The sequence below is a fragment of the Pseudomonas sp. M20 genome (assembly GCF_045037865.1).
Taxonomy (GTDB): Bacteria; Pseudomonadota; Gammaproteobacteria; order Pseudomonadales; family Pseudomonadaceae; genus Aquipseudomonas.
This window is the reverse complement of the sequence record NZ_CP173611.1, coordinates 5,715,009-6,173,377: the sequence shown is the minus strand read 5'-3', so window position 1 is coordinate 6,173,377 and position 458,369 is coordinate 5,715,009. Positions and strand designations below refer to the sequence as shown.

At 59.3% G+C, this 458,369-nt stretch carries 429 protein-coding genes, 1 other RNA gene and 2 pseudogenes (1 of these 432 only partly in view); 189 read left to right on the top strand and 243 right to left on the bottom strand.

The features are described 5' to 3' along the window. The 7 genes from ACI514_RS27460 to pilG all read right to left on the bottom strand — a co-directional run. Window positions 1-226, bottom strand: partial view of a DUF6124 family protein gene (locus tag ACI514_RS27460; protein ID WP_077574893.1) — the 5' portion only. It extends 140 nt beyond the left edge of the window; only the first 226 of its 366 coding nucleotides appear in the window; it begins with the start codon at window positions 224-226; its stop codon lies beyond the left edge, outside the window. A 504-nt stretch (window positions 227-730) separates the two neighbouring features. Continuing rightward, window positions 731-1,201: a chemotaxis protein CheW gene (locus ACI514_RS27455; RefSeq protein ID WP_123593604.1), complete on the bottom strand. Its 471-nt coding sequence runs from the start codon at window positions 1,199-1,201 to the stop codon at window positions 731-733. Continuing rightward, entirely contained in the window at window positions 1,194-7,103 is a 5,910-nt protein-coding gene (locus ACI514_RS27450) for an Hpt domain-containing protein (RefSeq protein ID WP_405122720.1), read from the bottom strand. The genes ACI514_RS27455 and ACI514_RS27450 overlap by 8 nt, the downstream gene beginning before the upstream one ends. A gap of 11 nt (window positions 7,104-7,114) precedes the next feature. Continuing rightward, window positions 7,115-9,163, bottom strand: coding sequence for a methyl-accepting chemotaxis protein (locus ACI514_RS27445; protein WP_405122719.1), 2,049 nt, complete (start codon window positions 9,161-9,163; stop codon window positions 7,115-7,117). A gap of 144 nt (window positions 9,164-9,307) precedes the next feature. Further along, window positions 9,308-9,847, bottom strand: a complete 540-nt coding sequence (locus tag ACI514_RS27440) for a chemotaxis protein CheW (protein ID WP_007913675.1) — start codon at window positions 9,845-9,847, stop codon at window positions 9,308-9,310. 10 nt (window positions 9,848-9,857) lie between these two features. After that, window positions 9,858-10,223: a twitching motility response regulator PilH gene (gene pilH / locus ACI514_RS27435; protein WP_095125845.1), complete on the bottom strand. Its 366-nt coding sequence runs from the start codon at window positions 10,221-10,223 to the stop codon at window positions 9,858-9,860. Between the two features lie 60 nt (window positions 10,224-10,283). After that, window positions 10,284-10,688, bottom strand: coding sequence for a twitching motility response regulator PilG (gene pilG / locus ACI514_RS27430; RefSeq protein ID WP_007913673.1), 405 nt, complete (start codon window positions 10,686-10,688; stop codon window positions 10,284-10,286). A gap of 225 nt (window positions 10,689-10,913) precedes the next feature. On the opposite strand from pilG, the gene gshB reads away from it, so the two are divergent. The 8 genes from gshB to ACI514_RS27390 all read left to right on the top strand — a co-directional run bounded on the left by gshB (window position 10,914) and on the right by ACI514_RS27390 (window position 18,266). Beyond that, window positions 10,914-11,885: a glutathione synthase gene (gene gshB, locus ACI514_RS27425; RefSeq protein WP_160059754.1), complete on the top strand. Its 972-nt coding sequence runs from the start codon at window positions 10,914-10,916 to the stop codon at window positions 11,883-11,885. A gap of 106 nt (window positions 11,886-11,991) precedes the next feature. Continuing rightward, entirely contained in the window at window positions 11,992-12,891 is a 900-nt protein-coding gene (locus tag ACI514_RS27420; RefSeq protein ID WP_141126241.1) for an energy transducer TonB, read from the top strand. A gap of 171 nt (window positions 12,892-13,062) precedes the next feature. Continuing rightward, window positions 13,063-13,635: a YqgE/AlgH family protein gene (locus tag ACI514_RS27415; RefSeq protein WP_016985971.1), complete on the top strand. Its 573-nt coding sequence runs from the start codon at window positions 13,063-13,065 to the stop codon at window positions 13,633-13,635. Further along, on the top strand, window positions 13,635-14,072 hold the full coding sequence (ruvX, locus tag ACI514_RS27410) for a Holliday junction resolvase RuvX (RefSeq protein WP_007913667.1): 438 nt from the start codon (window positions 13,635-13,637) through the stop codon (window positions 14,070-14,072). The genes ACI514_RS27415 and ruvX overlap by 1 nt, the downstream gene beginning before the upstream one ends. A 79-nt stretch (window positions 14,073-14,151) precedes the next feature. Next, window positions 14,152-14,658: a bifunctional pyr operon transcriptional regulator/uracil phosphoribosyltransferase PyrR gene (gene pyrR, locus ACI514_RS27405; RefSeq protein ID WP_122842295.1), complete on the top strand. Its 507-nt coding sequence runs from the start codon at window positions 14,152-14,154 to the stop codon at window positions 14,656-14,658. 27 nt (window positions 14,659-14,685) lie between these two features. Further along, window positions 14,686-15,690, top strand: coding sequence for an aspartate carbamoyltransferase catalytic subunit (locus tag ACI514_RS27400; protein WP_007913665.1), 1,005 nt, complete (start codon window positions 14,686-14,688; stop codon window positions 15,688-15,690). Then, a complete protein-coding gene (locus tag ACI514_RS27395) occupies window positions 15,687-16,958 on the top strand; it encodes a dihydroorotase (RefSeq protein ID WP_405122718.1) in 1,272 nt (423 codons plus the stop codon). Before ACI514_RS27400 ends, ACI514_RS27395 begins: the two co-directional genes overlap by 4 nt. Before the next feature lie 321 nt (window positions 16,959-17,279). Continuing rightward, a complete protein-coding gene (locus tag ACI514_RS27390; RefSeq protein ID WP_405122717.1) occupies window positions 17,280-18,266 on the top strand; it encodes a lipid II-degrading bacteriocin in 987 nt (328 codons plus the stop codon). A gap of 517 nt (window positions 18,267-18,783) precedes the next feature. Here ACI514_RS27390 and ACI514_RS27385 read toward each other — a convergent pair. Continuing rightward, the gene (locus tag ACI514_RS27385) at window positions 18,784-19,215 is read right to left on the bottom strand and encodes a TM2 domain-containing protein (RefSeq protein ID WP_122596578.1); all 432 of its coding nucleotides are present in this window, start codon (window positions 19,213-19,215) and stop codon (window positions 18,784-18,786) included. A gap of 248 nt (window positions 19,216-19,463) precedes the next feature. Between ACI514_RS27385 and ACI514_RS27380 the strand changes: the two genes are divergently transcribed. Continuing rightward, the gene (locus ACI514_RS27380; protein WP_016985978.1) at window positions 19,464-20,081 is read left to right on the top strand and encodes a C40 family peptidase; all 618 of its coding nucleotides are present in this window, start codon (window positions 19,464-19,466) and stop codon (window positions 20,079-20,081) included. Between the two features lie 105 nt (window positions 20,082-20,186). Here ACI514_RS27380 and ACI514_RS27375 read toward each other — a convergent pair whose 3' ends face one another. Next, entirely contained in the window at window positions 20,187-21,221 is a 1,035-nt protein-coding gene (locus tag ACI514_RS27375; RefSeq protein ID WP_007913646.1) for a type IV pilus twitching motility protein PilT, read from the bottom strand. A gap of 56 nt (window positions 21,222-21,277) precedes the next feature. On the opposite strand from ACI514_RS27375, the gene ACI514_RS27370 reads away from it, so the two are divergent. The 10 genes from ACI514_RS27370 to ACI514_RS27325 all read left to right on the top strand — a co-directional run bounded on the left by ACI514_RS27370 (window position 21,278) and on the right by ACI514_RS27325 (window position 28,413). Further along, on the top strand, window positions 21,278-21,964 hold the full coding sequence (locus ACI514_RS27370) for a YggS family pyridoxal phosphate-dependent enzyme (protein ID WP_160059758.1): 687 nt from the start codon (window positions 21,278-21,280) through the stop codon (window positions 21,962-21,964). 23 nt (window positions 21,965-21,987) lie between these two features. After that, entirely contained in the window at window positions 21,988-22,806 is an 819-nt protein-coding gene (gene proC, locus ACI514_RS27365; RefSeq protein ID WP_160059759.1) for a pyrroline-5-carboxylate reductase, read from the top strand. A 10-nt stretch (window positions 22,807-22,816) separates the two neighbouring features. Beyond that, the gene (locus ACI514_RS27360) at window positions 22,817-23,407 is read left to right on the top strand and encodes a YggT family protein (RefSeq protein ID WP_038358826.1); all 591 of its coding nucleotides are present in this window, start codon (window positions 22,817-22,819) and stop codon (window positions 23,405-23,407) included. Beyond that, window positions 23,404-23,700, top strand: coding sequence for a DUF167 domain-containing protein (locus tag ACI514_RS27355; protein ID WP_405122716.1), 297 nt, complete (start codon window positions 23,404-23,406; stop codon window positions 23,698-23,700). The genes ACI514_RS27360 and ACI514_RS27355 overlap by 4 nt, the downstream gene beginning before the upstream one ends. 330 nt (window positions 23,701-24,030) lie before the next feature. Then, window positions 24,031-25,170 (top strand): homoserine O-acetyltransferase, encoded by a 1,140-nt coding sequence (locus ACI514_RS27350; RefSeq protein WP_123593598.1) that lies wholly within the window; start codon window positions 24,031-24,033, stop codon window positions 25,168-25,170. 7 nt (window positions 25,171-25,177) lie between these two features. Continuing rightward, window positions 25,178-25,798 carry a methionine biosynthesis protein MetW gene (gene metW, locus ACI514_RS27345; RefSeq protein ID WP_160059761.1) on the top strand — a complete coding sequence of 207 codons (621 nt, stop codon included), beginning with the start codon at window positions 25,178-25,180 and terminating at the stop codon, window positions 25,796-25,798. A 26-nt stretch (window positions 25,799-25,824) separates the two neighbouring features. Next, the gene (locus tag ACI514_RS27340; RefSeq protein ID WP_405122715.1) at window positions 25,825-26,259 is read left to right on the top strand and encodes a DUF4426 domain-containing protein; all 435 of its coding nucleotides are present in this window, start codon (window positions 25,825-25,827) and stop codon (window positions 26,257-26,259) included. Then, complete coding sequence (gene rdgB, locus ACI514_RS27335; RefSeq protein WP_405122714.1) at window positions 26,256-26,852, top strand: RdgB/HAM1 family non-canonical purine NTP pyrophosphatase; 597 nt, start codon at window positions 26,256-26,258, stop codon at window positions 26,850-26,852. The genes ACI514_RS27340 and rdgB overlap by 4 nt, the downstream gene beginning before the upstream one ends. Beyond that, complete coding sequence (hemW, locus tag ACI514_RS27330; RefSeq protein ID WP_405122713.1) at window positions 26,849-28,054, top strand: radical SAM family heme chaperone HemW; 1,206 nt, start codon at window positions 26,849-26,851, stop codon at window positions 28,052-28,054. The genes rdgB and hemW overlap by 4 nt, the downstream gene beginning before the upstream one ends. A 35-nt stretch (window positions 28,055-28,089) precedes the next feature. Beyond that, window positions 28,090-28,413, top strand: a complete 324-nt coding sequence (locus tag ACI514_RS27325; protein WP_034153666.1) for a DUF3392 domain-containing protein — start codon at window positions 28,090-28,092, stop codon at window positions 28,411-28,413. Between the two features lie 133 nt (window positions 28,414-28,546). Here ACI514_RS27325 and trmB read toward each other — a convergent pair whose 3' ends face one another. From trmB to ACI514_RS27305, 4 genes are all read right to left on the bottom strand, one after another. Continuing rightward, complete coding sequence (gene trmB / locus ACI514_RS27320; protein WP_405122712.1) at window positions 28,547-29,272, bottom strand: tRNA (guanosine(46)-N7)-methyltransferase TrmB; 726 nt, start codon at window positions 29,270-29,272, stop codon at window positions 28,547-28,549. A gap of 9 nt (window positions 29,273-29,281) precedes the next feature. Beyond that, window positions 29,282-30,076 (bottom strand): thiazole synthase, encoded by a 795-nt coding sequence (locus ACI514_RS27315; RefSeq protein ID WP_007913621.1) that lies wholly within the window; start codon window positions 30,074-30,076, stop codon window positions 29,282-29,284. Window positions 30,077-30,136: 60 nt separating this feature from the next. After that, on the bottom strand, window positions 30,137-30,337 hold the full coding sequence (gene thiS / locus ACI514_RS27310) for a sulfur carrier protein ThiS (RefSeq protein WP_122604433.1): 201 nt from the start codon (window positions 30,335-30,337) through the stop codon (window positions 30,137-30,139). 71 nt (window positions 30,338-30,408) lie between these two features. Beyond that, the gene (locus tag ACI514_RS27305) at window positions 30,409-30,789 is read right to left on the bottom strand and encodes a DUF423 domain-containing protein (protein ID WP_405122711.1); all 381 of its coding nucleotides are present in this window, start codon (window positions 30,787-30,789) and stop codon (window positions 30,409-30,411) included. A gap of 74 nt (window positions 30,790-30,863) precedes the next feature. On the opposite strand from ACI514_RS27305, the gene mtgA reads away from it, so the two are divergent. After that, window positions 30,864-31,586 (top strand): monofunctional biosynthetic peptidoglycan transglycosylase, encoded by a 723-nt coding sequence (gene mtgA, locus ACI514_RS27300; RefSeq protein ID WP_093429826.1) that lies wholly within the window; start codon window positions 30,864-30,866, stop codon window positions 31,584-31,586. 182 nt (window positions 31,587-31,768) lie between these two features. Here the strand turns inward: mtgA and rpoH are convergent, their stop codons facing one another. The 4 genes from rpoH to ftsY all read right to left on the bottom strand — a co-directional run bounded on the left by rpoH (window position 31,769) and on the right by ftsY (window position 35,981). After that, window positions 31,769-32,623: an RNA polymerase sigma factor RpoH gene (rpoH, locus tag ACI514_RS27295; RefSeq protein ID WP_007913617.1), complete on the bottom strand. Its 855-nt coding sequence runs from the start codon at window positions 32,621-32,623 to the stop codon at window positions 31,769-31,771. A gap of 114 nt (window positions 32,624-32,737) precedes the next feature. Further along, on the bottom strand, window positions 32,738-33,763 hold the full coding sequence (gene ftsX, locus ACI514_RS27290) for a permease-like cell division protein FtsX (RefSeq protein WP_077574909.1): 1,026 nt from the start codon (window positions 33,761-33,763) through the stop codon (window positions 32,738-32,740). Beyond that, window positions 33,760-34,431: a cell division ATP-binding protein FtsE gene (ftsE, locus tag ACI514_RS27285; protein WP_003229148.1), complete on the bottom strand. Its 672-nt coding sequence runs from the start codon at window positions 34,429-34,431 to the stop codon at window positions 33,760-33,762. Before ftsE ends, ftsX begins: the two co-directional genes overlap by 4 nt. Then, complete coding sequence (ftsY, locus tag ACI514_RS27280) at window positions 34,428-35,981, bottom strand: signal recognition particle-docking protein FtsY (protein ID WP_405122710.1); 1,554 nt, start codon at window positions 35,979-35,981, stop codon at window positions 34,428-34,430. Before ftsY ends, ftsE begins: the two co-directional genes overlap by 4 nt. A gap of 345 nt (window positions 35,982-36,326) precedes the next feature. Here ftsY and ACI514_RS27275 point away from each other — a divergent pair, with 345 nt between their 5' ends. From ACI514_RS27275 to ACI514_RS27255, 5 genes are all read left to right on the top strand, one after another. Beyond that, a complete protein-coding gene (locus ACI514_RS27275) occupies window positions 36,327-37,682 on the top strand; it encodes a M16 family metallopeptidase (RefSeq protein WP_405122709.1) in 1,356 nt (451 codons plus the stop codon). Then, window positions 37,675-39,162, top strand: coding sequence for a M16 family metallopeptidase (locus ACI514_RS27270; RefSeq protein ID WP_405122708.1), 1,488 nt, complete (start codon window positions 37,675-37,677; stop codon window positions 39,160-39,162). Before ACI514_RS27275 ends, ACI514_RS27270 begins: the two co-directional genes overlap by 8 nt. Beyond that, window positions 39,162-39,776: a 16S rRNA (guanine(966)-N(2))-methyltransferase RsmD gene (gene rsmD, locus ACI514_RS27265; RefSeq protein WP_160059770.1), complete on the top strand. Its 615-nt coding sequence runs from the start codon at window positions 39,162-39,164 to the stop codon at window positions 39,774-39,776. The genes ACI514_RS27270 and rsmD overlap by 1 nt, the downstream gene beginning before the upstream one ends. A gap of 63 nt (window positions 39,777-39,839) precedes the next feature. Further along, window positions 39,840-40,835, top strand: coding sequence for a hydrolase (locus tag ACI514_RS27260; protein WP_160059771.1), 996 nt, complete (start codon window positions 39,840-39,842; stop codon window positions 40,833-40,835). Next, the gene (locus tag ACI514_RS27255; RefSeq protein WP_405122707.1) at window positions 40,811-41,662 is read left to right on the top strand and encodes an AraC family ligand binding domain-containing protein; all 852 of its coding nucleotides are present in this window, start codon (window positions 40,811-40,813) and stop codon (window positions 41,660-41,662) included. The genes ACI514_RS27260 and ACI514_RS27255 overlap by 25 nt, the downstream gene beginning before the upstream one ends. 78 nt (window positions 41,663-41,740) lie before the next feature. Here the strand turns inward: ACI514_RS27255 and ACI514_RS27250 are convergent, their stop codons facing one another. Both ACI514_RS27250 and ACI514_RS27245 read right to left on the bottom strand, forming a co-directional pair. Beyond that, complete coding sequence (locus ACI514_RS27250; protein WP_405122706.1) at window positions 41,741-42,595, bottom strand: sulfurtransferase; 855 nt, start codon at window positions 42,593-42,595, stop codon at window positions 41,741-41,743. 32 nt (window positions 42,596-42,627) lie between these two features. Continuing rightward, window positions 42,628-43,299: a TetR/AcrR family transcriptional regulator gene (locus ACI514_RS27245; protein ID WP_007913599.1), complete on the bottom strand. Its 672-nt coding sequence runs from the start codon at window positions 43,297-43,299 to the stop codon at window positions 42,628-42,630. A 146-nt stretch (window positions 43,300-43,445) separates the two neighbouring features. On the opposite strand from ACI514_RS27245, the gene ACI514_RS27240 reads away from it, so the two are divergent. The 5 genes from ACI514_RS27240 (at window position 43,446) to ACI514_RS27220 (ending at window position 48,125) form a co-directional block, all read left to right on the top strand. After that, the gene (locus tag ACI514_RS27240) at window positions 43,446-44,876 is read left to right on the top strand and encodes a coniferyl aldehyde dehydrogenase (RefSeq protein WP_160059773.1); all 1,431 of its coding nucleotides are present in this window, start codon (window positions 43,446-43,448) and stop codon (window positions 44,874-44,876) included. Window positions 44,877-44,905: 29 nt separating this feature from the next. Then, window positions 44,906-45,451, top strand: a complete 546-nt coding sequence (locus tag ACI514_RS27235; RefSeq protein ID WP_160059774.1) for a twin-arginine translocation pathway signal protein — start codon at window positions 44,906-44,908, stop codon at window positions 45,449-45,451. 91 nt (window positions 45,452-45,542) lie between these two features. After that, window positions 45,543-47,138 carry a GMC family oxidoreductase gene (locus ACI514_RS27230; protein WP_160059775.1) on the top strand — a complete coding sequence of 532 codons (1,596 nt, stop codon included), beginning with the start codon at window positions 45,543-45,545 and terminating at the stop codon, window positions 47,136-47,138. Between the two features lie 114 nt (window positions 47,139-47,252). Then, complete coding sequence (gene coaD / locus ACI514_RS27225; RefSeq protein ID WP_003229157.1) at window positions 47,253-47,732, top strand: pantetheine-phosphate adenylyltransferase; 480 nt, start codon at window positions 47,253-47,255, stop codon at window positions 47,730-47,732. 141 nt (window positions 47,733-47,873) lie between these two features. Then, window positions 47,874-48,125: a YfhL family 4Fe-4S dicluster ferredoxin gene (locus tag ACI514_RS27220; protein WP_003195146.1), complete on the top strand. Its 252-nt coding sequence runs from the start codon at window positions 47,874-47,876 to the stop codon at window positions 48,123-48,125. 134 nt (window positions 48,126-48,259) lie between these two features. Here the strand turns inward: ACI514_RS27220 and ACI514_RS27215 are convergent, their stop codons facing one another. The 3 genes from ACI514_RS27215 to ACI514_RS27205 all read right to left on the bottom strand — a co-directional run bounded on the left by ACI514_RS27215 (window position 48,260) and on the right by ACI514_RS27205 (window position 50,290). Continuing rightward, window positions 48,260-48,583, bottom strand: coding sequence for a multidrug transporter (locus ACI514_RS27215; RefSeq protein ID WP_160059776.1), 324 nt, complete (start codon window positions 48,581-48,583; stop codon window positions 48,260-48,262). Window positions 48,584-48,652: 69 nt separating this feature from the next. Further along, a complete protein-coding gene (gene mutM, locus ACI514_RS27210; RefSeq protein WP_102901348.1) occupies window positions 48,653-49,465 on the bottom strand; it encodes a bifunctional DNA-formamidopyrimidine glycosylase/DNA-(apurinic or apyrimidinic site) lyase in 813 nt (270 codons plus the stop codon). Between the two features lie 12 nt (window positions 49,466-49,477). Continuing rightward, window positions 49,478-50,290 carry an HDOD domain-containing protein gene (locus ACI514_RS27205; protein ID WP_174244536.1) on the bottom strand — a complete coding sequence of 271 codons (813 nt, stop codon included), beginning with the start codon at window positions 50,288-50,290 and terminating at the stop codon, window positions 49,478-49,480. Window positions 50,291-50,518: 228 nt separating this feature from the next. Between ACI514_RS27205 and ACI514_RS27200 the strand changes: the two genes are divergently transcribed. The 6 genes from ACI514_RS27200 to ilvD all read left to right on the top strand — a co-directional run bounded on the left by ACI514_RS27200 (window position 50,519) and on the right by ilvD (window position 58,245). Beyond that, window positions 50,519-51,058, top strand: coding sequence for a type 1 glutamine amidotransferase domain-containing protein (locus ACI514_RS27200; RefSeq protein WP_160059778.1), 540 nt, complete (start codon window positions 50,519-50,521; stop codon window positions 51,056-51,058). 171 nt (window positions 51,059-51,229) lie between these two features. Continuing rightward, window positions 51,230-52,426 (top strand): class I SAM-dependent rRNA methyltransferase, encoded by a 1,197-nt coding sequence (locus ACI514_RS27195; protein ID WP_160059779.1) that lies wholly within the window; start codon window positions 51,230-51,232, stop codon window positions 52,424-52,426. A 437-nt stretch (window positions 52,427-52,863) separates the two neighbouring features. Then, on the top strand, window positions 52,864-53,937 hold the full coding sequence (locus ACI514_RS27190; protein ID WP_160059780.1) for a SagB family peptide dehydrogenase: 1,074 nt from the start codon (window positions 52,864-52,866) through the stop codon (window positions 53,935-53,937). Continuing rightward, window positions 53,934-54,911 (top strand): diiron oxygenase, encoded by a 978-nt coding sequence (locus ACI514_RS27185; protein ID WP_405122705.1) that lies wholly within the window; start codon window positions 53,934-53,936, stop codon window positions 54,909-54,911. Before ACI514_RS27190 ends, ACI514_RS27185 begins: the two co-directional genes overlap by 4 nt. Further along, window positions 54,904-56,136: an MFS transporter gene (locus tag ACI514_RS27180; protein WP_160059782.1), complete on the top strand. Its 1,233-nt coding sequence runs from the start codon at window positions 54,904-54,906 to the stop codon at window positions 56,134-56,136. Before ACI514_RS27185 ends, ACI514_RS27180 begins: the two co-directional genes overlap by 8 nt. Before the next feature lie 267 nt (window positions 56,137-56,403). After that, entirely contained in the window at window positions 56,404-58,245 is a 1,842-nt protein-coding gene (gene ilvD / locus ACI514_RS27175) for a dihydroxy-acid dehydratase (RefSeq protein ID WP_160059783.1), read from the top strand. 191 nt (window positions 58,246-58,436) lie between these two features. On the opposite strand, the gene ACI514_RS27170 is transcribed toward ilvD, so the two are convergent. Further along, entirely contained in the window at window positions 58,437-59,498 is a 1,062-nt protein-coding gene (locus ACI514_RS27170) for a hypothetical protein (RefSeq protein WP_064116295.1), read from the bottom strand. A 242-nt stretch (window positions 59,499-59,740) separates the two neighbouring features. Between ACI514_RS27170 and ACI514_RS27165 the strand changes: the two genes are divergently transcribed. Then, on the top strand, window positions 59,741-61,132 hold the full coding sequence (locus ACI514_RS27165; protein WP_041063642.1) for an L-cystine transporter: 1,392 nt from the start codon (window positions 59,741-59,743) through the stop codon (window positions 61,130-61,132). Between the two features lie 108 nt (window positions 61,133-61,240). Here the strand turns inward: ACI514_RS27165 and ACI514_RS27160 are convergent, their stop codons facing one another. Next, complete coding sequence (locus tag ACI514_RS27160) at window positions 61,241-61,753, bottom strand: dihydrofolate reductase (RefSeq protein ID WP_160059786.1); 513 nt, start codon at window positions 61,751-61,753, stop codon at window positions 61,241-61,243. Between the two features lie 85 nt (window positions 61,754-61,838). Here ACI514_RS27160 and ACI514_RS27155 point away from each other — a divergent pair, with 85 nt between their 5' ends. Both ACI514_RS27155 and ACI514_RS27150 read left to right on the top strand, forming a co-directional pair. Next, on the top strand, window positions 61,839-63,212 hold the full coding sequence (locus ACI514_RS27155) for a DUF2868 domain-containing protein (RefSeq protein ID WP_405122704.1): 1,374 nt from the start codon (window positions 61,839-61,841) through the stop codon (window positions 63,210-63,212). After that, entirely contained in the window at window positions 63,205-64,590 is a 1,386-nt protein-coding gene (locus ACI514_RS27150; RefSeq protein WP_405122703.1) for a GTPase/DUF3482 domain-containing protein, read from the top strand. Before ACI514_RS27155 ends, ACI514_RS27150 begins: the two co-directional genes overlap by 8 nt. A gap of 173 nt (window positions 64,591-64,763) precedes the next feature. Here ACI514_RS27150 and ACI514_RS27145 read toward each other — a convergent pair whose 3' ends face one another. The 7 genes from ACI514_RS27145 to ACI514_RS27115 form a co-directional block, all read right to left on the bottom strand. Next, on the bottom strand, window positions 64,764-65,324 hold the full coding sequence (locus ACI514_RS27145; RefSeq protein ID WP_160059789.1) for a phosphonate degradation HD-domain oxygenase: 561 nt from the start codon (window positions 65,322-65,324) through the stop codon (window positions 64,764-64,766). Further along, a complete protein-coding gene (locus ACI514_RS27140) occupies window positions 65,324-66,457 on the bottom strand; it encodes a TIGR03364 family FAD-dependent oxidoreductase (protein ID WP_405122702.1) in 1,134 nt (377 codons plus the stop codon). The genes ACI514_RS27145 and ACI514_RS27140 overlap by 1 nt, the downstream gene beginning before the upstream one ends. A 118-nt stretch (window positions 66,458-66,575) precedes the next feature. Then, complete coding sequence (locus ACI514_RS27135) at window positions 66,576-67,601, bottom strand: putative 2-aminoethylphosphonate ABC transporter substrate-binding protein (protein WP_007912988.1); 1,026 nt, start codon at window positions 67,599-67,601, stop codon at window positions 66,576-66,578. Window positions 67,602-67,636: 35 nt separating this feature from the next. Next, window positions 67,637-69,361 (bottom strand): putative 2-aminoethylphosphonate ABC transporter permease subunit, encoded by a 1,725-nt coding sequence (locus tag ACI514_RS27130; protein ID WP_160059791.1) that lies wholly within the window; start codon window positions 69,359-69,361, stop codon window positions 67,637-67,639. Next, window positions 69,361-70,437, bottom strand: a complete 1,077-nt coding sequence (locus ACI514_RS27125; protein ID WP_122842270.1) for a putative 2-aminoethylphosphonate ABC transporter ATP-binding protein — start codon at window positions 70,435-70,437, stop codon at window positions 69,361-69,363. Before ACI514_RS27125 ends, ACI514_RS27130 begins: the two co-directional genes overlap by 1 nt. 193 nt (window positions 70,438-70,630) lie before the next feature. Further along, the gene (locus tag ACI514_RS27120) at window positions 70,631-71,494 is read right to left on the bottom strand and encodes a LysR family transcriptional regulator (RefSeq protein WP_160059792.1); all 864 of its coding nucleotides are present in this window, start codon (window positions 71,492-71,494) and stop codon (window positions 70,631-70,633) included. Window positions 71,495-71,507: 13 nt separating this feature from the next. Beyond that, window positions 71,508-73,817: a heavy metal translocating P-type ATPase gene (locus tag ACI514_RS27115; protein ID WP_160059793.1), complete on the bottom strand. Its 2,310-nt coding sequence runs from the start codon at window positions 73,815-73,817 to the stop codon at window positions 71,508-71,510. A gap of 84 nt (window positions 73,818-73,901) precedes the next feature. Between ACI514_RS27115 and cadR the strand changes: the two genes are divergently transcribed. Further along, on the top strand, window positions 73,902-74,351 hold the full coding sequence (gene cadR / locus ACI514_RS27110; RefSeq protein WP_007912999.1) for a Cd(II)/Pb(II)-responsive transcriptional regulator: 450 nt from the start codon (window positions 73,902-73,904) through the stop codon (window positions 74,349-74,351). Window positions 74,352-74,476: 125 nt separating this feature from the next. Here the strand turns inward: cadR and ACI514_RS27105 are convergent, their stop codons facing one another. The 3 genes from ACI514_RS27105 to ACI514_RS27095 form a co-directional block, all read right to left on the bottom strand. Continuing rightward, complete coding sequence (locus ACI514_RS27105) at window positions 74,477-75,448, bottom strand: thymidylate synthase (RefSeq protein WP_160059794.1); 972 nt, start codon at window positions 75,446-75,448, stop codon at window positions 74,477-74,479. Window positions 75,449-75,498: 50 nt separating this feature from the next. Continuing rightward, window positions 75,499-76,314 (bottom strand): prolipoprotein diacylglyceryl transferase, encoded by an 816-nt coding sequence (gene lgt / locus ACI514_RS27100; protein ID WP_150706345.1) that lies wholly within the window; start codon window positions 76,312-76,314, stop codon window positions 75,499-75,501. Between the two features lie 79 nt (window positions 76,315-76,393). Continuing rightward, a complete protein-coding gene (locus ACI514_RS27095; protein ID WP_160042245.1) occupies window positions 76,394-77,176 on the bottom strand; it encodes a sulfite exporter TauE/SafE family protein in 783 nt (260 codons plus the stop codon). A gap of 132 nt (window positions 77,177-77,308) precedes the next feature. Between ACI514_RS27095 and ACI514_RS27090 the strand changes: the two genes are divergently transcribed. Continuing rightward, a complete protein-coding gene (locus ACI514_RS27090) occupies window positions 77,309-78,055 on the top strand; it encodes an NRDE family protein (protein WP_405122701.1) in 747 nt (248 codons plus the stop codon). A gap of 232 nt (window positions 78,056-78,287) precedes the next feature. Here the strand turns inward: ACI514_RS27090 and ptsP are convergent, their stop codons facing one another. After that, window positions 78,288-80,567 (bottom strand): phosphoenolpyruvate--protein phosphotransferase, encoded by a 2,280-nt coding sequence (gene ptsP, locus ACI514_RS27085; protein ID WP_405122700.1) that lies wholly within the window; start codon window positions 80,565-80,567, stop codon window positions 78,288-78,290. Window positions 80,568-80,589: 22 nt separating this feature from the next. Then, on the bottom strand, window positions 80,590-81,069 hold the full coding sequence (locus ACI514_RS27080) for an RNA pyrophosphohydrolase (protein ID WP_003229203.1): 480 nt from the start codon (window positions 81,067-81,069) through the stop codon (window positions 80,590-80,592). 143 nt (window positions 81,070-81,212) lie between these two features. Between ACI514_RS27080 and ACI514_RS27075 the strand changes: the two genes are divergently transcribed. Continuing rightward, the gene (locus ACI514_RS27075; protein WP_160059797.1) at window positions 81,213-81,869 is read left to right on the top strand and encodes an HAD family phosphatase; all 657 of its coding nucleotides are present in this window, start codon (window positions 81,213-81,215) and stop codon (window positions 81,867-81,869) included. Window positions 81,870-81,974: 105 nt separating this feature from the next. Here the strand turns inward: ACI514_RS27075 and ACI514_RS27070 are convergent, their stop codons facing one another. Both ACI514_RS27070 and ilvA read right to left on the bottom strand, forming a co-directional pair. Then, window positions 81,975-82,388 (bottom strand): DUF2269 family protein, encoded by a 414-nt coding sequence (locus ACI514_RS27070; protein WP_405122699.1) that lies wholly within the window; start codon window positions 82,386-82,388, stop codon window positions 81,975-81,977. A 40-nt stretch (window positions 82,389-82,428) separates the two neighbouring features. Continuing rightward, window positions 82,429-83,943, bottom strand: coding sequence for a threonine ammonia-lyase, biosynthetic (gene ilvA, locus ACI514_RS27065; protein ID WP_160059798.1), 1,515 nt, complete (start codon window positions 83,941-83,943; stop codon window positions 82,429-82,431). A gap of 147 nt (window positions 83,944-84,090) precedes the next feature. Between ilvA and rpiA the strand changes: the two genes are divergently transcribed. Continuing rightward, window positions 84,091-84,765: a ribose-5-phosphate isomerase RpiA gene (gene rpiA / locus ACI514_RS27060; protein ID WP_405122698.1), complete on the top strand. Its 675-nt coding sequence runs from the start codon at window positions 84,091-84,093 to the stop codon at window positions 84,763-84,765. Window positions 84,766-84,911: 146 nt separating this feature from the next. On the opposite strand, the gene ACI514_RS27055 is transcribed toward rpiA, so the two are convergent. The 4 genes from ACI514_RS27055 to ACI514_RS27040 all read right to left on the bottom strand — a co-directional run bounded on the left by ACI514_RS27055 (window position 84,912) and on the right by ACI514_RS27040 (window position 89,312). Then, the gene (locus ACI514_RS27055; RefSeq protein ID WP_160059800.1) at window positions 84,912-85,829 is read right to left on the bottom strand and encodes an SdiA-regulated domain-containing protein; all 918 of its coding nucleotides are present in this window, start codon (window positions 85,827-85,829) and stop codon (window positions 84,912-84,914) included. Between the two features lie 195 nt (window positions 85,830-86,024). Beyond that, window positions 86,025-86,948: an SdiA-regulated domain-containing protein gene (locus ACI514_RS27050; RefSeq protein ID WP_160059801.1), complete on the bottom strand. Its 924-nt coding sequence runs from the start codon at window positions 86,946-86,948 to the stop codon at window positions 86,025-86,027. Between the two features lie 262 nt (window positions 86,949-87,210). Then, window positions 87,211-87,876, bottom strand: coding sequence for a fumarylacetoacetate hydrolase family protein (locus ACI514_RS27045; protein WP_053124802.1), 666 nt, complete (start codon window positions 87,874-87,876; stop codon window positions 87,211-87,213). A 41-nt stretch (window positions 87,877-87,917) separates the two neighbouring features. Further along, window positions 87,918-89,312, bottom strand: a complete 1,395-nt coding sequence (locus tag ACI514_RS27040) for an FAD-binding oxidoreductase (protein WP_160059802.1) — start codon at window positions 89,310-89,312, stop codon at window positions 87,918-87,920. Window positions 89,313-89,516: 204 nt separating this feature from the next. Between ACI514_RS27040 and serA the strand changes: the two genes are divergently transcribed. Further along, window positions 89,517-90,746, top strand: coding sequence for a phosphoglycerate dehydrogenase (gene serA / locus ACI514_RS27035; RefSeq protein WP_095121592.1), 1,230 nt, complete (start codon window positions 89,517-89,519; stop codon window positions 90,744-90,746). 62 nt (window positions 90,747-90,808) lie between these two features. Here serA and ACI514_RS27030 read toward each other — a convergent pair whose 3' ends face one another. Then, entirely contained in the window at window positions 90,809-91,234 is a 426-nt protein-coding gene (locus tag ACI514_RS27030; RefSeq protein WP_405122697.1) for a DUF4399 domain-containing protein, read from the bottom strand. A gap of 135 nt (window positions 91,235-91,369) precedes the next feature. Here ACI514_RS27030 and ACI514_RS27025 point away from each other — a divergent pair, with 135 nt between their 5' ends. Then, window positions 91,370-91,933: a transporter substrate-binding domain-containing protein gene (locus tag ACI514_RS27025; protein WP_160059804.1), complete on the top strand. Its 564-nt coding sequence runs from the start codon at window positions 91,370-91,372 to the stop codon at window positions 91,931-91,933. A 208-nt stretch (window positions 91,934-92,141) separates the two neighbouring features. Here the strand turns inward: ACI514_RS27025 and ACI514_RS27020 are convergent, their stop codons facing one another. Together ACI514_RS27020 and ACI514_RS27015 are read right to left on the bottom strand one after the other, a co-directional pair. Continuing rightward, a complete protein-coding gene (locus ACI514_RS27020) occupies window positions 92,142-92,627 on the bottom strand; it encodes a DUF523 domain-containing protein (RefSeq protein WP_405122696.1) in 486 nt (161 codons plus the stop codon). Next, window positions 92,627-93,259 (bottom strand): 2OG-Fe(II) oxygenase, encoded by a 633-nt coding sequence (locus ACI514_RS27015; protein WP_405122695.1) that lies wholly within the window; start codon window positions 93,257-93,259, stop codon window positions 92,627-92,629. The genes ACI514_RS27020 and ACI514_RS27015 overlap by 1 nt, the downstream gene beginning before the upstream one ends. A 108-nt stretch (window positions 93,260-93,367) precedes the next feature. Between ACI514_RS27015 and ACI514_RS27010 the strand changes: the two genes are divergently transcribed. Then, the gene (locus ACI514_RS27010) at window positions 93,368-94,099 is read left to right on the top strand and encodes a DUF2059 domain-containing protein (RefSeq protein ID WP_405122694.1); all 732 of its coding nucleotides are present in this window, start codon (window positions 93,368-93,370) and stop codon (window positions 94,097-94,099) included. Between the two features lie 103 nt (window positions 94,100-94,202). On the opposite strand, the gene ACI514_RS27005 is transcribed toward ACI514_RS27010, so the two are convergent. Beyond that, on the bottom strand, window positions 94,203-95,150 hold the full coding sequence (locus tag ACI514_RS27005) for an alpha/beta hydrolase (protein ID WP_405122693.1): 948 nt from the start codon (window positions 95,148-95,150) through the stop codon (window positions 94,203-94,205). A 99-nt stretch (window positions 95,151-95,249) separates the two neighbouring features. On the opposite strand from ACI514_RS27005, the gene ACI514_RS27000 reads away from it, so the two are divergent. Next, window positions 95,250-95,828, top strand: coding sequence for a DUF6436 domain-containing protein (locus ACI514_RS27000; RefSeq protein ID WP_405122692.1), 579 nt, complete (start codon window positions 95,250-95,252; stop codon window positions 95,826-95,828). 102 nt (window positions 95,829-95,930) lie between these two features. Continuing rightward, window positions 95,931-98,342, top strand: coding sequence for a penicillin acylase family protein (locus ACI514_RS26995; RefSeq protein ID WP_405122691.1), 2,412 nt, complete (start codon window positions 95,931-95,933; stop codon window positions 98,340-98,342). A gap of 186 nt (window positions 98,343-98,528) precedes the next feature. Here the strand turns inward: ACI514_RS26995 and ACI514_RS26990 are convergent, their stop codons facing one another. Continuing rightward, a complete protein-coding gene (locus tag ACI514_RS26990; RefSeq protein WP_160059811.1) occupies window positions 98,529-99,494 on the bottom strand; it encodes a GlxA family transcriptional regulator in 966 nt (321 codons plus the stop codon). 226 nt (window positions 99,495-99,720) lie between these two features. Here ACI514_RS26990 and ACI514_RS26985 point away from each other — a divergent pair, with 226 nt between their 5' ends. After that, entirely contained in the window at window positions 99,721-100,362 is a 642-nt protein-coding gene (locus tag ACI514_RS26985) for an HD domain-containing protein (protein WP_405122690.1), read from the top strand. A 140-nt stretch (window positions 100,363-100,502) separates the two neighbouring features. On the opposite strand, the gene ACI514_RS26980 is transcribed toward ACI514_RS26985, so the two are convergent. From ACI514_RS26980 to ACI514_RS26945, 8 genes are all read right to left on the bottom strand, one after another. Beyond that, a complete protein-coding gene (locus ACI514_RS26980) occupies window positions 100,503-101,393 on the bottom strand; it encodes an ABC transporter permease subunit (protein ID WP_093429780.1) in 891 nt (296 codons plus the stop codon). Then, on the bottom strand, window positions 101,390-102,271 hold the full coding sequence (locus ACI514_RS26975; protein WP_174244537.1) for an ABC transporter permease subunit: 882 nt from the start codon (window positions 102,269-102,271) through the stop codon (window positions 101,390-101,392). The genes ACI514_RS26980 and ACI514_RS26975 overlap by 4 nt, the downstream gene beginning before the upstream one ends. Window positions 102,272-102,306: 35 nt before the next feature. Further along, entirely contained in the window at window positions 102,307-103,449 is a 1,143-nt protein-coding gene (locus ACI514_RS26970) for an ABC transporter ATP-binding protein (RefSeq protein WP_007913856.1), read from the bottom strand. 66 nt (window positions 103,450-103,515) lie between these two features. Continuing rightward, a complete protein-coding gene (locus ACI514_RS26965) occupies window positions 103,516-104,613 on the bottom strand; it encodes a polyamine ABC transporter substrate-binding protein (protein ID WP_368968311.1) in 1,098 nt (365 codons plus the stop codon). A gap of 188 nt (window positions 104,614-104,801) precedes the next feature. Beyond that, a complete protein-coding gene (locus ACI514_RS26960) occupies window positions 104,802-105,914 on the bottom strand; it encodes a polyamine ABC transporter substrate-binding protein (protein ID WP_405122689.1) in 1,113 nt (370 codons plus the stop codon). Between the two features lie 172 nt (window positions 105,915-106,086). Beyond that, entirely contained in the window at window positions 106,087-107,451 is a 1,365-nt protein-coding gene (locus ACI514_RS26955) for an aspartate aminotransferase family protein (RefSeq protein WP_077574959.1), read from the bottom strand. A 56-nt stretch (window positions 107,452-107,507) separates the two neighbouring features. Beyond that, window positions 107,508-108,866, bottom strand: coding sequence for a glutamine synthetase family protein (locus ACI514_RS26950; protein ID WP_034151968.1), 1,359 nt, complete (start codon window positions 108,864-108,866; stop codon window positions 107,508-107,510). A 94-nt stretch (window positions 108,867-108,960) separates the two neighbouring features. Beyond that, window positions 108,961-109,317, bottom strand: a complete 357-nt coding sequence (locus tag ACI514_RS26945; RefSeq protein ID WP_405122688.1) for a glutamine amidotransferase — start codon at window positions 109,315-109,317, stop codon at window positions 108,961-108,963. A 278-nt stretch (window positions 109,318-109,595) separates the two neighbouring features. On the opposite strand from ACI514_RS26945, the gene ACI514_RS26940 reads away from it, so the two are divergent. Both ACI514_RS26940 and ACI514_RS26935 read left to right on the top strand, forming a co-directional pair. Then, window positions 109,596-110,972, top strand: a complete 1,377-nt coding sequence (locus ACI514_RS26940; RefSeq protein WP_007913842.1) for a glutamine synthetase family protein — start codon at window positions 109,596-109,598, stop codon at window positions 110,970-110,972. Window positions 110,973-111,201: 229 nt separating this feature from the next. Beyond that, entirely contained in the window at window positions 111,202-111,840 is a 639-nt protein-coding gene (locus ACI514_RS26935; protein WP_405122687.1) for a TetR/AcrR family transcriptional regulator, read from the top strand. Between the two features lie 153 nt (window positions 111,841-111,993). Here the strand turns inward: ACI514_RS26935 and ACI514_RS26930 are convergent, their stop codons facing one another. From ACI514_RS26930 to ACI514_RS26895, 8 genes are all read right to left on the bottom strand, one after another. Further along, window positions 111,994-112,209, bottom strand: coding sequence for a molybdopterin-binding protein (locus ACI514_RS26930; RefSeq protein WP_003229256.1), 216 nt, complete (start codon window positions 112,207-112,209; stop codon window positions 111,994-111,996). Window positions 112,210-112,236: 27 nt separating this feature from the next. Beyond that, window positions 112,237-113,043 (bottom strand): aliphatic sulfonates ABC transporter ATP-binding protein, encoded by an 807-nt coding sequence (ssuB, locus tag ACI514_RS26925; protein ID WP_405122686.1) that lies wholly within the window; start codon window positions 113,041-113,043, stop codon window positions 112,237-112,239. Next, complete coding sequence (gene ssuC / locus ACI514_RS26920) at window positions 113,040-113,822, bottom strand: aliphatic sulfonate ABC transporter permease SsuC (RefSeq protein WP_003229260.1); 783 nt, start codon at window positions 113,820-113,822, stop codon at window positions 113,040-113,042. The genes ssuB and ssuC overlap by 4 nt, the downstream gene beginning before the upstream one ends. Before the next feature lie 8 nt (window positions 113,823-113,830). Then, the gene (gene ssuD, locus ACI514_RS26915) at window positions 113,831-114,979 is read right to left on the bottom strand and encodes an FMNH2-dependent alkanesulfonate monooxygenase (RefSeq protein WP_405122685.1); all 1,149 of its coding nucleotides are present in this window, start codon (window positions 114,977-114,979) and stop codon (window positions 113,831-113,833) included. Window positions 114,980-115,004: 25 nt separating this feature from the next. Continuing rightward, on the bottom strand, window positions 115,005-115,970 hold the full coding sequence (locus tag ACI514_RS26910) for a sulfonate ABC transporter substrate-binding protein (RefSeq protein ID WP_160059818.1): 966 nt from the start codon (window positions 115,968-115,970) through the stop codon (window positions 115,005-115,007). 89 nt (window positions 115,971-116,059) lie between these two features. Then, window positions 116,060-116,653 carry an NADPH-dependent FMN reductase gene (ssuE, locus tag ACI514_RS26905; RefSeq protein WP_007913832.1) on the bottom strand — a complete coding sequence of 198 codons (594 nt, stop codon included), beginning with the start codon at window positions 116,651-116,653 and terminating at the stop codon, window positions 116,060-116,062. A gap of 323 nt (window positions 116,654-116,976) precedes the next feature. Next, window positions 116,977-117,615 carry a peroxiredoxin gene (locus ACI514_RS26900; protein WP_034151974.1) on the bottom strand — a complete coding sequence of 213 codons (639 nt, stop codon included), beginning with the start codon at window positions 117,613-117,615 and terminating at the stop codon, window positions 116,977-116,979. Between the two features lie 295 nt (window positions 117,616-117,910). Beyond that, window positions 117,911-119,254 carry an OprD family porin gene (locus ACI514_RS26895; protein WP_160059820.1) on the bottom strand — a complete coding sequence of 448 codons (1,344 nt, stop codon included), beginning with the start codon at window positions 119,252-119,254 and terminating at the stop codon, window positions 117,911-117,913. A 364-nt stretch (window positions 119,255-119,618) separates the two neighbouring features. On the opposite strand from ACI514_RS26895, the gene tauA reads away from it, so the two are divergent. Then, entirely contained in the window at window positions 119,619-120,608 is a 990-nt protein-coding gene (gene tauA / locus ACI514_RS26890; protein WP_405122684.1) for a taurine ABC transporter substrate-binding protein, read from the top strand. A gap of 82 nt (window positions 120,609-120,690) precedes the next feature. Here the strand turns inward: tauA and argA are convergent, their stop codons facing one another. Beyond that, a complete protein-coding gene (gene argA / locus ACI514_RS26885; protein WP_007913824.1) occupies window positions 120,691-121,989 on the bottom strand; it encodes an amino-acid N-acetyltransferase in 1,299 nt (432 codons plus the stop codon). A 239-nt stretch (window positions 121,990-122,228) separates the two neighbouring features. Then, the gene (gene argE / locus ACI514_RS26880; RefSeq protein WP_405122683.1) at window positions 122,229-123,374 is read right to left on the bottom strand and encodes an acetylornithine deacetylase; all 1,146 of its coding nucleotides are present in this window, start codon (window positions 123,372-123,374) and stop codon (window positions 122,229-122,231) included. A 156-nt stretch (window positions 123,375-123,530) separates the two neighbouring features. Between argE and ACI514_RS26875 the strand changes: the two genes are divergently transcribed. Beyond that, complete coding sequence (locus ACI514_RS26875; protein ID WP_160059823.1) at window positions 123,531-124,901, top strand: inorganic triphosphatase; 1,371 nt, start codon at window positions 123,531-123,533, stop codon at window positions 124,899-124,901. Window positions 124,902-124,989: 88 nt separating this feature from the next. Here the strand turns inward: ACI514_RS26875 and ACI514_RS26870 are convergent, their stop codons facing one another. Further along, a complete protein-coding gene (locus ACI514_RS26870; protein ID WP_160059824.1) occupies window positions 124,990-125,460 on the bottom strand; it encodes an Lrp/AsnC family transcriptional regulator in 471 nt (156 codons plus the stop codon). 126 nt (window positions 125,461-125,586) lie between these two features. Here ACI514_RS26870 and ACI514_RS26865 point away from each other — a divergent pair, with 126 nt between their 5' ends. The 3 genes from ACI514_RS26865 to ACI514_RS26855 all read left to right on the top strand — a co-directional run bounded on the left by ACI514_RS26865 (window position 125,587) and on the right by ACI514_RS26855 (window position 128,189). Further along, window positions 125,587-125,925, top strand: coding sequence for a hypothetical protein (locus ACI514_RS26865; RefSeq protein WP_160059825.1), 339 nt, complete (start codon window positions 125,587-125,589; stop codon window positions 125,923-125,925). A gap of 92 nt (window positions 125,926-126,017) precedes the next feature. Then, window positions 126,018-127,802, top strand: coding sequence for a GspE/PulE family protein (locus tag ACI514_RS26860; protein ID WP_160059826.1), 1,785 nt, complete (start codon window positions 126,018-126,020; stop codon window positions 127,800-127,802). Between the two features lie 66 nt (window positions 127,803-127,868). After that, window positions 127,869-128,189: a DUF2388 domain-containing protein gene (locus ACI514_RS26855; protein WP_171057234.1), complete on the top strand. Its 321-nt coding sequence runs from the start codon at window positions 127,869-127,871 to the stop codon at window positions 128,187-128,189. 188 nt (window positions 128,190-128,377) lie between these two features. On the opposite strand, the gene gcvP is transcribed toward ACI514_RS26855, so the two are convergent. The 10 genes from gcvP to ACI514_RS26805 form a co-directional block, all read right to left on the bottom strand. Further along, window positions 128,378-131,251, bottom strand: coding sequence for an aminomethyl-transferring glycine dehydrogenase (gene gcvP / locus ACI514_RS26850; RefSeq protein WP_405122682.1), 2,874 nt, complete (start codon window positions 131,249-131,251; stop codon window positions 128,378-128,380). Window positions 131,252-131,503: 252 nt separating this feature from the next. Next, the gene (gene gcvH / locus ACI514_RS26845; protein WP_160059828.1) at window positions 131,504-131,887 is read right to left on the bottom strand and encodes a glycine cleavage system protein GcvH; all 384 of its coding nucleotides are present in this window, start codon (window positions 131,885-131,887) and stop codon (window positions 131,504-131,506) included. 47 nt (window positions 131,888-131,934) lie between these two features. Beyond that, window positions 131,935-133,017, bottom strand: a complete 1,083-nt coding sequence (gcvT, locus tag ACI514_RS26840; RefSeq protein WP_038359018.1) for a glycine cleavage system aminomethyltransferase GcvT — start codon at window positions 133,015-133,017, stop codon at window positions 131,935-131,937. 156 nt (window positions 133,018-133,173) lie between these two features. Next, window positions 133,174-134,790 carry an iron ABC transporter permease gene (locus ACI514_RS26835; RefSeq protein ID WP_160059829.1) on the bottom strand — a complete coding sequence of 539 codons (1,617 nt, stop codon included), beginning with the start codon at window positions 134,788-134,790 and terminating at the stop codon, window positions 133,174-133,176. A 245-nt stretch (window positions 134,791-135,035) separates the two neighbouring features. Beyond that, entirely contained in the window at window positions 135,036-136,040 is a 1,005-nt protein-coding gene (locus tag ACI514_RS26830; protein ID WP_160059830.1) for an extracellular solute-binding protein, read from the bottom strand. Window positions 136,041-136,260: 220 nt separating this feature from the next. Beyond that, the gene (locus ACI514_RS26825) at window positions 136,261-137,478 is read right to left on the bottom strand and encodes a 2-octaprenyl-3-methyl-6-methoxy-1,4-benzoquinol hydroxylase (protein WP_405124248.1); all 1,218 of its coding nucleotides are present in this window, start codon (window positions 137,476-137,478) and stop codon (window positions 136,261-136,263) included. 9 nt (window positions 137,479-137,487) lie between these two features. Next, on the bottom strand, window positions 137,488-137,973 hold the full coding sequence (locus tag ACI514_RS26820) for a DUF4442 domain-containing protein (protein ID WP_160059831.1): 486 nt from the start codon (window positions 137,971-137,973) through the stop codon (window positions 137,488-137,490). Next, window positions 137,966-139,153 carry a 2-octaprenyl-6-methoxyphenyl hydroxylase gene (gene ubiH / locus ACI514_RS26815; protein ID WP_160059832.1) on the bottom strand — a complete coding sequence of 396 codons (1,188 nt, stop codon included), beginning with the start codon at window positions 139,151-139,153 and terminating at the stop codon, window positions 137,966-137,968. Before ubiH ends, ACI514_RS26820 begins: the two co-directional genes overlap by 8 nt. Next, complete coding sequence (pepP, locus tag ACI514_RS26810; protein ID WP_116028461.1) at window positions 139,150-140,484, bottom strand: Xaa-Pro aminopeptidase; 1,335 nt, start codon at window positions 140,482-140,484, stop codon at window positions 139,150-139,152. Before pepP ends, ubiH begins: the two co-directional genes overlap by 4 nt. Before the next feature lie 27 nt (window positions 140,485-140,511). Beyond that, the gene (locus ACI514_RS26805; RefSeq protein ID WP_160059833.1) at window positions 140,512-141,072 is read right to left on the bottom strand and encodes a YecA family protein; all 561 of its coding nucleotides are present in this window, start codon (window positions 141,070-141,072) and stop codon (window positions 140,512-140,514) included. Window positions 141,073-141,197: 125 nt separating this feature from the next. On the opposite strand from ACI514_RS26805, the gene ACI514_RS26800 reads away from it, so the two are divergent. The 4 genes from ACI514_RS26800 to ACI514_RS26785 all read left to right on the top strand — a co-directional run bounded on the left by ACI514_RS26800 (window position 141,198) and on the right by ACI514_RS26785 (window position 142,615). Beyond that, a complete protein-coding gene (locus ACI514_RS26800; protein WP_007911197.1) occupies window positions 141,198-141,407 on the top strand; it encodes a TIGR02449 family protein in 210 nt (69 codons plus the stop codon). Continuing rightward, window positions 141,404-141,721 carry a cell division protein ZapA gene (locus ACI514_RS26795; protein WP_034151990.1) on the top strand — a complete coding sequence of 106 codons (318 nt, stop codon included), beginning with the start codon at window positions 141,404-141,406 and terminating at the stop codon, window positions 141,719-141,721. Before ACI514_RS26800 ends, ACI514_RS26795 begins: the two co-directional genes overlap by 4 nt. Window positions 141,722-141,751: 30 nt before the next feature. Beyond that, a non-coding RNA gene (gene ssrS / locus ACI514_RS26790) (6S RNA) lies at window positions 141,752-141,930 on the top strand. Window positions 141,931-142,009: 79 nt separating this feature from the next. Next, complete coding sequence (locus ACI514_RS26785) at window positions 142,010-142,615, top strand: 5-formyltetrahydrofolate cyclo-ligase (protein WP_160059834.1); 606 nt, start codon at window positions 142,010-142,012, stop codon at window positions 142,613-142,615. Between the two features lie 36 nt (window positions 142,616-142,651). Here ACI514_RS26785 and ACI514_RS26780 read toward each other — a convergent pair whose 3' ends face one another. Then, window positions 142,652-142,807 (bottom strand): hypothetical protein, encoded by a 156-nt coding sequence (locus tag ACI514_RS26780; protein ID WP_016985917.1) that lies wholly within the window; start codon window positions 142,805-142,807, stop codon window positions 142,652-142,654. A 198-nt stretch (window positions 142,808-143,005) separates the two neighbouring features. Here ACI514_RS26780 and ACI514_RS26775 point away from each other — a divergent pair, with 198 nt between their 5' ends. Beyond that, window positions 143,006-143,458: an EVE domain-containing protein gene (locus tag ACI514_RS26775; RefSeq protein WP_160059835.1), complete on the top strand. Its 453-nt coding sequence runs from the start codon at window positions 143,006-143,008 to the stop codon at window positions 143,456-143,458. A 141-nt stretch (window positions 143,459-143,599) separates the two neighbouring features. Here the strand turns inward: ACI514_RS26775 and ACI514_RS26770 are convergent, their stop codons facing one another. Further along, on the bottom strand, window positions 143,600-144,007 hold the full coding sequence (locus ACI514_RS26770) for a flagellar basal body-associated protein FliL (protein WP_034151993.1): 408 nt from the start codon (window positions 144,005-144,007) through the stop codon (window positions 143,600-143,602). Between the two features lie 150 nt (window positions 144,008-144,157). On the opposite strand from ACI514_RS26770, the gene ACI514_RS26765 reads away from it, so the two are divergent. From ACI514_RS26765 to ACI514_RS26750, 4 genes are all read left to right on the top strand, one after another. Next, a complete protein-coding gene (locus ACI514_RS26765) occupies window positions 144,158-145,135 on the top strand; it encodes an NADPH:quinone oxidoreductase family protein (RefSeq protein ID WP_160059836.1) in 978 nt (325 codons plus the stop codon). A gap of 151 nt (window positions 145,136-145,286) precedes the next feature. Next, window positions 145,287-145,757, top strand: coding sequence for a hypothetical protein (locus tag ACI514_RS26760; RefSeq protein ID WP_405122681.1), 471 nt, complete (start codon window positions 145,287-145,289; stop codon window positions 145,755-145,757). Continuing rightward, window positions 145,726-146,097, top strand: a complete 372-nt coding sequence (locus ACI514_RS26755) for an HNH endonuclease signature motif containing protein (RefSeq protein ID WP_405122680.1) — start codon at window positions 145,726-145,728, stop codon at window positions 146,095-146,097. The genes ACI514_RS26760 and ACI514_RS26755 overlap by 32 nt, the downstream gene beginning before the upstream one ends. A 37-nt stretch (window positions 146,098-146,134) precedes the next feature. After that, a complete protein-coding gene (locus tag ACI514_RS26750) occupies window positions 146,135-146,365 on the top strand; it encodes a bacteriocin immunity protein (protein WP_405124247.1) in 231 nt (76 codons plus the stop codon). A 42-nt stretch (window positions 146,366-146,407) separates the two neighbouring features. Here ACI514_RS26750 and ACI514_RS26745 read toward each other — a convergent pair whose 3' ends face one another. Both ACI514_RS26745 and ACI514_RS26740 read right to left on the bottom strand, forming a co-directional pair. Further along, on the bottom strand, window positions 146,408-147,022 hold the full coding sequence (locus ACI514_RS26745; RefSeq protein WP_405122679.1) for an energy transducer TonB: 615 nt from the start codon (window positions 147,020-147,022) through the stop codon (window positions 146,408-146,410). Window positions 147,023-147,208: 186 nt separating this feature from the next. Next, window positions 147,209-147,826: a flagellar basal body-associated protein FliL gene (locus ACI514_RS26740; protein WP_405122678.1), complete on the bottom strand. Its 618-nt coding sequence runs from the start codon at window positions 147,824-147,826 to the stop codon at window positions 147,209-147,211. A 223-nt stretch (window positions 147,827-148,049) separates the two neighbouring features. Here ACI514_RS26740 and glpT point away from each other — a divergent pair, with 223 nt between their 5' ends. Continuing rightward, window positions 148,050-149,399: a glycerol-3-phosphate transporter gene (glpT, locus tag ACI514_RS26735; protein ID WP_016985912.1), complete on the top strand. Its 1,350-nt coding sequence runs from the start codon at window positions 148,050-148,052 to the stop codon at window positions 149,397-149,399. Here the strand turns inward: glpT and ACI514_RS26730 are convergent. The 7 genes from ACI514_RS26730 to ACI514_RS26700 all read right to left on the bottom strand — a co-directional run bounded on the left by ACI514_RS26730 (window position 149,375) and on the right by ACI514_RS26700 (window position 157,525). Beyond that, on the bottom strand, window positions 149,375-150,043 hold the full coding sequence (locus ACI514_RS26730) for a gamma-glutamylcyclotransferase (protein WP_160059841.1): 669 nt from the start codon (window positions 150,041-150,043) through the stop codon (window positions 149,375-149,377). The genes glpT and ACI514_RS26730 overlap by 25 nt on opposite strands. Before the next feature lie 197 nt (window positions 150,044-150,240). Next, the gene (locus ACI514_RS26725) at window positions 150,241-151,209 is read right to left on the bottom strand and encodes a CDP-6-deoxy-delta-3,4-glucoseen reductase (RefSeq protein ID WP_160059842.1); all 969 of its coding nucleotides are present in this window, start codon (window positions 151,207-151,209) and stop codon (window positions 150,241-150,243) included. Continuing rightward, window positions 151,209-152,675 (bottom strand): 4-hydroxy-3-polyprenylbenzoate decarboxylase, encoded by a 1,467-nt coding sequence (gene ubiD, locus ACI514_RS26720; protein ID WP_008081413.1) that lies wholly within the window; start codon window positions 152,673-152,675, stop codon window positions 151,209-151,211. The genes ACI514_RS26725 and ubiD overlap by 1 nt, the downstream gene beginning before the upstream one ends. A gap of 80 nt (window positions 152,676-152,755) precedes the next feature. Further along, window positions 152,756-154,717: an acyltransferase family protein gene (locus ACI514_RS26715; protein WP_405122677.1), complete on the bottom strand. Its 1,962-nt coding sequence runs from the start codon at window positions 154,715-154,717 to the stop codon at window positions 152,756-152,758. Window positions 154,718-154,857: 140 nt separating this feature from the next. Continuing rightward, window positions 154,858-156,117: a transcription termination factor Rho gene (gene rho, locus ACI514_RS26710; protein WP_003229334.1), complete on the bottom strand. Its 1,260-nt coding sequence runs from the start codon at window positions 156,115-156,117 to the stop codon at window positions 154,858-154,860. A 250-nt stretch (window positions 156,118-156,367) separates the two neighbouring features. Next, window positions 156,368-156,697, bottom strand: coding sequence for a thioredoxin TrxA (gene trxA / locus ACI514_RS26705; RefSeq protein ID WP_003206727.1), 330 nt, complete (start codon window positions 156,695-156,697; stop codon window positions 156,368-156,370). A gap of 120 nt (window positions 156,698-156,817) precedes the next feature. Next, window positions 156,818-157,525 (bottom strand): FadR/GntR family transcriptional regulator, encoded by a 708-nt coding sequence (locus ACI514_RS26700; RefSeq protein ID WP_160059844.1) that lies wholly within the window; start codon window positions 157,523-157,525, stop codon window positions 156,818-156,820. Between the two features lie 256 nt (window positions 157,526-157,781). Here ACI514_RS26700 and ACI514_RS26695 point away from each other — a divergent pair, with 256 nt between their 5' ends. From ACI514_RS26695 to ppx, 5 genes are all read left to right on the top strand, one after another. Then, window positions 157,782-158,567, top strand: a complete 786-nt coding sequence (locus ACI514_RS26695) for a transporter substrate-binding domain-containing protein (protein ID WP_160059845.1) — start codon at window positions 157,782-157,784, stop codon at window positions 158,565-158,567. 21 nt (window positions 158,568-158,588) lie between these two features. Further along, window positions 158,589-159,257 carry an amino acid ABC transporter permease gene (locus tag ACI514_RS26690; RefSeq protein ID WP_007911165.1) on the top strand — a complete coding sequence of 223 codons (669 nt, stop codon included), beginning with the start codon at window positions 158,589-158,591 and terminating at the stop codon, window positions 159,255-159,257. Next, window positions 159,254-159,904, top strand: coding sequence for an amino acid ABC transporter permease (locus ACI514_RS26685; RefSeq protein ID WP_160059847.1), 651 nt, complete (start codon window positions 159,254-159,256; stop codon window positions 159,902-159,904). The genes ACI514_RS26690 and ACI514_RS26685 overlap by 4 nt, the downstream gene beginning before the upstream one ends. Next, window positions 159,891-160,628 carry an amino acid ABC transporter ATP-binding protein gene (locus ACI514_RS26680; protein ID WP_405122676.1) on the top strand — a complete coding sequence of 246 codons (738 nt, stop codon included), beginning with the start codon at window positions 159,891-159,893 and terminating at the stop codon, window positions 160,626-160,628. The genes ACI514_RS26685 and ACI514_RS26680 overlap by 14 nt, the downstream gene beginning before the upstream one ends. 207 nt (window positions 160,629-160,835) lie before the next feature. Further along, window positions 160,836-162,338 (top strand): exopolyphosphatase, encoded by a 1,503-nt coding sequence (ppx, locus tag ACI514_RS26675; RefSeq protein WP_008081406.1) that lies wholly within the window; start codon window positions 160,836-160,838, stop codon window positions 162,336-162,338. A gap of 271 nt (window positions 162,339-162,609) precedes the next feature. On the opposite strand, the gene ppk1 is transcribed toward ppx, so the two are convergent. Both ppk1 and hemB read right to left on the bottom strand, forming a co-directional pair. Further along, window positions 162,610-164,835, bottom strand: a complete 2,226-nt coding sequence (gene ppk1 / locus ACI514_RS26670; RefSeq protein WP_160059849.1) for a polyphosphate kinase 1 — start codon at window positions 164,833-164,835, stop codon at window positions 162,610-162,612. Between the two features lie 18 nt (window positions 164,836-164,853). Then, window positions 164,854-165,867: a porphobilinogen synthase gene (gene hemB / locus ACI514_RS26665; RefSeq protein ID WP_160059850.1), complete on the bottom strand. Its 1,014-nt coding sequence runs from the start codon at window positions 165,865-165,867 to the stop codon at window positions 164,854-164,856. Window positions 165,868-166,074: 207 nt separating this feature from the next. On the opposite strand from hemB, the gene ACI514_RS26660 reads away from it, so the two are divergent. Together ACI514_RS26660 and elbB are read left to right on the top strand one after the other, a co-directional pair. Continuing rightward, entirely contained in the window at window positions 166,075-166,725 is a 651-nt protein-coding gene (locus tag ACI514_RS26660) for a DedA family protein (RefSeq protein WP_116028473.1), read from the top strand. Window positions 166,726-167,016: 291 nt separating this feature from the next. Further along, complete coding sequence (gene elbB, locus ACI514_RS26655; protein WP_160059851.1) at window positions 167,017-167,685, top strand: isoprenoid biosynthesis glyoxalase ElbB; 669 nt, start codon at window positions 167,017-167,019, stop codon at window positions 167,683-167,685. Window positions 167,686-167,815: 130 nt separating this feature from the next. Here the strand turns inward: elbB and ACI514_RS26650 are convergent, their stop codons facing one another. Next, the gene (locus ACI514_RS26650) at window positions 167,816-168,271 is read right to left on the bottom strand and encodes a YaiI/YqxD family protein (protein ID WP_007911138.1); all 456 of its coding nucleotides are present in this window, start codon (window positions 168,269-168,271) and stop codon (window positions 167,816-167,818) included. A 132-nt stretch (window positions 168,272-168,403) separates the two neighbouring features. Then, entirely contained in the window at window positions 168,404-170,302 is a 1,899-nt protein-coding gene (locus tag ACI514_RS26645) for an FTR1 family protein (protein WP_160059852.1), read from the bottom strand. A 188-nt stretch (window positions 170,303-170,490) separates the two neighbouring features. Here ACI514_RS26645 and ACI514_RS26640 point away from each other — a divergent pair, with 188 nt between their 5' ends. From ACI514_RS26640 to ACI514_RS26620, 5 genes are all read left to right on the top strand, one after another. Then, window positions 170,491-171,891: a COG3014 family protein gene (locus tag ACI514_RS26640; RefSeq protein WP_160059853.1), complete on the top strand. Its 1,401-nt coding sequence runs from the start codon at window positions 170,491-170,493 to the stop codon at window positions 171,889-171,891. A gap of 207 nt (window positions 171,892-172,098) precedes the next feature. After that, the gene (locus tag ACI514_RS26635) at window positions 172,099-173,493 is read left to right on the top strand and encodes a COG3014 family protein (RefSeq protein ID WP_405122675.1); all 1,395 of its coding nucleotides are present in this window, start codon (window positions 172,099-172,101) and stop codon (window positions 173,491-173,493) included. Between the two features lie 15 nt (window positions 173,494-173,508). Beyond that, window positions 173,509-173,883 carry a YcfL family protein gene (locus ACI514_RS26630; protein WP_127930191.1) on the top strand — a complete coding sequence of 125 codons (375 nt, stop codon included), beginning with the start codon at window positions 173,509-173,511 and terminating at the stop codon, window positions 173,881-173,883. A 36-nt stretch (window positions 173,884-173,919) separates the two neighbouring features. After that, window positions 173,920-174,507: a penicillin-binding protein activator LpoB gene (gene lpoB, locus ACI514_RS26625; protein WP_016772610.1), complete on the top strand. Its 588-nt coding sequence runs from the start codon at window positions 173,920-173,922 to the stop codon at window positions 174,505-174,507. 3 nt (window positions 174,508-174,510) lie between these two features. Next, window positions 174,511-175,254 (top strand): penicillin-binding protein activator LpoB, encoded by a 744-nt coding sequence (locus ACI514_RS26620; RefSeq protein WP_160059855.1) that lies wholly within the window; start codon window positions 174,511-174,513, stop codon window positions 175,252-175,254. A gap of 114 nt (window positions 175,255-175,368) precedes the next feature. Here ACI514_RS26620 and rhtB read toward each other — a convergent pair whose 3' ends face one another. The 3 genes from rhtB to ACI514_RS26605 form a co-directional block, all read right to left on the bottom strand. Further along, window positions 175,369-176,001 carry a homoserine/homoserine lactone efflux protein gene (gene rhtB, locus ACI514_RS26615; protein ID WP_160059856.1) on the bottom strand — a complete coding sequence of 211 codons (633 nt, stop codon included), beginning with the start codon at window positions 175,999-176,001 and terminating at the stop codon, window positions 175,369-175,371. A gap of 192 nt (window positions 176,002-176,193) precedes the next feature. Continuing rightward, the gene (locus ACI514_RS26610) at window positions 176,194-176,775 is read right to left on the bottom strand and encodes a mechanosensitive ion channel family protein (RefSeq protein ID WP_160059857.1); all 582 of its coding nucleotides are present in this window, start codon (window positions 176,773-176,775) and stop codon (window positions 176,194-176,196) included. Continuing rightward, window positions 176,775-178,685, bottom strand: coding sequence for an ATP-binding cassette domain-containing protein (locus ACI514_RS26605; protein ID WP_160059858.1), 1,911 nt, complete (start codon window positions 178,683-178,685; stop codon window positions 176,775-176,777). Before ACI514_RS26605 ends, ACI514_RS26610 begins: the two co-directional genes overlap by 1 nt. Before the next feature lie 50 nt (window positions 178,686-178,735). On the opposite strand from ACI514_RS26605, the gene ACI514_RS26600 reads away from it, so the two are divergent. Continuing rightward, the gene (locus ACI514_RS26600) at window positions 178,736-179,197 is read left to right on the top strand and encodes a TIGR02444 family protein (protein WP_405122674.1); all 462 of its coding nucleotides are present in this window, start codon (window positions 178,736-178,738) and stop codon (window positions 179,195-179,197) included. Here the strand turns inward: ACI514_RS26600 and ACI514_RS26595 are convergent. Beyond that, window positions 179,194-180,408 carry an AlgP family protein gene (locus ACI514_RS26595; RefSeq protein WP_405122673.1) on the bottom strand — a complete coding sequence of 405 codons (1,215 nt, stop codon included), beginning with the start codon at window positions 180,406-180,408 and terminating at the stop codon, window positions 179,194-179,196. The two genes, ACI514_RS26600 and ACI514_RS26595, sit on opposite strands and share 4 nt — an antisense overlap. Before the next feature lie 192 nt (window positions 180,409-180,600). Here ACI514_RS26595 and ACI514_RS26590 point away from each other — a divergent pair, with 192 nt between their 5' ends. After that, complete coding sequence (locus ACI514_RS26590) at window positions 180,601-181,266, top strand: FKBP-type peptidyl-prolyl cis-trans isomerase (protein WP_160059861.1); 666 nt, start codon at window positions 180,601-180,603, stop codon at window positions 181,264-181,266. 60 nt (window positions 181,267-181,326) lie between these two features. Here ACI514_RS26590 and ACI514_RS26585 read toward each other — a convergent pair whose 3' ends face one another. From ACI514_RS26585 to ACI514_RS26550, 8 genes and pseudogenes are all read right to left on the bottom strand, one after another. Beyond that, entirely contained in the window at window positions 181,327-181,785 is a 459-nt protein-coding gene (locus tag ACI514_RS26585) for an Rsd/AlgQ family anti-sigma factor (protein ID WP_064116385.1), read from the bottom strand. 183 nt (window positions 181,786-181,968) lie between these two features. After that, window positions 181,969-182,520, bottom strand: a complete 552-nt coding sequence (locus ACI514_RS26580; protein WP_160059862.1) for a disulfide bond formation protein B — start codon at window positions 182,518-182,520, stop codon at window positions 181,969-181,971. A gap of 218 nt (window positions 182,521-182,738) precedes the next feature. Beyond that, window positions 182,739-183,977: a heme biosynthesis protein HemY gene (locus ACI514_RS26575; protein ID WP_405122672.1), complete on the bottom strand. Its 1,239-nt coding sequence runs from the start codon at window positions 183,975-183,977 to the stop codon at window positions 182,739-182,741. Next, window positions 183,974-185,116: a uroporphyrinogen-III C-methyltransferase gene (locus ACI514_RS26570; RefSeq protein WP_405122671.1), complete on the bottom strand. Its 1,143-nt coding sequence runs from the start codon at window positions 185,114-185,116 to the stop codon at window positions 183,974-183,976. The genes ACI514_RS26575 and ACI514_RS26570 overlap by 4 nt, the downstream gene beginning before the upstream one ends. A gap of 16 nt (window positions 185,117-185,132) precedes the next feature. Further along, complete coding sequence (locus ACI514_RS26565) at window positions 185,133-185,894, bottom strand: uroporphyrinogen-III synthase (protein ID WP_160059865.1); 762 nt, start codon at window positions 185,892-185,894, stop codon at window positions 185,133-185,135. Next, window positions 185,891-186,832: a hydroxymethylbilane synthase gene (gene hemC / locus ACI514_RS26560; protein WP_160059866.1), complete on the bottom strand. Its 942-nt coding sequence runs from the start codon at window positions 186,830-186,832 to the stop codon at window positions 185,891-185,893. The genes ACI514_RS26565 and hemC overlap by 4 nt, the downstream gene beginning before the upstream one ends. A gap of 138 nt (window positions 186,833-186,970) precedes the next feature. Then, complete coding sequence (locus tag ACI514_RS26555; RefSeq protein ID WP_007911111.1) at window positions 186,971-187,717, bottom strand: LytTR family DNA-binding domain-containing protein; 747 nt, start codon at window positions 187,715-187,717, stop codon at window positions 186,971-186,973. Continuing rightward, window positions 187,714-187,854 (bottom strand): annotated as a pseudogene (locus tag ACI514_RS26550) (sensor histidine kinase); the annotation flags it as partial. The pseudogene ACI514_RS26550 and the gene ACI514_RS26555, both read right to left, overlap by 4 nt. A gap of 334 nt (window positions 187,855-188,188) precedes the next feature. Between ACI514_RS26550 and argH the strand changes: the two are divergent. After that, window positions 188,189-189,583 (top strand): argininosuccinate lyase, encoded by a 1,395-nt coding sequence (gene argH, locus ACI514_RS26545; protein WP_007911110.1) that lies wholly within the window; start codon window positions 188,189-188,191, stop codon window positions 189,581-189,583. 126 nt (window positions 189,584-189,709) lie between these two features. Here argH and ACI514_RS26540 read toward each other — a convergent pair whose 3' ends face one another. Next, window positions 189,710-190,369, bottom strand: coding sequence for a glutathione S-transferase family protein (locus ACI514_RS26540; protein WP_160059867.1), 660 nt, complete (start codon window positions 190,367-190,369; stop codon window positions 189,710-189,712). Window positions 190,370-190,492: 123 nt separating this feature from the next. On the opposite strand from ACI514_RS26540, the gene ACI514_RS26535 reads away from it, so the two are divergent. The 3 genes from ACI514_RS26535 to ACI514_RS26525 all read left to right on the top strand — a co-directional run bounded on the left by ACI514_RS26535 (window position 190,493) and on the right by ACI514_RS26525 (window position 194,325). After that, on the top strand, window positions 190,493-190,777 hold the full coding sequence (locus ACI514_RS26535) for a hypothetical protein (protein ID WP_405122670.1): 285 nt from the start codon (window positions 190,493-190,495) through the stop codon (window positions 190,775-190,777). 275 nt (window positions 190,778-191,052) lie between these two features. Beyond that, entirely contained in the window at window positions 191,053-191,298 is a 246-nt protein-coding gene (locus ACI514_RS26530) for a TIGR02647 family protein (protein WP_008084565.1), read from the top strand. Between the two features lie 183 nt (window positions 191,299-191,481). Beyond that, the gene (locus ACI514_RS26525; RefSeq protein ID WP_405122669.1) at window positions 191,482-194,325 is read left to right on the top strand and encodes a class I adenylate cyclase; all 2,844 of its coding nucleotides are present in this window, start codon (window positions 191,482-191,484) and stop codon (window positions 194,323-194,325) included. A 6-nt stretch (window positions 194,326-194,331) separates the two neighbouring features. Here ACI514_RS26525 and rnk read toward each other — a convergent pair whose 3' ends face one another. The 3 genes from rnk to cyaY all read right to left on the bottom strand — a co-directional run bounded on the left by rnk (window position 194,332) and on the right by cyaY (window position 195,432). Further along, window positions 194,332-194,742, bottom strand: coding sequence for a nucleoside diphosphate kinase regulator (gene rnk / locus ACI514_RS26520; protein ID WP_007911103.1), 411 nt, complete (start codon window positions 194,740-194,742; stop codon window positions 194,332-194,334). Between the two features lie 128 nt (window positions 194,743-194,870). Continuing rightward, the gene (locus tag ACI514_RS26515; protein WP_405122668.1) at window positions 194,871-195,095 is read right to left on the bottom strand and encodes a DUF1289 domain-containing protein; all 225 of its coding nucleotides are present in this window, start codon (window positions 195,093-195,095) and stop codon (window positions 194,871-194,873) included. Between the two features lie 4 nt (window positions 195,096-195,099). Next, complete coding sequence (gene cyaY / locus ACI514_RS26510) at window positions 195,100-195,432, bottom strand: iron donor protein CyaY (RefSeq protein ID WP_160059870.1); 333 nt, start codon at window positions 195,430-195,432, stop codon at window positions 195,100-195,102. Between the two features lie 326 nt (window positions 195,433-195,758). On the opposite strand from cyaY, the gene ACI514_RS26505 reads away from it, so the two are divergent. From ACI514_RS26505 to ACI514_RS26480, 6 genes are read left to right on the top strand one after another with little or no spacing between them, the layout of a single operon-like run. Further along, the gene (locus ACI514_RS26505) at window positions 195,759-195,932 is read left to right on the top strand and encodes a lipoprotein (protein WP_007911098.1); all 174 of its coding nucleotides are present in this window, start codon (window positions 195,759-195,761) and stop codon (window positions 195,930-195,932) included. A 9-nt stretch (window positions 195,933-195,941) separates the two neighbouring features. After that, on the top strand, window positions 195,942-197,189 hold the full coding sequence (lysA, locus tag ACI514_RS26500) for a diaminopimelate decarboxylase (protein WP_064389521.1): 1,248 nt from the start codon (window positions 195,942-195,944) through the stop codon (window positions 197,187-197,189). A gap of 3 nt (window positions 197,190-197,192) precedes the next feature. Then, on the top strand, window positions 197,193-198,023 hold the full coding sequence (gene dapF, locus ACI514_RS26495) for a diaminopimelate epimerase (RefSeq protein WP_160059871.1): 831 nt from the start codon (window positions 197,193-197,195) through the stop codon (window positions 198,021-198,023). A 13-nt stretch (window positions 198,024-198,036) separates the two neighbouring features. Further along, a complete protein-coding gene (locus ACI514_RS26490; RefSeq protein ID WP_008084574.1) occupies window positions 198,037-198,762 on the top strand; it encodes a DUF484 family protein in 726 nt (241 codons plus the stop codon). Between the two features lie 2 nt (window positions 198,763-198,764). Continuing rightward, window positions 198,765-199,664: a tyrosine recombinase XerC gene (gene xerC / locus ACI514_RS26485; protein ID WP_160059872.1), complete on the top strand. Its 900-nt coding sequence runs from the start codon at window positions 198,765-198,767 to the stop codon at window positions 199,662-199,664. Further along, on the top strand, window positions 199,661-200,368 hold the full coding sequence (locus ACI514_RS26480; protein ID WP_405122667.1) for an HAD family hydrolase: 708 nt from the start codon (window positions 199,661-199,663) through the stop codon (window positions 200,366-200,368). The genes xerC and ACI514_RS26480 overlap by 4 nt, the downstream gene beginning before the upstream one ends. A gap of 192 nt (window positions 200,369-200,560) precedes the next feature. Here the strand turns inward: ACI514_RS26480 and sutA are convergent, their stop codons facing one another. The 4 genes from sutA to glnK form a co-directional block, all read right to left on the bottom strand. Next, complete coding sequence (gene sutA / locus ACI514_RS26475) at window positions 200,561-200,887, bottom strand: transcriptional regulator SutA (RefSeq protein WP_007920420.1); 327 nt, start codon at window positions 200,885-200,887, stop codon at window positions 200,561-200,563. Window positions 200,888-200,989: 102 nt separating this feature from the next. Continuing rightward, window positions 200,990-201,415: a secondary thiamine-phosphate synthase enzyme YjbQ gene (locus ACI514_RS26470; RefSeq protein ID WP_095049349.1), complete on the bottom strand. Its 426-nt coding sequence runs from the start codon at window positions 201,413-201,415 to the stop codon at window positions 200,990-200,992. A 215-nt stretch (window positions 201,416-201,630) separates the two neighbouring features. Continuing rightward, a complete protein-coding gene (locus tag ACI514_RS26465) occupies window positions 201,631-202,968 on the bottom strand; it encodes an ammonium transporter (RefSeq protein ID WP_034152035.1) in 1,338 nt (445 codons plus the stop codon). Window positions 202,969-203,006: 38 nt separating this feature from the next. Next, window positions 203,007-203,345: a P-II family nitrogen regulator gene (gene glnK, locus ACI514_RS26460; protein WP_002555808.1), complete on the bottom strand. Its 339-nt coding sequence runs from the start codon at window positions 203,343-203,345 to the stop codon at window positions 203,007-203,009. 414 nt (window positions 203,346-203,759) lie between these two features. Here glnK and ACI514_RS26455 point away from each other — a divergent pair, with 414 nt between their 5' ends. Further along, window positions 203,760-204,020, top strand: coding sequence for an accessory factor UbiK family protein (locus tag ACI514_RS26455; protein WP_007920416.1), 261 nt, complete (start codon window positions 203,760-203,762; stop codon window positions 204,018-204,020). 359 nt (window positions 204,021-204,379) lie between these two features. Beyond that, window positions 204,380-204,907, top strand: a complete 528-nt coding sequence (locus ACI514_RS26450) for a Bro-N domain-containing protein (RefSeq protein ID WP_160059874.1) — start codon at window positions 204,380-204,382, stop codon at window positions 204,905-204,907. Here ACI514_RS26450 and ACI514_RS26445 read toward each other — a convergent pair. Further along, window positions 204,902-205,171 (bottom strand): HigA family addiction module antitoxin, encoded by a 270-nt coding sequence (locus ACI514_RS26445; RefSeq protein ID WP_160059875.1) that lies wholly within the window; start codon window positions 205,169-205,171, stop codon window positions 204,902-204,904. The two genes, ACI514_RS26450 and ACI514_RS26445, sit on opposite strands and share 6 nt — an antisense overlap. A gap of 204 nt (window positions 205,172-205,375) precedes the next feature. Between ACI514_RS26445 and ACI514_RS26440 the strand changes: the two genes are divergently transcribed. Beyond that, window positions 205,376-205,573 (top strand): hypothetical protein, encoded by a 198-nt coding sequence (locus tag ACI514_RS26440; protein WP_160059876.1) that lies wholly within the window; start codon window positions 205,376-205,378, stop codon window positions 205,571-205,573. A gap of 147 nt (window positions 205,574-205,720) precedes the next feature. Next, window positions 205,721-207,214, top strand: coding sequence for a YifB family Mg chelatase-like AAA ATPase (locus ACI514_RS26435; RefSeq protein ID WP_405122666.1), 1,494 nt, complete (start codon window positions 205,721-205,723; stop codon window positions 207,212-207,214). On the opposite strand, the gene ACI514_RS26430 is transcribed toward ACI514_RS26435, so the two are convergent. The 3 genes from ACI514_RS26430 to ACI514_RS26420 form a co-directional block, all read right to left on the bottom strand. Beyond that, window positions 207,211-208,425: an aldose 1-epimerase family protein gene (locus ACI514_RS26430; protein ID WP_405122665.1), complete on the bottom strand. Its 1,215-nt coding sequence runs from the start codon at window positions 208,423-208,425 to the stop codon at window positions 207,211-207,213. The genes ACI514_RS26435 and ACI514_RS26430 overlap by 4 nt on opposite strands. 219 nt (window positions 208,426-208,644) lie before the next feature. Next, window positions 208,645-210,621 carry a methyl-accepting chemotaxis protein gene (locus ACI514_RS26425; protein ID WP_405122664.1) on the bottom strand — a complete coding sequence of 659 codons (1,977 nt, stop codon included), beginning with the start codon at window positions 210,619-210,621 and terminating at the stop codon, window positions 208,645-208,647. Window positions 210,622-210,805: 184 nt separating this feature from the next. Continuing rightward, complete coding sequence (locus tag ACI514_RS26420) at window positions 210,806-211,726, bottom strand: LysR substrate-binding domain-containing protein (RefSeq protein WP_160059903.1); 921 nt, start codon at window positions 211,724-211,726, stop codon at window positions 210,806-210,808. Between the two features lie 158 nt (window positions 211,727-211,884). Here ACI514_RS26420 and ACI514_RS26415 point away from each other — a divergent pair, with 158 nt between their 5' ends. Then, window positions 211,885-213,282, top strand: coding sequence for a NorM family multidrug efflux MATE transporter (locus ACI514_RS26415; RefSeq protein ID WP_160059904.1), 1,398 nt, complete (start codon window positions 211,885-211,887; stop codon window positions 213,280-213,282). 107 nt (window positions 213,283-213,389) lie between these two features. On the opposite strand, the gene ACI514_RS26410 is transcribed toward ACI514_RS26415, so the two are convergent. Next, on the bottom strand, window positions 213,390-215,063 hold the full coding sequence (locus ACI514_RS26410; protein ID WP_160059905.1) for a bifunctional diguanylate cyclase/phosphodiesterase: 1,674 nt from the start codon (window positions 215,061-215,063) through the stop codon (window positions 213,390-213,392). A 262-nt stretch (window positions 215,064-215,325) separates the two neighbouring features. Here ACI514_RS26410 and rep point away from each other — a divergent pair, with 262 nt between their 5' ends. Together rep and ACI514_RS26400 are read left to right on the top strand one after the other, a co-directional pair. Continuing rightward, on the top strand, window positions 215,326-217,335 hold the full coding sequence (rep, locus tag ACI514_RS26405) for a DNA helicase Rep (protein WP_008086063.1): 2,010 nt from the start codon (window positions 215,326-215,328) through the stop codon (window positions 217,333-217,335). 59 nt (window positions 217,336-217,394) lie between these two features. Continuing rightward, the gene (locus ACI514_RS26400; RefSeq protein WP_034152041.1) at window positions 217,395-217,967 is read left to right on the top strand and encodes a xanthine phosphoribosyltransferase; all 573 of its coding nucleotides are present in this window, start codon (window positions 217,395-217,397) and stop codon (window positions 217,965-217,967) included. Window positions 217,968-218,096: 129 nt separating this feature from the next. Here the strand turns inward: ACI514_RS26400 and ACI514_RS26395 are convergent, their stop codons facing one another. The 6 genes from ACI514_RS26395 to dadA all read right to left on the bottom strand — a co-directional run bounded on the left by ACI514_RS26395 (window position 218,097) and on the right by dadA (window position 224,402). After that, window positions 218,097-220,019: an acetyl-CoA hydrolase/transferase C-terminal domain-containing protein gene (locus tag ACI514_RS26395; RefSeq protein WP_405122663.1), complete on the bottom strand. Its 1,923-nt coding sequence runs from the start codon at window positions 220,017-220,019 to the stop codon at window positions 218,097-218,099. A gap of 353 nt (window positions 220,020-220,372) precedes the next feature. After that, entirely contained in the window at window positions 220,373-220,786 is a 414-nt protein-coding gene (locus ACI514_RS26390) for a cytochrome c5 family protein (protein ID WP_160060148.1), read from the bottom strand. A gap of 181 nt (window positions 220,787-220,967) precedes the next feature. Next, the gene (locus ACI514_RS26385; RefSeq protein WP_007920393.1) at window positions 220,968-221,516 is read right to left on the bottom strand and encodes a cupin domain-containing protein; all 549 of its coding nucleotides are present in this window, start codon (window positions 221,514-221,516) and stop codon (window positions 220,968-220,970) included. Window positions 221,517-221,604: 88 nt separating this feature from the next. Beyond that, window positions 221,605-222,678, bottom strand: coding sequence for an alanine racemase (alr, locus tag ACI514_RS26380; RefSeq protein ID WP_405122662.1), 1,074 nt, complete (start codon window positions 222,676-222,678; stop codon window positions 221,605-221,607). A 94-nt stretch (window positions 222,679-222,772) separates the two neighbouring features. Next, window positions 222,773-223,126 carry a RidA family protein gene (locus ACI514_RS26375; protein ID WP_034152045.1) on the bottom strand — a complete coding sequence of 118 codons (354 nt, stop codon included), beginning with the start codon at window positions 223,124-223,126 and terminating at the stop codon, window positions 222,773-222,775. Continuing rightward, on the bottom strand, window positions 223,098-224,402 hold the full coding sequence (gene dadA, locus ACI514_RS26370) for a D-amino acid dehydrogenase (protein WP_016985828.1): 1,305 nt from the start codon (window positions 224,400-224,402) through the stop codon (window positions 223,098-223,100). The genes ACI514_RS26375 and dadA overlap by 29 nt, the downstream gene beginning before the upstream one ends. A 155-nt stretch (window positions 224,403-224,557) precedes the next feature. Between dadA and ACI514_RS26365 the strand changes: the two genes are divergently transcribed. Beyond that, window positions 224,558-225,046 (top strand): Lrp/AsnC ligand binding domain-containing protein, encoded by a 489-nt coding sequence (locus ACI514_RS26365; protein ID WP_003177284.1) that lies wholly within the window; start codon window positions 224,558-224,560, stop codon window positions 225,044-225,046. Window positions 225,047-225,156: 110 nt separating this feature from the next. Here the strand turns inward: ACI514_RS26365 and ACI514_RS26360 are convergent, their stop codons facing one another. Next, window positions 225,157-225,510 (bottom strand): YkgJ family cysteine cluster protein, encoded by a 354-nt coding sequence (locus tag ACI514_RS26360; protein WP_160059908.1) that lies wholly within the window; start codon window positions 225,508-225,510, stop codon window positions 225,157-225,159. A 148-nt stretch (window positions 225,511-225,658) separates the two neighbouring features. On the opposite strand from ACI514_RS26360, the gene ACI514_RS26355 reads away from it, so the two are divergent. Together ACI514_RS26355 and ACI514_RS26350 are read left to right on the top strand one after the other, a co-directional pair. After that, window positions 225,659-226,969, top strand: a complete 1,311-nt coding sequence (locus ACI514_RS26355) for an NAD(P)/FAD-dependent oxidoreductase (RefSeq protein ID WP_405122661.1) — start codon at window positions 225,659-225,661, stop codon at window positions 226,967-226,969. Between the two features lie 246 nt (window positions 226,970-227,215). Beyond that, window positions 227,216-228,163 (top strand): IS110 family transposase, encoded by a 948-nt coding sequence (locus ACI514_RS26350; RefSeq protein ID WP_405122027.1) that lies wholly within the window; start codon window positions 227,216-227,218, stop codon window positions 228,161-228,163. A 123-nt stretch (window positions 228,164-228,286) separates the two neighbouring features. On the opposite strand, the gene ACI514_RS26345 is transcribed toward ACI514_RS26350, so the two are convergent. Then, window positions 228,287-228,532, bottom strand: a complete 246-nt coding sequence (locus tag ACI514_RS26345) for a DUF1127 domain-containing protein (RefSeq protein WP_160059910.1) — start codon at window positions 228,530-228,532, stop codon at window positions 228,287-228,289. A 179-nt stretch (window positions 228,533-228,711) separates the two neighbouring features. Here ACI514_RS26345 and ACI514_RS26340 point away from each other — a divergent pair, with 179 nt between their 5' ends. Beyond that, window positions 228,712-230,133: a PLP-dependent aminotransferase family protein gene (locus ACI514_RS26340; protein WP_160059911.1), complete on the top strand. Its 1,422-nt coding sequence runs from the start codon at window positions 228,712-228,714 to the stop codon at window positions 230,131-230,133. 60 nt (window positions 230,134-230,193) lie between these two features. Continuing rightward, window positions 230,194-231,762: a phospholipase D family protein gene (locus ACI514_RS26335; RefSeq protein WP_160059912.1), complete on the top strand. Its 1,569-nt coding sequence runs from the start codon at window positions 230,194-230,196 to the stop codon at window positions 231,760-231,762. Between the two features lie 12 nt (window positions 231,763-231,774). Here the strand turns inward: ACI514_RS26335 and ACI514_RS26330 are convergent, their stop codons facing one another. Both ACI514_RS26330 and ACI514_RS26325 read right to left on the bottom strand, forming a co-directional pair. Then, a complete protein-coding gene (locus tag ACI514_RS26330) occupies window positions 231,775-232,920 on the bottom strand; it encodes an MFS transporter (RefSeq protein ID WP_405122660.1) in 1,146 nt (381 codons plus the stop codon). Window positions 232,921-233,112: 192 nt separating this feature from the next. Beyond that, a complete protein-coding gene (locus ACI514_RS26325) occupies window positions 233,113-234,606 on the bottom strand; it encodes an aldehyde dehydrogenase (RefSeq protein ID WP_008086799.1) in 1,494 nt (497 codons plus the stop codon). Between the two features lie 239 nt (window positions 234,607-234,845). Between ACI514_RS26325 and ACI514_RS26320 the strand changes: the two genes are divergently transcribed. After that, a complete protein-coding gene (locus ACI514_RS26320) occupies window positions 234,846-235,208 on the top strand; it encodes a cupin domain-containing protein (protein WP_160059914.1) in 363 nt (120 codons plus the stop codon). Window positions 235,209-235,387: 179 nt separating this feature from the next. On the opposite strand, the gene rpmG is transcribed toward ACI514_RS26320, so the two are convergent. Next, window positions 235,388-235,543 (bottom strand): 50S ribosomal protein L33, encoded by a 156-nt coding sequence (gene rpmG / locus ACI514_RS26315; protein WP_003177274.1) that lies wholly within the window; start codon window positions 235,541-235,543, stop codon window positions 235,388-235,390. 11 nt (window positions 235,544-235,554) lie between these two features. Next, window positions 235,555-235,788, bottom strand: a complete 234-nt coding sequence (gene rpmB, locus ACI514_RS26310) for a 50S ribosomal protein L28 (RefSeq protein ID WP_007920377.1) — start codon at window positions 235,786-235,788, stop codon at window positions 235,555-235,557. A 448-nt stretch (window positions 235,789-236,236) separates the two neighbouring features. Here rpmB and ACI514_RS26305 point away from each other — a divergent pair, with 448 nt between their 5' ends. Then, the gene (locus tag ACI514_RS26305; protein WP_405122659.1) at window positions 236,237-237,823 is read left to right on the top strand and encodes an ABC transporter substrate-binding protein; all 1,587 of its coding nucleotides are present in this window, start codon (window positions 236,237-236,239) and stop codon (window positions 237,821-237,823) included. 148 nt (window positions 237,824-237,971) lie between these two features. Here the strand turns inward: ACI514_RS26305 and radC are convergent, their stop codons facing one another. After that, window positions 237,972-238,646 carry a DNA repair protein RadC gene (gene radC / locus ACI514_RS26300; protein ID WP_034152053.1) on the bottom strand — a complete coding sequence of 225 codons (675 nt, stop codon included), beginning with the start codon at window positions 238,644-238,646 and terminating at the stop codon, window positions 237,972-237,974. A gap of 133 nt (window positions 238,647-238,779) precedes the next feature. Here radC and coaBC point away from each other — a divergent pair, with 133 nt between their 5' ends. The 7 genes and pseudogenes from coaBC (at window position 238,780) to ACI514_RS26265 (ending at window position 244,441) form a co-directional block, all read left to right on the top strand. Beyond that, window positions 238,780-239,988 carry a bifunctional phosphopantothenoylcysteine decarboxylase/phosphopantothenate--cysteine ligase CoaBC gene (coaBC, locus tag ACI514_RS26295; protein ID WP_160059916.1) on the top strand — a complete coding sequence of 403 codons (1,209 nt, stop codon included), beginning with the start codon at window positions 238,780-238,782 and terminating at the stop codon, window positions 239,986-239,988. A 5-nt stretch (window positions 239,989-239,993) separates the two neighbouring features. Beyond that, window positions 239,994-240,449, top strand: coding sequence for a dUTP diphosphatase (dut, locus tag ACI514_RS26290; protein WP_160059917.1), 456 nt, complete (start codon window positions 239,994-239,996; stop codon window positions 240,447-240,449). A gap of 268 nt (window positions 240,450-240,717) precedes the next feature. Next, window positions 240,718-242,094 (top strand): annotated as a pseudogene (locus ACI514_RS26285) (phosphomannomutase/phosphoglucomutase); the annotation flags it as partial. Between the two features lie 17 nt (window positions 242,095-242,111). Further along, window positions 242,112-243,017, top strand: coding sequence for an acetylglutamate kinase (gene argB, locus ACI514_RS26280; RefSeq protein WP_003229488.1), 906 nt, complete (start codon window positions 242,112-242,114; stop codon window positions 243,015-243,017). A 211-nt stretch (window positions 243,018-243,228) separates the two neighbouring features. After that, window positions 243,229-243,480 carry a hypothetical protein gene (locus ACI514_RS26275; RefSeq protein ID WP_160059918.1) on the top strand — a complete coding sequence of 84 codons (252 nt, stop codon included), beginning with the start codon at window positions 243,229-243,231 and terminating at the stop codon, window positions 243,478-243,480. An 18-nt stretch (window positions 243,481-243,498) separates the two neighbouring features. After that, window positions 243,499-244,071 carry a hypothetical protein gene (locus tag ACI514_RS26270; RefSeq protein ID WP_160059919.1) on the top strand — a complete coding sequence of 191 codons (573 nt, stop codon included), beginning with the start codon at window positions 243,499-243,501 and terminating at the stop codon, window positions 244,069-244,071. Further along, window positions 244,058-244,441 (top strand): hypothetical protein, encoded by a 384-nt coding sequence (locus tag ACI514_RS26265; protein WP_160059920.1) that lies wholly within the window; start codon window positions 244,058-244,060, stop codon window positions 244,439-244,441. The genes ACI514_RS26270 and ACI514_RS26265 overlap by 14 nt, the downstream gene beginning before the upstream one ends. Before the next feature lie 104 nt (window positions 244,442-244,545). Here the strand turns inward: ACI514_RS26265 and pyrE are convergent, their stop codons facing one another. Then, window positions 244,546-245,190: an orotate phosphoribosyltransferase gene (gene pyrE, locus ACI514_RS26260; RefSeq protein WP_008078597.1), complete on the bottom strand. Its 645-nt coding sequence runs from the start codon at window positions 245,188-245,190 to the stop codon at window positions 244,546-244,548. Between the two features lie 82 nt (window positions 245,191-245,272). On the opposite strand from pyrE, the gene ACI514_RS26255 reads away from it, so the two are divergent. After that, window positions 245,273-246,052 (top strand): exodeoxyribonuclease III, encoded by a 780-nt coding sequence (locus ACI514_RS26255; RefSeq protein ID WP_160059922.1) that lies wholly within the window; start codon window positions 245,273-245,275, stop codon window positions 246,050-246,052. Between the two features lie 80 nt (window positions 246,053-246,132). Here the strand turns inward: ACI514_RS26255 and gltS are convergent, their stop codons facing one another. The 3 genes from gltS to rph all read right to left on the bottom strand — a co-directional run bounded on the left by gltS (window position 246,133) and on the right by rph (window position 248,818). After that, complete coding sequence (gene gltS / locus ACI514_RS26250) at window positions 246,133-247,341, bottom strand: sodium/glutamate symporter (protein ID WP_405122658.1); 1,209 nt, start codon at window positions 247,339-247,341, stop codon at window positions 246,133-246,135. Window positions 247,342-247,698: 357 nt separating this feature from the next. Beyond that, entirely contained in the window at window positions 247,699-248,067 is a 369-nt protein-coding gene (locus ACI514_RS26245) for a DUF4870 domain-containing protein (protein ID WP_007920344.1), read from the bottom strand. A gap of 28 nt (window positions 248,068-248,095) precedes the next feature. Further along, complete coding sequence (gene rph, locus ACI514_RS26240; protein WP_016985814.1) at window positions 248,096-248,818, bottom strand: ribonuclease PH; 723 nt, start codon at window positions 248,816-248,818, stop codon at window positions 248,096-248,098. A gap of 269 nt (window positions 248,819-249,087) precedes the next feature. On the opposite strand from rph, the gene ACI514_RS26235 reads away from it, so the two are divergent. The 6 genes from ACI514_RS26235 to ACI514_RS26210 all read left to right on the top strand — a co-directional run bounded on the left by ACI514_RS26235 (window position 249,088) and on the right by ACI514_RS26210 (window position 254,393). Continuing rightward, window positions 249,088-249,951 carry a YicC/YloC family endoribonuclease gene (locus ACI514_RS26235; protein ID WP_160059924.1) on the top strand — a complete coding sequence of 288 codons (864 nt, stop codon included), beginning with the start codon at window positions 249,088-249,090 and terminating at the stop codon, window positions 249,949-249,951. A gap of 12 nt (window positions 249,952-249,963) precedes the next feature. Next, on the top strand, window positions 249,964-250,584 hold the full coding sequence (gene gmk / locus ACI514_RS26230; RefSeq protein WP_008078609.1) for a guanylate kinase: 621 nt from the start codon (window positions 249,964-249,966) through the stop codon (window positions 250,582-250,584). Between the two features lie 167 nt (window positions 250,585-250,751). Continuing rightward, window positions 250,752-251,015: a DNA-directed RNA polymerase subunit omega gene (gene rpoZ, locus ACI514_RS26225; RefSeq protein WP_007894670.1), complete on the top strand. Its 264-nt coding sequence runs from the start codon at window positions 250,752-250,754 to the stop codon at window positions 251,013-251,015. 57 nt (window positions 251,016-251,072) lie between these two features. Then, window positions 251,073-253,178, top strand: coding sequence for a bifunctional GTP diphosphokinase/guanosine-3',5'-bis pyrophosphate 3'-pyrophosphohydrolase (spoT, locus tag ACI514_RS26220; protein WP_007920338.1), 2,106 nt, complete (start codon window positions 251,073-251,075; stop codon window positions 253,176-253,178). A gap of 24 nt (window positions 253,179-253,202) precedes the next feature. After that, entirely contained in the window at window positions 253,203-253,583 is a 381-nt protein-coding gene (locus tag ACI514_RS26215) for a RidA family protein (RefSeq protein ID WP_014340863.1), read from the top strand. A 69-nt stretch (window positions 253,584-253,652) separates the two neighbouring features. Beyond that, window positions 253,653-254,393: a hypothetical protein gene (locus tag ACI514_RS26210; RefSeq protein WP_405122657.1), complete on the top strand. Its 741-nt coding sequence runs from the start codon at window positions 253,653-253,655 to the stop codon at window positions 254,391-254,393. 140 nt (window positions 254,394-254,533) lie between these two features. Here the strand turns inward: ACI514_RS26210 and ACI514_RS26205 are convergent, their stop codons facing one another. Then, a complete protein-coding gene (locus ACI514_RS26205; RefSeq protein ID WP_160059926.1) occupies window positions 254,534-255,391 on the bottom strand; it encodes an SDR family oxidoreductase in 858 nt (285 codons plus the stop codon). A gap of 188 nt (window positions 255,392-255,579) precedes the next feature. On the opposite strand from ACI514_RS26205, the gene exbB reads away from it, so the two are divergent. From exbB to ACI514_RS26175, 6 genes are all read left to right on the top strand, one after another. Then, window positions 255,580-256,533, top strand: a complete 954-nt coding sequence (gene exbB, locus ACI514_RS26200; RefSeq protein WP_405122656.1) for a tonB-system energizer ExbB — start codon at window positions 255,580-255,582, stop codon at window positions 256,531-256,533. A 6-nt stretch (window positions 256,534-256,539) separates the two neighbouring features. Then, window positions 256,540-256,968: a TonB system transport protein ExbD gene (gene exbD, locus ACI514_RS26195; protein ID WP_007920333.1), complete on the top strand. Its 429-nt coding sequence runs from the start codon at window positions 256,540-256,542 to the stop codon at window positions 256,966-256,968. Then, window positions 256,965-257,711, top strand: a complete 747-nt coding sequence (locus ACI514_RS26190; protein ID WP_405122655.1) for a TonB family protein — start codon at window positions 256,965-256,967, stop codon at window positions 257,709-257,711. The genes exbD and ACI514_RS26190 overlap by 4 nt, the downstream gene beginning before the upstream one ends. 183 nt (window positions 257,712-257,894) lie before the next feature. Further along, window positions 257,895-258,824 carry a LysR substrate-binding domain-containing protein gene (locus ACI514_RS26185; RefSeq protein ID WP_405122654.1) on the top strand — a complete coding sequence of 310 codons (930 nt, stop codon included), beginning with the start codon at window positions 257,895-257,897 and terminating at the stop codon, window positions 258,822-258,824. A gap of 9 nt (window positions 258,825-258,833) precedes the next feature. Further along, window positions 258,834-260,909, top strand: a complete 2,076-nt coding sequence (gene recG / locus ACI514_RS26180; RefSeq protein WP_016985805.1) for an ATP-dependent DNA helicase RecG — start codon at window positions 258,834-258,836, stop codon at window positions 260,907-260,909. A gap of 79 nt (window positions 260,910-260,988) precedes the next feature. Continuing rightward, entirely contained in the window at window positions 260,989-262,389 is a 1,401-nt protein-coding gene (locus ACI514_RS26175) for an aminoacyl-tRNA deacylase and HDOD domain-containing protein (RefSeq protein WP_405122653.1), read from the top strand. 64 nt (window positions 262,390-262,453) lie between these two features. On the opposite strand, the gene ACI514_RS26170 is transcribed toward ACI514_RS26175, so the two are convergent. Together ACI514_RS26170 and ACI514_RS26165 are read right to left on the bottom strand one after the other, a co-directional pair. Next, on the bottom strand, window positions 262,454-265,066 hold the full coding sequence (locus tag ACI514_RS26170) for a hypothetical protein (RefSeq protein ID WP_405122652.1): 2,613 nt from the start codon (window positions 265,064-265,066) through the stop codon (window positions 262,454-262,456). A 191-nt stretch (window positions 265,067-265,257) separates the two neighbouring features. Continuing rightward, on the bottom strand, window positions 265,258-265,641 hold the full coding sequence (locus ACI514_RS26165; protein WP_007920327.1) for a hypothetical protein: 384 nt from the start codon (window positions 265,639-265,641) through the stop codon (window positions 265,258-265,260). A 519-nt stretch (window positions 265,642-266,160) separates the two neighbouring features. Between ACI514_RS26165 and ACI514_RS26160 the strand changes: the two genes are divergently transcribed. Next, window positions 266,161-266,532 (top strand): DUF6124 family protein, encoded by a 372-nt coding sequence (locus ACI514_RS26160; protein ID WP_405122651.1) that lies wholly within the window; start codon window positions 266,161-266,163, stop codon window positions 266,530-266,532. 114 nt (window positions 266,533-266,646) lie between these two features. Here the strand turns inward: ACI514_RS26160 and ACI514_RS26155 are convergent, their stop codons facing one another. The 39 genes from ACI514_RS26155 to ACI514_RS25965 all read right to left on the bottom strand — a co-directional run bounded on the left by ACI514_RS26155 (window position 266,647) and on the right by ACI514_RS25965 (window position 305,912). Next, a complete protein-coding gene (locus tag ACI514_RS26155; RefSeq protein ID WP_007920325.1) occupies window positions 266,647-266,808 on the bottom strand; it encodes a hypothetical protein in 162 nt (53 codons plus the stop codon). Window positions 266,809-267,088: 280 nt separating this feature from the next. Beyond that, a complete protein-coding gene (locus ACI514_RS26150; protein ID WP_405122650.1) occupies window positions 267,089-267,529 on the bottom strand; it encodes a hypothetical protein in 441 nt (146 codons plus the stop codon). 57 nt (window positions 267,530-267,586) lie between these two features. Beyond that, window positions 267,587-268,660: a tetratricopeptide repeat protein gene (locus ACI514_RS26145; protein WP_405124246.1), complete on the bottom strand. Its 1,074-nt coding sequence runs from the start codon at window positions 268,658-268,660 to the stop codon at window positions 267,587-267,589. A 2-nt stretch (window positions 268,661-268,662) separates the two neighbouring features. After that, window positions 268,663-268,791: a hypothetical protein gene (locus ACI514_RS26140; protein ID WP_256586220.1), complete on the bottom strand. Its 129-nt coding sequence runs from the start codon at window positions 268,789-268,791 to the stop codon at window positions 268,663-268,665. A gap of 38 nt (window positions 268,792-268,829) precedes the next feature. Next, entirely contained in the window at window positions 268,830-269,378 is a 549-nt protein-coding gene (locus tag ACI514_RS26135) for a hypothetical protein (RefSeq protein WP_150706265.1), read from the bottom strand. A 19-nt stretch (window positions 269,379-269,397) separates the two neighbouring features. Further along, window positions 269,398-269,769: a hypothetical protein gene (locus ACI514_RS26130; protein WP_150729002.1), complete on the bottom strand. Its 372-nt coding sequence runs from the start codon at window positions 269,767-269,769 to the stop codon at window positions 269,398-269,400. A 4-nt stretch (window positions 269,770-269,773) separates the two neighbouring features. Next, window positions 269,774-270,229 (bottom strand): hypothetical protein, encoded by a 456-nt coding sequence (locus ACI514_RS26125; RefSeq protein ID WP_405124245.1) that lies wholly within the window; start codon window positions 270,227-270,229, stop codon window positions 269,774-269,776. Between the two features lie 88 nt (window positions 270,230-270,317). Beyond that, a complete protein-coding gene (locus ACI514_RS26120; RefSeq protein ID WP_238785182.1) occupies window positions 270,318-271,070 on the bottom strand; it encodes a hypothetical protein in 753 nt (250 codons plus the stop codon). After that, window positions 271,063-271,551 (bottom strand): cell division protein, encoded by a 489-nt coding sequence (locus ACI514_RS26115; protein WP_160059936.1) that lies wholly within the window; start codon window positions 271,549-271,551, stop codon window positions 271,063-271,065. Before ACI514_RS26115 ends, ACI514_RS26120 begins: the two co-directional genes overlap by 8 nt. A gap of 138 nt (window positions 271,552-271,689) precedes the next feature. Next, window positions 271,690-273,054 (bottom strand): lysozyme inhibitor LprI family protein, encoded by a 1,365-nt coding sequence (locus tag ACI514_RS26110; protein WP_405122649.1) that lies wholly within the window; start codon window positions 273,052-273,054, stop codon window positions 271,690-271,692. Between the two features lie 20 nt (window positions 273,055-273,074). Next, window positions 273,075-273,536, bottom strand: coding sequence for an XAC2610-related protein (locus ACI514_RS26105; RefSeq protein WP_405122648.1), 462 nt, complete (start codon window positions 273,534-273,536; stop codon window positions 273,075-273,077). A gap of 38 nt (window positions 273,537-273,574) precedes the next feature. Continuing rightward, on the bottom strand, window positions 273,575-274,504 hold the full coding sequence (locus ACI514_RS26100) for a tetratricopeptide repeat protein (RefSeq protein WP_405122647.1): 930 nt from the start codon (window positions 274,502-274,504) through the stop codon (window positions 273,575-273,577). Between the two features lie 307 nt (window positions 274,505-274,811). Continuing rightward, complete coding sequence (locus tag ACI514_RS26095; RefSeq protein ID WP_405122646.1) at window positions 274,812-275,588, bottom strand: hypothetical protein; 777 nt, start codon at window positions 275,586-275,588, stop codon at window positions 274,812-274,814. Between the two features lie 14 nt (window positions 275,589-275,602). Further along, window positions 275,603-276,109 (bottom strand): hypothetical protein, encoded by a 507-nt coding sequence (locus ACI514_RS26090; RefSeq protein ID WP_405122645.1) that lies wholly within the window; start codon window positions 276,107-276,109, stop codon window positions 275,603-275,605. A gap of 2 nt (window positions 276,110-276,111) precedes the next feature. After that, entirely contained in the window at window positions 276,112-277,869 is a 1,758-nt protein-coding gene (locus ACI514_RS26085) for a peptidoglycan-binding protein (protein ID WP_212620771.1), read from the bottom strand. Window positions 277,870-277,880: 11 nt separating this feature from the next. After that, window positions 277,881-280,328, bottom strand: coding sequence for a type VI secretion system tip protein TssI/VgrG (tssI, locus tag ACI514_RS26080; RefSeq protein WP_405122644.1), 2,448 nt, complete (start codon window positions 280,326-280,328; stop codon window positions 277,881-277,883). A 28-nt stretch (window positions 280,329-280,356) separates the two neighbouring features. Then, window positions 280,357-281,358 carry a serine/threonine-protein kinase gene (locus ACI514_RS26075; RefSeq protein WP_095119789.1) on the bottom strand — a complete coding sequence of 334 codons (1,002 nt, stop codon included), beginning with the start codon at window positions 281,356-281,358 and terminating at the stop codon, window positions 280,357-280,359. Then, window positions 281,355-282,083 carry a PP2C family serine/threonine-protein phosphatase gene (locus ACI514_RS26070; RefSeq protein WP_038359322.1) on the bottom strand — a complete coding sequence of 243 codons (729 nt, stop codon included), beginning with the start codon at window positions 282,081-282,083 and terminating at the stop codon, window positions 281,355-281,357. Before ACI514_RS26070 ends, ACI514_RS26075 begins: the two co-directional genes overlap by 4 nt. After that, entirely contained in the window at window positions 282,083-285,622 is a 3,540-nt protein-coding gene (gene tssM, locus ACI514_RS26065) for a type VI secretion system membrane subunit TssM (protein WP_405122643.1), read from the bottom strand. Before tssM ends, ACI514_RS26070 begins: the two co-directional genes overlap by 1 nt. Window positions 285,623-285,635: 13 nt before the next feature. Next, complete coding sequence (gene icmH, locus ACI514_RS26060) at window positions 285,636-286,511, bottom strand: type IVB secretion system protein IcmH/DotU (RefSeq protein ID WP_016985783.1); 876 nt, start codon at window positions 286,509-286,511, stop codon at window positions 285,636-285,638. A gap of 5 nt (window positions 286,512-286,516) precedes the next feature. Continuing rightward, window positions 286,517-287,848, bottom strand: a complete 1,332-nt coding sequence (gene tssK / locus ACI514_RS26055; RefSeq protein WP_007920300.1) for a type VI secretion system baseplate subunit TssK — start codon at window positions 287,846-287,848, stop codon at window positions 286,517-286,519. Between the two features lie 2 nt (window positions 287,849-287,850). Continuing rightward, on the bottom strand, window positions 287,851-288,351 hold the full coding sequence (gene tssJ, locus ACI514_RS26050) for a type VI secretion system lipoprotein TssJ (RefSeq protein ID WP_007920299.1): 501 nt from the start codon (window positions 288,349-288,351) through the stop codon (window positions 287,851-287,853). A 5-nt stretch (window positions 288,352-288,356) separates the two neighbouring features. Next, window positions 288,357-289,553 (bottom strand): type VI secretion system-associated FHA domain protein TagH, encoded by a 1,197-nt coding sequence (tagH, locus tag ACI514_RS26045; RefSeq protein ID WP_405122642.1) that lies wholly within the window; start codon window positions 289,551-289,553, stop codon window positions 288,357-288,359. An 18-nt stretch (window positions 289,554-289,571) separates the two neighbouring features. After that, window positions 289,572-289,712: a hypothetical protein gene (locus ACI514_RS26040; RefSeq protein ID WP_003229566.1), complete on the bottom strand. Its 141-nt coding sequence runs from the start codon at window positions 289,710-289,712 to the stop codon at window positions 289,572-289,574. Window positions 289,713-289,805: 93 nt separating this feature from the next. After that, window positions 289,806-291,326 carry a sigma-54 interaction domain-containing protein gene (locus ACI514_RS26035; protein ID WP_405122641.1) on the bottom strand — a complete coding sequence of 507 codons (1,521 nt, stop codon included), beginning with the start codon at window positions 291,324-291,326 and terminating at the stop codon, window positions 289,806-289,808. Between the two features lie 10 nt (window positions 291,327-291,336). Beyond that, the gene (tssH, locus tag ACI514_RS26030) at window positions 291,337-293,994 is read right to left on the bottom strand and encodes a type VI secretion system ATPase TssH (RefSeq protein ID WP_405122640.1); all 2,658 of its coding nucleotides are present in this window, start codon (window positions 293,992-293,994) and stop codon (window positions 291,337-291,339) included. A gap of 11 nt (window positions 293,995-294,005) precedes the next feature. Continuing rightward, window positions 294,006-295,013, bottom strand: a complete 1,008-nt coding sequence (gene tssG / locus ACI514_RS26025; protein ID WP_160059950.1) for a type VI secretion system baseplate subunit TssG — start codon at window positions 295,011-295,013, stop codon at window positions 294,006-294,008. After that, a complete protein-coding gene (gene tssF, locus ACI514_RS26020; RefSeq protein WP_160059951.1) occupies window positions 294,977-296,764 on the bottom strand; it encodes a type VI secretion system baseplate subunit TssF in 1,788 nt (595 codons plus the stop codon). The genes tssG and tssF overlap by 37 nt, the downstream gene beginning before the upstream one ends. A gap of 69 nt (window positions 296,765-296,833) precedes the next feature. Beyond that, window positions 296,834-297,256 carry a hypothetical protein gene (locus ACI514_RS26015; RefSeq protein WP_160059952.1) on the bottom strand — a complete coding sequence of 141 codons (423 nt, stop codon included), beginning with the start codon at window positions 297,254-297,256 and terminating at the stop codon, window positions 296,834-296,836. Between the two features lie 270 nt (window positions 297,257-297,526). Continuing rightward, complete coding sequence (locus ACI514_RS26010; RefSeq protein WP_146011287.1) at window positions 297,527-297,913, bottom strand: hypothetical protein; 387 nt, start codon at window positions 297,911-297,913, stop codon at window positions 297,527-297,529. Beyond that, window positions 297,910-298,902, bottom strand: a complete 993-nt coding sequence (locus ACI514_RS26005; protein ID WP_102356311.1) for a DUF6402 family protein — start codon at window positions 298,900-298,902, stop codon at window positions 297,910-297,912. Before ACI514_RS26005 ends, ACI514_RS26010 begins: the two co-directional genes overlap by 4 nt. Before the next feature lie 11 nt (window positions 298,903-298,913). Next, window positions 298,914-299,438, bottom strand: a complete 525-nt coding sequence (locus ACI514_RS26000) for a PAAR domain-containing protein (RefSeq protein ID WP_160059953.1) — start codon at window positions 299,436-299,438, stop codon at window positions 298,914-298,916. Window positions 299,439-299,449: 11 nt separating this feature from the next. Beyond that, window positions 299,450-299,857 carry a type VI secretion system baseplate subunit TssE gene (gene tssE / locus ACI514_RS25995; RefSeq protein WP_007920274.1) on the bottom strand — a complete coding sequence of 136 codons (408 nt, stop codon included), beginning with the start codon at window positions 299,855-299,857 and terminating at the stop codon, window positions 299,450-299,452. Window positions 299,858-299,866: 9 nt separating this feature from the next. Next, entirely contained in the window at window positions 299,867-301,342 is a 1,476-nt protein-coding gene (gene tssC, locus ACI514_RS25990; protein WP_007920272.1) for a type VI secretion system contractile sheath large subunit, read from the bottom strand. 25 nt (window positions 301,343-301,367) lie between these two features. Continuing rightward, window positions 301,368-301,871, bottom strand: a complete 504-nt coding sequence (tssB, locus tag ACI514_RS25985) for a type VI secretion system contractile sheath small subunit (RefSeq protein ID WP_003229587.1) — start codon at window positions 301,869-301,871, stop codon at window positions 301,368-301,370. 32 nt (window positions 301,872-301,903) lie between these two features. Next, window positions 301,904-303,466 carry a type VI secretion system protein TssA gene (gene tssA, locus ACI514_RS25980; protein WP_007920270.1) on the bottom strand — a complete coding sequence of 521 codons (1,563 nt, stop codon included), beginning with the start codon at window positions 303,464-303,466 and terminating at the stop codon, window positions 301,904-301,906. A 643-nt stretch (window positions 303,467-304,109) separates the two neighbouring features. Further along, window positions 304,110-304,385, bottom strand: coding sequence for an HU family DNA-binding protein (locus tag ACI514_RS25975; protein WP_003213368.1), 276 nt, complete (start codon window positions 304,383-304,385; stop codon window positions 304,110-304,112). Window positions 304,386-304,575: 190 nt separating this feature from the next. Next, window positions 304,576-305,724 carry an NAD(P)/FAD-dependent oxidoreductase gene (locus ACI514_RS25970; RefSeq protein ID WP_160059954.1) on the bottom strand — a complete coding sequence of 383 codons (1,149 nt, stop codon included), beginning with the start codon at window positions 305,722-305,724 and terminating at the stop codon, window positions 304,576-304,578. Between the two features lie 20 nt (window positions 305,725-305,744). Continuing rightward, window positions 305,745-305,912 (bottom strand): rubredoxin, encoded by a 168-nt coding sequence (locus ACI514_RS25965; RefSeq protein ID WP_341522075.1) that lies wholly within the window; start codon window positions 305,910-305,912, stop codon window positions 305,745-305,747. A 200-nt stretch (window positions 305,913-306,112) separates the two neighbouring features. On the opposite strand from ACI514_RS25965, the gene ACI514_RS25960 reads away from it, so the two are divergent. After that, window positions 306,113-306,673, top strand: a complete 561-nt coding sequence (locus ACI514_RS25960) for a chorismate--pyruvate lyase family protein (RefSeq protein WP_405122639.1) — start codon at window positions 306,113-306,115, stop codon at window positions 306,671-306,673. After that, window positions 306,673-307,563, top strand: coding sequence for a 4-hydroxybenzoate octaprenyltransferase (ubiA, locus tag ACI514_RS25955; protein WP_405122638.1), 891 nt, complete (start codon window positions 306,673-306,675; stop codon window positions 307,561-307,563). The genes ACI514_RS25960 and ubiA overlap by 1 nt, the downstream gene beginning before the upstream one ends. A 111-nt stretch (window positions 307,564-307,674) precedes the next feature. Here ubiA and ACI514_RS25950 read toward each other — a convergent pair whose 3' ends face one another. Further along, complete coding sequence (locus tag ACI514_RS25950) at window positions 307,675-308,058, bottom strand: hypothetical protein (RefSeq protein ID WP_095119768.1); 384 nt, start codon at window positions 308,056-308,058, stop codon at window positions 307,675-307,677. A gap of 151 nt (window positions 308,059-308,209) precedes the next feature. Here ACI514_RS25950 and phoB point away from each other — a divergent pair, with 151 nt between their 5' ends. The 3 genes from phoB (at window position 308,210) to ACI514_RS25935 (ending at window position 311,776) form a co-directional block, all read left to right on the top strand. Further along, on the top strand, window positions 308,210-308,899 hold the full coding sequence (gene phoB, locus ACI514_RS25945) for a phosphate regulon transcriptional regulator PhoB (RefSeq protein WP_007896474.1): 690 nt from the start codon (window positions 308,210-308,212) through the stop codon (window positions 308,897-308,899). A gap of 139 nt (window positions 308,900-309,038) precedes the next feature. Next, the gene (gene phoR / locus ACI514_RS25940; RefSeq protein ID WP_230669431.1) at window positions 309,039-310,325 is read left to right on the top strand and encodes a phosphate regulon sensor histidine kinase PhoR; all 1,287 of its coding nucleotides are present in this window, start codon (window positions 309,039-309,041) and stop codon (window positions 310,323-310,325) included. A 110-nt stretch (window positions 310,326-310,435) separates the two neighbouring features. Next, complete coding sequence (locus tag ACI514_RS25935; RefSeq protein WP_007920256.1) at window positions 310,436-311,776, top strand: hemolysin family protein; 1,341 nt, start codon at window positions 310,436-310,438, stop codon at window positions 311,774-311,776. Between the two features lie 107 nt (window positions 311,777-311,883). On the opposite strand, the gene ACI514_RS25930 is transcribed toward ACI514_RS25935, so the two are convergent. From ACI514_RS25930 to ACI514_RS25895, 8 genes are all read right to left on the bottom strand, one after another. Continuing rightward, window positions 311,884-312,780 (bottom strand): peptidoglycan DD-metalloendopeptidase family protein, encoded by an 897-nt coding sequence (locus ACI514_RS25930; RefSeq protein WP_405122637.1) that lies wholly within the window; start codon window positions 312,778-312,780, stop codon window positions 311,884-311,886. A 209-nt stretch (window positions 312,781-312,989) separates the two neighbouring features. After that, the gene (locus ACI514_RS25925) at window positions 312,990-313,946 is read right to left on the bottom strand and encodes a response regulator (protein WP_141125955.1); all 957 of its coding nucleotides are present in this window, start codon (window positions 313,944-313,946) and stop codon (window positions 312,990-312,992) included. Window positions 313,947-314,122: 176 nt separating this feature from the next. Beyond that, window positions 314,123-314,884 (bottom strand): phosphate signaling complex protein PhoU, encoded by a 762-nt coding sequence (gene phoU, locus ACI514_RS25920; protein ID WP_007954334.1) that lies wholly within the window; start codon window positions 314,882-314,884, stop codon window positions 314,123-314,125. A gap of 121 nt (window positions 314,885-315,005) precedes the next feature. Then, the gene (pstB, locus tag ACI514_RS25915) at window positions 315,006-315,839 is read right to left on the bottom strand and encodes a phosphate ABC transporter ATP-binding protein PstB (RefSeq protein ID WP_016985765.1); all 834 of its coding nucleotides are present in this window, start codon (window positions 315,837-315,839) and stop codon (window positions 315,006-315,008) included. A 184-nt stretch (window positions 315,840-316,023) separates the two neighbouring features. Further along, entirely contained in the window at window positions 316,024-317,694 is a 1,671-nt protein-coding gene (gene pstA / locus ACI514_RS25910; protein ID WP_077575089.1) for a phosphate ABC transporter permease PstA, read from the bottom strand. A gap of 16 nt (window positions 317,695-317,710) precedes the next feature. Then, window positions 317,711-319,993 carry an ABC transporter permease subunit gene (locus ACI514_RS25905; protein ID WP_405122636.1) on the bottom strand — a complete coding sequence of 761 codons (2,283 nt, stop codon included), beginning with the start codon at window positions 319,991-319,993 and terminating at the stop codon, window positions 317,711-317,713. A 173-nt stretch (window positions 319,994-320,166) separates the two neighbouring features. Further along, window positions 320,167-321,165 carry a phosphate ABC transporter substrate-binding protein PstS gene (locus ACI514_RS25900; RefSeq protein WP_007920246.1) on the bottom strand — a complete coding sequence of 333 codons (999 nt, stop codon included), beginning with the start codon at window positions 321,163-321,165 and terminating at the stop codon, window positions 320,167-320,169. 233 nt (window positions 321,166-321,398) lie between these two features. Further along, window positions 321,399-322,697 carry an MFS transporter gene (locus ACI514_RS25895; protein WP_064389607.1) on the bottom strand — a complete coding sequence of 433 codons (1,299 nt, stop codon included), beginning with the start codon at window positions 322,695-322,697 and terminating at the stop codon, window positions 321,399-321,401. Between the two features lie 376 nt (window positions 322,698-323,073). Here ACI514_RS25895 and ACI514_RS25890 point away from each other — a divergent pair, with 376 nt between their 5' ends. Then, window positions 323,074-323,478, top strand: a complete 405-nt coding sequence (locus tag ACI514_RS25890; protein ID WP_003229628.1) for an acyl-CoA thioesterase — start codon at window positions 323,074-323,076, stop codon at window positions 323,476-323,478. A gap of 57 nt (window positions 323,479-323,535) precedes the next feature. Continuing rightward, window positions 323,536-324,435 carry a D-hexose-6-phosphate mutarotase gene (locus tag ACI514_RS25885; protein WP_405122635.1) on the top strand — a complete coding sequence of 300 codons (900 nt, stop codon included), beginning with the start codon at window positions 323,536-323,538 and terminating at the stop codon, window positions 324,433-324,435. Between the two features lie 123 nt (window positions 324,436-324,558). Here the strand turns inward: ACI514_RS25885 and ACI514_RS25880 are convergent, their stop codons facing one another. The 5 genes from ACI514_RS25880 to ACI514_RS25860 form a co-directional block, all read right to left on the bottom strand. Beyond that, complete coding sequence (locus ACI514_RS25880; RefSeq protein ID WP_007920225.1) at window positions 324,559-325,095, bottom strand: DUF3299 domain-containing protein; 537 nt, start codon at window positions 325,093-325,095, stop codon at window positions 324,559-324,561. A gap of 93 nt (window positions 325,096-325,188) precedes the next feature. After that, the gene (locus ACI514_RS25875; RefSeq protein ID WP_003229635.1) at window positions 325,189-325,434 is read right to left on the bottom strand and encodes a GlsB/YeaQ/YmgE family stress response membrane protein; all 246 of its coding nucleotides are present in this window, start codon (window positions 325,432-325,434) and stop codon (window positions 325,189-325,191) included. Between the two features lie 110 nt (window positions 325,435-325,544). Further along, window positions 325,545-326,627, bottom strand: a complete 1,083-nt coding sequence (locus ACI514_RS25870) for a 5-(carboxyamino)imidazole ribonucleotide synthase (protein WP_158958421.1) — start codon at window positions 326,625-326,627, stop codon at window positions 325,545-325,547. 10 nt (window positions 326,628-326,637) lie between these two features. Next, window positions 326,638-327,129 (bottom strand): 5-(carboxyamino)imidazole ribonucleotide mutase, encoded by a 492-nt coding sequence (gene purE, locus ACI514_RS25865; protein ID WP_007920220.1) that lies wholly within the window; start codon window positions 327,127-327,129, stop codon window positions 326,638-326,640. Between the two features lie 331 nt (window positions 327,130-327,460). Next, window positions 327,461-328,369, bottom strand: coding sequence for a LysR substrate-binding domain-containing protein (locus ACI514_RS25860; RefSeq protein WP_102902470.1), 909 nt, complete (start codon window positions 328,367-328,369; stop codon window positions 327,461-327,463). Window positions 328,370-328,549: 180 nt separating this feature from the next. Here ACI514_RS25860 and aspA point away from each other — a divergent pair, with 180 nt between their 5' ends. From aspA to ACI514_RS25830, 6 genes are all read left to right on the top strand, one after another. Further along, window positions 328,550-329,974 carry an aspartate ammonia-lyase gene (gene aspA / locus ACI514_RS25855; protein WP_122596765.1) on the top strand — a complete coding sequence of 475 codons (1,425 nt, stop codon included), beginning with the start codon at window positions 328,550-328,552 and terminating at the stop codon, window positions 329,972-329,974. Window positions 329,975-330,459: 485 nt separating this feature from the next. Next, window positions 330,460-331,908: a sodium:alanine symporter family protein gene (locus ACI514_RS25850; protein WP_160059964.1), complete on the top strand. Its 1,449-nt coding sequence runs from the start codon at window positions 330,460-330,462 to the stop codon at window positions 331,906-331,908. A gap of 172 nt (window positions 331,909-332,080) precedes the next feature. Continuing rightward, window positions 332,081-333,085 carry an asparaginase gene (locus ACI514_RS25845; RefSeq protein WP_160059965.1) on the top strand — a complete coding sequence of 335 codons (1,005 nt, stop codon included), beginning with the start codon at window positions 332,081-332,083 and terminating at the stop codon, window positions 333,083-333,085. A 246-nt stretch (window positions 333,086-333,331) separates the two neighbouring features. After that, the gene (locus ACI514_RS25840; RefSeq protein ID WP_160059966.1) at window positions 333,332-334,324 is read left to right on the top strand and encodes an AraC family transcriptional regulator; all 993 of its coding nucleotides are present in this window, start codon (window positions 333,332-333,334) and stop codon (window positions 334,322-334,324) included. 127 nt (window positions 334,325-334,451) lie between these two features. Then, window positions 334,452-335,477, top strand: a complete 1,026-nt coding sequence (locus ACI514_RS25835) for a histone deacetylase family protein (RefSeq protein ID WP_405122634.1) — start codon at window positions 334,452-334,454, stop codon at window positions 335,475-335,477. A gap of 153 nt (window positions 335,478-335,630) precedes the next feature. Next, window positions 335,631-340,235, top strand: a complete 4,605-nt coding sequence (locus ACI514_RS25830; RefSeq protein WP_405122633.1) for a dermonecrotic toxin domain-containing protein — start codon at window positions 335,631-335,633, stop codon at window positions 340,233-340,235. On the opposite strand, the gene ACI514_RS25825 is transcribed toward ACI514_RS25830, so the two are convergent. Then, on the bottom strand, window positions 340,192-341,745 hold the full coding sequence (locus ACI514_RS25825; protein WP_405122632.1) for a PLP-dependent aminotransferase family protein: 1,554 nt from the start codon (window positions 341,743-341,745) through the stop codon (window positions 340,192-340,194). The genes ACI514_RS25830 and ACI514_RS25825 overlap by 44 nt on opposite strands. Window positions 341,746-341,837: 92 nt before the next feature. Here ACI514_RS25825 and ACI514_RS25820 point away from each other — a divergent pair, with 92 nt between their 5' ends. From ACI514_RS25820 to ACI514_RS25810, 3 genes are read left to right on the top strand one after another with little or no spacing between them, the layout of a single operon-like run. Beyond that, window positions 341,838-342,461: an FMN-binding negative transcriptional regulator gene (locus tag ACI514_RS25820; protein ID WP_160059970.1), complete on the top strand. Its 624-nt coding sequence runs from the start codon at window positions 341,838-341,840 to the stop codon at window positions 342,459-342,461. A gap of 10 nt (window positions 342,462-342,471) precedes the next feature. Continuing rightward, window positions 342,472-342,918: a GNAT family N-acetyltransferase gene (locus tag ACI514_RS25815; RefSeq protein WP_405122631.1), complete on the top strand. Its 447-nt coding sequence runs from the start codon at window positions 342,472-342,474 to the stop codon at window positions 342,916-342,918. A gap of 12 nt (window positions 342,919-342,930) precedes the next feature. Then, window positions 342,931-343,602 (top strand): GNAT family N-acetyltransferase, encoded by a 672-nt coding sequence (locus tag ACI514_RS25810; protein WP_160059972.1) that lies wholly within the window; start codon window positions 342,931-342,933, stop codon window positions 343,600-343,602. A gap of 111 nt (window positions 343,603-343,713) precedes the next feature. Here the strand turns inward: ACI514_RS25810 and ACI514_RS25805 are convergent, their stop codons facing one another. Further along, window positions 343,714-344,613, bottom strand: a complete 900-nt coding sequence (locus ACI514_RS25805) for a homocysteine S-methyltransferase family protein (protein WP_405122630.1) — start codon at window positions 344,611-344,613, stop codon at window positions 343,714-343,716. A 113-nt stretch (window positions 344,614-344,726) separates the two neighbouring features. Here ACI514_RS25805 and ACI514_RS25800 point away from each other — a divergent pair, with 113 nt between their 5' ends. Together ACI514_RS25800 and ACI514_RS25795 are read left to right on the top strand one after the other, a co-directional pair. Next, window positions 344,727-345,548, top strand: a complete 822-nt coding sequence (locus ACI514_RS25800; protein WP_160059974.1) for an ABC transporter substrate-binding protein — start codon at window positions 344,727-344,729, stop codon at window positions 345,546-345,548. Further along, window positions 345,545-346,381 carry an amino acid ABC transporter permease gene (locus tag ACI514_RS25795; protein ID WP_160059975.1) on the top strand — a complete coding sequence of 279 codons (837 nt, stop codon included), beginning with the start codon at window positions 345,545-345,547 and terminating at the stop codon, window positions 346,379-346,381. The genes ACI514_RS25800 and ACI514_RS25795 overlap by 4 nt, the downstream gene beginning before the upstream one ends. Window positions 346,382-346,413: 32 nt before the next feature. Here ACI514_RS25795 and ACI514_RS25790 read toward each other — a convergent pair whose 3' ends face one another. Next, window positions 346,414-346,692: a transcriptional regulator gene (locus ACI514_RS25790; RefSeq protein WP_127930287.1), complete on the bottom strand. Its 279-nt coding sequence runs from the start codon at window positions 346,690-346,692 to the stop codon at window positions 346,414-346,416. 262 nt (window positions 346,693-346,954) lie between these two features. On the opposite strand from ACI514_RS25790, the gene ACI514_RS25785 reads away from it, so the two are divergent. Both ACI514_RS25785 and ACI514_RS25780 read left to right on the top strand, forming a co-directional pair. Next, window positions 346,955-349,912, top strand: a complete 2,958-nt coding sequence (locus ACI514_RS25785; protein ID WP_160059976.1) for an autotransporter domain-containing protein — start codon at window positions 346,955-346,957, stop codon at window positions 349,910-349,912. Window positions 349,913-350,112: 200 nt separating this feature from the next. Continuing rightward, window positions 350,113-352,320, top strand: a complete 2,208-nt coding sequence (locus tag ACI514_RS25780) for an autotransporter domain-containing protein (protein WP_405122629.1) — start codon at window positions 350,113-350,115, stop codon at window positions 352,318-352,320. A gap of 179 nt (window positions 352,321-352,499) precedes the next feature. On the opposite strand, the gene oadA is transcribed toward ACI514_RS25780, so the two are convergent. Further along, window positions 352,500-354,308 carry a sodium-extruding oxaloacetate decarboxylase subunit alpha gene (oadA, locus tag ACI514_RS25775; RefSeq protein WP_160059978.1) on the bottom strand — a complete coding sequence of 603 codons (1,809 nt, stop codon included), beginning with the start codon at window positions 354,306-354,308 and terminating at the stop codon, window positions 352,500-352,502. Window positions 354,309-354,409: 101 nt separating this feature from the next. Next, complete coding sequence (locus ACI514_RS25770) at window positions 354,410-355,825, bottom strand: acetyl-CoA carboxylase biotin carboxylase subunit (protein WP_025112637.1); 1,416 nt, start codon at window positions 355,823-355,825, stop codon at window positions 354,410-354,412. A gap of 190 nt (window positions 355,826-356,015) precedes the next feature. Between ACI514_RS25770 and ACI514_RS25765 the strand changes: the two genes are divergently transcribed. Beyond that, entirely contained in the window at window positions 356,016-356,978 is a 963-nt protein-coding gene (locus tag ACI514_RS25765) for a LysR family transcriptional regulator (protein WP_095119741.1), read from the top strand. Here the strand turns inward: ACI514_RS25765 and ACI514_RS25760 are convergent. The 3 genes from ACI514_RS25760 to ACI514_RS25750 form a co-directional block, all read right to left on the bottom strand. Then, entirely contained in the window at window positions 356,920-357,123 is a 204-nt protein-coding gene (locus ACI514_RS25760) for a PA3496 family putative envelope integrity protein (protein ID WP_077575111.1), read from the bottom strand. The genes ACI514_RS25765 and ACI514_RS25760 overlap by 59 nt on opposite strands. A gap of 239 nt (window positions 357,124-357,362) precedes the next feature. Continuing rightward, window positions 357,363-358,229 carry a transcriptional regulator HexR gene (gene hexR, locus ACI514_RS25755; RefSeq protein ID WP_008078846.1) on the bottom strand — a complete coding sequence of 289 codons (867 nt, stop codon included), beginning with the start codon at window positions 358,227-358,229 and terminating at the stop codon, window positions 357,363-357,365. Window positions 358,230-358,356: 127 nt separating this feature from the next. Beyond that, a complete protein-coding gene (locus ACI514_RS25750) occupies window positions 358,357-361,227 on the bottom strand; it encodes a putative bifunctional diguanylate cyclase/phosphodiesterase (protein WP_405122628.1) in 2,871 nt (956 codons plus the stop codon). Window positions 361,228-361,484: 257 nt separating this feature from the next. Between ACI514_RS25750 and uvrD the strand changes: the two genes are divergently transcribed. The 3 genes from uvrD (at window position 361,485) to ACI514_RS25735 (ending at window position 365,386) form a co-directional block, all read left to right on the top strand. Beyond that, entirely contained in the window at window positions 361,485-363,668 is a 2,184-nt protein-coding gene (uvrD, locus tag ACI514_RS25745) for a DNA helicase II (RefSeq protein ID WP_003229685.1), read from the top strand. A gap of 297 nt (window positions 363,669-363,965) precedes the next feature. Continuing rightward, entirely contained in the window at window positions 363,966-364,841 is an 876-nt protein-coding gene (locus ACI514_RS25740; protein WP_160059981.1) for a Tim44 domain-containing protein, read from the top strand. Window positions 364,842-364,978: 137 nt separating this feature from the next. Then, the gene (locus ACI514_RS25735; RefSeq protein WP_003187120.1) at window positions 364,979-365,386 is read left to right on the top strand and encodes an SMI1/KNR4 family protein; all 408 of its coding nucleotides are present in this window, start codon (window positions 364,979-364,981) and stop codon (window positions 365,384-365,386) included. A gap of 21 nt (window positions 365,387-365,407) precedes the next feature. Here the strand turns inward: ACI514_RS25735 and ACI514_RS25730 are convergent, their stop codons facing one another. Next, window positions 365,408-367,171, bottom strand: a complete 1,764-nt coding sequence (locus ACI514_RS25730) for a cation:proton antiporter (protein ID WP_160059982.1) — start codon at window positions 367,169-367,171, stop codon at window positions 365,408-365,410. A gap of 279 nt (window positions 367,172-367,450) precedes the next feature. Here ACI514_RS25730 and ACI514_RS25725 point away from each other — a divergent pair, with 279 nt between their 5' ends. Continuing rightward, window positions 367,451-367,933 (top strand): acyl-CoA thioesterase, encoded by a 483-nt coding sequence (locus ACI514_RS25725; protein WP_097089417.1) that lies wholly within the window; start codon window positions 367,451-367,453, stop codon window positions 367,931-367,933. A 104-nt stretch (window positions 367,934-368,037) separates the two neighbouring features. Here the strand turns inward: ACI514_RS25725 and pdxY are convergent, their stop codons facing one another. Beyond that, the gene (pdxY, locus tag ACI514_RS25720) at window positions 368,038-368,910 is read right to left on the bottom strand and encodes a pyridoxal kinase PdxY (RefSeq protein ID WP_160059983.1); all 873 of its coding nucleotides are present in this window, start codon (window positions 368,908-368,910) and stop codon (window positions 368,038-368,040) included. A 117-nt stretch (window positions 368,911-369,027) separates the two neighbouring features. Between pdxY and ACI514_RS25715 the strand changes: the two genes are divergently transcribed. Further along, a complete protein-coding gene (locus ACI514_RS25715; RefSeq protein ID WP_026000521.1) occupies window positions 369,028-369,441 on the top strand; it encodes a DUF3301 domain-containing protein in 414 nt (137 codons plus the stop codon). A gap of 78 nt (window positions 369,442-369,519) precedes the next feature. On the opposite strand, the gene ACI514_RS25710 is transcribed toward ACI514_RS25715, so the two are convergent. Next, window positions 369,520-370,485: a CobW family GTP-binding protein gene (locus tag ACI514_RS25710; protein ID WP_405122627.1), complete on the bottom strand. Its 966-nt coding sequence runs from the start codon at window positions 370,483-370,485 to the stop codon at window positions 369,520-369,522. A gap of 29 nt (window positions 370,486-370,514) precedes the next feature. Here ACI514_RS25710 and ACI514_RS25705 point away from each other — a divergent pair, with 29 nt between their 5' ends. Then, entirely contained in the window at window positions 370,515-370,871 is a 357-nt protein-coding gene (locus ACI514_RS25705; RefSeq protein ID WP_160059985.1) for an NADH:ubiquinone oxidoreductase, read from the top strand. Between the two features lie 4 nt (window positions 370,872-370,875). Here the strand turns inward: ACI514_RS25705 and ACI514_RS25700 are convergent, their stop codons facing one another. Both ACI514_RS25700 and zigA read right to left on the bottom strand, forming a co-directional pair. After that, on the bottom strand, window positions 370,876-371,520 hold the full coding sequence (locus tag ACI514_RS25700) for a DUF1826 domain-containing protein (protein WP_160059986.1): 645 nt from the start codon (window positions 371,518-371,520) through the stop codon (window positions 370,876-370,878). Further along, entirely contained in the window at window positions 371,520-372,725 is a 1,206-nt protein-coding gene (gene zigA / locus ACI514_RS25695) for a zinc metallochaperone GTPase ZigA (RefSeq protein ID WP_160059987.1), read from the bottom strand. The genes ACI514_RS25700 and zigA overlap by 1 nt, the downstream gene beginning before the upstream one ends. 221 nt (window positions 372,726-372,946) lie before the next feature. Here zigA and ACI514_RS25690 point away from each other — a divergent pair, with 221 nt between their 5' ends. Next, window positions 372,947-373,324 (top strand): glutamine synthetase, encoded by a 378-nt coding sequence (locus ACI514_RS25690; RefSeq protein WP_405122626.1) that lies wholly within the window; start codon window positions 372,947-372,949, stop codon window positions 373,322-373,324. Here ACI514_RS25690 and ACI514_RS25685 read toward each other — a convergent pair. Further along, a complete protein-coding gene (locus tag ACI514_RS25685; RefSeq protein WP_405122625.1) occupies window positions 373,321-374,523 on the bottom strand; it encodes an N-acetylmuramoyl-L-alanine amidase in 1,203 nt (400 codons plus the stop codon). The two genes, ACI514_RS25690 and ACI514_RS25685, sit on opposite strands and share 4 nt — an antisense overlap. 84 nt (window positions 374,524-374,607) lie before the next feature. Here ACI514_RS25685 and folE2 point away from each other — a divergent pair, with 84 nt between their 5' ends. From folE2 to ACI514_RS25655, 6 genes are read left to right on the top strand one after another with little or no spacing between them, the layout of a single operon-like run. Further along, a complete protein-coding gene (folE2, locus tag ACI514_RS25680; RefSeq protein WP_160059990.1) occupies window positions 374,608-375,504 on the top strand; it encodes a GTP cyclohydrolase FolE2 in 897 nt (298 codons plus the stop codon). Further along, the gene (locus ACI514_RS25675) at window positions 375,501-376,169 is read left to right on the top strand and encodes a metal ABC transporter ATP-binding protein (protein WP_405122624.1); all 669 of its coding nucleotides are present in this window, start codon (window positions 375,501-375,503) and stop codon (window positions 376,167-376,169) included. Before folE2 ends, ACI514_RS25675 begins: the two co-directional genes overlap by 4 nt. Continuing rightward, window positions 376,169-377,035 (top strand): metal ABC transporter permease, encoded by an 867-nt coding sequence (locus ACI514_RS25670; RefSeq protein ID WP_405122623.1) that lies wholly within the window; start codon window positions 376,169-376,171, stop codon window positions 377,033-377,035. Before ACI514_RS25675 ends, ACI514_RS25670 begins: the two co-directional genes overlap by 1 nt. Window positions 377,036-377,046: 11 nt before the next feature. Continuing rightward, window positions 377,047-377,922, top strand: coding sequence for a metal ABC transporter substrate-binding protein (locus tag ACI514_RS25665; RefSeq protein ID WP_405122622.1), 876 nt, complete (start codon window positions 377,047-377,049; stop codon window positions 377,920-377,922). Beyond that, window positions 377,919-378,479, top strand: a complete 561-nt coding sequence (locus tag ACI514_RS25660) for a carbonate dehydratase (protein ID WP_160059994.1) — start codon at window positions 377,919-377,921, stop codon at window positions 378,477-378,479. Before ACI514_RS25665 ends, ACI514_RS25660 begins: the two co-directional genes overlap by 4 nt. Before the next feature lie 3 nt (window positions 378,480-378,482). After that, window positions 378,483-379,814 carry a dihydroorotase gene (locus ACI514_RS25655; RefSeq protein WP_405122621.1) on the top strand — a complete coding sequence of 444 codons (1,332 nt, stop codon included), beginning with the start codon at window positions 378,483-378,485 and terminating at the stop codon, window positions 379,812-379,814. A gap of 110 nt (window positions 379,815-379,924) precedes the next feature. Here the strand turns inward: ACI514_RS25655 and ACI514_RS25650 are convergent, their stop codons facing one another. After that, complete coding sequence (locus ACI514_RS25650) at window positions 379,925-380,443, bottom strand: DUF3617 domain-containing protein (RefSeq protein ID WP_095119725.1); 519 nt, start codon at window positions 380,441-380,443, stop codon at window positions 379,925-379,927. A gap of 131 nt (window positions 380,444-380,574) precedes the next feature. Between ACI514_RS25650 and cls the strand changes: the two genes are divergently transcribed. Next, entirely contained in the window at window positions 380,575-382,014 is a 1,440-nt protein-coding gene (gene cls, locus ACI514_RS25645) for a cardiolipin synthase (RefSeq protein ID WP_405122620.1), read from the top strand. A 49-nt stretch (window positions 382,015-382,063) separates the two neighbouring features. On the opposite strand, the gene cfaB is transcribed toward cls, so the two are convergent. The 8 genes from cfaB to hflK (ACI514_RS25605) all read right to left on the bottom strand — a co-directional run bounded on the left by cfaB (window position 382,064) and on the right by hflK (ACI514_RS25605) (window position 391,326). After that, complete coding sequence (gene cfaB, locus ACI514_RS25640; protein WP_405122619.1) at window positions 382,064-383,251, bottom strand: C17 cyclopropane fatty acid synthase CfaB; 1,188 nt, start codon at window positions 383,249-383,251, stop codon at window positions 382,064-382,066. Between the two features lie 84 nt (window positions 383,252-383,335). Beyond that, the gene (locus ACI514_RS25635) at window positions 383,336-384,124 is read right to left on the bottom strand and encodes a putative DNA-binding domain-containing protein (RefSeq protein ID WP_405122618.1); all 789 of its coding nucleotides are present in this window, start codon (window positions 384,122-384,124) and stop codon (window positions 383,336-383,338) included. Further along, complete coding sequence (locus ACI514_RS25630; RefSeq protein ID WP_160059999.1) at window positions 384,115-384,960, bottom strand: DUF692 domain-containing protein; 846 nt, start codon at window positions 384,958-384,960, stop codon at window positions 384,115-384,117. The genes ACI514_RS25635 and ACI514_RS25630 overlap by 10 nt, the downstream gene beginning before the upstream one ends. 66 nt (window positions 384,961-385,026) lie before the next feature. Next, the gene (locus ACI514_RS25625; protein ID WP_160060000.1) at window positions 385,027-385,278 is read right to left on the bottom strand and encodes a hypothetical protein; all 252 of its coding nucleotides are present in this window, start codon (window positions 385,276-385,278) and stop codon (window positions 385,027-385,029) included. A 111-nt stretch (window positions 385,279-385,389) separates the two neighbouring features. Then, window positions 385,390-387,297, bottom strand: coding sequence for a heavy metal translocating P-type ATPase (locus ACI514_RS25620; RefSeq protein ID WP_405122617.1), 1,908 nt, complete (start codon window positions 387,295-387,297; stop codon window positions 385,390-385,392). After that, entirely contained in the window at window positions 387,294-388,343 is a 1,050-nt protein-coding gene (gene hflK, locus ACI514_RS25615; protein ID WP_405122616.1) for a protease modulator HflK, read from the bottom strand. The genes ACI514_RS25620 and hflK (ACI514_RS25615) overlap by 4 nt, the downstream gene beginning before the upstream one ends. Further along, on the bottom strand, window positions 388,340-389,368 hold the full coding sequence (gene hflC / locus ACI514_RS25610; RefSeq protein WP_160060003.1) for a protease modulator HflC: 1,029 nt from the start codon (window positions 389,366-389,368) through the stop codon (window positions 388,340-388,342). The genes hflK (ACI514_RS25615) and hflC overlap by 4 nt, the downstream gene beginning before the upstream one ends. After that, window positions 389,365-391,326 (bottom strand): protease modulator HflK, encoded by a 1,962-nt coding sequence (gene hflK / locus ACI514_RS25605; RefSeq protein WP_405122615.1) that lies wholly within the window; start codon window positions 391,324-391,326, stop codon window positions 389,365-389,367. Before hflK (ACI514_RS25605) ends, hflC begins: the two co-directional genes overlap by 4 nt. Window positions 391,327-391,537: 211 nt before the next feature. Between hflK (ACI514_RS25605) and lpdA the strand changes: the two genes are divergently transcribed. After that, complete coding sequence (gene lpdA / locus ACI514_RS25600; RefSeq protein WP_405122614.1) at window positions 391,538-392,938, top strand: dihydrolipoyl dehydrogenase; 1,401 nt, start codon at window positions 391,538-391,540, stop codon at window positions 392,936-392,938. Between the two features lie 128 nt (window positions 392,939-393,066). On the opposite strand, the gene ACI514_RS25595 is transcribed toward lpdA, so the two are convergent. Continuing rightward, window positions 393,067-393,540: an Lrp/AsnC family transcriptional regulator gene (locus ACI514_RS25595; protein ID WP_405122613.1), complete on the bottom strand. Its 474-nt coding sequence runs from the start codon at window positions 393,538-393,540 to the stop codon at window positions 393,067-393,069. A 144-nt stretch (window positions 393,541-393,684) separates the two neighbouring features. Here ACI514_RS25595 and ACI514_RS25590 point away from each other — a divergent pair, with 144 nt between their 5' ends. Further along, window positions 393,685-394,314 (top strand): LysE family translocator, encoded by a 630-nt coding sequence (locus ACI514_RS25590; RefSeq protein WP_160060007.1) that lies wholly within the window; start codon window positions 393,685-393,687, stop codon window positions 394,312-394,314. On the opposite strand, the gene ACI514_RS25585 is transcribed toward ACI514_RS25590, so the two are convergent. The 6 genes from ACI514_RS25585 to ACI514_RS25560 all read right to left on the bottom strand — a co-directional run bounded on the left by ACI514_RS25585 (window position 394,311) and on the right by ACI514_RS25560 (window position 402,612). After that, a complete protein-coding gene (locus ACI514_RS25585; protein WP_405122612.1) occupies window positions 394,311-396,449 on the bottom strand; it encodes a hypothetical protein in 2,139 nt (712 codons plus the stop codon). The two genes, ACI514_RS25590 and ACI514_RS25585, sit on opposite strands and share 4 nt — an antisense overlap. Beyond that, window positions 396,436-397,620, bottom strand: a complete 1,185-nt coding sequence (locus tag ACI514_RS25580) for a DUF3142 domain-containing protein (protein WP_405122611.1) — start codon at window positions 397,618-397,620, stop codon at window positions 396,436-396,438. The genes ACI514_RS25585 and ACI514_RS25580 overlap by 14 nt, the downstream gene beginning before the upstream one ends. A 135-nt stretch (window positions 397,621-397,755) precedes the next feature. Further along, window positions 397,756-398,595, bottom strand: a complete 840-nt coding sequence (locus ACI514_RS25575; protein ID WP_034152164.1) for a class I SAM-dependent methyltransferase — start codon at window positions 398,593-398,595, stop codon at window positions 397,756-397,758. Then, the gene (locus ACI514_RS25570) at window positions 398,589-399,743 is read right to left on the bottom strand and encodes an acyltransferase (protein WP_160060011.1); all 1,155 of its coding nucleotides are present in this window, start codon (window positions 399,741-399,743) and stop codon (window positions 398,589-398,591) included. Before ACI514_RS25570 ends, ACI514_RS25575 begins: the two co-directional genes overlap by 7 nt. After that, window positions 399,740-401,041, bottom strand: a complete 1,302-nt coding sequence (locus tag ACI514_RS25565; RefSeq protein ID WP_405122610.1) for a glycosyltransferase — start codon at window positions 401,039-401,041, stop codon at window positions 399,740-399,742. Before ACI514_RS25565 ends, ACI514_RS25570 begins: the two co-directional genes overlap by 4 nt. After that, complete coding sequence (locus ACI514_RS25560; RefSeq protein WP_238785186.1) at window positions 401,035-402,612, bottom strand: glycosyltransferase; 1,578 nt, start codon at window positions 402,610-402,612, stop codon at window positions 401,035-401,037. Before ACI514_RS25560 ends, ACI514_RS25565 begins: the two co-directional genes overlap by 7 nt. Before the next feature lie 427 nt (window positions 402,613-403,039). Between ACI514_RS25560 and ACI514_RS25555 the strand changes: the two genes are divergently transcribed. The 8 genes from ACI514_RS25555 to ACI514_RS25520 are packed head-to-tail and all read left to right on the top strand — an operon-like array spanning window position 403,040 to window position 412,028. Further along, on the top strand, window positions 403,040-403,954 hold the full coding sequence (locus ACI514_RS25555; protein ID WP_405122609.1) for a GDP-mannose 4,6-dehydratase: 915 nt from the start codon (window positions 403,040-403,042) through the stop codon (window positions 403,952-403,954). Then, complete coding sequence (gmd, locus tag ACI514_RS25550) at window positions 403,951-404,922, top strand: GDP-mannose 4,6-dehydratase (RefSeq protein WP_160060015.1); 972 nt, start codon at window positions 403,951-403,953, stop codon at window positions 404,920-404,922. Before ACI514_RS25555 ends, gmd begins: the two co-directional genes overlap by 4 nt. A 3-nt stretch (window positions 404,923-404,925) precedes the next feature. Then, a complete protein-coding gene (locus ACI514_RS25545) occupies window positions 404,926-406,368 on the top strand; it encodes a mannose-1-phosphate guanylyltransferase/mannose-6-phosphate isomerase (protein WP_160060016.1) in 1,443 nt (480 codons plus the stop codon). Further along, complete coding sequence (locus ACI514_RS25540) at window positions 406,369-407,166, top strand: ABC transporter permease (protein ID WP_123454862.1); 798 nt, start codon at window positions 406,369-406,371, stop codon at window positions 407,164-407,166. After that, window positions 407,166-408,419: an ABC transporter ATP-binding protein gene (locus tag ACI514_RS25535; protein ID WP_160060017.1), complete on the top strand. Its 1,254-nt coding sequence runs from the start codon at window positions 407,166-407,168 to the stop codon at window positions 408,417-408,419. Before ACI514_RS25540 ends, ACI514_RS25535 begins: the two co-directional genes overlap by 1 nt. Then, window positions 408,416-409,783, top strand: a complete 1,368-nt coding sequence (locus ACI514_RS25530) for a glycosyltransferase family 1 protein (RefSeq protein WP_160060018.1) — start codon at window positions 408,416-408,418, stop codon at window positions 409,781-409,783. The genes ACI514_RS25535 and ACI514_RS25530 overlap by 4 nt, the downstream gene beginning before the upstream one ends. Further along, window positions 409,767-410,897: a glycosyltransferase family 4 protein gene (locus tag ACI514_RS25525; RefSeq protein WP_405122608.1), complete on the top strand. Its 1,131-nt coding sequence runs from the start codon at window positions 409,767-409,769 to the stop codon at window positions 410,895-410,897. Before ACI514_RS25530 ends, ACI514_RS25525 begins: the two co-directional genes overlap by 17 nt. Continuing rightward, window positions 410,898-412,028, top strand: a complete 1,131-nt coding sequence (locus ACI514_RS25520) for a glycosyltransferase family 4 protein (protein WP_160060020.1) — start codon at window positions 410,898-410,900, stop codon at window positions 412,026-412,028. A gap of 118 nt (window positions 412,029-412,146) precedes the next feature. Here ACI514_RS25520 and ACI514_RS25515 read toward each other — a convergent pair whose 3' ends face one another. The 19 genes from ACI514_RS25515 to mnmG all read right to left on the bottom strand — a co-directional run bounded on the left by ACI514_RS25515 (window position 412,147) and on the right by mnmG (window position 431,716). Next, window positions 412,147-414,177 (bottom strand): pyridoxamine 5'-phosphate oxidase family protein, encoded by a 2,031-nt coding sequence (locus ACI514_RS25515; RefSeq protein WP_405122607.1) that lies wholly within the window; start codon window positions 414,175-414,177, stop codon window positions 412,147-412,149. A 45-nt stretch (window positions 414,178-414,222) separates the two neighbouring features. Continuing rightward, window positions 414,223-414,849 (bottom strand): glutathione S-transferase family protein, encoded by a 627-nt coding sequence (locus ACI514_RS25510; protein ID WP_160060022.1) that lies wholly within the window; start codon window positions 414,847-414,849, stop codon window positions 414,223-414,225. Window positions 414,850-414,954: 105 nt separating this feature from the next. Then, complete coding sequence (locus ACI514_RS25505) at window positions 414,955-415,881, bottom strand: LysR family transcriptional regulator (protein ID WP_160060023.1); 927 nt, start codon at window positions 415,879-415,881, stop codon at window positions 414,955-414,957. Between the two features lie 75 nt (window positions 415,882-415,956). Then, a complete protein-coding gene (gene glmS, locus ACI514_RS25500; protein ID WP_405122606.1) occupies window positions 415,957-417,789 on the bottom strand; it encodes a glutamine--fructose-6-phosphate transaminase (isomerizing) in 1,833 nt (610 codons plus the stop codon). A 2-nt stretch (window positions 417,790-417,791) separates the two neighbouring features. Then, entirely contained in the window at window positions 417,792-418,568 is a 777-nt protein-coding gene (locus tag ACI514_RS25495) for a DeoR/GlpR family DNA-binding transcription regulator (RefSeq protein ID WP_160060025.1), read from the bottom strand. A gap of 157 nt (window positions 418,569-418,725) precedes the next feature. Continuing rightward, complete coding sequence (gene glmU, locus ACI514_RS25490; RefSeq protein WP_405122605.1) at window positions 418,726-420,093, bottom strand: bifunctional UDP-N-acetylglucosamine diphosphorylase/glucosamine-1-phosphate N-acetyltransferase GlmU; 1,368 nt, start codon at window positions 420,091-420,093, stop codon at window positions 418,726-418,728. Window positions 420,094-420,211: 118 nt separating this feature from the next. Further along, the gene (locus ACI514_RS25485) at window positions 420,212-420,637 is read right to left on the bottom strand and encodes a F0F1 ATP synthase subunit epsilon (protein ID WP_007911962.1); all 426 of its coding nucleotides are present in this window, start codon (window positions 420,635-420,637) and stop codon (window positions 420,212-420,214) included. Between the two features lie 45 nt (window positions 420,638-420,682). Beyond that, a complete protein-coding gene (gene atpD, locus ACI514_RS25480) occupies window positions 420,683-422,062 on the bottom strand; it encodes a F0F1 ATP synthase subunit beta (RefSeq protein ID WP_016984062.1) in 1,380 nt (459 codons plus the stop codon). Between the two features lie 27 nt (window positions 422,063-422,089). Then, complete coding sequence (gene atpG / locus ACI514_RS25475; RefSeq protein ID WP_007911960.1) at window positions 422,090-422,950, bottom strand: F0F1 ATP synthase subunit gamma; 861 nt, start codon at window positions 422,948-422,950, stop codon at window positions 422,090-422,092. 50 nt (window positions 422,951-423,000) lie between these two features. Continuing rightward, entirely contained in the window at window positions 423,001-424,545 is a 1,545-nt protein-coding gene (gene atpA / locus ACI514_RS25470) for a F0F1 ATP synthase subunit alpha (RefSeq protein ID WP_016984064.1), read from the bottom strand. Window positions 424,546-424,566: 21 nt separating this feature from the next. Next, the gene (locus ACI514_RS25465) at window positions 424,567-425,103 is read right to left on the bottom strand and encodes a F0F1 ATP synthase subunit delta (protein WP_007911956.1); all 537 of its coding nucleotides are present in this window, start codon (window positions 425,101-425,103) and stop codon (window positions 424,567-424,569) included. 12 nt (window positions 425,104-425,115) lie between these two features. Then, on the bottom strand, window positions 425,116-425,586 hold the full coding sequence (locus ACI514_RS25460; RefSeq protein WP_003229781.1) for a F0F1 ATP synthase subunit B: 471 nt from the start codon (window positions 425,584-425,586) through the stop codon (window positions 425,116-425,118). Window positions 425,587-425,645: 59 nt separating this feature from the next. Continuing rightward, window positions 425,646-425,903, bottom strand: coding sequence for a F0F1 ATP synthase subunit C (atpE, locus tag ACI514_RS25455; RefSeq protein ID WP_003097235.1), 258 nt, complete (start codon window positions 425,901-425,903; stop codon window positions 425,646-425,648). Between the two features lie 133 nt (window positions 425,904-426,036). Continuing rightward, on the bottom strand, window positions 426,037-426,906 hold the full coding sequence (atpB, locus tag ACI514_RS25450; RefSeq protein WP_007911917.1) for a F0F1 ATP synthase subunit A: 870 nt from the start codon (window positions 426,904-426,906) through the stop codon (window positions 426,037-426,039). A 16-nt stretch (window positions 426,907-426,922) separates the two neighbouring features. Further along, complete coding sequence (locus ACI514_RS25445; RefSeq protein ID WP_003229783.1) at window positions 426,923-427,330, bottom strand: F0F1 ATP synthase subunit I; 408 nt, start codon at window positions 427,328-427,330, stop codon at window positions 426,923-426,925. A 148-nt stretch (window positions 427,331-427,478) separates the two neighbouring features. Next, on the bottom strand, window positions 427,479-428,351 hold the full coding sequence (locus tag ACI514_RS25440; protein WP_116028606.1) for a ParB/RepB/Spo0J family partition protein: 873 nt from the start codon (window positions 428,349-428,351) through the stop codon (window positions 427,479-427,481). A gap of 9 nt (window positions 428,352-428,360) precedes the next feature. Further along, on the bottom strand, window positions 428,361-429,158 hold the full coding sequence (locus ACI514_RS25435; RefSeq protein ID WP_008084406.1) for a ParA family protein: 798 nt from the start codon (window positions 429,156-429,158) through the stop codon (window positions 428,361-428,363). 18 nt (window positions 429,159-429,176) lie between these two features. Beyond that, window positions 429,177-429,821, bottom strand: coding sequence for a 16S rRNA (guanine(527)-N(7))-methyltransferase RsmG (gene rsmG / locus ACI514_RS25430; RefSeq protein ID WP_007911906.1), 645 nt, complete (start codon window positions 429,819-429,821; stop codon window positions 429,177-429,179). Further along, on the bottom strand, window positions 429,818-431,716 hold the full coding sequence (gene mnmG, locus ACI514_RS25425; protein WP_016984066.1) for a tRNA uridine-5-carboxymethylaminomethyl(34) synthesis enzyme MnmG: 1,899 nt from the start codon (window positions 431,714-431,716) through the stop codon (window positions 429,818-429,820). Before mnmG ends, rsmG begins: the two co-directional genes overlap by 4 nt. A gap of 571 nt (window positions 431,717-432,287) precedes the next feature. Here mnmG and ACI514_RS25420 point away from each other — a divergent pair. From ACI514_RS25420 to ACI514_RS25410, 3 genes are all read left to right on the top strand, one after another. Beyond that, the gene (locus ACI514_RS25420) at window positions 432,288-432,794 is read left to right on the top strand and encodes a sigma-70 family RNA polymerase sigma factor (protein ID WP_160060027.1); all 507 of its coding nucleotides are present in this window, start codon (window positions 432,288-432,290) and stop codon (window positions 432,792-432,794) included. Beyond that, a complete protein-coding gene (locus ACI514_RS25415) occupies window positions 432,794-433,741 on the top strand; it encodes a FecR domain-containing protein (protein WP_405122604.1) in 948 nt (315 codons plus the stop codon). The genes ACI514_RS25420 and ACI514_RS25415 overlap by 1 nt, the downstream gene beginning before the upstream one ends. A gap of 119 nt (window positions 433,742-433,860) precedes the next feature. Continuing rightward, window positions 433,861-436,296 carry a TonB-dependent siderophore receptor gene (locus ACI514_RS25410; protein WP_160060029.1) on the top strand — a complete coding sequence of 812 codons (2,436 nt, stop codon included), beginning with the start codon at window positions 433,861-433,863 and terminating at the stop codon, window positions 436,294-436,296. 40 nt (window positions 436,297-436,336) lie between these two features. On the opposite strand, the gene mnmE is transcribed toward ACI514_RS25410, so the two are convergent. From mnmE to rpmH, 5 genes are all read right to left on the bottom strand, one after another. Beyond that, window positions 436,337-437,707 (bottom strand): tRNA uridine-5-carboxymethylaminomethyl(34) synthesis GTPase MnmE, encoded by a 1,371-nt coding sequence (mnmE, locus tag ACI514_RS25405; protein ID WP_160060030.1) that lies wholly within the window; start codon window positions 437,705-437,707, stop codon window positions 436,337-436,339. Between the two features lie 79 nt (window positions 437,708-437,786). Then, window positions 437,787-439,466 (bottom strand): membrane protein insertase YidC, encoded by a 1,680-nt coding sequence (gene yidC, locus ACI514_RS25400; RefSeq protein WP_160060031.1) that lies wholly within the window; start codon window positions 439,464-439,466, stop codon window positions 437,787-437,789. A 2-nt stretch (window positions 439,467-439,468) separates the two neighbouring features. Continuing rightward, window positions 439,469-439,714, bottom strand: a complete 246-nt coding sequence (gene yidD, locus ACI514_RS25395; protein ID WP_077430980.1) for a membrane protein insertion efficiency factor YidD — start codon at window positions 439,712-439,714, stop codon at window positions 439,469-439,471. Then, window positions 439,707-440,108, bottom strand: coding sequence for a ribonuclease P protein component (gene rnpA, locus ACI514_RS25390; protein WP_042704971.1), 402 nt, complete (start codon window positions 440,106-440,108; stop codon window positions 439,707-439,709). The genes yidD and rnpA overlap by 8 nt, the downstream gene beginning before the upstream one ends. A 16-nt stretch (window positions 440,109-440,124) precedes the next feature. Then, window positions 440,125-440,259: a 50S ribosomal protein L34 gene (rpmH, locus tag ACI514_RS25385; RefSeq protein WP_003213577.1), complete on the bottom strand. Its 135-nt coding sequence runs from the start codon at window positions 440,257-440,259 to the stop codon at window positions 440,125-440,127. A gap of 566 nt (window positions 440,260-440,825) precedes the next feature. Here rpmH and dnaA point away from each other — a divergent pair. The 16 genes from dnaA (at window position 440,826) to ACI514_RS25305 (ending at window position 457,898) form a co-directional block, all read left to right on the top strand. Next, window positions 440,826-442,355, top strand: a complete 1,530-nt coding sequence (dnaA, locus tag ACI514_RS25380; RefSeq protein ID WP_038359566.1) for a chromosomal replication initiator protein DnaA — start codon at window positions 440,826-440,828, stop codon at window positions 442,353-442,355. Between the two features lie 39 nt (window positions 442,356-442,394). Further along, window positions 442,395-443,498, top strand: coding sequence for a DNA polymerase III subunit beta (gene dnaN / locus ACI514_RS25375; protein ID WP_007911887.1), 1,104 nt, complete (start codon window positions 442,395-442,397; stop codon window positions 443,496-443,498). A gap of 14 nt (window positions 443,499-443,512) precedes the next feature. Then, a complete protein-coding gene (recF, locus tag ACI514_RS25370; protein ID WP_038359568.1) occupies window positions 443,513-444,616 on the top strand; it encodes a DNA replication/repair protein RecF in 1,104 nt (367 codons plus the stop codon). Between the two features lie 5 nt (window positions 444,617-444,621). Next, window positions 444,622-447,039, top strand: a complete 2,418-nt coding sequence (gene gyrB, locus ACI514_RS25365; RefSeq protein ID WP_007911885.1) for a DNA topoisomerase (ATP-hydrolyzing) subunit B — start codon at window positions 444,622-444,624, stop codon at window positions 447,037-447,039. A gap of 313 nt (window positions 447,040-447,352) precedes the next feature. After that, on the top strand, window positions 447,353-448,267 hold the full coding sequence (locus ACI514_RS25360) for an acetaldehyde dehydrogenase (acetylating) (RefSeq protein ID WP_405122603.1): 915 nt from the start codon (window positions 447,353-447,355) through the stop codon (window positions 448,265-448,267). Next, window positions 448,264-449,259, top strand: a complete 996-nt coding sequence (gene dmpG / locus ACI514_RS25355; protein ID WP_160054409.1) for a 4-hydroxy-2-oxovalerate aldolase — start codon at window positions 448,264-448,266, stop codon at window positions 449,257-449,259. The genes ACI514_RS25360 and dmpG overlap by 4 nt, the downstream gene beginning before the upstream one ends. Before the next feature lie 22 nt (window positions 449,260-449,281). Next, on the top strand, window positions 449,282-450,832 hold the full coding sequence (locus ACI514_RS25350; RefSeq protein ID WP_160054411.1) for an amino acid adenylation domain-containing protein: 1,551 nt from the start codon (window positions 449,282-449,284) through the stop codon (window positions 450,830-450,832). A gap of 37 nt (window positions 450,833-450,869) precedes the next feature. After that, a complete protein-coding gene (locus ACI514_RS25345; protein ID WP_202982144.1) occupies window positions 450,870-451,841 on the top strand; it encodes a chlorinating enzyme in 972 nt (323 codons plus the stop codon). Continuing rightward, entirely contained in the window at window positions 451,835-452,065 is a 231-nt protein-coding gene (locus ACI514_RS25340; protein ID WP_160054413.1) for an acyl carrier protein, read from the top strand. The genes ACI514_RS25345 and ACI514_RS25340 overlap by 7 nt, the downstream gene beginning before the upstream one ends. 54 nt (window positions 452,066-452,119) lie before the next feature. Further along, window positions 452,120-453,553 carry a class I tRNA ligase family protein gene (locus ACI514_RS25335; protein ID WP_160054415.1) on the top strand — a complete coding sequence of 478 codons (1,434 nt, stop codon included), beginning with the start codon at window positions 452,120-452,122 and terminating at the stop codon, window positions 453,551-453,553. Window positions 453,554-453,569: 16 nt separating this feature from the next. After that, window positions 453,570-454,184 carry a LysE family translocator gene (locus ACI514_RS25330; RefSeq protein ID WP_405122602.1) on the top strand — a complete coding sequence of 205 codons (615 nt, stop codon included), beginning with the start codon at window positions 453,570-453,572 and terminating at the stop codon, window positions 454,182-454,184. Between the two features lies 1 nt (window position 454,185). Beyond that, entirely contained in the window at window positions 454,186-454,578 is a 393-nt protein-coding gene (locus tag ACI514_RS25325; protein ID WP_160054419.1) for a cupin domain-containing protein, read from the top strand. Beyond that, entirely contained in the window at window positions 454,571-455,314 is a 744-nt protein-coding gene (locus tag ACI514_RS25320) for a thioesterase II family protein (RefSeq protein WP_405122601.1), read from the top strand. The genes ACI514_RS25325 and ACI514_RS25320 overlap by 8 nt, the downstream gene beginning before the upstream one ends. A gap of 21 nt (window positions 455,315-455,335) precedes the next feature. After that, the gene (locus ACI514_RS25315) at window positions 455,336-455,932 is read left to right on the top strand and encodes a LysE family translocator (protein ID WP_160054423.1); all 597 of its coding nucleotides are present in this window, start codon (window positions 455,336-455,338) and stop codon (window positions 455,930-455,932) included. Then, window positions 455,929-456,912 (top strand): quinone oxidoreductase, encoded by a 984-nt coding sequence (locus ACI514_RS25310; RefSeq protein ID WP_160054425.1) that lies wholly within the window; start codon window positions 455,929-455,931, stop codon window positions 456,910-456,912. Before ACI514_RS25315 ends, ACI514_RS25310 begins: the two co-directional genes overlap by 4 nt. Before the next feature lie 167 nt (window positions 456,913-457,079). Beyond that, on the top strand, window positions 457,080-457,898 hold the full coding sequence (locus ACI514_RS25305; RefSeq protein WP_174244421.1) for an AraC family transcriptional regulator: 819 nt from the start codon (window positions 457,080-457,082) through the stop codon (window positions 457,896-457,898). Window positions 457,899-458,369: the final 471 nt, after the last annotated feature.

The window sequence follows — 458,369 nt, the reverse complement described above, 5'->3', positions numbered from 1 at the left end:
AGCCGAGGGTTTCACTGGCGTCGGCGAGCAGGGATTCGGTGTCGGCATTGGGATTGGCCATATACAACGTGTTGGGGGTGTAGGGCGTGGCCATCAGGTCGGCGTTGGTCGGGCCGAGGTAATGGTCGAGGGCGCGCTCGGCGGCTTCGTGGAATTTCTTCGAGTCGGGGGATTCGTAGGGGGATGCGGGATCTGCGAGCGGGGGGTTAGGCGTAGGTTTAATCATCTTCAGGTTCCGAAATTAAGCTGCAACCGCTTCTCTGCTAAAAGAAGGGGTGGCAGCTGAACGCAGGTTAGCAGACCGGGGAACCTAAGGAAGCCGGCGCGCCGAAGCGCCCTGCGCACAGCCGCCATCGAATGCAGGCGCTGAGCCTGACGATGATGCATGTGCACCCTTAGATTAACCACAGGCTGCTAAACCCGATCACTGGGAATCAGTGACGGAATCAAGTTACGCAGCATGCCCAAGGCGCACAAGCCGGCGGATTCTGGTGCATGCGTAGGCAGCGGCGCAAGGATTTGTAGGCTAGGGAGCCGTAACACCGGGTGTCTTTAAACAACGCGACTAGAAGGCGTTTATTGCGCACAGAGATTGAGGATTTGTCTGTCGGATTTTGGTGGATGCCGCAGGCGCTATCGCGAGCAGGCTCACTCCTACAGGGGAATGCATTCCAACTGTAGGAGTGAGCCTGCTCGCGATGAGGCCAGTCAGGCCAATGCAAACTCCGGATCAGAAGACCAGCCCCGCCTCCACCAACAACTTCTCCAGCCCAAGCAAGTCAGGCACCTTCGCCACCTGTTCACCCACTTGCACCGCCGCCTGCTCCAGCGCACACAACGGCACATCGACATAACTCAACTGGCTATCAAGCTTGTACGAACGCGGAATCCCCTGCACCAGGAGCGCAATGAACTTCAGCTCCGGCAACCCGCCGAGGGCATTGAGGATGACAATCCGCGCGCGCTCGCCAATGACGATTTTCTGCCCGCAGGCCGACTCGAAACTCAGCAGCGGAATCTGCCGCTCACGCCACGTAACCTTGCCGAGATACCACGGCGGCGTGTCCAGATCGAAGGCGCTGGCCTGGTAATCAATCAACTCAGCGACAGCGACGTTAGGCAGGATCAAATTGCGATCCGCCAACGGCAGCAGCAACCCGGTCAGCTGACTGCTGCGCTGATTGTGCCGGCGCTCATGCATGTTTCTTGCTCCACTGGGCAATGCTTTCAAGCAATACCGACTCTTGATACGGTTTGCCGAGGTAGTCGTTGACGCCAATCGCCATCGCTCGGTCGCGGTGTTTCTGCCCGGTGCGTGAGGTGATCATAATGATCGGCAGGTGCTGCAGGCGTTCGTCGTTGCGCACCTGGGTGGCGACTTCGAAGCCGTCCATGCGCGGCATTTCGATGTCGAGCAGCATCAGGTCGGGCATGTGCTCTTCGAGCAGCAGCATGGCGTCGACCCCGTCCTTGGCGGTCAGCACGTTCATGCCGTGGCGTTCGAGCAAACGGCTGGTGACCTTGCGCACGGTGACCGAGTCGTCGACCACCATCACCAGCAGCGGTTTCTGCGGTTCGCTGTCGATCTCCAGCAGCGTCGGTGGCTGCGCAACCCGCGCTTGCATCGCGCGAATCGGTGCGAGCAGATCGAGAATCAGCACCACTCGACCATCGCCGAGAATCGTCGCCCCGGACACGCCCTGCACTGCCGCAAATTGGGCGCCGAGGCTCTTGACCACGATCTCGCGGGTGCCGGCCATGGTATCCACCAGCACCGCGATGCGCCGGTCGTTGTAGTGCACCAGCAGCACCGGCAATGGCAGATTCTGGCCGAGCAGTTTCGGCCGTGGCGCGGTTTTCAGCAGTTCGCCGAGGTAGCACAGTTCATAGGTCTGGCCGCCATATTGGTAGCGTGGCGGATCAACCCGGAAGTGAGCTTCCAGATCATTCGGCAACACGCGAACAATGCCTTCGATGGTGTTCAGCGGAATCGCGTATTGATCCTCACCACACTGCACCATCAACGCGCGATTGACCGATACGGTGAACGGCAGCCGAATGCGAAAATGCACGCCCTGCCCCGGCACCGAGTCGATGCTCATGCTGCCGCCGAGTTGCCGCACTTCTTCGTGCACCACGTCCATGCCGACGCCACGTCCGGAAATCTGCGTGATCTTTTCCGCTGTGGAAAACCCCGGCTGAAGGATGAACTGCAACACGTCGCGGTCGCTGATTTCGGCTTCCGGCGCGAGCATGCCGCGCTTGATTGCCTTCTTGCGCACCGCTTCCAATGGCACCCCGGCGCCGTCATCGCGAATGTCGAAAACGATGTCGCCGCCCTCGCGGGACAGGTCGAGGCTGATCTGCCCTTGCGCCGGCTTACCCGCTGCCAGCCGTACCTCGGCGGACTCCAGACCATGATCGACGGCGTTGCGCAGCATGTGCTCCAGCGGCGCGGCCATGCGCTCGAGCACGTTGCGATCCATCTCGCCTTCAGCGTTGCCGACGACGAAGGCAACGTCCTTGTCCAGCTCTTCAGCGACCTGACGGACGATGCGTTTCAGGCGCGGCAACATGCGCTCGAACGGCACCATGCGCGTACGCATCAGGCCCTCCTGCAATTCGGTGTTGATGCGGCCCTGTTGCTGCAACAGGTTCTCGGCGTCGTGGTTGCGGCGGTCGAGGGTTTCCTTGAGGTCGAGCAAGTCGGATGCCGATTCGAACAGCGCTCGCGACAATTGCTGCAACTGCGAATGGCGGTCCATTTCCAGCGGGTCGAATTCTTCGTAACCGAGGCGTTCGGCGTCGACTTGCTGGCGGCTGAGAATCCGCCCCTGGGTTTCGGTGTCGAGACGGCGCAGCTGATCGCGCATCCGTTCGATGGTGGTTTCCATCTCGTTCAGGGCGATCTGTGCGTCGTTGACCTGCTGTTCGATACGGCCACGGAAGATCGAGGTTTCGCCGGCCAGATTGACCAACTCGTCGAGCAGTTCGGCGGAGACCTTGACCATGTCCGCGCCAGCGTCGGCAGCCGGCGGCGCCGCGTCAGCCTTGACCGGAACAGTTAGCACTGGCGGCGTTTCTATCGTCGCCGGGTGGCTGAAATTCTGGATCGCGTTGATCAGCCGATCGGCCGGTGGGCACGGTTGCCCGGCGCGCACGCCATCGAGCATTTGCGCCAAACGATCATGCCCGCGCTGCACCAGTGCAAACAGCTCCGCCGACGGCTGCAACGCGCCGCTGGAAAGACTTTCGTAAAGGTATTCCAGCTCATGGGCAAGGTCGCCGATCGGGCCGATCTCGACCATTCGCGCGCCGCCCTTGAGGGTGTGCAGATCGCGCAGCAGGGTTTCCACTTCCTGACGATTGCCCGGCTCCGCCTGCCAGCGCAGCAGCGCGGCGCCGGAGTTTTCGATGATGTCGAAACCTTCTTCGAGGAAGATTTCCAGCAGCTCCGGGTCGTGGCCAGCGCTGTCATGATCGGCCGCTGGCTGGGGCGTTTCGCTGACGGTCTGGCCTTGACGCACCTGACGCAGGGTTTCGATCAAATCCTGCGCCGGGGTCAGTGGCTGATGTTGTTGCAGTTGTTCAAGCAGCAGCGCCAAACGCTCATGACTCTTGAGCAGCAGACTCCTCAAGGTTTCGCTGTAGTTGCAGCGACGATCGACCAGACCTTCGTAAAGGCTTTCCAGCTCCTGGGCCAGATCGCCGATGGCCTCGACTTCGGCCATCCGCGCGCCGCCCTTGAGTGTATGCAAATCGCGCTGCAACGAGGACAGCGGCGCAACGTTGTCCGGGTCGTTCAGCCAGCGCTGCAGGGCTTGGCCTGAGCTGTCGAGAATGTCGACCGCCTCTTCGAGGAAGATCTCGACAATCTCGTCATCGGGTTCAAGCGCCGTTGCCTTTTGCTGCAACTCAGCGGTGGCGCTGCCCAGTTCACGGATGCTCAGGGTGCGGCTGCCATCGCTGCGAATCAGGCCCATCGACGAAGGATCGAGGCTCTCATCAAGCAGATCATGCAGCGCCCGAATACGTTCGGGCTGCGGCGTGACTTCCTGGCCGGCAGCCAGTTCGTCGAGCATGTTGATCAGCGCTTCGTGAGCGTTTTGCGCTTCCTGGAAAAACCGTTCACTGACCGCCAGGCTGCTTTCTTCGACCGCGCCATACAGGTCGAGCAAGGCTTCACACAGCACGTCGACCGGCAGCAGATCGGCCATGTGCGCGCCTTCGCCGAGGGTGGTCAGTTCATCCAGCAAGGCGCTGAGTTCCTGACGCTCGCCGGGGTGTTGCTGCCAGCGTTGTAGCAGGCTCTCAGCATCCAGCAGGATATCCATGCCTTTAGCGAGGAAGTTATTGATCAGTTGCGGATCGCGCTTGATCCGCAGGCCGGTATTGGGCGCATCGAGGATCGACGCCAGACGCTCGGCGAGCAGGGTTTCCGAGCGTTTGATCAGCGACTGCGCACCGACAATCGGTGCCAGCGGATCATGCTTGAGCTGACGCAGGCCGACGCGGAACAGGCCCTCGGCTTCGAGGAGCAATTCCACTTCGTCGAGGTCCAGCGGCAACTGGTGCGCCTTGAACTCGCGGGCCAGTTGATCGAGCGGTGCAGCGAGTTCGGCAATCGGCAATACGCCAGCCATCGAGGCGCTGCCCTTGAGCGTATGCAAGGCGCGCTGCAACTCGTCGCTGGCTTGCAACGGCACGTGTTCGGCGGCCTGATCAAGAAAACGATTGAGACTGGCTAGGTGGGTCTCGGCTTCTTTGCGGAAGATTTCCAGCAACAGCGGATCGAGCGCCGCGACATCGTCGACGTCTTCGGCAGCCAGCGGTTCATCACCCTTGGCCAAGGCGTGAGCACGGGCAGCGAGTTGGTCGACATCGCTGCGCTGCCGTTGGCTGTTAGTGGCGAATTCGCTGATCAACTCGGGCAGCAACAGCACGGTGTCGGTAAGCAGTTGCTGCACCACCGAGCCGGGTTCGACGCTTTGTTCGAGCACGCGGTTGAGCAGGTTTTCCACTGCCCACGCCAGCTCACCGAGGATCAGCGCGCGGACCATGCGCCCGCTGCCCTTGAGGGTGTGGAAGGCGCGGCGCAGTTCAGTCAGCGCGTCACGATCCTGCGGATTGGCGGTCCAGCGCGGCAGGTATTCGTGGAGGACTTCGAGGACCTCGTCGGTCTCCTCAAGGAACACCTCGCGCAGCTCATCGTCGACCGGTTCTTCATCGGCCGGCGGCGGCATCAGGTTGCCGGGTGTAATCAGTGCAGGCGGATTGACCGCTGACACCGGGCTGGCCAGAACATCGGCCAGCGACTGCACGATTTCCGGGTCATCAAGCGCCTGCATGTCCTGCATCACCAGCGCTTCGCTGGGGCTGAGCACGTCGTCGAGTACCGGCACATGCTGTGCGCCGGGCTGCTCATCGGGAAAAAAGCCCAGACTAGCGAGGGATTTCTGCGCCACATCCAGCAGTTGTTCGCCCGCTGCCTGTGGGTCATCGCTCAAGCGTTCGAGGTAGTACTCAAGGCTGCTGATGACATCCGCCAGACGATCGAGTTGTTCCCAACCCGGCTCATGCGGATCGAGCAGCAAATGTTCGCGGATAAACCCGGTGCACGCCTCGACCAGACTCGCCGCCCGGCTCAGCGGAATCATCGCCAGTGCCCCACGCACCTGAGTCAGCAACGCCGGCAACGGTTGCAGGTGCTGGCGATCCCAATCGGCGTCGATGTAGTCGACGATCATGTCCTTGGCCTGTTGCAGGCAGATGCGTGCTTCCTTGATGACGATCTGATGGATCTGCGTCAGGTCGGTGGTCGGCAGGCGCGAATCTTCCGGGCTTTCCGGCTCGACGGTGCCGACCATTCCGGCCAGCGTTGCTTCGACATAAAGCAGCGCACCGGCAACGTCCATCAGGATCGCGTCATTCGGTTCGCGCTGGCCTTGGGCAAGGCTGAGCACCACGGCCAATTGATCGATGATCACTTTGCGCGGCTGGCCAAAACCGAGCACGGCGAGGGTGTCGGCAATCTGTCGCAGCGGTGCGAGCAGGCTTTCCAGATCCGAGGTGTGCTGGCGGTCGCTGCGCACGAACAGATCGAGGCGCTCCTTGACCCGCACCAGTTCTTCACACAAGGCAGCCAGCACCGAGCGCATCGCATCGCGGTCGGGGCCGGCCAGGCGCGCGCGTTCTTCGTCGACCATCGCGCTGTCGGGCAACGCGTCGTCCAGCGAGTAGCGATCTTTCATGGTCAGCATCTGCCCGGTGGGATGTTCGGCTTTGGCAATATAGAACAACAGGCTTTTCAGCAGCTCCGCAGGCGCCGGCTGATTGAGCCCGGTCATGCCCTGCTCGAGCAGGCGTTTGAGTTCTTTGTCGGCGTCCTTGAACAGGCTGCGCAGCGCCGGGCTGTTGGCGATCACGCCTTCGCGCATGCCTTCGACCAGCGCCGAGGCGACTTGCCACAGCGGGCTCAGCGGCGAATCACCGCTCAGCGCTTCGAGGCGGGTGAAGACTTTGGCCAGATAACCGAGGTGGGTCTGGTCATCCTGCTCGCGCAGCAAACCGACCAAAGCCATTTGCAGCATCTGGCGCAGTTTGCGCAGCACATTCGGCAGTTCCGCCGGTTCCAGCAGTGCCAACGTCTCTACGCTGAGCGGCGGTAATTCGGGTAATTGCGGGCTGAACAGGCTGGTTTCCGAGAGCAGGCTTTCGCCCCGGGCGCTGCGCAGATCGTTGATCAACGGCAACACCACCAGCGGCAAATCTCGGCGGGCGCTCTGCACACGGTCGAGGTAGATCGGCAATTGCCCAAGGGCTTGCAGCAACAGATGCAGCGCTTCGTCGCGATAGCTGACGCGTTCGTGCTGCAGGGCTTCGACCAGATGTTCCATTTCTTCGGCGAGCAAGGCTGCGCCGTAGAACTCGACCATCTGCAGGCTGCCATGGACCTGATGGATGTAATCCAGGCACTCGTCCAGCCCGGGAAAAACCTGCGGATCATCGAGCACGGCTTCAATCGCCTGATGCGCCTGCTTCAGCGTTTCGGCAATTTCGCCTTTGACCCATTCGAGGGCCACATAGTCGTGCCGATCACCCATAACCACTCCACTCACGCTTTATCTGTCGCCGCCGGCAAGGTGAAGCCGGACACCGAACGCCGTAGCTGACTGGCCATTTTCGTCAGGTTGCCGATGCTCTCGGCGGTGGCCGTGGAGCCGGACGAGGTCTGCGAGGTGATCTGCTGGATCACGTTCATCGTCAGCGAGATCTGCCCCGCCGAAGTCGTCTGCTGCTGCGCTGCGTTGGAGATGCTTTGAATCAGCGCCGCAAGGGTCTTCGATACGCCTTCGATTTCTTCCAGGGCCACACCGGCATCCTGCGCCAGTCGCGCGCCGCGCACCACTTCAGTGGTGGTTTGCTCCATGGAAATCACGGCTTCATTGGTGTCGGTCTGAATCGCCCGCACCAGGGTTTCGATCTGCCGGGTAGCAGCGGACGAACGTTCGGCGAGGCGCTGCACTTCGTCAGCGACCACAGCAAAACCGCGCCCGGCGTCACCGGCCATCGACGCCTGAATCGCCGCGTTAAGGGCGAGGATGTTGGTCTGGTCGGCAATGTCGTCGATCAGGCTGACGATGTCGCCGATTTCCTGCGACGACTCGCCGAGACGCTTGATGCGTTTGGCGGTGTCCTGAATCTGTTCGCGAATATTGTCCATGCCGTGGATGGTGTTGTGCACCACCTCGTTGCCCTTGTTGGCGATCTCCACGGAACGCTCCGCCACCGCTGAAGACTCGGCGGCGTTGGCCGAGACCTGATCGATGGATTCGGCCATGTCACTGATCGCCGTCGACGCTTCGGAAATCTGTTGAGCCTGATGCTCCGAGGCTTGGGCCAGGTGCATGGCGGTGGCCTGGGTTTCCTGCACCGCTGCGGCGACCTGACCGGCAGTGAGGTTGATCGTCGCGACGAGATCGCGCAGTTGGTCGACGGAATAGTTGATCGAGTCGGCGATAGTGCCGGTGAAGTCTTCGGTCACCGAAGCGGTCACGGTAAGATCGCCGTCGGCGAGGTCTTCGATCTCGTCGAGCAGACGCATGATCGCGTTCTGGTTGCGCTCGTTCTTCTCGGCGGTTTCGCGCAGTTGCCGGTTGGTTTCACGGACCATCACCAGACCGATAAGGATGATCGACGCCAGCGCCAGCAAACCGAGGACGTAACCGCCGATGGTGTCGGTGTTGCGCCCGCCGGCAAGGTTCTCGAAGCGAGTGGCCAGGTGCGAGGCTTCGTCGAGCAGGGTTTGCGAGAGGCTGAAGATATTGCTCGCCGATTCACGCACCTTGAACAGCTCCGGCGAGGTTTCGAGGATTTCATCCACCGAGCCGGAAACGAACTGGAAGAGCTCGGAGATTTCGCTCAAACGCGCGCGGGCATCACGGTCTTCGACCTGGCTGATTTTCAGCGCTGCGTTGCCTTGCAACATGCCGTTGAGCACCTGGCCAAAACGGGTGGCGTCGCGGCCAAAGGCATCGGCGGCTTGCTGGGAGTTTTCGTCGCCGGCGAGCACAGTGTTGACCGCGCCGAGGATACGTTCGGCGAGCAGCGATTGGCGCTGGGCCATCGCCACTTGCGCCGCCGGAGCACCGCGCTGGAGGAGGATTTCGACGACTTTTTCGTATTCGATCTGCAACTGCGGCACGGTTTCGGCCAGGGTCGCGGCGACCTGATGCAGCGACAGCACGGTCTGCTCGCTGGAAAGAATCGCGTCGGTGTTTTTCAGCAGGCGCTCCCAGTCGAGCTGCACCGCGCGCATTTCCGGGCGCACGGTGGCCGGGGCGGGAGGCAGGCCGGTGGCAGGGTCGCCCTTCTTCAGGTAACCCCAGCGCTGGGCGAAATCGTTGCGCGCATCGCTGAGCAGCTTGAACGCGGCCGCCTTGCCAGCGGCGGCTTCGGTCGCGTTCTTGGCGATGCGTTGCGAGAGCACGCGCAATTCACCGGCGTGGCCGATGTACTGTTTGTCGTAGTTCGCCTGGGTGTTTAGGTAAGCGAAGTTGGCGAACAGCAGCATGATGAACACGATCAGTGCGATGAACAGCACGATGATCTGCGAGCGACTACGCGATCCTTCCGCCGGCTTGCCTGTTTTTGCTTTTGTCATCGGTCCTCGCCTGTTTGAAGCTCACCGGTAGAACCTGTAGGAGTGAGCCTGCTCGCGATTGAACGATAACGCGGTGTACTTGATACACCGCGGTGCCTGAATCGCGAGCAGGCTCACTCCTACAAGGGATCTTTGTTGTAACGGCTATATCGCAACGCTCATGAACACCGGGGATTTCGCCAACGCGAACAAGCTGAACACCCGCCAGTTCTGCTCGCGGCGGAAATAGCCTTTGACGAACTCGGCCTTCGAGCCCTGGCGCTTGCTGATCGAGATCGGTTCGAAACTGTCCTGCTCGAAATGCTGCAGACCAATAACCTCATCGACCATCAACCCGGCAAACACATCGCCATGCTCTACCACCAAGACCCGCCGCTGTTTACGCAACGGCGACAGTTCATGCCCGAAGAAGCCGCACAGATCCATGATCGGCAGCAGCCGCCCGCGCAGGTTAGCCACACCCTTGACCCACGGCTTGACGCCGGGCAACTGAGTGAAACGCGGCTCGTGCAGCACTTCGCTGACTTCGCCCATCGGCGCCACATACCAATGCTCGCCAAGGCGAAAGCCGATGCCGCTCCAGCGATCCTGGCGCGCCGGTTGCGACGGCAGGTCCGCCGCCAGCAAGCGGCAACGCTGGTCGATTTGCCAGAGCAGTTCGAACGCGGTCAGCGATTCGCTCATGGTCGCGCGATCAGCCTTCGAGCACGTTGTTCAGGGTCTTGATCAGGGTGTCTTCGTCGACCGGTTTGGTCAGGTAGTCCTTGGCGCCCTGGCGGGTGCCCCAGACCTTGTCGGTTTCCTGATCCTTGGTGGTGATGATGATCACCGGGATGTGTCCGGTTTCCGGATCTTTGGTCAGTTGACGAGTCGCCTGAAAACCATTGAGGCCGGGCATGACGATGTCCATCAATACCGCGTCGGGTTTTTCCTGACGGGCCAGGGCCACGCCGTCGGCGCCGTTTTCGGCTTTGAGCACTTCATGGCCGTGCTTTTCGAGCATGCCGGTGAGTTTGTACATTTCAGTCGGCGAATCATCGACGATCAGGATACGTGCCATGGTTTTCCCCATTTTTCTTGTCGACGCCCGGCCCGCTGGCCGAGCGCCTCTGTACGTGTCTTACTGCGGCAAAACGGCGGCAAAGCCCGGAACGTGGGCCTGGATCGCGTTGAGCAGTTCTTCCTTGCTGAAAGGCTTGGTCAAAAATTGATCAGAGCCGACAATCCGCCCCTTGGCCTTGTCGAACAGCCCGTCACGCGATGACAGCATGATCACCGGCGTCGCCTTGAACGCACTGTTGTTCTTGATTAAAGCGCAGGTCTGATAACCATCCAGACGCGGCATCATGATGTCGACAAAAATGATCCCGGGATGGTTGTCGGCGATCTTCGCCAACGCGTCGAAACCGTCGATCGCCGTGATCACTTCGCAGCCGACATTCTTCAATAAGGTTTCGGCGGTGCGACGAATCGTTTTCGAGTCGTCGATGACCATGACCTTCAAGGCGCTGGACTGCTGTTCCATAAGAGGGCTCTACCGTCGCCTTTGCGAATCAAATTGTCCGTTTTGCGATGAGTAATGGCTGGAAACCCTTGATGTTCAAGGGCCAGCACTGCTTGGCAGCCTTTTTAGCACAGTCTCCAGATGCAATCTATCGACGGGTTTTCCCTTGACCGAAAACCCGCCCGGCGCCACTCTGGCGGCACTTTTTCAATACCGATCCGGTAGCCAATTTTCGAGGAAAACCCAATGAGCGTTCGCGTCGGGATTGTCATGGACCCTATCGCCAGCATCTCCTATAAAAAGGATAGCTCGCTGGCCATGCTGCTGGCCGCGCAGAAGCGTGGCTGGGAACTGTTCTATATGGAACAGCGTGACCTGTATCAGGGTGAAGGTCAGGCCCGGGCGCGCATGAAGCCGCTGAAAGTCTTCGCCAACCCGGAAAAATGGTTCGAACTGGACGCCGAGCAGGACAACCTGCTGAGCGATCTGGACGTGATCCTGATGCGCAAGGATCCGCCGTTCGACATGGAGTTCGTTTACTCCACTTACCTGCTCGAACAGGCCGAAACCGCTGGCGTGCTGGTGGTGAACAAGCCGCAGAGCCTGCGCGACTGCAATGAAAAGCTGTTCGCCACGCTGTTCCCGCAGTGCACGCCGCCAACCATCGTCAGCCGCCGCGCCGACGTGCTGCGTGAATTCGCCGCCAAGCACGGCGACGTGATCCTCAAGCCGCTGGACGGCATGGGCGGTACTTCGATCTTCCGCCACCGCGCAGGCGACCCGAACCTGTCGGTGATTCTGGAAACCCTGACCGCCCTCGGTGGCCAGCAGATCATGGGCCAGGCCTACCTGCCAGCGATCAAGGACGGTGACAAACGCATTCTGATGATCGACGGCGAGCCGGTGGATTACTGCCTGGCGCGGATTCCGGCGCAGGGCGAAACCCGTGGCAACCTGGCGGCCGGTGGCCGTGGCGAAGCGCGTCCGCTGACCGACAAGGATCGCTGGATTGCTGCACAGGTCGGTCCGACCCTGCGTGAGAAAGGTCTGCTGTTCGTTGGTCTCGATGTCATCGGTGAAAGCCTGACCGAAATCAACGTCACCAGCCCGACTTGCATCCGTGAGATCGACAACGCCTTCGGCACCGACATTGGCGGCCTGCTGATGGACGCGATCGAGAAGAAGCTGCAAGCCTCGAGCCGCAAGCAGCAAGCTTGAAGCCAGTGGTGTGCAGCTTGTCGCTTGAAGCTAGTCGCTTGCAGCTAAAAACCAACATTGCGTTATCATGCCGAGCCCGTAAAAACGCGATGTTGGTTTTTCTGTCATGACCCTCCCGTCCGATCTGCCCGCAGAACTCGCCCACCGTGGCGTGCGCCCGGCCGATCGCCTCGGTTTTACCCTGTTTCTCGCGGCGCTGATCCATTTGGCGCTGCTGCTCGGCGTCGGCTTCACGATGGTCGAGCCCAAGCAAATCAGCAAAACCCTGGAAATCACCCTCGCCACCTTCAAGAGCGAAAAGAAGCCGCAGAAGGCTGACTTTCTCGCACAGGAGAATCAGGAAGGCAGCGGCACGCTGGACAAGAAGGCGATCCCGAAGACCACTGAGGTCGCGCCGTTCCAGGACAATCAGGTCAAAAAAGTCACCCCGCCCCCGGCCGCCAAGCCGGAAGTGCAGGAGGCCGCGCCCAAGGCTGCGGTGACCACCGTCGCGCCGAAGCCGAAAAAGGCACCGACCAAGAAAGAAGAAACCAAGACCGAGGTTAAACCGACGGTCGACGCACCGGAATTCGACAGCTCGCAGCTGTCCAGCGACATCGCCAGCCTCGAAGCGGAACTGGCCAAGGAACAACAGCTGTACGCCAAGCGCCCGCGCATTCACCGCTTGAGTGCGGCATCGACCATGCGCGACAAGGGTGCCTGGTACAAGGACGACTGGCGCAAGAAGGTCGAACGCATCGGCAACCTCAATTACCCCGAAGAAGCACGGCGCAAGCAGATCTACGGCAATTTGCGCCTGATGGTTTCGATCAATCGCGACGGTTCGCTGTATGAAGTGCTGGTGCTGGAATCGTCCGGGCAGCCGCTGCTGGATCAGGCGGCGCAGCGTATCGTCCGACTGGCGGCACCGTTTGCCCCGTTTACCGGGGACTTGTCGGATATCGACCGTCTGGAAATCATTCGTACCTGGAAATTCGCCCGCGGCGACAAGCTCTCGAGCAACTGACACACCACAGACCCCCTGTAGGAGTGAGCCTGCTCGCGATAGCGGTATGTCAGAACCTGAACATTTGACTGACACACCGCTATCGCGAGCAGGCTCACTCCTACAGTTGATCGGTGTGTTGCATACATCTCCAGCTTGTCAGTTTGCCCCCCGAACGCCACACTAGCGCACATGAAAAACGTCAGCCCCAGCTACCTCAAGCATCAATTCCTGATCGCCATGCCACACATGGCCGACCCGAACTTTGCCCACACCTTGACCTACATCGTCGAGCACACGGCCAATGGCGCTATGGGGATTGTGGTCAACCGGCCGCAAGAGCTGAATCTGGCCGACATTCTTGAGCAACTGCGCCCGGACATCGACCCGCCAGCACTCTGCCAGCACGTACCGATCTTTATCGGCGGCCCGGTGCAGACCGATCGCGGTTTCGTCCTTCACCCGGCGGGCAAGACCTTCCAGGCCACCGCGCAGCTGGACGGCGATCTGGCCCTCTCGACCTCGCAGGACGTGCTGTTCGCCATCGCTGACGGCGTCGGCCCGGCAAAAAGCCTGATTGCCCTCGGTTACGCCGGTTGGGAAGCCGGGCAGCTGGAAGCGGAACTTGCCGACAACGCCTGGCTGAACTGCCCGTACGACGCCGACATCCTGTTCAACACCAGCAGCGAACTGCGCCTCGAAGCGGCAGCCAGGCACTTGGGGATCAACCTCAGCCTGCTGACCAGCCAGGCAGGTCACGCCTGATGGCGCTGCGTCTGATTCTCGGCTTCGACTACGGCACCAAACAGATCGGCGTCGCAGTCGGCCAGGTGATTACCGGCCAGGCCCGCGAGCTGTGCACCCTGAAAGCGCAAAACGGCATTCCCGACTGGAATCAGGTTGAAGCGCTGTTCAAGGAATGGAAACCCGACGCCGTGGTCGTCGGCCTGCCGCTGAACATGGACGGCACACCCAGCGAAATGTGCCTGCGCGCGGAGAAATTCGCCCGCCGCCTCAATGGCCGCTTCAACGTGCCTTTCTATACCCACGACGAGCGCCTGACCACCTTCGAGGCCAAAGGCGAGCGGCTGGTTCGCGGCGGCCAAAAAGGCAGTTACCGCGACAACCCGGTGGACGCCATCGCCGCCGCTCTGCTGTTGCAGGGCTGGCTCGATGAAAACACCGCATTGTTTGAATCCTGACAAGCGCTTCGGCGCTTTTCTTTTGAGTGAAAAACCGAGTCGCGTCCAAGGACTGACTCGCCCCCAACAAGGAGCAACCATGAGCCTGCCAAATCCCGCCGATCTGATCAGCCAGATGGCGACCCGCCTCAAGGCGCACCTTGCCCAGCGTGACATCACTGAACCGCGTTACATCGGCATCCGCACTGGCGGCATCTGGGTCGCGCAGGCCTTGCTCAAGGAATTGGGCAGCGACGCGCCACTGGGCACGCTGGATGTTTCCTTCTACCGCGACGACTTCAGCCAGAACGGCCTGCACCCGCAAGTGCGCCCGTCCGCCCTGCCCTTCGAGATCGAAGGCCAGCATCTGGTGCTGATCGACGACGTATTGATGAGCGGCCGTACCATCCGCGCCGCCATGAACGAATTGTTCGACTACGGCCGCCCGGCCAGCGTGACCCTGGTCTGCCTGCTGGACCTGGATGCCGGCGAGCTGCCGATCCGCCCCAACGTGGTCGGCGCGACCTTGTCGCTGGCGGCTCACGAACGGGTAAAGCTGTCCGGCCCCGAGCCGTTGACGCTCGAACTGCAAGACATGTCCCTTTAATCCGCCCTATTGAGAGTCCCCTTCGCGATGACGCCTCTAGATACCAAGCGCCCGCTGCAGCTCAATGATCAGGGCCAGCTGCGCCACTTCCTCTCGCTCGACGGCCTGCGCCGCGAGTTGCTGACGGAAATCCTCGACACTGCCGACTCGTTTCTCGAGGTCGGTGCCCGGGCGGTGAAGAAAGTCCCGTTGCTGCGCGGCAAGACCGTGTGCAACGTGTTCTTCGAAAACTCCACGCGCACCCGCACCACCTTCGAACTGGCGGCCCAGCGGCTGTCGGCGGACGTGATCACCCTGAACGTGTCGACCTCGTCGGCGAGCAAGGGCGAAACGCTGCTCGACACCTTGCGCAACCTCGAAGCCATGGCCGCCGACATGTTCGTCGTACGCCACGGTGATTCCGGCGCCGCGCACTTCATCGCCGAACATGTCTGCCCGCAAGTGGCGATCATCAACGGCGGCGACGGCCGTCACGCCCACCCGACGCAGGGCATGCTCGACATGCTCACCATCCGTCGGCACAAGGGCGGTTTCGAAAACCTCTCGGTGGCCATTGTCGGCGACATCCTGCACTCGCGGGTTGCGCGCTCGAACATGCTCGCGCTGAAGACCCTCGGTTGCCCGGACATCCGCGTAATCGCGCCAAAAACCCTGCTGCCGATCGGCATCGAGCAATACGGCGTGAAGGTTTACACCGACATGACCGAAGGCCTGAAGGACGTCGACGTGGTGATCATGCTGCGCCTGCAGCGTGAACGCATGACCGGCGGCCTGCTGCCGAGCGAAGGCGAGTTCTACCGCCTGTTCGGCCTGACCACCGCGCGTCTGGCCGGGGCCAAACCGGATTGCATCGTCATGCACCCGGGGCCGATCAACCGCGGGGTGGAGATTGAGTCGGCAGTGGCCGACGGTCCGCACTCGGTAATTCTCAACCAGGTCACTTACGGCATCGCGATTCGTATGGCTGTGCTGTCCATGGCCATGAGCGGGCAAACCGCGCAGCGTCAATTCGAGCAGGAGAACGCCCAGTGAAGCTCAGCATTCTCGGCGCACGCGTCATCGATCCAAGCAGCGGCCTGGATCAAATCACCGACATTCACGTTGAAGCCTGCAAGATCGTCGCCCTCGGCGCGGCCCCAGCGGGCTTCACGGCAGTAGAAACCATCGATGCCCAAGGCCTTATCGCCGCTCCAGGCCTCGTCGATCTGAACGTGGCCCTACGCGAGCCGGGTTACAGCCGCAAAGGCTCGATCATCAGCGAAACCCGCGCTGCTGCCGCCGGTGGTGTGACCAGCCTGTGCTGCCCGCCGAAAACCAAACCGGTGCTCGACACCTCCGCTGTGGCTGAGCTGATCCTTGATCGCGCTCGTGAGGCCGGCAACACCAAAGTCTTCCCGATTGGCGCGCTGAGCAAAGGTCTGGATGGCGAGCAACTGGCTGAGCTGGTTGCGCTGCGCGACGCCGGTTGTGTGGCGTTCGGCAACGGTCTCGAGAGCTTCCGCAACACCCGCACCCTGTGCCGGGCGCTGGAATACGCAGCAACCTTCGACCTGACGGTGATTTTCAACTCGCAGGATCATGATTTGGCTGAAGGCGGCTTGGCCCACGAAGGCGCCGTCGCCAGTTTCCTCGGCTTGCCGTGTATTCCGGAAACCGCTGAAACCGTGGCCCTTGCCCGCGACCTGTTGCTGGTCGAGCAGACCGGCGTGCGTGCGCATTTCAGCCAGTTGACCAGTGCTCGCGGTGTTGCCCTGATTGCTCAGGCGCAGGCGCGTGGTTTGAAAGTGACGGCGGATGTCGCGCTGTATCAGCTGATTCTGACTGACGAAGCGCTGATCGACTTCAGCAGCCTGTACCACGTGCAACCGCCGCTGCGTACGCGTGCGGATCGCGATGGTTTGCGTGAAGCGGTGAAGTCCGGTGTGGTCTCGGCGATCTCCAGCCATCACCAGCCGCACGAACGCGATGCCAAACTGGCACCGTTCGGCGCGACCGAGCCGGGCATCAGCAGTGTTGAACTGTTGCTGCCGCTGGCAATGACGCTGGTTGAGGATGGTTTGCTGGATCTGCCAACGCTGCTGGCGCGACTTAGCGCGGGCCCGGCTGAAGCGCTGCGTCTACCGGCTGGCAAACTGGCGGTGGGTGGGGCGGCGGATATCGTGCTGTTCGATCCGCAGGCTTCGACGGTGGCTGGTGAGAACTGGTTGTCGAAGGGTGAGAACTGCCCGTTCATTGGGCACACTTTGCCGGGTGTGGTTCGCTATACGCTGGTGGATGGGCGGATCAGTCACCAGGCGTAAACTCTAATGATCGCAGCCTGTAGTGGGCTGCGATCTGTTGGACTTCGGTTAGTAATACCAAATTGTCTAATTACTAAAATTCCGCTCAGCTCCCTTCCTGAACCAGCACATACACTCGTTTAATACTCGCTATTTGCTCCCATCAACAGGTGTAGGAAAAGGCACGCGAGCCACAAAGAAATTTCCGACACCTTTCTTTCCTACGAAAATAACTTCGGCACAACCAGAAACAGACTACAAAATTTCCATATCCAAGTTTAATACGCCACCCCTAATATAAAACCTGCAAAAAGGACGACAATCACCAACAAGGATGAACATATGAAAAACGGACTTACGCTTCCACCTATCGTCACCAGGGGCACAACAGGGAATTCTGGCGGCTTTACAGTTAACCATGGTTTTAGCTGGGGAACCTACGCCAAGGCAGATTGGCAGGGCGCTGGAGAAGCCATTATCAACCATGATGGTCAAACCTACTCACTCCCCTTAAGCGATGGGCCTGTGTTGTCTTCAGCGGAAATGGATATGTTCCATTCCTGGCTGGAAATAAAATCTGGCATCAAAGCTTTCACCTATGAGCTCCAAATGGTGAACAAGGCAATAAATAACGATGCTCTAGGAGGCATTCGTGACCTGTGGAGAATCACTGAAAGCGATAACTACCTACTCAACAGCGCCGCTGTTATTAGCCACGGCTACTTTAAGAACAAGATTATAAACTTCAGTTTGGCTGATGCATTTGCTGCGCAGCAGAAACTAAGCCCGATAGAAGCACTGATCAAAGTTTCGGCTACAGCTCCATACAATTTAAATTACGAAACATTGACTACCGAGTTGTCGGGAGGCACTTTCAGCCCAATTAAAGCTTTCGCCCACTACCTGTGGGGGAACGGGGAGAGGATGAGAGTGAGCATTAACAATATCGGCCTGAACGTCAGGGCCAACGAACTGCCGCTACTGGCCAATTCAATTGCCAGCACCCGAGAGGCCGGTACCTATTATTTATCTGATCCGAAGATCCCTTACGCAACCATCAATGACAGCAACGTCACCGGAGCTTACCTAGGAAGAATAACGTTGAGCATGGAAGGAAGTTTCACGCGAGATGTACAAGGATCCTGGATTTTCGATGGCGTCGTCAGAGCCTATACCGATACTTATGATTTCGACGCCAGCAACAGATCAACAGCGCTTGAAGTCTTAACAACAGCCGGTAGAGTATTCTCCGGAACGCATTACGAGATCGATATCTTCGGCGAGCAAAAAATACGGCTCACCGGAGCTGGCTTTCAACCGACCCCGTAGATTTTAATAATATCTTCCATGCCCACTCAGTGGAGCTCAAATGAAGAGACTCTATAAATTTTCGAGTTGTACGTATCTCATTTTGCTCGCAGTCACATTTTGCACCGGCGTATTCATACTCACTAAAAATCTCGAGGCGCAAATATACGATGCCAAACAAGATTCAATCGGCCTCCCCTTTAGCGTAATGTTTGCTATATGGTTGACACTGACACTTAACCACCTAATGCAGATTTTATTATTGCGAAAGTCACGCACTCGCTTCTCTGCAAGTCCAATCCGAAAAATACCAGCATATTTGCTTGCCACAGTGTCACTGGTGATTCTTGTGGAGAGTACTGTTTATTGGTCGATACCGAACCATGCAGTCATCGCAATATTTTACGTTGCTAGCACAATCACGTTTATCGCTTTTCAGGTAAGCACATTTGCCCAATTGAAATAATACATTAGCAAAACAACTCTTTGAGGAACTTGCCAAACCGTTCGTCTAAGCGGTCTGGCAAGTCTCTCATGTTTACTGGAACGCACCGCGATTCTGCGCGTTGCGCACCGACACCTGATCATTCAGCGTCCAGAAGTCATACAGCACACCCAGAAAGAACAACCCACCCGTCAGCAGATAGATCAGTCCGCTGATCCACTTGCCTTGGTACATCCGGTGCACACCGAGCGCGCCAAGGAACGTCAGCAGAATCCACGCCACGTTGTACTCGATCGGCCCCGCGGTAAAACGCAGATCCGCTTCGCGATCCATTGCCGGGATCAGAAACAGGTCGATCAGCCAGCCAATGCCGAGCAAACCGAAGGTGAAAAACCAGATCGTCCCGGTCACCGGCTTGCCGTAATAGAAGCGGTGAGCACCGGTAAAACCGAAAATCCACAGCAGATAACCGATGATTTTGCTGTGCGTATCTTGCTGCTGAACAAATTGTTGATAGGGGTTCATGAAGACCTCGATTCACACGATAGATAAATATTCTTGAATTCTTTGTGACTTTTTTACAGGTAGCCGACGTACGGCAAATGTTACCGTTGCTACCGTCAAAGCCTTATAGCACCTGACTTCTGTCCGACAATTGCGTCCATTTGCCGCTTATTTGGTTCCGTTGGCCTCCAACTGAATCGACCAACGGACTCAGAATGAAAAAAAACTCTGTTATAAAGTTGCGCGCTATCACTGAAGAGCCACGCCTAATGCGACCATTTTTCAAGACATGGCTAACCATCTGCCTATTAATGCCACTGGCCGCCCACGCCACCAATCGTGAGCAACGTCTTCCTAACGTTAACGGCTTTACACCTAAATCCCATGCTTCGGCTCCCTCGAGCAAAAGCAGCAAAAGCAAAACCACCACGCTGAGCAGCAAGAGCCACAGCAAGCTGGTGCCACCGATGGCGAGCAAGGAAAGCAGCAACGTGCTGAGCCGTGCGGTCAACGTCCTCGGTACCCCTTATCGTTGGGGCGGCAGCAGCCCAAGTAAAGGTTTCGATTGCAGCGGTCTGGTGAAATACGCGTTCAACGACGCTACGTTCGACCTGCCACGCACCTCGAATGCCATGGCCAGCGGCCACGGCGAGAAAGTCGAGCGCAAGGATCTGAAGCCGGGCGACCTGATTTTCTTCAACATCAAGAGCCGTCGGGTCAACCACGTTGCCATCTACCTGGGCAACGACCGCTTCATCCACGCGCCTCGTCGTGGCAAAGCGGTGAGCATCGATACGCTGAACAAGCCGTACTGGCAGCAGCATTACGTGGTTGCCAAGCGTGTGTTGCCGAAAGAACAAAGCCAGATGCGCGTGGTTCAGCGCTAAGTCTTCGAAGCAAGATCAAAAGATCGCAGCCTGCGGCAGCTCCTACATCGGGATCAGCGTTTCCCTGTAGGAGCTGCCGAAGGCTGCGATCTTTTGCTTCTGACCTCAGAAATTATCCGGCGTACGCGCCTTCTCCCGCGCATGCTCACGGCTGATCAAGCCCTTGGCCACCAGATCTTTCAGGCACATGTCCAGTGTCTGCATCCCCAACGACCCACCCGTTTGAATCGCCGAATACATCTGCGCGACCTTGTCCTCGCGGATCAGGTTACGGATCGCCGACGTGCCCAGCATGATCTCGTGCGCCGCCACCCGCCCGCCGCCGATCTTCTTGATCAGCGTCTGCGAGACCACCGCCAGCAACGACTCCGACAGCATCGAGCGCACCATCGACTTCTCGTCACCCGGGAATACGTCGACCACACGGTCGATGGTTTTCGCCGCTGACGTGGTGTGCAGCGTGCCGAACACCAGATGCCCGGTTTCGGCGGCGGTCAGCGCCAGGCGAATGGTTTCCAGGTCACGCATCTCGCCGACCAGAATCACGTCCGGGTCTTCGCGCAACGCCGAGCGCAGAGCGGTGGCGAAACTGCGGGTATCACGATGGACTTCGCGCTGATTGATCAGGCATTTGCGCGATTCGTGAACAAACTCGATCGGGTCTTCAATAGTCAGGATATGGTGATGACGGTGGGTGTTGAGGTAATCGATCATCGCCGCCAGTGTGGTCGATTTTCCCGAACCGGTCGGCCCGGTGACCAGCACCAGCCCGCGCGGGGCATCGGTGATCTTTCGGAAGACGTCGCCCATGGCGAGGTCTTCCATGCTCAGCACTTTCGACGGAATCGTACGGAATACAGCGCCGGCGCCACGGTTCTGGTTGAAGGCATTGACCCGAAAGCGCGCGACACCGGGGACTTCGAAGGAAAAGTCGGTTTCCAGGTGTTTCTCGAAGTCGACCCGCTGGGTGTCGTTCATGATGTCGTAGATCAATTCGTGCACTTGCTTGTGATCCAGCGCCGGCAGATTGATCCGCCGCACATCGCCATCGACACGGATCATCGGCGGCAGACCGGCCGACAGGTGCAGGTCGGAAGCGCCTTGTTTGGCGCTGAAGGCCAGCAGTTCAGTGATATCCATAGCGCTCCTCAATTCCAGTAGAATGCCGCGAACCTTCAGACCGCCGGCGCCTCTTGATGTCCACGATAGCAGACAACATTTTCCACGTTGGTTCGCGCATCCAGACCGCGACCCAGGCCGCACACCGTCCTGAAAACAGCGTCCAGTTGCTCGCCGTGAGCAAGACCAAACCCGCCCAGGCCCTGCGCGAGGCATATGCCGCCGGCCTGCGTGACTTTGGCGAGAACTACCTGCAGGAAGCCTTGGGTAAACAGCTCGAACTGGCCGACCTGCCCTTGATCTGGCACTTCATCGGCCCCATTCAATCGAACAAGACTCGCGCGATTGCCGAGCATTTCGACTGGGTGCACTCCGTGGATCGCCTGAAAATCGCTCAACGTCTGTCCGAACAGCGCCCGGCCGAGCTGCCGTCGCTGAACATCTGCATTCAGGTCAATGTCAGCGGCGAAGCCAGTAAATCCGGCTGCACTCCGGCTGACCTGCCGGCATTGGCCGCCGCGATCAGCGCACTGCCGCGCCTGAAACTGCGCGGACTGATGGCGATTCCCGAGCCAACCGACGACCGCGCCGAGCAAGACGCGGCCTTCGCCGCCGTGCAGAAATTGCAGGCGAGCCTTGATCTGCCGCTCGACACACTTTCCATGGGCATGAGCCACGACCTTGAGTCGGCCATCGCCCAAGGCGCCACTTGGGTTCGTATCGGTACGGCCCTGTTTGGCGCCCGCGACTATTCCCAATCTTGAACGTTTCCAGATAAGGACCACACATGAGCAACACACGTATTGCGTTTATCGGTGCGGGCAACATGGCGGCCAGTTTGATCGGCGGCCTGCGCGCCAAAGGTCTGGAAGCTGCACACATCCGTGCTAGCGATCCAGGCGAAGAAACCCGCGCCAAGGTCAGCGCTGAGCACGGCATCGAAACGTTTGCCGACAACGCTCAAGCCATCGATGGCGTCGACGTGATCGTGCTGGCGGTCAAGCCGCAAGCCATGAAGGCTGTGTGCGAGGCGATTCGCCCGAGCCTGAAACCCAATCAACTGGTGGTGTCGATTGCCGCTGGCATCACTTGCGCGAGCATGACTGCGTGGCTTGGCGAGCAGCCGATCGTGCGCTGCATGCCAAACACCCCGGCGCTGCTGCGCCAAGGCGTCAGCGGTTTGTACGCGACCAGTGAAGTGACCGCCGAGCAACGTCAGCATGCTGAAGAGCTGCTGTCCGCCGTCGGTATCGCCCTGTGGCTGAAAGAAGAACAACAACTGGACGCCGTGACCGCTGTGTCCGGTTCCGGCCCGGCGTATTTTTTCCTGCTGATCGAAGCCATGACCGCCGCCGGCGTCAAACTCGGTCTGCCGAAGGACATCGCTGAACAGCTAACCCTGCAGACCGCGCTGGGCGCCGCGCACATGGCTGTGTCCAGCGATGTTGACGCCGCCGAACTGCGCCGCCGTGTGACCTCGCCAAACGGCACCACGGAAGCTGCAATCAAATCATTCCAGGCCAATGGCTTCGAAGCCTTGGTCGAAACCGCACTCGGCGCCGCCGCGCACCGCTCGGCCGAAATGGCCGAACAACTGGGCAAATAAGGAGCCTTACATGATTGGATTGAACACCGCAGCGGTTTACGTGCTGCAAACCCTCGGCAGTCTGTACCTGCTGATCGTGCTGCTGCGCTTCGTGCTGCAACTGGTACGGGCGAATTTCTACAATCCGCTGTGCCAGTTCATCGTCAAAGCCACCCAGCCACTGCTCAAGCCACTGCGTCGGATCATTCCGAGCCTGTTCGGCCTCGACATGTCGTCGCTGGTTTTGGCGATTCTGGTGCAACTGGCGCTGATGGCGCTGACCCTGCTGCTGACTTACGGCACCACCGGTAACCCGCTGCAACTGGTTATCTGGTCGCTGATCGGCGTGACCGCGCTGTTCCTGAAGATCTTCTTCTTCGCCCTGATCATCAGCGTGATTCTGTCGTGGGTTGCACCGGGCAGCCACAATCCGGGCGCTGAGCTGGTCAACCAGATCTGCGAGCCGGCGCTGGCGCCGTTCCGCCGATTTCTGCCGAATCTCGGCGGCCTGGACCTGTCGCCGATCTTCGCCTTCCTCGCGTTGAAGCTGATCGACATGCTGGTGATCAACAATCTGGCGGCAATGACGATGATGCCGGAAATCCTCCGTCTGCTGATGTGAGCTGGTTTCGATGGGACGGTGACGACTTGATCCTCGAGTGTCACCTGCAACCGGCAGCCCGCAGCGATGACTTCGCCGGGCTGCACGGTGATCGTTTGAAAATTCGCCTGACCGCGCCGCCGGTCGAGGGCAAGGCCAATGCTTGTCTGATGGGCTTTCTGGCCAAGGCGTTTGGGGTTTCCAAGAGCCAGGTCAGTTTGCTCAGCGGTGAGTTGAATCGGCAGAAGCGGGTGAAGATCTGCTCGCCGAAGAAGTTGCCGGATTTGCCTGGGTTGGTTGGGCGCTTGTCTTGAGTTTTGCGGCGCCTGCGCCCCTCACCCCAGCCCTCTCCCCCTGGAGAGGGAGCTGATCCATGGTGTTTTCGAAACCTGAGTTCAACTCGTTATCCCTCGTCGGCGTATCTCGAACATCCACCCCAGTCAGTCCCCTCTTCCTCCGGGAGAGGGAGCCGATTTGGGTGGTTTGCAAAACCTGAGTTCAACTCGATAGATCAGGTCGGCGTAGCTCAAAAGAACATCTCGGTCGGTCCCCTCTACCTCTGGGAGAGGGCTAGGGTGAGGGCCGCTTGCCGCTAACCCCCCCGGTCTTTAGACTTACGCCTCATTTCAACGAGAGCAGGGTCGATGCCAACTGCCTTTCCCCCCGATTCTGTTGGTCTGGTGACGCCGCAAACCGCGCACTTCAGCGAACCGCTGGCCTTGGCCTGTGGTCGTTCGCTGGCCGCCTATGACCTGATCTACGAAACCTACGGCACGCTGAACGCGCAAGCGAGCAACGCCGTGCTGATTTGCCACGCCTTGTCCGGCCATCACCACGCCGCCGGTTATCACAGCGTCGACGACCGCAAACCCGGTTGGTGGGACAGCTGCATCGGCCCCGGCAAACCGATCGACACCAACAAGTTCTTCGTGGTCAGCCTGAACAACCTCGGCGGCTGCAACGGCTCCACCGGCCCGAGCAGCATCAACCCGGAGACCGGCAAACCGTTCGGTGCCGACTTCCCGGTGCTCACAGTGGAAGACTGGGTGCACAGCCAGGCGCGTCTGGCCGACCTGCTCGGCATCGGCCAGTGGGCGGCGGTGATCGGCGGCAGCCTCGGCGGTATGCAGGCGTTGCAATGGACCATCACCTATCCGGATCGCGTGCGGCACTGTCTGGCCATCGCCTCGGCACCGAAGCTGTCGGCGCAGAACATCGCCTTCAACGAAGTCGCGCGTCAGGCGATCCTCACGGACCCGGAATTCCACGGCGGTTCGTTCCAGGAAGCCGGCGTAATCCCCAAGCGCGGGCTGATGCTGGCGCGGATGGTCGGGCACATTACTTACCTGTCCGACGATTCGATGGGCGAGAAATTCGGCCGTGGCCTGAAGAGCGAAAAGCTCAACTACGACTTCCACAGCGTCGAATTCCAGGTCGAAAGCTACCTGCGCTATCAGGGCGAAGAATTCTCCGGACGCTTCGACGCCAACACCTATCTGTTGATGACCAAGGCGCTGGATTACTTCGATCCGGCAGCGAACTTCGACGATAACCTGGCGAAAACCTTTGAGAACGCCACGGCCAGGTTCTGCGTAATGTCGTTCACCACCGACTGGCGCTTCTCCCCGGCCCGCTCGCGCGAGCTGGTGGATGCCTTGATGGCGGCGCGCAAAGACGTCAGCTATCTGGAAATCGACGCACCGCAGGGCCACGACGCCTTCCTGATTCCGATCCCGCGCTACTTGCAGGCGTTCGGCAATTACATGAACCGCATCACGCTGTGAGAAAGCCATGAGAGCTGATCTGGAAATCATCCAGGAATGGATCCCCGCCGGCAGCCGCGTCCTCGACCTCGGTTGCGGTGACGGCGAGTTGCTGACCTGGCTGCGCGACAACAAGAATGTCACCGGTTATGGCCTGGAGAACGACGCCGACAACATCGCCGCGTGCGTGGCCAAAGGCGTCAACGTCATTGAGCAGGATCTGGACAAGGGGCTGGGCAATTTTGCCAGCAACAGTTTCGACATCGTCGTGATGACTCAGGCCCTGCAAGCGGTGCACTACCCGGACAAGATCCTCGACGAAATGCTCCGCGTCGGTCGCCAGTGCATCATCACCTTCCCGAATTTCGGTCATTGGCGCTGCCGCTGGTACCTGGCGAGCAAGGGCCGCATGCCGGTCTCCGAGTTCCTGCCGTACACCTGGTACAACACGCCGAACATCCACTTCTGCACCTTCGAAGACTTTGAAGAACTTTGCCGCGAACGTGATGCGAAGGTCATTGATCGGCTTGCCGTGGATCAACAGCACCGTCACGGGTGGGCCAGTAAGCTATGGCCTAATCTGTTAGGTGAGATCGGTATCTACCGCGTCAGCAGCCCGCAGCTTGCAGACCACAAAGTCGCGGTCTGAATCCCGGCATTTCGAGGAGCACGATCATGAGTCGTTTAGCGTTGTTGTTATTGACTGCCTGCCTGAGCGCCAGTGCTCTGGCGGCGGACGTCATCAAAGGTGAACGCAAGGAAACCTTTGGCGACGTCACGGTGCACTACAACACCTTCAACTCGACGTTCCTGCAACCGGACATCGCCAAGGCCGCGGAGCTGATCCGCAGCAAGAACCAGGGCGTGATCAATGTCTCGGTGATCAAGGACGGCAAACCGCTGATCGCCAACGTCACCGGCACGGTCAAAGACCTGACCAGCCAGAGCGTGCCGTTGAATTTCCGCCAGATCACCGAACAGGGCGCGATCTACTACATCGCCCAGTATCCGGTTGAGCAGCAGGAAACCCGCACCTTTGAGATCAAGGTGCAGAACGGCGACAAGATCAACACCATCAATTTCAACCAAGAACTCTTTCCCGGCGAATGATGAACATCAAGCAGCTCGTACTGGCCAGCCATAACGCCGGCAAACTCAAAGAACTTCAGGCCATGCTCGGCGAATCGGTGCAACTGCGCTCGATTGGCGAATGGAGCAAGGTCGAGCCGGAAGAAACCGGTCTGTCGTTCGTCGAGAACGCGATCCTCAAGGCGCGCAACGCCGCACGCATTTCCGGGCTGCCGGCGCTGGCCGACGATTCCGGGCTGGCAGTGGATTTTCTTGGCGGTGCGCCGGGCATCTATTCGGCGCGTTATGCCGACGGCAAGGGCGATGCGGCGAACAACGCCAAACTGCTCGACGCCTTGAAGGACGTGCCGGAAGCTGAACGCGGTGCGCAGTTCGTGTGCGTGCTGGCGCTGGTGCGTCATGCGGATGATCCTTTGCCGATCCTCTGCGAAGGCTTGTGGCACGGGCGCATCCTCACCGCCGCCAGCGGCGAGCACGGTTTCGGTTATGACCCGCTGTTCTGGGTGCCGGAACGTGACGTCTCCAGCGCCGAATTGAGCCCGGCGGACAAGAACCAGATTAGCCACCGCGCCCGTGCAATGGATCTGCTGCGCCAGCGTCTGGGCGTGAAATGACCCGAGACTCTTCTGCGTCGTCGCTGATTGTCGGCGGCGCCGCTTCTTCGCCTCGGGCGCCGCTGCCAACGCTGCCGCCCTTGGCGCTGTACATCCACATCCCGTGGTGTGTGCGCAAATGCCCGTATTGCGATTTCAACTCGCACACTGCCAGCCCGGTGTTGCCGGAGCAGGAATACGTCGACGCCTTGCTGGCCGATCTCGATCAGGATCTGCACGCCGTTTACGGTCGTGAAATCAGCTCGATCTTTTTTGGTGGCGGCACGCCAAGCCTGTTCAGCGCCGAAGCGCTTGGGCGGTTGCTTGCAGGCGTCGAACAGCGCATTCCGTTTGCTGACGACATCGAAATTACCCTGGAAGCCAACCCGGGCACCTTCGAGCAAGAGAAGTTCGTCGCCTACCGCAAGTTGGGGATCAATCGCCTGTCGATCGGTATCCAGAGCTTCCAGCAGGAAAAGCTCAAGGCGCTGGGGCGGATTCACAACGGTGACGAAGCAGTGCGCGCGGCTGGGATGGCGCGGCAGGCCGGGTTCGATAACTTCAACCTCGACTTGATGCACGGCTTGCCCGATCAGTCGCTGGACGATGCCTTGAGCGATCTGCGCCAGGCCATCGCATTGAATCCGACGCACATCTCCTGGTATCAACTGACGCTGGAGCCGAACACGGTGTTCTGGAATCAGCCGCCGGTGCTGCCGGAAGACGACACGCTGTGGGACATTCAAGAGGCTGGGCAGGCGTTATTGGCCGAGCACGGTTATGCACAATACGAAGTCTCGGCTTATGCCCAGACCGGTCGGCCAGCGCGGCACAACCTCAATTACTGGAGTTTCGGCGACTTCATCGGTATCGGCGCGGGCGCGCACGGCAAGCTCAGCCATCCGGATGGGCGCATCGTTCGTACCTGGAAAACCCGTTTGCCGAAGGACTATCTCAACCCGGCAAAAAGCTTTCAGGCCGGCGAGAAAGCGCTGACCAATGACGAGATGCCGTTCGAGTTTCTGATGAACGCTTTGCGCCTGACCGCAGGCGTCGAATCGCGCCTGTATCCGGGGCGCACCGGGCTGTCACTGGAAAGCCTCGCTGAAGGCCGGGCCGCGGCAGAACAAAGCGGTCTGTTGCAGGTCGAACCGTCACGTCTGGCGGCCACCGAGCGCGGACAGCTGTTCCTCAACGACTTGCTGCAACAATTTCTGACCTGAGCCCAACCCTCAACTTCTGTCCCAAGGGAAACCGCATGGATTTGATACTCGACCTGCTCGCCACCGTCTCCCGCTGGAGCCGCAGCAACCTATCGGAAATCGCTCTGGCCTTGGTGGGCTGCCTGCTGGTGCTGTTCGGCGCCGACTTCAAAGGCTGGGTCGAGCAACGTCTGGGCAGCATCGCCGGCGCCCTGCGCATACCGCTGATGTCGCTGCTGTGCGTGATCGGCAGCGGCGCGGCGCTGATCTACGCCACGCCATGGGTGATCAAGGGTTTGAGCCAGTTCAACAACTACAGCCTCGCGCCGGTGTTGTTGGTGGTGCTGGTGCTGATCGGCGTAGTCGCCGACCGCCGCTGACTCCGCAAATACCCCAAAACAACTGTGGGAGCGAGCCTGCTCGCGAAGGCGTCATTTCAGCCAACATCACTGCTGAATGACCGATCGCTTTCGCGAGCAGGCTCGCTCCCACAGGTTTTGTTGCGTGATGCTCTTAAGCGAGTTTTTCGAACTTCAGATCCCACACGCCATGGCCCAGTCGTTCGCCGCGGCGTTCGAACTTGGTGATCGGGCGTTCGGTCGGGCGTGGTACGCACTTGCCGTCTTCGGCGAGGTTGCGGTAGCCCGGGGCGACGTTCATCACTTCCAGCATGTATTCGGCGTACGGTTCCCAGTCGGTGGCCATGTGCAGAATGCCGCCAACCTTCAACTTGCTGCGCACCAGTTCAGCGAACGACGCCTGAACGATGCGACGCTTGTGGTGACGGCTCTTGTGCCACGGATCCGGGAAAAACAGCATCAGGCGATCGAGGCTGTTGTCGGCGATGCAGCGGTTGAGCACCTCGATCGCGTCGCAATCGTAGACCCGCAGGTTGGTCAGGCCCTGTGTCAGCACACCATTGAGCAGAGCGCCGACACCCGGACGGTGCACTTCAACGCCGATGAAATCCTGCTCCGGCGCCGCCGCGGCCATTTCCAGCAACGAATGGCCCATGCCGAAACCGATCTCCAGCGAGCGCGGTGCCGAACGGCCGAACACTTGATCGTAATCCACCGGCGCGTCGGCCAGCGGCAGCACGTACAGCGGCGCGCCCTGGTCCAGACCGCGTTGCTGGCCTTCGGTCATGCGCCCGGCGCGCATCACGAAACTCTTGATGCGGCGGTGTTGGCGCTCGTCGCCTTCTTCCGTCTGGATAGGCGTGTCGTTCGATTCAGTCATCAATGGCTCTTACTTGATCAGACCATCCAGCGGCGAAGAGGCGCTGGCATAGAGTTTTTTCGGCATACGGCCAGCGAGATAGGCCAGACGGCCTGCAACGATGGCGTGTTTCATGGCTTCAGCCATCATGACTGGCTGTTGGGCGTGGGCGATGGCCGAGTTCATCAGCACCGCATCGCAACCCAGTTCCATGGCGATGGTTGCGTCGGACGCAGTGCCGACACCGGCATCGACCAACACAGGAATTTTCGCTTCTTCGAGGATGATCTGCAGGTTGTACGGGTTGCAGATCCCCAGACCGGAACCGATCAGACCGGCCAGCGGCATCACCGCAATGCAGCCGATTTCCGCCAGTTGCCGGGCGATGATCGGGTCATCACTGGTGTAAACCATCACGTCGAAACCTTCCTTGACCAGCGTTTCGGCGGCTTTGAGGGTTTCGATGACGTTAGGGAACAGAGTCTTCTGATCAGCCAGTACTTCCAGCTTCACCAGGTTGTGGCCATCGAGCAGCTCACGGGCCAGGCGGCAGGTGCGCACGGCTTCGATGGCGTCGTAGCAACCGGCGGTGTTCGGCAGGAAGGTGTAGCGCTCCGGCGACAGCACGTCGAGCAGGTTCGGCTCGCCTTCGATCTGACCGAGGTTGGTGCGGCGCACGGCGAAGGTGACGATCTCGGCACCCGAGGCTTCGATGGCCTGACGGGTTTCTTCCATGTCACGGTACTTGCCGGTACCAACCAGCAAACGCGACTGGTAAGTACGACCGGCCAGCACAAAAGGCTTGTCGCTACGAACGATGCTCATGGGGAATCCTCTTTAGGAGTGAGGGTCTTGCAGAATTCTGTGCCCTCGCGGGCCGGACGATCAGCCGCCGCCGATGGCGTGCACCACTTCAACGTTGTCGCCGTCGTTGAGCGTGGTGTCGGCATGCTGGCTGCGCGGGACGATATCCAGATTGAGTTCGACTGCCACCCGGCGTCCGGTCAGTTCCAGACGGGTGATCAGGGCCGCAACGGTCTCGCCGTCGGGCAGTTCAAGGGATTCACCGTTCAACTGAATGCGCATGCGTAACGCCGCCATCATTTTTAGGGGCTGGCATTCTAGCCCGATCATGACCTAAAGGTCAGTACCAAGCGTCAAGCGGTTGGTTGCAGGCGCCAGGCGGCGAGCCCCAGGCACACCCATCCCGCCAGAAATGCCAGGCCCCCGAACGGGGTGATGATGCCGAGCTTGCTGATGCCGGTGGTGGTCAACACATACAGGCTGCCGGAGAACAGCAGGATGCCGACGGCGAAAGAAACGCCGGCCCACGCCACCAGTCGGCCTTGAATCTGCGTGGCCAACAGCGCAACACCTAACAACGCCAGGGTGTGCACCAGTTGATAGGTCACGCCCGTGTGGAAAATCGTCAGATACTCGGGTGTCAGGCGGTTTTTCAGGCCATGGGCAGCAAACGCGCCCAGTGCAACACCGGTGAAACCGAAAAAAGCAGCCAGCATCAAAAAGCCACGCAGCATTGGGAACTCCAGTCAGACGCGATCGGCAGGGTCTGTATAATGGCCCGCTCCACCGGTTCGGCCAAGCCATCTCTATGCTGCGTACTATTTTCCGTCGTCTCACGAAGGCCCTGCTCTGGTTCGCCGGCGGCAGCGTTTTGCTGGTGCTGGTGTTTCGCTTCGTGCCGCCGCCGGGCACGGCGTTGATGGTCGAGCGCAAGGTCGAATCCTGGGTCGATGGCGAGCCGATTGACCTGCAACGCACGTGGAAGCCGTGGGATGAGATCTCCGACGATCTCAAAGTCGCGGTCATGGCCGGCGAGGATCAGAAGTTTCCTGAGCATTGGGGTTTTGATTTCAGTGCGATTCAGGCAGCCCTCGCCCATAACGAGCTCGGCGGGTCGATTCGCGGGGCCAGCACCTTGAGCCAGCAAGTGTCGAAAAACCTGTTTCTGTGGGCGGGTCGCAGCTATCTGCGTAAAGGCCTGGAGGCGTGGTTTACCGCGCTGATCGAGGTGTTCTGGCCCAAGCAGCGGATTCTTGAGGTGTATCTGAACAGTGTCGAGTGGGATGACGGGGTGTTTGGCGCCGAAGCCGCAGCCCGCCATCACTTTGGCGTGAGCGCGAAGTCGCTGTCACGGCAACAGGCGAGTTATCTGGCCGCCGTTCTACCGAATCCTCGCGTCTGGAGTGCCAGCCATCCGACCGCTTATGTGTCGCGGCGGGCCGGGTGGATTCGGCAGCAAATGAGTCAGTTGGGTGGGGATAGCTATTTGCTGGGGCTGAATGATTCGCGGCGGGCACCGTGGTCTGAATAACGCTGAAGATTCCCTGTGGGAGCGAGCTTGCTCGCGAATGCGGTGGATCATTCAGCGGTGGCGGTGACTGGCATTCCGCCTTCGCGAACAAGCTCGCTCCCACATGGGTTTTGTGTGAAGCCTGAAATGAAAAACGCCCCGATCATCGCTGATCGGGGCGTTTTTTATTGCCTGCTCGCCGGTTATGCGGCGATCGACAACTTGAGCTTGTTCATCGCGCTCTTCTCGAGCTGACGGATCCGCTCGGCCGACACGTTGTACTTCTGCGCCAGATCGTGCAGCGTGGCCTTCTCTTCTGCCAGCCAGCGCTGGTAGAGGATGTCGCGGCTACGTTCGTCCAGCACTTCCAGCGCTTCGTGCAGGTTGCTGTTGGAGTTGTCGCTCCAGTCGGCATCTTCCAGTTGACGCGCCGGGTCGTACCGGTGGTCTTCCAGATAGTTGGCCGGCGACTGGAAAGCGCTGTCGTCGTCGGCTTCAGCAGCCGGGTCGAAGGCCATGTCATGGCCGGTCAGGCGACTTTCCATCTCGCGCACTTCACGCGGTTCAACGCCAAGGCTTTCCGCCACGCGGTGGACTTCCTCGTTGTTCAGCCACGCCAGACGTTTCTTCTGGCTGCGCAGGTTGAAGAACAGCTTGCGCTGGGCCTTGGTGGTCGCGACTTTCACAATGCGCCAGTTGCGCAGGATGAACTCGTGAATTTCCGCCTTGATCCAGTGCACGGCGAACGACACCAGACGCACACCCATTTCCGGGTTGAAGCGCTTTACGGCTTTCATCAGGCCGACGTTACCTTCCTGGATCAGGTCAGCCTGAGCCAGACCGTAACCGGAATAGCTACGGGCGATATGTACGACAAAACGCAGGTGGGCGAGCACCATCTGCCGAGCCGCCCCCAAATCCTGCTCATAGTAGAGACTCTCGGCCAGTTCACGCTCCTGCTCCGGCGTCAGCAATGGAATGCTGTTGACGGTGTGCACGTAGGCTTCCAGGTTCGCACCCGGAACCAACGCATACGCAGGCTGCAAAGAATTGGTCATACGAAAAAACCTCCCACTTACATACTCGTGCCTCTCGGCACTGCGAAAAATTGACCGGAAACTCAAGTACAAGTTCCCAAAAAACCGTAAGGCCAATCACGCGCAAAAAAGATTCTACTTCGGCGCCAGCTCCCTGAGATGGCGTGCGACTGCAATCCATGCACCGATATAACCCAACAGCACCGCGCCAAGCAAGAGCGACAGACCGTCGGCAACTGGCACTCCGGCCAGCGCGAAATCACTGCCGTACAAGCCGGCCAGTCCAACCACCGCGTCGTTCAGCCAGTTCAGGCCGAACGCCAATACACCCCAGGACAACAGCCCCGCACCGAAGCCATACAACGCACCCATATAAAGGAAGGGGCGTCGCACATAGCTGTCAGTGCCGCCGACGAGTTTAATCACTTCTATCTCGGTGCGGCGGTTTTCAATATGAAGACGAATGGTATTGCCTATCACCAAAAGTAATGCAGAAACCAAAAGCACCGTCAGACCGAAAACAAAACGGTCCCCAAGCTTGAGGATGGCAGCCAGACGCTCGACCCAGACTAGATCAAGTTGCGCCTGTTGTACCTTGGGCAGCTCGGAAAGTTTTTGTCTTAATGCTTCCAGGGTCGGCTTGTCGACTTCGTTCGGGGTGACCAGCACCACGCCCGGCAACGGGTTCTCCGGCAGCTCGCGCAGGGCTTCGCCCAGTCCGGACTGTTGCTGGAACTCTTCCAGCGCCTGATCGCGGCCGACATATTCAGCATCAGCTACGCCGGGCATGCCTTTGATCTGTTCACGCAACGACTCGCCCTGCTCCGGGCTGGCATCGAGTTGCAGATACAAGGATATCTGCGCCGCCCGCTGCCACGAACCACCGAGACGCTCGACGTTGTTAAGCAACAGCGAAAGCCCCATCGGCAGGCTCAGCGCGACCGCCATCACCATGCAGGTGAAGAAACTGCCGATCGGCTGTTTGCCGAGACGGCGCAGGCTGTCGAGCAGGCTGGCGCGATGGCTTTCGACCCAGGCACGGAACAGCGTGGCGAAATCCGGACCGTCGTCCTCGTCGTGCTTTTTCTTCTTTGGCGGCTGCGGGTCGGCGGCTTTCGGGGCCACGCGCTCGGAAACCTTCGGACTGCGTGTTGCACTCATACCCCGGCCTCCCCGTCGCCGATCAATCGGCCGCGTTGCAGGGTCAGCATGCGGTGCCGCATGCGTGCGATCAGCGCCAGGTCGTGACTGGCGATCAGCACGCTGGTGCCCAAACGATTGATGTCTTCGAACACGCCCATGATTTCCGCCGCCAGACGCGGGTCGAGGTTACCGGTCGGTTCGTCCGCGAGCAGCAAGGCCGGACGGTGAACGATGGCGCGGGCAATGCCGACGCGCTGTTGCTGACCGGTGGACAGGTCGCCCGGGTACAGATCGGTTTTATCCGACAGCGCCACGCGCTCCAGCGCCGAATCGACACGCTTGGCGATTTCGGCCTTGGACAGCCCGAGAATCTGTAGCGGCAAGGCGACGTTGTTGAACACCGTACGATCGAACAGCAACTGGTGGTTCTGGAACACCACGCCGATCTGCCGGCGCAGGAACGGTATCTGCGCGTTGCTGATGGTGCTCAGGTCTTGCCCGGCCAGCAGCAGTTTGCCGCTGGTCGGACGTTCCATCGCCAGCAACAGGCGCAACAACGTGGATTTACCGGCACCGGAGTGGCCGGTGACAAACAAGAACTCGCCACGACGGACTCGAAAGCTCAGCTCATGCAAGCCGACGTGACCGTTCGGGTAGCGTTTACCGACCTGTTCGAAACGAATCATGAACGCTCCCGCTCGGCAAACAGTGCCTGGACAAAGGGTTCGGCTTCAAAGGTACGCAAGTCGTCGATGCCTTCACCGACGCCGATGTAGCGGATCGGCAGACCAAACTGCTTGGCCAGGGCGAAGATCACCCCGCCTTTAGCGGTACCGTCGAGCTTGGTCAGCGCCAGGCCGGTCAGTTCGACGGTCTGGTTGAATTGCTTGGCCTGATTGATGGCGTTCTGACCAGTACCGGCGTCGAGCACCAGCAGCACTTCGTGCGGCGCGTCGGCGTCGAGCTTGCCGATGACCCGGCGAACCTTTTTCAGTTCTTCCATCAGGTTGTCTTTGGTGTGCAGACGACCAGCGGTGTCTGCGATCAACACGTCAATGCCACGGGCCTTGGCGGCTTGCACGGCGTCGAAGATCACCGAAGCCGAGTCGGCGCCGGTGTGCTGAGCGATGACCGGGATCTTGTTGCGCTCGCCCCAGACCTGCAATTGCTCCACGGCAGCAGCGCGGAAGGTGTCACCGGCGGCGAGCATGACTTTCTTGCCTTCCAGTTGCAGCTTCTTCGCCAATTTACCGATGGTGGTGGTTTTGCCGGCGCCGTTGACGCCAACCACCAGAATCACAAATGGCTTGTTCTGCGAGACGATCTTCAGCGGTTGTTCGACCGGTTTGAGCATCGCGGCCAGTTCGGCCTGCAGGGATTTGTACAGCGCGTCGGCGTCGGCCAGCTCTTTGCGGGCGACCTTCTGGGTCAGGCGCTGGATGATCTGCGTGGTAGCTTCGACACCGACGTCGGCGGTGAGCAGACGGGTTTCGAGGTCATCGAGCAGATCGTCGTCAATGGTTTTGCGGCCGAGGAACAGGCTGGCCATGCCCTCGCCGATGCTGGCGCTGGTTTTCGACAGGCCTTGCTTGAGGCGGGCGAAGAAACCGGCTTTGGTTTCTTCGGTGCGCGGGGCTTCGACTGGGGTCTCGGCAACCACCTCGACTGGCACGACTGCAGCAACCGCTACAGGTGCAGGTGCAGGTGCAGGTGCAGGTGCAGGCTCGGGTTGTTGAATGACCGGGGCAACGGGGGCGACAACCACCGGAGCAACAGGCTCAGGCGCAATAATTTCAGGAGCAGCTTCAGCCACAACCGGCACAGGCTCGATAATCGGCTCAACCACTGGCGCCGGCGCCACTTCAGGCACAAACGCAGCAGCCGCAGGAATCACTGGCGTAACGTGCGGCGCAGCCTCTTCAACCAACGCCACCGGCTCTTCCGCCACAGGCAAGGTCAGCCACGGCTCGGCCGCCGGGGTCAGCGGCAGTTCAGCCGCTACAGGCATTTCAGGCTCTGGCTCTGGCTCAACCGGTTGCAACACCGGCTCGGCAATCGGCAGAACGATCGGTGCCGGCTCTTCTTCTATCACCGGAGCAGGTTCCGGCGCAGGCTCAGGAATCGCAGGCGGCTGTTCGACAACGGGTTCCTGCGGTTTCTTACGCAGCCATCCGAACAGGCTTTTCTTCTCGCCAGCCGCAGCTGGGGTCTTCTTGTCGTCGTTGGAACCAAACATGGAGGACGGCTATCTCACGGTAGCGACGCGCCATAAGGGCGCCCCGGCAAATAAATATTCGATGCAGAACAGACTGTGTTTCATCCAGCTTGTTCACGCGCAACATTTTGTCGAGGCGCCACGGGCACCCCAAAGGTCGATTAATACGAAGGACTGGAACGGCATCGTCGGCGAAAACGCAGAGTTTAACTGACAAACTCAAAGCTTCTGCCGGGAACCCATACAACCTATCGACCGATCAGTGGCTTGATAGGCGTGGCCGCCAGTAAAACGGATCAGTATCCTAGCACCCTCTCGCCCGCCGACGCTAAGACCAAGCGGGCAGCCCAACAGGTTAAAAAACGAATGAATGCTCTAGCCCGCCGCGCTGCAGGCCTGCTGCTCAGCACAGTCTGCCTGCCCCTTTCGGCCCTGGCGGCCGACCCGCAACCGACTCACGAATTCACCCTCGACAACGGCCTCAAGGTCGTCGTGCGCGAAGACCATCGCGCGCCGGTGGTGGTCTCGCAGGTCTGGTACAAGGTCGGTTCCAGCTACGAAACCCCGGGCCAGACCGGTCTGTCTCACGCGCTTGAGCACATGATGTTCAAGGGCAGCGAGAAAGTCGGCCCCGGCGAAGCCTCGCTGATCCTGCGTGATCTGGGCGCTGAAGAAAACGCCTTCACCAGCGACGACTTCACCGCCTATTACCAGGTGCTGGCCCGCGACCGTCTGGGCGTAGCCTTCGAACTGGAAGCCGACCGCATGGCCAATCTGCGCCTGCCGGCCGACGAGTTCGCCAAGGAAATCGAAGTCATCAAGGAAGAGCGCCGCTTGCGCACCGATGACAAGCCGATGTCCAAGGCCTACGAGCGCTACAAGGCCATGGCCTACCCGGCCAGCGGTTACCACACGCCGACCATCGGCTGGATGGCCGACCTCGACCGCATGAAAGTCGAAGAGCTGCGCCACTGGTACCAATCCTGGTACGTGCCGAACAACGCCACGCTGGTCGTAGTCGGTGACGTTACTCCGGACGAAGTGAAAACCCTCGCCCAGCGCTATTTCGGCCCGATCACCAAGCGCGACGTGCCACCGGCGAAAAAACCACTGGAACTGGCCGAACCCGGCGAACGCCAGATCACCCTGCACGTGCAGACGCAGTTGCCTAGCCTGATGCTCGGCTTCAACGTGCCAAGCATCGCAACCGCTGAAGACAAGCGCTCGGTCAACGCCCTGCGACTGATCTCGGCGCTGCTCGACGGCGGCTACAGCGGTCGTATCCCGACGCAACTGGAGCGCGGTGAAGAGCTGGTTTCCGGCGGATCGTCGAGCTACGACGCCTACACCCGTGGCGACAGCCTGTTCACCCTGTCGGCAACCCCGAACACGCAGAAGAAAAAGACCATCGCGCAAGCCGAGGCCGGTTTGTGGAAACTGCTCGAACAACTGAAAACCACCGCGCCGTCCGCTGAAGAACTGGAGCGCGTGCGAGCACAAGTGATCGCCGGTCTGGTCTTCGAACGTGATTCGATCACCAGCCAGGCCACCGCCATCGGCCAACTGGAAACCGTCGGCCTGTCGTGGAAACTGATGGACACTGAACTGGCCGATCTGGAAAGCGTGACCCCGCAAGACATCCAGAACGCCGCCAAGCTGTATTTCACCCGCGAACGTCTCAGCGTCGCCCACGTCCTGCCACTGGAGACGACTCATGAGTAAGCGCAAATCCCCACGCCTGCTGCTCGGCCTGATCGCCGTGGCGGTGATCGGCTCTGCCGCGTTCTACCTGTCGCCGGGCGCTGACAGCAATGCCAGCGAAGCCCTCGACAACGCCAAGTCCAGCCAGAAGCTGCAATCGCTCACCGAACTCGACGGCAAGGCCCCGGCCAGCCGCAAGCTCGACGTGCAAACCTGGAACACCGCCGAGGGCGCGAAGGTGCTGTTCGTCGAAGCCCACGAACTGCCAATGTTCGACATGCGCCTGATCTTCGCCGCCGGCAGCAGCCAGGACGGCAATGCGTCGGGACTGGCGGTGTTGACTAACGCAATGCTCAACGAAGGTGTCGCCGGCAAAGACGTCGGCGCCATCGCGCAAGGCTTCGAAGGCCTCGGTGCGGATTTCGGCAACGGTGCGTTCAAGGACATGGCGCTGGCCTCGCTGCGCAGCCTGAGTGCTGCCGACAAGCGTGAGCCTGCTTTGAAGCTGTTCTCGGAAGTCATCGGCAAACCGACCTTCCCGGCCGACTCGTTCGCGCGCATCAAGAACCAGATGCTCGCCGGTTTCGAATACCAGAAACAGAACCCCGGCAAACTCGCCAGCCTCGAGCTGATGAAGCGTCTGTATGGCGATCACCCGTACGCGCATTCGAGTGATGGCAATCCACAGAGCGTGCCGAAAATTACCCTTGCGCAGTTGCGTGAGTTCCACGCCAAGGCTTACGCCGCTGGCAACGTGGTCATCGCGCTGGTCGGCGACCTGTCGCGTGCGGAGGCCGAGTCGATTGCCAATCAGGTTTCCAGCGCACTGCCTAAAGGCCCGGCACTGGCGAAGATCGCTCAGCCGCAGGAGCCGAAGGCCAGCACTGGCCATATCGAATTCCCGTCGAAGCAAACCAACCTGATGCTCGCGCAACTGGGCATCGACCGTGACGATCCGGATTACGCGGCGCTGTCGATGGGCAACCAGATCCTCGGTGGCGGCGGTTTCGGCACGCGCCTGATGAGCGAAGTGCGTGAGAAACGTGGCCTGACCTACGGCGTGTACTCCGCGTTTAGCCCGATGCAGGCGCGCGGCCCGTTCATGATCAACCTGCAAACCCGCGCGGAAATGAGCGAAGGCACCCTGAAACTGGTGCAGGACGTGCTCGCCGACTATCTGAAAACCGGGCCGACGCAGAAAGAGCTCGACGATGCCAAACGCGAACTGGCCGGCAGCTTCCCGCTGTCCACCGCGAGCAATGCCGATATCGTCGGCCAACTCGGCGCGATGGGCTTCTATAATCTGCCGCTGAGCTACCTGGACGATTTCATGCGTCAGTCGCAAAGCCTGACCGTGGAACAAGTCCGCGACGCCCTGAACAAACACCTGAGCACGGACAAAATGGTCATCGTCACCGCTGGCCCGACCGTGCCGCAAAAGCCGTTACCGGCCCCATCTGATAAACCTGCCGAGCAACCGCTCGGGGTTCCGGAGCATTAATGGCAACTCGTACCCCTAAAAAGCCTGCGCATAACGTCCACAACGGTGTGAATCAGTTGCGCATCATTGGCGGCCAATGGCGCAGCCGCAAGCTGAGTTTCCCCGACGCGCCGGGCCTGCGCCCGACGCCGGATCGCGTGCGTGAAACCCTGTTCAACTGGCTCGCACCGTACGTTGAAGGGGCCAAGGTGCTTGATCCGTTCGCCGGCAGCGGCGCGCTGTTTCTCGAAGCACTGTCCCGTGGCGCGGCCATGGGTCAGGCGCTGGATGCCAGCAACATTGCGGTGTCCAGCCTGAAAGAACACCTCGGCACCCTGCGCTGCACCAACGGTCAGGTACAAACGGCTGATGCCCTGCGTTATCTGGAAACCCAGACCGCCAGCGCGTTCGACCTGGTATTCCTCGACCCGCCGTTCAACCAGAACCTGCTGCCGACCGTTTGCGCCTTGCTCGAAGAGCGTCAGTGGCTGGCGCCCGACTCGTGGATCTACACTGAAAGCGAAACGGCGCCATCGACGCTGGGCCTGCCGGGCAACTGGCGCCTGCACCGCGAACAGAAATCCGGCCGGGTTTACTACGCGCTGTGGCAACGTACGGCAGAGATCGCCGGTTAACCGACCGGCCTGAATATGCGGCGCCCCTTCCAACAGGGTCGCCGCTCTGCATCGAGAACCATCGTGTCCGCCTCTTCAGAACGCTTCAACCCCGCCTTCGGCCTCGGCAATCCGCACCTGCAAACCCTGTGGGGGCCGCTGTGGCGCAAAACCGTGCATATCGAGCGTGAACGCGAACGCCTGTGGCTGGAGGATGGCGACTTCCTCGACCTCGACTGGCACGGCCCGCACACCGCCGATGCACCACTGGTGCTGGTGCTGCATGGGCTGACCGGCTCTTCCAATTCGCCTTATGTAGCGGGTATCCAAAAGGCCTTGGCCGCGCAAGGCTGGGCCAGTGTCGCGTTGAACTGGCGCGGCTGCTCGGGCGAGCCGAATCTGCTGCCGCGCAGCTATCACTCCGGCGCCAGCGAAGACCTCGGCGAAACCATCAAACACCTGCGGGCGAAACGACCGCTGGCACCGCTGTATGCCGTCGGCTACTCCTTGGGCGGCAACGTGCTGCTCAAACATCTTGGGGAAACCGGCAGCGCCAGCGGTGTACTCGGCGCGGTGGCGGTGTCGGTGCCGTTTCGCCTCGATCAATGCGCCGACCGCATCGGCCAAGGATTTTCCAAGGTCTATCAAGCGCACTTCATGCGCGAGATGGTCGCCTACATCAAGAACAAGCAACGGCAGTTTCAGCATGACGGGCGCGAAGACGGACTCGCCGCGCTGGCCGCCCTCGGTTCGCTGGAGAACATGCGCACCTTCTGGGATTTCGATGGCCGGGTGACCGCGCCGTTGCACGGCTTCAATGATGCCGAGGATTATTATCGTCGCGCCTCAAGCCGCTATTTCCTCGGTGAGATCCGCACGCCGACCCTGATCATTCAAGCGGCCGACGATCCGTTCGTGTTCCCGCACAGTTTGCCGCAAGCCAGCGAGCTGTCGGCCTCAACGGCATTTGAGTTGCAGCCACGCGGCGGTCACGTCGGTTTTGTCGACGGCTCAGTGCGCCAACCCGGCTACTACCTCGAACGCCGCATCCCGCAATGGCTGGCCAGCCTGCCCGCGTGAGCGATCAGGGCGAGTCGATCCGTTTCTGGCAAACCGCGCCGCTGGCCGGGGTCGAGTTGCTGTCGGCGCGCTACATCGAGCATCGTTTCGCCCCGCATGTGCACGATGGATTCGTGATCGGCATGATCATGGCCGGAGCTCAGCGTTATCGCTATCGCGGCGCCGAACATCTGGCCGGCAGCGGCACACTGGTGTTGATCAATCCGGACGAGCTGCACACCGGGCACAAAGGCACCGAGGACGGCTGGCTGTACCGGGCGTTTTATCCCGATACCGCGCAAATCGTCTCGCTGCTGGATGAGCTGGAACTGTCCACCAGCAACCTGCCGGCGTTCGGCGCCACGTTGTATCGCGATGCGGATCTGGTCAACGGCTTTGCGCAGTTGCACCGATTACTCGAAAGCCCGGCCAGCGCACTGCAACAGCAAACGCTGTGGCGCGAGATGATGTTGCTGCTGTTGCAGCGCCATGCGGCAGTGCCGGTGCCCGGTCGAGCCGGCAAGGAACACCGCGCGGTGCTGTTGGGCAAAGAACTGTTGCACGCGCAACTGGCAGCGCCACCGTCACTGGAAGAACTGGCGGCGGCGGTCAATCTGTCGCCGTTCCATTTCGCCCGGGTGTTCCGCCGCGCCACCGGCATGCCGCCGCACACCTGGCTGATGCAGCAACGCATCGCCCAGGCGCGGGCGCTGTTGCAGCACGGTTGCCTGCCAGTGGAGGTCGCCACGCAATTGGGTTTTGCCGACCAGAGCCATTTGAGTCGGCAATTCAAACAGGCTTATGGCGTCGGACCCGCCGCGTACCGCAGCGCCCGGATGGAAAGCTAAAAGATCGCAGCCTTCGGCAGCCCCTACAGGGAAATGCATTCCAATGTAGGAGCTGCCGAAGGCTGCGATCTTTTGATCTTATTCGCCGGTGGCGATGCCGCGAGCCGGTTCGTTGATCCACTCGCTCCACGATCCGGCATACAACGACGCCAACGGATAACCCGCCAGGCACAACGCAAACAGGTTGTGACACGCCGTCACGCCGGAACCGCAATAGGCAACCAGATCCGCTGGCGAACGCTCACCGATCTTGGCGGCAAAACGCTGTTTGAGCTGATCCGCCGGCAGGAATCGCCCATCGCTGCCGAGGTTGTCGGTGAACGCCGCGCATTGCGCGCCGGGAATGTGCCCGGCAATCGGATCAATCGGCTCAACTTCACCCTTGAACCGCGGCAAAGCCCGAGCATCAATCAAGGTCAACGCAGGTTGGCCAAGACGCTTTTGCAATTTTTCGGCGCTGAGCAGCAGGCTCATATCCGGCTGACCACTGAAAGTGCCGCGACTGACCGTCGGCGCATCCAGGCTCAGCGGCAACCCCGCCGCATGCCACGCCTTGAGCCCGCCATCGAGAATGAACACGCCATCGCGCTTGCCCAGCCACGCCAGCAACCACCACGCCCGCGCCGCGTAGGCACCGGGACCGTCGTCGTACAAAACCACGTCGCTGTCATTGTTGATGCCCCACGCCTGTAGCCGCTCGATCAGCTCTGCCGGCTCGGGCAACGGATGACGGCCAGTCACGCCTTTGACCACTGTGCCGCTGAGGTCACGCTCAAGATCGGCGAAGCTCGCCCCGGCTATGTGCCCTTCGGCATAGCTGCGTTGCCCGTAGTCCGGGTCTTCGAGAGCAAAACGACAGTCGAGAATCACCAACCCCGGCTGCGCCTTGCGGGCATCCAGTGCTTCGGGGCTGATCAGTTGCGCAATCGGCATAGCGGGCTCCTGGGGGATTTCAACAGAACGGTTTATTTCACGTCTTCGAGGGCCTGGGCCAGCGGCACGTAGAACTCCTCGAACAACGCATTGACCTCGTCACGCGCCTGCTCAGTGACAAACCCGGCTTCCAGCACCAGCACCTGGTACACGCCACGTTTAATGGCCTGCTCACTGAGGTGGTTGGAGTTTTCGCGGGTGGTGCACAGGAAACGCACCCACGACGTCAGGATGATCCAGGCATTGAGGGTCAGGGATTCGATCTGCACGCGATCCATATCGAGGATCCCGGCGGCGACAAAACCTTCGTAGATCGCCGCGCCTTGAATCACGCAGCGCTGGGAAAAGCGTCGATAGCGGGCAGCCAGCTCCGGATCGCTGTCGAGCAGATGCTCGAGATCGCGGTGCAGAAAGCGGTAGCGCCACATCGCCGAGAGCAATTCCTTGAGATAGAAACGCTTGTCCTCGACCGTCGCCGCACGCCCCTGCGGCGGGCGCAGAAAGCTGTCCACGAGGCTTTCGTACTCACTGAACAACACGGCGATGATCGCCTGCTTGTTGGGGAAGTGGTAGTACAGGTTGCCCGGAGAAATCTCCATATGGGCGGCAATGTGATTGGTGCTGATGCTGCGCTCGCCCTGCTGATTGAACAGCTCAAGGCTGTTCAGCACGATACGCTCGCTGGTTTTTATTCGTGGGGCCATGGCTTGAGCTTTAATTCAGAGTGCGTTGGGGGGCATCTTACGACCTAACCGGAAATGGATAAAACAATGCTGTGCAAGGAAGTCATTTGACTTTCTAGAGCATAGACTCTAAAAAGTTCGTCACTACAATAAATCCGGAGCAGACCATGACTGCCGACATTGCTTACCTGCAAACGCTGCAACAACCGCTGGCCGAGCTGGACCGGTTGTTCGAGGCGCAGCGGGCCGCGTATGCCGCCAATCCGATGCCGCCCGCCGCTCAGCGCCAGCAATGGCTCAAAGCGCTGAGTGATTTGCTCAGCCGTGAGCGGCAAGCATTGATCGCGGCGATCAGCTCCGACTTCAGCCATCGTAGCGCCGATGAAACCCTGCTCGCCGAACTGATGCCGAGCCTGCACGGCATTCATTACGCCAGCCGTCATCTCAAGGGCTGGATGAAAGCCTCGCGGCGCAAGGTCGGCATGGCATTCCAGCCGGCGTCGGCGAAAGTCGTGTATCAGCCCTTGGGTGTGGTCGGCGTCATCGTGCCGTGGAATTACCCGTTGTATCTGGCCGTCGGCCCGCTGGTCGGCGCCTTGGCGGCGGGCAATCGAGTGATGCTCAAACTCAGCGAATCGACCCCGGCCACCGGCTTGTTGCTCAAAGAATTGCTGGCGCGGATCTTCCCCGAAGATCTGGTCTGCGTGGTGCTCGGTGAAGCCGACATCGGCGTAGCGTTCTCCCGTCTGCGCTTTGATCACTTGCTGTTTACCGGCGCCACCAGCATCGGCAAACACGTGATGCGCGCCGCCGCCGAAAACCTCACCCCGGTGACACTGGAACTGGGCGGCAAGTCGCCAGCTATCGTCTCCCGCGATGTGCCGCTCAAGGATGCCGCCGAGCGCATCGCTTTCGGCAAAACCCTCAACGCCGGGCAGACCTGCGTCGCACCGGATTACGTGCTGGTCCCGGAAGACCGGGTCGGTGGCTTCGTCGAAGCCTATCGCCAGGCCGTGCAGGGTTTTTATCCGACGCTCACCGACAACCCGGACTACACGGCGATCATCAACGAACGTCAATTGGCGCGACTCAACGGCTACGTCAGCGATGCCACCAGCAAGGGCGCGCTGTTGATTCCGCTGTTCGAGCAGGGCCAGGGCCGACGCATGCCGCACAGTGTGCTTCTGAATGTCAGCGACGAGATGACGGTGATGCAGGACGAAATCTTCGGCCCGCTGCTGCCGATCGTGCCGTATCAGGATCTGGAGCAGGCATTTGCTTACATCAATCAGCGGCCACGTCCTCTGGCTCTTTACTACTTTGGCTACGACAAACGCGAACAGAACCGTGTGCTGCACGAAACCCATTCCGGCGGCGTGTGCCTGAACGACACGTTGCTGCATGTGGCGCAGGACGATATGCCGTTCGGCGGCATCGGCGCTTCGGGCATGGGTCACTACCACGGTCACGAAGGCTTTCTGACCTTCAGCAAAGCTAAGGGCGTGCTGATTAAACAACGCTTCAACGCAGCCCGACTGATCTACCCGCCCTACGGCAAATCGATTCAGAAGCTGATCCAGAAGTTGTTCATTCGCTAAACCTTCGTCATCGCCGGGTAATAAAAATAATGCACCCAAGCCTGACCGAAACACCTGCCCTGTCCCGCCGCGGCCTGCTGAAATTCAGCCTCGGCGCCACGGCGTTGCTTGCCACCGCCGGACTCGGCGCCAGCCTCAGTGGCTGTTCGTCGAGCGTCGCGGCCAACGGCTTTGTCTCGTTGCGTGACGGCGATCTGCTTTTTCTGCGCGCACTGATCCCGGTGATGCTCGACGGCGCGGTGGCAGCCGAGAGGATGCCGAGCGCGGTTGATGGCACGCTCAAGTCGCTGGACTACAGCCTCGACCACCTGTCGCCGGAAATGCTCAAGCTCACACGACAACTGTTCGATGTACTCGGCATGGCCGTGACGCGCGGACCACTCACCGGGATCTGGGGCAGTTGGGAGAACGCCAGTGCCGAGGCCATGCGGCATTTCCTTGATCGCTGGGAAAACAGTTCGCTGAACCTACTGCGCATGGGGCATAGCTCGTTGCAGCAGATGGTGATGATGGCCTGGTATACCCGCGCGGAGTCGTGGGCGCATTGCGGTTATCCAGGGCCGCCTAGCGTCTGAAACCGTGTCGCTCCCTTCGCGAGCAGGCTCGCTCCCACAGGGGGCGGCCGCCACATCGCCGCATCCAAAAATAATAAAGAGAACCTGATCGATGCCCGTACCCGACCCGTTCCGCGAAGGCCTCGCCCGAGGCTGGAAAACCTACAACGGCGCACAACTGAGCGACGACCTGACCCTGGAAGCCGACGTGGCGATCATCGGCAGCGGCGCCGGTGGCGGCACCACCGCCGAAATTCTCAGCGCTGCCGGCTACAAAGTCCTGCTGATCGAAGAAGGCCCACTGAAAACCAGTTCCGATTTCAAAATGCTTGAAGACCAGGCCTACAGCAGCCTCTATCAGGAAGGCATCGGCCGCATGAGCAAGGACGGCGCGATCACCATCCTCCAGGGGCGCGCGGTCGGCGGCACGACGCTGATCAACTGGACATCGAGTTTTCGCACTCCAGAGCCGACCCTCGAACATTGGGCCAAAGAACACAACGTCAAAGGCCACAGCCCCGCCGAAATGGCGCCGTGGTTCGAGAAAATGGAACAGCGCCTCGGCGTCGCGCCGTGGATGGTGCCCCCTAACGCCAACAACGATGTGATCCGTAAAGGCTGCGAACAACTCGGTTACAGCTGGCATGTGATTCCGCGCAACGTCCGTGGCTGCTGGAACCTCGGATACTGCGGCATGGGCTGCCCGACCAACGCCAAGCAATCGATGATGGTCACGACTATTCCGGCAACGCTGGAAAAGGGCGGCGCGCTACTTTATCTGGCCCGCGCGGAGAGGCTGCTGATCAGCGGCGACAAAGCCACTGGCCTGCAATGCGTGGCGATGGATGAACGTTGCGTCGCGCCGACCGGACGCAAAATCACGGTCAAGGCGCGGCATTATGTGCTGGCTGGCGGCGGCATCAACAGTCCAGCGCTGTTGCTGCGATCGGACGCCCCGGATCCGCATGAAAACCTGGGAAAACGCACCTTCCTGCATCCGGTGAACATGTCCGCCGCACGCTTCGATGAGGTCATCAACCCGTTCTACGGGGCGCCGCAGTCGATCTATTCCGACCATTTCCAGTGGAAGGACGGCACCACCGGGCCGATGGCCTTCAAACTTGAAGTGCCGCCGCTGCACCCGGCGCTGGCGGCCACGCTGCTCGGTGGCTTTGGTGAGGAAAGTGCGCAACACATGGCTGACCTGCCACACACCCACGCCATGCTGGCCTTGCTGCGCGACGGTTTTCACCCGGACAGCACGGGCGGTGCAGTCGAGTTGCGGAGCGATGGTTCGCCGGTGCTCGACTATCAGGTTTCGCCCTACGCCTGGGAAGGCCTGCGCCGGTCCTTTCTTGTCATGGCCGAAATCCAGTTCGCCGGCGGCGCCAAATCGGTGATGCCGATGCACGCCGACGCCCGTTACGTGAAGACCCTGGCCGAGGCACGCACGCTGATCGATGGTTTGAGCCTCGAGTTGCATCGCACGCGTCTGGGCAGCGCGCATGTCATGGGCGGCTGCGCGATGGGTGAAGACCCGAAAAGCGCGGTCACCGACAGTCTCGGCCGGCATCATCAACTGGCTAATCTGTCGATTCACGACGGCTCGCTGTTCCCCACCAGCATCGGTGCCAACCCGCAATTGTCGGTGTATGGCCTGACCGCGCAACTGGCGACATCCCTCGCCGATCGTCTGAGAAACCCGTGAAAAACCGATTGTTGCCATCGTCTATAGTGCTTTCTTACCCAACAGGCGACTTGGCCGACCGGGACGGCTGCGATACCATCCGACTCCCCAACGGACTCCCGCCAGGACGACGCGATGAACCGAGTGTTGTACCCAGGTACCTTCGACCCTATTACCAAGGGCCATGGCGATCTGGTCGAACGCGCCTCGCGCCTGTTCGATCACGTGATTATTGCGGTCGCTGCCAGCCCGAAGAAAAACCCGCTGTTCCCGCTGGAACAACGGGTCGAACTGGCTCGCGAGGTCACCAAACACCTGCCGAACGTGGAAGTGGTCGGCTTCTCGACGCTGCTGGCGCATTTCGCCAAAGAGCAGAATGCCAACGTGTTCCTGCGTGGTTTGCGCGCGGTGTCGGACTTCGAATACGAATTCCAGCTGGCCAATATGAACCGCCAGTTGGCCCCGGATGTGGAGAGTCTGTTTCTCACCCCGTCCGAGCGTTATTCGTTCATTTCCTCGACGCTGGTACGGGAAATTGCCGCGTTGGGTGGCGATATCAGCAAGTTCGTCCACCCCGCTGTGGCCGATGCGCTGACCCTGCGCTTCAAAAAGTAGGAGCTGCCGCAGGCTCGGGCTGCGATCCTGGCTGTTGATTACAGCCCTTGATCGCAGCTGCGTGCACTGCGCTCGCCAATGCGGCACAATTGCGCGCATTGATTTATAGCGCCCGGGCCTGCCGCCCCGGCTGGAGTTAGCATGTCCCTGATCATCACCGACGATTGCATCAACTGCGACGTCTGCGAACCCGAGTGCCCGAACGCCGCCATCTCCCAAGGCGAAGAGATCTACGTGATCGACCCGAACCTGTGCACCCAGTGCGTCGGCCACTACGACGAACCACAGTGCCAGCAGGTTTGCCCGGTGGATTGCATTCCGCTGGACGAGGCTCATCCGGAGACTGAAGAACAGTTGATGGAGAAGTACCGGAAGATTACCGGCAAGGCCTGATCCGCCGGATTTGTAGCGCTTTCTCGGGCCTCTTCGCGAGCAGGCTCGCTCCCACATTGGAATGCATTTCAAATTGTGGGAGCGAGCCTGCTCGCGAAAGGGCAATCAGCAGCTCCGCAAATCACTGGATCAGCTCACTCGCGCTGCTCAAACCCCTCCCCGATGCACCCCAGGCACCGCACAAAAGCGGCTTTCGCCGGATCGACCACCAACGCCTGCCCGGCATCGCCAATCCCGCCGCCCAGCGCGGTAAACGGCAATGACACGACAAACGCCCCCGCACCAATCACCGTCGCCACCACCAATAAAGGTCGGGCAATCAGCAAATCGCCGAGCATGGCGTACGCCGGGGGATTCTGGATGGTGTAGCGCGGGTCACCGCTGCCGTTTTCCGTGGCCTGAACAGCCAGACTGGAACACAGCAGCAGCGTAACAAAGAGGACTTGCAAGGATTTCATGGCACGATCCTTCGGGCTGAACAGTGAGACAACTCACTATAGACCGTAGGACTTTTTCAGCTTTTTACCTCAGCTCTGGCAGCGCGGGCAGAACACACTGGCACGCTGGCCTAGCTTCACTTCACGCAAGCCAGTGCCACAGACCTTGCAGTGTTCACCGCCACGGCCATAGACAAACAGCTCCTGCTGGAAATACCCCGGCTGACCGTCACCGCCAATGAAATCACGCAACGTTGTCCCGCCACGCTCGATGGCAGCGGCCAGAATGCGTTTGATCTCGATCGCCAGCTTCAGATAGCGCCCCCGGGAAATCCCACCGGCCTCGCGGCGCGGGTCGATCCCGGCAGCAAACAGCGCTTCGGTCGCATAGATATTGCCGACGCCCACGACCACCGCGTTGTCCATGATGAACGGTTTGACCGCCATCGAACGTCCCCGCGACAGCTGAAACAAACGCTCGCCATCGAACAGATCAGTCAGAGGCTCCGGGCCGAGGCGAATCAGCAGTTCATGATTGAGTGGATCATTGCTCCACAACATCGCGCCGAACCGTCGCGGGTCGGTGTAACGCAGCGCCAGACCTGACTCCAGCTCGATGTCGACGTGTTCGTGCTTGAGCGCCGGCAAACCGGCTTCGACCAGACGCAAATTGCCCGACATGCCCAAATGACTGATCAACGTGCCGACCTCGGCGTTGATCAGCAAATACTTGGCGCGGCGCTCGACCAGCACGATGCGCTGCCCCGACAGGCGCACATCGAGGTCTTCCGGGATCGGCCAGCGCAACCTCCGGTCGCGAACAATCACCCGACTGACACGTTGGCCTTCCAGATGCGGAGCAATCCCGCGACGAGTGGTTTCGACTTCCGGCAGTTCAGGCATAGCGTCCTCGAATCAATGCGCGCCGAGGTCGCGGATCGTTTGTTTGAGGGTTTCGAAGTCGTAATCCGACAGCCCTACATAGTCGAGTACCAACGGCCCGACGGCGTTCCATTCGAAATCTTCGGTCTGGTTGCCCAGTACCCGGTAAGACGCACAGATATGCTCGGCCATTTTCAGGATCGCCAAAAGATTTTTCAGTTGGCTGTTCTTTGACGACTCATCGCTGAATATCGCCAACGCGTTGTGGTGGTTGGCGATGGCGGCGCTGACATGCTCCGGCAGGCGCCAGGACTTGGCGGTGTAGTAGCCGACCACGGCGTGGTTGGTGTTGAACTCGCTGTTCTCGGTGTCGACCACCCGACATTCGGCGCTGGCATTGGCGTAAGCCTTTTCCAGCACCGTCATGTAAGTGGGGAACCGTTGCAGCATCAACGGCACGCCGCAATCGTGGAACAGACCCAAGGCGTATGCCTCGTCACCGGCTTGAGTACCGATACGTTTGGCCAGCGTCAGGCACGTCATCGCCACGTCCTGAGCGGTGTCCCAAAAACGGTTGAGGGTGACGATGGTGTCGTCGTTCATCTCGCCCTTGATCGACTGCGCGTTGATCAGGTTGATGATCGAGCGGCTACCCAACAGGTTCACCGCGCGCTGAATCGAGGTGATCTTGTTGCTCAGACCGTAATACGGCGAATTGACGATTTTCAGCAGCGAGCCGGACAAACCCGGATCCTGAGCGATCAGTTTGGCGATCACCTCCAGGTCGGGGTCGGGCATGTACTGCTCCATTTGCAGATCCACCATGATCTGCGGTTGCGCCGGCACACTGATGCCTTGCAGCGATTGTTGAATCTGTTCGGTGGTCAGCTCTTGGGACATAAGTACACACTCTGGGACAGGCGGCGATTCTAACCTCTAAAAACCGCGAGACGACACACCAGTGGGCAATTGTCAGGAACTTTCATTCAGGCCACGGCTTCGGAATCTGTAATGCCCAACGGATCACTCCGACCCCTTGCGGCGGCAAACTCCCACAGACTCAGGAGCTTATCGATGGCCACTTCCCTCAACGGCAAACGTGTCGCCTTTTTGGTAACAGACGGTTTCGAGCAGGTCGAACTGACCGGTCCCAAGCAAGCATTGGAACAAGCCGGCGCTCAGGTCGATATCCTTTCCACCGAGGAAGGCAAGGTCAAAGGCTGGAACCACGACAAACCGGCGGATGATTTCAAGGTCGATCAGACCTTCCAGAGCGCCAGCAGTGAGCAGTACGACGCGATCGTCTTGCCGGGCGGCGTGCAGAACTCCGACACCATCCGCATCGATCAGGACGCCCAGCACTTGGTCAAGACCGGCGCCTCTGCCGGCAAACCGATTGCGGTGATCTGCCATGGCGGCTGGTTGCTCATCTCGGCAGGGCTGGTCAACGGTAAAACCATGACCAGTTACAAGACGCTCAAGGACGACCTGGTCAATGCCGGGGCCAATTGGGTCGATAAAGAAGTGGTCAAGGACGGTCACCTGATCAGCAGCCGTCAGCCGGATGATATTCCGGCGTTCAGCAAGGAGTTGATCAACGCACTGTCGGCGTAGCATTGGGGACCGCATTCGCGAGCAGGCTCGCTCCCACATTGGTCTTGTGTCGGTCACAAGCCCTTTGTGGGAGCGAGCTTGCTCGCGAAGGGACCATAGCGTTCATCGCTCATCAAACCCGACACAAGTCGCAACACGCTATACTCCCGCTCTTTTTTCCGGAGCGACGTCATGTCCCTGCCTAGCTTGCGCCTCAAAGCCAACGCCGACCGTCGCCTGCGCGCCGGTCACCTGTGGGTCTACAGCAACGAAATCGATGTAGCCGCCACCCCGTTGCACGGCTTCAATGCCGGCGATCAGGCCATCCTCGAAGCCGCCGGTGGCAAGCCATTGGGCATCGTGGCGATGAGCCCGAACAACCTGATCTGCGCCCGCCTGCTGTCGCGCGACACCAAAGTTGCGCTGGACAAATCGTTGCTGGTGCACCGCCTGAACGTGGCCCTGTCGCTGCGCGAGCGCCTGTTCGACAAACCGTTCTATCGCCTGGTTTACGGTGATTCCGACCTGTTGCCAGGTCTGGTGGTCGACCGTTTCGGCGACATCGTAGTCGTACAGATCGCCTCGGCGACCATGGAAGCGCATAAAGATGACGTGATCGCCGCGCTGACCCAAGTGCTCAAGCCAAGCGGCATCCTGTTCAAGAACGACTCCGCCGCGCGCGACGCCGAAGGCCTTAACCGCTACGTCGAAACCGTGTTCGGCCTGGTGCCGGAATGGGTGGCACTGGAAGAGAACGGCGTGAAGTTCGAAGCCCCGGTCATTCAGGGTCAGAAAACCGGCTGGTTCTACGACCACCGCATGAACCGCGCCCGCCTGGCCCCTTACGCCAAAGGCAAACGCGTTCTCGACCTCTATAGCTACATCGGTGGCTGGGGTGTGCAGGCTGCTGCGTTCGGCGCCAGCGAAGTGTTCTGCGTCGATGCTTCGGCTTTCGCTCTCGACGGTGTTGAGCGCAACGCTGCGCTGAACGGTTTCGCCGACAAGATGACCTGCATCGAAGGCGACGTCTTCGAAGCCTTGAAGGAGCTGAAAGCCAGCGAAGAACGCTTCGACGTGATCGTTGCCGATCCGCCGGCGTTCATCAAACGCAAGAAAGACATGAAAAACGGCGAAGGCGCCTACCGTCGCCTGAACGAGCAAGCCATGCGCCTGCTCAACAAGGACGGCATTCTGGTCAGCGCATCGTGCTCGATGCACCTGCCGGAAGATGACCTGCAGAACATCCTGCTGACCAGTGCCCGTCATCTGGACCGCAATATCCAGTTGCTCGAGCGTGGCGGTCAGGGTCCGGATCACCCGGTGCACCCAGCCATCGCTGAAACGCGCTACATCAAGAGCATCACCTGCCGCTTGCTACCCAACAGCTGATCCATGCGGATAACGGGGGAGCCAGCAGGCTCCCCTTTTTTTTGCGCGCATCCCTTTCTCCTCGCTACCCCCAGTACTTCCTACAATTATTTTCTCGCTGACGTGCAGGATATTTCCTTACGTCTTTTAATTATTGAATATTACCCTACAAGTTTATTTTCGGCTAAAGACTGCTCCGACAAAATTACTGGAAATTTCCTACTTAATATCCTCTTGCCAATAATCCATTACAAACTATTATGAAGTTATCACCACGAGGTGACTTCAACTATCAATGAACAAGGAGTTCACATCATGAAACGTATTTCTCTGGAAAGTAAAAAAATCGCAAATCTGGCTTTTCTGGTTGCCCCTAAAGCCCGCTAAGTAAGTCAGGACGCTGGGGAGTGCCGGCAACCCGGCGTCCTTTTGACTTTTTCCAGAGTGAACTGACAGACATGTACATCAACCCTTACTTATTTATATTGCCGCGCTCACCCGGGCAAATCGTGTGGAACTATAAAAACCATACACAGCATGAACTCGATCTGAATTATGCCAATCGACTTGCACAGCTAATCTACAACCCGGAACTTTTCGACACCCACAACTTAATAGACACACAACTATTAAGCGCGGGCATTCTAACCATTTCAAAGATAGACAGTCCGCAATGGGGTTGGGATGAACTGTCGAAGATTTATCACATCGGCACGCAAAACATTCCCTGCGAACATACCCCACAGAATATTCACGAGTGGTCCAGACAATATCTGGCGCACTGCAACGAAGTACTGGCCACCCCACAGCCCGCTACAGACCGCCCGACGCCCGCACCGGAGCAGCGTATCGCGCTGCCAGCGCCGTGCGCTTTGAATGACGATCGCCTGGGAAATGTTCTGCTCCAGCGCAAAACCTGCCGTTCCTATACAGGTGCCGCGATAACGCTGAATGACGTTGGCACCCTGCTCTACCTTGCCCTCGGTTATCTCCACGAACGTGACAACGATCGCGACGACAGCATCGCCCAAGGGCTCAGCGCACGCCGGAGCAGTCCTTCCGCTGGTGGCCTGAACGCTTGCGAGGGCTTTCTTCTGGTGCAGAACGTCGATGGCCTGGAGCCTGGCATCTATGCCTATCATCCGACCGACCACACCCTGAGCCGGGTTAATCCATTGCCTGAGCCCGAGTTAGGCCAATTGCTCGGCGGTCAGCATTTCATCAACAACCTGCCGTTGGGTTTGTTTATCACCGCCCGTTTCGACCGGCTCTGGTGGAAGTACGAACACTCGCGGGCCTATCGCATGGCATTCGTTGAAGCGGGCCACTTGTCGCAGACCTTTCAACTGGTCGCCACGGCATTGGGCCTCAACACCTGGCTGACCGGTGCGTTTGCCGACCAGCAGGTTGAAGCACTCCTCAAGCTTGAGGCCAGTGCTGAACAACCGCTGTTCTTCGTTGGTTGCGGACAAAGCGACGGGCAAGTGATGTGTCACGAAATGCGCGAGCTGTTGCGTGAGGGGCAAGCATGACCCTGTCGATTGCCGACCCGGATCAAGCGCCGGTGTCCTGGGCGCTCAAATTTACCTTGGGAGACTGGGACAGCCGTGCCTCGGTGCGCAGCAGTACCCATGACTACCAATTGCCCGACGATGTGCCGCTGCAGCTGCAAACCCGCCATTGGTTTCCACCGGCGTTTCTGCCTTATCTGGCACACCCGGCTATCCAGACGGCGGGGCGTGATGTGTTGCACCGACTGTCAGCCAACCACTTGGTGCACTTTCTCGATTACACCACCCTGCTCGAACACCGCATCGTCAACCGTGCCGTGGAAGTCATCGTGCACCGCGAACTGCCCATTTACGTGCCTCTGGCGATGAAACATGCGGCCCTGCAGCTCTACACCGACGAAGGTTATCACGCGCTGTTCTCCAACCATCTCGCAGAACAGATCGCCGCGTTTTACGGGTTCACCGGACGTCCGGTGATTGCGAAGCGCATCACCCGCATGAACGCTCTGATTACCCGCACTCCGGAAAAGAACCGCCCACTGGCATGGTTTCTGCTGGGTTTCGTCTCGGAAACCATCATTGCCCGGGAGCTGCTGGACATCTGCCGCGACAGTCTGGTGTCCAGCGTCAACGACATGCTGCGTGACCATCTGGCCGACGAAGCCCGCCACAGTCGCTACTTCGCCGAAGCGTTCCATTACTTCTGGCTGTCGATGAACAGCCGCCAACGCACGTTTGCGAGCAGAACACTGCTGGAAATCATCGGGATTTTTTTCGAGGCGGATGAACGCTGGCTGCAACAGAGTCTGCGAGGAGCCGGCATCGCCGACAGTGACGTGATGGAAATCGTCGGCGGCATGGCCACGGTGCAGGCCAATCGCGCGCGTGCACGATCAGGTTCCATCGCCACGCTGGATGCACTACGCAAGGCTGGTTTTTTCGCACTTCCCCATAACCAGAAGCTCTTTGCCAAGGCAGGACTGATCGGTGGATAAAGGAAAATCCGAAGCAACCACCCGGCAACGCCGCGCCGCTGTCAGCCTGTTGCTGGCCATGGTGCTGTTGGGCGTATTTCCGCTGGATGTTTTGCTTCCTTCATTTCCAGCTCTCGCGGCGCATTTTCTCAGATCACCGGCAGACATCGCGCTGTCCATCAGTCTGTTTGCTGTGGGGATCGCATTTGCTCAGGTTCTGATCGGCCCCCTCTCGGACGTGATCGGACGCAAGGGCTTGTTACTCGCCGGCATGAGCGTATCGATACTGGGTGCGCTCGGTTGCGTGATGACCTCCGATTACCCGCTATTTCTCATATTCCGGGTGATGCAGGCCCTGGGATGTGGATGTTTCGTACTGTCCCAGGCGCTTGTGCAGGATCTGTTCGAAGGTGAGGAACGCGACCGTTTGCGTATCCTGATGGTCACGGCCACCGGGATCTTTATCTCGGTGTCGCCGTTGGCCGGCACCTTTCTTCAGGCCTCACTCGGTTGGCGCGGCAGCTTCTGGGTGTTTACCGCGCTGTCCGCAACGGTGCTGATCAAGGCCTGGCTGTTTTTACCGAACAGCCGACCGGCCTACAGCGGCACACGGCTCGGTTTCATTCAGTCCTACCGCCGCGTGCTGGGGGATTTCGAGTTTGTCGGCTACTGGCTGATTTCAGCGTTCGCTTTCGCCTGCCACTTCTCGTTCATCGTGATTTCGCCGCTGATTTTCATGGATCAATTGGAGCTGGCGCCCTATGACTTTTCACTGATCCTGCTGGTTTACGGCGCTGCCTATGTAGTCGGTGGCATCCTTGCCGCCGTACTCAATCGACGCATCACGCCGGTTCAGCAAATCCTCACCGGGCTGAGCCTGATACTGCTGTCGGGGCTGGCGATGCTGTACCTGGCGGCCAATCATGCGCTGGCGCCGGCCACTGTGTTGATCCCGATGCTGATCTGCACGGCGGGCACCACCATTGCCCGCCCCGCCGCCACCTCTCGGGCCATGGGCCTGTTTCCTGAGAGCGCCGGGACGTCGGCCTCGGCGGGCAGTACGATCATCTTTATTTGTGGCGGGCTTATCAGCGCATTGATCAGCCTCAGCCCAGCCAATCTGCAATCGACGCTGGGCTACAGCTTTGTGTTGCTGAGCGCGACAGCGCTGGTGCTGAACAACAGGCTCAGCCGCCGCGCAAGAAACGTTGAAGCCAATGTCGTTGCACAGACCGGCGGTGATTAAACCCGCCGGTCGTCATCCCACACACGCCGTCTGCACTGGAACAATGCTTTGCGCCATTCCCTCCAGACGCCAGCGGTGTAGAATCGACTGATTCATCGCCATTCATCCCCCGGCGGGTTTATGAGCTCAGGCTGAGACCAGCGGCGATCCCGCAACGTCATCGGCAACTTCACGGACACACGGTCATTTCTGAGTGTTCCAGACGTCAATAGAAGCTCACTCCCCTTTTGCACCTGTTAGTAAGTGATTAGCCGCCCGGAGTGTTCCATGCCAGATTACCGTTCGAAAACATCCACCCACGGCCGCAACATGGCCGGTGCCCGCGCATTGTGGCGCGCCACGGGGATGAAAGATGACGACTTCAAAAAGCCGATCATCGCCATTGCCAACTCGTTCACCCAGTTCGTACCGGGCCACGTGCACCTGAAGGATCTGGGCCAACTGGTCGCCCGTGAAATCGAACGCGCCGGTGGCGTAGCGAAAGAATTCAACACCATTGCCGTGGATGACGGCATCGCCATGGGCCACGACGGCATGCTGTATTCGCTGCCGAGCCGCGAGATCATCGCTGACTCCGTCGAGTACATGGTCAACGCCCACTGCGCCGACGCCATCGTCTGCATCTCCAACTGCGACAAGATCACCCCGGGCATGCTGATGGCTGCCTTGCGCCTGAACATACCGGTGATCTTCGTTTCCGGCGGCCCGATGGAAGCCGGCAAGACCAAACTCGCCTCCCACGGCCTCGACCTCGTCGATGCCATGGTGATCGCCGCCGACGAAAGCGCTTCTGACGAGAAAGTCGCTGAGTACGAGCGTAGCGCATGCCCGACTTGCGGCTCGTGCTCCGGCATGTTCACCGCCAACTCGATGAACTGCCTGACCGAAGCACTGGGTCTGGCACTGCCGGGCAACGGTTCGACCCTCGCCACCCACAGCGATCGCGAACAACTGTTCCTGCAGGCCGGCCGTACCATCGTTGAGCTGTGCAAACGCTACTACGGCGAAAACGACGAATCGGTATTGCCGCGCAACATTGCCAACTTCAAGGCGTTCGAGAACGCGATGATGCTCGACATCGCCATGGGCGGTTCGACCAACACCATCCTGCACTTGCTCGCTGCTGCCCAAGAGGCGGAAATCGAGTTCGACCTGCGCGACATCGACCGTCTTTCGCGCACCGTTCCACAGCTGTGCAAGGTTGCGCCGAACATCCAGAAGTACCACATGGAAGACGTGCACCGCGCCGGCGGTATCTTCAGCATCCTCGGTTCACTGGCCCGTGGCGGTCTGCTGCACACCGACCTGCCGACCGTGCACAGCCGCAGCATGGAAGAAGCCATCGCCAAGTGGGACATCACCCAGACCACCGATGAAGCGGTGCATCACTTCTTCAAGGCCGGCCCTGCCGGTATCCCGACGCAGACGGCGTTCAGCCAGTCGACCCGCTGGGAAACTTTGGATGACGACCGTGAAAACGGCTGCATCCGCAGCTTCGAGCACGCCTATTCGCAAGAAGGTGGCCTGGCCGTACTGTACGGCAACATCGCGCTCGATGGCTGCGTGGTGAAAACCGCCGGTGTTGACGAGTCGATTCACGTTTTCGAAGGCAACGCGAAAATCTTCGAAAGCCAGGACAGCGCCGTACGCGGCATCCTCGCTGACGAAGTGAAGGCGGGCGACATCGTCATCATTCGCTACGAAGGCCCGAAAGGCGGCCCGGGCATGCAGGAAATGCTCTACCCGACGTCGTACCTGAAATCCAAAGGTCTTGGCAAAGCCTGCGCGCTGCTCACCGACGGGCGTTTCTCTGGTGGTACATCCGGTCTGTCGATCGGTCACGCTTCACCAGAAGCAGCAGCCGGCGGCGCGATCGGCCTGGTGCAGGACGGCGACAAAGTGCTGATCGACATTCCGAACCGCTCGATCAACCTGTTGGTCAGCGACGAAGAACTGGCCGCACGCCGCGCCGAGCAGGACAAGAAAGGCTGGAAACCGGTCGAGATTCGTCCACGCAAAGTAACCACCGCCCTCAAGGCTTACGCCTTGCTGGCGACCAGCGCCGACAAAGGTGCTGTGCGTAACAAAGCGATGCTCGACGGGCTGTAAGCGTCAAATCGCCGAAACAAAAATGCCCCGCCAAGTGCGGGGCATTTTTTTGTCTGACCGAAATCCCAACGTCACTGCAGATCAAACTGTGGGAGCGAGCCTGCTCGCGAATGCGGTATGTCAGAAACACAGATGGCGACTGACACTACGCTTTCGCGAGCAGGCTCGCTCCCACATTGGATCGGTGTGGCTTACTGAATTTCCTCAGGCTTGACGATCACCCAGTTCTTGTCCGCCGTCACCGGCAACCCTTCCTTGGCCTGCGCCGCTGCATGCTTGGCCATCATGCCGTTGAGCTGGGTCATGTATTTGTCTTTGCGGTTGATCCACAAGTGAATGCCGCCCTTGGCCACGTCGACATCGTGGAACAGCATGTAGCCGTCGCTGGTCGGGGTATCGCCACCCACCAATACCGGTTTTTTCCATTCATCGATGTAGGTGAGGATCGCCGCATGCTTGCCGGCCATCCACGTCGCCGGGGTCCACAGATACGGGGTCAGTTCGAGGCCGAGGTTGGCCTTCTCGTCATATTTGCCGGCGGTAATCTGCTTGCGTGCCGTGGTCAGTTCGTTGGTCTCGCGGTTCTTCAGCAGGGTGGTCACGCCGATGACGTTCTGCGGTTTGACGTTGTAGCCGTACTTCGGATCCGCCGCGACCATGCGCACCAGTTCTTCAGAGGCGGCGGTCATCACGTAGACCTCGATGCCGTTCTCCATCAGCTTGTTGTACAGCTCTTGCTGGCCAGTGAAGATCTTCGGCGGATTGACGTCGAGCTTCTTCACCACATCGCCTTCGTAATAAGTCGCCGGCACCGGTTTGCCCGAGGCCATCAGCTCATCGACGTAGCCTTTGAGTTCCTTGAGAGTGAAGCCGGAGAACACCTGCGCCACCCACGGGTAACAGACCATGTCGTCGACTTCGCAGAGCCGGTAGTAGTAACTGAACAGGCTTTCCTTGTGGTCGGCGGTGTCCTTGAACGGCATCAGTTTCAGCGAAGGGTCGAGTTTGTCGCGGGTGATCAGGCCCTTGTTTTCCATGAACGGCAACAACGACTCTTCGAGGTCGTAGCGGTAACTGGTGTTGTCCATGTCGAACACCGCGTAGTTACCCTTGTTGGCATTGGCGGCGATCATCGCGTCCAGCGCCTTGGCCTGATCCGCCGGCCAGTGTTTCAGGTCAGTAGCGAACGCCTGAGTGGCCAGGCCCATGCCCACTGTCAGCGCGACAGCCAGAAATTTCGGTGCGAACTTCATAAGCCTCTTCTCCCTGATTCAAAGAGATCGACGCTAACAAATATGTGTGACAGTCCTCGTCTGTCAGCGACCGCCCTCGTCCCTGTTTGCGCCAGATGCATTGCCGAGAGCGACACGGGCTTATTCCAAAAACGACGGACGCCCTAAGATTTCGGTATTAAATCATTGCAAATCAAGCTGTTAGGCTTGCCGGTTCGCAGCAGCCCCGGAAGGCTGTTGGCACAGTCTTTCCTGGAGATCTCATGAATCTACCGTTGATTCTCAACCTGCTGGTGTTCCTCGCCCTGCTTTTCGGTCTGGCACAAACCCGCCACACCACGTGGAGCCTGGCGAAAAAAGTCCTGCTCGCGCTGGTGCTGGGTGTTGCGTTCGGCGTGGCCCTGCACACCGTTTACGGTGCCGGCAACCCGGTGCTGAAAGCGTCGATCGGCTGGTTCGATCTGGTCGGCAACGGCTACGTGCAGTTGCTGCAAATGATCGTCATCCCGTTGGTGTTCGCCTCGATCCTCAGCGCCGTGGCACGCCTGCACAATGCTTCGTCGCTGGGCAAGATCAGCTTCCTGACCATCGGCACCCTGCTGTTCACCACCGCGATCGCGGCGCTGATCGGCATCGGCCTGACCAACCTGTTCGGCCTCACCGCTGAAGGTCTGGTCGCCGGCACCCAGGAAATGGCCCGTCTGCAAACCATTCAGACCGACTACGCCGGCAAGGTCGCCGACCTGAATGTGCCGCAACTGCTACTGTCGTTCATCCCGCAAAACCCGTTTGCCGATCTGGCGCGGGCCAAGCCAACCTCGATCATCAGCGTGGTGATTTTCGCCGCGTTCCTCGGGGTCGCAGCGCTGCAACTGCTCAAGGATGACGTCGAGAAAGGTCAGAAAGTGATCAACGCCATCGACACCCTGCAAGCCTGGGTGATGCGCCTGGTGCGTCTGGTGATGAAACTGACCCCATACGGCGTGCTGGCGCTGATGACCAAAGTGGTCGCCGGTTCCAACCTGCAAGACATCATCAAACTAGGCAGTTTTGTGGTGGTGTCGTACCTCGGTCTGGGCCTGATGTTCGTGGTGCACGGCTTGCTGGTATCGGCGGCCGGGATCAACCCGCTGCGTTTCTTCCGCAAGATCTGGCCGGTGCTGACGTTCGCGTTCACCAGCCGCTCCAGCGCCGCGAGCATTCCGCTGAGCATTGAAGCGCAGACCCGGCGTCTGGGGATTCCGCAGTCAGTGGCGAGTTTTGCTGCGTCGTTCGGTGCGACGATTGGCCAGAACGGTTGCGCGGGCCTGTACCCGGCGATGTTGGCGGTGATGGTTGCGCCAACCGTGGGTATCAACCCGCTGGATCCGCTGTGGATCGCGACGCTGGTGGCGATTGTGACGTTGAGTTCGGCGGGTGTGGCCGGGGTCGGTGGCGGCGCGACGTTCGCGGCACTGATCGTGCTGCCGGCGATGGGCTTGCCGGTGTCACTGGTGGCGTTGCTGATTTCGGTTGAGCCGCTGATCGACATGGGTCGCACGGCGTTGAACGTGAGTGGTTCGATTACGGCTGGCGCAATTACCAGTCAGGTGATGCAGCAGACGGATAAAGCGTTGCTGGATGCTGATGAGCATGCGGAGTTGGCGCAGGCTTAAGCTCTTTTTTGCCTGATCCGGCCTCTTCGCAAGCAGGCTCGCTCCCACATAGGAATGCGTTTCCCCTGTGGGAGCGAGCTTGCTCCGGGCGGCGTTCCGACGAAGCTCTTAGGCTTTCTCCCAAACCTCAAAGCTGTACGCGGGTTTGTCGCCCTCAGCTGGATTCGGCACATTCGACACCAGCTTCCACTGGTTCAGATCAAACTCCGGAAACCACGCATCCCCTTCCGGGCTCAGCGCCACGCGAGTCAGATACAGTCGATCCGCCTGCGCCAGCCCTTGCGCGTACAACTGCGCGCCGCCAATCAGCATCAGCTCATCAACGCCCTGTTCCTTTGCCCATTCCTCGGCGCGAACCACCGCGGCTTCCAGCGACGGATAAACCTCGGCACCTTCGAGCACCAGATCGGCCTGACGGCTGACCACGATGTTCAAACGCCCGGGCAACGGCCGACCAAGCGAATCCCAGGTCTTGCGGCCCATGATGATCGGCTTACCCAAGGTCGTGGCCTTGAAGTATTTGAAGTCCCCCGGCAGGTGCCAGGGCATGCTGTTGTCGACGCCGATCACGCGGTTTTCACCGAGGGCTGCGATCAGGCTGAGAGGGAGTGATTTAGTCATGCCGGCGAGGATACCAGAGCCACGCTTACCCCGATAAGCGCCACAGCGGTTATGCTCAGCGCTCAATTAAGCGACGAGACGCTGCGTGACTGAACTGACTCCACTGCAAAACCTCTGGCTCACCGAGACCGTGCGTCTGCGCGAAGAACATGCCGGTCCCCTGGATGATGTTGAAGCCAATCGACTGGCGCGCACGGCCGGCGGTGATCTGTCGGGCCGTATTCAGCGCCGAGCGTTGTGGCTGGCCGAGCGTGACGGGCTGACGGCCGCACTCAAACACTGGCTGCAAGGCGCGCGTCTGGCGCTGGTGTTGCTGATGATCTTCGCGGTCCTGAGCGGCGCTGGTCTGGCCTTCGCTGCGCTGGGGCAAACGCCGGTCAACGTGTTTTGGGCCTTGGGCAGTCTGCTCGGGCTGAACCTGATTCTGCTGCTGAGCTGGTTGCTGGGCTTGATCTTCGCCGGCGAACACGGCGCCACCCTTGGACGATTGTGGCTGTGGCTAAGCGAAAAGATGGCCCGCGACGCCAAAGCCGCGCAACTGGCGCCGGCACTGTTACTAATGCTGCAACGCAAGAAACTCAATCGCTGGGCACTCGGTACGCTGGTCAACGGCTTGTGGCTGTTGGCGATGCTCAGCGCATTGATTCTGCTGCTGACGCTGATGGCGACCCGGCGCTACGGCTTCGTCTGGGAAACCACGATTCTCAGCGCCGACACGTTTATCCACGTCACCCACGCGCTCGGTTATCTGCCGTCGCTGCTCGGTTTCAATGTGCCAACCGTGGAAATGATCCGCGCCAGCGGCGACGGCGCGCTCGACATCGAAAGCGCCCGTCAGGCCTGGGCGACATGGCTGGTTGGCGTGTTGGTCGTGTACGGCGTGCTGCCGCGTCTGCTGCTGACGCTGTTGTGCTTCTGGCGCTGGAACAGCGGCAAAGCTGCGCTGCGTCTGGACCTTAACCTGCCCGGCTACGCGCAATTGCGTGAACGTCTGATGCCGACCAGCGAACGCCTCGGCGTCAATGATCCGGAGCCTGCGCAGTTGCATCGCGTCGAAAGCAGCGTCGGCGAACTGGTGAGCGAAGGCGCGTTGCTGGTCGCCATCGAACTCGACGAACAACGCCCATGGCCGCCCGCGCTGCCGAAAAACGTCAGCAACGCCGGCATTCTCGACAGCCGCGAATCGCGGCACAAACTTCTCGAACAATTGAGCCGCTTCCCGCCATCACGTCTGGCCATTGCCTGCGACCCACGGCGCTCGCCGGATCGCGGCAGCCTCGCCTTGATCGCCGAACTGGCGCGCAGTGCCGGGGAGACGCGCGTCTGGCTGCTGCAAGCGCCGCCGGGCGAAGCACTGGACGCCGAACGCCTCGGCGACTGGCACGTCGCCCTGCAACAGCTTGATCTGAAGTTTGCCGATTGCGCGCCGTTGAACTGGCTGGAGACTGGCCATGACTGATGCCTGGAAAGCGCCGCTGAAACTCGCGGTGGTCGGCCACACCAACGTCGGCAAGACCTCGTTGCTGCGCACGCTGACCCGCGACGTGGGTTTTGGCGAAGTCTCCCATCGCCCGAGTACCACCCGGCATGTCGAAGGCGCGCGGTTGTCAGTGGACGGCGAGCCGTTGCTCGATCTCTACGACACGCCTGGCCTGGAAGATGCGATCGCTCTGCTGGATTTTCTCGAACGCCTGGAGCGGCCCGGCGAACGCCTCGATGGCCCGGCGCGGCTGGCGCGTTTTCTCGACGGCAGCGAAGCGCGCCAGCGTTTCGAGCAGGAGGCGAAAGTGCTACGGCAACTGCTCGCTTCCGACGCCGGTTTGTATGTGATTGATGCCCGCGAACCGGTGTTGGCCAAATATCGTGATGAGCTGGAAGTGCTCGCCAGTTGTGGCAAACCGCTGCTGCCGGTGCTGAATTTTGTCAGCAGCGCCAACCATCGCGAGCCAGATTGGCGCGAGGCGCTGGCGCGGCTTGGGCTGCATGCGCTGGTGCGTTTCGACAGCGTAGCGCCGCCCGAGGATGGCGAGCGGCGGCTGTATGAAAGTCTGGCGCTGCTGCTGGAAAATGCTCGGCCACAACTGGAACGGTTGATTGCCGATCAACAGGCTCAGCGCCTCGCCCGCCAGCAAAGTGCGGCGCGATTGATTGCTGAATTGTTGATCGACTGCGCCGCGTGCCGGCGCAGTGTGGTCAGTGAAGCTGCGCAGGAACAGCAAGCCATCAGCGAACTGCGCAAGGCTGTGCGTCAGCGTGAGCAGAAGTGTGTTGAGGCGCTGCTCAAGCTCTATGCGTTTCGTCTGCAGGATGCGACGGCGAGTGATTTGCCGTTGCTGGACGGGCGTTGGGGCGATGACTTGTTCAACCCGGAAACCTTGAAGCAACTCGGCGTGCGCGTGGGCGGCGGTATTGCTGCCGGTGCGGCGGCAGGGGCTGGCGTGGATTTGCTGGTTGGCGGGATTACCCTCGGCGCGGCAGCTTTGGCAGGGGCGATTGCCGGGGGTGCGCTGCAGACGGCGCGTAGTTATGGCAGTCGCTTGCTCGGCAAGATCAAAGGGCAGCGTGAGCTGACGGTGGATGACGGGGTGTTGCGGCTGTTGGCGTTGCGCCAGCGGCAGTTGGTGTTGGCGCTGGATCAGCGTGGGCATGCGGCGATGGATGCGGTTCAGGTGGCGACTCCGCAGGATAAGACTTGGCGCGAGGGCAAGTTGCCGGAAGCGCTGAACAAGGCGCGGGCGCATCCGCAGTGGTCGTCGCTCAATCCGCAGGCGAAGTTGAATCAGGCTGAGCGGCAGGAGCAGATTGAGGGGTTGGTTGCTCGGGTGCTTGAGCTTTAGATCGCTACCCCCTCACCCCAGCCCTCTCCCCCAAGGGGTAGAGGGGGAAAGGGAGCAGATCTGCATGCTGTCCAAACCTGAGTTCGGCTGGATATTTCAGGTCGATGTATGACCCAAGAACAACACGGTCAGCTCCCTCTCCCTCCGGGAGAGGGCTGGGGTGAGGGTTGCAATCACCCGGCCGACAACAAAACCTCAGCCTTGCGCTTGAGAACCGCCAAATCCATCACCGGCACCGCCCTCTCCTTGGCCAGCTCATCCCACTGCCGCATCCGCAGACTGACCGCACACAACGGATCGCGCTCAAACACATCCGCTTCAGCCTCGGTCATCACCCCACCCTGATACGCCAGGGTCCGCCGACTCGCCTCACTTAATCGATCAAAATACCCCGGCTCACGCAACGTCAGATACCGCTTGGCCTGCACGTGATATTCCACCAGCCGCGCCATCCGCTCACTGAAACCGGCCTCACGCAAATAATGCGCACCCAGCCGTTCATGGCTGACCACACCATAGCCGCCCATGTTCTCCGCGCCCTCGGCACACAAATGGCCGATGTCATGGAAGAACGCCGCGAGCACCACTTCGTCATCAAAACCTTCGGCGATCGCGAGTTCGGCAGACTGGGACATGTGCTCGATCTGCGATACCGGTTCGCCGATGTAATCGCTGGTGCCGAAGCGCTCATACAACCCGAATACCCGCGCGACGACTTGCTCGTGACCTGTCATCAAACTTCCTCCAACAACTGCGCAATGTTGCGCTCGGCCATGGCCGGGCCGACGCTCATGCCGACACCCGTGTGCATCAGCGCCACACTCAACCCTGCTGCCGGGCGCAGGAATGAAAATGGCCCCGGCCCCCGGGAACCATAGACGCCCTGCCAGCGCTCGACCACTTGCACCTTGCAGCCCAGCGTCTGTTCGGCCAGTTCGAGCATCCAGTTGTCCACTTGCTCGGCGTTGAACGGTGAAGGCTCGCTGCCGTAATGGTGCGAGTCGCCGATGATCACTTCGCCGTAGGGCGTCGGGCTGATCAACAGGTGGATGCCGTTGTCGTGCAGGTGCGGTTGTTCGCGCAGGATTTGCGCCTGCACCGCCGCCGCTTCCGGCAGATCGGCGAAAGCGCCGTAGTGCACGCAGCTCAGGCCGGTGAGCAAGGCGTGTTGCAGATTCAGATCGATCTGCGGTTTGGCGCGGAGCATTTGCAGGCGGCAGATTTGCGGGTCGAGCGCGGCGATCGGCTCGGCCAGCAAGGTCTGATAATCGTGGCCGGAGCAGACGATGATCTGCTTCGCGGTAAAACTGCCGGCGGTGCTGTGCAAGTGACCGGGCTCTACATCGCGCACCAGCGTGGAGAAGTGGAACTCGACGCCGAAGTCTCGGCGCAGGTAATCGATCAGCGCTGGAATTGCTTCACGCGAGTACAGCTGTTGATCGTCGATACCGTGCAACGCGGCGCGGTGGTGGCTGAACTGGCCGTGATACAGATCGCGCAAGGCCGCGCCGCGCAGCAACTGGATGTTGTAACCGTGCTCCACGGCGCGACCGTTGCAGAACACTTCCAGCAAGTGTTCTTCAACTTCAGTGCGAGCGAACAGGTACGAGCCGTTACGCTTGATCTGCAAACCGGCGAGCTGCGCCCAGTCGCCCCAGATGTCGCGGCTGGCCTTGGCTAGCTCGAGCATTTGGCCAGGTGGTTGGCCAGTGACCAGCGCCTGGCCGAAGTTGCGCACCGAGGCGCCGAGAGGCGTGGCGGTGCGTTCGAAGACGGCGACCTTGAGGCCGCGTTTGGCGGCGGCGTAGGCGTGCGATAGGCCCAGAATGCCGGCGCCTACGACGAGCAGGTCTTTGTGTTGTGTCATCTGGATGATTTCCTGAATGAAAGACCGCTATCGCGAGCAGGCTCACTCCTACAGTTGGAATGCGTTCCCCTGTAGGAGTGAGCCTGCTCGCGATGAGGCCCTGTCAGCTTGCGAAGATTTACTTGGCCGCCACTTTCTCGGACTTGCCGTCATAACGCTTGCGCCACTCGGTGAGGATCTCGTCACGATTCTTCGAGGCCCAGGCAAAGTCGTTCTTGATCAAACGCTGCTCATAATCCGCCGGCAGTTCGGTCTGCGGCTTGGCGATCCCCGGCTGCGCAAGAACAGCGAAGTTCTCCTTGTACAGATCCATCGCCTCAGCACTCGCCGAGAAGTCCGCGAGTTTCTTGGCCGCCTCTTCATGCGGCGTGCCTTTGATCACCGCAGTCGCTTCGATCTCCCAGCCCAGACCTTCCTTCGGCAGGATGATGTCCAGTGGCGCGCCCTGACGCTTCAGCTGTACGGCTGGATATTCAAAGGAAATACCAATCGGGAATTCCCCCGCCGCTGCCAGTTTGCAAGGCTTGGAACCGGAGTGAACGTATTGCCCGATGTTCTGGTGCAGACCGTCCATGTAGGCCCAGCCCTGCTTCTCGCCAAAGGTTTGCAGCCAGGCGCTGACGTCGAGGAAGCCGGTGCCGGACGATGCCGGGTTGGGCATGACGATCTTGCCCTTGTACTCAGGCTTGGTCAGGTCCTGCCAGCTCACGGGTTTAGTCAGGCCCTGCTTCTCGGCTTCGACGGTGTTGAAGCAAATCGTCGCGGCCCAGACGTCCATACCGACCCAGGCTGGCGGGTTGGCGGCGTCACGATAGTTCGCGCCAATCTTGCCGAGATCCTTCGGCGCATAGCTTTGCAGCATGCCTTGCTGATCGAGGATCGCCAGACTCGAAGCCGCCAGCCCCCACACCGCGTCAGCTTGTGGGCGGGCCTTCTCGGCGAGCAGTTTGGCGGTGATGATCCCGGTGGAATCACGCACCCATTTGATCTCGACGTCCGGGTTGGCCTTTTCGAAGGCTTCTTTGTAGGACTTCAGTTGCTCGGCTTCGAGGGCGGTGTACACCGTCAACTCGGTTTTTGCCGCAAAGGCATTCAGGCTGAAAGTAGCGAGCACAGCAGCGGCCAGGGCCATAGGCTTGAACATGATCGGTATCCTGTCTTTTGAGTTGAGGGTGTGAATCAGTGACCAGGCGCGGTTTGCCGCCAGGCTTGAGAACGGCGCAGCAAGCCGCGCGAAGCCCACGCCAGCAGCAAGGACACGCCCGCCGAAGTGAACAGAATCAGGGTCGACATCGCCGCCGCGCCGCCAACGTTGCCGGCGTCATCCATGTTCAGCACCGCGACTGCCGCGAGGATGGTGTCGGGGCTGTAGAGGAAGATCGCTGCGGAAACCGTGGTCATCGCCGAGACGAACAAGTAGCGCACGATGTCGAGCAGCGCCGGCAGGCAGATCGGCACGGTGACGCGCAGGTAGTGGCGATACAGCGGCGCCTTAAGCGACAGCGCGGCGGCTTCGAACTCGGCGTCGAGTTGGCGCAGCGCGGTGGTCGCGGTCATTTGGGCGGTGGTCAGGTAGTGCGCGATGGTGCAGACGATCAGCAGCGCCATCGTCCCGTAGAGCACATGCAGCGGGTTACCGGTGAGGTTGAAAAAGAAGACGTAACCCAGACCGAGCACCAGCCCCGGCACCGCCATCGGCACAAAACTGAGCATGCGCAGGGCTAGATTGAGGCCGCGTTGGCTGCGGGTTTTCTCCATCAGATAAGCGCCGGTGAAGATCAGCACGCTGCCGATCAACGCCGTGCCCAAGGCCATTTTCAAACTGTTGCTGTAAGCCAGCCAGCCACCGCCGGCGGTTTCGTTGAACTGGTAATGGTTGAGCGACAGCGACAGGTTGTATGGCCAGAACTTCACCAGTGAGGAAAACACCGCCATGCCGAACACCAGAATCAACGCGGCGCTGATCAGCAAGACAATCGCCAGGTAACAGCCGTCGCGCAGTTTCGACGGCGCCGGTTTGAACACCTGCGCCCGACCGCTCATGGAGTCGCCATGGCGGCGACGCAGCCAGGCATCGACGCCGAAGCTGAACAGCGCCGGCAGCAACAGCACCATGCCGATCAACGCGCCGCGACCGAACTGCTGTTGGCCGACCACGGCTTTGTAGGCTTCCAGCGCCAGCACTTGGTAGTCGCCACCGACCACCACCGGCACCCCGAAATCGGTGATGGTCAGGGTGAACACCAGACAGAACGCGGCGAACACGGCCTGTCGCGTTGCCGGCCAAGTGATGCTGCGAAACGCCTTGGCCGGACTGGCGCCCATGCTCGACGCAGCGTCGAACAGCCGCGCATCGGCCAACGACAACGCCGAGAGCAAAATCATCAGCGCATGCGGGAAGGTGTAAATCACCTCGCCCAGCACAATCCCCCAGAAGCCATAAATGTTGTCCGAGAGCAGCCCGCGCAACATGCCTTGGTTGCCGAACAGATAGACCAACGCAATCCCCGGCAACATCGACGGTGCCATCAGCGGCAGCAACGAAATGCCGCGCCAGATGCCCTTCACCGGAATCATTGTGCGTTGCAGCGCGTAGGCAAACAGGTAGGCCAGCGGTACGACGATGGCCGCGACGCTGAGAGAAACTTTCAGGCTGTTGCCGAGCAGCCAGTGGAAATTCTCGCTGCTCACCAGCTCCTTCGCCGCGACCCAGCCACCGCCCTGCCCGGCTTCACTGCTGAAACCACGCCAGAAGATTGCCAACAACGGCAGCAATACCGCGACGCCGAGTAACAGCAGCAGTAGGACTTTGCCGCCGACGACAAAAATGCGATCGCCGATCTCGGCTTTAGAAGTCTGGCGCACCTGCTTGTGCGGTAGCGGCAGCGCGAGGTTGCTGTTCATCAGGCAAACACCTGCAGGCTGCGCGGCGGCAAGGCGACCATGATTTGCTGGGCGCCGAGGCGCGGCATGGCTTCCGGGGCGAGTTCAGCGAGCAGCGCGTGGCCGGGCAACTGATCGAGTTCGAAGCTCATGCGGCAGCGGTTGCCGAGGAAGGTGATCTCGCGGACTTTGGCCGGGAACAGGTTTTCTTCGTGCACCGGTGGATTGACGTTGATGGCTTCCGGGCGGCAAAACAAACGGCCCGAGGCGCGCTGAATGCTGCCATCGCTGAGGCGCAGATTCATCCCGCCGACCTGCGCGTGAGTGTCGCTGCTGCGCTGGAACGGCAGCCAGTTGCCCTGGCCGACAAACTCGGCCACGAACGGCGTGGCTGGGCGGTTGTAGATTTCCTGCGGGGTGGCGTACTGCTCGACGCGGCCGTTGTTCATCACCGCGATACGGTCGGCCATCAGCATGGCTTCGTCCTGATTGTGCGTGACCATCAGGGTGGTGATGCCGAGGTTGCGTTGCAGTTGGCGCAGCTCGGTGCACAGATGCTCGCGGACGCGGGCGTCGAGGGCCGACATCGGTTCGTCGAGCAATAGCAGCGACGGTGCCGGCGCCAGAGCGCGGGCCAGCGCGACACGCTGTTGCTGACCGCCGGACAATTGGCCGGGATATTTTTTCTCGCTGCCGGTGAGGCCGACCAGTTCGAGCATCTGTCCGACGCGCTGGCGCACTTCATCGCGACCGCTGCCAGCAAGGCCGTAGGCAATATTCGCCTCGACGGTCAGATTGGGGAACAGCGCGTAGGACTGGAACAGAATCCCGTAGTCGCGAGCCTGTGGGGCGAGATGCGAGACGTCGCGGTCGCCAAGGTACAGCTCGCCGCTGTCCTGCTTCTCGAGTCCGGCGATACAGCGCAGCAATGTGGTCTTGCCGCAGCCCGAGGGGCCGAGCAGACACACCAGTTCACCGGCGGCGACGTCGAGAGAAACGTTATCCAGTGCGGTGAACGCGCCGAAGCGTTTCTGCACGCCGCGCACTTTCATCGGCGCACCGGGGTTGGTCAGGGCAGTTGCGATGGCAGGATTCATGGACAGACCTCATCAAGCAGATGGGGCCAATCCTAGAGTTGTAATGCGTCCGTCATATGGCAACGAGGCAAAAACGGCCGATAGTGGTATTCGGGGATTTTGGTTGGAGATCAAAAGATCGCAGCCTTCGGCAGCTCCTACATTGGAATGCGTCCCCCTGTAGGAGCTGCCGAAGGCTGCGATCTTTTGATCTTCAAGCCGGGGACATTTCCTGTGCCAAGCCGAGGAACGCCGCCGGCAACCGCGCGCCCTTCCTTTCTTTGAGGCAGTAAAGGTACTCGGGAATCTGCGGCGCATTCTCGATCGTCAGCACGCGCAACTGCGGATCATGCGGCACTTCCTGCCGGGCAATGATGCTGATGCCGATATTGCGCAACACCGCCTCACGAATCGACTCACGGCTGCCGATCTCCAGCAGCGGCCCGAAACTCACCCCGGCACTGGCGAGCAACTCCTCCGTCAACCGCCGCGTGGTCGAACCCGACTCACGCATCAACAACGTATGCCCGGCCAGCGCACTCAACGCCACATGTTCCTGCGTTGCCAGCGGATGATTGCGATGCACCGCCAGCACCAGAGGATCCGTGCCCAATACCCGACGAATCAACCGCGCGTCATCAAGCAATTGCGACGACGCGGCGATATCCACGCGGTAATCCTCCAGCGCCTCCAGCACCTGCTGTGAATTGCCGATTTCCACCGACACTTCCACTTGCGGCAGACGCTCGCGAAAGGTCTTCACCAGATCGAGAATGTAATACGGTGCGGTCGCTGCGATGCGCAACGTGCCTTGCACCTGACCGCTGTTGCGCAGGAAAAACTCGATGTCGGCTTCCTGCTGCAACAGCGTCTTGACCATCGGCAGCAGCCGCGCGCCTTCGTCGCTGACGCTCAGACGCCGACCGCCACGGTAGAACAGCTCCACAGAGTAATGACTTTCCAGATTGCGGATCTGCGTGGTCACGGTCGGTTGGCTGAGGCCGAGTTTTTTCGCCGCCAGCGTGATGCTGCCCAGGCGAGCGACCATGTAAAACGCTTTCAGCTCGGCACTCAGCACAACCTTTCCTCATCTATTTGCGCAGCAGGCGCAAACCGTTGAACACCACCAACAGGCTCACGCCCATGTCAGCGAACACCGCCATCCACATGGTGGCGAGCCCGGCGAAGGTTACCGCAAGAAAGATCGCCTTGATCACCAGAGCCAGCGCGATGTTCTGTTTCAGGATGCTCGCGGTATTGCGCGACAGGCTGATGAACGCCGGGATTTTGCGCAGATCGTCGTCCATCAGGGCGACATCGGCGGTTTCAATCGCCGTATCGGTGCCGGCAGCGGCCATGGCGAAACCGATCTCGGCGCGGGCCAGTGCCGGTGCATCGTTGATGCCGTCGCCGACCATGCCGACCCGCCGACCCTGTGCATAAAGGTCTTCGATGGCTTGCAGTTTGTCGGTTGGCAGCAAATCACCGCGAGCCTCGTCGATGCCGACCTGCGCGGCAATCGCCTGAGCGGTGTGGACGTTGTCGCCCGTGAGCATCAGGGTTTTCACGCCGAGCTCATGCAACTGACGGATCGCTTCGCGGCTGGTTTCCTTGACGGTGTCGGCCACGGCGAACAGCGCCAGCGGGCCAGAGCTATCGAGCAGCAGCACCACGGATTTGCCCTGTTTCTCCAGCGCGAAGAGTTTTTCTTCCAGCGCTGGCGAGCACAGGCCGAGTTCTTCGACCAGACGATGGTTGCCCAAATGATAAGTCTGACCGTTGATTTCGCCTTTGACGCCCCGCCCGCCTAGCGCTTCGAAGTTATCCACAATCAGCGCTGTGAAGTTTTTATCCACAGCAGCGTTGGCGATGGCCAGCGACACCGGATGGTCGGAACGACCGGCCAATGCAGCAGCGATGGCCGGTGCCGTGGCATCGGCGGCTGGATCGAGTGACAAGTAATCGGTCTGCACCGGTTTGCCGTGGGTGATCGTCCCGGTTTTATCCAGCGCCAGATAATCCAGTTTGAAACCGCCCTCCAGGTACACGCCGCCCTTGACCAGAATGCCTTTGCGCGCCGCTGCCGCAAGGCCGCTGACGATGGTCACCGGGGTGGAAATCACCAGTGCGCATGGGCAAGCGACCACCAGCAACACCAGCGCGCGGTAGATCCAGTCGAACCACACTGCGCCCATGAACAGCGGCGGAATGATCGCCACGGCCAAGGCAAACACGAACACCACCGGCGTGTAGATTTTCGAGAACTGATCGACGAAGCGCTGGGTCGGGGCGCGCGCACCTTGGGCCTGTTCGACGGCGTGGATGATTCGCGCCAGCGTCGAGTTGTTCGCCGCTGCGCTGACCGCGTATTCCAGCGAACCGGCCTGGTTGATGGTGCCGGCGAAGACTTTATCGCCGACGGTTTTCTCTATCGGCAGGCTCTCACCGGTGATCGGCGCCTGGTCGATGGTCGAACTGCCGCTGAGCACTTCGCCGTCCAGCGCGATGCGCTCGCCGGGCTTCACGCGCACGCGGGCGCCGAGTTCGACGCTTTTCACGTCCTGCTCAATCCACGAACCGTCAGCCTGCAACACCGTGGCTTGCTCCGGCGTCATCTGCATCAAGCCGCTGATCGCGTTGCGCGCACGGTCCAGCGAGCGCGCTTCGATCAGCTCGGCGACAGTGAACAGGAACATCACCATCGCCGCTTCCGGCCACTGGCCGATGAGGATGGCACCGGTGACGGCGATGCTCATCAGCGCGTTGATGTTGAGGTTGCGGTTCTTCAGGGCGATCCAGCCCTTTTTGTAAGTGGTCAGGCCACCGCTGAGGATTGACACCAGCGCGATGATCGCCACCACCCAGGTGGGCGCGGCGTTGGTGAAATGAATGACTTCAGCAGCGAGCGCGCCGACGCCGGACAACGCCAGCGGCCACCAGTGTTTTTTCACTGGCGCCGGGGCTGGCGCTTCGACGCCCGCCTCCAACGGTTCGGCGTGCATGCCAAGGGATTTGATCGCCTCGGTGATGGGCTCGGTACCCGGCAAATTGTGGGTCACGCCGAGCACGCGGTTGATCAGGTTGAATTCCAGTTGCTGCACGCCGGCGAGTTTGCCGAGTTTGTTCTGGATCAGCGTCTGCTCGGTCGGGCAGTCCATCGCCTCGATACGGAAACTGCTCAGCCGCGCGTCGGCGCTGGTCTTTTCGCTCAATTGCACCAACGCAGGCGCAGCAGCCGTCGACGAGCAGCAGGAATCTTCGTGCGCATGAACCGGTGCCGGTGCTGCGACTTTCGACCCACAGCAGGAATCGCCGCCATGGGCATGTTTATGCACAGGCTGCAATTTATGACTGTGGTCGTGTCCATCGCCGGGCTTGTGGGTGTGCTGGGAATCGCTCATTGGTCGCGTCCATGAAGGTGCCTGTTGCCAAGTAAAGACCCTGTAGCCACTATAGGGTCAAGCACCCTTTTGGAGATTGCCGTCATGAAGATCGGAGAACTGGCCAAACTGACCGACTGCGCCGTGGAAACCATCCGCTATTACGAGCGCGAAAACCTGCTGCCAGAGCCGGCTCGCAGCGACGGCAACTACCGCGTCTACACCCAGGCCCACGCCGAACGCCTGACTTTCATCCGCAACTGCCGCACCCTCGACATGACTCTCGAAGAAATCCGCAGCCTTCTCGCCTTGCGCGACAGTCCGCAGGATCAGTGCGAAAGCGTCAATGCGTTGATCGACGAGCACATACAGCATGTGAAGGCGCGGATTGATGGGTTATTGGCGTTGCAGACACAGTTGCTCGACCTGCGCCAACGTTGTGGCGAAGGGCCAATGGCCGATCAATGCGGGATTTTGCAGCGGCTGGAAGTGAGTGGCGGGGTTGTCGCAACCGAGGTCGAACACTCCCACGTGGGCCGCAGCCACGGCCATTAAGACTCACGCAAAACCAAATGTGGGAGCGAGCCTGCTCGCGAAAGCGGTGTATCAGTCGACATCTCTATGACTGACACGCCCTCTTCGCGAGCAGGCTCGCTCCCACAGGGGGTTTGTGCAATGGCTTAGACCGCCATTGGTGCAGTCATTGGCGCGTGGTGTTCGTAGCCTTCCAGCGAGAAATCGCTCGGCTCGACCAGCTCCAGCCATTCCGGCTGGTACACGCCAGTCTTGGCAAACTCCGGCACACGATCCGAAATTTTCAGCTTCGGCATGGCGAACGGCTCGCGCTTGAGCTGTTCGTTGAGCATGTCCAGATGGTTCTCGTAGACGTGCGCATCGCCGATGAAATAGGTGAACCAGCGTGGCGTGTAACCGGTCAGGCGACCGATCAGGCTCAGCAGCGCGGCGCCTTCGGTGAGGTTGAACGGTGTGCCCAGACCCAGATCGTTGGAGCGGATGTAGAGGGTCAGGGAGATTTCCCTGGTCTCGACATTCGGATGGAACTGGTACAGCAGATGGCACGGCGGCAGGGCCATTTCATCCAGCTGAGCGACGTTCCAGCCGTGGAACAGGATGCGGCGGCTGCCCGGATCCTTGATGATCGTGTCGACGCACTGGCGCACCTGATCGATGGCTTTGTACAACACCACATAGGCCTGGCCGTCTTCTTCGCCTTGGGCGATCTGCTTGTAGCCATTGCTTAAGGTTTGTTCGATGGCCGCGGTGTTGCTCAGCGGGATCTGCTTGTACGCCGGCCATTTACGCCATTGCACGCCGTAGATTTCGCCGAGGTCGTCGTCGCCCTGACGGAACGGGTTGGCCAGCCACTGCGCGTTTTCGTTGGCGTTCTGGTCCCAGACCTTGCAGCCCAGCGCACGGAATTCAGCGGCGTTGTTGACGCCACGGAGAAATCCGCACATCTCGCCGATGGCCGATTTGAAGGCCATTTTGCGCGTGGTGATCGCCGGAAAACCTTCCTGCAGATCGAAACGCAGCATCGCACCCGGGAAGCTGATGGTGTTGATGCCGGTGCGGTTGGCTTGTTTAGTGCCGTTCTGAATGACGTGCGAGACCAGTTCGAGATATTGCTTCATGAGTTACCTGTGTCCTTTGAGCCCCGGCGTCGCGCGCCGGGGTTCGTAGTTTAAGCCGTCGGCGCGAGCGGTGCTGCAGGTGCGCGACGATAGGCCAGCCAGATCAGGAACAGCCCGCCGACGATCATCGGCACGCAGAGCACTTGCCCCATGGTCAGCCAGTTCCAGGCCAAGTAGCCGAGTTGCGCATCCGGTACGCGAACAAATTCGACGATGAACCGGAAGATGCCGTAAAACAGCGCGAACATGCCGGAAACAGCCATGGTCGGACGCGGCTTGCGCGAGAAAATCCACAGGATCAGGAACAGCGCCACGCCTTCGAGCGCGAACTGATACAGCTGCGACGGGTGACGCGGCAGTTGCGCCGGATCGCTGAATGGCGGGAAGACCATGGCCCATGGCACGTCGGTTGCCTTGCCCCACAATTCGGCGTTGATGAAGTTACCGATGCGCCCGGCGCCCAGACCGATTGGCACCATCGGCGCGACGAAGTCCATCAACTGGAAGAAAGACTTGCCGTTGCGCTTGCCGAACCACAATGCAGCCAGCATTACGCCGATAAATCCGCCGTGGAACGACATACCGCCCTTCCACACCTCGAAAATAAGCGTCGGGTTGGCCAGATACGCGCTCAGATCGTAGAACAGCACATAGCCCAGACGACCGCCGACGATCACGCCCATCGACAGCCAGAAGATCAGATCGGAGAGCTTCTCCTTGCTCCAGGTCGGGTCGAAACGGTTGAGCCGGCGCGACGCCAGCAGCCACGCACCGCCGATGCCGATCAGGTACATCAGACCGTACCAGTGGATTTTCAGCGGACCGATGGCCAGGGCCACCGGGTCGATCTGCGGGTAAGGCAGCATTGCGACTCCTCGTTAGAGTTGAAACCAAAATTCCCGGGCGACGCTGCCACCACAGGATTAAGCCAGGATTGCGACGTAGTTAAAGCAAGAAGCTCAGACCCACGCTGAACAGCAAAGCGGCGAACAGCCGTTTCAGCAAGCGCGGCGACAATCGATGTGCCAATCGCGCGCCGATACGGGCGAAAACCATGCTGGTCAGGGCGATGCCCAACAACGCCGGCAAATAAACAAAACCGAGACTATGCGGTGGCAACAACGGATCGTGCCACCCCAGAATCATGAAACTTAATGCACTGACCAGCGCGATCGGCAGACCGCAGGCCGACGAGGTCGCCACCGCTTGCTGCATCGGCACGCTGCGCCAGGTCAGGAACGGCACGGTCAGCGAGCCGCCGCCCACACCAAAAATCGCCGAGGCCCAACCGATGATGCTGCCGGCCACGGTCAGACCGAGTTTGCCCGGCACGGTTCGGCTGGCCTTGGGTTTGATGTCCAGCGCCAGTTGTACCGAGATGATCAAGGCGAACACGCCGATGATCTTTTGCAGGTGCGGGCCAGAGATCGCTTCAGCGGTCAGTGCGCCGAAACCGGCGCCCAACAGAATCCCGACGGCCATCCACATGAAGATCGGCCAGCGCACCGCGCCTCGTCGATGATGCTCACGCACGGCGTTGACCGAGGTGAAGATGATCGTCGCCAGCGACGTGCCGACCGCCAGATGCGTGAGGATCGACTGATCAAAGCCCTGCAAGGTGAAACTGAACACCAGCACCGGCACGATGATGATCCCGCCGCCAACCCCGAACAGCCCGGCCAGCACGCCCGCACAGGCGCCCAGCGCCAGATAGAGCAGAAATTCCATGACCGTCTCCCCAGACCGCATCCGCAAAACCGGAGCGGCATGGTAACGGATGCACACCCTTTGGCTCCACTGGCGATGGATGCACGGACGCCGGATGCGTAGAGTGAGCAAAAAACACACAAGGACTACCTTATGTGCCTGATTGTTTTCGCCTGGCGGCCGGGCCATGACCAGCCGCTGATCGTCGCGGCCAACCGTGACGAGTTCTACGCCCGGCCAAGCCTGCCACTGGCGCCATGGCCAGAAGCGCCGCATGTGCATGCCGGACGTGATCTTGAGGCCGGCGGAACTTGGCTGGGGATCGGTGCTAACGGACGCTTTGCTGCGTTGACCAATATTCGCGATCCGCTGCAGGCGCCAGCGCGCAAGTCACGGGGTGAGTTGGTGGCGCGATTTCTGACCGGTGATGCGTCGATTGATGATTATTTGAGCGATGTGGTCGAGCGTTCGGCGGAATATGCCGGGTTTAATCTGTTGCTCGGCAACAGTCATGAGCTCTGGCACTTCAATGCGCGGATGTCGGAGCCGGTGATGCTGGGATCGGGCGTCTATGGGTTATCCAATGCCGGGCTGGATACGCCGTGGCCGAAGTTGCTCAAGGCCAAGGCTGGGTTGAGTGGGGTGCTGGATGATCCGCAGCCTGAGCGATTGTTGGGGTTGTTGAGTGATGCGCAGACGGCGCCGTTTGCCGAGCTGCCGGATACCGGGGTGGGCTTGGCGACGGAGTCATTGTTGTCGAGTGTGTTTATTGCCAGCCAGAGTTACGGGACACGGGCGAGTACGGCGTTGATCGTCCAGGCGGATGGGACTCGGCGGATGGTGGAGCGGAGTTTTGGGCCGTATGGCGGGCATTTGGGCGAAGTGGAAATAACAGCTTAAGAGCCAACCCTCACCCCAGCCCTCTCCCAGAGGGAGAGGGGGCCGACCGAGGTGTCTTGAGCCGTACATCGACCTGAAAAACCGAGTCGATTATGGACTCAGCAGCACCTTCACTCGGTGCGGGTCGAGCATGGATTCAGCACAGCACTTTCAGGTCGGCGGAGTTTTACAGCATCCCCGGATCAGTCCCCTCTCCCTCTGGGAGAGGGTTAGGGTGAGGGGCTCTTGATCTTCACAGGGCCTTGATCACCGCCGGCGGATGCATCTTCGACAACCCAAGGTTCTTCAGCGCTAATTGCAACGAGCTGTGGATAACTTGCGGGTTGTCGATGGTCATCAACTCAGCCAGCAACTCCTTGGCTTTGCTCAGATTGACCTGACGCAACATCCACTTCACCTTCGGCAAGTTGGTGGCGTTCATCGACAGGCTGTCGAAACCCATCGCCATCAACAGCACTGCCGCCGCCGGATCACCAGCCATCTCGCCGCAAATGCTCACCGGTTTGCCTTCGGCATGGGCATCGCGCACCACGGTCTGCAAAGCTTGCAGCACCGCCGGATGCAGGTAATCGTAAAGATCGGCCACACGCGGGTTGTTACGGTCGACCGCCAGCAAATACTGGGTCAAGTCGTTGGAACCGACGGACAGAAAATCGACCATCCGCGCCAGTTCCTTGGTCTGGTACACCGCAGCCGGGATCTCGATCATCACGCCAATCGGCGGCATCGGCACGTCGGTGCCTTCGTCGCGCACTTCGCCCCAGGCCCGGTGGATCAAGTGCAGGGCCTCTTCGAGTTCGTGGGTGCCAGAGATCATCGGCAGCAGAATCCGCAGATTGTTCAGGCCTTCGCTGGCCTTGAGCATCGCGCGGGTCTGCACCAGGAAGATTTCCGGGTGGTCGAGGGTGACGCGAATGCCGCGCCAGCCGAGGAACGGGTTGTCTTCCTTGATCGGGAAATACGACAGCGACTTGTCACCGCCGATGTCGAGGCTGCGCATGGTCACCGGTTGCGGGTGGAACGCGGCGAGCTGCTCGCGGTAGATCGCCAGTTGTTCCTTCTCGCTCGGGAAGCGCTGGTTGATCATGAACGGCACTTCGGTGCGGTACAGGCCGACACCTTCGGCGCCACGCTTTTGCGCCCGCGCCACGTCCGCCAGCAAACCGGTGTTGACCCACAGCGGCATGCGATGACCGTCGAGGGTCACGCACGGCAGGTCGCGCAGGGTGTCGAGGCCCAGCGCCAGTTGTTTCTCTTCTTCGACGATTTCGGCGAACTGCTTGCGTAGCACTTCGCTCGGGTTGGTGTAAACCTCGCCGCGCGTGCCGTCGACGATCATCTCGATGCCGTCGACCTTGGCGTACGGCAGGTCGACCAGCCCCATCACCGTCGGAATGCCCATGGCCCGGGCGAGGATCGCCACGTGGGAGTTACCCGAACCAAGTACCGAAACCAGACCGACCAGCGTGCCTTCCGGCACCTCGCCGAGCATGGCCGGCGTCAGCTCTTCGCTGACCAGAATGGTTTTTTCCGGGTAGACCAGATTCTGCTGACGCTCTTCCTGCAAATAGGCGAGCAGGCGGCGGCCGAGGTCTTTGACGTCCGACGCACGCTCACGCAGGTAGGCGTCGTCCATCAGTTCGAAACGGTTGACGTGTTCCGTGACCACCTGACGCAGCGCGCCCTGGGCCCACTGGCCGGTCTTGATCACCGTGGTGATTTCGCTGCCCAGCGAGGCATCGTCGAGCATCATCAGATAAACGTCGAACAGCGCACGCTCTTCCGGGCGCAACTGCGTCGCCAGTTTGGCGGACAACGCGCGCATGTCGGCGCGCACGCCTTCGATGGCGGTCTTGAACAGCGCCAGCTCAGCGTCGATGTCGGTGATGTTCTTGTCCGGCACCACGTCGAGATCGGCCGGTGGCAGCATGACTACTGCAGTACCGACCGCCGCACCCGGCGAACCCGGCACGCCGACAAACTTGGCTTCCTGAATGCCTTTGCCCTGACGGCCCAGCCCCCGGATCGAACCGGTAGCCTCGGCGTGGGCGATAACCCCGGCGAGCTGCGCGCTCATGGTCACGAGGAAGGCTTCTTCACCTTCGTCGAACTGGCGGCGTTCTTTTTGCTGGATGACCAACACGCCGACGACGCGGCGGTGGTGAATGATCGGTGCACCGAGGAACGAGGCGTAACGCTCTTCACCGGTTTCGGCGAAGTAGCGATAACGCGGGTGAACCGAAGCGTTTTCGAGGTTCAGGGGTTCTTCACGCGTGCCGACCAGACCGACCAGACCTTCGTTGGGTGCCATGCTGACCTTGCCGATCGAGCGCTTGTTCAAGCCCTCTGTGGCCATCAGGACGAAGCGGTTGGTCTCGGGATCAAGCAGGTAGACCGAGCAGACCTGGCTGCCCATGGCCTCTTTGACGCGCAACACAATAATCCCCAACGCCGCCTTGAGATCCTTGGCGGAGTTAACTTCCTGGACGATCTTGCGCAGCGTATTGAGCATGGCTCGGGGTCGAACTCCGTCGTCAGTCGCGCGCTAAAAGGCGCGGGGCAAGCTCTTTGAGGGCGCGGCGATACACCTCGCGCTTGAATGTCACCACCTGGCCCAACGGATACCAATAGCTGACCCAGCGCCAGCCATCGAACTCCGGTTTACCGGTCAAATCCATCCGCACCCGCTGCTCGTTGGAGATCAGGCGCAGGAGAAACCATTTCTGTTTCTGGCCGATGCACAGCGGTTGGCTGTGGGTACGCACCAGACGTTGCGGCAAACGATAGCGCAACCAGCCCCGAGTACAGGCCAGTATTTCAACATCTTCACGTTCCAGGCCAACTTCTTCGTTCAGCTCGCGGTACAAGGCGTCTTCCGGCGTCTCTTCAGGGTTGATTCCCCCTTGCGGAAACTGCCAGGCATCTTGATTGATACGGCGAGCCCATAGCACCTGGCCGGCGTCATTCGTCAGAATGATCCCGACATTGGGGCGGAAACCATCGGGGTCGATCACGGCAACAACCTCGCAAACGCATGTCGCCGCATTGTTCCACAAAGGTTGATAAGGCGGCAACGAAGCTTCCTACCTTATGTGCACTCTTGTGAAAAGACCGTATTCTTGTCGCCTTTTTACAGACTTATCAGCGGGTAACTGCAATGCGCCTGGCACTCTTCGATTTGGACAACACCCTTCTGGGCGGCGACAGCGATCACGCTTGGGGCGACTATCTGTGTGAACGCGGCTTCCTCGACCCGATTGCGTACAAAGCGCGCAACGACGAGTTCTATCAGGACTACCTGGCCGGCAAACTGGATAACGCCGCGTACCTGAACTTCTGCCTGGAGATCCTCGGCCGCACCGAAATGGCCGTGCTCGATCAATGGCACCGCGATTACATGCGCGACTGCATCGAGCCGATCGTGTTGCCGCAGGCGCTGGAATTGCTGAAAAAACACCGCGATGCCGGCGACAAACTGGTGATCATCACCGCGACCAATCGCTTCGTGACCGCGCCGATCGCTGTGCGTCTGGGCGTTGAAACCCTGATTGCCACTGAATGTGAAATGATCGATGGCCGTTACAGCGGGCGCAGCACTGATATTCCGTGCTTTCGCGAGGGCAAGGTGACGCGCCTGAACCGCTGGCTGAAAGAGACCGGGCATTCGCTGGACGACAGCTATTTCTATAGCGATTCGATGAATGACTTGCCGTTGCTGGAGCAGGTGGCGAATCCGGTCGCGGTGGATCCGGATCCGAATCTGCGTGCCGAGGCGGAAAAGCGTGGCTGGCCGGTCATTACTCTGCGCGACTGATATCGCTTTCGCGAGCAGGCTCGCTCCCACATTGGATCTGTGTCGCTCACAAATCCCCTGTGGGAGCGAGCCTGCTCGCGAATGGGGTCGACACGGTCTCAAGCCTTAAACAGGCTTGGCCCCCATCAACCCGGCAATGGCGAGAAACCCGACGCCGCTGACAATCGCCAGGGCCAGATTGAATTTCCAGTTGCCAACCCCCGTTGTCCACAGCCGATTAAGCCGCACCAACAACCACACTGCACTCAACGTGGCCACGGCATAAATCACGCTGGACCCCAGAATCCACAACTGCCCCAATGGCCAGCCAATCAGGTGCACCAGCCACCAGCCGGTGAAAGGCATGCTAAGCATACCGATCAGCATCAAACACCAGATAAACAGCCAGGGACGCTGCATCGTGCTGGCCGGCCCTTCGCTGCGATTACGCCAGGTCAGGGCGGCAAGCCCCAGCCCGCTCGCGAGTATGACCACGGTCGCCGCGACGTGAAGGACTTTCAGGATGGTCAGGGTTTCCATGTAATTCTCTTCCTTGGGCCATGCCCATCAGCGTAGCCGCTCAGCCAAGAAACAGCTGATAGGCCGGGTTCTCGCTTTCATCCCAGTACGGGTAACCGATCTCCTCAAGCGCCGCCGGCACCAGATGACGCTCGTCGTGCGGCACCTGCAGGCCCGCGACCACGCGACCGTCAGCGGCGCCATGGTTACGGTAGTGGAACATCGAAATGTTCCAGCGCCCACCGAGCTTATTAAGGAAGTTGAACAGCGCGCCCGGACGCTCCGGGAATTCGAAGCGGAACACCACTTCATCAATCACATGCGCGGCGTGCCCGCCGACCATGTGGCGGATGTGCAGCTTGGCCAGCTCGTTGTCGGTCAGGTCGACAACTGGGAAACCCTGCTCGGTCAGACTCGCCAGCAGTGCGCTGCGCGGGTCGTTTTCCGGGTGAGTCTGCACGCCAACAAAGATGTGCGCTTCGCTGCCGGTGTTGTAGCGGTAATTGAATTCGGTGATCTGACGCTTGCCGATGGCCTCGCAGAAATTTTTGAAGCTGCCGGCCTTCTCGGGGATGGTCACGGCGATGATCGCTTCGCGGCCTTCACCCAGTTCGGCGCGCTCGGCGACGTGGCGCAAGCGGTCAAAATTGACGTTGGCGCCGGAGTCGATGGCGACGAAAGTCTGGCCACTGACGCCGCGCAACTCAACGTACTTCTTGATCCCGGCCACGCCCAATGCGCCGGCAGGTTCGGTGATCGAGCGGGTATCGTCGTAGATATCCTTGATCGCCGCACAGATTTCGTCAGTGCTGACGGTGATCACTTCGTCGACGTAGTCTTTGCAGATATCGAAGGTGTGCTGGCCAATCTGCGCCACCGCGACGCCATCGGCGAAGATGCCCACGGTCGGCAACACCACGCGCTCACCGGCGGCCATCGCCGCTTGCAGGCAGTTGGAATCGTCCGGCTCGACGCCGATGACTTTGATGTCCGGACGCAGGTATTTGACGTACGCGGCGATACCGGCGATCAGGCCGCCGCCACCGACCGGCACGAAGATCGCGTCCAGCGGCTGCGGGTGCTGGCGCAGAATTTCCATCGCCACGGTGCCCTGCCCGGCGATGGTGTGCGGATCGTCGTACGGGTGGATATAGACGTAGCCTTTTTCATCAACCAGTTTCAGCGAGTAGGCCAACGCTTCCGGGAACGAATCACCGTGCAGCACCACTTTGCCGCCGCGCGAACGCACGCCTTCGACTTTGATCTCGGGGGTGGTCTTGGGCATGACGATGGTGGCTTTGACGCCCAGCACTTTCGCCGCCAGGGCCAGACCTTGCGCGTGGTTGCCCGCCGACGCGGTGACTACGCCACGGGCGCGCTCTTCATCGCTCAGTTGCGTCAGCTTGTTGTAGGCGCCGCGAATCTTGAACGAGAACACCGGCTGCAAGTCTTCACGCTTGAGCCAAATGTCATTGCCCAGCCGCTCGGAGAGCTGGCGAGCGTTCTGCAGCGGGGTTTCTACGGCAACGTCATAAACGCGCGAGGTGAGGATCTTTTTGACGTACTGTTCGAGCATCGGAAAGCATCACTGAGCGGTTGAGCGGGACCGAGGAGTCTAACCCGGCTTTTGCCCGCACGACCACACGAATCCAGAGGTTTTAGCCGCGCTTGCGGCTATAATGCCGGCCTTTCCGTTCTCACCTTGCCCGCTTCCGGAGCCCGCATGACCCAGGATCAACTCAAACAGGCAGTGGCTCAGGCCGCCGTCGACTTCATCCTTCCGAAACTCGACGACAAGAGCATCGTCGGGGTCGGCACCGGCTCCACCGCCAACTGCTTCATCGATGCTTTGGCCCAGCACAAGGGTGCGTTCGATGGCGCCGTCGCCAGCTCCGAAGCCACTGCCGCGCGCCTCAAGTACCACGGGATTCCGGTGTATGAGCTGAACACTGTCAGCGACCTGGAGTTCTACGTCGACGGCGCCGACGAAAGCGACGCACACCTCAACCTGATCAAGGGCGGCGGCGCCGCACTGACCCGCGAGAAGATCGTTGCCGCCGTGGCCAAGACCTTCATCTGCATCGCCGACGCCAGCAAACTGGTGCCGGTGCTGGGCGAGTTCCCGCTGCCAGTCGAAGTGATCCCGATGGCGCGCAGCCACGTCGCCCGTCAGTTGGTGAAACTGGGCGGTGACCCGGTTTATCGCGAAGGCGTGCTGACCGACAATGGCAACATCATTCTGGATGTGTTCAACTTGCAGATCACCAACCCGATGGAGCTGGAAGCGCAGATAAATGCGATCGTCGGCGTGGTCACCAATGGCTTGTTCGCGGCGCGTCCGGCAGACCTGTTGTTGCTGGGTACTAGCGAAGGTGTGAAAACCCTCAAGGCTGAGTAAGCCCAGACTGCCCGAAATTTATGGGTAGACGAATAAACCTGTGGGAGCGAGCCTGCTCGCGAAAGCGCCAGTTCAGCCAACATTTTCATTGGCTGACACGACGCCTTCGCGAGCAGGCTCGCTCCCACAGTGTTTTGTGGTGTTGGTCAGGGCTGTGCTGGTTTTTTGAAGACGTAGAACAGGTTCGGCTCACTCACCAGATACAACGTCCCATCATCATCCATCGCGATGCCTTCCGCCTGCGGCACGGTCTTCTTCAAACCCTGCCGACCGCCACTGATGGACATCGTGCTCAACGGTCGTCCACCGACATCCAGTTCCAGAATCAGCCGTGACTCATCCGACAGCGCCAATAAATGACCGCTGCGCTCGTCGTATTGCAGGCTCGACAGATCGCGCACAAACATCCCGGCGTCACGCTTGGGATCGTTGATCACATGCACCGCGTAGGACTTTTCCGGATTGAAATGCGGGAAACCGTGCACTTCGTAGATCAGCATCGGGTTACGTTCCTTCGCAACAAACAAGCGCTTGCCTACCGAGTCATACGCCAGGCCTTCAAAACCTTTGTTGCTGGCCATATGCACGCCGAGGGTCATCTGCTCGGCGTCCGCCGCGTCGAGGAATGTGGTGTCTGCCTCCAGGTGAATCTTGATCAACCGCTGCTGACGCTCATCAGTGATCACATAGGTATCGGCGCTGATGTACTCGACGGCTTCCGGATCGCCAAATCCGATCAGCGCGATGCGCCGCAGGATCTTGCCTTCGAGCGACAGCTCGACCAGTTCGGAATTCTTGTTGGTCACGGTGAACAGGCTTTTGCGCACCGGATCGAAGGTCAGCGCCGAAACATCGTCGTCCAGCCCGTCAATCACTCGCGCTTCAATCTCGACGCGATACTGATCCAAGCCAATCGACTCGCTACTTTGCGGTTGCCACAGCGTGTGCAGGTTGAACCAGGCGCGTTCAAACAGGCGCATGTATTGGCCGAGCGCGATCAATGCGATCAGGGCAATCACCGACAGGATAATCATCAGAGGTTTGGGACGGGCAAGTCGACGCATTCGGGCGGGCTCGGGATCAAAACAGGCGGATGAAATATCACGCCCGTCTGAACTGAAGCTTAATGGCCACTTGCCCGCAACTACAAGAGAGTCGATGTAGGAGCTGCCGAAGGCTGCGATCTTTTGATGTTGCGGTTCAGAAGATCAAGAGATCGCAGCCTTCGGCAACTCCTACATTGGAATCGGTAAAGGCTGTTATTGCTGTTTTTCGAAGCGATAGAACAGGTTCGGCTCGCTGACCATGTACAGCGTGCCGGCCTCGTCCATGGTCACGCCTTCGGCGCGGGGAATGGTGTTTTTCAGGCCATTGAAGCCACCCAGCAGGGTCATGAAGCTGACTTGCTCGCCCTTCTCGTCCAGCTCCAGCAACAGGTGCGAATCAGCGGACAGCACCAGTGTGTGCTGAGTGCGCGGGTCAATCGCCAAGGCCGAGAGGTTGCGAATATCCAGTTCATCACTGGCGAGTTTCTGCTTGTCGCCCTTGAGGGTCTGGCTGCCATCGCTTTTCCAGGTGAACAACGCCGGTGGACGCTCCTCACCGAGTAGCAATTGCTGATTGTGGGAATCCCAGGTAATGGCTTCGAAGGCTTTATTCTGGTCTTTCGACGGGCCGAGGTCGTATTTCGGGAAATCGGCGATGTTCAATTCGCGGGTATCGGCGTCGACCTTGACGATCGACAGCATGTGCTGGCGCTCATCGACAATCGCCATCAAGCCGTTTTCCATGACGGTCAGGCCTTCCGGATTGCTCCAGCCCACCAGCGGCATCTTGCGCAGCACATCGCCCTGCAGAGTCAGCTCGGCGAGAAACGGGTTTTTACCCATCACTGAAAACAGCGTTTTGGTCTGCGGGTTGTACGACAGATCCGAGGCTTCGTCCTTTTCCATATCCTTCAGCGGTTTGGCGTCAATTACCACCCGATAGTCCGGCAGCCAGATGCTGTCTTTCTGCTCGGCCTGGCTTTCGAAGCGCTCCTGCAGCCAAAGCACACCGCGATCATCCCAATGCATGGCAAACGCCAAAGCGTAAGCAGCGGCAATCACCAGCACTAGCCAGACATACCAACGCAGGGCAAAACGTGAACGGCGAGTGGGTTTGAGCTGAGTTTGAGATGACATCGAGGGACGCGTTCCGAAAATTCAGGCTAAGGGTAATAGCACAAAGAGGCCGGCTCAGACGCCAGAATGAGAGGAATTATCCGTACAGGATGTGAAAAAAACGGCAAATGGCGGGATTGCCCTGCACGTTTGCAAGGTGGATCACATAACAAATGTGGGAGCGAGCCTGCTCGCGAAGACGGAGTGTCAGGCAACGATGATGTCGACTGACCTGGCGCCTTCGCGAGCAGGCTCGCTCCCACAGGAGATTTCAGTGTGGCGATCAGCGCACGCTGCTGTTGAAACTGCTCGCGCCGACCAGTTCGAGGACGATGTCATCGCCGACGTTCAGCGGGCCAACGCCGACTGGCGTACCGGTGAGGATCACGTCACCGGCCTGCAGCGAGAAGCAGCCGGCCATGTGCTGGATCATCGGCACGATCGGGTTGAGCATCGCGCTGCTGTTGCCGTCCTGACGCACTTCGCCGTTGATGGTCAGGCGAATGCCGATGTCAGTCAGGTCAGCGAAGGTGCTGCCGACCACGAACGGGGCGATCACCGCCGCGCCGTCGAACGACTTGGCGATTTCCCACGGCAGCCCCTTGGCTTTCAGCTCGGCCTGCTTGTCGCGCAGGGTCAGGTCCAGCGCCGGGGCGAAACCGGAGATTGCGTCGAGGACTTCTTCACGGCTCGGCTTGGTCGACAACGGCTTGCCGATCAACACGGCGATTTCCGCTTCGTAGTGCACCGAACCGCGCTCGGTCGGAATGGCGAAACCGCCTTCCAGCTCAACCACGCAACTGCCCGGCTTGATGAACAGCAACGGCTCGGTAGGTACCGGGTTGTCCAGTTCCTTGGCGTGTTCGGCGTAATTGCGGCCAATGCACACGACTTTCCCGATCGGGAAGTGGATGCGCGTGCCGTCGACGTACTGGTGCTGATAGCTCATTTACCGACTCCTGCCTTCATTGATTCATCAAAGATTGCCGATCAAACCGCAAAAATCTTGCCCGGGTTCATGATGCCGTTCGGGTCGAACACCGCTTTCACCGCTTTCATGTACTCGATCTCAACCGGCGAACGGCTGTAGGTCAAGTAATCGCGCTTGGTCATTCCCACGCCGTGTTCGGCGGAAATCGAGCCGTTGTACTTCTCGACGGTTTCGAACACCCACTTGTTGACGGTCGCGCACTTGGCGAAGAACTCGTCCTTGCTCAAGTTATCCGGTTTGAGGATGTTCAGGTGCAGGTTGCCGTCGCCGATGTGGCCGAACCAGACGATTTCGAAGTCGGGGTAGTGTTCACCGACGATCGCATCGATTTCCTTGAGGAACGCCGGCACTTTCGAAACCGTGACCGAGATGTCGTTCTTGTATGGCGTCCAGTGCGAGATGGTTTCGGAGATGTACTCGCGCAGTTTCCACAGATTGTGCAGTTGGGTTTCGCTCTGGCTCATCACGCCGTCCAGCACCCAGCCCTGCTCGACGCAATGCTCGAAGGTTTCCAGTGCGCTGTTGGCCACTTCTTCAGTAGTCGCTTCAAATTCCAGCAGCGCGTAGAACGGGCAGTCGGTTTCGAAAGGTGCCGGCACGTCACCACGGCCGATGACCTTGGCCAGGGCTTTGTCGGAGAAGAATTCAAACGCGGTCAAGTCGAGCTTGCCCTGGAAAGCGTGCAGCACCGGCATGATCGAGTCGAAATCGGCGGTGCCAAGGACCATCGCGGTGAGGTTTTTCGGCGCACGATCGAGGCGCATAGTCGCTTCGACGACGAAACCCAGCGTGCCTTCAGCGCCGATGAACAGCTGGCGCAGGTCGTAACCCGTGGCGTTCTTGATCAGGTCTTTGTTCAGTTCGAGTACGTCGCCCTTGCCGGTGACGACTTTCATGCCGGCCACCCAGTTGCGGGTCATGCCGTAGCGAATCACCTTGATCCCGCCGGCATTTGTGCCGATGTTGCCGCCAATCTGGCTGGAACCTGCCGAAGCGAAATCGACCGGGTAATACAGGCCTTTTTCTTCGGCGACGTTCTGCAAATGTTCGGTGACCACGCCCGGCTGACAAACGGCGGTGCGGTCGGTGAGGTTCACGTCGAGAATCTGATTCATGTAGTCGAACGACACGACCACTTCGCCATTGGCGGCCACTGCGGCGGCTGAAAGTCCGGTGCGCCCGCCCGACGGCACCAGCGCGACCTTGTGTTCATTGGCCCAACGGACAACGGCTTGCACCTGCTCAATGGTTTTGGGAAACACGATGGCGCTGGGCGCCGGGGCGAAGTGCTTGGTCCAGTCCTTGCCGTACGCATTCAGGGAGTCGGCGTCGGTCAGGACCTTGCCAGGCTCGACCAGGGTCTTCAGTTCATCAATCAGGGCAGGACTGGTCATCGACAGAACTCTCGAACAATTCATGGTCATCCTGAGAACGCTTCACGTCGCAGGAATGAGTGTTTAGCGGGGAGGCTATGCTAGCATATCGACCCCGCAGGACAGTGCCCAAGGCCAGATCCGCGGAGACGACTTTCTTGTCGTCCGGGTCAGCGTCTGTTGACCATTTCCTGCCATTTTTCTCCGGGATACAGGTTTACGCAGATGAGCAAGACTTCTCTCGATAAGAGCAAGATCAAGTTCCTTCTTCTCGAAGGCGTCCACCAATCGGCTGTCGACGTCCTCAAGGCGGCGGGCTACACCAGCATCGAATACCTGACAGGTTCCTTGCCGGAAGCCCAGCTCAAGGAAAAGATCGCTGACGCTCACTTCATCGGCATTCGTTCGCGCACCCAACTGACCGAAGAGATCTTCGATCACGCGAAGAAGCTGGTTGCGGTCGGCTGTTTCTGCATCGGCACCAACCAGGTTGACCTGAGTGCTGCCCGTGAGCGCGGTATTGCCGTGTTCAACGCGCCGTACTCCAACACCCGCTCCGTTGCCGAGCTGGTGCTGGCCGAAGCGATCCTGCTGCTGCGCGGCATCCCTGAGAAAAACGCTTCCTGCCACCGTGGCGGCTGGATCAAGTCCGCAGCCAACTCCTTTGAGATCCGTGGCAAGAAACTCGGCATCGTCGGCTACGGCTCGATCGGTACGCAGCTGTCGGTTCTGGCTGAAGGCCTGGGCATGCAGGTGTACTTCTACGACACCGTGACCAAGCTGCCGCTGGGCAACGCGACCCAGATCGGTAGCCTGACCGAGCTGCTGGGCATGTCCGACATCGTCACCCTGCACGTTCCGGAAACCGCTGCGACCCAGTGGATGATCGGCGAGAAGGAAATCCGCGCCATCAAGAAGGGCGGCATCCTGATCAACGCCGCGCGCGGCACCGTGGTTGAACTGGACGCCCTGGCGGACGCGATCAAGGACAAGCACCTGATCGGCGCGGCCATCGACGTATTCCCGGTGGAGCCACGCTCCAACGACGAAGAGTTCGAAAGCCCGCTACGTGGCCTCGACAACGTGATCCTGACTCCGCACATCGGTGGTTCGACCGCCGAAGCGCAAGCCAACATCGGTCTGGAAGTGGCAGAGAAACTGGTCAAGTACAGCGACAACGGCACCTCCGTTTCGTCGGTGAACTTCCCGGAAGTGGCCCTGCCGGCTCACCCTGGCAAGCACCGCCTGCTGCACATCCACGAGAACATCCCGGGTGTGATGAGCGAGATCAACAAGGTCTTCGCCGAAAACGGCATCAACATCTCCGGTCAGTTCCTGCAGACCAACGAGAAGGTGGGCTACGTGGTGATCGACGTCGACGCCGAGTACTCGGAGCTGGCGCAAGAGAAGCTGCAACACGTCAACGGCACTATCCGTAGCCGCGTGTTGTTCTGATCAAACGCTGAGCGACAAAAAAGGGAGCCTTCGGGCTCCCTTTTTCATACACGGCGAAAAGGTTATTCGACGTTGACGGTGATTTTCTTCGAAACGATTGGCGGATCGAATGCCATGTGACCGCTGTCGCCAAGTTCCAGCTGCAAGGTGTGTTTGCCCGGGGCGAGCTTGATGTCAGCCTGGGTCTGCGCCTTGCCGAAGTGCATATGGTTGGCATCGGTAGGGACGACCGAACCGGCAGGAACAATTTCCTTGGCGTCGATCAGCAGGTGATGGTGACCAGTATTCTTGGTGACGTCACCGGCCGGTGCCAGTGCGACGCCCTTGGTTCCGAACTTGACGGTGAAGGTCTGCGAAACCGTGGCCCCGTCCTCGGGAGAAACGATGAACACTTCGGCGCCTTTTGGCGCCGGTGTCGCCGCACTGGCCAGCACCGAAACGCCCATCAGCACACCCGCGAACGCTGCACGTGACATAAAGCTTTTCATTTTCTTCTCCAGTTTTTCCGTAAAATCCGCACGGTCATGACAACTTCATGACCATTCGTTGTCGAAGGCACTCGACAACCATAGCAAAGCGAGCCTGAATCAGAGCGTCGCGATAATGATTTCAAAGGAGTGACCATGCGTTTTCTGCCTGGCCTGATCTGCCTGCTACCCCTTTTGAGCCCTTTGGCTCACGCCGAACTGATTGATGACATCAACGACCGTGGCGAGCTGCGTATTGCCCTTGAGGCTAATACACCGCCCTTCAATTTCAAGGAAGGCGACACACTCACGGGGTTCGAGGTCGAGCTTGGGCAACTGCTCGCCAAGGAGCTGGATGTACGCGCCGACTTCATCGTCACCGATGAGGCCGATCTGCTCCAGGGCGTTGAAAGCGGCAAGTACGACGTCGCCCTCAACCACATAGCACTGACACCCGAACTCAAGGATCGTTTCGACTTCAGCGAGTCTTACGGCAAGGTCGATTCGCAGTTGTTAGCGAAGAAGGATGAGCAGCCACGGCCGATGGTGCTGGTGCAGGCATTGACTGAAGAGAAGCCGAAAGCGGCAGAGCCGGTGGAGTTGGCGATTCCGTTTCAGAAGGGTAATCCGGCGTTTCAGGCCAGTCTTGCGAGCGCGATGGAGCGGATCAAGGCGGATGGGCGTTTGGCGGCGTTGACCGAGAAGTGGTTGAAGCCTTAAAAGCCCCTCACCCTAGCCCTCTCCCAGAGGTAGAGGGGACTGATCTGGGGATGCTTTAGAGGTACGCCGACCTGAACCTACTTTGCCGAATCCATAATCGACAAGGTCTTTCAAGTCGATGAATAGCGCCAGACACCTCGGTCGGCCCCCTCTCCCTACGGGCGGTCCGACGTTTCGGGAGCGCTGGGGTGAGGGTAACGATTGCGGATCAGTCCAAAGCAGCCAGTGCCAGCGCGGCCTGCGGCAACTCCAGTTCACTGAAAACCTGCACACCATGGCGCTTGAGCAACGCGGCCGTCACCCCTTCGCCACTCACCTTCACGCCACTGAACGTCCCGTCATACGTCAGCAGATTCCCGCAAGAAGGACTGTTGGCCTTCAGCACCGCCACGCGAATCCCGTGCTTCTGCACCAGCGCCAGCGCCTGCCGCGCACCATCGAGAAACTGCGCACTGACATCCTCGCCCTCAGTGGTGATCACCGCCGCGACGCCATCCAGCACTTCACCACCCTGCCCGCCCGGAATCTCCGCCGCCGCCCGTGGCGTCGGCAAACCGCCCGCGATCTCCGGACACAACGGCACCACCCGCCCTTCGGCAATCCACTGCTCAAGCAGATCAAACGGCCCGCTCGCACCACCGTCGTAACGTACGCGGTGGCCCAACAGACAGCGGCTGACCAGAATTTTCTCCATCAGAACGGCTCGTTGCCACGGCGGCGAAACCAACCGGTCAGCGACAAGCGCTCGCGGTTCGCCGGCAGCACTTCGTGGGGTACTTCGCCGGAGAGAAACACCACCAGACACCCGCCAGTAGGCTGCACGTCATGCACGCGCTCCTCGTTCAGGTACATGCGCAACTGACCGCCATCTTCCGGCAGCCATGCATCATTGAGGTAAACCACCACCGACACCATGCGCTTGTCGTCGTCGCGAAAACGGTCGACATGTCGGCGATAAAACGCACCCGGCGGATACAGCGCGAAATGGCATTCAAAGTCTTCAAGGCCGAGGAACAAGCCACGGTTGAGTGCCTCGCGCAGGCTCTCCATCAGGTTCAGATAACGGTCGCTGGCCTCGGCCTGCCCCGGATCGATCCACTGAATGTGATCGCCACGAATACCCTCGCGGATCTCCGAAAACGGCCCACGCCCCACCGCCGCCGGCGCCAGCTCACCCTCGGCCTCACGTTTGCGGCACTCGGCCGCCAGCTCGCGGGTCAAACCGGCGGGCAGGAAAATGTTCTGCTGCGACCAGCCGTGGTCGGCCAGGTCATCGACAATGCGTAACAGCAGTGGGTGTTCAGAGGATATTTGCATGGCGCGCATAGTATGTCGGCGGCAAGAAATCCGACAGAGCCACGCGGCGGCTTGCTACGAATTCTCGACAAGTACCGGCACCGCACGGAGAATAGTCCGCTGCTGACAGGAGTCCCTATGCGCCGTTTGCTTTTTTCACTGTTGATGTTCTGCGTGTTGCCCGCCTGGGCGGACGGCCACGATCAGTTGTACAAGGTCGCCGGCTGGCCAGATCAACGTGCGCATTTCAACGATGCCCTGACGGCCGCACAGCAGCGCTATCAGAACAGCCTGCCGCCCGCCGTGTTTCAGGCGTTGGTCAACAACAGCAACCAACGCTTCGCCCCGCAGGCTGTGGATCAACGCGCCGAAGCGCAACTGCGGCAGAAGCTTGCCGACCCGAAACCGGCGCTGACCTTCTTTCAATCGCCGCTGGGCAAGAAAATCGTCGCCGCTGAACTGCTCGCGACCCGCCGCGATCAATTGGCGAAAAACGCCAAGGGTCTGCCGAAGATGCAGGTCAGCGACAGCCGTCTGCTGATCATCGGTCACCTCGCCCAAGCCTTGCCGGCCCGTGAAGCCGGCGCCGAAGTCAGCCTGGCGATTGCTGGTGTGGCGGCGGACAGCTTGAGTTCGATGATTCCGGGGCTGCTCGGTGGCGGTCAAGCGCAGGGCATGCTCAATGGTCAGCGCCAGCGCTTGATGGATCAGATTGGCGCGGACATCAACAACACGCTGCTCTATGTCTATCGCGATCTGTCGGATGAAGAGCTGGAAGAGTTTGCGACGTTTGCTGAATCGACTGAGGGCAAGGCCTACTATCAGGCGGCGCTGGCGGCGATTCGGGCGGGGTTGGCGGTCGGGCAATGATCTTCGTCGTCTCTTAGACCGCTATCGCGAGCAGGCTCACTCCTACAGAGGTACGCATTCCAAATGTAGGAGTGAGCCTGCTCGCGATAGGCCCTCACAAGCGCTAGAGATTCCGGCCCCTGATCCGCTTGCTCAGAAACTCGAAATACTCCTCGCGCATCTCCACCGTCTCATTCGCCAGATGATGCCGCGCCTCGGCCAGCAGCAAGATCTGCGGCCGGTCGAACTTCCACTTCATCACCTGCAGATTGTGCTGCCAGTCGACCGTCATGTCCGCCTGCCCCTGAATGATCAGCGGCCGCCGCGGACTTTTTTTCGCGTGCTCGACGCGAATGATCCAACGCGACAACGCCCCCACCCATTTCGTCGGCAAGCGTCGCGGCTGCAATGGATCAGCCTGCAGAAACGGCAGGAAATCCGGATCGTTGGAATTCTCGCTGAAGCGTCGCGTGACCCCTCTGACAAAAGGCCGGAGCAAGTAATAGCTCAGCTGCGACCAGCCCCACGCCCGTGGACGCACCAGCGGCGCCATCAAAATCACCTGCCCTTGCGCCGGGCTGTTTTCGCCGTGGTTGAGCAGGTGATCGACAACAATCGCCCCGCCGGTGCTCTGCCCGCACAAATGCCACGGCTGCGGCAGCGCGATCGACTGGGCCTCGGCGAACAAGGCCTGCAGGACGTCCTGGTATTCAGAGAAGTCGCGGATGCTCGCGCGCGGCCCGCTCGACAAGCCATGGCCCGGCAAGTCGCAGGCGATCACCGCAAAATCCTGATCCAGCGCCCACTCGATCACATGCCGGTAGAGCCCGACGTGATCGTAGTAGCCGTGCAGCAGAAACAGCGTCGCCTTGACCTTCTCCGGCCACCAGCAATGGCTGACCAGTTCATAACCATCGACTTCAAAACGGCCCATGCCACGCCAGACATCGCGATGGGGAAAGTCGGTCTGGTAGAAGCGCTGATAAGCCTTGGCCTCGTCCGACAACGGCTGCCACTCGGCCAAAGGCTTGAGGCTGGCGCGGATTTGATCGGGATCGAAAGTGGCAGGCATGCGGGAATTCCAAAGCGGTAAACAGACTTTATCGGCCTGCGATATTCATCTGTAGTGACAGACATGGCAAGCTAGCCGACCTTCCGAGGATCGAAAACCATGCGTTCGCCCTACCGCACCGCACTGTTTGCCAGTCTGCTCGCGCTGATTTGCGCCGGGGTGCTGTGGGCGGCGTATGACTGGTTTCAGGGGCGTTATCTGCGTGCGTTCAGCGAACACACGGCGGTATTTTCCGGTGATCCGCTGCGCCTGCCGGACAACCTCGCCGGCCCTGGCAAGATTCGCCTGGTGCACTTCTGGGACCCGGCCTGTCCGTGCAACGTCGGCAATCAACAACACCTGACCGAGATGGTCGAGCAGTTCAGCGCCAGGGGCGTGGAGTTCTTCGCCGTGCAAAAGACTGGCAGCCACGGCCAGTTGCCCGCGACCCTCAGCAGCCTGAAAACCATCACGATATTGCCCGGTTCCGAACAGGTGCCCGCCAGCCCGGCCGTGGCGATCTGGGACCGCAGCGGCAAACTGGCGTACTTCGGCCCGTACAGCGAAGGCCTGACCTGCAACTCCAGCAACAGCTTTATCGAACCGATTTTGAATGCCCTGACAGAAAATCGCCCGGTCAATGCCACGCACACCCTGGCGGTCGGTTGTTACTGCCCGTGGCCGGTGGAAACGCCGTAAGGCATTCCGGACTTTTCAAGGACAGCGCTGCACGGCACAGAAGGACTGTGCTAATTGTTTGCAGCCCGACGGGCGGCAATCCCGCCTGCACAAGGAGTCACCATGAAGCGCGTGTTCACCGTACTTGGCTTGTTCATCGTTGTTCTGCTTGCCGGCGCAGGCTGGTACGTCTACAGCAAACAGCCAACGCGACAGGGTCAGGTCGAGCTGCGCAACCTGCAAGGTTCGGTGACCGTGCGCTACGACGAGCGCGGTGTGCCGCACATTCGTGCCGAGAACGAAACCGACCTCTACCGCGCCCTCGGCTACGTGCATGCCCAGGATCGCCTGTTCCAGATGGAGAGCATGCGCCGCCTCGCCCGGGGCGAACTGGCCGAAGTGCTCGGGCCGAAGCTGCTCGACACCGACAAACTGTTCCGCAGCCTGCGCATCCGTGAGCGCGCTGCCAGTTACGTCGCCAGTCTCGATAAACAGTCGCCGGCGTGGAAGGGCCTGCAAGCCTATCTGGATGGCATCAACCAATATCAGGACAGCCACGCCGCGCCGATCGAGTTTGACGTGCTCGGCATCCCCAAACGACCTTTCACGGCAGAAGACAGCATCAGCGTCGCCGGCTACATGGCCTACAGCTTTGCTGCGGCGTTTCGCACCGAACCGCTGCTGACCTACGTGCGCGATCAGCTCGGTGCCGATTACCTCAAGGTCTTCGACCTCGACTGGCAGCCCAAAGGTGTGCTGGTCAACGGTCACGCCAAGCCTGCGCCGGCCCTCGCCGCCGGCGACTGGAAAGACCTCAATGCCCTCGCCCGCCTCAGCGAACTGGCACTGATCGATAATGGTCTGCCGCAGTTCGAAGGCAGCAATGCGTGGGTCATCGCGGGCAGCCGCAGCCAGAGCGGCAAACCGCTGCTGGCCGGTGATCCGCACATTCGTTTCTCGGTGCCGTCGGTGTGGTACGAGGCGCAATTGTCGGCGCCGGGCTTCGAGCTGTACGGCCATCATCAGGCGTTGGTGCCGTTTGCTTTTCTGGGGCACAACCTCGATTTCGGCTGGAGCCTGACCATGTTCCAGAACGACGATCTGGACCTGATCGCCGAGAAGGTCAACCCGGATAATCCGAATCAGGTCTGGTATCGCGGCCAGTGGACCGACATGGTCGTCACGCAGCAGCAGATCAATGTGAAGGGCCAGCCGCCAGTGCCCCTCACCCTGCGCCAATCGCCCCACGGTCCGATCGTCAACGATGCGCTGGGAACTGCTGCCGGAAAAACGCCGATTGCGATGTGGTGGGCCTTCCTCGAAACGCCAAACCCGATCCTCGAAGGCTTCTACCAGCTCAACCGCGCCGACACCCTGGCCAAGGCCCGCGGCGCTGCCGCGAAAGTCCAGGCACCGGGACTGAATCTCGTCTATGCCAACGCCAAGGGTGATATCGCCTGGTGGGCCTCGGCGTTGCTGCCCAAGCGCCCGGCCGGGGTGCGGCCGGAATTCATTCTTGACGGCAGCAGCAATCAGGCCGACAAGGACGGCTTCTACCCGTTCAGCGCCAACCCGCAGGAAGAGAACCCGGCGCGCGGCTACATCGTCTCGGCCAACTTCCAGCCGCTGTCGCCGACCGGCATGGAGATTCCCGGTTACTACAACCTCGCCGATCGCGGCCAGCAACTGAATCGTCAGCTCAGCGACAAGAGCGTGAAGTGGACCAACGAGGCCAATCAGAAACTGCAATTAGGCACCGCCACCGGTTACGGCCCGCGCTTGCTGGCGCCATTGCTGCCGGTACTGCGTGAGGTGGTGAGTGATCCGGAGCAACTGAAACTGGTCGGGCAACTGGCGCAGTGGCCGGGCGACTATCCGCTGGATTCGGTCAGTGCAACGGTGTTCAACCAGTTCCTCTACGACCTCGCCGATGCAGCGATGCGGGATGAGTTGGGCAATGACTTTTTCGACACGCTGCTGTCGACGCGAGTAATTGATGCGGCGCTGCCGAAACTGGCGGCGAATGCCGATTCACCGTGGTGGGATAACCGCAGTACACCGACCAAGGAGACCCGCGCTGATATCGTGCGCGCAGCGTGGCAGGCGAGCATGCAGCACTTGAAGCTGACCCTTGGCGACAACACTACCGAGTGGAAATGGGGCGCGGCGCACACGCTGACTCACGGGCATCCGCTGGGGCAGCAGAAGCCACTGGATCGGATTTTCAATGTCGGGCCGTTTGCGGCGCCGGGCAGTCACGAAGTGCCGAACAACCTGTCGGCGAGGATCGGACCGGCACCGTGGCCGGTGACCTACGGGCCGTCGACACGGCGCTTGGTGGATTTTGCCGATCCGGCGCATGGGTTGACGATCAACCCGGTCGGGCAGAGTGGTGTGCCGTTTGACAGTCACTATGACGATCAGGCTGAGGCGTATGTCGACGGGATGTATGTGCAGGCGCATTTCAATGCCGAAGAGGTGACGGCGAATACGCGCAGTACCTTGAAGTTGTTGCCGGCGCGGGCAGCGCCTTAAAAGCCCCTCACCCTAGCCCTCTCCCGGGGGGAGAGGGGACTGATTGGGGGATGCTCAAGGCTTACAGCGACCTGACACTGCTTTACCGAATCCATAATCGCTAAGGTCTTTCAGGTCGATGTATCACGCCAGACACTGCGGTCGGCTCCCTCTCCCTCTGGGAGAGGGCTGGGGTGAGGGTATGGGTCAAACCATCACCGCAAAGTTCAGCCGAAACTGCTGCGGCGTAACCCCCAACCGCCGGTTAAACACCCCGCGCATATGTTGCGCGTCACGAAACCCACACTGATACGCCACCGTCTTCAACGGCGCCGCCGTGCTCTCCAGCATCACCCGCGCCGCATCCACCCGCGCCCGCTCGACGAACTCCGCCGGCGTCACCTTCGCCTCCCGAGCAAACACCCGCGAAAAATTGCGCGCACTCATGTTCGCCGCAGTTGCCAGATCGGCAATCGTCAGATCGCCCGTCAGATTAGCCAATACATAAAGCTGCACCATCGCTACCGCCGACGTCGGCTCCGCATGCGGCGTGAGGAACGGGCTGAACTGCGACTGCCCACCGGAGCGCTGAGTAAACACCACCAGCCGCTTGGCCACGCTCAGCGCCACCTCAGCGCCGTGATCCCGCGCCAGCAGATACAGCGACAGATCGATCCCCGCCGTCACCCCGGCAGAGGTGTAGAGCGTGCCGTCCTCGACATATAAACGATCCGCGTCGACCTGCGTCGTCGGACACAACTGCGCCAACGCCTCGGCATCGTTCCAATGCGTGGTGACGGTGCGCCCTTCCAGCAATCCGGCCCGCGCCAGCATAAACGCGCCGTTGCAGATCGAGCCGAAACGCTGTGCCCGCGCGCAGGCTTCACGCAGCCAATCATCGAACGTCGCGCCAAAAACCATGAACGGCAATTGTGGGCCACCGGCGACCAGCAGCAGGTCGTAGGCATCCAGCGCTTCGCTGAAATGCCGATGGGCGTTCAGGTTCAAACCGTTGGAACAGGCCATCGGGCCGTGTTCGACGCCGATCACATCGAGCCGATAGTGATCCTCGGGCGCCAGGAAGCGATTGGCCTCGGCGAACACATCCATAGGGCCGCTGACGTCCAGCGACTGCACGCCTGCGAACACGACGATGGCGACGGTTTTGCTCATGGCTGTGGATTCCCCCTTTAAGAGCAAAAGATCGCAGCCTGCGGCCGCTCCTACAGGTGTCCGCTTTCCCATGTAGGAGCTGCCGCAGGCTGCGATCTTTTTAGCTTGGCACGATTTGCGCGTCGAATGGCAAGGATCGCAGCCATGCATCGATTGTTCGCTTCCCGCGCCGGGAACAGACTTTCCCCATCAGCGCCACGACGGCGTTTTCGACGAGGAAATCGTTATGAGCACCACCATTGCCGGCATCAAAATCCCCGACAGCACCCTCGCCCGGGCCACCACCGAGTACATCCGCGACATCGAGTCCGACCTGCTCTACCACCATTCGCGTCGGGTATTTCTGTTCGGCGCGCTGAGTGGTGAGCGCCAGCAACTGGCCTACGATCCGGAACTGTTGTACGTCGGCGCGATGTTCCACGACCTCGGTCTGGTCGAAGGCCACCGCAGTGATGACGAGCGTTTTGAAGTCGACGGCGCGAACGCGGCAGCAGCGTTTCTCAAACCGTACGGGTTGAGCGATGACGACATCGAACAGGTGTGGCTGTCGATTGCCCTGCACACCACGCCAGGCGTGCCGAAGCATCTGCGCCCGACCGTGGCGCTGGTAACGGCTGGTGTGGAAATGGATGTGCTGGGCATGGATTACGCGGCGTTCAGCACTGTGCAGCGCGAGGCGGTGGTGCATGCGCACCCGCGTGGGGAAGGTTTCAAGGAGTGCATCATCTGCGCGTTTGCCGATGGTTTGCGCCATCGTCCGCAGACGACGTTTGGCAATGTGAAGACCGATGTGCTGAAGGATCAGCAGCCGGGGTTCAAGCCGATGAACTTTGTCGAGGTCATCCGCAACTCTCCCTGGACTGCATAAAACCCATGTAGGAGTGAGCCTGCTCGCGATGGCGGTGTGTCAGCCAGGTAGTTTTCAGCTGACACACCGCCATCGCGAGCAGGCTCACTCCTACATGGGGATTTGGGTTGGTCTTGAGAAAGGGACCAACCCGATATTGCCTACGCCGCTTCCGGCGCTGGTGCGCGACGCACGTCCGGCTGTTTCCACGAATCGGCTGCGCTTTCTTCGATGGCTTGCTGGATGGCTTTCTTGCGCGCTTCTTCGGCACGGCGGCTGAAGAACCAGACCATGAAGGTCACGATCGATACCGCCAGCAGGATCAGACTGGCCACGGCGTTGATCTCAGGCTTCACACCCAGACGCACCGCCGAGAACACTTCCATCGGCAGGGTCGTCGAACCCGGCCCCGAGACGAAGCTCGCCAGCACCAGATCATCCAGCGACAGCGCGAACGACATCATGCCGCCCGCCGCCAGCGATGGCGCGATCATCGGGATGGTGATCAGGAAGAACACCTTCCACGGCCGCGCACCGAGGTCCATCGCCGCTTCTTCGATCGACAGGTCCAGCTCACGCAGGCGCGCCGACACCACCACCGCCACATACGCCGCACAGAACGTGGTGTGGGCGATCCAGATGGTGACGATGCCACGTTCCTGCGGCCAGCCGATCATCTGCGCCATGGCTACGAACAACAACAGCAGCGACAGACCGGTGATCACTTCCGGCATCACCAACGGCGCTGTCACCAGGCCGCCGAACAGCGTGCGGCCCTTGAAGCGGGTGATGCGGGTCAGTACGAACGCTGCCAGCGTCCCCAGCGCCACCGCGGCAACTGCGGTGTAGCAGGCGATTTCCAGCGAGCGCAGCACCGAGCCCATCAGTTGCGTGTTGTCGAGCAGGCCGACGTACCACTTGATCGACCAGCCGCCCCACACCGTCACCAGCTTCGAGGCGTTGAACGAGTAGATCACCAGGATCAGCATCGGCAGGTAGATAAACAGCAAACCCAGAACCAGCATCAGGCTGGAGAAACGGAAGCGCTTCATTCTTTACCCTCCATTTCCTTGGCCTGACTGCGGTTGAACAGGATGATCGGCACAATCAGGATCGCCAGCATCACCACCGCCAGCGCGGACGCCACCGGCCAGTCACGGTTGTTGAAGAACTCTTGCCACAGCACCTTGCCGATCATCAGGGTTTCCGGACCGCCAAGCAGTTCCGGGATCACGAACTCGCCGACCACCGGGATGAATACCAGCATGCAGCCGGCAATGATGCCGTTCTTGGACAGCGGAATAGTGATTTTCCAGAAGCTGTTGAAGGTGCTCGAACCGAGGTCGGATGCCGCTTCCAGCAGACTGTGATCGTGCTTCACCAGGTTGGCGTACAGCGGCAGGATCATGAACGGCAGGTACGAGTAAACGACGCCGATGTACACCGCAAGATTGGTGTTGAGGATCTGCAAAGGTTCGTCGATGAAACCCATGCTCATCAGGAAACCGTTGAGCAAACCGTTGTTGCTGAGGATGCCCATCCACGCGTAAACGCGGATCAGGATCGCCGTCCAGGTCGGCATCATGATCAGCAGCACCAGCACCGTTTGCAGCTCTTTACGGGCGGTGGCGATGGCGTAGGCCATCGGGTAGCCGATCACCAGACAGAGGACAGTGCTGATCAGCGCCATCTTCAACGAGCCGAGGTACGCGGCGATGTACAACTCGTCGCCCGCCAGCATTGCGTAGTTGCCCAGGTTCAGCAGTAGTTGCAGCTTCTGCTCGGCGTACGTGTAGATCTCGGTGTACGGCGGGATGGCCACGTCGGCTTCGGCGAAGCTGATCTTCAGGACGATGAAGAACGGCAACATGAAGAACAGAAACAGCCAGATGAACGGGACCCCGATGACCAGTTGCCGGCCATTGGGGATTATTCGGTTGATGCGGCGTTTGAATTTGCGCATGTTCATGAGCGGAGTACCACGCCGCTGTCGTCTTCCCACCACACGTAGACCTGATCGCCCCAGGTCGGACGCGCGCCGCGACGTTCGGCGTTGGCGACGAACGACTGCACCAGTTTGCCGCTTGGCAATTCGACGTAGAACACCGAGTGCCCGCCGAGGTAGGCAATGTCGTGGACCTTGCCGCTCGACCAGTTGTATTCGCAGGTCGGTTGGTCGGCGGTGACCAGCAGCTTCTCCGGGCGGATCGCGTAGGTGACCGACTTGTCCTGCACCGAAGTACTGATGCCGTGGCCAACGTAGATCTGCCGATCAAGATCTTTGCAGGTGATGGTTGCGTGGCCTTCGGCGTCGTCGATCACTTCGCCTTCGAAGATATTGACGTTGCCGATGAATTCGCAGACCAGACGGCTGGTCGGGGTTTCGTAGATGTCGATCGGGCTGCCGATCTGGGCGATCCAGCCCAGGTGCATGATCGCGATGCGCTCGGCCATGGTCATGGCCTCTTCCTGGTCGTGGGTCACCATCACGCAAGTCACGCCGACGCGCTCGATGATTTCCACCAGCTCCAGTTGCATCTGCGAGCGCAGTTTCTTGTCCAGTGCGCCCATCGGCTCATCGAGCAACAGCAGCTTCGGCCGCTTGGCCAGTGAACGGGCCAGCGCCACGCGCTGACGCTGACCGCCCGACAATTGATGCGGCTTGCGCTTGGCGTACTGGCTCATCTGTACGAGCTTGAGCATCTCGGCCACGCGAGCGTCGACTTCAGCCGCCGGGATCTTGTCCTGCTTGAGGCCGAAGGCGATGTTCTGCGCCACGGTCATGTGCGGGAACAAGGCGTACGACTGGAACATCATGTTGATCGGACGTTCGTACGGCGGCATGTCGGTGATGTCGACGCCGTCGAGGAAAATGCGCCCCTCCGTGGGCCGTTCGAACCCTGCCAGCATCCGCAGCAGAGTGGATTTGCCCGATCCCGAACCGCCGAGCAGGGCGAAGATTTCGCCTTTCTTGATTTCCAGGGACACATCGTCCACGGCAATCGTCTCGTCGAACTTCTTCGTGACCCGGTCGATTTTGACCAGCACCTGTTTCGGTGTCTGGTCGCCCTCGAGGGCTTTCTTATAGGCGCCGGAGGCAACTGCCATTTACGAAACTCCCAGAAAAAAACAGTGCAGTTCGCCCCGCAAGGCGAACCCAGAATAGTGTGTGCCTTACATCCCCGACTTGACCTTGGTCCAGCTGCGGGTCATCAGGCGCTGAATGTTCGGTGGCAACTCGGTCGATACGTAGGCCTTGTCGATAACGGCCTGCGGCGGATACACCGACGCATCGGTACGGATGGATTGTTCCATCAGCTTGTCCGACCCCGGGTTGGGGTTGGCGTAACCGACGTAATCACTGACCTGAGCGATCACCTCAGGTTTCAGCAGATAGTTGATGAAGGCATGGGCCTGCTTCACGTTCGACGAATCCTTGGGGATTGCCAGCATGTCGAACCACAAGGCACCGCCCTCTTTCGGCACCGCGTAGGCGATGTTCACGCCTTTCTTGGCTTCGGCTGCGCGGTTCTTCGCCTGGAAGATATCGCCGGAAAAACCGATGGCCACGCAGATGTCGCCGTTGGCCAGATCACCGATGTATTTCGAGGAGTGGAAGTAGGTCACGTAAGGACGCACCGCGAGCAACTTGTCGGTGGCTTTTTCGTAGTCCTTGGGATTGGTGCTGTTGGCATTCAGGCCCAGATAGTTGAGCACAGTCGGCATCATTTCATCCGCCGAATCGAGGAACGCCACGCCGCAGCTTTGCAGCTTCTTGATGTTCTCAGGCTCGAACAAAACGCCCCACGAATCGATCTTGTCGACACCCAGCACAGCTTTCACTTTATCGACGTTGTAGCCGATGCCGTTGGTGCCCCACAGATACGGCACGGCGTACAGGTTGCCCGGATCGTTCTGCTCCAGACGCTTGAGCAGCGCCGGGTCGAGATTGGAATAATTCGGCAGCTGCGACTTGTCGAGCTTCTGGAACGCGCCGGCCTTGATCTGCTTGCCGAGGAAGTGGTTCGACGGTACGACCACGTCGTAGCCGGTACGCCCGGCGAGCAGCTTGCCTTCCAGGGTTTCGTTGGAGTCGAAGACGTCGTAGACCGGTTTTATCCCGGTGGCTTTCTGGAAGTCGGCCAGGGTGGTCTCGCCGATGTAATCGGACCAGTTATAAATATGCACCGTACCGGCGGCCTGGGCTCCGACAGCAATCGTCAGGCCGGCAGTGGCCAGCAGGGCTTTGCGCAAAGAAGAAAAAATAGGCAAGTGGAGGTCCTCTAAATTAGTTGGGCCCAAGTTGCCCCGCGCTGCATGACAGCCGTGGCTGCCCGGCAACAAAACCGGCGCGCAACTTACCCTCGAAAAACCGTTCCTGCAAAACTTCCTGTCATTTAATTGATCCGCTGGCCGCCCGCGCGGGGCATGACGGCCAGCGGTTGTTGCGTCAAACCGGCTTATTTACCGGATTTGATCTTGGTCCAGCTGCGAGTGATCAGGCGCAGGGTCGCTGCGTCCAGATCGCTGATCGCGTAGAGCTGCTTCTTCACTTCAGCCGACGGGTAGATGCTCGGATCGCTGGTGATGTCCTTGTCCACCAGTGGCGTGGCAGCTTTGTTGCCGTTCGGGAAACGCACGGCGTTGGTGATGCCGGCCATCACTTGCGGCTCAAGCAGGTAGTTCATGAACTTGTAGGCGGCTTCGACGTTTTCGGCATCCTTGGGAATGGCGACCATGTCGTAGAACGTGCCAGCACCTTCTTTTGGAATGGTGTAGGCCAGCTTGATCTTGTCACCGGCTTCCTGGGCGCGGGTCTTGGATTGTTCCAGGTCACCCGAGTAACCGACGGCGACGCAGATGTTGCCGTTGGCCAGGTCGGAGATGTACTTGGAGGAATGGAAGTAGGCAACCGAAGGACGAATCTTCAGGAACAGGTCTTCGGCGGCCTTCAGGTCAGCCTTGTCCTTGCTGTTGGTCGGCTTGCCCAGATAGTGCAACGCCGCCGGAATCATTTCGGTCGGGGCGTCGAGGAAGCTTACGCCGCAGCTTTTGAGCTTCTCGATGTTTTCAGGCTTGAACACCACGTCCCAGGAATCGATCTTGTCGATGCCCAGCGCAGCCTTGACCTTGGCCGGGTTGTAGCCGATGCCGATCGAGCCCCACATGTACGGGAACGCGTGCTTGTTGCCTTGGTCGCTGGCATCACCAACAGCCTTGAGCAGGTCTTCGTCGAGGTTCTTCCAGTTCGGCAGCTTGGACTTGTCCAGCTCCTGGTAAACACCGGCCTTGATCTGCTTGGCGAGGAAGTTATTGGAAGGCACCACAATGTCGTAACCGGACTTGCCGGCCAGCAGCTTGGCTTCGAGGGTTTCGTTGCTGTCGAAGACGTCATAGACGACTTTGATCCCGGTGGCTTTTTCGAAGTTGGCCACAGTGTCCGGGGCGATGTAGTCGGACCAGTTGTAGACGTGCAACACCTTGTCGTCCGCCTGAGCCGCAGTCGCCATGACTCCCATCAGGGACATGGCGAGCAGAGTCTTGCCAGCGAGCTTTTTGCCTAATGCCTTCATGCGTTAATGCTCCAAATTTTTCTTTTTTGAACCACTTTGTTCAGCGGCCGAACCCGGACAACTGGAACCGCGGCTAGTCTGGCAAGATCCGAGGCGGTCTTTCAAGAAAAGACCAGCCTTTCTGACAGCTTTGAGCGAGCGCGCCGCAGCTCCCCCGCTCAAAGCCTAGCACTTAGCCCTGCAACGCACTGAGGGTCAGGTCCAGGCATTTACGTGCCTTTGTAACCAGTTCATCGATCTCGGCTTTGCTGATCACCAGCGGCGGCGCGATGATCATGGTGTCGCCCACAGCGCGCATGATCAGGCCGTTGTCGAAGCAGAACTGGCGGCAGATCATGCCGACGCCCTTGCCTTCGTAACGCTTGCGCGTGGCCTTGTCCTGCACCAGCTCGATCGCGCCCAACAGACCGACTCCGCGAACTTCACCCACCAACGGGTGATCGTTCAGTTCCCGCAGACGTTTCTGCAAATACGGTGCCGTTTCGTTGTGCGCGTTCTCGATAATTTTCTCATCGCGCAGGATACGGATGTTTTCCAGGCCCACCGCTGCCGCCACCGGGTGACCGGAGTAAGTGAAGCCGTGGTTGAAATCGCCACCTTCGTTGAGCACCGCAACAACGGAGTCACGGACGATCAGGCCACCCATCGGGATGTAGCCGGAAGTCAGGCCTTTGGCGATGGTCATCATGTCAGGCTTGAGATCGTAGAAATCGCTACCGAACCACTCACCGGTACGGCCGAAACCGCAAATCACTTCGTCCGCGACGAACAGGATGTCGTACTTGGCGAGGATTTCCTTGATGCGCGGCCAGTAGCTGTCGGGCGGAATGATCACACCGCCGGCGCCCTGAATCGGCTCGGCAATAAAGGCACCGACGTTGTCGACGCCGACTTCGAGAATCTTCTCTTCCAGCTGATTGGCCGCCCAGATACCGAACTCTTCCGGCGACATCTCGCCACCCTCGGCGAACCAGTACGGCTGGGCGATGTGGACGATGCCCGGGATCGGCAAGTCGCCTTGTTCGTGCATATAAGTCATGCCACCGAGGCTCGCGCCGGCCACGGTCGAACCGTGATAACCGTTCTTGCGGCTGATGATGACTTTTTTGTTCGGCTGACCCTTGATCGCCCAATAGTGGCGGACCATGCGCAGCATGGTGTCGTTGCCTTCGGAGCCGGAACCGGTGAAGAACACATGGTTCATGCCTTCCGGTGCCACGTCGGCAATGGCCTTGGCCAGTTCCAGCGCCGGCGGGTGCGCGGTCTGGAAGAACAGGTTGTAGTACGGCAGTTCGCGCATCTGTTTGGCGGCTGCGTCGGCCAGCTCATCGCGACCATAACCGATGGCCACGCACCACAGACCGGCCATGCCGTCGAGAATCTTGTTGCCTTCGCTGTCCCACAGGTAAACGCCCTTGGCGTTGGTGATGATCCGCGGGCCCTTCTCTTTCAGCTGCTTGAAGTCGCTGAACGGGGCCAGGTGGTGATCATTGCTAAGTGCTTGCCACTCGCGGGTTTGCGGGTTGTTGCTGGTCATGCCAATTCTCCTTGTTATCGGTGAAGACGCGGCCGCTGAGGACCGCGCCCGGCGTATCAGACGGCGAAGAGCAGGTATTCACGCTCCCAGGAACTGATCACGCGCTTGAAGTTTTCATGCTCGGCCCGTTTTACCGCGACGTAGCCAGTGATGAAGGTTTTGCCCAGGTACTTCTCGATGGTGGCGCTGTTTTCCATACGCTCCAGCGCGTCTTCGATGGTCAGCGGCAGGCGCAGGTTGCGGCGCTCGTAACCACGGCCCACCACTGGTGCGCTCGGGTTGAGGCCTTCGACCATGCCGATGTAACCGCAGAGCAGGCTCGCGGCGATCGCCAGGTACGGGTTGGCGTCGGCGCCCGGCAGACGGTTTTCCACACGGCGGTTCTGCGGGCCGGCATCCGGTACCCGCAGGCCCACGGTGCGGTTCTCTTCGCCCCACTCGACGTTCACCGGTGCCGAGGTGTCCGGCAGGAAGCGGCGGAACGAGTTGACGTTGGGGGCGAACAGCGGCAGCAATTCCGGAATCAGCTTCTGCAAGCCACCGATGTGGTGCAGGAACAACTGGCTCATGGTTCCGTCTTCATTGGAGAAGACATTCTTGCCGGTCTCGATGTCGATGATGCTCTGGTGCAAGTGCATCGCACTGCCCGGCTCACCGGTCATTGGCTTGGCCATGAAAGTCGCAGCCACGTCGTGCTTGAGTGCGGCTTCGCGCATGGTGCGCTTGAACACCAGAATCTGGTCGGCCAGCGACAGCGCGTCGCCGTGACGGAAGTTGATTTCCATCTGCGCCGTGCCGTCTTCGTGGATCAGCGTGTCGAGGTCCAGTTCCTGCAGTTCGCACCAGTCGTAGACGTCTTCGAACAGCGGGTCGAATTCGTTCGCCGCTTCGATGGAGAACGACTGGCGACCGATTTCCGGACGGCCCGAACGGCCGATTGGCGGCTGCAACGGATAGTCAGGGTCGTCACTGCGCTTGGTCAGGTAGAACTCCATTTCCGGCGCCACAATCGGCTGCCAGCCTTTGTCGGCATAGAGTTTGAGGACCTTCTTGAGGACGTTGCGCGGCGACAGCTCGATCGGGTTGCCTTGCTTGTCGTAGGTGTCGTGGATCACCTGCGCAGTGGGCTCGATGGCCCACGGCACCAGGTACACGGCGTTCTGGTCGGGGCGGCAGATCATGTCGATGTCGGCTGGGTCGAGCAGTTCGTAATAGATGTCGTCTTCGACGTAGTCGCCGGTCACGGTCTGCAACAGCACGCTTTCCGGCAGACGCATGCCTTTTTCGGCAATGAACTTGTTGGTCGGCGAAATCTTGCCCCGGGTGATACCGGTCAAGTCGGCGATCATGCATTCGACTTCTGTGATCTTGTGGTCTTTCAACCAATCGGTGAGCTGGTCGAGGTTGTTACTCATAAATGCCTCTGGGCTGAGTCTCCTGACATGATGTCAGGCAAAGTTTGACGCTATGGGCGTCGCGTTAAAGGGGGCTTGCTCGCGCAGTGCCGGCTTATGCCTGGCACCGCGCATAGACAATGAAAGAGGAGCTTACCTGCCCTTTACGCTGGCGTTGCATTTCCTGTGCACAGTCCAGGCGTGCAGAATCATGAGCACGGCTGGGCAAGCGGCACAGGCTTTGAGGGTGAAAGCGATCTATATTGGAAGGGGACGCCATAAACAGGATGCTTTCCCGTACGTCCAGAATATCGGACGCTGACGCTTGAACGGCCATGGACGGGAACATCGTCGGCAACTGGCGAGCCATACTGGCTGCGCTATCGACGGATTTGTCGCCACTGATGTGATGAGCATGCAGACCGGACTGTTGCGAGCAATCGGTGATGCCGATTAACGGCAGGCGAGACATGAAGCACCCCGGTATTATTGCTGTTATGGGTTTGATCGGAGCTTAGCCTTGTTCATTTTTTTACACAACACCCCCGTAAAAAATACAACACGGCCTGCTCAAGCCTGCGGGTGCGCAGTGTCCCAAGGGCCAAAAATCGCCCGAAAGTGCCCCATAAATGCCCTCGCAGCGCTTTTTTAGGGCAAAAAAGGCCTCGCTTGACTTCGGCAGGCCGTTCGGGTTGACTGAAACCAGAAAAGATCAATGATTGATATTTTTAACAACAAAGGTGTTGCATCATGTCGGTACCCCCGCGTGCCGTTCAGCTTAACGAAGCGAACGCGTTCCTTAAGGAACATCCTGAGGTTCTGTACGTTGACCTTCTGATTGCGGATATGAATGGTGTGGTGCGCGGCAAGCGCATTGAACGCACCAGCCTCCACAAGGTTTACGAGAAAGGCATCAACCTGCCGGCCTCTCTATTTGCTCTGGATATCAACGGTTCCACGGTGGAAAGCACCGGCCTGGGCCTGGACATCGGCGACGCCGATCGTATCTGCTATCCAATCCCCGATACCCTGTGCAACGAGCCATGGCAGAAGCGCCCGACCGCGCAACTGTTGATGACCATGCACGAACTCGAAGGTGACCCGTTCTTCGCCGATCCGCGCGAAGTGCTCCGTCAAGTTGTTGCAAAGTTTGACGAGCTGGGCCTGACCATCTGCGCCGCATTCGAACTCGAGTTTTACCTGATCGACCAGGAAAACGTGAACGGCCGCCCTCAGCCGCCACGCTCGCCGATCTCCGGCAAACGCCCGCACTCGACACAGGTTTACCTGATCGACGACCTCGACGAATACGTCGACTGCCTCCAGGACATTCTGGAAGGTGCCAAAGAGCAAGGCATCCCCGCCGACGCCATCGTCAAGGAAAGCGCCCCGGCGCAGTTCGAAGTGAACCTGCACCACGTCGCCGACCCGATCAAGGCGTGCGACTACGCGGTACTGCTCAAGCGTCTGATCAAGAACATCGCCTACGACCATGAAATGGACACCACCTTCATGGCCAAACCGTATCCGGGCCAGGCAGGCAATGGTCTGCACGTACACATTTCGATTCTGGATAAAGAAGGCAAAAACATTTTTGCCAGCGAGGATCCCGAGCAGAACGCCGCGCTGCGTCACGCGATCGGCGGTGTGCTCGAGACCCTGCCCGCGCAGATGGCTTTCCTCTGCCCGAACGTCAACTCCTACCGTCGTTTCGGCGCGCAGTTCTATGTACCGAACTCGCCGTGCTGGGGTCTGGACAACCGCACCGTGGCGATTCGCGTACCGACCGGCTCGTCCGATGCCGTGCGTATCGAACACCGCGTCGCCGGTGCCGACGCCAACCCGTACCTGCTGATGGCTTCGGTACTGGCCGGCGTGCACCACGGTCTGACCAACAAGATCGAGCCGGGCGCGCCAGTCGAAGGCAACAGCTACGAGCAGAACGAGCAAAGCCTGCCGAACAACTTGCGCGATGCCCTGCGTGAGCTGGACGACAGCGAGGTGATGGCCAAGTACATCGATCCGAAGTACATCGATATCTTCGTCGCCTGCAAGGAAAGCGAGCTGGAGGAGTTTGAACACTCCATCTCTGACCTTGAGTACAACTGGTATCTGCATACCGTTTAAGCGGTTGTAGCACCAAACAGAACGCCGTCGGCTCTCGCAGCCAACGGCGTTTTTTTATGGCCGCCTGCGGCGGATCGCGAGCAAGCTCGCTCCCACAGGGGATCTCCTATGCACACAAATTTTCTTCTCACTGGAGATCTCTGTGGGAGGGGGCTTGCTCCCGAAGGCGGTCGACAAGACAACACAAGAGCCGGCTCGTACAATGCCCGCTGCCCCGCAGGAGACTTCCATGACGCGACCCGCCCCCGTCCGCAAACCCCGTGCCCGCAGCCAGGCGCGCATCGATTCGATACTCGACGCCGCGCGCACATTGCTGGCGGCCGAGGGTGTGGCGAGTCTGTCGATCTACAGCGTCGCCGAGCGCGCGCAGATTCCGCCCTCCTCCGTGTACCACTTCTTCGCCAGCGTGCCAGCGCTGCTTGAGGCACTGACGGCGGATGTACACGCGGCGTTCCGCGCCTGCCTGCAAGCGCCGATCGATCATGACACGCTGCGTGACTGGCGTGATCTGTCGCGACTGGTCGAACAGCGCATGCTGGAGATCTACGACGAAGACGCCGCCGCACGGCAGTTGATCCTCGCGCAACATGGTCTGACCGAAGTGACTCAGGCAGATCGTCAGCACGACATAGAACTGGGCGATCTGATGCACAAGCTGTTCGATCATCACTTCGAATTGCCGAGGTTGCCGGCAGATGTCGATGTGTTTGCCTTGGCGATGGAGTTGGGCGACCGGGTGTATGCGCGCTCGGTGCAGCAGCATGGGCAGATCACCCCGCGCATGGCCGAGGAAGGGATGCGCGTGTTTGATGCCTATATCGGGCTGTATCTGCCACCTTATCTGCCCAAAAGATCTCTAGTGGTCTGACTGGCCTCTTCGCGAGCAGGCTCGCTCCCACATTTGGAATGCGATCCCCTGTGGGAGCGAGCCTGCTCGCGAAGGCCGCGCCGCCGATTTCAAGCCAGGCACAAAAAACCCCGAAGGGCTCACGCCCTCCGGGGTTGTTTTTTACTCACCGGCTTACAACTTGGCGATCGACACCTCGGTGGATTTCACAAAGGCGATCACTTCGCTGCCGACCACCAGTTCCAGCTCTTTGACCGAGCGGGTGGTGATCACCGAAGTGACGATGCCGGAAGCGGTCTGCACGTCGATTTCCGACAGCACGTCACCGAGGACGATTTCCTTGATCGAGCCTTTGAACTGGTTACGGACGTTGATGGCTTTGATAGTCATGGCAATGATTCCTGTCGTTTGCTTGAGTTATTGAGCCCAACGCAGTTGCGTAGGCAGTGGTGAAACAGGTTCCGGCTCTGGCGGTTCGCCGGGCAGGGAGAGAACACGGTTAAGCACTTCGGTTTCCAGCGCTGCGAGTCTGTGCGAACCACGCACTCGCGGCCGCGGCAGTTCGACATGCAGATCGAGGCCGACTTCGCCGTCCTCGATCAGAATCACCCGGTCGGCAATCGCCACCGCTTCACTGACATCGTGGGTCACCAGCAGCACGGTGAAGCCGTGTTGCTGCCAGAGACGTTCGATCAGTTGCTGCATTTCAATTCGGGTCAGCGCATCCAGCGCGCCGAGCGGTTCGTCGAGCAACAGCAGGCGCGGTTGATGGATCAGCGCCCGCGCCAGCGCAACGCGCTGCTTCTGTCCGCCAGACAGCGCCGCCGGCCACTCATTGGCACGATCCGCCAGACCCACCGCTTCCAGTGCATCCAGCGCTTGCGGGCGCCAGTTGCCCTTAAGGCCGAGGCCAACGTTGTCGATGATCTTTTTCCACGGCAGCAGGCGTGCTTCCTGGAACATCAATCGGGTGTCTTCCCGCGCATCGCTGAGTGGCGCAGAACCGGCGAGCAAGTCGCCGCCAGTCGGTTTATCGAGGCCGGCGAGCAAGCGCAGCAAGGTACTTTTGCCGCAGCCACTGCGCCCGACCACGGCGACGAATTGCCCCGCCGGAATGTGCAGATCGATGTCACGCAGCACCTGCCGCGCGCCGAAGGTTTTCTGCAGGTTGCGCACCGCCAGCGGAATCCCGCGCAGCAGGCGTGGAGGTTGTTGAGCAGTCATGCCGCACCTCCTTTGGCAACCTGATAAGCCGGGTGCCAGCGCAACCACACACGCTCAAGTCCTCGGGCCGCGAGGTCGGCGAGTTTGCCCAGCACCGCGTAAAGCAGGATCGCCAGCACCACCACGTCGGTCTGCAAAAACTCGCGGGCGTTCATCGCCAGGTAGCCGATGCCGGAGCTGGCCGAGATGGTTTCCGCCACAATCAACGTCAGCCACATAAAGCCCAGGGCGAAACGCACACCGACCAGAATCGAAGGTAGCGCGCCCGGCAGGATCACCTGCCAGAACAGGCTGAAACCGCTCAAGCCATAGCTGCGCGCCATCTCCACCAGCGCCGGATCGACGTTGCGGATGCCGTGATAAGTGTTGAGGTAGATCGGGAACAACGTGCCCAACGCCACCAGAAAGATCTTCGCCGACTCGTCGATGCCGAACCAGAGGATCACCAGCGGAATCAGCGCCAGGTGCGGCACGTTGCGGATCATCTGCACCGAGCTGTCGAGCAGGCGTTCGCCCCACTTCGACAGGCCGGTGATGAAACCCAAGACCAGACCGATGCTGCCACCGATGGTGAAACCGAGGGCCGCACGCCAGCCGCTGATCGCCAGATGCGTCCAGATTTCACCGCTGCGCACCAGGCTCACGCCGGCTTCGATCACCGCCACCGGTGCCGGCAAAATCCGTGTCGACAACCAACCGGCCGACACCGACAGCTGCCACACCGCCAGCAACAACACCGGCAACGCCCAGGGCGCGAGGCTGTGGATGATTTTCTTCATGGCGCGCCTCAGCTCTGCGACGCGGCTTTGGGAAGAATGTCGTTGGCGACCATCTCGCCGAACGGGCTGACATAACCGGCGCTTTTCGGCAGTTCCGGACGCTCGATGTCGAGGTGCGGGAAGAGCAGTTCAGCGACGCGATAAGACTCTTCGAGGTGTGGATAACCGGAGAAGATGAAGGTGTCGATGCCCAGATCCGCGTATTCCTTCACACGTGCGGCCACGGTCGGGCCATCGCCGACCAGCGCCGTACCGGCACCACCGCGCACGAGGCCAACGCCGGCCCAGAGGTTCGGGCTGACTTCGAGGTTGTCGCGGCTGCCGCCGTGCAGCGCGGCCATGCGTTGCTGGCCAACCGAATCGAAACGCGCAAGCGAAGCCTGAGCGCGAGCGATGGTGTCGTCGTCCAGGTGCGAGATCAGCCGATCTGCCGCTTGCCACGCTTCAGCGTTGGTTTCACGGACGATCACATGCAGACGAATACCGAAGCGTACGGTGCGGCCGAGCTTGGCGGCTTTGGCTCGGACTTGGGCAATCTTCTCGGCCACTGCTGTTGGCGGCTCACCCCAGGTCAGGACCATTTCCACTTGTTCAGCAGCCAGGTCCTGCGCCGCTTCCGAGGAGCCGCCGAAGTACAGCGGCGGACGCGGTTGCTGGATCGGCGGATAGAGCAACTTCGCACCCTTCACGCTGATGTGCTGACCGTCGTAATCGACGGTTTCGCCTTCGAGCACACGACGCCAGATGCGGGTGAATTCCACCGAGGCTTGATAGCGTTCTTCGTGGCTGAGAAACAGACCGTCGCCAGCCAATTCTTCCGGGTCACCGCCAGTCACCAGATTGAACAGCGCACGGCCGCCGGACAGGCGATCAAGGGTGGCTGCCTGCCGCGCCGCGACCGTCGGGGAAATGATCCCGGGGCGCAGGGCAACGAGAAACTTCAGACGCTGGGTCACCGGGATCAGCGACGCCGCCACCAGCCACGAGTCTTCGCAGGAGCGGCCGGTGGGAATCAGCACACCGCCGAAACCCAGACGATCAGCCGCTTGCGCAACCTGTTGCAGATAACCGTGGTCGACGGCGCGAGCGCCTTCGGCGGTGCCAAGGTAATGGCCGTCGCCGTGGGTAGGCAGGAACCAGAAGATATTGAGGCTCATGGAGTGGTCTCCTTGGGGATTCGAATTACTGCGCTTTAGCCACAGCGGCCGGTGGTGTCCAGATCACATCCTTGATGCTCAGCGGCTTGGGAATCAGCTTGAGCTGGAAGAACGTGTCAGCGATTTTCTGCTGCGCGGCGACCACTTCCGGGGTCAGGAACAGCGCGCCGTAGCCCTGGCGTTGCACCGAAGTCAGGGTGATATCCGCCGGCAGACCGAGCAGTGGCGCGACTTGTTGGGTCACGTCTTCAGGATTGGCTTTCGACCACTCGCCGACCGCGCGCACTTCTTCCACGAGGGTCTTGATCACCTCGGGATTTTTCTGTGCGTAAGGCTTGGTCGCGAGATAGAACTGGTGGTTGTCGACAATGCCTTTGCCGTCGCGCAGGGTGTGCGCTTGCAGTTGTTTCTCGGCGGCAGCCTGGTACGGATCCCAGATGACCCAGGCGTCGACGCTGCCACGTTCGAACGCAGCGCGAGCATCGGCCGGCGGCAGGAATACGGTCTGGATGTCGCTGTATTTCAGACCGGCGTCTTCCAGTGCACGCACCAGCAGGTAGTGAACGTTGGAGCCTTTGTTCAGGGCGACTTTCTTGCCCTTGAGATCGGCCACCGATTTGATCGGCGAGTCTTTCGGCACAAGGATCGCTTCGCTGTTCGGCGCTGGCGGTTCATAAGCGACGTAAAGCAGATCGGCGCCGGCCGCCTGAGCGAACACCGGTGGAGTTTCGCCAGTGACACCGAAGTCGATCGAGCCGACGTTCAGGCCTTCGAGCAGTTGCGGGCCACCGGGAAATTCAGTCCATTGCACGTCGACGCCTTGGGCGGCCAGACGTTTTTCCAGAGTGCCCTTGGCTTTGAGCAGCACCAGCGTGCCGTACTTCTGATAACCGATCCGCAATGTCTCGGCTTGAGCTTGAGTGATGGCGCCGAAGGTGACAGCCGCAGCAAACAGAGCGACCAGACCACGACGCAAAAATACAGTGCGCATAGCGCTCTCCTTTTTGCTGTTGGGTTTTGGCTGCACCTGCTTGCCCGTTAGCGGGCGAGTAAGGCGAGTACTTCAAATTTCGATGAGGCTTAAATGCTCCAGCGAGCACTCAACAAACGTTCGTTCAACAGACCCGGTTCCAGCGGTTTCGGCCGACGGGCCATGGCGCCGACAAACTGATCCAGCGCTTCGTGCAGTCGCTGCTCCAGCGCTGGAGCCAGTTGCGCCGCAGCACTGCCTTCGCCGTAAGCGATCTGGCTGTCCTCGGCGAAAATCCCCTGGAGCATTTCCTGGGCTTTCAGCGCCGACAAAACAGGCTTGAGGGCGTAGTCGACCACCAGCATGTGGGCAATGCTGCCGCCCGTGGCCATCGGCAAGACAATCTTGTGGTTCAGGGCGCGCTCGGGCAGCAGATCCAGCAGGGTCTTCAGGGCGCCGGAAAACGACGCTTTGTAAACCGGTGTGGCGATCAGCAGACCGTCGGCGTTTTCAATCTGTTGCAGCAGGTCGAGCACCTTCGGGCTGTCGAAGCGGGCGTGGAGCAAATCCTCGGCCGGGAAGTCCCGCACCTGATAACTCACCACTTCCACCCCTTGCGCCTGCAACCAGCGTTGCGAGCGTTCCAGCAGCACCCCGGAACGGGAGCGCAGGCTGGGACTGCCACCGAGTGAGACGACCAGCATTGAGACGATTCCTTAAGCGTTACAGGCGATTCGCGGGTTGCGATCTCGCTTCGATGGGAGTGACCTTACCAGCTGATTTATATATCCATAAATCATATTTATTCATTTGGTTATGCTTTTTGGAGATATGAGATTCGCTTTGTTTCAGGCGAAAAAAAAGGCCGTCGAAACGGCCTGAAATCCCCTGCTTAGTAGTTCCGTGGTAACTGGACTAACGCCTTCGCGAGCAGGCTCGCTCCCACATTTGGAATGCGATCACCTGTGGGAGCGAGCCTGCTCCGGGCGGCGTTCCGACGAAAGCGGTGGTGGCTACACCGCAAATCTCACTTATTCGGCTGTGGCGTCAGGCGCAGGTACGGTTTCACCGCGCGATAGCCCTTCGGAAAGCGCTTTTTGATCTCATCTTCATCCTTGAGCGAAGGCACGATCACCACCTCTTCACCGTCCTGCCAGTTGGCCGGGGTGGCCACCTTGTAGTTGTCGGTGAGCTGCAGCGAATCGATCACCCGCAGAATCTCGTGGAAGTTGCGCCCGGTGCTCGCCGGGTAAGTGATGGTCAGACGAATCTTCTTGTTCGGGTCGATCACGAACAGCGAACGCACGGTCAGCGTGTCGTTGGCATTCGGGTGGATCAGATCATAGAGATCGGAGACCTTGCGATCGGCATCAGCCAGGATCGGGAAGTTGACGACAGTGTTCTGGGTCTCGTTGATGTCTTCGATCCACTTGTGGTGCGAGTCCACCGGATCGACCGACAGCGCGATGGCCTTGACGCCGCGCTTGCTGAACTCATCCTTGAGCTTGGCGGTGAAGCCCAGCTCGGTGGTGCACACGGGGGTGAAGTCCGCCGGGTGGGAGAACAGCACGCCCCAGCTATCGCCCAGCCATTCGTGGAAACGAATCTTGCCGGCGCTGGAATCCTGTTCGAAATCGGGGGCGATGTCGCCGAGTCTGAGGCTCATGGTGCTGCTCCTGATGAGTTGTTCGAGACCTCAACTGTAGCCCGGGATTTGCAATCGTTAAAAAGAATAAATAAATAGATATCTAGATCATTAGAGAATATTAAACATCTGTTCACTGGACGCTGACAGGCATCCCGACGAACATCGGTCGCAAGGTTCGAGAAGGCCTTGAGTTGCTGTAAAGAGGGAAATTCGGGGAGGGCTTACGGGGGTGGGCCTGACTCGAAAACGCAAAAGCCCCGTCCGGCGCGATGCCGGACGGGGCTTTTTTTACATCAGGTGCAGGAACTCGCTATTACAGCAGCGGGATCGAGTAGCTGACGATCAGGCGGTTTTCGTCCTGCGAACGGGTGTTCGGCAGGTCGGTGCGCCATACAGCGTTTTTCCACATCAGGCCGACGTTTTTGAACGGGCCTTCCGGCACTACGTAGCCGATGGTGAAATCGCGTTCCCACTCGGAACGGTTCGACGCGCTTTCGCGACCATTGGCACCCACGGTGTCGATCGAATCGCCTTTCAGGTAAACCACACCAGCGGTCAGGCCAGGTACACCAACTTTAGCGAAGTCATACGAGTAGCGAGCCTGCCAGGTTTTCTCGCCGGCACGACCGAACTTCTGGATCTGCATGTCGGTGATGGTGTAGTTCGACGAGCCGTCGCCCTGGTTCAGCCAAGGGAAGTCGCTGCTGCCATTGGAAACCTGGTAGCCGCCACCGAAGGTGTGACCTTCAACGGTGTACAGGAACAGGCCGCTGTACAGGTTGTTATCAACTTCACCACGACCGTTACGGAAACCGGTGTAGTTGCCGCTGCTGTAGTAAGCCGAATCAGTGCCGTTCTTGCCGTCGTCGGAGCTGTTGAAGTAACGGAAGTCGGACTTCAATACGCCCGGGCCGATTGCCCAGTTGTGAACCAGACCCAGGAAGTGCTGCTTGTAGAAGTCTTCCAGGTTGCCGTAGTAGTACTGGGCAGTCAGGTCTTTGGTGATCTTGTAGTCACCACCGGCGTAGATGAACTTGTTGCTGTCACGGAACGCAGTACCACGGGTGTTGGCGCCACCGATCGACAGGTTTTCGTTGTTGCTGGAGTTACGACCTTTCACGGCTTCGATCTGACCACCGACCAGGGTCAGGTCCTTGATTTCGCCGGAAGTGATCTGGCCACCCTGCCAGGTTTGTGGCAGCAGACGACCGTCGTTGGTCACGATGACCGGATTCTTCGGCTGCAGAGTACCCAGCTTCAGTTCAGTCTGGGAGATCTTGGCTTTGGCAGTCAGGCCCAGGCTGGAGAAGTTGTCCACCGCTTTGCCGTTGGACTCGCTCGGGAACACAGTGCCGCCGTAAGCGGTACCGCTGTTGCCGTTAGTACCGCCGCCCGAATCCAGACGTACGCCCAGCAGGCCGATGGCATCGATACCGAAACCAACGGTGCCTTGGGTGTAACCGGAGATGAAACGCAGATCGAAACCTTGGCCCCACTCTTCGTTCTTGTTGGCGCCAGCGCCGTCACGGTTATCGGTGTTGATGTAGAAGTTACGCAGCCCCAAAGTAGCTTTGCTGTCTTCGATGAAACCGGCGGCGCCTGCCTGCTGCGCCATAACCCCTACGGCCACAGCCAGGGCCAAGGTGGACTTGTTCATGTAAAGCTCCTCTCGTTTCTAATTCTTGTGTTCCTGGCCCTGGGTCTGATGCCCCGGGTCCTAAGATGCGCGATTAGCGCCAGACCGTGACTGACAAGTCAATCGTAACCTTGTGTGTCTACGACCAAGGTCTAATCGCAGTGATTTGGTCCGTGCAGAGTAAAGATTTCCTGATAAACCCAAAAAGAATTTATTCATTCTTTTTCATATCATTTCGGAATATGGCCAGTATCTTGCCACCTCCGCCGGGAAACAGCGTATCGGCGACTAAGCTCATTCCTAAATGGTATTTGTTAGCCTTTTTTTATATCGATTAGCTTTGGCGTAACCCCGAATCGTCAAACCCTATCGAAAAGGCGACGCCATGATGGCCAAACGCGCACTATCCAGTCAATTTGTTACAGTTTGTGTGTCAGCGCTGATTTCTTTTTCGGCCCATGCCGCCAACCTCACCGTGGGTTATCAGACCGGTATCGACCCGAGCAAAGTCCCCCAGGCCGACGGCGTCTATGAGAAAACCATCGGCGAGAAAATCGACTGGCGCCGCTTCAACAGTGGCCCGGAAGTTGTGACAGCCATTGCTTCGGGTGACGTGCAGATCGGCAACCTCGGTTCCAGCCCATTGGCCGCTGCCGCTTCGCGTAATCTGCCGATTGTGGCGTTCATCGTTTCGGCGCAGATCAATGCCGCCGAAGCGTTGGTGGTGCGCAATGGCAGCGGCATCAACACCCCCCAGGACCTGGTCGGCAAAACCATCGCCACACCTTTCGTTTCGACCTCACACTACAGCCTGCTCGGCGCCCTCAAGCACTGGGGCCTGGACGCCTCGAAAGTCAAAGTGGTGAACCTGCAACCAGCAGAGATCGCAGCGGCGTGGAAGCGTGGCGATATCGATGGCGCATTTGTCTGGTCGCCTGCGCTGGGGGAAATTCGCAAGACCGGCAAGACCCTGACCGATGCTGCGCAGGTCGGCCAGTGGGGTGCGCCAACCTTCGAGGTTTGGGTCGCGCGCAAGGATTTTGCCGAGAAGCATCCTGACGTTGTCGCGAAGTTTGCCAAGGTTACGCTGGATTCATTTGCCGATTACGCGGCGCATAAAGACAGCTGGACGGCTGACTCGGTGCCGGTACAGAAAATCGCCAAACTGACCGGTGCCAATGCCGCTGATGTGCCGGAATTGCTCGCAGGGTCGGCGTTCCCGGACGCCAAGGCGCAGCAAACCACGGCGCTGCTGGACGGCGGCACGGCGAAGGCGATTGGCGAGACGGCGAAGTTTTTGAAGGAACAGGGCAAGGTTGAAACGGTGCTGCCGGATTATTCGCCATATGTCAGCGCGAAGTTTGTGGCGCAATAAAAGCTTCGCGAGCAGGCTCGCTCCCACATGGGTTCATTGAACAAATGTGGGAGCGAGCCTGCTCGCGAATGGAGCGCCTCAGTTACAGAGTCTTTTCGAAGATTTTCGAATTACGCTGAAAGTTGTACAGCGAAGCCCGCGCCGCCGGCAGGCGCTCGACGCTGCTCGGCTCGAACCCACGCTCACGGAACCAGTGCGCGGTGCGCGTGGTGAGGACGAACAAGGTCTTCAAACCCTGCGCCCGTGCTCGGGTTTCGATGCGCTCCAGCAATTCATCACCGCGACCGCCATGGCGGTACTCCGGGTTCACTGCCAGACACGCCAGTTCACCGGCATCGGAATCGGCAATCTGATACAGCGCCGCACAGGCGATGATCATGCCCTCACGCTCGACCACGCTGAACTGCTCGATCTCGCGCTCCAGCACTTCGCGCGAGCGACGCACCAGAATCCCCTGCTCTTCCAGCGGACTGATCAAGTCGAGCAAGCCGCCGACATCTTCAATCGCCGCCTCGCGGACCAGTTCGAACTGCTCTTGAGCGACCAGCGTACCGCCACCGTCACGAGTGAACAGCTCTGTCAGCAGCGCGCCATCTTCGGCGTAACTGACGATATGGCTGCGCGCCACGCCGCCACGACAGGCTTCGGCAGCGGCATCGAGCAGTTCTGCCTGATAGTTGCTGCCCAGACGCTGCAAATGCGCCGGCACTTGCTGTGGACGCAGCTCACGCACCAGTTTGCCGTTCTCGTCGATAAGACCGAGGTCGGCGCCAAACAATAGCAATTTATCTGCGCCCAGATCGATGGCAGCGCGGGTGGCGACGTCTTCACAGGCGAGGTTGAAAATTTCACCGGTCGGCGAATAGCCCAGCGGCGACAACAGCACGATCGAACGCTCATCGAGCAGACGATTGATGCCCTTGCGGTCGACCCGGCGCACTTCGCCGGTGTGGTGATAGTCGACGCCTTCGAGCACGCCGATCGGCCGCGCGGTGACGAGGTTGCCGCTGGCCACGCGCAGACGCGAGCCCTGCATTGGCGACGAAGCCATGTCCATCGACAAACGCGCTTCGATGGCAATGCGCAATTGGCCGACCGCGTCGATTACACATTCCAGCGTTGCCGCATCGGTGATACGCATGCCGTGGTGGTAATGCGGGGTCAGGCCGCGCGCAGCGAGGCGGGTTTCGATCTGCGGGCGCGAACCGTGCACCAGCACCAAGCGCACGCCGAGGCTGTGCAGCAAGACGATGTCGTGGACGATATTGCCAAAATTCGGATGCTCGACGCCATCGCCGGGCAGCATGACGACGAAGGTGCAGTCGCGGTGGGCATTGATGTAAGGGGACGCGTGACGAAGCCAGTTAACGTATTCGGGCATGAACCTGGGCCTGTAATAAATAGCAGCCTAAAAAGGGGCGAAACGGAAAACGCACAGCGGGCTGATGGTTATCGTCGGAACAGGCTTGGCGACACGCGCGCTCTCCTCATGAATACGGGTTGGATTCCTACTAATTTAACGACTTGCCCCTGTAGGAGCTGCCGCAGGCTGCGATCTTTTGATCTTCTGAAACAAAAGCAAAAGATCGCAGCCTTCGGCAGCTCCTACAAGGGATGCGTTCAATTCTTCAGGCAGTAATGTTCAATCAGTTGCCGTAATAGATGCACGGTAGGCTGCAAACGTGACATTTCAAGGTACTCGCCGGGCTGATGTGCGCAGGCGATGTCGCCGGGGCCGAGCACGATGGTTTCGCAGCCAAGGCGCTGAAGATAAGGCGCTTCGGTGCCGAACGCTACTGCTTCGGCGCTGTGACCGGTGAGCTTTTCGGCGATGCGCACCAGTTCGGCGTCTTCCGACTGCTCAAACGGTGGCACTTCCGGGAACAACGGTTTGTAATCGATCTTCACCTGATGCCGCTCGGCGACCGGGTTGAGCTTGCGCAGAATCTCCGCGCGCAGGACTTTCGGGTCCATGCCGGGCAGCGGTCGCAGGTCAAACTCCAGCGAACACTGGCCGCAGATACGGTTGGGATTGTCGCCGCCATGGATGCAACCGAAGTTCATCGTCGGCTGCGGCACGCTGAACTGCGGATTATTGAATTCACGCTGCCACAACAGACGCAGGCCGCGCAGTTCGCCGATCGCATCGTGCATCGCTTCGAGGGCACTGTGGCCCAGGCGCGGATCCGACGAATGGCCGCTCTGCCCGAGGATGTCGATGCGCTCCATCATGATGCCTTTGTGCATGCGGATAGGCTTGAGGCCGGTCGGCTCGCCGATCACCGCCGCGCGGCCTAACGGACGCCCGGCTTCGGCCAGTGCGCGGGCGCCGGACATTGAGCTTTCTTCGTCGCAGGTGGCGAGGATCAGCAACGGCTGCTTGAACGGCTGATCGAGCAGCGGCAGCACGGCTCCGATGATCAGCGCGAAAAAGCCCTTCATGTCGCAACTACCCAGCCCGACCCAGCGGCCATCGACTTCGGTGAGCTTCAGCGGATCGGTCTGCCACAACGCATCGTCGTACGGCACCGTGTCGCTGTGCCCGGCCAGCACCAGCCCGCCGGGGCCGCTGCCGAAACTGGCAAGCAGGTTGAATTTGCCGGGGCTGACCTGCTGGATATCGCAGCTGAAACCCAGGTCACCCAGCCACCCGGCGAGCAAATCGATCACCGCGCGATTGGACTGATCGAGGTTCGGTTGGGTACAGCTGACCGACGGCGCGGCGATCAGCGCCGCGAACTGGTCTTGCATGGATGGCAAAGGCATCGCTGACTCCAACTCCCGAATTGAGGTCCATCATAGAACCATCCGGCGCTCGGAATAAACCGTCGCAGGGCGTAGGAAGTTTGAGTCCTGTACACTGCACGGCCTTGGCAGCCACACATTCCCCCGGCTGCGCTCCCGATCCTGGATTTTCCGGCCATGCAGAAAGAAACCGAAATCAAACTCCGCGTCAGCCGCGAAACCCTCGCCGCTCTGCGCGAGCATCCGCTACTGAAAAAACGCAACAAAAATGGCTGGGAACGCCGTGAGTTGATGAACCAGTACTTCGACACCCCCGAGCGCGATCTGGCGCAGGCCAAAGTCGCCCTGCGCCTGCGCAAGGACGGTGACGAAGTGATTCAGACCCTCAAGACCCGTGGCCAGAGCGTCGCCGGTCTGTCCGAGCGTAATGAATACGACTGGAAGTTGCCGAAAGCCAAGCTCGACGTGAAGAAACTCGACGGCGAATGCTGGCCCGAGTCGCTGGCCGAGCTGGACAAGAAAACCCTCAAGCCGATCTTCACCACCGATTTCGTCCGCGAGCGCGCCGAAATCGCCTGGGGCCGTGGCAAATCCAAAGTGGTTATCGAAGCCGCGCTGGACCTCGGTCACGTGGTAGTCGGCAAGCAGAAAGAAGAAATCTGCGAGCTGGAACTGGAACTGCGCGAAGGCGAGCCTGCCGCGCTGCTGGAACTGGCCGCTGAACTGGCGGAAACCCTGGCGCTGATGCCGTGCGACATCAGCAAGGCTGAACGCGGCTACCGCTTGTACGACGCCAACAGCTACTCGCTAAGCCTGCCGGCACCGGAGCTGACCGCGGAAACCCAACTCGACGACGCCTTCGCCGCGCTGAGCTGGCATTTGCTCGGCAGCAGCCAGCGTCTGGCTGAACAATATCGCTTCAACGGCCACTGGCGCCTGTTGCTCGATTGGGTCGAAAACCTTGCAGAAATGCGCGCCCTGCTCAGCAGCCTCGGCCAGGCCGCACCGCGTCAGTCGACCCATGATCTGCGCGTTGCCCTGGATGCCTTGCTGGAAGACTGGCGCCCGCTGGTGCAGGCCGGTATCGAAGACGAAGACGTGCGCAAAGCCGCACCGGAGCAGTTCCTCGAAGAACTCGAAGACCCGCGCTGGGGCCTGTTCTCGCTGAACACTTCGCGTTGGTTGCTGGCCCGCACCTGGACCGCCGAGCGCAATGTGCGTGGCAATCGTCAGGGCGGCGCGCAGTTGCACAGCTGGCTGCCGCGTACCTTGGGCGAAGAAGCCACGGCCCTGCAATTGCAGCGTTATCAACAGCAGCCGGAAGATCTGGCTGAGCAACTGCCGCGTATCGAGCGCATTCAGGTATGGCTGCACCACGCCCGTAACGTGCTGGACATCGCGGAAATGGATCGTCTGTACGGCGAGCTGAACAAGCTGGCGCAACTGGCCAACGAACCTACGATCACTGACGAACTGCTCGACGCACGCAAGCAACAGGCGATTGCGGTTTACCAGAATCGCGCGTGGAAAATGCTCCTGCGCATGTAACACCGCTAAAAGATCGCAGCCTTCGGCAGCTCCTACCTTTGGAATGCATTTCCCCTGTAGTAGCTGCCGAAGGCTGCGATCTTTTGCTTTATCGCAAGACAGGCAAACTGGTGGTGGACTTGATCTCCGACAACGCCACAATCGAATTCACTTCCTGTATCCCCGGAACCAGCGACAGCTTCTCGAAGAAGAACCGCTCATACGCCTCAATGTCCGCCGCGACAATCCGCAGCAAAAAATCCACCGAGCCCATCAGCACATAACACTCCAGCACTTCCGGAAAGCCACGAATCGCCTCGGTAAACTCAGTGAAGTTCGAACGCCCGTGGGCGTTAAGTTTGATCTCGGCAAAGATCTGCGTGTTCAGGCCGATCTTCTTGCGATCGAGCAAGGTCACTTGGCCGCGAATGATGCCCTCCTCCTTCATCCGCTGAATCCGCCGCCAGCACGGCGATTGCGACAGGCCGACCTGCTCGGCGATCTGCGCGCTCGACAGTGAAGCGTCCTCTTGCAGCAGGGCGAGAATCTTGCGGTCGTAGCTGTCCAGCTCGCTGTGCATAGAAAAACCTCCAATCGAAAATCTTGCGAATTGATCAATTCGATCGAGCGCCAATAACGCCGATCATAGCCAAGAAATACCCCGCGACGAATGTAAAAATTCCTCCAGAAATTTTGGAGACTCGCCATGCCGCACCTCGAAGCCGTAACCACCGCGCCAACCCGCGCCGATGTCTGGAACGTCAGCAACGCCCATTGCCTGGCGCAATATCAAATCCTCGCCGAGGCCGAGCCGGATTTGCTGGTGCGGGTGCTCAACCTGTTCGCCCTGCAATTCCTCACACCCGAGCAGGTCAACGTGCAGCGAATGGATGACTTGATGTCGATCGACATCGTCATGGGCGGTTTCAGTTGGCATCGCGCGCAAGTGATCGCGGAAAAACTTCGCAACCTGATCAGCGTCTGCTCGGTGAATCTGCAAAACGCCGATAGCGTTTGGGATGCGCCGGCACAAGCAGCCGGCTGACAAATCCGGCAACGGCTTCGTCGGGTAGTGGCCCAACGGTCTGCAGGGTCACGACTATTCTTTTGCGCACTGTCGCTCAAAAGGAAGCCCGCATGTCCGTTCAACTTGCCACTCAGGACCGCTGGCTGGAACTCAACGAGGTGCTGCGTGAACTGGTCGCCCAAGGCTTTATTTGCCAGGACTCGGCGGAGCAGGCACTGAATGCCCGCCGCCGCCACGCCGCCCACGGCCAGATGCATCCGCTGGAGTTCATCGCCAGTCAGCAGCTCGACGACCTTAGCCGTCCAGGTAAACACCTCGACCTGGAAAGCCTGACCCTGTGGCTGGCGCAGCAGGCCGGCCAGCCGTATTTGCGCATCGACCCGCTGAAAATCAATGTCGCCGCGATCACGCCCTTGATGTCCTACGCCTTCGCACAACGGCACAAGATTCTCGCCGTGGCGGTCGACCGCGATACCGTCACCGTGGCCAGCGCTCAGCCCTACGTCACCGGTTGGGAAGCTGACCTGACTCACGTACTCAAGCTGCCGATCAAACGCGTAGTAGCCAACCCGGCGGACATCCAGCGCTTCAGTGTCGAGTTTTTCCGCTTGGCGAAATCGGTCAGCGGCGCCAGCAATGCCGACACCCAGAGCGGCAACCTCGGCAATTTCGAACAACTGCTCAACCTCGGCGCCAGCGATCAGGAGCCGGACGCCAACGACGCGCACATCGTCAACATCGTCGACTGGCTGTTCCAGTACGCCTTCCAGCAACGCGCCAGTGATATCCACATCGAGCCACGGCGTGAACAAGGCACAGTGCGTTTTCGCATCGATGGCGTGCTGCACAATGTTTATCAATTCCCACCGCAGGTGACCATGGCGATTGTCAGTCGCCTGAAGAGCCTCGGGCGGATGAACGTCGCCGAAAAGCGCAAACCCCAGGACGGCCGGGTCAAGACCAAGACCCCGGACGGCGGTGAAGTCGAGCTGCGCCTTTCGACCCTGCCTACAGCGTTCGGCGAAAAAATGGTCATGCGGATTTTCGACCCGGAAGTGCTGCTCAAGGATTTCGACCAGTTGGGTTTCAGCGCCGATGACCTGCGCCGTTGGCAGGACATGACCCGCCAGCCCAACGGCATCATTCTGGTCACCGGGCCGACCGGTTCAGGCAAGACCACCACGCTGTACACCACGCTGAAAAAACTGGCGACGCCGGAAGTGAACCTCTGCACCATCGAAGACCCGATCGAAATGGTCGAGCCGGCGTTCAACCAGATGCAGGTGCAGCACAACATCGACCTGAGCTTCGCCGCCGGGGTGCGCGCACTGATGCGGCAAGACCCGGACATCATCATGATCGGCGAGATCCGTGACCTGGAAACCGCTGAAATGGCGATTCAGGCGGCGCTCACCGGGCACCTGGTGTTATCGACCCTGCACACCAACGACGCACCCAGCGCGATCAGTCGTCTGCTCGAACTCGGCGTGCCGCACTACCTGATCAAAGCCACCGTGCTCGGGGTCATGGCCCAGCGTTTGGTGCGCACATTGTGTCCGCATTGCAAGGCGCCGCTGACGCTCGAAGAAGAAGACTGGCAAACCCTGACACGCCCGTGGCAGGCGCCGTTGCCGAGCAACGCGCAACGCGCCATTGGTTGCGTGGAATGCCGCGACACCGGCTATCGCGGACGCGCCGGGGTTTACGAAATCATGCAACTGAGCGACAGCCTCAAAGCCTTCATCACCCCGGATACCGATCTCACCGCCATTCGGCGGCAGGCATTCAAGGAAGGCATGCGCAGTTTGCGTTTGTCCGGAGCGCAGAAAGTCGCCGCAGGACTGACGACGGTTGAGGAAGTGCTGCGGGTTACGCCGCAGAGCGAGCAGAAATAAGCCGCCACGGAACCGGATCGGGGAAATGGCGATCCAACGCCGTAGTTAACCCCCAGGAGTCATCTCATCATGCGTCTCAAACTTGCTGTTGCCACACTGGCCTTGCTGTCCCTTCCCGTTGGTTCGGCCATGGCGGACAGCTTTTGGCGTAACGTCATCTCGTCCGGTGCCACCACCGGTTCGACCTACCTGACCTTCAAGGATCACAAGCTGATCATCGCCGCTCAGGACGATGCCGGCAGTTTCGTTGCCAGTGACGGCGGCATTCGTGGTCCGTATCTGGAAGCCGCGATGCAAAAAGTCCGCGCCGACAATCCGGGCCTGCAGGCGACAGACATGGAACTGGCGAATGCGATTCTGGCGAAGAACGCCGTGGCTTCCGAGTAAGCCGTTCGCTAACAGAAATGCCGCTCATATGAGCGGCATTTTTTTGCCTGGATTTCAGGATCACCACAATCCCTTGTAGGAGTGAGCCTGCTCGCGATAGCGGTGTGTCAGGCAAATTCTCAGGTGACTGATTCACCGCTTTCGCGAGCAGGCTCGCTCCCACAGGGGAAGGTGTGCTTGCCGGGAAATCAGCGGTAATCATCCACCGGGACACAGGCGCAGAACAGGTTTCGATCGCCGTAAACATTGTCGACCCGGTTCACCGCCGGCCAATACTTGTGCGCCTTGGTGTGCGCATCCGGGGTAATTCCTTGCTCGATGCTGTACGGCCGCTCCCAAATCCCGGTGACATCCGCCAGGGTATGCGGCGCCCGTTTCAGCGGGTTGTCCTCGGCCGGCCAGTTGCCGTTCTGCACTTCGGTAATTTCTGCGCGAATGCTCAATATTGCACCGATAAACCGATCCAGTTCAGCCTTGGACTCACTCTCGGTCGGCTCGACCATCAAGGTGCCGGACACGGGGAACGACATGGTCGGCGCGTGAAAGCCGTAATCCATCAGGCGCTTGGCGACGTCTTCCTCACTGATGCCGGTCTGCGCCTTCAACGGTCGCAGATCGAGAATGCATTCGTGGGCTACGCGCCCGTTGCGCCCGGTGTACAGCACCGGGAACGCGCCAGATAAATGCTGCGCCAGGTAATTCGCCGTCAGGATCGCCACTTCACTGGCATCGGCCAACTGCGGCCCCATCATGGCGATGTACATCCAGCTGATCGGCAAAATGCTCGCGCTGCCCCATGGCGCCGCGCTGACGGCGCCGTTCTGCGCCAGCGGCCCGTCAATCGGCACTACCGGGTGATTAGCGACAAACGGTGCCAGATGCGCGCGAATACCGATCGGCCCCATGCCCGGGCCGCCACCGCCGTGGGGGATGCAGAAGGTCTTGTGCAAATTCATGTGCGACACATCGGCGCCGATGTCGGCCGGCCGCGCCAACCCGACCTGCGCATTGAGGTTGGCGCCGTCCATGTACACCTGGCCGCCGTGTTTGTGGATAACTTCGCAGATCTCGCTGATGCCCTCTTCGTACACACCGTGAGTCGACGGATAGGTTGCCATCAGGCACGACAACTTATCCCCAGCCTCGGCGGCTTTCGACTTCAAATCTTCCAGATCGACGTTGCCCGCCTCGTCGCATTCGACGATCACCACGCGCATTCCAGCCATCTGCGCCGACGCCGGGTTGGTGCCATGGGCCGAGGAGGGAATCAGGCAGATTTCCCGCGCACCCTGCTGACGGCTCTCGTGATACTTACGGATCGCCAGCAGCCCGGCGTATTCGCCTTGGGCGCCGGAGTTGGGCTGCATGCAGATCGCATCAAACCCGGTGATTGCGCACAGCCAGCGTTCCAGTTCTTCGATCATCAAGGTGTAACCGACCGCCTGCTCGCGGGGCACGAACGGATGCAGGTTGGCGAATTGCGGCCAGGTGATCGGGATCATTTCGCTGGTGGCGTTGAGTTTCATAGTGCAGGAGCCCAGCGGGATCATCGATTGGTTGAGCGCCAGATCCTTGTTCTCCAGTTGTTTGAGATAACGCAGCATCTCGGTTTCGCTGTGGTGAGCGTTGAACACCGGGTGGCGCAGGTACGGGGTTTTGCGCTGAAGGTTGTCGGGGATGCCCGAACTCAGGGCTTCAGCGTCAAGTTCATCGACGTTCAACCCATGATCGGCACCCAGCAATACATCGAACAGCTTGGCCACCGTGCTTTCATTGGTTGTCTCATCAAGACTCAGTCCCACACGGCCGCGACCAAGAATTCGCAGGTTGATCTGCGCAGCCTGAGCGCTTTCGATAATCGCGGTTTGCGCACCGCCGACGTCCAGCGTCAGCGTGTCGAAGAACTGCGCATTGACCCGACTGATGCCTTTGCGCTCAAGCCCGGCCGCCAGAATGCAGGTCAACCGATGCGTGCGCTGGGCGATGCGTTTCAAACCTTCCGGGCCGTGATACACCGCGTAGAAACTGGCGATGTTGGCCAACAGTACCTGCGCGGTGCAGATGTTCGAATTGGCCTTCTCACGGCGGATATGTTGTTCGCGGGTTTGCAGGGCCATGCGCAGCGCGACGTTGCCCCGGGCATCTTTCGACACACCGATGATCCGCCCCGGAATCGCCCGTTTGTATTCCTCGCGACTGGCAAAAAATGCGGCATGCGGGCCGCCGTAACCCATCGGCACGCCGAAGCGCTGGGACGAGCCGAACACCACATCGGCACCCAGTTCACCCGGTGGCGTCAGCAACAGCAAACTCAACAAATCGGTAGCGACACAGGCCAGCGCCTGCTGCGCATGCAAGTGATCGATCAGCGGACGCAGATCGCGAACCTCGCCATGGGTGTCCGGATACTGCAGCAGCGCGCCAAACACCTGGTGCTGATTCAAGTTATCCACAGCGTCGATTATCAGCTCGAAGCCAAAGCCTTCAGCGCGGGTTTCCACAACGGAAATAGTCTGTGGATGGCAATTCTCATCGACGAAAAACAGATTGCTCTTCGACTTGGCGACCCGTTTGGCCAAAGCCATGGCCTCGGCAGCCGCAGTAGCCTCATCGAGCAGAGACGCGTTGGCGAGCTCCAGACCGGTGAGATCGATAGTCAGTTGCTGGAAGTTTAGCAGTGCTTCGAGCCGACCTTGAGCGATCTCCGGTTGATACGGCGTGTACGCGGTGTACCAGCCGGGATTTTCCAGGACGTTGCGCAGGATGACGGTCGGCGTGAGCGTGCCGTGATAGCCCATGCCGATCAGGCTGGTCCAGACCTGATTCTGCTCGGCGTAACTGCGCAGTTTGGCCAGCGCGGCTTGTTCATCCAGCGCCGCTGGCAGGTCGAGCGCGCGATTGAAGCGAATGCCTGGCGGCACCGTTTGCTCGATCAGTTCGATTCGACTACCGAGGCCGAGGCTGTCGAGCATCGCCTGCTGTTCGGCGGCGTCGGGACCGAGGTGGCGGCGCAGGAAGGCATCGGGGTCGCGTAACTGGCTCAGGGACGGCAACTGGGACATGACGGGCTCTCTCTTGGCTGGCGCTCGGCGTCAATGCAACACGGTCAAACCAGCATAGCAGCCCACATCGCCACCAATTTTCAGAGCCCCCCCTTTCCCCTTGTGGGAGCGAGCCTGCTCGCGAAGGCGGTGTGTCAGTCAATTCAAATGTTTCTGACAAACCGCATTCGCGAGCAGGCTCGCTCCCACAAGGGGAAATCATCGCCCACAAAAAAGCCCCGACGGGTCGGGGCTTTGGGTATTGCTTAGCGCTTACTCGCCAATGGCAGCCCTATAAGCGGCAGCATCCAGCAGCTTGTCCAGCTCGGCCTTGTCGCTTGGCTTGAGCTTGAAGATCCACGCACCGTAAGGGTCGGAGTTCAACAGCTCTGGCGAACCGCCCAGCTCTTCATTGATCGCGATGACTTCACCGCTGACCGGCGAATAGATGTCGGAAGCGGCTTTCACCGACTCGACCACACCGGCCTGATCTTGCGCAGCGAACACCTTGCCCAATTCGGTCAGCTCGACGAACACCACATCGCCCAGCGCTTCCTGCGCGTGATCGCTGATGCCCACGGTGACGGTTCCATCGGCTTCCAGACGTGCCCATTCGTGACTTTCGGCAAAACGCAGTTCGGCAGGGATATCGCTCATCTTCGGTGTCCTCGAGAAATTGTCAGCGGTCTGCCCGCCGGAAAAGGTTAGATCAAAGTTTTGCCATGGCGTACGAAGGTCGGTTTGACCACCCGTACCGGGTACCACTTGCCGCGGATTTCCACTTCGGCGCGGTCGGCGGTTGCCATCGGAACACGCGCCAGGGCAATCGATTTGCTCAGCGTAGGAGAGAAACTACCACTGGTGATCTCCCCTTCGCCAACATCGGCGATGCGAACCACCTGATGGGCACGCAAAACACCGCGCTCTTCCAGCACCAGACCGACCAGTTTGTGCGCAACACCAGCGGCTTTTTCCGCCTCCAGAGCGGCGCGGCCAATGAACTGGCGCGTGGCGGGTTCCCAGGCAATGCTCCAGGCCATGTTCGAAGCCAATGGCGAAACGTCCTGATGAATGTCCTGACCGTAGAGGTTCATACCGGCTTCGACACGCAGGGTGTCGCGGGCACCGAGGCCGATCGGGGAAATGCCGGCACCAACCAGATCGTTGAAAAAACCCGGCGCCTGACTGGCCGGCAGGCAGATTTCCAGGCCATCCTCACCGGTATAACCGGTACGGGCGATGAACCAGTCACCGTCGGTATAGCCTTCAAAGGGTTTGAGGTGCTGGATCAGCGTGGCGCGGGACTGGGTGACGAGTTCGGCAATCTTGTGCCGGGCCTGCGGGCCTTGAATGGCGAGCATCGCCAGTTCGGAGCGCTCGTGCAGTTGCACGTCGTACTTGCCGAGCTGCGCGTTCATCCAGGCCAGATCCTGATCGCGGGTAGAGGCGTTGAACACCAGGCGATAACAGTCATCGAGACGATAGACAATCATGTCATCGACGATGCCGCCACGCTCGTTGAGCATGGTGCTGTACAAGGCACGGCCGGGGCGGTGCAGGCGATCGACGTCATTGGCCAGCAAATGCTGCAGCCAGGCCTTGGCCTGGGGGCCGGTGACATCGATCACGGTCATGTGGGATACATCGAACACCCCGCAATCGCGGCGCACTTCGTGGTGCTCCTCGACCTGCGAGCCGTAATGCAGTGGCATGTCCCAACCGCCAAAATCGACCATCTTCGCGCCGAGGGCGAGATGCAGGTCATACAGAGGCGTACGCTGTCCCATGGGTTTCTCCTTCCGGGCGTGGCGAAGGTGCGGACAGTCGCTGCACAGCGTGAAAGCCTTGTAATAGAAGGCTTTCAGCCAATTTCAGCGAAAAGATCTGTCAGACGAACCGCACCGAATGCCGCGCATTGTAGCCGCATGATTCAGGACTCACTACTAAGTGTTTCGATGGGCGGAGCGGCGAATCAGGCCGATGACCGGTAACAATCCAACCAGAACCAGGGTCAGCGCCGGCAAAGAAGCCCGCGCCCATTCGCCTTCGCTGGTCATTTCAAAGATGCGTACAGCCAGCGTGTCCCAGCCAAACGGGCGCATCAGCAGGGTCGCGGGCATTTCCTTGAGCACATCGACGAACACCAGCAACGCCGCGCTCAGCGTGCCGGGCAGCAACAGCGGCAGATACACTTTGAAAAACAGTCGCGGCCCACTGACACCGAGGCTACGTGCCGCTTCGGGCAAAGACGGCCGTATACGCGCCAGACTGTTTTCCAGCGGGCCGTAGGCGACCGCGATAAAGCGCACCAGATACGCCGTCAACAATGCTGCGAGACTGCCGAGCAGCAACGGTTTGCCCGCGCCGCCGAGCCAACCGGAGAGCGGAATGACCAGTTCGCGATCCAGATAACTGAACGCGAGCATGATCGACACCGCCAGCACCGAACCCGGCAAGGCGTAACCGAGATTAGCCAGACCGACCCCGGAGTTGATCGCCGGTGTCGGCGCTAACCGGCGGGCGAAGGCCAGTAACAACGCAACGCTGACGGTGATCAGCGCCGCCATGCCACCTAAATAGAGGGTGTGCAGAATCAACCCGGCGTAGCGTTCATCAAGATCGAAACGCCCGCGCTGCCAGAACCAGACGATCAGTTGCAGCATCGGAATGACGAAGGCGCAGGCGAACACCAGGCCACACCAGCTCATCGCCGCGAAGGCCTTTAACCCTCGCAAGTGATACAGCGCCTTCACCCGTGGCCGCTCGTTGCTCGCCCGATTGGCGCCACGCGCACGACGCTCGCCATACAGCACCAGCATCACCACCAGCAGCAACAGACTCGCCAGTTGTGCCGCGCTCGGCAGGCTGAAAAAGCCGTACCAGGTCTTGTAGATGGCCGTGGTGAAGGTGTCGAAGTTGAACACCGACACTGCGCCGAAATCAGCGAGGGTTTCCATCAGCGCCAGCGCTACGCCGGCGCCAATCGCAGGACGCGCCATTGGCAGCGCCACTCGCCAGAAAGCTTGCCACGGCGACTGACCGAGTACTCGCGCGGCTTCCATCAGGCCTTTGCCCTGCGCGAGAAACGCGGTGCGCGCCAGCAGGTAAACGTAGGGATAGAAGACCAGCACCAGCACGATGATCACCCCGCCGGTGGAGCGCACGCGTGGCAGGCGCAGGCCTGTGCCGAACCATTCACGCAGCAGTGTTTGCACAGGACCGGCGAAGTCGAGCAGGCCGACGAAGACGAAGGCCAGTACGTACGCGGGGATGGCGAACGGCAGCATCAGCGCCCAGTCGAGCCAGCGTCGACCGGGGAATTCGCAGAGGCTGGTGAGCCAAGCCAGGCTGACACCGAGCAGGGTCACGCCGACACCAACGCCGACGACCAGCGTCAGAGTGTTACCGAGCAGGCGTGGCATCTGGGTTTCCCACAGGTGCGACCAGATTTGCTGATCGATGGTCTGCCAGGAGAGCAGCAGAACGCTCAGGGGCAACAGCACCAGCGCGGCGATAGCGAAGACGATGGGGTACCAGCGGCGTTGGGCGGGGTGGGCCACTTTTGGGTCTCTGGGGGATTGGGGTGTTCTTGGTTTGGGTGTTTCAGGTTGAGATTGTTGCCCTCACCCTAGCCCTCTCCCAGAGGGAGAGGGGACTGACCGAGGTGCTTATGCAAGCTACATCGACCTGAAACATCGAGTCGAACTCAGGATTTGAATCCAACTCAGATCGGCTCCCTCTCCCTCCGGGAGAGGGCTGGGGTGAGGGGCTGGATCTTGAAGCAGACAAATTTATCGAAAAAGCCTCAATTCCAACCCGCCCGATCCATCATCCGGATCGCCTCAGCCTGACGCTTGCCCGCCACTTCCACCGGCAAAGTATCGGCAATGAACTTGCCCCACGCCGCCACTTCTTCCGAAGGTGCCACCGCCGGGTTGGCCGGGAACTCTTGGTTCACGTCAGCAAAGATCTTCTGCGCCTCAGGCGTGGTCATCCACTCGACCAAAGCCTTGGCCGCTTCCGGGTGCGGCGCATGCTTGGTCAGGCCAATGCCCGACAGGTTCACGTGCACGCCACGATCGGCCTGGTTCGGCCAGAACAATTTCACCGGCAGCTCCGGCTTCTGCTTGTGCAGGCGACCGTAGTAGTAAGTGTTGACGATGCCGACGTCGCACTGACCGGCGTTGATCGCTTCGAGCACCGCAACGTCGTCAGAGAATACGTCAGTGGACAGGTTGTTCACCCAGCCCTTGAGGATCTTCTCGGTCTTCTCGGCACCATGGACTTCGATCATGGTCGCGGTCAGCGACTGGTTGTAGACCTTCTTCGCCGTACGCAGACACAGGCGCCCTTCCCAATTCTTGTCAGCCAGTGCTTCGTAGGTGGTCAGTTCGCCCGGTTTCACCCGTTCGGTGGAGTAGGCGATGGTCCGCGCACGCAGGCTCAGGCCAGTCCAGGCATGGCTGGACGAGCGATATTGCAGCGGGATGTTGGCGTCGATGGTTTTCGAAGTGAACGGCTGCAGGATGCCCATCTGCTCGGCTTGCCAGAGGTTGCCGGCATCGACGGTCAGCAGCAGGTCGGCGGTAGCATTTTCACCCTCGGCCTTGATGCGCTGCATCAGCGGCGCTTCCTTGTCGGTGATGAACTTGATCCTCACCCCGGTCTTGGCGGTGTAGGCATCGAAGACCGGTTTGATCAGTTCATCGATGCGCGACGAGTAAACCACCACCTCATCAGCGGCCTGGGCCGTGGTGCTACCGATCAGGGTCAGGGCCAGTGCGGTCAGAAGACGCTTGGGTGCCAACATGGGAGCGGTCTCTCGGTCGGGAAATGTGGGCCAAATGATAAGGACTCACATTTACCACCTCAATCGAACTCTTTTTGAAGGAGTTACCAGATGTTGCACAGGCTGAATGTTGCGGTGACTGGACTGACGCTTCGCGAGCAGGCTCGCGCCTACACTGGAATGCATTTCAACTGTGGGAGCGAGCCTGCTCGCGAAGAGGCCATCAGCCTCAATGGAGATGTCAGGGTTTGGCGAGGGCCGGAAGATCCCCGGTCAACCCGAGGGCTTCACGCACAAACAGCGCTTTCGCCTCCGGCATCTGCTCCACCAGCTTCAACCCGGCATTCCTTAACCAACGCACCGGCAACGGATCGGCCTGAAACAACCGCTCAAACCCTTCCATCGCCGCCATCAGCGCGAGGTTGTGTGGCATGCGCCGACGCTCGTAACGACTCAGCACTTTCACATCGGCCAAACGCTCACCGCGCTCCGCCGCCTGCAACAGCACTTCCGCCAGCACCGCCGCATCAAGGAAGCCCAGGTTCACACCCTGCCCCGCCAACGGGTGAATGGTGTGCGCCGCGTCGCCGATCAACGCCAGGCCTTCAGCCACATAACGCTTGGCATGGCGCTGACGCAGCGGCACGCACAGTCGCGGATCGGCACTGATCACTTCGCCGAGTCGCCCCTCAAAGGCGCGCTCCAACTCACGACAGAAATCCGCTTCATCCAGCGCCATCAATCGCTCGGCCTCACTCGGCGTGGTCGACCAGACGATCGAACACCAATCCTGCTGCCCGTCACGTTCCAGCGGCAGAAACGCCAACGGCCCGTGATCGGTAAAGCGCTGCCACGCGGTCATCTGGTGCGGTTTGCTGCTGCGCACGCTGGTAACGATGGCGTGATGCAGATAATCCCACTCACGCGTCGCCACACCGGTCAGACGTCGCACTGCCGAGTTGGCACCGTCAGCGGCAATCACCAACGGCGCACGTAACTGACGACCGTCAGCCAGCGTCAGCAGCCAGTCATCACCCGAGCGACGCATCTGTTCCAGCCGCGCATTGGCCAGCATGCCCAGATCACAATCGTGCAAGCGATCGAGCAAGGCATCCTGCACCACACGGTTTTCGACGATATGGCCAAGCACCTCGGCGTGCACACTGCTCGCCGAGAAATGGATCTGCCCGGTGCCGCTGCCGTCCCAGACATGCATGTCGGTGTACGAGCTGCTGCGGCGTTTGGCGATGCCTTCCCAGACGCCGAGGCGTTCAAGAATGCGCTGGCTGGCTGCCGACAAGGCACTCACTCGCGGTTCAAACGCGGCTTCGGCGTCGAAGGGTTTGACGCTCAGCGGGCTGCCGTCGAGCAGCAGGACTTCGAGTCCGCTGTCCTGCAACGCCAACGCCAAAGCGCTGCCGACCATTCCGGCTCCGACAATCAGCAGATCTGCGCGCATTTCCATGCTTTAAGCCTGTCTCGCTTGCGGCTTGAGCCGCACGTAAAGGGTTTTACCGACCCGCGCCACCAGATTGCCGGCGCCGTCATGAATGTCGACCTGCAACTGTGGCAGGTATTTCTCGCCATTGGCGGTTTGCCGGCGAATCTCGGCGAGCAGTGTCTCGTCGATGCTGAACCGGGCGAACACCGGGCCTTTGCCCGGCGCGATGAAATCGATGTCGGCTGCCTTGTCCCAAACGATGTAGCGCGAGCCAAGGTTCTCCATGAGCATCAGCATGAAAAACGGATCGACCATCGAATACAGGCTGCCGCCGAACTGGGTACCGACGTAATTGCGGTTGTACCAGCCGAGGCCCATCGACACCTGCACATCGCGAAAGTCATCGCTGATGTGCCGAACCCGCACACCGGCGCCGAGGTACGGCGGGTAGAACGTCATCACCCAGCGCATCAATCGCGCTTTGCCGAATTTAGCGGTCAGCCACTTAAGCATCCGGACGCGTTCCCAAGCCCATGGCCTGACGCGCAAACCAGCGCTTGGCCGGTGGCAGCAGATCGAGGCCGAGCAGGCCGATATTACGGCCCAGCGAAACCAGCGGCTGCGTACTGCCGAACAGGCGCGTGACCTGATCGGAGAAACCGACGGTGAGATCCTGATCGAGACGCTGACGCTCGCGATAAGCCTGCAATGTGGCGAAGTCGCCCAAAGGTTTGTCACTCGCCAGCAATGCAGCGGCCAAGGCATCGGCATCGCGCAGCGACAGGTTGAAACCCTGCCCGGCAATCGGGTGCAGGCTGTGCGCCGCGTTGCCGAGTACAGCCAGATGCGAGCGCACTTGTTCTTCGGCTTCGACCAACGTCAGCGGATAAAGATGTCGTGCGCCAACCTGTTTCAACGTGCCGAGGCGGTAACCGAACACGCCCTGCAATTCGCTGAGGAAATCGCGCTCGCTCAGATCGGCCAAGCGCTGCGCGTCCATGCCCAAACGGGTCCAGACCAGAGCGCAGCGGTTTTCCGGCAGTGGCAGCAGCGCCATCGGCCCTTCGTCAGTAAAGCGCTCGAAGGCCATGCCGTTGTGCGCTTCGCTCGGGGTGATGTTGGCGATCAGCGCGCTCTGGTTGTACGGACGCTGGCGCACGTTGATGCCCAACTGCTCGCGCAGACCGGAGCGACCGCCATCGGCGAGCACCGCGAGGTCGCACTCAAGGGTGGTTTCATCATTGAGGGTCAGGCGATAGCCATCGGGCAGCGGCTCCATGCGCGTGACTTCCGCCGGGCAACGCCAGCTGATCACGTCTTTGTCGACGTGCTGCCACAGGCATTGGCCGAGCCAGGCGTTTTCCACCACGTAACCCAGCGCCGGCACACCCTCTTCCATCGCCGACAAGCGCGCGGTGGAGAAACGACCACGGTCGGAGACGTGAATCTGTTTGATCGGCTCGGCGCGGCGGGAGATTTCCTGCCACACGCCCAAGCGTTGATAAATCTGCCGCGAACCGAAGGACAACGCCGACGAGCGTGCGTCGTAGCTCGGCTGCCAGCTGTCGCCGGGAGCGAACGGTTCGATCAGCACGATCTTCCAGCCACGCGCCTTGGCCCCGGCCTGCAAGGCCAACGCCAGACTGGCGCCGACCAGACCGCCACCGATGATTGCCAGATTGACTCGACTCATGCCGCGTGTGTCCTTGCTTGTGCCATCAGCGCTTCGATTTCTGCGACGGTTTTCGGTACGCCGCTGGTGAGGATTTCACAGCCCGTTTTGGTCACCACCACGTCGTCCTCGATGCGCACGCCAATGCCGCGCCATTTCTTCGCAACGTTCTGATTGTCCGGAGCGATGTAGATGCCCGGCTCCACGGTCAGCGCCATGCCGACTTCCAGCACGCGCCATTCGCCGCCGACCTTGTACTCGCCGACGTCATGCACATCCATACCCAGCCAGTGGCCAGCGCGGTGCATGTAAAACGCTTTATAGGCTTCGCTGGCGATCAATTCGTCGACCTCGCCTTGCAGCAAACCGAGTTTCACCAACCCTGTGGTGATCACCCGAACCGTGGCTTCGTGCGCCTGATTCCAATGTTTGTTCGGGGCGATTTCGGCGAATGCGGCTTCCTGCGAGGCCAATACCAATTCGTAGATCGCTTTCTGCTCGGGCGAAAACTTGCCGTTGACCGGCCAGGTACGAGTGATGTCACTGGCGTAGCAATCGATCTCGCAGCCAGCGTCGATCAGCACCAGATCACCGTCCTTGAGCAGCGCATCATTCTGCTGGTAATGCAGGATGCAGCTGTTGCGCCCGGCGGCGACGATCGAACCGTAAGCCGGCATTTTCGCTCCGCCCTTGCGGAATTCGTAATCGAGCTCGGCTTCGAGGCTGTACTCGTAAAGCCCGGCCCGACTGGCCTGCATCGCGCGGATATGCGCCTGCGCCGAGATCCGTGCGGCTTCGCGCATCACCTTCACTTCTGCCGCCGATTTATACAGGCGCATGTCGTGCAGCAGATGATCCAGGGCAACGAATTCGTTCGGCGGCTGGGCGCCGAGGTGCGCCTTGGAGCGGATGACGTTGATCCAGTCCATCAGGTGGCGATCGAATTCAGGGTTGCTGCCCATCGCTGAATACACCCGGTCACGGCCTTCGATCAGGCCGGGGAGGATGTCGTCGATGTCGGTGATCGGGAAAGCGTCGTCGGCACCGAAGTCGCGGATCGCGCCCTCTTGCCCGGCGCGCAAGCCGTCCCACAGTTCGCGTTCGGCGTTGCGCTCACGGCAGAACAGCACGTACTCGCCATGCTCGCGGCCGGGCATCAAGACGATGACGGCTTGCGGCTCGGGAAAGCCACTGAGGTACTGGAAGTCGCTGTCCTGGCGGTAGACGTGCTCGACGTCGCGGTTGCGAATCGCCACCGCGGCGGCGGGCAAAATCGCAATGCTGTTGGGCTCCATCTGCGCCATCAGGGCCTTGCGGCGACGGCTGTATTCCGCTTTCGGGATATGGGTCATGGGCAGATGGCGTTCCCTGGCACGCGATTAATGCAGCGACGGCTTGGCGGCTGGCGTCACGTCGGCTTTCTTGGTTTCCGAGAACAGCAGCAGCGGCGCAACGCGCAGGTATTCCATGACTTCCATGTAGTCGGTTTCGCCGTCTTCGGATTCTTCCAGGGCGTCTTGCACTTGGGAAATGGCAGCCAGATCCTGCAGCACCTCGGTGGCCTCAGTGCTGAGCATGCTGCTGTCGCGGCAGTTCAGGCCAAACCCGCTGAGGAAGCCCTGGCACCACTCGCCCAGTGCAGCGGCGCGGTCGGCCAGCGGTGCGTCATCGGTCGGCAGCAGCAGAACGACAGTGACGTCGTCGCCGGTCAGCTCGCCTTTGACCATCTCTTGCAGGCCGATCAGGGCGTTGCGGACGTTGTCCTGGATGTCGCCTTCGAGCAGTTCGGCGGCGTCGATCAGCCAGCCTTCGTTATCGAAGCCGGCACCGGCGCAACTGCGCCCGAGCAGCACGCCGTGCAGTTCGGCAGGCGAGACGTTATGGCCGCTGGCAGTCAGCAGGGTGGCAAAGGCTTGGTACGGGGAATTCGCAATGGTCATGGGCAGCTAGGCGCCAGACGGCGCTATGTCTAGAATGAAGGCCTTGTATCCTACATCGACAGACTCGCCAAGACTATTAAAGGCTGTCCGCCAGCTACCACCCATCAGACGAACACGTGGACACAATGGAAGACACCGACCTGCAAGCGCTGATGGCCAGACTCGAACTGCTGATTGGCCGAGTCGAGCAACTAAAGAGTCAAAATGCACTCTTACTAGCTCAGGAAAAGACCTGGCGCGAGGAACGCGCTCACCTCATTGAAAAAAACGAAATCGCCCGGCGTAAAGTCGAATCGATGATTTCGCGCCTCAAGGCCTTGGAGCAAGACTCATGAGTTCAAGCAATAGCGTTACCGTGCAGATCCTCGACAAAGAGTATTCGATCATCTGCCCGCAGGAAGAACGCAGCAATCTGGTCAGCGCCGCGCGCTACCTGGATGGCAAGATGCGCGAAATCCGCAGCAGCGGCAAAGTCATCGGTGCCGATCGCATTGCTGTGATGGCCGCGCTGAACATCACCCATGACCTCTTGCACAAAGAAGAGCGCCCGGATATCCAGGCCAGCGGTTCGACCCGTGAACAGGTGCGTGACTTGCTCGATCGTGTCGATCTGGTGCTGGCCGACGATCAGAACACCACCAAGGGCTGATTCGACTGGCTGCTTGCGGTATACTCGCGGCACTCCCTGGGGTGCTTGCCAGTTGACGATGTCCCTGAGCCGATTCGCACTACCCTGGAAGTTGCACGTTGGGCTGGTGTGCATGTCCGCTAGACGGAAAGCCTTAAAGTCTACTGCATCTTCCACCTTGAACTTTCGGGTTCAAGGGCTAAGTTGACAGCGGTTCATCCGGGGAGCCTGATTCGAATCCGATGTCGGTGAAAACCGCCATCGGATTTTTTATGCGTACGTTTTCGTCCAACCTGCCGAAGCCGAACCATGACCGAACCCGCGCTGCTGCCCCGCCCGCAACTCCGCCGCCTGCTGCGCAAGGCGCGCCGTTCGCTGAGCAAAAGCGAACAACGCGAGGCCGCCAAAGGCCTGTACCGGCAATTGGCGCAAGACCCGCACTTTCGCCGGGCCAAACACATCTCTCTGTATCTGCCCACCGACGGTGAAATCGATCCGCGCCTGCTGCTGCGTGAGGCTCAACGTCGGGGCAAAGCTACCTATCTGCCGGTACTCAGCGCCTGGCCGCGGACCAAAATGGTTTTCCAGCGCATTCGCCCGGGAGAAAAACTAAAACCCAATCGCTTCCGCATTCTCGAACCGCAAGCCAATCTGGCTCGGCAACGCAAGGTCTGGGCGCTGGATCTGGTGTTATTGCCGTTGGTCGGGTTTGACGATGTCGGCGGACGCCTGGGGATGGGCGGCGGTTTCTATGATCGCAGTCTGGCCTATCTGGCCCGCCGTAAAAACTGGCGCAAGCCGACGTTGCTGGGGCTGGCCCATGAGTGTCAGAAGGTCGAGCGATTGGCGCAGGCGAGCTGGGATGTACCGTTACAAGGCACGGTCAGCGACAAGGCGTGGTATTTCGCAGGATAGGACGCCGCGCAGATCAGCGGCGTCGGGAAAGCAGTTTCAGCGTTTGAAGGCTGTCGACTGTTGTACTTGCTGTGCAACTTCTATCGGCGCATCGGCCTTGTTCGACCACAGGCTCTGCGCGTAACCGGTGGTCACGACACCCAGGCCAAACAAAATTACCAAAGTCCATAGTAAATCCGGTTTGCGTTTCATCGATTGCCCCCCTCAAGGCACATCATCACGATGACAGCAGCGGTTTCCGTTTGTAGGCCGTGCAGCAGCGTCAAGCTTTAAAGGCCGGCATTTTGCGACAACGTGAACCTGCGCGCAAACGCTGACGTCAACCGACTGTCGGTTTGTCATAAAATTGCCCGACAACCTGCCCAATGACCGTTTCAGGAGCAAAAAACCATGGCCTATTGGCTGATGAAGTCCGAGCCCGACGAACTCTCGATCAAAGGTCTGGAAAAACTCGGCAAGGCACGCTGGGACGGGGTTCGAAACTATCAGGCGCGTAACTTTCTGCGCGCGATGGCGGTGGGCGACGAGTTCTTTTTCTACCATTCCAGCTGCCCGGAGCCGGGGATTGCCGGGATTGGCAAGATAATCAAGGCGGCGTACCCGGACCCCACCGCACTGGAGCCGGAGAGTCATTACTTCGACCCGAAGGCGACGCCGGAGAAGAATGCCTGGAGTGCGATTGACGTTGAACACGTCGAGACGTTTGCGCGGGTGTTGAAGCTGGATTATCTGAAGCAGCAGACGGCACTGGCGGAGATGCCGTTGGTGCAGAAGGGCTCACGATTGTCGGTGATGCCGGTGACGGCGGAGCAATGGGCTGCAGTGATGGCGTTGAAACCTTGAATCATCCTTCGCCTTAGAGATTGCCTTCGCGAGCAAGCTCGCTCCCACAGTGGATTTGTGATGATGCACATTTTTGCATCCACCGAAGAACCTGTGGGAGCGAGCCTGCTCGCGAAGAGGCTCGCCCGGACAGCAGAAGTCTTACTGAATGATCAGGTTGTTGAACAACAGGTCCTCAACCACCGGCTTGCCGGTCTCGTCATTCATCACTTGCTGAGTCTGCTTCAACGCTTCCTGACGCAGCTTCTCTTTACCTTCGATGCTGCCCATCGCCTCGGTGGTCTGCTGCGTAAACAGCGCCACCAGTTGATTGCGGATCAACGGTTCGTTGGCCTTGACCAGTTTCGCCGACTCTTCGCCCGTCACACGCAGCGCCACGTCAGCCTTGTAGACCTTGAGCTTCGGTGTGCCATCCAGCCCGTAGTTACCCACAAACGGCGGGCTCAGGGTGATGTAGCTTACCTTCGGCGCCTCGCCTTCTTTGGCTTCTTCGGCCAGCGCTGCCACAGGCAGAGACAGGGCCAGCAACAACATGATCCACGCTTTCACAATTCGCTCCTTATCCGGTTTGCGGCCTAGCATAACGACCCGCCGCGCAAGCACAAGCTTATGGCTGACTATCAGGGCCGGGTATGCTCGTTGACCCGTTGACTGACACACCTACACTTATCGGCCATCACTCCCAAAGGAATAGCCCTGATGAAAGCCGTGCTGTGCAAAGCCTTCGGCCCTGCCGAATCGCTGGCGCTGGAAGAGGTCGCCAGCCCCGCCCCGAAGAAGAATGAAATCCTGCTGGACGTGCACGCCGCCGGGGTCAACTTCCCGGACACGCTGATCATCGAGGGCAAGTACCAGTTCAAGCCACCCTTCCCGTTCTCGCCGGGTGGCGAAGCGGCAGGCGTGGTTCGCGAAGTCGGCGAAAAAGTCAGCCACCTCAAGGTCGGTGACCGGGTCATGGCCCTGACCGGTTGGGGCAGTTTCGCCGAACAGGTCGCGGTGCCGGGCTATAACGTGCTGCCGATTCCGCCATCGATGGATTTCAACATCGCCGCGGCCTTCAGCATGACCTACGGCACTTCGATGCACGCGCTCAAGCAGCGCGCCAACCTGCAACCGGGCGAAACCCTGCTGGTGCTCGGTGCCTCCGGCGGTGTCGGCCTGGCTGCCGTGGAAATCGGCAAAGCCATGGGCGCCCGGGTGATTGCTGCCGCCAGCAGTGCCGAGAAACTCGCGGTGGCCAAAGCTGCCGGCGCTGATGAGCTGATCAATTACAGCGAAACCAGCCTCAAGGATGAAATCAAACGCCTTACCGACGGCCAAGGCGCCGATGTGATCTACGACCCAGTCGGCGGCGATCTGTTCGATCAAGCTATCCGCGCCATCGCCTGGAATGGTCGCCTGCTGGTGGTGGGCTTCGCCAGCGGGCGCATTCCGGAACTGCCGGTAAACCTCGCCCTGCTCAAAGGCGCGGCAGTGCTCGGCGTGTTCTGGGGCTCCTTCGCCCAGCGCCAGCCGCAGGATAACGCGGCGAACTTTCAGCAGTTGTTCGGCTGGTTCGCCGAGGGCAAGTTGAAACCGCTGGTGTCGCAGGTGTACCCGTTGAGCAATGCGGCGCAGGCGATCAATGACCTTGGCCAGCGCAAGGCGGTGGGCAAGGTGGTGGTGCAGGTGCGCTGAAGGACTCTCACCAGTAAGGCCGGGTTTATCCGGCCGTTTTTTTTAAAACTTTCGTTACCACTAATAACTAATAACCGGTAGTAACTATATACCGCAGTCGTTACAGCAGATCACAGTAGTTTGATCACATACAGACACAAGGAGTAACTGTATGAGTGATCAAAACTGGCAACCGGGCCAGCCCTTACCTTTAGGCCTAACAGAAATCAACCCTTACAAAACGCCAACTTACTCACCGAATGCGGGCGGGGGATACGACCGCACTGGGCGAACGAGAAATAGAAGCCGAACCGGCTCAGACTTATTCAGCCAGTTATCTCACCAAGACATCGCCGACATCAATGAAGCCATCATCATTTCGCAAACGATTCAAAAAATCGAAGCCAGCAAGGCAACTATCGCTAATGATCACCAGATAAAATCCAGTCAGCTTGCTGCCACTCTTCAATCCGAGATCATTACAATCACTGCTAACTTGGGTGGTGTGCACGGCATTACGCCTGTCGAAGCACTTACCCGCCAACAAACAGCATTAACCTACTTGATACATAAAAAAACCCTTGAGCAAAACAATAACCAGGCAAGAGCAAATGCAGGTGGTTGGCAACAATTGGTTGGGTAGCGCGGCACAAGCAAGTGGCTCGCCGGTTCCTGCACAGATTGCCGATCAGTTGCGTGGTCAGGAGTTCAGGAATTTTGATAGATTCAGGGAAAGCTTCTGGAAAGCGGTTGCAGCGGATGGGTCACTAAGGCGACAGTTCGGTAAAGTTGATTTGGAGCAAATGGCCAACGGCGCAGCACCTTATGCGGAGCCTTTGGACACCGTCGGCGGCAGAGAAAAAATTGAAATACACCACAAGCACCGAATTGCTGATGGCGGAGAAGTATACGGTCTGGAAAACCTAAGCATCCTAACTCCAAAAGCGCACGTAGAATTGCATAAAAAAGGTAATCCACAATGAATTTCAAAGATAAGTTAGAGGATTACACAGAGTTAGAATTCTTAACTTTTTAAGAGGCTTCTTCGAGAATGACAGCGGTCTTTCGGGCGATGCCTATAGTGAGTATTCCTCCAGGCGGATGCGGCATTTTGAAAAAGTAACAAAACATCCAAGGAAACGGCTGGTTTTAACTCGTCCAATAGGACGCGAAGATAGCCCAGAAGGAGCGCTCGAAGAAATCAAAGAATGGCGCCTAGCAAACGGCAAACCTGGCTTTAAACCAGAGTAATAAAAAATAGCGCCACACTCTGTGGCGCTGTCTAGCTAAGAATCAAAGCAACTCAGGAATTTCCACAGGCAGCAGACTCACAAATTTGCGCGTTGGACTCTCTCGACAACTCCTCACAATCATCGAAACTCGCTTGTTCATCTTCGCAATCATCGCCAGACGCTGTTCATCCGGCAGCTGAGTCTTGTGGAAGACGTTCGTAAGATAGGCTCGGGTTTGTACGAACGCCGCCGAATCGATCCATGAATACTCAGCAATATTCGCCAGATTCTCGTTAACCGAACGGCATCGCAAAACTTTCAGTTGCTGATTGACATGAATGGGCTGATCCAGATCGAGCCGAAAGACCATCGGCGCGACGACTTCCTGCTTTTCGGGTTTGTCCTCCTCAACGGCCCAAGGCTTGAAACGCCACTGCGCCAGCGCAACTCTGACCGCTTCAGCCAGATCGGGGTGGTCACTTTTCAGAATGCTGATTTCGCTGACAGAGCCGTCCGCCCTGACGACGAAACGGGCTTTCACCTCTCCCGTAACCCCCGCCCGGAACAATGCCAATGGATAAATGGGTCGTGGGTTGTCTTCGGGAATCAACAGCGCTCCCGCCGCTTGCACCACACCGCTGACCGACAACAAAAACAACGCCACAATCCACCGCATGCCCCCCCCCTAGCGCTCGAATGCCAATCCCGGCAACAGCACAAAGGTTACGGAGCAATGACGCTTAACTGAATGGCGCAACTTCTGCGTTGGGTGCAGGACATTTCCCAACGCACGACGGTAAATCGGGCGATCACGCCACGCGAATGCTCAAAGGTAACTTTTCTGACGGATCCTCTTACCGCTTCAGCCTGCAACATCGCCGGGCATCAGTTGTTCCTGAACCTTCTCGCTTCGCGACTGGATCAAATGCCCCTTGTCATCGAAGCGCAGAACAACCAGCCAGTCGTAAACATCCACCGGCCATTTCGGTTGGCCGATCAGCATCGGGCCATCACCGCCGAAGGCGGCAATCAGTTTGTTGATATGGCTGTGGTGCCAGGCAATCAGCACGGTTTTCGCCTGATTGCTCTTGCGCAGAGAGCTGACCAGTTTGTCGACGTCGTTATTGGCAAACGGCTGTTCAATCGGCAGTTGCAGGCGCTGCGACAGCGGAATCAGGGTCTGCCGGGGGCGGATGCTTTGCGCGCTGTCAGCGGTCGCGATCAGACGGTGGGGCGTGAGTATCTGGTCGTCCAGCTGCAGCGAGGTGAAATAGTCGGCGTAGGCAGCGGCGCGCTGTTCGCCCCGGGCATTGAGTTCACGACCCACCTCAGGCTTTTCCGCATGGCGAATGATCAGCACAGTGACATTGCGTAAACCTGGCGCCGCAGAATCCTGCGCATAACTCAGCGCCAGCACTGCAACAGTGAGCGCTACCGCAACCAGCAATCTGGGCAGCAACATGCGAACTTTCACGGCCATCATTTTTCTCTGCGATCAGTCGGTCGATTGATCGCGAGTCTAAGTCACAACGTCTCGACCGCCACAAAAACGCCCTGTTCTTACAGCTGAGCGACAGGTTCGTAAAAGAACATGCGACTTCCAACATTTTCCGCTATTTGCTCGATGCGAACCGGTGCTATTTTCGGTAACGAAACTGTAACATTCGCATCCGCAGTCAAAACAAGAAATCTGGAGCTCTTGAATGTTTGCTTTCTTTCGTCCTGCCGCACATCAGGCTCCATTGCCTGAAGAAAAAATAGACAGCACGTACCGACGCCTGCGCTGGCAGATCTTCGCCGGTATTTTCTTCGGCTACGCGGGTTATTACCTGCTGCGCAAAAACTTCTCGCTCGCCATGCCGTACCTGATCGACGAAGGCTACAGCCGCGGCGACCTGGGTCTGGCGATGTCGGCGATCGCCATTGCTTATGGCTTGTCGAAATTCCTCATGGGCCTGGTGTCCGACCGTTCCAACCCGCGTTACTTCCTGCCATTCGGCCTACTGGTCTCGGCCGGGGTGATGTTCATTTTCGGTTTCGCGCCTTGGGCAACGTCCAGCGTGACCATGATGTTCATCCTGCTGTTCATCAACGGTTGGGCCCAAGGCATGGGCTGGCCGCCAAGTGGCCGAACCATGGTGCACTGGTGGTCGCAGAAGGAACGCGGCGGCGTGGTGTCCGTGTGGAACGTGGCGCATAACGTCGGCGGCGGCCTGATCGGCCCGTTGTTCCTGCTCGGCATGGGCCTGTTCAACGACTGGCACGCGGCATTCTACGTACCGGCAGCGGTAGCGCTGGGCGTGGCGGTATTTGCCTTCATCACCATGCGCGACACTCCGCAATCGGTCGGCCTGCCGCCAATCGAGAAGTACAAGAACGACTATCCGGAAGGCTACGACGCCAGCCACGAAGACGAATTCAGCGCCAAAGAGATCTTCGTCAAATACGTGCTGCGCAACAAAATGCTCTGGTACATCGCCATGGCCAACGTGTTTGTTTATCTGCTGCGCTACGGTGTGCTGGATTGGGCGCCGACCTATCTCAAGGAAGCCAAGGGTTTCACCGTGGATAAAACCTCGTGGGCCTATTTCTTCTACGAGTGGGCGGGTATTCCGGGCACGCTGCTGTGCGGCTGGATGTCGGACAAGATCTTCCGTGGCAACCGTGGCCTGACCGGCATGGTGTTCATGGCACTGGTGACTGTGGCGACGCTGGTTTACTGGCTGAACCCGGCCGGCAACCCGACCGTCGACATGATCGCGCTGTTCTCGATCGGCTTCCTGATCTACGGCCCGGTGATGCTGATCGGCCTGCAGGCACTGGAGCTGGCACCGAAGAAAGCCGCTGGCACTGCGGCGGGCTTCACTGGTCTGTTCGGTTATCTGGGCGGTTCGGTCGCGGCCAGTGCCGCGATGGGCTACACCGTTGACCATTTCGGCTGGGACGGTGGTTTCGTGCTGCTGGTGGGTGCTTGCCTGCTGGCGATGGCCTTCCTGGCCCCGACGCTATGGCACAAGCAAGTCGCCAGTCAGAGTCGCGAAGCCGTCGCCTGATCGGACTGTGATTGACAGCGCTTGAGCCGCGCCTCCAGATTGCGGTCTGGCATGGCGTGGCTGCGCAGGGCGTGGGCGGTCTGCTCGACATAATCGCGAGTGGTGCCGTAACGCCCGCTGGCGCTTTCGAACACCTGGCTCAGCACGTGATCCGGCAAGTTGCCGGCATAGCTGGGCAGGTGTCGCTCCAATACAAATCCCAAGGCCTGCACCTGGCTACCGTCGGCAAGACGGCAGTTGAGCCAGTGTGGCCGATAGGATGGCACCGGCATCTCGCGTTTCCATAGCGCATACAGCGCCGCATCCAGATTGTCTTCCGGCAAGCGATAGGCAAAGCCGCTGCACGAACCGCCGCGATCCAGACCAAATACCAGACCGGGCATTTCCGGCGTACCGCGGTGCTCGTGCGACCACAGATACAAACCGCGATGGTAGCCATGTACGCGCCCGCGAACCCGCTCCACCGCCGAGCATTCCGGCCGCCAGATCAGCGAACCGTAAGCGAACAGCCACACCGGCCCGCCCTTGTGGCGCGCCATGGTCGATTGCATGGAAGCGAGAAGTTGTTCGTGCGTCAGCTGCGGCCCAAGATCGAGCCGCGGAGGGTAATTCAGATTCAGAAAAGCGTTTTCAATGGCGCTCATGGCGAATAGCGTTCAGCTCCCCGCGGGTGAAGAATTACTTAATAGAACGCACCGCTGTAACAATAAGGCACATATGTTTTAAGGCAATTTGAGTGCCATGGCACAGTTCTTAATCGATTGCCTGATTGATATATAACCTAGCGGTATTTATGCAATTAGATAAATACCGATCGGCTATATAGAGAGTTATAACGGATTCAGGAGCGAGGGGCGTAAGCGAACACGTCTGCGCGCATTTGATGAGCGTCCATCCCCGCTTCAACCAACGCGTCCAGCGTGCCGTAGACCATGGCTGGCGAGCCACTGGCGTAGACGTGCAAAGGTTTCAGGTCGGGAAAGTCTTCACAGACCGCCTCATGCAGCATGCCGCAGCGCCCTTCCCAACCGCATTGATCGCTGACGACTTTGTGCAGGAACAGGTTGGGCAATTTCAGCCATTCGTCCCAATGTTCGATCTGATAGAAATCTTCCGGACGGCGCACGCCCCAGTACAGATGCACCGGATGTTTGAAGCCGTTGGCGCGGCAATGCTCGATCAGCGCGTGAATCTGGCCCATGCCGGTACCGGCGGCGACCAGCACCAGCGGCCCGTCGGGCAATTCAGCCAGATGCGTATCACCGAACGGCAGCTCGACGCGCACCATAGCGTTGCGTTGCAGCTGTTCGATCAGGCTCAATGCACTGGCTTCGCGCGCCAGCACATGGATTTCCAGATCACGTCCGCCGTGCGGCGCCGAGGCCATGGAGAATGCTGATTTCTCACCGTTCTCGCGCTCGATCATCAAATACTGCCCGGCGTGATAGCGCGGTGGCTTGCCGGCCGGCGCGCGCAAACGCACACGCCAGGTGTCACCACCCACGTCGCGGCACTCGATGACCTGACACGACAGGCTGCGCACCGGCAGTTCTCCCGGCGCGAGCACGCCATCCCACAGCAGGATGCAGTCTTCCAGCGGCTCGGCTATGCAAGTGTAGAACTCGCCGTGGTCGTGGACCTTGCCCTCCTGGGCGACGCGGCCTTCAACCAGCAACGCCGCACACACATGACAATTACCGTTGCGGCAGCTTTGCGGGCATTCGTAGCCCAGACGCCGCGCGCCGTCGAGAATCCGCTCACCGGGCTGTATCTCAAGCACTGCTCCGGAGGGCTGCAGGGTTACACGCATCAATCTATTCCTAACTGATTCCAGATGGCATCGATCCGTTGGGTGACGGCGTCGTCCTTGACGATCACGCGGCCCCACTCGCGAGTGGTTTCGCCCGGCCACTTGTGGGTGGCATCGAGGCCCATTTTCGAACCCAGGCCGGAGATCGGCGAGGCGAAGTCGAGGTAGTCGATCGGCGTGTTATCGATCATCACCGTGTCGCGCTTGGGGTCCATGCGCGTGGTGATGGCCCAGATCACGTCGTTCCAGTCGCGGGCGTTGATATCGTCGTCGGTAACGATAACGAACTTGGTGTACATGAACTGTCGCAAAAACGACCATACACCGAGCATCACGCGCTTGGCATGCCCCGGATACGACTTCTTCATGGTCACGATGGCCATGCGATAAGAGCAGCCTTCGGGCGGCAGGTAGAAGTCGGTGATTTCCGGGAACTGCTTCTGCAGGATCGGCACAAACACTTCGTTCAGCGCCACGCCAAGGATCGCCGGCTCATCAGGCGGACGGCCGGTGTAGGTGCTGTGGTAGATCGGTTTGATCCGGTGGGTGATGCGCTCGACGGTGAACACAGGGAAGCTGTCGACTTCGTTGTAGTAACCGGTGTGATCGCCGTACGGGCCTTCATCGGCCATTTCGCCCGGATGGATCACGCCTTCGAGGATGATCTCGGCAGTGGCCGGCACTTGCAGGTCGTTACCACGGCACTTGACCAGCTCGGTGCGATTGCCGCGCAAGAGCCCTGCGAAAGCGTATTCGGACAGGCTGTCCGGTACTGGCGTCACCGCGCCGAGGATGGTCGCCGGGTCCGCGCCCAATGCAACGGACACCGGGAACGGCTGGCCCGGATGCTTCTCGCACCACTCGCGGAAGTCGAGAGCGCCGCCACGATGGCTGAGCCAGCGCATGATCACCTTGTTGCGGCCGATCACTTGCTGACGGTAGATACCGAGGTTCTGGCGTTCCTTGTTCGGGCCTTTGGTGACGGTCAGGCCCCAGGTGATCAGCGGGCCGACGTCGCCGGGCCAGCAGGTCTGCACCGGCAGCATCGCCAGATCGACATCGTCGCCTTCGATGACCACTTCCTGGCACACCGCGTCTTTGACGACTTTCGGCGCCATCGAGATGATCTTGCGGAAGATCGGCAGCTTCGACCACGCGTCCTTCAAGCCCTTCGGCGGCTCGGGTTCCTTGAGGAAGGCCAGCAGTTTGCCGATTTCGCGCAGCTCGCTGACCGACTCGGCGCCCATGCCCATGGCCACCCGCTCTGGGGTGCCGAACAGGTTGCCGAGTACCGGGATGTCGTAGCCGGTGGGCTTTTCGAACAGCAACGCCGGGCCCTTGGCCCGCAGCGTGCGGTCGCACACCTCGGTCATTTCCAGCACCGGCGAGACGGGAATCTGGATGCGTTTCAACTCTCCGCGCTGCTCAAGCTGCTGCACGAAATCCCGAAGATCCTTGAATTTCATTGACGATGGCACCCTCAAAATAGGCGTACATCCTACCTGCTCTGACGGGCAAACAGCAGCCCGTCAGAGCCTGGCATCATTCAATTGTCGCTGGTGCCCAGCATCAATGGCGCAAACAACGGGCTCAGTCTGGCGCTGCCAACGTCCGAAAGATGATCGGCATCCTTGTACTGCGAGTGGCCGTCGACATCGATAGCGCACAAGCCGTCCTTGCACATCAACGGCGTCGGATCGATGACATGAATGCCGGAATCAGCGGCGCTCATCGAGCCGAACAACGACGTGAAAAACTGCTGGCGAGCCAAGTGTTCGTTGAGCGGGCGACCGAGACCTTCTGCCGAACGGCCGATGCGCGCCAGACTGGTCAGACGGTCGATGAAGCTCTTGTGTTGCAGCGGCACTTCCTTGAACAGCCAGACTTGCACTCCCGCTTCACGCAGCTCGGCCACTTGCGCCTTGAGGGCGGCGGCCATGCGCTGCTCTGCCTGGCGTGGGTTGTCCTTGCGATCAAGCAGGAACTGTAGATCGCCATCGCCGTCTTCACGACCATAAACGTACAGGCTCCAGTTCGCCGCCAGCACCACGTCCTTGATCCCCAGACTCGTGACGCGGTCCATGTTGCGCTGGTTGAAGTCCTTGCACTGCGGGCGCAAGTGGTCATCGATGATCGGCGGGCACCCGGTCAAACTGTACAGCCACACCGGCTGCACGTTGCGTCCGGCATTGCCTTCGATGGCTGGCAACAACGCTGCGGCGTGACTGTCGCCCCAGAACATTTTGGTCGCCGTAATATGTTGATCACCGCCCACAAGGCAGGTCTTGGTCAGTGCCTTGTCCGTGCTCAAGTGCATGCACTTCGACTGCCCGGCGTTCCACTCGCGCGATTGCGCATATTCCAGCGCCTTGCCGGTCAGACGCTGCGGAACGCCGTCTGCCGAGCGAATCGCCGAGCCGGTGATCGCCAGCACGGTGATCGACACCAGACCGCCGACCAACACCGAGTTACGACTGGCGAATACACGTTTCTCACGAAACGGCAGCTCGATGTAACGCAGGCTCAGCCAGGCCAGCGCCAACGCAAGTGCCATCCAGCCGAGCGCCTCCAGCGGTTGGATGCCATCGATGGAGATCGCATTGGCGTACACGTAAACCGGCCAGTGCCACAGGTACAGCGAGTAGGACAGCAGGCCGATCCAAACCAGAACGCGGACACTCAACAACCGGCCCGCCCACGTTGGGCCCTGTGCGCCAGACCAGATCAGCGCCGTCGTGCCCAATACCGGCAGCAATGCTGCCCAGCCCGGGAACACCGTGGACTTGTCGAAGGTGAACACCGCCACCAGCACCGCCGCCAGGCCGGCCAGGCCAACACACTGACGCAGCCACGGCCGCGCGACATGCCTGGGCACGGGCATCACCGCCAGCATGGCCCCGCACAGCAGCTCCCACGCGCGGGTCGGCAACGAGAAAAAGGCAAACTCCGGACGGCGCTCGATGTAGATGATGTTCAAGCCGAACGACACCAGCAGCACGGCAAACAACATCCAGCGCCAATGGCGGACATAGCGCATCAGCAACACCATCATCAACGGGAAGAAGATGTAGTACTGCTCTTCCACCGCCAGCGACCAGGTATGCAGCAGTGGTTTGAGCTCCGACGCCGGCGCAAAGTAGCCGTCTTCACGCATGAACAGGATGTTGGAAATGAACAGCGACTGGTAACGAATCGTTCGCCCCAGTTCGGCAAGGTCCTTGGCCGTCAGCAGCAGCCAGCCCAATGCCAGCGTCACGATAACCACGACGGTCAATGCCGGCAGGATACGCCGGGCACGACGGCCCCAGAAATCCAGAAAACTGAAACGCTGTGCGCTGATTTCGCGGAACAGAATCGAGGTGATCAGAAAGCCGGAAATGACGAAGAACACATCAACGCCGACAAAACCGCCGCTGAATGTAGTGAATCCGAAATGAAACAGTACGACGGGAATAACCGCCAGTGCCCGTAATCCGTCGATATCACGGCGATTGCCAAACGTGTGCATGAAAAAACCTTACCTGTTCTGGATACAAAATCCCTTGAAGGCGCGAAGTTATCAGCCGCGCAAACTTCAATCCAGATACAAATAATCCAAGGCAAAAAAAAAGCGCCCTTTCGGGCGCTCCTTTTCAAACGTGTTTCGTATTACTTGCGCTTCATCGACAAGAAGAACTCGTCGTTGGTCTTGGTCGTCTTCAGCTTGTCGACCAGGAACTCGATGGCAGCCACTTCGTCCATCGGGTGCAGCAGCTTGCGCAGGATCCACATACGCTGCAGTTCGTCGTCGGCGGTCAGCAACTCTTCGCGGCGGGTGCCGGAACGGTTGATGTTGATCGCAGGGAACACACGCTTCTCGGCGATCTTGCGATCCAGAGGCAGTTCCATGTTGCCGGTACCCTTGAACTCTTCGTAGATCACTTCGTCCATCTTCGAGCCGGTTTCAACCAGCGCGGTGGCGATAATGGTCAGCGAGCCGCCTTCTTCGATGTTACGCGCAGCACCGAAGAAACGCTTTGGCTTCTCGAGGGCGTGGGCATCGACACCACCGGTCAATACCTTGCCGGAGCTCGGGATCACGGTGTTGTAGGCACGGGCCAGACGGGTGATGGAGTCGAGCAGGATCACCACGTCTTTCTTGTGTTCGACCAGGCGCTTGGCCTTCTCGATCACCATTTCAGCTACCTGTACGTGACGGGTCGGCGGCTCGTCGAAGGTCGACGCAACCACTTCACCGCGCACGGTGCGCTGCATTTCGGTTACTTCTTCCGGACGCTCGTCGATCAGCAGCACGATCAGGTGAACTTCAGGGTTGTTACGAGCGATGTTCGCTGCGATGTTTTGCAGCATGATCGTTTTACCGGCTTTCGGCGGTGCGACGATCAGACCACGCTGGCCTTTGCCGATCGGAGCGCACAGGTCGATCACACGACCGGTCAAGTCTTCAGTGGAACCGTTACCGGCTTCCATCTTCATGCGCACGGTCGGGAACAGCGGGGTCAGGTTCTCGAAGAGAATCTTGTTTTTCGCGTTCTCCGGGCGATCGAAGTTGATCGTGTCGACCTTGAGCAGAGCGAAATACCGCTCGCCTTCCTTCGGAGGGCGGATCTTGCCAACGATGGTGTCACCGGTGCGCAAGTTGAAGCGGCGGATCTGGCTTGGCGAGACGTAGATATCGTCCGGGCCGGCCAGGTAGGAAGCGTCAGCGGAGCGCAGGAAGCCGAAGCCGTCCTGGAGAATCTCCAGCACGCCATCACCGGAGATTTCCTCGCCGCTTTTCGCGTGCTTTTTCAGCAGGGAGAAAATCACGTCCTGCTTGCGCGAACGGGCCATATTTTCTATGCCCATCTGTTCGGCCAATTCGAGCAGTTCGGTAATCGGCTTTTGCTTGAGTTCAGTCAGATTCATATAGGAATGACGTAATCATTTATGGAGGGGGGGAAATTAAGCTTTTGGCTTAATGAGGCCGCGCCGCAGAGAAGGCGACAGGATCGCGAACTAATTCGAAAAGGAGTGCGTCGGCGACGGCTAGCAGGGGGCAATGGAGAAACCAGTGCGGGGCCGAATGTACCACCTGAGTTTCGGAGCGTCTAGCCCTGAATACGCAAAAAGCCCCGCTAATTTGCGGGGCTTTTTTTCAGGCACTTTACAGCGACGCTTAGATGTTGGCGTCGAGGAAAGCCGCCAGTTGCGACTTCGACAGGGCGCCGACTTTGGTCGCTTCAACGTTGCCGTTCTTGAACAGCATCAGCGTCGGGATACCACGCACGCCGTGCTTGGCCGGGGTTTCCTGGTTTTCGTCGATGTTCAGTTTGGCAACGGTCAGCTTGCCTTTGTAAGTCTCGGCAATCTCGTCCAGAACCGGAGCGATCATTTTGCAAGGACCGCACCATTCAGCCCAGTAATCGACCAGGACAGCGCCTTCGGCCTTGAGTACGTCGGCTTCGAAGCTAGCGTCGCTAACGTGTTTGATAAGATCGCTGCTCATGGAATTCTCCAGGTTGTAAGCAAAAAAACGTGGCCCATCATAGCCGCCCTTCCCCTGTTCAGGAAGCCGCAGTTGATTGAGTCTTGCTATGGCACTCGATGAGTTTGGGTATAGCTCAAGTCACGCCGTGGCGGGGGCGATGAAGGAAATTCCGGTGCGCAGTGCGGCGTTGCGCACGTGTTCCTGCATGGCTTTTTGCGCCGCAGCGGACGCCCGGCGTGCGAGGGCCCGCAGAATCTTGCGGTGTTCCTGCCAGGTCTCCATGGCGCGCTCGGCGCGGATGAACGGTAGTTTCTGGCTTTCCAGGAACATCTCGGCGCTGGCCGTGAGGATGTTCAGCATCGCCTGATTGCCGCTGGCCAACAGTATGCGCCGGTGGAATTCGAAGTCGAGTTTCGCGGCGGCGTCGAAGTCGCCGGCCTTCAACTGGTCACGCATGGCCGCAACATTGTCTTCCAGCGCATCCAGATCGAACGTGCTCAAGGTCACCGCCGCCAGTCCCGCCGCAAAACCTTCCAGCGCATAGCGCAACTGAAAGATATCCAGCGGCGACGCCTGCGCTGCAAACGACCAACCCGGTGCATTTTCGCCGCGCGACAGCTCCACCGGCGACTGCACGAACACGCCTTTGCCCGGCTGAATACTGACCACGCCCAGCGCACTCAACGATGACAGTGCCTCGCGCAACGACGCCCGGCTGACGCCCAGTTGCAGCGCCAGATCCCGTTGCGACGGCAAGGCATCGCCCGCGCCGAAACCCTGCTCGGTGATCAGTTTGCGGATCGCTTGCAGCGCCACTTCGGGTACTGCACGGGAAATCGAATTCATGGTTTTTCAGACGCGCCAGGCCAATGTGCGGCTAGTTGTAAAGCTATTCGCCGAGTCCGGCAAGTCGTGCCCCAGCGGGGTTCGATACTGCGGAGCGATGCGCGATAGCGGTGCGAAAAACAACCTGACTGTTCAGACCAGTAAGACCGAACAAACCCGCTGAAACCGCGGCCTGCCACGACGAAAGCCACGTATTGGCACGGCCCATGCTCTGTCCGAACGCAGAAATCACTTCCCGCCGATCCGGAGATTGTTCATGACCAAGCGTTACAGCGCCCTCCTCGCCGCTCTGTTCTCCTCTCTGTTGCTCAGCCAGGCTCCCGCTCACGCCGACGGTCTCGACGACGTGGTCAAACGCGGCACGCTGAAAGTCGCCGTGCCTCAGGACTTCCCGCCGTTCGGCTCGGTCGGCCCGGACATGAAGCCGCGCGGTCTGGACATCGACACGGCGAAACTGCTGGCCGATCAACTCAAGGTCAAACTCGAACTGACCCCGGTCAACAGCACCAACCGCATCCCGTTCCTCACCACTGGCAAAGTCGATCTGGTGATTTCCAGCCTCGGCAAAAACCCCGAGCGCGAGAAAGTCATCGACTTCTCCCGCGCCTACGCCCCCTTCTACCTCGCCGTGTTCGGCCCGCCAGACTCTGCGATCGCCAGCCTCGACGACCTCAAGGGCAAGACCATCAGCGTCACCCGTGGCGCCATCGAAGACATCGAACTGACCAAGGTCGCCCCCGAAGGCGTGACCATCAAGCGCTTCGAAGACAACAACTCGACCATCGCCGCCTACCTCGCAGGGCAAGTTGACCTAATCGCCAGCGGCAACGTGGTGATGGTCGCAATCAGCGAAAAGAACCCGAAACGCGTTCCAGCCCTGAAAGTGAAGCTCAAGGATTCGCCGGTCTACGTCGGCGTGAACAAGAACGAAGCGGCGCTGCTGGCCAAGGTCAACGACATCCTGACCACCGCCAAGGCTGACGGCGCACTGGAAAAGAATTCGCAGACCTGGCTGAAAGAGCCACTGCCGGCCGATCTCTGATCGACTGCGCGGGAGACCTTCATGGCTTATCAGTTCGATTTCATGCCGGTGGTGGAAAACACCGACCTGTTGCTGCGCGGGGCGCTGTTCACCCTTGAGCTGACCGCCATCGGTGCGTTGCTCGGGGTCGGCGTCGGAATTGTCGGGGCGTTGGTGCGGGCGTGGAACATCCGCCCGTTCTCGGCAATCTTCGGCGTCTACGTCGAGTTGATCCGCAACACGCCGTTTCTGGTGCAGTTGTTCTTCATCTTCTTCGGTTTGCCGTCGCTTGGCGTGCAGATTTCCGAATGGCAAGCGGCGGTGCTGGCGATGGTGATCAACCTCGGCGCCTATTCGACCGAGATCATTCGCGCCGGCATTCAGGCGATTCCTCGCGGGCAACTGGAAGCCGCAGCGGCGCTGGCGATGACGCGTTTCGAGGCGTTCCGTCATGTAGTTTTGCTGCCAGCGCTGGGCAAGGTCTGGCCGGCGCTGAGCAGCCAGATCATCATCGTCATGCTCGGCTCGGCGGTGTGTTCGCAGATCGCCACGGAAGAGCTGAGCTTCGCCGCCAACTTCATTCAATCGCGCAACTTCCGCGCCTTTGAAACCTACGCGCTGACCACGCTGATCTACCTGTGCATGGCGCTGCTGATTCGCCAGTTGCTCAATTGGATCGGTCGCCGCTACATCAGCAGGAGCCGCGCATGAGCGATTTCACTTTCTGGGACATCCTGCGCAACCTGCTCGTCGGCCTGCAATGGACGCTGGCGCTGTCGCTGGTGGCGTTCATTGGCGGCGGGATCGTCGGCCTGCTGATATTGATCATGCGCATTTCGAAAAACCCTGTGTCGAGCAGCATCGCCCGCACCTGGATTGAGCTGTTCCAGGGCACGCCACTGTTGATGCAGCTGTTTCTGGTGTTCTTCGGCGTGGCGCTGGCCGGGATCGAAATCTCGCCGTGGATGGCCGCAGCGATTGCTCTGACCTTGTTCACCAGCGCCTATCTGGCAGAGATCTGGCGTGGCTGCGTCGAGTCGATCGCCAACGGTCAGTGGGAAGCCTCGGCGAGTCTGGCGCTCAATCCACTGGAACAGCTGCGCTACGTGATCCTGCCGCAGGCGCTGCGCATTGCTGTGGCGCCGACCGTGGGCTTCTCTGTGCAAGTGGTCAAGGGCACCGCGGTGACCTCGATTATCGGTTTCACCGAGCTGACCAAGACTGGCGGCATGCTTGCCAACGCCACGTTTGAACCGTTCATGGTCTACGGCCTCGTCGCCCTCGGCTACTTCCTGCTCTGCTACCCCTTGTCCCTCAGTGCGCGCTACCTGGAAAGGAGACTGCATGCCTCTGCTTAGAATTTCCGCCCTACATAAATACTACGGCGATCACCACGTGCTCAAAGGCATCGACCTCAGCGTCGAGGAAGGTCAGGTGGCCGCGATCATCGGCCGCAGCGGCTCGGGCAAATCCACCTTGCTGCGTACGCTCAATGGTCTGGAGTCGATCAACGACGGCGTGATCGAAGTCGACGGCGAATACCTCGACGCCGCCCGCGCCGATCTGCGCAGCCTGCGGCAGAAGGTCGGCATGGTCTTTCAGCAGTTCAATCTGTTCCCGCACCTGACCGTGGGCGAAAACGTCATGCTCGCGCCGCAAGTGGTGCAGAAAGTGCCAAAGGCCAAAGCGGCGGAGTTGGCGCGGGAGATGCTTGAGCGCGTGGGTCTTGGGGAAAAATTCGATGCCTTCCCCGATCGGTTGTCCGGCGGTCAGCAGCAGCGCGTGGCGATTGCCCGGGCATTGGCGATGTCGCCGAAGGTTTTGCTGTGCGACGAGATCACCTCGGCGCTCGACCCGGAACTGGTCAATGAAGTGCTCAGCGTCGTGCGGCAGCTGGCCAAGGACGGCATGACGCTGATCATGGTCACCCACGAAATGCGCTTCGCCCGCGAGGTCGGCGACAAACTGGTGTTCATGCACCATGGCAAGGTGCATGAGGTGGGGGATCCGAAGGTGTTGTTTGCCAATCCGCAGACGGCGGAACTGGCGAACTTTATTGGTACGGTGGAAGCGACAGCCTGAAGATCTTCTGAAGCAGTGATGCCCTCTTCGCGAGCAAGCTCGCTCCCACATTGGAATGCGGTCACCTATGGGAGCGAGCCTGCTCGCGAATGGCCGCGCCGCGATCTCCAGACTTTCTGCGCTGAATCAACGGTTTGAACCATGCGCGTTGGCGCCAGCCTTTGATCGTGGCACGATGTCGGGGTTATCGACCGAGACCCCCTGATCATGCCGCAATCCCAAGCCAAGAATCTGTCCCTGATCGCCGCAATCGACCTGGGCTCCAACAGCTTTCACATGGTCGTGGCCAAGGCCCAGAACGGCGAAATCCGCATTCTCGAACGTCTAGGCGAAAAGGTTCAGCTCGCCGCCGGCATCGACGATGAGCGCAAGCTCAACGAAGAATCGATGCAGCGCGGCCTCGATTGCCTCAAACGCTTTGCCCAACTGATCAACGGTATGCCGCTGGGCGCCGTACGCATCGTCGGCACCAACGCCCTGCGTGAAGCGCGCAACCGCCTCGAATTCATCCACCGCGCCGAAGAAATCCTCGGCCACCCGGTGGAAGTCATCTCTGGCCGTGAAGAGGCGCGTCTGATCTACCTCGGCGTGTCGCACACCCTTGCCGACACCCCCGGCAAACGCTTGGTCGCCGACATCGGCGGCGGCAGTACCGAATTCATCATTGGGCAACGCTTCGAGCCATTGTTGCGCGAAAGCCTGCAAATGGGCTGCGTCAGCTTCACCCAGCGCTACTTCAAGGACGGCAAGATCACCCCGGCCCGCTACGCCCAGGCGTACACGGCGGCGCGGCTGGAGATCATGAGCATCGAACACGCCCTGCACCGCCTGACCTGGGATGAAGCCATTGGCTCCTCGGGCACCATCCGCGCCATCGGTCTGGCGCTGAAAGCCGGCGGCCATGGCACAGGCGAGGTGAATGCCGAAGGTCTGGCTTGGCTCAAGCGTCGCCTGTTCAAGCTCGGTGACGTCGACAAGATCGATTTTGAAGGCATCAAGCCGGATCGCCGGACTATTTTCCCGGCAGGTCTGGCGATTCTCGAAGCGATTTTCGACGCCCTCGAACTGCAACGCATGGATCACTGTGACGGTGCGCTGCGTGAAGGCGTGCTCTACGACCTGCTCGGCCGTCATCACCATGAGGACGTGCGCGAGCGCACCCTGACCTCGCTGATGGAGCGTTATCACGTCGACCTCGAACAAGCGGCGCGAGTTGAGCGCAAAGCCTTGCACGCGTTCGATCAAGTGGCTGTGGACTGGGAGCTGGATGACGGTATATGGCGCGAACTCCTCGGCTGGGCGGCGAAAGTGCACGAAGTCGGCCTCGATATTGCGCACTATCACTACCACAAGCACGGCGCCTACTTGATCGAGCATTCGGACCTCGCCGGCTTTTCCCGCGAAGACCAGCAGATGCTCGCGTTGCTGGTGCGTGGCCATCGCCGCAATATTCCGAAAGACAAGTTTGCCGACTTCGGTGACGACGGTGACAAGCTGATTCGCCTGTGTGTGCTGCTGCGCTTTGCGATCCTGTTCCACCACATTCGTGGCACGCAGACGATGCCGCAGGTGGTGTTGCACGCGAAGGGCAACACCCTGGATGTGGAGTTCCCGGAGAACTGGCTGGATGAAAATCAGCTGACTCAGGCGGATTTCGGCCTTGAGGCAGATTGGCTGACGCGGGTGGGGATTGTGCTCACGGTCCACTGAGCCTCGATTGGGCATAAAAAAGGCGATCCTTCTGGATCGCCTTTTTTATTGGGTGTTCGGCTGGGATTTAGTGGTGTGCGTGAGATCGATGCCCCTCACCCCAGCCCTCTCCCGAGGGAGAGGGAGCCGATCTCCGTTGGCTTCGAAGCCTGAGTTCGACTCGGTATTGCAAGTCGACGTAACCCTGACATCACCTCGGTCAGTCCCCTCTCCCTCCGGGAGAGGGTTAGGCGGGCGGCGTTCCGATGAGGGGCTTTTGACCTTCAAGGCCTCAACTGCTCACCGGCAAAATCGGGCTACCCAACCGCTCCAGCAACGTCGCCTGCGCACTGCGCGGGTTCTGGTTGCCGGTAGGCGTGTTGCGAATGTAACGACCATCCGACTGCAAGCTCCAGCTGTGGGTGTTGTCGGTCAGATACAGTTCCAGCTCTTTCTTCACCCGGGTCAGCAGTTTTTTGCCTTCGACCGGGAAGCAAGTCTCAACGCGCTTGTCGAGGTTGCGCTCCATCCAGTCGGCGCTGGAGAGGAACATCTGCTCGTCGCCGCCATTGAGGAAGTAGAACACGCGGGTATGTTCGAGGAAGCGGCCGATGATCGAGCGCACATGGATATTGTGCGAAACCCCGGCAATCCCCGGACGCAGGCAGCACATGCCGCGCACCACCAGATCGATGCGCACACCGGACTGGCTGGCCTTGTACAACGCGCGGATGATCTTCGGATCGGTCAGCGAGTTGAACTTGGCGATGATGTGCGCGGGTTTGCCGTCGAGCGCAAATTGCGTCTCGCGGGTGATCATGTCGAGCATGCCCTTCTTCAGGGTGAACGGCGCATGCAGCAGCTTCTTCATGCGCAGGGTTTTACCCATGCCGATCAACTGGCTGAACAGTTTGCCGACGTCTTCGCACAAAGCGTCGTCGGAAGTCAGCAAGCTGTAGTCGGTGTACAGCTTGGCGTTGCCGGCGTGGTAGTTACCGGTGCCGAGGTGCGCGTAACGGACGATCTCGCCCGCCTCGCGACGCAGGATCAGCATCATCTTGGCGTGAGTCTTGAAGCCGACCACGCCGTAGATCACCACCGCACCGGCCGCTTGCAGACGGCTGGCCAGTTGCAGGTTGGATTCTTCGTCAAACCGCGCACGCAGCTCGATGACCGCTGTCACTTCCTTGCCGTTACGCGCGGCATCCACCAGCGCATCGACGATCTCGGAGTTGGCGCCGGAGCGGTACAGGGTCTGACGCACAGCGAGAACGTGCGGGTCTTTGGCGGCCTGACGCAGCAGGTCGACCACCGGGGTGAACGACTCGAACGGGTGCAGCAAGAGAATGTCCTGCTTGCTGACCACGCTGAAGATGTTTTCGCTGTTCTGCAGCAGTTTCGGGATCTGCGGGGTGAACGGCGTGTATTGCAGCTCTGGATGACTGTCCAGGCCGGTGATGCTGAACAGGCGTGTCAGGTTGACCGGGCCGTTGACCTGATACAACTCGCTCTCGCTCAGGTTGAACTGCTTTAGCAGGTAATCCGAGAGGTGTTTTGGGCAGGTATCAGCGACTTCCAGACGCACCGCATCGCCGTAACGACGTGAGAACAACTCGCCACGCAGGGCGCGGGCCAGGTCTTCGACGTCTTCGGAGTCGAGCGCCAGGTCGGCGTTTCGGGTCAGACGGAACTGGTAGCAGCCTTTTACCTTCATGCCTTGGAACAGGTCATCGGCGTGAGCGTGGATCATCGACGACAGGAACACATAGTTGTCGCCCGGGCCACCGACTTCTTCCGGCACCTTGATGATCCGTGGCAGCAAGCGCGGCGCCGGGATGATCGCCAGACCGGAGTCGCGACCAAAGGCGTCGATACCTTCGAGCTCGACGATAAAGTTCAGGCTCTTGTTCACCAGCAACGGGAACGGGTGCGTCGGGTCGAGGCCGATCGGGGTGATGATCGGCGCGATCTCGTCGCGGAAGTAGCGGCGCACCCAGGTCTTCAGCTTGACCGTCCAGTTGCGGCGCCGGATGAAGCGCACTTGGTGCTTTTCCAGCTCCGGCAACAGGATGTCGTTGAGGATCGCGTACTGACGATCAACGTGACCGTGCACCAGCTCGCTGATCCGCGCCAGCGCTTGATGCGGTTGCAGGCCGTCGGCACCGGCCTGTTCACGAGCGAAGGTGATCTGCTTCTTCAGGCCGGCGACGCGGATTTCAAAGAATTCGTCGAGGTTGCTGGAAAAGATCAGCAGGAACTTCAAGCGTTCCAGTAACGGATAGGACTCGTCCAGCGCCTGCTCCAGCACGCGGATGTTGAATTGCAGTTGCGAGAGCTCGCGGTGGATGTACAGGCTGCTGTCATCCAGGCCCGGTATCGCAATCACTGGCGCCGCCGCGACAGGTTCGGTGACTGGCGCGGGTGGCGCAGGCTCCAGTTCCGGCGGGGTCTCGGTGATTTGCTCGACCACCGGCTGAGCTTCTTTTACTGCAACTTCCGTGAGTCCTTCGGTATTCATTGAATGTTCCTGGGAGGGCTATTTCTGCTCTCGTAACAATTGAGCGGCGCGGACAGCAAAGTAAGTCAGGATGCCATCAGCGCCGGCACGTTTAAAGGCGGTCAGTGATTCGACAATCACCGCCTCGCTCAACCAGCCATTCTGGATCGCCGCCATGTGCATGGCGTATTCGCCGCTAACCTGATAGACGAAGGTCGGCACTTTGAAGGCATCTTTTACCCGGAAAAGAATGTCCAGGTAGGGCATGCCCGGTTTGACCATGACCATGTCCGCGCCTTCAGACAAGTCCGCACCGACTTCGTGCAGCGCTTCGTCGCTGTTGGCCGGGTCCATCTGATAGGAGGCCTTGTTGGCCTTGCCGAGGTTCGACGCCGAACCGACCGCATCGCGGAACGGGCCGTAATAGGCGCTGGCGTACTTGGCGGAATAAGCCATGATTCGCACATTGACGTGACCGGCAATCTCCAGCGCTTCGCGAATCGCCTGAATGCGACCGTCCATCATGTCCGACGGTGCGACAACCTGCGCGCCGGCTTCGGCATGGGACAGCGCCTGACGAACCAGTGCGTCGACGGTGATGTCGTTCTGCACGTAGCCTTCTTCGTCGAGAATGCCGTCCTGGCCGTGGGTGGTGAACGGATCAAGCGCAACGTCGGTGATCACCCCCAGCTCCGGGAAACGCTCACGCAGGGCGCGGGTGGCGCGCTGGGCAATGCCTTCCGGGTTCCAGGCTTCGCCGGCGTCGAGGGATTTCAGTTCAGGAGGGGTAACCGGGAATAGCGCCAGCGCCGGGATACCCAGCTCGACCCACTTCGCCGCTTCTTCTAGCAGCAAATCGATAGTCAACCGCTCTACCCCGGGCATCGAGGCCACGGCTTCGCGACGGTTTTCACCGTCTAGCACGAACACCGGCAGGATCAGGTCATCGACCGTCAGCACATTTTCCCGCACCAGCCGACGCGAAAAATCATCACGACGATTGCGGCGCAGGCGCGTGGCAGGGAACAGACGGTTGGCGGGGGTAAAGCTCACGGCGGACTCCTGAGCCCGCGCAAACGGGCGAGCGTGACAGTTATAGACGGCCATTATGACCAACAGATGACAGTTGTGTGAGACCTGTGTCACGTAGCCGCATTCCATTCTCAGTGTAGGAATTGTTCACGTCGAGACACATTTGGACACTTTCATGAATGTGTCCGAAGGGTTAGGCTGCGCGTTCATTTCGCCAGCACCCAGACAATGCTCCAACAATTTCTGCATGACTTTGGCTACTTTGCCTTGTTCCTCGGCACGTTTTTCGAAGGCGAAACCATTCTGGTGCTCGCGGGCTTCCTCGCGTTCCGTGGATACATGGACATCAACCTGGTGGTGGTTGTGGCGTTCTGCGGCAGCTATGCCGGCGATCAGCTGTGGTACTTCCTGGGGCGCAAGCACGGGCGCAAATTACTCGCGCGCAAACCGCGCTGGCAGCTGATGGGCGACCGCGCGCTGGAGCACATTCGCAAGCATCCGGACATATGGGTGCTGAGTTTCCGTTTCGTTTACGGTCTGCGCACGGTGATGCCGGTGGCGATCGGTCTGTCGGGTTATCCGCCGGGCCGTTATCTGCTGCTCAACGGCATCGGTGCGGCGATCTGGGCGACCGCGCTGGCGGCGGCGGCTTACCACTTCGGCGCGGTGCTTGAAGGCATGCTCGGCAGCATCAAGAAGTACGAGCTGTGGGTACTCGGCGCGCTGCTGATTCTTGGCGTTGGCCTGTGGCTGCGCCGCCGCTTCAAGAATGCGCGGCTGGCCAAACAGGTCTACGCCGACGAGCAAGCCGCGAAAGCTGCACTGCTGAATCAAGCCGAAGAGTCCAAGCCCGCCGAACCGAAGACGCCAGCCGAGTAACTCGTTGGCGACTTGCTGCAAGCCCGCCGGCACTGAGCGGGCTGGCCGCCCCTCTCAGTCAGATACGTCACTTTTATCCTCGCTGCTCTGGCGCATTCACGTTCGCCAGCGGCGTTCTCACGCCAAAAATCCCCCGCTCGTTACGCAGCAGGCAACCCCAAATAATGAACACCCCGGCGTTGTTGCGATCCATGTAGAAAGCGTTCCATGCAGGTGCAGCCACCACTTGAGCCTATGGCAACGCGCGATAATTTAGTGGACATTTAGCGCCATGAATCTGGAGAGAAACCCATGAGCAAAAAAGTTGCAGTGATCCTGTCCGGCAGTGGCGTGTACGACGGCGCCGAAATCCATGAAAGCGTGATCACCCTGCTGCGCCTCGACCAACGTGGCGCGCAGGTACAGTGCTTCGCCCCGAACATCGCGCAATTGCACGTGATCAACCACCTGACCGGCGAAGAAATGCCCGAGTCGCGCAACGTCCTGGTGGAATCCGCGCGCATTGCCCGCGGCAACATCAAGGATATCCGCGATGCTGACGTCGATGATTTCGATGCGCTGATCGTGCCGGGCGGTTTTGGTGCGGCGAAGAATCTTTCGAACTTCGCCGTCGAAGGCGCTGGCTGCAGCGTGCAGCCGGAAGTGCTGGCGCTGGCCGAGGCATTTGCCGAAGCGGGCAAACCCGTCGGCCTGATGTGCATCTCGCCGGCACTCGCGGCGAAGATCTACGGCCCGGGCGTGACCTGCACCATCGGTAACGACACCGACACCGCCACGGCGATGAACAAGATGGGCGCCACCCATGAGGATTGTGCGGTAACGGAAATCATCGAAGACAAGGCGCGTAAACTGGTGACGACCCCGGCTTACATGCTGGCGCAGAACATCAGTGAGGCGGCTTCGGGGATCAACAAGCTGGTCGACCGTGTGCTCGAACTGACCCACGAAAACGACGCCTGATCCCCCGCAGTACACAAAACCCAATGTGGGAGCGAGCCTGCTCGCGAAGGCGGTGTGTCATTCAACTCTATGTTGTCTGATACAACGCATTCGCGAGCAGGCTCGCTCCCACAGGGGATTTGTGTAGGGCTTAAGGTTTTCGCGTCAGTCGGGTGAGAATCCGGTCCAGTGCATTGGCGAACGCCTGCTTCTCGCGATCGCCAAACGGCGCCGGCCCGCCGCTCATCTGGCCCTGCTCGCGCAGATCGGTGAACAGGTTGCGCACGGCCAGGCGCTCGCCCATGTTCTGCGCATCGAACTCCTTACCGCGCGGATCCAGCGCCGCGACGCCCTTCTTCACCAGCCGGTCGGCCAGCGGGATATCGCTGCAGATCACCAGTTCACCAGGCACCGCGTGCTCGACCAGATAATCGTCTGCCGCATCCGGGCCGCTCGGCACCACGATCAGTTTGACGATGGCCAGCCCCGGTTTGATCTGCGGCTGCCCGGCCACCAGCACCACTTCAAACTGACGCTTGAGGGCGAACTTCACCACCAGATCCTTCGCCGCCCGTGGGCAGGCGTCGGCATCGATCCATACACGCATTTTCTTTACCTCTAAAAGCAAAAGATCGCAGCCTGCGGCAGCTCACAGAGTGCGCGTCGTGCCGCAATATTGCGACATGCTACGCCCCTGTAGGAGCTGCCGAAGGCTGCGATCTTTTAAGGGAGCACTCAATCAAGCAGCCGAAACCCGCCGCTTCTCCGCCACCCAACTACGCCCATACAACACACCAATCGCCAGAATCGCCACCGCCTGCGCCGTTAACGAATACGCATCGGCATGAATGCCCAGCCAATCGAATTCAAAGAACGCCACCGGCCGCGTGCCGAAGATCCCGGCTTCCTGCAAGGCCTTCACACCGTGCCCGGCAAACACCACCGACAGCGCACACAGCAGCGCCGCGTTGATGCTGAAGAACAGCGTCAGCGGCAGTTTCGCCGAACCGCGCAGAATCACCCACGCCAGACCCACCAGCAGCACCAGCGCCGTCGCCCCGCCCGCAAGCACCGCGTCATGCCCGGCAGGACCGGCCTGCAACCACAGGGTTTCGTAGAACAGGATCACTTCGAACAACTCGCGGTACACCGAGAAGAACGCGAGGATCGCGAAACCGAAACGTCCGCCGCCACCAACCAGGCTGCTCTTGATGTAATCCTGCCAGGCCGCTGCGTGGCGACGGTCATGCATCCACACGCCGAGCCACAAGACCATGACACTGGCGAACAGCGCTGTTGCGCCTTCGAGCAGTTCACGCTGCGAGCCACTGACATCGATCACATACGCTGCCAGCGCCCAGGTGCCGAGGCCGGCCAGCAGCGCCAGCCCCCAACCGACGTTGACGCTGCGCACCGCCGATTGCTGGCCGGTGTTACGCAGGAAGGCGAGGATCGCCGCCAGCACCAGAATCGCTTCCAGACCTTCGCGCAGCAGAATCAGTAAACCGGAGATGTAGCTCAGCGACCAGCTCAGACCATCGCTGCCAAGCAGGCCGGCAGACTCTTTTAGCTTGGCCTTGGCCACGTTCAGGCGCTGCTCGGCCTGCTCGACCGGCAAGCCGTCCTGCAACGATTGCCGGTACGCCATCAGCGATTTTTCGGTGTCCTTGCGCACGTTGGCGTCGACGTTATCCAGCGAGCTCTCGACCAGCTCGAAGCCTTCCAGATAGGCCGCGACCGACAGGTCATAAGCCTGATCGTGATCACCGGAGCGATACGCCGCCAAGCTCTTGTCCAGCGTTGCGGCGGTGTAGTCGAGCAACTGCGCCGGACCACGCTTGACCTGCGGCGGCTGCGCGCGTTGCGCACGAAATGTCGCCGCCGCTTGCGGGCCTTCGGCAGCCTGCACTTCGGCCGGGGTCTGGCGGGCCAGATCGGCGATGTTGTAGCTCTTCTCCGACTTGGCCGCCGCCGGATCGGCGCTGAAGCCGGCGATGTAAGTCGCCAGATCCCAGCGCTGACGATCGTCAAGCTGATCGGCAAACGCCGGCATGTCGGTGCCTTCGACGCCTTGGCCGAGGGTGTTGTAGATCGCGTACAGGCTCAGGTGATCCAACCGCGCCGCATCACGCAGATTGGCGGGTGCCGGGGTCATGCCGAGTCCCGCCGGGCCGTCACCGGCGCCGCTGTCACCGTGGCACACCGAGCAATTCTGCGCATAGAGCGGTGCGCCGCGAGTCGGATCCGGAGTGATGATCGGTGCCTGGCTGACTTCATAGGCTACCGCCAGTTGCGCGCCCAGTTGCCGCGCCTGACGAGCCACTTCGGCGCCGTCCTGCTTCGCGGTGATCGCTGCCTTCAATGCGCTGACACCTTGCTCCAACGCAGCTTTTTCAGGCTTGGCCGGCATGCCGGCGATCAAGCCTTGCAGCGCTTGGGTGAACTCCAGTTGCTCGCGATATTCGGAGTCATCGACCACCTTGCCTGCGGCTACCGTCGGCGGGTAGTCGGCGCTGATGTAGTCGAGCAGGTGCAGCGCTTGCGGTGCGCCTTCCGCGGTATCGGCCAGCAGATTGAAGCTGCTCAGGGCAAACAGCGGGAACACCAGCCAGGCCAGGAAACGGGACGAGGCAGTCATGAAAAATTCTCAAATGGAAATGCGAAGTTACATATTGTTCACTTCGAACGCATTTCCCTCAAGCTTTGTCGATGCCGCGTCAGACATGACGCGAGCTATCGGAGAAAAAAACGACACATCACTTAGCCACTATTGCACCCTATACTGCGCTAACTGTCGCATTTCCCGCTCAAGGATGAACCCCTTTCATGCGCCATCGCTTGCACTTGCCCCTGTTGATCGCCGCCGTTGTGCAACTGAGCGGCTGCGGTGCGTATCGCAATTACGATATGGAACTGCAACAGACCACCGACCAGTTCAAGGCCGGCAACATCGACAGCGCCCTGTCCGTGATCGAAGCGAACAATCCGGCCCCGGAAAAAGACCTGCTCTACTATTTCGAAAAGGGCGCCGTACTGAGTGCCGGCGGCGAGTTTGCGCAGAGCCAGACCACCTGGCGCAGCGCCGAGCAGATGATCATCGAGCGCCAGGACACCATTGAAACCACCGGCGACAAGTTGCTCGCCGCCATGGGCGATCACTGGGGCAGCATCATCAATGACAAGCTGCGCCGCTACGATGGTTACGACTACGAAAAAGTCATGCTGACCACACAAATGGCCCTCAACCAACTGGCCATGAATGATTTTGACGGCGCCCGTGCCGACATCAAGAAAACCCACGAGCGCGAAGCGCTGATCGCCCGCCAGCGGGAGCTGGAATACGAGCGTGTCGAAGAAGCGGCCAAGGCCAGCGGCGCCCGCGTCCATTACAAGGATCTGCAAGGCTACCCGGTGGTCATGCTGGAATCTTCCGCCGTCATCGCCTTGAAGAACGGCTATCAGAGCGCGTTCAGTCACTATCTTGCCGGCTTCACCTATGAAGCGCTGGGCGAGAAAGATCTGGCAGCGCCCGGCTATCGTCAGGCAATAGAACTGCGTCCGGACATGGCGTTTTTCCAGCAGGCATTGCGCGACCTCGACAGCCCTGGACTGAAGGTAGACGAAAGCGATGTGCTGATCATCGTGCAGAGCGGCCTGGCGCCGGCTCGCAGTTCCGTGCGCGTGCCCTACCCGGTGAAGTTGGCGGACGGGCAAGTCATCGTTGCCAATGTATCGTTTCCCGTGATGGTCCCTGACACCTCGACCCCGGCGTTCAATCAAGTGAGCATCGACGGTCGTCAGAAAAAGCTGATCGCCGTCAACAGCATTACCGACATGTCCTTGCGTACGCTGCGTGACGACATGCCGGGCATTATCCAGCGCACAACCTATCGGGCATTTCTGGCGGCCGATGTTCAGGCAACGGACAATCGACGCGATCCGAGCAAAGCCTCCTACGTCACTCACTGGGATGGCTTCGAGCAAGCCGACACCCGTACCTGGCGAACCCTGCCCAACCTCACCCAAGTTGTGCGCCTGCGCCTGAAAAAAGGTGAGCACCTGATCAGCCTGCCCAACGCGCCCGGGGCTGCGCCACTGAAAATCCGCATCGACCAGAACCGCCAGGTCATCAACTTGCGTGCCTTGGGTGATCGGGTGTTTGCCAATGGCAGCGCATTCCAGTCGGACGGGGCGTCGGCAAGGAGCGTGGTATCCAACCTGAAATAAGCAATGGCACCAAACTAACAAGTGAGATTAAAAAGCTATTACATAGCCATCACCGCCTGCTTATAATGCCGCGCCCGCGTTATTGCGCTCGGGCATTAAAGCTCCTCAGGTTATGAGGAATTGGCAGGAGGCCAGCGCCACTGCCGATGGGTCACACCAGCCCGACCAGCATCCGCGGCTGTATTACTCCAGGGAAGAAGTACCCCCATGGCATTCCGCGCCCCCACTCTGATCGCGCTCAGCGCCGTCACTTTGCTGTCCGGCTGTTCGGCGTTTCGCAACTACGACTCGGAACTGGCACAGACCAACCAGCAACTGGCCACCGGCAACGTCGACGCCGCGCTGACCCTGCTGGAAAAGAACAACACCGGCCCCGACAAAGACCTGCTCTATTACTTCGAGAAAGGTGAGTTGCTGCGCGCCAAGGGCGACCTTTCGGGCAGCCAGAATGCCTGGACCAGCGCCGATGGGGTGGTGGGTCAGTGGGAGGACTCGGTCAAGCTCGACACCGGTAAGTACCTGGCTCAGTTCGGCAGCTTCATCGTCAACGACAAAGTGCGTCGCTACGAAGGCTACGACTACGAAAAAGTCATGCTGACCACGCAGATGGCGCTGAACCTGCTGGCGGTCAATGACTTCGACGGCGCACGTACTGCGATCAAGAAAACTCACGAACGTGAAGCAGTGATCGCCGACCTGCGCGACAAGGAATACCTCAAGAGCGAAGAAGAGGCCGAAAAAGAAGGCATCAAGATGCAGTACAAGGACTTGCAGGGTTATCCGGTCGCCAGCCTCGACGCACCGGAAGTGGTGGGTCTGAAGAACAGCTACCAGAGTGCTTTCAGCCATTATCTGTCCGGCTTCGTCTATGAAGCGCTGGGCGAAAAAGGCCTGGCTGCACCGGGCTACCGCAAGGCTGCCGAACTGCGCCCGAACACGCCGCTGCTGGAGCAGGCGCTGGTCAATCTCGACAAGCCAAGCAAGTCCGACGACAGCGACATTCTGATCGTGGTGCAAAGCGGTCTGGCGCCGGCCCGTGATTCGATCCGTGTGCCACTGCCATTGCCGATCTCCAACAACGTGGTGATCACACCGCTGTCGTTCCCGATCATCAAACCTGACACCTCTACGGCGACGTTCGCGCAAATCGGCGTCGACGGTCAGCAGGTCGATCTGACCGCGCTCAACAGCACCACCGCCATGTCCCGCCGCGCCCTGCGTGACGACATGCCGGGGATCATCCTGCGCACCACCGTGCGGGCGATCACCAAAGGCGTGGCGCAGAAGCAGATCAACGAAACCAACCCGCTGGCCGGTCTGGCCGTCGGTATCTCTTCAGCTGTGCTCGAAGGTGCCGATACCCGTACGTGGCGCACCCTGCCGGACTACACCCAAGTGGTGCGTCTGCGTCTGAAAAAGGGTGAGCATCAGGTTACCCTGCCAAGCGCCGTGGGCGGTTCGGTGGTCAAGGTGACTGTCGATCAGCGTTATCAAGTGATCACTTTGCGCGCCGTGGGCAACCAGGTGTTCGCCGGCGGCCTCGCCGCACACGTCATCCCGAGCGCCGGCGCGACCAACGTCGCCAGCCTCAAACAACCTTAAGAACGGAGTCTTTGCATGCGTTTCAAACTCATCGCCGTCGCCGCCCTCGCCTTGCTGGCGAGCGGCTGCGCCACCCCGCCACCGCCAGAGCCGGGCAGCGCCGCGAGCAAAGTCGTGGCCATGGGTCCGCAGAAACACATCGTCGTCGGCGCCATGCGCGTCGCCCGCGAAAACGGCTTCATGACGGTCAATGTGCAGTTGAGCAACACCCTCAACAGCAACAAGATTTTCTACTACCGCTTCGCCTGGCTCGGCGCGGAAGGTTTCCCGATTGCCGAAGAAGAAGTGTGGAAAAGCCAAATGATGTACGGCGCCCAGACCAGCTTCATTCAAGGCATCGCCCCGACCCCGAAAGCCATGGACTTCCGTCTGGAAATCAAGACGCCGTAAGCCTGTCACCCAATTCCTGTTTTAGAGAGCACTCCCATGTTTGCACGCTTTTCCTGCATCGCCGTTATCGCCCTGCTGGCCTCCGGTTGCGCCAACACTTCGCCGACCCTGGGCAGCAAGAACATCAGCTACGGCGACACCAAAGCGGTTGAAACCGTAACCAACGAATTCGGTTCGACCGACCTGCAAATGATCGCCGAATCGATGACCCGCTCGCTGGCCCAGTCCGGCATTCTGCAGGGTCGTCCGGTGGTTCAGGTCTACGACGTGAAGAACAAGACCAGCGAGTACATCGACACCCGCGAAATCACCACCAGCATCAAGACTCAGCTGATGAAGACCGGTGTTGCGCGTTTCGCCAGCGACAATAACGCCATGCAAAGCCAGGTTGATCAGCTCAAGCTGCAAAACCAGAGCGGCCTGTACAAGAAGAGCACCGTGGCCAAGACTGGCAACATGGTTGCCGCCAAGTACCGCATCGAAGGTTCGATCAGCTCGATCGTCAAGCGCAGCAGCGACTACAAGGACGTCTTCTACAAATTCAGCCTGCAACTGATCGACGTTGAAAGCGGTCTGGCCGAGTGGATGGACGAAAAAGAGATCCGCAAAACCACGGAGCGTTAATTGATGCGCGCATGGATTGGCATGATGGCCCTGGCTTGCGCGTTCAGCGTGCAAGCGGCCCCGAAAGTCGCGGTGACGGATCTGGCGTATCAGGAACGTGTGGAGCAATACATCCACATCGTTTCGGCCCAGAGCAATCACCGCGAGGGTTACTACAGCTCCAGTGGCTCTTCGAGCTACAACGAGATCGAAGCGAGCACCAGCTACATCGAGCAAGGCGAGCTGCGCAAATTCACTGGCGACATCAAGGGTGAAATCCTGCGTACCGGCATGTTCCAGCTGGTGCAGGGCACGCCGTACACCGCGTCGTCCAAGGGTGACGTTTATGACGTGATCAAGCGGATCAAGGCCGGCAACTTCAAAGGCGCCGACTATGTGCTGTTTGGTACGGTGTCGGACATCGACTTCACTCAGGACGTCAACGAGCTGGCGCACACCGACAGCTATTCGGCGGTGCTGGGCCTGACGTTGGTGGCGGATTTCAGCCTGATCAACACCAAGACCTTCGAAATCACTTCGGCCTTCACGGCGATGGGTGAAGCGCAGGACACCAAACTGGTGAACCATCGCGACATCAAGATCTCGCTGAACCGCCCACGAGTGGTGCGTGACGTGTCGAAGGCGCTGGGTGAAGACGTGGCCGGGCAACTGAGCATGCAGCTCGGTGGCGGTGGTTACGAGCAGCCGCGCGAAGCGCCGCAGCGCAACAATCTGCCGCGCGATACTGCGCCAGTGATTCTGCGCTGATGACTGGCCCCTGATCATTCCCATGCTCCGCGTGGGAATGCATCCCGGAACGCTCTGCGTCCCAGCCAAAAAAAAGGCGACCCGCAAAGGTCGCCTTTTTTGTGCCCGCGATGTTTACGCCGCCGCTTTACGCAACGTCGCCATAAACGCCGCTGCACCGATGAACAGCCCGGCAAACGTGCGGTTCATGCGCTTCTGCTGCTGCGGGGTGCGCAACAGACGCAGCACCTTCGACGCCAGACCGGTGTAGCCCGCCATCACGATCAGGTCGACGCAGACCATGGTCACGCCAATCACCAGATACTGAATCAGCAACGGCGCATGCGGGTTGATGAACTGCGGCAGCACCGCCAGCATGAAGACCAAAGCCTTGGGGTTGCTGATGTTCACCAGAAAGCCACGGAATATTAGCGCCAGCGGTTTGCCGATCGGCCGTACAGCCGCGTCATCACTCATGTCCATGGGCAGCGCGCGCCATTGCTTGATGGCCAGATACACGAGGTAAGCCACACCAAACCATTTGATCGCGTGGAAGGCCGTGGCCGAAGCGGTGAGGATCGCGCCAACACCGGCGCCGACAATCGCAATCTGCACCGCCAGACCGATTTGCAAGCCGAGGGCGTTCCAGTAACCGCGCCAGAACCCGTATTGCAGACCGCTGGACATCGACGCAATGGCGCCGGCACCCGGGGACAGACTGATCACCCAGCAGGCGGCAAAAAACGCCAGCCATGTTTGAAGCTCCATCGCACACCTCGACTCATGCTCGTGACAAATGCCTAAGCTAATGCGGGTTTGAATGGATGACTACCAATTTTTGCTGAATGTTGCAGGTGCTGCTGAGGGCCCCTTCGCGAGCAAGCTCGCTCCCACATTTGATCGCGGTCTACTGTGGGAGCGAGCCTGCTCGCGAAGGTGCCAGATCAGACGCCGCAGAAATCACTTTTCGAAACCACTCGACGGAAACACATCCGTCCCGCGCCAACGTCGCACCGAGCGCTGGAAAAACAAGCTGTTCGGCACCTGCACCATGGCGCTGCCGGTCCCCAGCTCCTCCGCCTCGATCAACGTGGTGTAAAGCAGATTGATCGCCACCACCCGGCCTTTGACGCCAGGCTTGTCGGTGGTGTCCACCAGCTCAACGATATCGCCCAACCGAAACGGTCCGACAGTGAAGATCAAAATCGCGCAAAGCAGGTTCGACAGCACACTCCACATCGCAAAGAACGCGACCGCCGCCACCGCGACGAAACCCGACAGAGCCGTCCACAACACCGTGGCAGAAACGCCAAGGCGTTCCAACACGAAGATCAGCGCACTGCCCATGATCAGCCAGCGCAGCACACCACGCAGCGGCATCAGCAACTGCGGCGGGAACGGATAGCGCTCACCCAACCGGGTCAGGCCTTTGGCGACGAAGCGCTGGGTGAGGTAACCGGCCAGCAGGATCAGCAGAATCTGCACGACAAACCAGATCGGCTCGACCCACTCCGCCGGCAGCGGCAGCTTGAACGCATCCATCAGGACAGCGCCTCCAGCTCCGCTTGCATGCTTTCCAATACCTCGAGGGCTTCCATCCACGCCTCTTCCAGCTCGCCTTCACGAACCTTCAGCTTGGCCTGTTCGGCGAGCAGATCACGCAATTCGTTCTTGCGTGCCGGCTCGTAGATGTCGCTGTCGCCGAGGCTGGCGTCGACCTTGGCGAGCTTCTCGTGAAGCTTGCCCAACTCGGCTTCGAGCTTGTCGGCTTCACGCTTGTGCGGGGCCAATTGCTGACGCAACGCAGCTGCGGCCTGACGCTGAGCCTTCTTGTCGGTCTTGTCCGGGTTCACCGGCGTATTGCTGACTGGCGCGTTGCGCTGGCGGTATTCCACCAGCCAGCGCGCATAGTCTTCGAGGTCGCCATCGAACTCTTCGACCTTGCCGTCTGCGACCAGGTAGAAGTTATCGGTGGTGCTCTTGAGCAAGTGCCGATCGTGAGACACCACCAACACCGCACCGCTGAATTCCTGCAGCGCCATGGTCAGCGCCAGGCGCATTTCCAGGTCGAGGTGGTTGGTCGGTTCGTCGAGCAGCAGCAGGTTTGGTCGTTCCCAGGCGATCAGCGCCAAGGCCAGACGCGCCTTTTCACCACCGGAGAAATTCAGCACTGGCTCATCGATGCGTGCGCCACGGAAATCGAAGCCGCCGAGGAAGTCGCGCAGAGTCTGCTCGCGTTCGCTCGGCGCCAGACGCTGCATGTGCAGCAACGGACTGGCCTTGGAATCCAGCGAGTCGAGCTGATGCTGAGCGAAGTAGCCGACCACGGTGTTCTCGCCACGGGTCAGGCGCCCGGCGATCGGAGACAGCTCGCCGGCAAGGTTCTTGATCAGGGTCGATTTACCCGCGCCGTTCGGCCCGAGCAGGCCGATCCGCGCACCCGGGGTCAGTTGCAGCTTGACCTTCTCGAGGATGGTTTTGTCGCCGTAACCGAGGCTCGCATCAGACAGATCGATCAGCGGGCTGGATATCTTGCTCGACTCGCGGAAAACGAAATCGAACGGCGAATCGACGTGGGCCGCCGACAGCTCTTCCATCCGCTCCAGGGCTTTGATCCGGCTCTGCGCCTGACGGGCCTTGGTCGCTTGCGCCTTGAAGCGGGCGATGTAGCTTTCCATGTGCGCACGTTGCGCCTGCTGCTTCTCGTAGGCCTGTTGCTGCTGGGCCAGACGCTCGGCACGGGCGCGTTCGAATGCGGTATAGCCGCCGCGATACAAAGTGATCTTGCGCTGATCGACATGCGCCACGTGGTCGACGACTTCGTCGAGGAAATCGCGGTCGTGGGAAATCAGCAGCAAGGTGCCCGGGTAGCTTTTCAGCCACTCTTCGAGCCAGATGATCGCGTCGAGATCCAAGTGGTTGGTCGGTTCGTCGAGCAGCAACAAGTCCGACGGGCACATCAAGGCCTGCGCCAGATTCAGACGCATCCGCCAGCCACCGGAGAAATCACCGACCTGACGATCCATCTGCTCGTTGGTGAAACCCAGACCGGCGAGCAACTTGCGCGCTCGTGCGTCGGCGGTGTAACCGTCGGCGCTGTCGAGTTCCGAGTGCAGGCGGGCCTGAGCGGCACCGTCGTGCGCGGCTTCGGCGGCGGCGAGGTCACGTTGCACCTCGCGTAGACGCAGGTCGCCATCGAGCACATAGTCGACGGCAAGCCGCTCGAGCGTCTCGATTTCCTGGCGCATGTGGGCGATGCGCCAGTCGGCCGGCAAGAAGCAGTCACCCGAATCCGGGTGCAGCTCACCCCGGATCAAAGCGAAAAGGCTCGATTTGCCGGCGCCGTTGGCACCGATGAGGCCGGCTTTGTGGCCGGCGTGCAGGGTCAGCTCGGCGTCTTCTAGCAGACGTTGCGGGCCACGCTGTAAAGTCAGGTTCTGAAGTCGGATCATAATGGCGGCGGAGTCTACCAGCTTCGCTCACAACTGGCGCGAGTAGCACGATGTCCTCTGACCTGTGGAGCTTTTCCCTTGCCACCTACGCCCGACCGGGCGTGGAAGACGCCTGCCTGCAACTGCAAACGGCGGGTGCCAATGTGTGCCTGCTGCTGTGCGGCTTATGGCTGGAACAACGTGGCGCAACCTGCGACGAACAACGCGTAAGGCAGCTTCAGGCGCTGACCGGACAGTGGGATATCGAGGTGGTGCAGCCGCTGCGAACCCTGCGCATGCAATGGAAAGCGCGGGCGGTGGATGACGCGGTTTTGAAAGGCATGCGCGAGCAGATCAAATCACTCGAGCTGGAAGCTGAGCGAGCGTTGCTGTCACGGCTTGAGGGTGTGGCGCAGGAGTGGATGCAAAACGACGCAGGCTCGGCAACCTGGCTGGAAGAATTGGCCGGCATGGCGGCCAGCCCGAACCGCGACGCGCTGCAAGTGCTGCGCGTCGCGGCAACCGGCACTTAGGAAGCGCTGGTCGGGTTGTTGCTGACGCTCGACGCAGCGGCTGGCGATGGCGTAGTCGATGGCGTCGAGGTAGTAGCGGCTGGAGCAGGTGCCGATGGCGCAGCCGACGCTGCCGGTGCGGCTGGCTTAGCAGCAGGCGCGGTAGCCGGTTTAGCAGCAGCTGGTTTAGCGGCAGCTGGTTTAGCGGCAGCTGGTTTGGCAGCGGCTGGCTTTTTAACGGCTGGTTTTGCAGCTGGCTTGGCGGCTGGTTTTGCAGCAACAGGCTTGGCAGCAGCAGTCGCTGGTTTGGCAGCAGCGGCCGGTTTAGCGGCTGGCTTGGCTGCCGGTTTGGCGGCGGCATTCACGGCTGGTTTGGCAGCAGCTTTTGCTGGCGCTTTTGCAGCAGGTTTGGCGGCAGCTGGTTTAGCGGCAGTCTTGGCAGCTGGTTTTGCAGCAGCAGGTTTAGCAGCAGGTTTAGCTGCGGCGGTTTTCGCTGGAGCAGCTTTTGCTGCAGCTGGTTTGGCGGCTGGTTTAGCAGCGGCGGCACGGGTAGCCGGCTTGGCAGCGGCAGTACGCGCAGCAGGTTTTGCCGCCGTGCTTTTAGCCGCTGGTTTTGCAGCGCTCGCCGCAGCAGGTTTCTTCGCTGCAGGTTTTGCGGCCGCTTTGGCAGCTGGTTTTGCAGCGGCTTTCACCGGTGTTTTTGCAGCTGGCTTGGCAGCGGTTTTAGCAGCAGCTTTTGCAGCAGGCTTGGCCGCCGCGGTTTTCGCTGGAGCTTTTGCAGCAGCAGGTTTGGCAGCTGCTTTCTTCGCCGGTGCCGCTGCCGGTTTGGCTGCACGCGAGGACAACACTTTGCCCACGGCTTCTTGAACGCGACCAACACCTTGGGCCAGTTTCAGGCTTTCCTGGGCATCGCGCTTGAGTTGCAGAATGTAGCTGCGGGTGTCGGACTGACGATCCTTCAAGGCATCGAGAAGGTCTTCCAGTTCTTTCACTGCGCCCTTGGCTTTGGTCTGTGCCTTGGCTTTGCCGGCGGCAGCTGCGTCCTGCAATTTGGTGCGGGATTTATGAAGTTTTTCCTGCGCCTTGCCGCGTTGCTTTTCCAGTTTGGCGAGCAGTTTTTCAGCATCAGCCAAGGCTTGGGAGCAAGCGTTTTCCAGATGCTCGAGCAAGCTGCCCGAGAGTTGTTGGAGTAAGTGCAACGGAGTATTTACAGGCTTCTTGGTGGCCGACATGGTTTACCTCCTGGCTGACGTGGGTGCGGCTCATACTAGACCTCTGCAGTTACCGCCGCTAGGGCATCTTGACAGTATCGATTGCGTTGCGTTGCACCGAATCGAAAATGTTCTGCGCGAAGTCAAAAGCAGTTCACCGTTGCAGACGTTCGCGCTGGCATAATCCACCGCATCTCAGGACGGAGAGTGCCCATGTCGCGCTACTTTTTTTTATCCCTCTGGATGATTTTTTCGGCCGCTCACGCGGACGAAAAAACCACCGCGAACGATGCTCACGATCTGGCCTACAGCCTCGGTGCCAGCCTCGGTGAACGGCTGCGCCAGGAAGTCCCGCAATTGCAGATTCAGGCGCTGATCGATGGCTTGCAGCAAGCCTATCAAGGCAAGCCGCTGGCACTGAGCGAAGCACGCATCGAACAGATTCTGGCCGATCATGAAGCGCAACATGCCGAACATTCTGCGCAGCCTTCGAGCGACGCGGCGATGGAAAACGAGCAACGTTTTCTGACCGCTGAAAAAGCCAGACCGGGCGTAAAAGAACTGGCCGACGGCATCCTGCTCACCGAGCTGACACCTGGCAATGGCACCAAGGCCGGGCCTGACGGAAAAGTGCAGGTGCTGTATGTCGGTCGACTGCCGGATGGCACGGTGTTCGATCAAAACACTCAGCCGCAATGGTTCAACCTCGACAGCGTGATCGCGGGTTGGCGCACCGCGCTGCAGAACATGCCGGTGGGAGCAAAATGGCGACTGGTGATTCCGTCGGATCAGGCCTATGGCGCCGACGGTGCCGGCGACCTGATTGCACCGTTCACACCGCTGGTATTTGAAGTGGAATTGCGTGGCGCGACGAGTTGATCGGGCAATAAAAAACGGTGCGCTTTCGGGCGCACCGTTTTTTTTGATCAGGATTCGGGATCAGGCCTGAACCGGATCTTCTTCCTTGTGTGCTGTGTGCAGCACTTCAATCAGGCAGTCTTCCAGCTCGAAGCGCTCGTGCAGCAGGCCGCCGAGTTCCTTGAACTTCTCGGCTACGCATTTGCCTTCATCGCACAGATCGTTGAAGGCGAGCAGCTTCTCGGTGATGACGTCGATGCGCGGATAGATCGTCTCGGCGAGTTCCAGACCACGCTTGTCGTTGAACGCCTTGGCTTCGCCAGTCAGCTGTTCGTAGATTTCGAAGTGCCCGGCCGAGACGTAATCGACCAGCACACCGCAGAATTCCTGCAGAGGCTTGCGGCTCTCGGACAGCGACTCAGGCTGTGCACCGAGTTTGTCGTAGGCACCGATCAGATCTTCACGCTCTTGCAACCAGCGGTCGATCAGCAGATGAACTCCACCCCAACGTTCCTGAGCATTCTGACAACTTTCGAGCATGGCGATCTCTCTTCCCTTGTGGGTCATGCTGCTCTACACCCGCGCCCCTCTTTTGATTTTGCCTTGGGGAACGGCCGGGCAGAGCGTCATCGAGCAACATAAATCCAATGACACGTGCGGGCCAGATTATGCCCGCGCGCCTATGGCTTCAAGGTACGCAGGAGATAAAGTTCATACAAGTGTTTAATCCCGCAGCAGCACCGAGTGCGACGCTTCGCCGCTGAGCGGGCGTTGCAGAGCACTCCAGACCAGCCGCAACAATTGATACACCGCCAGAATCGAGACGGCGACAAAGAACAACAGGCTCCACTCCGGGATGCTCAGGTCGAACAGGGTCCAGGAAATTTCCGCACAATCGGCACCGCCGCTAAACAATGTTTGCAAGGCACAGATCCATGGCAGACCGCTGAATAAGGCCTCGGGAGCTGGCGAGCAATTGAGCAGGTGCAGCAGCGGATCGCTCTGTATCAATACCTGCCGCCAGGCCGCCGTGGTGCCTCCCATGCTCGCGCCCAAGGTCAACAGCCAGTACAACCACAGACCAACACGCCTGGGGCCGTGCACCGCTGCCACACCACTGGACACGCACAGTAGCGTAAGGAACAGACGCTGCACCAGGCACAGGCTGCACGGCGTCAGGCCGACAGCATATTCAAGATAATAGGAAGCTCCCAGAGCAAAGGCCCCCGCAGTGAAAGCCATGAAGAACAAGGAGCGTGAGCAGGCCAACGACATGGCTTTTCCGTAACAGTAGAGACAGACGGTTACGGTAGAGGAAAGCGTGTCAGCCTTTCAAGGCAAGGCCCTGCCGACAGTTCACCAGAGGTGTAGGGAAAACCCGACAGGTTCGATAGGAATCGGTGTAGCCCGTTGTAGGAATTTGCCTCAGGCGCTCAACGAAGTGGAAAATTCAGCCACAAAAGGTAAGCGAGGGAGCGAACTCCCTCGCCACTTCAGACATGGGCCGGAACCGGCAACGGCGCGGCCAGCAGGCGCTCGTCCAGCAGACCAAGGCCTTCCTGGAACAACTGATTGCTGCGCTCGGTATCGCCCAACTGGGCGAGCAGGCGCGCCAGCTCCGCACAGGCCTCGGGATTGCGCTGCACACGCAGACTGCTTTCCAGGTAATCCCGTGCCTTGCCCCACAGACTGGTTTGCAGGCACAGTCGGCCGAGGGTCAACAGCAAGCTCGGATCGTTCGGATGATCCTTCAGCCAGCCTTCGGCGGTTTGCAACTGACGCGCTGGATCGCTACCGCGCACCAGACCGTAGAGACGGGCCAGATGGCTGTCGTACTTGCGCTTGAGGGCATTGCGCAGCACTTCTTCCGCTTCGACCTGAGCGCCCAACTGACGCAGTTGTTCGGCGTACGCCAACACCAAGGGTGGCTCCTGACGTTGAGCTGAGGTGAGTTGCTCCCAAGCGCGCGTGAGCGACTGCAAGCCAACGGTCCCGTCCTCTTCACGCTGCGCTGCCAGCGACAGGTTTTCACCCCAGGCGCGGCGTTCCAGTTCAGCCAGTTCGGCGGGTGGCAGGACTTTGTCCTTGCGCAACTCCGGCAGCAAACGAATCACCGCCGACCATTCGCCGCGCTGCTGATACAAGCGCTGCAACTGACGCAGCGTCTGTGCATTGCGCGGATGGCGATCGTGCATCGCTTGCAGGGTGACCAAGGCACCGTCGGTATCGCCACGGTCGGTCTGCAACTGCGCATGACTCAGAGCAATAGCCAGTTCTGCTTGAGGCTGACGCTCCAGTGCGCGCTCCAGCAAACGATCGCACTCTTCGTAATTGCCTTGCTCATTGGCTGCGCGGGCAGCGCCGAGGTAGTACAGCAATGGCTGACGCTCGGCTTCAGCTGCTCGATAAAGATGACGCTGAGCACTGGCCCAGCGACCTTCGGCCAGATCCAGTTGACCGTGCTCGATCGCTACCTGCACGCGCCGACTGCGGTTACGGCGCGACCAGGGATTGACCACGCCCGTGGAGGTCATGACCAGCTCGACCAACGCCTTGATGCCCCAGATCAGCAGCCACAACACTGCGATCACCGCCAGTGTCGCCCACAGGCTCGACTCGTAGCGGAAGCTCTTGTAGGCCACCAGCACGTAACCGGAATGCTCGGCAATAGCCAGACCCAGTGCCGCCGTCGCCGCTATCACCAGAAACACAATCACATACAGGCGTTTCATGGCGTAGCCTCCTGCGCGGTGCTGGCGGCAGGTTTGGCGAAAGGTTTCACCGATTCTTCGGCATTGACGTTGCGCCGCTCAAGATAGGCTTGCACCGCACTCAGCGTGCCGGCCAAGTCCGGCGTCGTGACCGTGACCGGTTCCTTGCTTAGCTCGGCAACCTGTTCGAGCATCACTTTGCTTTGCGGATTGTCCGGGTTGAAATTGCCCTTGAGGACATCACGCGCCTCAGCCAGCGCCTGGGTGTAGACCGGCGCCTGACCGTTGAGCGCGGCCCACTGCGCCTGCTCCAGCGCCAGGCTCAGGGCCAGACGCACTTGACTCAGGCTCTGCCCGGCCAGCAGCGGCCGCACATTCTTGTCGGCATTGAAATCGATACGGATGTAGCGCGAGACCTTATCCCACCACTGCGCCCAACGACTGGCGCCATCACCGTCGGCAGTCAGGCCCAGCAGCGATTCACCGCGATCCTTGTACTCCGGCGCCAGCTCGGTGAGGTCGATGACTTGATCACGCAGCGCGCCGAGACGCAGGAACAAACCGGTACGATCCGGTTGTGCAGTGCTGCGCAGCGCCACGAGGGTTTTCGCCACTTGCTCGCGAGCGGCGAAGGAACCGGGATCGTTTTGCTCACGGAGGATTTCGTCAGCGCCCTGCACCAGCGCTTGAGCGCTGCTGATGTCCTGCAACGCCGAAAGACGCAGGCTGGCCAGACGCAGCAGATGCTCGGCCTCGGCCAGGCGCCAGTCCTTGCGGCTGGCGCCCAGCACCGTTTCAAGACGTTGATTGAGGCGCTGTTGGTCGCCCTGGAGTTGCGTCACCAGACGCTGGCGCTCGGCAAGTTCGTCGGCCCCTGGCAACTGCGCGAGGCGCTCGGTCAGGCGCTGTTCATTGAGCTTCAGGCTCTGCGCCTGATCGTTCAACGCCTGCACTTCACCGGACTGCTGCTGAGTGTTGGTCTGCAGGTGACGGACCTGCCAGACACCCCAGCCGCCGATCGCGACACCGGCGGCGCCGAGCAACAAGGCGACGATGGCCAATCCATTGCCTCGGCGCGGCTCTGTGGCCGGCGGTGGAGTTTCAACCTGGGGTTCAATCACAGGCTGGACGTCATCTTTTGGCAAGGCTGTTTCGCTCACGTATCCATCCTTTGCATTAGAAAACGGGTACGGGATGCTCCCGTAGCGCCGTCAGCAAAGCCGCGGCACTCGCGCCGCGGCAATCCACAACTGTTTGAGCCCCGGCGGCAAGTGCCAGCTCGGCGACTCTTGGGCTTGGAACAAACAACGGCAATTGCGCAATTGTTGGCCAGGCATCGCCGGCCATCTGACGCAGGTGCTCGAAACCCTGTCCACTGCTGACCACCAGCCCGTTCAAGCGTTCCGCTTCGATCCGCCGTGGCAGTTCATCCGGGGCATAGGCTGGCAGGTCGCGTCGATACAATTCCAGATACTCGACACTAGCACCTAGCTCACGCAAACGCTCGGCGAGCAGTTCACGCCCACCCTCTCCACGCAGGATCAATACCTGCGCCCCGGGCTGACCGACCGCTGCACGCAGACGCGGCAATTGCAGCAAGGCTTCACTGTCATCGCCATCGGCCGGGAAGCTGACGTCGAGGCCATGCTCGCGCAGAATCTGTGCGGTCGCCGCGCCGACGCTGAACCACGGCATTGTCAGCGAAGACGAGTTGCCGAGCAGATCCAGCGCAATGCGTGCCGCCGGCTTGCTGACCACGATCACCGCGTCGCAACGCGGTAACCGCGCAATCGCCTGACGAATATTGTCAGAGACCGGCAGCGCAACAATGTCCAGAAGCGGCAAACAACTACTGAAAAAACCCTGCACTGCCAACGTCTGCGCCAGCGCCGTGCAGTCATCCGCAGGGCGGGTCAGCAGCAGGCGCCAGCCAGTCACTCGTGACCCGCCTCGCCATAGACCGCTTTGAGAATATCGTCGGCGCCCTGGCTGAGCAGATCTTCGGCCACCTTCACGCCCAATCCTTCGGCATCGGCACGTGGCGCACGAGCTTCGGCGCTAAGCAGCTTGCCACCGCTCGGTTCACCGACCAGACCGCGCAACCACAACTGCTCGCCTTCCAGCACGGCGTAGCAGGCGATCGGCACTTGGCAGCCGCCATTCAGATGTTTGTTGAGGGCACGTTCGGCAGTGACGCGCGACGAGGTGTCGGCGTGATGCAGCGGTGCGAGCAAGGCGTGGATTGCAGTGTCAGCGCTGCGGCATTCGATACCGACTGCACCCTGGCCACCGGCCGGCAGGCTGTCATCGACACTGATCGCCGAAGTGATGCGGTCTTCAAAACCGAGGCGGATCAAACCGGCTGCCGCGAGAATAATTGCGTCGTACTCGCCGGCGTCAAGCTTGGCCAGGCGGGTGTTGACGTTGCCGCGCAGGAAGCGAATTTGCAGATCCGGGCGACGGGTCAGCAATTGCGCCTGACGACGCAGGCTGGAGGTGCCGACAATGGCGCCGGCAGGCAACGCATCGAGGCTGGCGTAGGTATTGGAAACGAAGGCATCACGCGGGTCTTCGCGCTCGCAGATGCAGAACAGACCGAGGCCTTCCGGGAAGTCCATCGGCACGTCTTTCATCGAGTGGACGGCGATGTCGGCTTCGTTTTCCAGCAACGCGGTTTCCAGTTCTTTGACGAACAGACCCTTGCCGCCGATTTTCGACAGGGGCGAATCGAGCAGCTTGTCGCCGCGACTGACCATGGGCACCAGCGTCACCAGCAGACCCGGATGGGCCGCTTCCAGACGGGCTTTGACGTATTCGGCCTGCCAGAGGGCCAGCGCACTTTTACGGGTGGCGATGCGGATTTCGCGAGAGGACATGGATCAATCCGTACTGAATAGATACGGCGGATAATAACAGCTCAGCCAAATCCACTTTGACCTGAATCAGAGTCGGCGCGGCCTCCCTGGCCTGCAATGCCCGGTTAAAAGGAGCTGGAGCCGTCCGGAATGACCGGGTTACAGGCCCTGCATCATTTTGCGCACACCGGCCACATGCCGACGGCTGACAATCAGCGCATCACCATTGAGACCTTTGAGGAACAGCTGGAAATGCCCCAGCGGCGTACGTTGCAGACGTTCGATACGGTCGCGGGCAACCAAGGCGTTGCGGTGGATACGCACGAAGCGCTCGCCGAATTCGTCTTCGAGAGCCTTGAGTGGCTCGTCGAGCAGCACTTCGCCGGCCTCGTGGCGCAAAGTCACGTATTTATGATCGGCAATGAAATAGACCACCTGATCCAGAGGGATCAGTTCGATGCCTTTGCGGGTGCGCGCACTGATGTGGCTGCGCGGGCCGGTGCCACTTTCGGCAGCGGGACGGGTCAGGGCCGAGAGTTGCGCCCGGTTGGGACGTTCAGCCCGTTTCAGGGCGTCATGCAGATGTTCAGTTCGCACGGGTTTCACCACATAGCCCACGGCGCTGGCCTGCAGGGCTTCCACGGCAAATTCATCGGGGCTGGTGCAAAACACCACGGCCGGCGGCGTTTCGCGTTCGCACAGACGGGCAGCGACCTGCAGGCCATCAAGGCCTGGCATACGGATATCGAGCAGCACGATATCCGGCTTGTGGCTGTCGATCAGTGCCAACGCCTCTTCGCCATTCGTGGCGCTGGGCTCCAGAACTGTATAACCCTCGAGCTCGCTCACCATTCGGCTGAGGCGCTCGCGAGCCAGTGGTTCGTCATCAACGATCAGGACATTCATATTGCGCTGGATTCCTGCGTGAGTCTCGCACAAGGATAGCGTAGACAGGTGAAGTGACGTCCGTCACCGCGATCCACGCTAAGACTAGCCCGAGCGCCAAAAAGTGCCGTACGTCGGCCAGCAATATTTGCCAGTGTCCGGGTCGTACTGCTCAAAGCCCGCTGTTTCCTGCGTTTCTCACGGGGTTTGCCGAAGGACAAAACACCCACCCCCTCTTCTTATAGTCGGCGGCCAGACCTTTGCGCGATCCGGAGCCGCGTCGACCCTTATGTCCAACTGTAGACGCTCGCCGGGCCGATATTGCTCAATCGAAAAATATCCTTGCGCAAAACCTCCGGGGCCAGCGGCGACTATGGCGCACACAATGAGAAAAAAACGTATCGACCAGTGTCAGCGACAGGATTGGCAACCCTGTTATTATCCGCGCCAGCGTTTCACGCCTTCTTTCTTCAAGCCGATACGAGCGAATTCATGAGCACTGACAAGACCAATCAGTCCTGGGGCGGCCGCTTCAGTGAACCCGTCGACGCCTTCGTCGCCCGCTTCACCGCCTCCGTCACTTTCGACCAGCGCCTGTATCGCCACGACATCATGGGCTCGATCGCCCACGCCACCATGCTGGCCAAGGTCGGCGTGCTGACCGATGCCGAGCGCGACAGCATCATCGATGGCCTGAAGACCATTCAGGGCGAAATCGAGGCCGGCCAGTTCGACTGGCGCATCGATCTCGAAGACGTGCACATGAACATCGAAGCACGCCTGACCGACCGCATCGGCGTCACCGGTAAAAAGCTGCACACCGGGCGTAGCCGCAACGACCAGGTCGCCACCGACATCCGCCTGTGGCTGCGTGACGAGATTGATCTGATCCTCGCCGAAATTACCCGCCTGCAAAAAGGCCTGCTGGAGCAAGCCGAGCGCGAAGCCGCGAGCATCATGCCGGGCTTCACCCACCTGCAGACGGCGCAGCCGGTGACTTTCGGGCACCACATGCTGGCCTGGTTCGAAATGCTCAGCCGCGACTACGAGCGTCTGGTCGACTGCCGCAAGCGCACCAACCGCATGCCACTGGGCAGCGCCGCGCTGGCTGGCACCACCTACCCGATCGACCGTGAATACACCGCGCAACTGCTGGGCTTCGACGCCGTCGGCGGCAACTCGCTGGACAACGTCTCCGATCGCGACTTCGCCATCGAATTCTGCTCGGCCGCGAGCATCGCGATGATGCACTTGTCGCGTTTCTCCGAAGAGCTGGTGCTGTGGACCAGCGCGCAATTCCAGTTCATCGATCTGCCGGACCGTTTCTGCACCGGCAGCTCGATCATGCCGCAAAAGAAAAACCCCGATGTGCCAGAGCTGGTGCGGGGCAAGACCGGCCGCGTGTTCGGCGCACTGATGGGCCTGCTGACCTTGATGAAGGGCCAACCGCTGGCTTACAACAAAGACAACCAGGAAGACAAAGAGCCGCTGTTCGACGCCGCCGACACCCTGCGTGACTCGCTGCGGGCCTTTGCCGACATGATCCCGGCGATCAAACCCAAGCACGCGATCATGCGTGAAGCGGCGCTGCGTGGCTTCTCCACCGCGACCGATCTGGCGGATTATCTGGTGCGTCGTGGTCTGCCGTTCCGTGATTGCCACGAGATCGTTGGTCACGCCGTGAAATACGGCGTGGACACTGGCAAGGATCTGGCCGAGATGAGCCTGGAAGAACTGCGCCAGTTCAGCGATCAGATCGAGCAGGACGTGTTTGCCGTGCTGACCCTGGAAGGCTCGGTGAATGCCCGTGACCATATCGGCGGCACTGCGCCGGCGCAGGTCAAGGCTGCTGTGGTTCGCGGTCAGGCGCTGATCGCCAGCCGCTAAAAGCCAAAAGCTTCGCGAGCAGGCTCGCTCCCACAGATTCTGCGTCGAACACGTAATCGTGTTTCAGCACATAACTCTGTGGGAGCGAGCCTGCTCGCGAATGCGATCTTCAGAACAGCAAAAAAATCACTTCTTGGCAGCGATCATCGCCAAAAACGCCGGCATCGCCGCTTCCTTGTCCGCCGCAATCTTCTGCACATGCGGATTCTGCTCCAGCCGTTCCAGCAACGCCTTCGCCTGCGGCATCTCCGCCAGCAAATCGATCCCGAACAGCTTCTGCCCGACCGCACAGGCCAGCGGCACGCTGTAGAAGAAATACAAATCGGCAATGCTCAGACTGTCGCCCGCCACGTACGGGGCGAATTTGCCGTGACGGCCCAGCGCAGCAAAACCCAGTAGCAATTCAGTCTTGGTCTTTTCCTTGATCGCGTCCGGCAAGGTCATGCCGAAGAACGCCTCGCCATAGCAGGCACGCCCAGGCAACTCGATGTACAGCTCGATTTCCTTGGCAATCGCCAACACCTGCGCGCGCTCGAATGGATCGCTTGGCAGCAGCGGTGTGCCTTTCTGGGTCTGCTCGAGGTATTCAAGGATGATCGCGGTTTCGTTGATAAAACCGGCGTCTACACCGAGCACCGGCACTTTGCCGCGCGGGCTGATGGCCAGTGATTCAGGGGTCGACGTCGGGTAGAACGTGACCTCTTCGAACGGCAGGCCTTTTTCCAGCAGCGCCAGCTTGACCATGTTGTAGTAGTTGCTGACTGAGAATCCGTAGAGCTTGAACATCACATAGCCTCCAGGCCGTGCGGGGTGGGCAGGGCCTGTTTATAGATCGCACAGGCGAATCGCGCCAGCAGCATCACCCCGCGGAATGCGGGTAAACTGGCGCCTTTCCATGAGGAGCCTGCCATGAGCGAGCCGACAGACATCGACAACGACGACGAAGAGTTCACCGAGGCTACGTTGATCGAAGCCATCGAGAACCAGATCGAAAGCGACAACCCGCCAGCGGCCAAAGCGACGTTCAACAAGCTGACCTTGGTGGGTGTGGAGCGCGAAGATATCCTCAACCTGATGGCGCACGTGCTGGCCTGCGAGATTGACGCGATGCTCGATGAAGACCGTGCGTTCAATACCGAATGGTACGAAGCGGCGCTGCGCGCACTGCCAGAGTTGCCACCCGAAAATCAGTAACAACACATTCCCCCCTGTGGGAGCGACGGTGCGACGATTCGACTTGCTCGCGAAGGCGTTTTATCAGTCAACTTATTTGCTGAATGACACACCGCTTTCGCGAGCAGGCTCGCTCCCACACAATTTGTCACCCATCCATCCAGCCAACTCTCCGGCCCCGACTACACTGGAATCCGCCTCAAGACAAAATCCCTGATCTGAGCACTGGACATGCCGCAAAAGCGGGTTCACCTTAGGGACGCTGTCGTCCAATTCCTAGAAAGTCTGGAGTCCTTATGTCGCTTACCCCTGAGTTGGTTGCCGAACTGGAAGTCCTCGCACTCTTTCCCCTGGACAGTTCCCAGGAAGGTTTGAAAATTCATCAGACCGCTGCCCCGAAACATATTTCTGCCGCCAAACGCCTCTTTGAAAAAGACCTGACGGATCAGCCCGATGGCGGGTATCTGACCAGCCTCGGTCGCGATGCCGCACAAAATGTGCAAACCGTGCTGACCATTCTGAGAGAGCAGGAAACCGCCTGATCCTTCCCGACTTTGCCCACGGGAACTCCTGCCACGGGATTTCCGCGGGCCTGCCCGGCCTCCCGCGATATAAATCTGACGTCAAAAAACAAATTCAGCTTAAAAGTCCCGCTGCGCTAAGGCTAAACTGCCTGACATTCCGAGACCCTCTACGTCCGAGCCTGCGAGCCGGTTTGAGCTGACATGACGCGCACCCACGAAATCCGCCCCGACCTGGACGAAGGCATTGACCGCAAGGTCCTCAGCCAACTGCGCGCGCGTTTTCTCAAACTCAATGAAGGCCGCCTCGGCCGCGCCCTGGAAGGTTTGTCGACGCGCCAACAGAGCGTGTTGACGCTGTTGCCGCTGTTCTTCCACGTCAACCATCCGCTGCTGCCGGGTTATGTCTCGGGCAGTACGCCGGCCGGTCTGTCGAATTACGAGCCGGACACCAATACGCTCGCCGAAGCGCAACGCCTGACCCGTTCGTTCTCCTACAAGCCGCGTCACGGCAGCAACCCGCCACGACCGATCCACGGCCTGTTCCTGATGGGCAGCCTTGGCACGCTGGCACAGGCCGATCAGAGCGACATGGACGTGTGGGTCTGCCACGCGCCTGACTTGAGCGAAAGTGAACTCAGTGAGCTGAGCAAGAAATGTCAGTTGCTCGAAACCTGGGCTGCGAGCCAGGGCGCCGAAGCGCATTTTTTCCTGATCGACCCGGAGCGCTTCGTCAAAGGCGAACGCGACACCCAGCTCAGCTCGGAAAACTGCGGCAGCACTCAGCACTATCTGTTGCTGGACGAGTTTTACCGCACCGCAATCTGGCTGGCCGGGCGCACGCCGATCTGGTGGCTGGTGCCGGTTTACGAAGAAACCGCCTACGACCTCTACACCCACACCCTGCTGTCCAAGCGTTTCATCCGCGCCGACGAAACCCTCGACCTTGGCCACCTGGCGAGAATCCCGCCAGGCGAGTTCATCGGCGCCGGGTTGTGGCAGTTGTTCAAAGGCATCGAGTCACCGTACAAATCGGTGCTCAAACTGCTGCTGACCGAGGTCTACGCCAGCGAACACCCGCAGGTGCAGTGCCTGAGCCTGCGCTTCAAAAAAGCCGTGTTCGCCAACCAACTGGATCTGGATGAACTGGACCCGTACATGGTCGTGTACCGGCGTATCGAGGAATACCTCACCGCGCGTAACGAGCCGGAGCGGCTGGAACTGGTGCGCCGCGCGCTGTACCTGAAGGTCAACCGCAAGCTCACCGGCAACAGCCGCACCCAGAGCTGGCAACGCACGTTGCTGGAACGGCTGGCCAGCGAGTGGCATTGGGATCAGCGACAACTGACCCTGCTCGACAGCCGCAGTCAGTGGAAAGTCCGCCAGGTCAGCGCCGAACGCCGCGCGCTGGTCAATGAGCTGAACTACAGCTATCGCTTCCTGACCCAGTTCGCTCGCACCGAGCAGACCGTCAGCCTGATCAACAAGCGCGACCTCAATGTGCTCGGCCGCAGGCTCTATGCCGCCTTCGAGCGCAAGGCCGACAAGGTCGAGTTCATCAACCCCGGCATCGCCCCGGATCTGGCCGAAGACACCCTGACCCTGGTGCAGTCGCGCAACAAGAAGGAGCCGGGACAAACCCAGTGGGGCCTGTACAACGGCAGCCTGACCGCATTGGAGTGGGAACACTTCGCGCCAATCAAGCGCAGCCGCGAGTTACTGGAGCTGTTGACCTGGTGCCACCGCAACGGTGTGATCGACAGCAGCACGCGCCTCGCTTTGCATCCCGGCACCAGCGACCTGAGCGAGTTCGAGCTGTTCAACCTGCTCGGCAGCCTGCAGCAGTGCATCGCCCTGCCCTTGCCCACCGTCGCGGAAGAACCGCTGCTGCGCGCCGCGGTGCCGAGCGAAGTGTTGATTCTGGTAAACGTCGGGATTGATCCGCTCAAACATCACCGCGACCTCAATATCCTGATGACCACCGAGCGAACCGACTCGCTGAGCTACGCCGGTGTGCGCGAAAACCTCGTGCTGACGCTGGATCAGGTCACGCTCAACAGCTGGAACGAAGTACTGGTCAACCGCTTCGACGGCCCGCATGCCCTGCTCGACTGCCTGCGCGATTACCTCAACAATTTGCCACGCGGGCCATCGCAGCCGTCGCTGAAGGTGCGCTGCTTCTGCCACAACCGCGCGCAGTTCATTGCCCGTCGGGTTGAAGAAATCATCGACACCGCGCAGAACCTGCTGCTCAGCGAGTTGAATCACCGCTATCTGATTCAGGTGCAGCAGCATTATCACGTACTGGAATTGGTGCCGGGCCAGGTCAACCACGTCGCCCTCGCCACCCTGCCGGCGCTGGTCGATTACCTCGGCGAGGAACAGCCGCGCTACAGCCCGCTGCACCTGGACCCGATGGCGCTGGAGGAACACGACCTCGCGCTGATCCTGCCAATGGGCCAGCCGGAGTGCATTCAGGTGTTCTACCGCATTACCGAACAGCAAGCCGAGCTGTACGTATTGGATGAATTCAATGCGCTGTGGCAGCAGCATTTGCCGTACCACGACGAGCAGAGTCTGCTGGTGCCGCTGCAGCGCTTCCTGCAATCGATCCTGTTCCGTCGCGAAGCCGTGTTGCCGATGGATGCCGGCCCGGGTGCCCGTCTCGAAACGTTGTATTACCAGTTATTGCCTTCGGGGCCGGGACGCGCACGACGGGTCGAAGCGCGGCCGGCACCGCAGACGCCAGTGAACAAGCCGTTCTATGACGTGCAGGCAATTGTCGGCAAAGCCGCACCGGGCGAAGTGCAGGTCACCCTGTATTGCAATCAAAGGGAATTCAGCGAGCTGGAACATGGCGACCAACTGTTCAGCGTGGTCGCCCGGGAGATCGTCGAGCAGCGCCGCGACAGCGAACGCTATCGCTGCTACATCACCGACCTGGACCTCTCGGGCCTGCTCGGTGACGGGCAGAGTTCAAGCAATCTGTATCTGCGCTACAAGGCTGACCTGGAGCGCGCTCTGAACGAGGCACTCGAACAGGTCTGAGGCGGATTACTCGGGAAACGCGCCACCGTTGGCCGGTTGCGATTCGACTTCCAGCAAAGTCAGTTTGAGGGTCTTGCCACCCGGTGCCGGCCAGTCAATGTGCTGACCGACCTTCAGGCCCAGCAGTGCGCTGCCGACTGGCGCCAGGATCGAGATCTTGCCTTCATCGGCGTTGGCATCCTTGGGATAGACCAACGTCAGGTGGTAATCCTTGCCACTGCCTTCTTCGCGGCAGTGCACACGGGAATTCATCGTCACGACATCGGCGGGCACTTCATCGTGGCCGACCACGGTATCGGCGCGGTCCAGCTCGGTTTGCAGCGCAATCACGCCCGGCAGCGTGTCATCCAGGCTGTCGATCAGGCGTTCCAGACGTTGCACGTCCAGACGGGTAAGGGTGATGGAAGGTGCGGTCATGATCCGGGCAGACTCCTTTCTTCTGCACACAAAAAAAGCAAAACCCCGCCAAAAAAGACGGGGTTTTCACCAGGCCTCGATGGGTTGAGGCGTGTTCGGACACTATCACAGCTCAAAAAATATACAAGTCACGCCCCGCCGCACTGCTTGCGCTGCGACGCCTGCGCGCAAATCACGCGCCGCCGCTCGTCGTCCGCCGAACGCCATTCGCGAATATCTTCGACGTGGCGGAAGCAGCCCAGGCAAACCTTGTGCTCGTCGAGTCGGCAAACGCCGCTGCACGGCGAGGGCACGGCCGGGCTGATGTTGCTGTAGAGCGGCTTCGGTGGACGAACAGGAGCGGTGTCGGTCACGGAATCACAGACCTTCGAAGTCGAATTCAGCGCCAGCCTGCTGCTGGACGATGCGCTCGAGCATTTCGCCCAATTGCTCTTCGCTCTTGTCGCACATCCAGCGCTCGCTTTCTTCGTCGTAGTCGAAGTGGAAACCACCGGACACCGCCGCCAGCCACAGCTGACGCAGCGGCTCCTGGCGGCTGAAGATCAGCTGCGAGCCGTTTTCGAACTTGACGGTGAGCACACCGGCCGAGTTCTCCATGTCGATATCCAGATCACTTTCGTCAAAGATGTCTTCCAGTTTTTCCTGGGTTTCATCGACCAGATCGTGAAAACGGGCTTCGGACAAACTCATTGCGGCAACCTCAAAAAATGTCTGATCAGGCTCAAGCGCCGAAAGATACGGACGCTGCCGGCCGATTGCAAAGATTAACGACCAAGCACCTGCCGGCCCAGTAACACCGAACCCTGTGGGAGCGAGCCTGCTCGCGAATGGCCGGCACATCCAACATTATCGCTAGCTGACACACCGCTATCGCGAGCAGGCTCACTCCTACAGGAGATTGCGGCGGTTCGGGCAGCTTTGGGCGAGCCCCGCCGGACGGGAACCCCCTCGCATAGGCAAGCTGCCGGGTGGCCGGTATACTCCGGCGCAATTAACGCATTTTCAAGGATTTCGCCATGAAGCGCCTGATCTCTTCCCTTGCTGCGCTCGTCGCGGTTGCCTGCCTCGTTTCGGCCTGTGGTCAAAAAGGCCCGCTGTACCTGCCGGATGACGATCAGGACCCGGCCGAGCAAGCCCAGTCTTCGCAGAAGCAACCGTCCAAAGCACACAAGCACGACGTTTACCAATAAGGGATCGCCATGGACGCTTTTAACTACCGTGGCGGGGAACTGTTCGCGGAAGGTGTGGCGCTGTCCGCCATCGCCGATCGTTTCGGTACGCCTACTTATGTGTACTCGCGCGCGCATATCGAAGCTCAGTATCTGGCTTACGCCGATGCCTTGGCCGGCATGCCGCACCTCGTCTGCTTTGCGGTCAAGGCCAACTCCAACCTCGGCGTACTGAATGTCCTGGCCCGTCTCGGTGCCGGTTTCGACATCGTTTCCCGTGGTGAACTGGAGCGTGTACTCGCCGCTGGCGGCAGTGCTGACAAGATCGTCTTCTCCGGTGTCGGCAAGACCCGTGACGACATGCGTCGCGCACTGGAAGTCGGCGTGCACTGCTTCAACGTCGAATCCACCGACGAGTTGGAACGCCTGCAAGTGGTCGCCGCCGAGCTGGGCGTTCGCGCCCCGGTATCGCTGCGGGTGAACCCGGACGTCGATGCCGGCACCCACCCGTACATTTCCACCGGTCTCAAAGAGAACAAGTTCGGTATCGCCATTGCCGACGCCGAAGACGTGTACGTACGCGCCGCGCATCTGCCGAACCTGGAAGTGGTTGGCGTCGACTGCCACATCGGTTCGCAACTGACCACGCTGCCACCGTTCCTTGATGCCCTCGACCGCCTTCTGGATCTGGTCGATCGTCTCGGCGATTGCGGCATTCACCTGCGCCACATCGATCTCGGTGGTGGTTTGGGCGTGCGTTATCGCGATGAAGAGCCGCCATTGGCTGCCGACTACATCAAAGCCGTACGCGAGCGTCTGAACGGTCGTGATCTGGCGCTGGTGTTCGAGCCGGGCCGTTTCATCGTTGCCAACGCCGGCGTGCTGCTGACTCAGGTCGAGTACCTCAAGCACACCGAACACAAGGATTTCGCCATCGTCGACGCGGCGATGAACGACCTGATTCGCCCGGCGCTGTATCAGGCGTGGATGGACGTCACGGCGGTCAAACCGCGTGACACCGCTGCGCGCAAATACGACATCGTCGGCCCGATCTGCGAAACCGGTGACTTCCTCGCCAAGGATCGCGAATTGGCCCTGGCCGAAGGCGATCTGCTGGCCGTGCATTCGGCCGGCGCCTACGGTTTTGTGATGAGCTCCAACTACAACACCCGTGGCCGTGCCGCTGAAGTGTTGGTAGACGGTGATCAGGTTTTTGAAGTGCGTCGCCGCGAGACCGTGGCCGAGCTGTTTGCCGGCGAAAGCCTGCTGCCGGAGTAAGCCATGCTGCTGCGTTTTACTAAAATGCACGGCTTGGGCAATGACTTCATGGTTCTCGACCTGGTCAGCCAGCACGCGCATATTCAGCCGAAGCACGCCAAGCAATGGGGCGACCGCCATACCGGCATCGGTTTCGACCAGCTGCTGATCGTCGAGGCACCGAGCAACCCGGACGTGGATTTCCGTTACCGGATCTTCAATTCCGATGGCTCGGAAGTCGAGCAGTGCGGCAACGGTGCGCGCTGCTTTGCGCGCTTCGTGCTCGACAAGCGTCTGACCGCGAAACGACAGATTCGCGTCGAGACCAAGGGCGGCATCATCGAACTGGACGTGCGTAACGACGGCCAGATCGGTGTGAACATGGGCGCCCCGCGTCTGGTGCCGGCGGACATTCCGTTCGAAGCGCCGGCGCAGGCCATCAGCTATCAGCTGGAAGTCGACGGCACCACGGTCGAACTGGCTGCCGTGTCGATGGGCAACCCGCATGCGGTATTGCGCGTGCAGGACATCAACAGCGCACCGGTGCATGAACTGGGGGCAAAAATCGAACACCATCCGCGCTTCCCGGCGCGAGTGAATGTCGGTTTCCTCCAAGTCATCGACCGTAACCGTGCGCAGTTGCGCGTGTGGGAACGCGGCGCCGGGGAAACCCAAGCCTGCGGTACCGGCGCGTGTGCAGCGGCTGTCGCTGCGATCAGCCAGGGGTGGATGGATTCGCCGCTATTGATCGACCTGCCCGGCGGGCGTCTGTCCATTGAATGGGCGGGCCCTGGCCAACCGGTGCTGATGACCGGTCCGGCAGTGCGTGTATACGAAGGACAAGTACGTCTTTGAGTGAGCAGAAACCATGACCGATAAGCCTCAGGTACCCGCCCGACAGTCCGACGAATCAGCGTCCGAAAGCCTGGAGGCGGCAGCGGTTGCTGCGTACCTTGAGGCGCATCCGGACTTCTTCGTCGAGCACGAAGAACTGCTGCCCGCCCTGCGCATTCCTCACCAGCGCGGTGATACCGTTTCGCTGGTCGAGCGGCAGATGACCATTCTGCGCGACCGCAACATCGAGATGCGTCACCGCCTCTCGCATTTGATGGACGTCGCCCGCGACAACGATCGCCTGTTCGACAAGACCCGCCGCCTGATTCTTTCTCTAATGGACGCCGCCAGCCTGGAAGACGTGGTGATCAGCGTCGAAGACAGTCTGCGCCAGGATTTCCAGGTGCCTTTTGTCAGCCTGATCCTGCTCGGTGACAACCCGGCACCGGTCGGTCGCTGGGTCACTCACGCTGACGCCCAAGTCGCCATCGGCGGCTTGCTTACCGAAGGCAAAAGCGTCAGCGGCAGCCTGCGTGAGCATGAACTGGACTTCCTCTTCGGCGAAGAACAGCGCAAGCAGATCGGCTCCACCGCCGTGGTCGCGGTCAGTCATCAAGGCATCCACGGCATTCTCGCGATCGCCAGCCGTGATCCGCAGCACTACAAGAGTTCGGTCGGCACGCTGTTCTTGAGCTACATCGCCGAAGTCATGGGCCGCGTGCTGCCACGGGTCAACAGCTCCCTGCGCTCGGTACGCTGAACATGGAACGACAACTGGACGCTTACTGCGAACACCTGCGCAGTGAGCGGCAGGTGTCGCCGCACACGATCTACCATTACCGACGCGACCTCGACAAAGTGTTGGGCTGGTGCGTCAAACAGAACATTGGTAGTTGGGCCGCGCTGGACACACAGCGGATGCGGGGCTTGATCATTCAACTGCATGGCAAAGGCCAATCCTCCAGCAGCCTGGCCCGGCTATTGTCGGCGGTGCGTGGGCTCTATCGGTACCTGAACCGCGAAGGTTTGTGCGAACACGATCCTGCGAACGGCTTGTCGACACCCAAGGACAAACGTCGGTTGCCGAAAGTCATCGACACTGACCGCGCCCTGCAATTGTTTGAAGGTGCAGTGGAGGACGATTTCCTAGCCCGACGGGATCAGGCGATTCTTGAGCTTTTCTACTCCTCGGGTTTGCGCTTATCAGAGCTGACAGGGCTTAACCTTGAACAACTCGACCTCGCCGATGGGATGGTTCAGGTGCTCGGCAAAGGCAGCAAGACTCGCCTGCTTCCAGTGGGGAGAAAGGCGCGTGAAGCCCTAGAGCTATGGCTGCCCTTCCGCGCCATGGCCAACCCGGTAGACGATGCGGTATTTATCAGCCAGCAAGGTCGGCGCCTAGGTCCTCGTTCGATCCAGCTAAGAGTCAAAGCGGCAGGAGCGCGGGAACTGGGACAAAACCTACACCCGCACATGTTGCGACACTCCTTCGCAAGCCATTTGCTGGAGTCTTCCCAAGATCTGCGAGGGGTGCAGGAACTGCTAGGCCATTCGAATATCACGACCACCCAGATCTACACCCACTTGGACTTCCAGCACCTTGCAACGGTCTACGACAGTGCCCACCCACGGGCCAAACGCATGAAAGGCGATGATTCATGAGCATCCAGTTGATCACCTTCGACCTCGACGACACCCTGTGGGACACCGCGCCAGTGATCGTCAGCGCCGAAGCGGTATTGCGCGAATGGCTGAGCGAACATGCGCCGAACCTGGGCGCGGTGCCGGTCGAAGATTTGTGGGCGATTCGCGAGCGTGTATTGGCTAACGAACCGGGGCTCAAGCATCGGATCAGCGCGCTACGTCGGCGGGTGTTGTTTCATGCGATGGAAGACGCTGGATATGCCCATGGCCAAGCTACCGACCTGGCGGACAAGGGTTTTGAAGTATTTCTGCATGCGCGGCATCAGATCGAAGTGTTCCCTGAAGTCGAGCCGGTGCTGGAGATCCTCGCCAATCACTACGCGCTTGGCGTAGTCACCAATGGCAATGCCGATGTGCGCCGGTTGGGGCTGGCGGACTACTTCAAGTTTGCGTTGTGTGCGGAAGATATCGGCATCGCCAAACCGGATGCCCGGTTGTTCCACGAAGCCTTGCAGCGCGGTGGCGCCACGGCCGAAACCGCCGTACATATCGGCGATCATCCGGGCGATGACATTGCCGGCGCGCAGCAGGCGGGGTTGCGGGCGATCTGGTTTAACCCGGCGGGTAAGGTCTGGGAAGCGGATCGCCTGCCGGATGCCGAGATTCGCAGCCTGAGCGATTTGCCAGCCGTACTCGCGCGCTGGAATGCCTCCTCGAACTGATCTACCACCCCCCTGTGGGAGCGAGCCTGCTCGCGAAGGCAATCTGTCATCCAATATTGATGTTGACTGACCCGCCGCTTTCGCGAGCAGGCTCGCTCCCACAAGGGAATTGCGTTCACTTCAATTGCGGAATTCCAGGCATGAAAAAGCCCGCAGCGACGGCGGGCTCTTTCAGCAAGCAAGCGGCACGCCTCAGATAGGGCGGCTGCCGTACTTGTTGTCTGGCTTCTTCGGCGGATCGGCGACCACGTTGGCCTCCACTTCCTGAACCTTGCCGCCACGCGACAGGAACTCTTCCATGGCCTTGGCCAGGGCGTCGCGTTCCTTGTTCTTGGCTTCAATGCTCGGCAACTCGTCTACCGACACCGCAGCCTTGGCTTTGCCTTTGGCAGCCGGGGCCGGCGTATCGTCGCCACCATCGTCGTCAGCAACGTCTTCCGCTGCTGCTTCCAGACCTTCCTCGGCCTCGTCTTCGTCGCCTACTTCGAGGTCGTCGTTTTCCAGATCATCGTCGCTCATGTTCTACCTCATGACTTGCGAAAAGCAGATTAGTTATAGACCAGCTTTGGCAACTGTCGAAAGTCGCCGTTAAAAAATCAGTAACCATTGGTGACCAACGGTTTATGCCCCTTCACCGTGCAAGGTGGCGAGGACTTTTCGGGCACCGCCATGATCACGGTGCTCGCCCAGATAAACGCCTTGCCAGGTTCCCAGTGCCAGACGACCTGCCGAAACCGGCAGACTGATCTGGCAGCCAAGCACGCTGGCCTTGAAGTGCGCCGGGAGGTCGTCCAGGCCTTCGTCGTTATGCTCATAGCCGTCTGTTCCTTGTGGGATCAGACGATTGAAAAATCGTTCGAAGTCGCGACGTACCGCCGGATCGGCGTTCTCGTTGATGGTCAACGACGCCGAGGTATGCTGCAGCCACAAATGCAACAGACCGACCCGGCACTGCCTGAGTTCAGGCAGGCCAGCGAGTAACTCGTCCGTTACCAGATGAAAGCCCCGGGGCCGTGCCCGCAGGGTTATCAGAGTCTGTTGCCACATACAGTTCTCCGCACGTTCGGGGCGCATTCTAGCGCGCTCTGGGAAAAAACAAAGGCCCTAATATTCGCTCAATGATGTAAGCCATTGGCCGGTGAAAAACCGCCGTCGTAAACACGACTAAAGGCGTACGAAAAATCCTTTCAGCCTGTCGCTTAATGACAAATCCCGGACAAAAAAATGCCCGGCGAACCGGGCAATTTTTTCAGTGCGCGTACTTACAGGTTGTAGCCGCGTTCGTTGTGTTGTGCCAGATCGAGGCCAACCGACTCTTCTTCCTCGGTCACACGCAGACCCATGACGGCGTCGAGGACCTTGAGGATGATGAAGGTGACGATCGCGGTGTAGATCACCGTGAAGCCCACGCCTTTGACCTGAATCCACACTTGCGCACCGATGTCGGTGACGGTGCCGAAGCCACCCAGAGCAGGAGCTGCGAATACACCGGTGAGGATCGCGCCGAGAATACCGCCGATACCGTGTACGCCGAAGGCGTCCAGGGAGTCGTCATAACCGAGCTTGCGTTTCAGGGTGGTGGCGCAGAAGAAGCACACCACACCTGCGGCCAGACCGATGACCAGTGCGCCCATCGGGCCCACGGTGCCAGCTGCTGGAGTGATCGCTACCAGACCGGCAACTACACCCGATGCGATACCCAGTGCACTTGGCTTGCCGTGGGTGACCCACTCGGCAAACATCCAGCCCAGTGCGGCGGCAGCGGTAGCGATCTGAGTGACCAGCATCGCCATGCCGGCGGTGCCGTTGGCCGCCGCAGCGGAACCGGCGTTGAAGCCGAACCAGCCGACCCACAGCATCGCCGCGCCCATCAGGGTGTAACCCAGATTGTGCGGAGCCATCGGGGTGGTCGGGAAGCCTTTGCGCTTGCCCAATACCAGGCAGGCAATCAGACCGGCCACACCGGCGTTGATGTGCACCACGGTGCCGCCGGCGAAGTCGAGTACGCCCCAGTCCCACATCAGGCCGCCGTTGCCGGACCAGACCATGTGCGCGATCGGTGCATAAACCAGGGTGAACCAGATGCCCATGAAGATCAGCATCGCGGAGAACTTCATCCGCTCGGCGAACGCACCGACGATCAGCGCCGGGGTGATGATCGCGAAGGTCATCTGAAAGGTGATGAACACCGCCTCAGGGAACAGCGCCGCAGGGCCGGTCAGGCTCGAAGGCGTGACACCGGCGAGGAACGCCTTGCCCATGCCGCCGAAGAACGAGTTGAAATTGACGACGCCCTGCTCCATACCGGTGGTGTCGAACGCAATGCTGTAGCCATAAATGACCCACAGGATGCTGATCAGACCGGTAATGGCGAAGCACTGCATCATCACGGAAAGAATGTTTTTCGAGCGAACCATGCCGCCGTAAAACAGCGCCAGGCCGGGGATGGTCATGAACAGCACGAGGGCTGTTGAGGTGAGCATCCAGGCGGTATCGCCGGAATTGAGGACCGGGGCCGCCACTTCGTCTGCCGCCATAGCAAGGCCGGGCATTACGATAGACAACAGGGCTCCTAGCCCTGCGAATTTACGCAGAGTCATATTGTTTTCTCCTGGGGCGTTGGGGTTTGTGGCGGCGCTTAGATCGCGTCGGTATCGGTTTCGCCGGTACGGATGCGAATCGCCTGTTCCAGATTGACCACGAAGATCTTGCCGTCACCGATCTTGCCGGTGTTGGCCGCTTTGGTTATCGCTTCGATAACCCGATCCAGATCCTTGTCGTCGATGGCCACGTCGATTTTCACCTTGGGCAGAAAATCGACCACATATTCCGCGCCGCGATACAGCTCGGTGTGACCCTTCTGCCGGCCGAAGCCTTTGACTTCAGTAACGGTAATGCCCTGCACGCCGATTTCGGACAGCGACTCGCGCACGTCGTCCAACTTGAACGGCTTGATGATGGCAGTGACTAGCTTCATGAAAACTCTCTCCCGAATTGGTGGACTTGCCCCAGGAAAACAAACCCGACTCAAGTCTAAGCGCAGTGCCTGGCTTTGTAACGCATCGTCGGCCGTACCTGCCCGACTGACGCCAGCTAACCGCTGCCGACGAAACTCCCCGCTCCGTCTGCCGCACTGCATTCGTCACAGCGACTGCATCAGTGCATGGGTCGAAGGTGACTAAGCAGAAACCTTGCCATCTCGCCAAAAACCTCTGATTTCAATCCCTTGGCCTCTGTCGCACGCCATCCCGTGCAAAACCCCATCCGGATACGCACAACAACGGTGCGTCGCCATCCGTCCGCCTGCGCGAAAAGCGTGCATCCCTGACCACGAGATTGACTATAGACACTGCGTGATACACTGCCGGCCATTGTTTCCAGGACATCCACCATGCTCGCGCCCAAAGACTTCCTCGACGCCCTGAGCGGCACCGCCTCCCGCCTCTTCAGCGGCGACACCCCGCTGCCGAAAGCCGAAATCGAAAGCCAGTTCAAGATGCTGCTGCAGAGTGCGTTCAGCAAACTCGACCTGGTCAGCCGTGAAGAGTTTGATAGCCAGATGGTTGTGTTGGCGCGTACTCGCGCTCGACTTGAAAGCCTCGAAGCCAAAGTCGCCGAGATGGAAGCGAAGCTGACGCCGCCCGCTGAATAATCCGCGCCCCCTGTAGGAGCTGCCGAAGGCTGCGATCTTTTGATCTCCAGCCCTTCAACCATCCCGGCAACGTCCTACAACCTGCACCACCGCCGTCCGATTGCGCCGAAAAGCCCAGGTTTCTAAGCTCACCCGATGCTGAATGTTCAGCACCGGGTTTGGCGACCCGAACAGCTTAAGGCGCACGACAACCATGATGGCGGCTACATTTACCGCCACATCGTTTCATGGCGGTTGTGCGTGGGAGACCTTCGGGTCTGCCGGGTTCCTTTTGCTCCGGTTCGCCAACCCGCGTACAACTGCCACCCAATCGTTTGGCGACGATTGAGGGCAGCCCCTTAAGCAAGAGGAACTGCTCCATGAATCAAGAAGAGACTTATCTAAGCCCGCACATCTTCACCCGCCACAAACTCCCCCTCCACGCCCTTCTCATCCAGAACCAACCCTGGTTCTGCGCCCGAGACCTGAGCCGCCTGCTGCACATCTACCTCAACGAACGCATGCTGCGAAAACTCGACCCCGACCAATACCAAACCCGCAAAACCCTGATCCACAACCAGATCGAAAACACCCTGCTGATCAGCGAATCCGGCATCTACGCCCTCCTCGTCTACCACTACTGCCCCGAATACCGAGCGCTACGCGAATGGATCACCCACCAGGTCATCCCTACCCTGCGCGACGCCCAACATCCCAGCACAAGCGAACGCCCACACCTGAGCCTGCTCAGTTGGCCGGACATGACGTTGAGTTTGTTGCACTGGAATAATCAGCCGTGGATACGGCTGCAGGATGTGCCGTTGATGGTGGTGGAACGGGAACAGACCAAACGCCCAATGACGGGGCCATGGTGGAAAAGAGCTTCGCGGATGCTGCAATCGCTATAAACCCGCATGCCGGAGCTGGGCCCTGCGCAAATCGTAAGTCGATTGGAGATTCATCCAGAACTCAGGCGTAGTGTCGAGATGAGTGGCAAGGCTGATTGCCAGATCGGCGCAGATCCTGAGCTGGCAATTCACAAGCTTTTCGAACTCACTCTCGCGCCATTTCGTGGGCATGGCCAGCTCCATGACAGTCATGCCCAACGGCTCCATGAATTCCTTATTCAGAACCTCGCCCGGATGAATCGGGCGCATACCATTGCGGTGCATTTTTCGCCTCCAGAGGCTGCATTGAGTGGCCAAACTGGAACATCCGACTCCTGGATACAAGACCTTCATACCCCTTTCGCCGGCGTCCTACACCTATTAGGGCATGGCCCTACAAACATCAGCGTCTGCGCCTGATTACGCGACTTTTCCTCCTTGTACTACGGTGGCCAACAAAGCATCTGTCACCCAAAAAACGAGGCCTCAATGAAAGACAAAAAGAGAAGGGCAAAGCTAGAAGAGATTGTTGGATATCACGCTGAAGCACTTCGGTTAGCCGGAGGTATTTCAGCCAATCAGCGTCATTTTATTGAGGTAGCGGCCAAGTACGGTAAAGAACTCGAACCGAATGGTTGGCTGGCCGGGGGAGGAAGCCAAGTAAGAAATCTCGAAGAAGAAAACTAATGTGGCGCCTCTACTGAACGTGGAAGGGCACCTTGGCAACATCCAGTGAAGGTTTGCCCTCGCATCCGTGTCGCCTGGATTCGCTCTCCCAACTACCCTTCAAAAACCCGCAGGAAGCGGCTCCCCGATTCAGCTCAAGGAACGACCATGTCCCTCTCCATCGTCCACAGTCGCGCCCAGATAGGCGTGGAAGCCCCCGCTGTCACCGTCGAAGTCCATCTGGCCAACGGTCTGCCGTCGCTGACCATGGTCGGCCTGCCCGAGGCGGCGGTGAAGGAGAGCAAGGATCGGGTGCGCAGTGCGATCATCAACTCCGGGCTGCAGTTTCCGGCGCGGCGGATCACCTTGAATCTGGCGCCGGCAGATTTGCCCAAGGATGGCGGGCGGTTTGATCTGGCGATTGCCCTGGGGATTCTGTCGGCGAGTGTGCAGGTGCCGTGTCTGACGCTGGATGATGTGGAATGTCTGGGTGAGTTGGCGTTGTCCGGCGCAGTACGAGCGGTGCGTGGCGTGTTGCCGGCAGCGTTGGCGGCGCGCAAGGCGGGTCGTGCGTTGGTGGTGCCGCGGGCGAATGCCGAGGAGGCGTGTCTGGCCTCGGGGTTGAAGGTGTTTGCGGTGGATCATTTGCTGGAGGCGGTGGCGCATTTCAATGGGCATACGCCGGTTGAACCTTATGTCTCCGACGGGCTGATGCATGCCAGCAAGCCTTATCCCGACTTGAATGAAGTGCAGGGGCAAGTGGCGGCGAAACGGGCGTTGCTGATTGCTGCTGCGGGCGCCCATAACTTGCTGTTCAGCGGGCCGCCTGGGACGGGTAAGACATTGTTGGCGAGTCGCCTGCCGGGGCTGTTGCCGCCGCTGGCCGAGAGTGAAGCACTGGAGGTGGCGGCGATCCAGTCAGTCGCCAGTGGCGCACCGCTGACCCATTGGCCGCAGCGCCCATTCCGTCAACCGCACCACTCCGCATCCGGGCCGGCACTGGTCGGTGGCAGTTCAAAACCGCAACCCGGTGAGATTACCCTCGCCCACCATGGCGTGCTGTTTCTCGATGAGTTGCCAGAATTTGATCGCAAGGTATTGGAGGTTTTACGCGAGCCTTTGGAGTCGGGTCATATCGTGATTTCCCGAGCCAAGGATCGCGTACGTTTTCCGGCACGCTTCCAGTTGGTCGCAGCGATGAATCCCTGCCCCTGTGGATATCTTGGCGAGCCGAGCGGCAAGTGCTCGTGTACACCGGACATGGTCCAGCGCTATCGCAACAAGCTTTCGGGGCCGTTGTTGGATCGGATTGATCTGCACCTGACGGTGGCGCGGGAAGCGACGGCGTTGAACCCGCAGGTAAAGCCGGGAGAAGACAGCGCCAGCGCCGCAGCGTTGGTAGCCGAGGCGCGAGAACGGCAGCAAAAGCGTCAAGGCTGCGCCAATGCGTTTCTCGATCTGCCGGGATTGAAGCGGCACTGCAAGTTATCCACAGTCGACGAAGCCTGGCTGGAGTCGGCCTGTGAGCGTTTAACGCTATCGCTGCGTTCCGCGCACCGGCTTCTCAAGGTCGCCCGCACTCTGGCAGACCTCGAGCAAGTCGATGCAATCAAACGCGAACACTTGGCCGAGGCACTGCAATACCGGCCGGCGACGCCTTAATGCTCGGTCAGATCAACCAGCGGCGTCTGCCGCACTTCGGTCTCGCGCCCCGCCTGAATTTCGGTCACACGCTTCAAGGCCTTATCCACAGCACCTTTGTCCGCGAGCAGGCTGTAGCTGATCTGGAACTGTTTGTGTTCTTTCGGTGCAATGGTCGGCACCAGATTCAGCGGACGCTGATAGCGGCGGTTGTAAGAAAAACTGGTGCCCGGCTCCAGCCCCGTGACATAGCCCTGGCCTTGGGTATCGGTATTTTTCCACAGGGAGAACACCGGCAACTGCTGGGTATTGAAGCCAACAGAAACACCGAGGCTGCCCGTCTTGTTATGCAAAACGGTCAGGGTTTCGCCTTTGGCGTCGGCATAGGGCACGACGTTGTAGACGGTTTCGTCGTAGTCCTTGGTCGGTGCGCGGTAGGTCTGCCAGTCTGGCAAATCACCCTTGGCCTTGTCGTTGAACGGCGACACCTGTTTCACCGGAGCGGCAAATCGTGCGCCTTGCTCGAGGAACGGCGTACTGAAGTTGCTGTGATACAGCGCCTGGTATTCCTTCGGGTAATCGCCGTTGTTGGTCAGCGTATCGTTGAGGGCGAAGCGCACGCTGCCGGGCTCGGTGACCAGCTCAGTGACGACCGAGAAGTCGACTTTCTTGAACGCTTGCTCTTTCAGCTCGCCGCGCAGGCTGATGGCGTAGGGCGGCTTTTCGTCGATGTGCAGCGTGACCGTACTCGCCGGAATGTTGGCGGCGCGTCCGTGCAAGGTCAGCAGCTCACCATTATCGATGCCGGGATGGCCGACCCATTCGTAACCGCAGCGGGCGACCAGCTCATTGAAGCCTTCCAGCCAACCCAGCCCACCGCGTCCGTTGAGCTCGATGAAGGCCGGGTTGACCACGTCCTTGACCGGCGAATCCCAACCCATGCGCACGTTGCCGACAGAGGCTTGCAAGACATTCATGCCTCGGGTTGGTACCACCGAGAGTTTCATCGTGCCGTTATCGATATCAACGATGCTGACACCTTCCTGCCGCCCTCCGTGCAAGGTACGCAGGCTTACGGAGAAGGGTTGGTCGGTTTTCACACCGAGCTGTTCACTGGTGATGGTCCAGTTTTGCGCGGGCTTGTTGGTATCGAGAAGGACGTAATCCCAGGCCACGGCGTGGGATGCAGCAGTGAAAGCGCCGAGGGCGACGGCGAGTTTGAGCGGGGTCATGGCAGCAGCCTTTATTGGAGTTGTGCCATTTTTATAGCGCTGCGGAAACGTTTCAGCAAGTGTATTAGATCGACAGATCGCATGTTCTGCCGAAGATCCTCAGTGATGCAATCGCGAGCAGGCTCGCTCCCACAGGGGATCCGGGTCTTCACAAAAACTGTGAATCACACCGAACACTGTGGGAGCGAGCCTGCTCGCGAAAGCTATTTCAAAGGCGCATCAACGAAAGCGATCAACCTCGGAACGCAGATCCGCCGCCAGCTTCTCCAGCTCTTTAGCCGTAACAGCCAGGTTCGACACAACCTCACGCTGCTCACTGTTGGCCAGTGCGATGCTCTGCAAATTGCTGCTCAACAGAGTCGCGGTGCTGCTCTGCTCCTGAGTGGCCGTGGTAATCGCGGCAAACTGCTGCCCCGCCGAACGGCTCTGTTCATCGATTCGCGCCAGCGCCGACGCGACGTTGGCGTTGCGCGACAAACCTTCCTGCATCAGCACATTGCCCTGCTCCATGGTGCTGATCGCGTTACCGGTTTCCTGCTGGATGCTGTGAATCATGCTGGAAATTTCATCGGTGGCCTGACGAGTACGCGAAGCCAGGCTGCGCACTTCATCGGCCACCACGGCGAAGCCGCGACCTTGCTCACCGGCACGTGCTGCTTCGATCGCAGCGTTAAGTGCCAACAGGTTGGTCTGTTCGGCAATCGAAGTAATCACGCCAACGATGCCGCCAATTTCCTGCGAACGCTGACCGAGGGTGTTGATCACGGTGGCGGTGCTGTTCAGGGCGCCAGCGATTTGCTCCAGCGAGGACGACGCTTCTTCCATCGAGCTGCGGCCAATCTGCGTTTGCTGGGCGTTTTCCTGCGCCAGACGCTGGGTCGCGCCCATGTTGTCGGCAATGTTCAGCGACGTTGCGCTGAACTCTTCCACCGCGCCGGCCATGCTGGTGATTTCGCCAGATTGTTGCTCCATGCCTTCATAGGCACCGCCGGACAAACCGGACAGGGCCTGGGCACGGCTGTTGACCTCTTCCGAGGAGCGACGGATGTGCTCGACCATCGTCGACAGCGCCTGGCTCATCTGGTTGAAAGCGCGGGACAACTGACCGATTTCATCGTTGCTCGATACGTTCAGACGCACGCTCAGATCGCCAGCACCCAAAGCTTCGGCCTGACGCACCAGGTCACTCAGTGGCGCCAGTTTGCTGCGCAGCAGCCAGACCACAGAACCGACCGCCAACAGCATCGCCAACAGACTGCCGATCGCCAGTTGCGTACCGACGCTCCAGGTCACTGCACGGATTTCGGCTTTCGGCATGCTCGCCACCACCGACCACGGCCCGCCGTCGAACGGTACGGCAACGCTGTAGAAATCCTCGGATTTGTCAGCCCAGAACTGACCTTTGCCCGGCGTCTTGGCCAGACCAGTGATCACTGGAATCGACTGATCCAGCGCTTGCACACCGGCTGGCGCGACCAGCCATTTGTTCTGCTCGTCGAGCAGCGCCAGCGAGCCGGTCTGACCGATACGGAAACGCTTGAGGTTGTCGAACTGGGCGTTCTGCGCGTCGGTGTAGTCGAAACCGACGAACAGTACCGCAATCACCTTGCCGCTGCCATCGCGCACCGGGGTGTATTGGGTCATGTAGGAGCGCTCGAACAACAAGGCACGACCGACGTAGCTTTGTCCTGCAATCAGCTTCGCGTAGGCCGGGTGCGCGTGGTCGAGCAAGGTGCCGATGGCGCGCGTGCCGTCCTGCTTGGTCAGCGAGGTGCTGACCCGCACGAAGTCTTCGCCGCTGCGTACGAACAGGGTGGCGACGCCAGCGGTCATCTGTTTGAACTCGTCGACCTCCTTGAAGTTGTTGTTCAAGACTTCGCTGCCCAGGTGCAGACCCGGGGTCTGGGTGCCGGCCACCGTCACCGGTTCACTCGGGTGAATGCTCAGACCCGCGCTGAAGCGCTTCTCGAACAGTCCGCTCAGGCGCTGGGTGCTTTCACGCAGCGTGCCGTGAAAGGTACTCAGTTGGTCGGCCAGCAGCCGCGCCTCACTGGCCAGATGCTCTTCACGGGTGGCGAGGTTGGCGGAATCCAGCGAACGCAAGGCGAACACCGTACTGCCACTGATAACTATCGCCAGTATTACAGCGAGCGCGAGGCCCAGCTGCGAGGCGATCCGAGCGCGAGGTTGAGACATGGACAGCTCCTGGCCGAGCCACGGGATCCTCCTTGATCTCGACTCGGATAATTTTCTAATAGTGGGGGCGAATCGTGGATACCGGCACGACGGTTCCACTTGCTCATAGTCGGCGGGAAAACCGAATACTTGAGCGCGCAACGTGGGTATGGCGCAAGGCCGCTATTGTGGCGGCTCGAACGTTTCAGCTCAAGCGCTCAACCGCCGGCAGCTCCATGGCGCGGACTTCGCCTTGCAGAAAGTCGCTGAGGCGGCGCAAACGTTCACCTCCGGGACGGGTCTTTGGCCACACCAGATAATAATTCAGTCCGCTGGCGACGGCCGTCGGCCACGGCAGACTCAGGCGTCCTTGCGCGACGTCCTCGGCGACCATCAACAGATCACCCATCGATACACCGTAACCGCGCGCCGCTGCGATCATCCCTAACTCGAGGGTATCGAACACCTGTCCGCCCTTGAGCGACACCTGATCGGACAGCCCCATGTGCTCCAGCCAACTGCGCCAATCGCGACGGTCGGGCGTCGGGTGGAGCAATTCGGTGCAGGCCAGTCGAGCCAGATCCCATGGCTGATCATTCAGCAGGTTTGGCGCACCCACCGGAATCAGCTCTTCAGGAAACAGCAGGCTGGCCTCCCAGTCCGGCGGAAAATGCCCGTCACTCAACAACACAGCACAGTCGAAAGGCTCATCGTTGAAGTCCACCGAATCCACATCCATCCAGGCGCTGGTCAGTTGCACTTCGTTGCCCGGCTGCAAGTGGCGGAAGCGACTGAGTCGCGCGAGCAGCCAGCGCATGGTGAGGGTCGACGGCGCCTTCATGCGCAGAATGTCGTCTTCGGCGCGCAAGGTATTGCAGGCCCGCTCCAGAGCACCGAAGCCTTCGCGGATTCCCGGCAATAGCAGACGCGCCGCTTCGGTCAGTTGCAGATTGCGCCCGCTGCGATGAAACAGCCGACAGGCGAAGTGATCTTCGAGGGTTCGAATATGCCGGCTCACCGCACTCTGGGTTATCGACAACTCTTCAGCCGCACGGGTGAACGAGCTATGTCGCGCCGCCGCTTCAAATGCGCGCAGGGCATACAAGGGAGGAAGACGACGGGACATACAGAAAGCTCCTATAGCGGGATGCAGCCGGACTGACAGAATCTGCTCAGGATGAGTTTTACTCATGCCATCCATCCTTTTTATCCCTTTGTGCAACGCCTGCCAAGCGCCGAGAATCGACGGTCTCCTGTTCCCTCTGAAATCGAGTGGTGATGACCATGCAGCATCCTGTGCGTACCGAACTCTGGGCCATCCTGCGGCTGGCAGGGCCGTTGATCGCTTCACAGTTGGCGCACATGTTGATGGTGCTGACTGACACTTTAATGATGGCGCGCCTCAGTCCGGAAGCGTTGGCTGGCGGCGGACTGGGTGCGGCGACTTATTCGTTCGTGTCGATTTTCTGCATCGGCGTGATTGCGGCGGTCGGCACGCTGGTGGCGATTCGCAAGGGCGCCGGCGACATCATTGGCGCGGCACGCCTGACCCAGGCCGGGTTGTGGCTGGCGTGGCTGATGGCGCTGGGCGCCGGGTTGCTGCTGTGGAACCTGAAACCGGTGTTGCTGCTGTTCGGCCAGACTGAAACCAACGTCAACGCTGCCGGGCAATTTCTGATTGCCCTGCCCTTCGCCCTGCCCGGCTACCTCAGTTTCATGGCTTTGCGCGGTTTCACCAGTGCGATTGGCCGGGCGACGCCGGTGATGGTTATCAGCCTGGCCGGTACGGTGGCCAACTTCCTGCTCAATTACGCGCTGATCACTGGCATGTTCGGCCTGCCGAAAATGGGCCTGATGGGCATCGGCCTGGTCACGGCAATCGTTGCCAACTGCATGGCGTTGGCATTGGCCTGGCACATCCGTCGGCATCCGGCGTATGACGCTTATCCGCTGCGCGCGGGCCTGTCACGGCCGAATCGCCAGTACCTGAAAGAACTGTGGCGCCTCGGTCTGCCGATTGGCGGGACCTACGCTGTGGAAGTCGGTTTGTTCGCCTTCGCGGCGCTGTGCATGGGCACCATGGGCAGCACGCAACTGGGCGCACACCAGATTGCCCTGCAGATTGTTTCGGTGGCATTCATGGTGCCGGCGGGGATGTCGTACGCGATCACCATGCGTGTCGGTCAGCACTACGGTGCCGGGCAATTGAACGATGCGCGAATGTCCGGGCGGGTCGGGATCGTCTTCGGTGCCGTGGTCATGCTGGGTTTCGCCATGGTGTTCTGGTTGCTGCCGAACCAGTTGGTCGGGTTGTTTCTCGATCACAACGATCCGGCGTTTGCCGAGGTGATTCGCCTCGCGGTGAGCCTGCTGGCGGTGGCGGCGTGGTTTGAGTTGTTCGACGGCACGCAGACGATTGCCATGGGCTGCATTCGCGGACTCAAGGATGCGAAAACCACGTTCCTGGTCGGTCTCGGCTGCTATTGGCTGATCGGTGCACCGGCCGCGTGGTGGATGGCGTTCCACCTCAATTGGGGGCCGACGGGCGTCTGGTGGGGGTTGGCGCTGGGGTTGGCGTGTGCGGCGGTGAGTTTGACGCTGGCGTTTGAATGGAAGATGAAGCGGATGATTCGGCTGGAGCCTGCGTCATCAAGTCAGTTCACTGTCCCGCAGACCGACTGAGATCCCTTGTAGGAGTGAGCCTGCTCGCGATAGCGGTGTGTCAGACAACTCATCATTTCTGACACACCGCTATCGCGAGCAGGCTCACTCCTACATTGGTTATGTGCTCAGCTCACGATCTCGAGGGCTGACTGCTGGCTTGAGCCGAAGGTCAGATACTCAACCAGTTCCGCCAACGGCAACGGCCGGCTGATCAGATAACCCTGCACCTGATCGCAACCAAACCCGCGCAGCAGTTCTAGCTGTTCAGGAGTTTCCACCCCTTCCGCGACCACTTCCAGATGCAGGTTGTGCGCGAGATTGATCATCGCATGCACCAGTTTGCGGTTTTCTTCGCGTTGTTCCATGCCGCCAACGAAGCTCTTGTCGATCTTCAACAAGGTGATCGGCAGGCTGTTGAGGTGCACGAACGAGGAAAACCCGGTGCCGAAGTCATCCAGAGAAAAGCGCACGCCGAGGCGACCAAGCGCATCCATGGTCTGCTTGACCAGATCGCTGCGGCGCATCACGGCCGTTTCGGTCAGCTCAAACTCCAGCCATTGCGCTTCGACGCCACGCTCTGCAATCAATCGGCTCAATGTCGGCAATAACTGACTGTCCTGGAACTGGCGGAACGACAGGTTGATCGCCATGTGCAGCGCCGGCAACCCGCGCTCGCGCAGCGCCTGCATGTCACGCAGGGCCCGGGAAATCACCCAGTAACCCAACGGCACGATCAAACCACTCTGCTCGGCCAGTGGCACGAATTCACTCGGCGGCAGCAGGCCGCGCTCGCTGTGCCGCCAACGTACCAACGCTTCGAGGCCAACAATCTGGCCATCCTGCATATTCAGACGGGGCTGGTAATGCAGCTCCAGCTCATCGCGGCGCAAGGCCCGGCGCAGTTCGCTTTCCAGATCAGCCATGCTCCGCGCGTTGCGGTTGATGCGTTCGTTGAAAATATGAAAAGTGCAGCCTTGGGTACTTTTTGCCTGCTGCATGGCGATGTGCGCGTGCCACATCAGCGGGTCGGCGCCGCCCTGCGCCCGGGCGTGGGCGATGCCGAGGCTGGAGCCGATCAGCAGGCTCTCGCCATCAACCCAGTAAGGTTCGGCGAGCGCTTCAGTGATGCGTTCGGCCATCCACTCGGCGCGCTGCGGAGCGCGGCGGGTGTCGATCAGCAAAGCAAATTCATCGCTGCCGAGGCGTGCCAGTTGATCGCCCGCCTCGAGCTGACTTTTCAGCCGCGCGACGACTTGCAGGATCAAGCGATCGCCGGCCTGATGGCCAAGCGCGTCGTTGGCGTGGCGGAAGTTGTCGAGATCAAGATGCCCGAGGGCCAGGCCGCGACCGTCGTTTTCCGCGAGGCGCGCGGCGAGCAAGGTCTGAAAACCCTGACGGTTGGCAATGCCGGTCAGCGGATCCTGTTCGGCCAGGCGTTGCAGCGTGGTTTCGAGAACGCCGCGTTCGCGTACATGGCGCAGGCAACGCCGTAGCATGCCGGCGTCGAGGGCGTCGAACACCAGCCAGTCACTGACGCCAACCGGCGCGGTGTCCGGCTCATGTTCCAGCAGCAAGACCGTCGGCAGGCTGCAACGGCCGGGTGCCGGTTGCAATGCCGGAAGGGTCAACAACACCGCATTGCGGTTGTCTTCGAACAAACTGCTGACCGACTCCCAGCTCGGCGCGCTGATCAGCACCGCCGCGCTCCCCATCGGAGCCAGACACTCGCGCAATAACGCTGTCCACGCAGGCTCTTCGGCCAGTAGCAGCAAACGCAAGGGTTCGACAGGCGTAGACAAGCTAGCTCCCTAGACTCTGCAATGATGTGGGCGGGGCATTATGCCGTTGCGATGTTCAATGACCAAATGACAACGGTTATCAAAACGTTATTTTGTGTCACGAATGAGAACATTAGCCGCAAAATCACCGCGCATCCTGCGTGAAAGTAACAAAACCGGCAAATTTGAATCGCGTGGTACGTCACAAGTCGGAGAGAGCAGCACAAATCGCTGAGCCTGTTAAAATGCCGGCCCATTTCGTCAACGACTCCCGAATTTTCGTATGTCCCGACTCAATCCCCGGCAGCAAGAAGCCGTGAACTACGTCGGCGGCCCTCTATTGGTGCTCGCCGGTGCTGGCTCCGGCAAGACCAGCGTGATCACGCGTAAAATCGCGCACCTGATCCAGAACTGCGGCATCCGCGCCCAGTACATCGTCGCCATGACCTTTACCAACAAGGCCGCGCGCGAGATGAAAGAGCGGGTCGGCACCCTGCTGCGCGCCGGTGAAGGTCGCGGCCTGACGGTCTGCACGTTCCACAACCTTGGTCTGAACATCATCCGCAAGGAACACGCGCGGCTGGGCTACAAGCCCGGTTTCTCGATCTTTGACGAGACCGACGTCAAGTCCCTGATGACCGACATCATGCAGAAGGAATACGCGGGCGAAGACGGCGTCGACGAAATCAAGAACATGATCGGCGCCTGGAAAAACGACCTGATCCTGCCGCCGCAGGCGCTGGAGAACGCGCGTAATCCCAAGGAGCAGACTGCCGCCATCGTCTACACCCACTATCAGCGCACGCTGAAAGCGTTCAACGCGGTGGACTTCGACGACTTGATCCTGCTGCCGGTAAAACTCTTCGAAGAACACGCCGACATCCTCGAAAAGTGGCAGAACAAAGTGCGCTACCTGCTAGTCGACGAGTATCAGGACACCAACGCCAGCCAATATTTGCTAGTGAAAATGCTCATCGGCAAGCGCAACCAGTTCACTGTGGTAGGCGACGACGACCAGTCGATCTACGCCTGGCGCGGCGCGCGCCCGGAAAACCTGATGTTGCTCAAGGACGACTATCCGTCCTTGAAAGTGGTGATGCTCGAGCAGAACTACCGCTCGACGAGTCGCATCCTGCGTTGCGCCAACGTGCTGATCTCGAACAACCCGCACGAATTCGAAAAGCAGCTGTGGAGCGAGATGGGCCACGGCGACGAGATCCGCGTGATCCGCTGCCGCAACGAGGACGCCGAAGCCGAGCGCGTGGCCATGGAAATCCTCAGCCTGCACTTGCGCACCGACCGTCCATACAGCGATTTCGCCATCCTTTATCGCGGTAACTATCAGGCCAAGCTGATCGAACTGAAGCTGCAGCACCATCAGGTGCCGTACCGCCTGAGCGGAGGTAACAGCTTCTTCGGCCGTCAGGAAGTGAAAGACCTGATGGCCTACTTCCGCCTGATCGTCAACCCGGATGACGACAACGCCTTCCTGCGGGTGATCAACGTGCCGCGCCGGGAAATCGGCTCGACCACGCTGGAAAAACTCGGCAACTACGCCACCGAACGCAAGATCTCGATGTACGCCGCCACCGACGAAATCGGTCTGGGCGAGCATCTGGACAGCCGCTTCACCGATCGCCTGTCGCGCTTCAAGCGTTTCATGGACAAGGTGCGCGAGCAGTGCGCCGGCGAAGACCCGATCTCCGCCCTGCGCAGCATGGTCATGGACATCGACTACGAGAACTGGCTGCGCACCAACAGCTCCAGCGACAAGGCTGCCGATTACCGTATGAGCAACGTCTGGTTCCTGATCGAGGCGTTGAAAAACACCCTCGAGAAGGACGAAGAAGGCGAAATGACCGTCGAGGACGCCATCGGCAAACTGGTCTTGCGCGACATGCTCGAACGTCAGCAGGAAGAGGAAGACGGCGCCGAAGGCGTGCAAATGATGACGCTGCATGCGTCCAAGGGTCTGGAATTCCCTTACGTGTTCATCATGGGCATGGAAGAAGAAATCCTCCCGCACCGCTCCAGCATCGAAGCCGACACCATCGAAGAAGAACGCCGCCTGGCCTACGTGGGCATCACCCGCGCGCGCCAGACCCTGGCCTTCACCTTCGCCGCCAAGCGCAAGCAGTACGGCGAGATCATCGACTGCGCGCCCAGCCGCTTTCTCGATGAGCTGCCGCCGGACGATCTCGCGTGGGAAGGCAACGACGACACACCCACCGAAGTCAAAGTCGTGCGCGGCAACAGCGCATTGGCTGATATACGCGCGATGTTAAAGCGCTAGAATTGACCACTTTTTTTACTAGACCTTCGGCGCACCAAGCGCCAAAAGAGGACAGCTTCATGGAAGCATTGCAGCAGAAAATCCGCGAACAAGGCATTGTGCTTTCCGACCAGGTCCTGAAGGTCGATGCCTTCCTGAACCACCAGATCGACCCGGCCCTGATGAAGCTGATCGGCGACGAATTCGCCTCGCTGTTCAAGGATTCGGGCATCACCAAGATCGTCACCATCGAAGCCTCGGGCATCGCCCCGGCGATCATGACCGGTCTGAACCTCGGCGTGCCGGTGATCTTCGCCCGCAAGCAACAGTCCCTGACCCTGACGGAAAACCTGCTGTCGGCGACCGTTTACTCGTTCACCAAAAAGACCGAAAGCACCGTGGCCATCTCCCCGCGCCACCTGACCAGCAGCGACCGCGTGCTGATCATCGACGACTTTTTGGCCAACGGTAAGGCCTCGCAAGCGCTGATCTCGATCATCAAACAGGCCGGCGCGACCGTTGCCGGTCTGGGCATCGTCATCGAGAAGTCGTTCCAGGGCGGCCGCGCCGAACTGGACTCGCAGGGCTACCGCGTTGAATCGCTGGCCCGCGTGAAATCGCTGACAGGTGGCGTGGTCACCTTCATCGAATAAAGCCACACCGCAGCCCCCCCTGTAGGAGTGAGCCTGCTCGCGATAGCGGAGTGTCAGTCGACATCTTGTTTGACTGATACACCGCCATCGCGAGCAGGCTCACTCCTACAGTTGTTTTGGGTCAGGCAGTTATTGCGCGGTGGCTTTCAGGCCGGTGAGGAGCAGGCGCTGGAACAGGTCTTCTTTCAGGCCTTCCGGGTTTGTAAGTTGCATGCGCTCAAGGTGCTCGGGGTATAGCGAAGCCTCCGGCGCATCGAGAGCTGCCTTGCCCAGCTCCAGAATCTCGGTGAGTTTGAATTTGCTCTTCAGCCAATTCAGCGCACGCAATAGATCCCGTTCGATCGCGGTGAAATCACAGCCCAGCGGATACTCGGGAAACAGGTTCGGATGGCGTGCGGCGATGGCTTGCAAACGCTGAGGCGTGTTCTCGGTGAAGCGCGGATCGAGACGGAAATCCTTTGGCAGCTTGCCGACTTTTTGCGCTTGCTCGATCAGGCCCTGCTGGAAGCGTGAATCGCTGATATTCAGCAGCGATTCAATGACGACCGCATCGGATTTACCGCGCAAATCAGCGATGCCGTACTCTGTGACGACGATGTCGCGCAGGTGCCGTGGGATCGTGCAATGGCCGTATTCCCAAACGATGTTGGAGCTGACGTCGCCACCGGACTCACGCCAGCTGCGCAGGATCAGAATCGAACGCGCATCGTGCAGCGCGTGCCCCTGCGCGACGAAGTTGTACTGCCCGCCGACACCGCTGAGTACTCGGCCATCTTCCAGTTGATCCGCCACGCCAGCGCCAAGCAGGGTCATGGTGAACACGGTGTTGATGAATCGCGCGTCGAGGCGCTGCAGACGCTTGAGTTCTTCCTGCCCGTAGAGCTCGTTGATGTAGCTGATGCGGGTCATGTTGAATTCGAGGCGTTTGCTCAGTGGCAGCTCACGTAAGCGCTCGTAAAAACTGCGCGGGCCAAGGAAGAAACCGCCGTGCACCGAGATGCCGTCAGTTTGCGCGGCCTCGTCGAGGGTGCCGGCGTTGGCCTGTTCCTGAGTCTGCACGTCGGGGTAGACCTTGCGCCGAATAATTCCCGCGTCCGCCAATACCAGCAGGCCATTGACGAACATTTCGCTGCAGCCGTAAAGGCCTTTGGCGAATGGCCCAGTGCCGCCCTCGCGGTTGATCAATTGCGCCCATTGGCTGAGGTTGATGTCGTCGAGCAACGCCTTATAACCGGGGTTATCCGCCTGACGCGCCAGCAATGCGGCGGTCAACGCGTCGCCCATCGAACCGATGCCGATCTGCAACGTACCGCCGTCGCGCACCAGCGTACTCGCGTGCAAGCCAATGAAATGATCCTGAAAACCGACGGGCATGTTTGGCGTGGAAAATAGCGTGCTGCTGTCCTTCGCGTCGATCAGCAGGTCGAAGGTGTCGATATCGACTTCGGCGTCGCCGGGCATGTACGGCAGATCGGTGTGCACCTGGCCGACCAGCAAAATAGTCTCCCCGGCCTCGCGACGCTTGGCGATCATCGGCAACAGGTCGAGGGTGATGTCCGGGTTGCAGCTCAGGCTCAGGCGATCCGGATGTTCGCTGCTGCTGGCGAGCAATTGCGCCACCAGATTCAGCCCGGCGGCGTTGATGTCGCGCGCGGCGTGGCTGTAGTTGCTGCTGACGTAATCCTGCTGGGCCGGCGCGCTATTGAGCAGGCTGCCGGGCTGCATGAAGAACTGTTCGATGCGAATGTTGGCGGGCAGGCTGTCGCGGTGCAGGTCGGCGAGGAAATCGAATTCCGGGTAGTCACCGAAGACGCGTTCGACGAAGGGTTCGATAAAGCGCTTCTGCAAACCGTCACCCAGGTTCGGCCGGCCGAGGCACAGCGCGGTGTAGATCGTCAGTTGCCGCTCGGGCAGGCTTTTGATCCGCCGGTACAGCGCGTTGACGAAGTGATTGGGCTTGCCCAGGCCCAGCGGCATGCCCATGTGGATATGCGCCGGCATGCGTGCCAGCACGTCGTCCACTGCCTGTTCGATCGAACACAACTGCACCATCTGAAGCCTCCTGCCCGTTCCGTGAATAGGGGTAGACCGAGCTTGCCTTGAGTTTGCTGCAATGAACAGCTTGGAGATTGGATCAGTGTTTTTTCCAGATTCGTTTAGGGCCTTAAACCGTCACCCTCACCCTAGCCCTCTCCCGGAGGGAGAGGGGACTGAATGGGGGATATTGGGGAGGTACGCCGACGTGAAATAGCTTTGTTGAATCCATAATCGCTAAGGTCTTTCAGGTCGATGTCGGAACCTCGGTCTGCCCCCTCTCCCTCCGGGAGAGGGCTGGGGTGAGGGGTTCTTGAATCGCGCCCACAAAAAAACCGTCCGAAGACGGTTTTTTTCGTCAGAAGTGCGCCTTACTTCAGGCCGGACATCTTCTCGATTGCGCCTTTCAGGTCGGCGTCGGAGCAATCGGCGCATGTGCCTTTAGGCGGCATGGCATTGATGCCGGTGATGGCCTTGGCCAGGATGCCGTCGAGGCCGCCCTGGTGATCGGCTCGTTCTTTCCAGGCTGCGGTGTCACCGATTTTCGGCGCGCCTAACAGGCCGGAGCCATGGCAAGCGTTGCAATGTTTGGCAATGATTGAGTCTGGAGTCTTGGCATCACCGCCGCCGGCAGTCGCAGCCACTTCCATCCCTTTGCATTCCTGCCCCTGAACACACACCTGGCCGACTGGCTCGAGGCGTTTGGCAATGTCGTCATTCGGCGCAGCTTGAGCGCTGACAGCCCAGAGGGCCAGTACGGTTGCTGGTGCAGCCAGCATTTTCATAATTAGGTTCACGCGTTCACCCTCAATGGTGGCTATTCACGCCTGCGGCCACGGTTCGCAGGCGGGCGGAAGTATAGCGGGTAGCCCGTCACACTGAAACAACCCCATAGTCGAAGGGGTTATACCGCACGGTAGAAAAACTCTCCGGGTGCCTTTGCCATCATGGCTTGGCACCTCTTTGTTAAAAATTCGCCGGCGTGGCTGCGCTGATTAGTCGCGCAGGCGCGTCGAACGGATTACGGAAACGGTGCGGCTTGGTACTTTCAAAGTAGTAGCTGTCGCCGGCTTCGAGAATAAAAGTTTCCAAGCCCACCACCAGTTCCAGACGACCTTCCACCAGAATCCCGGTTTCCTCGCCTTCATGGGTGAGCATTTCTTCGCCGGTATCGGCGCCCGGCGGGTAGATTTCATTGAGGAAGGCGATGGCGCGGCTGGGGTGTGCGCGGCCGACCAGCTTCATGGTCACGGCACCGTCGGAAATGTCGATCAGCTCGTTGGCCTTGTAGACGATCTGGGTCGGGACTTCCTGCAGGATTTCTTCGGAAAAGAACTCGACCATGGACATGGGAATCCCGCCCAGTACCTTTCTCAACGAACTGATCGAGGGGCTGACGCTGTTCTTTTCGATCATCGAAATGGTGCTGTTGGTGACGCCCGCGCGTTTGGCGAGTTCACGCTGGGAAAGCCCTTTGAGCTTGCGGATCGATTGCAGTCGTTCACCGACGTCCAAGGCGGGAGCCTCCTGATGTTGTAAGAATATTGAGCGTTATCATGGCGACAGCGTTCAGTATTTACAACACTTGACCCCCGCAGCGGCTTTAACCCTCGGAATAGAGCCTTGGCACCCGACGCAGATTGCAGAAGATCTGATACGGAATGGTCTCGGCCCACTGCGCCACTTCACTGGCGAGGATGTTTTTGCCCCACAGTTCGACGGTCGAACCGAGTTCAGCTTCCGGCACATCCGTCAGATCGATACACAGCATATCCATCGACACGCGCCCGAGGATGCGGCTGCGCTTGCCAGCCACCAAAACCGGCGTGCCGGTCGGCGCCTGACGCGGATAGCCGTCGGCGTAACCCATGGCGACCACGCCGATACGCATCGGTTTGTCGGTGATGAATTTGGCGCCGTAACCGATAGGTTCACCCGCTGGCAGCTCACGCACGCAGATGACTTTCGATTCCAGGGTCATCACCGGTTGCAGACGCTCGGCCACGGCATTGGCTTCTTCGAACGGGGTTGCACCGTAAAGCATGATGCCCGGGCGCACCCAGTCACTGTGAATCTGCGGCCAACCGAGTACGGCGGGCGAGTTGCGCAGGCTGACTTCCGCGGCCAGACCCTGACGCGCCGCCTCAAACACCGCGACCTGTTCGGTGCTGCTCTGCGCGTGCAGTTCATCGGCGCGGGCGAAGTGGCTCATCAAGACGATTTTCGAGACTTTACCGCTGGCCAGCAGACGCTGATAAGCGGCTGCGTAATCCTTTGGATGCAGACCGACGCGGTGCATGCCCGAATCGAGCTTCAGCCACACAGTAATCGGTTTGCTCAGGGTCGCCTGCTCGATCGATTCGAGCTGCCACAGCGAATGCACCACGGTCCAGAAATCATGCTCGACAACCAGCGCCAGCTCATCGGCTTCGAAGATGCCTTCGAGCAACAACACCGGGGCCTTGATGCCGGCCGCGCGCAACTCCAGCCCTTCTTCGATGCAGGCGACGGCAAAACCGTCGGCCTCGGCTTCCAGTGCCTGGGCGCAACGTACCGCGCCATGGCCGTAGGCGTCCGCCTTGATCACTGCAAGCGCCTTGGCGCCGGTGACTTCGCGGGCAATTCGGTAGTTGTGGCGCAGGGCTTCTAGGTCGATCAGGGCACGGGCAGGACGCATGGCGGCAGACTTCTAGGCGGTCATGGGAAGAAAAACCGGCGCCGACTGACGACGTGAACCGCCAACAGCGCCGGGAGAGGGATCTTTACAACGGTTACGGCAGCGCGGCGACGATAGAAATTTCTACCAAAATGCTCGGCTTGGCCATTTTCGCTTCGACAGTAGCGCGGGCTGGGGCAGCGCCTTTTGGCAGCCACTGATCCCACACCGAGTTCATCCCGGCGAAGTGCGCCTCGATGTCGTTCAGGTAAATCGTCGCCGACAACAGATGCTGTTTGTCAGTCCCGGCCAGATCAAGCAAACGCTCGATATTGGCCAGTACGTCGCGGGTCTGCTGTTCAATCCCGGCGTCGAAGTCGTCGCCGACCTGTCCGGCCAGATACACGGTGCCGTTGTGGCTGACGATCTGACTCATGCGCTCATTGGTGAGCTGGCGCTGGATTGACATGTTTTGCGGACTCCTGGGTTTTGTTGCCATAACGGGAAATATCGAGGCCTTCGGCGCTGATCTGTGGTTTTTTCTTCGCCATCAGGTCGGCCAGCAAACGACCGGAACCGCACGCCATGGTCCAGCCGAGCGTGCCGTGACCGGTGTTGAGGAACAGGTTTTTGAACGGCGTGGCACCGACGATCGGCGTGCCGTCCGGCGTGGTCGGACGCAGACCGGTCCAGAAACTCGCCTCGGCCAGATTACCGCCCTGAGGATAAAGGTCGTTGACGATCATCTCCAGGGTTTCGCGGCGACGCGGGTTGAGCGACAGGTCAAAACCGGCGATCTCGGCCATGCCGCCAACGCGGATGCGGTTGTCGAAACGGGTGATCGCGACCTTGTAGGTCTCGTCGAGAATGGTCGAGGTCGGGGCCATCGCCGGGTTGGTGATCGGCACGGTCAGCGAGTAACCCTTGAGCGGATACACCGGGGCTTTGATGCCCAGTGGCTTGAGCAGTTGCGGCGAGTAGCTGCCGAGGGCCAGCACGTAGCGGTCGGCGGTTTCCAGCTTGCCGTCGATCCACACACCGTTGATGCGATCACCGGCGTAGTCGAGTTTCTGGATGTCCTGGCCGAAGCGGAATTCGACACCGAGCTTCACGGCCATTTCGGCGAGACGCGTGGTGAACATCTGGCAGTCGCCAGTCTGGTCGTTTGGCAGGCGCAGGGCACCAGCGAGGATGTCAGTCACACCTGCCAGTGCCGGTTCGACGCGGGCAATGCCGGCGCGGTCGAGGACTTCAAACGGCACCCCGGATTCTTTCAGCACGGCGATGTCTTTGGCGGCGCCATCCAGCTGTGCCTGGGTGCGGAACAACTGGGTCGTGCCGAGGCTGCGGCCTTCGTAGGCGATGCCGGTTTCGGCGCGCAATTCGTCGAGGCAATCGCGGCTGTACTCGGACAGACGCACCATGCGCTCTTTGTTCACCGCGTAACGGTTGGCGGTGCAGTTGCGCAGCATCTGCGCCATCCACAGGTACTGGTCGATGTCGGCAGTGGCCTTGATCGCGAGAGGGGCGTGGCGTTGCAGCAACCACTTGATCGCCTTCAGCGGTACGCCCGGCGCGGCCCACGGCGAGGCGTAGCCCGGCGACACCTGACCGGCGTTGGCGAAACTGGTCTCCATGGCCGCAGCAGGCTGCCGGTCGACCACCACCACTTCAAACCCGGCACGGGCCAGATAGTAAGCACTGGCGGTACCGATGACGCCGCTACCCAAGACCATTACACGCATTTTGTATCCCTCATCGCGGCTGGGCCGCGCACGTCTGTTGTTAGAGCAATGATGCGCGCAGTGTAAAAAAGAAATGCCAGTGCTTTTCACTATATAAGCGCCTATATTTGGCGACAATTCTCGGCAAAAACCCTTTTCACGGAGGCGCATCCCCTATGCGTACCAACACTCAGACCAAACGTGAGCTGGACAAGATCGACCGCAACATCTTGCGGATCCTGCAGGCGGACGGACGGATTTCCTTTACCGAACTCGGCGAAAAAGTCGGCCTCTCCACCACGCCGTGCACCGAGCGGGTGCGGCGTCTGGAGCGCGAAGGGATCATCATGGGCTACAACGCCCGGCTGAATCCGCAGCACTTGAAGGGTAGCTTGCTGGTGTTCGTCGAGATCAGCCTCGACTACAAATCCGGCGACACGTTCGAAGAGTTCCGCCGCGCGGTGCTGAAGTTGCCGCACGTGCTGGAATGCCATCTGGTCTCAGGGGATTTCGACTATCTGGTGAAGGCGCGGATTTCCGAGATGGCCTCGTACCGCAAGCTGCTGGGCGACATTCTGTTGAAGCTGCCGCATGTGCGGGAGTCGAAGAGTTATATCGTGATGGAAGAGGTGAAAGAGAGCCTGAGCTTACCTATTCCGGATTGAAGATCGGTGGCGCTCCATTCGCGAGCAGGCTCGCTCCCACAGGGGAATGCATTCCAAATGTGGGAGCGAGCCTGCTCGCGATGGCGTCGACTCGGTCCCGAGTGAACGCGTTAAACCAACACCTGCCGATGCGCCGCCATGTACTCGAAGATCTGCTTCTCGACCCGCGGATGAATCAGCTCCACCGGCCGCCGCTCATTCGGGCAAGGCAAGGTTTTGGTCGTACCGAACAACCGGCAAATCAGCGGCCGCTCTTCATACACCGTGCAGCCATTCGGCCCCAGATGCACACAGTTCAGCTCCTCCATCGCCGCATCCTGCTCGGCGCGGGTCTTGCGCGGCAGGCGGGCCATTTCTTCCGGTGAGGTGGTCACCGGGCCGCAGCAATCGTGGCAGCCAGGCACACACTCGAACGAGGGGATCTGTTGGCGCAAGGTGCGGACTGTCTGGCTGTTGCAGCTCATCAAAACGGTAACCAGGGTGGAATAGGCGCCAATTGTGCCGCAAAAGCCCTGATCCAGACACCGCAAGCCGACCAGTGTTGCCCACGTTCGGGGGTGCGGCTTATGCTCCGTCAAATTTTCTCGACACCTTAGCCATTGGATGACGCCCATGACTGCCCGCGCCTTCACCTCCGCGAGCCAACCCCACGTTGCCTCTTACTACGCCGCCAGCAGCCTGCCGCAGCCCGATCACCCGATCTTGCAAGGTGAGGTGCTCGCCGATGTCTGCGTGGTCGGCGGTGGCTTTTCCGGGTTGAATACGGCGCTGGAACTGGCTGAACGCGGCCTCAGCGTAGTGTTGCTGGAAGCGCACAAGATCGGTTGGGGCGCCAGTGGTCGCAACGGCGGGCAGCTTATTCGCGGGGTCGGTCACGGCCTCGATCAGTTCACAAACGTCATCGGCGCCGACGGCGTGCGCGAGATGAAACTGATGGGCCTGGAAGCGGTGGAAATCGTCCGCCAGCGCGTCGAGCGTTTTCAGATTGCCTGCGACCTGACCTGGGGCTACTGCGACCTCGCCAACAAACCCGCCGACCTTGAGGGCTTTGCCGAGGACGCCGAAGAATTGCGTGGCCTCGGTTATCGCTACGAAACCCGTTTGCTGCAAGCCAACGAGATGCACACCGTAGTCGGTTCCAAGCGCTATGTCGGTGGTTTGATCGACATGGGGTCAGGGCATTTGCATCCGCTCAATCTCGCGTTGGGCGAAGCAGCGGCGGCGCAGCAATTGGGCGTCAAACTGTTTGAACACTCGGTGGTGACACATATCGATTACGGCCCCGAAGTCAAAGTCCACACGGCCCAAGGTTCGGTGCGCGCCAAAACATTGGTGCTCGGTTGCAACGCCTATCTCAACGATCTGAATTCACAGCTTAGCGGTAAGGTTCTGCCCGCCGGCAGCTACATCATCGCCACCGAGCCGTTGAGCGAAGAACAGGCGCATAACCTGCTGCCGCAGAACATGGCGGTCTGCGACCAACGTGTCGCGCTGGATTATTACCGACTCTCGGCGGATCGTCGTTTGCTGTTCGGCGGTGCCTGCCATTATTCGGGGCGCGATCCAAAGGATATCGGCGCCTACATGCAACCGAAGATGCTCGAAGTGTTCCCGCAACTCGCTGGCGTGAATATCGAATATCAGTGGGGCGGCATGATCGGCATCGGCGCGAACCGCTTGCCGCAGATTGGTCGGCTCGCGGATCAGCCGCACGTGTATTACGCCCAGGCGTACTCCGGGCACGGGGTGAATGCCACGCACCTGGCGGGCAAGTTATTGGCCGAGGCGATCAGCGGGCAACACAGCGGTGGCTTTGATCTGTTTGCCAAGGTGCCGCACATCACCTTCCCGGGCGGCAAGCATTTGCGCTCGCCGTTGTTGGCGCTGGGGATGTTGTGGCATCGCCTCAAAGAGTTGGTCTGATGATTTGCGGCGCTCATGAGGCCGCTTTCGCGAGCAGGCTCGCTTGTATGGTAGGACTTGAAGGGAGGAGGAGGGACAAGGCTCGATTCTGACTGTTAGCGCAGTACAGACCGTGGGAGATTTCACCCTCCTCCTTTCACCCAAGCGCCGATAAAGAATGCATCTGGCCTAGACCGACGATAGGAACAAGCCTGCGCCTCTGGGTGAACCCTTCAAGTGTTCAAACCTTAGCCCGGAGGATTTCTCATGGCAATGCCCGTCGCTACTACTCAGTCGATCATCGGGGTTGATGTCGCCAAGGATGAACTGGTGATTTATTGCGCCGAATCAGATCATCTCGAGACAATCTCTAACACCAAAGCAGCAATCAAAAAATGGCTCAAAACTGTAGCCAAGCCAGTGGCAATCGCCATCGAAGCCACCAATATCTATCACCAGGAATTTGCTGATCTGGCGCATGCCGATGGGTGCGTGATCTATATGGTTGGCGGTTATGAGCTCAGCCATTACCGCAAAGGCGTGAACGTTCGCGCGAAGACTGATGCGCTGGATGCCCGATTACTGGCCCGTTATCTCACAAACGAAGGGGACCACTTACGCCCTTGGACACCGCCGTCGCCCTTGTATTGCCGGCTCATCAGTCTTTTCCGGCGCCGTGCGGCTCTGGTCCAGGCTCGTGTCAGCCTCAAGCAGAGCTGGGAGAATGAGCCGTTGCTCAAAACCGCTTTCAAAAATCAGATAAACGCCATGCAAAGACTGGAAATCCTGCTGGAGAAAACGATCCTGACGCAGATAGACGAAGCCGATTTAGGTGCTCAGCTCAAGCGTTGCATGAAGGTAGAAGGCATCGGTACGTTGACCGGTGCCCGCTTGCTCGCATCCTTTCAGCGTGGGGACTTCAAGAATGCCGACGCTTTCATCGCCTTTCTAGGCCTGGATCTGCGCATATCTGACTCAGGCAAAAAGAAAGGCCGTCGCTGCCTGACCAAACGAGGCGACTCAGAGGCGCGTCGGTTGCTGCACAACGCTGCAATGGCGGCGAGCCGAACCTCGGCGTGGAAAGGATTTTATGAGGCTTTGAGAGAGCGCGGACTGAGCACTACCCAAGCACTGGTTGCACTAGCCCGCAAGCTTGCGCGGGTGGTATTTGCTCTGTTGAAAAACCAGAGCGAATACTCACCTAAAGCCGTTTAGGGGCTAGGCATGAACCATAGAATCTCCCACAGGGTTCTGCTGTGGATGGGAATTTTGTATCCACTGAAGATCAATGTGGGAGCGAGCCTGCTCGCGAAGGGGCCGGCAAGAACAATACAGATCTCAGATCCGCCAGAACGGCTTCAACCCCTCCTCCTGCGCCTGTTCACGCGTCAGCCCGATATCCCTGAGCTGATCCGCCGTCAGCGCCAGCAACGCCTTGCGCGTGTGCAGACGATGCCAGAACAGATTCCAGCGACTCAGACCGGACGGTGCGTTACGCATGATCTCATTGCGTGCACGATCCTTCTGCCCTGCCGCCAGTTCCTGACTGTGTAACGTCAGCCGCACATCGCTCAAGCCATTCATTTTCAATGCTCCTGTTTACTTGGGTAGCCAGAGATTCCATGATGCGCGGGCAAGCAAAACCATTACAGATTCAAAGCAACTGTATTAACTCCATACAGATTCGTCGTTTTACCGACTGAATTGTCAATTTTTGCCACGTCTGTACTGGTTTATCGAATCACCTGCACCGAGGCAGCGCCATGACCCTTTACGTAAATCTCGCCGAATTGCTCGGCACGCGCATCGAAAACGGCTTCTATCGTCCCGGCGATCGGTTGCCGTCGGTGCGCGCCTTGAGCGTTGAACACGGGGTCAGCCTGAGCACGGTGCAGCAAGCTTATCGCGTGCTCGAAGACAGTGGCCTGGCCACGCCGAAACCCAAATCCGGCTACTTCGTGCCAGTCGGCCGCGAACTGCCGGAGTTGCCCGCCGTTGGCCGCCCGGCACAGCGACCGGTGGAAATTTCGCAATGGGATCAGGTGCTGGAATTGATTCGCGCGGTGCCGCGCAAGGATGTCGTGCAACTGGGTCGCGGCATGCCGGACATCAGCTCGCCGACCATGAAGCCGCTGCTGCGCGGCTTGGCACGAATCAGCCGCCGTCAGGACATGCCCGGTCTGTATTACGACAATATCCACGGCACCCTCGAACTGCGCGAGCAGATCGCCCGACTGATGCTCGATTCCGGCTGCCAGTTGAGCGCCAGCGATCTGGTGATCACCACCGGTTGCCACGAAGCGCTGTCGACCAGCATCCACGCGATCTGCGAGCCGGGCGACATCGTCGCGGTGGACTCGCCAAGCTTTCACGGTGCCATGCAGACGCTTAAAGGCCTGGGCATGAAGGCCCTGGAAATCCCCACCGATCCGCTCACCGGCATCAGCCTGGAAGCCCTGGAACTGGCGCTGGAGCAATGGCCGATCAAGGTCATCCAGATCACCCCCAACTGCAATAACCCGCTGGGTTACATCATGCCGGAGTCGCGCAAACGCGCCCTGCTCACCCTCGCGCAGCGCTTCGACGTGGCGATCATCGAGGACGATGTATATGGCGAGCTGGCCTACACCTACCCGCGCCCGCGCACGATCAAATCTTTCGACGAAGACGGCCGCGTATTGCTGTGCAGTTCGTTTTCCAAGACCTTGGCGCCGGGCCTGCGCATCGGCTGGGTCGCACCGGGCCGTTACCTCGAGCGCGTGCTGCACATGAAATACATCAGCACCGGATCGACCGCGCCGCAGCCGCAGATCGCCATCGCCGAATTCCTCAAGGCCGGCCACTTCGAACCGCACTTGCGGCGCATGCGCACGCAATACCAGCGCAGTCGCGACATGATGATCGACTGGGTTACCCGCTATTTCCCGGCAGGCACACGCGCCAGTAGGCCGCAAGGCAGCTTCATGTTGTGGGTCGAATTGCCGGAAGGTTTCGACACCTTGAAACTCAATCGTGAGTTGCACGACCAAGGCGTACAGATTGCCGTCGGCAGCATTTTTTCCGCCTCGGGCAAGTACCGCAATTGCCTGCGGATGAACTACGCTGCCAAACCGACAGCGCAGATCGAAGAGGCGGTGCGCAAGGTCGGCGAGACGGCCGTCAGATTGCTGGCCGAGGCCGACTGACCTTTTTCCAGAGAACCGCGTCCATATGCCGACCCTAGCCGCCATTCGGAATGACCCTACGTGAGATTCAGACAGCCCCTGTTCGCTTTGCTGTTACTCGCCTCGTTCCTGAGCGGCTGTGCCAGTCTCGATGTTCCGCGCGAGCCGAGTCAGGCATTGCCGGCTTCCGATTCCAGCTTCGGCCGTTCGATTCAGGCACAAGCGGCGCCCTATCAAGGCCGCTCGGGGTTTCGCCTGCTGTCCAACAGCAGCGAGGCGTTCACCGCGCGCGCCGAACTGATCCGCAACGCCCAGACCAGCCTCGATCTGCAGTACTACATCGTCCACGATGGCATCAGCACGCGGATGCTGGTGGAGGAACTGCTCAAGGCTGCCGACCGTGGCGTGCGCGTGCGCATCCTCCTCGATGACACCACCAGCGATGGCCTCGACCAGATCATCGCCACTCTGGCGGCGCATCCGCAGATTCAGATTCGTTTGTTCAATCCGCTGCATCTGGGCCGCAGCACCGGCGTCACCCGCGCGGCCGGTCGCTTGTTCAACCTGTCGCTGCAGCATCGACGCATGCACAACAAGCTGTGGCTGGCGGATAACAGCGTGGCCATCGTCGGCGGGCGCAATCTGGGTGACGAGTATTTCGACGCCGAGCCGAATCTGAACTTCACCGACATCGACATGCTCAGCGTCGGGCCGGTGGCCGAGCAGCTCGGACACAGTTTCGACCAGTACTGGAACAGCGCGCTGAGCAAGCCGATCGACGAGTTTCTTACCAGCCAACCGACCGCCAAGGACCTGCAGAACACCCGCACACGCCTGGAAGAATCGCTGGAAGACACCCGCAAACAAAATCACGCGCTGTATCAGCAGTTGATGACGTTCAAGACCGAACCGCGCATGGACATCTGGCGCAAAGAACTGATCTGGGCGTGGAATCAGGCGTTGTGGGACGCGCCGAGCAAGGTCTTGGCCAAGGGTGAGCCGGATCCGCAATTGCTGCTGACCACGCAACTGGCACCCGAGCTTACAGGCGTGAGCAAAGAGCTGATCATGATTTCGGCGTACTTCGTGCCGGGCCAGCCGGGGCTGGTTTACCTGACCGGTCGCGCCGATGCCGGCGTCTCGGTGAGCCTGCTGACCAACGCGCTGGAGGCCACCGATGTGCCGGCGGTGCATGGCGGATATGCACCGTATCGCAAGGCGCTATTGGAGCACGGCGTGAAACTGTACGAACTGCGGCGCCAGCCTGGGGATAACTACGGCAGCGGCCCGCATGTGTTTTACAGCAAGTCGTTTCGCGGTTCCGATTCAAGCCTGCACAGCAAAGCGATGATCTTTGATCGGCAGAAGTCTTTCATCGGCTCGTTCAACTTCGACCCGCGCTCGGTGCTGTGGAATACCGAGGTCGGGGTGTTGGTGGACAGCCCTGAGCTGGCCGGGCATGTGCGCGAACTGGCGCTGCAAGGCATGGCGCCAGCGCTGAGTTACGAGGCGAAATTGCAGGATGGCCAGATTGTCTGGATCACTGAGGACAACGGCCAGATGCACACCCTGACCAAGGAGCCGGGGAGTTGGTGGCGGCGGTTCAACGCGTGGTTCAGCACCACTGTCGGGCTTGAGCGAATGCTTTAAAGAGCAAAAGATCTACGCAGGCTCGGTCACTGGGCCAAACGCACCCTGACGCAAAAGCAGCAGAACCAACCCAAACGCCCCAATCGCCATCAACAACGGCAACGCATGCCCGCTGATCCACTGACTGCCCGCCCCGGCCGCGAGCGGCCCGACCAGACAACCCACACCCCATAGCTGCGCAATGTGCGCGTTCGCCCGCACCAGCGCATCGTCGCGATAACGCTCGCCAATCAGAATCAGCGACAGGGTGAACAAACCACCGGCACTCGCCCCGAACAATACCCAAAGTGGCCAGATCAGCAGCGTGTCGAGCAACAGCGGAATCGCCAGACTCGACAGCATCAACACCACGGCGCAGCCGGCAAACAACGTACGCCGCGACAGATAATCGGCCAACGCGCCAATCGGCAATTGCAGCAACGCATCGCCGACCACCACCGTGCTGACCATCGCCAGCGCGATTTCAGCGGTGAAGCCCTGTTGCAGGCAATACACCGGCAGCAACGTCAGGATCATCGCCTCGAACGCGGCAAACAATGACACCGCCCAGGCAATTGCCGGCAGCTCTCGGGCAAATCCCCACAGATCGCGGAACGTCACACTACTGGCTTCACTGCTCGGTGCACCACTGCGGCCCAACAGAAGCAAAGGCGAAACCAACAGCAGGCCGACGCCGACCCAGAATCCGTAATCCTCTTCGGTGCCGAGCGCACCCAGCAGCAATGGGCCAGACAACTGGCTCAACGCATAGCTGCTGCCGTACAGCGCCACCAAGCGACCGCGCCAGTGCTCGACCACCAGTTGATTGATCCAGCTCTCGCCGAGGATGAACACGATGGTCAGGATCACCCCGATCATCAGCCGTAGCACCAGCCAGATCGGGTAACTCGGCAACAGCGCCAACAAGCCGATCGACAGCGCCCCGGCCCACAGGCACAGGCGCATCAGATTGGCCGTGCCGAAGCGCGCGGCCAGATGACTGGAAATCTTCGCGCCGAGCAACACGCCAATCGCTGGCATCGCTGCCATTACACCGATGGCGAAGGAGCCGTAACCCCAGCCTTCCAGGCGCAACGACACCAACGGCATGCTGACCCCCAGGGCCAGACCGACACTCAAGACAGACGCCAACACGGCGAAATACGTCGCCCACCGCATGTTCCACGCTCCTGTGGATAATTATTTTTTGGAGGCCACATCAAACAAATGTGGGAGCGAGCCTGCTCGCGAATACGGCTGCACATTCAGCACATGGGCTGACTGATACACCGCTTTCGCGAGCAGGCTCGCTCCCACAGGGATCTGCTTCGTCTGGAGGTTCTGCTCTTGCGAACAGACCCTCCTAACGGCTTACAGCTTGATCCACGTCGCCTTCAGCTCGGTGTATTTGTCGAACGCGTGCAGCGACTTGTCACGACCGTTGCCCGATTGCTTGAAGCCGCCAAACGGTGCGGTCATGTCGCCGCCGTCGTACTGGTTGACCCACACGCTGCCGGCACGTAGCGCCTTGGCGGTCAGGTGCGCCTTGGAGATGTCCTGGGTCCAGACTGCTGCGGCCAGGCCGTACGGCGTGTCGTTGGCGATCTGGATCGCTTCTTCAGCGGTATCGAAAGCGATGACCGACAGTACTGGGCCGAAGATCTCTTCCTGAGCGATCTTCATCGCGTTGCTCACGCCGTCGAAAATCGTTGGCTCAACGTAGGTGCCACCGGTTTCCTGCAGAATGCGTTTGCCGCCAGCCACCAATTTGGCGCCATCGGTATGACCGGATTCGATGTATGACAGCACGGTATTCATCTGCTGGGTATCCACCAGCGCACCAACGTTGGTCGCCGGATCCAGGGGATTGCCCGGTTTCCAGGCTTTCAGCGCCTCGATCACCATCGGCAGGAACTTGTCTTTGATCGAACGCTCGACCAGCAGACGCGAGCCGGCGGTGCAGACTTCGCCCTGGTTGAAGGCGATGGCGCTGGCGGCGGATTCAGCCGCGGCCTGCAGATCCGGAGCATCGGCAAAGACGATGTTCGGGCTCTTGCCACCGGCCTCCAGCCAGACGCGTTTCATGTTCGATTCGCCGGAGTAGATCATCAGTTGCTTGGCGATCTTGGTCGAACCGGTGAACACCAGCGTATCGACGTCGTTGTGCAGGGCCAGCGCCTTGCCAACGGTATGACCATAGCCCGGCAGCACGTTGAGCACGCCTTTCGGAATGCCGGCTTCAACCGCCAGTGCGGCGATGCGGATGGCGGTCAGCGGGGATTTTTCCGATGGCTTGAGGATCACCGAGTTACCGGTCGACAGCGCCGGACCGAGTTTCCAGCAAGCCATCATCAGTGGGAAGTTCCACGGCACGATGGCGCCGACCACGCCTACCGGCTCGCGGGTCACCAGACCCAACTGGTCGTGCGGCGTAGCGGCGACTTCGTCGTAGATCTTGTCGATCGCTTCACCGCTCCAGCTCAGCGCTTGCGCCGCGCCCGGGACGTCGATGTACAGCGAATCGCTGATCGGCTTGCCCATGTCGAGGGTTTCGAGCAGGGCCAGTTCTTCGGCGTGCTGCTTCAGCAGGCCGGCAAAACGGATCATGGTGGCTTTGCGCTTGGTTGGCGCCAGGCGCGACCAGACGCCGGAATTGAAGGTGGCGCGGGCGTTTTCCACGGCGCGCTGGGCGTCGGCGGCGTCACAGCTGGCGATCTTGCCAAGCAGACGGCCATCGACCGGGCTGATGCACTCGAAGGTCTCGCCGGAGACGGCGTCGGTGTATTCGCCATTGAGATAAGCGCGGCCTTCGATTTTCAGGTCGCGGGCGCGTTGTTCCCAGTCGGCACGAGTCAGGGTGGTCATTTCGAGTGTCCTCCGCTTGTTGAATACGAGCGCCGCGCGATCTTCGCCAGCGTCCTCAGGAATTCTGCCCGGCCAGCCGGTTTTTCGGCCAGAGGCACCCGCCACCCTAAACCAGCGGCCGGGGTTGTTTCAATATATTTGACATAAGGTGGCCATACGGCCTTGCGGTGTTGATTTTAATCAACATAGACTTTGGCCCTTTCCAGCCAATCGCGCCGTACTCACGGGGGATAACAACAATGAACATCCAGAACGTCGTCGACATCAGCCTGACCAGCAGCGAAGCCGAACGCTATCGTCCGGACCCGGCGAAGGTGCTGAAGGGAGATCCTGAGCAAGCGGTGTTCCATCAGTACGAAAGCCCTTGCGGGCAGATGGGCGTTGGCGTTTGGGAAGGTGCGATCGGGCAGTGGACGGTGAATTACACCGAGCATGAGTACTGCGAAATCCTGCAGGGGGTTTCGGTGCTGCGTGACAGCGATGGTAACGCCAAGACCTTGCGTGTTGGCGACCGGTTTGTAATTCCGGCGGGTTTCCGCGGCACCTGGGAAGTGCTTGAGGCTTGCCGCAAGATCTATGTGATCTTTGAACAGAAGGCTTGAGTTTTTCGGTGATTTTACCGGCCTCTTCGCGAGCAAGCTCGCTCCCACATTCCTACCGCATTCCATTGTGGGAGCGAGCTGCTCGCGAAGGCGTCAGGACAGGCGACACAAAAATCAAGGCAACAAAAAAGGCCCGTATCGTGAGATACGGGCCTTTTTTGTAAGTCGGGAAAAATCAATTACTTGATTTTGCCTTCCTTGTAGATCACGTGCTTGCGAACAACCGGATCATATTTCTTGATCTCGATTTTGTCCGGGGTAGTACGCTTGTTCTTGTCGGTAGTGTAGAAGTGACCAGTACCGGCGCTCGAGATCAAACGAATCAATTCACGCATGATTAGCTCCCTTAAATCTTGCCATCGCGGCGAAGTTCGGCGAGCACGACAGTGATGCCACGCTTGTCGATGATACGCATGCCTTTGGCAGATACGCGCAGACGCACAAAACGTTTCTCTTCTTCAACCCAGAAGCGGTGATGCTGCAGGTTCGGCAGGAAACGACGACGGGTTTTGTTGTTTGCGTGGGAAATGTTATTCCCAGTTACCGGACCCTTACCGGTAACTTGACATACTCTCGACATGCCTCAGCCCTCTAAAACCACATGCCCAACCCGGCATGGGTTGGCCGCTTAATCTCTCAGTCATTTGGCGCCAGGCGCCGCGTTTCTTTAGAGGTCTTACCGGCTACACCTACAGTGAAGGAACCGGGCCCCTAGAAAAGAGCGCTGCTTTATACCAGAAAGACCGGGGTGCAACAACATTCGGTGTGAAATCAATCGGTAAAAAGGCGCTTTTTTGGTCTGCGAACGCTTTGGATAAAGGCCGGCATCGATTTTTACCACTCGTCGCAGAAAGTCGCCCAAGCAGGCGTTTCAGACTTTTTGCGAAGCACCGCGGTCTGAAAAACGGCCACCACTGTGCCCTTAAAATGCAAAAAGGGGATAGTCATTTGTAATCCAGCCCTCTAGGGTAGGCCTTTTCCAGACTGCACTTGCAGATGGGCCTTCGATCTGTAAAAGGAAACCGACCATGCGCCTCGCTGCCCTACCCTTGTTGCTCGCCCCGCTCCTGCTGAGCCCCCTGGCGCAGGCCGCCGCGCTGAGCGTCTGCACCGAGGCCAGCCCGGAAGGGTTCGACGTAGTGCAATACAACTCGCTGACCACCACCAATGCCTCGGCCGACGTGCTGATGAACCGCCTGGTGGATTTCGATACCACCAGCGGCAAAGTCGTGCCGAGCCTGGCCGACAGCTGGGAAGTCAGTACCGATGGCCTGACTTATGTATTCAAGCTGCACCCGCAGGTGAAATTTCATACGACTGATTACTTCAAACCGAGCCGCGAGTTGACCGCCGAAGACGTCAAATTCAGCTTCGACCGCATGCTCGACCCGGCCAACCCGTGGCACAAGGTCGCTCAAAGCGGCTTCCCGCATGCGCAGTCGATGCAGTTGCCAGCGCTGATCAAGAAGATTGACGCGCTCGATCCGCTGACCGTGCGCTTCACCCTTGATCATCCTGATTCGACATTCCTGGCGACCCTGAGCATGGGCTTCGCCTCGATCTACTCCGCCGAATACGCCGACAAACTGATGAAGGCCAACGCCACGGACAAGCTCAACAGCCAGCCGATCGGCACCGGCCCATTCGTGTTCAACCGTTTCCAGAAAGACGCAGCGATCCGTTACAAGGCCAACCCGGATTACTTCGGTGGCAAGCCTGCGGTGGATCCGTTGATCTTCGCCATCACCCCGGACGCTAACGTGCGCCTGCAAAAACTGCGGCGCAATGAATGCCAGATCGCCCTGTCGCCAAAACCTTTGGACGTACAGGCCGCGCTGAAAGAACCGACGCTGAAAGTCGAAAAGACTGACGCGTTCATGACCGCATTCGTCGGCATCAACAGCCAGCATCCGCCGCTGGACAAACCAGAAGTGCGTCAGGCGATCAACCTCGCCTTCGACAAGGCCAACTACATCAAAGCCGTGTTTGAAGACACCGCCGAAGCCGCCAATGGCCCTTACCCGCCGAACACCTGGAGCTACGCGAAGAACCTGCCGGGGTACCCGCACGATGTCGCCAAAGCCAAGGCGTTGTTGGTCAAGGCCGGGTTGAAGGATGGCTTCCAGACCACCATCTGGACGCGTCCGTCGGGCAGCCTGCTCAACCCAAACCCGAGTCTGGGCGCGCAGATGCTGCAGTCGGATCTGGCGGAAATCGGCATTCAAGCGGAAATCCGTGTGATCGAGTGGGGCGAGCTGATCCGTCGCGCCAAGGCGGGCGAGCATGACCTGCTGTTCATGGGCTGGGCCGGCGATAACGGCGACCCGGACAACTTCCTCACGCCGCAGTTTTCCTGCGCAGCGGTCAAGTCGGGCACCAACTTTGCGCGCTACTGCAATGCTGATCTCGACAAGCTGATCAGCGCCGGCAAGACCACCAGTGAGCAAGGTGTGCGCACCAAACTGTACGAACAGGCGCAGACGCAGATTCAGCAGCAGGCGTTGTGGCTGCCGCTGGCGCACCCGACTGCCTACGCGCTGACGCGCAAGGATGTGCAGGGTTACTCCGTGAGCCCGTTTGGCCGGCAGGACTATTCCAAGGTCAACCTGAAATAACCTGCCCGGCACAAAACTCTGTGGATGCAATCAAACCTGTGGGAGCGAGCTTGCTCGCGAAAGCGGTCTGTCCGTAAAAGTGATGCTGACTGACACGAAGCCTTCGCGAGCAAGCTCGCTCCCACAGGGATTTGATCGTTCCTGGGCGTTACATCCAGCCACACTCCGCCATCGATAACGGCTCCCCATCGCCGACGATGAAGTGATCCAGCACCCGTACATCAATCAGCTCCAGCGCCTTTTGCAGGCGCTTGGTCAGCAGCCGATCTGCCTGACTGGGGTCGGTATTCCCCGATGGATGGTTGTGGCACAGGATCAACGCCGCCGCGTTATTGGCCAAACATCGCTTCACCACCTCGCGCGGATGCACGCTGGTGTTGTCGATCGAGCCGCGAAACAGTATCTCGAAATTCAGTACTTGATGTTTGGAGTCGAGAAACAGGCAACCAAACACCTCATGCGGTTCGTGGCGCAGCATCGATTTCAGATAATCGCGAACGACCTGAGGGTTTTCCAGGGCTGGTTTCTGCCGTGATTTCTCAGCCAGATGTCGCCTGTTCATTTCCTGAGCAGCTTGCAGTTGCGCAAACTTTGCCGGTCCGAGCCCCAATTGTTTGCTGAATGCGTCCTGATCGGCCTCAAGCAGCAAACGCAGGCTACCGAATTGAGTCAACAGATTGCGCGCCAGGTCCACAGCGCTTATTCCGGGCAATCCGGTGCGCAGAAAAATGGCCAATAACTCAGCATCCGAAAGGCTCGCTGCACCGTGTTCCAATAACCTTTCCCGCGGGCGTTCCGCCGCAGGCCAATCGCGAATACTCATACACATTCCCTGTCTGTGGGCGCCGCTGTTCCGTAGCGGTCGCTGTGATATCGTAGCCCATCTTTTTTGCGGTCGATTCAACCCTGGGGAGGGGCATCGCATCGCAGTCATCAACGAAATGAAAGGCAGACCTATGCAGCGGCTGTATCGGAAACGCATCGTTCTGGGCGTCGGCGGCGGCATCGCGGCCTACAAGAGCGCCGATCTGGTTCGTCGCCTGATCGACCAGGGTGCCGAAGTGCGCGTGGTCATGACCCACGGTGGCGCCGAGTTCATCACCCCGCTGACCATGCAGGCCTTGTCCGGCCACCCGGTTCACCTCGACTTGCTCGACCCGGCCGCCGAAGCCGCGATGGGTCACATCGAGCTGGCCAAATGGGCCGATCTGGTGCTGATCGCCCCGGCCACCGCCGACCTGATTGCCCGTCTTGCCCAAGGCATCGCCAACGATTTGCTGACCACTTTAGTGTTGGCCACCGACGCTGTCGTCGCCGTTGCTCCGGCAATGAATCAAGCGATGTGGCGCGATCCGGCGACCCAGGCCAACCTGCAACTCCTGGAAAGCCGTGGCCTTAAGGCCTTCGGCCCGGCGTCTGGCAGTCAGGCCTGCGGCGACGTCGGCATGGGCCGCATGATGGAAGCCACCGATCTGGCGCAATGCGCAGCGGACTGTTTCCAGCGTCAGGCACTGACCGGCAAGCACGTGGTCATTACCGCCGGCCCGACCCAGGAAAACATCGACCCGGTGCGCTACATCACCAATCACAGCTCCGGAAAAATGGGCTTTGCCCTCGCCGAAGCAGCCGTGGAAGCCGGCGCCCGTGTGACCCTGATCAGCGGCCCGGTGCACCTGCCGACGCCAGATCGCGTCACACGCATAGACGTGGTCAGCGCCCGCGACATGCTCGCAGCCTGTGAATCGGCGATCCCGTGCGACGTGTTCATCGCCTCGGCAGCCGTTGCGGACTACCGCCCGGAAGTCGTCGCCCCGCAAAAACTCAAGAAAGATCCTACGAGCGGTGACGGCTTTGTCCTGCAAATGGTGCGCAATCCAGACATTCTGGCCACCATCGCGACCCGTCCCGACCGTCCGTTCAGTGTCGGCTTCGCCGCCGAGACCGAACACCTTCTCGACTACGCTGCACGCAAGCTGAAGGACAAGAATCTCGATTTGATCGTCGCCAACGACGTCGCCAACCCGAGCATCGGTTTCAACAGTGAAGAAAACGCCTGCAGCGTGATTGACCGTGCGCTGCACGCCACGGTTTTCGCCCAGACCAGCAAGAGCAAGATCGCTCGCCAACTGGTCACTTTTATCGCCGAACGTCTGAACCAGGTTTAATTTACATGCACGCTTTGCAAGCCAAGATCCTCGACCCACGCATCGGCAGCGAATTCCCGCTGCCGCAATACGCCACTCTGGGTTCCGCTGCCCTGGACCTGAGAGCCATGCTCCAACAGGACACGATGCTGAATCCAGGAGAAACCCTGCTCATCCCAACAGGATTATCTATCCACGTTGGCGACCCGGGTCTGGCGGCGTTGATTTTGCCTCGCTCAGGGCTGGGTCATAAACACGGCATAGTGCTGGGCAATAGCGTCGGTCTGATCGATTCCGACTACCAAGGCGAATTGATGGTTTCATGCTGGAACCGCGGATCGACTGCATTCAACATCGAGGTTGGCTCACGTATCGCTCAATTGGTTCTTGTACCCGTGGTTCAAGCTCACTTTGAGATAGTCGAGCAGTTTGACCAAAGCGAACGCGGCACCGGTGGCTTCGGCCACACCGGCACCAACTAAGCGGAAAAATCCCCTGCAGGCGCTGCCGGAGACAGCGCCACAGGGGAAAATTTCAGGCAGATCAGTTGAATGGTTTACCGCCAAAAATCAAGGTTTTGCCGGCCGAAAGTCACGCCAGCCGAGGCGTCATGGCCCTTTCGCACCACGAACTCTCTGTGGAAAACGCCGTCATACCCTTCAGTTTGAGCCTGCCGTCGAACGATTCGTCGGTCTGTCCCGCCACTTTCGAGATGGAGCATTTCCGTAGATGAGCACCCCAGCCAAGATTGCCCCGAAGCTGCCCGACAGCATTTTCCGCGCCTATGACATTCGCGGCACCGTGCCGGAATTCCTCAATGCCGAAACTGCTTACTGGATTGGCCGCGCCATCGGTTCGCAGAGCCTGGCCCAAGGTGAGCCGAACGTGTCCGTCGGTCGCGACGGCCGCTTGTCCGGCCCCGAACTGGTTGCCGAGCTGATCCGCGGCATCGCCGAGAGCGGCTGCCACGTCAGCGATGTCGGTCTGGTGCCGACGCCGGCGCTGTACTACGCCGCCAACGTCCTGGCCGGCAAATCCGGGGTGATGCTCACCGGCAGCCACAACCCGTCGAACTACAACGGTTTCAAGATCGTCATCGCCGGCGACACCCTCGCCAACGAACAGATCCAGGCCCTGCATGAACGCCTCAAGACCAACAACTTGAGCAGCGGCACGGGCAGCGTCACCCAAGTAGAAATCCTCGACCGCTACAACACCGAAATCGTCCAGGACATCAAACTGGCCCGGCGCATGAAGGTCGTGGTCGACTGCGGCAACGGCGCGGCCGGCGTGATTGCCCCGCAACTGATCGAAGCGCTGAATTGCGAAGTGATTCCGCTGTTCTGTGAGGTCGACGGCAACTTCCCGAACCACCACCCGGATCCGGGCAAGCCTGAAAACCTCGTCGACCTGATCGCCAAGGTCAAGGAAACCAACGCCGACATCGGCCTCGCCTTCGACGGCGACGGCGACCGTGTCGGCGTGGTGACCAACACCGGCAGCATCGTCTACCCCGATCGCCTGCTGATGCTGTTCGCCCGCGACGTAGTGGCGCGCAATCCGGACGCGGAAATCATCTTCGACGTCAAATGCACCCGCCGTCTGGTGCCGCTGATCAAGGAATACGGCGGCCGACCGCTAATGTGGAAGACCGGTCATTCGTTGATCAAAAAGAAAATGAAACAATCCGGTGCGCTATTGGCCGGCGAAATGAGCGGGCACATCTTCTTCAAGGAACGCTGGTTCGGCTTCGACGACGGTATCTACAGCGCCGCACGGCTGCTGGAGATCCTTAGCAAGGAAAAATCCACTGCGGAAGAGCTGTTTGCGACCTTCCCGAACGATATTTCTACGCCGGAAATCAATATCCATGTGACCGAAGAGAGCAAATTCAGCATCATTGATGCACTGCACGACGCACAGTGGGGCGCAGGCGCTGACCTGACCACCATCGACGGCGTGCGAGTCGATTACGCCAAAGGCTGGGGCCTGGTGCGCGCGTCCAACACCACACCGGTGCTGGTGCTGCGCTTCGAGGCCGATGACGAGGCTGAATTGCAACGCATCAAGGATGTGTTCCACGCCCAACTGAAACGCGTTGCACCTGATCTCCAACTACCGTTCTGATCCACCCGGAGCCCTGAATGACCCTCGAACGCGAAGCCGCCGCCCATACCGCCCAGGTCCTGTCCGAAGCGTTGCCTTACATCCGACGCTATGTCGGCAAGACCCTGGTGATCAAATACGGCGGCAACGCGATGGAAAGCGAGGAGCTGAAAACCGGCTTCGCCCGCGACATCGTCTTGATGAAAGCCGTGGGCATCAACCCGGTGGTCGTGCACGGTGGCGGCCCGCAGATCGGTGATCTGCTCAAGCGCCTGTCGATCGAAAGCCATTTCGTCGATGGCATGCGAGTCACCGATGCCGCGACCATGGACGTGGTGGAAATGGTCCTCGGCGGCCAGGTCAACAAGAGCATCGTCAACCTCATCAACCGTCACGGCGGCAGCGCCATCGGCCTTACCGGTAAAGACGCCGGGCTGATTCGTGCGAAGAAGCTCACCGTGACCCGCCAGACGCCGGAGATGACTCAGCCGGAAATCATCGACATCGGTCAGGTAGGTGAAGTGGTCGGGATCAACACCGAACTGCTGAACTTGCTGGTCAAAGGCAACTTCATCCCGGTCATCGCGCCGATTGGCGTGGGTGAGAACGGCGAGTCGTACAACATCAACGCTGACCTGGTCGCTGGTAAAGTTGCCGAGGCGTTGAAAGCCGAGAAGCTGATGCTGCTGACCAACATCGCCGGCCTGATGGACAAGTCGGGCACCGTGCTGACTGGCCTTAGCACCCAGCAGGTCGACGATCTGATCGCCGACGGCACCATCTACGGCGGCATGCTGCCGAAGATTCGCTGCGCGCTGGAAGCGGTTCAGGGCGGCGTCGGTAGTTCGTTGATCATTGACGGTCGAGTGCCTAACGCGATCCTGCTGGAAATCTTCACTGATACCGGTGTGGGTACGCTGATCAGCAATCGCAAGCGTCCTTGATCGGTAATTGCTGAAAAGCCAAAGATCGCAGCCTGCGTCGGCTCCTACATCACACGGAATTTCATTTGTATGAATTCCCTGTAGGAGCTGACGAAGTCTGCGATCTTTTTTGTGCCCGCAAGAAACGTCCGACATAACTCAGCGAAACGTCCGACATTCCCTCAGAACAAATCTCCCTAGGATCCTCCCTTCATCCACCGGAGACTTACCCATGCAAAAAGATTACGTCCCTTACGGCAGCGATGTTTCCCCTGGCACTTACGAGTGTGTTGATTGCGGCCATCAGTATTCCAATCAAGCCAAGACCTCGATGCCTCCGTGCCCGCAATTTCGCAAAACAGCACATGCGTTGAATGGCTGGAAAATCCTCACTGGGCAAGGTGATGCGATCAAAGACCCTTATCCAGAACAGCCTGCCAACATCAAAAGCGCCGAGGTCATCACGCCCTCGAACAAAAAATAACCCCGGAGCGCCTGAAACATGCAGATCTCGTTCACGATTGACGCCGACGCTTTCGAGCTGGAACAAAAGGAACCGGTCAAGAAAACCTTGCGCATCGGCGACGCGGAAATCGCCCACGCCTTGCAGCGTATAGCCAAGGCCAGTCTGACCGAATACCTGAAAATGCTGGTCGAGGGCGGCATGCCCAGTCGCGCTGACGAGGCCAAGCAGGATCGCCTGCTCTACCTGATTCAAAGCTACTTCGGGCAAACACTGCCGACCGAGTCGCAGATCTCGACGATCTTCCAGCTGACCCAGAGCCAAAGCAAAACCTTGCTGAAGAACACCGTTTCACGCTTTCGCAATCAGCTCGACGACATCCTCCAGCACAGCATGCGCGCGGTGATCGAGACAGCCGAACACGCGCAAACCGTGTTTCTGGTGGTCATCAGCTCGGACGTGATTCGCGATGAGCTGAACATGCTGATCACCCAGAACGAGCCGACCTTCAAACCCATCACCAAGCGCAAAGGCAGCGCCGGGCAGTTCGAGATCAGCGAAGACTCCCACGACTTGCTCTGCACGACGCTGGGGCTCAATGCCGTTCAGTGACATCGTCGCGGTCAGTGGCTTGCTGCTGACCCTGACCACGTTCATGTTCAATCTGGCGTGGCCGGCGCTCAGTGAAGCGCTGGCGCTGGATGAATACCAGTCGGGGCCGCTGAACAGAAAACGCAGCAGGGACAAGGTTCGGGGGGCTTTTTACGGGCGCGCGCTGCCGCTGACGTGCGCGTTTGTGGCGCTGTTTTACGTCAACCTGCCGGCTGCGGTGGGGATTATTCGCAGCAGCACACTGGATCTGTGGGATTTTGATGTGGATCGCACGCTGTACGTAATGGTCGTAATGGCGTTGCTGGCATTTGCACTGATCAACACAGGATTAACCGTGAAACTGCTCAGAAAATGGCGAAACCTGCGTTAAACCGCCCCCCCCCTGCAGAAGCTGCCGAAGGCTGCGATCTTTTGATTCTGTTTTTAAGATCAAAAGATCGCAGCCTTCGGCAGCTCCTACAGAATGATGTCGTATCAGACGCCGAACTGGGCGCGGTACGCTTCCACGGCTGGCAGGTGTTGCTTGAGCTGCGGATCATCGGCAAGGAATTCCAGCACCTGATTCAGCGAAACAATGCTGATCACCGGAATGCCGAAGTCGCGCTCGACTTCCTGGATGGCCGACAACTCACCATTGCCACGCTCCTGACGGTTCAGGGCAATCAGTACGCCGGCAGCCTTGGCGCCGTCCTGCGAGGCGATGATCTGCATCACTTCACGGATTGCGGTGCCGGCGGTAATCACGTCATCGATGATCAGCACATCACCGGTCAATGGCGCGCCGACCAGACTACCGCCTTCGCCATGAGCCTTGGCTTCCTTGCGGTTGAAGCACCATGGCAGGTCACGGTCGTGATGCTCGGCCAGCGCAACGGCAGTGGTTGCCGCCAGCGGGATGCCTTTGTAGGCCGGGCCGAACAGAACGTCGAAAGGAATACCGCTTTCAGCGATGGCCGCAGCGTAGAAACGCCCGAGCTGCGCCAAGGCCGAGCCCGAATTGAACAGGCCGGCGTTGAAGAAGTAAGGACTGGTGCGCCCGGACTTCAGGGTGAACTCACCGAAGCGCAAAACGCCGCGATCGATGGCAAAACGAATGAAATCGCGCTGATACGCTTGCATGAAAAAAACCCCAAATACCACGGATTTAGCTAATTAGCTTGACGCCGTGTATCATACACGCACGCGATTTTTGGGGCCATTTATGCGGATCATCAGTGTGAACGTCAATGGTATTCAGGCTGCAGTCGAGCGTGGTTTGCTCAGTTGGCTGCAAGCACAGAATGCCGACGTCATCTGCCTGCAGGACACCCGTGCCTCCGCCTTTGAACTGGATGACCCAGCCTTCCAACTGGATGGCTACTTCCTTTATGCCTGCGATGCTGAAGTCCCTGCCCAAGGCGGCGTGGCTTTGTATTCGCGGTTGCAACCGAAGGCTGTCATCAGCGGTCTCGGTTTCGAGACGGCCGACCGCTACGGGCGCTACCTGCAAGCAGATTTCGACAAAGTCAGTATTGCCACCTTGCTGCTCCCTTCGGGGATGAACGGCGACGAGGACTTGAACCAGAAGTTCAAGCTCATGGACGACTTCGGCAAGTACCTGGACAAACAGCGACGCAAACGTCGCGAGTACATTTATTGTGGCTCGTTGTACGTGGCGCAGCAGAAGCTCGACATCAAGAACTGGCGCGACAGCCAGCAATCTCCGGGCTTCCTGGCGCCAGAACGCGCCTGGATGGACGAGATTGTCGGCAACATGGGCTACGTAGATGCCCTGCGCGAAGTCAGCCGTGAAGGCGACCAGTACAGCTGGTGGCCGGACAGCGAACAGGCCGAGATGCTCAATCTGGGCTGGCGTTTCGATTACCAGATCCTGACTCCAGGCCTGCGACGCTTTGTGCGCAGCGCACGCCTGCCACGTCAGCCACGGTTCTCGCAGCACGCACCGCTGATCGTCGACTACGACTGGACGCTGACCATCTAAGCGTCGTTTTGCAGTACAAAAAATGCCCGTATCGCAAGATACGGGCATTTTTTATGCGTCACTTCCAGACAGGCTCGAATTCAGACTGCGACGAAGAACGGTAAAGCCAGATACAGCTTGATCACGATGACATTGATTATGTCGATGAAGAACGCTCCGACCATCGGCACCACCAGAAAAGCGATCTGCGAGGGGCCGTAGCGTTGCGTCACGGCCTGCATGTTGGCAATGGCAGTCGGCGTGGCACCCAGGCCAAAACCGCAATGCCCCGCCGCCAGGACGGCGGCATCGTAATTACGGCCCATCACCCGGAATGTCACGAAAATCGCGAACAGCGCCATGACCATGGCCTGCATCGCCAGAATGATGAAGATCGGCAGCGCTAGCGCGGCCAGATCCCACAACTTGAGCGACATCAGGGCGATCGCCAGAAACAACGACAGACTGACATTACCCAGTACCGAGACCTCACGCTCAAACACCTGATACAAGCCCAGCGCTGAAAGACCGTTGCGCAGCACAACGCCTACAAACAGGACACACACAAACGTCGGCAACTCGAATGCAGTCCCTTGCAGCAGGCCGTTCAACAGATTGCCCGCGAGCAAGCTGACTGCAATCAGAGCGAGGGTTTCGACAAACGAAAATGGCGTGATCGAGCGCTCCTTGTTCGGCTGTTCAAAACCTTTTGGCAACCGTGGCACTTCCTGCTGATTGCAACCGGGCACCTCCACTCGCTTGATGAGCAACCGCGCAACCGGCCCGCCGATCAAACCACCCAACACCAGACCAAACGTCGCGGAGGCCATCGCCAGTTCGGACGCTGAGGCCAGACCGTACTTCTCGCTGAATACCGTGCCCCAAGCAGCGCCGGTTCCATGACCGCCCGCCAGGGTGATCGATCCGGTCAGCAGCCCCATCAACGGGTCGAGCCCAAGCATTTTTGCCAACCCGATCCCCATCGCATTCTGCACCACCAACAGACCGGTGACCGCCAGCAAGAATATTCCGACGATGCGCCCGCCTTTTTTCAGACTGGCGAAGTCTGCGCTCAGCCCAATGGTGGCAAAAAAGGCCAGCATCAAAGGTGTTTGCAAGGAAGTATCAAAGCGAATTTCAATATCGAACGTTCGCAGTAACAGTAAAATCAAGGCAACTACCAAGCCACCTGCGACAGGTTCAGGGATATTGTAACTGCGCATGAAGCCAACACGCCTAACGAGCCCGCGCCCCAGTAGAAGTACTAAGGAAGCGGCCACAAGCGTTCCGTAAAAATCGAGCTGAATCATTGGAATTATTCTTGGCTATTTATTCAGAGGCGAATTTTTTACCTGCATCCACCCCCTGAACCGGCTGATTGTCTCAACACTGATTACTCGGGAATTCAAGAGCCTTCGATGGCTTGAACATATCTTCATATTTCATTAGAAATATTAGCCGAGCAACTTTAACAATCGTTGACCTTGATTCCAAGGACATGAATCCTAACCAAGCCAATGCAGTTGTGACTAAAAGTGTATATGCGAAAATAACAGGACTTGTCATCGCAGCCAGACTATTCCTACATACAGTAACGATTAATTATGCTGCATAAATAAAAATGCCCTGACATGTCAGGGCATTGGTATTAGAACTTTGCGCGTTTCTTATTTGATCAGGCGCCACGTAAATGGATATCTGTAAGGAAAACCTTCATTGGCTTTCACTCCGGCAATGATCGTCAAAACCAGTGCGCCGATAGCCAGTATTCCCAACAGAAAGAAACCGATGATCAGCACCATCAGCAGAAAGCAGATCAACGATGCGATGGCGACAGTGATCTGAAAATTCAGCGCCTCCTTGCCTTGGGCATCGATGAACGGGTCTGTCTCGCGCTTCATCTGCCACAGGATCAACGGCCCGATCAAATTGCCGAATGGAATCCAGATCCCCAACAAGGCGGACAAGTGACAAAACATCGCCCATTGGCGAACCTCTTGGCTCGGTTTGGGCAGCAACTCTTGCTCGTCACTCATCGCGTCCTCCTTGCGGTTATCAACCTGCTCAGTCGGCCAGTGCAGCCTTTTGCAGTTCGAAGATTTCGTTCATGCCCTGCTTGGCCAGTTCCAGCATGGCGTTCAAGTCTTCAGGCTGGAACGGCGCGCCTTCAGCGGTGCCCTGTACTTCGATGAAACCACCGGTGCTGGTCATCACTACGTTGAGGTCGGTCTCGGCAGCGGAATCTTCAAGATAGTCCAGATCCAGCACGGCCTCGCCCTGATACATGCCGACGGATACCGCACCGATCATTTGCTTGAGCGGATCGCCACCCTTCAGGCCGCCACGCTTCTTGATCACTTTCAGCGCATCAACCAGTGCAACCATTGCGCCAGTGATAGAAGCGGTGCGAGTGCCACCGTCAGCCTGGATCACGTCGCAGTCAACGTAAAGGGTGACGTCACCCAGCTTGGACATGTCCAGCGCAGCGCGCAGGGAACGACCGATCAGACGCTGGATTTCCAGGGTGCGACCGCCCTGCTTGCCACGGCTCGCTTCACGCTGGTTACGCTCGCCGGTAGCACGCGGCAGCATGCCGTATTCGGCAGTCAACCAGCCTTGGCCCTGGCCCTTGAGGAAACGCGGCACGCCGTTTTCGACGCTGACGGTGCAGATGACTTTGGTATCACCGAATTCGACCAGTACGGATCCCTCGGCGTGTTTGGTGTAGTTGCGGGTAATGCGGATCGAGCGGAGCTGATCGGCAGCGCGACCACTTGGACGTTTCATAGGGAATACCTGTACTGGGGACGGAAAACTGCCGAGCATTATAGAGCGCTGCACCGCGCCTGGGCACTCGTTAAAAAATCCGGGCGACGATTGAAGCCCCTGAAACACCGATTACCGACGGGCTGCAGCCCTTTGTCACACCGTGTGTTTGGGCGCATTCGCCGCACTGCGCTACAATCCTGCGCCTTTGCTGCCAGTCGGCTTAAATTCATTGATATCGAGCCTGCGGAACATCCTGCTGCGCCGATCTGCATTGCGAGGTCACCGCCATGGTGCACAGCATGACCGCCTTCGCCCGCGTCGAAAAAGCCGGCGCCCAGGGCACCCTGAGCTGGGAGCTGCGCTCGGTCAACAGCCGCTATCTGGAACCACATTTGCGTCTGCCAGAGTCGTTTCGCGACCTCGAAGGCGCGGTGCGTGAAGCGCTGCGTCAGGGCCTGTCGCGAGGCAAACTCGAATGCACCCTGCGGTTCACCGAAGAAAGCACCGGCAAAACCCTGCAAGTCGATCGCGAGCGCGCCGCGCAACTGGTCGCAGCAGCCGAGACCATTGCCGGCCTGATCAAGAATCCTGCCGCACTCAATCCCCTGGAAGTGCTGGCCTGGCCCGGTGTACTCGTGGGTGATGCGACTGACCCGCAGGCATTGAACGCCGACGCACTGGCCCTGTTCAATCAAGGCCTGAAAGAGTTGAAGGCCGGCCGCGAGCGCGAAGGCGCGGAGCTGGCACGCCTGATCAACGAGCGCCTGACTTCCATTGAAGAAGACGTAGTGACCCTGCGTGAACTGGTGCCACAGATGCTCGCCACCCAACGCCAGAAAGTCCTCGACCGCTTCAACGACATGAAAGCCGAGCTGGACCCGCAGCGCCTCGAACAGGAAATGGTCATGCTCGCGCAAAAGAGCGATGTGGCCGAAGAACTGGATCGCCTGAGCACCCACATCATCGAAGTGCGCCGGGTACTGAAGTCCGGCGGCGCTGCCGGGCGCCGCCTGGACTTCCTGATGCAGGAACTCAACCGCGAAGCCAACACACTGGGCTCCAAGGCCTTCGACCCGCGCAGCACCCAAGCCGCCGTCAACCTCAAGGTGTTGATCGAGCAGATGCGTGAACAAGTGCAGAATATTGAGTAAGGCAACCCCGACATGACCCACAGCACCGGCACTCTGTACATTATTTCCGCGCCATCGGGCGCGGGCAAAAGCAGCCTGGTCAAGGCTTTGACCGACGCCATACCGGAAATTCGCGTTTCGGTTTCGCACACCACCCGCGCCATGCGTCCGGGCGAAGTGGACGGCGTGAACTATCACTTCGTGACCCGCGAAGAGTTTGTGAAGATGGGCGAGCATGGCGACTTCCTCGAACGCGCCGAAGTCTTCGGCAACTTCTACGGTACCTCGCAAAGCCGCCTGCAGCAGACGCTGGACGAAGGCCACGACCTGATTCTGGAAATCGACTGGCAAGGCGCCGAGCAAGTGCGCAAGTTGATGCCGCAAGCACGCTCGATCTTTATCCTGCCGCCGTCGCTTCAAGCCCTGCACCAGCGCCTGACCAACCGCGGTCAGGACAGCGACGAGATCATTGACGGCCGGATGCGCGAAGCGGTCAGCGAGATGAGTCACTATGTCGAGTACGACTACCTGATCATCAACGACGATTTTGCTCACGCACTGGACGATCTGAAGGCGATTTTCCGCGCCAATCAACTCCAACAGAAACGCCAGCAGGTACGTTTCGGCAAATTGCTTGCCGAATTGCTCGGTTAATCAGCACTTCCCAAAACGCCTGCAAGCGCTTTACATTGGAGCTTGCAGCGCGTTGAAGGGCTTGGTCAAAAAATCAGCGCTTCCCTAATCGCTGGTGATTTTTTAAACTGTTGAGTCCGCTCGCCCAACCGGGCAGCGCGCATATTGCATTCGCTCCGAGGAATACCATGGCCCGCGTAACCGTTGAAGACTGCCTGAACCACGTGGAAAACCGTTTTGAGCTGGTCATGCTCTCTACCAAACGTGCCCGTCAACTGGCCACCGGCGGCAAAGAGCCACTGGTTCAGTGGGAAAACGACAAGCCTACCGTTGTTGCCCTGCGTGAAATCGCTGAAGGCCTGATGAGCTACGAGTTCATCGCCAACGCTGAGATCGTCGAAGACGAACCGCTGTTCGCAGCGTTCGAGGACGAGTCCAACGAGGCCGTCTAAGCCTATGCCTGGTCGACGTAGCACGGCGCGGGATCACAGCTTACGGCAGGAATTATCATGCCGAGCATAGACGCCCTCGCCGATCGCTTATCGACCTACCTCGGCAACGACCAGGTCAACCTGGTCCGCCGAGCGTATTTCTACGCCGAACAAGCCCATGACGGTCAGCGCCGTCGCAGCGGCGAGGCGTATGTCACGCATCCTCTTGCGGTGGCGAATATTCTTGCCGACATGCACATGGACCATCAGAGTCTGATGGCCGCGATGCTGCATGACGTGATCGAAGACACCGGTATCGCCAAAGAAGCGCTGCAAGCGCAGTTCGGTGAAACCGTGGCCGAACTGGTCGATGGGGTCAGCAAACTGACCCAGATGAATTTCGAGACCAAGGCCGAAGCCCAAGCCGAAAACTTCCAGAAAATGGCCATGGCCATGGCGCGCGACATTCGCGTGATCCTGGTCAAGCTTGCCGACCGCCTGCACAACATGCGCACGCTGGAAGTGCTGTCCGGCGAAAAACGCCGCCGGATCGCCAAGGAAACCCTCGAAATCTATGCGCCCATCGCCAACCGGCTGGGCATGCATGCGATCCGCATCGAATTCGAAGACCTCGGCTTCAAGGCCATGCACCCGATGCGTTCCGCGCGGATCTACCAGGCGGTCAAACGCGCCCGGGGCAATCGCAAGGAAATCGTCAACAAGATCGAAGAATCCCTCGGCCATTGCCTCGCCATCGACGGCATCCAGGGCGAAGTCAGCGGTCGCCAGAAACACCTCTACGGCATCTACAAGAAAATGCGCGGCAAGCGTCGGGCCTTCAACGAGATCATGGACGTCTACGCGTTCCGGATCATCGTCGACAAGGTCGATACCTGCTACCGCGTGCTCGGCGCTGTACATAATTTGTACAAACCGTTGCCGGGGCGCTTCAAGGATTACATCGCGATCCCCAAGGCCAACGGCTATCAGTCGCTGCATACCACGCTGTTCGGCATGCACGGCGTACCGATCGAGATTCAGATCCGTACCCGCGAAATGGAAGAGATGGCCAACAACGGCATCGCCGCCCATTGGCTGTACAAATCCAGCGGTGACGAACAGCCGAAAGGCACTCACGCCCGCGCCCGCCAGTGGGTCAAAGGCGTGCTGGAAATGCAGCAACGTGCCGGCAACTCGCTGGAATTCATCGAGAGCGTGAAGATCGACCTGTTCCCGGACGAGGTCTACGTGTTCACGCCCAAAGGCCGGATCATGGAGCTGCCGAAAGGCTCCACGGCGGTCGACTTTGCCTACGCGGTGCACACCGACGTTGGCAACAGCTGCATTGCCTGCCGGATCAACCGTCGTCTCGCGCCGCTGTCCGAACCGCTGCAAAGCGGCTCCACGGTCGAGATCGTCAGCGCTCCCGGCGCCCGACCGAATCCGGCATGGCTCAATTTCGTCGTCACCGGCAAGGCGCGCACGCACATCCGCCATGCGCTGAAACTGCAACGTCGCTCCGAGTCCATCAGCCTCGGCGAACGCCTGCTGAACAAGGTGCTCAACGGTTTCGACAGTTCGCTGGAGAAGATCCCGGCCGAACGCGTCAAAGCCATGCTCACCGAGTACCGCCTCGAACTGATCGAAGACTTGCTCGAAGACATTGGCCTCGGCAACCGCATGGCTTACGTCGTTGCCCGACGGCTGCTCGGCGAAGGCGAACAGTTGCCAAGCCCGGAAGGACCGCTGGCCATTCGCGGTACCGAAGGTCTGGTACTGAGCTACGCCAAGTGCTGCACGCCGATCCCGGGCGACCCGATTGTCGGGCACCTGTCGGCGGGCAAAGGCATGGTCGTGCACCTGGACAACTGCCGCAACATCAGCGAAATCCGGCACAACCCGGAAAAATGCATCCAGCTCTCGTGGGCCAAGGATGTCACCGGCGAATTCAACGTCGAACTGCGCGTCGAGCTGGAACACCAGCGCGGCCTGATCGCTCTGCTGGCCAGCAGCGTCAACGCGGCTGACGGCAATATCGAGAAAATCAGCATGGACGAACGCGATGGTCGCATCAGCGTGGTCCAGTTGGTGGTCAGCGTCCACGATCGTGTGCACCTGGCCCGCGTGATCAAGAAGCTGCGCGCCTTGACCGGGGTGATTCGCATCACCCGCATGCGTGCATAACGCAACCCTAACAAGGAGTCATACATGACCAAGACTGTTATCACCAGCGACAAGGCCCCGGCCGCCATCGGTACTTACTCCCAGGCGATCAAGGCAGGCAACACCGTTTACATGTCGGGTCAGATTCCTCTGGACCCAAAAACCATGGAACTGGTTGAAGGCTTCGAAGCCCAGACCGTCCAGGTGTTCGAGAACCTCAAAGCAGTGGCCGAAGCCGCCGGCGGTTCGTTCAAGGATATCGTCAAACTGAATATCTTCCTCACCGACCTGAGCCACTTCGCCAAGGTCAACGAGATCATGGGCAAGTACTTCGACCAGCCATACCCGGCCCGCGCCGCCATTGGCGTGGCTGCCCTGCCAAAGGGTGCGCAGGTTGAAATGGATGCCATTCTGGTCATCGAGTGATGCGCACGGCGCGGCCCTCAAACGCCGCGCCGACTGCTCAGCAAGAAAAGGTTTTGAAAGGATTCCACCATGCGCAAAGCGCTAGCTCTCCCGCTGTTCGCCATTTTCCTCGGCGGCTGCGCCAGCAACCCTGCCGACCGTGACATCAGTGGCACCTGGATCAACCAGGTGGCGATCGATGCCGCAGCCAAGGGCGGCCCCCTGCGCGAAGCGCTTCAGGCTTACGGCCCGAACCTTGAGTGGGACGTTAACACCAAGGCCGGTCAGGCCCGCTACACCAACGGTTTTGAGAACGTCGAAGGACGGCTGCTGGGTGAGAAATCCGGCGCCTGGAAGGTCGACTTCTATGGCAGCTCCGCCAGTGAGCTGAAACGCGATGGCGGGCAACTGCAGCAAGCCGCCAGCGAGAACGAACCCGAGCAGGTTTTCGACCGCGCACAGATTCCCGTGCCGGAGGGCGCACCGATCGGCGCCAGCTTCGAACGTGCGCTGTATTCGGCCTATCTGGGCGGTGACTGGAAAATCACCAACGGCCAGGGCGAAGGCAGCACCGTGAAATTCCAGGCGGATGGCCAGGTCTCCGGCTTACCGGGTGCCGACCGTTATGCGTTATGCCTGGCGGGCGATTGCGCCTCGATGAGCAACGGCAATGACAGCATGTGGTTGCAGCAGAATGGTCAGGGCAATAACTGGATCTTTGTGCGCAAGGGCAAAGAGCTGGAAATTCTCCAGGCGGTGAATGCTGCGTTGGCGGATGAACAACCGCAGTTCACCGCTGGTGAGCGCAAGTGGTTGCTGGAGAAGCAGTAACCCGGACCTCAACTCGCTGAGATCCCCTGTAGGAGTGAGCCTGCTCGCGATAGCGGTCTAACAGTCAGCATAAGTGTTGAATGTCAGACCGCTATCGCGAGCAGGCTCACTCCTACATTTGTTTTTGGGGTGTCAGGAAGTCAGCATTTACCTTCGAGGATCGCGGCGTAGCCTTCGCGGTAACTTGGGTACGTTGGCGTCCAGCCCAACGCTTTCGCCCGGCCATTGCTGCAGCGCTTGCTGCCGGTGCGCCGCACACTGGCATCTTCAGACCATTCGGTAACGCCCAGATACTCACGCAACCAGCCTACGACTTCCGCTAACGGCGCGGGCGCATCGTCAACGCCGATATAGAAATCCTCCAGCTTCACGCCCTGCCGATCTTTCTCCAACAGGAACGCCAGCAATCCTGCCGCGTCGTCAGCATGAATCCGATTGCCATACAGCGGCGGATCAACCGCCACGCGATAACCGCGACGCACTTGAGTCAGCAGCCATTCGCGGCCCGGCCCGTAGATCCCGGTCAAACGCAGAATGCTCGCAGGAATGCCACTGTTCAGCGCCACTTGCTCCGCTTCGAGCATCAACCGCCCGGAATAACCCGCAGCGACCGTCGCCGATGTCTCATCGACCCACTCACCCTCCTGCTGCCCATACACACTGCTGCTGGAAACGAAGACCAGCCGCTCAGGCACCTGCCCATAGTCGTCCAGCCAACTCAGGACATTCTGCAAACCCTGCACATAAGCCGCGCGATAACCGGCCTCATCGTGATCAGTGGCGGCGGCGCAATACACCAGATAGTCCACGGCACCCACCGGCCAGGTCGCCGGGCAGTCTTCATTGAACAGGTCGCCGGCAACGCCGATCACTCCAGCAGGCAGCTTCGAAACATCCCGGCGCAGGCCGTGAACTTCCCAGCCAGCCGCCAGCAATTGCTTGGCCAGACGACTGCCGACATCACCACAACCGGCAATCAAAACAGAAGGCGCGGACATCAAAAAACTCCTATCGGAAAGGCACAGACTAGCTCTGGCACAGGACGAACGGCTAGCAATGGTAGAAAAAAAGATACTCTATTACTTTTGTTAACAAGAATTACTTGCAATAATGCACGTCACTTTTGTTCTCGGCCTCACGAGGCCTGGAAGAGCATCAACGTTTTTCTATCTCAGGTCCGGCCAGCATGACACGTAATCAAATCCCCGCTTCGCCAACCAAACGACCTCGCGCCTGGAGCGCAGTGGCGGCTCTGCTGCTCAGCCTGATGCTGGCACCGACCGCCGCTTTCGCCGACGCCCAGGCACCTGCAACGCCAGCCGCCACCGAGCAAAGCGCACCAGCCGCTGCTCCGGCTGCCCCGGCCGCTACCGATCCGGTGCAAGCAGTTGACGCTGCCGACGTTCCTGAAGTTCTCGAAGCCGACAACAGCCTGGGCATGGCCCACGACCTGTCGCCTTGGGGCATGTACCAGAACGCCGACATCATCGTGAAAATCGTCATGATCGGTCTGGCCATCGCTTCGATCATCACCTGGACCATCTGGATCGCCAAAGGCTTCGAGCTGATGGGCGCCAAGCGTCGTCTGCGTGGCGAAATCGCTGCACTGAAGAAAGCCACCACCCTTAAAGAAGCCAGCGCCACCGCCGGCAAGGAAGGCACCCTCGCCAACCTGCTGGTGCACGACGCCCTCGAAGAGATGCGCCTGTCGGTCAACAGCCGCGAGAAAGAAGGCATCAAGGAACGCGTGAGCTTCCGTCTCGAGCGCCTGGTCGCGGCCTGCGGTCGGAATATGAGCAGCGGCACCGGCGTCCTCGCCACCATCGGTTCCACCGCGCCGTTTGTCGGCCTGTTCGGTACCGTGTGGGGCATCATGAACTCCTTCATCGGCATCGCCAAAACCCAGACCACCAACCTTGCTGTCGTCGCGCCCGGTATTGCTGAAGCGCTGCTGGCCACTGCATTGGGTCTGGTTGCTGCGATTCCGGCCGTGGTGATCTATAACGTCTTCGCCCGGTCCATCGCCGGTTACAAGGCGCAGGTTTCCGATGCCTCGGCAGAAGTACTGCTGCTGGTCAGCCGCGACCTCGACCACCAGCCTGAGCGCAGCTCCCAGCCGCACATGGTCAAAGTGGGGTAATCGGCCATGGGCCTGCATTTGAAAGAAGGCGCAGACGACGATCTGGCCGAGAACCACGAAATCAACGTCACGCCGTTCATCGACGTGATGCTGGTGCTGTTGATCATCTTCATGGTGGCCGCTCCGTTGGCCACCGTGGACATCAAAGTCGACCTGCCTGCCTCGACCGCCAAACCGGCACCGCGGCCAGAAAAACCGGTGTTCCTCAGCGTCAAGGCTGACCAACGCCTGTACATCGGCGACGATGAAGTGAAAGCCGAAACCCTTGGCGCCGTGCTCGACGCCAAGACTCAGGGCAAGAAAGACACCACCATCTTCTTCCAGGCCGATAAAGGCGTGGATTACGGCGACCTCATGAGCGTGATGGATAAACTGCGCTCCGCCGGTTATCTGAAGGTCGGTCTGGTCGGACTTGAGACGGCAGCCAAGAAATGATCACGACGCGCCATAAGCTGACGCGTTACAGCGGTAGCCTGGCCGTGGTGCTGGGCGTTCACGCGCTGGCCATCGCGCTGGCGCTGAACTGGACCGCCCGCCCGCCCATCGAATTGCCGCCGCAGGCAATGATGGTCGAACTGGCCCCGGTTCCGGCCCCGCCACCGCCTGCTCCGCCGAAAGTCGTCACACCGCCGCAGCCACCGGCTCCGGTTGAAGAGTTGCCGATTCCGAAGCTGGCCGAAGCACCGAAAGCTGAAATCGCGGTGCAGAAATCCAAGCCGAAGCCCAAGCCTAAACCGCCGAAGCCGGTCGAGAAGAAGCTGCCCGATCCACCGAAGGAAAAACCTTCCGAGGAGAAGCCGGCCGACACGCAACCGACCCAGGCCCCTACGGAGAAATCCGCCCAGCCTGCACCGGGTCCTTCTCCGGCTCAGATGGCTGCCAAGGCCAGTTGGCAAGGCACCCTGCTCGCGCATTTGGCCAAGTACAAAAAGTACCCGGCCAGTGCTCAGGCACGGGGCAAGGAAGGCTTGAACCGCCTGCGTTTCGTGGTGGATGCCGAAGGTAATGTGCTGTCGTTCGAACTGGTGGGCCGCTCGGGCAACGCCGATCTGGACCGGGCTACCCTGGAAATGATCCGCCGCGCGCAACCGCTGCCCAAGCCACCGGCCGACATGCTCAACAACGGCTCGATCGAAATTGTTGCGCCGTTTGTTTATTCCCTCGAACGCCGCCGTTAAGTAGCAAGACCAAGAGATCGCAGCCTTCGGCAGCTCCTACATTGGAATGCATTTCCCTGTAGGAGCTGCCGAAGGCTGCGATCTTTTGCTTTATGACGTAGTCGCATTGGGCCCTCAGTCTGATAACGTGCGTCTATCGATTGCAGCCGGTATGCTTGGCCCGCATCTTCATGGACGCTTGCTATGACCCTCACAGAATTACGCTACATCGTTACCCTCGCCCAAGAGCAGCATTTCGGCCACGCCGCCGAACGTTGCCACGTCAGCCAGCCGACCCTCTCGGTGGGCGTGAAAAAGCTTGAAGACGAACTCGGTGTGCTGATTTTCGAGCGCAGCAAAAGCGCCGTGCGCCTGACCCCGGTCGGCGAAGGCATCGTCGCCCAGGCGCAGAAAGTCCTCGAACAAGCGCAAGGCATCCGTGAACTGGCCCAAGCCGGCAAAAACCAGCTGACCGCGCCGCTGAAAGTCGGCGCGATCTACACCGTCGGCCCGTACCTGTTCCCGCACCTGATTCCGCAGCTGCACCGGGTCGCACCGCAGATGCCGTTGTACATCGAAGAAAACTTCACCCACGTGCTGCGCGACAAACTGCGCAACGGCGAACTCGACGCGATCATCATCGCCCTGCCGTTCAACGAAGCCGACGTGCTGACCCTGCCGCTGTACGACGAGCCGTTCTACGTCTTGATGCCGGCCCAGCACCCGTGGACGCAAAAAGAAACCATCGACGCCGGCCTGCTCAACGACAAGAGCCTGCTGCTGCTTGGCGAAGGCCACTGCTTCCGCGATCAAGTGCTGGAAGCCTGTCCGACCCTGACCAAGGGCAACGACGGCGCCAAGCACACCACGGTCGAATCCAGCTCGCTGGAAACCATCCGCCACATGGTCGCGTCCGGTCTGGGCATCTCGATCCTGCCGTTGTCGGCGGTCGACAGCCATCACTACGCCCCCGGCGTGATCGAAGTGCGCCCACTGTCGCCGCCGGTGCCGTTCCGCACTGTGGCCATCGCCTGGCGCGCGAGTTTCCCACGGCCGAAAGCCATCGAGATCCTCGCCGACTCCATTCGCCTGTGTTCGGTGGCCAAGCCAGCGGCATCGGTTACGGCCGGTTAAGCGAGCGTCATGACGGAGTTGTCGCAAGTGTCGGTGACGGCACTCAAGGGTGTCGGCGAAGCCATGGCCGAGAAACTGGCCAAGGTCGGTCTTGAGAACCTTCAGGACGTGCTGTTTCACCTGCCGCTGCGCTATCAGGATCGCACCCGCGTGGTGCCGATCGGTGCGCTGCGACCGGGGCAGGACGCCGTGGTCGAAGGCACCGTCAGCGGCGCCGACGTGGTCATGGGCCGCCGGCGCAGCCTCGTCGTGCGCTTGCAAGATGGTACCGGCGGTCTCAGCCTGCGCTTCTACCATTTCAGCAACGCACAGAAAGAAGGCCTCAAGCGCGGCACGCGGGTGCGCTGCTACGGCGAGGCCCGGCCCGGCGCGTCAGGACTGGAAATCTACCACCCGGAATACCGCGCCATTACCGGTGACGAACCGCCGCCGGTGGATGAAACCCTGACCCCGGTCTACCCGCTCACCGAAGGTCTGACCCAAGCGCGCCTTCGTCAGTTGTGTCTGCAGACGCTGACCATGCTCAAGCCAGACACTCTGCCCGACTGGCTGCCGACCGAGCTGGCCCGCGACTATCAATTGGCACCGCTGGCCGATGCGATCCGCTACCTGCACAACCCGCCCGCCGATGCCGACGTCGACGAACTCGCCCTCGGCCATCACTGGGCCCAGCATCGCCTCGCCTTTGAAGAGCTGCTGACCCATCAACTGTCGCAACAACGTCTGCGCGAAAGCATGCGTTCGCTGCGCGCGCCAGCGATGCCGAAAGCCAAGAAGCTGCCGCCGAAATACTTGGCCAACCTTGGCTTCAACCCGACCGGCGCGCAACAGCGGGTCGGCAACGAAATCGCCTACGACCTGAGCCAACACGAGCCTATGCTGCGGCTGATTCAGGGCGACGTCGGCGCGGGTAAAACCGTGGTCGCAGCACTCGCGGCATTGCAGGCGTTGGAGGCCGGGTATCAAGTCGCGCTGATGGCGCCGACCGAGATCCTTGCCGAACAGCACTTCATCACCTTCAAGCGTTGGCTCGAACCGCTGGGCATTGAAGTCGCATGGCTGGCCGGAAAGCTCAAGGGCAAGAACCGCGTCGCCGCGCTGGAACAGATCGCCAGCGGTACGCCGATGGTGGTCGGCACCCACGCGCTGTTCCAGGACGAAGTGCAGTTCAAGAACCTCGCGCTGGTGATCATCGACGAGCAGCACCGCTTCGGCGTGCAGCAACGTCTGGCGCTGCGGCAGAAAGGCGTCGGCGGACGCATGTGCCCGCACCAACTGATCATGACCGCCACGCCGATTCCTCGAACACTGGCGATGAGCGCCTACGCCGACCTCGACACCTCGATCCTCGACGAACTCCCGCCCGGACGAACCCCGGTCAACACCGTGCTGGTCACCGACACCCGCCGCGTCGAAGTCATCGAACGCGTGCGCGGTGCCTGCGCCGAAGGGCGTCAGGCCTATTGGGTATGCACGCTGATCGAAGAGTCCGAAGAGCTCACCTGTCAGGCCGCCGAAACCACCTTCGAAGATCTCACCCTCGCCCTCGGCGAACTGAAAGTCGGGTTGATCCACGGGCGCATGAAACCCGTCGAGAAGGCCGCCGTCATGGCCGAATTCAAGGCTGGCAACCTGCAACTGCTGGTCGCCACCACAGTAATCGAAGTCGGCGTCGACGTACCCAACGCCAGCCTGATGATCATCGAAAACCCCGAACGCCTCGGCCTTGCGCAACTGCACCAATTGCGTGGTCGCGTCGGTCGGGGCAGCGCCGCCAGCCATTGCGTGCTGCTCTACCATCCGCCGTTGTCGCAGATCGGTCGCCAGCGACTGGGCATCATGCGCGAGACCAACGACGGTTTCGTCATCGCCGAAAAAGACCTCGAATTGCGCGGCCCCGGGGAAATGCTCGGCACCCGCCAGACCGGTCTGCTGCAATTCAAAGTCGCCGACCTGATGCGCGACGCCGACCTGCTGCCCGCCGTCCGCGACGCCGCGCAAGCCTTGCTGGAACGCTGGCCAACCCACGTCAGCCCATTACTCGATCGCTGGTTGCGCCACGGGCAGCAATACGGCCAAGTGTGAGCACCGTCGCAGTTTCTGACAGATCGTTCTGACCAAGCTGGTTATACTCCTGCCATTGTTTCAAAAACGGATACAGATCATGACCGAAGCCGCTCTCGCCCCCGAATCCCCGCACGCGCCGTCTGTCATTCGGCTGCTGCTAGGCAAGCTGGGCATCGCCTACGAAGAAGTGCTCGACCACTACGGCCTCAATGCCTCGCGCAAGGTACAAGCCGTGTTGCTGGACGACTCCGTCGGCGCGCTGATGGTGCTGTTTCCGCAGAGCCAATTGCTCGACCTCAACCGCCTCGCCGAACTGACGGGCCGTCGCCTCACCGCCGTATCGACCGAGCGCTTGGAAAAGATGCTCGGCAAACACAGCCTGAGCCTGCTGCCGGGCCTGCCAGCGCTGACCAGTTCGCCGTGCCTCTACGAAGAAAGCCTGCTGCGTGAACCGAAGCTGCTGATCAACTCCGGCGAGCCGGGCCTGCTGCTGGAAATCGCCAGCGAAGATTTCAAGACCATGCTGACCAAGGCCAGCGCCGCCAATTTCGGCGAAGCCCTGAGCAGCATCCGCCCGAACCTCGATCGCCCGGACGATGACCGCGAGGAAATCACCCAGGCCGTACAGGCGTTCACAGCGCGGCGCATTCAGCAACGGCTGGAAGCGACCATCGAGATTCCGCCGCTGGCCGAGACTGCGCAAAAAATCATCAAACTGCGCGTCGACCCCAACGCCACCATCGACGACATCACCGGCGTGGTCGAAACCGACCCGGCACTGGCCGCACAAGTGGTGAGCTGGGCGGCGTCGCCGTACTACGCGTCACCGGGCAAGATCCGTTCGGTGGAAGACGCGATCGTTCGCGTGCTCGGTTTTGATCTGGTGATCAACCTCGCGCTGGGCCTGGCCCTCGGCAAGACCCTGAGCCTGCCCAAAGACCACCCGCAACACACCACGCCGTACTGGCAGCAGTCGATCTACACCGCCGCCGTCATCGAAGGCCTGACCCGCGCCATGCCGCGCGCCCAGCGCCCGGAAGCCGGCCTGACGTATCTGGCCGGTCTGCTGCACAACTTCGGTTACCTGCTACTGGCCCACGTGTTTCCGCCGCACTTCTCGCTGATCTGCCGCCACTTGGAGGTCAACCCGCACCTGTGCCACAGCTACATCGAGCAACACCTGCTCGGCATCAGCCGCGAACAGATCGGCTCGTGGCTGATGCGCTACTGGGACATGCCCGACGAACTGGCCACCGCCCTGCGCTTCCAGCACGACCCAAGCTACGACGGCGCCTACGCCGAATACCCGAACCTCGTCTGCCTGGCCGTGCGCCTGCTGCGTGGACGCGGGATTGGCTCTGGACCGGATGAAGATATTCCGGATGCGCTGCTCGAACGCGTCGGCCTGACTCGCGACAAAGCCGATGACGTCGTCAGCAAAGTGCTTGAGGCCGAGGTGTTATTGCGCGAACTGGCTTCGCAGTTCAGCCAGGCCTGAATGCAAAGCGGGCAAGCGACCTCCCGTTGGAGCGACGCTTGCCCGCGATGGGCCAACCTGCGGCTTAAGCCGACTTGTCCAGGTAACGGATCACCCAGCCTTTATCGTACCCAGAGTCGGTGAAATACACTCCGCCCACCACGATACGCCCATCGACCATTACCGCCATGCCGTGGGGGTATTCGAAACCCTCGCTTTCATTGAAAACGGTAAATCCCGAACCAAAGAAAGAGGCGTCTGGAGAACCATCCGCCAGAAAGCGTGCGGTGACCGCGCTGAGATTCTCATCAAGCGCCCCAGTGCCACTGCTACCGCAAACGATGACTGAACCGTCCGTACGCGGCACGCAATGCAACCATCTGACGCCTTGGGGGACAGGTGAAGAAATCAGTGGTTGACCACCATTGAACACCTGATTGTAGGAGCCGCTGAAATTGAGCACCGCAATCAAGCCATGAGAAACGTTCTTCACCGCCGCACCACCGGCCACAACGATTTTGTCGTCGACTATTGCCGCAACGTCCAGGCTGATCCATTGATCGTGGGGCACGTCCACAACTCCGTTGATGCCAAAGCCTGTGTCAATCTTGCCCGTAACCTCGAAACGAGTAACGAAGGCGCCATGCGCACTCACCGCAAAGTAATTGCCGCAGATCACCACGGCGCCGTCAGCCTGGGTCGCGGTCGCTTGCGCAACGATGTCCGAAGGCGAAATCTCTGCAAGCTCTACGAACGCAAAGCCCGTGCCGTTGAAGGTCGTATCGGGTGAGCCATTCGGCTCGAACCTCAGAACGATACCTTTTGTCCGGCCGGAAGCATCCTCAACGTTACTGACCACGACGATTTTTTCGTCCAGTTGTTGCGCGACCAGCCCTGCTGCGCCACCCCCTGCGGCACCGCTGGCAGACGCTTGCACCACCCCGGTATATCCGCCGCCGCCCATCTTCGCGTAGGGAAGATAGAGCACACCTTGTTCCCCGAAAGACGTTTGCGGTTGTCCGTCCTCGCGCTGTCTGACCAGCACCAGGCCCGTCGAGTAATTCGAGCCTTCTGCCGTGTACTGAGCACGAACCAGCCAACCGCCATCGCTCAGCGGTGTAAACCCGAGGATCCGGCTCATGTAAAAACTTTCTTTCAGCCTGATCTCGACGTAGCCAGAGTCTTCCCCACCGAAAGCTGTGTCGAGAGCGCCGTTTTCGAGCAGACGAACGATCCGCGTGGGCGCACCCTCCGTCGAGAGGCGGACGGCAACCAACAGTTTATTTTGCGGTAGCGCCAGCAACGCCCTCACGTCATATCCCGAGAACCCGAGGAAGGGAAATCTGAGGATGCCATCTTCGCCAAAGGTCGGATCGTTATTTAAAGACGGTGTGCCCGCCAGATAGCGCACGAAATGCCCAGGGATTCTGGAAGGATCGGCATAGACGGAGAGCTCGATGCACACCACGATCCGACTGTCCTCCATGACGGCCACACCTCGCGCAAAGGCTGCCCCTGCGCTGTCTTCAAACAGCGCATGCCCCGTACCGTTGAAAGCCGTATCCGGTTTTCCATTAGCAAGAAAACGCGCCGTCACCATGGCTGATTCACCGTGACCGACAACAACGATCGAACCACCCACCTGCGAGGCATGCGTCCACGCCAACCCTTTCAGTAACGGCGAAAACAGCGGCTTGCCGCCATTGAACACAAGGTTTGCCGCGCCGCTGGTCGTGAACGCAGCGATCAACCCACCTTCAAGGCCACTACGCAAGGCTCGGCCCGCGACGATAATCCTGCCATCGCCTTCACGTACCGAAATCGATTGCAGAAAACTCTCGCCTTCGTCGTCGGGAATCAACACGGCCACGCCGCCGTTGAACTGACTGTCCAGTGCGCCATTTGTGTCCAGACGCGCCAGAAAAACTCCACGGCCTCCCGATTCGTCCTGGTATGCACCGCAGACCAGCACCTTGCCATCGGCTTGAACGGCGATGCCGTGGGCGGTACTCGATGTAGCGATCTCCGGAATCACATAGCCCGAACCGTTGAATGATTGATCGAGTGACCCATCCGCTTGCAGACGTATCACAACATTTACTGGCAGTGGCGCCTCATCAAAAAATACGGAATGGAGCAGGACGATTTTGTCGCCCACTAGCAGGGCCGCTGACCGCGATCGAGGGTGCGAAGTCTCAGAGGAGCGGGTGTTCGGGGGACTTGCCTTGCGCGGCGCGTTAGCGGGTTCGGGATTGCCGTAGTAGGAGATATACCGCATCCCGTTGGTGCCGAACGCTTCGTTCAGTTCACCGGTATTTTTCAGGCGGACCAATGCCAGGCCAACGTCATTGGAGGTAGTCGAGTAATACTGAAGGTGTATCAGCCAACCATCATCCTCAAGCGCATCGAGACCGGATACATAGCTGATCCGAGCACCTTGCAACGCTATTTCAACGAAACCTCTGCGCGCTGCACCGAAGGTCTCGTCCAGCGAACCGTCTTCATTCAGCATCGCAATGGCAACCGGAGCATTCGCGCCCGTTAAAGGTATCGCAACGAGTAATTTTGCATCGGGGAGCGCCAAGACTGCCGCCGCTTCGTCGCCCGCGATGCCGGGTATCGGTAACGTCAACACGCCATTGCGAGCAAATGTCGGATCGAGTGACCTAGGGGTAGAAATACTGTGTGTCTGCGTCATGAGCTTGTTCCATCAAGTTGGTGAGTCCCTTAACGCTGGAACTGGAACCTGAGTAGAGCATCGCCATGACGCACAAAACACCTGATAGAAATGACAGTCCGGCTGTCTTTACGAGCCGCAATGATGGCCTTACAAGACAAGCGCACCGTTATTCAGTGCGCGCGCATGGATCTGTTCAAGCCAGCACCTTCTTAAGCCTTAGCCTTAGCCTTTCTTGGCTTCAAATACTTCATCAACCCCTGAAACCACATCACCAGCGCCGGATTCCCCTTGAGCTGGATCGACTTGTCCTGAATCCCCTGCATAAACGCCAACTGCTTGTTCTTCGCCTGCATCGTCGCAAAGCCATAACCGGCATCTTTAAACGCAATCGCAAACGCCGGCTCTGCCACTACGCCAGACTTGCTGGTGATGCGCTGATCCTTGACCACGAAATGCCGCGCCACTTTCCCATCCAGCGTCTGCAGCTGAAACACCAGATCCTTGTCACCCAACTGCTGCTGGAACGCAGGATTTGTCCGGCTGGCCTTACCCATCAACAAACCCATCATCCACAGAAGAAAACGAAATTTCATGCGCACAGCCTCAAAAGGGAAAATGAACGGCCGGGGCAGTGTAAGGGATTCGGACGATAACGCCAGTATCTGACACTGTTGGAAGAGGATGCGGACCATTTCCCGCACGATGACCGCCAAGTCACGATTCCGCAGGCAACGTCCTACACCTGTTGAAACACATCCCTGTAGGAGCTGGCGAAGCCTGCGATCTTTTGATCTTCCGGCCCGCGAATCTATGAGAAATTTCCTGCAACGTGCGGGGCTGTCCATGAACTAGGCGAGTTGGCTGGCTATCGATAGGCTCTGTGTGTCGCCGCAGATTGGCGATACGGACGTGCAAGTCCGGTTGGAGTACACATTGGTTATGGCAATTCGCCGAGCGTTTTCCTATGCTCGCGGATCGTTATGGCAGCTGTGTATGGGAGACCTTCGGGTCTGCCGGGTTACTCCACCGGTCTTGCACACCTATGCACAGCTGCCACCACTTTCGAAGTGCGAGCGAAACGGTGTCGGCTCCTTAAACTGGAGTAAGACCGAATGATCAAACCAACACCCAATCCCCCAGAATCCCCAGACGTTTCGCCCTACGAAACCCTGGAATCAAAGAAATTCCACGAAGCCGCCGAGCGCGCCCTCGACCACCATTTCAAACCAGCCGTCGATCCACACCCCAAGCGCGAGAACGGCCTCTTCAAACTCTCCCCCGGCACCGACGCCGAAGCCCTCATGGCCAACGCCTCCGAAGACCTCCTGTCCATCAGCGTCATCGCCTGCGACCTCGCCGACGACCTCCACGGCTCCCGCCGCTCGGTGGCACTGGCCCTGAGCAGAATGGCGGACGGGGTGAGATTGATGGTGGAAGGGACACTCGACCAGATTGAAGTGCGAAGCGTGGCGGCCAAGCCGTAGCGAGATTTGCGGATGAAAAAAGGGGACGTTAAGTCCCCTTTCTGCAACTACCTGTAAAAACCCAGACGAAAAAAAGCTGCCAATCACGGCAGCTTTTTTGAAAATCCGGAACCTTCAGCCAGCTAGGCGACCGACAGGCTCGAAATCACTGCCATTGGACAGAGCAACATCCAGAAAGCGGCTGCGCTTATCGGAACGCTTGGCCAAAACTTCACGAGCTTCGGCCTGGAACCGGGCAGCCATCATAGGCTTAGGTTCATGTTTGGACTTTTTCATGGAAACCTCTCAGGTCTCGAAATTTGACTGGTTCGCCCTGTCTGCCGGCGCCACCCGCCCCCTTGATTCTTGGACATAGATAATCAATGGCAATTTTGAAGGTCGAGAGAGTAGCGATATTTGAAAGCTCTTGAATAGCCGCCGGAAACACTCCGACATTGATTATCTGATCGAAGAAAACCGCAGGCTCTAACCCTGTCGCTGACTCATCACGCATCGGAGAGACGGGATTGACTACCCATAAAGGGACGTTAAGTCCCCTTCCTGAATATTCTCTGCCTCACCATTGGCAACCTGTTTCAGGTTTCGAATCCACGTTGTAATCGTTTTCAAACGAATACTTCTTTGCGGATTTGTAATTCGTATACGACATCGCATCAACCCGGCCACCCTGAGTGACCATCTGATACTCACCTGTCAGTGCGCCATCAACTAATTCAACCCAAGTTGTCGTGTACTGGTAGGGCCGGCCATACACGAGTTCTTCTTGTTCAGTACTGCGATGAACCAACCCAATAGCCTTTTTTGACTTGCTGTATTTGACGCCAGCACCGCTCCATTTGGCGACAGAGTCGTAATAGGTTCGGAATTCAAAATTTATGGGTTTGCCTTCGTAGGAGCGGAAGCAAAAAACCTCGGTCGTGACCTCGCTATGCGCCGCCAGAGGAACGAAAACGAGCAACGCGGAAAACAATGCAGACGAAAATTTCAAACCGAACATTCCTTTAGCGGTTCATGGGTACAGAACACACAGTTACAGCAACTCAACGAGCTCTTGTCACGCCTTGGGCGCCACAGCGCTGCGCTCACCCACCCTCGCCGGGATTTTCGAAGCCTTTCCCGCTTCAGACATTCGCGATGCGTATTGCTTGTACGCCGCCACCGCCCGCTCTTTATCGTTCACGGCCCAATAACTGTCAGCGAGATTCAGGTAAGCAACCGTCCTGTTTGAGTGGTTGGCAATCACTGCATTGAGCAACTCAATCGACTCAGCGTAGTAACCCGCCTCGCCCAGGAGAAAACCGAGGTCGTTGGACCAGCCGGGACGCTGCGGGTAGTAGTACTTTGCGGCGATATAGCTATCCGGGGGACAAGTGTCATGCGAGCCACCGCCCATCAACGCGTAGCTCATCGTATCCTTGAAGGAAGAGTCATCACCCTTTCGGTAGGCTGCCAGCGCCATATCCAGCAAATCAGCCGAATCGACGGTCATCAATTTCTTTCTCACGCCCTTAATACTGCCAGTACGAGCAACCTGCAGCTTCTGCAGCGCCTCACGCCCATCGAAAGAGGCCAGGGTTATTGGGCCCAACGTCTGCACCGGCAACTCCACTACGCTGACAAGCGACCGGTCACAGGAGTCGTTGTTCGCCACTTCCAGCAGAGCTTTCAGCTCAAACTGCTTTGAACCTCTGTTGAAGGCGAACAACAGGTTGAAGTTGTAAACCGCGTTATCTTCCTCGCTGGTTACCAGCGCGATGTAATCCCCAGCCTCAACGAACGGCTGCTTGACCACAGCTTCCTCAGCCTGCGGATCAATGACAGTCATGACGCCAGGGCGACCTTTGAGTACATGGACGCTGAAGACACCCTGAAGCGCAGACGAGTACTGACTCTTGATCAGAGGCAGCGCCTTCGACGTATCGAGCAATATGTCCTCGTCACGCGCTTGTTCCGGCGCAATCAACAATCGGTTAGAAACTTCGTCCGCATCACCCGCCAGCACAAACACCTTTTGACGTGATGCATCACCCAGCAAGCTAGCCGGAATTTCCTTCAGGACTTGGGGCGCAGCAAGCGCGCATGAAGTGGTTAGCAGCCCAAGGCTCAACACGATAAAGCGGAAGAACATATTCACTGTTTCAGTCCCTGAATTTCAGATCGCTCAACGACGCGTTGCGGAATCTTCTGCGCTTTACCGGCGGCACTCATCGCGTCGCGGTATTCGCGGTAATAACGCTGCGCTTCTTCTTGCCGAGACATTGGTAGCGCTGAACAAACTGCTGATCATCAACACCCACTTAAGGCTGGCCATAGACGATCCTCTTCACCACCGGGCTTTCTGACATTAACTGTCTCTTCGTAACGCCATAGGCCTTGATCAGCTCTTCCCGAGATCCCTTCGAGCCAAAAGAGCGTTGGTTATTATCGAAGCTGTATTGCTCCAATCGCCCTGCTGTCGAGTAATACCCATGCCACTCCGCGCAGGCACCACAACCGCCATATCCGCCTATCGAAACAAGACTGCCCTTGGTGCCTTCCACGCAATCCATCGCCACAACAACATTGCTCAACATTTTCGTCTTCGCACCGTCGGAAGTGAGTTGTGAAACTTTGCTGATATCGCGACGAAGCACTTTGCCGCCGATGTTGATGGTTTGGTCAGAGCAAACCGGGATGACGTGGGTTTGCGCACCATCCACCGTCACCGATCGGCAGGACGACACCAACACCACTTCAACACCGCCGCACTGCATGACATCGCGTTGGGTGTAAGCATCCGTCGGCGTGGCGAAGGCTGGGGAAGAGAACAACCATGCCAGGCTCCCGGCGAACAAAAGCTGATTCATTGAGAAATCCTTTTCGCCGTTAGCCGGCCTTTTGTTTTGTCAGGCACTTTGCATAACCGTCCGCAAACTTGGCATCGAATGACAATGCCACTGGCTCCTCCAACTCCGCCGAACTATTGAGCAATACACGGGTGGCCGGGGTGTATTTGATCCAGCCGATTGTTCCGGTTCCGTCGGTGTCGAAAAACAGCTGAGCGCGCACTACTTCACCGTCATCCTCGTCGATCAGCAAATTGACCTTGTCCTTGCCGACATAACGAAACGGAAAATCGCTGCTCCTGACAAGCTCAGTAAGGTAGCCGTAGCAACTCCCTTCGCTGGCAATCGCGGGCAGTGAATGAGGTAAAAGCGAAAGCGCAATCAGCACAGGCCGAATGAAAAACCGGTTCATCCACTCACTCCTCATCCATCGGCGACGATTCCACGTCGGTCATGCTCAGCAGTCGAAATTCATTGTTCACAAACTCGTAGTAACGATCCCGGTTACCACTTTCCAACGCATTCCCCTGCGCATCTTCTTCACCGTCGAGCGTGATGCCGGACACGATGATCAAGCGGCTCTCGGGCTGGTAAACCATGCCGAACGTGCTGCCGTCGTAAGCATTGGGCAGACCGCCAACGACTTCCCCAGTCTGAGCGTCCAGCACTTCGCCGCAAATGGCGCTACCGCCACAACCGAGCCTGTGCAGGATGTAATGGCCGGCGAAGTTGACCTTGCCTTTCAGGGCTTGCACCCGTGTCTGATCCATCATTGGGCTGCTGTTCTCTTGCGGCACCAGCTTATGGTTGGGGCCGGTTAAAACTGGCGTGACGGTGTAATCCTTGAAGGTTGGATCGGCAGCGAATGCCATGGACGCGGCAGCCAATATCAAGCTGCCGAGAAGAACTGAAAATCCTTTCACGCTGTAGCTCCATCTATGCAATGCATCATCAACATCCTCACTCGAAGGTGATGCTCCGCACTGCTGTTTTGATTTTTTCAAATCCCTCAGCGCTTATCGCCAACGGGGCTGATGAGCCCGACTCTGCCGAACCAATCAGCACCTGTTCGTTATGCATAAGGCAGAAGGTGATGCGACTGAACAGACGTCGACTTTTATCGTGATAACCGATGATGAATCCTGACGACTTTGTCCCCTCCAGCGACTCGAACGTGTAGGTTTGCGGATCCCCCGCCAACAATGTCGGGCTCCAGCCGTGATCAGTCAAAGTTGCCGGACACTTGAGGTTGTTGGCTTCACGCAACAGCTGCACCTCAATCGAGTCATCAGACGGCAACTTCTGAGCAGTGAGGGCGGAAAAATTCCCCGCGTTTTCACACATAACACCAAACCATGGCTCGCTCAGACCTGCTGACTTTTCGAAATTCCACTCAGCGCTGTTTGAGCTTGACGCCTGCCACAACTGCGGCGCGTTCAATGTGTTGGGAAGTTGTTTTGTCGCAACGAATACCAGATCAGGCGAATTGAACTGCAGCCATTGATCTTGCGTAAGCGTCATGGAAAACCGGCAGGGTGTCATCACGACCAAAGCGGTGATTGGCCCTTTAGCCGCCTGCGATTGACCGGAAGCATTACCGACCAACACGGTCTTGTCGGCAATTGCATGATTAACCTGCGTGAGTGCAAAACCAAACAGCAGTCCGCGTAGGTATCGAGGTTTTATGAGACTTATCGGTGATACATCAGCCACGGCTCGGGTCGCTCGATACGATCTCGCAAATGCCTTTCCGACAGTCATGTCGATAGAGCCAAAATAGCGGCGGCAACAATGCGAGCAGCGCAAAACCGTCAAGCCACAGGTGCGACCAAACTTCCTTTTGCGCCGAGAGCCACATGTCCTGCGGCGCCCATAACAGGATGCCGGCGCTCAACCAGCCCCACACTGCCGGGGCTTTCAAGCGATTGCCCAAGTGCACCAACGCGAGCATGTACAACGAATAGCTTTGCAACGTCGCGCCGAACAGCGCGAGCCACCAGACTTGTTGTTCGTGGCCGGCGGTGGGTACTGCGTCGGTGCCCCAGAACGACAGTTCGAGAACGTGCAGATAGCCGTCGAGTAAACCGGAATGCCCGGCCCAGGTCAGGGTGAGTCCGGCGAGAATGTGCACGATTGCGGCGGCGTATAGCCAGAGCACTAGCGCGGGGCGAAGCGAGGTCGAGGGGGCTGGCATTCCGTGTCCTGAGCGCATTCCTTGGGGGTGTGGAGTTTAAAGGAAAATGGTGGTCGTCAGATGCTCAAAAACTAAACGTTTTACCCGACGGATTCAGACTCAACGACTGCGAAAACGCATCAGACATGACCCGGCATTTCAGATGCAGTGACTGGCTTTGATCGGTTCAGCGCCCTGCGATCCCAATCGCCCCACGTTGAAGATGCCCAACTGATTACCTTTGTCAGCCGCCATCTGATAACAGGCTAACGCTCGGGACATATCCTTCGTTCCAAGCTCGCCACCTTCAAAGGTCGAGGCCAGATAATTCATCGCGTCTGTGGAACCCATGGTGATCGCCCGAATGACCTGCTCTTTCGCCTGCTCGGGATGGAGGCAAGGGCCGTTATAGTCGGTGGAGTTTCCTGAACAAAGAAACGTGGCATAGGCCAGCGCGCCACTTGGTATTTTCGAGGCCGCTTTGAACAACGCCTCTACCTTGCTCGTTTCCAACTGAGACGCCATTTGCGAAAGACTCAGGCTTGCCGCCGACAGGCTCGCCTGTGCATCACCCGACTCTGCAGCACACACGAAATTTTCCAGCGACGCTTCAATCAACTCCACAGTCAGCGGGTATTGCTCAAGAAACCCCAGCCCACCTAACGCTTCGGCACGCTGATAACAGAAGTTTTCGGCGCGGCTCATTCCCGGGTTCTCTGTTGCGACAAGATCCTTCTCACTGATCGACCAATCCTCAATCCCCTCAAGCACCCAGCACGCCTGACGAGAGAAGTTGAAGATCTTGATATTGCTGTTGCCCGCCCGTTTGTCCACAACGTTGACGTGACTGTCGTCGACCTCTTCGATCTCGACTCCAGGTGTCTTGCCGGGTGTAATGGCGGCCATCAGCGGGTAGGTGAACGTTGTTCCACTAACACCGGAGGTCGAAGGTTCAAAGGTACTTCGATCCTTTCCCGCCACCGGTTTCAACACCAGGGACTTGACCGTCATTGCAGTGAGGCGGCGTTGTGATTCGCTGTTGGCGGAAAACGCAGTCAGGAAAGGCGCGAACTCCTCCGAGGGGCAAGCGTCGCTAGTGGAAGCCGCCGAAGCGTTCTTGTCGGATGCAAGAGCAGGGACAATCTTGTCCAGGTACGCCGAACGCTCACGACTCATTCTGGCGATACACGAGTTAACGGCAAACACATGCGCTGGCATCCCAGTCTCGATCTCGAACGCCTCCAAAGGGCAGTTGGCATCGCGCAATTTCAACCACGCACGTTGCGACTCTTTAACCTTCGCCGCGTATTCCGCGCCCAATGCCGGATCTGCTCGATAGTCAGACTCAAGTCGCGTCATTAGCTGCTTGTAGCTGACATTCAACTGCGTATCGGCAGCCTTCTTCGCCGCCTCCGAGCAGGGCACCATTTCCAGACTTGAGGTGACATGGCTGCAGTCGTCCTGCGCATAGGCAGCTGAAGCCGGCAGCAATACGGCCAGCAGGGTTAAAACAAAACGGTTCACTGTGTTCATCCTTGAGTCATTCAGGTTTTGCGTTCGGTGAATCGGGTGATGCATTGCTTGGGGATGTTCATTTCCCAGTAAGTGCTGAGCAACGCTTTGCGTTTTTTGTCGACGCGCAGGTTAACGAAACCATCGCCGCAGTCCGGCTGTAACTCTTCAACCGTGCCGGTTTTGGCTTGATAAATGAACACCCGGTAGTAGTGGTAAGTGCCCATGCCGTCATCGAGTTGCCAGATCGCGAAATCCTGGGCGCCGTCGAAATTGAAATCGTCGAACTGCACGTGGAGTTCGTTTTCGGCTTCAAAATCGATTGTCCGCGACTCGCTGTGCGCTTCGCTTTTAACCGCGATGTTCAGTTTGGAGCCTTCGAGAACCAGCGTCGCGTCGACGCCTTTGGTTGGGCTGAACGTGGTGGTTTCGGCTAACGCCGGGATCGTCCACATCAGGCCGAGCAGTGATACCGCTAGAGTTTTGAATTGCATGTGCTCGCCCTACTCCTCCCCGTGAAACGCGGCTCGTCTCAATTGCAGTTTTCTCGAGATTTCGCTGCCTGCGGAATACGTTCACCCTTTCCGTTCATTGTCATTTTAGCGATGTATTCCTTATAAAGCGGACATGCGTCGGACTTCATTCCGATATCCCAATAAGCATCTGCCAAATTCAATGTTGCAACGACTCTCTCCGGAAACTTTTTATGAATCCCCCTCAAAAGCAAAGCAGCTAAAACATTGTTTTTGCTACGATACAAATAATAAGCATAGTCATTTAGAGGCCCGACATTATCATTGGAAATTATCAACGTTAGCTCATACACCAGCTCTTGAGGAATACTCCTCCTTACCTTGTTACCGCTATCATCGAGCCCATAAAATAATTCTCCTTTTTCGCCCTGAGGAAGCTTACCAAGAATATATTTGAAGTCTTTCCTGATTTCTGCAAGCTGATCCTCATTACTCAAATAGCTAAAATCGGGCCCATTTTCGGAGAACTGAGAAAACAGGGTGCAACACGCCACACGCTGAACATTAAACTTTTGCGGAAATAGTGCTTCAACTGGTACCTTCTCACCACCCAAGGTATATTTTTCATTTCTACTAGGTTCCGCCCAAGTAGATTTTTTATAGAGAACCCAGTCTTTCCGCGCAGAATTCCATTTAAAACTATACTGCGTAAGATCAGTATTACGAGTATAAAAATCCAGTAACAACGAAAACTCACCTGGTAGATAACCTACAGATAACCCACCGTCTCCAAGTTCAAAAACCCCCGAAACTGACTTATTACCACCACCAATATCTATAGTAATTCGCGAAATTGTACCGTCATCCTCAAGTGGTCTAACACCATACGGATCGCAGATTCCATCCCCATTCAGGTCAGCCTCGCAGCTAGAGCTCGCATTGACCACTGACGCCAGGAGCGCGAAAACTAAAAAAGCTACCACCCTCATTCTAAGGTCCCCTCAAGTGCAACTATGCCCGGTTCGGCGTATTGTTTAGCCGCTGAAAATAAAAATGGACAACAAAGGAGACAGATTTATTTGGGCTCAACGATAAAACAAACGGATAAATAAATCCGCCCCCTTTACCAGCCCCCTTTACCACCTGACTTAAATTGCCAATGTGGTGACGTATGCGCTGGATCATCTGGAAGAATAGATGGCGGTGAAGCAGGAAGTAACACCGCAAGAGGATACACGGGACGGATTCAGCTAAAAATGAACCGCCCCGTTTTCTCTATTGCCGCGCGCACAATTTTTAATATTTTTTGTCCTGCAAGCCAAAGTAATTTTTAATGCTAGCCGCATCTTTATAAGCACAGACCACTTTATTTCCCGTAACCAGATCTGCCCCCTCCATACAGTTATCTAGAGCTGGGTCAGGCAAATCGCCACTAAAATGAAGCAAGGATACACTTCTGCCATTTCTCCTTATTGGAAATTCCATTACCGAATAAGCAAAACCGTCAAATGCCGAGTTCGACAATTTTCTTTTTGTCAACACAAACATAGATTTTCCGGCTCTCGCAGGAGACTTCCACTCGTAGAAAAATACAGAAGCGATCTGATCCCCCTCAACCTTCCAAACATAGTTTAGAGAGGGTTTACCGGAGCTCAATGATGAGTAATATATTTCAGCATCGGCAACATGCTCTTCTTTAGCTATCGCCTTCAGACTATTTTTCAAAAAAAATACAGCGATCTTTTCTTCGCCCAAAGAGGCTACTACCGTAGGATGGAATTCACCTATTGTGGGTGCGGCATCCGCAAACACATTGGACGCTACGAAGCCAAAAGCTACAAACGGAATAAAATGCCGATTAAATAGAGTTAAATATTTTTTCAACTTTATATATCCTTTTGAGGAAAAAATGGAACAGACCACGTTTTTCGGGCAATTACTAAAACCGTGGTCTGTCCCCATTTCACCCCGCAAACTAGAACCTGTTTGAATCCGAATATACGGAACAGATCTATTTATACGCCGCACCAAAATCAAAGCCGCTGAGCGCAACACCGCAAATAAATCCGTCACCTTTTCTCAATTAACTATTCTGATTTACCTTCATATTTTTTGGTTTCCGAATTAAATGTCCACGCATGAGGCGTAGTTAACGCTTGCTTCCCTTTATAGCGAATATTCCCATCGCCATCTCTTTGATAGGAGTAGACCTGAATGTCTTTAAACCCGCCCGCAGCCACAGGAGACTTCTCTAAGACCTCAACTCTAGCAAAATAATCACCTCCAACGAATTTCAAATAACCCTTACACTGAATTAGAAATCCATAAGTCATTTCCTTGCTAGAACCTTCGCTATCATAGGAAGAAAATATAAAGTCCTTAACACCATCACCATTGAGATCGCCGTTATAAACCACCTTCCCCTCTTGGACGGAAAATTTTTCGCCATTTACTCTCGACAATACATCTATATTTTCTCCACCATCAGACCATTGTGAAATAAAATGCTTCGCTCCTCCCGGAGCATCACATACATCAATAGTGGCAGCGCTAACTACAGGAGAAAATATTAGAAAAGCAAAAAAATATCTCACAATTAAACTTCCAATACAAAGGTATTCCTACCTGTCCTGACGGAGCCCTGAGGCTGATTCGCACCAAAGTTGATGCTCGTGGTGATCGTAGAGTTAATTACAGCCGCAGCCGCTAACAACTTCGCTGTTAAAGCTGTTTCATGTGCATCCCCCCAACTAGACACCGCACCCGACCAGTTAACTCCGGCAGTACCGTTTATTGCCTGCTGTATGACAGGGGTGATTTTTTCAAAGTCATCATGTACGACATGAGATGGCCGAAATACATGCCACCGAAGAAGAATAGCCACAGACTTCTCCGAAGTAAAGACTTTGCCTAAGGTACTATTTACAGTAGTGGCTCCGACATGAAAAGTGACTTCTTTTTTTAAGATATCCGTCACTCGAACTTTAGCCATCGACCACATCGCAGTCTTGTAATCCTGTAGAGTCCGGCCCGACATGCTCATCCTGTAGAACCAATGCCAAGTCTTTAAATAGTGCGCCTCTTCTTTCGTTTTCGCTAACTCATCAAATTCGGTATCTGCATGAGCATCTTGACCTTTGACAAAGGTGTCATTCGTCAACTTAACCCAACCGGAATAAGTCTTCACTTCATCAGAATACAAACTCGAGCTACCCCAATCATGTATTGGATAAAGACCAAAATTACCGAATGCCTTATTGAAAGCTTCATTACTTTTATTTTTCAGATAAGCAATAAACCCTACAAGCTCTCCCTTGCCATACTTTCCACTTTTAAACAAACCCATAGTCCAGTGACATGGCCCTGCGGAGATCAACGCATTATCCCACGCATTCAATACATCAAAACGCCCAAAGCATTCAGCTTCTGCTACAACTCGGACGGTACGGTATGTTGATAACGCGGCTGTATTAAGTTGCGTTGAATTGACTTCAGCACCAGTAATATTTTTAACCGACATTTCTGCTTCAGGAGACCAACTATGCGCCTTTGTAGCATTAGGTCCACCAAACCCACTTGATTCGTAATACCCTACAGATTGATAGTCTGATTGATTCTTCCCTGCCGGAAATTCAAAATAATCAGTAAAATCCCTCACTAATACTCGCGGAGCTCCAACAGTAAAGTCTTTATCGGCCCAAATATTACAACCAGCCGCAGCCAAATTAGTTCTAGCACCCTGGGCCAGGGTCCAAGCTTCGAAAACAACAGGACATCTGTAATCATTATCAAGCCAATGTTCTATAGCTGCCCTTGTCTTCTCATTCACCACTCCGCTTATTGGCCCATCGTACTTCTCGGAATTATCTACAGACTGAAGACTGTCAACGTAATAACTTGCTGGAGAGATTGTAGAGCCGGTTACACTAGGAGCCTTCCCCGCCTGCGCCACAATCGCTGCAGAACTATCAAAATACACATCTAAATTGTTTATTTTTACTGGAGATCCTGCCTGATCCAGTAACAGTTGCCCCTGCTTTTCCGGTCTTACACAGGCGACCTTATTCATAGATGCATATATTTGAAACTCTCTAACAGCCCAACCAGTGCGCGCACCAAATCCGCCGTCCGGCTTTCCAACTATCGAGAAACCTAGTGCAACTAGATCCTCTTGAAGTTTTCTAACATGCTCAGGAACAGCGAGCGCTGCACTACTCCCTAAAAACGCTGCTGTTGTTTCGGCATTAAGCACAGTTAAAACGGGATTGTCATTCCCCCCCCATCGTGGAGGCTTATTTTGCGCAGGTTTTCCATCGTGATCTCCACGGCGGAGGTCAAAATTACCATAGGTCATTCCTTGCTCCCTCAAGCAATGTGCTGTTCTTGGAGCCGCTTGATATCAGCAGCCAATAGATAATCTTTGTCTGTTATTTCGCAAGAGCGATGGAAACAACGAGTGGCATATTTAGTTTTCGGGCCGTTCTCACCATCTATCTTCCCATTATAAAACCCAAGATTCTTTAACCTAGACTGGAGTCCCTTAATGTCCGAAGCGTCGGATTGCGCACTTAAGTCAAGCTCCCAAATCCACGGCTGAGAATCTGTTCCAAATGGATAAAACGTAAGTTTCCCTTTTTTTGCGGCTGGAGGAACTGGTTGATCTATAAAACCATCCGCAGTGGTTGTGCCTTTATAGGTCACTCCATCAACCTCCAACACATACGGTTGGCCTCCGATTCCCTTTTTCTCATAGGGACGCTTCATCTGAATTCGGAAGCTCTTTTTCTCGGATGCTGGCGGAGGAGGTGGCGGCGCATTCAATAACGCCTGATCCATCAAACTCCCCGCCTTATCCTTATCCGCCGCCCCCGGAAGCACCGGCGGCTTAATCCCGATCCCGGTCCCCGACCCAGCCGACCCGCCAGCATTAATCTTCACCACCGGCCCAACCACCGTAACCCCACCGCCATCGAGCTTGATAAAGCTCCCACCCCCAAGAATGGTCAGCTCCGTCCCCGCCTCAATAACAATCTTGTCCCCAGCCTTGAGGTGAATCTCTTTCCCCACACTCGTCAGCTGCGCAGTCCCCAGCTTCACATGCTGGTTCTGCCCCACCGTCAGGTGATCATCCAGCTTCGCTTCAACTTTGCGATCGCTGATGGTGGTGCGGTGTTCTTCAGCCTTCAGCTCGGTGTAAGTGTTCTTAACCACCGTGTCATGACGTTCATTCCCGACCCGAATCTTCTGATCATGCTCTACGTTTTCATCCCAATCGCGCTGCGCATGAATGTAGATCTGCTCCGCACCTTTCTTGTCTTCGATGCGCAGCTCGTTGTAGCCACCGCCCCCCGGAGAGCTAAGGGTTTTGAACACACTGCGAGTCTTGTTCGCCGGCAGTGCATACGGCACCGGGTTTTCCTTGTGGTACAGGCAGCCGGTCACCAGCGGTTGGTCGGGGTCGCCTTCGAGGAAGGTGACGAGGACTTCCATGCCGATACGCGGGATGGAGATGGCGCCGTAGCGGTCGCCGGCCCAGGAGCTGGAGACGCGCAGCCAGCAGCTGGTTTTGTCGTCGGCCTGGCCTTCGCGGTCCCAGTGGAACTGGACTTTGATGCGGCCGTATTGGTCGCAGTGGATTTCTTCGCCTTTGGGGCCGGTGACCATGGCGGTCTGGCTGCCGAGCACGCGCGGTTTCGGGTGTTCGAGGGCCGGACGGTAGAACACGTCCCACGGGGTGGCGAGGAAGGTGTTGCGGTAGCCTTGGTGGAAGTCGTCTTTGTTGTCGGTGGTGTCGCTGGTCACGCCTTCTTCGAGGACTTGCGGCTGTTTGCCTTCGTGGAAGAGTTCAGTGAGCAGCCACAGGTCGTTCCACTCGGTGCGCGGGTGGTCGGACATTTCCATGAAGTGGCCGCTGACCAGTTTGGTCTGGTCGCCGCGACCTTCGGCCTGACGGTAGTCGGCGCGGTGGCGTTCGAGGGCGCGCTGGCTGAGGAACTTGCCACGGGCGCGGTCGATGAAGCAGCCGGGGTAGTCGTAGTCTTCCAGATCTGGTTCGGCGTCTTTGCTATCGAGAGCGCCTTCGGGTTTGTACGCAGCTTCCATTTGCAGGCGCGGTTTTTCGAAGTCGTAGTCGCGGCGGGTGGTGCGGCTGGTGCGGGTTTCCAGGCGCAGCTTGAAGCCTTTGATCACCGGTTCTTCGGCGACCATGCCGCTACCCTGCACATACGCGGTGGGCTGACCGAGTTTGCGGAACACGGTCTGGTCGTCGCCGAACACCAGCAGATGGCCTTTGTCGCTGTGCTGGAAGTGATAGTGAATCCCCTCCTCCTCGCACAGGCGCTGGACGAAGTGCAGGTCGGTTTCGTCGTACTGCACGCAGTAGTCGCGATCCGGGCACGGCTGGCTGAGCTGGAAGTTGTAAGCGTTGCCCTTGATGCCATGTTCTTCGAGGATCAGCGCGATGATTTTCGGCGCCGACATCTGTTGGTAGATGCGCTGGTTGGTGCGGTGATGCAGGTATTGCAGTTGCGGCACCATCGACACTTTGTAGCGGGTCAGGCGCTTGCCGGCATCGCCTTGAGCAACTCGGTAGATCTGGCCGTGGATGCCCGAGCCTTGTGGATCGAACGCCAGAAATGCCTGCTTGTGCAGCAGTTGTTCGAGGTCCAGATCCGGGTTCTCGCTGACCAGTTCGAGGTCGAAGCGATACGGCTGGCTGATGCCTTCGGTGCCGGTGAACGACAGCACTTGCAGGTCGCCGACGTAGTCTTCGACCTTGAGGCTGAAGTGGGTTTCGTTAGCTGGGTTGAACATAAAGTGCTCCCTGTTCGAATGTCATCCGTTACGCCCGAAGTCGCAGACGTTGCAGCCAGGACGAAGTGGCGCCCAAGGCGTCACGCAATTGTTGGGCAGTGATGCTGCGTTCTGCCGGGTCGAAGCTCAGCGCGGTTCGCAGCGCTGGCCAGCCGTGTTTCGGTAAATTCGCCGGGGCTTGCAGTTCGCGCTCCAGGTGCTCGTCGCGGGCCTGGGTCGAGGGCAAGCGGCGGAACGGGTGTTTGCCGCCCGCCAGTTCATAGATCACGCAGGCCACGCCGTACACGTCCGCGCTGGCCGACAACGGTTGGCCCTCAAGCAGTTCGGGGGCGGCGTAGCCCGGTGTCCAGGCGTTGAAGCGTTCGCGGCTCAGGTGCGGCAGGCCGGGCATCACGCCCTCCTCTGCCTGACCGAGGCCGAAGTCAAAGAGACGCAAGCCGTCTTCGCTGAGCATGACGTTGCTCGGTTTCATGTCACCGTGCAGCACGCCGCGACCGTGGGCGTAGGCCAGCGTGTCGAGCAGCGGCAGGACGATGTCGCGCAGTTCTTGCCACGGCAGACCGAGGGGCCGCTCGCAGAGCAATTTGTCCAGGGTCAGGCCACGCATGTATTCCATGGTGATGAAGGCCCGCTGGCAGTCGGTGTCGACTTCAAAGGTGTGTGCACGCACGACGTTGTCGTGGCGCAGGCGTCGGGTCAGGGCGAACTCGCTGTAGAGCAAGGCACTGGCGTCCGGCGATTCGGCAAATTCTTCGCTGAGGATTTTCAGCGCAATGTAAGGGTCGGGATCACCGAACTGTTCGTGCAGCAGATCCCGCGCCCGGTAAACGGCGCCCATGCCACCGGCCCCGAGCAAACGCTCGAGGTGGTAGCGACCGGCGAGTACATCCGGCAGTGCACCGATGCTGGCCTTGGTCGGCGCCAGCAAAGGCTCTGCTTTGTTTTCCTTGGCGAAGGCGAAGTAGGTCAGGTTGTTGGCCTGCTCTTCGCTCATCAGCAAGTCATCGACTGAGGATTCGATTTCAGTCATTGGCGGATCACCACGGCTGTCAGGTTGTCGCGCGCGGCGCCACGCAGGGCGCCGTCGAACAAACGTTCCAGCGCCACGTGCGGCGCGCTGAGGCTGAGGGCGTTGCCGAGGGCATCGCTGCTCAGGCCCTGATACAAACCATCGCTGCAGAGCAAAAACGCATCGCCCGGATAGACCTCGAGTTCGAGGACATCCAGGGTCAGTTGTTCGGCGGCGCCGACGGCTCGGGTCAAGGCCTGAGCCGCCGGGTGTGCCGCCGCTTGTTCGACGCTCATTTGTTGCTCGTCGATCAGTTGCTGTTGCAGCGAATGATCCTTGGACAGTTGATACAAACGCTGCCCACGCCACATATAGCAACGACTGTCGCCGGCCCAGATGCAGGCCGCGCGATTGCCTTCCACCAGCAGCGCCACGACGGTGCTGCCCATGATGCTGTCGTGACGTCCGGCGGTGACCGTCAACTCCTGCCCCAAACGCCGGTTCAGCCAGTGCAGGCACTGGCGAATGGCTTTGAGGCGTTCGTCGAAGTCCTCGTGTTGCGGCAGTTCAGCCAGGCTGGCGACGATCAACTGGCTGGCGATGTCGCCACCCTGATGACCGCCCATGCCGTCCGCGACCACCCACAGCCCCTGCTGTGGCGAGTCGAGGAAGGCATCTTCGTTGCGCGCCCGCACCTTGCCCGGGTCGGTACGCGCCGCGCTGCGCCAGGCACTGGCCACCAGCATCAGAGCTGCACCGGCATACGGAAGGTGCGCAGTACGCCCATGTCGAACGGGTTCGGCGTGCGCTGGCTGGTCAGCAGGTAGTTGGCGCGCAGGCCACCTACATCGGCTTTCAGCACCAGCACATCGCGACCGGTCAGGTACTCGGTCTGCATCAGGTCGAACAGACGGAACAGCGACCATGGGCCGGAGTTCTTCTCGATGCCGATCGGGCGCCCGGCCATTTTGTCCATGACCAGACTGGTGCGACCGTCCTCAGCATCGGTCGGCCATTTGAACGACATTGGCAGGATCGGACCGTGGCGGTATTCCATGGTCTTGTCGCCGAACTTGAACTCGGAACGGCTGACCGCCGGATCGAGGGTGTACGGCTCCAGTTTGAACTGCACGGTCGGCTCGGCCGGGTTGATCGAGAAGAAGCTCTGACGAATCGTCAGCGCCGCCGCCATCTGGTCCAGATACATTTTCGACACCGGCAGGCTGTGACCGTCGACGCTGCGCATGCGGTAGTTGCCCGGATCGCCACTGACGAACGGACGCATGTAGCTGTCGAAGAAGCGGTCGACGGTGCCTTGCGCGCGGAAGAACTCGCGGAAATCGCTGATCGCTACGTCGCTGGTGCTGCTGGCGCTGAACGGATAACGCTTGCTGATGGTTTTGCCATACACGCTGTACAGCTCGTTCTGATAACGGCCGTTCAGGTATTGGTAAGCATCGTTGAGCACCAGGCGCCACGAGTCTTCGGCCAGCACGTTGAACCACACGCTGAGCGGACGCGGCAGACGGCTGGACGCATTGCGCAGGTTGGTCAGCGCATCACGCTGGCCGCTCATGCGGGTTTTCGCCATTTCGAACGCGGCTTGTTCCGGCGTGCTGGAACGGGCCAGACCGGCGAGTTGCAGTTGCAGGTCGTTGAGCGCGCTCAGTGCAGGCGTCAGGTCCGCCGCCGGGCCGTTGTTGTCATCGAGCAAACGATGCAGCGGTTCGAAGCGACGTTGCAGCGACTTCTTCGCGGTGTCCGGCAGGGTCTTCGCCACGTTCAGCGCCGAAGCCTTGTCCGCGACAGCCGAGGCCAGTTTACCGACTTTACCCAGTTTGCCTTTCTGCCCGGCCAGTGCATCAGCAGCGTCGCCAGCTTCTTCGACAGGATCTGCAGCGGCCTGGAAGCGCGTGTTCTCACGCACTTCAGTGAGCAAGGCCAGCACCGGCGAGTTGGCCGAAGTCAGGCCCGCCAGTTGTTCGGCGCCTTCACCGGCGTCGCTGATTGGCGGCAGGGCAACCTGGCCAACGGCTTCGCTCCAGTAATTGGCGTAGTCGCGGAAATACAACTGCTCCAGCTCGACCATCAGACGGCGCAAGTCCATGTCGCTGATGCCGGCGCCTTCGCCGAGTACCCAGTTGTCACGCAGGATGTCGGTGACCAGCGCCGAACCCTGCACCGAGAAATACTGCTGATAACCGGTTTGCGTGTAGAAACCCGGGATCACATATTCGGTGCCGATAAACAGCGAGCCTTGTGGGCCGAGGTGTTGGCTGAAACGGTAGTCCGGCAGATTGCGCGCCTGCTCGCGGAGCATGCGGTAAACCACGGTAGCCAGCGATTCGCTGCGCAAGACCTGACGCGCCTGAGTGACCAATTGGTCGTTCAGCGGGTAGATAAACGGCTGCTTCAGCAAACGCTCAAGATGCGCATTCAGACCGTTCTGCACCGCGGTATTACCGGTGTAGCGCGTCGACCAGTCAGTGCCGACCCAGTCCTTCAGCCACGCGGCATCGCGACGGTCTTTCATGTTCAGCATCAGGTACGCGCGCAGGCTGTTGAGCAGGCGGTCGCGGTCCTTCATGTTGGCGCGGATCTGCCCTTCGAGCATGGTTGCAACCCGTGGCAGCAGTTGCTTTTCAAGCTCGCGCTCGTAAGCCTCTTTGACCACTGGATTGACGTCTTCGCCCTGATACAGACCGCCACGTTCGTGGTACGAAACGTCGCCCTTCTTCGGGAACACCTGTGTCGCAGCGTAGCTGGTATCGAGGGTTTTCAGCACGCCCATGGCGTCATCACGCGGCGACAATGCCGTGCGTTGCTGCGTCCAGTTCTGCGCCAGATTGCGCAAGTTTTCCAGACGCTCGTAGTTGGCCGAGAAACCGCCCGCCCAGAGCATGCCGAACAGTGCCAGTGCCGCCAGTGCGCCGACGTACAACGCACGTTGACCCCAATGAATACGGCTGCGCTCGCGCTTGTCCAGACCGGCCAGATCGGACTCAGGGAAAATCACTTGGCTGAACAAGTGATGAATGAACCGCGAACGGCCGCTGCGCAGGGTCGGCAGCACACCGGCGCTCATGCCGAGGCTGGCGCCGATGCCGGCGGTGGTCGCATCCATCTCTTGGGTCAGGTGCGGCGCGCTGGTCAGGTAGAAACCACGCAGTTGCGTGGCACGCTGATAACGGTTGCCAGTGAACGCCATGTCGACGAACAGGCACAGGCGCTCGCCGATCTGCCCCAATTGATGCGGGAAGTCGAGGATGCGGCCACGGCGCTGGGTATCGCGCTCGGAGTGCATGCGCATGATCACTTGGCTGTTGAGGCGACGCAGCAGTTCTTCGAACTCGTTGCGCAACACAGCGACGTCGGTGCCGACCTGATCCTTGCGGAAACTGGTGCCGAGTACCTGATCGCTTTCTTCGCGAGTCAGTTGATCGAAGAACTCGTCGAAGCCGAGCAGCTTGTCAGCCTTGCTCAGGACCAGATAGACCGGCACGTCGACGTGCAGTTTCTGATGCACGTCTTGCAGACGGCCGCGAACCTGGCGTGCCAAAGTATCGATGTCCTGTTCACTGCCACCGAGCAGGGTTTCCACCGGAATGGTCACCAGCACGCCGTTCAACGGACGGCCGCGACGACGCTTGCGCAGCAGCTCCAGCAACGTCGTCCAGGCACCGCCATCGACTTCCACATCCGGTTGCGTGGTGTAACGCCCGGCGGTGTCGATCAGCACACCGTGGTCGGCGAAGTACCAGTCGCAATGACGGGTGCCGAGGGTGTCGCGGGTCAGCTTGCGGTCGATCTTGTTGATCGGGAATTCCAGACCGGAAAAGTCCAGCAGGCTGGTCTTGCCGGAAGCCTGCGGACCGATCAGCAGGTACCACGGCAAGTCACTGCGCCAACGCTCGCTGCGGCCGCGATACAGGCTGGAAGTCTTCAGGGTTTTCAGCGCGTCTTTGAAGCGCGCCTTCAACTCTTTCTGCTCTTCGTCGATCAGCTCTTCACGGCGAATGCGATCCTGGCCGTCCTCGCTTTCTTCCTCGGCTTTCTTGCGGATACCCGCGCGCCAGCTGACGAAGACCATGGTCAGGCCCCAGATCAGGAATAGCACGGCAATGGTCAGCAAGCGCGCGGTCGCACTCTCCCAGAACTTGTAGTCATCAACCGCCAACAACGGGCCGACGAACCACACCAGCAGCGCCACGAACAGCACCAGCAGTAAGGTCCAGACCCAGGTCTGGCGCAGGAAGGCGCCGACTTTCTTGAAAAACTTTTTCATCACACGTCCCTGTTTACGGCTGCGACTGCGGTTGAACCGCGGCTGGATCAAGCGGCTGATAAGGTTGCAGAACGGTGTCGCGCTGCTCGCCCAAGACCCAGGCGAAGCCCGAATACATCACCACCAGACAGACGAAAGTGAACAACACCACCATCCACGCCGGCACGATGCGCACCAGGTTGCGACGCTGATCGTTCAAGCCTTCCCAGTGCGGCGACAACTCGCGCGGCACGTCGCCACGCAACTGACGAATCTGCCGATACAGAGCATCGCGGATGCCTTCAAGCTCGAGCATGCCGCGTGCCTGTACGCGGTACTTGCCCTCGAAACCGAGGGACAGGCACAGGTACATCAGCTCGAGCATCGGCAAGTGCTTGACCGGGTTCTTCGACAGTCGATCGAGCAACTGGAAGAACTTCTCGCCACCAAAGGTCTCGTTGTGGAAGCTGCTCAGCAGGCTCATCTGCGACCATTCGCTTTCGTTGCCCCACGGTGTGGTCACGACGGCTTCGTCGACCACGGTGCAGAGCACGTAACGCGCGGCCATCACCTGGCTGCTTTCGGCGCCGTTGTGCAGGGCGCGTACTTCAAACAACTTGAGCCCGGCAGTCAGGCGCTCGTTGAGTGCGTAGAGATCTTCTCGGGTTTCGCTGTGCTTGAGGCGCACCACTTCCGAAAGCAGCTCGGACGAGGCCGCGACCAGCGAATTGAGACTGATGTTGAACGCTTCGGCCGGGCGCAGGCGCGCGGCGTAGATCATGCGTTCTTCCAGTTGCTCGAAACGCGGCGGCGCGGCGAAGTCGGTCAGCGGACTCGATGCCGGTCCGTGGCCTTGACGATCGAGCAGGACGGTTTTGTCGTCCTGGTTGTAATCCGTTTCCTTGATCATGTCGGTCAGTTCCTGATGGCCCAGAATTTCAGTTCAAGCTCGGCGAATTCGCCGGACACGTGGAACGCGAAACCGCCGGAGCGCTCGAGTTGTGCCAGGTCTTCGGAACTGAGTTCGAGGATGAAATAGGTTTTGTTCGAGTGGAACGCGATCTGCCGTGGGGCCACCGGCAACGGTTTGACCTTGATCCCCGGCAAGTGCAGGTTGACCAGTTGGCGGATACGCTCCACCGGGCCGACCTTGAGGTGCGCCGGCAAGCGATGGCGCAGTTCTTCGGAATCGCAGTTGGCACTGGCTGCCAGCACGAACGACGCCGAGCCAAGCAGTTTGTGGTCGTGCAACGGCGAGACGATGATGCCGTACTGACGCGCTTGCAGGATCAGTTCGATGGCGTGCTGTTCGAGCACCATCGACAGCACCTGACGAATCGCTTCCATCAGTTTGCGGAAGCTCCCACCCTGATCGGCGTGGGAATAGCGGCTGTCCAGACGCGGACGTTTGCTCTCGCCCGAGAAGGTCGCCAGATCGCCGAGCATGGTCAGCAGCGTGCGGTACAACTCTTCCGGGTGCACCTGCTCCAGACCGAGGTAGTGGCGCAGCAGCAGTTCGGTACGGTTGATCAGTTGCAGCATCATGAAGTCACCGACCTCAGCACCGCCGACCTTGCCGTTGGAGCGAATCCGCTCGGCAATCGTGTCGCCACGGTGGTTGAGCATGCTGATGACTTCTTTCAGGCACGACAGCAGGTAGCTGGAGGCGTGGGCCTGAATGTAGGTCGGCACGAAATCCGGGTCGAGGCTGATCACGCCGTCCGGCGTGGTGTCGAGCACGTCGCAGATCTTCAGTTTCACGTAAGCCTGATCGCTCTGCTGCTCACCGAGCAACAGTTTGAAGTCCGGGCGACCGCAGCTGACCTGGCTGGCGGAGTCGTCGCCGGCGTTGGAGTCGGCCACTTCGGCGTCGTACGCGGTGTAACGCGCAAGCACGTCGGACTGCTCCGGACGGCGCGACTCGATGTGGTTGCCGGTGACCAGCGGCAGCGCCAGATAAATCGGCGTGTTGCCGGTGTTCGGCGGCACGTCCAGCGCCAGCGGCTCGGTGTTGCCACCGAGTTCGAACAGGCTGCCGTCCGGCAGGATCCCCGAGGCTTCACTGATCACCAGTTTGCCCATGTTGAGGAACTGCAGGTCGATCTCCAGGTTGAGGAAACCCCAGGTGTAACCACCCAACAATTGCGTGCGGGTTTTCATCTGGTGATCGTAATAGCGATCGTTGTGCTGGAAGTGCTGCGGACGCAGCAGCATGCCTTCCTGCCAAATGACTTTATGGGTATTCATGATCAGTCATCCGCCTTGGCGAGCACTTGATTGGTGTTACGGATGCCGGTCTGGTCCAAAGTCAGATCGACTTCGGTGACTTCCAGCGGAGTGATCTGAACGGTGTGGCGCCATTGAGTGTCCGGCAAGTCGCGGTAAGCGGCGAGAACGCCGACATAAAGGCTGCCCTCTTCCACCTTGAGCTTCATCTCCACGGTTTCACCCGGGCGCAGTTCGAGTTCTTCGCTGGCCACCAGATCCGGATTGAGGGATTCCTTGGCGCGTTCGTACAGGCTGAAGAAGTCAGCGTTCTCGAAAGTCACCGGGTGCTTGAGTTCGAACAGGCGCACGACGATCGGCGACGGCCGACCGTTGAGGTCCGGGTTGAGCTGATCGCTGCCGGTCAGCTTCAGGTTGATCTTGGTCACTTTCGAGTACGGCGACAGCGACGAGCAACCGGCGAGCAACACCAGCACGGTGAGCGCAGTCAGCGTCTTGAAAAAAGCGGTCGAGCGGCGAGACATGCGCATCATCCTTGGTGGTCGGTGTGGAGGGTGGAGATCAGGCGGATCTGTTCTTCGTAGGCCTGGGCGAAGTCGCGGGCCAGCAGGCGCTCGCTCCAGTCATCGTCCTGACGCAGCGCCTGGTGGTAACGGCCGAACGCTCTCCAGCGCCCGCCCGACGTGGCGATCAACGGCTTGCTGTCACGCTCGAAACGCAGGGTCAGTTGCTCCGGCGAGAAGTGCTCCAGCGTGCCGCGTACGGCGGCGCGGCTGGCGGTCAGCAGTGCGACTTGATGCGCCTGCAGATCGCGGAACGCACGGGAGATCGCTTGCTCGGCCGGCAGATGGCCGGGCTTGCTTGGCTGCAACAGAATCTGCAGGGCTTCGCTCGGATCGACGGCGAATTTCAGCGGGTTCTTGTTGGTGCCTTGCACGGTGGTCTGGGCCAGACGCAGCTCGTTTTTCAGCTCCGAGCGGGTGCGCAGGCTCTGCTGCAATCCGCCGATGCTTTGGCGCAGCAAGCGCGCCGCGTTCAACGCCAGGGCTTCGCGTTCGTCGTGGCTGAGGCCTTTGACGTCGACACCCAGCGCCGCACCGAAATGCTCCCAGAAACCTTCGCTTTGACGTACGACGGCTTTCGGTGCCGGAGCGGGCTCAGGTTCGACCGGAGCGGCAATCAGCTCCGGCACCATCAGGCTTTCCATGTCGATACGTGCGTAGTCGGCACGCTGACGGGAATCCTCAGGCTTGGTGTTCGGCGCCAGCAGTTCGTCGATTTCCGAGTACACACGCTCTTGCTGTTCGAGGGCGTTGAGCGGGTCGAGATCGAGGAAGGCGTCGTCCGGGATGATGCTGCCAGCAGCGCGCGGACGGCCGACTTCACCGTCGAAGGTCGCCGGGTCGCGTACCAGGCGCGCGCGAATCTCGAAGTCGCCCAGCACGTAGGTGCTGCCGTGTTCGATGCGCACCGGTTCGCCTTTGTGCAGACGCGCGCCGCTCTCGCCGTCCTGGACACCGTTGCTGCTGGTGTCGGTGAGGAAGAACGTGCCCTCGCGGTAGCTGACAATCGCGTGGTGATTGGACAGGTGACGCTTGCGGTCAGGGATGATCCAGTCGCAGTCCTCGCCCCGCCCGATCACGCCGCCGGCCTGTTTAAAGGTCTTCTGGCACAACTCCGTGGGCACGAACTGCTTGGTGTTCAGCATTTCGAAAACCAATTCCATGTTTGATGCTCCTTGCGGTCACTTGCCGCGATTGACCGCTTGCGGATCACCCAACGGGCGATAGTCGTTGTCGTTGAATTTGTAATTGCCGCTACAGCCGCCAAGGCCGCATAGAACGACGAGGGTCAGCAGGACAGCGTGCCAGTGACGAACAGACATCAGAGGGTCTCCAGGTGTAGACAAAGCACAAAGCGCCGACCCTTGCGGGCGGCGCTGAAAATGGTTTTTGCGAGGGTTTCGATGACGTTTTGCCTACCCATCGAAATCTCCCAGATTGATGTTCAGACGGCCGAGCCGATATAGCAGCGTGCGTCGCGGCAGACCCAGTTCGCGGGCGGCGAGGGTCTGGTTGCCGTCGTTTTTGCGCAGGCAATCGAGCAATAACGTGCGTTCGACCTGCTCGAGGCGTTCACGCAAATTCAAGTGGCTGTTGTCTTCCGGCATTGCCTCCATGCGCAGGGAGAAATGCTCGGCGAGCAACTCGCCGCCTTCGCACAACAGCACCGCACGTTCGACCAATGCCTTGAGTTCACGCACGTTGCCGGGGAAGTTGTAGCCGGACAGGTGTTCCAGTGCCGCACTCGACCAACGCACCGGATCGCGCTGCAAATACGTGCAGGTCTTTTCGGCGAAGTGCTGGGCCAGTTCAAGGATGTCGCCTTCGCGCTGACGCAGTGCCGGCAGTTCGATCGGGAATTGCGCGAGGCGGTAGTACAAGTCCTCGCGGAATTTGCCCTCGCTGACCAGTGTCGACAGATCGCGGTGCGTCGCAGCGATGATGCGTACGTCGATCTTGTGGGTGTCGTTGGAACCCAGCGGACGAATCTCGCCTTCCTGCAACACGCGCAGAATCTTCGCCTGCAACGACAGCGGCATGTCGCCGATCTCGTCGAGCAGCAGCGTGCCGCCATTGGCCGCATCAAACAGCCCGGCACGGTCGCGATCGGCGCCGGTGAACGCGCCCTTGCGATAGCCGAACAGCTCGCTTTCCAGCAGATTTTCCGGAACCGCCGCGCAGTTCTGCACGATAAACGCCTGCGACCGACGCGGGCCGCAATCATGAATCGCCCGGGCGACGACTTCCTTGCCGGTGCCGGTTTCGCCACGCAACAACACGGTGTACGGGCTGTGCAGGACTTTGCTGATCAGCGAATGGGTCTGGCGCATCGCCGCGCTTTTACCGATCAAGCCATAGCCACTGATGCTCGGTACGCTGCGCGCCACCGTGGCCGTTTCCGCCAGCGGCTGACGCAGGCGTTGCAACAAATGCAATTGACCCAGCACGAATGAGCCGAGCTGACCGAGGGAATCGGCGAAGCCTTGCAGGTTGGTACGACGACGGCTGGCGCACAGCAGCAAACCTTCAACAGCTTTGTGCTGATTGACCAGTGGCACGCACAACAGCGACTGCCACGGCGAGGTCGCCGCCGGCAGAAAACTGGTTTCGTGCAGGCTGCCGCTCAAGTCGTCGAGGCACACCACGCGGTTCTGGCACAGGGCGAATTGCAGCAGTTGCTCACCGTTGTAATCCGCCGGCAGGCTCGCCGCTTCGCGCGGTTGCAGCGCGCCGTCAAGGCATTCGGCGTTCATCCCCAGGCACGTGTGAGTAGCGTCGAGCAGATACAGCTGCGTCAATTCGCAACCGCTCAGCTCGGCCAGCCCGCGCACGAAGTCACCCAGCAACGCAGCACCGTCCGCCGCGCGCGACAGGCTGGCGAACTGCGCCAGCAACGCTTCGGCATAGACCAGTGGCTGCGGCACCTGAGTGAACATCACACCCACCTCAGGCGAACTCGCACGTCACGCTGGCTTCGCCGTCGAGCGTGGCATGCACACGCTTGAGGCTTTCGCCGGTGGCCATGGCGTCGAGCAAACGATCCGCCACCAGCGGCAGCACGTGCTGATCGAGCAGATGGTCGATCAGGCGCGCACCGCTGTCGCTTTGCGTGCAACGCTCGGACAGGTGATCGACGAGGTTCTGGCACCAGCTGAAATCCAGCTGACGACGGTTGAGGCGCTCGCCGAGACGACCGAGTTTGATCTCGATCAGCTCGCGCAATACCGGGCCGCCGACCGGGTAGTACGGCACGACTTTCATCCGCGCCAGCAGCGCCGGTTTGAAGTGCTTGCTCAGCACCGGGCGAATGGTTTCTTCGAGGACTTCGGCAGTCGGCCGTGCGCCGTTCTCGCAGAGGTCGCTGATCTTGTCGCTACCGAGGTTCGAGGTCATCAGGATCAACGTGTTGCGGAAGTCGATCTCGCGACCCTCGCCGTCGTTGGCCACGCCTTTGTCGAAGATTTGGTAGAACAGGTTGAGCACGTCCGGGTCAGCCTTTTCGACTTCATCGAGCAGCACTACCGAGTACGGTTTCTGGCGCACGGCTTCGGTGAGCATGCCACCCTCGCCATAACCGACGTAGCCCGGTGGCGCACCGATCAGACGGGAGACGGTGTGCTTCTCCTGGAATTCGGACATGTTGATGGTGGTGATGAAACGATCACCGCCGTACAGCAAGTCAGCCAGGGCCAGGGCAGTTTCGGTTTTACCGACGCCGCTCGGGCCGACCAGCAGGAACACGCCGACCGGTGCGTCAGGCTTGTTCAGGCCGGCAGCGGTGGCGCGCATCGAGCGATCCAGTGCGTGCACGGCTTGTTCCTGACCACGGATGCGCGTGCGCAGGTCGGTGGCGAAGCTGGCGACTTTGGCGTTGTGTTCGCGGGCCAGTTGCGCCAACGGCACGCCGGTCCAGGCGCTGATCACTTCGGCGACCAGACGCGGGCACACCTCGAAGCTGACCAGACGCTCTTTGACTTGAGCGGCAGTCAGGGCGCTGTGGGTTTCGTTGAGTTGGGCTTCCAGCGCTTCGACGCTTTGGCCTTCTTCGACTTCAGCAGCGATGGTTTCGATCACGGTGCCTTCGGCGTCTTCTTCAACGTTGACGGTCGGCTCGACAGCAGCGGCTTCGCGGGCCTTGGCCAGTTGCTGACGCAGTTCCAGTAGGCGCTCAGCGAGTTGCTTCTGCTCAGTCCACAGGGTTTCCAGCGCGACCATTTCGCTTTCGGCTTCGTCGAGACGCGCTTCCAGTGCGTCCAGCGCTTCGTGGTCGATCAGCAGACCGGCCTCGGCATCGCGGCGCAGGGCCTGACGCTGGCGGCCACCTTCAGCCAGTTCGCCACGCAGGCGCTCAAGACTTTCCGGGGCGGCGGCGAGGCTGATGCGTACGCGGGCGCAAGCGGTGTCGAGAACGTCGACGGCTTTGTCCGGCAGTTGTCGACCGGCCAGATAACGCGCGGACAATTCCGCCGCCGAAACTACCGCGTCATCGCGCAGGTAGATGCCGTGGCTTTTCTCGTAAACCTGGGCCAGACCACGGAGGATGGTCACCGCTTCGCTGACGGTCGGTTCGTGCAGTTGCACCGGCTGGAAACGACGGGCCAGGGCCGGGTCTTTCTCGAAGTATTTCTTGTACTCGGCCCAGGTGGTCGCGGCGATGGTGCGCAGTTCGCCACGGGCCAGCGCTGGCTTCAGCAGGTTGGCCGCATCGGAACCGCCAGCATTGCCGCCCGCGCCGATCAGGGTGTGAGCTTCGTCGATGAACAGAATGATCGGTTTCGGCGAGGCTTTGACTTCGTCGATCACGCCTTTGAGGCGACGCTCGAACTCACCTTTGACGCTGGCGCCAGCCTGCAACAGGCCCATGTCCAGCGACAGCAGCTCAACGCCTTTGAGCACTTGCGGCACTTCACCGGCGGCGATGCGTGAAGCCAGGCCTTCGACGATGGCGGTCTTGCCGACACCGGCCTCACCGACGACGATCGGGTTGTTCTTGCGGCGACGGGCGAGGATGTCGACCATCTGACGGATCGCACCGTCACGGCACAGCACCGGGTCGAGTTTGCCGTCGCGGGCCTGTTGGGTCAGGTTGTGGGTGAAACGCTGCAACAGCGATTCGCCCTGCGCCGCCGGTTTGCCGTTGGCCGCCGGTTGCTCTTTTTGCGACAGGGCAAATTCCTTCAGGCGATCGATGTTCAGCTTGGCGAGCAGCGGCTGATAACGGCTGCCGGCGTAGCGCATCGGGTTGCGCAGCAAAGCGAGGATCAACGCGGCGTCTTCAACCTGGGTCTGGCCCAGCTCGAGGTTGGCCACCAGCAAAGCGTCTTGCAGCCACTGCACCAGTTCCGGGGCGAACACCGGATTACGCGAAGCGCTGTGCTCGACGCGCGATTGCAGCGCGGCGCTGAGTTCGCCGGCGTTGACGTCTGCATCCTGCAGTGCGCGCGACAACAAGCCGTTCGGACGCTCGAGCAGACCGAGCATCAAATCTTCGACGAGGATCTTGCTGCCGCCACGGGCCACGCAACGCTCGGCCGAACGCTCCAGATCACGACGGGTTTCGGCGTCCAGCGCCTGGATGAGTTGTTGCAGGTCTACGTTGATCATGGCTCACGTCCTTAATGAATTTTGCTGCCCAGGGTCACCACGCCGTCCGCTTTTTCGCGGCCCAGCCAACTGGTCCAACCGAGGCGACAGGCGTTCTGCTCACCGATGCGCAGTTCGCGGATTTCTTCCTGGCGCAACACCAGGCGGATGTCGTAATCGAGCGGGTCACGCAAGGTGAACCGCACCAGCGCGCAGAGCGGCTGGTAACCGAAACCGATCGGCAGGAATTCATGGAATCGCTGCCAATCGAGTTCGGTGATGTGAATGCGGAATTTGCCGCTGCGGTCGCGCACGTGTTCACCGAGCACAAGGTCTTCACCGAGCAGGCTGTTGGCACGACCCAAACGATTGCGCTGCTCTTCGAGAATTTCTACGCGGCGCTCGATGCACTGCTCGATGACCAGGTCTTCGTGCTTGAAGTAGTAACGCAGCACGGCTTCGATCAGCGCCGCCGAGTGCGCGCGCAAGCTGAGCAGGCCGAGGTACGGCAGCAGGCGCTTCCAGTTGAGTTCCTTGGCCTTGCGGATCTCGTCGCCGCCGAGACCGATCAGCGCAAACAGCTGCGCCGAAAACGGGTCGAGCGCGCCGCTCTGGAAACTTGCGCGATAGCGATACTTGCGCCAGATCGGCAGCATCAGCCGTTGCAGGCGATGGTGGAACAGGTCGAGGAAGTTGCGCGTCGGGTTGCCGTCCTCGCTGTCGCCCAAGGCTTGTTCGCCGTAGAACGCCGGCAACGGCGAGCCCGAGCCGACCAGGCCGATCAGGTTGAAACGCACGCGCGCGCGCATCTGCCCATGCTCTTCGAAGAACTCGACGCGATCGACGTCGCTGCGCGGAAAGCCCAGGCTCGGGTTGGCCTGGAACTCCACATGGTCGTACAGATCGTCTTCGCTCAGGTGCGGGTGTGCCTCGCGCAGCCGGTCGATCACCAGCAGCACGGCCTGAAACAGCGAGTACTCGCGTATTACCTTGGTCAGCCCGCTTAAAGCAGGGGCTGCAGGCCCATACGTGGTGTCCATTGGTACACCTCTCCCTGTGTGCTTTTTACGCGCAGCTCATGGAATGAATTGAGACTGGCGTAAAGCGCGAAAAACTCGTTAAGAACCGAAGCGAAAACGAACAGGTCGCCTTCGCCGATATACCCTTCCGGGTCGATGGTCAGTTCGGTGCGCAAACCGCGCACCGGCAACCCACGGTGCAAGCGGTCAACGTGGTGATGCTTGATGTGCTTGAGGCCGCCGAGCAGGCGTTTGCTGACCTTCTCCGCGTGCTGGTCGTAGTAGCGCGGCAGGTCGTAGGTTTCGAGAATCACCTTCAACGCATTGACGTCGGCCAGCGACAGATAGTTAAGCGACATGTTGCTGATCAGCTTCCACAGGAAGTCACGGTTCAGCGGTGGCGCGAAACTGGAAGTGGCCGGGGTGATGTTGCGGAAACTGAGGAACTCCGGCGTCTCTTCGCAGGCCATGCAGATGTCGCCAAGCTTGAGCTTGCGCGGCAGGTTCTGGTTGGTGCAGATCAGCTCGATCGACAGGGTTTCGTGGGCTTCGGTGTGGCGGATGCCGAAGCTCAGATAGGTGTCGAGACCGTCGTGCAGCAAGGACGAACGCTGGCGGATGCTGTAATGCGGACGGCTGTTGGGCACGTCGAAACTCGGGTCGTGTTCGAAGGATTCGAACGGCACGTATTCCTGATAACCGAGACCGCCGGGCTTCCAGCCGGTCACGGTTTCCACCGAGAACACGCCGCAGTTTTCCAGATCGTATTCCGCTGGGAGCAACAGGTATTCATCCTGTTTGCCGTCGAGGCGAATCGGCAAAGCATCGTGGGCGAACAGGTTGGCAATCGGCGTGCAGAACAGCTTCACATTATCCAGCGTCGGTCGCATGCGCATGATGCCGCTCTTGCGAATGTCGAAGCGCAACTCCAGGCCACGCATCTGCTTGAGGGTGTCTTCCGGCAGCGCGTTGATAATGTCCAGACCGTTGACGTCGACGAACAGAAACTTGTCCTGGAAGGCGAAGTATTCCTGCAGGTAGCGATAGCCACGGAAGGTGTTCAGCGGATACGGGATCAGCGCTTCTTCTTCGGCAAAGCCCACCGGTTTGACTCGATCACCGGGAATCTTGAACGCCATCGGCTTGCCGCTGACGCCATCGATCGGTTTGCCGGCACCGTCGAGCGGGATCAGTTCGATGCCTTCGAGGTTGCGCAGCAGGCTCAGGTAGAGCATCTGGCTGATATAGCGCTCGCCGGCAAAGTGCAGACGCAGTTTGCTCAGTTCCAGCTCACCGAGGTGGCCGTCGGCGCTCATTTCCAGACGCAGGCTGAGCAGCGAGCCGTCGCCCTTCACCGAGTAGTTCAGTGCGGCCAGATCGAGGGGCAACACTTCGGTCGGATAGCAAGTGCGGAAGCGGCAACGCACGTCTTCGATCGGCTTGCTTTCAACCGGCGTATCACGCTCGACGCGCAACGCCGGCCCGGAACGCTTGAGCGGATCGAACTGCAAAATGCTGAACGCCGGCAGCGGGCGCATGTAGTTCGGCCAGAGCAATTGCATCAACGAATGGCTGAGTTCCGGCAGCTCGTCATCGAGCTTCTGGCGCAGCCGCCCAGTCAGAAACGCAAAGCCTTCGAGCAACCGCTCCACGTCCGGATCCCGCCCTGCCTGGCCCAGATACGGCGCCAACGCCGGACTACGCTCGGCGAAACGGCGACCGAGTTGGCGCAGTGCGGTGAGTTCGCTTTGGTAGTAGTGGTTAAAGGACACGGGTTATCTGCCTGGTAGTGGAACTTATGGAAATACCAACCTGATGATTACGCTCGATACCTGACCTGATCATTGGATGGCACTCTCAGGCTGGCTCGGCTGGATGCGCCCGACCTTGTTTCGCGATGCCCAACGCAACTCGACAACTTGAGAAGCGAGGATTGCCAGCAACGTGACGCAACCTTGAGCCACACCATAAAACAAGGCTCTCAGTGGGTTGTCGGGTAGCATCCAAAGCAGGATGAAGCCCACCATAAGGCTCAGGATCACCAGCTTGGCGACAAGATTCGGGATCAGCGCAGCTATCAAATTGACACCAAGAAAAATGTAAAACAGCGCGTAGCTGGCCATACCGATGGCAACTCCACGGGTGGTGAACCCGCCGTTCAGATGCTTGTAGGCATGTACGACTGCATTATTCAAAAACACGTAGGCCACACACCCCACGGCATGGAAAAACAAGCAACTGGCAAGACGGGTGTAGTTGCTCATGCTGGTCCCAGATTTCCGTACCACGATCCAAAGCCATGAATAGCTACAACAGCGGCCAAAACCGAAAGCGTTAGGGCACGGTGAAGGCGTGAGCGTCGAGCCGCGCGATGCGAAGCTGTCAGTAGCAATACCAAACTCAATACCGCCAGACAGCCAAACAGGTCACTGTCAGCAACGCCGGCCAGATACCCCTGTAAACTCATTGCATCCATGCTTACCGTTCTCCTACTTTCTCAGTTGACGAGGCCAACCTATTTTTGAAATCAGGCATTAACGACACTCTGAAACTATCCAACTTTCCCAGCCTTCAGAGCCTGGATAAACAATCATCTCTCCACGAAACTCAGGGGCAATACCGGGACTGCCCTCGTCCCGCCAGAGATACCATTCTGATGTTTTTAGCAGATCATCATTTTTTGTATAAACACGATAAAAATACGGACTGCTGAAATACTTGAAAACACGCCCGACCACTACGCCCAAAAAATTGTAATTGGGCACATAGGTTGCGATATAGCAACTACCAGATTCATTCCAGTCAACGTACAGAGGCTTCGCGGCCTTCGAGCTAAGCACCTTCAAGCTCAAAAGAATCAAAACCGGCACAAGCGCGCACAGTGAAAGAATCAAGACCCAATTTTTAGGTGAAGCTTTCATGGCATCGCCTTTGGCTTGATCGATCGTTGCGAAAATTCGGCAAAGTCTGCAGCGGTGAAACGATGATGAATTGATACGGGGATTTTCTTGACCGTAGAGTACACAAACAAATCACCACCCTTTCCAAAACTATTGCGGTAACTGTTGTAGCTATCGTTGGTCACCTTGAAATAAAGCTGCCCCTCAACTTCGTATGTTTTTGGCGAAGTTAAATATGCATAAACGCTAGGCCTGACAACACCGTCGTGATTCCAGTATCCGAGCAACTGATCGTCACCATCTTCATTCAAAAACTCATAGGTATCACGTACATAACACCCAATCTCTTCAATCGTTAATGTAGCAGGCATTTTTTTCGTCTTGGGAGTTGTACTGAATTTCGTGACTGCAAACTTAACCACGAATCCACCCAAAGTACCGTACACGTCATCAAGTGGATTATTCTTCTTTTCCGAAGTGGTAATCCCTATCGATCGAAAATTATATTGGGTAGCAGTCTCCAGCATTCTTGCGCTCAAGGCACTGTAGTCATGAGCGCCCCTTACGAGATCCTGGCCAGTTTCATCAAGAACTCCGAGTGTTCTCATGCAAGTCATAAATTGCAAAAGTCCCGGTGCTAACTGCGTTAGTCCTCGCTGACGACCGATAAACTCATTGTATTGACTGGGGCTTGTGGCCTTCGCAAGAAGCTCCTTGATGGTTTCACCTGTGTGGGGCGAGGAGGAGGTGAGCCATTCAAAATCCAAATCATCAAACAGCTTTTCTGCGGTGATCTTGTCAACAGCGAGACGCCCCCGTTTCTCGCTTGGGGACATCTCAAAAGGCGCACCGTCGAACCAGCGCTGCATGAGTCGAGCACTTTCCTTCCAGCCCATTTTCCTCATCACACCCGGAATATCTGTGATCTGGAAGCTATCGACAGCCGCCTCCGCAGGCTTCTTGTCAGAGGAAGGGGTGAGCTGAGCTGTTACAGGAGTGGGTGCCGGCATGTGATAGTCCCTTAAGCAATCACGAGCGAAGACTGTTCTTCGACGATAAGCGTGACACTTTCAGCAAGGTGAGAAGCGATAGGCTTCGTTCGGCCTTGCGCATCAGTAACGCCCTTGACCTCCTTACCGGAGGCTGTACGCAATGTGTATGACCGGTCAGCAACCGGTGCTCCATTCCTAGGATTACGAACAACAAAGTGCTGGCTGAACGGCCACTGAATCTCCACCGGCAACGGCGGCACAAACGGCGCCGGCGAATGCGAATTGCCGATAATCACCGTTCCGGAACCTGCCGTAACCTTGTTGCCATGCGTACCTTCAGAATCGACGGTGACAGCAGATTTACCGTTGATTTTTACCGTCGTGGCAAGGCCCCCGACCATCGCACCACCACACGCAGAGGCATCGCCTTCACGGGCGGCCGCGAGGCCGTCGAAGAACACGTCGCCGGAACCGGCGGCGATCGGGTTGGTACCGTGGCCTGGAAGTGGGCAAGCGGTGGGGTCGGATACGCGTGCTGCAGGTTTGCCAGACATCGGGGTTCTCCTTAGGTGACCTTCACTTGTCCGCTGCCATCCAGGCGCGCGGAAAAACTGACCTGACGCTTGAACCCTTCTACTTCCAGCAGGCCTTCGATGCTGAAGGCGAGGCGAAGCTGATCGTGGTCACGCGGCAGGGAAATGACACGCACATTGCTCAGGCGCGGCTCGTAGGCTTCGATGAAGTTTTCGATGGCCAGACGGGCCTGACTCAGGGAGTCGTGCAGGCTCAGACGCATGTCATTGAGATCGGGCAACCCGTAGTCGGCCAGCGTTTGCACGCTGCCGGCCCGGGTGCTGAGCATTTTGGCCAGATGGGCAGCCACTGACGCCATGGCACAAGCCTCAAGGCTGTTGCCCTTGCGTAGTTGCGCGTCGCCGTTGAGGCGTTCGAACAGGCTGCCGTATCCGTCCATGAGTCGCTCTTACTCTTTGTCCAGCTTGCCAACCAGCGACAGGGTGAAATCGGCACCCATGTACTTGAAGTGCGGACGCACGTTCAAGCTCACGCGGTACCAGCCCGGCTCGCCTTCAACGTCGCTGACGATCACTTGCGCAGCGCGCAGCGGACGACGGCCACGGACTTCGGCGCTCGGGTTTTCCTGGTCGGCAACGTACTGACGGATCCACTTGTTCAGTTCCAGCTCGAGATCGGTACGCTCTTTCCACGAACCGAGTTGCTCGCGCTGCAGCACTTTCAAGTAGTGAGCCAGGCGGTTGACGATCATCATGTACGGCAGTTGGGTGCCGAGCTTGTAGTTCAGCTCTGCAGCCTTGCCTTCTGCGCTGATGCCGAAGAACTTCGGCTTCTGCACCGAGCTGGCGGAGAAGAACGCCGCGTTGTCGGAGCCTTTACGCATGGTCAGGGAGATGAAGCCTTCCTCGGCCAGTTCGTATTCACGACGGTCGGAAACCAGAACCTCAGTAGGGATCTTGGTTTCGATTTCGCCCATGCTTTCGAAATGGTGCAGAGGCAGGTCTTCAACCGCGCCACCGCTCTGTGGGCCGATGATGTTCGGGCACCAGCGGAATTTGGCGAAGCTGTCGGTCAGCTTGGTGCCGAACGCGTAAGCGGTGTTGCCCCACAGGTAGTGCTCGTGGCTGTTGGCAACGGTTTCCTTGTACACGAACGATTTGACCGGGTTTTCTTCCGGATCGTACGGGTTACGCAGCAGGAAACGCGGCACGGTCAGACCAACGTAGCGGGAGTCTTCCGAGGTACGGAAGCTCTGCCATTTGGCGAATTGCGGGCCTTCGAAGTGGTCTTTCAGATCTTTCAGATCTGGCAGGCCGGTGAAGCTTTCCAGGCCGAAGAATTTCGGGCCGGCAGCAGCGATGAACGGCGCGTGCGACATGCACGAAACGCTGGCCACGTACTGCATCAGCTTGACGTCTGGCGAGCTTGGCGACATGTAGTAGTTAGCGATGATCGCGCCCACAGGCTGACCACCGAACTGGCCGTATTCAGCGGTGTAGATGTGCTTGTACAGGCCCGACTGCATGACTTCTGGCGAATCTTCGAAATCGTCCAGCAGGTCTTCTTTGGAGACGTTGAGGATTTCGATCTTGATGTTTTCGCGGAAGTTGGTGCGGTCGACCAGCAACTGCAGACCACGCCACGACGATTCCAGAGCCTGGAAATCCGGGTGGTGCAGGATTTCGTCCATCTGACGGCTGAGCTTGGCATCGATCTCGGCGATCATGCGGTCAACCATGGCCTTCTTGACCGGCTCACCGTTGTTCTGCGGCTTGAGCAGTTCTTCGATGAACGCCGACACGCCACGCTTGGCGATGTCGTAGGCTTCGTCGTCCGGAGTCAGACGGGTTTCGGCGATGATGCTGTCGAGAATGCTGTACTCGCCGTTGCCGGCGCTCTTCTCTTGTGCTGCGCTAGTGCTCATTGTGTTGGCTTCCTTGGCTGGAGTCTCAGGCGTCCGGGGCTGCGGCGTTCAGGCCCAGCTCACCGAGTACGCGACCGCGGGATTCGTCGTCGGCGAGCACGCCTTCGATCGCTTTACGGAACGCAGGTGCGTTACCCAGCGGGCCTTTGAGGGCCACCAGCGCATCGCGCAGTTCCATCAGTTTTTTCAGCTCAGGCACTTGCTCGACCAGGCTGGCCGGGTTGAAGTCCTTCATCGAATTGACGCGCAGTTGCACAGCCAGCTCGTCGGCCTCGCCATCTTCCTGCAGACGGTTCGGCACGCTCAGCGTCAGACCCAGTTCTTGCTTGGCCAACACTTCGTCGAAGGTCATCTTGTCGATGCTGATCGGCTTGCGATCTTCGATTTTGCGATCGTCCTTGCGGTGGGTGTAGTCACCGATTGCCAGCAGCTTCAGCGGCAGTTCAATCTCTTCCTGAGCACCGCCGGTGGCGGGTTTGAAGGTGACGTTGATGCGTTCCTTGGGGGCTACCGAGCCTTCTTTGGCCATGGCTTTTCTCCTTGCGGTTGTGGCCCTGGGGCCTATTCGAGTACCACTTCGAGGTCGAGGTGGCACAGCCTGCGATAAATCTCTTCCTTGCGTTCACGTACGGCATGGTTCTGCGGCAATAACTCGCAGCAGCTATGCAGTAGATGCAGCACTTCCAATGCAAGATCGGGCTCCCAGGCGTGCAGGCCTGAGTCCTGTAATGTCTGATCGAGGGTTTCCAGCTGGTTCTTGGCCAGTTCGTATTTCTTGGCCATGAAGCACAGGCGTGCGAGGGCGAACTGCCAGAAGAAGCGTTCGCGCCCACCGTGAGCGGATTGCAAACCCTGCTTGAGCGTCTGCACGGCAGGCTTCAGGCCTTCCTTGCGCAGCAGCGGCAGGACTTCTTCGAGGGCCTTTTCCCAAGCCGGCTGGGTTTCGACGTTTTCGCTTTCGACCTTGCGCGGCGCGCTGGCGCTTTGCAGGTGCGGCATGACGTTGGCGGCGATCCACGCGCGGGTGGACGGATCGGCAAACGGCGCGCCGTCATGGAAACGCAACTCGACAATGCCGGGCAGCCGTTGAACCAAAAGCGCGAAGTGGATTTCCACTTCGCGCATTGCCAACTCGGCGTTGAGGTTCTGGAGACATTCCCAGACCATCCTCTGGCCATCGAACCAGAACGGCGCCTTCGCCAGGCTCGCCTCCAGTTCCACCAGCAGATCAGCGTATTTGCCCTGATCGAAACGGTCCTGATAGAGCTTGAGTTTTTCCAGCGGCAGACCGCGCAATACGGTGATCTGCTCGGCGTTGCGCTCCGGCACCGCGTCGATGGTCATCCACAACAGCGTGCGATTGAGGCGCAGGGCGCGCAGGTCGGTGGCTTTCTGCTTGAGCCACCAGGCGCACAGCGGACGCGCGCTTTCCTGTTGGGCGCGCAGGGCTTTGTGCGCGTCTCGTTCGTTATCGATCGGTGCGCCAGGGGTGAGCAACTGGCTCGCGGCCTGCTTGACCTGCGCCACTGCCGCACCCACAACGCCGGGGGCCGGTTGGTTGTCGGCCGCGCGCTGGATCATGGTTTTCAGGCGACGGGAAATCGGCAGCAACAGCGGCGAGTCATCACCCAAGTGCTCAGCACAAGCCGCTTCGAGACCGGACAGGTGCTCGGACAGCTGCCGGAACATCGGCAACTGCTCTTTGATCGCAATGTTTTCGGTGATGACCTGCTCGAGACGCGGCACCAGCCAGCCGATGGCGGCGGCACGGGTGCGGGGTTTGAGCGGGTGAACGTCGGCCCAGTTGTTTTCCGACAGATGGTGCAGCAACCCGAGCCCGGCCAGCAGCCCGGGGAAGGATTCGCGCTGGTACAGCGACCAGGTCAGCCAGGCGCCGACACGCAAATCCTTGGATTGGGTACGCAGCAGATTTTCGCTGTTTTCGCGAATTTTCAGCCAGTCGATCTGCCCGCTTTCGTGCATCGAAGAGGCTTTGGCCAGCTCGCTTTCCAGCGCCTCGAATTCGCTCGAAAAACGAACGTCTTCGCCCGCGAAATTCTCTTTGGAAACAGAGACTTTAGCGAGTTCGAGGTAATGGGCGGAAAGTTTGCTTGAGTAGGACATCCATGGCCTTTATTAAGGATTACAGTCAGGCGCCTATTGGAGTAACCGTGGCGCGGGACAGTATCGAAGAGCGGTGGTGCGACTCATCCAATTGAGATGTGCTCTTTCAAGTGGGCGCATCGTAATCACTATGATGGCCACTAGCAAGCATCTGATTAAACAACAAGACGAAGTGTTCTTTGTTTGTTGTAGGAGGTTTCCCTATATTCAGTCAGGGAATCCCCGATGCTCTGTTTATATTCGCATACCCGTACAAAACACCGGGAAAGCTTGATTTAGAGCGATCGTTCCAACTGCCATCGATCACCGGAAACCGGGGCAGGCGAGAAAGACGCGGAGCATGACGGGTTTTGAAAAAATCGGATGTAGGATGATTCCGAAAGACTTCAGTGTTGTTTCAACAAATCACAGCGAGACAACCAACAACTCAGAAAGTGCCATCAATATGATGGCTTTTATATATAGAGTATTGATTTAACTGTGTGAGGCTGATCGATAGCCAACAAACGCAATCAGTCAGTCGGCCTTTATTAAGGCTTCACGCCAGAATAAATCGGCAGGCATAAAAAATGGGCACCCGACCGCAATCGGTGTGCCCATTTTTTTCTGCGGTTCTCCCCGTTATTCGAGGAGTTCGCCGCAATTAAGGATTGACGCTGTCTTTCAACGATTTGCCTGGCTTGAACGCCACGGTGTTGCTGGCCTTGATTTTGACCGGTTCGCCGGTCTGCGGGTTTTTGCCGGTGCGGGCGCCGCGGTGGCGCTGCAGGAAGGTGCCGAAGCCGACCAGCGTCACGCTGTCCTTGCGGTGCAGAGCGCCGGTGATTTCTTCGAGAACGGCGTTGAGTACGCGGTTGGCCTGCTCTTTGGTCAGATCTGCTTTTTCAGCGATTGCAGCGGCGAGTTCTGGTTTACGCATTAGTGAAGCCCCTTTGACGGTTTTTTGTTGTTATGTCCGTGCTGTTCTCGTTGGAACAGCGCCCAAGGCGCCGCAGGCTCTACTCTGCGGCAGACGGGAGTGAGAATGGCACGCGGATACCGGCGGCGCCAGTCTCCCCGCGACCTTTGTCGGGGCAAAAGCGGGGTGATTCCGACAGAACGACCGGTATTTACGCCAGCAGCGCCGGAAGCTGTTTGTTCAGGGCGAGTTTTTCCATGACTGCCGCGCCTGTCAGCGTGTAACCAAGCAATTGACCGTCTGCGCTGTGGCACAAGGCTTTGATGTCGGCGCCCTGCCCTTCAACCGTCCAGACGCCTTCGCTGCCCCGTGGCGGCGGCGAAACCACCAGTGGGCACACCGGGGTTTTAACGGTGATCGGCATCGGGCCGTAGCTCACCGCGGTCGGGTTTCCGGCGAGGGTTTGTGCCAGTGCTCGCGCACAACTCATGAGGGGCATCACGTACAGCAGATTCAGCCCATCGACTTCGGCACAATCGCCCAAGGCGTAGATGTTGGCGTGGGAGGTTTTCAGATGGCGATCCACCACGACGCCGCGGTTGACCTGTACGCCAGCGGCCGCCGCCAGATCGATACGCGGGCGCAAGCCGATGGCCGAAACCACCACGTCGCAAGGAATGACCTGGCCGTCGGACAGATGCGCTTCGAGGCCGTCGGCAACTCTCTGCAATCGGGTCAGCACCGGACCGAGGTGGAATTTCGCACCGAGGCTTTCCAGCCCGGCCTGCACCGCTGCCGCAGCGGCCGGGTGCAGCAGCATCGGCATGACTTGTTCGCACGGCGCCACCAGTTGCACTTCGTAGCCGCCAAGAATCAGGTCATTGGCAAACTCGCAGCCAATCAGGCCAGCACCGAGCAGCAGCACCCGACGCTTGCCCGCCGCAGCGGCGCGGAAACGTGCGTAGTCTTCAAGATCATTGATCGGGAACACCAGATCGGCGCCATCGCCTTCGATGGGCACACGCACGGTTTCTGCGCCCCAGGCGAGGATCAGGTCGCGGTAGTACACCGCCTCCTCGCCAATCCACAAGCGCTTGTGGCCGGCGTCGATGCCGCTGATGCGCGTATGAGTGCGCACCTCGGCCTTCAACTGCTCGGCCATCGCGCCCGGTTCGGCCATGCTCAGGCCGTCGGCGTCTTTGTTCTTGCCGAAACCGGTGGAGAGCATCGGCTTGGAGTAAGAGCGGCCGTCATCGGCGGTAATCAGCAGCAGCGGGGTTTCGCTGTCGAGTTTGCGAAACTCCCGGGCCAGGTTGTAGCCCGCAAGGCCAGTGCCAATGATGACGACAGGTGCGCTCATGCCTTACTCCTTGATTGTGTTTAGTTGATTTCGATCATTTCGAAGTCGATTTTGCCGACACCGCAGTCCGGGCACAGCCAGTCTTCCGGTACGTCTTGCCACAGGGTGCCCGGCGCAATGCCGTCATCCGGCCAGCCGTCGGCTTCGTTGTAGATCAGGCCACAGACGATGCATTGCCACTTTTTCATTCAGGTACTTCCTCAGGGTTCAGGCTTAGTGCCGGCGCGGACGGTCGATGGAGTTGCGCTGCCATCCGGCTCAGGGCGTTTTGTACTGATGGTGCCGGGCAGATGCAAGTCTGTTCGGCGCAATGGCGCCCCGGGCCAATCAATATCGCAGCTCGCCATGGTAAGCTCGCCGCCTCATTTGCGGCCAATAATGACTCATTGTGCAACATTCAAATGCCTGCCCGACCCCGCTCTGGCTGACCCAAAGCCGACTGACGCCCCTCCCCGATTCGGTGACCCTCGACTGGTTGTTCGACGAAGGCTCCCTCACCCGCCGCCTGACCCGGCTGTCCAATAACGGCTTCAGCGTCACACCACTGTTTGAAGGCTGGGACACCCTGCGCGCTGACGAATGCGCTGCGCTGGATCTGGCCGAGGGCAGCGAAGGCTGGGTGCGCGAGGTGTATTTGCGTGGCCACGGCGAGGCTTGGGTGTTTGCCCGCAGCGTCGCTTCGCGCGCCGCCTTGCAGGGCGACGGTTTGCACATGGACGAACTGGGCAGCCGCTCGCTGGGCGAATTGCTGTTTTGCGATCAGGCGTTCCAGCGCCGCGCCCTCGAAGTTTGCCACTACCCTGAACAATGGCTGCCTCAAGCGGCAAAAACGCCTGAGCTGTGGGGCCGGCGTTCGCGCTTTGATCGTGGCGCGCTGAGCGTCCTGGTCGCGGAAATCTTCCTGCCGAGCCTGTGGACCGCCGCCCGCGCCCATCCGGAGAACATCTGATGTATCAGAGCCTGCTCAAGTCGCTGAATCGATTGAACCCGCGCGCCTGGGATTTCATTCAGTTAACCCGGATGGACAAGCCGATCGGCATTTACCTGCTGCTGTGGCCGACCCTGTGGGCACTGTGGATTGCCGGCAAAGGCTCGCCGTCGCTGGCCAACATCGTGATTTTCGTCCTCGGCGTGATCTTGACCCGCGCCGGTGGCTGCGTGATCAACGACTGGGCCGATCGCAAGGTCGACGGCCACGTCAAACGCACCGCACAACGACCATTGGCGGCTGGCAGAATCAGTTCGAAAGAAGCGCTGGTGTTCTTCGCCCTGTTGATGGGCGTGAGTTTTCTGCTGGTGCTGTGCACCAATGCGCCGACGATCTGGCTGTCGCTCGGTGGTCTGGCGTTGGCGTTCACTTATCCGTTCATGAAGCGCTACACCTATTACCCGCAAGTGGTGCTGGGCGCGGCATTCTCGTGGGGGATGCCGATGGCGTTCACTGCCGAGACCGGTGAGTTGCCGGCGGCAGCGTGGCTGCTATGGATCGCCAACCTGCTTTGGACGGTGGGTTACGACACCTATTACGCGATGACCGACCGCGATGACGACTTGAAGATTGGCGTGAAGTCGACGGCGATTCTGTTTGGCGAGGCGGATCGGGTGATCATCCTCAGTTTGCAGGCGCTGTCGCTGGGCTGCCTGTTGCTGGCGGGATCGAAGTTCGAGCTGGGCGTCTGGTTCCATCTCGGCTTGCTGGTGGCTGCCGGGTGTTATGCGTGGGAGTTCTGGTACACGCGGGATCGCGACCGGATGCGCTGCTTCAAAGCGTTTTTGCACAACCACTGGGCCGGATTGGCGATTTTCGTCGGGATCGTGCTGGATTACGCACTGCGCTAAACACAAATCAATGTAGGAGTGAGCCTGCTCGCGATAGCGGTGTATCAGTTAACGAAAATGTCGACTGATAAACCGCTATCGCGAGCAGGCTCACTCCTACAGGGGCAGCGTTTACTTGGCCTTGGCGACTTTCCACGCGCCGTCCATTTTGCCGTCACCGGTCATGTCGCCGGCTTTCTTGTCCATCACGAAGGTGTACAGCGGCATGCCCTGGTAAGCCCACTGCTTGCTGCCATCATCGCGAGTGATCACGGTCCAGTCACCCATCGACTTGTCACCCGCTGTCGCCATCAACGGCGGCCAGTTGGTTGCGCATTTGTCGTTGCACATGGACTTGCCGCCCGAGTCCTTGGCGAAGGTGTACAGGGTCATGCCCTTGTGATCGGTGTACATGCCGTCCTTCTCCATCGCCGGATCCGCGGCCAGCGCAAATCCAGGCAGAGTCAGGGCGGCAGCCATCAGCAGTGCTTTAAAAGAAACAGTCATTTGAGTCATGGAAACCTTCTTTTGTGGTTGTCAGGATTCGGACTTAGAGCTTAGTTCAGGATTTGCACAATCGCCGTCGGACTAAAATACTGTCACACGACTGCAATAATTCCGTTATCTAATGCGGCGCAAGACAGTTAAATGACAAGAGGATTAAGGCATGGTTGGCAGGAGCATTCTGATCGTCGACGACGAAGCGCCCATTCGCGAAATGATCGCCGTTGCGTTGGAAATGGCCGGCTATGACTGCCTCGAGGCAGAGAACTCGCAGCAGGCCCACGCCATCATCGTCGACCGCAAGCCGGACCTGATCCTGCTCGACTGGATGCTGCCCGGCACCTCCGGTATCGAACTGGCCCGTCGCCTGAAGCGCGATGAGCTGACCGGGGACATCCCGATCATCATGCTCACCGCCAAGGGCGAAGAGGACAACAAGATCCAGGGGCTTGAAGTCGGCGCCGACGACTACATCACCAAACCGTTTTCCCCGCGCGAACTGGTTGCCCGCCTGAAAGCCGTGCTGCGTCGCGCCGGCCCGACCGACGGCGAAGCACCGATCGAAGTCGGCGGCCTGCTGCTCGACCCGATCAGCCACCGCGTGACCATCGACGGCAAACCCGCCGAGATGGGCCCGACCGAATACCGTCTGCTGCAATTCTTCATGACCCACCAGGAACGCGCCTACACCCGTGGCCAGTTGCTGGATCAGGTCTGGGGCGGCAACGTCTACGTTGAAGAACGCACCGTCGACGTGCACATCCGCCGCCTGCGCAAGGCCCTCGGCGACGCTTACGAAAATCTGGTACAAACCGTGCGCGGCACCGGCTACCGGTTTTCCACAAAAGCATAAAAAAACAGCTGCAAGCTTCTAGCTACAAGCGGCAAGCAACAGCGAGCCGCTCTGACTTGTAGCTTGCAGCTTGAAACTTGAAGCTGCGGCTAAGGACGCCCCCGTGAATCAAAACTGGCATGGCACCCTGATTCGCCACATGCTGTTGCTGGTCACAGCGTGTCTGGTGATCGGCCTGATCACCGGCTATTACGGCTGGAGCCTCGCGGCGGGTCTGGGTATTTATCTGGGCTGGACGCTCAAGCAGTTGCTGCGTCTGCACGAGTGGCTGCGCCAGCACCAACCCGACGAAGCACCGCCGGACGGCTATGGCCTGTGGGGTGAAGTGTTCGACAGCATCTACCACCTGCAACGCCGCGACCAACGCGTACGCGGGCGCCTGCAAGCGGTGATCGACCGTGTGCAGGAATCCACCGCTGCGCTGAAAGACGCGGTAATCATGCTCGACAGCGACGGCAACCTGGAATGGTGGAACCGTGCTGCCGAAACCCTGCTCGGCCTCAAGACTCCGCAGGACAGCGGCCAACCGGTGACCAACCTGGTGCGCCATCCGCGCTTCAAGGAATATTTCGAGCAGGACAGTTACGCCGAGCCACTGGAAATCCCCTCGCCAACCAATGATCGCGTGCGCATTCAGTTGTATCTGACCCGCTACGGCAACAATGAACACTTGATGCTGGTGCGCGACGTCACACGCATCCATCAGCTGGAACAGATGCGCAAAGACTTCATCGCCAACGTCTCTCACGAATTGCGCACGCCGCTGACGGTGATCTGCGGCTATCTGGAAACCCTGCTCGACAACGTCGAGGAAGTGAATCCACGCTGGAGCCGCGCCCTGCAGCAAATGCAACAACAGGGCGGGCGCATGCAGACACTGCTCAACGATTTGTTGCTGCTGGCGAAACTCGAAGCCACCGATTACCCGTCGGACAACCAGCCGGTGCAAGTCGACACCCTGCTGCAATCGATCAAGAGCGATGCGCAGCAATTGTCCGGCTCAAAGAACCAGCGCATAACGCTGGAAGCCGATGCCGGCCTGTTGCTCAAGGGCAGCGAGGCGGAATTGCGCAGTGCGTTTTCCAATCTGGTGTTCAACGCGGTGAAGTACACCCCGGCCGAGGGCAACATCCGCATTCGCTGGTGGGGCGACGATCAGGGCGCGCACCTCAGCGTGCAGGATTCCGGGATCGGCATCGACAGCAAACACTTGCCGCGCCTGACCGAACGCTTCTACCGCGTCGACTCCAGCCGCAACTCCAACACCGGGGGCACCGGGCTCGGCCTGGCCATCGTCAAGCACGTGCTGCTGCGCCACCGCGCACGCATGGAGATCAGCAGCGTGCCCGGTCACGGCAGCACGTTCACCTGCCATTTCGCCCCGGCGCAAGTGGCCCAGGCGCGGGCGATCAGCGCCGCTGAGTAATGTCGCACTAGGCAATCGCCAGGTCAGCCGCTACATTGGCTGACTTGTGCCTGCCTTTCAGGCGCGACTTTTCTCTCTTTTGAATCACACGGAACCCGCAAAACTCCATCATGGACCCTTCCCCTGGCTTGTCCCTCGCAACAATATTCGCCGATTTCGGCATGATCCTTTTTGCTCTGATCCTGGTTTTGCTCAACGGCTTTTTCGTTGCGGCGGAATTCGCCATGGTCAAACTGCGCTCGACCCGGGTCGAGGCCATCGCTGATCAGAACGGCTGGCGCGGGCACATCCTGCGCACCGTACACAGTCAGCTCGATGCGTACCTCTCGGCGTGCCAGCTCGGTATCACTCTCGCCTCGCTTGGCCTCGGCTGGGTCGGTGAGCCGGCCTTTGCGCACATTCTCGAACCGCTGCTGAGCGCGGTCGGCGTGCAGTCGCCGGAGATCGTCAAAGGCGTATCGTTCTTCACCGCGTTCTTCATCATTTCGTACCTGCACATTGTGGTCGGTGAACTGGCCCCGAAATCCTGGGCGATCCGCAAACCCGAGCTGCTGTCGCTGTGGACGGCGGTGCCGCTGTACCTGTTCTACTGGGCGATGTACCCGGCGATCTATCTGCTCAACGCCAGCGCCAACGCGATTCTGCGGATCGCCGGCCAGGGCGAACCCGGCCCGCATCACGAACACCATTACAGCCGCGAAGAACTGAAACTGATCCTGCATTCCAGTCGCGGCCAGGATCCAAGTGATCAGGGCATGCGTGTATTGGCGTCGGCGGTGGAAATGGGCGAGCTGGAAGTGGTCGACTGGGCCAACTCCCGCGAAGACTTGATCACCCTGGAATTCAATGCGCCGCTGAAAGAAATCCTGGCGATGTTCCGTCGCCACAAGTTCAGCCGTTATCCGGTGTACGACAGCGAGCGCCAGGAGTTCGTCGGCCTGCTGCACATCAAGGATCTGCTGTTGGAGCTGGCGGCGCTGGACCACATTCCCGAGTCGTTCAACCTCGCTGAACTGACCCGTCCACTGGAGCGGGTGTCGCGCCACATGCCGCTGTCGCAGCTGCTGGAGCAGTTCCGCAAGGGTGGCTCGCACTTCGCCGTGGTCGAGGAGGCTGACGGCAACATCATCGGCTACCTGACCATGGAAGACGTGCTGGAAGTGCTGGTTGGCGATATTCAGGACGAACACCGCAAGGCTGAGCGCGGGATTCTCGCCTATCAGCCGGGCAAGTTGCTGGTGCGTGGCGACACGCCGCTGTTCAAGGTGGAACGTCTGTTGGGCATCGACCTTGATCACATCGAAGCGGAAACCCTCGCCGGGCTGGTCTATGAAACCCTGAAACGGGTGCCGGAAGAGGAAGAAGTGCTGGAAGTCGAAGGCCTGCGGATCATCATCAAGAAGATGAAAGGGCCGAAGATTGTGCTGGCGAAGGTGTTGATGCTGGATTGATGGCTGTGCGGGCGGCCGCATGACCTGTTAAAAGATCGCAGCCTTCGGCAGCTCCTACAGGGATCACATTTCCATGTAGGAGCTGCCGCAGGCTGCGATCTTTTGCTTTATTGCTTGCCCAACGCAAAGTTGGGCAACGCCCCCAGCGGCTGATTGAACTGATACGGAATCGACACCAGCCCGTCTCCGGTATTGCGCTGCACCACAAAGTGCAGGTGCGGACCGCTGCTGTTGCCGGTGTTGCCTGACAGCGCCAACGGACTGCCCACCGTCACCCTTTGCCCCTCGCGCACGCTCACCGAACCTTGTTTGAGGTGCAGGTACACGCCCATCGTGCCGTCGTCGTGCAGCACCCGCACGAAATTACCGGACGCATCATTACCGCGCCCGCTCTGTGCGTTCTCGGTTTTAACCACCACCCCCGCACGCGCGGCAATGATCGGCGTGCCGACCGGCATGGCGATGTCCATCGCGTACTTGTTCTTCGGCCCGTAGTGGCTGTATTGGCCGTTGGCGCCCTGACTCAGGCGAAACGGCCCACCGCGCCATGGCAGCGGATAACGATAGCCCTGTGCGGTTCCAGCGGGGTCACCGAGGGAATAGTGAAATTGCGGCGTGTACACCAGCGGCTGCTTGCCGGAAACCGCCGTCAGCAATGCCAACCGCGTATTGCTGCGCGCCGGCAGCACCCGGCGGATGGTTTGTGCCGGCGCTCCGCGCACATTGCTCATCCCGGTAAACGCCAGCGCCACCTCGACCGGCGCATACAGATCGTTGCGTACGAAGACCACGTCGGCGCCCTTCTGTTTTTTGATGTCGAGGTACACCTGACGCTCCAGGCGCTCGACCATGCGGTCCTGAAAGACGAACACCTGCGCGCCTTTGCTCGGCCGGTCGCTGTAGGAGACCACGCCGTTGGCATCGGTGGATTTGTAAATGGTCATGGCCACAGCCGAGGTGGAGGCCATGAAGAGACCACAGAAAAACAGCAGGCGCGCGAGCATGGGCAAGAGTCTGTCGAAAGGAAGGCCTGGAAATGAGCCTAGCAGGTGAAGCAGACCAGGCTAGTCGACAGATGTTTCAAATTGGCCAGTCTGGGAGATTGGTGGTGCAAGTGATGGCCCCTTCGCGAGCAGGCTCGCTCCCACATTTGGAATGCATTCCAAGGTGGGAGCGAGCCTGCTCGCGAAGACTGACTGTCAGACGACGAAGATCACGCGCCCGGAACGAAGTGCTTCTGCGCCGTGCCGCGCGCGATCAGGCGGGAGATGTAGTCGAGCTTCTGCGCATCCTGATCGACGAAACGGAAGGTCAGTTGCAGCCATTCGCTGTCCGGTTTCTGCTCAAACGCGACAACCGCGTGCAGATAGCCGTTGAGGCGGGCGATTTCGGCGTTGTCGCCCTGCTCCAGATCGAGCACGGCGCTGTCGAGGATCTGCGGCAGGGTGTCGGTGCGTTTCACCACCAGCAACGCTTCCTTGATGCTCAGGGCCTTGATCACGCATTGCTGAGTACCGCTTGGCAGGCGCAATTGGCCCTGACCACGACCGCTGGCCGGAGCCGACGCGGCGACTGGCGCCTTGACCGGTGGGCTGTTGAGCAAACCACGCGATGGCGCAGCGGCCGGTGCCGGCGCGGCAGCAACCGGTTTGGCAAACGGGTTGACCGCCGCTGCTGCCGGAGCACCGCCGACCACGGCAGGCTTGCCGCCGGTCAAGGCGCTCAGGGAATCGTTGCCGAACGCCGAGTTCATCTTGGTCGGTGCGCTGTTCATCAGGGTGTCGAGCTTGCCGACCTTGTTCAGCGCCTGTTTGACTTTGGTCAGCAGTTGCTCGTTGGTGAACGGCTTGCTGACGTAGCCGGAAACGCCGGCCTGAATCGCCTGCACGACGTTTTCCTTGTCGCCACGGCTGGTGACCATGACGAATGGCATGGTCTTGAGGTTGTCTTGCTCGCGGCACCAGGTCAGCAGTTCAAGGCCAGACATTTCCGGCATTTCCCAGTCGCACAGGACCAGGTCGAACGCCTCTCTGGCCAGCATGGCCTGAGCCTTTTTACCGTTGACGGCGTCCTCGGTGCGGATCCCCGGGAAGTAATTACGCAGGCACTTTTTCACCAGGTCACGAATGAACGAAGCATCGTCCACGACCAACACACTGATCTTGCTCATCCAACACCCCTATTAAAATCCCGGCAAGCATAACGCTGGCTGATGGCACATTGCCAAAACTCTTCAGTCACGCCGGGACTTTTCGTTCGCGGGTGCTGCTTTTTAATCGAATCTGCCCATGAAAAGCACAAACAAAAACGCCCGGCCAAAGGGCCGGGCGCTTTTCTCAGGCAATCTTACTTATCGTCAGCATCGCCCGGAACATTAGCGGTTTCGCCGCTTGTGCCTTCAACTTCTTCTTTCATGCGCTTGAGGCCCATGTGGCGCACGTCGGTGCCACGCACCAGGTAAATGACCAATTCGGAGATGTTGCGCGCGTGGTCGCCGATGCGTTCCAGCGAACGCAGCACCCAGATGATGCTCAAGACCCGCGAGATAGAGCGCGGGTCTTCCATCATGTAGGTGGCCAGCTCACGCAGCGCGGTCTTGTATTCGCGGTCGATGATCTTGTCGTACTGCGCCACCGACAACGCCAGGTCGGCGTCGAAACGGGCAAACGCGTCCAGCGCATCACGAACCATGTTGCGCACCTGGTCGCCAATGTGACGAACCTCGACATAACCGCGCGGCGCTTCACCTTCTTCGCACAGCTGAATCGCACGACGGGCGATCTTGGTCGCTTCGTCACCGATGCGCTCCAGGTCGATCACCGACTTGGAGATGCTGATGATCAAACGCAGGTCGGACGCCGCCGGCTGACGACGGGCGAGAATGCGCAGGCATTCTTCGTCGATGTTGCGTTCCATCTGGTTGATCTGGTCATCGATCTCGCGCACCTGCTGAGCCAGGCCGGAATCGGCCTCGATCAGCGCGGTCACCGCGTCATTGACCTGTTTCTCGACCAGCCCGCCCATGGCCAGGAGGTGGCTGCGCACTTCCTCGAGCTCAGCATTGAACTGCGCAGAGATGTGATGGGTCAGGCCTTCCTTAGAAATCATTGTGTTCGCTCCGCAAAAGCTTTAACCAAGAGCTGCAAGCTACAAGCTGCAAGCTGAAATTTGTCGTTACGCTGAACCGCTTTGACTTGCCGCTCGCAGCTTGAAGCTCGCGGCTGTACGGTTAACCGTATCGACCGGTGATGTAGTCTTCGGTCTGCTTCTTCGCCGGATTGGTGAACAGGGTATCGGTGTCGCCGAATTCCACCAGTTTGCCCATGTACATGAACGCCGTGTAGTCGGACACCCGCGCGGCCTGTTGCATGTTGTGCGTGACGATGACGATGGTGAACTTGGATTTAAGCTCGTAGATCAGCTCTTCGACTTTCAGCGTCGAGATCGGGTCGAGGGCCGAGCACGGTTCGTCGAGCAGCAGCACTTCCGGCTCAACCGCGATGGTACGGGCGATGACCAGACGCTGTTGCTGACCACCGGACAGGCCAAGTGCCGATTCATGCAGACGGTCTTTGACTTCGTCCCACAGTGCCGCACCTTTCAACGCCCATTCTACCGCCTCGTCGAGAATGCGCTTCTTGTTGATGCCCTGGATGCGCAGGCCGTACACCACGTTTTCGTAAATGGTCTTCGGGAACGGGTTGGGCTTCTGGAACACCATGCCGACGCGACGACGCAGCTCGGCAACGTCTTCGCCCTTGCGATAGATGTTGTTGCCGTACAGGTTGATCGCGCCTTCTACGCGGCAGCCGTCAACCAGATCGTTCATGCGGTTGAAGGTGCGCAGCAGCGTCGACTTACCGCAGCCGGACGGGCCGATGAAGGCGGTCACGCGCTGTTTCGGGATGTTCATGCTGACGTCGAACAGCGCTTGTTTCTCGCCGTAGTACAGGCTCAGGCCCGGTACTTCGATGGCAACGGTTTCCTGTTCGAGACTGAGGCTCTGCTTGTCGCGGCCCAGGGCCGACATGTTGATGCCGTGGGTGTGTGTTTCGTGCTGCATGGGAGGCTCCCTGTGCTAACAAATTCGGTTCGTTGAACCACTGGCCTTGCCAATGGGTTACTGAAAATCTGTGGCTTGCGCCGATCCTTGTGGGAGCTGGCTTGCCAGCGATGGCATCACCGCGGTGTTACTGGCTGACCGAGTCGCCTGCATCGCTGGCAAGCCAGCTCCCACAGGATTTGTGTTAACTGTCCAAAGCTTTGTATTTTTCGCGCAGGTGGTTGCGGATATACACCGCCGACAGGTTCAACGTGGCGATCACCAGTACCAGCAACAGCGCCGTGGCATACACCAGCGGACGGGCCGCTTCGACGTTCGGGCTCTGGAAGCCGACGTCATAGATGTGGAAGCCCAAGTGCATGATCTTCTGGTCCAGGTGCAGGTACGGGTAGTTGCCGTCCACAGGCAGCGATGGCGCCAGTTTCACCACACCCACCAGCATCAGCGGCGCCACTTCACCGGCGGCACGGGCCACGGCGAGGATCATGCCGGTCATCATTGCCGGGCTGGCCATCGGGATCACAATCTTCCACAAGGTTTCAGCCTTGGTCGCGCCGAGGGCCAACGAACCTTCACGCACGGTACGCGGGATTCGCGCCAGACCTTCCTCGGTTGCCACAATCACCACCGGCACCGCCAGCAGCGCCAAAGTCAGCGACGCCCAGAGCAGACCCGGTGTACCGAAGGTCGGTGCCGGCAGTGCTTCCGGGAAGAACAAGCGGTCGACCGAACCACCGAGTACGTAAACGAAGAAGCCCAGACCGAACACGCCGTAAACGATCGCCGGTACGCCGGCGAGGTTGTTCACCGCGATACGGATGATCCGCGTCAGGGTGTTCTGCTTGGCGTATTCACGCAGGTACACCGCCGCCAGTACGCCGAACGGGGTGACGATCATCGCCATGATCAGGGTCATCATCACGGTGCCGAAGATCGCCGGGAAAATCCCGCCTTCGGTGTTCGCTTCACGCGGGTCATCCGAAAGGAATTCCCAGATCTTGCTGAAGTAGAAGCCGACCTTGGTGAAGGTGCTCATCGCGTTCGGCTGGTAGGCGTGAACCACTTTGCCCAGACCGATTTCGATCTCTTTGCCGTTGGCATCGCGAGCGGTCAGGGCATCGCGGTTGAACTGCGCATGCAGATCGGCCAGACGCGCTTCGATGTCCTGGTAACGCGCATTCAGCTCGGCACGCTCGGACTCCATGTCCGCTTGCGCGGTGGCGTCGAGCTTGCCTTCCAGTTCCAGTTTGCGACCGTGCAGACGGATGCGTTCCAGGCCTGCGTTGATCGCACCGATGTCGGTTTTTTCCAGCGACTTCAGTTGTGCAGCCAGACCATTCACTCGGTTGATCCGCGCTTGCAGCTCAGGCCATGCAGCCTCGCCTTCGGCGATGACCTTGCCGTCCTGTTTGACGTTGACCAAGTAGCCGTAGAAGTTGCCCCACTCACGACGTTCGATCGCCATCAACTCTGGCGGCGTGGTCTGGTTGGTCAGCCACTCGCCGACGATCCAGGTGAAGTCGTTGCCGTTCAGGTCACGGTTGCCGACCTTGATCAGCTCACGGGTCATGAATTCCGGGCCTGCATCCGGCACCGGCAAACCGGCGCTCTTCAGACGGGCACGCGGCACTTCTTCTTTCTGTACCACTTCACCGATGACCAGGTGATTGGCCTGACCCGGTACGTCGTAATTGGCGTGGACCAGGTCCGCCGGCCAGAAGTGACCCAGACCGCGCACGGCAATCACGGCCAGCAGGCCAATGGTCATGATGACCGCGATGGACACCGCGCCACCGCTGATCCAGACGCCCGGGGCGCCGCTCTTGAACCATCCTTTCAGGGAGTTCTGTTTCACAGACTTCTACCTTTGCTTAAAGCGACGAGTATTTCTTGCGCAGACGCTGACGAATCAGTTCTGCCAGGGTGTTCATGACGAAGGTGAACAACAGCAGCACCAGCGCCGAGAGGAACAGCACGCGGTAGTGGCTGCCGCCGACTTCCGACTCGGGCATTTCCACCGCGACGTTGGCAGCCAGAGTGCGCAGGCCTTCGAACAGGTTCATTTCCATGACCGGGGTGTTACCGGTGGCCATCAGCACGATCATGGTTTCGCCGACCGCACGGCCCATGCCGATCATCAGCGCCGAGAAGATCCCCGGGCTGGCGGTCAGGATGACGACACGGGTCATGGTCTGCCACGGCGTGGCACCGAGGGCCAGCGAACCGAGGGTCAGGCCGCGTGGCACGCTGAACACGGCGTCTTCAGCAATCGAGTAGATGTTCGGGATCACCGCAAAACCCATGGCCAGACCGACCACCAGAGCGTTGCGCTGGTCGTAGGTGATGCCGAGGTCGTGGGAGATCCACATGCGCATGTCACCGCCGAAGAACCAGTTCTCCATGAACGGGCTCATGTACAGCGACAGCCAGCCCACGAACAGAATCACCGGAATCAGCAGCGCACTTTCCCAGCCATCCGGGACTTTCAGGCGGATCGATTCAGGCAGACGACTGAAGGTGAAACCGGCGACCAGGATGCCGATCGGCAACAACATCAGCAGGCTGAAGATGCCCGGCAGATGTCCTTCGACATACGGCGCGAGGAACAGGCCGGCGAAGAAACCGAGGATCACCGTCGGCATCGCTTCCATCAGCTCGATCACCGGTTTGACCTTGCGGCGCATGCCCGGGGCCATGAAGTAGGCGGTGTAGATTGCCGCAGCGACGGCCAGCGGTGCCGCCAGCAGCATCGCGTAGAACGCGGCTTTCAGGGTGCCGAAGGTCAGTGGCGACAGGCTCAGTTTCGGTTCGAAATCGGTGTTGGCGGCGGTCGATTGCCAGACGTATTTAGGCTCGTCGTAGTTCTCGTACCAGACCTTGCTCCACAGCGCGCTCCACGAGACTTCCGGGTGCGGGTTGTCGAGCAGCAACGGTTGCAGCTTGCCGCCGGCTTCGACGATCACGCGGTTGGCGCGTGGCGACAGACCGAACAGGCCTTGGCCTTCAACCACCTGATCGACCAGCAAGGTGCGGTGCGCGGTGCTGTGGAACACGCCGAGCTTGCCGCTGGCATCCAGCGCGAGAAAGCCTTTGCGACGCTCTTCAGCACTGATTTCAACGATTGGCGTGGTGCCCATCTGGAAGGTGCGGATCTGCTTAAGACGCAGCTCACCATCGGTGTCACGGGCCATGAACCACTGGGCCAGACCACCTTTTGAGTCACCGACGATCAGCGAGATACCGCCGACCAGTTGCGTGGTTGCGGTGACTTCAGCGTCGGCGTTTTCCAGCAGTTTGTAGCGACCGTTGAGGCTCTTGTCGCGCAGGCTGAAGACATCAGCCTGGGCACGACCGTTGACCACGTACAGCCATTGCTGGCGCGGGTCGACGAAGATGTTTTTCACCGACTCAGTCATCTGCGGCAGATCGATACGCTTCTGCTCGTTGGTGACTTCACCAGTCATCATGTTTTCTTCGCTGGTCAGCGACAGCACATTGAGTTGCGAACCGGTCGAACCGACCAGCATCAGGGTCGTGTCGGTGGCGTTCAGGCTGACATGCTCCAGCGCACCGCCGGCTTCGTTCAGCGCGATCGGTGCCTCGCCATACGGATACTCGATGGCCGGGCTGATGGTTTTCTTGCCATCGGGGTAGCTGACTTTATAGGTGTGACGGAACACCAGCGCCTGACCGTTGGACAGGCCCACGGCCACCAGCGGATGGCCTGGCTGGTCTTCACCAATCGAGGTCACGGTGGCGCCGGCAGGCACCGGCAGATCGACGCGCTTCAGCTCAGCGCCACTGTCGATATCAAAGAACAATGCCTGGCCCTTGTCGGAAACACGCATGGCCACCTGATTCTGCTCTTCGAGCGAAATCATCAGCGGCTTGCCGGCGTCCTGCATCCAGGCCGGGGTGATCGAGTCTTTCGCGGTCAGGTCGGCACCCTGGAATAGCGGCGCAACCACGTAGGCGAGGAAAAAGAAGATCAGGGTGATGGCTGCCAGCACCGCGAGACCGCCAACGAGGACGTACCAGCGAGTGAAGCGATCCTTGAGCGCGCGAATGCGGCGCTTGCGTTGCAGCTCAGGCGTATTGAAATCAATGCGCTTGGGAGGATTAGTAGTCATTTGGGAATTGGCCAGATCATTCATGCGCTCACCCTAGCGATCCTGTATGACAGAAAGATGACAATGCAGTGACGCAGCAAATCCACCGCCAGCGGGACTGGCAGAGGATCAAAAATTTGAGGTGTGGAAAAGGCCGGCCTGCGCGCAGATCCGGCCTTTCACCTGAGTCCGGCGGGGTTCACCCCGGACTCAATTTGTTACTTCTTTGCGACAGCGCCGCCTTCCTGCAGACCCAGGTCAGCCAGTGCTTTTGCAGCAACCTTGGCTGGCAGTGGGATGTAGCCGTCTTTCACTACCACTTCCTGGCCCTGTTTCGACAGCACCAGTTTCACGAACTCAGCTTCCAGCGGAGCCAGAGGCTTGTTCGGGGCTTTGTTGACGTAAACGTAGAGGAAACGCGACAGCGGGTATTTGCCGTTCAGGGCGTTTTCTTCGGTGTCTTCGATGAAGTCGGTGCTGCCTTTCTTGGCCAGAGGAACGGTCTTCACGCTGGCGGTCTTGTAACCGATGCCGGAGTAACCGATGCCGTTCAGCGAGGAGCTGATCGACTGCACAACCGACGCCGAACCAGGTTGTTCGTTAACGTTTGGTTTGTAGTCGCCTTTGCACAGGGCTTCTTCTTTGAAGTAGCCGTAGGTGCCGGATACCGAGTTACGGCCGAACAGTTGTACTGGTTTGTTGGCCAGGTCGCCGGTCACACCCAGTTCGCCCCAGGTTTTCACGTCGGCTTTGGCGCCGCACAGACGGGTCGACGAGAAGATCGCATCAACCTGTTCCATGGTCAGGTGCTGGATCGGGTTGTCCTTGTGTACGAAAACGGCCAGGGCATCCACGGCAACCGGGATAGCGGTTGGCTTGTAGCCGTACTTCTGCTCGAAGGCCGCCAGTTCGGTGTCCTTCATCTTGCGGCTCATCGGGCCCAGGTTGGAGGTGCCTTCAGTCAAAGCAGGTGGCGCAGTGGCGGAGCCAGCGGCCTGAATCTGGATGTTGACGTTCGGGTATTCTTTTTTGTAGTTCTCAGCCCAGAGGGTCATGAGGTTGGCCAGGGTATCGGAGCCGACGCTGGACAGGTTGCCCGACACACCAGTGGTCTTGGTGTAGCTCGGGATAGCAGGGTCAACAGCGGCAACCGCGTTGGCAGTCGCAACGCCAGCAGCGACAAAAGTCATTGCCGCCATCAAACGCTTCAGTTTCATGCCTTACTCCTAGCAGATAGGGTGTGTTAAGTCGGGGCCAAGTATCAGCAGGCCGTGTGAACACTCTATGGCTGAAATATGACAATTGGATGAAAGGCCAGCATTCGATTCTTTGCAGGATGATTCGTGTTGCCTCCATCGCGAGCAGGCTCACTCCTACACTTGAAATGCGTTCCAAATGTAGGAGTGAGCCTGCTCGCGATGGCATCAGAACAACTGATGCAGAGTCTGGATCAGCGCCCCTTCTTCCACAGCCACGCGCCGACCAGAATCCCCATCGCGCACAGCACTGCCACATAGTAGGCCGGCCCCATCGCGCTTTCTTTCAGCAGCAGACTGACCACCATCGGCGTCAGGCCACCAAAAATCGCGTAAGCCACGTTGTACGAGAACGACAACCCACTGAAACGCACCACCGGCGGGAAAGCTTTAACCATCACATACGGCACGGCACCAATGGTGCCGACCAGAAAACCGGTCAACGCGTACAGCGGGAACAGCCAGTTCGGGTGATCGGCGAGGCTGTGATAGAAGGTCCAGGAGCTGATCAGCAAGCCCAGGCAACCAAACACGAATACGCGACCGGCGCCAAAGCGATCCGCCAACGCGCCGGAGATAACGCAGCCAATGCTCAGGAACACGATCGCCAGACTGTTCGATTGCAGCGACTCGGTCGGCGTGAAGTGATAGACCGTTTGCAACACGGTCGGGGTCATCAGAATGACCACGACGATGCCAGCGGAGAGCAACCAGGTCAGCAGCATCGAGATCGCAATCGCGCCGCGATGATCACGCAGCACCGCACGCAGCGGCACTTCTTCAGCCAAGGCTTTGCGCAACTGCAGTTCGGCAAACACAGGGGTCTCGTGCAGCCAACGGCGCAGGTAGACCGAGAACAGGCCGAACACACCGCCCAGCAGGAATGGAATCCGCCAGGCGTAATCGGAAACTTCCGCTGGCGTATAAATGCTGTTGATCGCGGTGGCGACCAAAGAGCCGAGCAGAATGCCGGCGGTCAGCCCGCTGGTGAGGGTGCCACAGGCATAACCCATGTGCTTTTGCGGAACGTGTTCGGAAACGAAGACCCACGCCCCTGGCACTTCACCGCCAATCGCCGCACCTTGAATGACCCGCATCAATAGAAGAAGAATCGGCGCCCACATGCCGATCTGCGCATACGTTGGCAGCAGGCCCATGATCAGGGTCGGCACGGCCATCATGAAAATGCTCAGGGTGAACATCTTCTTGCGCCCCAGCAGGTCGCCGAAGTGCGCCATGACGATGCCACCCAGCGGCCGTGCGAGGTAACCGGCGGCAAAGATACCGAAGGTCTGCATCAGGCGCAGCCACTCGGGCATGTCGGCCGGGAAGAACAGCTTGCCGACCACGGTGGCGAAGAAAACGAAGATGATGAAATCGTAAAACTCCAGCGCGCCACCAAGGGCAGACAGCGACAGAGTCTTGTAGTCGTTGCGGGTCAACGGTCGTGCGGGTTGCTCGGGCTGCGCGAGGCTCGAAGGCGCTGTGGTCATGGCAAGGGCTTCTCTTATAGTCGGATCTGCCGCCACAACAACGCTGGCGGTGGCTTGGGCAGGTTCGGCACCATAGCAAATTGTTCGAAAAAGCACATAGAGGCGCGTAATTGACGGTCGAAATGAGAACCGGATGGTCGTCGTGGAGTCTACCGACCGATATACTCGCAACCTGCTCCGGTTTGTAAGGGGTTGCTGTGCGAAAACGTCGTTGGCCCGGCCTTTGCTCGGGATTAGCCGGTTTCGCAGAGTTTCTCCTTAGGCGCCTGATGGAAAACGTGACGAACGTAGTAGGTTCGGTGCTGAATCGTTTTTCCCGAAGACGGCTACCACCAGCAATACCAACGAAGAGTCACGGGTCAGAGGCACCCTCGGCATGATAGAGCTCGAACAAGAAGATCCAATCCCGCAAGGCGACCTGGCCCTGCAAATCACCGCACTTCCACGCGAAACCAATGGCTTTGGCGATATTTTCGGCGGCTGGCTGGTGGCGCAGATGGATTTGGCCGGCACCGCAATGGCCAGCCGTGTCGCTGGCGGCCGTGTCGCCACCGTGGCCATCGATCGCATGGCGTTCCTTGTGCCAGTGGCTGTCGGCGCGCAATTGTCCTTCTATACCCAGACCCTGGAAATCGGCCGCAGCTCGATCCAGATGATGGTCGAAGTGTGGAGCGACGACCCGCTGTCCAGCGAGTGGCGTAAAGTCACCGAAGCGGTGTTCGTCTTCGTTGCCATCGACGGCAGCGGTCGCACTCGCTCGGTTCCACCGCGCGCGCGCTAAACCTGGCGGCCGTTTGACGGTCGATAGTGGTCCTTGTTACTGATCGAGAGCTGTCCCATGAACACGCCCAACGTTGAAGCGGTGAAACTGGATGAACTGAACTGCTGGCGCATCCGCCACGGTCAGGCCGAAGTGCTGGTGGCCCAGCAAGGCGCGCACATCCTCAGTTATCAGATCGATGGCCAGCCGCCGATCATCTGGCTCAACGACAAGGCCGAGTTCAAAACAGGCAAAAGTATCCGCGCCGGCGTGCCGGTGTGCTGGCCGTGGTTCGGCAAGTTCGAACGCAACCCGCAGAGCGTGCAGGCCATGTACACCGGTGAGCAACCGGCGCCCGCGCACGGTCTGGTGCGGGCGATGGATTGGGAGTTGGGCGGCATCGAATCAGAGGCTGACGGCGTCAAGGTCGAATTCAAGCTGCCCTACCCCGAGGGTGGCCTGCAGGGCTGGCCGCATCAGGTCGATCTGACCCTGACTCTGCACTTGTCCGAGCAACTGAGTTTCAGCCTGACCAGCCACAACCGTGGCAGTGACACCGTCAGCCTGAGCCAGGCGCTGCATACGTATTTCGCGGTCAGTGATGTGCTCCATGTGCATGTCGATGGTGTCGATGGCTTGAGTTACATCGAGACGCTGGACGACTGGAAAACCAACAGCCAGCAAGGCGACCTGCATTTTGCCGGTGAGACCGACCGCATCTATCTCGACGCTCCACCACAACTGAGCATCGTCGATCCGGCCTGGGAACGGCGCATTGTGCTGACCGCCACAGGTTCACGCACGGCGGTGATCTGGAACCCGTGGATTGACCGAGCTGCAGCTCTGGCCGACATGGATAACGATGGCTGGCAGCGCATGTTGTGCATCGAGACGGCGAATGTGATGGATGACATCGTCACGCTGGCGCCGGGGGCGAGTCATACCATGGGCGTCAGCGTCGCCAGCAAACCGCTCTAACAGCACCGCAAAATCAAATGTAGGAGTGAGCCTGCTCGCGATAGCGGTTCGTCAGATCCATTAAATTGGCTGACACGACGCTATCGCGAGCAGGCTCACTCCTACAGTAGTTTGTGGCGCCTGTTAGAGATCGGACTCCTGCACCACCCGCACTTTGTCCGCCTCCAGCGCATACGCCGCATCGGCCAGATCATTGCTGACCTTCTCGACCTTCAGCGTGCCGGTCACCCACAGCGGCGTATAGATGTCGTCCAGCTTCAAACCCTTCGGATAACGCACCAACACCAGTTGATTCGGCGGCGGTGGCGGCACGTGGATGCACGCGCCCGGGTACGGCACAAGGAAGAACAGCGTGCTGCGGCCCTTGGCGTCGGACTCCAGCGGCACCGGATAACCACCGATGCGGATGTGTTTGTCGTTCATCGATGCCACGGTTTTGGTCGAATACATCACCGCCGGCAGACCTTTGGCCTGCTTCATCCCGCCCTTCTCGGTGAAGGTGCCGGTGGCTTCCGGGGAGTTGTGGTCGATTTCAGGCATGGCCTCTAGGGCCTTCTGGTCCGACTTGGGCATCAGTTCGAGCCAGTCGGTTTCCGGCAGTTCGCCGGCGTGGGCCAAACCGCTGCCCAGAAAAAGGAGAGTCAACAGAAGACGGCGCATGAAGGTGCTCGGTATAGAAAGGAAGGAACATTGAATCGCCGAGCATTCTAGCCCTCCCCGCCACTTTGGCAGAGAGGGCTTTGTCGCTTTGGATCAGTTCTTTTTGATCAGACCGTAGATCACCAGCAACACGATCGCGCCGACCAGTGCGCCGATGAAGCCTGCGCCCTGACCTGCCTGATAGATGCCCAGAGCCTGGCCGCCGTAAGTGGCTGCCAGCGAACCGCCGATACCGAGCAGGATGGTCATGATCCAGCCCATGCTGTCATCGCCCGGTTTCAGGAACCGCGCCAGTAGGCCGACGATCAAGCCGATAAAGATGGTTCCGATAATTCCCATGGCAATTCCCTCTCAAAGATAGATATGCGAAGCCTAGTCAGACTTTGGCATCCTGCCATGAGAGAACGGCGGCCCCTGAATGGTTCCGCCGCTGCCACATGAAACTGTCGTTACTCGGCGATCAGCGCTTCGACCTTGACGATCTGCGCCTGCAGCGTGGCCATGTCGGCGCAACGCAGGTTGGCGTGGCCGACCTTGCGCCCGGCCTTGAAGGCCTTGCCGTAGTGATGCAGATGGCAGTCTTCGATGGCGATGACTTTCTCAACCGGCGGTACCACGCCGATGAAGTTGAGCATCGCGCTCTCGCCGACCTTGGCGGTCGAACCCAGCGGCAGGCCGGCAACGGCGCGCAGGTGGTTTTCGAACTGGCTGCACTCGGCGCCTTCAGTGGTCCAGTGCCCGGAGTTGTGCACGCGCGGGGCGATCTCGTTGGCCTTGAGGCCACCGTCGACTTCAAAGAACTCGAACGCCATCACGCCGACGTAGTCGAGCTGCTTGAGCACACGGCTCGAGTAGTCTTCGGCCAGCGCCTGCAACGGGTGATCGGTGCTGGCCACCGACAGCTTGAGGATGCCGCTGTCGTGGGTGTTGTGTACCAGCGGATAGAACCTGGTTTCACCATCGCGGGCACGTACGGCGATCAGCGAGACTTCACCGGTGAACGGCACGAAGCCTTCCAGCAGGCAGGACACGCTGCCCAGCTCGGCAAAGGTGCCGACCACATCTTCCGGTTTGCGCAGGACTTTCTGGCCCTTGCCGTCATATCCCAGGGTGCGGGTTTTCAGTACGGCCGGCAGGCCGATCGAAGCTACGGCGGCGTCCAGATCGGCTTGCGATTGAATGTCGGCGAAGGCCGGAGTCGGGATGCCCAGGTCCTTGAACATGCTCTTTTCGAACCAGCGGTCGCGAGCGATGCGCAGGGCTTCGGCGCTCGGGTAGACCGGGACGAATTGCGAGAGGAATGCCACGGTTTCGGCCGGGACGCTTTCGAATTCGAAGGTCACCAGATCGACTTCATCGGCCAATTGGCGCAGATGATCCTGATCGCCGTAATCGGCCCGCAGGTGTTCGCCCAGCGCGGCCGCACAGGCGTCCGGCGCAGGGTCGAGGAAAGCGAAGTTCATGCCCAGCGGGGTACCCGCCAGGGCCAACATGCGACCCAACTGGCCGCCACCGATTACACCGATCTTCATCTCAACAACCTCAGGCAATACGTGGGTCTGGATTGTCCAGGACGCTGTCTGTCTGCTCGGCACGGAAGGTTTTCAGTACCGCGTGGAACTGTGGATGCTTGGCACCGAGGATGCTCGCCGAGAGCAGGGCGGCGTTGATCGCGCCAGCCTTGCCGATAGCGAGGGTGGCGACCGGAATGCCCGCTGGCATCTGCACGATCGACAGCAGCGAGTCGACGCCCGAGAGCATGGCCGACTGCACTGGCACGCCCAGCACCGGCAGGTGGGTCTTGGCCGCACACATGCCTGGCAAGTGGGCTGCGCCACCGGCACCGGCGATAATCACCTCGATGCCGCGGCTTTCAGCCTCTTCGGCGTACTGGAACAGCAGATCCGGGGTACGGTGGGCAGAGACCACTTTGACCTCGTACGGGATGCCGAGCTTTTCCAGCATATCGGCGGTGTGGCTAAGGGTGGACCAATCGGACTTGGAGCCCATGATCACGCCAACCAGTGCACTCATCGTCGCGCCTCTTCTCTCTGGAGCGCCCGCAGGCGCGTCATAAAACAACAAGCCACGCAGGTTGCGTGGCTTGATTGTACGAAAAATGGCCGGACGTGCCGGCCGAAGGCCGCGCAGTATACCGCAAAGAAAGCAATAAACAGCCCCCCGCGCGACCATCTGTCATCTGCCGCAAATGCCCGGTTTTATTGACCTGAAGGTCAGCGACAGAACACCGCAAATCCCCTGTAGGAGTGAGCCTGCTCGCGATGGCGGTGTGTCAGTCACATCGTCGCTGAATGTGCTGACGCTATCGCGAGCAGGCTCACTCCTACAAGGGGTCCGCGTAGGCTCAGGACGCTTGTGCAGCGCCACCCTCGAGCTTGCGCCACAGCAGGCGCACGTTGGCTTTACGCACCAAGGCGCAACGGTACAGGCGAATCTCCAGCGGCACATGCCATTGCGGGCCACCGCAGACCACCAACTCACCACGCGCCAGCTCAGCACGCACGCTCAGTTGCGGCACCCAGGCAATGCCCAAGCCTTCCAGCGCCATGCTTTTCAGGCTGTCGGCCATGGCGGTTTCGTAGATCGTCGTGAAACGCAACTGACGCTGGCGCAGCAAACCGTTTACGGAACGGCCGAGGAAAGCCCCGGCGCTGTAGGCCAGCAACGGCACACTGGCCTCTCCTTCCAGATCGAACAACGGCTTGCCATCAGCATCTGCTGCGCACACCGGCAGCATCTCGGTCTGGCCCAAATGCAGCGACGGGAAAATCTCCGGATCCATCTGCATCGCCGCATCCGGGTCATAGAACGCCAGCATCAGATCGCAGCCACCCTCACGCAACGCATGCACCGCATCGCCAACGTTGGTCGCGACCAACCGCGTGGCGATATTCAAGCCTTCATTACGCAACTGCGCGATCCAGCGCGGGAAAAAGCCCAGCGCCAGCGAGTGAGCCGCAGCGACCTGCATCACTTCGCCCTGCCCGCCTTCCAGATGATGCAAATGGCGCAGCACTTCACCGAGCTGTTCAACCACCGTGCGCGCGGTCACCAGAAACAACTGCCCCGCTGCCGTCAGTTCGACCGGCGTGCGCGAGCGATTGACCAGAGTCAGCCCCAGTGCAGCCTCCAGACTGCGGATCCGCCGACTGAACGCCGGCTGGGTCACGAAGCGTCGCTCAGCGGCCTGCGAGAAGCTACGGGTGGCGGCCAGAGCACTGAAGTCCTCGAGCCATTTGCTTTCCAGATTCATCACGTCCTCCCGGACACGCACCAAAACAGGTCACACGTCTGCCGCGCACGCGGCGTCACACGGGCATTATGCCGAATGTGCATAGGGCAGTGCTGAACAGCATTGGCCCAAAATTTCCCACAAGCCTAGCATTCGCAGCGTTCCGGCACAGACCGGGTCCATATCGAGATGATTTCTATCATGTCCTCCGCTGCATCTTTCCGCACAGAAAACGACCTGCTTGGCGCCCTCGAAGTACCGGCTCAAGCGTATTACGGCATCCAGACCCTGCGAGCGGTGAACAACTTCCGCCTCTCCGGCGTTCCGATTTCGCATTACCCGAAACTGGTTGTCGGCCTGGCAATGGTCAAACAGGCCGCTGCTGACGCCAACCGCGAGTTGGGTCACCTGAGCGAAGCCAAGCACGCGGCCATCAGCGAAGCCTGTGCCCGATTGATCCGCGGTGATTACCACGAAGAGTTCGTGGTCGACATGATTCAAGGTGGCGCCGGTACTTCCACCAACATGAACGCCAACGAAGTGATCGCCAACATTGCGCTCGAAGCAATGGGTCACCAGAAAGGCGAGTACCAGTTCCTGCACCCGAACGACGACGTCAACATGGCGCAGTCGACCAACGACGCCTACCCAACGGCGATCCGCCTGGGCCTGCTACTCGGTCACGACACCCTGCTGGCCAGCCTCGACAGCCTGATTCAGGCGTTCGCGGCCAAGGGCAAAGAATTCGATCACGTCCTGAAAATGGGCCGTACCCAGTTGCAAGACGCCGTGCCGATGACCCTCGGCCAGGAATTCCGTGCCTTCGCCACCACCATGGGCGAAGACCTGGCCCGTCTGAAGACGCTGGCCCCGGAACTGCTGACTGAAGTGAACCTGGGCGGCACCGCGATCGGTACCGGCATCAACGCCGACCCGCGTTATCAAGCGCTGGCTGTTCAGCGTCTGGCACTGATCAGCGGTCAACCGCTGGTTCCAGCCGCCGACCTGATCGAAGCGACTTCCGATATGGGCGCTTTCGTACTGTTCTCCGGCATGCTCAAGCGCACTGCGGTCAAGCTGTCGAAGATCTGCAATGACCTGCGCCTGCTGTCCAGCGGCCCACGCACCGGCATCAACGAAATCAACCTGCCAGCGCGTCAGCCAGGCAGCTCGATCATGCCCGGCAAGGTCAACCCGGTAATTCCGGAAGCTGTGAACCAGGTTGCTTTCCAGGTCATCGGTAACGACCTGGCGCTGACCATGGCAGCCGAAGGCGGCCAACTGCAGCTGAACGTGATGGAGCCACTGATCGCTTTCAAGATCTTCGATTCGATCCGCCTGCTGCAACGCGCCATGGACATGCTGCGCGAGCACTGCATCGTCGGCATCACCGCCAACGAAGCACGCTGCCGTGAACTGGTCGAACACTCGATCGGTCTGGTCACCGCTCTGAACCCGTACATCGGCTACAAAAACGCCACCCGTATCGCCGGCCTCGCCCTTGAAAGCGGCCGCGGCGTACTGGAACTGGTGCGCGAAGAAGGTCTGCTCGACGAAGCCATGCTCGCCGACATCCTGCGCCCGGAAAACATGATTGCTCCGCGTCTGGTTCCGCTCAAAGCCTGAGCCGACACGTTACTTGTAGCACCGCTCACCAGGTCGAGGGACTAGACACCTCTCACCTTTTGAGGGCTTGGGGATTTAGTCCCCAAGCCCTTTTTTTTAACTTCTTCGCGGGCAGGACGTTAAATGTTTTGTGTATTTGATACCGCCAAGATCGCAGCCTTCGGCAGCTCCTACATTGATTGACGTACACCTGTAGGAGCTGCCGAAGGCTGCGATCTTTTGATCTTGCAGCACCCTCGTTTCGTCGCTTGCACCACTACCGTGCAGACGGGCGCGTCACTGATCGGTATAGTGCCGCCCCTCTTCGCGTGAGCGGTCGTCGGTAACGAGGCCATAACCCATGCGAAACCCGAACTAATAACAAACCCGCGAAATGGAACCGGACGAAACCTTCGCCTCACCTGTCGTGCCGTGCGCGCACCGGTGTAACACGATGTTTCTTCCATCCAGTATTTGCTTACACAATAAACAGCGAGGAAAAATCCATGCTCGAAGTCATTAACGACTTCCTCTCAGGGAAAGTACTGATCGTGCTCATTGTCGGGCTCGGTAGCTACTTCACGATTCGCTCGCGTTTCGTTCAATTGCGCCACTTCTTCCACATGTTCGCGGTGTTCCGCGACAGCCTCAAGGGCAGCGCCGGGCAACTCAGCTCGTTCCAGGCTCTGATGCTCAGCCTTGCCGGCCGAGTGGGTGCAGGCAACATCGCCGGTGTCGGCATTGCCGTGACCCTCGGTGGTCCGGGTGCGGTGTTCTGGATGTGGGTAACCGCACTGGTCGGCATGTCCAGCAGCTTCTTCGAGTGCACCCTGGCCCAAGTCTACAAGCGCGCCGATGGCGACGGCCTGTACCGTGGTGGCCCGGCCTACTACATCCAGCACGGCCTGAAGCTCAAAGGCATGGCGGTGGTGTTCTCCGTTCTGCTACTGGTCACCTACGGCTTTGCCTTCATTGGCCTGCAGTCCTACACCGTGACCCACTCGCTGCAGAACGCCTTTGAATTCAACCCACAACACACCGGCATCGTCCTGGCGGTGCTGCTGGCCATCACCTTCATCGGCGGCATCAAGCGCATCGCCTCGGTGTCCGACCTGCTGGTGCCGATCAAGACCCTCGCCTATATCGGCGTAACCCTGTACGTGATCGGTACCCAGATCGAACATGTGCCAGCCATGCTGGAAACCATCTTCAAGAGCGCCTTCGGCCTCGATCCGGCCTTTGGTGGTCTGCTCGGCAGCGCCATCGTCATGGGCGTGAAGCGTGGCGTGTTCGCCAACGAAGCGGGTCTGGGCAGTGCGCCGAACGTCGCCGCCGTGGCCGCCGTGAAGCACCCGGGCGCGCAGGGCGTGGTTCAGGCTTTCAGCGTGTTCCTCGACACTTTCGTGATCTGCACCTGCACCGCGCTGCTGATCCTGCTGTCGGGCTTCTACACCCCGGGCTTCGAAGGTGACGGCATCGTCCTGACCCAGAACTCGCTGGCCGCTGTGGTCGGTGACTGGGGTCGCATGTTCGTCAGCGTCGCGCTGTCGCTGTTCGTCTTCACCTGCATCCTCTACAACTACTATCTGGGCGAAAACAGCCTGCAGTTCCTCACCCGCAACCGCGCCGCGCTGATGATTTTCCGCGGTCTGGTGCTGGCGCTGGTGGTATGGGGTTCGATGCAGGATCTGTCGACCGTGTTCGCCTTCGCCGACATCACCATGACCTGCCTGGCCTTCGTCAACCTCGTGGCTCTGGCCATGCTGTTCAAGGTCGGCATGCGCGTAATGCGCGACTACGACGGGCAGCGCCGCGCCGGCGTCAAGCAGCCAGTGTTCGACTCGAGCAAATTTGCCGATCTGGACCTCGACCTGAAGGCCTGGCCGACCAATCCGTCTGCCGCTGCCGACAAGACCGAAGCCGAGCCGCAAGGCGTACCTGCAGCGCAACGCTGACAGGCGAATGACGGGCGCATCCCCAGCGCCCGTCAGTTATTGTGGTGCAATAACTTGTAGGAGCGAGTCTGCTCGCGATAGCGGTCTTTCAGCCAACATCAATGTTGAATGATGAACCGCCATCGCGAGCAGGCTCACTCCTACAAGGACCTCATCCTTTCGGAGAATCCCCATGAATTCGTCGACCTACCCCGCCGCCCAACACGTCATGGTGCTCTACACCGGTGGCACCATCGGCATGCAGGCCAGCGCCAATGGTCTGGCCCCGGCGTCCGGTTTCGAAGCGCGGATGCGCGACTACCTGCACAGCCAGCCTGAACTCGTTGTGCCGCAGTGGCGCTTTCGCGAGATGTCGCCGCTGATCGACAGCGCCAACATGACCCCGGCCTACTGGCAGCAACTGCGTGAAGCGGTGGTCGATGCCGTGGATGTGCAAGGCTGCGACAGCGTGCTGATCCTGCACGGCACCGACACCCTGGCCTATAGCGCGGCGGCGATGAGTTTCCAGTTGCTCGGCCTGCATGCGCGGGTTTGCTTCACCGGTTCGATGCTGCCGGCCGGTGTCACCGACAGCGATGCCTGGGAAAACCTCGGCGGTGCGCTGGTTGCCCTCGGCCAAGGTCTGGCGCCGGGCGTGCATCTGTACTTCCACGGCGAACTGCTGGCGCCGACCCGTTGCGCGAAAGTGCGCAGCTTCGGCCGTCATCCGTTCAAGCGTCTGGAGCGTCAGGGCGGCGGTGTCAAAGCCTCTTCGATTCCAGCATCGTTGAACTACAACCAGCCGAAACAACTGGTCAAGGTTGCGGTGCTGCCACTGTTCCCGGGTATCAGTGCCGAAGTGCTCGATGGTCTGCTCGACAGCGGCATTCAAGGTCTGGTGCTGGAGTGCTACGGCAGCGGCACCGGGCCGAGCGACAACCCTGAGTTTCTGGCAAGCCTTGGCCGCGCACGGGATAACAGTGTGGTGGTGGTTGCCGTGACGCAATGCCATGAGGGTGGCGTTGAGCTGGATGTGTATGAGGCGGGCAGTCGCTTGCGCGGTGTTGGCGTGTTGTCCGGTGGCGGCATGACCCGTGAGGCGGCGTTTGGCAAGTTGCACGGGTTGCTCGGTGCAGGGCTGGAAACCGCTGAAGTGCGTCAGCTGATCGAACTGGATTTGTGTGGTGAGTTGCTCTGAGCAAGGCTCTGGAATGGCCCACCCTAGCCCTCTCCCGGAGGAAGAGGGGACCGACCTTAGTGTCTTGCGCTATACGCCGACCTGAAAAAAAGTGTCGATTATGGATTCGGCACAGTTTTTTCACGTCGGCGTATCTCTTCAATATCCCCCAATCGGCCCCCTCTCCCTTTGGGAGAGGGCTGGGGTGAGGGGCTACTGCGGCATGCAACTTGCTGCGTTCCAGCCACCTCAAGGCTGGAAGATCTTATGCTCCACTCCCACCTCACCACCCTTAATGCCGTCTCGCTGATCCTCAACACCTTCAAAGCCGAAGGCCTGTCGAGCGAGGCGCTGCTCGCCGGTAGCGGCATCAGTGTCGCGGACTTGCACCGGGCCGACACGCGCATCACCACCAATCAGGAGATGCAGGTCTGCGCCAATGCGGTCGCGCTCAAACACGATATCGGTCTGGAACTGGGCCGGCGCATGCATGTTTCCTGCTACGGCATCCTCGGTTACGCCCTGCTGACCTGTGCCACCTTCGGTGACGCTTTGCGTCTGGCGATCCGTTATCCGGCGCTGTTGGGAACACTTTTCGAGCTGAGCCTGGAAGACGACGGCGAGCGCGTCTGGTTCGTCGCCGCCGACTATCGCGAGAGTCCGTCGATGGCGGTGTTCAATGCCGAGTTCTGCCTGGTGTCGTTGAAAGTCATTTGCGATGACTTGCTCGGGCATCCGCTGCCCTTGCTCGCGACGCGGTTCGAGTACGCCGCGCCGGACTATCGTGACAGTTACGCCGAGCACTTCGACAGCCCGCTGCACTTCGCCGCCAAGGACAACGCCTTTGCCTTCGACCGTCACTGGCTCGATCAACCGCTGCCGCTAGCCGATCTCATCACCCATCAAGCCATGACCGAACGTTGCCGCAAACAGAATCTTGAGTTCACCGGGCGTCAGGCATGGCTGGGGCGCATCCGCCAATTGCTCAGCGCCCAACTCAACGCCGCGCCGGGACTGGAAGGTCTGGCGCAGCAGATGAAGTGCTCGCCGCGCACCTTGCGCCGGCATCTCAAGGACATGGGCAGCAGCTATCAGGAACTGCTCGATGAACTGCGCTTCGAAAGGGCGAAGCAGATGTTGTGTGAGGACCAGTTGCCGATTTATCGCATCGCCGAAACCCTTGGCTTCAGCGAGACCGCGAGCTTTCGTCATGCCTTTGTGCGCTGGAGTGGTGTGGCTCCAAGCCAGTTCAGGGCCTGAAGAAGGGGCGAATTGCGGTCATGATTTTTGGCCAGATCCATCCCCTTTTGGCCTTTCCTGCCGTTCTCCGATTCGCTTCACGCCGCAACACTGTGGGCAACCGAATCAGCCCTGCGGAGAACAACAAATGCTGACGATCTACTCGGACGATCACCACCTGCACCATGGCCGCTGCGAACTCATCGATGGCCAGCTCAAGCCGTGTTTCGAGATGCCCTCGCGCGCCGACCATGTGCTGCAACGCGTGAAAAACCAGAACCTCGGCCCGGTCGAGGCACCGAAGGATTTCGGTCTGGAGCCGATCGCCCGCATCCACGGCCAAGACTATCTCGACTTTTTCAAAGGTGCGTGGGCGCGCTGGACTGAATTCAATACTGACGGTGACTTGCTGCCCTACACCTGGCCGGCGCGCACCCTGCGTGCAATCAAACCGTCCAGCCTGCACGGCCAGCTCGGCTATTACAGCTTCGACGGCGGTGCGCCGATCACCGCCGGTACCTGGCAAGCGGCGTACAGCGCGGCGCAAGTTGCGCTGACCGCGCAAGCAGAAATCCAGCGTGGCGCGCGCGCTGCCTTCGCCCTTTGCCGTCCACCGGGACACCACGCCGCCAGCGATCTGATGGGCGGTTATTGCTACCTCAACAACGCTGCCATCGCCGCGCAGGCCTTCCTCGATCAGGGCCACCAGAAGGTCGCGATCCTCGACGTCGACTATCACCACGGCAACGGTACCCAGTCGATTTTCTACGAGCGCAGCGACGTGCTGTTCACCTCGATCCACGGTCATCCGGAAGCGGAGTTCCCGTTTTTCCTCGGCTACGACGATGAGCATGGCGAAGGTGCCGGTGAAGGTTTCAACTTCAATTACCCGCTGCCCGCCGGCTCCGGATGGGACGTGTGGAGTGCGGCACTGGAACAGGCCTGCGACGAGATCGATCGCTACGGCGCCGACGTCATTGTCGTGTCGCTCGGCGTCGACACCTTCAAGGACGATCCGATTTCGCAGTTCAAACTCGACAGCCCGGATTATCTGGCGATGGGCAAGCGCATTGCCGCCCTTGGCAAACCGACGCTGTTTGTCATGGAGGGCGGTTACGCCGTGGAAGAAATCGGCATCAATGCGGTGAACGTGCTCGAAGGGTTCGAGCAATAAACGAATTTTAGCCAGACACACAACACCAGACCCGCCGGTGCGGGTCTTTTTTGGCCCGCGATATTTATCTACCGCACGCCTCCCGCCGCCTGCCTCTACCTTGCCCGGATTCGCCGCCATCCCGGCGCGCGCCCATCAGTGCAGGTGTTGCCAATGCCCGAAATCCCATCGCCCAGCGCCGTCGACGTCTTGACCCAACTGGTGACCGGCCCTTCGCTGCGAGAAGTCGCCTCGAAAACGTTGCGCCCGGCGCTCAAGACCTTGTATCCAGACCTGGAAATCGACCCACAGCTGGCCATGGTCGTGAGACCGACCTGGGTCATCGAGGTGGATGAGGTCGTCCCCGGTCGCCACCGGATCGAGTCGCTGACCGACACACTCGTGCGCCTGGGCCTCTCCGGCAGCACCGTGACGTACCTCGACGGCGAACATTATCTGACCTTGCAACCCGACCAATCCGCAGCCATCCAGCTGCCGGTAAAAATCAGCGCCGTCGGCAAACTGCTCAATCAACTGGCACCGCTGTTGTTCATTGCCTACAAGGAACAACAGGTCAATTACTGGGACGATTTCACCTACCCCGGGCAACCGCGCTGGCAGCAAATGTCACAAGCCCTGCGCAATCTGTGGGGCGTCGAGGCCAGTCCCGACTGGGATGCCGATCAGCGGGCCATAGTCGCTGCGGTTTACCAGCATCCAGAGAAAAATCAGCGCCTGCCCACCGACAAATACAAAACCCGCGCCTGTCTGATTGATCTGGACCGGGGCGAGGGCGACGAACAAAGCCATCTGACCCTGCTCGACACGGCGGTTCTGATTGGCACCGCCGACGAGCGCACGCTGATCATGACCCACTCGGTGATCCAGGGATTCGAGGCCTTCGACTCCCTGGATGAACTGGGCAAGGCCCTGCCGCGTCGCTACTGGAAAGAGGCCTCCGGCACCGGCTTGAAATGGCGACTGGTCGAACCGCAAGGCAATTTCTTCGACTATCAGGCCTGTACGTTGATTGCTCTGGAAGCCGACGCCCTCGGTGCGATCAATTTTTTCCAAGGCTCAAGCTTGAACGCGCTCTACCCGCACACCGGAACGGTCGGCGATCCTCGAGAACCGCCACCGCGACTCAAACCCAACATCGAACGCCTGCGTCCGATGCTGCCACCCTGGCTCGACAACGCAGCGCCTGCCGATCAGACCCGTTACAGCCGACATTTACTCGACCTGACCATGGTGCAACACACAAACAAGGGCAAATCATTCCAGAGCGAAGTCATCAGCCTGCAGGCGTTTACCCGCGATGCCTTGAAACAAGAGATGCTCAAGGATCATCCCAAGGCCGGCGAGGTGAGCATTGATGACATCGAAATCAGTATCACCAGTCTGGTGGTCTGGGGCACGTTTGTGTTGCCGGGCAATACCCAGACCCAGACGCTGTCGCTGATTGAACTCGCCCTGCAGAACCTTGCCGGGCAGCCACTGGGCAATAAAACCGTCCGTTACAAGGATGGCGGCACGTTGCCTGACTGGATGACCGCAAGCTATCTGGAACAACTGGTGCGTACTGTCGATATCGGCGAGAGCTACCCGGCGCACCTGAGAAACCTGCTGATCGAAGACACAGAGCAAGCCTTGGCACTGCGAGGGCTCTACACCAGCCAGTTGCCTATTGAACTGCCGCTCCTGGCGTTACAACACAAAATACAAGGCAAGGACGGCATCACCGAGCAGGGTTACCGCTATGTCGTTGCGGCGCTGTCCAGCACCGGCGATGAGCGTCATGTCGATCACGAAGAAATCGTCATTCGCCCGCTGGCGTTCGTTGCCCATCGCAGCCGCTCAGGAGCGGACACCGTCGAAAACATGTTTGTCATCGGCCCGCGCGACGCGGACCAAGGCCCGTGCGTACTGTATCGCCCACTGTTCGAGAGGGTGCTGATGCAGTTTCCCTCCCACGCCAACCTGCTTTACGAGATTCAGCAGTCTCGCCAGTTGTGCGAATCGGTCCTCGCCTGGTTGCCGGACGACGTGCGCTTCAACTACAGCCAGTTCGTCTTCACCGGCCGACTGCCTTCGGTATGGACGATCCCGCAATTGCTGGTCAACCCCACGACAGCCCTGGACATGTCCGGCCCCATCGCGCTGGGTAAGGCAGCCATTGAGCAGAATGTTCTGGCAACGCTGCACAACAGCAACGTCCAGGCCGTCATAACTCAAGCTGATCGGCAATCGGTTTCCGATGCGGAAGCGCGTTGGGCTTCGCTTAAAAGCGGTGGCTGGATGGTGTTCAACGCCGCTTTGCCATTCCTCGGACGCAGTGTCGGCACAGCCGCGTGGATCTGGCAGATCATGGACGACCTGCAAGAGGTCAGCGACGTCGCCAATGAACAATCCGGCAGGATCGCCTGGAGCGCGCTGACTGACATTCTTCTGGCGCTGGGCATGGTGCTGGCCCATCGTGCAGCGGTTGGCGAGGCACCGCGAAACGAATTGATAACAACCCAGGAACCCGCGCCGAGCGTAAAAACCGTTGCCGTGGTCACCCAACCCGTGCAGTTGGCGGACGTCTCCAGCAGCGCACTGCCCGGCCTTCACGAAATGTCGATCAATCCCTTTACCGCACTGAAACGATCTCCCACCGCACTGTCCCAGGTGCTCGACAGTTTTCAGGTCGCTAAACCCAGAGGGCTCGGCGAGGCGGCCAGCGAGGGCACGCATCAGCACCTCTACCCCCGCCAGAAACAATGGTTCGCCCCTGTGGGCATGCGCTGGTTCGAAGTCGTGCTCAATGAACACGCAGACGTGCAGATTGTCGACTCTCGTCAGCCAACGTTGCGTAAGGGGCCGATGCTGAGTCGCACCGCCAACGGACAATGGGTGATCGACCTTCGATTGCGTCTGCGCGGCGGCGGGCTCGACAGCGCCCTCAAAGTGGTCCAGGACATCAATGAAATGGACGCAAGCCAGTTGACTCGCGAGATCAGCGCGTTCGATTTGACGATGAAAGCCAAACAGGTCCAGCGTGATGCCGACCACACTGCGCTCAACGATGCACTACCGCCCGCCCGCGCGCAGGCCCGTCAGCGGTATCTGGATACGCTCGGCTCACAGCTCGAGGCGTACGGTACGAGCATCGAAAAGATCAAGGCGTTGAATAACAAAGAACCCATTATCAATTACCGCACCGTCATGATTCAGCGACTGGAGATGCAATTGTTTCTCGGGCAGGAATGGCTTGACCTGCATTCCACGGATTTCCAGGCAAACCTCAAAAGCATGCAAGCGATGCTGGCCGACGAAAGCCGTTTCGCCCCCGAGGTATTTATTCAGACCTTCGAGCGAATGAACGAGCAAACCCAGGCCATCATTGAAAAAATGGAGTCGGCCCAGAGCCGTTTTGAAGAACTGGCCTTGCTGGGGAAAAAAGCGGTCAAGGTCATCAATACCTACCGCAAGGCATTGCCCAAATACGATCTGGACGACCTCAAGCTGTTGCAGATCAGTCTCGGCCAGGAGATCTGCATCAAGGCCTGGAGCACGGCGACTGACGCCAACGCCCATCAGGCGCTGGGCGTCCTCATCGAGGATGCGGCACTGAATATCCAGAGCACGCTGAACCTGACCGCCGACGAAAGCCTGGACAGGCTGCGCGAACGCACGGATGCCTTGAACAAGGTTGCCGAACAATTTACCGCTGTCGACCAACGCTTTGGCGATCTGCTGATCGACTACGCCAACCAGATCAACACCGAACGGCTGGAGCATGTGCGCAGTCGGGTTATCGAGTTCAAGGCCCGCACGGATGTGAAGCTGGTCGAACTGCTGCGCTATAGTCACTTGCTGGAGCCGCAGCCCGGCCCATCCAGACGGGCCGCCAAATCGTCATCTGCGCGCCAGATCATCAAAACCAGATCCAGAGGCACGCTGGTCGGCGAACGCAAAAAGAGCCTCGAAGGCCGACAGAACGATCTGGTGGAAGTGCGCACCGTCCTGACGGGGGTCATCGCAACATTCAAGGAGGAGTCACCCGGCGTCTGGGTCGAGCAGCGCACCGCCAAACCCAAGCCACCCAAGACCAATCCCACTTTGAATATCGGTATCCGTGAAGGTCAGGCCCTGCTCGACGGTTTGGCAGCCTTCCACCGGCGTATCGAAGCCCAGCTCAAACGAGGACCACGGATTCCCGTCGAGATTGAAGAGCAATACCAGCGGCATGCCGCCACGTTGCGCGAAGCCAATGCGGCCATCGACGAAGCCTTGACCCGCAGTAACCTGACCGCCGATCTGAAGAGACCGACTGAAGCGCTCAGCCACAAACTTGACGAGGCTGCCAACGCCCTTGATGCAAAAGGCACCAGCACCCGGATCCGGATGGTCAAACAACAACCACCGACGGCGGCCGGGGTTCAGTGGCTGAAGGACATGGGCGAAGTGACGATTTCACAGACCGTGACTCGGCGTCGCCTCAAAGGTCAGGCCCGGGACTTTCTCGACGAATACGCTATAGGCGATGCCCATACCCACAAGGTGTTGTGTTACGCACATTTTCATTACAGCAGCGCGCAAGCACCGGTCACGCCGTTCCCGGTGGGCCATATGAAAACCGTTGCGCAACGGTTGATGGGCGGTGCCTACGAACCCCGCTTTTTGAATAATCAGGCGCTGATCAATATTCATCGCAGCGGCATTTCCGACAAGTCTGCGCGAGCGCTGTTTCTCACACCTGCCACGCCTGTCGCAACCGGGTCAGCGCCGAGTTGATCGCAGGCTCAGGCACGGCGGCGAAGCCCAGGACCAGTCCGGCACGCTGATCCAGCGGCGCCGTGGAATCCGGCAGCCAGTAACTGCTCAGACCATTGATCTCCACGTCGGCGCGGGCGGCTTGTTCGATCAATTGCCGCTCGCGTTCGATGCTGTCGACCGCCACGGTCAAGTGCAGTCCGGCCGAGACCGCAGGCAAATCGCCGACGCCGGCAATGACGCTTGGCCAGCCGTCGAGCAAGGCATTGCGCCGGCTCAGCGCAGCGCGGCGCATGCGCCGGATATGCCGCTGAAAATGCCCGGCGGCCATGAATTCGGCCATCACCGCTTGGGTACTGACCTCGGAATGGCGGACATCCACGGCCCGGCGTTGCGAGAATGCATCGACCAGCGCCGGGGGCAGCACCAGATAACCGAGGCGCAATGCCGGAAACGCGACCTTGCCAAAGGTGCCGACATACAGCACCCGGCCCTGTCGATCGAGTGCCGCCAACGGCGCCAGCGGTGCACCGGTGTAGCGGTACTCGCCATCGTAGTCATCCTCGACGATCCAGCCTTGGCAACGCTCGGCCCAGGCGAGCAGTTCCAGGCGTCGCGCCAAGCTCATCACCACGCCGGTCGGGTACTGATGTGAGGGAGTGACATACGCCACCCGACAATCCCCGGTGGCCGACAGCGCTGAGCAATCCATGCCCTCTTCATCCACGGCAATACCGTGCAAACGAGCCCCGGCCACAGCGAATGCATGACCAGCCGCGCGGTAGCCCGGATTCTCGATCGCCACAGCATCGCCCGGTTCCACCAGCAACTGTGCACAAAGGCTAATGCCCTGTTGTGCGCCGCTGGTGATCACAATTTGCTCAGGTGAACACTGCATGCCGCGTGAACTGCGCAGATAGGCGGCGATCATGGCGCGCAGACGCGCGTCGCCGGACGGATCGCCGTAACACAGTTGCTCCAGATCCGGTTTTCGCCAGAAAGCCGCATTCAGCTTGGCCCACACCTCGAACGGGAACAGATCAAACGCCGGAACACCCACCCTGAATGCTCGTGGCGGACCACTCGGTGGCCGGGCCAAATGGTTCTTTTCGATGCGCGAAAAACTATCGCTGTGGATAACTTTACTGGATGAAATTACAGGTAAATCCAGCCAATTTGTGGATAAGGCTGTGGGTAAGCCTGTTGAAAACCCTGTGGATACTTTTGTGGATAATTTTTTCGCAGGGCTCGCTACCGGCATCAATTGTGCGACGTAGGTGCCATCCCCTACCCGCCCTTCGATAAAGCCTTCGGCATACAGTTGATCGTAGGCGCGCACCACGCTGTTGCGGGAGATCCCCAACGCCGCCGCCAGATCGCGACTGGCCGGCAACCGCGTGCCACTCGCCAGCCGCCCGTCCAGTACCCGTAGGCGCAACGCCTGATAGAGCTGCCGACTCAAACCCTGGCGGCGATCAAGCTCGATACCCGCAGGGTTAAAGGGCATGGATAACGTTGGCGAATCGGGCATGGCAATGGACCTATGAAATTGGTCATCAATGGCTCTTACAACAGACCAATAGCCTGCCTACGATGCAGGCATTCGCCAAGGAAAATCTGTCCATGTACACGCCACGCGCCTTTGCCATCGAAGACCTGACACAACTGCACGAGCTGATTCTCGCCACCCGCCTCGCCATTCTGGTAACTCACGGCGAAAATGGCCTGCAAGCCAGCCATGTGCCGGTGCTGCTGCATTGCGAACAAGGTGACTACGGCACGCTGTACGGGCACTTGGCCCGCGCCAATCAACAATGGAAAGACCTGCGCGACGGCGCCGAAGCCATGCTGATTTTTGCCGGTGCCGACGCCTACGTCAGCCCGGGCTTTTACCCGAGCAAGGCCGAACACGGCAAAGTCGTGCCGACCTGGAACTACATCGCCGTGCATGCCTATGGCCACGCCGAAACCTTCAGCGACGGCGGGCGCCTGCTCGACATCGTCAGCACCCTCACCGACCGCCATGAAGCCGGCCGCGCACAACCGTGGTCAGTTGCCGATGCGCCCGCCGATTACATCGACGGCATGCTCAAGGCCATCGTCGGTTTCGCCATCCCCATCGACCGTCTCGAAGGCAAGCGCAAGCTCAGCCAGAACCGCAGCGCCGAAGACATTGCCGGCGTGCGCGAAGGCCTCGCTGCCAGCCCCGAAATCAACGATCAAAACCTCGCCCGATTGATGCGCTAAGGAAATCACCATGAGTCAGATCGACATTCGCCCGGCCAGCGCCGCCGACCACGCCGCTTGGCTGCCGCTGTGGCAGGCCTACCTGCGGTTCTACAACACCGAACTGCCGGAAGCTGTGACGCACAGCACTTGGCAGCGTTTTCTCGACCCAAGCGAACCGACCCACGCGGCATTGGCCTGGGCCGACGGTAAAGCCGTGGGCATGGTGCATTACATCTACCATCGCTCGAACTGGAGCATCGAAAACTCCTGCTACCTTCAAGACCTGCTGGTGATCCCCGAGACCCGTGGCACCGGCGTCGGCCGCCTGTTGATCGAACACGTCTACGCCACCGCCAAGGCTGACGGCTGCGGCAAAGTGCACTGGCTGACCCACGAATCCAACGCCACCGCGATCCAGCTCTATGAGCACATCGCCGAACGCCCGGGCTTCATCCAGTTTCGCAAAGCCATTTAAGGAGACGCGTACATGACCGCATCACTCGCTGACTGGAAAGGCGTCCCCGCCCCCACCGCCACATTGCTTGAAGGCCGTTTCATTCGCTTGGAAAGACTAGACCCGGCGCGCCACGGTGACGAGCTGTTCGCCGCCCTCGAAGGCCCCGGCGCCGACCCGAAACTCTGGGATTACTTGCCCTACGGCCCGTTCCCGGAACGCAGCGTTTTCGACGCTTGGCTGAACAACCACGCGGCCGCCAGCGACCCGTATTTCTTCGCTGTCATCGACCGCGCCAGCGCTCAGGTGCAAGGCATCCTCAGCCTGATGTCGATCGTCCCGGCCCAGGGCCGCATCGAGATCGGCCACGTCACCTTCGGCGCGCCAATGCAGCGCTCGTCGAGAAGCACCGAAGCGGTGTACCTGCTGGCCAAGCACTCCTTCGACCTCGGCTACCGCCGCCTCGAATGGAAATGCAACAACGGCAACGCCCGCTCCAAGTACGCCGCCGAGCGCTTGGGTTTCAGCTTCGAAGGCGTATTCCGCCAGCACATGGTGGTCAAAGGCCAGAACCGCGACACTGCGTGGTACTCGATTCTGGATGGCGAGTGGCCGGCGATTGCGGCAGGGTTCGAGCAGTGGCTGTCAGATGAAAATCAGACGCCCGACGGGCAGGTGAAAGGCTTGGTCGAATGCCGTAGTTAAATCGTCAAAGCAAAAGATCGTCCGAACGCGGCCCGAGCCTGCGGCAGCTCCTACACGGGATTGACGCTCATCCTGTAGGAGCTGCCGCAGGCTGCGATCTTTTGATCTATTTCAGCCTAGCTTTTGCGCCAGCACCGCAATGTGTTCCGGCCCGATCCCGCAGCATCCGCCCAAATGGCTCGCACCGCGCTGCTGCCAGTCAATCGCCCAGTGCAAATAACCCGGCGGATCCAGATCCTCGCGCAGCGGATCAAGTCCATCATTGGCCGTGGCTTCTTTTGGCTGCGGCGGAAACGCATTGGCGTAAGCACCAATGTTTATCTTCACCCCCAGACGCTCGAAGGTTGCACGCGCCGCATCAATCGCGCCACCAATCACTTCCGGCTGACTGCAATTGAACAACAACGTATCGACACCCAACTCAGCTGCCACCGCCGCCGCTTCGGCGACTGGCTCTCCAGAGCGCAGGCGCGGCACTTCATCGGTGTCTTCGTCCTTCAAGGTGAATGACAACCAGAACGGTTTGCCATCCTTCGGCAACCCGGCGCGAATGGCGCGCGCCTCGATGATCGAACTCTGGGTTTCCGCCAGCCACAGATCAACGTGCGGTGCCAGGCCATTGACCAAGGGCGCCAGCAACTCGGTCACTCGCGCGGCCTCGAACAGATCCGGACGATAAGAGCCAAACAGCGGCGGCAATGAGCCAGCTACCCGTACGAATTTTCCCGAGGACTGCACCGCGCGTCGCGCCAACTCACCGGCCAACGCGGCCAGCGCCTGCCCTTCAGCGGCGAAACGCGCTTCGCCAATATGGAACGGCACCACGGCATAACTGTTGGTGGTAATCACATTGGCGCCACTGGCGATGTAAGCGGCATGCACCGCCTCAACCGCTTGCGGCGCCTCGCTCAACGCCAGCGCCGACCACTCGGGCTGACGAAATGGCGCACCGGCGCGCTGCAACTCACGGCCCATGCCGCCATCGAGAATAATCGTGCTGCCTGCGCCCATATGCTTTTCACTCATATGCTTATGAAAATAACTCACTATCAGAGTCGTTCTTATAACTATTTAATACGCACCATTCCGTTAAAAACAACCTCTTTTTTACCCAGGGATCGACTGTGAAATTTAAACCGCTACTGGCCCTGGGCCTGACGATTCTGGCCGCTTCCACTCAAGCCTTCGCTGGCGCCACGCTGGATCGTATCGAGCAGAAAAAAGAGCTGGTCGGTGTGCTGATGGAAAGCTATCCACCGTTCTCGTTTCTCAATGACCAGAATCAGCTTGATGGCTTCGACGTTGATGTCGCCAAGGCTGTGGCTGACAAGTTAGGCGTCAAGCTACGACTGGAAACGCCGTCCTGGGACGTCATTGCCGCCGGCCGCTGGAGCGGTCGCTACGATATCTGCATCTGCTCGATGACGCCGAGCAAAGCCCGCGCCGAAGTGTTCGATTTCCCGGTCGAGTATTACGCTTCGCCAGCGGTGATCGTGGTCAACGCCAAGGATGAGCGGATTCACGATGCCAAGGATCTGAGTGGCAAAAAAGTCGGCCTCACCAGCGCGTCCAGTTACGAAAGTTATCTGAACAAAAACCTGGTCATTGAAGGCGCCGAAGACACGCAGTTGCAGTACCCGTTCGAAGACGTGCAGATCGCGCCGTACGATACCGACAACGTCGCCTTCCAGGATTTGGGCCTGGGCGCCGGCGTGCGCCTGGATGCGATCCTCACCAACCTCGTCACCGCGCAGCCACGTCTGAACCAAGACAAACGCTTCAAACTGGCCGGCGCGCCGCTGTACTCGGAGCCGAACTCGGTGGCCATCGAAAAGGGTGACGCGCAATGGGACGCCAAGGTGCGTGAAGTCTTCGCGCAACTGAAGCAGGACGGCACCCTGAGCAAGCTGTCGCAAAAATGGATCGGCGCTGATATCAGCCAATGACTTCTTTCCCGACACCTCCCCAGCCACCGCAACCGGTGGCTGAAACTCGCCTGCAACGGATGTTCGGTTTTCGTACGCGGCTGTACCTGACCTGGGCAGCGCTGTTCTGCCTGTTCGCCGGGTTCTTCCTGAGCTTCGACCTGAAGTTCTCGATCATCCTCGACAAACTGCCCAATCTGGTTGGCCTGCACCTGGCGCCCAACGGCTTCTTGCAGGGTGCAGCGCTGACGCTTTTCCTGTGTATGTGCTCGATTGTCGCCTCGTCCCTGCTGGGCTTCATCACGGCATTGGCACGTCTGTCGAAAAGCGCCGTGGCGTTCGGCATCGCCAGTTTTTACACCTCGTTCTTTCGCGGCACGCCACTGCTTATCCAGATCCTGCTGATCTACCTGGGCTTGCCGCAACTGGGTATCGTGCCTGGCGCCATTGTCGCGGGCATCATTGCCCTGTCGTTGAACTACGGCGCCTATCTCAGTGAAATCTTCCGCGCCGGCATCCTCGGGGTCGACCACGGCCAGCGCGAAGCTTCGCTGGCCTTGGGGATGCGCGAGACAGTGATTTTCTGGCGCATCACCCTGCCGCAAGCCATGCGCACGATCATCCCGCCCACCACCAACCAGTTCATCTCGATGCTCAAGGACTCGTCACTGATCTCGGTGATGGGCGTCTGGGAAGTGATGTTTCTCGCTCAGTCTTATGGGCGCTCAAGCTACCGCTACATCGAAATGCTGACGACGGCGGCGATCATCTACTGGCTGATGTCGATTGGCCTGGAGTTGATTCAGGCGCGGATGGAGCGGCATTACGGCAAGGCTTACGTGCGGCGGAGCTAGGGCGATCGGCACATTGCGGGCTGCGTCGGGTTTTAATTGATTTCTCGGCGAAGCCGCACGACGCCCATTTTCATCCCGAACAATCGGAATATTGAGTCCAACGACCTTAACGTTTGATTACCCTCAGCGTGCTCTATGTGTATCAACGTGCGGACCGAAATTTTGCACATCTTAGCGAATTGGATTTGATGCAGCCCTGTCACCTCCACTCGTAAACGGCGGACAGCTTCGCTGATTTCCAATGTCCCGTCGGCCAGCGCCTCTTGAATGCTTTCGATGAGCGCCATGCGTTCGAGAACTGTCATTACCATTTTCATCTCCAATCTTCGAGCGCCGCATAAGGCTCAATAAACATTAATGGCGCGGGGATTCATTGATGTGATTGCTTCGGCGTTTGAATCAAACTTACTGCACCTAATGAGAGGAGCAGGCAAAAAAACTGCAACAAAATGCAGAAATTAATATGTTTCAGCGCCGAAGATGCAAAACAATGCAGATCAACCACCGACATCATTCTGTAAAAACCCTTCGCTATACAGGACGCCCCGCTTATAACAAGAAGGCCGTCCGACCATGCCGTTCCCGCCCCAGCGTCTGTCCCTTGCCATTGCCCTGTTGATCGCTGCTACATCGGCAAACGCTAAAACCGTGCAGATCGACACCGCCACCACTGCAGCGCAAACGCTGGGTGGTAGCGACACGTTGACGATTTCGGCGCCGGGCAGCATCACCAACAGCGGCAAGGCCGTGAGCCTGAAAGACAAGACCAGCGGTGCGGGTGTGGTGATCGATAACGCCGGCAAAATCGTTTCCACCGGCGGCCGGGCCATCGACAGCAGCGGCGACCTGACCCAGGCGCGCAACTACACGATCAACAACCGCAGCGGCGGGCAGATTCTCGGCGCCAACGACGCTTTGCGCATCGACAGTAACTTTATCAGCGGCAGCCTGTTGATCGACAACAGCGGCATCATTCGTTCGACCACCGGCCAGGGGCTGGACCTCGATGCGCTGCGCAGTGACGGCGTTAAGACCACCATTATCAACCGTGCCGGCGGACTGATTCGCGGCGACGCCAGCGACGGCATGAAGACCGGTGCCAACGCGACCATTACCAACTACGGCGAGATCTCCACCGGCGATTCGCACAATGCCGACGAGAAGTTCGACGGCATCGACATCGATTCCGCAAGCGGTGTCAGCGTGACCAACTACGGAGTGATTTCCGGCGGCCGCCATGGCATCACTACCGACCTTGGCGCGACGCTGATCAACTACGGGCAGGTCACTGGCCGCAATGGCTCAGGGTTCGGTTCCGACGGCGATGGCACGGTGATCAACCACGGCACCATCACAGGCGCTTACTCAGGCTTGCAAGCGAACGGTGACGGCGATGGCGTGGACATCGACAAGATCGCCCACATAGAAAACTACGGGACCATTCAGGGCGTCGGTGCCGGCGGCGTGGACAAGGGCGGGTTCGCCAACGGCAGCGAAGGCATTGCCTTGGGTGGCGGCTACATTCTTAACGCCAAGGACGCTCTGATCAGCGGCGCCGACAGCGCCATTCTGGTCGACGATGGCAGCGGCGGTTCGGGGCTGGCGGCTACCACTCTGGAGAACTTCGGCACCATTCAAGGCCTCAACGGGTTCGGCGTGAAATTCGTCGGCGAGTTCGCCGACAGCGTCATCAACGGCGGTACGATCAGTGGCAGCAATGGCCTGGCGCTGGACCTGGGTGGCGGCAATGACAGCCTGACCTTGCGCAATGGTAGTCGCTTCGTCGGTGTTGTCGACGGCGGTAGCGGTTATGACCGAGTGGTGATGGATGACGCGGCCGGTGGCAGCTTCGGCGCCAGTCGCAACTTCGAATGGCTAGAGGTCAAGCAAGGTGCCTGGACGCTGACCGGCCATGACGATTTCAGCGATGGCGGCGCAGTGCGCAACGGCGCGACACTGCTCAACCAAGGCAGCATCGCCGGTAACCTGAGCGTTGACGCCGGCGGTGTGTATGCCGGTGGCGGTTCGGTGGGCAGCCTCAACGTCAACGGCACATTGCGCACCGACACCAGCCTCGGTCGCGCAACCATCGTTCGCGATTTGAACATGGGCAGCACAGCCACTCTCGCCTACGGCGTCAATGCCGATGGCAGCAGCGCGCCGGTACAGGTCGGCGGCATCGCCAATCTCAATGGCGCAACGCTCGCGGTGAATACCGGCAGCGGCACGTATCCATGGCAGAGCCATTACACCGTGCTGCAAGCGGCGCAGGTCAACGGCACCTTCGGCAAAGTCACCAGCGACTATGCGTTCCTCACGCCGACCCTCGCCTACACGCCCACCCAGGTCGACCTGACCTACACCCGCAATGACGTGGCCTTCAATGCGTTCGCCGCGACCGGCAACGGTACAAACGCCGCCAACAGCCTCGCCTCAATCGGCAAAAACAGTGCGCTGTACAACGCCTTGCTCAATACCAGTCAAAGCAGCGCCGGCGCGGCAATCGAGCAACTGGCCGGTGCCAGCAACGCCAACCTGACCAGCGCCACCCTCGGCGCCAGCAGTCAAGTCGGCAGCAGCATGCTCTCGGCCATGCAGCAAATGGCCGGCAGCCCGGGACTGATGGTCGGTCTCGATCAGCGCGACACACCCGTGCTGGCGGCCAATGGCGTGCCCTCCGAGGCGCGCAATCTGAATGATCCGAACGCGCGCGGGCGGCTCTGGCTGCAAGGCATCGGCGGCTTCGGCAAGCTCGATGGCGAGCACGGCAGCAGCGGTCTGGAACAACGCACCAAGGGCAGCGTGCTGGGCGTCGACTGGGCTCTAAATCCGGCGTGGCGCCTGGGTGTACTGGGCGGCTATTCGAAAACCGATCTGGATGCGACCGGCGTCGACGGCAACGTCGAGAGCTGGCACGCCGGTGTCTACGCGCTGCATCAAAAAGGCCCGATCTCGCTGCGTCTGGGAGCGGCGTACAGCGGCCATCAAGGTGAAAGCAAACGCACCATCGCCTTCAATGGTTTCAGCGACCGTCCGAAAGGCGACTACGACGCCGACAGCCAGCAAGCCTTCGCCGAACTCGGCTACGCCATGGGCAGTGGCCGCCTCAGCGCCGAGCCGTTCGCCAGCCTCGGTTATCAGCGCTACCACCGCGACCGTTACCAGGAAAAAGGTGGCGCCGCCGCATTGCAAGTCGAGAGCCAGACCCAGGACAACTTCAGCAGCACCTTCGGCCTGCGCCTGGCGCACTTGAGCAGCCTGGACAACGGCATGAGCGTGACGCCGCGCATGGCTGCTGGCTGGAAACACACTTACGGCGATGTCGGCAGCTCGACGCGTCAGGCGTTTGTGACTGGGGGCACGGCGTTCAGTGTCGATGGCAGCTCGCTGGATCGTGACAGTCTGGTGCTGGAAGCCGGGCTGGACGTGGGGATTTCTGCGCGGCACACGTTGGGTGTGGGATACAGCGGCGAGATCGGCAGCAACAGCCGTAATCACGGGTTGATTGGTCAGTGGCAAATGAGTTTTTGAGGGTTGAACAGCCGGCGGGGTCTTGAATGGTTGTAGGAAAAGGGGCCGCTGCGGCCGAGTAAAAATCCTGGTTGCGGATCTCGCGGTTATTTTCTACAAAACGATGCGATGTCGCCTGCAAGCGTGCGGGAAGCAGCCGACATCGGATTTTTTGGGGCATCAATAGAGTTGGGGCTTCTTCCAAAGAAAGGCTCAACCCGATGCTCACTCAACACATATTCAAACCAAAACACTTGGCTTTGGCCATTTCGCTGGCTCTGGGTTGCGTAGCGTTCGCCAACGCTCAGCAACCCTCTGAAATCGCTGATTCACCCGCAGTAATGGATACTGCAGAATCGTCCGAAACCAGCCATAAAGAAATGGCGCTTGAACGACTCAGGGCATTTCTCACTGCCCCGAGTACGGTGCCCATCGCTTTTGAAACCCCTGAAAAGACTTTTAAAGGTACCGCTGTAAACGATCTGATCACCCTCGCGGACGGCGCAAGCTTTACGGGACTGCTGGATGGAGGCGAGGGGGATAACGTTCTGTTTCTGAATGCCGCTGAAGGCGGAGAGTTGAAAGACACACGTAATTTCAACGGTCTATTTCTCGCTCGAGGAGCCTGGACGTTGAGTTCCAGGGGAGACTTCAAGGAAGGCGTGCTGGTGAACAGCGGTACCGCTCTGACCAACCTGGGTAGCATCATGGGCGACGTCTATGTCGAGAGGGGGGGCAGCTTTGCAGGTAAAGGTGCGGTGGGAGACCTGGAGGTCGCCGGCCTGCTCACCGTCAATGGAGTGCTAGGCAGCCCGCGCGTGAAAGGCGATTTGCGCTTGTCGCCAAGCGCCGAACTGGCTTATGAGGTTACTCCCAGTGGCAGTCAAACGATCAAGGTCGATGGCACCGCCAGGCTGGAAGGTGCAACCCTGAACGTCGTTGCCGTTCCAGGGGAGTATCCGCAAAGCCGCCAGTACAAAATCATCGAAGCCGGCAAGATAGAAGGTGAATTCGGTAAGGTCCTTAACAACCTCGCTTTCATGACCGCCACACCTCAATACAACAAAAAGTCTGTCGGGCTGACTTACGCCCGTAACGGTGAACCGCTTGCGAGTGTTGCCACGACGGACAATGGTCGTGCAGTTGCCGACAGCATTGTCGAACCACCAGTGCCTACGCCTTCAACGACGCCAACGCCATTGACTGCGTCTGCACCGGTTCCGGTTCCGGTTCCGGTTCCGGTTCCAGTTCCAGTTCCAGTTCCAGTTCCGCCTTCAGCGTCGACTCCCGTTGCAGAGTCCGCACCATCGCCAATGCAGGACGAACCTCTGATTGCGCAAGTTAACGAGACCGCCGAACAGCCCGCTCCTGCGCCACTAAAACCTGCAAACGCGGCAGTCGCCGCACTCCTGACCAGCGACAAAACCACCGCCCCCCTCGCCATCGAACAACTCGCCGCCGGCAGCAACGCCAACCTCGCCAAAGCCACGTTGAGCAGTATCACCCCCGTGAGCGCGAGCATGCTCTCGGCCATGCAACAACTCAATAGCCGGTACGGTTCAGCCTACGGTTCCGGCAACTCACCGCGTCAGGCCGCCGGCGGCGCCGATTCCGGGCGGGTGTGGATTCAGGCGCTCGGCCATGGCGGCAAGGTTGACCGCGAGTTCGACAGCACCCTGAAACACGCGACCCAAGGTCTGGTCATGGGCGCCGACTGGCGGCTCGATGAGCAATGGCATATCGGCCTGATCGGCGGGAAATCGCAGACCAGACTCGATGCCCGGCAATACGATGGCGACCTCGACAGCTGGCACCTCGGTGCCTACGCAGTGCGTCAGGACGGACCGTTCTCACTGCGTCTCGGGGCGACCTATGCCAGCCATGACGGCGACAGCAAACGTCGTGTGGCCTTCAACGGGTTCAGCGATCGCCTCAAGGGCAACTATGACGCCAACACCCAGCAAGCCTTTGCCGAACTGGCGGTCAATATTGGCCGGCACAACGCGACGCTCGAACCGTTCGCCAGCCTTGGCTATCAGCGCTACCAGCGCGACAGCTACAGCGAAAAAGGTGGGGATGCGGCGCTGAAGGTCTTCGGGCAAACCCGCGACAACCTCAGCAGCACCTTCGGCCTGCGCACGGCAAAAATCACTCGACTGGATAACGGCATGACGCTGACGCCGCGATTCAGTGCCGGCTGGAAACACACCTTTGGCGAGATTGAAAGCGACACCCGCCAGCAACTGGTCAAGGGTGGCAAACGGTTTGAAGTTGCCGGTGCCGCGCTGGATCGAAACAGCCTGTCGGTGGATGCCGGACTCGATCTTGGGCTGTCAGCCAATCACTCCGTCGGCGTTGGCCTTACCGGTGAAATGGCCACTGACAGCCGCACCCACGGCGTGATGGGCCAATGGCGCATGGCGTTCTGACTGACACAACATTCTTTGTAGGAGCTGCCGAAGGCTGCGATCTTTTGATCTTGTTTTATGAACTCCAAACAACATCAAAAGATCGCAGCCTTCGGCAGCTCCTACAGGATGAAAAAACGCAAAAAAAAGGGGAGCACATGCCCCCCCGAGGTTTAAAGCGTTGGATCGCGGCCGTTATCTCAGCCTTCGATCTCGATCAGAATTTCACCCGGATTGACCCGATCACCCTTTGCCACATGGATCGCAGTGACCTTGCCGGCAATCGCTGCCTGGACTTCGGTTTCCATCTTCATCGCTTCGGTGATCAACACAGCCTGGCCGGCCTTGACGGTGTCGCCCTCCTTGACCAGTACATCGACGATGTTGCCCGGCATGGTGGTGCTGACGTGGCCCGGTGCCGACGCCTGCTTGCGTTTGCTGCTGCCACCGCTGACGAATTCATTGAGCGGTTCGAACACCACTTCTTCCGGCATGCCGTCGATGGACAGGTAGAAGTGACGCTTGCCCTCTGCCTTGACGCCAACACCGGTGATGTCGACGCGGTAGGTTTCGCCGTGGACATCGATGACGAACTCGGTCGGAACGCCTTCGCCGCCCGCTTTTGTCACTCCGCCAGCTTCAGGAATCGGCAGCAGCACTTCAGGGGTCAGGGTGCCAGCGGCACGCTCTTCAAGGAACTTGCGGCCAATGTCCGGGAACATGGCGAAGGTCAGCACGTCTTCTTCGGACTTGGCCAGTGCGCCGATGTCGGCACGTAGCTTGGTCATTTCCGGCTTGAGCAGATCGGCTGGACGCACGTCGATGACTTCTTCGCTGCCGATGGCCTGACGACGCAGTTTTTCGTTCACTACGCCCGGCGCTTTGCCGTAGCCGCCCTGCAGGTAGAGCTTCACTTCGTTGGTGATGGTCTTGTAACGCTCGCCGGCCAGCACGTTGAAAAACGCCTGGGTGCCGACAATCTGCGAGGTCGGGGTCACCAGCGGCGGGAAGCCGAGGTCTTCACGCACACGCGGGATTTCCGCCAGCACTTCGGCCATGCGGTTCAGGGCGCCCTGCTCTTTCAGCTGGTTGGCGAGGTTGGAGATCATCCCGCCCGGCACCTGGTTAACTTGCACACGGGTGTCGACGGCGGTGAATTCGCTTTCGAACTGGTGGTACTTCTTGCGCACGGCGTAGAAGTACAGGCCGATCTCTTGCAGCAGTTCGAGGTTCAGACCGGTGTCGTACTCGGTGCCCTTGAGCGCGGCGACCATCGACTCGGTGCCCGGGTGGCTGGTGCCCGAAGCGAAGCTGGAGATCGCGGTGTCGATGTGGTCGGCACCGTTCTCGATCGCCTTGAGCTGGCACATGGTCGCCAGACCGGCAGTGTCGTGGGAGTGGATGAATACCGGCAGCGACTGCTCGGCTTTCAACGCACGAACCAGTTCGCCGGTGGCGTACGGGGTCAGCAGACCGGCCATGTCCTTGATCGCCACCGAGTCGCAACCCATGGCTTCCATTTGCTTGGCTTGTGCCACAAACGCGTCGATGGTGTGCACCGGGCTGGTGGTGTAAGCGATGGTGCCCTGGGCATGTTTGCCGGCCGCTTTCACCGCTTCGATGGCCACGCGCAGGTTCCGCACGTCGTTCATCGCGTCGAAGATGCGGAACACGTCGATGCCATTCACCGCAGCCTTGGCGACGAAGGCTTTGACCACGTCGTCGCTGTAGTGGCGATAGCCGAGCAGATTCTGCCCGCGCAGAAGCATTTGCAGACGAGTGTTAGGCAGTGCCGCGCGCAGTTGGCGCAGACGCTCCCACGGATCTTCCTTCAGGAAGCGGACGCAGGCGTCGAACGTCGCGCCGCCCCAGCATTCCAGCGACCAGTAGCCGACTTTGTCGAGCTTGTCGCAGATCGGCAGCATGTCTTCGGTGCGCATGCGGGTGGCGAGCAGCGATTGGTGAGCGTCGCGCAGGATGGTATCGGTAACGAAGATCTTCTTAGTCATTGGTATCTCCTCATAGCGGCAAGCTTCAAGCTAAAAGCTGCAAGAAAAAGCCAATCTGCTTTTACTTGCCGCTTGCAGCTAAAAGCTCGCAGCTGTTTCATTCATAGGCCTGCGTGGGCGGCGATGGCGGCGGCGATGGCCAGGGCCAGCTCTTCGGGTTTGCGCTTGATCGAGTAGTTGGTCAGTTCAGGGTGGCTTTCAACGAAGCTGGTATTGAACTGGCCGCTACGGAATTCCGGGTTGCGCAGGATTTCCTGGTAGTACGCGGCGGTGGTCTTCACGCCCTGCAGACGCATGTCGTCAAGCGCGCGCAGGCCACGGTCCATCGCCTCTTCCCAGGTCAGTGCCCAGACCACCAGCTTCAGGCACATCGAGTCGTAGAACGGCGGAATGGTGTAGCCGGTGTAGATCGCTGTGTCGGTGCGCACGCCCGGACCACCGGGGGCGTAGTAACGGGTGATCTTGCCGAAGCTCGGCAGGAAATTGTTCTTCGGGTCTTCGGCGTTGATGCGGAACTGCAACGCGAAACCCCGGTGCTGAATGTCTTCCTGTTTCACCGACAGCGGCAGGCCGGAGGCAATGCGAATCTGCTCGCGGACGATGTCGATCCCGGTGATTTCTTCGGTGATGGTGTGTTCCACCTGCACCCGGGTGTTCATCTCCATGAAGTACACCTCGCCCTCGGCGAGCAGAAACTCCACGGTGCCGGCGTTCTCGTAACCGACAGCCTTGGCCGCACGTACCGACAGGTCGCCGATGTAGGCGCGTTGTTCCGGAGTCAATTGCGGGCTCGGGGCGATTTCGATGAGTTTCTGGTTGCGGCGCTGGATCGAGCAATCACGCTCGAACAGGTGCACGACATTGCCAAAGCTGTCGCCAAGAATCTGCGCTTCGATGTGCTTGGGATTGACGATGCATTTTTCCAGGAACACTTCGGCAGAACCGAAGGCCTTGGTCGCTTCGGAAATCACCCGAGGGAAATTCTGTTCGAGTTCTTCGCGGCTGTTGCAGCGACGGATACCACGACCGCCACCACCGGAAGTGGCTTTGAGCATCACCGGGTAACCGATGCGATCGCCCTCGGCCAAGGCTTCTTCGATGTCGGCCACGTTGCCTTCGGTGCCCGGTGTAACCGGTACGCCCGCCTTGATCATGCTGCGGCGCGCTTCGGTCTTGTCGCCCATGCGGCGAATGACTTCCGCCGACGGGCCAATGAATTTGATGCCGCGCTCGGCGCAGATATCAGCCAGCTCAGCGTTTTCCGAGAGGAAACCGTAACCGGGATGCAGTGCATCGCAACCGGTTTCGACGGCGAGGTTCACCAGCTTGCGCGGGTTCAGGTAACCGGCCAGTGGCTCGGCACCGATGCTGTGGGCCTCGTCCGCACGCTTCACATGCAAGGCATGGCGGTCGGCGTCGGAAAAAATCGCAACCGAGCGAATACCCATTTCGGCGCAGGCTCGCACGATTCGTACGGCAATCTCACCACGGTTGGCGATCAGGATCTTTGTTATCACTTGGAGGTTCCCTTGAGCCGGTGGCACCACGACCTGCTAGACCCAGGTCGACGCGTGACCAAATGTTTCAATTTAGTCGCAGGTCCACACTAGCGCTCATGAGGGATTAACAAAAATGAATAAAAATTGGGTCAGGCATAAGCAAAGACTTATAGTTAAACGACAAGCCCGCCGCCAGAGCCAATAAGAAATGCGTAAGTCCCTGATGCGTATGACATTGCGTCAATTGCAGATCTTCAACGAAGTGTGTGATTTACGCTCCTACAGCCGCGCAGCCGAGGAAATGTCCCTCACACAACCGGCCGTCAGCCTACAGATTCGTCAGCTCGAAGAGCTGATCGGGCAGCCATTATTCGATTATGTCGGCAAAAAACTCTACATGACCGAGGCTGCCGAAGCACTCCAGCGCGCCAGTCGGGACATTTTCGGACGCCTGGAAAACCTCGATATGCAGCTGTCGGACATGCAGGGTTCACTGCAAGGTCAGCTGAAACTGGCAGTGGAATCCAGCGCCAAATACTTCGTGCCGCACCTGTTCGCCGCGTTCAAACGTCAGCACCCGGAAGTGAATCTGCAACTGACCGTGGTCAACCGTGGCCAGGTGATTCGCAGGCTTTCGGATAACCGCGATGATCTGGTGATCATGTCGATGGTGCCGCAGGACATGGGTCTAGAGTTTTTGCCGTTCCTCAACAATCCGATTGTTGCCGTGGCGCGCCCGGATCATCCGTTGGCGCACATGGGCCCGCTGCGTTTGCAGGACCTGGAGCCTTACACGCTGCTGATCCGCGAACCGGGGTCGGGTACGCGACTGGCCTGCGAAGAATACTTCAAAGAGAAACGCGTGCACTTCACCCAGACTCAGGAAGTGGCCTCGGCCGAAGCACAACGTGAATGTGTGCAGGCGGGTCTGGGCCTGGCGCTGTTGACGCGCCACGCCCTGAACCTGGAGCTGGCGACCGGCGGGCTCGTCGAGTTGCCGGTCGAGGAATTGCCGCTTTTCCGAAGCTGGTGCCTGGTGCAAGCGAAAGCCAAACGCTTGTCACCGGTGGCGCATGCCTTCCTGGCGTTTATTCGCAGCGAGCGGGTGCAGATCAGCGCGCTGGTTGAGCGCTTCGACGGGAAGCTGCGGGTGCCGCCTGCCAGTGAGTGATGTCGGGAAAGTCGCCGATTTCAGCTTGAAGCTGACGGAGTTCGAAGCGATCTTCGATAGCGCGGCGAAATTCCATGCGGCGCTGGTCTTCCTGCTGACGACGGGTTTTCGCGGCGCTGTTGCGTTCTTCGTAGGGCTGAGCCATTTCGAGTCTCCCAAGGCGATGACGGGAGTTTCACGATAGGCGGCGGGGATGACGGTTTGGCTGCGTGTGGATGACAGTGCGATGAAACTTGCGCAGGGTTGTGGTGTTTTTGAGGACGCCTTCGCGAGCAGGCTCGCTCCCACAAGGGATCTTCAGGGACCACAAATTCTGTGTCTTATCGAGATCCCCTGTGGGAGCGAGCCCGCTCGCGATTAAGGTCGGAACGACCTTGGATGGCTTCAGTCATCCAACGCTTTGGCGGCCTTGGGCGACAAGCGCAGGCTGCGCAGACTGCGCTTCACGCTCTTGAGATGATTAACCAGACTCGGCCCGCGCGCCATCGCCACGCCCATCGCCAACACATCAATCACCACCAGATGCGCAATGCGCGAGGTCAGCGGCGTATAGATCTCAGTGTCTTCATGCACATCGATCGCCAGATTCACGGTCGACAACTCGGCCAACGGCGTCTGACTCGGGCACAAAGTAATCAGCGAAGCCCCACTCTCACGCACCAGATTGGCGGTGATCAGCAAATCCTTGGAGCGCCCGGACTGGGAAATACAGATCGCCACATCGGTCGGTTTCAACGTCACCGCCGACATCGCCTGCATGTGCGGATCAGAATACGCCGCTGCAGTCAGCAGCAAACGGAAGAACTTGTGCTGCGCATCCGCCGCCACCGCGCCCGAGGCGCCGAAGCCATAGAACTCAACACGCTGCGCCTGCGACATCAACGTCACCGCACGCTGCAACTCGATCGGATCGAGCTTCTCGCGAACCTCCATCAAGGTGTGCAACGTGGTGTCGAAAATCTTCAGGCTGTAGTCGGCGACCGAGTCGTCTTCATGGATCGCAAACTGGCCGAAGCTGGCACCGGCCGCGAGGCTTTGCGCTAACTTCAGTTTGAGATCCTGAAAACCGGAGCAACCAATGGCGCGACAGAAGCGCACGATGGTCGGCTCGCTGATGCCGACGCTGTGGGCCAGGTCGGCCATGGAACTGTGCATCACCGCCGCAGGGTCAAGCAGCACGTGGTCGGCGACCTTGAGCTCCGACTTGCGTAACAGGTGACGTGATTGGGCGATGTGTTGCAGCAGATTCAAGGGGCTGGACTCTTCTTATGGGCAAGGATGTAGCACGCTTGTAGTTATACTACATGAATTGGCTTTTTGCCTGCTCAATGCGTAACTCGATGTCCCCATATCAGGCGCGATGAGGTGCATGTAGCCCTTAAAACGGTTTTTCCTGTTCACGCAAAAGCCCGGCCAGACTGTCAGCCTCCACAGGCCGGCTGATCAGATAGCCCTGCACTTCATCGCAACGCTCGGCGCGTAAAAACTCCAGCTGATCCTGTCGCTCGACGCCTTCAGCCACTACTTTCAGCGACAGTCCGTGAGCCATGGCAATGATCGCCCGAGTGATCGCCGCATCTTCACTGCCCTCACCCAATCCGCGAATGAATGCCTGATCGATCTTCACGTAATCCACCGGAATACGCTTGAGATAACTCAGCGATGAATAGCCGGTGCCGAAGTCATCGATCGCCAGTTTCACCCCCAGATCACGCAGTTGCTGGAACGTCGCGATGATGTGTTCGACGCTATCGAGCAGCTGGCTTTCGGTCAGCTCCAGCTCCAGGTAGTGCGGCGCCAAACCGGTTTCCTCCAGCACCTGCCGCACCAGACTGACCAGCTTGCCCTGACGCAATTGATGCACCGACAGGTTGACCGAAACGCGGATCGGCTCCAGCCCCTGACGCTGCCACTCGCAGGCCTGCCAACAGGCCTGACGCAGGACGAATTCGCCGATCGGCCCGATCAGACCGGTTTCCTCGGCGAGCCCGATGAAATCCCCCGGCGGCACTCGACCCATGATCGGATGATCCCAGCGCACCAGCGCCTCCGCCGCATTCAGCCGTCCGGTCTGCAGACACAGCTTCGGTTGATAGAACACCTTCAGCTGCTTTTCCTCAATGGCTTTGCGCAACTGATTTTCCAGCTGCAAGCGCTCAAGGGTGCTGGCCTGCAAGCTATCGGTGTAGAACTGGAAGTTGTTCCCGCCCAGATGCTTGGCGTGTTGCATGGCCATGTTCGACTGGCTGACCAGCGCAGAAATCTCCCGGGCATTGTCCGGCAGCATGCTGATGCCCATCGAGGCGCTGACAACCAATTCATGCCCTTCCACGGTCAGCGGCAAACGCAGCTTGGACGACAATCGCGTGGCAACCCGGGCCAGACTCGACAGGTTACCGTAGGCATCGAACAGCACCGCAAATTCATCACCGGACAATCGCGCGATGGTGTCGGCTTCCGGCAAGGCGTTGACCAGCCGGCGCGCCATTTTCTGCAGCAACTGGTCGGCAATCTCATGGCCCAAGCTGTCGTTGAGCAATTTGAAGCGATCCAGATTGATGTGCAGTAAGGCCAGACTGCGTCGACCCTGACGCGAACGCTGATGCGCTTCATGCAAGCGCTCGCGGAACAGCGAGCGGTTGGCCAGACCGGTCAGTTCGTCGTAATGAGTCAGATAACGCATGCGCTCTTCGGATTCACGCCGCGCCGACAAATCGGCGAAGAAGCCCACGATATGACTGACATTTCCCCGACTATCGCGCACCGCATTCAGTTGCAGCCACTGCGGGTACAACTCGCCGTTCTTGCGCGTCTCCACCAGTTCGCCCTGCCAACTACCATGCTGCTCCAGTGCATGACGGATCGCCACGTAATGACGACGGGCGTCGCGGCTGCATGGCAGCTCGACGACGTTGCGCCCAAGCATGTCCTCGATGTCGTAACCGGTGACCCGGCTGAACGCCTGGTTGATTGCGATCAGCGCGTAGTTCGGGTCGAGAATCACGATGCCTTCACTGGCCGCTTCGAACACCGTCGCCGCCAGTCGCTGTTGTTCTTCGAGACTTTTGCTGGCGCTGATGTCGCGCCGGGTGCCGACCATGCGGATCACCCGCCCGCTGTCGCTGCGTTCTACCGCGCGGCCACGGTCTTCGATCCAGACCCAATGGCCATCGCTGTGACGCACGCGGTATTCGATCTGATAGTCCTCGGTGCGCCCCTTCAAATGCTCGATCAACGCGTATTTCAGCGTCGGCACATCGTCGGGATGCAGGCGTGGTTTGAGGTCGCGCAAAAGCGCCGTGACGTATTCCGGAGCGAGGCCGAACAGCTCCTGAATCTGCGTGTGGTGAACCTCGTCGGTTTGCAGGTTCCAGTCCCACAGACCCAACTCACTGGCTTTCAACGCCAGCGCCAGCCGCGCCTCACTTTTGCTCAGGGCCTGATTGGCTGCATCCAGCTCAAGGCTGCGCTGGGCAACGCGGTCTTCGAGTTCGACCTGAGCTTCACGCAATTTGCCCTCGGCACAGCGACGCTGGTCGATTTCCCTGGCCAGTTCCTGATTGAGCTGCTCGCTGCGCATTTGCGTCTGTTGCAGGTGTTCGATCAAGTGCTGATTCTGAAAGCGCCGCAGCAAACCGCGATCAATCAGCCGATTGACCTGCCAAGCCACCACGCTCAGGGAGCCGAGCAGGATCAACCCGAGCCAGCCCCAACCGCGCGCCTGTTCGTCGCCGCCCCAGAAAAGGTAGCCAATCGCTGGCAGCAGACACGGCAAGGTAAAGGAGAGAAACGCCGGCAGGCTCACCGCGTAGGCGACACTGGCCGACAGGGTTGCGGCGCCAATCAGGCCGAACACCCAGGCTTGTTGCATGAAGTTGTCGGCGGGCACCAGGGCGATGCCGGCGCCGGCCAGCGTCAACCCGGTCATGGTCGAGCCCAGCAGAAACATCCGCCGCCAGATCGGTTGCGCCTGACGATCAGGGATTGCCGAGTCGAACGCTGCGACCTGAATCACCCGCAACGCCACCAGCGACAGCAGCCACACCAGCCAGACGCTGACCACGAAGTAGCGCTGCGGGCTCCAGAGCAAACCGGCGCAGACCAGACCATTGATCAACATGAACAGCGTGGGCAACAACGAGCCCTGATACAGCAGACGCGTGCGCTCCACCGCCATTTCGACGGCATAGTGCTTGCGGATAACCCGGGGTTCCACGGAGGGGCCCGACAGTTCGGAGCTGAGGGTCATGGGCAACGTTCTTGTTCTTATAAGGAGGGCGTGCGCCCGAAACGTGGACGGAGCATACACAAGCCGATCCCGTTGCCAAACTGCTCCAGATCATAATTTCAGCGAAACTTTTCCGTCCTTTGCCACCCGCGAAACCCTTCGAGCGCGGCGGGCCGATGCCTGTAGCCAGTGACCGACCGGTCGTCATCGACAGGAGTTTCATCGGCTAATGCAAAGCTCGGTTTGCCCGGGCCTGCGGCGCACCCTAGAATGCCCCGATGCGCGATGATCTCTCCCTTCTGCTGAACTCCCTCAACGATGCCCAACGCCAGGCCGTAGCAGCCCCCGTTGGCCGTCAGTTGGTCCTGGCCGGTGCTGGCTCCGGTAAAACCCGAGTGCTGGTGCACCGTATCGCCTGGTTGATCCAGGTCGAAAACGCCTCGCCCCACTCCATCCTGTCGGTGACCTTCACCAACAAGGCCGCTGCGGAGATGCGTCATCGCATCGAGCAGTTGCTGGGTATCAACCCGGCCGGCATGTGGGTCGGCACCTTCCACGGCCTGGCGCACCGCTTGCTGCGGGCGCACTGGCAGGAAGCCGGACTGAGCCAGACTTTCCAGATTCTCGACAGCGACGACCAGCAACGGCTGGTCAAGCGGGTGATCCGCGAGCTCGGTCTCGACGAGCAGCGCTGGCCAGCCCGTCAGGCGCAGTGGTTCATCAACGGTCAGAAAGACGAAGGTCTGCGTCCACAACACATTCAGGCCAGCGGTGATTTGTATCTGGCGACCATGCGCGGCATCTACGAAGCCTATGAGGCGGCGTGCCAGCGTGCCGGCGTCATCGATTTCTCCGAATTGCTCTTGCGTGCCCTCGACTTGTGGCGCGATCACCCGGGCCTGCTGGCGCATTACCAGAAGCGCTTCCGCCATATTTTGGTGGACGAGTTCCAGGACACCAACGCCGTGCAGTACGCTTGGTTGCGCCTGCTCGGCAAGGGTGGCGACAGCCTGATGGTGGTCGGCGACGACGACCAGTCGATTTACGGCTGGCGTGGCGCGAAGATCGAGAACATTCATCAATATTCTTCCGACTTCCCGGACTCGGTAACCATTCGCCTGGAGCAGAACTACCGCTCCACCGCCGGCATCCTCAAGGCCGCCAACGCCCTGATCGCCAACAACACCGGGCGTCTGGGCAAAGAGCTATGGACCGACGGCGGTGATGGCGAAGCGATCAATCTGTACGCCGCGTTCAACGAACACGACGAAGCACGCTACGTTGTCGAAACCATCGAAAGCGCGCTGAAAACCGGCTTGGCCCGTAGCGATATCGCGATACTCTATCGCTCCAACGCCCAATCGCGCGTTTTGGAAGAAGCTCTGCTGCGCGAGCGCATTCCGTACCGTATCTACGGTGGTCAGCGCTTCTTCGAGCGTGCGGAAATCAAGAACGCCATGGCCTACCTGCGTTTGCTCGAAGGTCGCGGCAACGATGCGGCGCTGGAACGGGTGATCAACGTGCCGGCCCGTGGCATCGGCGAAAAAACCGTCGAAGCGATCCGCGATCACGCGCGCCACAGCGATGTGTCGATGTGGGAAGCGATGCGCCAACTGGTCGCCAACAAAGGCCTGACCGGTCGCGCTGCCGGTGCGCTGGGTGCGTTTATCGAACTGATCGAAAACCTCGCCGCCAAGTGCATGGAAATGCCGCTGCACTTGATGACACAGACCGTCATTGAGCAATCGGGGCTGATCGCTTATCACGAAGCGGAAAAAGGCGAGAAAGGCCAGGCACGGGTAGAAAACCTTGAGGAACTGGTCAGCGCCGCGCGCAACTTCGAGAACACCGAAGAAGACGAAGAGCTGACGCCACTGGCGGCATTCCTCGGCCACGCTTCTCTGGAGGCCGGCGACACCCAGGCCGACGAACACGAAGACAGCATTCAGCTGATGACCCTGCACAGCGCCAAAGGCCTGGAATTCCCTTACGTGTTCCTCGTGGGCATGGAAGAAGGCCTGTTCCCGCACAAGATGAGCCTGGAAGAACCGGGACGTCTTGAGGAAGAGCGGCGTCTGGCCTATGTCGGTATCACCCGGGCGATGCAGAATCTGGTGATGACCTATGCTGAAACCCGACGCCTGTACGGCAGCGAGACCTACAACAAGGTCTCGCGTTTCGTACGTGAAGTGCCGAAAGGTCTGATCCAGGAAGTGCGTCTGTCGAACAGCGTTAGCCGACCATTTGGCGGCAACCAGTCGATGAGCGGCAGCAACCTGTTCAGCGGCAGCGAAATTCCGGAAACGGGTTTCAGCCTCGGTCAGGCGGTACGCCATTCGATCTTTGGTGACGGCGTGATCCTCAACTTCGAGGGCGCCGGCGCGCAGGCGCGGGTGCAGGTGAACTTCAGCGAAGGCAGCAAGTGGCTGATGCTCGGTTACGCCAAGCTGGAAGCGATCTGACACCAGTTCTGCTGTTTTTGTGGGAGCGAGCCTGCTCGCGAATGAAATCGCTGCGGTTGATCTGATAGACCGCGGTGCGGCTTTCGCGAGCAGGCTTGCTCCCACAGGGTTCGATGTTCTGAGGCGAAATCCCGCTGAACCAATCTCCTTTTCCTACAGCCAAAAGTACACGTTCTTATTGCCTCGCGAAGCTGAACGCGACCTGTCAGGCAAAAGCCCGAAACACTCTCTCGCTAGCCAGTAACACTTCAGCTGTGCAACATGGCGCGCGTGTCTCCACAAACGGGAATACCCTTTATGAAACGTTTTCTTAGCATCGCCATGGCGTTGTGCATCGGCCTGACGATGAGCCTCGACGCCAACGCCAAGCGCTTTGGTGGTGGCAAAAGCGCCGGCGCTGCGCCGACGCACCAGACCAGCCAGATGGCTCCTTCTTCTCCAGGTGTCGGCGGCGCGGCTGCGACCGCAGGTGCTGCAGGTGCCGCTGGCGCTGCCGCCAAGGCCGGCGGTGCTTCGAAATGGCTCGGCCCTCTGGCCGGTATCGCCGCCGGTGGCCTGCTGGCGTCCATGTTCATGGGCGGCGGCTTCCAGGGCATGCAGATCTTCGACATCCTGATCATGGCCGTGATCGCGTTCGTGATCTTCCGCTTCATCGCCGCGCGTCGACGCAAGCAGCAGGAGCAGTTCGCTCCGGCCGGCGCACCGATGCAGCGTGAAGCGTTCGAGCAGAAACCTGCCGCCATGGGTTCGATCTTCGGTGGTTCGGCTGCACCTGCTGCCGCCCGTCCGGTGATCAACGCGCCGGCCTGGTTCAACGAGCAGAACTTCCTTGAAGCTGCACGCAGCCACTTCCAGTCGCTGCAGCAGCACTGGGATGCCAACGAAATGGACAAGATCGCCGAGTTCGTGACCCCGCAAATGCTCGAGTTCCTCAAGCGTGAGCGTGCAGATCTGGGCGACGCGTTCCAGTCGACCTACATCGACAACCTCCAGGTACAACTGGATGGCGTCGATGACCGTGCCGACAAGACCATCGCCACCCTGACCTTCAGCGGTGTGTCGAAGACCTCGCGCTTCGACCAGGGCGAAGTGTTCAGCGAAAGCTGGAACATGGAGCGTCCGCAGGGCGACAACCAGCCTTGGCTGGTGGCCGGTATCCGCCAGAACGGCTGATCCCCTCCAGGCGTCACCTGCCGTAATAAAAACCCCAGCCTCGGCTGGGGTTTTCTATTTCGCGGTTGCATCTATAGCGAGCTACTGTATAAACCGGCCCATATAAACCGCGCCATTCAAGCAAGAGGATCCCGGACGTGGAAGAAATCATCGAACAACTGCGTGAAGCCAACGAACCCGTGCCGGTTCCTTTGGAGTTACCTGACGAAGATCTGCTGGTCGAAATCGAAGAACAGCTGTTCATCGACATTCCGTTTGTCTTCAGAGAGTTTTTGCTGACCGTCAGCGATGTGGTGTACGGCAGCCTTGAGCCGGTGACCGTCACCGACCCACAATCCCACACCTACTTGCCGGATGTGGCGGCCAACGCCTGGGATGCCGGGGTTGATCGCAGCCTGATTCCAATCTGTCAGGACGGCGACGACTACTACTGTGTCGAAGAGGACGGCACGGTAGTGTTGTGGCAGGCCGAAGAAGAGTTGATTGCCGAGGAAACCTGGGAATCGGTGTGGCACTGGGCGCGGGACGTCTGGCTGGAAAGCTGATCGGCCAGCCGCCCCGGCAGGTCAATGCCCCGACGACTCCTTGTGGTTGTCGAGGGTTTCCAGCAGCGCCACCTGCATCCGCGTGTGCACGCGGATGAACCAGCGCCAGAGCAGCGCCGCCACGGCGGCCGCGACTACGGCGATCAGCACCAGCAACTTGTTGGTCGGCAAGATACTGGCCGACAAGGCTGCCAACAGCAGGAAAATCACCAGCAGCGAGAGGATCGGGATCACTTCGGAGATCACCCGGCGCACTCGCTGCGTGTGACGCCCGGCCATCTCCGGCTTCACGCCCATCTCCGCCAGCAGCATCGACAGCGCCTTGAGCTTGCGATACGCCGCGATCAGGAACGGCAGCGACACCAGCAACGCCCCGCCCCAGATCAGCGCCTTCTGCCAGCTCGGATCGCTGATCCAGTCCTGTAGCCAGGCCGAGAGGCGTTCAGCAAAGAATGCCCCGCTAAAGAAGATCGCAATCACCAACGCCAGATTGACCCCGACCTGGAGCAAGATCTTGCGGATAATCGACGCCAGCATCGCGCCCTCGCCTTGCGGCTGGATACTGCGCAGCCATTCACCGTACATGCCCAACACACGCCCCAGACGCTTGGGCACAGCGCCGGACAGCTTGATCGACAGCGGATCCGCCGCACGAATCAGATAAGGCGTCAGCAGCGTCGTAATCACCGACACCGCCACAGCGACCGGATAAAGGAAGTTACTGGTGACCTGCAAGGTCATCCCCAGCGCGGCGATGATGAAGGAAAATTCGCCAATCTGTGACAGCCCCATCCCGACGCGCAGTGAGGTGCGTCCGTCATTGCCGGCGATAAAAGCCCCGAGGCCGCAGGACAACATCTTGCCGAGCACCACGGCGACGGTGATCACCGCAATCGGCCACGCATATTCGAGAAGAATCAGCGGGTCGAGCATCAACCCGATGGCGACAAAGAAGATCGCGCTGAACAAATCGCGAACCGGCTCGATCAGCCGCTCTATCTTCAGCAATTGCCGCGACTCGGCCATGATCGCGCCGATCAGGAACGCACCGAGCACCATGCTGTATTCGAGTTTGACCACCAACAGGCAGAAGCCGAAACACAGGCCGAGCACGGTGATAAGCAGCATTTCGTTGCTTTCGAATTTGGCCACATAGGCCAGCAGACGCGGTACCAGCAAAATGCCGATGACCAGCGCGACGATCATGAACAGCGACAGCTTGCCGACCGTGGAAAACACTTCGCCGGAGCTGACCGTGCCGCTGACCGCAATGCTGGAAAGCAGCGCAATGATGCCGATGCCGAGGATGTCTTCAACAATCAGTACGCCGAAGATCAACTGCGCAAAGCGCTCGTTTTTCATCTTCAGATCGTTGAGCGCCTTGACGATGATGGTAGTCGAAGAAATCGCCAGAATCGCGCCGAGGAACAGCGAGTCCATGGTGTTCCAGTCAAACCAGCGGCCGATTTCGTAGCCGATCCAGATCATCAGGACGATTTCGAGGAACGCCGCAATAAACGCCGTGGCGCCGACCTTGAACAGCTTGCGCAGGCTGAACTCCAGGCCGAGGCAGAACATCAGGAAAATTACCCCGAGTTCGGCGAGGGTCTTGATGGTTTCCTCGTCATGAATCAGGCCGAACGGTGGCGTGTGCGGGCCGATGATAAAGCCGGCAACGATATAGCCGAGCACCACCGGTTGCTTGAAACGGTGGAACAACACGGTCACCACACCTGCGACCAACATGATCACTGCCAGGTCCTGAATAAAACTGATGGCATGCATGGCGTGGGCTCCTTGAATGACGAGGCTCGCTGACAGACGTCAGAAAAGTCTGGGCGAGCTAGGTAAAAATCCGCTTTTGGTGTGGGAATTGCCCTTGAGGCGGGCTTTTGCAGGGTAACACCGCGACTTCCGCCTGGAAGGCGGTGCAATATATGGAAACAGATCGATTCCGGCGTGACGGCGGCCAGTCGCCCGGCGTCCCGATAACGGTGCTTTTGAAAAGCGACCAGGCACCCGCAGAGGTGCTTCCAGCAACCAGCCTTGATCCGTGAGAACGTTATGGAACCCGGAAACGCCCAGCTGTCGATGACGGTACTAATGACCCCCGACATGGCCAACTTCTCTGGCAATGTCCACGGCGGCACCCTGCTCAAATACCTCGATGAAGTGGCTTATGCCTGCGCGAGCCGTTATGCCGGCCGCTACGTGGTGACCCTGTCGGTGGACCAGGTGATTTTCCGCGAGCCGATTCATGTCGGCGAACTGGTGACTTTCCTCGCCTCGGTCAACTACACCGGCAACACGTCGATGGAAGTCGGCATCAAAGTCGTCACCGAGAACATCCGCGAGCGTTCGGTGCGTCACACCAACAGCTGCTTCTTCACCATGGTTGCGGTGGATGACCAGCGCAAGCCGGCCACCGTACCGCCGCTGCAACCGCAGAACAGTGAAGACAAGCGTCGTTATATGCAGGCGCAGCAGCGCCGGCAGATTCGTCAGGAGCTGGAGAAGCGCTATCAGGAGATCAAGGGCGACGCCTGAGATTTGTAGCGTTAGGAAATCGCTATCGCGAGCAGGCTCACTCCTACATTGGAATTCGTTTCCCTGTAGGAGTGAGCCTGCTCGCGATTGGATTCAACGCGGTCTTACAAACTGATCGCAGTAGCCTCGAACTTCACCCGCGGATGCGCAATCCGATCCTGCGCCCGCACCAGTTGCAACTCATAACTGGCGCACGCCTGAGTCTCCAGCAATACCTCATGCACCGCCGCCGCCGTGAACTCAAACGCGGCCACCAGACTGTCGCCCAACAGCACCCGCGCCAGGAACAGGCCGGACGTCAGATCGCCAACGCCCACCGGCTGACGCGGAAATGCCAGCAGCGGACGACGCAGATGCCAGCTGCCTTCGGCCGTTACCAGTAGCATTTCAAAGCCATCGACCGGTTTACCCGGATAATCCAGATGTTTGACCAGCACCGCTTTCGGCCCGCGCGTCAGCAGCGCACGCGCCATCGCCAGGCAATCGAACAACGACTGCGGCTTGCGCCCGGAAAAACTGTCCAGCTCCAACTGGTTCGGGCACATGATGTCCGCCACGGCGGCCGCCTCCTCCAGAAGGAAATCGCTGACTTCGGTCGGCACGCTGCAGCCCTTCTCCGGATGGCCCATCACCGGGTCACACAGATACAGCGCCTTCGGATTGACCGACTTGATGCGTTCGACACCGCTGAGAATCGCCCGGCCCTGCGCCGCGCTGCCGAGGTATCCGGACAGCACCGCATCGCAGTTGCCCAGCTCGCCAATCGCGGCGATGCCTTCGACCAGCTCGGGAATCTGCTGCGGCGCCAGCACTTCGCCGGCCCATTGGCCGTACTGGGTGTGGTTGGAAAACTGCACGGTGTTGAGCGGCCAGACATTGACCCCGACCCGCTGCATCGGAAAAACCGCGGCGCTGTTGCCGGCGTGGCCGAACACCACGTGAGACTGAATGGCGAGCAGATGAGGCGTACGTTTCATTCGGGTCATTCCGTAAAACGATTGAAATTCAAGCCGCGCAGTATGCGACGAAACGCAGCCTGTACGACAGACCGGCGACGCAGTTAAGCTGACGCTATCTTTTGGAGTTCGATGTTGATGCTGACCCTGGAAAACATCTTCGTGCTGATACTGTTCGCCGCTGCCGGCGCGTGGCTATGGCACAACCACGGCTTGCGCGAACGCGCGCTGGAGCGGGTCAAACAGCATTGCCTGAACGTGCGGGTCGAGTTGCTCGACGGCAACGTTGCCCTGAAGAAGATCGGTTTCATCAAGGACGCCAACGGTCGCCGACGACTGGCGCGGGTGTACAACTTTGAATTCACCGTGACCGGTGAAACCCGCCATAACGGCACCATCACCCAGTTTGGCGCGCACAGTGCGCAGATCGAACTGGCGCCCTACCCGGCACCGTTCGACGACACGCCACCGGTGGTTGAAGTACACAAGCCGCGCGCCGAAGTCATCGAGTTGAGCCAGTGGCGGCAGGAACATACCAAGTGGAAGCCTTAAAAATCAAAAGATCGCAGCCTTCGGCAGCTCCTACAGGGAATCCCATGTAGGAGCTGCCGAAGGCTGCGACCTTTTGATCTAACTTTCCCGACACCCCGACAAACCCTGCTGCAGCTCATCAATGTTTTGCGGATCGACGAAGATCAGCTCAATCCGCGAATCCTTTCGCCACTCACTGACCTGCCAAATCAGCTGTCCGTTATCCAAAGCATTCGCAGACACCCAACCCTCCGTGCTGTGGATAACCAGCTTCGCCCGCTGCCAATTGAGGCGTGCGAGCCAGTCAGCGATGCGCCGCTTGTCGAACGTTTGCCCCGGATGCCAACGCCAACCAATGCTCCAGCCGCCCTCCTGCGCCTGACTCAAGCAAATCGGCAGCGTCGGATCAGTCCAGACGGCCGGTATTTGTCCTGATCCCTTGGGTACGGCCAGGTTATCCACACCATTGACCGCTTTTGCGGTCAGGCCCGGCAGCTCGCTCAGGCTTAATTGCGCCTCTCGAGTCCAGATCAACGGCACTGCCGGCAACTGGCTGGCGATTTTTTCCCTGGCCCTGTCATCAAGGTTTTCAGCCTTGTTCAACAACAGCAGGCCAGCGGTTGCCAAGGCTTCCTGTTGCGCTGCCGGCAACGGTTTCCCCGCTTCCAGCGCCTGAGCATCCAGCACCAGAACACACGGCTGCACCGCCAGTACACCCAGCCACGGCGCCTCACTCAACTGTTTAATCAATTGCGCCGGATGACCCAACCCGGAAGGCTCGATGAACAATCGATCCGGCTTTGCCTTGCGCAACAAACGCCCGAGGCCGATCTGAAACGGCGCGCCATTGACACAGCACAGGCAGCCCCCGGCCACTTCGCCGAGTGCGACACCATCGGCATCGCGGGTCAGCAGCGCAGCATCGAGGCCGATCTGGCCGAACTCGTTGATCAGCACCGCCCAACGCTCACCTTCTGGCCGCTGGGCCATGAGCTGGCGAATCAGGCTGGTCTTGCCGGCGCCCAAAGGGCCAGCAATGACATGGGTAGGAATGTTCTGCAACATGGCCGGGAGCTTTCTTGGGAGATTCAAAGATGCGTTGGATGGGATGGTCGTTGCTGTTGACGCTGCTGTCGAGTGAAGCGTGGGCTCAGGCCTGCGTGGTGCACAGTCAGGGCGAGCGGCTCGACGTCAAAGTCTGTCAGCAGAACCGCAATATTCCTGAAAAACTGTTCAACGACGGCTTCTGCCAGCCAACCCTGGCCGGGCAAAAAGTCGAGGTGCAATACGTCGACCAGTGCCCGAGCGGCGCGTTTGGCGTGTGCCGCAACGCGCAAGTCGCCAATATGCCTTATCGCCAGGATATCCACTATTACGGCGTCGCCACCGATGCCGCGTATCTGAAGCCGTATTGCGAGGGCCAGAGCCAGGGTTCTTGGCTCAAGCCTTGAGGCGTCAACCGAGCCAGTCGAGGGTCAGTATCAGACGACGCTCGCCTGCAGCCGGTTGCGGCGAACGGTGAATCAATCCAAAACCTTCATTGCCGTGCCATTTCTCGCCTTTCAGTAAGGCGACGTCGCCGCTCTTGAGTTGCTGTATTTGCGCTTGGGGTTCGGCGTTGGCCTGTCCCAATTGACTGCGATCCATCGCGCCTTCCTTGAGCCATTGGCTGCCAACGCCGGCGTAGGTCGTGATCAGCCGCACCGGCACATGATCAACGTGGAAGCGCGGGCACATGGCTTTATCCAGCACCCGCAGGCGCAGGCCGATGCGCCGCGCACCGAGCAAGCAGGCAAAGGCGCTGACTAACCATTTCAGATCGGCGATAAAGCCTTCGTAACCCTCCAGATCGCGCAAGCCCAAGGCCAGACCAGCAAGATCAGGTTCCGCGTCCTCATCTGGCAACTCCAGACTCAGCGACTCCGCCAGAGGCTCGTTGAGCGACAGTAGCAAGTGGGCAAATTCGCTGATGTGCAAAGGCAGTTGGCGCTGCCAGACGGCGAGGTTGGTGTCGTCTTCCAGAATCCGTGCCAGTGTTTTCGGCGTCGGGCCTTGATGTTGATGGCGGGTACGGTTTTGCAGCAGTTTGAGTGCAAGCATCAGGCAGCCTCTTCGTGCCAAGAGCCGAACGGATCCGCCAGCAATCGCCATCCCTCTACGCCAAGGGCCATTTCTTCATCGGTGAGCAGGCAGGCATCGAGTTCGGCAGAAAGCTGCAGGAAATCGATGTTCTGACCGATGAACACCAACTCTTGGCGACAGTCGCCAACGCTTGGCGTCCAGTTTTCCATGATGGCTGCGGTGCTTTCCTGATCTTGTGGCCACTGCTCCTTCGGCACGAAGCGCCACCAGCGCCCGGCAAAACCGTGGCGCATCAAACCGCCGGCCTGCGACCAGCTGCCGGCGTCGCTGGGTTTGCTTGCGAGCCAGAAGAAGCCTTTGGAGCGCAGCAACTTGCCGTTCAGCCACGGACGGTCGATGAAGTTGAAGAAGCGCTCCGGGTGAAAGGGTCGGCGTGCGCGGTAGGCTGTGGAAGCGATGCCGTATTCATCGGTTTCCGGCACGTGCTCACCGCGCAATTCCTGCAGCCAGCCCGGTGCTTGCGCGGCTCTGTCGAAATCGAAACGACCGGTATTGAGGATCTTCTCCAGCGGCACTTCGCCCATCACCATCGGAATGATTTCGGCTTGGGCGTTGAGGCGTTTGAGGATGGCGATCAATTCCTCACGCTCGGGCTGGCTGATCAGGTCGATCTTGCTGATCAACAGCACGTCGGCGAATTCGATTTGTTCGATCAACAGATCGGTGATCGAGCGTTCGTCTTCTTCGCCGAGAATCTCGCCACGGGAGGCGAGACTCTCTGCCGCGTGGTAGTCCGGCAGGAAATTCAAGCCGTCGACTACAGTGACCATGGTGTCGAGACGCGCGATGTCGGAGAGGCTCTGGCCATGTTCATCGCGGAAGGTAAAGGTTTCGGCCACGGGCAGTGGTTCGGAGATTCCGGTGGATTCGATCAACAAGTAATCGAAGCGGCCCTCACGGGCGAGCTTACTGACCTCTTCCAGCAGGTCTTCGCGTAACGTACAGCAGATACAACCGTTGCTCATTTCGACTATTTTTTCTTCTGCGCGGTTTAAGCTGACATCACGCTGAACTTCGCTGCCATCAATATTGATCTCGCTCATATCATTGACGATGACTGCTACCCGCAAACCCTTTCGATTACGTAGTACGTAATTCAAAAGTGTACTTTTTCCAGCGCCAAGAAATCCTGAAAGTACGGTAACGGGCAGCTCGGCTGACATTGGATAATCCTCTTTTAATGGCAAGCGATTAGCGCTTTGCTGGCGCTTGGCGTTTTTGTGCTTCATGCGAAGGGTTGCGCTGAACGTAAACGCTTGAAATCGGCCTGCTCAGGCTCGGTTATCTTTTATGTTATAGTATAACAATGTAAATAAACCAGCCCTCCTCTTGTCCTAAGCGATAAACCGCAGGAAGCTGAGCCGATACCACTCCGGAATTCGCAATGAAAAATGCGCTGAAATGCTCGTTGTTGAGCCTTGGATTGTTGATGATCGGCAATGCATCGGCTCAGATGCCGGCGCTTGCGGCCTGCACACGCAGCGCAAATCTGTTGGCCTGCGTCGATGCCGACGGCAACGCCTATAGCGTCAACACCGTCGGCAACACGCTTTATCTGCGTGGGTTTGAAAAGGCCGGCCAGCGTTATTGGGCGCAAACCAATAGCCGTTTCGGGCAACTGACGTTCTTCACCGGCATCGCTTCTGACGGCGAAGCTTGGGTGGGCTACACACGACGTGTCGGCTGGACGACGATCAATCGCTTCTCCAGCTCGGGTGGTAGCAGCGCGAAATTCACCTGCAGCCGGATTACCGGCTGTTAAACCTGAGCCTCTCGCTGCGCCTGCTGCCAGGCCAGGTGACTGTCGACGGGGGGATTCTTTTCAAAGTAGCGCTGCAATCCTTTGAACAAACCGTCCGCCACGGCTTGCTGATGCCGAGCGGTGACCAATCGCTGGCTGTCCCGCGCATTGGAAATAAAGCCGGTTTCCACAAGGATTGAGGGCACGTCCGGCGATTTCAACACTGCGAATCCAGCTTGTTCCACGCGCTTCTGGTGCAGAGTCGTAATGTCGGCAAGGCTGCCCAGCACCGTACTGCCAAGCTGCAAACTAGCGGCAATCGTTGCATTCATCGACATGTCGAGAATCACCCCGGCGAGCATCGGGTCTTTATCTTTCAAGTTGAGCAGACTCGTTGCACCGAGCAGGTCCGCGCCGTTCTCTCGCTGCGCCATGAAGCGCGCAGTCGCCGACGTTGCGCCCCCCTCAGAAAGGCAATACACCGATGCGCCAGAAGCCGTCAGACGCGGCGCTGCATCGGCATGCACCGAGATAAAAATGTCGGCTTTGTGCTGACGGGCGATCGCCACGCGCTTGCGCAATGGAACGAAAAAGTCGTCATTGCGTACCAGTTTTACGTCGAAGCCTTTCTCTTTTTTCAGACGCTTAGCCAGCATCTGCGCGATGGAAAGCACTACATCTTTTTCGCGTTCGCCCTTGGCGCCGACCGCGCCGGGATCCTTTCCGCCATGTCCCGGATCGACGACTACGACGATGTCGCGCTTCGGATGAGCACTGATCTGCGGTGTTTCACGTGGAACCTTTGGAGCTATTTGAATCAGTTTTGCGCTGACCAAGTCCAATACCAAGCGATGACTTTGCCCGTCTTGCGGCGCTAAAAGAAAGCTGTTCAGTAATACCGGACTGCTCAGATCCAGAACAATTCGCGTATCGCCCTGACCAAAGGGCCCGGATCGGATCGCGCGTATCACCGTGTCATTCAGCGCCAAGTGGCTGAAATCCCCACCCAAGCTTGCCCCACTCACATCAATGATGAGTCGTTCAGGCGCACTGAGCGTGAAGGTCTTGTAGCTGACCGGCCCACTCAAATCGAACACCAACCGCACTTTGTCCTCAGATCGCCAAAGTCGTGCCTGACGAATTTGCGTAGCAGACACGCTGAAGGGCAAAGCAAAAGCGGCGCTGGCCAAAATCAGATTGAGCACTTGACGTCTGTGCATATGAAAACCTGTTCATGAAAAAGACATCGTGATTTGAATTGTTATAATGTAACATTGAATTGAATCACCATGATGGTCCCGAACATGAATTCGCTTTCACTCCCGGATATCGCCGCGCAGACCGCTCGCCAAGCTTTGCCACTCGAATGGGTGGGGATGCAAGGCATCGCATTACCCGTTTTGTTGGAAGGCCAACACCTGAATGCCAAGGCTGACGCTGGAGTGAGCCTTGATGATGGCGAGGCGCGCGGCATTCATATGTCGCGGCTGTATTTGGCCCTGGAGATACTCGAACAGGAACGCCTGACACCCGCTCTCCTGCACGAAGTACTCAAGCGCTTTCTAGAAAGCCACCAGGGGTTATCCAACTGTGCGTACGTGAATATTCACTGCGACTTACTGCTGAAACGCCCCGCGCTAATCAGCCCGTTGGCCGGCTGGAAATCCTATCCGACGACTATTTCGGCAAGCCTGAAAAATCAAATGTTCCACGTGGAACTCAAAATTGACGTGCCCTACTCTTCGACTTGCCCTTGCTCAGCGGCGTTGGCGCGGCAGTTGATCCAGCAACAATTTATCGACGACTTCGCCAACAAAGGTCTTCAGCACGCAGACGTTTTGGCATGGCTAGGCTCGACTCAAGGCATCGTCGCCACACCTCACAGCCAACGCAGCATTGCGCAATTGCATCTGCACCTAGACGAATTCATCGATGAATTGCCGCTGAGCGTGATCATCAATGACGCCGAGGCGGCCCTTGGCACCGCTGTACAAACCGCAGTAAAGCGCGCGGACGAACAAGCCTTCGCCCTCGCCAACGGCCAGAACCTGATGTTCTGTGAAGATGCCGCGCGCCGTCTGAATATGGCATTGCGTCGCACCCCAGGAGTCAGCGGATTCAATCTGCGGGTCATTCACGCCGAAAGCCTACACGCCCACGACGCCGTCGCCGAAAGCCACTGGCAGCGTGAACAAGCATGATCCGCTGCCAATCGCTGAGTTGGGGCGCCCCCGGTCAACCACTGACGAGCCCGCTGAGTATTGAGTTCGACAGCGGCAGCCTGACCGCGATCATCGGTGCCAATGGCTGCGGCAAGAGCAGCCTGCTGAAAGTCATCGCCGGATTGCAAAAACCTTTGGCAGGCAACGTTGCCCTCAGTGTTCCACGTCAAAGCGGGTTGTCATTCCTGCCCCAGCAACAGCATCTCGACCGACAATTCCCCATCAGCCTGGAAGAACTGATCTGCGCCGGTTTCTGGGGCCGACGGCTTTCAACACGATTGCGCGCACAACGTCTGAAAGACGCACTGGAAAACTGGCACCTCAGCGGACTCGGGGAGCGTCCACTCATGGCCCTGTCCGGTGGAGAACTGCAACGTGCCCTGCTCGCCCGCCTGAGTCTGACCGACGCTCCAGTGTTGTTGCTCGACGAACCCCACGCCGCACTCGATGAGCTCGGCCAACAACTGCTTTGGCAGCACATCCATACCTGGCATGGCGAAGGTCGAACACTGGTCGTCGTGTGCCACGACCTCGCCGCCGTACGCCAGCACATCCCGCAAACCTTGCTGATCAAAAACCACGAATGCGTGTTCGGAGCCAGCAACGAGTTGATCCGGCAAACCCCTCACACGCAGGTGGCCTGATGCTCGCCGTCGCCCATTTCTGGCAGCCGTTCAACGAATTTTTATTCATGCGCCGCGCCCTGCTCGGCGGCTTGGTATTGGCGTGCAGCACTGCGCCGCTCGGCGTGTTTTTGATCCTGCGGCGAATGAGCCTGATCGGTGACGCGGTGGCCCACGGAATACTTCCCGGCGCCGCACTGGGTTTCTGGTTTGCCGGACTCAGCCTGCCTGCACTGACGCTCGGAGGTCTCGGGGCCGGCCTGAGCATGGCCGGCCTCGCCGCCTGGATCACCCGCCGCACCGGCCTGCGCGAAGACGCCAGCCTCGCCGCGATCTATCCCATTTCCCTCGCCAGCGGCGTACTGATACTCGGCATCGCCGGCAAACGCCTTGACCTGTTGCATCTGCTGTTCGGCTCAGCACTGGCCGTCGACGGCCCGACCCTCACCGGCATGTTATGGGTTTCGGGATTCAGCCTGGTCGCCATGGCGCTGATCTACAAGCCGCTGTTGCTCGACACCCTCGACCCGCTGTTCCTGAGAACCGTCAGCCGCCTCGGCCCCATCGCCCACGGCGTCTTTCTGACTCTGGTCGTACTCAACCTGGTGATCGGCTTCCAGGCAATCGGCGCTCTGATGGTGGTTGGACTGATGATGCTTCCCGCCGCCGCTTCGCGATTCTGGAGCCGCCGTCTGCCGATCCTGATGGCCATCGCGGCCGTCATCGGTTGCCTCTCGGTGTGGCTTGGCTTGCTGCTGTCGTTCTGCTGCTCGTTGCCCAGCGGCCCGGCCATCGTATTGGTCGCCGGTGTCGGTTATCTGCTGTCCGTGGTGTTCGGGCCGGTCCACGGTTTGTTGCGCCGCCCGCCTTTGCTCACATCCCAATGAGGTGTTTCCCGATGCGCGCTCTACTCGTGTTGCTTAGCCTGATGCTGTCGATGTCCTTGTCGGCGGCGGAAAAATTACCGGTGGTCACCAGCTTCAGCATCCTCGCCGACATGGTGCATCAGGTCGGCGGCGAGCATATCCAGATCACCAACATGGTCGGCCCGGACGCTGACGCACACACCTACGAGCCGACACCGGACGATGCCAAAGCATTGCTTGGCGCAAGATTGATCATCAAGAACGGCCTCGGTTTCGAGCCGTGGCTGGATCGTCTGGTCACCAGCACCGACACTAAAGCCACGGTCATCAGTGCCAGTCACGGCGTGATTCCCCGCTCGCTGGATGAGGACGGCGAAACCGTTCCCGACCCACACGCCTGGCATAATCTGGCGAACGCCGAGTTGTATATCGCCAATATCACCAAGGCACTGGTCACTGCAGATCCTGCGAACAAAGCCGACTACGAACGCAACAGCAAAATCTATCTGAAGCAGATCTACGCCCTGCTCGCCGAGGCCAAAAACAAACTCGGTGCGCTGCCTCCGGGCAACCGCAAAATCGTCACCAGCCACGATGCCTTCGGTTATCTCGGCCAGGCGTACGGCATCGACTTCATGGCACCGCAAGGCTTGTCCACAGAACGAGAGCCATCGGCCGCGGAAGTCGCTGCGCTGATTACCCAGATTCGCCAAGCTCACGTCAAAGCAGTATTCATGGAAAACATCAAAGACGCGCGCCTGCTCAAACAGATCGCCGACGAAAGCGGCGCGCACATTGGTGGCACGCTCTACTCCGACGCCCTCGCCGCCAGCGGCCCCGCCAGCACCTTCACCGGGCTGTTCGAATACAACCTCGACACCCTCTACAACGCGCTGAGCCAACCATGATCCGCAAGAATCCTTCAGGTGATTTGCCACAAATTGCCGAGTCAGCCTACGTCGACAAAACCGCAATCATCTGCGGCAAAGTGGTGATCGGCGAGAACGTGTTCGTCGGTCCCTACGCGGTGATCCGCGCCGACGAAGTGGACGCCTCGGGTGCAATGGAGCCGATCACCATCGGCGCCAATTCGAATATCCAGGACGGCGTAGTCATCCATTCCAAATCCGGCGCAGCAGTGACCATTGGTGAGTTCACTTCCATTGCCCACCGCTCGATCGTCCACGGCCCCTGCGTCGTGGGCAACCGCGTGTTCATCGGCTTCAACAGCGTGTTGTTCAACTGCATCGTCGGCAATGGTTGCGTGGTGCGGCACAACTCGGTGGTCGATGGTCGCGATTTGCCGGACGCCTTTTATGTGCCCTCGACTACTCGCATCGGCCCGAACACCGACCTCTCGTTATTCCCGCCAGTGAGTGTCAGTGCCTCGGAGTTTTCCGAAGACGTGGCGCGCACCAACGTCGATCTGGTGCGCGGGTACAAAGCCTTGCAGAACGAGTTCTGAACCATGAGCAGCGTGCTGATTCGCAACGCAAGGCTGGTCAATGAAGGACGCGAGTTCGACGGCGATCTGTTGGTCAGCAACGGGCGCATCGTCAAGATTGCCCACAGCATCGAAGGCGAAAACGCCAAGGTGGAAATCGACGCGAATGGCCAATGGCTGTTGCCGGGAATGATCGATGACCAGGTGCATTTTCGTGAGCCCGGTGCGCCAGCCAAGGGCAGCATTCATAGCGAATCTCGGGCGGCGGTTGCCGGCGGTATCACCAGTTTCATGGACATGCCCAATACCAACCCGGCCACCCTCACCCTCGCAGCGCTGGCCGACAAAAAGCGCCGGGCGGCGCTCGGTTCGGTGGCCAATTACGGCTTTCACTTTGGCGTGAGCCGCGACAACCTCGATACGGTCGCCGCGCTCAATCCCTGCGAAGTGGCTGGGGTGAAAGTGTTCATGGGCGCGTCCACCGGCAACATGCTAATGGATGATCCGCAAATTCTTGAGCGACTGTTCGCGGAAGTGCCAACGATCCTGTTGGCCCACTGCGAACATACTCCGAGTATCGACGCCAACGCGGCCAATCTGCGTGAGTTGTTCGGTGAGCGAATACCGCCCGGCGCTCACCCGCTTATCCGCGATGCCGAGGCATGTTATCGATCCTCTTCACTGGCGGTGGAGCTGGCGCAACGTCACGGCACGCGCCTGCATGTTTTGCACCTGACCACGGCGCGTGAACTGACGTTGTTCGAGGACAAACCCCTAGCGCAGAAACGCATCACCGCTGAAGTCTGTCTGCATCATTTGCTGTTCGATGATCGCGATTACTCAAGCCTTGGAAACTTGATCAAGTGCAACCCGGCGATCAAGACTCAGGCCGATCGCGATGCGTTGCGCGCGGCCCTGAACAGCAATCTACTGGACGTGATCGGCAGTGACCATGCGCCACATACCTGGGAAGAAAAGCAGCGAGCTTATGCGCAGGCGCCTTCCGGATTACCGCTGGTACAGCATGCGTTGCCCGCGTTAATGGAGCTGGTGGCGGATGGAATTTTGCCGATCACGACCTTGGTGGCGAAGACCAGCCATCGCGTCGCGGATCTGTTTGCGATTCCGGATCGTGGGTATTCGCGTGAGGGGTATTGGGCGGATCTGGTGCTGGTTGAACGGCAAACGCTGGAGGTCGATCGGCAACCGATTCTGTCGCAGTGCGGATGGACGCCGTTTGCCGGGTGCAGCTTTCGGCATCGGGTGAATACGACGATTGTTTCGGGGCAGATTGCCTGGCGGGAGGGTCAGGTGAATGAGGCGTGTCGAGGATTGGCGCTGAGGTTTATGCGTTGATTCAAACCCCTGTAGGAGCTGACGAGTGAAACGAGGCTGCGATCTTTTGATCCTTTTGTAAAATCAAGATCAAAAGATCGCAGCGTCCCGCAGCTCCTACATGGAATGTTTTACGCGCGAGGTTTCACAGCGCCGCAATCCTGGCCCAGCCAAACCGCGCGAGTCTCGAGACTGCCCTTCTGGTTGATCCCGATCGCGTTGAACGTGCCGTTGGCCACAGTGGTGAACTCACGATCACTGAGGAACGTCGCCACCCCGGTGCCCTGCGCTTTCGGGCAACTGAAACGGAATTTCCATTGGTTGCCGCTGCGCTCGGTGATCTGCTGTTTGCAACCCGATTGCGGATCGGCCAGCGGGATATCGTTGGTCGCCACTTGCTGCGGCGTCAGACACGCGCGGATACCTTTGCCGCCGATGTTGATCCCGTTCTTCTCCAGCGCCGCACGTTGTTGCGGGGTCATCTGACCTTGCAGTTGACCGAGGATCGATTGCACATCCATCGGCTGGTCATCGACCTTGACGTTGCTCGATGTCATTTCCCACAGCCCCGGCTGCAGCATCTGCGCCTGCGCAACCACCGGCAATGCCAAACCCAGGCCCAGCGCCAAACCCAGCAGACGAACGTTCATCGAAAAACTCCTGATCAGTAGTGGCCGTTAGACGTCGGCCGATTGCTTCGGTTCATGCACCAATTAAATAGCGACATTCGCGACAGAACATGGTCTGTTAAGCATTGAATCTTCCGGAGCAAGGCTGCCCCATGGATTATTTTGGACCGCACATTTTCGGTTATCTGATCGCCCTGATACACACCCTCGGCTTGATCGCTGCCATCCACGCGGTACTCACCGTACGCACGGCTCAAGGCTCGATCGCTTGGGCATTGTCGCTGATCTTCATTCCCTACCTCACGCTTATTCCGTACCTGGTGTTCGGCCGCAGCACCTTTGATGGATACATCAAGGCGCGGCGCCAGGCGAATGAACAGATGCGTCAGGCCATCTCCGAATTGAACTGGCGTCCGTGGGTGGAAGAGGCACTGACTGCGCGCGCCTCGAATGCCTACGCCTCGTTACGCGCCATGCCCAAACTCGGTCGCATGCCGTGCCTGGCGAACAATCAAGTGCAACTGTTGATAAACGGTGCGGCCACTTTCGACGCGATCTTCCAGGCGATCGATCAAGCGAAAGAAGCGGTGCTGATCCAGTTTTTCATCATTCACGATGATCGGCTCGGCCAGCGCCTGCGCGATCTGTTACTGAGGAAAGCCGCCGAAGGCGTGTCTATTCACCTGCTCTACGACGGCATCGGCAGCCACGCCCTGCCCCACAGTTATGTGCAGGCATTGCGCGATGGCGGCGTCGAGGTCAAAGCATTCGCCACACGCAGCGGCTGGCTCAATCGCTTTCAGGTCAACTTCCGTAACCACCGCAAGATCGTCGTGGTCGATGGCGTGGTCGGCTTTGTCGGTGGACATAACGTCGGCGATGAATACATGGGCGAAAAACCACCACTGGCACCTTGGCGCGATACCCATGTGAAGGTACGTGGCCCGGTCGTCGCGTGTATGCAGGAATCCTTCGCCGAAGACTGGTTCTGGGCTGCGCGTACCCTGCCGCCGCTGATCCTGCCCGACGAATACCCGGATGACGGCGTGCTCTGCCAATTGCTCGCCAGCGGCCCGGCGGATGCCTACGAAACCTGCTCGCTGTTCTTTGTCGAAGCGATTCACGCGGCGACCGAGCGAGTGTGGATCACCAGCCCGTATTTCATCCCTGATGAAGCCGTGTTCGCTGCATTGCGTTTGGCCGTGTTGCGTGGGGTCGATGTTCGATTGCTACTGCCGTCGCGTCCCGATCACCGCATCGTCTACGCCGCTTCCAGCCTTTACGCATTTGAAGCCGTGCGCGCCGGCGTGCGGGTATTCCGCTACGAACCCGGTTTCCTGCATCAGAAAGTGGTGTTGATCGACAGCGAGATCAGCGCCATCGGCAGCGCCAATCTGGACAACCGCTCATTCCGGCTGAATTTCGAAGTGATGCTGCTGACCGTCGACAGTGACTTTGCCGCCAGTGTGGAAAACATGCTCAAAGAGGATTTCGAACAAGCCTATGAAATCGCCAAGGAAGAAAGCCGGGAGATCCACCGCCTGCAACAGGTCGGCATGCGGATCGCCCGGCTGATTTCGCCGATTCTCTAAAAACCCCTCACCCTGACCCTCTCCCAAAGGGAGAGAGGATTATTCAGTGTTAAGGGTTATAGATGTCGTCGCGAGTCCACGGCAGTTCATGGCTGCCATCCGGGTGGGCCTTTACCGCGAGGATCTGGTGCAGATTGATCCAGCCACGCGCGAACGCATAGGCGCAGCCGGCCAGGTACAAACGCCAGATGCGCAGCGCTTGATCCGGTACCAGTTTGCCGGCGGCTTCGAGATTGTCCTCCAGCCGCTCGCTCCAGTGATCCAGCGTGCGCGCGTAATGCAGGCGCAGACTTTCGACGTCGACAATCTCCAGGCCGGCTTCGCTGATCTCGGCCGAAATCATCGCCACGTGCGGCAACTCACCGTTGGGAAACACGTACTTCTCGATAAACTCCCCGGCACCGCGTCCTACCGGTCGGCCATCAGTGTGTTTGGCGGTAATACCATGGTTCATCACCAGGCCGCCCTCCTTCACCGCGCCGAACAGGGTTTTGCAGTACTCGGCGAGATTGGCGTGACCGACATGTTCGAACATGCCGACACTGACCACTTTGTCGAAACGCCCGTCCTGGGGCAAATCGCGGTAGTCGAGCAACTGCAGTTCGATCTGGTCTTCCAGGCCTTCGACCTTGACCCGCTCACGCGCCAATTCCAGCTGTTCTTTGCTCAGGGTGATGCCAAAGACTTTTGCGCCGAATTCCCGCGCGGCATACCGCGCCAACCCACCCCAGCCGCAACCGACATCCAGCAGGTAGTCGCCTGGCTGCAAGCGCAGCTTGCGGCATAAATGTCGGAATTTGGCTTGTTGCGCTTGTTCGAGGGTTTCGCTGCCCGTTTCGAAGTACGCGCAGGAATACGCCATGTCGCTGTCCAGCCAAAGCTGGTAGAACGCATTGGACAGGTCATAGTGGTAGGAAATGGCTTTGGCGTCGGTTTCCTTGTCGTGCACCGAACGTACTGGCTGACTGTCGTCATCTTCGCCGAGCAAAGCGTTGCTCAATTCGTCGCAGACCCGGATGACTTCGCTGATCGAACCCTCCAGTTCAAGTTTGCCTTCAACGAATGCCGCTCCGAGCGCATCCAGGCTTGGGTGGGTGAACTGGCTGACCATCTGCGGGTCCTTTACCACGATGGTGACGCTGGGCGCCGGCCCCAGATTAAACTCATGGCCATCCCAGAGTCGCAGGCGAAGCGGAAGCTGCAGATTCTGTAAGGCCGGTGGAAGTTGCACGAGCATGGAAAATCCCCCTTGTTTCAGACGTCAGATCTGAGGGTAGACCATCCCGGAAAAATAGCAGGCTATCGATTTGATTAGCCTTATCTATCGTTGCAGACGCTCCAACAAGCCTTCCTGAATCCACTGTTTCAGCCAGGTAACGGCTTGAAGTGGCGCGCCCTCACCATAAGTGACTGCTAACTCGGCGCACAGTTCGGCGAAACTCCATCCTTGGTTGAGCAAGCCATCGAGGGCCGTGGCTTGCGCCGGATCGAGGCTGCGGTAACTGCAGATCAACTGGTTGCGCCAGATCAGGCAGATCTGTGGGATTTCGAGCGCCATGCTGTCAGGGAATTCCGATTCTTCCTTTACCGCGCGCCACATTGAAAGACTATTGCAGCGGCACTCCAGCCACTGCAGGGACGGCACCGGTCTGACCCGCAGCTCTGGCCATTCTTCCGGAGCGAGGGCGACCATGGCTTCAATCGTCAGCGGTTCACCAAAAGGTGCATCGAAAGCCAGGGTGAAAGCCCATTCGAGCGCGATCATCTCGGCCAGCGGCGCACTCTGCTCCGGCACCAGATACTCGCGGACAAAGCCTTCGAAGCTTCTGCCCAACCAGCGCAGGCTGTAGTGCGTTGATGGACACTGACGGATGTACGCCATGGCGAGCGCTTCGAATTCTTCATCACCCATCCAGTGCAGGATCGTCGGAAAGTCATTGCGCAAGACTTCCAGCAAGCGCGCTTTGTAAGCGTTGTGATAGATCGCCAAGCCCGTTTCGACATCCAGTGTCGGGCCACCGATCAGGCTCCTGCTCAGGGTCAGATTTGCGCCGGTGTCTTCTTCGAGCAGAAAGGATTCGAATGCCAGTTGCCACTCTTTCAGGCGCATTGCTGCCTCCCGGCCAGAGCCTTATTCCCCAGCTGACGGGCCTTTTGCAGTTCATCGAGCAATTCGTCGAAGGGCGGAAAATGATCGTCGCGTTCCAGCAACGTGGCCACCGGGCCGAAATGTTCGAGCGTGCGTTGGTACAGCGCCCAGACCGGATCGCTCACCGGATGGTCATGGGTGTCGATCACGTAGTCACCATAATCGCTGTGCCCTGCCAGATGCAGTTGGCGGACTTTATCGACGGGCAGGCTACTGATAAAGACCCACGGATCGAAGCCATGATTGCGTGAACTGACGTAGACATTGTTCACGTCGAGCAGCAATTCGCACCCGCTCACGCGGCTAAGCAAAGCGAGAAATTCCCACTCAGTGAAATCATCAGAGGCGGCACGGACATAACTGGAGACGTTCTCCAGAACCAACGGACGCTGCAAAACATCCTGAACCTGCATCACCCGAGCGGCAATGTAATCCAGGCTTTCTTCGGTGTAAGGCAGCGGCAGCAGATCATGTAACTGATGGGCATTGCCACGGCTCCAGCACAGATGATCGGAGATCCATGCAGGTCGGACCCGATTGGCCAGTTGCTTGAGTTGTTTGAGATAGTCCGGATCGAGGGCATGCGGCCCGCCGATAGACAGAGATACACCGTGCATCACCAACGGATAACGCTCGGCGATCGCATCAAGGTAATACAGGGCCTTGCCGCCCTGCACCATGAAATTTTCCGAGACCACTTCGAACCAGTCGACATTTGGCGACTGCTCAAGGATCTGCTGGTAATAAGCGCTACGCAAACCCAGGCCGTAGCCCAGGGAGGGAATGGAAACAGACATGCGGCGAACTCCTGATAAAAAGTGGCCGCAGTGGAACCATCCACTGCGGCGACACTTGCCGGTCAGTTATTCGCCGACCTTGCCACCGGCCTGTTCACACGCCGCCTGAGTCATTGCCTTGAAGCCCTGGCCTTTACAGGCACCCATGCCTTTGCAGGCGTGGTCTTTGGTCTTGCAGTCATTCTGGCCTTTGCAGCCGTTCACGCCATAGCAATGCACGTTGGCATCGGCAGCCATTGCGTTGGTGGCAACACCGGCAAACATTGTGGCGGCAGCCAAAGCGAGAGCGGCACCAGCAGCAGCGGATTTGATCGTCATTTTTCTTATCCTCGGTAATCGTCAGGGGTGTCGGCTGAAAGGTTTGTTCAGTCCCGACATAGCACTAGAGAGAGCCGCCCCGACGGCGTTACAGCGGATCGAAAAATAATGTCAAAGGTCTTCCTTGAGTTTTAGTAGCGGCTCTTGAAAGCGCAGCAACCGCCCGGCATTTCCGAGTACCAGCAAGGTGCTGAGGTTATGCAGCAGCGCCGCAATCATCGCCCCTGCTGCACCCAACCAGCCGAATGCGGCAAACACCACAATGGCCAGCGTCCAGCCCAGACCGATGATCACATTGACCTGCAATGTCCGGCGACATTGGCGGCTGAGGCGCACGCAGGTGCCGAGCCGGCGCAGGTCGCTGCCGATCAAAACGATGTCGGCCGAGGCCAACGCTATGTCTGCACCACCGGCGCCCATTGCCACACCGACCACTCCCGCCTTCAGCGCGAGCGAATCATTAATGCCGTCACCGACCACCATTGGCCGGAAACCATTGTCGATTTCCCTGAGCACGCGATTGAGTTTGTCCTCGGGCAACGCCTGGGCTTCGACCTCATGCAAACCGACCTCTTTGGCCATCGATTGAGCCACGCTGTGTCGATCGCCTGTGAGCAACAGTTGTCGCCCAAGGCCCAACTCACGCAATTCACTGAGGGCAAACCGGGCTTCCGGTTTGACGCTGTCAGCGAGCAACAGCCAGGCGAGGAATTCACCGTTCAGCGCCAGACCGGCGATCGGGCCGTCGTGATCGGGAACCTTGGTCGTGGCAATACCCAGTTGCGCGAACAATTCTGGCCGACCGAGCGCCGCTTCGCCCTGCCCGGTCATGGCGACTACACCGAGCCCCTGACGCTCGTGAATATCACTCAGCGTTAGATACTGGTCCTGACTGACCAACCCTGCGAGTGCCCGACTGACCGGATGACTACTCGCCGCGCCGAGGCTAGCGGCAAGCGCCATGACCGCAGACGACTGTGCCTGTGGGCTGTTGATCGACTGCAAACGCAAGGTGCCATAAGTCAGCGTCCCGGTCTTGTCGACGACCAGCGATGTCAGATCAGCCAGTTCTTCGAGGAACGCCGAACTGCGAATCAGAATCCCGTGACGCGCTGCCACCGCGACACCGGCAATCGCCGTCGCCGGAGCGGACAACACCAACGCGCACGGACACGCGGCTACCAGCACGGCGAGCATGGCCTGCGCATCGTTGGTGATAAACCAGGTCACCGCTGCCAGCAACAACACCAGCACCATGTAGCTACCGGCGTAACGTTCGAGCAACCGGGTGATCGGTGGCTTCGAACGCTCGGCGTTCTGCATCAGTGCGATGACTTTACCGAGGGTCGACTCATCGCCGGTGCGGGTCACTTCGATGCGCAACAAACCGTCGAGGTTGATCGCACCGCCGAACACCGTCATGCCGACACCCGCCTCGACTGGCACTGATTCACCGGTAATCGAAGCCGTATCGAGACTGGCCTGACCGGACAAAACCCGACCATCCGCCGGCACCCGATCCCCCGCGCGCACCTCAACGGTGTCGCCGGATTTCAGCGTGCCGTTGTCTACTTCAATGATCGAGCCGTCGGCCTGAACCTTGCGCGCATGGCTGCGGGTCAGTTGGCCGAGGGCGTGAATCGCCTCCTGCGAGCCGATGACGCTGCGCTCCTCCAGGACATGACCGAAGATCATGATGATCGGCAGCAATGCCGCCGTCAGCAGATCGCCAGTCGCCCACGCCCCGAGCATGGCCAAGGCAATCAGCTGATCAGTGATGCCGTGCAGGCTCGGATAACGCAGGCTGTACCATGCCGAACGCATCACCGGCACGGCGACCAACAAAGAGGCGAAACCGAGCAACAACTGGCTGACCCCGGTTTGCTCCGGAACCAGCCAGCGCCAGATCAGCCCCAGACCAAGAAGGCCCAGCGCGAGCATCGCCAAAGTCAGTTGCCGTGCGGCGCGGCGTTGTTCGGCCGAGGACAACAGGCTCGGTGCAGCGGTCGTCGCAGTCATTTACTGGCTCCCTGAATGATCAGGCGGGAATCGTCTTTCGGGTCGACCGTGGTGACCGATCCGGCCTGACCGAGAATCTTCGGCATACGCTCGCGGTACAGACGCAGGAGCATTTGCGGGTCTGTATTTTTGGCCAGACTCGACACCGTGGCAGTGTCGGCAGAGGCTTTGGCCAAGCGTTCACCAGCCTGCGCGTGAGCAACCTGCAGTGTGCGGTCGGCCTGTTCGTTGGCGGTTTGGGTGAGTTTCTCGGCGTCGGTACGCGCATTGGCCACGGCTTTGTCGGCCTGCTGGCTGGCGGTCAATACCGCGTTAAATGCACTGACCGCAGGGTTGGGCAGACTCGATTGCACATCGACCCGCGCCACTTCAATCCCGATGCCCTGCCCGCTCGCCTTCAACTCGGCCAAGCGTTTGTTGATGCCCTGTACCAGATCACCGCGCAATCTCTCACGCCGTTCGGCAGCCTGGTTGTCGGCGCCGATCAATTCCGGACGAGCGACCAGAATGGTGTCCAGATCTCTGGCGGCAGTCAGTGCCACGGCACTGCGAGTGACCAACCGATCGAGCGCCGGCAGCACATGCTCAGCCTGCAACACGAAGTCATAGGGGAAGGTGACTTTGTAGAACACCCGCACATCCAGTTGCACGACGCCGGCATCACCGGTCAATAAATAACCAGATCCGGCCAGTGCGTCGCTCAGTGGTGTGGCAAAGGAAGCGACCCGATCAGCCTTGAGTGCCTCATCGCTGCGCAGAAGATTTTCCACCCGCCGCTCGATCACCCGATCCGCGGCTGGCAACAAAACCACCTGTTCGAACGGCTGTGGCCAAGCCAGCAACAGCCCGGCGTTCTGCACGCGATCCAGTGCACCAAAGTGCAAAACCACAGCACGATTCTGCGGATCGATCTGCCGCACATTGGAAAATGCCCAAGCCAAAGCGGCCAACACCGTCACCGCGTACAGGGCGAGAAATGCCAAACGACCGGCCTGAACCCACGGACTGTTCAGCGAATGTGTTCCACGTGGAACTTCTTCACTCATGGTTGCGATCCGGATTTACTGTCGAGTGTTGGCGGGCCGTCGACCAGCACGCGGAATGGCGCCGCGTCAGTGCGCAAGATCAGTTTTGTTTCCGGGGTGACGATGGTGCCAAGGGTGTCCAGCGAGCGCAGCAAGTTGTAGAGCTGCGGCGAACTGGCGTAAGCACGGCCATAAATCTGCGCCGCTTCCACGCGAGACTGCGCCTCGATTTCTGCGGCTTTCACTGTCGCATCAGCCTGCACAATTCGCGCATCGCGTTCAGCAGCGGAACGGATCTGCGCAGCTTCACGTTTGCCGATCGCCGTACGTTCGGTAGCGATTGTTTCACGCTCGGCGCGCATGCGATCGACAGTGGCGGTGAGTGTTACAGACGGCAAGGTCAAACGCTCGATGCCGACTTGCACGACGCGCACGCCATAGGTCGCGAGCAATTGCTGATCGATCTGCTGACGCAACTGCGCTTCAAAATCGGCGATATGCACCTGACTGGCATCGGTGTTCACCAGATTGGCCAGATCGAAGCTGCTGGCCGTGGTTTCCAGCGCCGAGCCGACAAAAGTGCGGATCTGCCGTGCCGCTTCATCTGGCTGGTTCTGCACCGCGCGCATGAAGCGCTGCACATTGTCTGGATCACCCTGCACCTGCCACGCCACATAGGCCTGGACGATGATGCGTAAACCGTCGCGAGTGCCGACATCCTGCAAGCCGCTAGAGGTGGTGCGCAAACGTAAATCCACCGGAATCGCCGCCTCGAATGGCGCCGGCCAGCGCCAACTCAAACCCGGATCAAGCAACACCCGCGCGGGGTTACCAAAACGCGTGATGACCGTGGCTTCGCCCGAGCGCACTTGCACCAGGCTCGCTGCTGCGATGGCGAACGCCACCAGCAACACGGCACACCCCATGCGTCGCCACGGAAAAGGCCCCGCCTCTTCCGGCGCTCCGTGGTGATGGTGATGATGCCCGCCGTGGCCGTGATCGTGGCCGCTGTGATCATGCGGTTCGTGAGTGTGTGACTGGCTCAATGGGCGACTCCTGGTTGAGCGGTGGTACGCGCGGGCGTCGGGTCAGCCGGCAGCGTGAAAGTCCGAAGATCGATAGTCGGCCCATTGCTGCTGCCACCGAGACGATGATCGAGTACCAGCAATTTGGCTTTGCTCAGGCCTTGGCCGAGCTGACCGAGATATTGCTCGAGCACGAAAGCCTGACCGGCACTGGCGTAGGCTTTTTGCTCGGCCGTGAATTTCAGATCCGCCGCCTGCGCGGTGGCACTGGTTTCGCGGGCATTGGCGCTGGCCTGATCGCGAGCAAGGCTGGCCTGCAATTGCGCCTGATTGCTCGCCTCGGCCGCCGCGCCACGCTCACGGGAAATCAACGCTTGCGCGCCGATCTGCGCGGCTTGCACGCTGTGATAGGCATTGGCGGCACCGGCCGGCGGGTGAATGGCTTCAACGACCGTGGCGAGAATTTCCACGCCACTGTTGAGTTGTTGCAGATCACTTTGCACCGCGCGACCGATCTCCTCGCCCAGCCCGACCCGGTCTTCACCGAGCAAACCGTCGAGCGTGCGCGAGGCAAAGTCGTGCACCAGAATCCGGCTCGCCGTGCTGCGAATCAGCGTCGGCACATCGGCACTGTTGTAGGTCGCGGCCAGCGCGGCCTGATCAGTCAAGCCAATGCGATAGACGAAACGCACGTCCATATTGACGATCTGAAAGCTCTGCTGAGCGCCACGGCTGCTGGCGATGACTTGCGACTTGTCGTTGACGTGGCTGGCGTCCCACAAGCGGTTGGCTGTGATCGGCGCCGGGCCTTCGGCGGGATCGGCCTGCAGCGGCGCAGGGTTTTCGCCAACGCTGGTGGCCAATTCGTGCACCACGCCGTTTTCGACGATCAATACTCGGCCCAACGGCCACGGCAAACCTGTGTGCAATCCCGGGCCGAACACCTGCACCGGTTTGCCGAAACGCTCATAAATGCCGCGACCCTGTAGGGGGACTTCATGGATACCGGTGAGCAGCCAACCCACCGCTGCGACAAGCGCCAGCACCGGCAGAAACGCTCGGCGCATATAACTGAACGCCCAGATCTGGCGCAGATCGATGCCAAAGCGGTTGTGCAATTCGTGCTGCAACGCGAGTAAAGGCTGGGGTGGCCAACGCAGCATGTCGGCAACAAAACTGCGCGCCAGCAACGTAGGCTCAAGCTGTTCGCGACGAGGGCTGAAGACGGAAAGAACGGCGCGCAATAGCAACTCGATCGCGACCAATCCCGGCAAGATACCCATCAGTACAGACACGCGAACTGGCCAAACGGCATTCTCGCCAGCAAACAACAAACACAGCGCGCCGAGCACCAGACTGATGATCGCCACGCGCGTCAGTTGCGCCAATGAACCGGCTTCCGGCCATTGCGCAGGATTCTCCTGAGCCAGTTGGCGCTCAAGCACCAGCAAGCCGAACGCCAGCAGTAATGCCAACGCCGCGCCCACCGTGGCGGACAATCCAACGGCTGCGGCGGGCAGTGCGAGGTTCCACACCTGTTCGATGCTCAGCGCCACTAACAACGCCCAGCCGCCTAACCACAGCGTCGCTGCGCCGATCTGGCCGAGCATATGCAAGCCACGCTGACTGAGGCGATCCAGCAACCGGTCGTACCAACCTTCCGGCGCAGAGAACTCCCCACCGGCATTCGGCGCCAGGACAACAGGATTCATCACTCGCGCGCGCCATTGCGTCACCCACCACGCCGATTGCAGCCCGGCGACCAACACCAGCAGCGCCGCGCTCAAATTAACCAGCAGCGGCAGCCACAATGACTGCGGCGCAAACAGCCCGACGAAAAACGCCAACACCCAGCCTGCCCCGGCCAATGCGCCAAGACCAAAAGCCCAGCGCCGCAGTCGCCTGCCCTGTGTGGCCGCCTGCTGAAAACGCGGCAGCCCGGCCACCAGCGTGCCATCCACCTCCAGATCAACTCGCATATCACCCCAACATCATTGGCTTGCCGTTCATATCGTTACGATATAACGAAAAGCGTGAAATATTCGTACACAATTACGCGTATTCAAAGATGCCCAACCTGTCGCTTGCCTGAAGCCTTGACCGAAATGCCTGGAAACGCACATATTACGTTCGTAATTTTTATTCAGAACTACTTTTAGCGATCCGCATTCATCCATCAGGAGCAAGCTCATGAGCAACTATGACGTGGTGATTCTGGGCGGCGGCCCCGGAGGCTATAACGCGGCGATTCGTGCCGGCCAGTTGGGCCTCAAGGCCGCGTGTGTGGAAGGTCGTGCGACGCTGGGCGGCACCTGCCTGAACGTCGGTTGCATGCCGTCCAAAGCCCTGTTGCATGCCTCGGAGCTGTACGAGGCGGCGATGGGTGCGGAATTCGCCAATCTCGGCATCGAAGTCAAACCGACGCTGAACCTCGCGCAAATGATGAAACAGAAAGACGAGAGCGTGACCGGCCTGACCAAAGGCATCGAGTTTCTCTTTCGCAAGAACAAGGTTGACTGGATCAAAGGCTGGGGCCACATCGACGGCCCGGGCAAGGTCACGGTGACCGACGATCAGGGCGGCAAAGTCGAACTGACCGCCAAGGACATCATCATCGCCACCGGTTCCGAGCCCACTCCCCTTCCGGGCGTCGAGATCGACAACAAACGTATCCTTGATTCGACCGGTGCGCTTTCCCTGAGTGAAGTGCCCAAACACCTGGTGGTGATCGGTGCCGGTGTGATCGGCCTGGAGTTGGGCTCGGTGTGGCGGCGCCTCGGCGCGCAGGTCACCGTGGTCGAATACCTCGACCGCATCTGCCCGGGCGTCGATGGCGAGGCCGGCAAAACCCTGCAACGCTCACTGAGCAAACAGGGCATCGCGTTCAAGTTGAGTTCGAAAGTCACCAGCGCCACCGCTTCCGCCAACAGTGTGCAACTCAGCGTCGAGCCGGCCGCTGGCGGCACTGCCGAGTTGCTGGAAGCCGATTACGTGCTGGTGGCCATCGGTCGTCGCCCGTACACCCAGGGCCTCGGTCTGGAGAACGTCGGCCTGAGCACCGACAAACGCGGCATGCTCGCCCACAAACAGCACCGCACCGAAGCCGCCGGAGTCTGGGTGATCGGCGATGTGACCTCCGGGCCGATGCTCGCGCACAAGGCTGAAGACGAAGCGATGGCCTGCGTCGAGCAGATCCATGGCAAGGCCGGCGAGGTCAATTACGATTTGATCCCCAACGTGATCTACACCAGACCGGAGCTGGCCAGCGTCGGCAAGACTGAAGAACAACTCAAGGCCGAGGGCCGTGCCTATAAAGTCGGCAAGTTTCCCTTCACCGCCAACAGCCGGGCGAAGATCAACCATGAGACCGAAGGTTTCGCCAAAGTCCTCGCTGATGAGCGCACCGATGAAGTACTCGGCGTTCACCTGGTCGGTCCGAGCGTGAGTGAAATGATTGGCGAGTTTTGTGTGGCGATGGAGTTCAGTGCTTCGGCGGAGGACATTGCGTTGACGTGCCATCCGCATCCAACGCGGTCAGAGGCGTTGCGCCAGGCGGCGATGAATGTCGAAGGGATGGCGACGCAGATGTAGGTTTCGGAATTTTTATTGGCTGCCCCAGCGCTTTCGCGAGCAGGCTCGCTCCCACATTCGACCGCGATACGCCTGAAAGAGCGCGGTCACTGTGGGAGCGAGCTTGCTCGCGAAGGATGCGACTCGGTCTATAGCGGAAGATGTCCGAGAGGCAACGCCCCCGGCGTCTTCACCGTGTGAATCGCAAAGTTGCTGCGGATGTCACTCACCCCCGGCAGCTTCAGCAGGCAACCGCTGAGAAAGCGATCGTACGCACGCAGATCCGGCACCACCACTTGCAGCAAAAAGTCCGACTCTCCCGACACCAGAAACGCCGAGATCACTTCCGGCAACGCCGTCACTGCGGTGTAAAACGCCTCGGCCTGTGCATCGTTGTGCCGCTCGACCTTGACCCCGACAAACACCGTCAGTCCCAGCCCGACTTCATCGCGATCGAGATTGGCCTGATAACCGCGAATCACCCCGGCCTCTTCCAGCATCCGCACCCGGCGCAGGCACGGCGAGGCCGACAGGCCGATTTCATCCGCCAGCTCGACATTGCTCAGGCGCCCGTTACGTTGCAGGGCCGCGAGAATCTTGCGATCGAAGGCATCGAGTTTCATTTTTGGCAGACCCCGATAGTCGTGAAATGGAAAACCAGCAGATTATGCCAATCAAGAAGGTTTTTGAAGCGGACTACGCAAGCACCTGCCCCGCCCTTCGGCCCTAGACTTGGTGCACTGAATCGACAACGAAAGGGCGGCAACATGGCGAATTTCTGGCTGTTTTTCCTGGCATTGGCGGTGGTCTATCTGTTGCCCGGCCCGGACATGATCCTGCTGCTGCAAACTGGTGCCCGGCAGGGACGCGGCGCGGCGCTGGCCACCGCTATTGGCTTGGGCATTGCCCGTGGTTGTCACGTGGCGCTGGCGGCATTGGGGCTGGCCGCGCTGTTCAAGGCTGCGCCGTGGACATTCGAGGTAGTGCGGCTGGCGGGGGCGGCGTATCTGTTATGGATCGGCATTCAATGCCTACGCAGCAATCTGCTGCCGAACCTGAATACTGGCGAGCCTGGCGATTCCCACGGGCGTTGGCGCGAAGCCGTCAGACGCGGTTTGCTGACCAACCTGCTCAATCCCAAGGCGTTACTGTTCTGCTCGGTGCTGCTACCGCAATTCATCGTCAATGAAGGCGCAGCGGTGCTGAGCCAGTTCGCCGTGCTGGGCATGCTGCTGGTCGGCGTCGGCCTGCTGTTCGACAGCGCCTACGCCCTCACCGGCGCCGCGCTGGGTCGTTGGCTGCAACACAGTCCAACGGCCCAACGTGTACAACAATGGCTGTTCGGCAGCCTGCTGATCGGTTTCGCCGTGCGCCTGACGTTCGTCCAGCAGGCTTAGCCTTTGCGGGCCTTGCGCTGGCGACGGCTGATGAACAGCAACGCAGCGGCCGCGACCAGCACAACCGCACCGATCTGCACCGGCCACTTGTACGGCCGCAGCGACGAGCGCACAGCATCGGTTACCTGGGTGACGTAACGCTTGTCGGCGTTTTCGAAATCCGGGTACGGGCACTGATTGCCGAAGTCCACCGCCCACGGTACGAACGGGCCTTCCTTGATGTAGCGCTGATACAGCGCGCTCTGATCTTCCAGGCTGCTGTTCCAGCCGGCGGCGTTGCACAGTACAGCAGCAAACGCCTGGCTGGTGTGCGGCAGATTGTCTGCGGCGCGCCCGGCTAGCGCAGTGGCGACAAAACGGTAGTGATAGCGCTGATCCGGTTTCGCTTCGCTGGCGGCCTGACGTTGCACTTCGGCCTCGCTTACCAGCGGGCCGACTTTCAGCTCCGTGCTTTCCAGACTGTAGTTGCCACCGAACGTGGCGTAGTCCGGCGCCATCTCGTAACCGAGAATGTCCATGCCCCACTCGCGAGCTGTCCACGCGGCGTTGTACAGCGCACTCGCACGTTTGGTCGGCCACCACGAAGCATCGGCCTTCAGCCGTTGTTCGCCGTAGAGTCGGGCCTTGTTTTGCAGGTCGGGATTGTCGAAATAAGCGACCGCATCGGCGTAATGCCCCTCACGCAGCAAACGCCGGCCGAGCAGATTGCGCAGGCTGGCAGCGACCGGCAACGGCACGTAGTTGTCACGCTCCTGCTGTGTCAGCGCGGGCGGAGCCGGGACGTTATCGTCGACGTATTTTTTCAGCTCATCGACCGTCAGCACGCGCTCGGCCACGCTCGCGGCATCGAACCAGTAGACACTGTTGCTGCGATACAACTGCACAAAGGCTTGCAGGTATTCGCCGCGCTGCAAGGCGAGAATCGCGCTTTCACCTTCGACCCGGCACTTCGGCTGAACGGTTTCATACGCCCAGTCCGGTGTGCGCCGGTAACCCCAGTCTTCGCTCTGCGGGAAAGCTTGCGCGGCTTTCGAATAGGCCGCAGCCGCGGCATTTTTATCGCCGTCACGCACCGCCAGTTTCGCCCGTAGCCACCACGCCAGTCCGCCGTCGCCGGAGTTCTCGAGAAAAGCCTTGGCTCCGGCGTAATCGCCCTGTTGATAACTCATCGCCGCCAGGCGATCAGCATTATCGAGGCTGCCACGGGTGCTGTTTTGCAGCAGCTTGACCAGTTTCTTCTCGTTCGGCAGCTCATCGCCAAACGACCAGCCCTGGCGGCTTACCAACGATGCCGTGACCAGTTGCTGCACGGCTTTGTGCTGCAGCAGCTCGGCCAGTTCGGCCTCAGGCAGCTCCGCCAGTTCATTCATCAATTGCTTGAGCGAGGTGTAACCCACGGCCGAGCCGTGCAGGTTCTGTGCTTCATACAATTCGATGGCGCCGTTCCAGTCGCCCGCCGTGCGCAACACCCGCGCCTCTTCACCGAGACTGGCAACACCCAACTCCAACGGATCGCTGAAACCGTCGATGCTCAGTTGCCGGGCCTGGCGGAAGGCATCACGCGATCGCTCTAGCGACACGACCGCATCCGCGGCTTCGCTGCTCATCGCGAACCAGGTACGCCCGAGAGAATACGCCGCCCAGGTACTGCGCAACGCGCGCTGATCCGCCGGCAGCGCCAGCAGCTTGTCGAAATAAGCGATGGCGAGTTGATGATCGCCCGTGGCAAACGCCACCGCGCCGGCGACGTACAAACGGATTTCCGCTGGCAGACTGGCACCCTGCGCCTCGACCTGACGCGCATCGGTCAGGCCGCGCAGCTGTTTGACCAACGCTTGTTGCTCGGCGCTCAGGCCGGCTTGTTCGGCGATTTCCCGAGACTCGGCCGCCGCGTTTTCCTCGCCGTACATATCATTGGGATTGTGTGTCGCCGCGGTGACGTTCTTCAGCCCGGCGATGGTTTTGCCGAGGCGGCTGAGCTCGAAGTTGAAGTTGCCCTCAGGCAGATCTGCGAGGGTCTGCCCGCGATTGTCGAGCAGGCGCATGGGGAAATCCGGCCCGCAGGCCAGCGCCGAACCCAGCGGAAAGCAGAGGCTCAGGCAGAGCAGATGGCGGGGCCAGTTACGGGTCAACATGCGAACCTCCTTGATCAATATGTGCGCAGCGCGCCCAACCGATGGCGCGTTGTCCGCCCGCCGGCATGCGGCCGTCGCGCAGGCGGGTGAAGGTAAGCAGATCCGGGCTTTGTTGCAACGAGTAACCGGCGAGCGCATCAGCGCCTTCACAGCTTTGCGCTTTCAGCGTGATCCGTGCGGGCCAGCCACTGTCGAGGTTGCCCGGGTTGTCGAGTCTGATGTCGTAGAGACCGTTGTATTCGCTCAACACCACGCCGAGCTGACTGGCGAGTTGCTCACCACGGGAGACTGCGCGCAGGGTGGTCAGGCTCCAGGCACGGCGATCATTGGCCAGCGGCAAGCGAAACCAGATCAACCCGGCCAGATGCGCCGGCGGGTCTTCGCGCAAGGCCTTGCCGAGTTGGCTCAATTGCAGCGGATCGGCGAGCAATTCCTGGCGCTCACCGCTCCGCTCAAGTTGCACTTCGCTTTCCACCACTGGCGCCCCGCCGTCATCCGGTAACAGCGCCACGCCGTAAGCCGGCAGCGCGAGATAAAAAGGTTTATCGGTGATTCGCGCCCAGGCCTTGGCCCACTTCAACGCCTGATCGGAATCGAAGAGCCCTCGACGCGGGTCACTGACGGCGTGGACTTGCAACACGCTGCTGTCGACGGTTTGCAGGAGTACGGGCAATTGCGAACTATCGAGCCAGGCTGGCAGCGCGGTGATGCTTAGCGGGATGTCCGTCGGCAATGCCACGCGCAGATGTTTGAGGAATTCAGCGTAGGCCGGCAAGCGTGCGTTACCGGCGTCGTGATCGATCTCGACGCCGCTCAGCCTCAGGCCTTGCGCCTGCCAGTCGGCTAGCACCTGCAGAATCTGCGCGGTGACCTGATCCTGATCCAGCGACTTGAGTTGTCCGTCGAGACGAATCACCGCAATCAACGGACGACCATCGGCTTTCAATAACGGCGCATCGATTCGCGCGCTGCTCCATCCGGCATTTGGAAAGGCTTGCAGTGCGAGGACGCGTAGCGTTGAGAAATCCTGGCGACTGTCACGCAGCGCCGCCTCGTGGGCCGGCGTCCATTGACGTTGCCAGATGTAGAGTTGTTGGTCGAGGGGCGGAGCGTCCTGCTGCTTGCAAGCCACAAGCAAGATGCCCAAGAACAGAACCACAATAAATCGCATACCTTCCAACCCCCTGACACCACAAGGCTGCAAGGTTACACAAAAACCCTGTAGGAGCTGTCGAGTGAAACGAGGCTGCGATCTTTTGATCTTTTTTCAGGATCAAGATCAAAAGATCGCAGCGTGCCGCAGCTCCTACAGGGGGGCGGCGGGTTTACGGGCGATGATCACCTGGCTTTTCGCAACCACCGCATCCAGCGCCTGTTTGATCTGCGCGCCACGCGGCGAGTCCAGCACCGCTTGCCAGGTGTCGGCCCAGTGATTGAGCAACGGATGATCCGGGTTGCTGAAGTCGACCTTGGCTTCCCAGAACAGCAACATCCACATCGACCAGTAAAAACCGTACTGGCTGTGGCTGATGATCTCCAGCCCGGCTTCACTGACCATCGCCTTGAACTGTTCTTCGCTGATGATGCGAATGTGGTTGGGCTTCTGGAAATACTCGGCCGCGGCGATGTCTTTTTGCAGGTCTTCGGAGCTTGGGTGCGGCACGCTCAGCAGGTACAGGGCCCCCGGCTTGCCGACGCGTACCAGTTCGGCAAGGAACTGCGCCGGGTCGTCGACGTGCTCGATGACTTCCGTCGAGACCACACGCGTGGCCGTGCCGTCGGCAATCGGCAGTGGATTGCAGTCGGTGACGTGGCATTCGATGTCCCGCGCTGGCGTATCGCTGAGACGCTGACGGGTCGCTTCGACCTTCGCTCCGTCGATATCGGCAATGATGATCTTCGCCCCACGCATGCCACAGAAGTGCACATTGCCGCCATCACCGCAGCCGACGTCGAGCAAGGTGTCGGCGGCGGTCACCGGAAAGCCTTTGAACAGCTCGCCGGTTTCCTGGTTGAACCAGCCACTGAGCATCGCATCGTGCAGGCCGAGCATGTACGGATCGGTCTTCTCGGCGACCGCCACGACAGGCTGCGCGGCGACCGGAGCAGGCGTGCCCGCCGTGAGTTTCTTCAAAAGGCTCAGCATGAGGTAGCTCCAGAGGATGGGATGGCGGTTCGAGACGTGCCGAGGCGTTTGACCAGCGCAGCGCCACGGTTGCGCATCGGCATTTCGATAAGGCGATAATTCAGTTCGCTGAGCAGCACGATCAGGCCGAACGCCAGCAGCAGTGTGACGATCGGATGCCCGGCGGGGCTGGGCAAACCGGCGCTCTGCAAACGGAAGATCAGTTCACGTACCAGTTGATAGGCCGGAATGTGGATCAGGTACATACCGTAGGAGCGACTGCCGACCCACGCCAGCACACGCTGCACAGCACCGGCAGGCATCAGGTAGTCGCGGTTGTACGAAGCGATCCACACAAGCAAGGCGCCGAGTACGGCAATCGAGCCGATGCGGTAAGGAGCAAAGGTGAAACGGTCAGTGGCCATGAAGCTCAACAGTGATCCGATGGCGATCAACGCCGAAATTCCGGCCCACGGTCGACGCAGGAAGGTCGGCTGCCAGCGTTGATAACCCGGCTGCGCGCTCCACATCGCCAACAGCACGCCGAGGGCCAGCGCGTCTGTACGCACGACCATCAGCAACGGTGTGCGCACGGTCAGAATCTGCACCGCCACCAGCGCCAGCAATGCCCAGACCAGACGCCGGCGAAACAGCAGAATCAACAGCGGGAACAGCAGATAAAACTGCTCCTCCAGCGCCAGGCTCCAATATACGAAACTGCTGCCGTATTCGTAATGAAAGAAGCTGTCGGCAAAACGAAAGTTCGCGTACTGCAGCACCCCGGCCAGCGTCGCTTGCAAGTTGGCGCTCAGCGTGCCGAACGCCCCGGAGCGATTGAGAAACACGCAGGCCAGCAGCATCAGCGCCAGCCACAACCAGGCCGACGGCAACAAGCGAAACGCCCGGCGCAGCCAGAAATTTCGGGTCTCCTGCCAGTATTCCTGCCGCGTCGTACAGCCTTGCAGCGTCGGGATCAGGCTACGGGCGATGACAAAACCGGAGATCGCAAAGAACAGATCGACGCCCCACCACGGCTGCGCCCAGCCATGAATCTTCTCCAGCAACGGCACCGGGTCGGTGAACAGGCTGCCCTGCATGTGGTGGAACAACACGCCCAACACGGCAATCGCGCGCAGGACTTCAATGTCCATGATCCGTTTGCTGGTCATGCTTCAGGGGCTTCCATGGCCACTGCGCGTTGTTCGAACAATTGCGCGAGGAACACCTGTAAGCGTTGTTCGGCCACGGCCTGACTGCAGAAACCTTGCAGACTGCTGACGGCTTGCGCCGACATCTGTGCGTAACGCGCCGGGTGGTTTTTCGCCACGTCGTAACTGGCCTTGTAGGCTTCACACAACGACGCCCAGTTGGTTACGTAACGCAAGGTGCGAAAGGCTCGACGCGGGTCGTGCGGCCAGGCGGTGAGTTCATCCGTGGACTCGATCAGAAAGGCGTTGTCGGCGCTCAGGTAATCGATCATCGCCGTGGTGCGCGGTGCCACCGCCGGTTTGCCGCAGGACATGAATTCCATCAGCGGCAAGCACTGGCCTTCGCCATACGAGGTGTTGACTACATAACGGGTGGCCTGCACCAGACGCTCGTAATCCGGGTCGGCGAGATAGCCGTAGATCAACACGATGCGGCAACGGTAGGACTGGTTTTTATACAGGTGATGGAGGATGTCGCTGAGCGCTTCTTCGGCATCGTGATGGGTCAGTTTGAGGACCAGCGTGGCGTCTTCGACGTCGCGGAAACTGACACAGAAGGCGCTGAGCATGTCTTCCCAATTCTTGCGCCCGTCGCCGGGATTGAACACCGAGGTGTACACCACGCCGTCGAGCAACAACTCTTGTTCGGTGACCGGCGCAGTGAAATCGATGCCCTCACCACTGCGCAGATGCGCTGGGCCAAAGGCATTCAAGTCGAGCTTGCGACTGTCCGCCACCAGCCCTTTGATAGTCAGGCGCAGCGGCCCCGTCGAGGTTTGCCCCTGCAACTGCGCGCCACGGGCCGCAAAGCGATCCCACACCGGTGCCGGCACCGCAACGATCGGGTAGTCATCCGTCATCGCTTCGCGCACGGCGTTGACCGTGTAATTGGAATGGGTGATCGCTGCGCCACAGGCTGCCAGCACCGTGCGCCAGTCGTTGCGCGGTTCACCGGCAAACGGCTCGTTGGGGATGGTGCTGAATTCCCACGCAAACACCGGCAACGTCGGACACGCCAGGTGCACCGGGGTGCGATGCGGCGGCGAGAACGACAGAAATACACACGGCTCGCCACGGCTCAGGCATTCCAGGTACAGCGCATCGACCTCGGCTTGCGGATCGAGCACTTCCACCACCCGCCCGAGCCGTTCGAGCACCGGACGGTACTCCTTGAGCACGAAGTAATAGCTGTACTCCGAACGCCCGAGGTTCTGCGCGATGGTGTGCTGGTTGGTTTCCGAATGAATGATGATCAGCATGAGGCGTTATCCGTCACGGGCGCGACATCGGCAGCATCGGAGGCCAGCGCGAAAAAGTCCGCCATGCGTTTTTGCACCGGGGCGAACGCGCAGTAATCGTGCATGCGTTCGATGGCGGCCGCCGACATCTGCTGATAATCCAGTGGCTGGGTCTTGGCCATCCGATAGCTGTTTTCGTAGGCGTGTTTCAGCGAGCCCCAGTCCGGGCGATAGCGCAAAGTACGGTAGATGATGCGCGTGTCCTGCGGCCAGATCGTCAGCTCTTCGCTGGACTTGATCACGAATGCCACCGCGTCATCGATGTAGTCTTCCATCGCCGTGTGATCGGGGGCGATCACCGGTGTGCCGCTGGACATGAACTCCATGAGCGGCAGGCACAGGCCTTCACAGCGCGAGGCGTTCACGTAGAAACTTGCGGCCTGATACAGCCTGGCGTACTGCGTGTCGTCGAGATAACCGTGCATCACCACCACCCGGCAGGCGAACGGCGTGAGTTGCGCAAGCAATGTCATCAACTCGCTGTAATAGGAAGCCAGATCGTTCTGGGTAATCTTCAACACAAGCGTCGCGTCGGACGTTTCGCGAAACGCCCAACAGAATGCGGTGATCAGTTGATGCCAGTTCTTGCGGCCATCCCTGGGGTTGAACACGGTGACATAAACCACACCGTCGACCGTGGTTTCGACCACCGAAGTGGTGTCCGGCAAGTTCAGCGTCACCGGTTCGACGACGGGGACCGGCAGCGGCCCACACACCGCCGGCAAGCGTTGTTCGAGCCAGCCGTGCAGCGTATCTGGCACCAGATCGCGAATGCCTTCCCAATACCAGTTGTAGAGAAACTTCACCCGTGGCACCGGTTCTGCCTGCTCGTGTCCCAGATCCAGCACCCATAGACGCAGGTAATGCCGGGCAATGACGAAGCGGCGTTGGAGGGTCAGCGGTGGCGGACGCGCGGCTTCGATTTCGGCCGCCAGCGCGGCTTCTTCTTCCGGCGTGATCGGTGTCGGGATCAGTGCATCGGCGCAGAGGCCGAGGGTGCGAGTATCGAAAATGCAGCCCTTGATCGCCAGCGTGGTGCCTGGATTGACTGGCGCACCCAGTGTCTGCTGACGGATCGCCGCGAAGTTTTCCCACAGCGGCGTGGGCAATACCAGCACAGGGAAGTCTTCGCCCATGGCACGACGAATGGCTCGAGCGGTGTGGCTCGACAGCGTGATAACCCGCCCATGGCGAGCGAGCATCTGCGTCCAGTCCTGACGCGGGTCGTTGTCCCACTGTTCGTCAGGAATCGAGTCGAACTCCCAGGCCACCACACACACCGTCGGGCATTCGAGGTCGACCGGGGTTTTCTGCGGCGGAGTGAACGACAGGAACAGGCTGTCTTCGCCAGCGGCGAGCAGTTGTCGATACAGCGGATCGACGTCGGCGGTGGACGCGACCACGTGCACGCGCCCAAGGCTTTCCAGCACCGGGCGATAGGCCTTGAGCACGAAGTAATAACTGTATTCCGGACGGCCGAGACTCTGGCCGATGGAACTGTCATTGACGTCCGAGTAAAGAATGAAATTCATGGCATCCCACGATGAAGGCGCCATCCCGGTACCTTCATGCTATGACGGCCGTGCGCTGGATCGAGTCGGCATGGCAGGCCCTCGTCCTTCGTCATCGGGTACGTCTTCGTTCTTGTTTTAGTGGTCGGTTTCACCCTGCGTCGCGGTTCTCGAATCAAAGCTCGGGATTTGGCGACGAAGGGCATTCTAAACACATCCGTCAGGTATTCGTGAACCGCCCGGCGAGAATAAATCCGCTACGCTGACGAGAACTGACCAGTCACGGTATGGCCAGTTGAAATTGCTCGGCAATTGGCACAGATTGACAGCAAATAACTACAACAACGTTTTCGCCTGTCGTCTTAGCGGTTTTTTCCAACCGGTCTGACAGACCCTTCTCTAAAGCCTGTAGGAAGTGCTGCGAAAACCAAGACCAAGGGGTCGCTGTTTGAAAAAGCGTCTGTTCGTCACGGGTCTCAGTGGATTCGTTGGACAACATATTCAGTCACGTTTGGCCTCGCCTGACTCTGCGTGGGAACTGCTGCCTGCAGCTTCACGTTACGACCTGACGGCTCCAGACAGCCTTGTCGACCTGTGGCCGCAAATGCCTGACGCGGTCATTCATCTGGCCGGCCAGACTTTCGTCCCCGAAGCCTTCCGCGACCCGGTACGGACCTTCGACATCAATCTGCTCGGCACCCTCAATCTGTTGCAGGCTCTCAAGGCCCGTGGTTTTCAGGGCACCTTCCTGTACGTCAGCTCCGGCGACGTTTACGGTCAGGTCAGCGAAAGCGATCTGCCGATCACCGAACAACAAGCGCCCTGCCCGCGCAATCCGTATGCGGTGAGCAAACTCTCGGCCGAGTTTCTCAGCCTGCAATGGGGTTTGAGTGAGGACTGGCCGGTGCTCGTCGCGCGGCCGTTCAACCACATCGGCGCAGGACAGAAAGAAGGTTTCGTCATCGCCAGTGCCGCCCGTCAGATCAATCGCATCAAACAGGGCCTGCAAGCCCCGCAACTGGAAGTCGGCGATATCGACGTAACGCGGGATTTCCTCGATGTCGGCGATGTGATTTCGGCCTATTTCGCGCTGCTGGAGAAAGGTGTACCGGGACAGGTTTACAACATCTGCTCAGGGCGCGAGCAGAGCATCCGCAGTCTGATTGAACAACTGGCCGATCTGGCCGAAGCGCCAGTGCAACTGGTTCAAGATCCGGCACGCATGCGCCGCGCCGACCAGCGCCGCGTTTGCGGCAGTCATACCAAGCTGAGCCGGATCACCGGATGGACGCCTGAAATCACAACACAACAATCCCTGCGGGCGATCCTGTCCGACTGGGAGAAGCGAGTAAAACAAGAATGACTAAAAGTGCACTGATCACAGGGATTACTGGCCAGGACGGCGCATATCTGGCCAAACTGTTGCTCGACAAGGGCTACAAGGTTCATGGCCTGGTAGCACGACGCAGCAGCGATTCGCGCTGGCGCCTGCGCGAGATGGGTGTCGAAGCCGACATCGTTTATCTCGATGGCGACATGGCCGATGCCTGCTCGGTGCAGCGTGCGGTCATCAAGTCGGCGCCGGACGAGGTATATAACCTCGCCGCGCAAAGCTTTGTCGCCGCCTCGTGGGATCAACCGGTGACCACCGGCATCGTCGACGGCCTGGGCGTTACCCATCTGCTCGAGGCGATCCGTCAATTCAGCCCGCACACCCGCTTCTATCAGGCTTCGACCAGTGAAATGTTCGGTCTGATCCAGGCTGAGCAGCAGGACGAAAACACACCCTTCTACCCCCGCAGCCCTTACGGTGTGGCCAAGCTGTACGGCCACTGGATCACCGTCAACTACCGCGAAAGCTTCAACCTGCACGCCAGCAGCGGCATTCTCTTCAACCATGAATCGCCACTGCGCGGCATCGAGTTCGTCACCCGCAAGGTCACCGACGCCGCCGCACGCATCAAACAAGGCAAACAGCAGGAGCTGGCCTTGGGCAACATCGACGCCAAACGTGATTGGGGGTTTGCCGGTGATTACGTCGAAGCCATGTGGCTGATGTTGCAACAAGACAAGCCTGACGATTTTGTGGTCGCCACCGGCATCACCACCACCGTACGGGAAATGTGCCGCATCGCCTTCGATCACGTCGGCCTCAACTACCGCGATTACGTGAAGATCGACCCCGCGTTCTTCCGCCCGGCCGAAGTCGAAGTGCTGCTCGGCAATCCGGCCAAGGCTCAGCGCGTGCTGGGCTGGAAGCCGAAAACCGACCTGGATACCTTGATCCGCATGATGATGGATGCGGACATGAAACGCGTCGCCAAGGAGTAGGCCATGCTGATCCCCGTGATTCTGTCCGGCGGTGCCGGCACCCGTTTGTGGCCGGTGTCCCGCGAGGGCCATCCCAAGCCGTTCATGACCCTGCCCGACGGCCAGTCGCTGCTGGGCAAGACCTACCAGCGTGCCGCCGCATTGCTGGACGGCTGGGGTGACATCGTCACGGTGACCAACCGCGAGTACTACTTCCAGAGCAAGGATCACTATTGCGCCGCCCACGTGTCGCGCCATCGCGGGCACTTCCTGCTGGAGCCGACCGGGCGCAACACGGCGCCGGCCATTGCTGCTGCCGCGTTGTCGCTGCAAGCACTGCATGGTGATAACGCGATCATGGTGGTGATGCCCGCCGACCATTTGATCGTCAATCAGGACGCGCTGAAAACGGCGGTCGAGCACGCGGTCAATCTGGCCAAAGACGGCTATCTGGTGACCTTCGGCGTGATCCCGACGGCGGCGGAAACCGGCTTCGGCTACATTGAGACCGGTGCCCCACTGGATGCCAAAGGTGCGGCGAAAGTGCAGCGTTTCGTCGAGAAACCCGACCTGCAAACCGCCACGCATTATCTGGAGAGCGGCAACTTCCTGTGGAACTCAGGCATGTTCTGCTTCACCACCGCCACCGTGATTGCCGAGCTGCAATTGCACGCGCCCGAACTGCTCGAGCAGACTCGCGCCTGCATGGCCGCCAGCGCGCCGATTGAAACCGTCGGTTGCCTGCAGCAAGAACTGTCGCCGGCGCTGTTCGCGGAAATCACCGACATTTCCATCGATTACGCACTGATGGAGCGCTCGGAAAAAGTCGTTGTCGTGCCCGCAGGCTTCGACTGGAGTGACATCGGTTCGTGGGGCGCCGTCGCGGCATTGGTGCCGGCCGACGCAGACAACAACCGCGCCAGCGGCGAAGCGATTTTCATCGACAGCCACAACAACTTCGTCCAGAGCGAAGGTCGTCTGGTGGCGACGGTGGGTGTGGATAACTTGATCATCGTCGACACCGCCGACGCGGTGTTGGTGGCCCATGCCGACCGTGCGCAAGACGTACGCCGCGTGGCCAAGCAACTCAAGGACAAATCCCACGAAGCCTATCGGTTGCATCGTACCGTCAGCCGCCCGTGGGGTACTTACACGGTTCTCGAAGAAGGTCCGCGCTTCAAGATCAAGCGCATCGTGGTCAAGCCTGGCGGCAAGTTGTCGCTGCAAATGCACCATCACCGCAACGAACACTGGGTGGTGGTCGAAGGCATGGCCAAGGTCACCAACAATGGCAGCGGTACAACGCTGGTAGCCAAGAACGAATCGACCTTCATCGCCGCCGGCCACAAGCATCGCCTGGAAAACCCCGGGGTGATCGACCTGGTGATCATCGAAGTGCAAAGCGGCGAATACCTGGGAGAGGACGACATCGTTCGCTTCGAAGACCAATACGGCAGGACGGTTTAAATGCTGCTTTCCCTGTTCCGCTCGTTGCATGGCTACCGGGGCTTCATCCTCGGCAGCGTGCAGCGAGAGTTTCAAGCCCGGTACCGCAATTCGTTGTTCGGCGCGCTGTGGCCGATCTTCAATCCACTGTCGATGATCGTCGTTTACACCGTGATCTTTTCCCACATCATGCGCGCCCGTTTACCCGGCGTGGATGACAGCATGGCCTACAGCGTCTACCTCTGCGCCGGGCTGCTGGCGTGGGGACTGTTTTCCGAAATTACCCTGCGCAGCCAGAACATGTTTCTGGAAAACGCCAACCTGCTGAAGAAAATCAGCTTCCCGCGCATCTGCCTGCCGGTGATAGTGCTGTGCAACGCCGGGATCAACTTCGCGATCATCATCAGCCTGTTTCTCGGCTTTCTGCTGATCACCGGACGCTGGCCGGGCATGGCCTTGTTGGCGCTGATTCCATTGATCGCCCTGCAAATGATGTTCTGCGCCGGACTGGGCATGGTCCTCGGCGTATTGAACGTGTTCTTCCGTGATGTCGGTCAGCTGTTCGGCATCTGCCTGCAATTCTGGTTTTGGCTGACGCCGATCGTTTACCCGATCACGATCCTGCCGGAATGGGTACAGCGCCTGCTGCAACTCAACCCGCTGACCAATCTGTTCAGCAGTTATCAAAACCTGTTTCTCTACGGTCAGTGGCCGGTCTGGAGCTCGCTGCTGCCGATCTTCGTCACGGGTGTGCTGTTTTGTCTGATCGGTCTGCGGCTGTTTCGCCAGCGCGTCGGCGAAATGGTGGATGAACTCTGATGGGGCATATTCGCGTCACCGGCCTGAGCAAGGCCTACAAACAATACCCTAACCGCTGGAGCCGACTGGCCGAGTGGCTGCTCCCGTTTTCGCCGATCCGCCACCGCCAGCACTGGGTGCTGCAAGACGTCGAATTCGAAATCGCCCCCGGTGAAGCGGTGGGCATCGTCGGCGCCAACGGCGCGGGCAAAAGCACTTTGCTGAAGATGATCACCGGCACCACCCAGCCCACCACCGGCACAATCGAACTGCAAGGCCGCGTGGCCGCGCTGCTGGAGCTGGGCATGGGTTTCCACCCGGATTTCACCGGTCGCCAGAACGCCATCATGGCCGGCCAGTTGCTGGGCATGCAGCTCGAAGAAATCGAGGCACTGATACCCGACATCGAGCATTTCGCCGAGATCGGCGACGCCATCGACCAGCCGGTACGCACTTACTCCAGCGGCATGCAGATGCGCCTGGCGTTCAGCGTCGCCACGGCGCGACGCCCGGACATCCTTATCGTCGACGAGGCACTGTCGGTGGGCGACGCCTACTTCCAGCACAAAAGCTTCGAACGCATCCGCAGTTTCCGCAAATCCGGCACCACGCTGCTGATCGTGTCCCACGACCGTTCGGCCATTCAATCGATCTGCGATTCGGCGATTCTGCTCAAGGATGGCCGCATGGCCATGTACGGCAAACCCGAACCCGTGCTCGATTATTACAACGCGCTGATGGCCGAACGCGAGGGCCAGATCGTCCGTCAGGAAATGCTCGCCGGCGGCGAAGTGCAAACCGTCTCCGGTACCGGCGAAGCAGCGATTCTCGGCGTGCGCCTGCTCGATGAAAACGATCGCAGCATCGACGCTGCCGAAGTCGGTCAAGCGGTGGTGCTCGAAGTGAAAGTTGAAGTGCGCAAGGACATCGAACGGCTGGTACTGGGTTTTATCCTCAAGGATCGTCTGGGCCAGATGATGTACGGCATCAACACCCACCGCCTCGACAAGGCGCTGACCGACCTGCACGCCGGCGAGCGTTTCACCTATCGCTTCGCTTTCGTCATGGGATTGGGCAAAGGCAATTATTCCGTATCGCTGAGCCTGTCGCGCCTGGACTCTCACCTCGATCGCAATTTCGAATGGCGCGACTACGGGCTGGTGTTCCACGTGATCAACAATCGGCAGGAAGATTTTGTCGGCTGCTCATGGCTGGGTGCCAAGACCACCATCTCGCGCGACACCGAAGTCCGGCCTGTCGAGCGCTTGCCATGACCCGCTTGCTCGTCGAATGCACCCATGTGTTCAAACACCCGACCATCAACTCGGGGATTCAGCGTGTGGTGCGCAACGTCATCAAGCAACTGCCCGCCAGCGCCGCAGGTGTGGAGTGCATGCCGGTGGTGGTACTCAATGGCGAACTCTACCGCGTGCTGCAACTGGCATCGCTCGATACGCCTTTTTTCAACAGGCTGGAAACCTTCGGAGGACGCCTGGAGCGCCTCGCTCATCGCTTCTGGCAGTGGCATCAGCGTCGTGATGCGCAACTCACCTCGAAACTGGCGCGACGGATTTTGTATGTCGGCTACCGGCTGACAATCTTCGGCGCGTTCGGCCTGCCGATCCGCCTGATCCGACAGATCAACCGCACGCAACTGCTCAAACGTTGCTCCCCCCTGCAACATCGGCCGGGCGATCAACTGGTGTTGCTGGATTCATCCTGGCACTCGGATTTGTTCGCCCACGTCGAGCGACTCAAACGCGACGGCGTCGGCATGATCGCGGTGATCTACGACTTGATCCCTCTGACTCATCCGCAGTTTTACGACACGCGTCTGGTCGAGGTTTTCAGCGAGTGGTTCGACTGGATCACCCGCACGGCCGACGGCTACATGGCTATCTCCGCCACGGTGCGCGATCAGGTGCGTGAAGAATTGCAGCGCAGAATCGGTGCCGAACAAACCGACCAGCGCTGGTTCGATTTCTTTCACTTGGGTTCCGAACTGGATCTGCATACCGACCATGCGACGGTCGATCCGCGCCTGAAGCAATTGTTCACGACAACAGACCCGGTTTACCTGATGGTCAGCACCATCGAACCACGCAAGAACCATGCGTATCTGCTCGATGCCTTCGAACGCGCCTGGATCACAGGCTCGACCGCACGGCTGTGCATCGCCGGGCGGGTCGGCTGGAAATGCGATGCCCTCCTCGCCCGGGTGCGCAATCATCCAGAGCTGAATCAGCGTCTGTTCATGTTTAACGACCTCAGTGACACCAGCCTTGAACACGCCTACGCCCACGCCAGTGCACTGGTGTTTCCTTCGTTCGTCGAAGGCTTCGGCTTGCCCTTGGTGGAAGCCATGCAGCGTGGCTTGCCGGCGATGGGTAGTGACATTGCGGTGTTTCGCGAAATCGGAGGCGAGTTCATGGCGTATTTCGATTTGCAGGATCCGCAAAGCCTTGCCGACTTGATCAACGGCTTCCAGTGCAGCGGCCAGTTCCCTGCCGCCCGCGATGTTGCTGATTGGCAGTGGATCGGCTGGCGCGAAGCCAGTCAGCAACTGGCCGAACGCAGTGTGCGTAATGTTCTGCAAGCGCCGGCGGCGCCAGCGAGGCAGCATGCGCATAGCGCTTAACGCACGCATTCTCCAGGCACCGCGCACCGGCATCGGCCATTACGTTGCCGAACTGGTCAACGCCTTGCGCAGCGAACCCGAGATTGACGTGACCTTGTTCCACGGGTGGGGCTGGAGCTCGGCGCTGCCGGAAGCGGCCATGCCCGGTTACTCGCGCCTGACGCCGCTGCTGCGACAGATTCCCGGGGCTTATCAGGCGCGCCGCTGGCTGGAGCAGAAACGCTTCGATCAGGGGCGCGCGCAAGGTATCGACCTCTATCACGAACCGAGCCTGTGGCCGCTGGCCTTCGACGGCCCGACCGTGATCACCCTGCATGACCTGACCCACCTGCATTTCCCTGAGACCCAGCCCCCGGCGCGGCTCAAGGAAATCGAACGTCGATTGGCCGTGGGTGTGGAGCAAGCCCAAGTGATTCTCACCGACTCGCAAGCCATCGCCGAGGAAGCTCAAGCCTATTTCAGCCTGCCTGCCGAGCGTTTCGTCGTTGCACCACTGGGCATCGCCGAGCGCTTTCATCCGCGCGAGGCGAGCACCATTGATGCGGTGCTCAAGGCGCATGCGGTGGCGGCGCGGGAATATTTTCTATGCGTGGGCACGCTGGAGCCGCGCAAGAACCTTGGCCTGGCCCTGCGCGCCCATGCCCTGTTACCCGAAGCCGTGCGCCAGCGTTATCCGCTGCTGATCGTCGGCATGGCCGGCTGGGAGCGCGAGCAGTTCAGTGAACCTTTGCGTCAGGCGCTGGCCAGCGGGCATGTGTGCCTGCTCGGCTATCTGCCCGATGAACAGGTCGCGCAATTGCTGGCCGGTGCCCGCGCACTGATTTTTCCATCGCTGTACGAAGGGTTTGGTCTGCCGGTACTGGAGGCCATGGCCAGTGGCACCCCGGTGGTGCTCACGCGTTCTTCGGCGATGCCGGAAGTCGCCGGTGCAGCGGGCAACTATATTGAAGCTGACGATGCAGAAGGCCTGCGTGATGCGCTGAGCCGACTGATCGACGATCAAGCGCATTGGCAGGCATGCCAAGAAGCCGGGTTACAGCAGTCACGGCTTTTTTCCTGGGAGCGTTGTGCACAGGCCACCGCCAGTGCCTACCGCCAGGCCATGGGAGGTTGAATGCGAGTTCTTCATTTTTTCAAGACGTACCTGCCTGACTCGGTCGGCGGCATTGAGCAAGTGATCTTCCAACTGTGCGAGAGCGGCGCCCAGCACGGTATCGACGGCCAGGTGCTGACCCTCAGTGCTGACCCGACACCGCCCGTGGTGAAATTGGGCCAGCACGAAGTGCACCGCGCCAAACTCGACATCCAGTTCGCCTCCACGGGCTTTTCCTGGAGCGTGTTCAAACAGTTTCGCGAACTGGCGGCCGAGGCCGACGTGGTCAACTACCACTTCCCGTGGCCGTTCATGGACCTGGTGCATTTCGCCAGTGCGATGAATAAACCGAGTGTGGTGACTTACCACTCGGACATCATTCGCCAGAAGCACCTGCTCAAACTCTATCGCCCGTTGATGAACCGCTTCCTCGCCAGCGCCGACCGCATTGTTGCCGCTTCGCCGAACTACCTGCACACCAGCGATGTGCTGCAACAGTTCCAGAACAAGACCCGAGTAATTCCCTACGGTTTGAACAAGGCTGGTTATCCACAGGCGGATGCAGAGCGGATGAATCGCTGGCGCCAGCAGGTTGGGGATAAGTTTTTTCTGTTTGTCGGGGTGATGCGTTACTACAAGGGCCTGCACATTCTGCTCGAGGCGCTGAAAGACGTGGATTATCCCGTCGTCATTGTCGGTGCCGGGCCATTGGAACTGGAACTGCACGCTCAAGCGCAAGCGCTGGGCCTGCGCAATATTCATTTCCTCGGACGCTTGGGTGACGAGGACAAAGTCGCGCTGCTGCAACTGAGCTACGCGATTGTTTTCCCGTCACACCTGCGCTCGGAAGCTTTCGGCATCTCGCTGCTGGAAGGTGCGATGTACGGCAAACCGATGATTTCCAGCGAGATCGGCACTGGCACCAGCTACATCAATATTCACAACGAAACCGGGCTGGTGGTCCCGCCCAGTCATCCACAGGCGTTTCGCGAGGCGATGCGCACGCTCTGGGAAGACCCGGTGCGCGCCGCTGCCATGGGGGTGAAAGCCGAAGCGCGTTACCGGCAGTTATTCACAGCCGATGAAATGGGCCGCAAATGGACAGAGCTGTATCAGGAATTGCTGGAAGAGAAATCCCTGTCCTACGCCTGAGCGTGGGTTGAATACCGATCCCCTGTAGGAGCTGCCGAAGGCTGCATTCTTTTGATCTTGTTTTTAAAAATCAAAATCAAAAGAACGCAGCCTTCGGCAGCTCCTACACGGGTTCGGGTTACAGGTCTAAGACCAGTGGCTGATTGCTTTGCGCCGGAACGGCACAGCAAATCAGCACATGCCCCGCTTCCGGAATATCCGCCGGCAGCTGTGGATAATTCACTGCACCACTGACCAGCCGGGTCTTGCACGTACCGCACGAACCACCGCGGCAACTGAACTCCGGCCGTAATCCGCGGCTTTCCGCCAGCTCCAGCAAACTCCCGCCATCGGGCTGCCAGCGCGCCTCTTTCGCCGAGCGCTCGAACACCACCGGGACCGATGTGGTCGCTGCGGGCGGTTGTTCGATGACGATCGCGTCCGGATCGGCCTGACGTTTCAGCGTCGACGGGCCAAAGGTTTCCGCATGAATCTGTGCGTCACGCACATCCAGCTCGCGCAGGGTGTCGTACAACCCTTGAGTAAAAGCACCGGGGCCGCAAAGCACAAAGTCGAGCTGGTCGAAGTCTTCGGCATCCAGCAGGTTCCTCAGCACGGTGCCGTCGATGCGACCACGCACATCGAAATCCTCGCCCTCTTGCAGATCGGCTTCCGGCTGGCTGAGCAATCGCAGGATTCGTACAGAGTCACCTGCGGTTTCGAGCAAACGATCCAGCTCCCTGCGAAACGGCTGATCCGCGAGGCTGCGTGAACTCTGCAGCAACAATGTCGGACGAATCCCCCGAGTGCGTAAGCCTTGGTAAACCACCTCACGCAACATCGACAGCAACGGCGTGATGCCCACACCGGCGGCCAACAGCACCAACGGTCGCTGCTCCTGCGGCGCGACGGTGAAATGCCCTTGCGGTGCCCGTGCTTCGAGTACATCGCCGACACGAATCTGCTCATGCAGGTGCGACGAGATCAGTCCTTCGCGCTTCACGCTGATGCGGTAGAACCCATCCGATGGCGCACTCGAAAGACTATAGGTACGGATATGCACCTCACCGTCCAGGGTGAAACGCAGTGGCAAATGCTGGCCCGCGAGAAACACCGGCAAACCGGCGCCGTCAGTCGGCTCCAGATAGATCGAGCGAATGTGGCGGCTCTCCGCTTCTATCTTCGCCACGCGCAGCGGCCGCCATTGGTTGCCCAGCGCCTGCGCTTGCAAACGCGCGTCGGCTTCGGCCCAGTTACCCGTCAATAGACTAGTCGGCGACATGCCGTCGAAGCGCCAGCGCAACGCCAAGGCTGCCGGGCGCCGCACCAGTTTCTCCACTTCAAATGTCCACAACCGTTCCGCACCTTGAAACGCCTCGATCTGCGGGTCATCGAGAAGGATCTCGGTGCGCCCGCTGAGTTGCAGCAGATCACCTGTGGAAAAGTCGATGAACAGCAGGCCGGCCTTGGGATTGAGCAACAGATTGCCGAGAGTGTTGAAATGCAGGTTGCCGGCGAAGTCGGGGATGGTCAGACGATTGCCTTCCACCCGCACGAAACCGGCCTGGCCGCCACGATGAGAAACATCCACCGCGCGCTCGCCCTCGACATCCACATAACTGGCGACGAAAAACGTATCGGCGCCAGTGATCAACGCAGTGGCCGCGTCATCTAGGCCGTGCAGATATTCAGCCCGGCGCGTCTGCGGATCCGTCAGCGGCACACGTTGATACTGGCGCAGTTGAATGTATTGCGGGCAGTTGCCGAAGGCTTGATCCACGCTCACCTCAAAACCCTGAGCGCTCAGATTGCCGACATGGCCGTTAAGGCGATTGCGCCGGCGGGTGTGCAACTCGATGCCAAGCAAACCGATCGGTTCGCCGTTACGCAGTTGCGCCGGGTCATCGGCAGCAGGCTGGCTGGCGAAATGCAGATGCTCGGGATCCGGCGAATGGGCAAACCCCGGCGCGCCTTCGAGCACACTGGCCCACGGCCGCCCTTGCGCATCGACTGCGCCGTATAGCATGAAGGGCAGTTGCTGATAGAACTCGCGGTGCTGATCCGGCATCCAGGTGCGAATCACCTTACGCCCGAAGGCTTCCATGCGTTCAGCAACCCCGACCTTCGCTTGCAACTGTTGCTCGCCAGCGTGCCACGGTGAACGTTCCATCACGACCTCTCCCCTGCACCGTCGGCACAGTGTGGATTGCGAAAATCAGGCGGTGGTTTGCAGACCGGCAACCGTGCGCGGCATGCCGACGAAACCAGGCAGGGCCTCGACCCGGGCCAGCCAGGCGCGGACGTTGCCGTAGTCGTCCAGCGACACGTTGCCTTCCGGTGCGTGGGCGATGTAACTGTAGGCCGAAACGTCGGCAATGCTCGGCTCGTCACCGGCCAGATACACGGTTTTGCCTAATTCGATGTCCATCACCTTGAGCAGGTTGTGCGCACGGGTAATCGCCTCTTCTGCATTCAGTTGGGCACCAAACACCGTGACCAATCGCGCAGCAGCGGGGCCGAAAGCGATCGGTCCTGCGGCGGCCGACAACCAGCGCTGTACCCGTGCGGCGCCGACAGGATCGGTTGGCAGCCAACGACCATGGCCGTATTTCTGCGCCAGATACACCAGAATCGCGTTGGAATCGGCCAGCACCACGCCGTCGTCATCAATGGCCGGCACTTGGCCGAAACTGTTGATCGCGAGGTAGGCCGGCTGCTTGTGCTCACCTTTGGCCAGATCGACGAAGATCAGCTCGGTCGGTAGTTGCAGCAGGGACAACATCAGCTCGACACGGTGGGCGTGGCCGGAACGTGGGAAGTTGTAGAGTTTGATCGCTTGCATGGTCGACTCCGTTGAACAGGGGCGCCACTGCGGGGATGAGAGCGCCGATGGAGGCCATCTTCCACTTATCGCGAAAACAACAGAATCACCAGCAACTGCAATCGATTATTTCACTGAGTGAAATAACGCAGCATTTTTCAAGGCCGGATGTTCGCGCAAAGCCTCTGCCGTGAAATCGACAAAACTGCGGATCCGCGCTGGCGCCTTGCGCCCGCCCTGATACACGACGTGGATCGGCAGCGGCGGCAGTTCAAATTCGGCGAGCACTATTTCCAGTGTGCCGGCGGCAACCTGACTCGCCACTTGATAGGACAACACCCGGGTCAAACCCAAGCCCGTGCAAGCTGCTGTAATCGCAGCCTGATTGGCGGTCACGATCAGACGCGGCTCTGGACGCACGCTGAGCGGTTCGCCCGCGTCGAGAAACGGCCAACTGCGTTGCTGGCCAATCGCTGAAGTCGCCACCACTGGCGCGCCCGCCAATGCGTGGGGATGAGCCGGCCGGCCATATTTGGCAAAGTAGTCCGGCGAGCCGCAAATGACCCGACGCACCTCCCCGACCCGAATCGCATGCTGATTGCTGTCCGGTAGATCACCAATGCGCACCGCGACATCGATGCCCTCCTCAACCATGTTGACGATACGATCAACCAGTACGGCATTGATCGTGACATCCGGATACTGCGCGAGATAACGCGCCATCACCGGCGTCACAAACAAATCACCGAACAACACCGGCGCCGTCACCGTCAATTGCCCACGCGGCTCGGCATGACTGCCCGCCGCCGAATCCTCTGCCTCCTGCACCTCGGCGAGAATCCGCCGACAATCTTCCAGGTAACGCTGCCCCGCTTCGCTCAAATGCACACTGCGCGTGGTGCGGATCAACAACTGCGTGCCGATGCGCAACTCCAGCGCCGCCACCGCCCGCGTGACGCTGGCCGCTGACAAACCCAGACGACGCGCGGCAGCAGAGAAGCCTTGCTCCTGGGCGACGATGGTGAAGATGTGCATTTCCTGGAAGCGATCCATGGAGACCCTCAAGTCAGATACAAAAATCGCAGCCGAAGCTGCGATTTTTTTGCGCCGATGTCAGCTGTGGATAACTTATTCCACCGTCACCGACTTCGCCAGGTTACGTGGCTGATCGACGTCCGTGCCCTTGAGCACCGCAACGTAGTACGACAGCAACTGCAGCGGAACCGTGTAGAGGATCGGCGAGAGGATGTCGTGGATATGCGGCATCTGCACCACGTGGGTGCCTTCGCCGTTGGTCATGCCGGCTTTTTCGTCGGCGAACACGATCAATTCACCGCCACGAGCGCGGACTTCCTGCAGGTTGGACTTGAGCTTTTCCAGCAGTTCGTTGTTCGGCGCCACAGTGACCACCGGCATGTCGTTATCCACAAGCGCCAGCGGGCCGTGCTTCAGCTCGCCGGCCGGGTAGGCTTCGGCGTGGATGTAGGAGATTTCCTTGAGTTTCAGGGCACCTTCCATCGCCACCGGGAATTGCGCACCACGACCGAGGAACAGGGTGTGGTTTTTCTCGGCGAACAGCTCGGCGATCTTCTCCACGGTGCTGTCCATGGCCAGCGCTTCGCCAAGACGGGTTGGCAGACGACGCAGCTCTTCGACCAGACGCGCTTCAACGCCGTCAGCCAACGTGCCGCGCACTTGACCCAGCGACAGCGTCAGCAACAACAGGCCGACCAATTGCGTGGTGAAGGCTTTGGTGGAGGCCACACCAATTTCGCGGCCGGCCTGAGTCAGCAGGGTCAGATCGGACTCGCGCACCAGCGAGCTGATGCCGACGTTGCAGATCGCCAGGCTGGCGAGGAAACCCAGCTCTTTGGCGTTGCGCAGGGCTGCCAGGGTGTCGGCGGTTTCACCGGACTGCGAGATGGTCACGAACAGGGTGTCCGGCTGCACCACCACTTTGCGGTAGCGGAATTCGCTGGCGACTTCGACCTGGCACGGGATACCGGCCAGTTCTTCGAGCCAGTAACGCGCCACCATTCCGGCGTGATAGCTGGTGCCGCAGGCGACGATCTGCACGTTGCGGACGTTGGCAAACAGCTCGGCGGCTTGTGGGCCGAAGGCTTGCACCAACACTTGATCGTTGCTCAGGCGACCTTCGAGGGTGCGCTGCACAACGGCCGGTTGCTCGTGGATTTCCTTGAGCATGTAGTGGCGGTATTCACCTTTGTCGGCGGCTTCGGCACCGTCGCTGTACTGCACGGTCTGGCGCTCGACAGCATTGCCGTTGATGTCCCAGACTTGCACTTCATCGCGGCGAATTTCGGCGATATCGCCTTCTTCCAGGTACATGAAGCGGTCGGTGACCTGACGCAGGGCCAACTGGTCGGAGGCGAGGAAGTTCTCGCCCAGACCCAGACCGATCACCAACGGGCTGCCACTGCGCGCGGCGACCAGACGATCCGGCTGCTTGGCATTGATCACGGCCAGACCGTAAGCACCGTGCAGTTCCTTGACCGTTGCTTTAAGCGCAACGCTCAGATCAGGCTGATCCTTGAGTTTATGGTTGAGCAGGTGAGCGATGACTTCGGTATCGGTATCCGAAGTAAACACGTAACCCTGCGCTTTCAGCTGTTCGCGCAGGGCTTCGTGGTTTTCGATGATGCCGTTGTGCACCACCGCGATGTCGCCGGAAAAATGCGGGTGGGCGTTGCGTTCACAGGGTGCGCCGTGGGTGGCCCAACGGGTGTGGGCAATGCCGAGTCGGCCAACCAGCGGGTGTTCAGCCAGCGCTGCTTCGAGTTCGCTGACCTTGCCCGGGCGACGCATGCGCTCAAGGGTTTCATCGTTGGTGAAGACCGCGACACCGGCGCTGTCATAGCCGCGGTATTCCAGGCGCTTGAGGCCCTCGAGCAGGATGGCGGTGATATTACGTTCAGCAACTGCGCCGACAATTCCACACATGCTTATTTCTCCTGACTGACAGCCGCGCAAATCACGGTGATACCGCGGGCCTGAATCTGATCGCGTGCCTCGCTAGGCAGGCGATCATCGGTAATTAGGGTATGGACGCTGCTCCACGGCAGCTCCAGGTTGGGAATCTTGCGACCGATCTTGTCGGCCTCGACCATGACGATGACTTCCCGCGCCACTTCGGCCATGACCCGGCTCAAACCGAGCAGCTCATTGAAGGTCGTGGTGCCGCGCATCAGGTCGATACCGTCGGCGCCAATGAACAATTGGTCGAAGTCGTAAGAGCGTAGTACCTGCTCGGCGACCTGGCCCTGAAAGGATTCCGAATGCGGATCCCAGGTGCCGCCGGTCATCAGCAGCACCGGTTCGTGTTCGAGTTCGCTCAAGGCATTGGCGACGTACAGGGAGTTGGTCATCACTACCAGACCGGGCTGTTGGCCAAGCTCCGGGATCATGGCGGCGGTGGTGCTGCCGCTGTCGATGATGATCCGCGCGTGTTCGCGGATGCGTTTCACCGCTGCACGGGCAATCGCCTGTTTGTATTTGGAAACGCTCTGCGCGGTTTCCGCTACCAACTCTTGGGGCATTGTGATCGCCCCGCCGTAGCGGCGCAGCAGCAGGCCATGGCTTTCAAGCGCAGCAAGATCCTTGCGAATCGTAACTTCGGAGGTTTCGAAACGCTTGGCCAGTTCATCCACACTGACTTCGCCCTGCTCGTTGAGCAAGGCGAGGATGTTGTGGCGGCGTTGCGGCGTGTTGCGTTTCGACATGGCTTAAGTTTCGTTTCGAAAGATAACGTAAGCAATCAAAACCTATCAGCCCTAAATCGTCAAGCTGTCGCCCAAAAAAAATCGCAGCCTTCAACATTCCCGTAGGAGCTGCCGAAGGCTGCGATCTCTTGATCTTCAAAAAACCGCTGTGGATAACTCAGCTCTTCTTGATCTTCTCCGGCCGCTTCCAGCCGTCGATATTCCTCTGCCGCGCTCGGCCCACGGCCAACTGCGCGTTATCCACATTCTGCGTAATGGTCGAACCGGCTGCCGTGGTCGCACCGGCAGAGATATCCACAGGCGCGACTAACGAGTTATTGGAGCCGACGAACACGTCAGCACCCAACACGGTTTTCCACTTGTTGGCGCCATCGTAGTTGCAGGTGATGGTGCCGGCGCCAATATTGGTACGCGCACCGATTTCGGCATCACCCAGATAAGTCAGGTGACCTGCTTTGGCGCCTTCACCCATATGGGCGTTTTTCAGTTCAACAAAGTTACCCACATGCGCACGCGCTTCGAGCACGGTGCCTGGACGCAGACGCGCAAACGGGCCGGCATCGCTGCCCTCGCCCATAACGGCACCTTCAATATGACTGTTGGCCTTGATCACCACGCCTTTGCGCAGGGTGCTGTCCTTGATCACACAATTCGGGCCGATCACCACATCGTCTTCGATGACGACGTTGCCTTCGAGGATCACGTTGATATCGATCAGCACGTCGCGACCCACAGTGACTTCTCCACGCACATCGAAACGCGCCGGATCACGCAGGGTCACGCCTTGCGCCATCAAACGACGGCCAGCGCGCAGCTGGTAATGACGCTCCAGCTCGGACAGCTGCTTGCGATCATTGGCGCCCTGCACCTCCATCGGGTCGTGTGGTTGTTCGGTGGCCACCACCAGACCATCGCTGACCGCCATTTCGATCACGTCGGTCAGGTAGTACTCGCCCTGAGCGTTGTTGTTCGACAGGCGACTCATCCAATCGGCCAGACGATTGGCCGGCACCGCGAGAATGCCGGTGTTGCCTTCAGGAATGGCGCGCTGGGCTTCGCTGGCATCTTTGTGCTCAACAATGGCGGCTACTTTGCCGTCAGCATCGCGCACGATGCGGCCGTAACCGGTTGGGTCTTCCAGTTCGACGGTTAGCAAACCCATCTGCCCGGGCACGACATGCTTGAGCAAACGTTGCAGGGTTTCGACTTCGATCAGCGGCACGTCACCGTATAGGATCAACACCGTGTCGGCAGTAATGAACGGCACCGCTTGGGCAGTGGCATGACCGGTGCCGAGTTGTTTGTCTTGCAGGACGAAATTCAGATCCTCAGCGGCCAGGCGTTCACGCACCACATCGGCACCATGGCCGATCACCACATGAATGCGTTGTGGCTCAAGTTGCCGGGCGCTGTGGATAACATGGCCCAGCATGGAGTTGCCGGCAATCGGGTGCAGCACTTTCGGCAGTGCCGAACGCATACGAGTGCCTTGACCGGCCGCGAGGATAACGATTTCAAGAGACATGACTGGCTACCAATCCTGGGTGGTCAGCGACTGCGACCGGGTTTCGGGAATTCGGAAAAGAAAAAAGGGTAGCCGAGGCTACCCTTTTTTATCAATCGCACAACAAGCGGCTGACGGATTAACCGCCAAACTTCTTGCGGATCTGCTGGACGGTGCGCAGCTGAGCTGCAGCCTCGGCCAGCCGTGCTGACGCAGCGCTGTAGTCGAAATCAGCGCCTTTTTCATGCAGAGCATGCTCGGCAGCCTTGAGAGCTGCTTGAGCCTGAGCTTCATCCAGGTCGGCGGCACGTTGCACGGTATCGGCAAGCACTTTGACCATGTTCGGCTGAACCTCGAGGAAACCACCGGAGATGTAGAACACCTCGGGTTCCCCGCCTTGCTTGATCAGGCGGATCGGACCTGGCTTCAGATTAGTGATCAGCGGCGCGTGACCCAGAGCGATACCAAGATCACCCAGTGCACCGTGCGCAATCACCATCTCGACCAGGCCGGAAAAGATTTCCCCTTCCGCGCTGACGATATCGCAATGGACTGTCATAGCCATCTGATTGCCTCAACCTAAATTAGCGCCCGTTGCCGGGCGCCGGGATTACAGTTTCTTGGCTTTCTCGATCGCTTCTTCGATGCCGCCAACCATGTAGAACGCTTGTTCTGGCAGGTGGTCGTAGTCACCGTTGAGGATGCCTTTGAAGCCAGCAATGGTGTCTTTCAGGGAAACGTATTTACCCGAAGCACCGGTGAAGACTTCAGCCACGAAGAACGGCTGCGACAAGAAGCGCTGGATCTTACGAGCACGGTTTACCAACTGCTTGTCGGCTTCCGACAGCTCGTCCATACCCAGGATCGCGATGATGTCCTTCAGCTCTTTGTAACGTTGCAGAACGTACTGAACGCCGCGAGCGGTGTCGTAGTGGTCCTGACCGATTACGTTCGGATCCAGCTGACGCGAAGTCGAATCCAGTGGATCTACCGCTGGGTAGATACCCAGGGAGGCGATGTCACGGGACAGAACGACGGTGGCGTCCAAGTGGGCGAAGGTGGTCGCTGGCGACGGGTCAGTCAAGTCATCCGCAGGTACGTATACCGCTTGGATCGAAGTGATCGAACCTTCTTTGGTCGAAGTGATACGTTCTTGCAGAACGCCCATCTCTTCAGCCAGAGTCGGCTGGTAACCTACTGCCGAAGGCATACGGCCCAGCAGTGCGGATACTTCAGTACCGGCCAGGGTGTAACGATAGATGTTGTCGACGAACAGCAGAACGTCGTTACCTTCGTCACGGAACTTCTCGGCCATGGTCAGGCCGGTCAGTGCTACGCGCAGACGGTTACCCGGCGGCTCGTTCATCTGACCGTAAACCAGTGCCACTTTGTCCAGAACGTTGGAGTCCTTCATCTCGTGGTAGAAGTCGTTACCCTCACGAGTACGCTCACCCACACCGGCGAACACGGAATAACCGCTGTGCTCGATGGCGATGTTACGGATCAGTTCCATCATGTTCACGGTTTTGCCTACACCGGCACCACCGAACAGACCAACTTTACCGCCTTTGGCAAACGGGCAAACCAGGTCGATAACCTTGATGCCGGTTTCCAGCAGGTCGTTGCCGCCTGCCTGTTCAGCGAACGAAGGCGCTGGACGGTGAATGCCCCAACGCTCTTCGGTGTCGATCGGGCCAGCTTCGTCGATCGGGTTACCGAGGACGTCCATGATCCGGCCCAGGGTCGCTTTACCGACCGGTACGGAGATGGCTGCGCCAGAGTCGGTAACTTCCAGACCGCGCTTCAAGCCCTCGGTGGAACCCATCGCAATGGTACGAACCACGCCGTCGCCCAGCTGCTGCTGAACTTCCAGAGTGGTGCCGGCATCGCTTTTGACTTTCAAAGCGTTGTAGATGCTCGGTACGCTGTCGCGTGGAAATTCCACGTCGATAACGGCGCCGATGATTTGAACGATACGTCCGCTACTCATAGCTGGATCCTCTGAATATTTGAACCGTTAAACCGCGGCAGCGCCGCCGACGATTTCCGAGATCTCTTGGGTGATCGCAGCCTGACGCGCCTTGTTGTAGATCAGCTGCAAATCGCTGATCAAATCACCGGCGTTGTCGGTAGCGTTCTTCATCGCGATCATCCGCGCAGCTTGTTCAGCCGCGTTGTTCTCGACCACCGCCTGGTAGACCTGCGACTCAACGTAGCGGACCATCAAGCCGTCAAGCAGCTCTTTGGCATCCGGTTCGTAGAGATAGTCCCAGTGGTGCTTGAGATCCTGATCCGGGGTGGCCACCAGTGGAATCAACTGCTCCACGGTAGGCTGTTGCGTCATGGTGTTGATGAACTTGTTGGACACCACGGACAGGCGATCAATACGGCCATCCAGGTAGGCATCCAGCATCACCTTGACGCTGCCGATCAAGTCATTGATCGACGGCTCTTCACCCAGGTGGCTGATAGCTGCAACGACGTTACCGCCGAAGTTACGGAAAAAGGCCGCACCCTTGCTACCAACGACACACAGATCAATCTCGACGCCGTTTTCGCGGTTTACCGCCATGTCCTTGACCAGGGCCTTGAACAGGTTGGTATTCAAGCCGCCGCACAGACCACGGTCACTGCTCACCACAACATAACCAACGCGCTTGATTTCGCGGTCGATCATGAACGGGTGGCGGTATTCCGGGTTGGCGTTGGCCAGATGCCCAATAACCTGGCGGATACGCTCCGCATAAGGACGGCTAGCAGCCATGCGCATTTGTGCCTTGCGCATTTTGCTGACCGCCACTTTTTCCATGGCGCTGGTAATCTTTTGCGTGCTTTTGATGCTCGCAATCTTACTGCGAATCTCTTTTGCGCCTGCCATGTAACACCTATCAGGTTAGCAAGCGGGAGCCTCGCGGCTCCCGCTGCGGCTTACCAGGTTTGGGTGGCCTTGAACTTCTCGATACCGGCTTTCATGCCAGCGTCGATTTCGTCATTGAAGTCACCTTTAACGTTGATCTTGGCCATCAAATCGGCGTGATCGCGGTTGAAGAAAGCAATCAGCGCTTGTTCGAAGCTGCCGATCTTGGCGATTTCAATGTCAGTCAGGAACCCACGCTCAGCGGCATACAGCGACAGCGCCATGTCAGCGATCGACATTGGTGCGTATTGCTTCTGCTTCATCAGCTCGGTAACGCGCTGACCATGCTCAAGTTGCTTACGGGTCGCTTCGTCCAGGTCAGAAGCGAACTGGGCGAATGCCGCCAGTTCACGGTACTGAGCCAGAGCGGTACGGATACCACCGGACAGCTTCTTGATGATCTTGGTCTGAGCGGCACCACCCACACGGGATACCGAAACACCGGCGTTCACTGCAGGGCGGATGCCCGAGTTGAACATGGCCGATTCCAGGAAGATCTGACCGTCGGTGATGGAAATCACGTTGGTCGGAACGAACGCGGAAACGTCGCCAGCCTGGGTTTCGATGATCGGCAATGCGGTCAGGGAACCGGTTTTGCCGGTCACTGCGCCGTTGGTGAACTTCTCTACGTATTCTTCCGAAACGCGGGATGCGCGCTCCAGCAGACGGGAGTGGAGATAGAACACGTCGCCTGGGTAAGCTTCACGGCCTGGTGGACGGCGCAGCAGCAGGGAAATCTGGCGGTAAGCCACTGCTTGCTTGGACAGATCGTCATAAACGATCAGCGCGTCTTCACCGCGGTCGCGGAAGAATTCACCCATGGTGCAACCGGAGTACGGTGCCAGGAATTGCAGCGCAGGAGATTCCGAAGCACTGGCAGCCACGATGATCGTGTTGGCCAGGGCGCCGTTTTCTTCCAGCTTGCGAACCACGTTGGCGATGGTCGATTGTTTCTGACCAATAGCTACGTAGACGCAGAAAATGCCGCTGTCTTTCTGGTTGATGATCGCGTCGATCGCCAGAGCGGTTTTACCGATCTGACGGTCACCGATGATCAGCTCACGCTGGCCACGGCCGACAGGGATCATGGCATCGACAGCCTTGTAGCCAGTCTGTACAGGCTGGTCTACCGACTTACGCCAGATCACGCCCGGAGCAACTTTCTCGACCGCGTCGGTCTCGGTGTTGCCCAGTGGACCTTTGCCGTCAACAGGGTTGCCCAGTGCGTCGACTACGCGACCCAGCAGTTCCTTACCAACCGGAACTTCGAGGATGCGGCCGGTGCACTTGGCGCTCATGCCTTCAGCCAGAGACTGGTAAGCGCCCAGTACAACGGCACCTACGGAGTCTTGCTCCAGGTTGAGGGCCATACCGTAGACGCCGCCCGGAAACTCGATCATCTCGCCGTACATTACGTCGGCCAGACCGTGAATCCGCACGATGCCGTCAGATACGCTGACGACAGTGCCTTCGTTACGGGCTTGGGAGGTCACATCGAGCTTGTCGATGCGGCCCTTGATAATTTCACTTATTTCGGAAGGATTGAGTTGCTGCATTGCTCTGCTGCCCCTTCAAACTCAAGATTTCAATGCTTCGGCAAGTTTCGCGATTTTGCCGCGAATCGAGCCATCGATAACCAGGTCGCCGGCGCGGATAACGACACCACCTATAAGGGCAGCATCCTCCGCAACTTGCAGGCGCACTTCCCGGTTGAGTCGTGCACTGAGAACCTTGGCGAGTTTGTCTTGCTGTTCTTGGTTCAATGCAAAAGCACTGGTCACTTCAACGTCTACCGACTTCTCTTGTTCGGCCTTGTACAGGTCGAAAAGAGCGGCAATCTCCGGCAGAAGCGGGAGACGGTCGTTTTCGGCAACGACATTGATGAAGTTCTGTGCCTTGGCATCAAACTTGTCGCCGCACACGTCAATAAACGTGGCGGCCTTTTCTGCGCTCGTCAGTCGCGGGGCCTTGAGCACGCGCTGCATGGTGTCGTCTTGTGACACCGCTGCAGCCAGGCCGAGCATGGCTGACCAATTGGCCAGTTGCTGGTGGGCCTGAGCGTGCTCGAAGGCCGCCTTAGCGTAAGGTCGGGCCAACGTGGTCAGTTCTGCCATGATCGCCCTCGCTTAGATTTCAGCAGCCAGTTGGTTAACCAGCTCTGCGTGCGCGTTTTGATCGATTGTGGCACCCAGGATCTTCTCGGCGCCGCCGACAGCCAGCAAACCCACTTGGGCGCGCAGCTTGTCTTTGACACTGTTCAGTTCCTGTTCGATCTCGGCTTGAGCCTGAACCTTCACACGGTCAGCGTCGACACGGGCCTTTTCAACGGCCTCTTCGACAATCTGGTTACCGCGTTTCTTGGCTTGCTCGATGATTTCAGCTGCCTGAGCTTTCGCTTCGCGCAGTTGCTGACCCGCTTTTTCTTGGGCCAACTCCAGGTCGCGAGCTGCACGGCTGGCAGCGTCCAGACCATCAGCGATCTTCTTTTGACGTTCGTGCAGGGCAGCGATGACCGGAGGCCATACATACTTCATGCAGAACAGTACAAAAATCAGGAACGCAACGGACTGGCCAATCAGGGTCGCATTAATGTTCACGCCAACACCTCGCAGTTACGTTGTCCATCACATCAAATTACTCGGAAGAATCCGGGTAATTAGCCAGCGATCTGACCAACGAACGGGTTCGCAAAGGTGAAGAACAGAGCGATACCAACACCGATCATGGTTACGGCGTCGAGCAGACCGGCAACGATGAACATTTTAACTTGCAGCATTGGAACCATTTCTGGCTGACGCGCTGCGCCTTCCAGGAACTTGCCGCCCAGCAGGCCGAAACCAATTGCGGTACCCAGTGCGCCCAGGCCGATCAACAGTGCAACAGCGATAGCGGTTAGACCAACTACAGTTTCCATCTTTCCTCCCGACTTTTACGTCGTATGGTTTAGGTTTTTTAGATTAAAGCGGTAAAACAAATCGTTTCAGGTGCCCTGTGAAGAGCCCCTTCCCGTTTGACCGGGAAGGACATCAGACTAGTCGAGACTGGCCTTAATGGTTTTCTTCGTGCGCCATCGACAGGTAGACGATGGTCAGCATCATGAAGATGAACGCCTGCAGCGTGATGATCAGGATGTGGAACACAGCCCATGCCCACTGCAGAACAACGCCCAGGCCGCTCAGCCAGAGCAGACCGCTGCCGAACATCACAGCGATCAGAATGAACACCAGCTCGCCGGCATACATGTTGCCGAACAGACGCAGAGCCAGAGAGATCGGCTTGGCGATCAGGGTCACGAATTCCAGCAGGAAGTTCACCGGGATCAGCAGAGCTTGAACGAAGATGTTCTTGCTGCCGAACGGGTGCAGGGTCAGTTCGCCGATGAAGCCGCCGAAGCCCTTGACCTTGATGCTATAGAAAATGATCAGTGCGAAAACCGAGAACGCCATGCCCAGGGTCGCGTTCGGGTCGGTTGTCGACACGGCGCGGAACGGGATGTGGTGGTCACCGGAGATCAGGATGGCCAGCTGAGGAATCCAGTCGACCGGTACCAGGTCGACGGCGTTCATCAGGAACACCCAGACGAAGATGGTCAGTGCCAGCGGTGCAATCACCGGGCTACGGCCATGGAAGCTGTCTTTCACGCTGCCATCGACGAATTCGACCAATACTTCAACGAAGTTCTGCAAAGCACCCGGCTGACCCGAAGTCGCTTTCTTTGCCGCCATGCGGAAAAGAAGAACGAAGATCAGACCCAACGCGACCGACCAGCCGAGAGTATCGACGTGGAAAGCCCAGAAGCCCATTTCTTTGGCTTCTGCTGCGGTATGGGCAAAGCCCCAGCCGCCGTTAGGTAGCTGACCGAAGGTCAGGTTCTGCAAGTGGTGCTGGATATAGCCCGAAGCGGTTGTTTCTGCCATGGTTGCCTCAAACGCCCTAAGGTCTCGAAAGTCTTGTTCTCATCAGCAGGGGAGCGAACCAGCTGACCGACTGAGTCAGCACGAACGCGCCGAATACAGCTATCGGCGCCAGTGGCTTCACACCTGCAAACACCAGTGCAAAGAGCACTGCCGTCAAAATCAGTTTGCCTGCCTCGCCGGCATAAAATGACCGGACGATGGACTGGGCTGCTCGGGCGCCGGAAAACCGAAATGCCTTGTGAGCGAAATAAACATTGGGCAGCAAGGCTATCAGGCCCCCGCAAAGTCCCGAGTATCCGGCAACGACTCCGTGCCATTGCCAGAGCGCCAAAGCGGCAATGAGCAAAATGACAAATTGAGCCATTAACACCGGAAAAACCGCCAGGCGATGGAACGGCAGGCGGTTTGGCTTGCGGGTTTCCATCACGTTTGCTCTCCAATGGTCGGCTGCCAGAATTCAATAACTTGGCATAATTTGTGCCGACAAAATGCGCGCAGAGTATAGGGGCGGTTCTGCCCCTATTCAACTGTCAGGTAGTGATTTCCGACTGCGCGCTACATGAGGAAATGTTTCAGCGGATGTGCGCGAGCACACCTTGAAGCTCATCGAGGGAGTTGTAACCGATCACCAACTGACCCTTTCCCTTCTTGCCGTGGCGAATCTGCACCGCAGAGCCTAGGCGCTCGGCCAGACGCTGTTCGAGGCGGGCGATATCCGGGTCGGGTTTGCTCGCTTCCACAGGCTCCGGTTTGCCACTCAACCACTGACGAACCAGTGCTTCAGTTTGGCGCACGGTGAGGCCGCGTGCGACAACATGTCGCGCCCCTTCCACCTGCTGATTGTCCGGCAGACCGAGCAAAGCACGGGCATGACCCATTTCCAGGTCGCCGTGGGACAACATGGTCTTGATGACTTCCGGCAGTGCAATAAGCCGCAACAGGTTAGCCACAGTGACGCGGGACTTACCCACAGCCTCGGCGACCTGTTGCTGCGTCAGCTGGAACTCCTGCTGCAAACGCTGCAGGGCCACCGCTTCTTCGATCGGGTTGAGATCTTCACGCTGGATGTTCTCGATCAGCGCAATGGCGATCGCGGTTTCATCCGGTACGTCGCGCACCATCGCCGGGATGGTTTCCTGCCCGGCTTGCTGACTCGCGCGCCAGCGGCGTTCACCGGCGATGATCTCGAAGCGGCCACCGCCAATCGGGCGCACCACGATCGGCTGCATCACGCCTTGCGCCTTGATCGACGCTGCCAGTTCTTCCAGCGCCTGAGGATCCATGTCGCGGCGCGGCTGGTATTTGCCGCGCTGCAGCAGATCCAGTGGCAAGTGCTGCAGTTCGCGGGTGTCAGCTTGCGCCGCTTGTTCTTCCAGCGCGCTGACGGTCGGACCACTCAGCAGTGCATCCAGTCCACGTCCGAGACCTCGTTTCTTGACGGCCATGGGGATTCCTTAAGTTGCCTGAGCGGCGGCGATGCGTGAGTTTTTGCGCTGACGACGAACCATCTCGCCGGCCAGGGCCAGATAAGCCAGGGCGCCGCGCGATTGCTTGTCGTAGGCAAGCGCCGGCATGCCGTAGCTCGGCGCTTCGGCCAGGCGGATGTTGCGCGGGATCACCGTGTCGTACAGCTGATCGCCGAAGTGTTCCTTGAGCTGCGCCGAAACGTCGTTCATCAGGCTCAGGCGCGGGTCATACATGGTCCGCAGCAGGCCTTCGACTTTCAGGTTCGGGTTGAGCAATTCAGCGATGCGCTTGATGTTATCCACAAGGTCACTCAAGCCTTCGAGCGCGAAGTACTCGCACTGCATGGGGATAATCACCCCGTCAGCGGCGACCAGTGCGTTCAGCGTGAGCATCGACAGCGACGGCGGGCAGTCGATCAGAATGTAATCGTAGTTTTCACGGATCGGCGCCAGCGCGCTGCGCAGACGGCTTTCCTTCATCTGCATTTCCAGCAGCACCACTTCGGCCGCCGTCAAATCGCGGTTGGCCGGCAGCAGTTGGTAACCGCCGTGCTCGGAATAGTGCATGGCCTGGGCCAGATCGCATTCGCCGATCAGCAGGTCGTAGACCGAGTTTTCCAGGCCGTGTTTATCCACACCGCTACCCATGGTGGCGTTGCCCTGTGGATCGAGATCGATCAACAGCACCCGGCGCTTGGTCGCGACCAGGGATGCTGCGAGGTTGATGCAGGTGGTGGTCTTACCCACACCACCCTTCTGGTTCGCTATCGCGAATACCTTAGCCATTCTTGCTTGTGTTCCCAATCATGCCGTGCGGCGCAGTATCAGCAGATGGCGTTGGCCTTGGCAACCGGGTACGGCCAGGGCGTGTTCGCTATCGAGTTTGAAGTCTGCCGGCAATGCTACCAGCTCATCGGCCGGATGAACGCCCTTCATTGCCAGCCATCGTGTATCGGCATCGCCGAGGTGGCGAGTCCAGTTGGTGAAGTTCTCCATACTGCTGAACGCCCGGGAAATAATCCCGTTGAACGGCTGTGCAGGCTGGAAGGCTTCGACACGGCTGTGGATAACTTGCAGGTTATCCAGTTTGAGTTCGAGTTTGACCTGAGTCAGAAAGCGGGTTTTCTTGCCGTTGCTGTCCAGACAAGTCACTTGCGAATCCGGATACAGGATCGCCAACGGGATGCCTGGCATGCCGCCGCCACTGCCAACGTCGAGCCAACGACCGTTCTCGATGAACGACATCACGCTGAGACTATCGAGCAAATGCCTCGACACCATTTCGTCCGGATCGCGCACAGCGGTCAGGTTGTAGGCCTGGTTCCATTTGATCAACAGGGCCAGATAACCCAGCAGCAATTCGTGCTGGGTTTCAGTGAGATTGACACCGAGCTCGCGGGCTCCTGTGGATAACTCTTCGGCGTGTTGCGAAGTGACCTTAGAACTCAAGCGCTTTGCTCCAACTGACGGCCCGCGCCGCGTTTTTTCAAATGAATCATCAGCAGCGAAATCGCTGCCGGGGTCACACCCGGGATCCGCGAAGCCTGGCCCAGCGTCTCTGGTCGAGTCGCGCCGAGCTTGCTCTGGATCTCCTTGGAAAGACCGGAAATGTTGGTGTAATCGATATCCACAGGCAGTTTCGTGTCTTCACTGGCGCGCAGACGGGCGATTTCGTCCTGTTGACGGTCGATGTAACCGGCGTATTTGGTCTTGATTTCCACCTGTTCGGCAACCTGTGGATCTTCGGCGCCGTTGCCGGTCACTTCGACCAGACCAGCGTAGTCGATTTCCGGTCGACTCAAGAGGTTGAGCAAGTTGTATTCGTGGGTCAGCGGCGTGCCGAATTTCTCGGCAATCGCATCGCCCTGCTGCGTGTTCGGGCGAACCCAGGTGCTTTTCAGGCGCTGCTCTTCCAGCTCGATACTTTCGCGTTTCTTGCAGAAGGCCGCCCAACGCGCGTCATCGACCAGACCCAGCTCGCGACCTTTTTCGGTCAGACGCAGGTCAGCGTTGTCCTCACGCAGAATCAGACGGTACTCGGCACGGGAAGTGAACATGCGGTACGGCTCTTGGGTACCGAGGGTGATCAGGTCGTCGACCAAAACGCCGATGTAGGCTTCATCGCGACGCGGGCACCAGGCTTCTTTGCCCTTGGCGCGCAGTGCGGCGTTGGCGCCAGCGAGCAAACCTTGGGCGCCAGCTTCTTCGTAGCCGGTGGTGCCGTTGATTTGCCCGGCGAAGAACAGACCGCCGATGACTTTGGTTTCCAGGCTGTACTTCAGGTCGCGTGGATCGAAGTAGTCGTACTCGATCGCATAACCCGGACGCACGATGTGCGCGTTTTCCATGCCACGGATCGATTGCACGATCTGCAATTGCACGTCGAACGGCAAGCTTGTGGATATCCCGTTCGGATACAGCTCATGGGTGGTCAAACCTTCCGGTTCGATAAACACCTGATGGCTTTCCTTGTCGGCAAAGCGATGGATCTTGTCTTCGATCGACGGGCAGTAGCGCGGGCCGATGCCTTCGATTTCACCAGCGGCGGAATACATCGGCGAACGATCGAGGTTCGCGGCGATGATTTCGTGGGTGCGGGCGTTTGTGTGAGTAATCCAGCAACTGACCTGACGTGGATGCTGTTCTTTGTTGCCCATGAACGACATCACCGGAATCGGCGTATCGCCGGGTTGCTCGGTCATCACCGAGAAATCCACAGACTTGCCGTCGATACGCGGCGGTGTGCCGGTTTTCAGGCGACCGACACGCAGTGGCAGTTCACGCAGACGGTGAGCCAGGGCGATCGACGGCGGATCACCGGCGCGACCGCCGGAGAAATTCTGCAAACCGATGTGGATAAGTCCGCCGAGGAACGTACCGGTGGTCAACACCACGGAATCGGCGAAAAAGCGCAGACCCATTTGCGTGACAACACCACGGACTTGTTCCTGCTCGACGATCAGGTCGTCAGCCGCTTGTTGAAATATCCACAGGTTCGGCTGGTTTTCCAGAATTTCGCGGACAGCGGCTTTGTACAGAATCCGGTCGGCTTGCGCACGGGTCGCCCGTACGGCTGGGCCTTTGCGGCTGTTCAACACGCGAAACTGGATGCCGCCCAAATCGGTGGCCGTTGCCATCGCGCCGCCGAGGGCATCGATTTCCTTGACCAGATGGCTTTTGCCAATACCACCGATGGCCGGGTTGCAACTCATGGCACCGAGGGTTTCCACGTTATGCGTCAGCAACAGGGTTTTTGCCCCCATACGTGCTGAGGCCAGTGCTGCCTCGGTACCGGCATGACCGCCGCCGATGACGATCACTTCAAAACGGGAAGGGAAATCCACCACGCACCTCGTGCCTGCTTAAGTAGGTAATTCAGGAATAGTTTGAGATCAGGTTTCTGAACCTGGTCGACAAGTATAGGGACTTCGCCCTTCCTAAAGAACCCTTTGCACAAAATTTAACCAGCTGTGGAGAACTCGAGGTTAAAAGAATAAAAAAGAGAGAAATTTATAAAACCTTTGTTTTTATGTTTATTCTTACTGAGCCACCTTTCTGTGGATAGATTGCTACAGGCCTTTATATTCAATGTGTACAGAGTTTTAAAACCCTGTGCTCATGTGCTAATGAGGCCCTTGGATAACCGCTGTAAGCCTGTGGATGAAAGGGAAGGTTATCCACAGAGGGGTTTATGTCCAGTTTTTAAGCCCTGTTATCAACCGACCTCAGTGGCAGTTATTCACAGGGCTTAATCCACAGAAAAAACGATACAGCAGCTTTTTCAGCGCGCAAAAAAAACACCAGCGAGGGTTCGCTGGCGACAAAGAAGCTGATGGAGGGAAGTGCGAGGGCTATTGTGAGAGAACGTAACAGGGGCTAATAATAGGCATTATCATTAACTCATCAGTTTTCCCTATGTCCCTACCCGCCCACACCGCTGCGATTGAGCAAATCTACGAGCAACATCATTCGTGGCTATATGGATGGCTCAAGGGAAAATTGCATGACGCCTGCGATGCCGCCGATGTGGCGCATGACACGTTTGTGCGGATTCTGGCGGCCCGCAATGCCGCGCAGATTCGCGAGCCACGGGACTATCTGGCGACAATTGCACGCGGTCTGGTGATTGATCGTTATCGCAGACAGGCTATCGAAGCAGCATATTTGCAGACCCTGGCGGCTCGACCGGAAGCCACCGCCATCAGCGAGGAAGACAAGGCGCTGATCATCGAAACTCTGGTCGCTGTGGATAAAGCCTTGGCCGGGCTCGGCGCCAGAAGCCAACAGATTTTCATGCTGTCGCAGATCGATGGCCTGACTTATCAACAGATCGCCCTGCAGCTGAAGGTTTCTCTGACCACGGTGAAGAAACACATGATCCGCTCCCTGACGGAATGTGCCCTGGTCATGGCGCAGCGTTGATGGCCATCGCCCCCAACCGTCAGGTTTTCGAAGCGGCCGCCAGTTGGTATGTGCAGTTTCAAACGGATCCGCCGACGCTCGCCGAACAGAAGGCCTGGCAGCTGTGGATAGATAGCGACCCGGCACATCTGGCGGCGTGGAACCAGATGGAACAAATGCAACGCCACCTCGGCAAACTACCGCAGGATCTGAAACGTCGGGCACTGAACACCGGTCAGCAACGCCGTCAGGTGCTGAAACTGTTGCTGCTCGGGGCGGGGACGGGGTTCGTTGGCTGGAATGTTCAGCATCACGCTTCCTTGGGGAATGTTTGGGCGGACTATAAAACCGGGGTTGGTCAGCTTCGCAATATCGCATTGGCGGATGGCAGCCAGATTCAGCTCAACACCGACACTGCCATTGACGTGTCTTTCGACCCGGTACAGCGGCTGATTCGCCTGCGCTCGGGCGAAATCCTGATCCAAACCGGAAAGCTTGGCGATCAACGACCCTTTTTCGTCGAAACCCGTGATGGCCGGATACAAGCCTTGGGCACTCGATTCTCCGTCCACCAGTTCCCGGGTTCTACCCGCGTGGGGGTGCTGGAAAATCGGGTCAGCGTTCAACCGGGGGATTCATCAACAGCCGCCATTATTCTGAATGCAGGGGAAGGCGCTGACTTCGATAGCCGGCATATCGGACTCATTCATCCCTTCCAACCCTCGGAAGTGGCATGGACCAACGGCCAATTGATCGTCCTCAATGCACGTTTGGGCGATGTGATCGAAGAATTGGGCCGTTATCGCAGCGGGGTTTTGCACTGCGACGCGCGCGCCCGGGATCTGCGGGTATCCGGCACCTTTCGGCTCGACTCCACCGATGCCGTTCTGGCCAATCTCCAGGCCTCGTTACCGATCAACGTCCGCTACTTCACCCGTTACTGGGTCTCGATCAGCCACAACGTCTGATCGAAAATCACCTGGGGAAAAATAAATTGAAACCAGGGTTATCTTTTTTTGCCCTGACCCGGCCCTACAGGTAATCGCGATAAACGCGGCTCTTCGCCACCTTCAGGGCTTATCCACACATGCGTCTTCCCACGTTCCGTCAGCGTTTTTCCCACCACTGCATTGCCTACAGCCTACTGATGACCAGTGCCGCGCCTTGCCTGGTAATGACCAATAACGCCTTCGCGGCGATGGCCGCCCAGCGCTACACCATTGCTGCCGGCCCGCTGGACAATGCGTTGAGCCAGTTCGCCTCTGCTTCGAACGTGATTCTGTCGTTCTCGCCGCAACAGACCAGCCGTTTACGCAGTGCGGGACTGAACGGCAACTTCACCGTCGAACAGGGATTCTCCCAACTGCTGCAAGGCTCGGGGTTGCAAGCCATACCGCAGGCGCCTAGCAGCTACATTCTGCAGGCGCTGCCCACTGGTGACTCGCTGGAACTGGCCCCGACCAACATCAACGGGCAATTAGCCAACCCGATGAACCTGGATTACGCCGCCGACGTTGGCTACAAGGCGCAAAGCAGCCGGATTGGTACGAAAACCAGCACACCGTTGTCGGAAACGCCACGCTCGGTGTCAGTCGTAACCGCGCAACGCATGAAAGATCAGAAATCCCAGACGCTCACCGAGGTGCTTGGCTACGTCCCGGGGATCTTTGCCCCTCCGTTTGCCGCCGGCGACAGTCTGGCCGGAGATCTGTTTTTCATACGGGGTTTCAATGCCACCGATTACGGCTACGGTCTGTTGCGCGATGGACTACGCGTACAGGGCAACCGCTATGACACCAGCACCGAGCCTTATGGTCTTGAGCGAGTGGAGATTTTCCGCGGCCCGTCTTCTCTGCTGTACGGGGAAAACGCTCCCGGCGGTCTGGTCAATCTGGTGAGCAAACGCCCGACCGCCGCGCCACAAGGCGAAGTGCAATTGGGTTATGGCTCGAATAATCGTAGGCAGATCGGCGTCGATGTCTCCGGTCCACTCAATAACAGCGGTAATGTTCTCGGGCGGGTGGTGATGCTCGGGCGCAAGTCGGACACCCAGACCGATCATGTCCCGGATGACCGGATCTACATCGCGCCATCGCTGACTCTGAATTTCGACGATTTCAATACGCTGACCCTACTGGCCAACTACCAGAAGGATCACACCAACATGGAACTTGGCCTACCGGCCGCCGGGACTTTGCTGACCAACCCCAACGGCAAGTTATCCAAGGGCACAATGCTCGGCGATCCGGACTGGAATACCTTCGAACGGGAAACCTGGAGCACCGGTTACGAGTTCAGTCACTCGTTCAACGACGACTGGCAGTTCCGGCAGAACTCGCGCTACATGCAGTCGCGCATTACCCGCCACGAAACCTGGCCGGGCAACCTCAACAATGCCGGTTTCGGCACACGCCTGAACATGACGGCCTACGATCGCTACAACAAATCGATGGTGTATTCGCTGGATAACCAACTGGAAGGCAAATTCCAGGTCGGCGGTCTGGAAAATACCGTGCTATTCGGCGCCAGCTACGACCGCACTTCCTTCAATCAAGACTGGGATGCCGGCGTCGTCGGGCCGATCGATGTGTATAACCCGGTGTACCTGCGCGACCCTACCACACCGATTGCGGTGCAAAACACCTTGCTCGAGCAGCAGATGAAAGGGGTTTATGCACAGATCCAGAGCAAGTACGACCATTGGTTGTTTCTGCTCGGCGGTCGTCAGGATTGGGTCGACAGTGATTTCCGCGACAAGGTGGCCCAGTCGAGTGACATCAGCTCCGAGGATAAGAAATTCACTTATCAGGGCGGCGTGATGTACCAGTTCGACAACGGCATGACGCCGTATGTCAGCTACTCGACCTCGTTCGTGCCGGTGCAGCAGATTTCCAACGCCGGCGCACCGCTTGATCCGATCACCAGCAGCCAATATGAAGTGGGCCTGAAATACGAGCCGATCGGCTGGGACACAGCGTTCACTGCTTCGGTGTACGACCTGCGCAAAAAGGACGACACCTACTTCGACGCCACCACGTCGAGCTATCGCCAAGTGGGCGAAAGCCGTTCCAAGGGTGTAGAGCTGGAACTTAACAGCAATCTGACGCAGAACCTCAACGTCACGGCGGCCTACACCTACACCGACGCGCGAATCACCAAGGATGCCGCGACGTCATTGGTCAAAGGCCATCAGATGACCGGCGTGCCGCGTAATCAGGCCTCGGCCTGGGCGAAATACCGATTCCTCGATGGCGATCTGAAAGGTTTGTATGTGGGTGGCGGTGTGCGTTACTTCGACAGTGCCTTCGCCTACACCTCGCCTTCTCTGTACGGAAAGCTGGATGCCGGCGATGTCACCTTGGTTGATGCGGCGATCGGCTATCAGATCGACACGCACTGGAGCGTGGACCTGAATGCGAAAAACCTGTTCGACAAGGAATATGTGTCGGGATGCAATGATGCCGGCCGCTGCTACTGGGGAGAAGACCGGACCTTGCTCGGTACGGTTTCCTACAACTGGTAAATGAAAAGGGGCTGTGGATAAATTGTCCACAGCCCCTTTGTCATTTGCCAATGCAGAAGCTGGAAAATATCCGACCTAGCAGATCATCGGAGCTGAAGGCACCAGTGATTTCGCCGAGAGAATGCTGGGCTTGACGCAGATCTTCCGCCAATAACTCTCCGGCGCCAGCCAAGGTCAGCTGGGCGCGGCCGTGTTCCAACGCTGCACTGGCGTGGCGCAAGGCTTCAAGATGCCGGCGACGTGCGCTGAAACTGCTTTCCGAGGTCTGCTCGTAACCCATACAGGCTTTGAGATGGTCACGCAGCAGGTCAAGGCCTTCACCGGCCGACTTGGCGCTGAGGCTGATCGTCACATGGCCGTCTTCACTGGTTTTCAGGGCAATGGCTTCGCCGGTCAAATCGGCTTTGTTGCGGATCAGGGTGACCTTCGCCGGATCTGGTCGGGTTTCAAGGAATTCCGGCCATAGGGCAAAGGGATCCAGCGCTTCCGGCGCAGTGGCGTCGACCACCAACAACACCCGATCAGCCTCGCCAATGGCTTTCAATGCGCGCTCGACCCCGATCTTTTCCACATGATCATCGGTATCGCGCAGTCCGGCCGTATCGACAACGTGCAGTGGCATACCATCAATGTGGATATGTTCGCGCAGGATGTCGCGGGTCGTACCGGCAATTTCGGTAACGATGGCGGCTTCACGACCGGCCAAGGCATTCAACAGACTGGACTTGCCGGCATTCGGACGACCGGCGATCACCACAGTCATACCATCGCGCAGCAACGCACCCTGCCCGGCTTCTCGCAGTACTGTGGATAACTCGACGCGCACTTTGTCGAGCATGCTCAGCACATGGCCATCGGCAAGGAAGTCGATTTCTTCTTCCGGGAAGTCGATGGCGGCTTCGACGTAGATACGCAAACCGATCAGTTGCTCGGTCAAGTTATGCACACGCTGGGAAAACGCACCCTGCAAGGAACGCAGAGCATTGCGCGCAGCCTGTGCAGAACTGGCTTCGATCAAATCGGCAATCGCCTCGGCCTGGGCCAGGTCGAGCTTGTCATTGAGGAAGGCGCGTTCGCTGAATTCACCAGGACGGGCCAAGCGACATCCCAGTTCCAGGCAGCGTTTGAGCAACATATCCAGAACGATCGGGCCGCCGTGGCCTTGCAGTTCCAGCACGTCTTCACCGGTGAACGAGTTCGGCCCCGGGAAATACAGCGCCAGACCTTCATCGAGGACTTGCTGGTCGTCGCTGAAAAACGGGCCGTAATGGGCGTAACGCGGTTTCAGTTCGCGGCCGGTGATGGCTTTCGCTGCAACGCTGGCCAACGGCCCGGAAATACGAACGATGCCCACACCACCACGGCCTTGAGCGGTGGCGACAGCGGCGATGGTTTCACGAGGTGCGCTCATTGACCGGTATCCAGACAAAAATGACAGATAGCAAAACGCCCCACTAGGGGGCGTTTTGAGTGGTTATCCACAGTGTAAATCAAGCAGCGGCTTGGGTAGCCCGTTCGATTTTACGTGTGATGTACCACTGTTGTGCAATCGACAGGCAGTTGTTCACAACCCAGTACAGCACCAGACCTGCCGGGAACCACAGGAAGAAGAAGGTGAAGATGATTGGCATCATTTTCATGACCTTCGCCTGCATCGGATCCGGAGGAGTCGGGTTCAGCTGCTGCTGGATGAACATGGTTGCGCCCATGATGATCGGCAGAATGAAGAACGGATCCTTGATCGACAGGTCAGTGATCCACAGCATGAACGGCGCTTGGCGCATTTCCACGCTTTCCAGCAGAACCCAGTACAGAGAAAGGAAAACCGGCATCTGCACGAGGATCGGCAAGCAGCCGCCCAGCGGATTGATCTTCTCTTTCTTGTACAGCTCCATCATGGCTTGCGACATTTTCTGCCGGTCGTCGCCATGTTGCTCTTTCAGAGCAGCCAGTTTCGGCGCAACGGCACGCATACGCGCCATCGATTTGTAGCTGGCAGCCGACAGAGGGAAGAAAATACCCTTGATCAGCATGGTCAGGAAAATGATCGACCAGCCCCAGTTACCGACAATGGCGTGAATGTGTTGCAGCAGCCAGAAGATTGGCTGAGCAATGAACCACAGAATGCCGTAGTCGACGGTCAGTTCCAGACCTGGGGACAACTCTTTCAGCACAGCCTGGCTTTTCGGACCGGCGTAAAGGATAGCGCTGGTTTCAACTTTGGCACCCGGTGCAGCGGTCAGTGTTGGACCTGTGTAACCGATGATGTAGTTGCCTTTGCTGTCTTTACGGGTCTGGACGATGTTGTTTTCGCCCTTTGCCGGAATCCACGCAGTCACGAAGTAGTGCTGTAGCCAGGCTACCCAACCACCGGTGACGGTTTCTTTCAGTTGTGCCTTGTCCATGTCCTTCATGGACACTTTCTTGTACGGCTCCGAACTTGTCCACAGGGCAGCGCCCAGATAAGTTGCGGTGCCAGTAGCGGTTGTGGACGAAGGATCAGCGCTAGCATCGCGCTTCAACTGCGCGAACATCGCGCCATTCCAGGGCTGAGCGCTCTGGTTATCCACAATGTAGGAAACGGCTACGTCATACAGGCCACGTTTCAGAGTGAAACGCTTGATGTAATTGACGCCGTCCTTGCTGAACTTCAGGTCTACGACCAGTTGGTCCTGACCGTCAGCCAGTTGATAAGTCTTCTTCTCCGAGGAGTAGACCGGACGACCGGCCGGATTTGCATCCGGGCCATTGGTGCCGATCAGACCGCTTTGTGCCAGATACACACGTTCGCCGCCGTTATCGAACAGCTGGAACGGAACATCAGGACGATCCTGACGACGTGGATACAGAGGCAAGGTCAATTGAGCAACATCACCACCTTGTGGATCGATCGCGAGATCGAGCACGTCGGTTTTGATCTGGATCAGATCCTTGCTGGCGGCTACCGGCGTTTCGGCAGGTGCACTGGTATCGCTAGCGGCACGCGGAATATCGTCACTGGCTGCAGCATTATTGCCAGTGGCGGTGTCCGGCAAACCGGATGTAGTCGTACTGGAAGCAACATTCTGAGTCGGCAGGGCAGCCTGACCATAGTCCTGGTTCCATTTAAGGACCATAACGTAGGCCACGATTGCCAGGGCGACGATCAGGATCGTGCGTTTGATATCCATGATTACTCGGCCATCGAAGAAGAACGGGAGGTAGGGATAGGTGGAACCGGGTCATAACCACCGGGATTCCACGGATGACAGCGACCTAAACGACGAAAGGCCAGCCAGCCACCGCGCAGAAGGCCATGATTTTCGATGGCTTCTAACGCGTAGCAGGAACAACTGGGGTAGAAACGACAGTGGTTGGCCATTAAAGGACTAATGGCATAGCGATAAAACTGGATCGGAACGAGGGCCAGTTTACGCATCTGGACTGTCTACCCCTACAGTTTCGGTTTTGACTTCTGGAACTGGCTTGCTGCGTGCCAGACGCTTCCAGAGCTTGCCGAAATGCTGAATCAATTCGGGGTTTTCTACATCGCCCAGACCTTTGCGCGCGACGATAACGATGTCCCAGCCGACCAGTGAATCCTGGTGCAGACGGAACGATTCGCGCATCAAACGTTTGAGGCGATTGCGCTCAACGGAGAGCTTTACGCTCTTTTTCCCGATAACCAGCCCGAGACGGGGGTGATCAAGATCGTTGTTGCGTGCAAGGAGCAGGAGATTTTTCCCCGGAACCTTGCCGGTAGGGGAGTCAAAGACTGCCTTGAAATGCCGGGGAGTAAGCAGACGCTTTTCCCGACTGAAGTCCTGACTCACCTCCAGTACCGGATTATCAAACTGCCAGACGCGCACGACCTTTGGCGCGGCGACGCGACAGGACTGCACGGCCGTTCTTGGTAGCCATGCGAGCACGGAAACCGTGGGTACGGGCGCGTTTGATAGTGCTTGGTTGGAAAGTACGTTTCATGTCGTGTTACCTGGTTCGTCCACAACGGGCCGGAATGGCCCCCGTTTTAAGAGACCGGGGATTCTAGAGAAAGCAAGCCTTCAGGTCAATTTCCAACCAGCGTTTCCTTATAAATAGATCTCAAGGTGTTCTTTGCCTGATCACCTGCTCGTCATACATAAAAATAAAGAAGGGAATTATTTAAAGCTTTTTTGTAAAGCTTATAAAAGCTAGGCACACCTTCTTCTGTGGATAAGTAGCATTAGGCCTTGTCTGACGTGATGTACAGAGAATGACAACTACAGTGGAAAACCGTGTTCAGCCTGTGCTGCGCTGTCGGATAACCTGTGTGTGGAATGGACTGTTATCCACAGGCAGGTTATCCACCGAGTTCAACCCCCAGTTGTCCAGTGCCCTTAGAGGTGGTTATCCACAGAGCTTATTCACACACCGTTGGTCGCCTTTTTCTGATTCAACGCATTGATAAATCATGGACACCGGGCAACCTGCATGTGGATAAGTGGGCGGCTCGCCGCTACAATGGCCGCTTGTTTTTGCCTCACCGGCTTTCAACTTAGGGGATATCCGTGTCAGTGGAACTTTGGCAGCAGTGCGTGGAGCTTTTGCGCGAGGAGCTGCCTGCCCAACAATTCAACACCTGGATCCGTCCACTACAGGTCGAAGCCGAAGGCGACGAGTTGCGCGTCTACGCACCGAACCGTTTTGTGCTGGACTGGGTCAACGAAAAGTACCTGGGCCGCGTCCTTGAACTGCTGGATGAGCACGGCAACGGCATGGCGCCTGCGCTTTCCTTATTAATAGGCAGCAAACGCAGTTCCGCTCCGCGTGCAGCACCGAACGCGCCGCTTGCAGCCGCGCAGGTTTCCCAGCAGGCCCAGGCAAATGCCACGCCTGTGAGTACGCCGGCACCCACGCAGACGCCAGCGCCGGCAGCCAAGCGTTCGACGCAGAAAAGCCCTGAAGTCAGCGATGAGCCGTCTCGCGACAGTTTCGACCCGATGTCCGGTGCCGCTTCGCAGCAAGCCCCGGTCCGCGCCGAACAGCGCACCGTGCAGGTCGAAGGCGCGCTCAAGCACACCAGTTACCTGAACCGCACCTTCACCTTCGAAAACTTCGTCGAAGGTAAATCCAACCAGCTCGCACGCGCGGCGGCCTGGCAAGTGGCGGACAACCCCAAGCACGGCTACAACCCACTGTTCCTTTATGGTGGCGTTGGTTTGGGTAAGACTCACTTGATGCACGCGGTGGGTAACCATCTGTTAAAGAAGAACCCGAATGCCAAGGTCGTGTATCTGCATTCCGAGCGTTTCGTGGCCGACATGGTCAAGGCACTGCAGCTGAACGCGATCAATGAGTTCAAGCGTTTCTACCGTTCGGTGGATGCTCTGTTGATCGACGACATTCAGTTCTTCGCCCGCAAAGAGCGCTCGCAAGAAGAGTTTTTCCACACCTTCAACGCCCTGCTTGAAGGTGGCCAGCAGGTCATTCTCACCAGTGACCGCTACCCGAAAGAAATCGAAGGCCTTGAAGAGCGCCTCAAATCCCGCTTCGGCTGGGGCCTGACGGTTGCCGTCGAGCCGCCGGAACTGGAAACCCGCGTGGCGATCTTGATGAAGAAGGCCGACCAGGCCAAAGTCGACTTGCCGCACGACGCCGCGTTCTTCATTGCCCAGCGCATTCGCTCCAACGTCCGTGAGCTGGAAGGCGCGCTTAAACGCGTGATCGCCCACTCGCACTTCATGGGCCGCGACATCACCATCGAGCTGATTCGCGAATCCCTGAAAGACCTGTTGGCGTTGCAGGACAAACTGGTCTCTGTGGATAACATTCAGCGCACCGTCGCCGAGTACTACAAGATCAAGATCTCGGACTTGCTGTCCAAGCGCCGTTCGCGCTCGGTAGCGCGTCCGCGTCAGGTGGCCATGGCCTTGTCCAAGGAACTGACCAACCACAGCCTGCCGGAAATCGGCGATGTGTTTGGCGGCCGCGATCACACCACCGTGTTGCACGCCTGTCGCAAGATCAACGAACTTAAGGAATCCGACGCGGACATCCGCGAGGACTACAAGAACCTGCTGCGTACACTGACCACTTGATGAACACCAGCGCAGCTTATTAAGGCAAGGGACTAGACCATGCATTTCACCATTCAACGCGAAGCCCTGTTGAAACCCCTGCAACTGGTCGCAGGCGTCGTCGAGCGCCGACAGACCTTGCCGGTACTCTCCAACGTGCTGCTGGTTGTCGAAGGCCAGCAACTGTCGCTGACCGGTACCGACCTGGAAGTCGAGCTGGTCGGTCGTGTGCAACTTGAAGAGCCGGCTGAAACAGGTTCCATCACCGTGCCTGCGCGCAAGCTGATGGATATCTGCAAAAGCTTGCCCAACGATGCGCTGATCGACATCAAGGTCGACGAGCAGAAGCTGGTCGTAAAGGCTGGCCGTAGTCGCTTCACCCTGTCGACCCTGCCAGCCAACGATTTCCCGACCGTTGAAGAAGGTCCGGGCTCGCTGACCTGCAGCCTGGAGCAAAGCAAACTGCGTCGCCTGATCGAACGCACCAGCTTCGCCATGGCTCAGCAGGACGTGCGTTACTACCTCAACGGCATGCTGCTGGAAGTGTCCGAAGGCATCATCCGCGCCGTGGCCACCGACGGTCACCGTCTGGCCATGTGCTCGATGAAAGCCGATATCGGCCAGCCGGATCGCCATCAGGTGATCGTGCCGCGCAAAGGTATTCTCGAACTGGCACGTCTGCTCACCGAGCCGGACGGCAATGTCAGTATCGTATTGGGCCAGCACCACATCCGCGCCACTACCGGCGAATTCACCTTCACCTCGAAACTGGTCGACGGCAAGTTCCCGGACTACGAGCGCGTTCTGCCAAAGGGCGGCGACAAGCTGGTACTGGGCGATCGTCAGGCTCTTCGTGAAGCATTCAGCCGTACCGCGATTCTGTCCAACGAGAAGTACCGTGGTATCCGTCTGCAGCTGGCCAGTGGTCAGTTGAAGATCCAGGCCAACAACCCGGAGCAGGAAGAAGCGGAAGAAGAAGTGGGCGTTGAATACAACGGCGGCTCGCTGGAAATCGGCTTCAACGTGAGCTACTTGCTCGACGTGCTGGGCGTGATGACTACCGAGCAGGTTCGTCTGATCCTGTCCGACTCCAACAGCAGTGCGCTGGTGCAAGAGTCCGACAACGACGATTCGGCTTACGTTGTCATGCCGATGCGTCTGTAATCAGCTGACCCTGGATGTCCTTAAGTCGTGTTTCGGTCACCGCGGTGCGCAATCTGCACCCGGTGACCTTCTCCCCCTCCCCCCGCATCAACATTCTTTACGGCGCTAATGGCAGCGGCAAAACCAGTGTTCTGGAAGCCATTCATCTGCTGGGGCTTGCCCGTTCGTTTCGTAGCACGCGGCTGTTGCCGGTCATCCAGTATGAGCAACTTGCCTGTACCGTGTTCGGTCAGGTCGAATTGGCCGAGGGTGGGCATAGCGCTTTGGGCATCTCGCGCGATCGTCAGGGTGAGTTCCAGATCCGCATCGACGGCCAGAACGCCCGTAGTGCTGCGCAACTGGCGGAGATCCTGCCGCTGCAGTTGATCAACCCCGACAGCTTCCGTCTGCTCGAAGGCGCGCCGAAGATTCGTCGGCAGTTTCTCGACTGGGGCGTGTTCCACGTCGAGCCACGGTTCATGGCCACTTGGCAGCGTTTGCAGAAGGCCTTGCGCCAGAGAAACTCATGGCTGCGGCATGGTACACTTGACGCCGTTTCGCAAGCGGTTTGGGACAGGGAACTGTGCCAGGCCAGCGCTGAAATCGATGAATACCGCCGCGCTTACATCAAAGCCTTGAAACCAGTCTTTGAACAAACCTTGAGCGAACTGGTTGAGCTCGAAGGTTTGACGCTCAGCTATTACCGAGGCTGGGACAAAGACCGGGAATTGAGCGCCGTACTGGCTGGTTCCGTACAACGGGATCAGCAAATGGGTCATACCCAGGCCGGACCGCAACGGGCTGATTTGCGTCTTAGATTGGGCGCGCACAATGCCGCGGACATTTTGTCCCGGGGTCAGCAGAAGTTGGTGGTCTGTGCACTGCGGATTGCCCAAGGGCATCTGGTCAGCCAGGCCCGCCGCGGTCAGTGTATTTATCTGGTGGATGATTTGCCGTCCGAGCTGGACGAGGGCCACCGTCGCGCGCTGTGCCGCTTGCTGGAAGACTTACGCTGCCAGGTGTTCATCACCTGTGTAGATCACGAATTATTGAGGGAAGGCTGGCAGACGGAAACGCCAGTCGCTCTGTTCCACGTGGAACAGGGCCGTATCACCCAGACCCACGACCATCGGGAGTGAAGGCATTGAGCGAAGAAAATACGTACGACTCAACGAGCATTAAAGTGCTGAAAGGCCTGGATGCCGTACGCAAACGTCCCGGTATGTACATTGGCGACACCGATGATGGCAGCGGTCTGCACCACATGGTGTTCGAGGTGGTCGACAACTCGATCGACGAAGCCCTCGCCGGCCACTGCGACGACATCAGCATCATCATCCACCCGGATGAGTCCATCACCGTTAAAGACAACGGCCGAGGCATCCCGGTAGACGTGCACAAAGAGGAAGGCGTTTCCGCCGCCGAGGTCATCATGACTGTCCTCCACGCTGGCGGTAAGTTCGACGACAACTCCTACAAAGTTTCCGGCGGTCTGCACGGTGTGGGTGTGTCGGTAGTGAACGCACTGTCCGAAGAGCTGGTACTGACCGTTCGCCGCAGCGGCAAGATCTGGGAACAGACTTACGTCCATGGCGTACCTCAGGCGCCGATGGCCATCGTTGGCGACAGCGAAACCACCGGTACCCAGATCCACTTCAAGGCTTCCAGCGAAACCTTCAAGAACATTCATTTCAGCTGGGACATCCTCGCCAAGCGTATTCGTGAACTGTCCTTCCTCAACTCCGGTGTCGGCATCGTCCTCAAGGATGAGCGCAGCGGCAAGGAAGAGCTGTTCAAGTACGAAGGCGGTCTGCGTGCGTTCGTTGAATACCTGAATACCAACAAGACTGCGGTCAACCAGGTGTTCCACTTCAACATCCAGCGTGAAGACGGCATCGGCGTGGAAATCGCCCTGCAGTGGAACGACAGCTTCAACGAGAACCTGTTGTGCTTCACCAACAACATTCCTCAGCGCGACGGCGGCACTCACCTGGTGGGCTTCCGTTCGGCACTGACGCGTAACCTAAACAACTACATCGAGCAGGAAGGTCTGGCGAAGAAGCATAAAGTCGCCACCACCGGTGATGATGCCCGTGAAGGCCTGACCGCGATCATCTCGGTAAAAGTGCCGGATCCGAAGTTCAGCTCGCAGACCAAAGACAAGCTGGTGTCTTCCGAAGTGAAGACCGCGGTCGAGCAGGAGATGGGCAAGTACTTCTCCGACTTCCTCCTGGAAAACCCGAACGAAGCCAAGCTGGTTGTCGGCAAGATGATCGATGCCGCCCGTGCCCGTGAAGCGGCGCGCAAAGCTCGTGAGATGACCCGCCGCAAAGGCGCGCTGGACATCGCCGGCCTGCCAGGCAAGCTCGCTGACTGCCAGGAAAAAGACCCGGCACTGTCCGAACTTTACCTCGTGGAAGGTGACTCTGCGGGCGGCTCTGCCAAGCAGGGACGTAACCGCAAGACCCAGGCGATCCTGCCGTTGAAGGGCAAGATCCTCAACGTCGAGAAAGCCCGTTTCGACAAGATGATCTCTTCCCAGGAAGTGGGCACCTTGATTACAGCACTGGGATGCGGTATCGGTCGCGACGAATACAACATCGACAAGCTGCGCTATCACAACATCATCATCATGACCGATGCTGACGTCGACGGTTCGCACATCCGTACCCTGTTGCTGACCTTCTTCTTCCGTCAGTTGCCGGAGCTGATCGAGCGCGGCTATATCTACATCGCCCAGCCGCCGCTGTACAAGGTCAAGAAAGGCAAGCAAGAGCAATACATCAAAGACGACGACGCCATGGAAGAGTACATGACGCAGTCGGCCCTGGAAGATGCGAGCCTGCACCTGAACGAAGAAGCCCCGGGCATTTCCGGTGAAGCGCTTGAGCGTCTGGTGAACGACTTCCGCATGGTGATGAAGACCCTCAAGCGTCTGTCGCGCCTGTACCCGCAGGAGCTGACCGAGCACTTCATCTACCTGCCGGCCGTGAGCCTGGAAAAGCTTGGCGACCACGCAGCGATGCAAGAGTGGCTGGCTCAGTACGAAGCGCGTCTGCGCACCGTGGAAAAGTCCGGTCTGGTTTACAAGGCCAGCCTGCGTGAAGACCGTGAACGTGGCGTTTGGCTGCCAGAGGTCGAACTGATCTCCCATGGCCTGTCAAACTACGTCACCTTCAACCGCGACTTTTTCGGCAGCAACGACTACAAGACCGTCGTCACCCTCGGTGCTCAACTGAGCACCCTGCTCGACGAAGGCGCGTACATCCAGCGTGGCGAGCGCAAGAAAGCGGTCACTGAGTTCAAGGAAGCACTCGACTGGCTGATGGCAGAAAGCACCAAGCGCCACACCATTCAGCGATACAAAGGTCTGGGCGAAATGAACCCGGATCAGCTTTGGGAAACCACCATGGACCCAAGCGTGCGCCGCATGCTGAAAGTCACCATCGAAGACGCCATTGGCGCAGACCAGATCTTCAACACCCTGATGGGTGATGCGGTCGAACCTCGCCGTGATTTCATCGAGAGCAATGCGCTGGCGGTTTCGAACCTGGATTTCTGATCCGGTTGCAGGATCCCGGAAGCGACTGTATTTCACGATCAGTTGCTTTCGTTGCCCCGATAAAAAAGGCCAACCCCTGTGGGTTGGCCTTTTTTTGTGGGAAAAAAGCGCTCCTCGTCCAAGATTCCCGCCTCATCCAGTTACCTGTCCTGACACTTCGCTTCTAAGCCAGTCAGTGAACTCGGCAATAAATTGTTTCTATTTCCTCATCTACCCAAGAACGTACAAGCAACGCTCTAGGTCGCTGGCTTAAGGTCTCTAAACGGGTTCGGGGCTCTCGGAAATAGAGTCCCAAGCGAGGTAACGGGGATGGATGTCAGGTCTGGAGGCAGCAAAAATGGAATCAGTAATACCTCGCAAACGCGCAGCAATAATCGGATCGGGAAGTATAGGAATCGATTTGATGTACAAGGCGATGCGCTCTCACCATCTGGATCTCAGAATGGTGATAGGACGCAGTTCCAATAGCGAAGGTTTGGCTAGAGCCCGTGAGTTGGGCATTGCTACGTCGTCCGATGGAATTGAGTTTCTGGCGCAACACGCCAATGAGCTCGATATTGTTTTTGACGCGACATCTGCTCAATCACACAGGATTAACGATCAGGTATTTCGCAAGGCTAACCTCCTGGCGATTGACATGACCCCGGCCAAGATTGGCTCGATCTGTGTGCCATCGATCAACCTCGACAGCATCGCCAATGAGCGCAACGTGAATCTGGTTACGTGTGGCGGACAGGCAAGTATTCCGTTGGCCTTTGCGATTGCTCAATCGTTCGAATCTCTGGAGTACATCGAGGTTGCTTCGACCATCGCATCGGACAGCGCCGGTCTGGCGACTCGGGAAAACATTAATCAGTACATTTTGACCACCGAGCAGGCATTACGACACTTTAGCGGTGCGGGCTCGACCAAAGCGGTTCTGAATATCAACCCGGCTAAACCTGGCATCGACATGCAGACGACGGTATTCGCCAAAGGCCGCTACGAATGCATCGAGAAGGTGCGGGCGAGCGTTCGGCAGATGGTTGCCCGTGTTCAACAATATGTACCTGGCTATCAGATGGTTCTGGAACCTATCGAGTCGAAAGGCCACTTGACCATGAGTGTGACGGTACGGGGTAGCGGTGACTACCTTCCCGCCTACGCAGGCAACCTGGACATCATCAACTGCGCCGCGATTGCCGTAGCCGAATTCCACTCTGCCTGTTGGGAGCGTAACGCCGCATGATCACCATTACCGATTGCACCTTGCGTGATGGCAATCATGCTGTCCGGCACCAGCTTTCAAAAGAACAGATTCACCGATATGCAGCGCAGGCCGACGCTGCAGGCATCGATATTATCGAGGTCGGCCACGGCAACGGACTTGGCGGTTCTTCGGCACTTCTGGGTATCAGTTGCGTCGATGATCGAGAAATGCTCGAAATTGCCAGATCGGCCATTCAAAACGGACGTTTGGGTATCCACTTCATCCCTGGGCTGGGCAAATCGACAGATCTTGAGATGGCTATCGACGTCGGTGTAGATGTTTTCCGTATAGCCAGCCACTGCACGGAAGCCAACATCACTGCTCCCTACATCGAGTCGGTCAAGAATCAAGGCAAAACCGTATACGGCGTCTTGATGATGACTCATATGGCTGAGCCTGAGTTACTGGCTGAGCAGGCGTCACTCATGGCTGGCTACGGCGCCGATGCGGTCATTCTGATGGACAGTGCAGGTCACCTGACGCCTGACGACGTGCGTTGGCGAATTCAGGCTATCCAGCGGTTAACCGACACCAAGCTTGGCTTCCATGCACACAACAATCTCGGCATGGCAGTTGCCAACTCAATTGCTGCAGTCGAGGAAGGTGCTGAACTGCTGGATGCTTGCATCAAGGGCTTTGGAGCGGGTGCCGGTAATACGCAACTGGAGACCCTGATCGCCGTGTTGAATCGCTTGGGGTATCGGACTCAGTGTTCCTTCGAGGCTGTCGCCGGACTAGCTCGCACTTCGGAACAATATCTCGATTGCCTGACGCCGCACATTGGCGCTGCCAATATCGCTAGTGGCATTTATGGGCTGTTCTCTGGTTTTGCGCCGCATATAAGACGCGCAGCGGAACAGTTCAGCGTGGATGAATTTCGCCTCTATCAATTGTTGGGGCAACGCAAGTTAGTGGCTGGACAGGAAGACATCATCATCGAGACCGCGGCCAAACTTTCTACTGCCAACTGACGCCACTTCAGGAAATAAGTCGATGTCTGTTAATGATAAGCAGGGCCCTCGCGCGCCCATGATTCATGAAAAAGTAACGTATTGGGCGAATGAAACGCCTGATGCGATTGCTGTACGAAGTGCATATGAAACATTGAATTATGCCCAACTTGATCGCGAATCCAGCGCTTTGGCTTCCTATCTTGGTGAGCAAGGAATTCAGGCGGGAGATCTGGTCGGAATATTTCTTCAGCCCTCTGTGTCGACCCTGGTTTGCATCATTGGCATTCTTAAAAGCGGTGCTGCCTATGTGCCGCTGGATATCGCCAATCCGGCTGCCCGACTGACATTGATGATTCAACAGTTGGCGAATCTCAAACTTATCTTCACCTCCGAAAATGCCGCTGATCTGCTGCAGGATCTGCCGATTGCAGTCATCGAAATCGAGTCATTGCGTAAAGACTTGGCAGCAGCTCCGACAGCCACTGCGGTAGTTTCGTCTGCCCGTGAAGACGATCTTTGCTACACCGTATTCACGTCGGGCACCACCGGTATTCCCAAAGCGGTAGCAATCACCCATCGCAGTTGGGCGAACCTGATCAGTTGGCATGTGGATGAATACCGCCTTGACCGCGAAGCCAACGGCATCCTGGTGTCGGCGTTCGGGTTCGATATTTCCCAGCGCAGCCTCGTGACACCTCTGTACTGCGGGGCGGCGATTTCGCTAACCAGCAGTGCTGTATTCGATGGGTATGAGATTGTCGACCTCATTGAGCGTCACCGGATTGGCAGTATTCACCTGGCTCCAAGTTCGCTCTATCTGATCATCCAGGCCGGACAGGCGGGTGATCGTCTCGCCACACTACGGCATCTGTTCATCGGCGGCGAAGCACTGGCTACAGCCCGGGTAATGGAGTGGGCGCGGAAAAAAGGTTCAGCATGCAACCTGATCCATCAGTACGGCGTTGCCGAGTGTACCGATGTTGCCACGTCCTATTCGATGTCCGACTACGAGTCCTATCTGGCCGAAGGTATTCCAATGGGAAGCCCTGTCGGTAATTGCCGGGTCGACATACTTGATGACGAAGATCGGCCTGTGTCGGTCGGCGATATCGGCCAGATCGTTATCTCCGGCATGGGGGTCGGCCGAGGCTATCTGAACAACCTCCCTCTGCAGGCAGAGCGCTTCCGGGAAATATCCATTGATGGCGTTGTACAGCGGGCGTACTTCACCGGTGACTACGCTCGGCGCCTGTCTGAGCACAAGTCTATCTGCCTGGGTCGACGGGATAACCAAATCAAGATCCGAGGCATGCTGGTGAATCTGTCCGAGATCGAGAACGGGGTTCGCAACGCCTTGCCAGCTGCCGAGGACGCGATTGTCCTGAACACTCAAGCCGTACCCGGCCAGGATCCGGAGCTCACTGCCTTCGTGGCGACCGCGGGCGAACTTCCACCGATCCGCGATATCGGTCATCGGCTCGGGAATCTCCTGCCCCGCCATATGCATCCACGCCGCTATGTGGCCTGCAAACAGTTTCCCTTGACCCAGAACGGCAAGATTGATCGCCAGGCTCTTTTGAACCTGGCCTGAACCAAGCGTACGCAACATCCAAAAAAGGAAGCAACACATGAGCCAGATGGACCAAAAAATTTCGGCAACGACTGGATTACCTGCGAGCGCAGTAATCACTGATGACATTCAGAAGGATATCGAGTTCTTCGAAAAAAATGGCTTCATCGGTCCGATCAAACTGTACGAACCGGATGAAGCGGCAGAAATCCTGCGCGCATTACGCGCTGCAAACCATGATCGTTCGCACATTCTTTATGACAACAACATGAACTACGACCGACATTTCGATATTCCCGAACTGTCCCGTCACATCATGCACCCAACGATTCTGAAGTACCTTCGCGGCATTCTGGGGGCCGATCTGCTGTGCTGGCGTTCGGAATGGTTCGCCAAATTTCCAGGCGGGCGAGGTACTGAATGGCACCAGGTTCGCGATTACAGCTATACCGATGGCAACCCACTGATTGTCCCGACTCAGACAGACTGGAACGCCTACATCGATCTGACGGTATGGACCGCGTTCACGCCCGCTACCAAGGAAACGGCCTGCATGCGCTTCCTGCCGGGTTCGCATAAAAAGTATTACTACGATGAGAAGAAAAGCGTCTCCACGGGGCGTAACGGTGAATACCAGCACACCCAGACGGACACCGGTTTCTTCGGTTACGACTTTTCCGAATTCAAGGTCGACCCATCCTGGGACCCTGAAAGTGCAAACCCGGTAGATATGGAACTGCAAGCTGGCGAGTGCGTGATTTTTACGGCGTCCTGCGCACACGCTTCTCACGACAACACCACCGAACGGCAGACCCGCCTGGCTATTTCCGGCCGCTATGTTCCGACCCATGTCCGCGTCTATCCAGATCTGAAGAGCTATAACGCGCATGGCGAAACATTCGACCTCGCTGACTACGCGACGGTGCTCGTATCCGGTGAGGACACCTACGACCACAACAAAATTCGCAATGCCAACAACCGCGGCCAAGAGTTCTCATTCTCTCCGGCAGAGGAGAAAACCCCATGCTGAATGCTATTCACAAGATCTGCTCAGAAGTCCTGAACTACCCGCAACTGGAAATGGATGAGGACTTCTTCGACGTCGGAGGCCATTCCCTGATGATGGCCGAGATCCAACGCCAACTGCATGAGGATCTGAAAGTTCACATCAACATGGAGTCACTGTTCCGAAACTCCTCGGTTATCAAACTGAGTAAGGCCATCCAACCAACGCTGACCGAGCAAACGGCCTAAGCCTGGGCCGGCCTGCGTCAGCTGCGCGGGCCGGCTTTATCTGGAGAAAAGATGATGAAAACTTTCGCATTGCTGGAGCAGCCACAAACTGGCGAAGCTGCTGACCTTACCTTCAAGCGAGGCTCGCTGTTTGCCGCGTTCATGAGTCGTGCAACCCAATGCGCGCCGGTCACTGCCGATAAGATCGAGGCGGGCTTGCACCTGAACCGGCTGCTGGAAAATGGTCAAGTGCACTTCAACACACTCGAAGATGGTTCATTCGAGGCATTTTATGGTCCATCCAGCGATGCCACGGTGCAAATCTCGACACAGATTCCATTCTGGTCGGAAAAAATTGTCTCGCGGATTCGAAAGAGCGTGCGTCAATCCCAAGGCGCGATCTGTTCGTTGAAGCTTTTCGATTCGCCAGAGTCCATCGATGTATTCGTCACGGACTGGAGCTCCTGCACAGCAGCCTGCGCCATCGCCGTACACAAATATCACTGGTTCACACGTCGATTGTCCGAACGCCCCGATGCCGACAACTATTTCACCGGTGCCTATGTCCGTAATCCGTTAACTGGCGACCTGATGTCCGTGTGGGTCGCGGACTGGGTCAAGCCCGACTTCGGTACGGGTGCCGTACTGGTTAACCCTGCTCACAACAAGACTGATCTTGAGTTCGCCAAGCAGGTCGGTCTGCCGATTCGGTTCGCCCTCTCTCTCGATGCGCAAGTGGACGAGCACTCGATGCCGACCCCCCCTGTGCTCAAAGCTGGTTTCGCCATCCGCACCGGTTGGCTTGATAGCAAGCCTGCGGCGCAAGTCCACAACGACACAATCAACGTGCTTCTGCGCAAGGGTAGCGCTCGGTTGCACGAAGATAAACGCATCCCTGGCGAAGTGATTGCTCGTATTGAGCAAACTTCGCCAGAGAGGGCAGAACTGTACTGGAGCCCTCAACACGGGACATTCCATCAGGAATCGACCCAAGGATTACCCGTTCGGGTGGATTTCAGCCCAAGTTTTCAGGCAGCGGTGACCACGGTCGCGCATCGCCCGGATCATCTGCAAGTCGACGCGGCAATACAGAAGAAGAATATTGGTGTGCTTGCCGGGCTGATCTTCGATTTGGGTGGATTAGAGGCATTTGTTCCTCTGACGCTGCTTGAGTCCGTCGAGTATGCCGGTAGCCGCAGTGAAGGCGATCCAGCGGTAGACCTTGCGCTTTTGGTTGGGGAAGAACCCGAGAAGGTGCTAGTGATCCGCAAGGCTTTGATCGACCAGATCGACAGTTTCCTCAATGGTTGTCAGAAGCTTTCAGCTCGTTTGGGAGAGAACGGTGCATTGCCGCCTGCTCAAGTGACTACCGCGCTAACCCAAGGCGATCCGGTCTCGGCCTTCCGGACCTTTTACCAATGGCAGAAGCAGATGGTCGCTAACGATGAAGTAGTCGACCAGTCTGCCTACACCTCGATTCTTTCAACATTTGGCCTCAAATCGGCCTGAAACAGGAGATCACGACATGGAAATCTTCCTCTACGCGTTCAGCGTCATGTACAGCCCCGGTCCGGTCAATGTGATGGGTCTGAATGCCGGACTCACGGGACAGTTTCGTCGCACGGTCGGATTCTTCATCGGCGTAGGCTGCGCGATGTTCGCGTTATTCCTTATTTTTGGTTACACCGGCGAGGCGCTGATTTCTCGCTCCGTACTGCCATACCTGGCGCTCATCGGTGGGCTTTATACCTTGTACCTGGCGTTCAAGGTATTTACCTCAAAAGTGGTTCTGCCGGGCAAGACCGAAGAGACGCAGTCGCCGGACAAACCACTTACATTCTGGAACGGCTTCTTGATCCAGGCGCTGAATCCAAAAGGGATGATGGTGGTTCTGCCCATCACCACGGTGATGTTCCCGGCTGCCCATGTCACCGGTGCCAGTATCGCGGTGGTATCAACCATGATCGCACTGGGCGGCGCAGGAGCCCCCGGTATCTATTCGCTGCTGGGCGCTGTTCTTGGCAAGCGCATCACCAAAGAGTCTTACTTCAACTTCTTCAATCGGCTGATGGGTGTCGCTCTGGCGATCTGTGCGGCTTTCATGCTTTACGACTTCTACGCTCACACGCAAGGACTCTGACATGCACAAGCAACAGCCGGTGATCAATTGGGATACCGTCCCGAGAGAGCAATTGGGCGACTTGATAGTCCGGCAGATCGTCAGCGGTGATGAGCTGATGATGGTCAAGCTGACGATGAAGGCTGGCGCCGTCGTTAAGCATCACAGTCATCCCAACGAACAGATGACTTATATCCTCAAGGGAAAAATCCGCTTCACACACGGGCTGGATATGGAGCAGAGCACAACATTGTGTGCGGGGGACGTTCTGCACTTTCCAGCCAATGTACCGCACGCAGCGGAGTGCCTTGAGGACACGATCGACCTTGATGTGTTTACGCCACCACGCCGCGACTGGTTCACCACGAATGGCAACGACTATTTCGAACGGCCGGTCGAGGCGAACGATGCGTAACCCACCCTCGACCAGATGGCTGCAGAGAACTGTCCAACCGGCAGCTCGCAGTCGATTGCTGTGTTTTCCGTTCGGCGGCGGCAGCGCCTCGTTCTATAGAGACTGGCAAGCGATGCTGGGCCCGCAAATTGAAGTTTGCGCTATCCAGTTACCAGGACGGGAAGCACGTTTTGGCGAGCCGTTCATCACGGATATCAATGATCTTTTGCCGCCATTGGTCCACGCTGCCAGCGATCTGTTCAAGCTGCCTTTGCACTTGTTTGGCTACAGCCTGGGTGCTGGCATCGCGCATAAATTCGCTACCTACTGCGATTCTCTCTATCCCAATGCGCGGATAGTTTCGCTTACGGCATGTGCGAGCTCAGCAGCTGCCGCAGATCGATTGTGTTCATCAACCATGAACGACGAGCAGTTCATGAAGTACATCATGGGGCTCGGAGGTCTTCCCCAAGAAGTGGCGGCTAATCCGGGTTTGCGTGCGATTGCCCTGAGGACCTTGCGTAGCGACTTCATTCTTTCTGAAAGCATAAATCTTGCTGACGCTGACCCGGTTTCAATACCCGTTCTCGCGATCGGCGGCGATGCCGACCCTTCTGTCCCGATCTCCGGTTTGGAGGCATGGTCTAGCAAGACCACGGAGAATTGTTTCCACCAAGTGTTCCCTGGTGATCACTTTTTCGTTCGTCAGAACCTGCCGGAAGTAATAGACAGCCTGCGAGATTTTATCGCCTTGTAACTCGACTGGATCGCCTTTGAAATGGATTTCATTAACGTGTTTCTCAACGTCACCACAGGTGCATCGTTGATTTTGATGATGCCTGGCCCTACCAACACCTTGCTAATGACATCCGGTTATACCTGTGGCCCAGCCAAAACTTTGCCTCTGATCGCCACCGAAGCATTTGGCTACAGCATTGCAATCAGCGCTTGGGGGTTTGTACTCATAGCATTGTCCGCACGGTATCCGGGCATCGGTACAGCAGTGAAGTTACTGTGCGCGGCCTATCTGGCTTATCTGGCTGTGCGCATTGCCTCAACGAAGCTGCTGGCAAGCGAGTCCCGCCGCCCGGCAGTAAGCTCCAGATCATTGCTGACTGCAACGTTGCTCAATCCCAAGGCACTGTTATTTGCCTCTGTGGTGTTTCCGCGAGAAGTTTATGGTACTGCGCAGCTCTACAGTTGGGCGCTGCTGTCCTTCGTCCTGATCGTCGTGCCGATTGGATTCGCCTGGGCCTGGTTGGGGCAGGTCGTACGGACAGCTCCAAGCCATGCCATGCAACTCTGGGTGCCCAAACTGATCGGGCTGTCTCTACTCTCCTTTTCCATTTACCTGACTTGCTCGGCACTCAAATGAAAACTGACGACACACTACAAGTGATCTTTCGTTCCCACGGATCACCTTCCGTGATTGAGTACCAGTCTATGGCGGTCAATGCGTTGGGGCCGGGACAAGTGAGAATCCACAATCACGCGATTGGTGTGAATTTTATCGACACCTACTTCCGCTCCGGACTGTACCCTCCTCCTGCGTTGCCCTCAGGGTTGGGCACCGAGGGCGCTGGTACGGTGATTGAATGTGCAGACGATGTGACGCGATTCCGGATTGGTGACAGGGTTGCTTACGTACAATCTTCGCTGGGCGCCTATGCAACACAACACTGGGTGGATCAAAGCCGACTTGTTCACCTGCCGGACGATATCAGCTACGTAACCGCCGCCGGCGGCTTGCTAAAGGGTCTTACCACGATTTGCTTGTTCAATCGGGTCAGTCAGCCGAAAAGCGGGGATACGGTTCTTTTTCATGCCGCAGCCGGTGGCGTGGGCTTGCTGGCCTGCCAATACGCCAAGCGCAAAGGTATTCGCCTGATCGGCGTTGTTTCAACGCAAGCCAAGGCTGAGTTGGCGCGCTCGGCGGGAGCGTGGACGACCCTGCTTGCTGGAGATGACATCGCCGACCAGACAAGGCGGCTAACCGGCGGAAAGGGGGTGCCATTTGTCTACGACTCAGTCGGGCGTTCTACCTGGCAAGCCTCGCTGAATGCCACAGCTTCCTGCGGGCATATCATCAGTTTTGGCAATTCATCAGGGCCCGTTGAAAACGTGGCACTAGCGCAACTGGCACGCGCGGGATCACTAACAGTCAGCCGCCCCATATTGTTCGACTACATCAGCGATTCAGCAGTACTGCAAAGCTATGCGGAGGAATTTTTCCAGTGTTTGCGAGAGGGGATGAAGGTTCAAGTGGGCGCAACCCTGTCGCTTGCGGAAGCCGAGCGAGCACACACGTTGTTGGAAAGTCGTAACACGACTGGATCTATAGTACTCATACCTTAGATGAAAGTTCTGTGCTGGAGAGCAGGTGGCTCTTCAAAAAATCAGAGCACAGTGCTAGCTTCTTGAAAGCTGGGCATGCTTATTATCCTGCCAATTGTCAAACGTTAGACCATCTCGCTAAGGATCAGCACTATGTCAGGAATCTTCAAAAGCCAGGTAGTTCGGCCATGATTGAGCTTCCATCTCCGAAGGATTGGGTACGACATTCGCCTCACACATCAAAACTCGAGCGGTTGGAAGCTTTTTTTAGCGCACATGGTTTTGACCCTCATCGGCATGACACATATGCCATTGGCCGGACACTTTCGGGCGTGCAAAGTTTTCGCTATCGCGGGGAGAATCGGAATAGCCTGCCAGGGGAAACCTTGGTCCTGCACCCAGATGAAGAACACGACGGCCATGCCGGCAGCGATTCGGGCTTCCGTTATCGAATGCTGTATATCACTCCGGAGTTAGCTCAGCAGGTGCTGCACGGTAAACCTTTGCCCTTCCTGAAAGGAGGCATCTCCAGTGATCCCCGGTTTGCCGCTGCAACTGACAACATACTTTCCGCGTTGGATGATCCGCTCGATCCGCTAGAGGAGGACGACGCTATATTTCAACTCTTCACCACGCTGCAAGCCATATGTGGCGAGCGTGCCGCTACCGGTGCCAATTGCTTTACGGCGGCCGACAGAGCGCGGGAGTATATGAACGATAATCTTCAGCAACCGGTCAGCCTGGATGACCTGGCTGATTGCACCGGTCGGGACAAGTGGAGTTTATCCAAAGACTATCGGGTTTATTTCGGCACAAGCCCCCACCGCTATCTGACGATGCGACGTTTGGACCGAGTCAAAGCGGCGATTTTTGCGGGTAAATCGCTGGTGGAAGCTTCGGTAGAGGCAGGTTTTTTTGATCAAAGCCACATGACCAAGCATTTCAAAAAAGCATTTGGAGTATCACCGGCGCGCTGGTGTCGGTCGAGGGATAGAGATTTAATCTAAGTGCGTTTGCATAAACTTTAGGGCGGCGTGATTTTTCCAGGAAAACTACTATTGATTGTTTTGGGTAGTGCGTCGCAGTACCTGCGATTAATGTCACGCGCTGTTGCCTTTAATGCTGAAGTCAGGCGGGTGAATTGACCTGTGCCGATTACAATAAATTGGATTGGAATGCCGTCTTTGGTTAAAACATATGCTGTGCCCATGTTTATCCTGACAGCATTCAAGTTGCGACCGTGTTAATTGCGGGAAAGATTGAACACACCGCGACAGCATACGGCGCTCTATGGATCACGATGTTCAACTATTCGCGGAAATCAAGATGCTTAAACTTATTATCCGAGACACCCATAAAAAAAGTGACTATTTCTTTCTCGCATTGGCAATTATGGTAGGAGGATCAGCGGGTTATATAGTTTCGGGATTTGCTCCTGTCACCGCCGTCCCGTTCACCCTGTTGGCGATCGTGTTTCT

Bases quoted from the DNA above. Each gene is read 5' to 3' on its own strand.
- ACI514_RS27455 (WP_123593604.1), bottom strand. From the start codon at position 1,201: ATGCATGAGCGCCGGCACAATCAGCGCAGCAGTCAGCTGACCGGGTTG.
- ACI514_RS27450 (WP_405122720.1), bottom strand. From the start codon at position 7,103: ATGGGTGATCGGCACGACTATGTGGCCCTCGAATGGGTCAAAGGCGAA.
- ACI514_RS27445 (WP_405122719.1), bottom strand. From the start codon at position 9,163: ATGACAAAAGCAAAAACAGGCAAGCCGGCGGAAGGATCGCGTAGTCGC.
- ACI514_RS27440 (WP_007913675.1), bottom strand. From the start codon at position 9,847: ATGAGCGAATCGCTGACCGCGTTCGAACTGCTCTGGCAAATCGACCAG.
- pilH (WP_095125845.1), bottom strand. From the start codon at position 10,223: ATGGCACGTATCCTGATCGTCGATGATTCGCCGACTGAAATGTACAAA.
- pilG (WP_007913673.1), bottom strand. From the start codon at position 10,688: ATGGAACAGCAGTCCAGCGCCTTGAAGGTCATGGTCATCGACGACTCG.
- gshB (WP_160059754.1), top strand. From the start codon at position 10,914: ATGAGCGTTCGCGTCGGGATTGTCATGGACCCTATCGCCAGCATCTCC.
- ACI514_RS27420 (WP_141126241.1), top strand. From the start codon at position 11,992: ATGACCCTCCCGTCCGATCTGCCCGCAGAACTCGCCCACCGTGGCGTG.
- ACI514_RS27415 (WP_016985971.1), top strand. From the start codon at position 13,063: ATGAAAAACGTCAGCCCCAGCTACCTCAAGCATCAATTCCTGATCGCC.
- ruvX (WP_007913667.1), top strand. From the start codon at position 13,635: ATGGCGCTGCGTCTGATTCTCGGCTTCGACTACGGCACCAAACAGATC.
- pyrR (WP_122842295.1), top strand. From the start codon at position 14,152: ATGAGCCTGCCAAATCCCGCCGATCTGATCAGCCAGATGGCGACCCGC.
- ACI514_RS27400 (WP_007913665.1), top strand. From the start codon at position 14,686: ATGACGCCTCTAGATACCAAGCGCCCGCTGCAGCTCAATGATCAGGGC.
- ACI514_RS27390 (WP_405122717.1), top strand. From the start codon at position 17,280: ATGAAAAACGGACTTACGCTTCCACCTATCGTCACCAGGGGCACAACA.
- ACI514_RS27385 (WP_122596578.1), bottom strand. From the start codon at position 19,215: ATGAACCCCTATCAACAATTTGTTCAGCAGCAAGATACGCACAGCAAA.
- ACI514_RS27380 (WP_016985978.1), top strand. From the start codon at position 19,464: ATGCGACCATTTTTCAAGACATGGCTAACCATCTGCCTATTAATGCCA.
- ACI514_RS27375 (WP_007913646.1), bottom strand. From the start codon at position 21,221: ATGGATATCACTGAACTGCTGGCCTTCAGCGCCAAACAAGGCGCTTCC.
- ACI514_RS27370 (WP_160059758.1), top strand. From the start codon at position 21,278: ATGTCCACGATAGCAGACAACATTTTCCACGTTGGTTCGCGCATCCAG.
- proC (WP_160059759.1), top strand. From the start codon at position 21,988: ATGAGCAACACACGTATTGCGTTTATCGGTGCGGGCAACATGGCGGCC.
- ACI514_RS27360 (WP_038358826.1), top strand. From the start codon at position 22,817: ATGATTGGATTGAACACCGCAGCGGTTTACGTGCTGCAAACCCTCGGC.
- ACI514_RS27350 (WP_123593598.1), top strand. From the start codon at position 24,031: ATGCCAACTGCCTTTCCCCCCGATTCTGTTGGTCTGGTGACGCCGCAA.
- metW (WP_160059761.1), top strand. From the start codon at position 25,178: ATGAGAGCTGATCTGGAAATCATCCAGGAATGGATCCCCGCCGGCAGC.
- ACI514_RS27340 (WP_405122715.1), top strand. From the start codon at position 25,825: ATGAGTCGTTTAGCGTTGTTGTTATTGACTGCCTGCCTGAGCGCCAGT.
- rdgB (WP_405122714.1), top strand. From the start codon at position 26,256: ATGATGAACATCAAGCAGCTCGTACTGGCCAGCCATAACGCCGGCAAA.
- hemW (WP_405122713.1), top strand. From the start codon at position 26,849: ATGACCCGAGACTCTTCTGCGTCGTCGCTGATTGTCGGCGGCGCCGCT.
- ACI514_RS27325 (WP_034153666.1), top strand. From the start codon at position 28,090: ATGGATTTGATACTCGACCTGCTCGCCACCGTCTCCCGCTGGAGCCGC.
- trmB (WP_405122712.1), bottom strand. From the start codon at position 29,272: ATGACTGAATCGAACGACACGCCTATCCAGACGGAAGAAGGCGACGAG.
- ACI514_RS27315 (WP_007913621.1), bottom strand. From the start codon at position 30,076: ATGAGCATCGTTCGTAGCGACAAGCCTTTTGTGCTGGCCGGTCGTACT.
- thiS (WP_122604433.1), bottom strand. From the start codon at position 30,337: ATGCGCATTCAGTTGAACGGTGAATCCCTTGAACTGCCCGACGGCGAG.
- ACI514_RS27305 (WP_405122711.1), bottom strand. From the start codon at position 30,789: ATGCTGCGTGGCTTTTTGATGCTGGCTGCTTTTTTCGGTTTCACCGGT.
- mtgA (WP_093429826.1), top strand. From the start codon at position 30,864: ATGCTGCGTACTATTTTCCGTCGTCTCACGAAGGCCCTGCTCTGGTTC.
- rpoH (WP_007913617.1), bottom strand. From the start codon at position 32,623: ATGACCAATTCTTTGCAGCCTGCGTATGCGTTGGTTCCGGGTGCGAAC.
- ftsX (WP_077574909.1), bottom strand. From the start codon at position 33,763: ATGAGTGCAACACGCAGTCCGAAGGTTTCCGAGCGCGTGGCCCCGAAA.
- ftsE (WP_003229148.1), bottom strand. From the start codon at position 34,431: ATGATTCGTTTCGAACAGGTCGGTAAACGCTACCCGAACGGTCACGTC.
- ftsY (WP_405122710.1), bottom strand. From the start codon at position 35,981: ATGTTTGGTTCCAACGACGACAAGAAGACCCCAGCTGCGGCTGGCGAG.
- ACI514_RS27275 (WP_405122709.1), top strand. From the start codon at position 36,327: ATGAATGCTCTAGCCCGCCGCGCTGCAGGCCTGCTGCTCAGCACAGTC.
- ACI514_RS27270 (WP_405122708.1), top strand. From the start codon at position 37,675: ATGAGTAAGCGCAAATCCCCACGCCTGCTGCTCGGCCTGATCGCCGTG.
- rsmD (WP_160059770.1), top strand. From the start codon at position 39,162: ATGGCAACTCGTACCCCTAAAAAGCCTGCGCATAACGTCCACAACGGT.
- ACI514_RS27255 (WP_405122707.1), top strand. From the start codon at position 40,811: ATGGCTGGCCAGCCTGCCCGCGTGAGCGATCAGGGCGAGTCGATCCGT.
- ACI514_RS27250 (WP_405122706.1), bottom strand. From the start codon at position 42,595: ATGCCGATTGCGCAACTGATCAGCCCCGAAGCACTGGATGCCCGCAAG.
- ACI514_RS27245 (WP_007913599.1), bottom strand. From the start codon at position 43,299: ATGGCCCCACGAATAAAAACCAGCGAGCGTATCGTGCTGAACAGCCTT.
- ACI514_RS27240 (WP_160059773.1), top strand. From the start codon at position 43,446: ATGACTGCCGACATTGCTTACCTGCAAACGCTGCAACAACCGCTGGCC.
- ACI514_RS27235 (WP_160059774.1), top strand. From the start codon at position 44,906: ATGCACCCAAGCCTGACCGAAACACCTGCCCTGTCCCGCCGCGGCCTG.
- ACI514_RS27230 (WP_160059775.1), top strand. From the start codon at position 45,543: ATGCCCGTACCCGACCCGTTCCGCGAAGGCCTCGCCCGAGGCTGGAAA.
- coaD (WP_003229157.1), top strand. From the start codon at position 47,253: ATGAACCGAGTGTTGTACCCAGGTACCTTCGACCCTATTACCAAGGGC.
- ACI514_RS27220 (WP_003195146.1), top strand. From the start codon at position 47,874: ATGTCCCTGATCATCACCGACGATTGCATCAACTGCGACGTCTGCGAA.
- ACI514_RS27215 (WP_160059776.1), bottom strand. From the start codon at position 48,583: ATGAAATCCTTGCAAGTCCTCTTTGTTACGCTGCTGCTGTGTTCCAGT.
- mutM (WP_102901348.1), bottom strand. From the start codon at position 49,465: ATGCCTGAACTGCCGGAAGTCGAAACCACTCGTCGCGGGATTGCTCCG.
- ACI514_RS27200 (WP_160059778.1), top strand. From the start codon at position 50,519: ATGGCCACTTCCCTCAACGGCAAACGTGTCGCCTTTTTGGTAACAGAC.
- ACI514_RS27195 (WP_160059779.1), top strand. From the start codon at position 51,230: ATGTCCCTGCCTAGCTTGCGCCTCAAAGCCAACGCCGACCGTCGCCTG.
- ACI514_RS27190 (WP_160059780.1), top strand. From the start codon at position 52,864: ATGTACATCAACCCTTACTTATTTATATTGCCGCGCTCACCCGGGCAA.
- ACI514_RS27185 (WP_405122705.1), top strand. From the start codon at position 53,934: ATGACCCTGTCGATTGCCGACCCGGATCAAGCGCCGGTGTCCTGGGCG.
- ilvD (WP_160059783.1), top strand. From the start codon at position 56,404: ATGCCAGATTACCGTTCGAAAACATCCACCCACGGCCGCAACATGGCC.
- ACI514_RS27170 (WP_064116295.1), bottom strand. From the start codon at position 59,498: ATGAAGTTCGCACCGAAATTTCTGGCTGTCGCGCTGACAGTGGGCATG.
- ACI514_RS27165 (WP_041063642.1), top strand. From the start codon at position 59,741: ATGAATCTACCGTTGATTCTCAACCTGCTGGTGTTCCTCGCCCTGCTT.
- ACI514_RS27160 (WP_160059786.1), bottom strand. From the start codon at position 61,753: ATGACTAAATCACTCCCTCTCAGCCTGATCGCAGCCCTCGGTGAAAAC.
- ACI514_RS27150 (WP_405122703.1), top strand. From the start codon at position 63,205: ATGACTGATGCCTGGAAAGCGCCGCTGAAACTCGCGGTGGTCGGCCAC.
- ACI514_RS27145 (WP_160059789.1), bottom strand. From the start codon at position 65,324: ATGACAGGTCACGAGCAAGTCGTCGCGCGGGTATTCGGGTTGTATGAG.
- ACI514_RS27140 (WP_405122702.1), bottom strand. From the start codon at position 66,457: ATGACACAACACAAAGACCTGCTCGTCGTAGGCGCCGGCATTCTGGGC.
- ACI514_RS27135 (WP_007912988.1), bottom strand. From the start codon at position 67,601: ATGTTCAAGCCTATGGCCCTGGCCGCTGCTGTGCTCGCTACTTTCAGC.
- ACI514_RS27130 (WP_160059791.1), bottom strand. From the start codon at position 69,361: ATGAACAGCAACCTCGCGCTGCCGCTACCGCACAAGCAGGTGCGCCAG.
- ACI514_RS27125 (WP_122842270.1), bottom strand. From the start codon at position 70,437: ATGAATCCTGCCATCGCAACTGCCCTGACCAACCCCGGTGCGCCGATG.
- ACI514_RS27115 (WP_160059793.1), bottom strand. From the start codon at position 73,817: ATGAGCGATTCCCAGCACACCCACAAGCCCGGCGATGGACACGACCAC.
- cadR (WP_007912999.1), top strand. From the start codon at position 73,902: ATGAAGATCGGAGAACTGGCCAAACTGACCGACTGCGCCGTGGAAACC.
- ACI514_RS27105 (WP_160059794.1), bottom strand. From the start codon at position 75,448: ATGAAGCAATATCTCGAACTGGTCTCGCACGTCATTCAGAACGGCACT.
- lgt (WP_150706345.1), bottom strand. From the start codon at position 76,314: ATGCTGCCTTACCCGCAGATCGACCCGGTGGCCCTGGCCATCGGTCCG.
- ACI514_RS27095 (WP_160042245.1), bottom strand. From the start codon at position 77,176: ATGGAATTTCTGCTCTATCTGGCGCTGGGCGCCTGTGCGGGCGTGCTG.
- ACI514_RS27090 (WP_405122701.1), top strand. From the start codon at position 77,309: ATGTGCCTGATTGTTTTCGCCTGGCGGCCGGGCCATGACCAGCCGCTG.
- ptsP (WP_405122700.1), bottom strand. From the start codon at position 80,567: ATGCTCAATACGCTGCGCAAGATCGTCCAGGAAGTTAACTCCGCCAAG.
- ACI514_RS27075 (WP_160059797.1), top strand. From the start codon at position 81,213: ATGCGCCTGGCACTCTTCGATTTGGACAACACCCTTCTGGGCGGCGAC.
- ACI514_RS27070 (WP_405122699.1), bottom strand. From the start codon at position 82,388: ATGGAAACCCTGACCATCCTGAAAGTCCTTCACGTCGCGGCGACCGTG.
- ilvA (WP_160059798.1), bottom strand. From the start codon at position 83,943: ATGCTCGAACAGTACGTCAAAAAGATCCTCACCTCGCGCGTTTATGAC.
- rpiA (WP_405122698.1), top strand. From the start codon at position 84,091: ATGACCCAGGATCAACTCAAACAGGCAGTGGCTCAGGCCGCCGTCGAC.
- ACI514_RS27055 (WP_160059800.1), bottom strand. From the start codon at position 85,829: ATGCGTCGACTTGCCCGTCCCAAACCTCTGATGATTATCCTGTCGGTG.
- ACI514_RS27050 (WP_160059801.1), bottom strand. From the start codon at position 86,948: ATGTCATCTCAAACTCAGCTCAAACCCACTCGCCGTTCACGTTTTGCC.
- ACI514_RS27045 (WP_053124802.1), bottom strand. From the start codon at position 87,876: ATGAGCTATCAGCACCAGTACGTCGACGGCACGCGCATCCACTTCCCG.
- ACI514_RS27040 (WP_160059802.1), bottom strand. From the start codon at position 89,312: ATGACCAGTCCTGCCCTGATTGATGAACTGAAGACCCTGGTCGAGCCT.
- serA (WP_095121592.1), top strand. From the start codon at position 89,517: ATGAGCAAGACTTCTCTCGATAAGAGCAAGATCAAGTTCCTTCTTCTC.
- ACI514_RS27030 (WP_405122697.1), bottom strand. From the start codon at position 91,234: ATGAAAAGCTTTATGTCACGTGCAGCGTTCGCGGGTGTGCTGATGGGC.
- ACI514_RS27025 (WP_160059804.1), top strand. From the start codon at position 91,370: ATGCGTTTTCTGCCTGGCCTGATCTGCCTGCTACCCCTTTTGAGCCCT.
- ACI514_RS27020 (WP_405122696.1), bottom strand. From the start codon at position 92,627: ATGGAGAAAATTCTGGTCAGCCGCTGTCTGTTGGGCCACCGCGTACGT.
- ACI514_RS27015 (WP_405122695.1), bottom strand. From the start codon at position 93,259: ATGCGCGCCATGCAAATATCCTCTGAACACCCACTGCTGTTACGCATT.
- ACI514_RS27010 (WP_405122694.1), top strand. From the start codon at position 93,368: ATGCGCCGTTTGCTTTTTTCACTGTTGATGTTCTGCGTGTTGCCCGCC.
- ACI514_RS27005 (WP_405122693.1), bottom strand. From the start codon at position 95,150: ATGCCTGCCACTTTCGATCCCGATCAAATCCGCGCCAGCCTCAAGCCT.
- ACI514_RS27000 (WP_405122692.1), top strand. From the start codon at position 95,250: ATGCGTTCGCCCTACCGCACCGCACTGTTTGCCAGTCTGCTCGCGCTG.
- ACI514_RS26995 (WP_405122691.1), top strand. From the start codon at position 95,931: ATGAAGCGCGTGTTCACCGTACTTGGCTTGTTCATCGTTGTTCTGCTT.
- ACI514_RS26990 (WP_160059811.1), bottom strand. From the start codon at position 99,494: ATGAGCAAAACCGTCGCCATCGTCGTGTTCGCAGGCGTGCAGTCGCTG.
- ACI514_RS26985 (WP_405122690.1), top strand. From the start codon at position 99,721: ATGAGCACCACCATTGCCGGCATCAAAATCCCCGACAGCACCCTCGCC.
- ACI514_RS26980 (WP_093429780.1), bottom strand. From the start codon at position 101,393: ATGAAGCGCTTCCGTTTCTCCAGCCTGATGCTGGTTCTGGGTTTGCTG.
- ACI514_RS26970 (WP_007913856.1), bottom strand. From the start codon at position 103,449: ATGGCAGTTGCCTCCGGCGCCTATAAGAAAGCCCTCGAGGGCGACCAG.
- ACI514_RS26960 (WP_405122689.1), bottom strand. From the start codon at position 105,914: ATGAAGGCATTAGGCAAAAAGCTCGCTGGCAAGACTCTGCTCGCCATG.
- ACI514_RS26955 (WP_077574959.1), bottom strand. From the start codon at position 107,451: ATGACCAGCAACAACCCGCAAACCCGCGAGTGGCAAGCACTTAGCAAT.
- ACI514_RS26950 (WP_034151968.1), bottom strand. From the start codon at position 108,866: ATGAGTAACAACCTCGACCAGCTCACCGATTGGTTGAAAGACCACAAG.
- ACI514_RS26945 (WP_405122688.1), bottom strand. From the start codon at position 109,317: ATGTCTCGCCTGCCGTTAATCGGCATCACCGATTGCTCGCAACAGTCC.
- ACI514_RS26940 (WP_007913842.1), top strand. From the start codon at position 109,596: ATGTCGGTACCCCCGCGTGCCGTTCAGCTTAACGAAGCGAACGCGTTC.
- ACI514_RS26935 (WP_405122687.1), top strand. From the start codon at position 111,202: ATGACGCGACCCGCCCCCGTCCGCAAACCCCGTGCCCGCAGCCAGGCG.
- ACI514_RS26930 (WP_003229256.1), bottom strand. From the start codon at position 112,209: ATGACTATCAAAGCCATCAACGTCCGTAACCAGTTCAAAGGCTCGATC.
- ssuB (WP_405122686.1), bottom strand. From the start codon at position 113,043: ATGACTGCTCAACAACCTCCACGCCTGCTGCGCGGGATTCCGCTGGCG.
- ssuC (WP_003229260.1), bottom strand. From the start codon at position 113,822: ATGAAGAAAATCATCCACAGCCTCGCGCCCTGGGCGTTGCCGGTGTTG.
- ssuD (WP_405122685.1), bottom strand. From the start codon at position 114,979: ATGAGCCTCAATATCTTCTGGTTCCTGCCTACCCACGGCGACGGCCAT.
- ACI514_RS26910 (WP_160059818.1), bottom strand. From the start codon at position 115,970: ATGCGCACTGTATTTTTGCGTCGTGGTCTGGTCGCTCTGTTTGCTGCG.
- ssuE (WP_007913832.1), bottom strand. From the start codon at position 116,653: ATGCTGGTCGTCTCACTCGGTGGCAGTCCCAGCCTGCGCTCCCGTTCC.
- ACI514_RS26900 (WP_034151974.1), bottom strand. From the start codon at position 117,615: ATGAGCCTCAGACTCGGCGACATCGCCCCCGATTTCGAACAGGATTCC.
- ACI514_RS26895 (WP_160059820.1), bottom strand. From the start codon at position 119,254: ATGAACAAGTCCACCTTGGCCCTGGCTGTGGCCGTAGGGGTTATGGCG.
- tauA (WP_405122684.1), top strand. From the start codon at position 119,619: ATGATGGCCAAACGCGCACTATCCAGTCAATTTGTTACAGTTTGTGTG.
- argA (WP_007913824.1), bottom strand. From the start codon at position 121,989: ATGCCCGAATACGTTAACTGGCTTCGTCACGCGTCCCCTTACATCAAT.
- argE (WP_405122683.1), bottom strand. From the start codon at position 123,374: ATGCCTTTGCCATCCATGCAAGACCAGTTCGCGGCGCTGATCGCCGCG.
- ACI514_RS26875 (WP_160059823.1), top strand. From the start codon at position 123,531: ATGCAGAAAGAAACCGAAATCAAACTCCGCGTCAGCCGCGAAACCCTC.
- ACI514_RS26870 (WP_160059824.1), bottom strand. From the start codon at position 125,460: ATGCACAGCGAGCTGGACAGCTACGACCGCAAGATTCTCGCCCTGCTG.
- ACI514_RS26865 (WP_160059825.1), top strand. From the start codon at position 125,587: ATGCCGCACCTCGAAGCCGTAACCACCGCGCCAACCCGCGCCGATGTC.
- ACI514_RS26860 (WP_160059826.1), top strand. From the start codon at position 126,018: ATGTCCGTTCAACTTGCCACTCAGGACCGCTGGCTGGAACTCAACGAG.
- gcvP (WP_405122682.1), bottom strand. From the start codon at position 131,251: ATGTCCCAGTTGCCGTCCCTGAGCCAGTTACGCGACCCCGATGCCTTC.
- gcvH (WP_160059828.1), bottom strand. From the start codon at position 131,887: ATGAGCGATATCCCTGCCGAACTGCGTTTTGCCGAAAGTCACGAATGG.
- gcvT (WP_038359018.1), bottom strand. From the start codon at position 133,017: ATGGGACAGCGTACGCCTCTGTATGACCTGCATCTCGCCCTCGGCGCG.
- ACI514_RS26830 (WP_160059830.1), bottom strand. From the start codon at position 136,040: ATGTTGGCACCCAAGCGTCTTCTGACCGCACTGGCCCTGACCCTGATC.
- ACI514_RS26825 (WP_405124248.1), bottom strand. From the start codon at position 137,478: ATGCGCGCAGATCTGCTGATTGTCGGAGCCGGAATGGTCGGCAGCGCT.
- ACI514_RS26820 (WP_160059831.1), bottom strand. From the start codon at position 137,973: ATGCTTAAGTGGCTGACCGCTAAATTCGGCAAAGCGCGATTGATGCGC.
- ubiH (WP_160059832.1), bottom strand. From the start codon at position 139,153: ATGAGTCGAGTCAATCTGGCAATCATCGGTGGCGGTCTGGTCGGCGCC.
- pepP (WP_116028461.1), bottom strand. From the start codon at position 140,484: ATGACCCATATCCCGAAAGCGGAATACAGCCGTCGCCGCAAGGCCCTG.
- ACI514_RS26805 (WP_160059833.1), bottom strand. From the start codon at position 141,072: ATGACCATTGCGAATTCCCCGTACCAAGCCTTTGCCACCCTGCTGACT.
- ACI514_RS26800 (WP_007911197.1), top strand. From the start codon at position 141,198: ATGGAAGACACCGACCTGCAAGCGCTGATGGCCAGACTCGAACTGCTG.
- ACI514_RS26795 (WP_034151990.1), top strand. From the start codon at position 141,404: ATGAGTTCAAGCAATAGCGTTACCGTGCAGATCCTCGACAAAGAGTAT.
- ACI514_RS26785 (WP_160059834.1), top strand. From the start codon at position 142,010: ATGACCGAACCCGCGCTGCTGCCCCGCCCGCAACTCCGCCGCCTGCTG.
- ACI514_RS26780 (WP_016985917.1), bottom strand. From the start codon at position 142,807: ATGAAACGCAAACCGGATTTACTATGGACTTTGGTAATTTTGTTTGGC.
- ACI514_RS26775 (WP_160059835.1), top strand. From the start codon at position 143,006: ATGGCCTATTGGCTGATGAAGTCCGAGCCCGACGAACTCTCGATCAAA.
- ACI514_RS26765 (WP_160059836.1), top strand. From the start codon at position 144,158: ATGAAAGCCGTGCTGTGCAAAGCCTTCGGCCCTGCCGAATCGCTGGCG.
- ACI514_RS26760 (WP_405122681.1), top strand. From the start codon at position 145,287: ATGAGTGATCAAAACTGGCAACCGGGCCAGCCCTTACCTTTAGGCCTA.
- ACI514_RS26755 (WP_405122680.1), top strand. From the start codon at position 145,726: ATGCAGGTGGTTGGCAACAATTGGTTGGGTAGCGCGGCACAAGCAAGT.
- ACI514_RS26745 (WP_405122679.1), bottom strand. From the start codon at position 147,022: ATGCGGTGGATTGTGGCGTTGTTTTTGTTGTCGGTCAGCGGTGTGGTG.
- ACI514_RS26740 (WP_405122678.1), bottom strand. From the start codon at position 147,826: ATGGCCGTGAAAGTTCGCATGTTGCTGCCCAGATTGCTGGTTGCGGTA.
- glpT (WP_016985912.1), top strand. From the start codon at position 148,050: ATGTTTGCTTTCTTTCGTCCTGCCGCACATCAGGCTCCATTGCCTGAA.
- ACI514_RS26730 (WP_160059841.1), bottom strand. From the start codon at position 150,043: ATGAGCGCCATTGAAAACGCTTTTCTGAATCTGAATTACCCTCCGCGG.
- ACI514_RS26725 (WP_160059842.1), bottom strand. From the start codon at position 151,209: ATGCGTGTAACCCTGCAGCCCTCCGGAGCAGTGCTTGAGATACAGCCC.
- ubiD (WP_008081413.1), bottom strand. From the start codon at position 152,675: ATGAAATTCAAGGATCTTCGGGATTTCGTGCAGCAGCTTGAGCAGCGC.
- ACI514_RS26715 (WP_405122677.1), bottom strand. From the start codon at position 154,717: ATGCACACGTTTGGCAATCGCCGTGATATCGACGGATTACGGGCACTG.
- rho (WP_003229334.1), bottom strand. From the start codon at position 156,117: ATGAATCTGACTGAACTCAAGCAAAAGCCGATTACCGAACTGCTCGAA.
- trxA (WP_003206727.1), bottom strand. From the start codon at position 156,697: ATGAGCAGCGATCTTATCAAACACGTTAGCGACGCTAGCTTCGAAGCC.
- ACI514_RS26700 (WP_160059844.1), bottom strand. From the start codon at position 157,525: ATGAATTCGATTTCCCGTGCAGTACCCGAAGTGGCGCTGCAAGCGATC.
- ACI514_RS26695 (WP_160059845.1), top strand. From the start codon at position 157,782: ATGACCAAGCGTTACAGCGCCCTCCTCGCCGCTCTGTTCTCCTCTCTG.
- ACI514_RS26690 (WP_007911165.1), top strand. From the start codon at position 158,589: ATGGCTTATCAGTTCGATTTCATGCCGGTGGTGGAAAACACCGACCTG.
- ACI514_RS26685 (WP_160059847.1), top strand. From the start codon at position 159,254: ATGAGCGATTTCACTTTCTGGGACATCCTGCGCAACCTGCTCGTCGGC.
- ACI514_RS26680 (WP_405122676.1), top strand. From the start codon at position 159,891: ATGCCTCTGCTTAGAATTTCCGCCCTACATAAATACTACGGCGATCAC.
- ppx (WP_008081406.1), top strand. From the start codon at position 160,836: ATGCCGCAATCCCAAGCCAAGAATCTGTCCCTGATCGCCGCAATCGAC.
- ppk1 (WP_160059849.1), bottom strand. From the start codon at position 164,835: ATGAATACCGAAGGACTCACGGAAGTTGCAGTAAAAGAAGCTCAGCCG.
- ACI514_RS26660 (WP_116028473.1), top strand. From the start codon at position 166,075: ATGCTCCAACAATTTCTGCATGACTTTGGCTACTTTGCCTTGTTCCTC.
- elbB (WP_160059851.1), top strand. From the start codon at position 167,017: ATGAGCAAAAAAGTTGCAGTGATCCTGTCCGGCAGTGGCGTGTACGAC.
- ACI514_RS26650 (WP_007911138.1), bottom strand. From the start codon at position 168,271: ATGCGTGTATGGATCGATGCCGACGCCTGCCCACGGGCGGCGAAGGAT.
- ACI514_RS26645 (WP_160059852.1), bottom strand. From the start codon at position 170,302: ATGACTGCCTCGTCCCGTTTCCTGGCCTGGCTGGTGTTCCCGCTGTTT.
- ACI514_RS26640 (WP_160059853.1), top strand. From the start codon at position 170,491: ATGCGCCATCGCTTGCACTTGCCCCTGTTGATCGCCGCCGTTGTGCAA.
- ACI514_RS26635 (WP_405122675.1), top strand. From the start codon at position 172,099: ATGGCATTCCGCGCCCCCACTCTGATCGCGCTCAGCGCCGTCACTTTG.
- ACI514_RS26630 (WP_127930191.1), top strand. From the start codon at position 173,509: ATGCGTTTCAAACTCATCGCCGTCGCCGCCCTCGCCTTGCTGGCGAGC.
- lpoB (WP_016772610.1), top strand. From the start codon at position 173,920: ATGTTTGCACGCTTTTCCTGCATCGCCGTTATCGCCCTGCTGGCCTCC.
- ACI514_RS26620 (WP_160059855.1), top strand. From the start codon at position 174,511: ATGCGCGCATGGATTGGCATGATGGCCCTGGCTTGCGCGTTCAGCGTG.
- rhtB (WP_160059856.1), bottom strand. From the start codon at position 176,001: ATGGAGCTTCAAACATGGCTGGCGTTTTTTGCCGCCTGCTGGGTGATC.
- ACI514_RS26610 (WP_160059857.1), bottom strand. From the start codon at position 176,775: ATGGATGCGTTCAAGCTGCCGCTGCCGGCGGAGTGGGTCGAGCCGATC.
- ACI514_RS26605 (WP_160059858.1), bottom strand. From the start codon at position 178,685: ATGATCCGACTTCAGAACCTGACTTTACAGCGTGGCCCGCAACGTCTG.
- ACI514_RS26600 (WP_405122674.1), top strand. From the start codon at position 178,736: ATGTCCTCTGACCTGTGGAGCTTTTCCCTTGCCACCTACGCCCGACCG.
- ACI514_RS26595 (WP_405122673.1), bottom strand. From the start codon at position 180,408: ATGTCGGCCACCAAGAAGCCTGTAAATACTCCGTTGCACTTACTCCAA.
- ACI514_RS26590 (WP_160059861.1), top strand. From the start codon at position 180,601: ATGTCGCGCTACTTTTTTTTATCCCTCTGGATGATTTTTTCGGCCGCT.
- ACI514_RS26585 (WP_064116385.1), bottom strand. From the start codon at position 181,785: ATGCTCGAAAGTTGTCAGAATGCTCAGGAACGTTGGGGTGGAGTTCAT.
- ACI514_RS26580 (WP_160059862.1), bottom strand. From the start codon at position 182,520: ATGTCGTTGGCCTGCTCACGCTCCTTGTTCTTCATGGCTTTCACTGCG.
- ACI514_RS26575 (WP_405122672.1), bottom strand. From the start codon at position 183,977: ATGAAACGCCTGTATGTGATTGTGTTTCTGGTGATAGCGGCGACGGCG.
- hemC (WP_160059866.1), bottom strand. From the start codon at position 186,832: ATGTCCTCTCGCGAAATCCGCATCGCCACCCGTAAAAGTGCGCTGGCC.
- ACI514_RS26555 (WP_007911111.1), bottom strand. From the start codon at position 187,717: ATGAATGTCCTGATCGTTGATGACGAACCACTGGCTCGCGAGCGCCTC.
- argH (WP_007911110.1), top strand. From the start codon at position 188,189: ATGAGCACTGACAAGACCAATCAGTCCTGGGGCGGCCGCTTCAGTGAA.
- ACI514_RS26540 (WP_160059867.1), bottom strand. From the start codon at position 190,369: ATGTTCAAGCTCTACGGATTCTCAGTCAGCAACTACTACAACATGGTC.
- ACI514_RS26535 (WP_405122670.1), top strand. From the start codon at position 190,493: ATGAGCGAGCCGACAGACATCGACAACGACGACGAAGAGTTCACCGAG.
- ACI514_RS26530 (WP_008084565.1), top strand. From the start codon at position 191,053: ATGTCGCTTACCCCTGAGTTGGTTGCCGAACTGGAAGTCCTCGCACTC.
- ACI514_RS26525 (WP_405122669.1), top strand. From the start codon at position 191,482: ATGACGCGCACCCACGAAATCCGCCCCGACCTGGACGAAGGCATTGAC.
- rnk (WP_007911103.1), bottom strand. From the start codon at position 194,742: ATGACCGCACCTTCCATCACCCTTACCCGTCTGGACGTGCAACGTCTG.
- cyaY (WP_160059870.1), bottom strand. From the start codon at position 195,432: ATGAGTTTGTCCGAAGCCCGTTTTCACGATCTGGTCGATGAAACCCAG.
- ACI514_RS26505 (WP_007911098.1), top strand. From the start codon at position 195,759: ATGAAGCGCCTGATCTCTTCCCTTGCTGCGCTCGTCGCGGTTGCCTGC.
- lysA (WP_064389521.1), top strand. From the start codon at position 195,942: ATGGACGCTTTTAACTACCGTGGCGGGGAACTGTTCGCGGAAGGTGTG.
- dapF (WP_160059871.1), top strand. From the start codon at position 197,193: ATGCTGCTGCGTTTTACTAAAATGCACGGCTTGGGCAATGACTTCATG.
- ACI514_RS26490 (WP_008084574.1), top strand. From the start codon at position 198,037: ATGACCGATAAGCCTCAGGTACCCGCCCGACAGTCCGACGAATCAGCG.
- xerC (WP_160059872.1), top strand. From the start codon at position 198,765: ATGGAACGACAACTGGACGCTTACTGCGAACACCTGCGCAGTGAGCGG.
- ACI514_RS26480 (WP_405122667.1), top strand. From the start codon at position 199,661: ATGAGCATCCAGTTGATCACCTTCGACCTCGACGACACCCTGTGGGAC.
- sutA (WP_007920420.1), bottom strand. From the start codon at position 200,887: ATGAGCGACGATGATCTGGAAAACGACGACCTCGAAGTAGGCGACGAA.
- ACI514_RS26470 (WP_095049349.1), bottom strand. From the start codon at position 201,415: ATGTGGCAACAGACTCTGATAACCCTGCGGGCACGGCCCCGGGGCTTT.
- ACI514_RS26465 (WP_034152035.1), bottom strand. From the start codon at position 202,968: ATGACTCTGCGTAAATTCGCAGGGCTAGGAGCCCTGTTGTCTATCGTA.
- glnK (WP_002555808.1), bottom strand. From the start codon at position 203,345: ATGAAGCTAGTCACTGCCATCATCAAGCCGTTCAAGTTGGACGACGTG.
- ACI514_RS26455 (WP_007920416.1), top strand. From the start codon at position 203,760: ATGCTCGCGCCCAAAGACTTCCTCGACGCCCTGAGCGGCACCGCCTCC.
- ACI514_RS26450 (WP_160059874.1), top strand. From the start codon at position 204,380: ATGAATCAAGAAGAGACTTATCTAAGCCCGCACATCTTCACCCGCCAC.
- ACI514_RS26445 (WP_160059875.1), bottom strand. From the start codon at position 205,171: ATGCACCGCAATGGTATGCGCCCGATTCATCCGGGCGAGGTTCTGAAT.
- ACI514_RS26440 (WP_160059876.1), top strand. From the start codon at position 205,376: ATGAAAGACAAAAAGAGAAGGGCAAAGCTAGAAGAGATTGTTGGATAT.
- ACI514_RS26435 (WP_405122666.1), top strand. From the start codon at position 205,721: ATGTCCCTCTCCATCGTCCACAGTCGCGCCCAGATAGGCGTGGAAGCC.
- ACI514_RS26430 (WP_405122665.1), bottom strand. From the start codon at position 208,425: ATGACCCCGCTCAAACTCGCCGTCGCCCTCGGCGCTTTCACTGCTGCA.
- ACI514_RS26425 (WP_405122664.1), bottom strand. From the start codon at position 210,621: ATGTCTCAACCTCGCGCTCGGATCGCCTCGCAGCTGGGCCTCGCGCTC.
- ACI514_RS26420 (WP_160059903.1), bottom strand. From the start codon at position 211,726: ATGTCCCGTCGTCTTCCTCCCTTGTATGCCCTGCGCGCATTTGAAGCG.
- ACI514_RS26415 (WP_160059904.1), top strand. From the start codon at position 211,885: ATGCAGCATCCTGTGCGTACCGAACTCTGGGCCATCCTGCGGCTGGCA.
- rep (WP_008086063.1), top strand. From the start codon at position 215,326: ATGTCCCGACTCAATCCCCGGCAGCAAGAAGCCGTGAACTACGTCGGC.
- ACI514_RS26400 (WP_034152041.1), top strand. From the start codon at position 217,395: ATGGAAGCATTGCAGCAGAAAATCCGCGAACAAGGCATTGTGCTTTCC.
- ACI514_RS26395 (WP_405122663.1), bottom strand. From the start codon at position 220,019: ATGGTGCAGTTGTGTTCGATCGAACAGGCAGTGGACGACGTGCTGGCA.
- ACI514_RS26390 (WP_160060148.1), bottom strand. From the start codon at position 220,786: ATGAAAATGCTGGCTGCACCAGCAACCGTACTGGCCCTCTGGGCTGTC.
- alr (WP_405122662.1), bottom strand. From the start codon at position 222,678: ATGCGTCCTGCCCGTGCCCTGATCGACCTAGAAGCCCTGCGCCACAAC.
- ACI514_RS26375 (WP_034152045.1), bottom strand. From the start codon at position 223,126: ATGTCAATCCAGCGCCAGCTCACCAATGAGCGCATGAGTCAGATCGTC.
- dadA (WP_016985828.1), bottom strand. From the start codon at position 224,402: ATGCGTGTAATGGTCTTGGGTAGCGGCGTCATCGGTACCGCCAGTGCT.
- ACI514_RS26365 (WP_003177284.1), top strand. From the start codon at position 224,558: ATGCGTACCAACACTCAGACCAAACGTGAGCTGGACAAGATCGACCGC.
- ACI514_RS26360 (WP_160059908.1), bottom strand. From the start codon at position 225,510: ATGAGCTGCAACAGCCAGACAGTCCGCACCTTGCGCCAACAGATCCCC.
- ACI514_RS26355 (WP_405122661.1), top strand. From the start codon at position 225,659: ATGACTGCCCGCGCCTTCACCTCCGCGAGCCAACCCCACGTTGCCTCT.
- ACI514_RS26350 (WP_405122027.1), top strand. From the start codon at position 227,216: ATGGCAATGCCCGTCGCTACTACTCAGTCGATCATCGGGGTTGATGTC.
- ACI514_RS26345 (WP_160059910.1), bottom strand. From the start codon at position 228,532: ATGAATGGCTTGAGCGATGTGCGGCTGACGTTACACAGTCAGGAACTG.
- ACI514_RS26340 (WP_160059911.1), top strand. From the start codon at position 228,712: ATGACCCTTTACGTAAATCTCGCCGAATTGCTCGGCACGCGCATCGAA.
- ACI514_RS26330 (WP_405122660.1), bottom strand. From the start codon at position 232,920: ATGCGGTGGGCGACGTATTTCGCCGTGTTGGCGTCTGTCTTGAGTGTC.
- ACI514_RS26325 (WP_008086799.1), bottom strand. From the start codon at position 234,606: ATGACCACCCTGACTCGTGCCGACTGGGAACAACGCGCCCGCGACCTG.
- ACI514_RS26320 (WP_160059914.1), top strand. From the start codon at position 234,846: ATGAACATCCAGAACGTCGTCGACATCAGCCTGACCAGCAGCGAAGCC.
- rpmG (WP_003177274.1), bottom strand. From the start codon at position 235,543: ATGCGTGAATTGATTCGTTTGATCTCGAGCGCCGGTACTGGTCACTTC.
- rpmB (WP_007920377.1), bottom strand. From the start codon at position 235,788: ATGTCGAGAGTATGTCAAGTTACCGGTAAGGGTCCGGTAACTGGGAAT.
- ACI514_RS26305 (WP_405122659.1), top strand. From the start codon at position 236,237: ATGCGCCTCGCTGCCCTACCCTTGTTGCTCGCCCCGCTCCTGCTGAGC.
- radC (WP_034152053.1), bottom strand. From the start codon at position 238,646: ATGAGTATTCGCGATTGGCCTGCGGCGGAACGCCCGCGGGAAAGGTTA.
- coaBC (WP_160059916.1), top strand. From the start codon at position 238,780: ATGCAGCGGCTGTATCGGAAACGCATCGTTCTGGGCGTCGGCGGCGGC.
- dut (WP_160059917.1), top strand. From the start codon at position 239,994: ATGCACGCTTTGCAAGCCAAGATCCTCGACCCACGCATCGGCAGCGAA.
- argB (WP_003229488.1), top strand. From the start codon at position 242,112: ATGACCCTCGAACGCGAAGCCGCCGCCCATACCGCCCAGGTCCTGTCC.
- ACI514_RS26275 (WP_160059918.1), top strand. From the start codon at position 243,229: ATGCAAAAAGATTACGTCCCTTACGGCAGCGATGTTTCCCCTGGCACT.
- ACI514_RS26270 (WP_160059919.1), top strand. From the start codon at position 243,499: ATGCAGATCTCGTTCACGATTGACGCCGACGCTTTCGAGCTGGAACAA.
- ACI514_RS26265 (WP_160059920.1), top strand. From the start codon at position 244,058: ATGCCGTTCAGTGACATCGTCGCGGTCAGTGGCTTGCTGCTGACCCTG.
- pyrE (WP_008078597.1), bottom strand. From the start codon at position 245,190: ATGCAAGCGTATCAGCGCGATTTCATTCGTTTTGCCATCGATCGCGGC.
- ACI514_RS26255 (WP_160059922.1), top strand. From the start codon at position 245,273: ATGCGGATCATCAGTGTGAACGTCAATGGTATTCAGGCTGCAGTCGAG.
- gltS (WP_405122658.1), bottom strand. From the start codon at position 247,341: ATGATTCAGCTCGATTTTTACGGAACGCTTGTGGCCGCTTCCTTAGTA.
- ACI514_RS26245 (WP_007920344.1), bottom strand. From the start codon at position 248,067: ATGAGTGACGAGCAAGAGTTGCTGCCCAAACCGAGCCAAGAGGTTCGC.
- rph (WP_016985814.1), bottom strand. From the start codon at position 248,818: ATGAAACGTCCAAGTGGTCGCGCTGCCGATCAGCTCCGCTCGATCCGC.
- ACI514_RS26235 (WP_160059924.1), top strand. From the start codon at position 249,088: ATGGTGCACAGCATGACCGCCTTCGCCCGCGTCGAAAAAGCCGGCGCC.
- gmk (WP_008078609.1), top strand. From the start codon at position 249,964: ATGACCCACAGCACCGGCACTCTGTACATTATTTCCGCGCCATCGGGC.
- rpoZ (WP_007894670.1), top strand. From the start codon at position 250,752: ATGGCCCGCGTAACCGTTGAAGACTGCCTGAACCACGTGGAAAACCGT.
- spoT (WP_007920338.1), top strand. From the start codon at position 251,073: ATGCCGAGCATAGACGCCCTCGCCGATCGCTTATCGACCTACCTCGGC.
- ACI514_RS26215 (WP_014340863.1), top strand. From the start codon at position 253,203: ATGACCAAGACTGTTATCACCAGCGACAAGGCCCCGGCCGCCATCGGT.
- ACI514_RS26210 (WP_405122657.1), top strand. From the start codon at position 253,653: ATGCGCAAAGCGCTAGCTCTCCCGCTGTTCGCCATTTTCCTCGGCGGC.
- ACI514_RS26205 (WP_160059926.1), bottom strand. From the start codon at position 255,391: ATGTCCGCGCCTTCTGTTTTGATTGCCGGTTGTGGTGATGTCGGCAGT.
- exbB (WP_405122656.1), top strand. From the start codon at position 255,580: ATGACACGTAATCAAATCCCCGCTTCGCCAACCAAACGACCTCGCGCC.
- exbD (WP_007920333.1), top strand. From the start codon at position 256,540: ATGGGCCTGCATTTGAAAGAAGGCGCAGACGACGATCTGGCCGAGAAC.
- ACI514_RS26190 (WP_405122655.1), top strand. From the start codon at position 256,965: ATGATCACGACGCGCCATAAGCTGACGCGTTACAGCGGTAGCCTGGCC.
- ACI514_RS26185 (WP_405122654.1), top strand. From the start codon at position 257,895: ATGACCCTCACAGAATTACGCTACATCGTTACCCTCGCCCAAGAGCAG.
- recG (WP_016985805.1), top strand. From the start codon at position 258,834: ATGACGGAGTTGTCGCAAGTGTCGGTGACGGCACTCAAGGGTGTCGGC.
- ACI514_RS26175 (WP_405122653.1), top strand. From the start codon at position 260,989: ATGACCGAAGCCGCTCTCGCCCCCGAATCCCCGCACGCGCCGTCTGTC.
- ACI514_RS26170 (WP_405122652.1), bottom strand. From the start codon at position 265,066: ATGACGCAGACACACAGTATTTCTACCCCTAGGTCACTCGATCCGACA.
- ACI514_RS26165 (WP_007920327.1), bottom strand. From the start codon at position 265,641: ATGAAATTTCGTTTTCTTCTGTGGATGATGGGTTTGTTGATGGGTAAG.
- ACI514_RS26160 (WP_405122651.1), top strand. From the start codon at position 266,161: ATGATCAAACCAACACCCAATCCCCCAGAATCCCCAGACGTTTCGCCC.
- ACI514_RS26155 (WP_007920325.1), bottom strand. From the start codon at position 266,808: ATGAAAAAGTCCAAACATGAACCTAAGCCTATGATGGCTGCCCGGTTC.
- ACI514_RS26150 (WP_405122650.1), bottom strand. From the start codon at position 267,529: ATGTTCGGTTTGAAATTTTCGTCTGCATTGTTTTCCGCGTTGCTCGTT.
- ACI514_RS26145 (WP_405124246.1), bottom strand. From the start codon at position 268,660: ATGTTCTTCCGCTTTATCGTGTTGAGCCTTGGGCTGCTAACCACTTCA.
- ACI514_RS26140 (WP_256586220.1), bottom strand. From the start codon at position 268,791: ATGTCTCGGCAAGAAGAAGCGCAGCGTTATTACCGCGAATACCGCGAC.
- ACI514_RS26135 (WP_150706265.1), bottom strand. From the start codon at position 269,378: ATGAATCAGCTTTTGTTCGCCGGGAGCCTGGCATGGTTGTTCTCTTCC.
- ACI514_RS26130 (WP_150729002.1), bottom strand. From the start codon at position 269,769: ATGAACCGGTTTTTCATTCGGCCTGTGCTGATTGCGCTTTCGCTTTTA.
- ACI514_RS26125 (WP_405124245.1), bottom strand. From the start codon at position 270,229: ATGGCATTCGCTGCCGATCCAACCTTCAAGGATTACACCGTCACGCCA.
- ACI514_RS26115 (WP_160059936.1), bottom strand. From the start codon at position 271,551: ATGCCAGCCCCCTCGACCTCGCTTCGCCCCGCGCTAGTGCTCTGGCTA.
- ACI514_RS26105 (WP_405122648.1), bottom strand. From the start codon at position 273,536: ATGCAATTCAAAACTCTAGCGGTATCACTGCTCGGCCTGATGTGGACG.
- ACI514_RS26100 (WP_405122647.1), bottom strand. From the start codon at position 274,504: ATGAGGGTGGTAGCTTTTTTAGTTTTCGCGCTCCTGGCGTCAGTGGTC.
- ACI514_RS26085 (WP_212620771.1), bottom strand. From the start codon at position 277,869: ATGACCTATGGTAATTTTGACCTCCGCCGTGGAGATCACGATGGAAAA.
- tssI (WP_405122644.1), bottom strand. From the start codon at position 280,328: ATGTTCAACCCAGCTAACGAAACCCACTTCAGCCTCAAGGTCGAAGAC.
- ACI514_RS26075 (WP_095119789.1), bottom strand. From the start codon at position 281,358: ATGACTGAAATCGAATCCTCAGTCGATGACTTGCTGATGAGCGAAGAG.
- ACI514_RS26070 (WP_038359322.1), bottom strand. From the start codon at position 282,083: ATGCTGGTGGCCAGTGCCTGGCGCAGCGCGGCGCGTACCGACCCGGGC.
- tssM (WP_405122643.1), bottom strand. From the start codon at position 285,622: ATGAAAAAGTTTTTCAAGAAAGTCGGCGCCTTCCTGCGCCAGACCTGG.
- icmH (WP_016985783.1), bottom strand. From the start codon at position 286,511: ATGATCAAGGAAACGGATTACAACCAGGACGACAAAACCGTCCTGCTC.
- tssK (WP_007920300.1), bottom strand. From the start codon at position 287,848: ATGAATACCCATAAAGTCATTTGGCAGGAAGGCATGCTGCTGCGTCCG.
- tssJ (WP_007920299.1), bottom strand. From the start codon at position 288,351: ATGTCTCGCCGCTCGACCGCTTTTTTCAAGACGCTGACTGCGCTCACC.
- tagH (WP_405122642.1), bottom strand. From the start codon at position 289,553: ATGGAATTGGTTTTCGAAATGCTGAACACCAAGCAGTTCGTGCCCACG.
- ACI514_RS26040 (WP_003229566.1), bottom strand. From the start codon at position 289,712: ATGTCTGTTCGTCACTGGCACGCTGTCCTGCTGACCCTCGTCGTTCTA.
- ACI514_RS26035 (WP_405122641.1), bottom strand. From the start codon at position 291,326: ATGTTCACTCAGGTGCCGCAGCCACTGGTCTATGCCGAAGCGTTGCTG.
- tssH (WP_405122640.1), bottom strand. From the start codon at position 293,994: ATGATCAACGTAGACCTGCAACAACTCATCCAGGCGCTGGACGCCGAA.
- tssG (WP_160059950.1), bottom strand. From the start codon at position 295,013: ATGGACACCACGTATGGGCCTGCAGCCCCTGCTTTAAGCGGGCTGACC.
- ACI514_RS26015 (WP_160059952.1), bottom strand. From the start codon at position 297,256: ATGAGCAACTACACCCGTCTTGCCAGTTGCTTGTTTTTCCATGCCGTG.
- ACI514_RS26010 (WP_146011287.1), bottom strand. From the start codon at position 297,913: ATGAAAGCTTCACCTAAAAATTGGGTCTTGATTCTTTCACTGTGCGCG.
- ACI514_RS26005 (WP_102356311.1), bottom strand. From the start codon at position 298,902: ATGCCGGCACCCACTCCTGTAACAGCTCAGCTCACCCCTTCCTCTGAC.
- ACI514_RS26000 (WP_160059953.1), bottom strand. From the start codon at position 299,438: ATGTCTGGCAAACCTGCAGCACGCGTATCCGACCCCACCGCTTGCCCA.
- tssE (WP_007920274.1), bottom strand. From the start codon at position 299,857: ATGGACGGATACGGCAGCCTGTTCGAACGCCTCAACGGCGACGCGCAA.
- tssC (WP_007920272.1), bottom strand. From the start codon at position 301,342: ATGAGCACTAGCGCAGCACAAGAGAAGAGCGCCGGCAACGGCGAGTAC.
- tssB (WP_003229587.1), bottom strand. From the start codon at position 301,871: ATGGCCAAAGAAGGCTCGGTAGCCCCCAAGGAACGCATCAACGTCACC.
- tssA (WP_007920270.1), bottom strand. From the start codon at position 303,466: ATGTCCTACTCAAGCAAACTTTCCGCCCATTACCTCGAACTCGCTAAA.
- ACI514_RS25975 (WP_003213368.1), bottom strand. From the start codon at position 304,385: ATGCGTAAACCAGAACTCGCCGCTGCAATCGCTGAAAAAGCAGATCTG.
- ACI514_RS25970 (WP_160059954.1), bottom strand. From the start codon at position 305,724: ATGAGCGCACCTGTCGTCATCATTGGCACTGGCCTTGCGGGCTACAAC.
- ACI514_RS25965 (WP_341522075.1), bottom strand. From the start codon at position 305,912: ATGAAAAAGTGGCAATGCATCGTCTGTGGCCTGATCTACAACGAAGCC.
- ubiA (WP_405122638.1), top strand. From the start codon at position 306,673: ATGTATCAGAGCCTGCTCAAGTCGCTGAATCGATTGAACCCGCGCGCC.
- ACI514_RS25950 (WP_095119768.1), bottom strand. From the start codon at position 308,058: ATGACTCAAATGACTGTTTCTTTTAAAGCACTGCTGATGGCTGCCGCC.
- phoB (WP_007896474.1), top strand. From the start codon at position 308,210: ATGGTTGGCAGGAGCATTCTGATCGTCGACGACGAAGCGCCCATTCGC.
- phoR (WP_230669431.1), top strand. From the start codon at position 309,039: ATGCTGTTGCTGGTCACAGCGTGTCTGGTGATCGGCCTGATCACCGGC.
- ACI514_RS25935 (WP_007920256.1), top strand. From the start codon at position 310,436: ATGGACCCTTCCCCTGGCTTGTCCCTCGCAACAATATTCGCCGATTTC.
- ACI514_RS25930 (WP_405122637.1), bottom strand. From the start codon at position 312,780: ATGCTCGCGCGCCTGCTGTTTTTCTGTGGTCTCTTCATGGCCTCCACC.
- ACI514_RS25925 (WP_141125955.1), bottom strand. From the start codon at position 313,946: ATGAGCAAGATCAGTGTGTTGGTCGTGGACGATGCTTCGTTCATTCGT.
- phoU (WP_007954334.1), bottom strand. From the start codon at position 314,884: ATGATTTCTAAGGAAGGCCTGACCCATCACATCTCTGCGCAGTTCAAT.
- pstB (WP_016985765.1), bottom strand. From the start codon at position 315,839: ATGCAGCACGAAACACACACCCACGGCATCAACATGTCGGCCCTGGGC.
- ACI514_RS25905 (WP_405122636.1), bottom strand. From the start codon at position 319,993: ATGAATGATCTGGCCAATTCCCAAATGACTACTAATCCTCCCAAGCGC.
- ACI514_RS25900 (WP_007920246.1), bottom strand. From the start codon at position 321,165: ATGAAACTGAAGCGTTTGATGGCGGCAATGACTTTTGTCGCTGCTGGC.
- ACI514_RS25895 (WP_064389607.1), bottom strand. From the start codon at position 322,697: ATGACCACAGCGCCTTCGAGCCTCGCGCAGCCCGAGCAACCCGCACGA.
- ACI514_RS25890 (WP_003229628.1), top strand. From the start codon at position 323,074: ATGATAGAGCTCGAACAAGAAGATCCAATCCCGCAAGGCGACCTGGCC.
- ACI514_RS25885 (WP_405122635.1), top strand. From the start codon at position 323,536: ATGAACACGCCCAACGTTGAAGCGGTGAAACTGGATGAACTGAACTGC.
- ACI514_RS25880 (WP_007920225.1), bottom strand. From the start codon at position 325,095: ATGCGCCGTCTTCTGTTGACTCTCCTTTTTCTGGGCAGCGGTTTGGCC.
- ACI514_RS25875 (WP_003229635.1), bottom strand. From the start codon at position 325,434: ATGGGAATTATCGGAACCATCTTTATCGGCTTGATCGTCGGCCTACTG.
- ACI514_RS25870 (WP_158958421.1), bottom strand. From the start codon at position 326,627: ATGAAGATCGGTGTAATCGGTGGCGGCCAGTTGGGTCGCATGTTGGCC.
- purE (WP_007920220.1), bottom strand. From the start codon at position 327,129: ATGAGTGCACTGGTTGGCGTGATCATGGGCTCCAAGTCCGATTGGTCC.
- ACI514_RS25860 (WP_102902470.1), bottom strand. From the start codon at position 328,369: ATGAATCTGGAAAGCAAATGGCTCGAGGACTTCAGTGCTCTGGCCGCC.
- aspA (WP_122596765.1), top strand. From the start codon at position 328,550: ATGTCCTCCGCTGCATCTTTCCGCACAGAAAACGACCTGCTTGGCGCC.
- ACI514_RS25850 (WP_160059964.1), top strand. From the start codon at position 330,460: ATGCTCGAAGTCATTAACGACTTCCTCTCAGGGAAAGTACTGATCGTG.
- ACI514_RS25845 (WP_160059965.1), top strand. From the start codon at position 332,081: ATGAATTCGTCGACCTACCCCGCCGCCCAACACGTCATGGTGCTCTAC.
- ACI514_RS25840 (WP_160059966.1), top strand. From the start codon at position 333,332: ATGCTCCACTCCCACCTCACCACCCTTAATGCCGTCTCGCTGATCCTC.
- ACI514_RS25835 (WP_405122634.1), top strand. From the start codon at position 334,452: ATGCTGACGATCTACTCGGACGATCACCACCTGCACCATGGCCGCTGC.
- ACI514_RS25830 (WP_405122633.1), top strand. From the start codon at position 335,631: ATGCCCGAAATCCCATCGCCCAGCGCCGTCGACGTCTTGACCCAACTG.
- ACI514_RS25825 (WP_405122632.1), bottom strand. From the start codon at position 341,745: ATGCCCGATTCGCCAACGTTATCCATGCCCTTTAACCCTGCGGGTATC.
- ACI514_RS25820 (WP_160059970.1), top strand. From the start codon at position 341,838: ATGTACACGCCACGCGCCTTTGCCATCGAAGACCTGACACAACTGCAC.
- ACI514_RS25815 (WP_405122631.1), top strand. From the start codon at position 342,472: ATGAGTCAGATCGACATTCGCCCGGCCAGCGCCGCCGACCACGCCGCT.
- ACI514_RS25810 (WP_160059972.1), top strand. From the start codon at position 342,931: ATGACCGCATCACTCGCTGACTGGAAAGGCGTCCCCGCCCCCACCGCC.
- ACI514_RS25805 (WP_405122630.1), bottom strand. From the start codon at position 344,613: ATGGGCGCAGGCAGCACGATTATTCTCGATGGCGGCATGGGCCGTGAG.
- ACI514_RS25795 (WP_160059975.1), top strand. From the start codon at position 345,545: ATGACTTCTTTCCCGACACCTCCCCAGCCACCGCAACCGGTGGCTGAA.
- ACI514_RS25790 (WP_127930287.1), bottom strand. From the start codon at position 346,692: ATGGTAATGACAGTTCTCGAACGCATGGCGCTCATCGAAAGCATTCAA.
- ACI514_RS25785 (WP_160059976.1), top strand. From the start codon at position 346,955: ATGCCGTTCCCGCCCCAGCGTCTGTCCCTTGCCATTGCCCTGTTGATC.
- ACI514_RS25780 (WP_405122629.1), top strand. From the start codon at position 350,113: ATGCTCACTCAACACATATTCAAACCAAAACACTTGGCTTTGGCCATT.
- oadA (WP_160059978.1), bottom strand. From the start codon at position 354,308: ATGACTAAGAAGATCTTCGTTACCGATACCATCCTGCGCGACGCTCAC.
- ACI514_RS25765 (WP_095119741.1), top strand. From the start codon at position 356,016: ATGCGTAAGTCCCTGATGCGTATGACATTGCGTCAATTGCAGATCTTC.
- ACI514_RS25760 (WP_077575111.1), bottom strand. From the start codon at position 357,123: ATGGCTCAGCCCTACGAAGAACGCAACAGCGCCGCGAAAACCCGTCGT.
- ACI514_RS25750 (WP_405122628.1), bottom strand. From the start codon at position 361,227: ATGACCCTCAGCTCCGAACTGTCGGGCCCCTCCGTGGAACCCCGGGTT.
- uvrD (WP_003229685.1), top strand. From the start codon at position 361,485: ATGCGCGATGATCTCTCCCTTCTGCTGAACTCCCTCAACGATGCCCAA.
- ACI514_RS25740 (WP_160059981.1), top strand. From the start codon at position 363,966: ATGAAACGTTTTCTTAGCATCGCCATGGCGTTGTGCATCGGCCTGACG.
- ACI514_RS25730 (WP_160059982.1), bottom strand. From the start codon at position 367,171: ATGCATGCCATCAGTTTTATTCAGGACCTGGCAGTGATCATGTTGGTC.
- ACI514_RS25725 (WP_097089417.1), top strand. From the start codon at position 367,451: ATGGAACCCGGAAACGCCCAGCTGTCGATGACGGTACTAATGACCCCC.
- pdxY (WP_160059983.1), bottom strand. From the start codon at position 368,910: ATGAAACGTACGCCTCATCTGCTCGCCATTCAGTCTCACGTGGTGTTC.
- ACI514_RS25715 (WP_026000521.1), top strand. From the start codon at position 369,028: ATGCTGACCCTGGAAAACATCTTCGTGCTGATACTGTTCGCCGCTGCC.
- ACI514_RS25710 (WP_405122627.1), bottom strand. From the start codon at position 370,485: ATGTTGCAGAACATTCCTACCCATGTCATTGCTGGCCCTTTGGGCGCC.
- ACI514_RS25705 (WP_160059985.1), top strand. From the start codon at position 370,515: ATGCGTTGGATGGGATGGTCGTTGCTGTTGACGCTGCTGTCGAGTGAA.
- ACI514_RS25700 (WP_160059986.1), bottom strand. From the start codon at position 371,520: ATGCTTGCACTCAAACTGCTGCAAAACCGTACCCGCCATCAACATCAA.
- zigA (WP_160059987.1), bottom strand. From the start codon at position 372,725: ATGTCAGCCGAGCTGCCCGTTACCGTACTTTCAGGATTTCTTGGCGCT.
- ACI514_RS25690 (WP_405122626.1), top strand. From the start codon at position 372,947: ATGAAAAATGCGCTGAAATGCTCGTTGTTGAGCCTTGGATTGTTGATG.
- ACI514_RS25685 (WP_405122625.1), bottom strand. From the start codon at position 374,523: ATGCACAGACGTCAAGTGCTCAATCTGATTTTGGCCAGCGCCGCTTTT.
- folE2 (WP_160059990.1), top strand. From the start codon at position 374,608: ATGAATTCGCTTTCACTCCCGGATATCGCCGCGCAGACCGCTCGCCAA.
- ACI514_RS25675 (WP_405122624.1), top strand. From the start codon at position 375,501: ATGATCCGCTGCCAATCGCTGAGTTGGGGCGCCCCCGGTCAACCACTG.
- ACI514_RS25670 (WP_405122623.1), top strand. From the start codon at position 376,169: ATGCTCGCCGTCGCCCATTTCTGGCAGCCGTTCAACGAATTTTTATTC.
- ACI514_RS25665 (WP_405122622.1), top strand. From the start codon at position 377,047: ATGCGCGCTCTACTCGTGTTGCTTAGCCTGATGCTGTCGATGTCCTTG.
- ACI514_RS25660 (WP_160059994.1), top strand. From the start codon at position 377,919: ATGATCCGCAAGAATCCTTCAGGTGATTTGCCACAAATTGCCGAGTCA.
- ACI514_RS25655 (WP_405122621.1), top strand. From the start codon at position 378,483: ATGAGCAGCGTGCTGATTCGCAACGCAAGGCTGGTCAATGAAGGACGC.
- ACI514_RS25650 (WP_095119725.1), bottom strand. From the start codon at position 380,443: ATGAACGTTCGTCTGCTGGGTTTGGCGCTGGGCCTGGGTTTGGCATTG.
- cls (WP_405122620.1), top strand. From the start codon at position 380,575: ATGGATTATTTTGGACCGCACATTTTCGGTTATCTGATCGCCCTGATA.
- cfaB (WP_405122619.1), bottom strand. From the start codon at position 383,251: ATGCTCGTGCAACTTCCACCGGCCTTACAGAATCTGCAGCTTCCGCTT.
- ACI514_RS25635 (WP_405122618.1), bottom strand. From the start codon at position 384,124: ATGCGCCTGAAAGAGTGGCAACTGGCATTCGAATCCTTTCTGCTCGAA.
- ACI514_RS25630 (WP_160059999.1), bottom strand. From the start codon at position 384,960: ATGTCTGTTTCCATTCCCTCCCTGGGCTACGGCCTGGGTTTGCGTAGC.
- ACI514_RS25625 (WP_160060000.1), bottom strand. From the start codon at position 385,278: ATGACGATCAAATCCGCTGCTGCTGGTGCCGCTCTCGCTTTGGCTGCC.
- ACI514_RS25620 (WP_405122617.1), bottom strand. From the start codon at position 387,297: ATGACTGCGACGACCGCTGCACCGAGCCTGTTGTCCTCGGCCGAACAA.
- hflK (WP_405122616.1), bottom strand. From the start codon at position 388,343: ATGAGTGAAGAAGTTCCACGTGGAACACATTCGCTGAACAGTCCGTGG.
- hflK (WP_405122615.1), bottom strand. From the start codon at position 391,326: ATGCGAGTTGATCTGGAGGTGGATGGCACGCTGGTGGCCGGGCTGCCG.
- lpdA (WP_405122614.1), top strand. From the start codon at position 391,538: ATGAGCAACTATGACGTGGTGATTCTGGGCGGCGGCCCCGGAGGCTAT.
- ACI514_RS25595 (WP_405122613.1), bottom strand. From the start codon at position 393,540: ATGAAACTCGATGCCTTCGATCGCAAGATTCTCGCGGCCCTGCAACGT.
- ACI514_RS25590 (WP_160060007.1), top strand. From the start codon at position 393,685: ATGGCGAATTTCTGGCTGTTTTTCCTGGCATTGGCGGTGGTCTATCTG.
- ACI514_RS25585 (WP_405122612.1), bottom strand. From the start codon at position 396,449: ATGTTGACCCGTAACTGGCCCCGCCATCTGCTCTGCCTGAGCCTCTGC.
- ACI514_RS25580 (WP_405122611.1), bottom strand. From the start codon at position 397,620: ATGCGATTTATTGTGGTTCTGTTCTTGGGCATCTTGCTTGTGGCTTGC.
- ACI514_RS25575 (WP_034152164.1), bottom strand. From the start codon at position 398,595: ATGCTGAGCCTTTTGAAGAAACTCACGGCGGGCACGCCTGCTCCGGTC.
- ACI514_RS25570 (WP_160060011.1), bottom strand. From the start codon at position 399,743: ATGACCAGCAAACGGATCATGGACATTGAAGTCCTGCGCGCGATTGCC.
- ACI514_RS25565 (WP_405122610.1), bottom strand. From the start codon at position 401,041: ATGCTGATCATCATTCATTCGGAAACCAACCAGCACACCATCGCGCAG.
- ACI514_RS25560 (WP_238785186.1), bottom strand. From the start codon at position 402,612: ATGAATTTCATTCTTTACTCGGACGTCAATGACAGTTCCATCGGCCAG.
- gmd (WP_160060015.1), top strand. From the start codon at position 403,951: ATGACTAAAAGTGCACTGATCACAGGGATTACTGGCCAGGACGGCGCA.
- ACI514_RS25545 (WP_160060016.1), top strand. From the start codon at position 404,926: ATGCTGATCCCCGTGATTCTGTCCGGCGGTGCCGGCACCCGTTTGTGG.
- ACI514_RS25540 (WP_123454862.1), top strand. From the start codon at position 406,369: ATGCTGCTTTCCCTGTTCCGCTCGTTGCATGGCTACCGGGGCTTCATC.
- ACI514_RS25535 (WP_160060017.1), top strand. From the start codon at position 407,166: ATGGGGCATATTCGCGTCACCGGCCTGAGCAAGGCCTACAAACAATAC.
- ACI514_RS25530 (WP_160060018.1), top strand. From the start codon at position 408,416: ATGACCCGCTTGCTCGTCGAATGCACCCATGTGTTCAAACACCCGACC.
- ACI514_RS25525 (WP_405122608.1), top strand. From the start codon at position 409,767: ATGCGCATAGCGCTTAACGCACGCATTCTCCAGGCACCGCGCACCGGC.
- ACI514_RS25520 (WP_160060020.1), top strand. From the start codon at position 410,898: ATGCGAGTTCTTCATTTTTTCAAGACGTACCTGCCTGACTCGGTCGGC.
- ACI514_RS25515 (WP_405122607.1), bottom strand. From the start codon at position 414,177: ATGGAACGTTCACCGTGGCACGCTGGCGAGCAACAGTTGCAAGCGAAG.
- ACI514_RS25510 (WP_160060022.1), bottom strand. From the start codon at position 414,849: ATGCAAGCGATCAAACTCTACAACTTCCCACGTTCCGGCCACGCCCAC.
- ACI514_RS25505 (WP_160060023.1), bottom strand. From the start codon at position 415,881: ATGGATCGCTTCCAGGAAATGCACATCTTCACCATCGTCGCCCAGGAG.
- glmS (WP_405122606.1), bottom strand. From the start codon at position 417,789: ATGTGTGGAATTGTCGGCGCAGTTGCTGAACGTAATATCACCGCCATC.
- ACI514_RS25495 (WP_160060025.1), bottom strand. From the start codon at position 418,568: ATGTCGAAACGCAACACGCCGCAACGCCGCCACAACATCCTCGCCTTG.
- glmU (WP_405122605.1), bottom strand. From the start codon at position 420,093: ATGTCTCTTGAAATCGTTATCCTCGCGGCCGGTCAAGGCACTCGTATG.
- ACI514_RS25485 (WP_007911962.1), bottom strand. From the start codon at position 420,637: ATGGCTATGACAGTCCATTGCGATATCGTCAGCGCGGAAGGGGAAATC.
- atpD (WP_016984062.1), bottom strand. From the start codon at position 422,062: ATGAGTAGCGGACGTATCGTTCAAATCATCGGCGCCGTTATCGACGTG.
- atpG (WP_007911960.1), bottom strand. From the start codon at position 422,950: ATGGCAGGCGCAAAAGAGATTCGCAGTAAGATTGCGAGCATCAAAAGC.
- atpA (WP_016984064.1), bottom strand. From the start codon at position 424,545: ATGCAGCAACTCAATCCTTCCGAAATAAGTGAAATTATCAAGGGCCGC.
- ACI514_RS25465 (WP_007911956.1), bottom strand. From the start codon at position 425,103: ATGGCAGAACTGACCACGTTGGCCCGACCTTACGCTAAGGCGGCCTTC.
- atpE (WP_003097235.1), bottom strand. From the start codon at position 425,903: ATGGAAACTGTAGTTGGTCTAACCGCTATCGCTGTTGCACTGTTGATC.
- atpB (WP_007911917.1), bottom strand. From the start codon at position 426,906: ATGGCAGAAACAACCGCTTCGGGCTATATCCAGCACCACTTGCAGAAC.
- ACI514_RS25445 (WP_003229783.1), bottom strand. From the start codon at position 427,330: ATGGAAACCCGCAAGCCAAACCGCCTGCCGTTCCATCGCCTGGCGGTT.
- ACI514_RS25440 (WP_116028606.1), bottom strand. From the start codon at position 428,351: ATGGCCGTCAAGAAACGAGGTCTCGGACGTGGACTGGATGCACTGCTG.
- ACI514_RS25435 (WP_008084406.1), bottom strand. From the start codon at position 429,158: ATGGCTAAGGTATTCGCGATAGCGAACCAGAAGGGTGGTGTGGGTAAG.
- ACI514_RS25420 (WP_160060027.1), top strand. From the start codon at position 432,288: ATGTCCCTACCCGCCCACACCGCTGCGATTGAGCAAATCTACGAGCAA.
- ACI514_RS25415 (WP_405122604.1), top strand. From the start codon at position 432,794: ATGGCCATCGCCCCCAACCGTCAGGTTTTCGAAGCGGCCGCCAGTTGG.
- ACI514_RS25410 (WP_160060029.1), top strand. From the start codon at position 433,861: ATGCGTCTTCCCACGTTCCGTCAGCGTTTTTCCCACCACTGCATTGCC.
- mnmE (WP_160060030.1), bottom strand. From the start codon at position 437,707: ATGAGCGCACCTCGTGAAACCATCGCCGCTGTCGCCACCGCTCAAGGC.
- yidC (WP_160060031.1), bottom strand. From the start codon at position 439,466: ATGGATATCAAACGCACGATCCTGATCGTCGCCCTGGCAATCGTGGCC.
- yidD (WP_077430980.1), bottom strand. From the start codon at position 439,714: ATGCGTAAACTGGCCCTCGTTCCGATCCAGTTTTATCGCTATGCCATT.
- rpmH (WP_003213577.1), bottom strand. From the start codon at position 440,259: ATGAAACGTACTTTCCAACCAAGCACTATCAAACGCGCCCGTACCCAC.
- dnaN (WP_007911887.1), top strand. From the start codon at position 442,395: ATGCATTTCACCATTCAACGCGAAGCCCTGTTGAAACCCCTGCAACTG.
- recF (WP_038359568.1), top strand. From the start codon at position 443,513: ATGTCCTTAAGTCGTGTTTCGGTCACCGCGGTGCGCAATCTGCACCCG.
- ACI514_RS25360 (WP_405122603.1), top strand. From the start codon at position 447,353: ATGTCAGGTCTGGAGGCAGCAAAAATGGAATCAGTAATACCTCGCAAA.
- dmpG (WP_160054409.1), top strand. From the start codon at position 448,264: ATGATCACCATTACCGATTGCACCTTGCGTGATGGCAATCATGCTGTC.
- ACI514_RS25350 (WP_160054411.1), top strand. From the start codon at position 449,282: ATGTCTGTTAATGATAAGCAGGGCCCTCGCGCGCCCATGATTCATGAA.
- ACI514_RS25345 (WP_202982144.1), top strand. From the start codon at position 450,870: ATGAGCCAGATGGACCAAAAAATTTCGGCAACGACTGGATTACCTGCG.
- ACI514_RS25340 (WP_160054413.1), top strand. From the start codon at position 451,835: ATGCTGAATGCTATTCACAAGATCTGCTCAGAAGTCCTGAACTACCCG.
- ACI514_RS25335 (WP_160054415.1), top strand. From the start codon at position 452,120: ATGAAAACTTTCGCATTGCTGGAGCAGCCACAAACTGGCGAAGCTGCT.
- ACI514_RS25330 (WP_405122602.1), top strand. From the start codon at position 453,570: ATGGAAATCTTCCTCTACGCGTTCAGCGTCATGTACAGCCCCGGTCCG.
- ACI514_RS25325 (WP_160054419.1), top strand. From the start codon at position 454,186: ATGCACAAGCAACAGCCGGTGATCAATTGGGATACCGTCCCGAGAGAG.
- ACI514_RS25320 (WP_405122601.1), top strand. From the start codon at position 454,571: ATGCGTAACCCACCCTCGACCAGATGGCTGCAGAGAACTGTCCAACCG.
- ACI514_RS25315 (WP_160054423.1), top strand. From the start codon at position 455,336: ATGGATTTCATTAACGTGTTTCTCAACGTCACCACAGGTGCATCGTTG.
- ACI514_RS25310 (WP_160054425.1), top strand. From the start codon at position 455,929: ATGAAAACTGACGACACACTACAAGTGATCTTTCGTTCCCACGGATCA.
- ACI514_RS25305 (WP_174244421.1), top strand. From the start codon at position 457,080: ATGATTGAGCTTCCATCTCCGAAGGATTGGGTACGACATTCGCCTCAC.